Here is a 456,889-nt window from a genome sequence, read left to right on the forward strand (position 1 = left end):
GTCGTCGGCCAGGGCCTCGCCGATCAGCTCGAGCAGCCGGGCCCGGTTGGGCAGTCCGGTCAGGTCGTCGTGCGTGGCCTGCCAGGTCAGGCGCTGCTGGTCGCGGACCCGCTCGGTGATGTCGGTGTGGGTGACGACGAGCCGGCCGTCCTCCTCCGCGCGGGCCGCCTGCAGCCGCCACCAGGCGGGGCCGTCGGGGAGCGCGATGGAGTAGTCGCAGGCGAAGGTGTGCGTCGGTCCCACGGACGGCACCGCGCGGAGCTCGGCGAGTCCCCCCGCGATGCGGGCGACGTCGTCGCGGGACACCCCCTGGGAGACCCGCGCGAGGTAGTCGTCGCCCACCTCGGCGACCTCCCAGCCCCCCGCGCGCACGACGTCGGCCAGCGCCAGCCAGCTGCGGTTGACGGTGCGGATCCGGCCGGCGCGGTCGATCAGCACGGTCGGTGAGGGGAGGGCGTCCAGGACGGCGGTGGTCTGCCGGAGGGCGTGCGCCTGGGCGGCCTGCGCGCGGTGCCGGGAGTCGACGTCGCGGATGAACACGACCAGGCCGGTGCTGTCCGCGGAGGCGCGGACCTCGAACCAGCGGTCCCGCGGCCGGTGCAGGTACTCGAAGACGCGCGGGCGGCCGTCCGCGAGCGCGCCACGCAGCTCTGCCTCGAACTCGGTGTCGCGGAGGTCCGGGATGCAGTCGAGCACCGTCCGCCCGAGCAACGTGTCCGCGGGCCGGCCCAGCAGCGACTCGAGGGCGGCGTTGAGCCAGGTGAAGCGCCACTCGCGGTCCAGGTGGCAGACCGCGTCCGGGACGCTGGCCAGCAGGTGCGGCGGCGGTGCGGCCGTGCCTGCGTGGTCGGATTGGTGCACGCGTGATCTCTCCCCCTGCCGCACGCCGGGACCCCTCGGGGCGGGTCTCCGGTGCCGGACCGGGACGATGGGAAGTCGGTCCGTGCGCGACGGCTACCCGAGAGTAGTGGAGCCGTCGGGTATCAGGCAGGGGCGATCGACGATCGCTCGACGATCCGCCGGACGGGGACGCCGGCGGGCAGTGTGCCGAGGACCGCTCCCCAGTCCCCGCCCAGGCGGGTGGCGCAGAAGGCATCGGCGACCTCGGGCGGCGCGAAGCGCAGGAGCAGGGAGCCCTGCAGGCACTGGGCCAGCAGGGCGGCCACGCGGCGGGCCCGCAGCGGCAGCGCCTCCCGGTCGCCGAGCTCGGCGGACAGCCGCTTCACGGCGTCGTCGAACCGGGCGTCGGCGCCGCGGGCGAGCTCGACCTCGGCCGTCACGGCGGCCAGCGACTCGCTGCTGCGGCCCAGTGCCCGGAGGACGTCGAGCGCGATGACGTTGCCCGAGCCCTCCCAGATCGAGTTGAGCGGGGCCTGCCGGTAGAGCCGGGGCATGCCGGACTCCTCGACGTAGCCGTTGCCGCCCAGGACCTCCAGCGCCTCGCCGACGACGGCCGGGGTGCGCTTGCAGACGAGGAACTTCGCGGCGGCGCCGGCCAGCCGGAGGAACGCCGACTCGCCCGCGTCGAGCGCGGCCGCGAGCCGGACGGCGAGCGCGGTGGCGGCCTCGCTCTCGACGGCGAGGTCGGCCAGCACGTTCTGCATGAGCGGCTGGTCGGCCAGCAGCGCGCCGAAGGCCGAGCGGTGGCGGGCGTGGTGGATCGCCTGGGTGAGCGCCGCGCGGACCGTGGCCGCCGAGCCGATGACGCAGTCCAGCCGCGTCGTGTTGACCATCTCGATGATCGTCGGCACGCCCCGGCCGGGCTCGCCCACCAGCCAGCCGGTGGTGCCGTCGAACTCGACCTCGCTGGAGGCGTTGGCGCGGTCGCCGAGCTTGTCCTTGAGGCGCTGCAGGCGGAAGACGTTGCGGCTGCCGTCGGGGAGCACCCGCGGGACCACGAAGCAGGACACGCCCTCGTCGAGCTGGGCGAGGACGAGGAACAGGTCGCTCATCGGGGCGCTGGTGAACCACTTGTGCCCGGTGAGCGCGTGGCTGCCGTCGGGGTTGGCGACGGCGCGGGTGGTGTTGGACCGGACGTCGGAGCCACCCTGCTTCTCGGTCATGCCCATGCCCGCGACCAGGCCGGGCTTGGCGGCGGGATCGGTGAGGCCGGGGCGGTAGCCGGTGGCGGTGAGGCCGAGCTCGTAGCGGGCGGCGAGGGCGGGCGCGGCCCGCAGCGCCGGGACGGCGGCGTAGGTCATGGTCACCGGGCAGCCGTGGCCGGCCTCGACCTGCGTCCAGCCCAGGTAGCCGACGGCGCGGCGCACGTGGGCGTGCCGGTAGCCGGCGTCGGCCGCGGCCCAGGGCGCCCCGGCGAGACCGTGCTCGAACGCGGTGGCCATGAGCTCGTGCCAGGCGGGGTGGAACTCCACCTCGTCGATCCGGTGGCCGTAGCGGTCGTGCGTGCGGAGCACCGGGCGGTTCTCGTCGGCCAGGCGGCCCCACTCGCGCGCCTGCTCGCTGCCGGCCACGGCGCCGAGGTCGGCCAGCGAGGCGAGCGTCGCCTCGTCGGCGTGCCGGACGCAGGCCTCGGCCAGCGCCGCGTCCCCGGCGATCGGGTCGTGCCCGACCAGCGGCGGGACCTGGTTGGTGACCTCGTGCGTCGCACTCACGCCGCGCACCGTACGACCCGCCGTGTCGCCGCGGTCCCACCCTCCGGCTCGCGGCCGCACGTCCGTTCCACGTGGAACGCCGGGGCGGGGACGGTCAGAAGGGGGGCGGGTCGTCGTCCGGCTCGTCCGGTGGTGGGTCGGGTGCCGGCGGTGGTGGTCGCATGCCCGGGGGCCGTGTCGTGCGGGTGATGCCCGAGGGTGTGGTCAGGGTGAGCACCCCGTCGGCGCTCATCGAGAACCGCCATCCGCGCGAAGGCATTGAGCCGGTGGTGGCTGTGGCACAGGCAGCACAGGTCGGCGCAGTCGGTGGCGCCGCCGTGGGCGTGCGGGATGACGTGGTCGGCGTCGGCCCAGCCCATCCACCGTCCGCGTTCCGCAGGTCAGGACGGGGTCAGCTGCGGTCGAGCGGACGCACGAGGCGGCCGATCGCGAGCTGGGCGAGCGGCGCGTACGCCGCGACCACGGGGAGTGGCCCGTCGATGCGCAGGCCGGTCGTGCTGCCGCCACCGGGACCGTCGGCCACCCAGTGCACGAGGTGCAGCCGCACCGGTCCTGCGGTGACCGTCCAGGCCCACTGCCGGGCCGCCTCGTCCACCGACTCGACGACGAACGGCAGTGTCACCCCGAGCGGGCCCCGCACGCGGCCTTCGACCCCGGCGGCCAGCCGCGGCACGGGCACCTGGACACCGGTGATCTGCGGCGCCCACGTGGGCCACCGCGCCGGCTCCGCGTAGCGCTCCCACGCCTCCGCGGGCGCCACCGGCCCGGTGGCGTGCAACGTCACCGCGCTCATGCGGGCGGGCCGCCGAGCAGCAGCTGGCGCAGCATGTGCAGCGCCAGGACGACGGAGCGCTCGCGCACCGCCGTCCGGGAGCCGTGCAGCCGGACCGAGCGCGTCTGTTGCCCGGACGGGCCGACCGCGCACAGGTGCACGGTGCCCACCGGCTTGTCCGGCGTCCCGCCGCCGGGGCCGGCGATGCCGGTGATCCCGACGCCGACGTCGGCACCGAACCGCTCGCGCGCCCCCTCGGCCAGCGCCAGCGCCACCTGCGGGCTCACCGCGCCGAACTCGGCCAGCATCTCCCCCGGCACCCCGACCAGGTGCTCCTTCGCCGAGTCGGCGTAGGAGGTGATCCCGCCGAGCACCCACGCCGACGACCCCGCCCGCTCGATCAGCCGCGCCACCAGCAGCCCGCCGGTGCACGACTCGGCCGTGGCGATCGTGAGGCCCTGGTCGGACAGCGCGCCGGCCACCAGGTCGTCGAGCGTCGGCCCGGTCGAGAACAGCGTCGCCGCGTACTCCTCGGCCAGCGCCGTGGCCAGCCGGTCGTAGGCGGGCTGGGCGTCGGGGGCGAACCGGGTGACGATCTCGAGCTCGCCCTCGCGCAGGCAGGTGGTGATCTCCAGGCCGCCGAGCCCGTCCTCGAGCCCCCGCAGCGTGGCGGCCAGCTGGGCCTCGAGCGTGCCCCAGAGCCGGATGGTCTCCTCCCGCAGCTCACCGGCCCCGGACAGCACCTCCCGCACCGGCCCGGCGGCCAGCGCGGCCGGCCACATGCCCTGCAGCTCCGACGGCGGCCCGGGCAGGACGACGACGACCGGCCCGGTGCGCCCGTCGGCCGGCGGGACGACGAGGCCCGGCGCGGTCCCCACCGGCTCGAGCACCGTGGCGCCCGCGGGGACCATCGCCTGCTTGCGCACCCCGGCCGCCGTCGCCTCCGGGTCCGCCCGCCAGCCGCGCCGGGACATCAGCCGCTCCACGACGACGGCGACGCGCTGCTCGAGCTCCGGGTCGACGTCGAGCGGTCGTCCCTGGACCTCACCCACGACCGCCGCGGTGAGGTCGTCCGCGGTGGGGCCCAGCCCGCCGGAGGTGACCACGAGCTCCACGCCGCTGCCGGCGAGGTACCTCAGCGCACCCCTCACGTCCTCGGGCCGGTCGCCCACGACGAGGACGGTGCCGACGTCGACGCCGGCCCGCCGCAGCTCCTCGGCCAGCCAGGGCCCGTTGCGGTCGGCGACCCGGCCGGTCAGGACCTCGGTGCCGGTGACGACGATGCCCGCGCGCGTACCCACCCGGCCGACAGTAGGTCCGGCGCGGGTCCGGGGCAGGCCGACCGGACCCGCCGCCGCACCTCCCCGACCCGGCCGGGCGCCGCGGATAGCGTGCGGGGAAGGACCGGTCCTCCCTCGCGGACCGGCTGCCCGCCGTCCCTGGAGGAGAGAGCACCCGTGACCACCTCGCCCCCGCCGGCCGCCCCGCGCACCCAGGAGATCCCCGTGACCGGGGAGGGTGCCACCGCCACGGGCGCCACCGCCGTGCACACCGAGGGGCACACCGCCGTCCCCTCGACCGCCCCGGCCACCCTCCCGCCGTCGGCCATGCCCGCGCCGGCGTACCCGGTGACCACGCCCCAGCCGGCGACGGCGGCGGACCCGGCGCACGGGCACGGGCAGCACGCGACGCCCTCCTCCGGCGGCCCCCAGCCCACCGGCCCCCTGGACTCCCTCCTCGGTGCCCCGCCCGTCCCCCCGCCGGCCGCTCCCGCCGCCCGGCCGGAGGCACCGGCGGCGCCCGGGCCCGCGAGCGCCGCGCGACCGCGTCGCGCTCGTGGCCGCGGGCCTGGCCGCGCTGGGGCTCGCGCTCCTCGAGCTCGGCCTGTCGTTGCGTTCGGGGGGCTCGGCGCTGTGGGGTGACGTGCCGGCGTGGTCGGCGTTCGCCACGCTGTGCGCGCTCCTCGGCGGGACGGCCGCCGCGGTGCGGCTGGTGCCGGCGCTGCGGCTGCGGCCGGCCGGCGCCGAGCGGATCGCGCTGGGCGGGCTCACCGGCCTGGCGGTGTTCTGGGCGCTCGTCGTCCTCCCCCGCGCCGACACCGACCGCGGGTTCGTGCTCACGATGGCGCTCGCGGCGGTCGCCGCCGCCGTCTGGCTGGTCCCCGGCCGCCGTCGCTGACGCCGGGGCGGGCCCGGCGGTTCAGCCGGCGCGCCCCCAGCCGTTGCCGCGCCCGTTGCCCCCGGCGTTGCTGTTGGCGTTCGCGTTGCCGTTGCCGTTGCCGTTGCCCGGGGTGTCGTCGACCGGCGGGGTGGCCGGCGCGGGATCCGGCACGGGAGCCGGATCCGGAGCCGGAGCCGGGGCGGGCGCGGGGGTCGTCGGGAGCGCGTCGGCCACCTCCGTGGCCTGGCCGGCCGGCGCCGAGGGCCACGCGGGCGGCCAGTAGGGCCGCGGGTCCGGTTCCGGGGACGGGCTCGTGCTCGGTGTCGACGACGGCGCGGGAACGGCCGCGGCCACCGTCAGCGTGACCGTCTCCCCCGGGTCCAGCCGCCCGACGGGGGTCGCGGCGGTGACGATCCCCGGAGCGGCGTCCGCGGTCTCCACCACCACGCGGCGCACCCGCAGGCCGGCGGCGACCAGCTGCTCCTCGACCTCGTCGGCGGACCGGCCGACGAGGCTCGAGCGGCGGACGTCGACGCCGCCGTCGGCGGAGGTCGGGCCGGCCTCCGCGGTCGTCACCGGTGTCTGACCGGGCCCGGCCACCTGCAGCACACCCACGCCGAGGGCGGCACCGACCGCGAGGGTGGCCACGCCGGCGAGCGCGCGCCCCGCCCGGCGCGGCGGGCGCGGGGGTGGAACGGCCGCGACCGCCGCGGGCAGCGGCGCGGTGACCGGCGTCGGGGCGGGCGGCAGGGCCCGGCCGGCACGGACGGTGGCCACCGCCTCGCACACCGCCGCGCCGTCGGCGAGCCGGCCGGCGGGGTCCTTGACCAGCATCCGGGAGACCAGCTCCCGCACCGGTCCCGGCAGGTCGTCCGGCAGCGGGTCGGGCTCGTCGCGGATCTGCCGCAGCGCGATCTGCACCGGGTGCTCGCCGTCGAAGGCCCGCCGCCCGGCCAGGCACTCGTAGGCGACCATCCCGAGCGCGTAGACGTCGCTGGCCGGGCCCGCCTTGCCGCCCGCCGCCTGCTCGGGCGCGAGGTAGTGGGCGGTGCCGACGACCTGGCCGGTGCGGGTCAGCGGCGCGCTGCCGGCCGACCAGGCGATGCCGAAGTCGGTGATCCGCACGATGCCGTCGTCCCCGACCAGGACGTTACCCGGCTTGACGTCGCGGTGCACCACGCCCGCGTCGTGGGCGGCGGCCAGCGCCGCGGCGGTCTGCCCCACGAGGTCGAGCACCCGGTCCGGCGGCAGGCGCCCCTCGCGGGCCAGCAGCGCCGACAGCGGCTCGCCGTCGACGAGCTCCATGACCAGGTGGGCGACCACCTCGCCGTCGTCGGTCACCGCCTCGCCGTAGTCGTGGAGCGCGGCGATGTTGCGGTGCAGGAGCCGGCCGGCCAGCCGCGCCTCGGTGCGGAAGCGGCTGCGGACGGTCTCGTCCTCGGTGTACTCGCTGCGCAGCAGCTTGACCGCGACGGGCCGGTCCAGCAGCGCGTCGCGTCCCCGCCAGACCTGGCCCATCCCGCCGGTGGCGAGCAGGCCGAGCAGCTCGTAGCGGCCGCCGACGACGCGTCGCACGGGGCTGGTGCCCATCACACCTCCTCGGACCGGGTCAGCCGGCGGTCGATCCTCCCGCAACCGGGGAGCTGCTGCTCGCCGTCGTGGGCGTCGTGGGCTCGGTCGGGGACGACGTCGTCGTGCCCGTGGGATCCGGCGACGTCGTCCTGGGCGTCGTCGTCCTGGTCGTCGTCGCCGTGGCGGAGCCGCTGGTGGCCGTGCCGCTGGTGCCGGTGCCCGGTCCCGTCGTGGCTCCCGGCCCCGTGCTGGCCCCCGTGCCCGGGTCGGCCGCGGAACTGCCCGCCGCCGTGGACGACGTCGGCGCCGCGGCCTCGGTGGTCGTCGCGGTGCTCCCCGGGGCCGGGTCCGGGGCGGGCGCGACCGGCTCGACCACCCGCCCGGGCGCGCTGTCCCCGGTCACGGCCGAGACCTCGCCGTCGGCGTCCCCTCCGGAGGAGGACGAGCCGGTGCCGCGGCCGCCGGACGGCGCCACGGCGAAGGTGACGACGACGTCGTCGCCCGGCTCGAGTTGCACGCCCTCGGGCGACACGCCGAGCACGCGGCCCGGGACGGCCGAGCCGGTCACCTGCTCGCGCCGCTCCACCCCGAGGCCGAGGGCGGACAGCTGGGTGGCGACGTCGTCGATCGGGCGGCCCACGTAGTCGCCGGCGTCGAGCACCACGCCGCCGTCGTCGTCGCGGGTCTGGGCGGCGGCGACGGGCCGGGTGCCGGGGTCGGTGAGCGCGGAGAAGACGACGGCGGCCAGCCCGGCGCCGAGGAGCAGCGCCAGCAGCGGGACCAGCACGGCCGCGACCCGGCGCCGGGGAGGCGGCGGCGGGCTGCTGCGCCGCGGCGACCGGGGGCCGGGCAGGACCGGGTCCGCCGCCTGGGTGGGCGGCCCGGCGTCGAGGACGGCGGGGACGCCCACAGCGGGCGTCGCGGACGGCACCGCAGCCGGCACCGCAGCCGGCACGGGCGACGGCTCGAGGGCCGGCAGCCGCCCCGCGCGGGCGTCCGCGATCGCCGCGACGAAGGCGGCGCCGTCGGCCATGCGGGCCGCCGGGTCCTTCGACAGCGCGCGGCGGATGAGCGTGCGGACGTCGCCGGGCAGGGTGTCCGGCAGCGGCTCGGGCTCCGACCGCAGCTGCTTGAGCGCGATGGTGACCGCGTTGTCGCCCTCGAAGGCCGGGTGGCCGCTGAGGCACTCGTAGCCGACGAGGCCGAGGGCGTAGACGTCGCTGGCGGGGGTGGCGAGGTGCCCCTCGGCCTGCTCCGGCGAGAGGTACTGCGGGGTGCCGATGACCTGGCCGGTCTGGGTGAGCGGGACGCTGCCGGCCGACCAGGCGATGCCGAAGTCGGTGATCTTCACGCTGCCGTCGGCGCGGACCAGGATGTTGCCGGGCTTGACGTCGCGGTGCACGAGCCCGGCGCGGTGTGCCTCGGCCAGCGCGGCGGCGGTCTGCTCGAGCACCGACAGCGTGGTGGCGGTGTCCAGGTGCCCCTCGCGGCGCAGCAGCGCCGACAGCGGCTCGCCCTCGACCAGCTCCATGACGAGGTAGGCCAGCGTCTCGCCGGTGTCCCCGGCCGTGTCCCGTGCCGTGGTCTCGCCGTAGTCGTAGACCGCGGCGATGTTGGGGTGGTTCAGCGCGGCGGCGTGCTGGGCCTCGGCGCGGAAGCGGGCGAGGAAGGTCGGGTCGCCCGTGTACTCGCTGCGCAGCACCTTGACGGCGACGGGTCGGTGCAGCAGCTCGTCGGTGCCGCGCCAGACCTGCCCCATGCCGCCCGAGGCGATGAGCTGGAGGAGCTCGTAGCGGTCACCGAGCATCCGGCGACCTGGTTCCACCACGGGACCGCTCCCATCACTGCCGACCCTGCTGTCGGCGCCGTCCGTCTCGGACGACCGCCCCCATCCGCAGAGGTGCCCGGGTCGTCCGAGACCACACATACTCCCAGCAGCACCACCCGTCCGGGGAGCCTCGTGCGTCACGGCTGCGCATCGACACGGCGACGCGCCGACGACACCCCGGCAACGCGCCGGGGTGTCAGCCGTCGAACAGGGCGCGGCCCCACCAGTCGCCGTCGTCGCGCACGCCCGGCGGGCACGCGAAGACGGCCGAGGAGGTGTGGCGGACGTACTCGTTCATCGCGTCCAGGCGCAGGTTGCGCTGCACCTGGACGAACCCGGTCTCCGGGTCCCGCTGGAAGGCGATGAAGAACAGCCCGGCGTCGAGCCGGCCGAGCCCGTCGGAGCCGTCGACGAAGCTGTAGCCGCGCCGCAGGATCGCCGTCCCGGAGTTGGTCGGGTGGGCCAGGAACACGTGGCTGGTCTCCGGGACGGCGAACTCGCCGTCGACCTGCTTGGTGAAGTCCACCGGGTCGAACTCCCCCCGCTGCCCGAGCGGGGCACCGCTGCCCTTGGTGCGGCCGATGGTGCGCTGCTGCTCGTCGAGCGAGGAGCTGTCCCACGGCTCGACGAGCATCCGGATCCGCCGCGTGACGAGGTAGGAGCCGCCGCGCAGCCACTCCGCCCTGCCACCCTCGTCGTCGCCGACCCAGACGAAGCGGTCGAGCGCGCTGCCGTTCTCGGCCTTGAGGTTGTCGGTGCCGTCCTTGAACCCGAAGAGGTTGCGCGGTGTGGCCTGGGCGGTGCTGGTCGACGACGTCCGGCCGAATCCCAGCTGCGACCAGCGCACGCTCACCACGCCGGCGCCGATGCGCACCAGGTTGCGGACGGCGTGGACGGCGACCTGGGGGTCGTTGGCGCAGGCCTGGATGCACAGGTCGCCGCCGCTGATCGCGGGGTCGATCTGGTCGCCCGGGAACGCGGGCAGGTCGACCAGCGGCGCGGGCCGGCGGGCGGCCAGGCCGAAGCGGTCGGCGCCGTCGGCGGTGGTGAACAGCGTGGGCCCGAACCCGACGGTGAGCGTCAGCCCCGACGCCGGCAGGCCGATCGCCTCGCCGGTGTCGTCGGGCGGCGCGTACTGCGACCCGTCGACCGCGCCGACCGGGCCGGCGTCGCGGCCGGCGGTCATCCGCCGGGCGGCCTCGGTCCAGTCCTGGAGCAGCTGGACGAGGTCGTCACGGCTGTCGGTGGTGACGTCGAGGGCGACGAAGTGCAGCCGGTCCTGGGCGGGCGTGACGATCCCGGCCTGGTGCTCGCCGTGGAAGGGCACCGCGTCGGTGGGGGACGCCCCGGCCGCCGGCGCCTCGTCCGCGGTGGCCCGGCCGATGGCACCGCCGGCCGCGCCCGCGGCGAGCACGCCGGCGGTGCCGGCGCCGAAGGCACCGAGCAGGCGGCGACGCGACAGCCCGGCCGGTTGCTGCTGGGTGGCCGGCTGCTCAGCGGTCGATCCCGTCATGGCTCCCTCGTCGTGGCTCTCTCGAGGTGGGGACGAACTCGTCCGTCCCAACGCCCCGCGGACACCGGCGCGTCCCCGGCGCCGGTGTCGCGCGGGTCACTGGTCCGCGACGACCGCCGCGACCTGGCCGACCGACTCCGACAGCGCGGTGATGCTGTCCGACAGGCCGCGCAGCTGGTCCTCGGTGAGCTGGTCGTGCAGCGTCCAGCCGCCGTCGGTGCGGTACTGCTCGAGCTCGGCCTCGGTGGCGGCGAACCGCTCGTCGATCTCGGCCACCAGGTCGGGGTCGGCCTCCTCGAGGTAGGGGCGCAGCGCCTGGACGGCGGCCTCGGAGCCCTCGAGGTTGGCGGCGAAGTCCCACAGGTCGGTGTGCGAGTAGCGGTCCTCCTCGCCGGTGATCTTGCCGGTGGCGATCTCGTCGAGGAGGGCCTTGGCGCCGTTGGCCAGCTGCAGCGGCTCCAGGGTCGTCCCGTTGGCGAGGTCGACGATCTCCCGGACGTCCGCCAGCAGCTGGTCGGCGTACGGGGCCATGCCCTCGGTGGTGCCGCCGACCCACAGCGCCTGCTCGATGCGGTGGAAGCCGGTGAAGTCCTCGCCCTCGGCCTGGTCCCCCTCGCGGCCGTCGATGCGCGGGTCGAGGTCGCCGAACACCTCCGCCACCGGCTCGATGCGCTCCCAGTAGGTGCGGGCCACCGGGAACAGCGCCTTGGCGCCCTCGACGTCCCCGGCCTCCACGGCGTCGACGAAGGCGGTGGTCTGCTCGAGCAGCGCGCCGGTCTGGCTCTGCACGTAGCGCTGGTAGTCGGTGCTCGCCTGCGCGAGGGTCTCGTCCTCCGACAGCGAGGTCGCCTCGCCGGTGATCGTGAGGTCGCTGCGGATGCCGTCGCCGACCATGCCGGGCTTGCAGGCGGTCTGGTAGGTGCCGGCCGGCAGCTCGACCAGCAGCTCCCGGGTCAGACCGGGGGCGATGTTCTCGACCTCGCCCATCACCCGGTCGCCGTCGGCGTAGACGTAGAACTCGGTGACCTGGCTGCCGGAGTTGGTCACCTGGAACTCGTGCGTGCCGGCGGGCAGCTCGCTGCTGGCGACGTCGCAGGAGTCGTCGGACGCCGCGACGGTCACCGTGTCGGCGGCCTCGCCGCCCGAGGCGCCGCCGGACCCGGCGTCCGCGCCGCCGCAGGCGGCGGTGGTCAGCGCGGCCAGGAGGCCCGCGGTGAGGAGGGGGAGGCGGCGGTCACGCACGGACATGCTCGGTGGTCTCCGGCTGCTGGGAGGGGGTCCGGGCCGGGGTGGCGCCGGGGGGCTGGGGAGCGGCCGGGGCGGACGCGGGCGTCCGGGCCGGCCAGAGGAAGGCGGCGAGGACCGGCAGCAGGTAGGCGACGTGGGCGACCGTCTCGAGCACCGTGGGCGCCGCGGTGACGTTGAAGATCCCGGCGATCGTCGCGCCGTACCAGCTGGTGGGGTCCAGGACACCGGAGACGTCGAAGGCCAGGACGTCGAGACCGGGCAGGACACCGGCCTCCTGGAAGTCGTGGACCCCGTACTTGAGGATCCCGGCCGCCACGAGGACCAGCAGGACGCCGCTGACGGTGAAGAACCGCGACAGGTCGATCCGGATGGCGCCGGCGTACAGGCCGGTGCCGATGACGACGGCGGTGAGGACGCCGGCGGTGATCGCGACCAGCGGCGTCGCCGTCGTGGTGGCGCCCTGGGCGGCGGCGTAGAAGAGCAGCGTGGTCTCCAGGCCCTCGCGGACCACGGAGAGGAAGGCGATCCCGGCGACGGCGAGCGTGCCGACGCCGATCGCGGCCTCCAGCTTCCCGGTCAGCTCGCCCTTGAGCCGGCGCGCGGTGCGCCGCATCCAGAAGACCATCCAGGTGACCAGCCCGACGGCGAGCACCGAGGTGATCGCCTCGAACAGCTCGCGCGAGCGGTAGTCGGCCAGCAGCGTGGTCTCGGTGTAGGTGAGCAGCGCGCCGAACAGCACCGAGATCGCGACGGCGGCGGCCACGCCGGCCCACAGGGGCAGCAGCTGGCGGCGCCGGCCGGACCTGACCAGGTAGGCCACGAGGATGCTGACCACCAGGGTGGCCTCGAGACCCTCACGGAGGCCGATGACGTAGCTGGCGAGGAAGGCCTGGCCCATGGCTGACCCATCTGTCGGCGGCGGGGGGACCCCCGCGTCCGGGACTGAGGGCAGGCACACCTTACTCGCCGCGGCGGGCCCGGCCAGTCCCCCGCCGAGGCAGCTCCACCGCACCCGGGCGGGTGCGTGGCAGGGTGACCGGCATGTCCGAGACGACGACGGGAACGGCCACCACGGTGACCCGCGAGGACGCCGGCGGCGTCGCGACGGTCACGCTGCAGAAGCCGGGCATCTCCCGGGCGATGCGCCGCGAGCTGCTCGAGGTGGTGCAGGGCATCGCCGAGGACGGGTCGGTGCGCGCGGTCCTGCTCACCGGCACCGGCCGCGCGTTCTGCGTGGGCCAGGACCTCGGCGAGCACGTGGAGTCGCTGCGCGGCGACGCGGCGACGTCCCTCTCGGTGGTCGAGGACGAGTACAACCCGCTGGTCCTGGCGTTGTCGGCGCTGCGGGTGCCGGTCGTCGTCGGCGTCAACGGGGCGTGCGCCGGAGCGGGCCTGGGGCTGGCGATGGCCGGTGACCTGCGGGTGGCCGCCGCCGGCGCCAAGTTCACGACGGCGTTCACCGGCATCGGCCTGTCCAGCGACTCCGCGCTCGCCGCCCGGCTCGTGCACAGCGTGGGCGTCGCCCGCGCCACCGAGCTGCTGCTGCTCCCCGACGCCTTCCCGGCCGAGACCGCGCTGCAGTGGGGCCTGGTGCACCGGGTGGTCGAGGCCGGCGAGGTGGCCGGTGAGGCGCGGGCCCTGGCCGAGCGGCTCGCGGCCGGGCCGACGGCGGCCTACCGCGCGGTCAAGACCGTGCTGGCCACCGCGCCGACCGACTCGCTGGAGGCGACGCTCGCGCTCGAGGCCCGGCTGCAGACCGAGCTCGGCCGCACCGCCGACCACGCCGAGGCGGTCGAGGCCTTCCTCGCCAAGCGCCCGCCCCGGTTCACCGGCAGGTGAGCCGACAGCGCTACAAGGGCCCCTCGGCTCCACGGAGCGCGATGCCGGGGTCGCCCGGAGTACCGACACGGTGGGGTCCGTCCGGCCACCCGGTCCGGCACCCGGGTGCGGCTGCCGCACGGTGACACGGTGGTCCCCACGCGAGTGGAGGGGGCCACGGTGGACGCAGGCACGGCCGGGACGGCCGCGGGGGAACGGCCGCTGCCGCGCCGGCCGGTCCGCCCCGGGGACGCCGCGGACCGGCCGGCCCCGGCGCGCCCCCGCTCACCAGCTCCCTCGCCCCGCCGCTCACCCCGGCGGTGCCCCCGCGCCCCCGCGCCGTCCGCGCCTCCGGCCTGCTCTGCTGGGCCGCGGCCCTCACCGCCGCCGCCGGCCTGGTCGCGATGCTGCTCGACCGTGCGGCCCTCGACGCGCGGCTGACAGCGACCGCGACCGCCGGGGACCCGGCCGCGTCGGCGGCGGAGGTCTCCGACGCGGTGGCGGCGACGATCGCCATGGTGGTCGGCGCGGTCGCGCTGGTGACCGCGCTCGTGGCGGCCGGCACCGCGCTCGCGCTGCGGCGCCGCGCGTGGGCGCGCTGGGTGCTCCTGGCGCTGCTGCTACCGACCCTGCTGGTCCTGGACCTGGCGCAGAGCACCGCGGCCGGCGACGCCGACCTCGACCGGCTCGCGCTCATCGGCGCCGCCGGGCTGTTCCTCCTCGTCCCGCTCCCGCTGTTCAGCCGCTCCGCGCGGGCCTGGTTCCGCCCCGGCTGAGGAGTCCTCGAGGGCGGCGAGCACGCCCTCGCAGGACCGGACGACGACGTCGGCGGCGTCGGCCGCCGCGCGGTCGCCGAGCGGGTCGGCCGCCACCTCCCGCCACCGCCGCAGCGCCTGCACCGCCACGGTCCGCAGCGCCCCGGCCGGCGTCCCCTCGGGCAGCCCCAGCCGGTCGGCCGGCGTGGTCCCCGCGGCGCCGAGCAGGCGCTCGGCCTCGGCCAACAGCGCCGCCGGGAGGGGGCCGCCGGGCGCCCGCGTCCGGGCCAGCAGGGCCAGTTCGGCGACGTCGTCGGAGGCCAGCCGGATCCGCTCGGCCTCCGCCCGCACGGCGTCGGCGCCGTCGACCGGGTGCGCCTCGAGCAGCTCCTCCACCAGCCGCAGCGCCGCCGCGGCCCGCACCGGCCCGCCGCGGTCGGTGAAGTGCACCGCGAGCAGCCGCTGCAGCTCGGTCAGGCCGCTGCGGCGCAGCAGCTCCCCGGCCAGCGCGTCGGCGTCGCCGATCCCGGCCCGCACCAGCGCGACCGACAGCCGGATGCCGAACAGGCCCAGCCGGTCGAGCAGCCCGGCCCGGACCTCGGCCGACAGCGGGACGGCGGACTCGGGCCGGCAGAAGCGGTCGGCGGTGAGCAGCATCGCGGTCACCGCGGCGGGGTCGGCCCCGGCGAGCGCGCGCAGGGCCACCAGGTCGCCGTGCCGCAGCGTACGGCCGGCCAGGGCCAGCTGCCCCGCCACCGGCACCACCGCTGAGCTGACCGCCCGCAGCTGCGGGTCCGCCGACATCCGGCGGGCCACCGCCGCGGCCGCCTGCAGCGCGTCGATCCGCCCGGCGCCGACCTCGTCGGCCCGGGAGAGCACGGTGATCGTCGTCGTCAGGGTGCCGGTGGCGCCGGTGGCGGCCTGGAAGGCGCTCAGGACGGCGAGGTCGTCGGGCTGCGGCTGGCGGGTCAGGTGGACGACGGCGTCGGCGCCGGCGAGGCCGGCCTCGGTGCCGAGGAAGGCGTGCGTGCGGTCGCTGGTGCCCACCGACAGCGAGCCGGTGCCCGGGGTGTCGACGAGGGTGGCGCCGAGCAGGTCCGGCGAGGGCCAGTCGACGACCAGCGCGGTGACGTCCTCCGGCGGCGTGCCGGCCAGGTCGAGCCGGAGGCCGCCGCCGGCCCGGCGCACCGGCAGGTCGCGGGTGACGCCGTCGGTGCCGTGCAGGACGACGCGGGGCACCGCGCCGTGCCGGTACTCGGTCACCACCCGGGTGCACTCCCCGGCGTCGGTCGGTGCCACCCGGGCGCCCACGAGCGCGTTGAGCAGCGTGGACTTGCCCGCCTTCACCCGGCCGACCAGCGCCACGCGCAGCGGCTCGTCCAGCCGCCGGCGCGCCGCGGCCAGCCGCGCGGCCGCCTCCGGCACGTCCGCCCAGCGGACGAGGGCGTCGTCCAGGAGGGCCCGGACGCCGTCGGGGACGGGACCGGTCACGGGGTGGGCACCGGGGCGCGGTCCAGGCGGGCGACGTCGGCGGTGAGCCGGTCGAGGCGGTCGAGGCGGGCCCGCAGCACGCGGATGCGGGCCTCGTGGTCGGCGGTGGCCTCCTTCGCCGAGCGCTGGGCCGCCTTGACCGCGTCGGCGAGGGTGCGGGCGGTCTCGTCGGTGGTGTCGGTGACCAGGTCGCGCAGCGTGCGCTGGACCGCCCGCAACCGGTCCTTGAGGTGCTTGCCCACCTGGAACACCACCTCGTCGAGGTGCCGGCGCACCACCGTGCGGGCCTCCGACTCGCGCCGCTGCCGCCGCTGCTTGGCGTCGTCGTTGTAGGCCTTGCGGCCCAGCACGACGCCGGCGGCCAGTGAGAACGGGTTGATGATCGCCAGCCCTGCCAGGCTCGTGACCAGGCCGGTCATCAGCACGCCGGTGTAGGACCCGCGCAGGCCGATCAGCGTCCGCTCGCGCAGCGTCAGCGAGCCGTCGTCCATGCCGGGGAGGTCGACGAGGGTGTCGAGCGCGTCCCCGGCGGCGCCGACCTCCAGCGCCGGGACCGAGCCGCCGCCGTCGCGGGTGACCTGCTCGACCACCTGCTCGGCCAGCCAGCGGGACCGCTGCTCGGCCCAGACGTAGCTGTCGGCCACCGCGGCGGCGATGCGCTGGTCGAGCCACGCGGTGATCTCCGGCCAGGCCGGCCCCGGGTCGCGGGCGGCGATGACCTCCTCGGCCTCGCGGACGACGACCCGCGAGCGGTCCCGCAGGTCGTGGTCGATGTCGGCCATGAGGTCGGTGACGCCGTCGCTGAGCACCTGCTGCCACCGCGAGGAGCGGCGGCGCTGCTCGTCGACGGCGGTGCGGGCCTCGTCCAGCTCGGCGAGCAGCGCCTCGCGCGAGGCCGGGTCCTCCAGGCTGCGCAGCTCCGAGCGCAGCGCCAGGGACAGGTGGCCGGTGACGGCGGTGAGGTCGTGCACGAGGGAGCGGCGGGCCAGCGACGCGGCGCGGCCGGCCACCTCGTCCTGCAGGTGGGCGACCAGCGGGCCCAGGCCGGACTCCTCGTGCAGCTCGCGGTCGCGGGCCTGCACGGCGAGCAGCGCCAGCGTCGAGGAGACGGCGAACAGCGGCGCGTCCAGCCCGCGGGCGGCCAGGTGGCCGCGGTCGAGGTCGGCGATGCGCCGCCAGTCGGGACAGGCGTCGGTCTTGGTCAGGACGCAGACGACCGTCGGGCACAGCGCGGTGGCCTGCTCGAGCAGCGCCATCTCCGGCGCGGTGAACTCCTGGCTGGCGTCGGAGACGAAGACGACGGCGTCGGCGGTGGGCAGCAGGTCCAGCGTGCTCAGCGCGTGCGCGACGCCGAGGCCGCCGACGCCGGCGGTGTCGACCAGCTCCAGCCCGCCCGCGAGCAGCCGCCGCGGCAGCTCCACCTCCGCCTGGACGATCCGCTCGGCGCCGGGCCCGGTGACGCGGGCGGCGACCGTCTCCACCGGCACGGGCACCCGCTCGGTGGCGACCTCGGCACCCGGCTCCCCGGACGTCGGGCCCACCGCCCGCACGAGCGTGGCCCGCGGCGCGTCCCCGTTGCGCACGACCGTGGGCACGAGGGTGGCGACGTCGTCGGCGACCGGGCAGACCGGCACCCCGGTCAGGGCGTTGACCAGGGAGCTCTTGCCCTGCTTGGGCTCCCCCAGGACCAGGACCCGCACGCCCGGGGCGGCGTGCCGGCCGCGCGCCTGGGTGAGCCGGCGGTGCAGGTCGGGGCGCTCGCACTCGTCGGCGAGCGCCAGCGCCCGGTCGGCGAGCTGTTCCGGTGTGACCACGGCCACCTCCTCTCCGGGCCCGGTCTACCACCCGGGGCCCGGTCGCGGACAGGGAGCAGCCCGGCCCCGGGGCACTGGGCACCGGGGCCGGGCGCGGGTGGGAGGGATCAGTAGGCGGCGTGGTCGGGCTCGACGATGACCACCGGCGAGTCGTCGACCAGGTCGTCGTCGGACAGGTCGTTGTGGTTCAGGGAGTCGTCGATCCCGTCGTCGTCGGACAGGTCGTTGTTGTTCCCGGAGTCGTCCACGTCGACCAGGTCGTCGTCGGACAGGTCGTTGTTGTTGAGGGAGTCGTCGATCCCGTCGTTGTCCTGGGACAGGTCGTTGTCGTTGAGGGAGTCGTCGATCCCGTCGTTGTCCTGGGACAGGTCGTTGTCGTTCAGGGAGTCGTTGACCGAGTGGTCGTTGCCGACGTTGTCCAGGTCGACCGACGTGTTGCCGTCGTCCCCGTCGTTCGAGTCGCCGACCTGGCCGCCGTTGTTGGCGGTGGTGTTCGTGCCGCCCTCGTTCTCGCTGCCGACCTGGTCACCACCCACGACGCTGCCGTCGCCGGTCTCGACGCCCGCGGAGCCCTCGATGATCGGGCTGTCGTCCCCGAGGGTGACGTCGTTGCCGTTGAAGGACCCGTTGACGGAGTTGTCCACGTGCACCGAGTTGTCGGACTCGTCGGTCGTGGAGTTGTCCGAGTTGTCCGTCGTGTTGCCGTGGCCGACGGAGTTGCCGTCGCCGGAGACCTCGTAGCTGTTGCCCGAGTCGGTGACGGTGACGTCGTCGTCGCTGTTGTCGATCTCGACGCCCTTGACGTCGCCGCCGGCCGCGACGCCGTCGTCGGAGACGATGTTGTCGTCGCCGAAGATGGCCTGCGCGTCGCCGCTGACCCAGATGCTGTGCGACGCGTCGATCTCCACGTCGACGTCGGTGTAGGTCACCGAGATGTTCTGCAGGTGGGTCATGACCACCGTCTCGCTGCCGCCGGCCGGGGCGGGGGCGTGGCCGCCACCATGACCGCCACCATGACCGCCGCCGTGACCGCCACCGTGACCGCCGCCGTGGTCGTCGTCGGTGTCGCAGCCCGGACCGTCGTGGTCGGGGGCCGGCGCGGGGCCGTGGTCGTCGTCGTCGTCGCAGTGGGCGGGCGCGGGGGCGGGGCGTGGCCGGGCGCCTCGTCGTCGTCGCAGTCGCCGTGCCGGCCGTGACCGCCGCCGTGGCCGCCGCCGTGGTCGTCGTCCTTGCCACCGCCGTGGTGGCCACCGCCCCCGTGGCCGCCGCCGTACCCACCGCCACCGTGGCCGCCGTGCTCGCCGCCGTGCCCACCGCCGTGGCCACCGCCCCAGCTGACCGGCGCGTACCCGGCCACCATCGGCATGAGGTCGTCGACCTCGGCCGGCGTGGCGTCCACACCCGCGGCGGCCAGCGCGCCGGCCGGGTCGGCCGCGTAGGCCTCGGCGGCCTCGGGGTCGCGGAACAGGTCGAGGATGAAGTCGAGCAGCGAACTCGCGAGGTTCGTCATGGCTGGTCCTCCGTGTCGGGAAGCCGTCCGCCGTCGGCCGGCTGGCGAGGGCAGTCCAACCGCCCCCTCCACGACCGGGCATCGGGTGTCCGCCCCCTGCCGCGGTACCGCGTTGGGGGGTGTCCGCTGACTCCCCGTTAGGGGGCCCCGGGGTGTCGCCCCCCACTTGCCGCCGGGGAGGAAGTGACAGGGGGGAGGAACGGGACAGCCGTTACGTGTTCGACATACGGTCCGGCCACGTACCGGCTCAGGGAGTGGGCCGGCGACGGTGCGACGGGGGGTACCTGTGCGCGACGGCGAGTACGGGCTGGGCATCGACATCGGCGACGGGACGGTCGCCGCTGCGGTCTGCCGCGGGGGGACCGGGGAGGCCCGGCCGCTCCCCCTGGGGGACGCCGGCCCGGGTCCCGCCGCGCTCGCGCTCACCGACGACGGCGTCCGGCTGGGCGCGCCCGCCGACGGGGGGTCGGTCCGCGTCCTGGCGCGGGTCGGCGCCGCGACGCCGCTGTACCTGGGGCGCCGTCCCGTCCCCGCCGCCGCGGTGCTGGCCGGGGTGGTGCGGCAGGTGCGGGCCGCGGCGCAGGCGCAGGAGGGCCGGCCGGACGCCTGGACGGTCGTGACCGTGCCGCCGTCCTGGTCCGGTCACCGCCGGGGCGCCCTGGCCACCGCGCTGCAGGAGGCCGGCACGCCGCGGTTCACCCTCGTCTCGGCCGCCGTCGCCGCCGTCGCCGCGCACACCACCGCCGGGGAGCTCCCGGACCGGCCGACCGTCGCCGTGTACGACCTGGGCGCGGCCACCCTCGACGTCGCCGTCGTCGGCCCTGACCCCGCCGACACCGACGCCGCGCTGCCGGTGCACCTGGCGACCCCGCCCGCGCCCCTCCCCTGGGGTGGCCGGGACGTCGACGACCTGCTCGTCGGCCACGTCCGGGGGTGCCTGACCGGCGCCCTGGACGGGCCGGCCGCCACCGCGCTGCGGCGCTCCTGCGTGGGGGCCAAGGAGGTCCTCGCGGTCGAGACCGCTGCCCGGGTGACGGCCGGGGCCGAGACGGTGCGGATCACCCGCGAGGAGCTCGACGAGCTGGTCACCGGACCCGTCGAGGAGTCGGCCGCCCGGCTCGGCGCCGCCGTCGAGGCGGCCGGCCTGGACGCCGGTGACCTGGACGCGGTGGTCCTCACCGGCGGCGGGTCCCGCATGCCGCTGGTCGCCGAGGTGCTCTCCGGAGAGCTCGGCCGGCCGCTGGTCCTCGGCGCCGACCCGGCGCTCACGGTCGCCCTGGGCGCGGCCGGTCTCGCCGCCGAGGCACTCGCCGCCGAGGCACTCGCCGCCGAGGCACTCGCCGCCGAGGCACTGGCCGCCGGGGACCCCGCCCCGGACACGATCGCCACGGCGGCACCCCCCGTCGAGGCACCGGCTCCCGTGCTCCTCGCCGTCGACGACGCGGCGCCCCGCGCCGACCGGCGCGGGGCGCCCACCGCCCCGCCGCGGGGACCTGCCGGCGCCCGGCGCCCCGCGGGGAGCCCGGCCGAACCGGCCCGGCCCCGCCGCACCGAGCGCACCGTGGTCGTCGGTGTCCTGCTGGCGCTGCTGCTCGTGCTGCCGCCGGCCCTGGCCGGCGTGCTCGGCGCCGGGGACACCTCGGCGCCCGACCAGGGGAGCGGCCCCGTCGCCCAGGCGGAGGCCGCGGAGGACGCCGGCACCCTCCCCAGCGGGGCGTCCCCCGCGGCCGCCGGCGCGGTGCTCGGGGACGGCAGCGGGACACCGGCTCCCCGGCCGCGCTCCGCCGCCGGCGGGACGGCGGGCGACGACCCGGCCGCGGCACCGGGCGCTCCCGGTGCGGTCCCGGCCGCGGCGACGGGGTCCGCGCCCGGCTCCGCCACGGGCAGCGCGGCCGGCGCGACGACCGGCAGCCCGGCCGGCAGCGCGGCCGGCACCACGACCGGGGCGGCGACGGGTGCGGCGAGCCCGACGGCCGCCGGTGGCACGGCCTCCGCCGCGGCCGCCTCCTCGCCGGACACCGCGACGGCGCAGGGCGCACAGCCGCCGGCGACGGGCACGACCGCCCCGGGGACGACGGCGCCCGTCACCGGGACCGGCACTCCTCCGGGGACCACCGCCGGCACCACGACGCCGACCACGACGGCCCCGCCCCCGGACACCACCCCGCCGGCGGAGACCCCGACCCGCCGGAGGAGCCGGCGCCGCCCACCGGGACGACGCCGCCGGAGCCGGACCCCGAGCCGGTCCCCGACCCCCCGCCGGCCGACGAGACCCCCGCCGGCGACACCACCGCCGGGGACGCCGGGACGACCGACCCAGGGACGACCGACACGGGGACGACCGGCGCCGCCACCCCGGAGGCCCCGTGAGCACCGGCGTGCACTCCGCCGCCGCGGCCGCCCGTGTCCCCGGCCCGCGTCCGCCCGGCCCGGCTCCGGTCGGCGGCACCGGGCCGGCCGAGGCCGTCCTCCGGGCCGCCGGGGCACGCGCCGTCGTCGTCACCGGGCCGGCCGGGAGCGGCAAGACCCACCTGCTGGACGACCTGGCCGCGGTCCACCGGCGCGCCGGCCTGACGGTCGTCGACGGGCGCACGACCGACCCGGACGCCGTGACCGGCGGGTTCGTCCTCGTCGTGGACGACGCCCACCGGATGTCCGGGGAGGTCGCCGACCGCGTGCGGCGCGCCCTCGCGCAGCCGGCCGGCCGCGTCGTCGTCGCCTCACGGCCCTGGCCCCGCCCCGCCGAGCTGACCGCGCTCCTGGCCGACGTCGCCGAGGCGGCTCCCGGACACCGGCAGTCCGTGGTCCTCGGGCACGCCGACCGCGCCGCGGTCGACGGCTGGACGCGCGCCCGCCTGGGCCCAGCCGCGACGCCCGCGCTCAGCGACGCCGTCCTCGCCCGGACCGGCGGGGTGCCCGCCCTGGTGCACTGCCTGCTGCGCTCGCTGGCCCGGCGCGGGGGACGGCCGGGGGCGGTGGACCCGAGCCGGACCCCCGAGGAGGTCTCGGCGCTGCTGCACGCCGACCTCGACGCGCTCGACGAGCGGACCCGCGCGCTGCTGCACGCCGTCGCGGCCGGTGCGCCGCTGGACGACGACGTCCTCGGCGGGCTGCTGGACGTGCCGGAGGCCCGGGTGGCCGAGCTCATCGCCGCGGGCCGGGCCACCGGCTGGCTCCTCCCCGACGGACGGGTGGTGCCGCTGGCGCAGGAGGTGCTGCTGGCCGCCACCCCCGCCGACGTCACCCGGCGCACCCGGCGGGCGCTGCTCGGCCTGCTGGTCGAGCGCGGCGAGGAGCCGGTCGGGCTGGCGCTGGGCCTGGCCGCGGAGCGGGTGCGCGACCCGCGGGCCGCGGCCCTGCTCGAGCGGCACGCCGACGCCGCGCTCACCGCCGACCCCGCCCTGGCCGGGCAGCTGCTGGGGGCGGCCGCGGACAGCGGGGCCCCGGTCGCCGGGCTGGCCGCGCGCCGCGCGCAGGCCGCCGCCCTGACCGGAGACCTCGACGGTGCGGTGCGGTGGGCCGACGCCGCCCTCGCCGACCCCGGGGCCGCGGACCGCCCGCGCGCCGCCGGCGTGGTCGCGGCGGTGCTGGCGCGACGCGGGCTGATGGGTCGCGCCGCGGAGCTCTACCGGCTGGCCGGCGCCGAGCACGCGGGGTCGGCCGCCCTGGCGCTGCTGGCCACCGGGGACCGGGAGGCGGCGGCCCGGGTGGTCGCCGAGGCGCGGAGCGGAGCCGCCGCGGTGCCGACGATGGTGTCGGTCAGCGAGCAGCTGATGGCCGAGGGCATCACCGACTCGCTGCGCTCGGGCACGGACGCCGGGGACGCCGTGGCGGCGGCGCTGTCCACGCTGACCCGCGCCGCGGCGCTGCTGGAGCCGGTGGGCCGGACCGCGCTGCTGGTGGACACCCCGTCGGCGCTGGCCGCCCTCGTGGCGCTGCACTGCGGCGAGCTCACCGTGGCCGAGTCCGTGCTGCAGCGGGCGGTCGACACCGACCTCGGCGGGCGCCCGGCCCGGCCCCGGCACCGGCTGCTGCTGGCCTGGATCGCCATGCTGGCCGGCCGGATGGGCCGGGCCCGCGAGCTCATGGCCGAGGCCCAGGACGACGGCCCCCTCGAGCCGCGCGACGAGGTCTTCCTGCAGGCCCTCGAGGTCGGCCTCGCCCGCCGCAGCAGCGACGTCCCGGGGCTGGTGCGGGCGTGGGTGCGGGCCCGCGAGGCCGTCGTCCGCCATCCGGTGGACCTGTTCACGCTGCTGCCGCTCGGGGAGCTGGTGGTGGCCGCGGCGCGGCTGCGCGACGGCGACCGGCTGCGCTGCCACGTCGCGGAGGCGCAGGCGCTGCTGCACCGGCTCGGCGACCCGGAGCTGTGGGCGGCGCCGCTGCACTGGAGCGGGGCGCAGGCGGCGATCATCACCGACGACCCGGCCGGTCTGCGGCCGCACGCCGCGGCGCTGGTGGCCGCGGCCCGGACCAGCCCGCACGCCGCGACGCTGGCCGAGGCCGGGCGGACCTGGCTGCACGTCCTGACCGACGAGATCGACCCGGCCGTGGTGGTCGCCGCGGCGGAGGCGCTCGGGACGGCGGGGCTGGGGTGGGACGGCTCCCGGCTGGCGGGCCAGGCCGCGGCGCGGGTCACCGACCCGCGGGTGCGCTCGACGCTGCTGGCCTGCGCGCGGGCGCTGGTCGACCCCGCGGAGGGCGAGACGACGGGCCAGGCGACGGCTCAGGCGACGGGCCAGACGACGGGCCAGGCGACGGGCCAGGCGACGGCCCAGGCCGGGGAGGACTCGGCGCCGGCGGCGCCGGTGCTGTCGGGCACGCTCAGCGACCGGGAGCGGCAGGTGGCCCGGCTGGTGGTGGAGGGACGGACCTACCGGGAGATCGGCGGCCGGCTCTACATCTCGGCGAAGACGGTGGAGCACCACGTCTCGCGGATGCGCCAGCGCCTGGGCGCCGGCACGCGCTCGGACCTGCTGGCGCGGCTGCGCGCGGAGCTCGCCGAGGGCGCCTAGGACCTCGTCAGCGCGAGCCGCCGGCGAGGACGACGCAGGGGACGCAGACGTCGCGGGCCGAGGTCGGCCACTCCTCGCCGAGGGTGACGCGGGCCAGGGTGCCGCAGAGGGTGAGCTCGCAGGCGCCGTCGACCTCGGCGGCCGGCCGGTGCAGCTCGACGGCGTGCCACAGGGCGGCGGTCGGGCCGTGGGCGCGGCTCCGGGCGGCGGCGTACGTGGTGGCGGCGAACGCGGTGGGGGCGGCAGCGCCGGTGGGGGCGGGAGCGCCGGTGGGGGCCATGGCTGGGAGGTCGGCAGGCGCCCGGCGCCGCGTCAGCCGGGCGGCGCACCGCTCACCCGTCCGGGTGAGGCGGCGGACGGGCGGAGGCGGCGGCAGGATGCGGTCATGGAGCTGACGAAGCACGGGCACGCCTGCGTCGTGATCAGCGACGGGGACCGGCGGCTGGTCATCGACCCGGGCGCCTTCACCGATCCCGCGGCCCTCGACGGGGCGTCGGCGGTCCTGGTCACGCACGAGCACGTCGACCACGTCGTGCCCGACCGGCTGCGCGCGGCGATGGACGCCGACCCGGCGCTCGAGGTGTGGACGAACCGGTCCGTCGCCGAGCAGCTCGGGGGTGCGGACGGGCGGGTGCACGCGGTGGGCGACGGCGACGCGCTGACCGTCGCCGGCTTCGACGTCCAGGTGCACGGCGAGTGGCACGCGGTGGTCCACCCGGAGCTGCCGCGGGTGCACAACGTCGGCTTCCTGGTGGGTGGCCTGGTGTTCCACCCCGGGGACGCGTTCACGGTGCCGGGGACCCCGGTGCCCACGCTGCTGCTGCCGCTGCACGCGCCGTGGTGCAAGGCGTCGGAGGTGATCGACTACGTGCGGGCGGTCGACGCCGACCAGGCCTGGGCCCTGCACGACGGGCTGCTCAACGACACCGGACTGGGGCTGATGAGCGGGTTGCTCGGCGAGCGCGGCCCGGGGACGCCCACCCCCTACGGCCGCCTGGCCCCGGGGGAGTCGGTCGAGCTCTGATCCGTCGGGACCAACGGCCGGCCGACTCCCCCGCGGGCGTCAGCGGACGGCGCGGTGGTTGCGGCCGGCGATGCTCTCGGCGACGCCGATGAGCAGGACGGCGGCGACCACGGCGAGGACGAAGCCCAGGACGTTGAGCTCCCAGATGTCGCCGGTGCCGAAGAACTGGGCGATGAGCCCGCCGATGAGCGAGCCGACCAGTCCGAGGGCCAGGGTGGCGAGGATGCCGAGGCGCTGCCTGCCCGGGACGATCAGCCGGGCGAGGGCACCGATGACGAGGCCGGCAACGAGGAAACCGATCACTTCGAGTCCTCCACGAGGGGGATGGGGCACTCGGCCGGTCGCCGGGCGCTGCTGCCGGCTCCCCTACCCGTCCCCGCCCTGCCGACGCCTCCACCCCCCGGACGAGGGACGGAGATCACCCTGCGGCGACCTGCTCGACGTGCGCCGGGAGCTTGTCCAGCTCGCCGTCGACCGTGCGCTGGACCAGCTGCTGCATCGCCCGGCGGGCCAGCCGGTCGGCCAGCCGCGGCCGCCGCGGCGCGTGGGTGAGCGTGATGGTGACGCGGGTGGCGCCGTCGCCCGCGTCGGCGAGCTCGATCCGCGTCGTCCACGTCTCGGGGGTCAGCTCCAGCCTCGTGGCGACCAGCCGCTCGGGCTCCCACTCGACGATCTCGCCGCGGGGGGCGCCGTCCCGCGGGCTCTCGTCGCCGGCCAGCCGGCCGGGGACGCAGACGAACCGGGCGCCGGTGCCGGACCGCTCCCCCTCGACGACGTAGGAGACGTCGCACACCGCGCAGTAGGGCTCCAGCACGGCCAGCGCCCGCCACACCCGGCTGCGCGGGGCGGCCACCTCCCGGGTCCCGCTGGCCGTCGTCACTCCTCGACCGTAACCGCCGCGGGCGACCCGGCCGGACCGGGTGCGAGATCGGCCAGGACGCCCCGGGCGACGGCGTAGCGCTCCTCCCCCACCCGGCGCGCCCAGTCCCGCTCGACGGCGTCGAGCCGCCCGCGCACCGCCTCGTCGGCCTCCCGGCCCCGGTCGGTGAGCCGGACCAGCCGGGCCCGCCCGTCGGAGGCGTCGGGCAGCACCTCGACGTAACCGCCGTCCTCCAGCGGGGCCAGAGCCTGGGCCAGCGCCTGCTTGGTGAGGCCGCTGTGCGCGGCCAGGCGGCTGAGCCGCTCCCCGTCGGGCGGCAGCATCACGAGCAGCCGGTAGTGCCGCATCCGCAGGCCCGGGAACCGCGCGTCGCTCAGGGCGTACAGGTCGTCGCGGATCCAGGTCATGGCCTGCTCGAGCAGGGCGGTGACCGGTACCGGCCGGTCTCCGTTGACGGGATCGGACACGCTGCTCCACGCTCCCCAGGTAGACAAGCGGCTTGACCATCCTCCCACGGAGTCCGCGATGCCGACCTCGCCCCGGCGGGCGCCGTCCCGTCCCCTCCGCCCCTCCCGGCGGCCCCGGTGACCCCGCTCCCGGGCGGGACCCCCGCCGAGGAGCTGCTGCCCGCCCTCCGCCGCTGGACCGGCCGGCCCGGGCTGACCGTCGACGACGTCACCGCCACGCCGATCCGCCACCGCGTCTCCGCGCCCACCACCCGGGCGCTGACCCGCGTGACGGTCCGCGCCCGGGACGCCGACGGGCCGGTGACGCTGTCCCTGGTGACCAAGGAGCTGCAGCGGGCGATCGAGGGCCTCCCGCCGGAGATCCCGCCGCCGCTCCGGGCCTACATCGACTCGCAGATCCCCTGGCGCACCGAGGCCGACGTCTACACGTCGGGCACGGCGGCATCCCTGCCGCCGGGCCTGCGGATGCCGGCTCTCGTCCACGCCCAGGAGGGTCCGGGCGAGCGGGTCACGCTGTGGCTGGAGGACGTCGGGACCACCGACCGGCCGTGGACCGCCGACGACGTCCGCCGTGCGGCCACCGCCCTGGGCCGCGCGGCGGTCCGGCGCCGGGACGAGCCGCGGATCGTGGTGCCCTGCGACTCGTTCCTCGGCAACTACGTGGCCAACCGGCTGGGCCGCTACGCGCTGCCGCTGCTGGCCGCGGACGACACGTGGACGCACCCGGCGATGCGCCTGCCCGAGGTGGCCGCCCTGCGCGCCGACCTGGCGGCGCTGGCCGGCCGCGTGCCCGAACTGGTCGACGAGCTCGGCTGCGTGCCCGAGCTGCCCGCGCACGGGGACGCCACCCCGGCCAACCTGCTGCGCCCCCCGGCCGAGCCGGGCACGTTCGTGGCACTCGACTGGGGCACCGCGACCCCGGCGCCGGCCGGGTTCGACGTCGTCCCGCTCGTCTTCGGCCGGGCGGAGGCCGGGACCGCGCCGCCCGACGAGGTGCCCGGGCTGCTCGAGGTCGCCGTCGCCGCCTGCGCGGAGGGGCTGGCCGCCGAGGGGCTCGCGGTGCCCGCCGACCGGCTGTACCGGGCCGCGGTCGCCGCGGCGCTCGTCCGGTACCCGTGCACCAGCCTGCCCCTGGACCACCTGGGCGCGCCGGTCACCGACGAGCTGCTCGCCCACGCCGCCGAGCGGGCCGGCTTCGTGCGGATGGTGCTCGACCTGCAGCGCCGGCCGGCACCGCTCAGCGGCCGGTGACCGAGACCTCGAACTCGACCTGGCTGACGTCGGGCCGCAGGCGGGAGAAGCTGTGCACCAGCGGGTGCCCGCCGCTGTCGCGCACGGTGGTGCGGACGACGAGCAGCGGGGACCCGGCGGCGATCCGCAGCAGGTCGGCCTCGTCCGGGCCGGCGGTGCCGACGTCGACGACGATGCGGGCGTGCGCGAGGTCGGCGCCGTACTCGCGCCGGAGGAAGTCGTACAGCGAACCCTCGCTGAAGTCCTCCTCGGCGGCCCGCGGGTAGAGCTCGGCGGGCAGGAAGCTGTGCGCGACGTGGTTGGGCGCGCCGTCGACGCTGCGCAGCCGCTCGAGCTCGACGACGTCCTCGGCGACGTCGAGGGCGAGCTCGGTGGCGACCGTCGCGGGCGCGGGGACCACCCGCTGCTGGAGCACCGTGGTGCCCACCTGCGCGCCCTGCTCGGCCATCACCGAGCTCCAGCCGGCGATGCGGTGGACGAAGCTCTCGCGGTACTCGTGCCGGATCGCCGGCCGCGTGACGTAGGTGCCCCGGCCCTGCTCGCGCACGAGGTGGCCGTCGGCGACCAGGCCGTCGACGGCGCGCCGCAGGGTGATCCGGCTGACGCCGTACTCGGCGCACAGCGTGGGCTCCGGGGGCAGCAGTGCCCCCTCGGGCATCGCGGCGACCCGGCGCCGCAGGTGCTCGCGGACCGAGAGGTACTTCGGTCCCGCCGTCGCTGCCGTCACGGCCGCCAGCCTAGGTGGAGGCAGACGTCTGCGGACGTCATGTCGTATGAGACGTCTCTCGCGTTCACCCTCCCGGTGCCCGGAGTTCCACCACGGTGACCTCGGGCCGGGCGCCGATCCGCATCGGCGGGCCCCAGTAGCCGGCACCGGAGGTGACGTAGAGCTGCGTGTCGCCGTGGCGCGACAGCCCCTCGACGGCGGGCTGGTCGAGCCGGATGGCGTAGTCGAAGGGCCACAGCTGCCCGCCGTGCGTGTGCCCGGACAGCTGCAGGTCCACCCCGGCGGCCCGCGCCTGCTCGACCTGCACCGGCTGGTGGGCCATGAGCACCACCGGGACGCCGTCGTCGCGGCCGTCGAGGGCGGCGTCGACGCTCGCCCCGTGGCCGGGCACGCCCGAGGACGCCGCGGTGCGGTCGTCGATCCCGGCCAGGTCGACCGACGCGCCGCCGCGGGTGATCGCGACCCGCTCGTTGCGCAGCACGTCGACGCCGAGGGTGGACAGGTGCCGCAGCCACGCGGTGGTGTCGACGAAGTACTCGTGGTTGCCGGTGACGAAGTAGACGCCCTGCCCGCTGACCAGGTCCGCCAGCGGGGCGACCTCCTCCCGCAGCTCGTCGACCTCGCCGTCGACCAGGTCCCCGACGATCGCGACGACGTCGGGGCGCTGGGCGTTCACCGTCTCGACCAGCCGCTCGAAGCGCCGCCCGCCGTAGGTGGCCGAGAGGTGGCCGTCGGAGAAGGTGACGATCCGCAGCCCGTCGAGCGCCGGGTCCAGCCGGGGCAGCGTGATCGGCACCCGCCGCACGACGGGCGCGGAGTTGGCCAGGTAGACGCCGGTGCCGGCGGTGCCCAGCGCGACCGCGCCGGCGGTGACGGCCAGCGATCGGGCGAGGAACAGCCGCCGCGACGGGTCGGGAGGAGCGGGCAGGGGATCCGCGGCCGGCCCGGTCGCGGCCGGTCCGGCCGCCGCGGGCTGGGCGGGGACCCGGGCGCGGGTCGACCGGCGCAGCAGCAGCCGTACCGGCTCGAGGACGAGCAGTGCCAGGAAGGCGTAGAAGGCGATGCCGAGCCAGGTGAAGCCGACCCAGGCCAGCGGCTCCTGGGCCGACAGGGACACGTTGCGGCGCAGCAGCACCGCCGCGGCGGGCAGCAGGCCCAGGACGACGGTGAGCCAGGTGAGCAGCCGCCGCGTCCGTCCCGGCCGGGTGGTGCCGCGGACCAGGCGCCACCAGAGGTAGCCGTGCAGCACCAGGAGGGCGAGCAGGACGACCGTCCCGAACCCCAGCAGAGCGATCAGGGACAGGACGGGCCTCGTTCCGGTTCGGGAGGACAGGGAGTGGGGGCGGTGGACGCCCCCGGCCAGGGGAGACGACCGGCCGGGCCCGGACGTTCCCGCCCCGGCTCGGGGTCGCGCGTCAGGCCCGGACGGCCTTCACCGCGGCCCGCAGCGTCGGCTCCGTCGCCCAGAACCGCTGGTCGGCGTGCTCGGCGCGCAGCTCCTCCAGCGCGTGCAGCCGGCCGTAGGTGAAGGTGTCCTCGCCGGCCCCCACGGCGGCCGCGGCCAGCCGCAGGCACCACTGCCGGGCGACGACGGTGTCCTGCGCCTCGCCGAGCACGTCCTGCACCTCCTTCATGCAGGCCACGAGCGCCTCGGCCGGCGCACCGAGCAGCGGCGCGGCGACCTCGGCGGTGTAGCGGACCCGCTTGGCCGCCTTCCGCACCTCGTGCAGCGCGTGCTCGGACTCCTCCTCGTGGGCGCCCGGGTCGTCGGCCTCGCGGGCCCGGGCCTCGTCGATGCGCGCCCGCAGCCGTTTGCCGGTGCGCTTGACGGCGTCGGCGAGGACGGTGCGCCCGGGCTCGCCGGCGGCCTCGGCCAGCGGCGGGTCGGCGAGCAGGGCGTCCAGCGTGTCGAGCAGCGCCAGGTGGCGCCGGTCCGACAGCGCCCGCACCGCCGCCCTGCGTCCCCGCTCGACGTCGGCGACCTCGGTCTGCTGCAGCCGCGCGGCGACCGGGCCGCGCACCAGGACGACCGGCTGGGCGGCCACGACGGCCTTCAGGTGCTCGAGCGCCACCTCCCCGTCGCGGGCGCCGGAGAGCTCGGCGCCGATCCACTGCAGCTCGTCGCGGACCGGGTCGGTGGCGGTGCGGTCGAGCACCGACCGGAAGGCGGCGAGGATGCTGCGCAGCCGGCGGCAGGCCACGCGCAGGTCGTGCACGCCCTCGGGGTCGCCGGTGCGGACGCCGATGTCGGCGGTCTGCAGCGCCTGGACCTGGGCGCGGAGGGCGCCGAGCACGACCTCGGCAGCCGTCGGCCCCCCGACGGCACGCTTCCTGCCCTTCTTCCCCTTCCTGCCGCTCTCCGGGGCCGGGGCGGCCGGGCGGGCGGGCGGGGCGGGGGTCAGCGCCGCGAGCCGGTCGGCGAGCACCCGGGCCAGCTTGGACGGGAGGTCGGAGGGCCGGATGCCGGCCGTGCCGAGGGCCGCGGTGACGCCGTCGAGCAGCGCCGTGTCGCCCTCGACGAGCTCCACCTCGATCTCGCGCCAGGTCATGACGGTCGCCGGGGTCTCGGGGTCGGGCGCCAGCGCCGTGCCGGTCACCGTGTCGACGGCGACCTCGGCGAGCACCGTGCCGCCGTCACCGAGAAGGTGCGTGACCTGCCGCGTCGTCTGCAGGACGGCCACCGGCGCCGGCCGGGCGCCGCGCAGCACGGCGGTCACCGGCTCGGTGACCGCGCGCGGCACCAGCGTGCGCCGGGTGCCCAGCGGGGCGTGCAGCTCCCGGCGGGAGCCCGCCACGGCGGTCGGCAGCTTGAGGTGCCAGCCGGCGTCGGTGCCGCCGGTGCGCCGGCGCAGGGTGATCCGGGCACGGGCCAGCCGCAGGTCCGGGGTGTCGAAGTAGGTGGCGTCGAGCTCGTGGGTCTCCGGGTCCCCTGCCGAGACCACGCCGTCGACCACCGTCAGGTCGGGCAGGACGACGTCCGGTCCCGCCTCGAACTTGCGCTCGACCTCGAGCTGTCCGCTGCCCACGTCGTCCTCCTCGTCGTGATCGTCAGGAACGACCGTAGGCGTGCGCGGGGTGTCGCGGCACTCCGGACAGGGCACTCCCCCGCGGAAGACGCCAGACCGTGGCGTCGACGGAGGAGGCGAGCAGCGTGTTGAGCGAGCGAGACCTGTCCGCGGCGATCGGGAGCACGGTCCAGGGGCCCGACGGCGAGAAGATCGGCACCGTCGAGAGCTTCTTCGTCGACGACCGCACCGGCGCTCCCACCTGGGTCGCCGTGAGCACCGGGCTGTTCGGCACCAAGCACTCCATCGTCCCCGCCACGCAGGCCACCTTCGACGACGGCGTCCTCGTCGTGCCGGTGCACAGGGACGCCGTGAAGAACGCGCCGATCACCGGGGGGGACCACCTCGACCCCGAGGACGAGGCGGCGCTGCGGACGCACTACGGGCTGACCGGCGGCGCCGCGCAGACCGGCGCTCCCACGGGCGACGCCGCCCTGACCGGTGCCCCGGTGGGCGGCGCTCCCGTGGCCGGCGGCGCGGTGACCGGCACCTCCTCGGCCGGCGTCGGAGCGGGGACCGCGATGGCGGACACCGCGGTGGCCGACCTGGGCACCCGGCCGGTCCCCCAGCCGGCCGCGGGCGCGCGGACCACCACCGAGCAGGCCGCGCCACCGCCCGCGGTCGAGCACACCGCCGGGCACACCCCGCAGCACGCCGCGACCGACGGTGCCATGACCCGCAGCGAGGAGCAGCTGCGGGTCGGCACCGAGCAGGTCGCCGCCACGCGCGTGCGGCTGGTCAAGTACGTGGTCACCGAGGAGGTGCAGGTGACCGTGCCGATCCGCCGGGAGGAGATCCGCGTCGAGCACGTGCCGATCGACGCCCCGGACCTCCCCGGTGAGTCGCTGGCCCCCGCGGACGGTCAGCAGTACGCGGGGACGGCACAACCGGGGACGGCACAGGGCGGGACGGCCCAGGGCGGGACGGCACAGGGCGGCGCGCCGTCGTCGGGCCCGGGCGGGCTGCCGGCCGAGGTCGTGCTGCACGCCGAGCGCCCCGTGGTGTCGGTCGAGGTCGTGCCGGTGGAGCGGGTCCGGCTGGCCACCGAGGTCGTGCAGGGCCAGGAGCGGATCACCGAGCAGGTGCAGCGGGAGCAGATCGTCGTCGACCAGACCCGGTCCCCGCAGACCCGTTAGCCGCGCCGGTCGGCCAGGAAGGCGAACCGCTCGCGGGTGGCGGTGACCTCGGCGGCGTCGACGTCGGCGAGCACGAGCGTCTCGCCACCCGCCGCGGCGGCCAGCACCTCGCCCATCGGGTCGACCACCCGGCTGTCGCCGGCGTGGTGCAGGCCGTCGCCGCCGGTGCCCACGCGGTTGCAGGCCACCACGTAGGCCTGGTTCTCGATGGCGCGTGCCCGCAGCAGCGTCGTCCAGTGGTGCCGGCGCGCCGAGGGCCAGTTCGCCGTCACCACGTAGACGTCGGTGTCCTGCGCGGCCGCCCAGAACACGTCGGCGAAGCGCAGGTCGTAGCAGACGAACGGGGTGACCCGGAGCCCGCCGATGGTCACCGTCACCGGGCCCTCACCGGCGCGGAAGCGCTCGGCCTCGCCGCCGTGGGTGAACGGGTGCAGCTTGCGGTAGCGGTGCACCGTGCCGTCGGGGCCGGCGAGGACGAAGGCGTTGTAGGGCAGGTCCGCCCCGGGCGCGACCTCCGGGCAGGTGCCGGCCACCCACACGCCGTGCTCGGCGGCCTGCGCCCGCAGGAAGGACGCCGAGGGGCCGTCCTCGGGCTCGCCGATGCCGGGGGTCATGGAGAAGCCGGTGGAGAACGTCTCGCTGAGCAGCACGAACTCCGCGCCGGCGGCGGCCGCGCGGGCCATCTGGGGCGCCAGCCGGGCGTAGTTCGCCTCCCGGTCCTCCCAGACGATGTCGTGCTGCACCACGCCGAACCTCATCGCGCCCACCCCGTCCCGGACCTCATGCCGACATCCTGCCCAGCCGGCCGACCGCCTCGTCGAGCACCTCGTCGCGCTTGCAGAAGGCGAACCGCACCAGGTGCCGGCCCAGGTGCGCGTGGCCGGCCGTCCAGAAGACCCCGGCCGGCACCGCCACCACGCCCGCCCGCTCGGGCAGCGCGCGGCAGAAGGCGAGGCCGTCGCCGTCGGGCTGCACGCCGCGGACGTCGACCGTGGCGAAGTAGGTGGCCTCCGGGCTGATCGTCGGCAGGCCGGCCGCGCGCAGTCCCGCCACCAGGACGTCGCGGCGCCGCTGCAGGTCGCGGGCGATCCCCGTGAAGTACGCGTCCGGCAGGGCCAGGCCCGCGGCGACCGCCGGCTGGAACGGCCCGGCGTTGACGTAGGTGAGGAACTGCTTGGCGGTGCGGACGGCGGCCACCAGCGGCGCGGGCCCGCAGGTCCAGCCGACCTTCCAGCCGGTGGTGCTGAACGTCTTGCCGCCGCTGCCGACCACCAGCGTCCGGTCGCGCAGCCCGGGCAGCGTGGCCGGCGGGACGTGGGTGGCACCGTCGAACACCAGGTGCTCGTAGACCTCGTCGGTGACCAGCAGCAGGCCGGTCGCGAGGACCACCTCGGCGACCAGGTCGAGCTCGTCGCGGCTGAAGACCTTCCCGGTCGGGTTGTGCGGGGTGTTGAGCAGCAGGAGCTTCGCCCGCGGGGTGACGGCGGCGCGCAGGTCGGCGGGGTCGAAAGTCCAGACCGCGCCCTCGGTGTCGGCCGGTGGCGGGGTGAGCGGCACCGGGCGGAGCACGCCGCCGGCCATCGCCACGGCCGCGGCGTAGCTGTCGTAGACCGGCTCGAAGACGACGACCTCGTCACCGGGCTCGACCAGCGCCAGCATCGCGGCGCTGAGGGCCTCGGTGGCGCCGGCGGTGACCAGCACCTCGGTGTCCGGGTCGTAGGTCAGGCCGCGGAAGCGCTCGACGTGGGCCGCGATCGCCGTCCGCAGCTCCGGTGTGCCCGGGCCGGGCGGGTACTGGTCGGCCATCGTGCCGATGGCGGCGCGGGCGACGTCGAGGACCTCCGCCGGACCGGGGGTGTCGGGGAAGCCCTGGCCGAGGTTGATCGACCCGGTGGCCACCGCCAGCGCGCTCATCTCGGCGAAGACCGTCGTCCCGAAGCCCTGCAGCCGGCCGGCCAGGTACGGCGCCCGGCTCACGCGACGACCTCGAAGCGCACCGACCGGCGGGCGACGTCGGCCTCGGTGAGCCGGACCCGCACGCGGGAGCCGGGCTCCAGCGCGGCGCCGACGCAGCGGGCGCGGATCGCCGGCTCGGCGAGGACGACGGTGCCGCGGTCACCGTCGGCGTCGACCACGACGGCGTCGAACAGCGCGCCCTCACGGCCGGCGAGCAGCCACGCCTCGGTGGCGTCGACGGCGGCCCGCTCCACCGACCGGGTGCGCCGGTCGGAGGCGGTCATGAGACCGGGCAGCTCCGGCAGGGCGGCGCGCACCGCGGGGTCGGGCTCGCGGCCGGCGGCCAGCGCGAGGCAGACCTCGGTGGCGAACCGGTCGACCAGCCGGCGCAGCGGCGCGGTGACGTGCGCGTACGTCGAGCCGACCCCGGCGTGGCCGGTCTGCTCCGGCGGGGCGCCGTCGAACGGGGTGTAGGCGGCGCCGCGCAGCAGCGCGGCGGCCTCCTCGAGGAACGCCGCGTGGCGGGGGTCGGCGACGTCGAGGCCGGCGAGGACCCGTCCCGCCCCGGTCCCGGCCGGCCAGTCGACCCCGAGCGCCGGCGCCAGCCGGCGCAGGCGCGCGACGTCCTCCGGCCGGGCCGGCGGCAGTGTGCGGAGCACGCCGACGCCGCCGTCGAGCATGAGCCGCGCCGCGACCCGGCCGGTCAGCAGCGAGACCTGCGCGTTCCACCCCTCGACGGGGAGGTCGGCGCGGGCCACCAGCGTCCAGCCGCCGTCGGGGCCGCGCACCACCTGCTGCTCGGGGGTGCCGAGCTCGATGGCGCCGCGGTCGGCCGCCCCCTGCTCGAGCAGCCGGCCGACCTCCGGCAGGAGGGCGATCGCGTCGGGCAGGGTGCCGGCGTCGGCCTGCGCCTGGACGTCGGGATAGGCGAGCCGGGCGCGGCTGCGGACGCGGGCGCGGCGCAGGTCGACCGCGCGCACCCCGCCGTCGGCGTCGAGCCGGACGGTCCACAGCGCCGCGGCGCGGACCTCACCCGGCAGCAGGCTGGCCGCGCCCTCGCTCAGGACCGGCGGGTGCAGCGGCGTGCGCCGGTCGGGGCTGTAGAGGGTCTGGCCGCGGCGGCGGGCCTCGGCGTCGAGTGCGCCGCCGAGGGCGACCACCGCGCCGACGTCGGCGATCGCGTAGCTGACGACGTAGCCGCCGCCGTCCCGGGCGAGGTGCACGGCCTGGTCGAGGTCACGACTGCCGGGCGGGTCGACGGTGACCAGCGGCAGGTCGGTGGCGTCGAGGTCGGGCAACGGCAGCGCCGCCGCCACCCGCTCGGCCTCGGCGAGCACCTCGGGCGGGAAGTCCCCGGGGACGTCGAACTCCGCCCGGATGGCCGCGAAGTCCGGCCCGGCGGGCGCGGCCTCGGGCCAGCGCGGCACCGCGAGGGGGACGCGGTCCTCGTTCCACGTGGAACCCGCGGCGGCCGTCACGCGACGCGCACGTCGTCGGCACCGGGGATCGAGACGACGTCGCCCCGGCGCACCTGCCGGCCGCGACGGTCCTCGGGCTCCCCGTTGACCCGGACGTCGCCGGTGACCAGCACGTCCTTCACCTGGGCGCCGGTCGGGACGGCGTCGACGAGCTTGAGCAGCTGCCCGAGGCGGATGGAGTCCTCGCCGGGACGCAGTTCCACGGTGCGCACGACTGCGATGGTGCCCTCAGAGCCGCGCGAGCGCGTCGCCGACCGCCACCCGGCCGGGCACGGGCACCAGCGCACCGACGGCCAGCTCGCCGCCGCGCTGCCGGTGGACGGTCTTGAGGACGCCGGTGTCGCGGCCGATGCCGCCGGGCTGCGGGCGGGTCACCATCACGCAGCGGCTGACCGGCTTGACGACGTCGAGCACCGCCGTCCCCAGCCGCACGGCCGACCCGACCAGGTCGTCCTCGCCCTCGCCGTCGAGCAGCACGTTGGCCCGGAACCGCCGCCGGTCCCAGGTCCCCAGCGTGCCGGTGGAGACCAGCGAGACGCGGATGCGCGAGCTGTCGTGGAAGGCGCCGCGGGCGCCCTCGAAGGCGTCCCAGTCGTACTCGGCGTCGTCCCCGACCACCGCCGGGTTCTCGTACTGCCGCGGCCCGCGCTCGGCGTCCGCCGACCGCAGCGTCACCGGCCGGCCGAGCCAGTCCGACAGCACGTCGTCGTCGGCGGTGACCGTGCCGTCGGGGAGGACCACCTCGGCCCGGCCGTCGGCGCGCAGCCGGCCGGAGGCGAAGAGCAGGTCCGGGTGGCGGCGGGCGGTGAGGCCGAAGCCGGTCGACCGGTCGAACAGCGCCCACCGGCGGTCGCCCGCCAGACCCTCCGGCCCGACGTCGGCGGCGCCGACCCGCTCGCCCTGCAGCGACTTGACGGGGTAGCGCCACAGCTCCTGGACCCGCACGTCAGGCAGCCGCCGTCCACGAGAGCGTCCACGTGCCCGCCCAGCTCTCGCCGGGGTCGAGGACGACGAGGTCGACGCCGTCGGCCAGCGCGTTGGGCGGGCAGGTCATCGGCTCGACGGCGAGACTGCGGCGCCGCTGCCCCTCGGGGAGCGTGTCGCCGCTGTAGACCTGCAGCCACGGCCAGGCCCGGTCGACGGCGAGCTCGAGCGTGCCGGCGGCGCCGCGCAGCCGGACGCGTGCCCACCCGTCGTCGTCGCGGTCGAGGTCGGTGACGGCGTCGTCGAGCGCGCGCTCGCCGATCCGGCCGACGGCGCCGTCGAAGGGCCGGCGGGTGCCGGTGGGCAGGCCGCCGTCGAGGTCGAGGGCGGTGGGCGCCGGGACGGTGAGCTCGGCGTCGCCGATCCCGCCGTCGTCCGTGGCGCCGACGGAGAGGTAGGGGTGCATGCCGACGCCGAACGGAGCGGGCCGGTCGCCGGCGTTGCGGACCCGGACGGTGACGGTGAGCCGGTCGTTCCCGAGCGCGTGGTCGACCGCCGCGGCGAGGCGGAAGGGATAGCCCGGCCGGGCCTCGACGACGGTGCCGACGGTGACGGCGTCGGAGTGACGGGCGAGCACCGACCACGACTGCCAGGTGACCAGGCCGTGCGCGGCGGGCTTGCCGGGCGCGGCGACGTCGAGCTGCAGCTGCTTCCCCTCCCAGGTCCACTGCCCGTCGCGGAGCCGGTTGGGCCAGGGCAGCAGGACGCCGCCGCGCCGGCCGGCGGGCACCGCGCCGGCCGGATAGCCGTCGAGGACGTCCCACCCGCCGACGGTCAGGGCGCGCAGCCCGCCCCCGCGCAGGTCGACGGCGAGGCGGGCGTCGCCGCTCACGAGCTCCACCTCCGCCGGCTCGGTGGTCGGCCAGGCGGTCATGGGCGGGACGCTCATACCCGGCAGCCCACCACACCGACCGCCCGGTCCACGACCTGGACCGCGCCCCCCGCCGGACCTCGCCGGCCACATCAGGGGACCGCTGGCGTCGAGCGCCGCGGGAATCCTGTGGACAGGCTTCTGACCTGCGGATACCGGTCGCGGTGCGGGTCCTGCGGTCGTAGACTTCGTACGTGTGTTCGGGTGATCTGGGAAGCGGGGACGTCCTCGACGACGTCGCCGCACTCGTCGCCGAGCGCAACCGGATCGACGCCACCCTGGCCCGCCGGGTGCGCGCGGTGGAGTTGTCCCAGGCGCCCGAGCGCGACGGGCTGACGTCGATGGCCTCCTGGCTGCGCGGGCACTGCCGGCTGTCGGCCGCCGAGGCCGCACGGCTGGTGCGCAACGGGCGGGCGCTGGCGCACCTGCCCGCCCTCGCCGAGGCGCACGACGCCGGCCTGGTGTCCGCCGAGCAGGTCGCTGCCGCCGCCCGCGCGGTCACACCGGCGCGGCTGGCCGCAGCCGCGGAGCAGGGGGTGGAGCTGGCGGTGATCGACGCGGTGGTCACCGGGGTCGCGGTCGAGCAGCCCCACGGCGACCTGGTGCAGGTGGTGCAGCGCTACTGCGACGACCTCGACCCCGACGGCCCCGAACCCGACCCCACCGAGGGCCGCTCGCTGACGCTGGCCAGGCACGCCGACGGCAGCCTGTCGATCCGCGGCGAACTCGACGCCGTCGGCGGCGAGCGGCTGCAGGCGGCACTGGAGGCCCACGTGCAAGCCGACCGGCCCGCCGGGGACGAGCGCACCCGCGCCCAGCGGCAGGGCGACGCCCTGGTGCAGCTGTGCGACAACGTCCTCGCCGCCGGCGGCCTGCCCACCCTGCGCGGGCACAGGCCGCAGGTCGCCGTGGTGGTGAAGCTGGAGGACCTGGCCGACCCGGCCACCGGGCGGGGCGCCGCCGAGATGGGCTCCGGTGCGGTCATCTCCGCCGCCCGCGCCCGCTGGCTGGCCTGCGACGGCGCCGTCTCCCGCGTGGTGTTCGGCCCCGACGGCGCGCCGCTCGACCTCGGCCACGCACACCGCCTCGCCGACCGCCACCTGCGCCGCGCGGCCGAGCTGCGCGACGGGGGCTGCGTGTTCGCCGGCTGCGGAGCGCCCACGCACTGGTGCGACGTCCACCACCTCGTGCACTGGATCGACGGCGGCGAGACCTCACTGGAGAACTCAGCACTGTTGTGCGAACGGCACCACACCAAGGTCCACCACGGCTTCCGCGTCGAACGACGACCCGACGGCCGATGGCACACCTGGCGACCCGACGGCACCGAGATCACCCCACCCGCGGCGCTCGTCGCCGCGTGACCCACGACGCCTGCACGGCCGCCCCGCTGGACTCCAGCGGACGGCCGTGCAGGCGTGCCCGCGGTCAGGGCGCGGCGGTCACCTGCTCGCCGATCTGCAGCACCTGCTCGCGGGTCAACTCCCGCGGTGCCAGGAGGCGGAAGAACCGCCCGTCGGGGAGCTGGCCGAGGAGCGTCCAGGAGGGCGGGGTGCCGACGTCGCCCCGCAGGAGCGCCAGCCGGCCCGGGCGCCCCTGGACCACCACCGTCTCCACCGGCGCGGCCGTCGGCATCCCGTCGAGCAGCTCGTCGAGCGCCCCGGTGTACTGCGGGCTGACCGCGCTGAGCCGCAGCAGCAGGGCGGGATCGACGTCGCTGACCAGGTCCAGGCTGCGACTCTCCTCGTAGCCGCCCACCGACCACCCGGCGGGTGCGAGGCCGAACTGCAGGCCCACCGGCCGCGGCCGGTCGACGATCGACTCCCCCACCGCGACCAGCGCCTCCGTCCGGGCTTGCGCACCCTCACCCGACAGCCAGACCCACTGCCCGTCGGGCCGCTCCCAGAGGAGGCTGACGGTGCCCTCCCCTCGCCACACCTGCGCCCGGACGCCGTCGACGTCGGCCGTCCCGGTCGGCGCACCCTCCGGCCAGAACCCGTACTCCTCCGACGACCGCGGGTCCTCGGGGTAGAGGGAGAGCACGAGCTGCCCCGCGCCGGTGGAGCCGGGGCGGTCGGTGACGGGATCGACGTCGAGGTACGCGGCGACGTGGAACGGCGGGGTGCTCCCGTACGCGGCGATCCCCCCGCGGCGGCTGTAGTAGGGCGTCAGACCCTCCGGCGGCGCCTCGACCGACACCGGGAAGGTGACGGCCTCCGCCGCGACCAGGTCGATCCCGCCCGGCACCGCAGGGGCGGTGGTCGACGGGACGGGGACCAGCGCGGGGTCCGGGCCCGGTGAGGTCACCACGACGGCCGTCGTCCACGCCGCTGCGACGGCGACCACCGCCGCACCGACGCGCAGCAGGGTCCTGCGGCCCGGACGCCGCCGCCGCGGGCGGCCGGCGCCGCGCCGGTCGCGCGCCTCGTCGGCGAGCTGCCGCGCGGCGACCACCGACGCCGGCTCCCCGGGAGCGGTGCGGCCGGTCACGAGGGCGAGCCCGGCGTCGGCCGTGACCTGCCCCAGGAACTCCTCGGGCAGGGCCGGCAGGTCGGCATCGGAGACGCCGGCGGCCCCGGCGAGCAGGGCGTCCAGATCGCGGTCAGTGAGCACCGGAGGTCTCCTCGACGTCGGCGGAGGGGGCGAGGGCGGCGCGCAGCCGGGTGCGGGCGCGGTGCAGCCGGACGCGGGCGGTGCCCGCGGCCAGCCCGAGGGCGGTGGCGGCCTGGGCCGGGGTCAGGCCCTCCCAGGCGATCAGCGTCACCAGCTCGCGGTCCTCCGGGGACAGCTGCCGGAGCGCGTCGGTCAGCCGCCGGCGGTCGGTCGAGTGCTCGTGGAGGACCGCGGGGTCGGGCACCTCGGCGCCCGCCAGCGCGTCGCCCAGCCGGGCCCCGAGGCGGCCGGCGCGCTCGGCGCCGCGCGCGGTGTTGGCCAGGCACCGGCGGGCGATGCCGAACAGCCACGGCCGCACCTCGTCCGGCTCGGCGGGGAGGTCGGCCCGCCGCCGCCAGGCGGTGGCGAAGGTCTCGGCCACGACGTCGTAGGCGTCCTCGCGGCTGACCGACCGTCGCAGCGCGTACCCGAGCACGGCGGTCCCGGAGGCGCGGTAGGCCTCCTCGAACAGCTCGTCGGGGCGCACGCGTCGGGGGTTCCTCGGGGGCGGCGGCCCGTGCATCGTGATCACACACCCACATGTCCGGCTCCGGCCGATCGTTACACCGACCGCGCTGACCCTCGCCGCCCGGGCCGGCGGCACCACGCTGGCGGCCACCACCGGGCACACCGCCCCGGCCTCCCCTGGACGCCGGCCGACGAGGACGACGACGCCCTCCCGGCCTGACCTCCGCTCACGCCGGCCCGAGCACCCGCTCGTAGTACAGCGAGCACCCGGCGTCCGGCTCCTCGACGTAGCCGCCGAACGCCGGGATCGGCCGGTAGCCGGCGCCCTCGTACAGCGCGATCGCCTCGGGTTGGCGCGGGCCGGTCTCCAGCCGCAGCACCGTCCACCCGCGCTCCCGGGCCGCCGCCTCGAGGCCGCGGAGCACCGACCTCGACACGCCCCGCCCGCGCGCCTCCGGCACGACGTACATGCGCTTGACCTCGGCCGCGCCGTCGCCGAGAGCCCGCAGCGCCCCGCACCCGACCGCAGTGCCGTCGGCGTCCCGCGCCACCAGCACCACGCTGACGTCGGACGCCGACGGCGGCGTCCCCGGCTCGGTGTCGCCGTCGTAGCGGGCGCGCAGCTCCGCCTGCTGGGCGGCGGTCAGCCGCTGCACCTCCTCGTCGTCCCACGACGCCGCGGTGAGCCTCACCGGCTGATCCCGTGCAGCAGCAGCGACGCCAGCTCGCGGTAGGCGGTGGCGTCGTCCAGGCCGGTGGCGCGGGCGGTGTCCCCCCGGCCGATGCGCGACATCAGCGTGGTCACCGTGTCGGCCACGAGTCCGGGGTGCACCTCCCGGAACCGCCCGGCCGCGATGCCCTCGGCGATCATCGCGGTGACCCGCTCGGCGGCGGCCGCGGTGTTGTGCTCGTAGACGGCCCGGCCCGGCGGGAACGCCTCCAGGTCCTGGTGGAAGGCCCGCGACGCCGGCGTCAGCTCCCCGGCCACGGCCTCCAGGTAGGCGGTGACCCGCCGCGCCGGGTCGCTCTCGCCGGCCGTCCGCGTCTCGACGGCCGCCGTCGCGCGGCGGAAGAAGTGCCGCACCACGCGGACGGCGAGCTGCTCCTTGCTGCCGGCCAGCGCGTACAAGGTCGTCTTCGAGCAGTGCAGCCGGACGGCGAGGTCCTCGAGGGTGAACCCGGCGAAGCCCTCGGCGAGGAACACCTCGGTGAGCTGGTCGAGCAGCTGCGCCTGGCGCGCGGTCAGCCGCCGCTCGCCGGTCCCTCCCACGATCTCCGTCGTCGTCACGGCACCTCCCGGCTGGTCAGCATGCGCCTGGACGCCGGACAGTACCGGCGTATCGTCGCTGGTACTGCTGTCCGCGATGGAGGGGACCCCGTGGCCGTCGACCGAGAGCTGCCCACCCAGGAGGCCGCCGACCTGATCGCGCTCACCCGCGACCTGGCCGACGCCGAGCTGGCGCCCCGGGCGGCCGCGTACGAGCGCGAGGAGCGCTTCCCCCGGGAGGTCTTCGCCACGCTCGGCGAGGTCGGCCTGCTCGGCCTGCCCTTCGGCGAGGACGTCGGCGGCGGCGGGCAGCCCTACGCCGTCTACCTGCAGGTCGTCGAGGAACTGGCGATGCGGTGGGCCAGCGTGGCCCTCGGCGTCAGCGTGCACACCCTCGCCTGCGGGCCGGTGGACCGGTTCGGCACCCCGCAGCAGCGGGAGGAGTGGCTGCCCGAGATGGTCGGCGGCCGCCTGCTCGGCGCCTACTGCCTGTCCGAGGCCCACGCCGGCTCCGACCCCGCGGCCATGCGCGCCCGCGCCGTCCGCGACGGCGAGGGCTGGGTCGCCTCGGGTGAGAAGGCGTGGGTCACCCATGGCGGGCACGCCGACTTCTACTCCACCTTCCTGCGCACCCCCGACGACGGCGACCGCGCCATCTCCTGCTTCCACCTCACCCCCGACCTCGCCGGCTTCGCCCCCGCGCCGCCCGAGCAGAAGATGGGCCTCACCGGCTCCACGACGGCGGCCGTCCGCCTCGACGACGTCGCGGTGCCGGCCGGCCGGATGGTGGGCGAGCCGGGCCGCGGCCTGGCCATCGCCCTGTCGGCGCTGGACTCCGGGCGGCTCGGGGTCGGCGCGGTCGCCGTCGGCCTGGCGCAGTCGGCCCTCGACGTCGCCGTCGCCTACGCCCTCGAGCGGGAGGCCTTCGGCCGGCGCATCGTCGACCATCAGGGCGTGGCCTTCCTGCTCGCCGACATGGCCGCCGCGGTGGAGTCCGCCCGCGCCACCTACCTGGTCGCCGCCCGCCGCAAGGACGCCGGCAAGCCGTACTCGCGGCAGGCCAGCATCGCCAAGCTCGTCGCCACCGACGCCGCCATGAAGGTGACCACCGACGCCGTGCAGGTGCTCGGCGGCGCCGGTTACACCCGTGACCACCCCGCCGAGCGCTACATGCGCGAGGCCAAGGTCATGCAGATCTTCGAGGGCACCAACCAGATCCAGCGGATGGTGATCGGCAAGCACCTGGCGAGGGAGGCCACCCCCGCCAACGGCTGAGGACCGTGCAGGACGCACGGCCGACTCGTGACGTCTGTCAATGGGGCCGGACGCACGACCGGGAGAGACTCGGGACACACCGCCTGACGAGGAGCCCCGAGATGCCCGAGCCGCACCTGCGCGCCGGAGACGCCGACCGCGCCGCCGTCGTCACCCGCCTGGACGAGTCGCTGGCCGACGGCCGGCTGGGCCTGGCGGAGTACGAGGAGCGTTCGGCCCGCGCGCACGCCGCCGTCACGTACGGCGACCTGGCCGCGCTCACCGCGGACCTCCCCCGCCCGTCCCGCCCGGAGCCCCGCCCGGTCGCCCGGGCCGTGTACGGCGGCGCCTGGCACGGCGCGTGGGGGCACGGCACGTGGGGGCACGGCGGCCCGGGCGCGGACCTGCGCGCGGCCTGGACCAGCTGGCTGGTGACCGGGGTGCTCGTCGTCGGGATCTGGCTGGTCTCGATGCTGGGCACCGGGGACCTCCAGTACCCCTGGCCGGTGTGGGTGGTCGGGCCGTGGGGCGTCGTCCTGCTGGCCCGCACGATCGGCGAGCGGCGCCGCGCCGGGCTGCGCTCCTGAGCGGGTGGGCCCTCCCGGGCCCGGGTAGGGCCTCCGGGACCGCAGTCCCAGCCCCGGGAGGACCCCGTGCACACGCTCACCGAGCGCTTCACCGCCGCGCTGCGCCACCTCGACGCCGAGCGTGACCCGCAGCCCCTGGTCGACCTGACCGGCGAGGACGCCGAGCTCGTGAAGCTCAACCAGGACCACGAGGCCCACGGCCCGGACGGCGCCCGCCGGTTCTGGGAGGACTACCGCAACGTCTTCGGCGACCTGGAGACGACGTTCACCTCGAGCACCGTCGGCGAGCGGACGGCCGCGCTGGAGTGGGAGTCGCGCGGCACGCTGCGCAGCGGGAAGCCGTTCACCTACCGCGGCGTCACCGTCATCGAGGGCGACGGCTCCGACGACGGCCTGCTCACCGGGGTGCGCACCTACTACGACTCCGCCGCCTTCCTCCAGGAGACGGCCGGCACCGCCTAGCCCGCCCGCCCGCCACGGCCCGGGCGGCGCAGTCCCGCACGGCGAGCGGCCGGGCACGGGACGTCCCCGAGCCGTACGTCCTCGTCACGTCCCGCGGCGCGGTGTCCGTGGACCCGTCCCGGACAGGGCCCCTGACACGCGGAACGGCCCCCGGGGTTCCCCGGGGGCCGTTCGGACCTGGTGGGCAAGGGGGGAGTTGAACCCCCACGTCCTCTCGGACACACGGACCTGAACCGTGCGCGTCTGCCATTCCGCCACTTGCCCTGGCGAGGAGCCACATTAGCAGCCGCCGGGCGTGACCCCGCGGCGGGGTCGGTCGTTGCAGAGGGTGTCCCGGCCGGGAGGGTCGCCGCGCGTGGCGGAACGCGTTCCTGGCCGGTCGGCACCCAGGTCCCCGGCTACGATCAGTCGGAGGACCACCTGTCCGGGCGAGCGTGGAGGAGCGACTGTGGGCGTGCTGCAGCGCTTCGAGCGACGGCTCGAGGGCATGGTCGGTTTCGCCTTCGCCCGCATCTTCAAGGGCAAGGTCCATCCTGCCGAGATCGCCAAGGCGCTGCAGCGGGAGGCCGACGAGCAGCGCTCGGTCCTGGGCGAGGGGCGGGTGCTGGCCCCCAACGTCTACGACGTCCGGCTGGGCCCCACCGACTACGACAACCTCGCCGAGTGGTCCGGCCAGCTGGCCTCCGAGCTCGCCGACATGGTCTCCGAGCACATCGACGCCGAGGGCTGGCAGGTCTTCGGGCAGGTGCAGGTCCGCCTCGAGCGCACCGAGGACCTCCCCACCGGCGTCTTCGAGGTCAGCTCGCACGTCGCCGACCCGGCGCGCCCCGGGTCGCGGGCCGACGCCGTCGCCGTCCCCCCGGCACCGCCGGTGCACGGCTCGGGCGCGATCCCGCCGCTGCCGCCGCTGCCGGGCCGGGTGGCCACCGACACCGGGCGGCAGCACCCGTCGGTCGTCGGCCGCGCCGGCGCGAAGCCCGGCCTGACGCACGTGCTGGTCGTCGACGGCCCGGGCACCCGCCACGAGCTCACCACCGGCCGCAACGTGATCGGCCGCGGCACCGACGCCGACATCCGGCTGCCCGACACCGGCGTCAGCCGCAAGCACGTCGACGTCGTCCTGGACAACGGCACCGCCGTCGTGGAGGACCTCGGCTCGACCAACGGCACCCTCGTCAACGGCCGCCGGGTGACCCGCCAGGCGCTGTCGGACGGCGACGTCATCCGCATCGGGCACTCGGTGCTGGTGTACCGGCAGGACGGCACGTGAGCGGCTCCGCGAGCCCGCGGGCGGGACACGGCACGGGGGCCGGCCGTGACCGCCGAGATCGTCCTGCAGGTCTTCCGCTTCGGGTTCCTGCTGCTGCTGTGGCTGTTCATCTTCGCCGCGTTCCGCGTCGTCCGCGCCGACCTGTTCGGCGGCCGGACCGGACGGGTGGCCTCGGTGCCGCCACGCGCCGCCGTGCCGGGCCGCAAGCGCGGCCGCGGTCCGCGCACCCTGGTGGTGACCGCCGGCCCGTTGACCGGTACGAAGATCACCCTGGGCGAGCAGCCGATCCTCATCGGCCGCGCCGACGACTCGACGCTCGTCCTCACCGACGACTTCGCCAGCTCCCGGCACGCGCGGCTGACCAACCGGGGCGGGCAGTGGTACGTCGAGGACCTCGGCTCGACCAACGGCACCTACCTCGACCAGCAGCGGGTCCAGGGTCCGCTGCTCGTGGCTCCCGGCCAGCCGATCCGCATCGGCCAGACCGCCCTGGAGCTGCGCTCATGACCGGTGCACGCACGACGCAGGTGACCACGACGCAGGTGAGCACGACGCAGGTGAGCACGGGGAGCGGCAGAGCAGACGTGAGCAGGGTCCGATGAGTCTCGCGCTGCGCTACGCCGCCCGTTCCGACCGCGGTCTCGTCCGCGGCAACAACCAGGACTCGGTCTACGCCGGGCCGCGGCTGCTCGCCGTCGCCGACGGCATGGGCGGGCACGCGGCGGGCGACGTCGCCAGCAAGGTCGTGATCGCGGCGCTGGAGCACCTCGACGAGGACGCGCCGAGCGGCGACATGCTGCAGGCGCTGCGCGAGGCGGTCTTCGACGGCAGCGAGCACCTGCGCGAGGTCATCCGCGAGTCCCCCCAGCTCGAGGGCATGGGCACCACGCTCACCGCCGTCCTCTTCGCCGGCGGCCGGCTCGCGCTGTGCCACGTCGGCGACTCCCGCGCCTACCTGCTGCGCGACGGCGTGTTCACCCAGATCACCCACGACGACACGTTCGTGCAGACCCTCATCGACGACGGGCGGATCACGCCCGAGGAGGCCAACCACCACCCGCAGCGCTCGCTGCTGCTGCGGGCGCTCAACGGCCAGGACGTCGACCCCGACCTGTCGATGCGCGAGGCCCGCGCCGGCGACCGCTACCTGCTGTGCTCCGACGGCCTGTCCGGCGTGGTCAGCGAGGAGACGCTGGCCGAGGCGCTCAAGGACCCCGACCCGCAGTCGACCGCCGACCGGCTCGTCGAGCTGGCGCTGCGCAGCGGCGGCCCGGACAACATCACCGTGATCGTCGCCGACGTCGTCGAGGACTCCGGCAGCGGCTTCTCGATGGAGCCGGTGGTCGACGGCGCGGCCGGGGACAACCGCGGTCAGCGCGAGGTGGACCCCCGCTCGGCGGCCGGCCGCGCCGCGCTCGCCGACCCGCCGCCGACTCCCCCACCACCACCGACCAGCACCTCCACGGCAGCCGCTCCCCCCGACCGCCGCCGCCCTCGGCGGCGGCTGTTCGTCGCTGGGGGGGTGGTGCTGCTGCTCGTGGTCGGCGGGATCGCCACCTGGCTGTGGGTGCTCACCCACTGGTTCGTCGGGGTCGCGGTCGCCGACGGCGGCGACCGGGTCGCGGTCTACCGCGGCTTCAACACCGACCTGCTCGGCCTGGACCTCTACCGCGTCGACGACGTCACCGACATCGACCTCGACGACCTGAGCTCCTACGACCGGAACAACGTGCGGCAGGGCATCGAGGCCGGCGACGCCGACGACGCGCAGCGCATCGTCGACGACCTGCACGACGCCACCCTGCCCGCCTGCGAGACCAAGCCGTCCACCCCGTCGTCCGACGCTCCCCCGTCGGCCGAGACCTCGCTGCCGCCGCTCCCTGACGGCACGCTGCCCGCCCCGGACACCGGGGCCGTGCCCCCGGACGCGGGGACGGACAGCAGCACCGGGGCCGCGCCGACGTCGGTGTCCCCGACCTCGTCGCCCGAGCCGGGAGTGGACTGCCGGGAGGCGGAGTGATGGGCGGCCCCACGACCGACCCGCGCGCCGCCGCGCCGGGGACGGTCCCGCCCAAGCGGCGCAACACCGAGCTGGCCCTGCTGGGCTTCGCGGTCCTCATCACGCTCGCGGCGCAGTGCATCGTCGACATCACGGTCACCGGGTCGCTGCGCGCCGACCTGTTCACCTTCGGCGGCTGGTTCACCGCGCTGTGGGTGGTCGTGCACCTCGTCGTCCGCCGGTTCGCCCCCTACGCCGACCCGCTGCTGCTGCCCGCCGTCGCGGTGCTCACCGGCCTCGGGCTGACGATGATCCACCGACTCGACCTGGCCGGCCTGCAGGACGGCGAGGCCACCCGCGAGGACGCCCCCGTGCAGCTGCTGTGGGCCACCGTGGGCGTGGCGCTGTTCGTCGGCGTCGTCGTCGTGCTGCGCGACCACCGGCTGCTGTCCCGCTTCGCCTACACCCTCGGCCTGGTCGGCCTGGTGCTGCTCGCGCTGCCCGCGGTGCTGCCGGCGTCGATCTCGGAGGTCTACGGCGCCAAGATCTGGATCCGGGTGGCCGGCTTCAGCATCCAGCCCGGCGAGTTCGCCAAGATCTGCCTGATCGTCTTCTTCGCCGCCTACCTGGTCGACAAGCGCGACGTGCTGGCGCTGGCCAGCCGCCGGGTCATGGGCCTGGAGCTGCCCCGCGGCCGCGACCTCGGCCCGGTGCTCGCCGTCTGGGTCGTGTCGATCCTCGTCCTGGTCTTCGAGCGCGACCTGGGCAGCTCGCTGCTGCTGTTCGGGATCTTCGTGGTGATGCTCTACGTGGCGACCGAGCGGGCGAGCTGGCTGCTCATCGGCGTGGGCCTGTTCGCCGGCGGCGCGTTCCTCGCCTACCAGGTCTTCGGCCACGTGCAGGTGCGCGTGGACACCTGGCTGGACCCCTTCGCCTACCGCGACGAGGGCGGCTACCAGCTGGTCCAGTCGCTGTTCGGGCTGGGCACCGGTGGGCTGTTCGGCGCCGGTCTCGGCGGTGGCCGCCCCGACCAGGTGCCGGTGGCCAAGAGCGACTTCATCGCCTCGGCGATCGGTGAGGAGCTCGGCCTGTTCGGGCTGGTCGCCGTCATCGTCATCTACCTGGTGCTGGTCGAGCGCGGCCTGCGCACGTCGCTGATCGTCCGCGACGCCTTCGGCAAGCTGCTCGCCGGCGGCCTGTCCTTCGCCGTCGCCTGGCAGCTGTTCGTCGTCCTCGGCGGCGTCACCGGCCTGCTGCCGCTCACCGGCCTGACGACGCCGTTCGTCGCCTACGGCGGGTCCTCCCTGGTCGCGAACTTCGGGCTGGTCGCCGTCCTGGTGCGGATCAGCGACGCCGCGCGCCGGCCGGCCACGCCGCCCACCCCGCCCAAGGCGGCCTTCGGCGAGGCGCCCACCGAGGTGGTGTCCCGGTGAACGCGCCCCTGCGCAAGGTGGCGATCAGCGTGCTGGTGCTCTTCACGCTGCTGATCGTCAACGTCAACTACATCCAGGTCGTGCGCTCCGACGAGCTGCGCGAGGACTCGGGCAACACCCGGGTGCTCAGCGAGGAGTACTCCCGGGAGCGCGGCTCGATCGTCGTCGACGGCACCGAGGTCGCGCTGTCGACGCCCACCCAGGACACGCTGACCTACCTGCGCCAGTACCCGCAGGGGCCGACGTACGCCGCGGTCACCGGGTACTACTCGCTGCTCTACAACAGCGCGCAGATGGAGCGGGCGGCCAACGACGTGCTCGCCGGCTCCGACGCGCGGCTGTTCACCCGGCGGCTGGCCGACCTGTTCACCGGCCGCGACCCGGCCGGCGGCGACGTCGTCCTGACCCTCGACCCCGCCGTGCAGGAGGCCGCGATGGCCGGGCTCGACGGGGTCACCGGCGCCGTCGTCGCGCTCGACCCGTCGACCGGCGCGGTGCTCGGCATGGCCAGCACGCCGACCTACGACCCGGGGCAGCTGTCCAGCCACGACCCCGACGCGATCCGCGCCTACGCCGACGAGCTGGAGGCGATGGACCCCGACCCGCGGCTGAACCGGGCGATCCAGGACAACTACCCGCCGGGGTCGGTCTTCAAGGTCATCGTGTCGGCGGCCGCGCTGTCCAGCGGCGAGTACACCCCGGACACCGTCATCCCCGCTCCTGACCTGCTGACCCTGCCGGGCACCTCCACGACGCTGGAGAACTTCGGCGGGTCCTCGTGCAGCAGCAGCCAGGAGCAGTCGCTGATCGACGCGCTGACCATCTCCTGCAACACCGCCTTCGCCCAGCTCGGCATCGACCTCGGCGAGGACCGCGTGCGGGAGATGGCCGAGGCGTTCGGCATGACCGGCGAGCGCATGGAGATCCCGCTGGACGTCGCCGGGAGCAGCGTCGGCGACATCGAGAGCGAGGCGGCGCTGGGCCAGAGCTCGATCGGCCAGCGCGACGTCCGGATGACCCCGCTGCAGGCCGCCATGGTCGCCGCGGCCGTGGGCAACGACGGGACGCTGATGACGCCCTACCTCGTCGACCAGGTGCGCGCGCCCGACCTCACCGTGATCGACCGGTCCGACCCGGAGGAGCTCTCCTCCCCGGTCACGTCCGAGGTCGCCGACCAGCTGCAGGAGATGATGGAGAGCGTCGTGGCCAACGGCAGCGGCCGGGCCGCACGGATCCCCGGCGTCGCGGTGGCCGGCAAGACCGGGACCGCACAGGTCGCCGAGGGCGTGCCCGACCACAACTGGTTCATCGGCTTCGCCCCCGCCGACGACCCGCAGATCGCCGTCGCGGTGTTCGTGGCGAACGGCGGGGGTACCGGCGGGGACACGTCCGCGCCGATCGCCCGCGACGTGATGCAGGCACATCTCGAGGGTCAGGGGGGCTGATGGCCCTGTCCACCGGCACCATCCTGGCCGGCCGGTACGAGATCACCGAGCCGATCGCCACGGGCGGCATGGGTGAGGTCTGGCGGGCGCGCGACCGCGTCCTCGACCGCGTCGTCGCGGCCAAGGTGCTGCGCAGCGAGTACACCGGCGACCCGAGCTTCGTCGCCCGCTTCCGCAACGAGGCGCGGCACACCGCGGCGCTGTCGCACCCGAACATCGCCTCGGTCTACGACTACGGCGAGACCGAGGCCGGCGGCCCGGGGCAGACCCTGGCCTTCCTCGTCATGGAGCTCGTCGAGGGCAAGCCGCTGGTGACGATCCTCCACGAGGAGGGGCGGCTGCCGGTCGACTGGACGCTGCACGTGCTCGAGCAGGCCGCCGACGGGCTGTCGGCCGCGCACGCCGCCGGGGTCGTCCACCGCGACATCAAGCCGGGCAACCTCATCGTGCGGCCCGACGGCGTGGTGAAGCTGACCGACTTCGGCATCGCCCGCACCCGCGACGCCACGCCGCTGACCCGCACCGGGATGGTGGTCGGCACCGCGCAGTACCTCTCGCCCGAGCAGGCGCAGGGCATGGAGACCACCGCGGCCTCCGACGTCTACTCCCTCGGCGTCGTCGGCTACGAGTGCCTGACCGGCGTGCGGCCCTTCGACGGCACCTCGCAGGTGGCCATCGCGCTGGCGCACATCAACCGCCCGCCGCCCCCGCTGCCCGGCGACATCCCGCCGGCGGTGCGGCTGCTCGTCGAGCGGGCGCTGGCCAAGGACCCGCACGACCGCTTCGCCGACGGCGCCGACTTCGCCGCCGCCATCCGCTCGGTGGCCGCGGGCAACGGCCTCGCGTCCCCGGCGACCTCGGGCACCGGGATGATGGCCGCCGCGCGGACCGAGGTGATCCCCGAGGTCGACGGCGACGGCACCCGCGTCCTCGGCGGCCCGGTGACGGGCGTGGCGGCGGGAGCCGCCGCGGCCGGTGCCGCCGCGGCCGCCGGCCCGCGCACCGGCGGCCGGCACGCGGCCGGGGCGCGCACCATGCCGCCGCTGCAGGGCCCGCCCGTCGACGGCGACGACCGGACCGGCTGGGGCGGGCAGCCACCCGCACGGCGCCGGGGCCCCGACCGCCGGCTGCTGTGGGCGCTGCTCTCGCTCCTGCTCGTGGCCGGGGTCGTCGCCGGCGCGTACTTCCTCCTCGCCGGCAACGACGACGACCCCGGCGGCACCACGGCCGGCACCACGTCCAGCTCCGCGACCGCGAGCGGCTCGGCCACCGCGACCCAGCAGTTCGTGAACATCCCCGCCGCGTCGCAGTACGTCGGCGAGGACGCCGAGGACGTGCGGGCCGAGCTCGAGGAGGCCGGCCTCGAGGTGACGCTGGCCGACGCCGACGCCGGCCAGCTGGCCGCGGCCGGCGTCGACCTCGACGCCGGCGAGGTGGCCGCCGTCGACCCGGCAGGCCTGCCGGTGCCCCGCGGCTCCGGCGTCACGCTGTACGTGGCCCAGGAGGACTACACCGTCCCGGAGACCGAGGAGGACCCCGGGAACGACGGCGGCGGCGGCCAGGGCGACGGCGACACCGGCGGCGGCTCGGGCAACGGTGGCGGCGGCGGGACCACCCAGACCCAGACGTCCACCCCGCCGCCGACCTCCACGGCCACGGAGTCCCCCGAACCGACCACGGTGTCGCCCACGACGACCTCACCGAGCCCGACGACCCAGTCGGGCCAGCCCGCACCGCCGCCGCCCACGACGGCCTCACCTCCGACGGTGGAGGAGCCGCCCGTCGACGAGGGCACCGAGCCCGAGGCGGGGAACGGCCCCCACCCGGCGCCGGGAACGCGGGCCCGGAGAACGGGACGGCGTGACACGGCTCCCCCGCGCCGCCCGGGAACGGGCTCCGTCAGCCGTTAGGGTGACCGCCGGAACCGGGTCCGCGCCCGGCGCTCCTGCCTGCCCGGAGGCGCCCGCTGGCCGCCAGAGCACCGCCCGAGAGGACCACGGATGACCACCCCCCAGGTGCTCGGTGAGCGCTACGAGATCGGCGGGGTGCTCGGCCGCGGTGGCATGGCGGAGGTGCACCGGGGCCGGGACCTGCGGCTCGGCCGCGAGGTGGCGGTCAAGGTGCTGCGCAGCGACCTGGCGCGCGACCCGTCGTTCCAGGTCCGCTTCCGCCGGGAGGCCCAGGCGGCGGCGTCGCTGAACCACCCGTCGATCGTGGCGGTGTACGACACCGGCGAGGACCGGTCGCCGGCCGGCGCGACGCCCTACATCGTCATGGAGTACGTCGAGGGCGAGACGCTGCGCGACGTGCTGCGCCGCGAGGGCGTGCTGCGACCGGAGCGGGCGATGACCCTCGCGGCCGACATCTGCGCCGCCCTGGACTTCAGCCACCGCAACGGCATCGTGCACCGCGACGTGAAGCCCGGGAACGTGATGATCACGCCCCAGGGCACCGTCAAGGTGATGGACTTCGGCATCGCCCGCGCGGTGTCGGACTCCGCCGCCACGATGACCTCCACCGCCGCGGTCATCGGCACCGCGCAGTACCTCTCCCCCGAGCAGGCGCGCGGTGAGGCCGTCGACGCCCGCTCGGACGTCTACTCGCTCGGCTGCCTGCTCTACGAGCTGGTCACCGGCGCCCCGCCGTTCACCGGCGACTCGCCGGTGTCGGTGGCCTACCAGCACGTGCGCGAGGACCCGCGGCTGCCGTCCTCGATCAACCCGGTCATCCCGCCGGAGCTCGACGCCATCGTCATGAAGGCCATGAGCAAGAACCCGGCCAACCGCTACCAGTCGGCCGCCGAGATGCGCAACGACCTGCTCCGGGCGCTGGCCGGGCAGCGGGTCGAGGCCACGCCGGTCATGGGCGACGAGGAGAAGACCACCATCCTCGGTGCCACCCCGGGTGCCTACGGCGACGGGGACTGGGACGACGACGAGGCCGCGCGCCGGCGCAAGCGCAACCGCGTGGTCGCCCTGGTCGTCGGCGCGCTCGTGCTCATCGGCGCCGTCGTCGGGGTGGCCCTGCTGGTCAACTCCGGTGACGACGAGCAGCCGCAGGCCGCCGCGCGGGTCGCCGTGCCCGCGGGCCTGGTCGGGCAGACCGAGGAGCAGGCCCGCACCGCGATCGAGGCCGTCGGCCTGACGGTCGCCGCCCAGGTGACGCAGCAGCAGGTCTCCGACGAGTCCCAGGTCGGCACGGTGCTCGACACCGATCCCGACAGTGGCGCACAGGTCGACGAGGGCACCGAGGTCGCCCTGACCGTGGGCGTCGCCCCGGACACCGTGACCGTGCCGCAGGTGGTCGACCTCGACGAGGACCGGGCGCGCACGGCGCTCGAGGACGCCGGCTTCACCGGCGACGTCGACGCCGACCAGGCCGACTCCCTCGCCGAGGAGGGCACCGTCGTCGCGGTGGACCCCGAGGAGGGCACCGCGGTCGCGCCGTCCACCACCGTCACGCTGTCGGTCTCCGACGGCACCGACGCGATCCCGGACGTGGCTGGCCAGGCGCAGGACGCCGCCCGCCAGGCGCTCCTGGACGCCGGCTTCCGCAACGTGACCGTCAGCGAGGTCGACTCCGACCAGCCCGCCGGCACCGCGATCGCCACCAACCCGGCCGCCGGCCAGCAGGCGGCCGCCGACCAGGCGATCACCCTGCAGGTCTCCGGCGGCGCCGCGGAGATCGGCGTGCCCACCGCGATCGTCGGCCAGACCGAGCAGCAGGCCCGGCAGACGCTGACCGCGGCCGGCTTCACCGGCACGATCACCATCCAGGACCTGGCGGCCGAGGCCGGTCAGACCGTGGGCACGGTCGCCGGGAGCGACCCGACGCCGGGCTCCTCCGTCGCCGCCGACGGCGAGATCACGCTGATCGTCTACCGCCAGGCCCCCGACGAGGGCGGGGCCGGTGGCGAACCCGGTACCGGCGGTGGCGATCCCGGCGGCAACACAGGCGGTCCCGGCGGCTGAGGCCACCGGGACACGCGAGGGGCCCCTCCCGTCCGGGAGGGGCCCCTCGTCGTCTCCGGGGGTCAGACGGCGGCGGCGGACAGCCTGCGTGCGCCGGCCGCGGCCGCCTCGACGACGGCGGGGTCGGGGGCCAGGCCGCAGGTCGCGAGCCACGTGGCCAGCATCTGGTGGCCGCCCTCGGTGAGCACCGACTCGGGGTGGAACTGCACGCCCTCGATCGGCAGCTCGCGGTGCCGCAGCGCCATGACGATGCCCGACTCCGTCGCGCCGGTGACCTCGAGCTCGTCGGGCACCGTGGCACGGTCCACCGCCAGCGAGTGGTAGCGGGTGGCGGTGAACGGCGACGGCAACCCGGCGAGCACGCCGGCGCCGTCGTGCACGACCTCGCTGGTCTTGCCGTGCAGCAGCTCCGGCGCCCGGACGACCTCGGCGCCGAACGCCTCGGCGATCGCCTGGTGGCCCAGGCACACGCCCAGCACCGGCGTCCCGGCCTCGGCCGCCACGCGGACCATGGGGACGGTCACCCCGGCGCCGGCGGGCGTGCCCGGCCCGGGGGACAGCAGGACGCCGGCGACGTCGAGGTCGGGCAGCTCGTCGACGGTGACGGCGTCGTTGCGCCGGACGACGCACTCGACGCCCAGCTGGCCCAGGTACTGGACCAGGTTGTAGACGAAGCTGTCGAAGTTGTCGACGACGAGGACGGGCCGGCTCACGGTCCCTGTGTACCGCAGCGCCCGCTCAGCCGTCAGCGGCTGTGGCGTAGGCCATGTCCAGCGTGCCGGTGTAGGCGGGCACCGCCACCTCCGGACGGTCACGGACGCCGAAGGTCAGCCCGAAGTCCTCGACCGCGTGCTGGAAGACCGCCACCTGCGGCGAGGCGGCGAGCTGCGCGCGGATGGCGGCGGGGTCGCCGATCGCGGTGACCACGAACGGCGGCGAGTACGTGCGTCCCTGCAGGAGCAGCACGTTGCCCACGCAGCGGACGGCGCTGGTGGCGACCAGCCGCTGGTCCATGATGGCGACGCCGTCGGCCCCGGCGGCCCACACGGCGTTGACGACCGCCTGGACGTCGGACTGGTGGATGACCACGTCGTCGGGGCGGGCGCCCGCCGGGAGGCTGCCGTCGGGCCGGCGGGGCGCGTCGTCGAGGACGATCTCCACGCCCCGGCCGCGCAGGGCCACCAGGCCGGCCGAGAGGGCGCCGGCGTCCCCGGCCTGCTGGGCCTGCGCGACGGCGCCGTCCCGGGACGCCGCCTGGTCGGTGAGCCGCCGCGCCTGGCGCTGCAGGTCGGCCAGGAGCCGCTGCTGCTCGGCGATGACCTCGTCGCGCTGGGCGATCAGCCCGGACAGCTCGGTGACGTCGCCGGCCCGCAGGTCCGAGCCCTCGGCGGTCTGGCCGGAGGTCGCGAAGAGCAGTCCCGCGGCGAGGGCCACGACGGGCACCAGGGCGCCCCAGGCGGAGCGGCCGCGGCGGACGGTCGCCGGGGGCTCGGGCGGGGTCACAGCGGCTCCTGGGGGGACGCGAGGGGCGGCACGACCGTCGGGGGGACCGTGCGGCTCCCCTCGGAGCTTAGGCTGGGCGGCGATGGTGCCGGTCGCGACGGACCGGCCAACCGAGCGAGTCAGCAGGAGACGGTCGCCAGTGCCCAAGTCGAAGGTCCGCAAGAAGTCGGTCTACACGCCGCCGGAGGGCGTGCTGCAGTCGCGGGCGGCCAACGCGCGGGCCGTCCAGCCCAGCCCGCGCTGGTACGCGCCGCTCATGGTCACGCTCATGGTCCTGGGCCTGCTCTGGATCGTCGTCTACTACGTGGCCGGCGACCAGATCCCGTTCATGGTGTCGCTGGGCGCCTGGAACTTCGCCATCGGGTTCGGCGCCATGGTGCTCGGCCTGGTCATGTCGATGCGCTGGCGGTAGCTCCGCCCGCCGCACCCTCGACAGAGGCCCCCGTCCCGCGCCCGGGACGGGGGCCTCTGTGCGTACACGGGACGGGCGGAGCCGCCGCCACCGGGGGTGTGCACCGCTGTGCACAGCCGACCGGTGCATCCACAGGTCGACAAGGCGCTCCACCCCCAGGGTTGTCCACCGCATGTGGAGAACGGGTGTTCGAGTGCACGGCGCTGACCTGCGGTTTCCTCGCCGATGGGGCGCGTGTGACGAGAAGGGCAGCCGAGTAACTACAGGTCTGTGCTTTGTCCCCAGCTGTGTACCCAGCTGTGGATGTGTCGACATGACCCCCGTGCCAGGACGGTCACCCACAGCGAGCGCGGACCTCGCGTCGAGGAGTCGACACGCGCGCCGAACAGGGCAGATCCCCTGGTGCGGGACGCCGTCCCCAGGTCCCCCGGCCTGTGGACGGACGACACGGCCTGGGAGGCTGGGGACGTGCAGTGGTCGGCACGGACGGCGGAGACCGTCACGCTGGGTCTCGCCGGTGCGCTGCTCGCGCTGGGGGCGCTCACCCTGGACGCCGCGGGCCGGGTGCTGGTCGGTGCCGCGGGCGCGCTGCTGCTGGCCGTGGCGCTGCGCGACGTCGTCCTGCGGCCCCGCCTGACGGCCGACGGGGCGGGCGTCGTCGTGCGGACGCTGGGCGGCCGGGACCGGCTGCCCTGGGCGGGCCTGCGGGTGCGGCTGCGGACGACGCGGCGGCTGGGGGTGCGCTCGCGGCTGCTGGAACTGGACACCGCCGCCGGTCCCGACGACGCCGGCACGCTGGTGCTGCTGGGCCGCCGGGACCTGGGCGCCGACCCGGCGGCCGTCGCGCGGGCCCTCGAGGCGCTGCGGCCGGGGTGAGTCCCGCCGCTAGAGGCCGAGCACGACCAGCGGCGCGGGGACGACGAGGGCGAGGGTCACCATCGCCGCCGCGAGGACGACGAGTCCCCCCGCCTGCAGGGCCGTGCGCCGGCGGGCGAGGACGAGCAGGCCGGTGGCCAGGATCCCGGCGACCAGGCCGCCCAGGTGGCCGAGCAGCGACACCCCGGGCAGGAAGCTGATGACGACGTTGATGGCCAGCAGGGTGAGCAGGCCGCGCAGGTCCTGGCGGGCCACCAGCATGAGGACGCCGAGAGCGCCCAGCAGGCCGTAGAGCGCCGCCGAGGCGCCCGCCACGGGCCGGGCGGGCTCCCCGAAGAGCTGGATGGCCACGGCGCCGCCCAGGGCGGAGACCAGGTAGACGACGAGGTAGCGCCACCAGCCGAGGCGGCCCTCGAGCTCGGGGCCGAAGACGAGCAGGCTCAGCATGTTGAGCAGCAGGTGGGTGATCCCGATGTGCAGGAACGCCCCGGTGAGCAGCCGCCAGTCCTCGCCGAAGACGTCGACGAGGACGGGGACCTGCGAGAACTCCTGGAACACCGGCGAGCGCCAGTTGTCCAGCGGGTTCTCTCCGACGGAGGCCGCCGAGAGAGCCGTGACGACGAACACGACGACGTTGACGGCGACCAGCGAGACGGTCACCGGGCCGAACCGGCGCCGGGCGCGGGCCAGGCCGGGGGCCGGCCGGGGACGGCGGACGCCGGCGTTGCCCGCGCGGACGTCGTCGGGGCACTGGAAGCCGACCGAGGCCGGCGTCATGCACTCCGGGCAGATGGGCCGGTCGCACCGGACGCACCGGACACCCGTCGGCCGGTCCGGATGGCGGTAGCAGGTGGCCGACGGGGGCGCCGGCGGCCGGCCGGCGCCCCCGTCGTCGGGACCGGTGGTCAGCTGCGCTGCACCTCGACCGACTGGATGACGACGTCCTCGACGGGCTTGTCGTTGCGGCCGGTGCGCACCTTCGCGATGCGGTCGACGACCTCGCGGCTGCTCTGGTCGGCCACCTCGCCGAAGATCGTGTGCTTGCGGTTCAGGTGCGGCGTGGGACCGACGGTGATGAAGAACTGCGAGCCGTTGGTGCCCGGGCCGGCGTTGGCCATGGCCAGCAGGTACGGCCGGTCGAAGGACAGCTCGGGGTGGAACTCGTCGCCGAACTGGTAGCCCGGGCCGCCGAAGCCCTGACCGAGCGGGTCGCCGCCCTGGATCATGAAGCCGTCGATGATCCGGTGGAAGACCGTCCCGTCGTAGAGCGGGTCGGTCGTCTTCTGCCGGGTGGCCGGGTGCGTCCACTCGCGGCGGCCCTCGGCCAGGTCCGCGAAGTTCGCGACCGTCTTGGGCGCGTGGTCGGGGAACAGGTCGACGGTGATGTCGCCGTGGTTGGTGTGCAGCACGGCACGGCGTGCGGGGGTCGATTCGGTCACGCCCTCCACTCTCCCACCTGCGGGCGGACCGGTCCCGGTCAGGCCGGAGGCGGGCGCGGCCGTCGACCCCACCCTCGCGCAGCTGCTCGGACGTCGTCCACTGCACGGTCCGGGACGTCCTCGCCGCCCACCGCGCGCGCCGACCCCGGCCGCGGGTCCGGCGCGTGTCGCGCACCGGTCCCTCCTCACCGGAGGGGCCGGGGGCGACGACGGTCCTCCCGCCGGTCGACTGGTGGACACCCGCGGCGCTCGCGCGTGCGGCCGCCGCGTCCTCCACCTGCGGCGACGGCGCGACGACGCGGCCCGTCCCCGCGGGACCGGCCGCCGGTCGTGGCCGCCGGTGCATCGACAAGTGCTCCGGTGGGCGCAGGTCAGCGCACGTCCGGCCGCGATTGCGTCGCGCCGGCGCGACCACCGCTGCCCGCGGCCCCGCGGCCTCCATCCTCGGAGGGCCCGCGAGACGACGACGCACGAACCCTGGAGCCCGCCATGAGCACGGCTGTCCCCCCGAGCGAGACGGTGCGCGCCACCTGGTTCGCCGACCGCCGCGTCAACACCAAGCTCATGGCCCTGCTGGCGGCGCTGCTGCTGGTGGCCGGCGCCGTCGGCGGACTGTCGATCCTCGAGCTCGGGAGGGTGAACGCCGCCGCCGAGAGCATCTACAGCGAGGGCGCGGTGCCGCTCAAGGACCTGGCCGAGGCGCAGGAGGCCATGGGCAGCATGCGGCAGCGTGTCCTGCTGCACCTCGCCGGCCCCGTCGCGGACAAGCCGCGCCGCGAGCAGGAGATCGCCTCGTTCGACGACGTCTTCGACGCCGAGGTGGCGGCCCTGCGCCAGGAGGGGGCCGACGCCGGCCTGCTGGACCGCTACCTCGAGGAGGTGGCCGACTACCGCGCCTTCCGGGACGGCACCATCCTGCCCGCCAGCCGCGCCATGGACCCCGCCGTCGACGTGGCGCCGGTGCTGGCCGAGTGCGACCGGCTGTTCGGGATCGTCGTGGACGCCGGACAGGCGCTGAGCGTGGCCCAGGCCGAGGCCGTCGAGCGCACGCAGGCGAACGCCGAGGCGTCCTACCGCAGCGGTCGGACCCAGGTCCTGGTGATCCTGGGGATCGGTGCCGTCCTCGGACTGGCGCTGGCCCTCGTCATCGGCCGGCAGATCGTCGGCCCGCTGCGCCGCGTCCAGGAGGTCGCGTCGGGCCTGGCGGCCGGCGACCTGACGCGCAGCAGTGGCCTGCGCTCCCGCGACGAGCTCGGCGAGACCGGTCGCGCGCTCGACGAGGCGGTGCAGAACCTGCGCGGCGTGATGGCGTCGGTGGTCGGTGCCGCGGACGCGGTGGCGGCCTCGAGCGAGGAGCTGTCGGCGTCGGCGGCGCAGATCTCGGCCTCGGCCGAGGAGACCTCCGCGCAGTCCGGCGTGGTCTCCGGTGCCGCGGAGGAGGTGTCGCGCAACGTGCAGACCGTGGCCGCCGGCGCCGAGCAGATGGGCGCCTCGATCCGGGAGATCGCCACCAACGCCGCCGAGGCGAGCGCGGTGGCCGCCCGTGCCGTCACCGCCGCGGAGACCACGACGGCGACGGTGGCCAAGCTGGGTGAGTCCTCCGCCGAGATCGGCAACGTGGTCAAGGTGATCACCTCGATCGCCGAGCAGACCAACCTGCTGGCGCTCAACGCCACCATCGAGGCCGCCCGGGCCGGGGAGGCCGGCAAGGGCTTCGCCGTGGTCGCCAACGAGGTCAAGGAGCTGGCGCAGGAGACCGCCAAGGCCACCGAGGACATCGCCCGCCGGGTGCAGGCCATCCAGGGCGACACCACCGCCGCCGTGGGCGCGATCGGGGAGATCTCGCAGATCGTCGCGCAGATCTCCGACCGGCAGACCACCATCGCCTCGGCGGTGGAGGAGCAGACCGCCACCACCAACGAGATGAGCCGCTCGGTGGCCGAGGCCGCCCAGGGATCGGGTCAGATCGCCGACAACATCTCCGGGGTCTCCACCGCCGCGGAGTCCACCACCCAGGCGCTGACCCAGACCCGCACCGCCGTCGACGAACTGTCGCGGATGGCCGCCGACCTGCGCACCAGCGTCGCCCGCTTCACCTACTGAGCGGATCCCGCCCGGCCGACTGCCGTGAGGTCGGACGGGGGGGGTCCTCGGGTGTCCGGGGTGCCGGCATCGCTCCGGTGTCGTTGAGCGTGAGGGCGATGTCGAGGAGCTTGCGGTTGGTCTCCTGGGAGGCGCGCGCCAGCACGGCGAAGGCCTGGGCGGCGGTGATCTTGTAGCGCTCCATGAGGATGCCCTTGGCCTGGCCGATGAGGTCGCGGCTGTCGATGGCCGCGCGAAGGTTCGCCTCGGTCCGGGCACCGGTGAGGGCGATCGCGGCGTGGGCGGCGATCGCCAGGCCGATCTCGACCGACGCATCGGTGAAGGCGCCGGGCCCGTGGGAGTAGAGGTTCAGGGCGCCGAGACGGTCGTCCTCGACCATGAGTCGGAAGCTCAGGCTGCTGCCCACACCGAGCGCGGCCGCCTCGGCGGCGAAGCGAGGCCACCGCGGTTCGTGGCGCATGTCCTCGACCCGGACGACCTGCTGCTCCCAGACCGCGTCCAGGCACGGGCCCTCGTGCAGCCGCTCCTGGGCCTCGTCGACCCGGCGCGAGAGGTCCCCGGTCGCGGCCCGGGACTGCACCTGCCGGCGTGCGTGGACGTAGCTGATGCTGCCCGTCTCGGCGCCCGGGACCGTCGTGACGGCCGCGGTGGTGATCGCCTGCAGGAGGCCCTCGACGTCGCCGTGCTCCACCTGGAGCCGGCGCGCGATGCGGCTCATCAGCTCGTCGGGCCGGTCGATGGGCGCGCTGCCACCGGAACGGTCGCCGACGTCGCCCACGGCCCCAAGGTATCGCCGCGCCGTCCGGAGCGGGAGCCGACGCCGCGGCGACCCCGGGTCGCACCGGCCGCGGACCCGGGCCGGAGGCTCAGCCGGCCGAGGAGCGGACGAGCGGCGGCAGACCGCCACTGATGAGGGCCTCGTCCGCTGCCGCCGACAGCACCAGGTCCTCGAGCGCCGGCCACGGGTGCCCGGGTGCCATGCGAGCCGCCAGCTCCGCCGGCGAGCGGGTTCCGCCGAGGGCCAGGTACTCCCACCACAGTTCGGTGAGGGAGAGGCCACTGAGGCGGCAGGCCAGGACAAGCGTGTCCGTGGGCACGGGGAACGACCTCTGGTCGGAGGGCGCCCGCTGCTGGACCGGCCCCACGCTACGCCGGTGCCTCCCGGCACCGGCCTCCTCGGCGCGGCAGGACGTGCCCGGAGGCGGTCCGGCCGGGAGGGCCGGGCGGTGTCGTGCGAGTGGAGACGAGGGGAATCGAACCCCTAACCCCCGCCTTGCAAAGGCGGTGCTCTGCCAATTGAGCTACGTCCCCCGGGCTGTGTCCCGGGAAGCTCCCGGAGGGGAGTGGGGGATCAGCCGGTGGTGGGGCGGCTGACCGACTGAGGGCCGTTGGTGGCCTCGTGCCAGAGATCCGCCTCGCGCGTGCCGGTGCCGGACGAGCGCCGGCGGACCGCAGCGACGGCGCCGGCCGCGACGGCGGCCAGGGCCAGCTTCTTGAGCACGCAGTACCTCCTGGGACGGCGGCCACGGACGGGGCCTCGCTGCCGCGGTGCCGGGGCACCGGTACACGGGTGGGCCTGGGAGGACTTGAACCTCCGGCCTCATCCTTATCAGGGATGCGCTCTAACCGCCTGAGCTACAGGCCCGTGGACCTCGACCAGCGTACCTGGGCCCTTCCGGACCCCCGCACGCGGGTACCCGACTAGTCGCGCTCGGCGAGCGTGACCTCGAGGCCGCCGACCAGGTCGGCGCAGAGGTTGTAGACGAACGCCGCCACGGTGGCCAGCGCGGTCATCAGCACGATGTTGATCGCGCCGATGACGGCCGCACCGCCGAAGACGATGCCCGGGGTGATGACGTTGCTGCCGCCCTCGCCGTCCGACGCCGTGCCGAGCTGGCCGAACAGGTCGTTGAGGGTGTCGAAGACACCGAGGCCGGACAGGACGCCGTACAGGATCCCGATCGCCACCATCCAGACGAAGAACAGCGCGATCGACAGGACGAGCGAGATCTTCAACGCCGACCAGGTGTCGATGTGCCGCAGCTGCAGCCGGGCCCGGCGCGGACCGCGGACACCGCGGCCCTTGCCCTTGCCCGCCGCCTGCTGCTGCCCGGTGCGGGCGCCGGTGGCCGGCGGGGGCGCGACGGAGGCCGGGGGCACGACCTGGGTGGTGCCCGACGGCGGCGGGACGGTGGCGTCGGCCGGGACCGGGCCGGGGCCCTGCCCGTGACCCTGCGCGGGTGCCTGACCCGGTGCCTGACCCGGTGCCTGGAGGGGGACCTGGCCGGTGGCCGGCTTGGCCAGCGACGGGCCGCCCGCGGCCGGCTGGCCCGCCGTCGTCGCACCCACCGGAGACGCACCCACCGGAGACGCACCCGCCGGGGACGCACCCGTCCCCGGCGTGCCGTCCGCTCCGGGCGCGCCGTCCGGGCGGACCCCGGTGCGCACCGCCTGCGGCCGGTCGCTCATGCCGTTCTCCCGTTCGCCTGCGGCCCTCGCCGCGTCGTCGCGTCCGGTCGCCCCGGCGCGGTGCCGGAGGCGCCCGGGCGCCGGTCGTTCCCGTCAGTGGGAGCCGGGGGCGAGCGGCGACCCGAGGTCGCCACACGCCGTGCTCCCGGTCTCACCCTAGGCGGCGGGCTCGTCGTTGTCCGTCGTCCGGGCGATCGCCACGATCGTCACGTCCTCGGGCAAGTTCATGAGCTTGACACCCATGGTGGCCCGGTCCTTGTTGTGGCGCACGCCGTTGACCGGGGTCCGGATGACGCCGCCGCCGGAGGTGATCGCGTACAGCTCGTCGCCGAGGGTCACCGCGAGCGCCCCGACCAGGGCGCCCTTGCGCGCCTTGGGGTCGGCGGTGAGCACGCCCTTGCCGCCGCGGCCCTGCGCCGGGTAGTTCTCGATGCCTGTCCGCTTGGCGAAGCCGCGCTCGGTGGCGACGAGGACGTCGACGCCCTCCTCGACCACCATCATCGACAGCAGCCGGTCGCCGGGGGCCAGCGCGATGCCGCGCACGCCCTCGGTGGCCCGGCCCATCGGCCGCAGCGTGGCGTCGTCGGCCTTGAACCGGATCGACATCGCCGCGCGGGTGACCAGCAGCAGGTCCTGCTCCGGGTCGATGAGGGCGGCGCCGACCAGCTCGTCGTTCTCGCGCAGGTTGATCGCGATGACGCCGCCGCTGCGCGGGGAGTCGAAGTCGGCCAGTCGGGTCTTCTTGACCTGGCCGTTCGCCGTGGCCAGGACCAGGTACGGCGCGACGCCGTAGTCCTTGATCTGCATGACCTGGGCGATCTTCTCGTCCGGCTGGAAGGCCAGGATGTTGGCCACGTGCGCGCCGCGGGCGGTGCGGTTGGCCTCGGGCAGCTCGTAGGCCTTCGCCCGGTAGACCCGGCCCTTGTTGGTGAAGAACAGGATCCAGTCGTGGGTGGAGCCCACGAAGAAGTGGTCGACGAGGTCGTCCTGCTTGAGGGCCGCCCCCATCACACCCTTGCCGCCGCGGCGCTGCGAGCGGTAGAGGTCGCTCTTCGTCCGCTTCGCGTAGCCGGTGCGGGTGATGGTGACGACGACCTCCTCCTCCGCGATGAGGTCCTCCATCGAGACGTCGCCGTCGTTGGCGACGAACTGCGTGCGGCGGTCGTCGCCGTACTTGTCGACGATCTCGGCCAGCTCGTCGCGGATGATCTCGCGCTGGCGCTGCGGCGAGTCGAGGATCGCCTGCAGCTCGGCGATGCGGGCCTCGATCTCGGCCAGCTCGTCCATGATCCGCTGGCGCTCGAGGGCGGCCAGCCGGCGCAGCTGCAGGTCGAGGATCGCGACGGCCTGGATCTCGTCGACGTCGAGGAGCTCCATGAGGCCGGTGCGGGCGGCCTCGGCGGACTCGCTGCTGCGGATGAGCGCGATGACGGCGTCGAGCTGGTCGAGGGCCTTGGCGTAGCCGCGCAGGATGTGCGCGCGCTCCTCGGCCTTGCGCAACCGGTAGCGCGTCCGCCGCTGGATGACCTCGATCTGGTGGTCGACGTAGAGCCGGACCAGCTCGTCGAGGCGCAGTGTCCGCGGGACGCCGTCGACGATCGAGAGCATGTTGCAGCCGAAGGACGTCTGCAGCTGGGTGTGCTTGTAGAGGTTGTTCAGCACGACCTTGGCCACGGCGTCGCGGCGCAGGGTGATCACCAGCCGGCGGCCCACGCGGTCGCTGGACTCGTCGGCGATCTCGCTGATGCCCTGCAGCCGGCCGTCCTTGACGCCCTCGGCGATCGCCTCGGCCAGGTTGTCCGGGTTGACCTGGTAGGGCAGCTCGGTGACGACGAGCTGCACGCGGCCGCGGGCGTCCTCCTCGACGGTGACCACCGCGCGCATGCGGACCGACCCGCGGCCGGTGCGGTAGGCCTCCTCGATGCCGTCGCGGCCGACGATCAGGCCGTGGGTCGGGAAGTCGGGGCCCTTGATCCGCTCCATGCAGGCGGTGAGGGCCTCCTCGGGCTCCGCGTCGGGGTGCTCGAGCACCCAGTACACGGCCGCGGCGACCTCGCGCAGGTTGTGCGGCGGCATGTTGGTGGCCATGCCGACGGCGATGCCGGCCGAGCCGTTGATGAGCAGGTTGGGGATGCGCCCCGGCAGGACCAGCGGCTCCTGGTTCTTGCCGTCGTAGTTGGGCTGGAAGTCGACGGTCTCCTCGTCGATGTTGGCCAGCATCTCCATGGCCAGCGGCGTGAGGCGGGCCTCGGTGTAGCGCATGGCCGCCGCCGGGTCGTTGCCCGGCGAGCCGAAGTTGCCCTGGCCGTCGATGAGCGGGTAGCGCATCGACCAGGGCTGGGCCAGCCGCACGAGGGCGTCGTAGATCGCCGAGTCGCCGTGCGGGTGGTAGTTGCCCATGACCTCGCCGACGACGCGGGCGCACTTGACGTAGCCGCGGTCGGGGCGGAAGCCCTGGTCGTACATGGCGTACAGCACGCGGCGGTGCACCGGCTTGAGGCCGTCCCGCACCTCCGGCAGCGCGCGACCGACGATGACGCTCATCGCGTAGTCGATGTAGCTGCGCTGCATCTCCTGCTGCAGGTCGACCGGCTCGACGCGGTCGCGGGCAGGGGTCTCGGTCACGTTGGGGTCACTCCGGTTCGGTGCTCAGGGAGGGCGGACGACGGCGCCCGGGCCGCGGAGGTCACCCCGCGGCCCGGCGCGCGTCACACGTCGAGGAAGCGGACGTCCTTGGCGTTGCGGGTGATGAAGCTGCGGCGGGCCTCGACGTCCTCGCCCATGAGCACGCTGAACAGCTCGTCGGCGGTGGCGGCGTCCTCGAGGGTGACCTGCAGCAGGATCCGCGTCTCCGGGTTCATCGTGGTCTCCCACAGCTCGGTCGCGTTCATCTCGCCGAGGCCCTTGAAGCGCTGGATCGCGTCGTCCTTGGGCAGCTTGCGGCCGGCCTCGGCACCGGCCTTGAGGACGGCGTCGCGCTCCTTGTCGGTGTAGACGTACTCGTCACCGAACTTGCCGCCCCACTTGATCTTGTACAGCGGCGGCTGCGCCAGGTAGACGTGCCCGGCCTCGACCAGCGGCCGCATGAAGCGGAACAGCAGGGTGAGCAGCAGCGTGCGGATGTGCTGGCCGTCGACGTCGGCGTCGGCCATCAGCACGATCTTGTGGTACCGCAGCTTCGACAGGTCGAACTCGTCGTGGATGCCGGTGCCGAAGGCCGTGATCATCGACTGGACCTCGGTGTTCTTGAGGACCCGGTCGATGCGCGCCTTCTCGACGTTGATGATCTTGCCGCGGATGGGCAGGATCGCCTGGAACATCGAGTCGCGGCCGGACTTCGCCGAGCCGCCGGCCGAGTCGCCCTCCACGATGTAGATCTCGGAGTTGCGCGGGTCGGTCGAGCGGCAGTCGGCGAGCTTGCCCGGCAGCGAGTTGTTGCTCAGCAGGTTCTTGCGCGCGAGCTTGCGGGCGTCCTGGGCCGCGCGGCGGGCGCGGGCGGCCGAGGCGGCCTTGGTGATGATCGTCTTGGCCTCGGACGGGTTGGCCTCGAACCAGTGCGAGATCTGGTCGTTGCAGACCTTCTGCACGAAGCCCTTGACCTCGGTGTTGCCGAGCTTGGTCTTCGTCTGCCCCTCGAACTGCGGGTCGCCGATCTTGACCGAGACGATCGCGGCCAGGCCCTCGCGGATGTCCTCGCCGGTGAGCTTCTCGTCCTTCTCCTTGAGCAGCTTCTTCTCGACGGCGTAGCGGTTGACGATCGAGGTGAGCGCCGCGCGGAAGCCCTCCTCGTGCGTGCCGCCCTCGTGCGTGTTGATGACGTTGGCGAAGGTGTAGACCGACTCCGAGTAGGCGTCGGACCACTGCATCGCGACGTCGACCGACATGCGCATGTCGTTCTTGCCGGTGCCCTCGGCGCTGAAGCTGACGACCGACTTGTGGATCGGCGTCTTCTTCGCGTTGATGTGCCCGACGTAGTCGATCAGGCCGCCCTCGTAGTGGTACGTGACCTCGGTGGCCTCGAAGGCCTGCTCCTCGGCACCCGGCTTCGGCGCCAGCTCGGCGACCGACACCTCGTCGGCGACGCCGGTCTCGGCCTTGCCCTGACCCGGCCGCTCGTCGCGCAGGACGATGCGCAGGCCCTTGTTGAGGAAGGCCATCTCCTGCAGCCGGCGGCTGATCGTGTCGAAGGAGTAGGTCGTCGTCTCGAAGATGTCGCCGTCGGCCCAGAAGGTGATCTGGGTGCCGCGCTTGGTGGTCGGGCCGACCTCCTCCAGCGGGCCGGGCTTGGCCAGCGAGTAGGTCTGGTGCCACTCGACGTCGTCGCGCCAGATGCGCACGTCGAGCGAGGTGGACAGCGCGTTGACGACGGTGACGCCGACGCCGTGCAGGCCGCCGGAGACGCCGTAGCTCTTGCCGTCGAACTTGCCGCCGGCGTGCAGCACGGTCATGACGACCTCGACCGTGGGCCGCTTCTCGACGGGGTGCACGTCGACCGGGATGCCACGGCCGTTGTCCTCGACCCGGACGCCGCCGTCGGCCAGCAGGGTGACCCGCACGGTGTCGCAGAACCCGGCCAGCGCCTCGTCCACGGCGTTGTCGACGACCTCCCACACCATGTGGTGCAGGCCGCGCTCCCCGGTGGAGCCGATGTACATGCCGGGCCGCTTGCGGACCGCCTCGAGCCCCTCGAGGACGGTGATGGAGCTGCCGGAGTAGGAGTTCTCGGTCTTCGGTCGAGCGACCACGTGGGGCCCTTCTGTCACGCTCCCGGCGCGCGGGTGCCTCCCGACGGGGAGGGGTCGCGGGGCGCACAGCGCCGCTGAGCCGGATGCTGGGGATTCCTGCGTCCCATGTTACCGGGTCCACCGACAAGAACGGCGTCACGCACGCCCTGAGGGCGCTCCTGCGCCACTCACGACCTCGGACGTACCACCCGTGTTGCCCCACGGTCCGACACGCCCGCCCAGGGCCGCTGGGCCCGCCGGAACCGTCCCGGCCGTCCGGCAGGCGCCGTGCACCGCTCGCAGACTGGTCGACATGGCACCAGCCGAGCGTGCACTCACCTGTCTGGTCACCGGCGTCACCGGCTACGTGGGCGGCCGCCTCGTCCCGGAGCTGCTGGCCGCGGGGCACCGCGTGCGGGTGCTCACCCGCTCCCCGGGCAAGCTGCGCGACCGGCCGTGGGCCGGGCAGGTCGAGGTCGCCGAGGCCGACGCCGCCGACGCCGGGGCGGTGGCCCGGGCGTGCGAGGGCGTCGACGTCGTCTACTACCTCATCCACTCCCTGGGCAGCGGCCCGGAGTTCGAGGCGACCGAGCGGCGGACGGCCGAGGTCGTGGCCGGCGCCGTCCGCGACGCGGGTGTCGGCCGGCTCGTCTTCCTCGGCGGCCTCGAGCCCGAGGACGAGGTGCTCTCCCCCCACCTGCGCAGCCGCGGGGAGGTGGCGCGGGTGCTGCTGGCCTCCGGCGTGCCCACCGTGGTGCTGCGCGCCGCCGTCGTCCTCGGCTCGGGCTCGGTGTCGTTCGAGATGCTGCGCTACCTCACCGAGCGGCTCCCGGTCATGGTCACCCCGCGCTGGGTGCACAGCCGGATCCAGCCGATCGCCATCCGGGACGTCCTGCGCTACCTCGTCGGCTGCGCCACCCTGCCGCCCGACGTCCACCGCTGCTTCGACATCGGCGGTCCCGACGTCATGGACTACGCCACGATGATGCAGCGCTACGCCGAGGTCACCGGCCTGCCGCGGCGGCGGATCCTGCCGGTGCCGATCTTCACGCCGTCGCTGTCGAGCCACTGGGTCGGCGTCATCACGCCGGTGCCGGCGGCCATCGCCCGGCCGCTGGTGGAGTCGCTGCGCAACACCGTCGTGTGCCGGGAGCACGACATCGCCCGGTACGTGCCCGACCCACCCGAGGGCCTGCTCGGCTTCGACGAGGCGGTGCGCCTGGCCGTGCTCAAGGTCCGCAACAACGCCGTCGACACCCGGTGGACCGGCGCCTCGGTGCCCGGGGCGCCGTCGGACCCGCTGCCCTCCGATCCCGACTGGGCCGGCGGCAGCCTCTACCTCGACGAGCGCACCCGGGAGACCGACGCGACGCCGGAGGCGCTGTGGCGGGTCGTCGAGGGCATCGGCGGGGAGACCGGCTGGTACAGCTTCCCGCTGGCCTGGGAGGTCCGCGGCTGGCTGGACCGGGCCGTCGGCGGCGTGGGCCTGCGCCGCGGCCGCCGGGACCCGAGCGACCTGCTGGTCGGCGACGCGCTGGACTGGTGGCGGGTCGAGGAGCTCGAGGAGGGCCGGCTGCTGCGGCTGCGCGCGGAGATGCGGCTGCCGGGCCTCGCCTGGCTCGAGTTCCACGTGGAACGAACCGGCGAGGGCGTCGACCCACCCACCCGCACCCGGCTGCGGCAGAAGGCGACGTTCCACCCGCTCGGCCTGCTCGGGCAGCTCTACTGGTGGAGCATCTCGCCGTTCCACGGCGTCGTCTTCGGCAGCATGGTCCGCAACATCACCAAGACCGCCGAGGCCCTCGACCAGCAGGGCGTGACGCGGGCGGACGAGGCGGCCTGATCAGGTCCCTGCCGGCCGTCCTGGGGCACCGTGACGCGTCCTGGCTCACTGCCGACGGTGAGCCAGGACGCAGCACGATCAGGTCACCTGATCATGCGCGGCCCTCAGACGAGGAGCTGGGCGGTGGCGAGCTCGCGGTAGAGCGGGCTGGTCTCCACCAGCTCGGCGTGCGTGCCGCGGGCGACCACCCGGCCGCCGTCGAGGACGACGATCTGGTCGCTGTCGAGCACGGTGGACAGCCGGTGGGCGACGACGAGCAGCGCGCGGTCGGCGGCCGCGGCGGCCAGGGTCTCGCGCAGCAGGTTCTCGTTGCGCGCGTCGAGGCTGGCGGTCGGCTCGTCGAGCAGCAGCAGCGCCGGGCGCGACAGCAGCGACCGCGCGATGGCCAGCCGCTGGCGCTCACCGCCGGAGAGCAGCACGCCCTCGTCGCCGACCGGCACGTCCAGCCCGCGCGCCGAGCGCTGCACCACCGCGGTCAGCCCCACGTCGGCCAGCACCGCCCACAGCTCGTCGTCGCCGGCGTCCGGGGCGGCCAGCAGCAGGTTCTCCCGCACCGTCCCCGCCAGGACCGGCGCCTCCTGCTCGACGTAGCCCAGCTGCGCGCGCAGCGCCGCCCGTGGCAGCTCGCGGACGTCGGTGCCGGCCCAGCGGATCGTGCCGCCGGTCAGCGGGTAGAAGCCCTCGACCAGCGCCAGCACCGTGGACTTGCCCGCGCCCGAGGGCCCGACCAGCGCCACCCGGCTGCCGGCGGGGACCGACAGCGACACCCCGCGCAGCACCTGCGTGCCGTCGGGGTAGGCGAACGAGACGTCGTCGAGCTCGAGCAGCGGGACGCCGTCCGCGGGCCGGCGCGGTGCCGTGGTCGCCCCGCCGACCTCGGCGACGTCGTCGCGCTCCGGATCGAGGACCAGCACCTCCTGGATGCGGGCCAGCGCGCCGAGGCCGGTCTGCAGCTGGGTCCACGCCGAGATCGCCTGCCCCAGCGGCATGACCAGCAGGAACAGGTAGAGGATGAACGCGACCAGGTCGGCGACGGCGATGGAGCCGGTGGCCACGCGGTAGCCGCCGAGCCCCAGCACGGCCAGGAACGCGCCCTGCACGGCGATCGACCCGGCCGGCGCCACGAACGCCTCCACCCGGGCGACCGAGACGCCCGCCCGGTAGGCGCGCTCGGCACTGGCGCCCACGGCGCGGACCTCCCGGGCGGTGGCGCCGCTGGCCCGGATGGTGCGCACCGCCGACAGCGCCCGCTCGACGGCCGCCGTCATCGCGCCGACCTCCTCCTGCGCCCGACGCGACAGCGCCCGGATCCGCCGGCTGCTGAGCACCACCACGGTCATGCCGACCGCCACGGCGGCGACGGTCACCAGCAGCAGCCAGACGTCGACCAGCACCATCGCCACGAGTGCGCCGACGCCGACCACCGCCGAGCCCACGACCTCGACCACACCCGAGGTGACCGTCGCACGCAGCAGCGTGGTGTCCGCGCCGACCCGCGACATCAGGTCACCGGTCCGGCGGCGGTCGTACTCCGCGACCGGGAGCCGCAGCAGCCGGTCGGCGACCGTCCGGCGGGTGGTGAGGACGACACCCTCCCCCGTGCGCTGCAGCACGTAGGACTGCACCGCGTTCAGCACCGCCCCGGCCACCAGGACCACCACGAGCGCCGCCACGGCCGGCAGCAGCGGGTCACCGGCGCCGACGGCGGAGATCACGCGGCCGGTCAGCGCGGGCTGGGCCAGCGCGGCCGCCGCGCCCACCAGCGACAGCCCCGCGGCGAGCAGCAACGGGCGGCGGTGCGGGCGGACCAGCGGCAGGAGGTCGCGCAGGCCCGCGGCCGGCGGCCCGTCCGGGGTGCTCAGGGGACGCCGGCCAGGGCGGAGACCATCGCGCCCAGCAGGCGGGCGTGATGCTCGATCAGCTCGGGACGGTGGCCGTCGGGACGGATCGCGGCCAGGTGGCCGGCGGCGGCCCAGAACTCGTCGCCGTCGTCGGAGTTCATGAGCAGGCCGCGCACGGTGACGTCGCCGACCAGCCGGCGCACCGCCTCGCCGTCCTCGGCGGCCAGCAGCACCCAGCGGGCGTCGAAGGCCTCGTCGCCGCTGGGCACGTGCAGCAGGCCGCCGGTACGGTGCCTCCAGAAGCGGGCCGGCGAGAGCCGCAGGCCCGGCAGCGGCAGGAGCACCGGCGCGGCAGTGACCGCGTACTCCGGCACGGTGTACCGCTTGTCGACGAAGACGACGTCGAAGGCGACCAACTCCAGCCTCCCGCTCCGACCGCGCATCACGCCGGCCGGCCGGTGGTCCCTCGTCGCGCGCACCGGGGCGGAGGCCACCAGCTCGGCGAGGACGGCGTCCTGCGGAGCGGTGCCGTCGGAGATCTCCCAGCCGTGCTGCAGCGCCCAGCCCTGCGCACCGACGGTGTCGCCGCGGTAGGCGAAGACCTGCTCCACCACCGACGGCGCCCGGGGCGCACGGCCGGACCCGACGGTCACCGGAACGCCCTGCGGCGCGCGGTCGTCGTCGCCGAACCGGCCGGGCTCCTGCCGGTCGTCCGAGCGCGGGTCGTCCGAGCGCGGGTCGTCGTACCGCGGGTCGTCGTCACGCGGGTCGTCGCCGGGCCGGTCGTCGCGGGGGCTGCTCATCGGGGCACCGTCCTCATCCGTACGTGTCGCGGGGCCCCCGCCCGCGGACCGACCGCGGGCCCTTCTTCCAGCTGGGGGCCGTCGGTCCGACAACGCGCAGCCGCGTCACGACGTCCCCGCCGACCGACGCGCGCAGCTTGGCGAGGATGGTCGGCGCGAGCAGGCGCAGCTGGGTGGCCCAGGCCGTGGACTCGGCGACGACGAGCAGCTCGCCCTCGGTGAGCGTCTCCGGCCGGCAGTGGGCGGCGATGTCCTGCCCGACGATCGCCGACCAGCGGCCGAACACCGCGCCGACCCGGGTCTGCTCGGACCAGTCCTGCGTGCTGACCAGCGAGTCGACCAGGCGGGCCAGCGGCTGCGGGTCGTCCTCGCCGGGGCCCGGGCCGGTCCACCGCCGCCGCGGGCCGGCCACCCGGCGCCGGGTGGGCGCCGGGCGGGACGCCGACGCCGCACGCGCGGCCTCGAGCGCGGCGCGGGCGATGTCGCTGGGGCGGGGCGGCCGGTCGTCAGCCACCGGGCACCTCCCCGGCCGGCTCCGCGGGGGTGGCCCGACCAGCGTCGCCGTGCCCTCGCCGACCTCCACGCGGGCTCCCCTCAGCTCGTCGGGCACGTCGTCGAGGACGGCGGCGGTGATGAGCGTCTGCTCGGCGGACCGGGCGACCTCGGCCAGCGCCGCGCGCCGCCCGGCGTCCAGGGTGGCGAAGACGTCGTCGAGCACCAGGATCGGCTCCTCCCCGTCGGCGCGCAGCAGGCCGAAGCAGCCGAGCTTGAGCGCCAGGGCCAGCGACCAGGACTCGCCGTGGCTGGCGAAGCCCTTGGCCGGGACACCGCCGAGGTGCAGGACCAGGTCGTCGCGGTGCGGGCCGACCAGCGTCATCCCCCGGTCCACCTCGTCGCGGCGCCGCTCGGCGATCCGCTCGCGCAGCGCCGCCGACAGCCCGGCCGCGCTCGGCGTCGGGGCGTCCGGGGCCGGCGGGGTGCCGTCGCCGGCCAGTGGCACGGTGCTCGCGTACCCGAGCCCGGCCGCCGCGCCGCCCGCGCCGGCCACGGTGGCGTAGGCACGCGCGACGTGCGGGGCCAGGTCGGCGACCAGTGCGAGGCGGGCGGCCAGCAGCTGCCCGCCGTAGTCGACGAGGTGGGCGTCCCAGACGTCGAGGGTGGCCAGGGCGTCGCCGCGGGCCATCCGCGCCGTCTTGAGCAGGGCGTTGCGCTGCTTGAGCACCCGGTCGTAGTCGCTGCGGACGCCGGCCAGCCGCGGGGTGCGGCTGACCAGCAGGTCGTCGAGGAACCGGCGGCGCTCGGCGGGGTCGCCGCGCACCAGCGCGAGGTCCTCGGGGGCGAAGAGCACGCTCTTCACCAGCCCGAGGAGCTCGCGCGGGCGCGGCAGCGCGGCGCGGTTGACCCGGACGCGGTTGGCCCGGCCCGGGTTGACCTCCACCTCGACGAGCAGCTCGCGGTCCTCCCGGCGCAGCGCCGCGCGGACGACCGCCTGCCCCGCGCCGTGGCGGACCAGCGGCGCGTCGGCCGACACGCGGTGGCTGCTCATGGTCGCGAGGTAGCCGACCGCCTCGACGAGGTTGGTCTTGCCCTCGCCGTTGCGGCCGACGAACACCGTCGGGCCCGGCCGCAGCGCCAGGTCGACCTTCTCCCAGCTGCGGAAGTCCACCAGCTGCAGGTGCCGGACGTACACCTCAGCGCCCGGCGGGGAGGACGGCCGCGGTGCTCACGCCGGACGCTCGACCTCCTGGGCCCGCACGGCGTGCACCGCGTGCCCGCCGAACTGGTTGCGCAGCGCGGCGACGGCCTTCATCGTCGGCGAGTCGTCCTGGCGCGAGGAGAACCGGGCGAACAGCGAGGCGGCGATCGTCGGCATGGGGACGGCGTTCTCGATCGCCTGCTCGACGGTCCAGCGCCCCTCGCCGGAGTCCTCCGCGTAGCCGCTGATCTTCTCCAGACCCGGGTCCTCGTCGAGCGCGCGGACCAGGAGGTCCAGCAGCCACGAGCGGATGACCGTCCCCTGCGTCCAGGACTTGACGACGCCGGGCACGTCCTCGATGAGGTCGACGGCGGCCAGCAGCTCGTAGCCCTCGCCGTAGGCCTGCATGAGCGCGTACTCGATGCCGTTGTGGACCATCTTGCTGAAGTGCCCGGCACCCACGGGCCCGGCGTGCACGAAGCCGGCGCCGGGGACGTCCTGGCCGGACTCGTCCTTCGGGGACGGCGGCTTGAGGGCGTCGAACACCGGCTGCACCTTGGCGACGTCCTCGGCCGTCCCGCCGACCATCAGGGCGTAGCCGTTCTCCAGGCCCCACACCCCGCCGGAGACCCCGGCGTCGACGTACCCGATCCCCCTCTCGCGGCACAGCACGTCGTGGACCTGGTCGTCGGTGTACTTCGAGTTCCCGCCGTCGACGATGACGTCGCCGGGCGACAGCAGGTCGGCCAGCTCCTTGACCGTCGCCCGCGTCGGCTCACCGGCCGGGACCATCACCCACACCACCCGCGGCGCCGACAGCGCGCCGACGAGCGCCTCGAGGCTGTCGACGTCGCGCTTGTCCGGCGAGTGGTCGTACCCGATCACCTCGTGGCCGGCGCGGCGCAGCCGCGTGGCCATGTTGCCGCCCATCTTGCCCAGCCCGATCAGCCCCAGCTGCACGGCTCCGTCCTTCCTTCGCAGGTCGTCATGGCACGGGCGCACGCGACGGTGCGCCGCCCGCGGTGTGCGGTGCCCTCGCCGACCGCCCGGGACACCTCAGCCGGGCAGGCGCACCGGCATGATCAGGTAGCGGTAGCTGCCGGGACGCTCCGCGGGCCGCTGCCCGCCGTCCGCGTCGTCGGTGGCCGGCTCCTCGACGCCGGAGAGCACCGCGGGCTTGAGCGGGCTGGTGAAGTCCATCCGCGCCCGGCCGGTGTGGACCGCGGCCAGCCCGTCGAGCAGGAACGTCGGGTTGAAGCCGATGGTCAGCGGATCGCCGTCGAAGTCGACGTCGCAGCGCTCCTCGGCCTGGCCCTCGTCGTCGCTGCCGCCGGCCCGCAGGGTGACCTGCCCCGGCGTGAACTCGCAGCGCAGCGGCGTGCCCCGCTCGGCGACCAGCGCCACCCGCTTGGCGGCGTCGGTGAACTGCACGACCGGCAGCGTCGCGTGCGCGGCGGACTCGCTCGGCATGATCGCCCGGTACTTGACGAACTCGGCGTCGAGCAGGCGGGTGGTCGTCTGCCGGTCCTTGCCCGACAGGCCGAGGATCCCCTCGCCCGAGCCGCCGGAGGACAGCGAGACGACGATCTCCGGGCCGCTGGTCAGGGTGCGGGCGGCGTCGGCGAGGGTGCGCGCCGGGACCAGCACCGCAGCGGAGGTGCCGGGGGTCTCCGGGCGCCAGGCGAACTCGCGCACGGCCAGCCGGTAGCGGTCGGTGGCGGCGAGCGTCACCCGGTCGTCCTCGATCTCCAGCCGGACGCCGGTGAGCATGGGGAGGGTGTCGTCCCGGCCGGCGGCGACGGCGACCTGGCCGACGGCCTCGGCGAAGACGTCGCTGTCCACGACCCCGGCCGACGACGGCATCGACGGCAGGGACGGGTAGTCCTCCACCGGCAGGGTCGGGAGGCTGAAGCGGGCGTTGCCGCAGGTGATGGACAGCCGCGGTCCCTCGGCCCGGACGTCGACCGGGTGCGGCGGCAGTGCGCGGGTGATCTCGGCCAGCAGCCGGCCGGGGACCAGCACCCGGCCGCTCTCACCGGCCTGCACGTCGACCTCCGCGCGCGCGGACACCTCGTAGTCGAACCCGGACACCGACAGCTGGCTGCCGTCGACCTCGAGCAGGATCCCGGCGAGGACCGGCACCGACGGCCGCGGCGGGAGGCTGCGCGCCGTCCACGCGACGGCATCGGCGAGCACCTCGCGTGTCACCCGGAACTCCATGACCGATCCACCCCAGCTCTGCACGGCCCACTGCTGTCGTCTGTGCACCCGTGTCCCCCGACGTCCGTGCAGACCGGGAGCGGTGCGTCGTTCATCGTGCCCGTCGGGGCGTGGATCGGGGAACCCGGGACCCGATCAGGTGCTCGCGGGTGCTCGTCGCTGCGGCCGCCGGAGGCGTCGGGAGACCCTCCGGGCCGCAGCGTCCCCACCCCTACTGGGGTTCGAGAAATCCCGGTCTCTCTCCCTCATCTCCGTCATCACCGGTGTGGAAGCTGGGGATCGAGGCCCTCTCCGCAGGTCAGCGCCCGAGTCGACATGTTGGCCCGCTGTGGGGAACCCGTGTGCCCCTGTTGTCGACACGTGGACATCTCGACGGCCGTGCACAGTCACCGTCCGTCGTCCACGTCCTGTCCCCGCCTCTCCCCCTGCCTGTCCCCAGTCCGTGCCCAGGTCGTCCGGGCCCGCGACGGCCGGCGCCGGCAGGAGGTGGGGACGGCGACCCGCTGCGGGGACGAAGACGCAGGTCAGCGCGGTGGGCCGGGGCTCCGTGCACACATGGGGAACGACCTGGGGACGGCACGCGGTGCCACGGGGGCCCGCGGCACAGGCGGTCACCCTCCGATCACGATCTCCCCAGGGTGTGCACATCCCTGGGGACAACTCGGCGCGATGTCGACAGCCGAGCGGCAGGTGACCGCCGCGCGACCGCGGCAGGACGGGCGACGACCCGCACCGGAGGAGGTCCCCCGGCTGTGGACAGCTCGCGCGGTGTCCACACCGACCGGCCGGCGCCGACCGCCGGCGGGCCTACTGGTGGGCCTACTGGCGGGCGCGGCTCTTGATGCGCGCGGTCAGCTCCGTGACCTGGGTGTACGTGGCGCGGCGCTCGCTCATCAGGTTGGTGATCTTCTTGACGGCGTGCATGACCGTGGTGTGGTCCTTGCCGCCGAAGGAGGCGCCGATCCGCGGCAGGGACAGCTCGGTGAGCTCCCGGCACAGGTACATGGCGATCTGTCGGGCGTTGACCAGCGTGCGGCTGCGGTTGGCGCCCTGCAGCTCCTCCATCGTCACGGAGAAGTACTCCGCGGTCGCGGCCATGATGATCGCCGCGGTGATCTGCGGGCCCTGCTCGTCGCTGATCAGGTCCTTGAGCACCAGCTCGGCCAGCGGCAGGTCGACCTGTTGCTTGTTGAGGCTGGCGAAGGCGGTCACCCGGATCAGCGCGCCCTCGAGCTCGCGGATGTTGGTCTGCACCTTGCTGGCGATGAACTCCAGCACCGCGTCGGGCACCTGCAGCCGCTCGCCGTAGGCCTTCTTCCGCAGGATCGCGATGCGGGTCTCGAGGTCCGGCGCCTGGACGTCGGTGATGAGCCCCCACTCGAACCGCGTGCGCAGCCGGTCCTCCAGCGTCGTCAGCTTCTTCGGCGCCCGGTCGGACGTGATGACGATCTGCTTGCTGGCGTTGTGGAGCGTGTTGAAGGTGTGGAAGAACTCCTCCTGCGTCCGCTCGGCGCGCTCCAGGAACTGGATGTCGTCGATGAGCAGGAAGTCGATGTCCCGGTACCGGCGGCGGAAGTCCTCGGCCCGGCCGGAGTGCACCAGGTTGATGAACTCGTTGGTGAACTCCTCGGTGCTGACGTAGCGCACCCGCACGTTGGGGAACATCCGCGCCGCGTAGTGCCCGATCGCGTGCAGCAGGTGGGTCTTGCCGAGACCGGAGTCGCCGTAGACGAACAGCGGGTTGTAGGCCCGTGCCGGGGCCTCCGCGACGGCGACCGCCGCGGCGTGGGCGAAGCGGTTGCTGTTGCCGATGACGAAGCTGTCGAAGACGTACTTCGGGTTCAGGCCGGGGTCGAGGCCGGCCGGCGGACGGCGGTCGCCGAACAGCGGCACCGCGCCGCCGGAGGTCCGGCCGGAGGCCCCGCTCCGGCGCTGCGCGGGCTCCTCGGGGGCGTCGTCACCGAGGTCGAAGGGCAGCACCTCGGCACCCTCGCCGGCCGGCACCCCGCGGCGCCGGCCTCCGCTGCGCCCGCGGCCCGCGGGGCTCCAGTCGGTCCCGGGCCACTCGCCCGCCCCGTCACCGGCCCCTGACGGCGGCTCGGCGGTGGCCGCCGGCGGGACGGCGTCGTGACGCGGGGCGTCGTAGGGCGAGTGGGGACCGGGCTCGAACGGCGAGGGCTCGAACGGCGAGGGCTCGAACGGTGCGCGCTCCAGCGGCCGCGCGTCGCTGCGCACCCCGAAGGCGCTGCGGCCGTCGTCGGCACGCTCGCGGTCCTCGTCGGTGGGGTCGGCCTCGACCGGGGTCCACGGGCGGCGGGTCGGCGCCTCCGCGGGCTCCGGGGCGGCCGACGCCGGGGCGTCCTCGAGCTGGATGGCGACGCCGATGTCGCGGCCGAGCTGCTCCGACAGCGCCTCGGCGAGCACCCGGCGCATCCGGGACTCCAGCACGGTCTGGGTGAACTCGTTGGGTGCGGCCAGCACCGCGGTGCCGCCGACGAGCCCCACCGGCCGGGTGAGGTTGAGCATCGCGTTCTGCTGCCGGGTCAGGCTGGTGGCCAGCCGCTCGCGGACCGAGTCCCAGACCTCCGCCAGGTCCACCGTGGCATCGGCCATGACCGTGTCCTCCCCTTGCAGATCGTCCCCGCTGTCACGACCTCGGTGCCCCCAAGGCCGGCGTCCCCCGCGCCGCGGCCGTCCAGGGTGTGGACATCCGGGCACACGGGATCCACACGAGTGTCCACAGGCTGTGCACGACTGGCGACAGGGCGCCTTGTCGACCCGCTGGTGCGGGACAGTCCCGGCGACGTCGCTGGTCGGGAGGGAGGTCGTGATACGGCTCGAGGCGGACGGCGGTCAGGTCGACCGGGTGGTCGGCCCCCGGTTCGGACGTACGGCCCGGACCGGAGCGACGGCGACGCTAACAGCCCCGTCCACAGCCCGGCAACGACGTCCAGGGACGCTGGGGACGCCCGGTGCGCGTGTCGTCCGGCGTGTCGTCCCCGCGCGGTCGGCGTGCCGACACCGACCGTCCGCCCGGCCCGGGCACCATGACGGGTCGCCGTCCGCCGGACGGCGCGACGCGGGAGGCCGGCCACGGCGTCCTCGGTCCTGGCGGACCTCGGTTATGCTGGTCGGAGTCTGTGGACCGGTCCGGGCACTCGTCGGAGCCGAGCCGCAGCGACCAGCCTCGCGGGGTCCCGCGGAGGAGCCCCGCCGCCCCTCCCGGAGCCCCGCCGCGTGCCTGCCCGCCGGCCGGCCGCACCACCGATGTCCTGCCGTAGGAGTACCCCGTGAGCAAGCGCACCTTCCAGCCGAACAACCGCCGCCGGTCCAAGACCCACGGCTTCCGGCTGCGGATGCGCACCCGCGCCGGCCGCGCGATCCTCGCCGGCCGCCGCCGCAAGGGTCGCGAGAAGCTCTCCGCCTGAGGTGCTGCCCGCGCAGGCCCGCCTGCGCCGGCGTCCGGAGTTCACCGCGGTCGTCCGGTCGGGCCGGCGCGCAGGTCGGCCGACCATGGTGCTCCACCTCCTCCCCGTCCGACCCCCGGCCCGCATGGCCGGGGGTCTCGGCGTGCCCGCGGACGGTGTGGCCGGTGGACCGGCGACCGGTCCCCGTGCCGGGTTCGTGGTGGGGAAGGCGGTCGGCAACTCCGTCGTCCGCCACCGCGTGACCCGCCGGCTGCGCGCCGTCGTCCGCGACGAGCTCGACCGGCTGCCGGACACCGCCGACCTGGTCGTGCGGGCGCGGCCCGAGGCCGCGACGGCGACGTCGGAGCAGCTGCGCCGCGACCTGAGCGCCGGCCTCGACCGCGTGCTCGGTGAGCGGTCCGCGTCGCGGCGGAGCCGCTCGTGAGCACGGCTGCGCGGCGTCGCCCCGGACCCCTCGCGCGCGCACTGCTGGCCGGGGTCGGCTTCTACTCCCGCGCGATCAGCCCCGCGCTGCCCCCGCGCTGCCGCTTCGCGCCGACCTGCAGTGCCTACGCCGCCGAGGCGGTCGCCGTCCACGGCGCCGGCCGCGGGTCGTGGCTGGCGCTGGTCCGGCTGCTCAAGTGCGCGCCGTGGCACCCCGGCGGCCACGACCCGGTCCCCCCGCCGCGCGCGGACCGGGGACACCCCGGAACCGGCGACGACGGCCGCACGTCGAGGACTGCGTCACCGGCAGCGGCTCCGGCCGCCGCGGTGCCCGCCGCCGACGGTGCCCGTCGTCCCGCCCTCGAGACCCCGCCGGCTCCCCGCCGGACCCCGCAGCAGGAGGCTGGCGTTGCTTGACTGGCTGTACACCGCGATCGCCTTCGTCATGAAGACGTGGCACGCGGTGTTCTCGACGTTCCTGCCCCCCGCGGGGGGCATCACCTGGGCGCTGTCGATCGTCTTCCTGGTCGTCACCGTCCGCCTGATCCTCTTCCCGCTGTTCGTCAAGCAGGTGAAGAGCCAGCGGGCGATGCAGGAGATCCAGCCGGAGATCCAGAAGCTGCGGAAGCAGTACGGCGCCGACCGGCAGGGCTTCAGCCAGGCGATGATGGCGCTGCAGAAGGAGCGCGGGGTCAACCCGCTGGCCGGCTGCCTGCCGATCCTCCCGCAGATCCCGGTCTTCCTCTCGCTGTTCCACGTGCTGCGCCGGCTGCGGCCGGGCGCGCCGGGCCTCTACAGCTGGGACAACGAGCTCACCGACCAGGCCGCCCGGGCGGAGCTGTTCGGGGCGCCGATCTCCTCGTCGTTCAACATGACGGGGCAGAAGGCCACCGACATCCTCGCGCTGCCGGGCGTCACCCAGGGCGGCATCCGCGTGGTCGCGCTCGTGCTCATGGTGATCATGTGCGCGACGACCTTCTTCACCCAGAAGCAGATCATGGCGCGCTCCGGCCCGGTCGAGGGCCAGGCCGCGATGGTGCAGAAGCTGCTGCTCTACGGCATGCCGATCAGCCTCTTCGTCACCGGCTTCTTCTTCCCGATCGGCGTCCTCCTGTACTGGATGACCAACAACCTGTGGACGCTGGGCCAGCAGTTCTTCATCCTGCGCAAGCTGCCGCCGCCCGGGTCCCCCGCCGCCAAGGCCAAGGCCGCGGCCGACAAGCCCGCGATCGACCCCAAGGCCCTCGCGCCCAAGCCCGGTGCCAAGCCGGTGCGGACCAAGGGCGCCCGCCCCGCCGGGAGCGGCGTCGCGCTGACCAAGGACGGCGCCACGGGTGACGTCCCCGCCGACGGCGTGGCCGACACCGCCGTCCCGGCGTCCGACGGCGTGCCGGCCGACGGCACCGGGGGCAGCGGCACCGGGGGCAGCGGCACGGGGGGCAGCGGCACCGGCGCGACCGCCGCAGGGGGGACCGCGTCCGGCCGCCCCGGCGGTGCGAGCCGCGCGTCGCGGCCGGCCAACCGGGCGCCGCACGGCCGTCCCGCCGGCACCGGCGGGAAGCGCAAGCGCCGCTAGACCCCGGTCCGCGCCGGCGTCCCCACGACGCCGTCGCCGCGGACCCCGCCGGGAGGACGCCGCGCTCCGGCACCCCCGGCTCCCGACCACCGGGCCCAGCCCCGGCTGCCCGCACCGACTGGAGGTACCTCCGTGAGCGTCCCGAACCAGAGCCCGGCCGCCACCGCACCGGCCGAGACCCCCGACCTGCCCGACGCCGACGAGCACAGCGTCGACGCCGTGCTCGAGCCCGCCGACGAGGCCCTCACCGGCGCCGCTGACGCCCCCTCCGGCAACGGCCGGGCCGCCGCGGCCGGCGGCACCGACCTGCTCGTCCGCGAGGGCGACGTGGCCGGCGACTACCTCGAGCGGCTGCTCGACATCCTCGACGTGGACGGCGACATCGACCTCGACGTCGAGGGCGACCGCGCCTCGGTGGCCATCGTCGGCGGTGACCTCGACGACCTCGTCGGCTCCGACGGCTCGGTGCTCGAGGCGCTGCAGGAGCTCACGCGGCTCGCCGTCGCGCAGGCGACGGGGGTGCGCAGCCGGCTGATGCTCGACATCGGCGGCTACCGCGCCCGCCGCCGCGCGGACCTGACGTCCATGGCCGGCGAGGCCGCGCGACGGGTGGCCTCCGGCGGGCAGGCCGAGCGGCTGGCGCCCATGAACCCCTTCGAGCGCAAGGTCGTCCACGACGTCATCGCCGGCGTCGCCGGGGTCCGCAGCGAGTCCGAGGGCGAGGAGCCCAACCGGCGCGTCGTGGTCCTGCCGGAGCGGTGAGCGACACACCCGCCCCGTCCGCCCCACCGGCCCCGGAGGTCGCCGCCTCCGTCTTCGGGGAGGGGCTGCCCGGCGCCGAGCGCTACGTCGCCCGGCTCGCCAGCGACGGCGTCACCCGCGGGCTGATCGGCCCGCGGGAGGTGCCGCGGCTGTGGGAGCGGCACGTGCTCAACAGCGCCGCCGTCGCCGAGGCGGTACCCGAGGGTGCCCGGGTGGTCGACGTCGGCAGCGGGGCCGGCCTGCCCGGGATCCCGCTGGCGCTGGCCCGCCCCGACCTGCGGATGACGCTGGTCGAGCCGATGGCCCGGCGGGTCGAGTTCCTCGAGGAGGTCGCCGGCGAGCTCGGCGCCGACTGGCGGGTCGTGCGCGGCCGCGCCGAGGAGCGCTCGGTCGTCACCGCGGTGGGGCCGGTCGACGTCGTCACCGCCCGGGCGGTCGCCGCCCTCCCCCGGCTCGTGGGCTGGTGCCGCGGGCTGCTGCGCCCCGGCGCCCAGCTGGTGGCACTCGTCGGCGCCCGCGCGCTGGAGGAGCTGCCAGCGCTGCTCCCGGAACTCGAGGCCGCCGGGATGCGCGACGTCCATCCCCGGGCTGTCGGCGCGGGGCTGGGGGAGGCTGCCACTACCGTGGTGGTGATGACGCGGGGCCGAGGATGAGCCCCCGCGGTACAGCGACGACGGCGTTCCACGTGGAACGCGCACCGGTACCCGTCCCGTTCCACGTGAAACGGGACGGCAGGGAGGACCCGCGATGACCGACCCGGGCCAGCGACTGCGCAGCAGCCTCGCGGCCGACTCGGCGGCCGGCTCCGGCGCGGACTTCGACAGCCCCATCGCCATGGAGGCGCTGCGGGCGACCCGGGTGCTGCACGCCGCCGACCAGGAGCCGTTCCCCGCGCCCGGGCGCATCCGGGTGATCACGGTCGCCAACCAGAAGGGCGGCGTCGGCAAGACCACCTCGACGGTGAACCTCGGCGTGGCGCTGGCGCTCTACGGCCTGCGGGCGCTGGTCATCGACCTCGACCCGCAGGGCAACACGAGCACCGCCCTCGGCGTCGAGCACACCGTGGGGACGCCGTCGATCTACGACGCCCTCGTCGGGGACAGCTCGCTGGCCGACGTCGTCCACCCGACGACGGCGAGCCCGAACCTGCGCTGCGTCCCGGCGACGATCGACCTGGCCGGCGCGGAGATCGAGCTGGTCTCCGTCGTCGCCCGCGAGTACCGGCTGCGCCGCGCGATCGAGGGCCACATCCACGCCCTGCCCGAGGACCAGCGGCCGCACTACGTGCTCATCGACTGCCCGCCGTCGCTGGGGCTGCTCACGCTCAACGCGCTCGTGGCCGGCGACGAGGTGCTCATCCCGATCCAGTGCGAGTACTACGCGCTGGAGGGCCTGGGACAGCTGCTCAACAACATCGAGCTGGTGCGGGCGCACCTCAACCCGGGGATCGCCGTCCGCACCATCCTCCTGACGATGTACGACGGCCGGACCAAGCTCGCCGACCAGGTCGCCGAGGAGGTCCGCAGCCACTTCGGCGACCTGGTGCTGCGCACGGTCATCCCCCGGAACGTCCGGGTGTCGGAGGCGCCGGGGTACGGCCAGTCGGTGCTCACCTACGACCCGGGGTCCCGGGGGTCGACCAGCTACGTCGAGGCCGCCCGCGAGCTCGCCGAGCGGGGCGTGGGCATGGCGCCGCTGACCGACGTCCGGCCGGTGGGCGCCCCGCCACCGCCTCCCCCGCCGGCGACCGCGCCGATGCCGGCGGTCCGCCCCGGTGCCCACCGGGCGGCCGGCCTCGACGCCGCGGCCACCGACCGTGCCTTCGCCGGCACGGACGCCGCCGTCCTGCCCGTTCCCACCTCCGTCGACGAGGAGACCCGATGAGCAAGCGTGGCGGCCTCGGCCGGGGGCTGGCGGCGCTGATCCCCACCGCCCCGCCGGTCGAGCAGCCGACGCTGCCCGAGACCGACGGCGCGGCGCCCGCGCCCGAGGCGCCTGCGACGTCTGGGACCCCCGGGGCGCCGTCGGCGTCGGTGACGCTGCTCCCGCCGGCCGCCCAGGCCGCCGCCACCGTCGCCGCGCAGGCCGTGTCGTCGGCCGAGGCGGCCGTCGGCGTTCCCGGCGCGCAGCTGCGGGAGGTCGCCGTCACCGACGTCGTCCCCAACCCCCGCCAGCCGCGGCAGGTGTTCGACGACGAGGCGCTCGAGGAGCTCACCCACTCGGTGCGCGAGTTCGGCCTGCTGCAGCCGATCGTCGTCCGCGAGCGCGGCGAGGGCGGCTACGAGCTCATCATGGGCGAGCGCCGGCTGCGGGCCGCGCGGGCCGCGGACCTGGACACGGTGCCGGCCATCGTCCGTGACACCGAGGACGACGCGCTCCTCCGGGACGCGCTGCTGGAGAACATCCACCGCGTCCAGCTCAACCCGCTGGAGGAGGCGGCGGCCTACCAGCAGCTGCTCGAGGAGTTCGGTGCCACGCACGAGGAGCTGGCCCAGCGGATCGGGCGCAGCCGCTCGCAGGTCACCAACACCATCCGGCTGCTCAAGCTGCCGGTGAAGGTGCAGACGCGCGTCGCCGCCGGGGTCATCTCCGCCGGGCACGCGCGGGCGCTGCTGGGCCTCGACGACGCCGAGGCGCAGGAGGCCCTGGCCGCGCGCATCGTCGCCGAGGGACTGTCGGTGCGTGCCACCGAGGAGGCCGTGGCCCTGGCCGCGGCCGAGCAGCCGGCGTCCCGTCGTCGCAGCCGCCGGATCAACGCGCCGGGCGTCGAGGACCTCGCCGGCCGGCTGTCCGACGTCTTCGAGACCAAGGTGAAGATCCAGATCGGCCGGGCCAAGGGGCGGATCGTGGTCGAGTTCGGCTCGGTGGACGACCTGCAGCGCATCATCGGCCAGATGGCGCCGGACATCACCGGCCGCCGGGACGAGCCGGAGGAGTGACTCCCTGCACAGGGCCCGGGTTCCGTCACGGACGGAACCCGGGCCCTGTGCTGGGGGGTGTGGGGAGCGATCCGTACGTCCCGGGGTCGGATACGCGGGGATCGCTCCCTATGCCCGGGTTCGCGCCCGGCGGGTGAGGAGCGTGGAGAGGACCTCGCCCAGGTCGTGGCCGGCGGCCTCGACCGCCATGGGGAACATCGAGGTCTCGGTCAGCCCCGGGGAGACGTTCACCTCGAGGAAGTGCACCTCGCCGTCGGCCGAGACGATCGCGTCGGTGCGCGAGAGGTCGGCCAGCCCCAGCGCCTCGTGCACCCGCACCGCCACCTCGGCCGCGCGGGCGGCGACGTCGTCGGGCACCCGCGCCGGGGCGTGGTACTCGGTGAGGCCGGGGGTGTAGCGGGCGGTGTAGTCGAAGACGCCGGACTCCGGCGCGATCTCCACGGCCGGCAGCGCCACGGGCCCCTCCCCCAGGTCGACCACCGACAGGGCGAGCTCCACGCCGTCGACGAACCGCTCCACGAGCACCGTGTCGCCGTAGGCGAAGCAGCTGACCATCGCGGCGGGCAGGTCCTCGACCCGGGTGACCTTCTGCGCGCCGAGCGCCGACCCGCCCGAGGCCGGCTTGACCATGAGCGGCAGCCCCAGCCGGGCGACGATGAGGTCGAGCACCGCGCCGGCGCCGAGCTCGCGGAAGGTGCTGTGCGGCAGGGCCACCCAGTCCGGCGTCGTCACCCCGGCGGTGCGCACGACCGACTTGGCGGCCGGCTTGTCCCACGCCAGGCGGCAGGCCGCGGCCGGGGAGCCGACGTAGGGGACGCCGGCCAGGTCCAGGACCGCGCGCAGGGCGCCGTCCTCACCGGTGGCACCGTGCAGGGCGATGAAGACCGCGTCGGCCGGCGAGGCGGCCAGGCCGGGCAGCAGCTCGGCGTCGGCGTCGCGCAGCTCGGCGTCCACCCCGACGCGGGCGAGCTCCTCGACCACCTGGGTGCCCGAGGACAGGCTGACCTCGCGCTCGAAGGTCAGGCCACCGGCCAGGACGACGGCGCGCAGGGGGGTCTCCTCGGTCGGCCGGTCGGCGACCGGGGGTGCGGCAGGCTCGGTCACGGGCGTCAGTCCTCGATCCGGTCGCTGTTGGCGGGGCCGACGACGGTCCGGGCAGCGCTGCCGTCGGACCGGCCGACCGCGCGGAAGGTGCCGGTGTCGACCGCGTCGAAGGTGGAGTGCAGGTCCAGCTCGGCCTCGATGACCCGGGCCAGGCGGCGCACGCCCTCGCGGATCTGGTCCGGCTCGGGGTAGCAGTAGGACAGCCGCATGTACTCGCGGCCCGACCCGTCGGCGTAGAAGCCGATGCCGGGCACGTAGGCGACGTGCGCGCCCACCGCGCGGGGCTGCATGAGCTTGCTGTCCAGGCCGTGCGGCAGCTTGAGCCACACGTAGAAGCCGCCGTCGGGACGGGTCCAGGTGGTGCCCGGGGGCATGAGCGCGTCGAGGGACTCGAGCGTGGCGTCGCGCCGCTCGCGGTAGAGCTCGGTGAACAGCTTGATCTGCTCGCGCCAGGGCTGGGTGTCGAGGTACCGGGCGACGGCGTACTGGGTCAGCGAGGGCGGGCAGAGCACCTGCGCCTCGGTGGCCAGGACGAGCTTCTCGCGGACGGCGAGCGGCGCGAGCACCCAGCCCACGCGCAGGCCCGGCGAGAACGTCTTGGAGAACGAGCCCAGGTAGATGACCCGCTGGTCGTCCCGCGCGCGCAGCGCGCGCATCGGCTCGTGGTCGAAGCCGAGCAGGCCGTAGGGGTTGTCCTCGATGACCAGCAGGTCGTACCGGTCGGCGATGTCGACGATCGCCTGGCGGCGCGGCTCGGACAGCGTCACGCCGGCCGGGTTGTGGAAGTTGGGCACCGTGTACAGGAACTTCACGCGGTCGCCGTTGGCCCGGCACTCCAGGAGCGCCTGCTCCAGCGCCTCGGGGATCAGGCCGTCGTCGTCCATGGGCACGTGCCGCACGCGCGCCTCGGCGGCCTGGAAGACGCCGAGCGCGCCGACGTAGGACGGGCCCTCGGCGAGGATGACGTCGCCCGGGTCGCAGAAGACGCGGGTGACCAGGTCCAGGCCCTGCTGGGAGCCGACGGTCACCACGACCTCGCTGGGCGAGGCGTCGGTGATGCCCTCGAGCGCCATGACGTCGCAGATCCGCTCGCGCAGCCGCGGGTCGCCCTGGCCGGAGCCGTACTGCAGGGTCTGCGCGCCCATCCCGCTGACCAGTTCGCCGATCATCGAGCCGACGGCGTCGAGCGGGAGCGCGGTGACGGCGGGCATGCCACCGGCCAGCGAGACGACCTCGGGCCGGCTGACGACGGAGAACAGTGCCCGGATCTCCGAGGTCTTCATGCCGTGCGTGCGGGCTGCGTACCGGTCGGCCAGCGGGTCCAGCCGCGGATGGCGGGGCACCACGTGCCCGTGCTGCTGCGGCGGCGTGCGGTGCGGCTGGCCGTGCGACGGCGGGAGAGAGGCCACGGACCGAGTGTAGGGAGACGCGTGGACCGGCTTTCCCGACACGGCGGGACGAGACGGACCCGTCCCGCCTGAGGCGTCACGCGCCCCAGGCGTCACACCCTCTGGGGCAGGACGAAGGTACCGGTGGGCGGGTCGGCGTCGGCGGGCAGGAACAGCCGCTGGACGGCGGCCAGGACGGCCGAGGCCACGGTGCCGCGCAGGCGGGCGTCGAGCAGCAGCAGCCGGTCCACCGGGTGGGACAGGTAACCGACGTCGAGCCGGACGGCGGGCATCCGGGTCATCCGCAGCAGGTCCCAGGTCTTGGGGTGCCCACCCAGGTCCAGCATGCCGGTGCGGGCGACCACCTCGCGGCGGGCGAGGTCGGCGAAGCGCTCCCCCACCGTCGAGGACGTCCCGGAGCCGGTGCCGTAGTAGTAGCTGGCGACCCCGCGGGCGTGCGGGGAGTCGTGGGCGTCCACGTGCAGCGAGATGAACAGGTCGGCGCGGGCGTCGTTGGCGAAGGCGGTGCGCTCGGCCGGCGTCGGGTCCTGGGAGCGACCGCGGGTGAGGTAGACCGTGGCACCGGCGGCGGCCAGCCGGCCCTCGATGCGGCGGGCGAGGTCGAGCACGAGGTCGGCCTCGGTGGTCTCGCCGGCGGTGACGCCGGTGTCCGCGCCGCCGTGGCCGGGGTCGACGACGATGCGCCGGCCGATGAGGTGCGGGCCGCTGTCGACGAACGAGGCGCTCTGCCGCAGCAGCTGGGGACGGCCTCCGGTGACCTTGCGGCCGAGCTGGCGCAGCGCGCGCAGCGTCGCCGGGCCGCAGGTGCCGTCGGCGGTCAGGCCGTAGTCGCGCTGGAAGGCCTGCAGGCCGGTCTCGGTCTCCCGGCCGAAGATCCCGTCGGCGCGGCCGGCGTCGTAGCCGAGCTCGAGCAGCCGCTCCTGCAGGTTGGTGACGTCGTCGCCGCGCATGGGCCGCACCGGGTCGTGGTGGAGCAGCCGGTCGCCCAGCGACCAGCGGGCCTCCGACAGCGCCCGGTAGGTCTCCTCGCCGACCCGGCCGTCCACCGACAGCCCGCGCACCTGCTGGAAGTGGCGGACGGCGAGCTCGGTGGCCTGGTCGTAGACCCCGTCGCTGCTGGGTTCGAGCAGGCCCAGGCTGCGCAGGGCCGCCTGGACGTCGTCGACGGCGGCTCCGGAGCTGCCCGGACCCAGCGGCTGCATGTCGCTCTCGCTACCCATCGTGCTCCCGATTCTCGCCTCTGCGACCGCCCGCGGCCCAGCCGGGGTGTCCCGGGACCGGCGAGGGCCCGCCTGTCCGGGTGGACGGGCGGGCCCTCGGCTCGGTGTGTGCGACCGCTCAGATGTAGTCGGAGAGGTCGGACAGGATGGCGCCCTTCGGCTTGGCGCCGATGATGCTCTTGACCGGCTTGCCGCCCTGGAAGACGGTCATCGTCGGGATCGACATGACCTGGTAGTCGCGGGCGATCTGCGGGTTCTCGTCGATGTTCAGCTTGGCGATGGTGAGCTTCTCGCCGTGCTCCTTGGCGATCTCCTCCAGCACCGGGGCGACCATCTTGCACGGCCCGCACCACTCGGCCCAGAAGTCGACGAGGACGGGCTTGTCACTGCCCAGCACCTGGTCGGCGAAGGTCGCGTCGGTCACCGTCACGGTGTTGCCTGCCATGGTCGTTCTCCCTGTGTCGCGTTCGAGGTCTGTGGATGGCCTCCGGGGTGCACAACCTCCGGAGGCGGCGCGCTATGCCCGGGCCGGTACCCCGGCCCGGGCGGTCGACTCAGCGCTCGTCGAAGGTCTCGGCCAGCCAGCGCTCGGCGTCGATCGCGGCGGCGGCGCCGGTGCCGGCCGAGGTGATGGCCTGGCGGTAGACGTGGTCGACCACGTCGCCGCAGGCGAAGACGCCGTCGATGTTGGTGCGGGTGCTCGGGTGCTCCACCTGCACGTAGCCCTCGTCGTCGAGCTTGAGCTGCCCGACGAACAGCTCGCTGCGCGGGTCGTGGCCGATGGCCACGAACAGGCCGGCGACCGGGAGCTCCTCGGTGCTGCCGGTGGCGACGTCGGTCAGCTGGACGGCGGAGACCGTCTGCTCACCGAGGACGTCGGTCACCTGCTTGCCGAGCGCCCAGCGGATCTTCTCGTTGTCCTGCGCGCGCTTCTGCATGATCTTCGACGCGCGCAGCTCCTCGCGGCGGTGCACGACGGTCACCGTCTTGGCGAAGCGGGTGAGGAAGGTGGCCTCCTCCATCGCCGAGTCGCCGCCGCCGACGACGACGATGTCCTGGTCGCGGAAGAAGAAGCCGTCGCAGGTGGCGCAGGCGGAGACGCCGCGGCCGAGCAGGCGCTGCTCGTTGTCCAGGCCGAGGTACCGGTACTTCGAGCCGGTGGCGACGATGACCGCGTGCGCGAGGGTCACCTCGTCGCCCACCTTGACCACCTTGGGCGTGGCCGTGAGGTCGACCTCGGTGACGTCGCGGGCGACCAGCTCGGCGCCGAAGCGCTCGGCCTGCTGGCGCATGTCCATCATCAGCTGGGGGCCCTGGATGCCCTCGGCGAAGCCGGGGAAGTTCTCCACCTCGGTGGTGGTCATCAGGGCGCCGCCGAACTGGGAGCCCTCGAAGACCAGCGGGTGCAGGTTGGCCCGGGCGGCGTAGACGGCCGCGGTGTACCCGGCGGGCCCCGATCCGATGATGACCAGGTCACGGACGCCGTCGTGCTCCGCGGGCGGGATCACGGGCGACTCGACCTCGGTGGTCGTCGCGGGGCCGGGGGTGGGCTGGGGATCGGTCACGCGCGGCACAACGACGCATCGTAGGGCGAGATTCCCGCCGACAGGCCCCTGACGTGCAGCTCACCCCGAGAGGGGGTGTTTGCTCCTCAGGAGGCGGGGGTGATCCCGACCTCGGCGATGTCGCCGGAGAAGCCGTCCTCGGCGGGGACCAGACCGGTCACCCACACCAGGACGTAGCGCGCGGTGACCGGCTCCTCGAAGGCGAGGTCGGTGGTCCCGTCGACGCTGCCCGCGGCGGCGACGGTGAAGGAGTCGAGGTCGCCGTCGGGCGCGCCGCCGGTGCGGACCTCGACGGCGATGCCGGGCGTGGTGGTCGTCAGGGTGACGCCGCCGACGGCCTGGTCCGAGCCGAGGTCGTAGACGATCCCGACGCCGGGCTTGAGGTTGCCGAAGTCGGCCGAGCCCCGGTAGTTCAGCGTCGACCAGGTGCTGGCCGGGTCGCCGTCGTAGGTGGCCGGCACCTCGTCGTCGTTCTCCGGCTCGCCGTCGCCGAACGGGTCGAAGACCGAGGCGCCGGTGATGGCCACCAGCGGGCCGGCGTCGGAGGAGGGCGCGGCGCTGTCCTCGGCGGGCGGCGCGCTGCTCGCCGCGACGGACGGCGTCGTGCCGGGCCGCTCGTCGACGTCGCCGGCGACCGAGAGCAGGTTGGTGCCCACCCACCAGGCCAGCAGCACGACGAGGGCGACCGCGGCCAGCAGCAGGCCGCCCACCACCAGGCGGCGGCGCCCGGGACGGTCCTGCTCGTCCTCGTCGTCGTCGGCCCCGCCGAAGACGTCGTCGTCGGCGTACGCGGGGGAGGCCGGCACGGGCGGGACCCCGCGCGCCCGGCCCGGGGGCACCGGAGGCAGCGTGTGCGGGTCGAGGCGCTGCGGGTCCTCGTCGGGGACCTCGGCGACCGCGGGGGCCTCGTGGGCGGCGTCGTCGCGGTCGTCGTCGCGGTCGTCGTCGCGGTGGTCGTCGCGGTGGTCGTCGCGGTCGTCGTCGCGGTCGTCGTCGCGGTGGTCGCGCAGCCGGCGCAGCCAGCCGCTGTCGCTCTCGTCGCGGCCGCGGACCGGCACCGAGGCGTGCGACCGCGGGCGCTCGGCGAGCAGGGCGGCCATCGCGGCGGCGCTGGCCAGGCCGGCGCCGGGCCCGGTGGAGCGGGTCCGGCGGACGAGGGCGGCCAGGTCGGGTGCGCCGATGACCGGCTCCCGGGCGGGGACGCCGTCGGGACCGGGGACGCCGGCCCGCCGGCCGGTGAGGCAGTACTCGAGCAGCGCGCCGAGGGCGGTGATGTCCTCCTGGACGGTGCCCGTGGCGGCGGGGACGGCGCGCAGGCCGACCAGTCCGTTGGGCCGCAGGACGACGGTCTCGGGGCTCAGCCCGCCGACGGCGAGGCCGACCCGGTGGGCCTCGGCGACGCCCTCGGCCAGCCGGCGCAGGACCGTCCGGGCCTCCCGCTCGCCCATGGGCCCGGACCGCAGCCGCTCGGCGAGGGTCTGGCCCTCGATCCACTCGTTGACGACGTAGGCGACGCCGCTCTCGCCGCCGCTGCCCTCGGAGGCGTCGTAGACCATCGCCAGCGCGGGGGTGGCCAGGCCGCCGGCGGTCAGTGCACGGGCGATCCAGCCGCGGGCCGCGGGGCCGCCGGGGACGTGCACGCGGATGGCGACGTCGCGGTTGAGGATCCGGTCCTTGGCGCGCCAGCAGTGGATGACGCCGGTGTCGGTGCGTTCCTCGGGGCCGACCTCGTCCAGCGGGCGGTACCGGTCGGGGAGGCCGGTGATCGTGGCCGTCATGGACGCGTCCGACCCCCTGTCCTCGTCCCCCGGAGGCGCGCTGCCCCGGGGCCGGTGCCCGTGCCCGCGAGTCCGTCGCTCACCCGCGACCCAGCCGCGCGCGGACGGCGGCGAGGGGTCCCCGGAGCTCCGGGATGCGGGCGAGCACGAACCCGGCGAGGGCCGTGACGCCGACGACCACGGTACCGATCAACAGGGTCCCGAGCGAGCCCGCCAGCGACCGGCCGAGAGCGTCGTCGGTCACGCGGACGACGATCCAGCCGAGACCGGCGGCGACGGCGGCCGCCAGCGCCATGCGCAGCACCGGGCCGAGCGCCCCACCGCCCCGCTCCCCCGCCTCTCCGCGGGCCAGCTGCCGCCGGAGGGCGAGGTGCCCGAGCGCCCAGCCGGCGAGGTAGGTGAGGCTCGTGGCCAGCATGAGCCCGGCGACGACGTGCCGGGGCTCGACCAGGACGGGGACGAGCAGCAGCAGCGGCACCCGCACCACCACCATGCCGACCTGGATGAGCGTCGGCGTCCGGGCGTCCTTCATGGCGTAGAAGACGCGCAGCTGCAGGAGGGTGACGGCCATGGGCAGCAGGCCGAAGGCCCCGACGGCCAGGGCCAGGCCGATCCCGCGGGCGTCCTCGACCGAGGTGTTGCCGCGGGCGAAGGCCACGATCCCCAGTGCCGGGCCGACGACGGTCAGCGCGGCGGCCACCGGCAGGAGCCCGAGCGCGGACAGCCGGGTGCCGAGCGCGAGGTCCTGGACGACGCCGGGGACGTCGTGCCGGGCGGCCGCACGGCTCATCCGCGGCACGAGGGCGGTGAGCAGCGCGACGCCGATGATCCCGTAGGGCATCTGGAACAGCAGGCTGGCGTAGGAGAAGGCGCTCGAGCCCAGGCCGCCCTCGCGGGTGGCCGCGTTCGCCACGCGGGTGGCCACGATGACGCCGATCTGGCTGACCGCCACGTAGAGGACGACCCACAGGCCGAGCCCGCCCGCCTCGCGCAGGCCGGTCTGGCGCAGGCTCCACCGCGGCCGCAGCGGCACGCCGGCCCGGTGCAGCAGGGGCACGAGCACGAGGGCCTGGACGGCGATGCCGAGCAGCGTGCCGCCGCCGAGGAGCCACACCTGGCCGGGCGTGATGGTGGCCGGGCGGAGGTCGCCGGGCCCGCTGGCCATCAGGAACAGCACGCCGGTGGCGATGACGACCACGTTGTTGAGCACCGGCGCCCACGCCGGCGGGCCGAAGACGCCGCGGCTGTTGAGGATCGCCTGGGCCAGCGCACCGACGCCGTAGAAGACGATCTCCACCAGCAGGATCCGGGCCAGCCAGTTGGCCAGCCGCACCTGCCCGGGGTCGCCCTGGATGCCGTAGAGGGCGGTGAGCAGCGGCGCGACCGCGACGGCGACGACGGTGACCACCACGAGCCCGGCGACGGCCACCGTGGACAGCCGCTGCGCGTAACCGACGCCGCCGTCGCGGTCGCGCTCCTGGGCGTGCACGAGCAGCGGCACGATCACCGAGGTCAGGACCCCGCCGAGCAGCAGCTCATAGACGATGTTGGGCAGCGTGTTGGCGGTGTTGTAGGCGTCGTTGACCAGCCCGACGCCCAGCGCCGCGGCCAGCACCATCGTGCGCAGGAGGCCGGTCACGCGGGACACCAGCGTGGCCACGGCCATGGTCCCGGCGGCGCGGAGGATGCCACGGCTGCCGCCGGGGGCCCCCTCGCGCTCGCGGGCCTCCTCCTCGGTCTCCCCCTCGGGCGCCTGCGGGACCGGCGGGAGCTGCAGGATCGGGATGACCTGCGTCTCGTCGGCGGGGATGAACCGGCGCCGGACCGGCGGGGGCACCGGCGGCAGCGGCCGCGGCGCCGGCCGGGGTGTCGCCGCGGGGGGCGCGGCCGGGGACGCCGCGGGGGTCGCGAGCGGGGTCGCGGCGGGCGTCGCCGGCGGTGTCGGCGTGCTGCCGGCGGGCGGCCGTGGCCGCGCCGGCGGGGGCACCGGCGGCATGGGACGGCGGGGTGCCGCACCCGCGAGGTCCGAGCCCGGGGGCGGGGCCACCGGGTACGGCGGCGGGGGCAGCGGGCGCGAGCGGTCGCGCGCCGGGCGGGCCGGGGAGTCGCCCGAGGAGACCGCCGGGGGCACCGGCGGCAGCGGGCGCTGCGCCGGCTCGCGGGCAGGCGCGTCCTCGTCGCTGCGGGGGTGGCCGGTCACACCGGGCTCCGGCTGGGCGGCCACGCGGCGCCGGCGCCGTCGGGGAGCTCCTCCTCGGTCCGCCCGCGGCGGCGCAGGAAGAGGATCCCGCGGCGGAGGAAGAGCAGCCCGAGCAGGACGGCGGCGCCGATGGTGATCGACAGCGAGATCGTCCCGTAGGCGGTGCTGCGGACCTGGATCGCGACGTCGTCGCCGAGGGCCCCGCCGCCCGGGGTGGTCAGGCTGGCGGTGACGGCGAAGCGCCCGGACTGGCGCACCTGGGTGGGGACCTCCAGCGTCGTGCGCTGCTGCGGCTCCAGTTCCTGCGCGCTCAGGTCGCCGATCGTCAGGCCCACGTTGTCGCGGGTGCGCACCTGCGGCAGCACCCGGACGGCGAAGGGCAGGTCGTTCTGGACGGTGAGCACCAGCGGCGCGTCGCTGGAGGCGAGGCTGTAGGTGCCGTCGGCCGGCGCCACCAGGGTCACCCGCTCCCGCAGGGCGCCCACGGTGTCGCGCACGTCCTGCGCGGCGGCGAGGAAGCCGGCCGGGTCGTCCCGCCAGGCCGCCGAGGCCGCCCGGGACAGCGCGCGGTCGGAGGAGGCGAGGGCGCTCGCCGCGTCGCCGACGACGGCGCCGGCCAGGTCGTCGCGCAGCCCCGCGGCGGCGGCGAGCTCGGCCAGGCCGGCCGGGTCGAGCACGGCGGCCCCGGCCTGGTCCAGCGGCGTGCCGGCGTCGGCGACCGGACCCGCGGCCAGGTCGGTCAGCGCAACTGGGCGCAGGCCGGGCAGCGCGGTGTCGGCGATCATCGCGGCGACTCCCTCGGGGTCGGGGTCGACGTCGCGCGCGGGGGCGACCAGCACGCTCTGGCCCGCGGGGTCGGTCGCCGCCTGCTGCGAGACCAGCACGAGCTCGGCGAGGTAGCGCTGCTCGGCGATGCGCGTCCCGCCCGCGGCGGGATCCGCCGTGCTCACGACGGAGGACAGCCCGGCGTCGGCCACCAGCGCCTCCACCGGACCGTCGGTGGCGGGCACGGTGGCCCGTGCCGCGGCTCCGCCGCCCCGGACGCCGAGCACGGCGTCCCCCTCGCTCAGGGCACTGGAGGCGACGACGACCTGCTCGACCCCACCGGCGCGCAGCGTGGTGAGCGTGTCCGGCCGCAGCGCCCCGCCGGGCGCCCAGGCGAGGTCGGTCCGGGGCACGACCCCGAGGACGTCGGCCAGCAGCGCGGCGCCGGCCGGTCCCGGGGAGGCCGCGGAGGCGACGCGCCGCGCGTCCGCGGCGTCGGGGTCCCCGTCGGTGTCGTCCCCGGTGTCCTCGTCCGTGCCCGTCGGCGCGCCGGGCAGGCTGCGGGTGAGCGCGGCGCCCAGGCCGGTGGCCTGCAGCGCGTCGGCGTCGACGTCGCCGTACGCCAGCGCGACCACCGGGTGCTGGGCGGCCACGGCGCGCAGCCGGTCCAGCCAGGCGCCGGCGGCCTCGGTGCCGCTGCCGGCGTCGTCCTGGCCGGCCACGTCGTAGGGGCCCTCGGCCATGACCGAGAGCGCCTCCACCAGCGCCGGGTCGACGGCCAGCGTCACCGGAGCCACCGGGGTCGGTGCGGAGGCGCCGGGCGCGAGCACCACCGGCAGCCGCTCGACGACGGAGAGCGCGCGGTCCAGGCGCCCGCCGTCGGACACGGCGGCGGCCAGCCCGTCGTCGGTGAAGTCCCCGGCGGCGTCGCGGTGGCTGCGCTCGGTCAGGGGCCACAGCCAGGCGACGGCGGTGGCGGTGGCCGGCGGCGCGGTCTGCTGCACCAGGTGCGTGCGGACCTCGCCCACCCGGCGCTGCTCGCCGTCCCCGCCGGTGCCGTTGAGGTTGAGCAGCAGGGGGTAGACGCCGTCCCCGCCCAGGGCCAGGTCGGTGGTGGTCGCGGTGACCGTGAACGGGATGCTGCCGCCGGGCGCGAGCGAGTCGGGCAGCGGCGCGAACGGCGTGCTGTACGCGGTGGCCGGGTCGGCGTCGGCCTCGGCGTCGGCGGCGACCAGGTCGGCGCGGGTGGTGACCGCCGCGCCGCGCTGCAGCCGGATCCCGAGGTCGGTCAGCGTCTCGCTGCCGGTGTTGGTGAGGGTGCCGCCCAGGGTCACGGTGCCGCCGGGCGCGACGGTGCGCGGGTCCAGGCGGGTGAGGTCGACGACGACCGGGCGCTCGGCGTCCGGTGCGGGCGCGGCGGGTGCTGCCGCCGCGGGGCCCAGGGCGGGCACGACGGCCGGGGCGAGCACGGGTGCCGCGGCCAGCGGGAGGGCCAGCAGCGCCCCCGTCAGGGCGCGGGTCACCGTCCTCCCGCGCCGGCCGGCCCCCCGGCGCGGGGAACGCGAGCTGGGACGGACCTGGGGGTCCGGGTCACGCACTGTCGGCGAGCAGCGCGGGCGCCCGCTCGACCAGCGCCCGTTCGTCGGCGTAGGCCAGCCGGCCGGCCAGCTCGTCGAGGGGGACCCAGGCGACCTCGGTCACCTCGACGTCGGCGTCGGACAGCGCGCCACCGATGGCCCGCAGGAGGAAGTGGTGCACCGTCTTGTGCACGCGGCGGCCCTCGGCGACGAACCAGAAGTCGATGATCCCCAGCGGGGCGAGCACCTCGCCGATGATCCCGGTCTCCTCGGCGACCTCCCGGACGGCGGTGTCCTCCGGGGTCTCGCCCTCCTCGATGTGGCCCTTCGGCAGCGACCACAGGAGCCGGCCACGGCGGTCGGTGCGCCCGATGAGCGCGGCGCGGGGGCCGGTCAGGGGGTCGTCGGCGACCACGAGGCCCCCGCGGAGGTCTCGTCGACCCGGCGCAGGCGGCGACCGGGACGCCCTCGTCCGCCGGTCCCTGCCATGCGAGGAGGGTAGCGCGAGCCGCGCCACTACCCTGGCTCGTCGTGTCCGGAGAGCCGCAGAGTCGTCCGGCCGGCGGGGGAGTCCCGCCGGCGGTGCAGCAGACCGTGCGCGAGCTGGTGGACGTCTCCCCCGTGCTGGTCGAGCTGGGCGAGCGCTTCGCCGCCGCCGGGTTCGAGGTGCACCTGGTGGGTGGTTCGGTGCGCGACGCGCTGCTGGCCGCGGGCGGGGACGCGGCGCCGGGCGGCGACCTCGACGTCACCACCGACGCCCGGCCGGAGCAGGTGCTGGAGCTGCTGCGGGGCTGGGCGGGTTCCACGTGGAACCAGGGGATCGCCTTCGGCACCGTCGGCGCGGAGGTCCGCGGCACCCGGCTGGAGATCACCACGTTCCGCGCCGACCGCTACGACCGGGAGTCGCGCAACCCCGAGGTGGCGTGGGGGACCTCGCTGGCGGAGGACCTGGCCCGCCGGGACTTCACGGTGAACGCCATGGCGGTGTCGCTGGGACCCGACCGCACGGTCACCGACCCGTTCGGCGGCCTCGGCGATCTGCTCGCCCGCCGGCTGCGGACCCCGGGCGCGGCGGCGGACTCCTTCGCCGACGACCCGCTGCGGATGCTGCGGGCGGTGCGCTTCGTCGCCCAGCTCGGCCTCACGCCGGCCGACGACGTCGTCGAGGCGATGACCGCCATGTCCGGCCAGCTGGCCCGCATCACGCCGGAGCGGGTGCAGGCCGAGCTGTCCAAGACGCTGCTGCAGGACGCCCCCCGCGCGGGGCTCGAGCTGTTCGTCTCCACCGGCCTGGCCGACGTCGTCCTGCCCGAGCTGCCTGCGCTGCGCATGGAGATCGACGAGCACCACCAGCACAAGGACGTCTACACGCACTCGCTGACGGTGCTCGACCAGGCGATCGCGCTGGAGCGGGCCGACCCCGACGCCCCGTCGCCGGACCTGGTGCTGCGCCTGGCGGCGCTGCTGCACGACATCGGCAAGCCGGCCACCCGCCGGCACGAGCCCCGCGGCCGCGTCTCCTTCCACCACCACGAGGTGGTCGGCGCCAAGCTCGTGCGCAAGCGGCTGACGGCGCTGCGCTACCCCAAGGACGTCGTCGAGGCGGTCGCCCGGCTGACGTTCCTGCACCTGCGCTTCCACGGGTACGGCCGCGGGGAGTGGACCGACTCCGCGGTGCGCCGCTACGTGACCGACGCCGGCGACCTGCTCCCCCGCCTGCACAAGCTGGTCCGCTCGGACTCCACCACGCGCAACCGGCGGCGGGCCGCGGCGCTCTCGGCCACCTACGACTCCCTCGAGCAGCGGATCGGTGAGCTGTCGGTGGCCGAGGACCTCGCGCGGGTCCGGCCCGACCTCGACGGCAACGCGATCATGGAGCTCCTCGGACTCCCGCCCGGCCGCGAGGTCGGCGAGGCGTGGCGGTTCCTCAAGGAGCTCCGCCTCGAGCGCGGCCCCCTCGAGCGCGACGAGGCCGAGGCCGAGCTGCGCGCCTGGTGGGCCGCCCGCGGCTGACTCACCCGCGCGGGTCATCCCGCCCGCCGGCCCCTCCCCCGCCCGCCGTCCCCCGGTAGGACGGACGGCCGGACCACGGGACGGGGACACGGGTGCACGGGGCGGGACAGCAGGGCGGCGGACGGCCGCCCGTGCCGCCGGCCCTCCCGACGTCGCCCACCGGGCGGGTGCCGCAGTGGGTGCTCGACCAGGCGACCGGCCGCGCCGTCGACCCGGCACCGTGGCGCGCCTGGGAGGGCGGCCCGCCGCTGCCGTCGCGCCGCCGGTCCCCCGCCGTCCGCGGGGTGCTGTCGGTCGTCCTGGTCCTGGTGCTGGGCCTCGGCGCCGCGGTGCTCGCCGGCCCCCGCCCGTGGCCGTGGGAGTCCGCGTACGACTCCTCGACCCCCGACCGCGGCGGCGTCCCGGGCACGGGGGCGACGGCCGACCGGCCCACGCCCGGCCGCGAGGAGGCCGCCGCACCGCTCGGCACGCCGCCCGCGGCCCCCGACACCGGCACGTACGCCTTCGTGCAGACCCAGCCCGGCGGGACCGATCCCGTCGCCTACGACCCCTGCCGGCCGGTCCACTGGGTCATGCGGCCCGACGGGGCCCCGCCGGGGGCTCCCGGCCTGGTGGAGGAGGCGCTGTCCCGGCTCTCGGCCGCCAGTGGCCTCCGCTTCGTCCACGACGGCACCACCGACGAGGCCTGGTCGGAGGACCGGGCCGCCTTCCAGCCCGCCCGCTACGGCGACCGCTGGGCGCCGGTGCTGGTGAGCTGGGCGACGCCCGGGGAGGTCCCCGCCCTGGAGGGCACCGTCGCGGGCGTCGCCGGGAGCCAGGCCGTCACGGCCGGTGGGCCGTGGGTCTTCGTCACCGGCACGGTCACGATCGACGCCGGCTGGGCCGATGGCCCGGCCCGGTCCCCCGACGGGCGGGCCGAGGTCCGCGGGGTGCTCATGCACGAGTTCGGCCACCTGGTGGGCCTCGACCACGTCCACGACCCCGCCGAGCTCATGGCCCCGGAGTACCGGGGGCAGGAGGACTTCGGTCCCGGCGACCTCGCCGGGCTGGCCCGGCTCGGCCGCGGTGCCTGCGCGCCGGACCTCTAGGCCCGCGCCACTCGGCGGCTGCCGCGCAGGAACGCGACGGCGGTCAGCCCGTACACGGCCGCGACGGCGACCAGCACCGGCACCGAGACCCCCGAGGGCGGCAGCACCAGCGCCCCGGCGACGAGCGCCGCGACGTAGGTGACGTTGACCAGCGTGTCGTAGACCGAGAACACCCGGCCGCGGACGTCGTCGCCGAGGGACTCCTGCAGCGTCGTGTCCACGCAGACCTTCACGCCCTGGGCGACGAAGCCGAGCACGAAGCCGCCCGCCACGACCGCCGGCGGCGCGAAGGCCGCCCCGAGCAGCAGCTGCAGCGCGCCCCCGCCGGCCAGCAGCAGCGCCGTCCACCGACGGCGGCCCAGCCGGCGCACCGCGGCCGGGGTGACCAGCGCCGCGAGCAGGGTGCCCACCGCGCCGGCGGCGACGACCTGGCCCAGCCCGACCAGCCCGCCCGGGAACAGCGGCCCGGACCCCTCGCGCAGGGGACCGCGGTAGAGCAGCAGGGACACCAGCGTCAGCAGGCCGTAGCAGACCCGGTGCCCGGCGATGGCCAGCAGCGCGGCTGCGGCCGGCGGGTGCGCCGCCACGGACCGCGCGCCGTCGGCCATCCCGGCGACGACCTGCCGCGCCGTCAGCCGGGCCGAGCGGGTGGCGGTGTCCGGGCCGAGGTCGCCGCGGCCGAACCCCGCGGCGGTCGCGGCGGCCGCCAGGTGGGGCAGCGCGGCGCACAGCGCCACGGCCGCGTAGCCGGCGTCCCCGGCCGGCGCCAGCTGCACCAGCCCGACCGCGACGCCGCCGCCGACGACGGTGGCCACGGCGCCGGACGTCGTCGACAGCGCGTTGGCGGTCACCAGCGTCCCGGCGTCGGCCGTGTGCGGCAGCGCGGCCGACAGCGCCGACAGCACGAACCGGGTGACCGAGAAGACCGCGAGCCCGGCGACGGCGAGCGGCAGGCCGCCGGCCCCGGTGAGCACCAGGGCGCCGACGACGGCGACCATCCCGGCCCGCAGCAGGTCGGCGTGCACCAGCACCTGCCGCCGGCTCCACCGGTCCAGCCAGACGCCGGCGAACGGGCCGAGCAGCGAGTAGGGCAGCAGGAGGACGGCGAAACCGGCCGCGACGGCGAGCGGATCGGTCGCCCGCTGGGGGTTGAACAGCACGGTCCCGGCGAGGGAGGCCTGGAAGATCCCGTCGCCGACCTGCGCGGACAGCCGGGTGAGGAACAGCCGGCGGAAGTCGGGACGGGTCAGCAGGTGCCGCACGGTGGGGGCGGCCCGCTGCACCGGGTCACCCTACGGCGCGGGCTCGACCTCCCCCGGGCGCCGGACTGTTGCACACTGGACGGGATGTCCCAGGTGCCCTCGTCACCCGATCCCGAGCCCGGCCCGCCGATCCGGCCGGTCGCGGGCCGACGTCGCGCGGCGGTGCCCCGGCTGTCGACCGGCACCCTCGACGACGTCGTCCCGGGCTCGCTGCTGGTCGCGATGCCCGCGCTCACCGACCCGAACTTCGCCGGCACCGTCGTCTACGTGCTCGACCACAACGACACGGGCACGCTCGGCGTCGTCCTCGGCCGGCCCAGCCAGGTCGAGATCCGCGACGTGCTGCCCGGCTGGTGCGACCTGGCCGTCGAGCCGGGGGTCTTCCACGTCGGCGGCCCCTGCGAGACCGACACCGCGCTGTGCCTGGCCAGCTGTCCCGGCACCGCGGCCGAGGGCGCGGGGCTGCGGCGGGTGGCCGGCGACGTCTACCTCGTCGACCTCGACGCCGACCCCGACGCCCTCGACGGCGGCCTGGCGGGCCTGCGGGTGTTCGCCGGGTACGCGGGCTGGTCCCCCGGCCAGCTGGCCGCGGAGATCGCCGAGGGCGCGTGGGCGTGCGTGCCCGGCACCCCCGGCGACGTCCTCAGCGACCTGAGCGGCCCGCAGCTGTGGCGCGCGGTCCTCACCCGGCAGACCGGCCGGCTGGCCGTGCTGTCGACGGCTCCCGCGGACCCGTCCGCCAACTGATCCGCCGGACACGCCGGGACCGTCCGTCCGGGTGAGGCGCGCGGCGACCGGATCTGGTAGGAAGGACCCCGGAGGGGGCGGTCTGGGGAAGAGGCCGCCCCCTCCTCCCCTGTCCGGACCCGGGCCCTCCTAGATCCCGACGGCCGCCGCCACCTCCGGGTGTGCCGCCGCGTCCACCGTCCGGCCGTCCTCCGGGAGCGCGATCGTCCGCGGCCCGTGGTCCGACAGCGTCACCGTGACCTCGTCCTCCTGGCCCGGCAGCGGGGTCGTGTACTGCAGCAGCAGGCCGCTGGTGTCGTCCACGGCCACCGACCAGCCCGCCTCGCCGGCGTACACCGTGGCCAGTCGCCGGTCGATCGAGCGCTGGCCCTCCCAGGTGTGGTCCCCGCCGCGGAAGGCGGCGGCGTCGTCGGCCTCCGGGGCGGCGAGGTTGAGCACCGCGGTCACGAGGACGTCGGTCAGCGGCACGGCGTCCGGGCCGGTCGCCACCGGGCGGCGCACGAAGGGGACGTCGGGCAGGCCGGCGGCGGCCAGCGCGTCCGTCAGCCCCGGCACGTCGCCGAACCAGATCTGCTCGCGGGTGAAGAACAGCGTGCGGACGTCGTCGGGACGCTCGTCGCCGTAGGAGGTCACCGCCTGGGCGCGGCCGGCGGAGCCGTCGAAGTCGACCTCGCCGGTGAGCGTCAGCAGCCCGCCGTCGCCGAAGGGCGCGGTGACGACGACGTCCGCGCCGCCCTCCTCGGTGTCCCGGGCGAGCAGGCCGGCGAGCACCCCCGCCTCCTCGGCGGTCACCGGGTCACCCGGCTGCCGGTCGGCCTCGGGGTCGGAGCAGCCCGCGAGCAGCACGCCGAGCGTGACCAGCGCGGACGCGAGCAGGCGGCGCGGCATGGCGGTCAGCGTAGGCAGCCCGGCGGCGTCGACGGCGTCCCGACAGGCCCGGACGGCACAGGGCCCGTCCCCCGGAGGGGAACGGGCCCTGTGGTGTCACCAGGAGGTGCTCAGCGCTCGACGTCGCCGCGGATGAACGCCTCCACGGCGTCGCGCGCCTCGCTGTCGCTGTACTGCACCGGCGGGGACTTCATGAAGTACGACGACGCCGACAGGATCGGGCCGCCGATCCCGCGGTCCAGGGCGATCTTCGCCGCGCGCACGGCGTCGATGATGATCCCGGCCGAGTTGGGGGAGTCCCAGACCTCGAGCTTGTACTCCAGGTTCAGCGGGACGTCACCGAAGGCACGACCCTCCAGGCGCACGTAGGCCCACTTGCGGTCCGACAGCCAGGGCACGTGGTCCGACGGGCCGATGTGCACATTGTCGGTGCCCATGTCGCGGTCGACCTGGCTGGTGACGGCCTGCGTCTTGGAGATCTTCTTGGACTCCAGGCGCTCGCGCTCGAGCATGTTCTTGAAGTCCATGTTGCCGCCGACGTTGAGCTGCATCGTGCGGTCGAGCTGCACGCCGCGGTCCTCGAACAGCTTGGCCAGCACCCGGTGGGTGATGGTCGCGCCGACCTGGCTCTTGATGTCGTCGCCGACGATCGGGACGCCGGCGGCGGTGAACCTGTCCGCCCACTCCTTCGTCCCGGCGATGAACACCGGCAGCGCGTTGACGAAGGCCACACCGGCGTCGAGGGCGGCCTGCGCGTAGAACTCGGCGGCCTGCTGCGAGCCGACGGGCAGGTAGCAGACGAGGACGTCGGCACCGGACTCCCGCAGGGCGGCGACGACGTCGACCGGCTCCTCGTCGGACTCCTCGATCGTGGCCCGGTAGTACTTGCCCAGGCCGTCGAGGGTCGTGCCGCGCTGCACCGTCACGCCGAGCGGCGGCACGTCGGTGATCTTGATGGTGTTGTTCTCGCTGGCGACGATGGCCTCGGAGAGGTCGCGGCCGACCTTCTTGGCGTCGACGTCGAACGCCGCGACGAACTGCACGTCGGAGACGTGGTACTCGCCGAAGCGGACGTGCATCAGCCCGGGCACCGAGGTGGTCTCGTCGGCGTCGCGGTAGTAGTGCACCCCCTGGACCAGCGAGGCGGCGCAGTTGCCGACGCCGACGATGGCGACCTTGACAGCTCCCATTGCTTTCCCTTCTCCGTGGACCAGTGGTCCGTGTCGCGGGACCGTTCCGGTCCTGGCGGTGGCTGCCGGCGGGCTGGACAGCCGTCGTGCCTGCAGTGCGGTGGTGCGCGGGTGCGGTGGTGCGCGGTGCCGAGGAGGCGGGCGTCACCCGTCGCCGGTCGGCGGGGGGTCGTCCCCCGGCCCCGCGTCGGACCGGCGTCGCTCGCCGTCGGTGCGCTCGCTGTCGATGAGCTCGGACAGCCAGCGCACCTCCCGGTCGACGGAGTCCAGGCCGTGGCGCTGCAGTTCCAGCGTGTAGCGGTCGAGCCGTTCGCGGGTCCGCGCCAGTGAGGACCGCAGGCCGTCCCGCTGCCGTTCGACCGTGCGGCGGCGCCCCTCGAGGATGCGCAGCCGCACGTCGGCGGCGGTGTGCCGGAAGAAGGCGAGGTGGACGCCGAAGAGCCTGCCGTCGTCGTACGCCTCGGGACCGGCCTGGCTGACCAGCTCCGCGAAGCGTTCCTTGCCCTCCGCGGTGATCGTGTAGACCACCTTCCCGCGCCGGCCGGTGAGCGGCGGTGCGTCGGCCGGCAGCGGTGCGTGCCGGTCGGGCTCGTCGGTGGTGACGAGCCCGGCGGCGTACAACCGCTTGAGCGCGGGGTACAGCGAGCCGTAGGAGATGCTGCGCAGGCCCCCCAGCACCTCCGCGAGCCGTTTGCGCAGCTCGTAGCCGTGCATGGGGGACTGCTGCAGCAGTCCGAGGATGGCGAACTCGAGCATCTCGCCCCCCGTCGGCTCCTGCCGGTCGATGTATCGAGACGATACATCGGAGGGTGAACGGGTCGGCAACCCGAGGCTGTCGCCCGATCGGGGAGCCCGCCCGCCGTCGCTCGCGGCAGGGGCCGGGGGGTCGCGCACCTGCGTACATTGGCGGCCGTGCCCGGACGTCGCTCCGTCGTCGACTACTCGCTGCAGCGGCGGGCCGTCCTGGCCGACGTGAGGTCCGGCCGCACCGGCCTCTTCGAGGTCTGCGACGCCGGCCCGTACCTCACCCGCGCGGCCCGCTACCACGGCCGGCAGACCGACGTCCCGTGCCCGGTCTGCCGTCGGGAACGCCTCACCCTGGTCAACTACGTCTACGGTGAGGGGCTGGGCCACGTGTCCGGGCAGGCGAAGACCGAGGCGGAACTCGCCCGGATGGACGCCGCGCAGGAGGAGTTCTCCGTGTACACCGTCGAGGTGTGCCGCGGGTGCGGGTGGAACCACCTGGACTCCTCCTACGTCCTCGGAGCCGAGCCCGAGCCGGGGCGGCAGCCGCGCCGGCGCCGTCGCACCGCCACGGACTAGCGCCGCCACGGGCTGGGCCGCGGGGCCGGCGGTCGCACACCGGCGGACCCGTCCGTCACACCCGTCCCGGGGGGACGGCGCACCCGCGCGTCCTCCCCGGGCACCACAGGTAACGACGCCACGCTGGGCCGGACCCGATCCGCCCACCGACACCCGAGGAGGGGCTCCCTGGTGCCTCCCCACGACGAGACCACGCCGGTCGGGCCGGCCGGCGGCCCGCCGCGGCGCCGACCGGCCGGCCGCACGCCCGCCGGCGGCGCCGCCGGCCGTGGCCGGACGAGCGCGTCCCGGTCCGGGGGCTCCGGCGGCTCGCGCCCCGGCGGCTCGCGCCCCACCGGCGCGCGTCCCGCGGGCGGCAAGCCCGGGGGCACGAAGGCCCGCACCAAGAAGCAGCGGCGCCGTCGCCGGCTGAAGATCGCGCTGGGCACCCTGCTGGGCCTGTTCCTCCTGCTCGGCGTCTTCGTCGGCGTCGTCTACGCCACGACCGAGGTCCCCGACCCCGGCTCGGTGCAGAACTCCCAGACGACGGTCGTCTACTACGCCGACGGCACCACCGAGATGGCCCGGCTCGGCGACACCAACCGCACCAACGTGGCGCTCACCGACGTCTCGGAGGCCGCGCGCAACGCCGTGCTCGCCGCGGAGAACCGGAACTTCTACTCCGACCCGGGCATCTCCTTCACCGGCATCGTGCGGGCGGCCTGGAACAACCTGACCGGCGGCTCGACGCAGGGTGGCTCGACGATCACCCAGCAGTACGTGAAGAACGCCTTCCTGACGGCCGACCAGACGTTCAGCCGCAAGTTCCAGGAGCTGTTCCTCGCGGTCAAGCTCGACAACGAGTACTCGAAGGACGAGATCCTCGAGAACTACCTGAACACCATCTACTTCGGCCGCGGCGCCTACGGCATCGAGGCGGCTGCCGACACCTTCTTCGGTGTCCCCGCCGCCCAGCTGACCCCGCAGCAGGGTGCGGTGCTCGCCGTCCAGATCCGCAGCCCCAGCTCCTACGACCCCGAGAGCAACCCGGAGGGTGCGCAGGACCGCTGGGGGCTGGTGCTCGACGCGATGGTCGAGGAGGGCTGGATGACCCAGGCCGACCGCGACGCGTCGGTCTACCCGCAGGTCCTCCCCCGGCCGGAGTCCTCCGCGCTGGGCATCCCGACCGGCTCCGAGGGCCTGGTCGTGTCGCAGGCGATCAGCGAGCTCGAGGCCCGCGGCTACTCCGACGAGCAGATCCGGGCCGGTGGCCTGCGGATCACCACGACCGTCGACAAGCCCACCCAGGACGCCGCGCTCGCCGCCGTCGCCGAGGTGATGGACGGTCAGCCGGACAACCTGCGGCAGGCCCTGGTCGCCGTCGACCCGCGCACCGGCGGGGTCCGGGCCTACTACGGCGGGGACGTCGGCGCCGGCGACGGCGCGGTCGACTACGCCCAGAGCCGCCGGCAGCCCGGCTCGTCGATGAAGCCCTACGTGCTGGCCACCGCGCTGGAGCAGGGCATCAGCGTGACCTCGCGCCGGGACGGCAGCTCGCCGCAGACCTTCCCCGACCGTGACGCCCCGGTGCGCAACTCCGGCGGCGCCTCCTGCCCGGCCTGCACCCTGGTCGAGGCGATGACCCGCTCGCTGAACACCACGTTCTACGGGCTGGCCTACGAGGTGGGTCCGGAGAACGTCCGCGAGACGGCGCTGGCCGCCACCGGCATGCCGGACACCTGGCCGGCCAACGGCGGGCTGCTCGACGACAAGCCGACGCTGGCCGCGCCCGACTCCGGCGTCACCGGCTCCTCGATCGGCATCGGCGAGTACGAGATGCGCCCGATCGACCAGGCCGCCGGCTTCGCCACCTTCGCCAGCGGCGGGGTGCGGCACGACGCGCACTTCGTCAGCCGGGTCACCGACACCGCGGGCGCCGTGCTGCTGGACAACAGCGCCCCGGCCGGTGAGCAGGTGATGAGCGAGGAGGTCGCCAACGACACCACCTACGCGCTGGAGGGCGTGGCGCAGTACTCGCGCCGGGCGCTCGACGGCGGCCGCGAGGTGGCCGCCAAGACCGGTACGCAGGGCATCGACGCCGACGACAACTCCGACGCCTGGATGGTCGGCTACACGCCGTCGCTGTCCACCGCGGTCTGGATGGGCACCGACGGTTACCAGCCGATCCGCAACGCCGACGGCGCGATCATCTACGGCGCCGGTCTGCCGGGCGCCATCTGGCAGCAGTTCATGGACACGGTCCTCGAGGGCACGCCGGAGGAGGACCTGCCCGACCGGCCCAGCATCCGCGGCGACACGGGCGAGGGCGTGCCGGAGCCGGTCGTCGAGCCGGCGACGCCGACCACCCAGTCCGCGCCTCCGACCCAGTCGACGCCGTCCACCCCGGCGCCGTCGACCCCGGCCACCCCGACCGAGACCGTGCCGCCGGACGACGGGACCGACGAGGAGCCGCCGAACGACGAGACCGGCGGCGGAGGCGGGGGCGGAGGCGAGGGCGGAGGCGAGCCGCAGCAGCCGGACACGGGGCAGATCCCCCAGCAGCCCCCGAACGGCCCGGTGAACGGAGGGGCCACGGCCCCGCCTCCCGCGGGCAACGGGAACGGCCAGAACCAGCCCGGTCAGCCGGCGCCCACGACCCAGCAACAGCCCCAACCGGCCGGCTGACCCGCCCGGGCACACTGACGCAGGTGAGCTCCTCCCCCACGGGCCCGTCCGCCCCGGCGCCACCGCCGGCGGACGGGCCCGCGGCGTTCCCGGCCCCGGCGCTGGTGGGCCGGGGCCGCCCCGACCGGGTGGTGCCGACCTGGTCGGACCCGGTCGCCGCGCAGGCCTCCGAGGCGGTCGGCGGCCCGTGGGGACGGCACGCGGTCACCGGCCGGGCCCTGTTCTGGACGCCGCTGCGGGTCTGCCTGCTCTACGCCACCGTCGTGCTGGCCGGGGCGTGGCTGAAGCAGGCGCCCTGCTCGGACGGCAACTGGGCGGGCTCGGTGCAGTACACGCACCTCTGCTACTCCGACACCGTCCCGCTGTTCACCCTGCACGGCCTGGACACCGGGGCGGTGCCCTACCTCGACTCCGGCGTGGAGTACCCGGTGCTCACCGGGGCGTTCATGGCGCTGGCCGCCGTCCTCGGCCGGGTCTACGGCGACCTCGCGACGGCGGCCGGCCTGCTGCCGCAGGTCCCGGCGGTGCAGTCCTACTACGTCGCCACCTGCCTGCTGCTGAGCGTCTGCACGTTCCTGCTGGTCCGCGGCGTGCTCGCCCTGGCCGGGCGGCGGCCGTGGGACGCGGCGACGATCGGCCTCTCCCCGTTGCTGCTGGTGCACGCGTTCACCAACTGGGACCTGTTCGCCGTGGCGCTGGCCACCGGCGGCCTGTGGGCCTGGGCGCGCTCCCGCCCGGTGCTCGCCGGGGTGCTGCTCGGCCTCGGGGTCGCCGCGAAGTTCTACCCGCTGCTGCTGCTCGGCGCGCTGTTCCTGCTCTGCCTGCGGGCCGGCCGGCTGCGCGAGTGGCTGCGCGCCGCCGTCGCCGCCGGGGCCGCCTGGCTGGTCGTGGACCTGCCGGTCGCGCTGCTGGCGCCGCGGAACTGGTCGCTGTTCTTCCGGCTCAACACCGCCCGCCCGGCCGATCCCGACAGCCTGTGGAACGTCCTGATCACCGCCTCCGACGGCCGGTTCCTCGACGGCCCGCTGCCCGAGGGCACCCCGCCGGTGCTGCTCAACACGGTCGTGGCGGTCTGCGTGCTGCTCGTCGTCGCCGCGCTCGGCTGGCTGGTGCTGCACGCCCCGGTGCGGCCGCGGGTGCCGCAGGTGGCCTTCCTGCTGCTGGCGGCGTTCCTCCTCGTCACCAAGGTCTGGAGCCCGCAGTACTCGCTGTGGCTGCTGCCGCTGGCGGTCCTCGCGCGGCCGCGCTGGCGCGCGCTGCTGCTGTGGCAGGCGAGCGAGGTCGTGCTCTGGGTGCTGCGGATGCTCTGGTACCTCGGCACGGAGGACCGCGGGGTCGGCGTCGAGTGGTTCTTCCTCGCGGTGCTCGCCCGCGACCTCGCCGTCGTCGTGCTCATGGGCCTCGTCGTGCGCGACGTCCTGCACCCCGACGAGGACGTCGTCCGCACCAGCTGGCCCGGCGTCGACGACCCCGCCGGCGGCCCGCTCGACGGCGCTCCCGACCGGGTCACCCTCCGCCGCCGGATCGAGGCATAGGGAGCGATGCCCACGTCCCGGCGCGGAGGACGTGGGGAGCGCCTCCTATGCCTCGCGCAGCGCCTCGCGGACGAGCGCGACCTCCTCGGCGTGCGACGCGGCGTCGCCGGGGGTCTCCAGGACGACGGGGCAGTCGGCGGCCCGGGCGACCTCGAGCAGCAGCTCCAGCGGGATCTCGCCGCCGGTCAGGGGTGCGTGCCGGTCGCGGCCCGAGCCGTGCGGGTCGCGGCTGTTGTTCAGGTGCACGAGGTCGACACGGCCGGTGACCGCGCGGACGTCGTCGACGGCGGTGGCGAGGTCCCAGCCGGCGGCCCACGCGTGGCAGGTGTCGAGGACGAAGCCGGCGCCGAACTCCCCGACGGCGTCCCACAGCCGGGCGACCGCGCCGAGCTCGCGGGCCATCGCGTTGTCCCCGCCCGCGGTGTTCTCGATGAGCAGCGGTAGCGGGAAGCCGCCGTCCTCGGCCTGCCGGGCGAAGGTCTTGCGCCAGTTGTCGAAGCCGGCCGCCGGGTCGTCCTTGGCCAGCACGTGGCCGCCGTGCACGATCATCCCGCGGGCGCCGATCGCCGCCGAGGCGCGCGCGTGCACCGCCAGGTTCTTGCGGCTGGGGATGCGGATCCGGTTGTTGGTCGAGGCCACGTTGAGCACGTAGGGCGCGTGCACGAACACGGCGACGTCGGAGGCGAGCAGGTCCTCGGCGTCGGGGCGGGGCAGCGGTGCCTTCCAGCCCTGCGGGTCGCCGAGGAAGACCTGCACGCCGTCGGCGTCCATCTCGGCCGCGCGCGCCAGCGGGCCGCCGGCGTCGAGCTCGTTGTCCTCCGTCAGGCCGGGGCCGACGTGTACGCCGATCGGGTGCTCTGCCACCCCGGCGACACTAGTTCCGCCCGCGACGGCGACCCAGCCGTATCGCGTGGGTCACGTCCTCGTTGGGATCGGTGACACCACGACCGGCCGGCAGGGACGCCGGCCGACGAGGAGGGGCAGCGGGGATGACGACGGGGACGGCGGGCACCGGCAGGATCCGGCGCTCCGCGCGACGCGCCCTGGCCGCGCTGGCGCTGGTGTGCGCGTCGGTCCTGGGCGGTGCGGTCCTGCCGGCGCCCGCCGCGGACGCCGCGCCGTCGGCCACCGTCGACATCCGCGACCTCACCCCTCCCCTGGTCTCGGTCGACCCGGGCGGGTCGGTCACCTTCACCAACCGGATCGAGCCGAAGGCCGTGCAGGTCGGTGGGGGCGGACCGCTGCCCTCGCTGGTCACCGTCGAGGTGTTCACCGACGTCACCCTCGGCCTGCCGTCGGGCAGCAGGCCGTTGCCCGAGGACGCGAGCGTCACCGAGCGGTTCGACAGCACCTGCCTGACCTGCACGATCACCTACACGTACCGGGTCGTCGTCCCGGACACCCCGCTCGTCGGCAGCGTCCTGGACACCGTCACCACGCGGGCGCTGAGCACGCTGCCGCAGGACCAGCTGGTCACGTACGACGGGCAGCGGACGACGGTGCGGATCGGCGTCCCGACGCCGTTCCTCGTCACCACGCTCGTGCCGCTGCCGGACCTGCCGTCGGTGGACCTCCCGTCGCTGCCCCCCGTCGACGTCCCGCTGCCCTCCCTGCCGTCCCTGCCGGCGCCCGTGCCCACCCCGCCGACGACGGCCCTCCCGCCCGTCCCCGCCCCCGCGGCGCCGCACGCCTCCGGCGTGGACGGGACGGGCTACTCCTACGAGCTGGGTGGCGGCGCCGCCGAGATGGCCCCCGCCGGTGGCGGTGCCGCGGCCTTCGACCCGTCCCGCCTGCCGGGCGCGGCCGGCGGCACGGGCACCGGCGCGGCGCGCGGCGCGGCCGGCTCCGGTGCCGGCGGGATCCCGGGCGGCTACGACGGCGCCGCCGTGCCGGTCTTCGGTGCCCTCGACGGCGCCGCCCTGGACGAGGAGAGCATCACGGTCACCGCCGACGGCGCCCCGGCCGGCCCCGCGCTGCCGCTGCCCGCCCTCCTCGCCGTCGTCGCCCTGGCCGGGGCGACCGCCGCGCTGGTCCGCACGCACCTGGGCGTCCGCGCCCGCTGACCCCCGCGGCCGCGCTGGTACCCTCGAACCGCGCGTCCCGTGTGCCGACCCGGCGCACAGGGCGCGCGACGCGTGTTCGACCCTCCTGCTGCAGACGTCCTGCAGCCGCCACAGACCAGAGGAGGTGGGGTTCTCCGTGCGTCGCTACGAACTGATGGTCATCCTCGACCCCGACCTGGAGGAGCGCACGATCGCTCCCTCCCTCGACCGGTTCCTGACCGTCGTCACCAACAGCGGTGGCACCGTCAAGACCGAGATCTGGGGCCGGCGTCGCCTGGCCTACGAGATCAACAAGCACGTCGAGGGCATCTACGCCATCGTCGACATCCAGGCCGAGCCGGCCGCCGTCGCCGAGCTCGACCGGCAGCTCAACCTCAACGAGTCGGTCCTGCGCACCAAGCTCATGCGGCCCGAGGTCCACTGAGCATGGCCGGCGAGACCGTCATCACCGTCATCGGCAACCTGACCTCCGACCCCGAGCTGCGGTTCACGCCGTCCGGGGCCGCGGTTGCCAACTTCACCGTCGCCTCGACGCCGCGCACCTTCGACCGGCAGTCGCAGGAGTGGAAGGACGGCGAGGCGCTCTTCCTGCGCTGCAACGTCTGGCGGCAGGCGGCGGAGAACGTCGCCGAGTCGCTCACCCGCGGCTCGCGGGTCATCGTCTCGGGGCGGCTCAAGCAGCGCTCCTTCGAGACGAAGGAGGGCGAGAAGCGCACCGTCATCGAGCTCGAGGTCGACGAGATCGGCCCCTCGCTGCGCTACGCGACCGCCAAGGTCACCCGGGCCGCCCGTGGTGAGGGCGGCGGCTTCGGTGGCGGTGGCGGCGGCTTCGGCGGCGGCGGCGGGGCGAGCGACCCCTGGTCGACGCCGGCCGGCCCGTCCGACGAGCCTCCGTTCTAGAAGGACCCCCTCGCCCCCCACGCCTGGCTCCGCTCGGCGCGGGACCCTGCGAGAGGGCCACCCACACACCACACGTCGTACCCAGTCGTTCTGGAGAACCCAGTGCCCAAGCCCCCCGTGCGCAAGCCCAAGAAGAAGGTCTGCCAGTTCTGCAAGGACAAGGCGACCTACATCGACTACAAGGACACGACCCTGCTGCGGAAGTTCATCTCCGACCGCGGCAAGATCCGTGCCCGCCGCGTGAGCGGCAACTGCAGCCAGCACCAGCGGGACGTCGCCACGGCCGTCAAGAACAGCCGTGAGATGGCCCTGCTGCCCTACACCTCGACGGCGCGCTGACCATGAGCACCACGAAGCTGATCCTGACGCAGGAGGTCACCGGTCTCGGGTCCTCCGGTGACACCGTGGAGGTCAAGGGCGGGTACGCCCGCAACTACCTCCTGCCCCGCGGCCTGGCCATCCTGGCCACCCGCGGTGCCGAGAAGCAGGTCACCTCGCTGCGCCGCGCACGTGCCGCCCGTGAGGTGCGGTCGCTCGAGGAGGCGCAGGCCGTGGCCGGCCGCCTCTCCGGCCTGACCGTCCGCGTCCCGGCCCGCGCCGGCGACGGTGGCCGCCTCTTCGGCCGCGTCACCACCGCCGACGTGGCCGCGGCCGTCACCGCCGCGGGGGGCCCGGAGCTCGACCGCCGTCGCATCGAGCTGCCGAGCAGCATCAAGACCACCGGCCAGCACGCCGTCACCGTGCGGGTGCACCCGGAGGTCACGGCGACCCTGCCCATCGAGGTCGTCGCGGGCTGATCCCGCAGCACCAGCACCGCCCGTGAGGGGCGCCGGACACCCCGTCCGGCGCCCCTCGCTGCGTTGCTCCCCCCGACCGCCTGCTCCCTCCGACCGCCTGCTCCCCCCGACCGCCTGCGTCGGCCGTGACGGCTGTGGAGGGCGGGGCGACACGACACGCCCGGCGTGTCCGCCACGCCGACTTTCTCCTGTCCACAGCCCGTGCACGGACCCTGCGCAGGTGACACCCGCAGGACCGCGGGATGAGCGGTCGGTGTCCCGGCCGTCTCCACATGTCGACTCGGGCTGTCCACCGACTTGTCCACAAGTTGTGCAGAACGCGGCCCACACGGGTGTTGGACGGGTCCGTCCCCGCTTCCTACCGTCGTCCCCGGCGCCGGGACGCCACGGAACTGTCGGTGGCTCCCGGTAGCAACGTCCTCGAACGCGTGTTCGAGTGGCACGTGGAACGTCCTGGTGCTTCCCCCACCGGGCCCCGGCCGGGCGGCCGGGGTCTGTACGTGCGCGTGCCGACGAGGAGAGGGAGGTACCGAGGTGGCGGTGGCCGACGACTTCAGCCGGCCGCAGGCGACGGCGCCGGCGTACGACCGGCAGCCCCCGCAGGACGTCGCGGCGGAGCAGTCGGTGCTCGGCGGCATGCTGCTGAGCAAGGACGCGATCGCCGACGTCGTCGAGGTGCTGCACGGCGCCGACTTCTACCGGCCGGCGCACCAGGTGATCTTCGACTGCATCCTCGACCTCTACGGGCGGGGTGAGCCGGCCGACGCGATCACCGTCGCCGCCGAGCTCAACCGCACCGACCAGCTGTCGAAGATGGGTGGCGCGGTCTACCTGCACACCCTGATCGCCTCGACGCCGACGGCGGCCAACGCCGGCTACTACGCCGCCATCGTGGCCGAGCAGGCGGTGCTGCGGCGGCTGGTCGAGGCCGGCACCCGCGTGGTCCAGCTGGGCTACGGCGCGGCCGGCGGCAAGGGCGACGTCGACGACATCGTCGACCGCGCCCAGCAGGAGATCTACGACGTCACCGAGAAGCGCATGAGCGAGGACTACTCGCGCCTCGAGGACGTCCTGCAGCCCACCATGGACGAGCTCGACGCCATCGCCTCCCGCGGCGGCACCGCCCGCGGCGTGCCCACCGGGATCCGTGACCTGGACGAGCTGACCAACGGCCTGCAGGCCGGTCAGATGGTCGTCATCGCCGCGAGGCCGGGTGTGGGGAAGAGCACGCTGGGGCTGGACATCGCGCGGTCGGCCACGGTCAAGCACCACATGCCGGCCGTCATCTTCTCGCTCGAGATGAGCAAGCACGAGATCACCATGCGTCTGCTGTCGGCCGAGGCGAAGGTGCCGCTGCACCACATGCGCGCCGGCACGCTGTCCGACGAGGACTGGTCGAAGCTGGCCCGCCGGATGGGCGAGGTGGCCGACGCGCCCCTCTACATCGACGACTCACCGAACATGACGATGATGGAGATCCGGGCCAAGGCCCGGCGGCTCAAGCAGCGCAACGACCTCAAGCTCGTGGTCATCGACTACCTCCAGCTGATGACCTCGGGCAAGCGCGTCGAGAGCCGCCAGCAGGAGGTCTCGGAGTTCTCCCGTGCGCTCAAGCTGCTGGCGAAGGAGCTCGAGGTCCCGGTCATCGCGATGTCGCAGCTGAACCGTGGGTCCGAGCAGCGTCAGGACAAGAAGCCGATGCTCTCCGACCTCCGCGAGTCCGGCTCCATCGAGCAGGACGCCGACATGGTCATGATGATCCACCGCGAGGACATGTACGAGAAGGAGTCCCCGCGGGCCGGCGAGGCCGACATCATGCTGGTCAAGCACCGCAACGGCCCCACCGCGAACGTCACCGTCGCCTTCCAGGGCCACTACAGCCGCTTCGTCGACATGGCGAACTGAGCGCCCCGCCCACCGCCGAGGCCCCGGGACCGCACGGTCCCGGGGCCTCCGTCGTGTCACGGGTCGGCAGACCGGCATCCGCGACGGCGTGCGGCCCGGAACGGTCCCTCACGGTGTTCCCGTGATCGCCTTGTGATCCGAGCCACTCCCGATTACCAATAGGCGTCCCTCCCTTCCACCTGGAGATGCCTTGCAGCAACGACGCTGGCACCGCGCGACCTCGTCGCTCATCGGTGCACTGGCCTTCACGGCCGCTCTCTCGGTCACCGCGCCCCCCGCGCTGGCCACCCCGGACAAGGCCGAGCCGCTGTCGGTCTTCCCGTCCGACAGCCTCACCGTGCGCGACCCGGCCCAGCTGACCGGCCGCCGGGTCAACCTGCCGACGCAGGGCTGTGGCGCGGCCATCACCTGCGGCCTCGTGCAGCAGCTCAACCAGCTCGACGGCTTCGACCTCGACCCGCGGATCGCCGTCCGGTTCGACTCCGCCGTCGACCCGGCGCAGGCCGCGGCCCAGATCACCGTCCAGCAGGCGAACGGCGGCTGGCGCACCGGCGTGGACCGGGTCGTCTGGGACCCGGCCACGAACACGCTCTACGCCCACCCGGCCGAGCAGCTCGCCCCCGGCACCACCTACCGGCTGCGCGTGCAGGGCGGCCCGGCCAACAAGTCCATCCAGGACACCTTCACCACCCTCAGCGCGACCGACGGCCTGCTGGACCTCCGCCGCCAGATCGACAGCGGCGAGGCGTTCCGCGCGGTCGGCATCACCCGGCCGGGGCTGCAGGTCCAGGGTGCCTTCCCCGCGACGGGGACGACGGTCACCTGGGCGACCGACCGCGGCGTCACCGATCCGGCCCCCGCGCCCACGCCGGTCCCCACGGCCGCCATCGGGGGCACGATCGTCTTCGGCGACTTCCAGGCCCCGTCCTGGCTCACCCCGGACGTCACCATCCCGCAGACGCCGACCCGGGACGGCGGTCCCCGGCCCGTCGAGGCCGAGCGGCTGCCCTTCGTCGCCGTCCTCCCGCCGGGCACCCCGCCGGCCGGCGGCTGGCCCGTCGCGGTGTTCGGCCACGGGTTCACGAGCTCGACGAACGCCGTGTTCCTCGCGGCGGTCGAGAACGCGAGGAACGGCATCGCCACCATCGGGACCAACGTGGTCGGTCACGGGTTCGGTCCGGACAGCGCCTGGAGCGTCACGAGTGGCGGCCGGACGACGACCATCCCGGCCTACGGGCGGGGGATCGACCAGGACCGTGACGGCGACGTCGAGGCCAGCGAGGGCTCGTCGGCCACCGGCGCGTCCGCGGCCCAGTCCTCCCGGGACGCGCTGCGGCAGACCGTCGCCGACAACATGACGCTGATCCGCTCGCTCGGCGGCACCGACGTCGACGGCAACGGGACGCCGGACCTGTCCGGCCGGAACGTGACCTACTTCGGTCAGAGCTTCGGCGGCATCTACGGCACCATGCTCACCGGTGTCGACCCGGCGGTCACCCGCTCGGTGCTCAACGTCCCCGGTGGCCCGATCAGCGAGATCGCCCGGCTGTCGCCGGCGTTCCGGCCCCTGACCACGGCCTCGCTGCTGGCGGCGGGGCTGCTCAACAGCAACGACGCCTCCCGGAACTTCTTCCAGGAGCAGATGCCCCTGCGCGGTGAGGGCCCGGTGACCCTCACCGTCCCGGGAGCGGCGGCCATCCAGGAGTACCTGGCCCGGTCCACCTGGCTGTCCCGCCCGGGCAGCCCGGAGACCTTCGCCCCGCTCATCCGGCCCGAGCGGGTCCTGGTCCAGGTGGCCTTCGGCGACCGGACGGTGCCGAACCCGACGTCGTACACCCTCGTCGACGCCGGGGACCTGTGGTCGCGGACGAGCCTCTACCGGAACGACAAGACGGCGAACGCCGCGAACAACCCGCACGGCTTCCTGCTGCAGGTCGTCGCACCCCCGCCGGCGCAACCCCTGCCCGCAGCCTTCCAGGGTCAGGCCCAGGTGGCGGCCTTCCTCGGCCAGGGGCAGGTCATCGACCCGGACGGCGCCGGCCCCGTGTGGGAGGTGCCGATCGCCGACCCGGCGACGCTGCTGCAGCTGAACTTCCCGCAGCCGGCACTGCGGCCCTGACCGGCCGCTGACACACGGAGGGGCCCGGGACGCGATCAGCGTCCCGGGCCCCTCTGCGTGCGCGGTGGTTACGCGGCGGCGGCCATGGCGGCCTGCTCACGGAGGAGCGCGCGGCGGACCCTCGGCTTCCCGGTGGTCATCTTCCACAGCTTGGCCACCTGCGAGGGCAGGTTGCGCGCCGTCGTGTTCTGCAGCCAGCCGTTGGGCAGCGACAGCCGGATGATCTTGTGCCAGGCCGAGCCGACCTGCTGCGGCAGCGGCGCCGTGTGGTAGTTCAGGCCGTAGCGGTCGAACAGGTCACGGATCTTCGGCGCGATCTCGGCGTACCGGTTGCTCGGCAGGTCCGGGAACAGGTGGTGCTCGATCTGGTGGGACAGGTTCCCGGTCAGGACGTGCATCGCCTTGGAGCCGGAGATGTTGGCCGAGCCGAGCATCTGCCGCAGGTACCACTCGCCGCGGGTCTCACCGTCGATCGACTTCTTCTCGAAGGTCTCGACACCCTCGGGGAAGTGGCCGCACAGGATCACCGAGTTCGACCACAGGTTCCGCACGATGTTGGCGGTGAAGTTGGCCGCCAGCGTGGCGACGAAGTTCGGGCCCGACAGCAGCGGGTGGATCAGGTAGTCCTTGCGCACCTGGCGGCCGATCTTGACCAGCACCTGCTTCGCGCGCCGGCGGAACTCCGGGTCGCCGGTCTGCTTCTTGGCGATGACCGCGCCGAGCTCGAGGTCGTAGGCGGCGATCCCGTACTCGAAGAAGCAGGCGTTGATGAAGCTCCACAGCGGCTGGCCGAGGTACATCGGCGTCCACGGCTGGTCCTCGTCGACGCGCATGATGCCGTAGCCGAGGTCGTTGTCCTTGCCGATGACGTTCGTGTACGTGTGGTGCAGCTCGTTGTGCGAGTGCTTCCACTGCTCGGCCGGGCTGGCCATGTCCCACTCCCACGTCGTGGAGTGGATCTTCGGGTCACGCATCCAGTCCCACTGCCCGTGCAGGATGTTGTGCCCGATCTCCATGTTCTCGAGGATCTTGGCGATCGACAGGCCGATGGTCCCGGCGATCCAGGCCGGCGGGAACCCCGACGCGAGCAGGACGGCGCGGCTGCCCAGCTCGATCTTGCGGTGCACGTCGATGACCTTGCGGATGTAGCGCGCGTCGGACTCGCCGCGGCTGTCCATCACGCCCTGACGGATCTCGTCGAGCTCCTTGCCGATGAGCTCGACGTCCTCGGGGGTGAGGTGCTCGATGGGGTTGACGGGCTTCTTCTGCAGGACGGTCATGCGGTGCGGCTCCTCGGGTCCGGAGGCGGTCAGTGGTCGATGTCGCAGGCGCCGGCGGCGGCGCTGATGCAGGTCTGGACGAGGACGCCGTCGCCGGGGGCGGCGGTGGTGACCTCGCCGGTGCGCAGGTCGCGGACGGCGCCCTCGTGCAGGGGGAGGACGCAGCCGTAGCAGATGCCCATGCGGCAGCCGCTGGGCATGAGGACGCCGGCCTCCTCGGCGGCGTCGAGGATCGGGGTCGCGCCGTCGGCCTCGACCGACGTCCCGTTCTTCGTGAACGTGACCGTGCCGCCCTCCCCGGTGACCAGCACCTTCGGGCGGAACCGCTCGGTGTAGAGCCGGTCGGCGATCCCGGCGGCGGCCCAGTGCTCCTCGAGCGCCTCGAGCATGCCGACCGGACCGCAGGCCCAGGTCGCGCGCTCGGCGAGGTCGGGGACGAGGGCGGCGAGCGCGGCGGCGTCGAGCATCCCGGCGGTGTCGGTGTGCTGCTCGACCAGCCGGATCCGGCCGTCGGCGGCCAGCTGCCGCAGTTCGGCGCCGAAGACGACGTCGTCGGCGGTGGGCGCGGAGTGCACGAGCACGACGTCCGTGAGCTCGGGGTGGTTGCGCAGGATGCCCATCACCGGGGTGATGCCGGAGCCGGCGGTGACGAACAGCGCCTTGCCCGGCCGCTGTTCGGGCAGGCAGAACTCCCCGGTGGCCTGGTCGAGCTGCACGATCGTGCCCGGCCGCGTGTCGCGGACCAGGTGGTTGCTCACCTTGCCGCCGGGGATGGCCTTCACCGTGACGGTGAAGCAGCCGTCGGTGCGGCCGAGGTCGGAGGTGATCGAGTAGGCGCGCCACATGCGGACGCCGTCGACGTCGATGCCGATGCGCACGTACTGGCCGGGCCGGTGCGGCCGCCAGTCGGCGCCCGGGCGGATGACGACGGTGGCGGCGTCGCGCGTCTCGGGCAGCACGGCCTCGATCCGGCCGCGCAGGGCGGCGCCGGAGCGCAGCGGGTCGACGAGGTCGAGGTAGTCGGCCGGCAGCAGGGGCGTCGTGACGAGCTCGGCGACGCGCAGCACGCGGTCGCGCAACACCCGCAGCGCCGGCTTGGCCGCCGACGGGCGCGGAACGGTCGCGGTCATGTCCTCACTGTTCCCTGCAGGTCGTGCAACCACCTGTGCTCTCGACGTGAACGTTCGGGCGGATACTGTTCCCGGCGAACAAGCGAGGTCACGAGGAGGTCACGTGGCTCCGGAGCCGGAGACGTTCGCGCCCACGGTCGCCGAGGCGGTGCTGGCCGAGCTGCCCTCGGTGGCCGAGCGCACGGTGGCGGCGATCGTCATCGAGGTGCCGAGCTACGCCGAGGCGTTCCGCGGGCCGATGGGCCGCAAGATCGAGAACGCCGTCCAGCTGGCGCTCGCCGGCTTCCTGGAGCTGGCGACGTCCGGGGGCGTCGACGCCAGCCGGCCGATCGACCCGGCCATCGAGGGCGCCTACGCGCTGGGCCGCGGTGAGGCGCGCACCGGTCGGTCCATGGACGCCCTGCTCGCGGCCTACCGGGTGGGGGCACGGGTGTCCTGGCAGCACCTGAGCGAGACCGCGGTGGCGGCCGGCATGCCCGCGGGGTCGCTGGCCCGCTTCGCCGGGCTCGTCTTCGCCTACATCGACCGGCTGTCGGCGGCCAGCGCGTCCGGCCACGCCGACCACCTGGCCGCCAGCGGCCGCGAGCGGCGCCGGCACCTGGAGCGGCTGGCGCAGCTGCTGGTGACCGGCGCGCCCGCCTACGAGCTCAACGTGGCCGCGGAGCGGGCGGACTGGACGCCGCCGCGCACGCTCACCGCCGTCCTGCTGCCCGAGCCCGGCGCCCGGGACGCCCTGGCGGGGCTGGACGCGCGCACCCTGCAGGCCGGCGAGGACCTGCCCGGTGCCGAGCCCTCGACCGAGCGGGCGGTGCTGCTGGTGCCCGACGCCGAGGGGTTCGCGCGGGCGGCGCTGCTGACGTCCCTGACGGGGCGCGGTGCCGTCGTCGGTCCGGCGCGGCCGTGGCAGGACGCGCGGTCGTCCTACTCGCGCGCGCTGCGGGCGCGGCAGCTGGGCCTGACGCCCGAGGGCGAGGCGCCGGTCGACACCGAGGTGCGGCTGGCCGAGCTGGTGCTGCGGGCCGACGGCGAGGCGCTGACCGACCTGCGCACCCAGGTGCTCGCCCCGCTCGACGACCTCGGCCCCGGCCCGCGCGAGAAGCTGCTGGAGACGCTGCGCTCGTGGCTGCTGCACCACGGCCGGCGCGAGCAGGTGGCCGCCGAGCTGTTCGTGCACCCGCAGACCGTGCGCTACCGCATGGGGCAGCTGCGCGACCTCTACGGCAAGCGCCTGGACGACCCCCAGACGGTGCTCGAGCTGACCCTCGCCCTCGGCGCCCGCTGACCTCCGTCGGCGCGATCACGGAGCTGCGGTGGGGACACGCCGCGGCTGACCGGCGTGTCCCCACGCCCGAGCCGTGATCGTAGGGAGTCGGCACCCCGGTCACAGGTCCCTGTCAGCAGCGGGCCGGAGTCTCGGACCCGTCGCGGCACCGCACCGGCGCCGCGGGAGCGAGGAGGTCCGCCGTGTACCGCAGCACCGAGACCGTCGGCCGGCACGCCTGGGTCCGCACGCCGCGCCGCCCACAGCCGCCGGAGCTCACCGCCGACGTCGCCGTCGAGGTGGCCGCGGCCGCCCTCGCGGAGCACCCCGGCGCGACGGTCGAGTGGCTCGAGGTCGGCGGGACGGGCGTGTTCGCGGCGCACCTGCGGGGCGCCGACGGGCGGACGCTCGTCGTCTCCCTCGACGGCGACCTGCGCGTCGTCGGGTTGCCGGCCGAGGTCGGCTGACCCGGCTGAGGGGCCTCACGAGGGGCGCAGCACCGCCACCAGGAAGTCCGAGTCCGCGGTGAACGGGTGCAGGTGCCAGCTCGACAGCAGCAGGTCCGGCGCCAGCCCGGCCGCGCGGGCGTCGGCGAGGAAGTCGTCGAAGGCGTAGTCCCGCCCGGCGCCGAACCCCACGACGGCCCGCCCGGCGTCGGCCAGGTGCCGCCGGAACCGCCGCAGCACCTCGCCGCGGGTGCTCGGCGCGAGGAACGTGACGACGTTGCCCGCGCACACGATGGCGTCGAAGCGGTCGGGCAGGTCGAGCTCGGCCAGGTCGCCCACCAGCCAGCGCGGGCCCGGGTGGTCCTGCCGCGCCGCGTCGACCAGCACCGGGTCGACGTCGACCCCGGTGACGTCGTGCCCCACCGACGCGAGGTGGCCGCCGACCCGGCCCGGCCCGCAGCCGGCGTCGAGCACGCGGCTCCCGCGCGGCAGCATCGCGTCGACCAGCCGGGCCTCGCCGACGAGGTCCATCCCCTGCTCGGCCAGCGTCCGGAACCGCTGGACGTAGGCGGCCGAGTGGCCCGGGTCGGCCTGCGTCATGCGCACCCACGCGCTGGGTTCGGTCATGCCCCCATCGTCGCCGGGCGCCAGTCCGGCGGGTCGCCCGGGTGCAGCGCGGGGTCGTCGGCGGCCAGCGTCCGCACCGGGCCAGGCGGGGTCAGCGGCCCCTCGAAGCGCACCGTCACCCGGCCGAGGCCGCGGCCCCACACCCAGCCGGGCCCGAACTCGTCGTGGACGACGTCCTGCCCCGGCCACCACCGGCGGTCGGCCGGCGCACCGGGGGCGGCGGGCTCCTCGACGACGTCGTCGGCTCCCTCGGCCGGGGCGGGACCCTCGACGGCGAACAGGTCGCCCTGCGCGTACTGCGACAACCCGGAGACGCCGACGCCGATCAGCCGCAGGCCGCCGCCGGTGCCGGCCTCGGCGAGCAGCCGCCGGGCGATCGAGGCGACCTGGCGGGCGTCGTCGGTGGGCTGTGGCAGCGTCTGCGAGCGGGTCATCGTGGTGAAGTCGTAGCGGCGCAGCTTGAGCGTCACGGTCCGTCCGGACAGCGCCGAGGCCCGCAGGCGCTCACCCACCCGCGTGGCCATCGAGTCGATGAGCCGGTTCAGCTCGGCCAGGTCGGTGAGGTCGCGCTCGAAGGTCGACTCCTGCGAGACGGACTTCGCCTCCCGCTCGGCCACCACCGGCCGGTCGTCCTCCGCCCGCGCCAGCCGGTACAGCCCGCTGCCGTGCGCGCGGCCGGCCAGGGTGACCAGGTCGGTCAGCGACTTCCGCGCCAGGTCGGCCACCGTCCGCACCCCCACCTGCCGCAGCCGCTCCGCCGTCGCCGGGCCGACGCCGCCGAGACGGGTCACCGGCAGCGGGTGCAGCACGTCGAGCTCGGTGCCCGGGGCGACGACGACGAGGCCGTCGGGCTTGTCGAGGTCGGAGGCGATCTTGGCCATGAGCTTGGAGCTGCCGATGCCCACCGAGCCGGTCACCCCGCCGGTGGCCCCGGCGATGCGCCCCTTGAGGTCGCGGGCCAGCGCGGTGACGCCCTCCACGGACAGGTCGTGGCCGGGACCGGCGGCCAGGTCGACGTAGGCCTCGTCGATGCTCACCGGCTCCACCAGCGGCGACAGCTCGCGCAGCAGGTCCATGACGACCTCCGACGTCCGCCGGTAGGCGCCGAACCGGCCGCCGAGGAACGCCGTCCCGGACGGGCAGCGGCGCCGGGCCTCCGCCGTCGACATGGCCGAGCGCGCCCCGTAGGCACGCGCCTCGTAGGACGCCGTGGCGACGACGCCGCGCCCGCCGGTCCCGCCGACGACGACCGGCCGGCCGCGCAGCGAGGGCTTGTCGCGCTGCTCGACGGCGGCGAAGAACGCGTCCAGGTCCAGGTGCAGCACGCTCGCCTCCCGCCGCACGCCTGCGAGTCTCCCCGCCCGTCGCCGGGCCGTCCGCCGGGCCGTCGGGCAGGCTCCGCCCATGGGGGACCCCCGGGCGGGATTCGACGCGGCCTACGACGCCGCCCTGGCCCGCTGGCCGGTGCCGGTGCGGTCGCGCGAGGTGGACACCCGGTTCGGCCGCACGCACGTGCTGGTCAGCGGGGCGGCGTCGGCGCCGCCGCTGGTGCTCGTCCCCGGCGGTGGTGCCACCGCGCTGGCCTGGTCGGGTGCCGTGCGGCTGCTGGCCGCCGTCCGCCGGGTGCACGTGCTCGACCCGCTGGGCGACGCCGGTCGCAGCCGGGCGACCACGCCGCTCGTGAGCGCCGACGACGTCACCGACTGGCTGGAGGAGGTCCTCGACGGCCTGGGCCTGCGCGCCGTCGACCTCGCCGGGCACAGCTACGGCGGGTGGCAGGCCCTGACGTTCGCGCTCGACCGCCCCGGCCGGGTGCGGCGGCTGGCCCTGCTCGACCCGACGACCACGTTCGCCGGCTTCTCCCCCGGTTACCTGCTGCACGCCGTCCCGGTGCTGACCCGGCCCACGGCCGGGCGGATGCGGGCGCTGGTGCGCTGGGAGACCGGCGGCCGGCCGGTGGACGGCGCGTGGCTCGACGTCGCGGCCGCGGGCGCCGAGGTCCCGGCGGCGGCGCCGGTGCGCACCCGCCGTCCCGACCCGGCGCGGCTGGGCGCGCTGCCGGTGCCCACGCTCGTCGTCGTCCCGGCGGACGGCCGCGCCCAGGACCCGCGCCGGGTGGCCCGCTCGGCCGCGCAGGTCATGCCGCGGGCGACGGTGGTGGCCCTCCCCGGAGCCACGCACCACACCCTCCCCGCGGGGGCCGAACGGGCGGTCACCGAGTTCCTGCGCTGACCGCCGTCAACCGCGACCGAGACGACGCTGCCGACGCGCAGCCGGGGCGGCAGGACGTCGCGCTGCCCACCCCGTCGACCCGGCCCAGCGGAGCCCGCGAGGACGACGACACCCACGACGGCGACCACGATCACGGCAGCAGGTCAGCGGTCGGGTGGGAACACCGCAGGACGACGTGGGCGGCGTCCACGGGTCGCGCTCGGCGCGGTACGGCGACCGCGCGGGCAGGTGGTGGCCGCGGCACCGCTGCTCGACGGCCTCCGCGGAGCCGAACCGGCAGAGGTCGCGGTGGAGGCCCGGATCACCGTGACGCGCCCGGACACGTGCAGGTACGCGCTGAGGGACCACCGGCGCGGCTCGGGGCGGAGCAGGGACACCCCGTCGACGAGCAGGACGGCAGCGGCCGGCAACCCGGTGGCCGACAGGGCTGCCGTCCGGGCGCTCAGGCCTCGCTGAGCGCGGCGGGCGGCAGCCAGTCGGCGTCGAGCAGCTCGGCGATCTCCTGCAGGGACGAGGTGTCCGCGCCCGCCGTCGACCCGCTGACCGCCAGCCGCTCCACCATCACCCGGGCCACCTGCTCCTCGACGGTGCCCTCGGCGAAGGCGACCCGCCACGGCGAGACCTGCCCGTCGCGGTGGGTGCGGCCGGTGACCTGGCGGGCCTGGATGCCGGAGAAGCGCGGCTGGTGGAACAGCCCCACCCGCGGCGTCGCCGACGCGGTCGTGCCGCCGGGCAGCAGCTCGCCGGCGTGCAGGCTGATCGACGCGGTCACGGTGAACACGCACACCGGCGCCGCGCCGGTCTGGAAGCGCAGCCGCTCGGCCTCGACGTCGAACCGGTCGCGCCCGTAGATGCAGGCGACGGCGATGCCGGAGTCCTGCAGCGCCTCGCGGATCGGGTCGGCCGCGGTCTCCACGAACTCGACCGACACCGCCACCTGCCGCTCGGCCTCGACCTGCGCGCGCACCCAGTCCACGGTGGCCTGCGCGCGGATCAGCCCCGCCTTCTGCCGGAACCGCAGCAGCGCGGCGCGGCCGCGGGCGCTCTGCCGGGCCTTGCGGGCCAGCTGCATCTCGGCGCGGAACTCCTGCCACCCCGACTCGTAGGCGGCCTGCTCCGCGGACGTCAGGGCGACCGGCGTCCCGGTCACCGACACCGGTCCCCAGGGCGCGGAGCGGTGCAGCGTCGCGGGCGGGTCGCCGGCGAGCCAGCCCTGCAGCCGGGCGAGGTCGGCGCGGCGCTCGTCGGCGTCCTCGGTCCAGGTCCAGCCGTAGCGGCCGCGTTCCACGTGGAACCCGTGCTGGGCCAGCCGCGCCGGCAGGTCGGCCCAGGCGCGCAGCGGCTCGCCGTGCCGCTGGGCGAACTGCGGCGCGAGGTAGGGCAGCTCCAGCGGCGTGTGCGCGGGCGTGGCGGTCGCGGCGACGACGAAGGGGACGTCCGTGGCGCGGGCGCCGCCGGAGACGGCCTTCCAGTGCTTCCACCGCTGCGTCGTCGTGTGCCGGACCATGTGGGCCTCGTCGGCGATCACGACGTCGAACCGGAGCCTGCTGACCTTCGCCAGCCGGTCCCAGGTGGTGACGCACCAGCGCAGGCCGCCGTCGCCGAAGCCGGCGATCGAGCGGGTCCAGTGCGGGATGGTGATCGCCGCGGGGCGGTCGGCGACGACGAGGACGCGCTCGCCGCCGCGCAGCTCGCAGATCTCCCGCGCGGCCATCACGGCGGTGCCGGTCTTGCCGACGCCGGGGTCGTCGCCGAGCAGGAACACCCGGTGCCCGGCCGCGGCGGAGGCGACGACGGCCTCCGCGCCGGTGCACTGCTCCTCGCGCGGCACCATCGGGCGGCCCTCCGGCAGCGGGCGCGGCGTCTCGTTGAGCTCGTCCTCGAGGAAGCGCTCGAGGGTGTAGGGCGGCGGGTCGTAGGGCGCGAGCGCTGGGGGCAGCTGCACGCCGACCCACACGTGCGCCTGCAGGCCCGCGTGCCACACCGCACCGGGCGCCGGGGCGCGGAACGGGACGGCGAGCACCCACACCCGCTCGCCCGGGCCCGCGGTGGGCAGGTCCGGGACGGCGGGCTCCCGGGCCGGCGAGCGGCGGCGGGTCGTCGCCCGTCGCTCGGTGGTCGTGGTGGCGGCGCGGCGCCGTCCGGGCATGGTGGGACCTCCCCCGTCGTCCCGGGCACGGTAGGTCGCCGGACGCCGGGGATCTGGTGGAATCGCCGGGTGACCGCCGACGCACCCTCCGACGAGCGGCTGGCCGCACGGACCGTCGGGGAGGCCGGGCCGCGGGTGGTCTTCGTCCACGGCCTGTTCGGCCAGGGCAAGAACTGGACGACGGCGGCGAAGGGGCTGGCCGACCGGCACCGCGTGACGCTGCTGGACCTGCCCAACCACGGGCACTCGCCGTGGACCGACCGGGTCGACTACGAGGACATGGCCGAGCTGGTCGCCGCGGAGCTGGCGTCCTACGGCGAGCCGGTGACGCTGGTCGGGCACTCGATGGGCGGCAAGGTGGCGATGACGCTGGCGCTGCGCCGGCCGGAGCTGCTGCGCGCCCTGGTCGTCGTCGACATCGCCCCGGTCGAGTACCCGCTCACCGGCGGCCGCACCGACGACCCCCGCGAGGAGTCCTCCCCCTTCGCGGCCTACATCGCCGCGATGCGGGCGGTGGACCTCGGGGCGCTGCGCACCCGGGAGGACGCCGACCGGGCGCTGCGCGAGGCGGTGCCCAGCACGATGGTGCGGTCCTTCCTGCTGCAGAGCCTGGTCCGCGAGGGTGTCGGGTCCGGTCGCTGGCGGTGGCGGTTGAACCTGGAGACCCTCGAGCGCGACCTCGGCGAGCTGCGCGGCTTCCCCGATCCCCCGCCGGGTGCCACCTTCGACGGCCCGGTGCTGTGGATCGCCGGCGCGAAGAGCCACTACGTGCTGCCGGAGGACCGCGCCCGGATGGACGAGCTGTTCCCCTCCACCCGGCTGGTGCGGGTCAAGCACGCCGGCCACTGGGTGCACTCCGAGCAGCCGGAGGTCTTCGTCGAGACACTGCGGCGTTTCCTCGACGCGGTCGAGTGAGGTGCCAGCGCCTCGACGCCGTCGAGTGAGGTGACAGGGCCTCGACGGCGTGGAGCGGCCGTACTCCCCCGGACCCCTCGGAGTGGCGCGGCCGGGTCGGTGCCCCGCCGGCTCGTAGCCTGCCTCCGCACACCGACGGGGAGGACGGACATGACGCAGTGGGACACGCCCGGGTACGGGGCCGGGCAGCAGGGGCAGCAGCCCCCGGTCGGGTACCCGCCGGCCTACGGACCCCCTGCCCCCCACGGCCACCCGCCGCCCTACGGGTACCCGGTGGCGCGGCGCACCAACGGCCTCGCCATCGCCTCGATGGTCCTGGGGATCCTCTGGATCTACTGGATCGGCAGCATCCTGGCGCTGGTCTTCGGCTACGTCGCCCGCAGCCAGATCCGCGAGCGCGGCGAGGCCGGTGACGGGATGGCCATCGCGGGGATCGTGCTCGGCTGGGTGGGTGTGGGCCTCGTCGGCCTCGGGTTCCTCGTGGCGATCGCCACCGTCTGAATCGCGACCGCCTGGACCACTCCTGCCGCCACCGCCGCCCGAGCCTCTTGAGTTGTCGCCGGCCGCTGCCATCCTGGGGACGTGACCAGCTCGTTCGTGCAGCACCGGCCGCACGCGGCGCTGCGCGGGACGGTCGCCGACGCCGTCGGCTACCGGCAGGACGGGCTCGCGCCGGGCACGCACCGCGGGCTCCCCTCCCCCACGCTCACGCTGGTCGTCACGCTCGACGAGCCGCTCGACGTCGCCGCCCACCCCGATCCGGCGCAGGCGCCCGGCCGGTACGACGCCCTCCTCGGCGGCCTGCACACCACCCCGGCGCTGATCCGGCACCCCGGCCGCCAGGCCGGCCTGCAGCTCTCGCTGAGCCCGCTCGGCGCCCGCGGCCTGCTCGGCGTGCCCGCGGGGGAGCTCGCCGCGCTCGACGTCGACGTCACCGACGTGCTGGGTGCGGCCGGGACCGAGCTGGTCGACCGGGTCCGCGCGGCCGGGAGCTGGGACGAGCGGTTCGCCGCCGCCGAGGACGTCCTGCGGCGCGCAGCGCGCCCGGCCGACCCCGCTCCCGAGGTCGCCGAGGCCTGGCGGCTCACCGTGGCCGGCGGCGGGCGGCTGCGCGTCGGCGAGATCGCCCGCCGCGTCGGCTGGTCCGAGCGGCACCTGACCGCCCGGTTCCGCGCCGAGACCGGGCTGGCGCCCAAGGAGGCCGCCCGGGTGGTCCGCTTCGACCGCGCCCGCCGGGCGCTGGCCGCCCGTCCGCGGCCCGACCTCGCCGGCCTCGCCGCGGCCGCCGGCTACGCCGACCAGGCCCACCTGACCCGCGAGTGGCGCGCGTTCACCGGGCTCTCCCCGCTGCGGTGGCTGGCCGCGGAGTTCGGATTCGTCCAAGACCACCCCCGCGCGGCGCTGCCAGGCTCGGCGGCATGAGCACCCCACCCCCCACCGTCTGGCCCGCCCTCCGCGCCGCCGACGCCCCCGCCCTCATCCGCTGGCTGGTCGACGTCCTCGGCTTCGAGGAGACCCTCGCCGTCCCCGACGGCGACCTGGTCGTCCACGCCGAGCTCGCCTGGCCGCCCGGCGGCGGGGTCATGCTCGGCTCCGTCCGCGACGACGGCGGCTGGCCCGTCCGTCCCGGCGCCACCGGCGCCTACCTCGTCACCGACGACGTCGAGACGGTCTGGAAGCGCGTGCTGGCCGCCGGCGCCGACGTCATCCGTCCGCTGCACGAGCCCGGCCACGGGGGCCGGGAGTTCAGCGTGCGCGACCCGGAGGGCAACAGCTGGAGCGTCGGCGACTACCCCGGGGCGCCGCGGACGTGACCGAGCTCGCGAGGTCACGCAAGGACACGGCACCGCCGGGCGCGATGCCGGCGAGCGCCAGCGAGGAGGCATCGTGACCGAGGAGCAGGTCCGCGCGCTGGCCCTCGCCCTGCCGGAGGTGACCGAGGCCGACCACCACGGCCGCCCGTCGTTCCGGCTCGGGACCACGGTGCTCGCCACGCTGTGGGCACCGGGCATCCTCGACGTCGTGGTCGGGGAGTCGGAGGCGCGCGCGGCCGAGGGCGGCGCGGTCTCGCTGCTGTGGTGGGGGAAGCGCCTGTCCGGCGTGCAGGTGGACCTTGCCGCCGTCGACGAGGCCACCGTCGCCGACCTGCTGGAGGAGGCCTGGACCCGCAGGGCGCCGGCGCGGCTGCGGCGGGAGCGCCCGTGAGCTACCCGCGGCCGGTGCCGGTCATCGGCGACGCGACCTCGGCCGCCCAGCGCGCCGGCGACCCCGCCGCCTGGGCGATGCCGGAGGAGGCCGGCGGCCTCTACGCCGTCGTCGCCGCGCGCCGCGACGTCCGCCGGTACCGCCCCGACCCGGTCCCCGACGACGTCCTGCGGCGGGTGCTGGCCGCGGGGCACGCGGCGCCGTCGGTCGGGCACAGCCAGCCGTGGCGGTTCGTCGTCGTCCGGGACCCGGCGGTCCGCGACCGGGCCGCCGTCCTCACCGACCGCGAGCGGCTGCGCCAGGCTGCGCAGCTGGAGCCCGACGCCGCCCGCCGGCTGCTGGACCTGCAGCTGGAGGGCGTGCGCGAGGCACCGCTCGGGATCGTCGTCTGCTGCGACCGGCGCACCCCCGCGGCCGGGGTGCTCGGCCGGGCCACCTTCCCCGACGCCGACCTGTGGAGCTGCGCCGCGGCCATCCAGAACCTGTGGCTGGCCGCCCGCGCCGAGGGCCTGGGCATGGGCTGGGTGACGCTGTTCCGGCCCGAGGAGCTGGCCGGGCTGGTCGGGCTCCCCGACGGCGTGGCCACCCTCGGCTGGCTGTGCCTGGGCTGGCCCGACGAGCGCCCGCCGGCACCCGGCCTGGAGCGGGCCGGCTGGTCACGGCGGCTGCCGCTGGACGCCGTCGTGGTGGAGGACCGCTGGCCGGCCGACGACGGCGGCCCGACCGCACCCCCCTCGCACCTGCGCGCCCCCGGCCGGGAGGCGGTGGTGGGCGCCCGCGACGAGGCCGACCGGCTGCTCACCCCGCCCGGCTCGCTCGGCGTGCTCGACCGGGCGGTGGACCGCGTGGTGGCGCTCGGCCGCGGGGCCGCCACCGGCGGCACGCTCGTCCTCGCCGCCGCCGACCACCCGGTCGCCGCCCGCGGCGTCTCGGCCTACGGCGGGCACGTCACCCGCGACGTCGTCCGCGCGGCGCTGGCCGGCACCTCGGTGGGCGCCACGGCGGCCGCTGCGGCGGGGCTCGGGACCGTCGTCGTCGACGCCGGGGTGACCGGCGACCCGCTGCCCGGCGCGGTCGACGCCCGGCCGGCCGGTCCCCGGGGCGACCTCGCCTCCGCCGCCGCGCTGACCCCCGCCGACGTCGCGCGGCTGCTGGCCGTCGGACGGGCGCTCGGCGCCGCGCAGGGCGGCCTGCTGGCGCTCGGCGAGGTGGGCGTGGGCAACACGACCGTCGCCGCCGCGCTGGCCGCCGGGCTGCTGGGCGCCGACCCCGCCGCCGTCACCGGGCTCGGCTCGGGCGCCGACAGCGAGGTGCTGGAGCGCAAGCGGTCGGTGGTGGCCGCGGCGCTGGCCCGGGCCGGGACCGGGCTGGACCCCGCCCGGGCGCTGGCCGAGCTGGGTGGGCCGGAGCTCACCGTCCTCACCGGGGCGGTGCTGGGCGCCGCGGCGGCGCGCACGCCGGTCGTCCTCGACGGGTTCGCCGTCTCGGTGGCCGCGCTGGCCGCCGTGCTGCTCGAGCCGGGCGCGCAGGCCTGCCTGGTCGCCGGGCAGCGCAGCCGCGAGCGCGGGCACGACCTCGTGCTCCAGGCGCTCGGCCTCGAGCCGCTGCTGGACCTGCGGCTGCGCGCCGGGGAGGGCGCGGGCGCGGCGCTGGCCGCCGGGCTGCTGCTCGACGGCCTGCGCGTGCGCCGCACCACCGCCCGGGTGGAGTGACCCCGGTCGCCGTCGGGGCCCTCTTCGGGCCAGGATCACGGGCGTGACCGATCCCCGCGCCGGCCAGCCGGCCTCCCCTGCCGACCTGGTCGACGTCGCCTCGCTGGTGACCGCGTACTACACCCTCGTGCCCGACCCGGCCGAGCCCGCGCAGCGGGTGTCCTTCGGGACCTCGGGGCACCGCGGGTCGTCGTTCGACGCCGCGTTCAACGAAGCGCACATCCTGGCCACCACGCAGGCCATCTGCGAGTACCGGGCGGCGCAGGGGTACGACGGGCCGCTGTTCCTCGGCCGCGACACCCACGCGCTGTCGGAGCCGGCGTGGGCCAGCGCGCTGGAGGTGCTGGCCGCCAACGACGTGACCGTGCTGGTCGACGCCGCCGGCCGGTACACGCCGACGCCCGCGGTCAGCCACGCGATCCTCACCGCCAACCGGGGGAGGACCTCGGGCCTGGCCGACGGCATCGTCGTCACCCCGTCGCACAACCCGCCCCGCGACGGCGGCTTCAAGTACAACCCGCCCTCCGGCGGCCCGGCCGACACCGACGCGACCTCGGTCATCGCCGCGCGCGCCAACGAACTGCTCGCCGCCGGGCTCGACGGCGTGCGGCGGGTCCCCTTCCCCCGCGCCCACGCCGCCGCCCAGCGCCACGACTTCGTGTCGGCCTACGTCGACGACCTGCCGTCGGTGCTCGACCTCGACGCGGTCCGGTCGGCCGGCGTGCGCATCGGGGCCGACCCCCTGGGCGGGGCGTCGGTCGACTACTGGGCCGCGATCGCCGAGCGCCACCGCCTCGACCTCACCGTCGTCAACCCGCTGGTCGACCCCACATGGCGGTTCATGACGCTGGACTGGGACGGCAAGATCCGCATGGACTGCTCGTCGCCGTCGGCCATGGCCTCGCTGATCGGTCGCCGTGAGGAGTTCCAGGTCGCCACCGGCAACGACGCCGACGCCGACCGGCACGGCATCGTCACCCCCGACGCCGGCCTGATGAACCCCAACCACTTCCTCGCCGTCGCGATCTCCTACCTGTTCGCGCACCGGCCGGAGTGGGGCGCCGACGTCGCCGTCGGCAAGACGCTGGTGTCCTCGTCGCTGATCGACCGGGTGGTCGAGGGCCTGGGGCGGCGGCTGGTCGAGGTGCCCGTCGGCTTCAAGTGGTTCGTGCCGGGGCTGCTCGACGGGTCGGTCGGCTTCGGCGGCGAGGAGTCGGCCGGGGCGTCGTTCCTGCGCCGGGACGGCGGCGTGTGGACGACGGACAAGGACGGCCTGCTGCTGGCGCTGCTGGCCAGCGAGATCCAGGCCGTCACCGGCAGCTCGCCGTCGCAGCTGCACGCCGACCTGGTCGCGCGGTACGGCGAGTCGGCCTACGCGCGGGTGGACGCCCCCGCGAGCCGCGAGCAGAAGGCCGCGCTGGGCAGGCTGTCGCCCTCCGACGTCACCGCCACCGAGCTGGCCGGCGAGCCGATCACCGCCAAGCTCACCGAGGCCCCGGGCAACGGCGCCTCGGTGGGGGGCCTCAAGGTGGTCACCGAGAACGCCTGGTTCGCCGCCCGCCCGTCGGGGACCGAGGACGTCTACAAGGTCTACGCCGAGTCCTTCCACGGTCCCGACCACCTCGCCCGCGTGCAGGAGGAGGCCCGCGCCGTCGTCGGCGCCGCCCTGGGCGTCTGACCCCGGCGGGTCACGACACGGGTCCGCACCGTGGTCCCGGCGGCGGGCCTCGGCAGACTGGGGGCATGACCGGCCAGCCGTACGAGCAGGAGTGGGACGCCGTCCCGCCCGGGTCCGTCCCGCAGCCCCCGCCGTACGGCGCGATCCCGCCCCAGGGTCAGCCCGCCCCGTACGGCGGGGTGCTCCCGTACGGGGCGGTGCCCCCGTACGGGGCGGTGCCCCCGTACGGCGCCGTCCCGCCCCACGGCGCCACTCCGTACGGCCCGCCGGCGCCCTACGGCCCGGGCTGGGCGGCGGTCCCGCTCGCGCCACCGGCCTGGCCGGACGGTCCCGGGCGACCGGGGTCGGCGACCACCGCGGCCGTGCTGGGCTTCGTCACCGGCGGGCTGACCGCCCTGGTCTCGCTGGCCTTCCTCGTCGCGGTGCTCAGCGGCGCGGAGGACGACCCGATCACCACCACGCTGCTGCTGGGCATCCCCTGCGCGGCAGGGCTGATCACCGGGGCCGCACGGCTGCTGGGCCGGCACTCCCCCGCCGTCCTGTTCGCCTCGGCGCTGGCCTCGGTCGTCGTGCTGTTCCTCGCCCTCGTCGTCGGGGCCGCGAGCCAGGACGCCGACGACGTCGCCGGGTTCTCCGTCTTCCTCGTCCTGGCGCTCCCGCTGCCGGTGGTCACCGCGGTCTTCGCCCGGCTGCCCCGCACGGTGGGCTGGGCGGGCAGCCGCCCCTGACGCGGCGTCAGCGGCGGCTGGCCTTGTCGGCGTACATCGCCGCGTCGGCCTCGCGGACGACCGCCTCCTGCGCCACCTCGGGGTCGACCCCGCCGTCGACCGAACCGATGCCGATGCTCAGGCCCACCGGCACGGTGGAGGCCCCGACGGCCAGCGTGCCGGGCAGCGCCTCCCGCAGCCGGGTGGCCAGCACCTCGGCGTCGGCCCGCTCGGTGTTCTCGCAGACGACGGCGAACTCGTCGCCGCCGAGCCGCGCCGCCGTGTCGCTCGCGCGCAGCACCGACGTCAGGTGTCCGGCCACCGCCACCAGGACCGCGTCACCGGTGGGGTGGCCGAACTCGTCGTTGACCGCCTTGAACCCGTCGAGGTCGAGGACGAGGACGCAGGTCGGCGTGTGCTCGCGGTGCCCCCGGTCGAGGGCGTGGCGCAGCCGGTCGTGGAACAGCAGCCGGTTGGGCAGACCGGTGAGCGGGTCGTGCGCGGACAGGTGCAGCAGCCGGGCCTCGAGCGCCTTGCGGTCGGTGACGTCCTCGACGACCAGCACCAGGTGGGCCGGGGAGCCGCCCGGCGTGCCGGCCACCCAGGACGCGGTCACCTGGACCGGCACGACGACGCCGTCGGACCGCACCAGCCGGCACTCGTGCCGGCTGCGCTCGTGGGTGATCCGCAGCTCGTCGCAGACGGCGACCGCGCCGGGCAGGTCCTCGGGATGCGTGGAGGCGAACAGCGTCGTGCCGCGCATCGTGGCCGCGTCCCGCCCGAGCAGCTGGCCGAGCGCGGCGTTGGCCTCGATCAGCACGCCCTCGGGGGTCGCCAGCGCGACGCCCATCGGGGAGTTGGTGAAGGCGCTCCCCAGATCCGCGGGCGGCAGGGTGCCCCTCGCCTCGCCGACGTCCACGGACACCACCTCTCGCTCCACCTGGTTGTACTCACCCCACTCATTACCGGATGGGTTCCACGTGGAACCTGTTCGACAGGCAGGATGGTCGGGGTTCCCCCGTCCAGGCGAGCAGACAGGAGGGCAGCCGGTGCCGTCGGACTTCGACCTGGTGCTGCCGACGGCCGTCGACGTCCGCGAGGTCGGCATGCGCGACGGCCTGCAGCTGGAGGCCCCCGTCTCCCTCGAGGGCAAGCTGGCGATGCTCGAGGCGCTGGTCGCCACGGGCGTGCGCCGCATCGAGGTGACGTCGTTCGTGAGCCCGAAGGCGGTGCCGGCGCTGGCCGACGCCGACCAGGTGGCCGCCGAGCTGTCCCGCTGGCCGGACGTGCACTGGTCGGCGCTGGTCGCCAACCCCCGGGGCGCCGTCCGCGCGGTCGACGCCGGGATCGCCGAGCTCGAGCTGGTCGTGTCGGCCTCCGACGGGCACAGCCGCGCCAACGCCGGGCGCTCGACCGCCGAGGCGCTGGCGGGCGTCGGCGAGGTGGCCGCGCTGGCGCACGGTGCGGGCGGCTCGCTCGAGGTCGTCGTCGCCACCGCCTGGGACTGCCCCTTCGACGGGCGCACGCCGATCGCGCGCACCGTCGACGTCTGCCGCGCGGCGGTCACCGCCGGCGCCGACGCGCTGTGCCTCGGCGACACGATCGGGACGACGACGCCGGCCCGCGTGGTGCGCCTGCTGCACGCCGTCCGCCGCGCCTGCCCCGGCACCCCGGTCGCCGTCCACTTCCACGACACCCGCGGCACCGGCCAGGCCAACGCGCTGGCCGCCGTCCAGGCCGGGGTGACCCAGCTCGACGCCTCGATCGGCGGGCTCGGCGGCTGCCCGTTCGCGCCGGGGGCCAGCGGCAACATCGCCACCGAGGAGCTCGTCTACTGGCTCGAGGAGTCCGACGTCGCCTCCGGGATCGACCTGGACGCGCTGCTGGCCGCCGCGCGGGTCACCGAGTCCGCCGTCGGCCACGAGCTGCCCAGCTCCCTGTACCGGGCCGGGGGTCGCTCGGTGCCCCGGGCGGCGGCCGGCACGACGGCGTGAGCGGGCCCGTGGAGGTGGTCGACCCCCGGGTCATGCGCGACGTGCTCGGGCACTTCGCCTCCGGAGTCACCGTGGTCACCGCCGACACCGGCGACGGCCCGATCGGCTTCACCTGCCAGTCGTTCAGCTCGCTGTCGCTGGACCCGCCGCTGGTGGCGCTGGCGCCCGCGCGCACGTCGAGCACCTGGCCGCGGCTGCGCAGCATCGGCCGCTTCTGCGTCAACGTCCTCGCCGAGGACCAGTCGGGGCTCTCGGTCGCCTTCGCGCGCTCGGGCGCCGACAAGTTCGCCGGGGTCTCCTGGCGGCCCAGCCGGCACGGCTCCCCCGTGCTCGACGGCGTCGTCGCGTGGATCGACTGCGCGCTGTGGGCCGAGTACGACGGCGGCGACCACACGATCGTCGCCGCCCGCGTGCTCGACCTGGGCGCCGAGCCCGGCCGCCGGCCGCTGCTCTTCCACCGCGGGGGCTACGGCCTGGCCGACTGAGGGAGGACCCCTGCCCCCCACCGCTCGCACGCTCGTGGCGGGACCCCGCCCGGGGCCTACAGGAAGCGGACGGCGATGAGCGCGACGTCGTCGCGGCCGTCGAGGGTGCCGCTCACCGCGGCGTCGCACAGGTCGCGCGGGGACGCGCCGGCCGGGGTGGCCGCCAGCCGCTGCACCAGCGCGGCGATGCCCTGGTCGAGGTCGGACCCCGGCGACTCCACCAGCCCGTCGGTGTAGGCGAGGACGATCGACCCGGGCGGCAGCTCCAGCGTTCGGGTGGTCCGCTCGGCGTCGACGTCGACGCCCACGAGCATGCCGGTGACGCCGTCGACCGGACGCACCTGCCCGTCGGGGGAGCGCACGACCAGCGGCGGGTGCCCGGCGTTGGCCAGCTGCACGGTCCACGTCCCGCCCGGCTCGGCCGGGGGGACGGCGCGGAGGTAGGCCATCGTGGCCAGCGAGGCGACCCGCAGGCCCTGGACCAGCCGGTCGACGCGGGTGAGGACCGTGCTCGGGCGGGGGTCGGGGGCGTCCCACAGGCAGGCGCGGATGAGCCCGCGCAGGTGCCCCATCGCGGCCGCCGCGGCGACGTCATGGCCCACGACGTCGCCGATCACCATCGCCACCGACCCGTCGGGCAGCTCCAGCAGGTCGTAGAAGTCGCCGCCGACGTCGGCGGCGGTGGAGGCGCTGACGTAGTGCGCGGCGGCCTCCAGGCCCGGGACCTCCGGGAGGTCGGGCAGGAGCGAGCGCTGCAGGGTGTCGGCGACGACGTGCTCCTGCTGGTAGAGGCGCACGTTGTCCATGACGAGGGCGGCCCGCCGGGCGAGGTCCTCGACCAGGCCGACGTCGTCGGGGGTGAAGGGGCGCTCGGACGTGCTGCGCACCAGCGTGATGGCCCCGCGGGTCCGCCGGCGGGCCACCAGGGGCGCGCTCAGTGACGACGCCGCGCCCAGCCGCCGGGCGATCTCCTGGGCCGCCGGGAACGCCATCGCGCCGTCCAGCCGGTCGGGCAGGTCCTCGACCAGCACCGCGCGGGAGGTGGTGATGCTGCGCTGGCTCGGCGAGTCCGGCGGCAGCCGCAGCGCGTGGCCGGCGCCGAACTGGCGCAGGTCGGTCCGCTGCCGCTCGCGGTCCCGGCAGACCAGCTCGCGGACCTCCCCGGCCTCGTCGACGAGCGTGACGACCACCCAGTCGGCCAGTTGCGGCACGCACAGCGTGGCCAGCCGGTCGAGCAGGTCGGCGACGTCCAGGGTGGCGATCAGCGTGCTGGTGGCCTCGGCCATGAGCGCGAGCCGGGCCTGCGCCTCCTCGGCCTCCCGCTGGGCGCGCTCGGCGTCGGACCGGGCCTGCTCGGCCACCGCGCGGGCCAGCTCGGCCTCCTGGCGGGCGGCCTGCTCGGCGGCGAGCGAGGCCTCGCGCTCGGCCTCGACCCGCACCCGCTCGGTGACGTCGCTCTGCACCCCCACGAAGCTCACGAGCTCGCCCTGGCCGTCGAAGACCGGGCTGATCGCGAGCTGGTTCCAGAACGCCGTCCCGTCGCGCCGGTGGTTGAGCACCGTGACGGTGACCGCCTCCTGCGCGGCCAGGGCGGCGCGGATCTGGTCGATGGTGGCCGGATCGGTCTTCGAGCCCTGCAGGAACCGGCAGTTGCGGCCGACCGACTCCTCGTAGGAGTAGCCGGTGATCCGGGTGAACGAGGGGTTGACCCACACCAGCGGGTTGTCCGCCTGGCGGGGGTCGGTGATCGTGAACGCGATGTCGGTGGCCACCACGGCGCGCTCGCGCAGCGCCTGCAGCTCGGCGTCGGCGTCGGCGCTGCCGCCCACGCTCTCGACCTCGAGCAGCACGACCAGCGACAGCGCCTGGGTGCTGCCGGGCCGGGACAGCGGGAAGCCGGTCACCCACAGCAGCCGGCTCCCGGCGTCCTCGCCGTCCGAGGCGCGCTGCTCGTCGGTGCTGCGGGCGGGTGAGAGCCGCACCGCCTCGCCGGTGACCGGCAGGCCCTGGGCGACGAGGGACAGCGGGCCGCTCGTGCGGGCCAGGGGCGCTCCGCCCAGATCGGTCAGGCCGGCCGACGCGCCCCAGGTGTCGACGTCGACCGGGAGGCCGACGTTGCCCGCCATCTCGACCGCCGCGGTGTTGGCGTAGGTGACCGCGCCGGACTTCTGGTCGATGAGCAGCACGGCGACCGGGACGTCGGACAGGACGGCGGGCAGGACGGTGGACGCCGACTGCGCCTCGCCGTGCTCGGAGACGACGGCGGTGGCGGCGCTGACGATGCCGGCCTGCGGACCGCCGGCCCCGTCCCCGGCCGCCGGCGACGTGGCGTCGGCCATCGCGGCGCGCGTGCGCGGGGGGATGCCGTCGCCCGGCGGGGTGTCCGTGGGGTCGGTGGCGCCGGGGAACACGCCTGGTGGAGGGGCCTCTCCCGTCCGCGGTCGGTCGTCCGGTCGCACGCAACGAATCTACCGGCCCGCCGCGGGCCGTCGCCCTCGACCGGAGGGGTGACCTCCCCGGGGAGGTGTGCCCGGCTCACGGCAGGGCACCTCAGACGCCGGACACCTCGGGAGGGAGACGACATGGGACTGCTCGACCGGCTCCTGGGCCGGCGCCGCGCGCCGGAGCCCCAGGCCTACGGGGGATACGACGGCTACCGCGCGCCCGAGACCGCACCGCAGGCCCGCCCGGCGCCCGGGCAGCGCGCGCCGCTCACCGACCAGCAGGCCGTCGAGCGCTACCGCTACCTGCTGCGCACCGCGCCGCCCGACCAGATCGAGCAGGCGCACGCCGAGGCGTTCGGCCAGCTCACCCCGCAGCAGCGGCAGGAGGTGCTCACCCAGCTGGCGGCCGGGGTGCCGGCCTCCGAGCGGCCGCGCAGCGACGACGCGCAGACCCTCGCCCGGGTGGCCACCCGCGCCGAGCTGCGCCAGCCCGGGTTCCTCGAGCGCACCTTCGGCGGCTACGGCGGCGGGCCCGGCTACGGCCCCGGGTACGGCCCGGGGTACGGCGGGGGCTACGGGCCCGGCTACGGGCCCGGGTACGGCGGCGGCTTCGGGCGCGGGATGGGCGGGATCGGCGGCTCGATCGGCGGCAGCCTGCTCGGCACCATCGGCGGTCTGGTCGTCGGCACCGCCGTCGCCGACGCCCTGTTCGACACCGGCCTCGGTGACGGCGGCCTGTTCGGCGGCGGCGACGAGGAGGCCTACGCCGAGGGCTACCAGGACGGCGCGGGCGCCGACGGGGGCGGTGACGGCGGCGGGGACGCGGGTGGTGGCGACTACGCGGCCGGCGACGGCGGCTACGGCGGGGACCCCGGCGCCGACTTCGCCGGCGGCGCCGACAACGGCTACGACGGCGGCGGGTACGACGGCGGGGACTTCGGCGGCGGAGGCGACTTCGGCGGTGGGGACTTCGGCGGCGACTTCGGGGGCGGCGACTTCTGACCGCTCAGGTCCGGCCGGGACCGTCCTCCGGGGCGGTCCCGGCGGCCTCCTGCCCGGCCGCCACGTCCGCCTGGTGGCGCAGCCACAGCAGGCCCAGGACCGGCAGCACCAGCGGGACGAAGCCGTAGCCGCGGCCGAACGCCGACCACACCGTCTCGTCGGGGAAGGCCGCCCGGTCCAGCAGCGACAGCGCGCCCACCACGAGCACGCCGGCCAGCTCCACCGAGCAGGCGACGAGCGCCGTCCGCCGTCCGCCGCGCCCGCCGCGAGCCAGCCCCACGGTGGCCACCGCGTACACCACCGCCGCCAGCGCCGAGAGCAGGTAGGCCACCGGCGCCTCGTCGAACCGCGTGGCCAGCTGCACCGCGGCCCGCGCCCCGGCGGCCAGCGCGAAGACGGCGTAGACGGCCACCAGCACCCGGCCGGGGCCGGCCGCCGTGCCGCCCTGCTCGGTACCCGCCGGCTCAGGCACCCGGGGCCTCCCACAGCTGGACCAGCCGCCAGATCATCACCGCGGTGACCAGCGAGGCCACCGCGAGCACCGTCCCCGCCCAGCGGCTGGGCTCGGTCCGCGACCACAGCACGCCGGCCACCGGCAGCAGGACGACGCCGGCGAGGTAGCCGACGAAGGTCGCCGTCTCAGGGGGCCGCTGACCGCCCGCCAGCGCCGCCGTCGCGACGGCTGCCTGCACGACCAGCAGCACCTCGAGCAGCGCGGCACCGGCCAGGTGGAGCAGGCCGATGCGCCGGCGGGCGAGCGTGGAGGCCAGGCCGGCGAGCGCCACGAGGACGGCGACCGCCGTGGCCGACCAGGCGAGGAAGGGGGTCATCGCCGTCCATGATCCCGCGCTCCCCGTGCGAACCGGTTGCGGGCACGGGGTAGTGATGGAGGCATGACCGTCCGCGACCTCGTGGTGGACCTCTGCACCGAGCACCTGGACGTCCTCGGCGGCGACCCGGTGTCGCTGCAGACGCTGGTCCGGCTGCTGGCCGCGTGCGGCGTGGCCGAGCCCAGCGCGCGGGTGGCCGCGGCGGCCCTGCGCCGCTCGGGGTGGTTGAGCGCGTCCCGGCACGGACGGGAGACGCTGCTGCTCCCGACGGCGCTGCTGCGCGAGGCGGTGGCCGCCCGCGACGAGCGCGTCCGGCGGCGGCTGGACCCGTGGGACGGGCGGTGGCGGATGGTCGTCTACAGCGTCCCGGAGACCGACCGGGCGGCGCGCGAGCGGGTGCGCCGCGGCCTCGCCCGGGCCGGGTTCGGCCCGCTCGCGCCGGCGACGTGGGTCTCGCCGCACCCGTCGGCGCTCGACGAGGTGCACGCGGAGCTCGCCGGCGAGCGCACCTCGCGGCTGGACCTGCTGACCGCGTCCGTCGCCGACCCGCGGCTGTCCGACGGCGACCTGGCCGCCCGCTGCTGGGACCTGCCCCGGCTGGCGGCCGCGTGGTCGCGCGTGCTCGACCGGCTGCGCGCCGCCGCCCCGACGGTGCCCCAGGGCCCGGCCGGCCTCGCCCTGCACCTGCGGCTGCGCGCCGAGCTGCGCGCGGTCCTCGCCGCCGATCCGCTGCTGCCCGCGCCGCTGCAGCCGGCGGGCTGGCCGGCGCGGGACGTCCGCGACGCCTGGGCCGACACCGGCGCCCGGCTGGCGGCCGCGGCCCGCGAGCACGTCGCCGAGGTCCTCGGCGTCGTCGGCCCCCGCGCGGCGGTCGCCTGAGGAGGAGCCGTCGTAGCGCTATCGGCTGCTCACCGGTGGACGCCGGACATGTCGGGGTAGCGGTCGCCCACCGCGGCGCCGACGGGAGCGGCCTCGTCGAGGCGGCGCAGGTCGTCGTCGGAGAGGTCGACGTCGGCGGCCGCGGCGTTCTCCTCCAGGTAGCGCACGCGCTTGGTGCCCGGGATCGGGACGACGGCGGGGTTGCCCGCGCGGTCGCTCTGCGCCATGACCCAGGCGAGGGCGAGCTGCGAGGCGGTGGCGCCCTTCTCGTCGGCGATCTCGCGCACCCGGTCGACCAGCCGCAGGTTCTGCTCGAACGCCTCGCCCTGGAACCGCGGGTTGGAGCGGCGGAAGTCGTCGGGCGCCAGGTCGTCGACGCTGCGGATCTGCCCGGACAGGAAGCCGCGGCCGATCGGCGAGTAGGCGACGAAGCCGATGCCGAGCTCGGCGCACGTGGCCAGGACGCCGTTCTCCTCCGGGTCGCGGCTCCACAGCGAGTACTCGGTCTGCACCGCGGTCACCGGCTGGACGGCGTGCGCGCGGCGGATGGTCTCCGGCGCGGCCTCGGAGATGCCGGCGGCGCGGATCTTCCCCGCCTCGACCAGCTCGCGGAGCGCGCCCCAGGTGTCCTCGACGGGGACCGTGGTGTCCACCCGGTGCTGGTAGTAGAGGTCGATGACGTCGACGCCGAGCCGCTGCAGCGAGGCGTCGCACGCCCGGTGCACGTAGTCGGGCCGGCCGTTGATGCCGCGGAAGGAGCCGTCCTCGCCACGCTCGTTGCCGAACTTGGTGGCCAGCACGACCTCGTCGCGGCGGCCGGCGATCGCCCCGCCCACCAGCCGCTCGTTGGTGAAGGGCCCGTACATGTCCGCGGTGTCGAGGAAGGTCACGCCGAGGTCGAGGGCCCGCCGGATGGTGCGCTCGGCTTCGGCCTGGTCACCGGTGCCGTAGAACTCGCTCATCCCCATGCACCCGAGCCCCATGGCGGGCACGGACAGGGAGCCGAGGCTGCGTGTCTGCATGGCGCCGCTCCTGCCCACGGCCGGTGGCGCCCAACCGGTCAGCGCTGTCCGACCCGCCGCACCGGGCAGACCACCGGCGTCCCCGACGTCGGGTCGCGCAGGACCACCGACTCGACGCCGTAGAGCTCGCGGACCAGGTCGGGGGTGACGACGTCGGCCGGCGGGCCCTCGGCCACCACCCGGCCCTCGCACATGGCCACGAGGTGGTCGGCGTGCCGGCAGGCGGTGGACAGGTCGTGCAGCACCAGGACGACGGTGCGCCCCTCCGCGGCCAGGTCGTGCACCAGGTCGAGCACCTCGAGCTGGTGGCCGAGGTCGAGCGCCGACGTCGGCTCGTCGAGCAGGACGACGGCGGTCTCCTGGGCGACGACCATCGCGATCCAGGCCCGCTGCCGCTGCCCGCCGGAGAGGGTGTCCAGCGGCCGGTCGGCGAGCTCGAGCAGGTCGGCGGCGGCCAGCGCGCGGTGCACCGCGGCGGCGTCCCCCGGCGACCACTGCCGCAGCAGCCCCTGGTGCGGGTGGCGGCCGTAGCGCACGAGGTCGCGGATGGTCAGCCCGTCGGGGGCCTCCGCCTGCTGCGGGAGCAGGCCGATGCGGCGGGCGGCGTCACGGGGGCGGAGGGTCGCGAGGTCGCGGCCGTCGAGCAGCACCGCCCCGCGCTGCGGGCCGTGCACGCGCGCGAGCGCGCCGAGCAGCGTGGACTTGCCGCAGCCGTTCGGCCCGACGATCGCGGTCACCCGGCCCGGCGGGAGCCGCAGGTCGAGGGCGTGGACGACGCGGGTGCCGTCGTAGCCCAGGTCCAGCGCCTCGGTGGCCAGGTCGGCGGCCTCGACCGCCGGCTCCGTGCGGGGTGCCTCCAGCAGGCTCACGGCATCCTCCTCGTGCGGGTGGTCAGCAGCAGCCACAGCAGGTAGGGCCCTCCGACGACGGCGGTGACCAGTCCGGCGGGCAGCTCGAGGGGCGCGGCCACCGTGCGCCCGAGCAGGTCGGCCAGGAGCACCACCAGTGCCCCGGCGAGGGCGGCGCCGACCACCGGCACGACGCGCGGTCCGGAGGCCTTGCGGGCGATCTCCGGCGCCAGCAGCGCGACCAGGCCGAGCGGTCCCGCCGTCGCCACCGCCAGGCCCGCCGTGACGACGGCGGTACCGATGACGGCCAGCCGGACCCGCGCCACGCGGGAGCCCAGGCCCACCACCACGGCGTCGGCCAGCCGCAGGAGCCGCAGCCGGCGGCCGAGCACGACGGCCACCGGCAGGGCGACGGCGAGGCCCACGGCGAGCACGGCGACCGACGTCTCCGAGCGGCTGTTGAGGCTGCCGACGCTCCAGGGGAACGCCTGGTTGGCCTCGTCGATGGGGGCGCGGGCGAGCATGAGCTGGGTGACCGCACCGAGCGCGGCGCCGACGCCGAGGCCCACGACGAGGAAGCGGTAGCCGCGGCGGCCGGCGCCGCCGGCGAGCCCGAGCGCCAGCGCGGCCGCCGTCGCGGACCCCACGAGGGCGAACGCCGACGGGGTGGTGCTCGTCGACACCGCCACCACCGACGCGGTCGCGAACGCGGTCGCGCCGTCGTTGAGCCCGACGGTGTCCGGGGTCGCGAGCCGGTTGCGGGCCAGCGTCTGCAGCAGCACCCCGGAGACGCCGAGGGCGGCGCCGACGGCGAGCCCCGCGGCGATCCGCGGCATCCGCAGCTGCCGGACCAGCAGCACGTCGCGGGCCTCGCCGAGGCCGAACGCCGCGGGCAGCGTCCGGCCCAGCGGCACGGATGCCGTGCCGAGGGCCAGGCCGGCCGCGACCGTGACGACGACCAGCGCGGCCAGGACGGCGGCCGCGGTGAACGCCCGGCGGTCGACCAGCAGCGAGCGGTCCCGCAGCGCCAGGCGCCAGGTGCCGGGCGGCGCGGGGGCGGCCGGCGGGGCGGGGACCGGCCGGGCGGGGCCACGGTCACAGCGAGGGCATCCGGGTCGAGCGGACGACGGCCACCAGCACGGGCGCGCCGACCAGCGCCGTCACCACGCCCAGCGGCATCTCGTAGGGCCGGACGAGGAGCCGCGAGGCGACGTCGGCGAGCAGCACGACGGCGGGCCCGAGCAGGACCGCGACGGCGAGCACCCGCCGGAGGTCGGGGCCGACGAGCGCGCGGGCGAGGAACGGCACGACCAGGCCGACGAAGGCGATCGGCCCCGCCGCGGCGACGGACCCGCCGACGAGCAGCGCCACGGCGGCCATGGCCAGGCCGCGCGCCCGGGCCGGGCGGTGCCCGAGGCCCTGCGCCACCGTGTCGCCGAGGGCCAGGGCCGACAGCGGGCGGGCGGCCAGCAGCGCGACCAGCAGCCCGGCCGCCAGCACGGGGCCGACCTGCGACAGCGTGCCGAGGTCGCGGCCGGCGACCGAGCCGACCGTCCAGAACCGCACCTCGTCGGCGGTGCGCTGGTCGAGCAGCAGGACGACCGAGGTCGCGGCGCCGAGCAGTGCGGACAGGGCGGCCCCGGCGAGGACCAGCCGTACCGGGTCGTCGCCGGTGCCGCGCAGGCGGGCCGCGCCCAGGGCGAGGAGGCAGCCGGCGCCGGCGCCGAGGACGGCGACCCACGGGCCGAGGGCGGCCGCGCTGGCGCCGGAGGCGATGACCAGGACCACGGCGAAGGAGGCCCCGGCGCTCACGCCGAGCAGGCCGGGCTCGGCCAGCGGGTTGCGCGCGGCGGTCTGCAGCACGGCCCCGGCGACGCCGAGCGCCGTCCCGACGGCCGTCGCGACCACGGTGCGCGGCACCCGCAGCTGCAGGACGGCGAAGCGCGCGTCGTCGTCGCCCGTCCCGGCCAGGACGGCCAGCGCCCGGCCGGGTCCCACCTCGCCGGCGCCGAACAGCAGGCTGGCCAGGACCGTGACGGCCAGCGCGAGGGCGCCCCAGGCGAAGCCGCGGACGAGTCCGTGGGGCCGGGCGGGGCGCCCGCCGGGACGTCGCGGCGGCCGCGGGTGCGCAGCGCGAGCCGGTCGTGCACGTCGGTCCTCCCCCGGACCCGCCCGTGCGGAACCGTTCTTAGGAGAGGCTAACCTACGGCCCGGCGTCGACGGACGGCGCCGTCCGATCTGAGGAGCACCACCCGTGACCCATCTCCCCGGAGGCCGCCGGCGCGCGGTCCTGCCGACCGCGACGCTCGCCACCGCCCTGCTGCTGACCGCGTGCGGGGGCGGGTCGTCCGAGGCCACGGACACGTCGGAGGCCGCCGCGGAGGAGAGCACGGTCAGCACCGCCTTCGGCGAGGTCACCGTCCCCGCCGAGCCGGAGCGCGTCATCACCCTCGCGGAGTCCGCGCTCGACGTCTCCCTCGCCGTCGGCGTCACCCCGGTGGGCACCACCGCGAGCCGCGGTGGCGACACCGCGCCGGCCTACCTCGGTGAGGACGCCGCGGACATCCCGATCGTCGCGACGGTCTCCGAGCCCAACCTGGAGGCGATCCTCGAGGCGCAGCCCGACGTCATCCTCGCCTCGGCCGGCCTGGCGCAGGACCAGTACGACGCCCTGACGGCGATCGCGCCCACCGTGGTGCCCGACTCGTCCACCGGCGGGGACTGGCAGGAGCCGCTGCACACCTACGCCGAGGCGCTCGGCGCCGACGACGAGCTCACCGCGGCCCTCGACGACGTGACCGCCCGCGCCGAGGCCGTCGCCGAGCAGGGATCCCTCGACGGCACCGCCACCGTGCTGCGCTGGATGGCCAACGGCCCGGTCCTGATGAACGCCGCCCTCATGCCCGGGTCGCTCCTGCAGACCGCCGGCGCCAGCCCGGTGGAGGCCGCGCAGCTCGGCGACCGGCCGCACAGCGACCCGCTGTCGCTGGAGAACCTCGCCCAGGTCGACGCCGACCGGCTCTTCCTCGCCGCCTTCGGCGCGGACGGCACCGGCGCGCTCGAGGCCGCCCGCTCGCAGCCGGCGTTCACCCAGCTGACGGCGGTCCAGGAGGGGGCGACGTCGGAGGTGGACGGCTCGGTGTGGAGCAGCGCCTCCGGCCCCATCGCCGCCGACCTCGTGATGGACGACATCGAGGCCGCCGCCTCCTGATGCGTCCGGGGTCCCGGGTCGTCCCCGGGGCCCCGGCTTGGTCGGTCATGCGCTGACCCGCTGCGCCGGCGCCAGCGCTTCAGCGACGGGCTGCTGCAGGTCCGGTGATCGGACAACGGCGGGCCACGATCCTCCGTTCAGCGGTCCTACGCCCAGCGGGCCAGCGCCGTGCTCGTACCGGGCGCCACCACGGTGAACCCCGCGTCGACGACCTCCACGCCGGCGTGCGGACGCAGCCGCGTCCAGCGGGCGAGAGCCGGGTGCTCGACCACCACCGGGAAACCGGCGGTGGACCACGCGGCCAGCCGCGGCGCGGGCATCCGCATCGCGGTCAGCTGTGCGGCGTGCCCGCACGCCGCGGCGGCCTTGCCGAGCGGCAGGAACGGCTCCGGGCAGACCGACACCACGACCGGGCCACCGGGGTGGGGGTCGACCGCGTCGAGGGGGCCGGGTCGTCGAGTTCGCTGCCCGACAGCTGCAGCTTCGCGACGTCGCGCGGGATCTCGTCCAGCGCGGACGGGACCAGGGCACGGACCTCGGCGCCGGCCGACGACACCGTCACGCCCGGCAGGGCCCCGACCCGCGCCCAGGCCGCTCCCCTGGCCCGCCGGCAGTGCTTGCGGATCGCGCCGTCGGTCCACCGCCGCACCCGCGGGTGCCACTCCCCGCCCGGTAGCGCGCGCTCGTCGGCGAGCAGCCGCACGACCGCCACCGCCGCCGCTGAGCAGGCGGCGGTCCGGGTCGGCGGCGCGGTCCGCTCGACGCGCACGACCAGCTGCATCGCCCAGGGCGCCTCACCGGGCGGGTCCGCGACCACGCCCCCACCTTGCCGACCGCGGGCTGCCGCCGGTGCACCGGCCTGGTCGACTGGCACGGGTGGGCCGTCGACGCGGTCCGGTTCCACGTGGAACCGGGCCGTGTGACGTCTCTGTGAACTCCCCCGGCCACGTCGCGTGCGCCGTCGGCCTGGGGTTGGATCGATCCCATGTGCGGCCTCTCCGGCGAGATCAGGTTCGACGGCTCCCTGGCCGACACCACCGCGGTGGCGCGGATGGTGGAGGCGCTGGTCCCCCGCGGACCGGACGGCCAGGGGCAGTGGAGCGCCGGCCGGGTGGCGTTCGGCCACCGCCGGCTGTCGGTCATCGACCTGTCGGCCAGCGGCTCCCAGCCGATGATCGACAGCGAGCTGGGCCTCGAGGCGGTCTTCAACGGCTGCATCTACGACTACAAGGAGCTGCGGGCCGAGCTCGAGGGCCACGGCTACCGGTTCTTCTCCACCAGCGACACCGAGGTCCTGCTCAAGGGCTACCACCACTGGGGCGTGGACTTCGTCGACCACCTGCACGGCATGTTCGTCGTCGTCATCCACGAGCGGGACACCGGCCGGGTGGTCATGGCCCGCGACCGGCTGGGCATCAAGCCGCTCTACCTGTCCGAGACGCCGGGGCGGCTGCGGTTCGCCTCGTCGCTGCCGGCCCTGCTGCGCGCCGGCGACGTCGACACCTCCATCGACCCGGTCGCGCTGCACCACTACCTGACCTGGCACGCCGTCGTCCCGGCCCCGCGCACGCTGCTCAACGGCGTCCGCAAGCTGCCGCCGGCCACCGTGCGCGTCATCGAGGCCGACGGCACCAGCCGCGAGCACCGCTACTGGGAGCCCACCTACGAGCGGCGTCCCGAGCACGAGGGCTGGTCGGCGCGCGACTGGGAGGACGCGATCGAGGAGGCGCTGCGGGTCGCCGTCCGCCGTCGCCTGGTCTCCGACATCCCGGTCGGCGTCCTGCTCTCCGGCGGCCTGGACTCCAGCCTGATCGTCGGGCTGCTCGCCCAGGAGGGCCAGCGCGACCTCGCCACCTACTCGATCGGCTTCGAGACCGTCGGCGGGCACGCGGGCGACGAGTTCCGCTACTCCGACGTCATCGCCGAGCGCTTCGGTACGAACCACCACCGCATCCGCGTCTCCTCCGACGAGCTCGCCGCCGCCCTCGGCCACGCGATCGGCGCGATGGCCGAGCCGATGGTCAGCCACGACGTCGTCGCCTTCGACCTGCTGTCCGAGCGGGTCAGCCAGTCGATCCGGGTGGTGCAGTCCGGCCAGGGCGCCGACGAGGTCTTCGCCGGCTACCACTGGTACCCGCCGCTGGCCGACGTCGACCGCGAGGAGGCCGTCGAGCGCTACGCGAGGGCGTTCTTCGACCGCGGGTCCGAGGACATGCGCGCGCTGGTCGGCGAGCGCTACGCCCTGGACGGCGACCCGAGCCTGGAGTTCGTCCGCGACCACATGTCCCGGGCCGGCGCGCAGACCGCCGTCGACGCCGCCCTGCGCCTCGACAGCGAGGTCATGCTCGTCGACGACCCGGTCAAGCGGGTGGACAACATGTCCATGGCCTGGGGCCTGGAGGCCCGGGTGCCCTTCCTCGACCACGACCTGGTGGAGCTCGCCGCGGCCTGCCCTCCGGAGCTCAAGCTGGCCGACGGCGGCAAGGGCGTGCTCAAGGCGATCGGCCGCCGGATCATCCCGCCGGAGGTCATCGACCGGCCCAAGGGCTACTTCCCGGTGCCGGCCATCACCCACCTGGAGGGCAAGGTGCTCGGGCTGGTGAAGGACGCGCTGTCCAGCGACGCCGCGCGCGACCGGGCGCTGTTCCGCCCCGAGTACGTCTCCCGGCTGCTCGAGGACCCCAACAGCGAGCTGACGCCGCTGCGCGGCAACAAGCTCTGGCAGCTGGGACTGCTGGAGCTGTGGCTGCAGAACCACGGGGTCTGAGGAGGGCACCGTGGCACCACCCCGGCTCGCCGGCCACCGCCGCCGCACGACCGTGGCGGGCACCCCCGACCTCACCGGCCGCAACTGGACCCGGCCGTCGGAGCACCAGCTGGAGGGGATGGACAGCGACGTCGTGCTGGACCTCGCCTGGGGCCGGCTGGTGTTCGGGCAGACGTTCGCCGAGATGCGCAACATCCTCGCCGCGCTGCGGGCCGAGGAGACCGGCCAGCGCGACATCTGCATCTACGCGCGCGACCCGCACGTCCTCGTGGGCCTGGCGCCCGACGAGCTGTTCATCGACCCCAGCTACACCTACCGGCTCGACCTCTACCGCTACCGGACCCGCCCCGAGCTCATCCGCGGCGTCTTCGTCCGCACGGTGACCTCGCTGGAGGACATGCAGGCGATCAACGAGATCTACGCCCGCAACCGCATGGTGTCCGGCGACCCGGAGACCATGTGGGCCAACCACCGCACCCGCTGCTTCACCTACCTCGTCGCCGAGGACCGGCGGACGCGGCGGATCGTCGGCACGGTGACCGGCGTCGACCACGTGCTGGCCTTCGGCGACCCGGAGGGCGGCACCAGCCTGTGGTGTCTCGCCGTCGACGCCCAGAGCGCACCGCCCGGCACCGGCGAGGCCCTGGTGCGGGTGCTGGCCGAGCGCTACGTCGGCCGCGGCCGCTCCTACGTCGACCTCTCGGTCATGCACGACAACTCCGGGGCCATCGCGCTGTACCGCAAGCTCGGCTTCGTCCGGGCGCCGGCGGTGTGCGTCAAGCGCAAGAACCCGATCAACACGCCGCTGTTCGCGGCCCGCCCGCCCGGGGTGACCCAGCTCAACCCCTACGCCCGGATCATCGCCGACGAGGCGCTGCGCCGCGGCATCCGCGTCGAGGTCACCGACGCCGAGTTCGGCGAGATGCGGCTGTCCCTCGGCGGGCGCCGGGTGCTGACCCGCGAGTCGCTGTCGGAGTTCACCACCGCCGTCGCCATGAGCCGGTGCGACGACAAGCGGGTCACCCGCCGGATCGTCGAGGCCGCCGGCGTGCGCGTGCCCCGCGGCGTGACCGTGCCCGAGGGCGATCCCGGCCCGGCGCTGGACCTGCTGGCCTCCTGCGGCGAGCTGGTGGTCAAGCCCGCCCGCGGCGAGCAGGGCAAGGGCATCACCGTGGGCGTGACGACCGCCGAGGAGCTCGACCGGGCCGTCGCCGCGGCGCGGCTGTTCTGCCCCGACGTGCTCGCCGAGGAACTGGTCCCCGGCGAGGACCTGCGCGTCGTCGTCATCGACCACGAGGTGGTCGCCGCGGCGGTGCGCAAGCCCGCGGAGGTCGTCGGCGACGGCCGCCGCACCGTCACCGACCTGGTGCGCGAGACCAGCCGGCGCCGGGAGCGGGCCACCGGCGGGGAGTCGCGGATCCCCCTCGACGACGTCACCGCCGGCGTCGTCCGCGCCGCCGGGTACGCCATGGACGACGTCCTCCCCCACGGTGAGCGGCTGCGCGTGCGGCGCACGGCGAACCTGCACACCGGCGGCACGATCGAGGACGTCACCGACCGCCTCGACCCGGCGATCGGGCAGGCGGCGGTGCGGGCCAGCCGGGCCATCGGCATCCCGGTGACCGGCATCGACTTCCTCGTGCCCGACGTCGAGGGCCCCGACGCGGTGTTCGTCGAGGCCAACGAGCGGCCCGGGCTGGCCAACCACGAGCCGCAGCCGACCGCCGCCCGCTTCGTCGACCTGCTCTTCCCCGAGACCCGCAAGCGCTGAGGCCCGGGGCGGTCCGGGGCGGCTCAGCGCGGGGCGAAGACGGCGAGCAGGTCGTCGACCTCCCGGTGCGCGGCGCTGGGGTGCCGGAAGGGCCGGTGTGGCACGACCTCGTAGTGGGTGCGGCGGCCCCGGCGGGTACGGGTCAGGTATCCCGCCTCCTCGAGGTCGCGCAGGATCGACAGCGCCGCCCGGGTGCTGATGCCCACCGACGCCGCGATGTCGGCGACCCGGACGTCGGGATCGGCGGCGACGGCGAGCAGCACGTGGCCGTGGTTGGTCAGGAACGTCCAGGACGGACGCTGCTCGTCGGCCACGGCTCTCCTCGGCTGGCGCGTACAGGTGACGTCTGTTTCACTCGTCGTCGGGAGGGGAGTATCCCCAGCGTCCCCGTCGTCAGGACGGTCCGCCCCGGTGCGGACCCGGCGGGACGGGCGTCCGGTGCGACGCCGGGAGAGACCTCCGGTTGGTGCTCACCGACTGGAGGCTGTCCGTGGACGTCCCCTTCTGGCTCTGGCTCGCCGTGCTCGGCCTCATCGTCGGCATGCTCGCCGTCGACCTGCTCGCCCACCGCCGCGCGCACGTCATCGCCGTGCGCGAGGCAGCGCTGTGGTCGGCGGTCTGGATCGCGATCGGCGTCGGCTTCGGCGCCTGGGTGTGGTGGTCGCACGGGGCCGAGTTCGGCCAGCAGTACTACGCCGGGTACCTGATCGAGAAGTCGCTCGCCGTCGACAACGTCTTCGTCTGGGCGATCCTGTTCACCTTCTTCGCCGTGCCGCGGGAGTACCAGCACCGGGTGCTGTTCCTGGGCGTGCTCGGTGCGCTGGTGCTGCGTGGGGCGTTCATCGCCGGCGGTGCGGCGCTGATCGGGAGCTTCTCCTGGGTGCTGTACCTGTTCGCCGCGTTCCTGCTGGTCACCGGCTTCCGGATGCTGCGCCAGCGCGACGAGCACGTCGACCCCTCGCGGTCGCGGACGCTGCGGCTGTTCCGCCGGTTCGTCCCGATGACCGACGCCTACCACGGGCAGCGGTTCCTCGTCCGGCGCGGCGGCGTCCTGCTGGCCACTCCCCTGCTGGCCGTGCTGGTCCTGGTCGAGGCCAGCGACGTCGTCTTCGCCGTCGACTCGATCCCGGCGATCTTCGCCGTGACCGACGAACCGTTCCTCGTCTTCACCGCCAACGCCTTCGCCCTGCTGGGCCTGCGGGCCATGTACTTCCTGCTCGCCGACCTGGTGCACCGGTTCGTGTACCTGAAGGTGGGGCTGGCCCTGGTGCTGGTGTGGGTCGGCGTCAAGATGCTGCTGAAGGTCGACGTCCTCTACGTCCCCACGGCGCTCTCCCTGGCCGTCATCGTGACGATCCTCGGCGTCTCGATCGTCGCCAGCCTGCGGGCCACCCGCGGTCAGGGCCGCCGGGCGCTGGAGACCTCCGCCGCTCCCCCGTTCCGGATGGCCTCCGCGGAGGAGACGGCCTCGGTCGAGCCGCTGTGGCGCCGGCGCCGGGACCACGCCTCCCCGACCCGGACGCCGTGACGCCGTGACGGGCAGAGGAAGCTCTCCTCACGTCTCGGTCCCCGGAACGCGGGGAGAGCTCCCTATGCCTCGGAGGTGCGGGTGGCCTACCTGCTCGCGGCGCTCGGGGGCGCCCTGGGGGCGCTGGCCCGGTGGGGGGTCGCCGAGGCGCTCCCCCGTCCCGGCGGCGGCTGGCCGTGGGCGACGCTGCTGGTCAACCTCTCCGGCTGCCTGCTGATGGGCGTCCTCCTCGGCGTGCTCGCCGCCCGTGACCCCGAGCCGGCGTGGGCGCGGCCGTTCCTCGCCGTCGGCGTCCTCGGCGGCTACACGACGTACTCGGCGTTCGCCGTCGAGGTCGTCGACCTGACCGGCGCCGGGGCGGTCGCCGGGGCGCTCGGCTACGTGCTGGTCTCGGTGGCCGGCGGCGTGCTCGCCGTGGCGGCCGGGATCCGGGCGGTGCGCCGGTGACCCCGCTGCTGGTGGCGGCCGGCGCGCTGGCCGGTGCCCCGCTGCGGCTGCTCGCCGTCCGGCTGGCGGGACGGTCCGGACGGGACCCGGCGGCGGCCACGCTGGGCGTCAACGTCGCCGGCGCGGCGGTCCTCGGGGTGCTGCTCGGCCTGCACGACGTGCCGGCCGGCGTCCTCGCGCTGGTCGGCACCGGTCTCTGCGGCACGCTCACCACGTTCTCCGGCTTCGGTGCCGACGTCGTCCGGCTGGTGGAGGAGCGCACCGTCGTCCGGGCGGTCGGCTACGTCGCGGCCACGCTGGTCGCCGGGCTGGCCGCCGCGGCCGCCGGGTACCTCCTGGCGCGCTGGGGAGCCCGCTGACCGGTACACCGACCGCCCGAGGGTGCCTGACGGGCGCGGCCTGGATAGGGTCGGGACCGCCATGACCGGGTCAGACGCGGGAGACGTGCGGGCGGACAGCCCCGTCGTCGTCGTGGCCAACCGGCTGCCCGTGGACCAGGTGACCGATCCCGACGGGACGACGCGCTGGCAGCGCAGCCCCGGCGGCCTGGTCACCGCCCTCGAGCCCTTCGTCGCCGGCCGCGGCGGCGCGTGGGTGGGCTGGTCCGGCTCGGCCGGCGAGGCACCCGAGCCCTTCGAGTCCGGCGGGATGTCGCTGATCCCCGTCGAGCTCTCGGAGGAGGAGGTCGACCGCTACTACGAGGGCATGTCCAACGCCTCGCTGTGGCCGCTGTACCACGACGTGGTCGAGAAGCCGGAGTACCACCGCACCTGGTGGGACACCTACGTGCAGGTCAACAAGCGCTTCGCCGACCGGGCGGCCGAGGTCGCCGCCGACGACGCGATCGTCTGGGTGCACGACTACCAGCTGCAGCTGGTGCCCGCGATGCTGCGCCAGCGCCGCCCCGACCTGACCATCGGCTTCTTCCTGCACATCCCGTTCCCGCCCTACGAGCTGTTCACCCAGCTGCCGTGGCGCTCGGCGATCGTGGAGGGGCTGCTCGGCGCGGACCTGGTGGGCTTCCAGCTGCCCAGCGCGGCGACCAACTTCGTGCAGCTGGCCCGGCGGCTGCACGAGCTGCCCACCCGGGGGCCGACGATCGAGTACGACGGCCGCACCGTGACCGCGCGCGCGTTCCCGATCTCCATCGACGTCGCCGCCTTCGACGAGCTGGCCTCCTCGCCGGAGGTGCTCGCCCGCGCCAAGGAGATCCGCGCCGAGCTCGGCGACCCGGAGAAGGTGGTCCTGGGCGTCGACCGGCTCGACTACACCAAGGGCATCAGCGTGCGGCTCAACGCCTTCCAGGAGCTGCTGGAGGACGGCGCCGTCGAGGCGCCCGGCACGGTCATGGTGCAGGTGGCCACGCCCAGCCGGGAGCGGGTCGAGCACTACGTGCACATGCGGGAGACGATCGAGCAGCAGGTCGGGCACATCAACGGGGTGTACGGCTCGATCGGCGCACCGGCGGTCCACTACTTCAACCAGTCGATGCCCCGCGAGGAGCTCGCCGCCCTGTACCGCGCCGCCGACGTCATGCTCGTGACGCCCTACCGCGACGGCATGAACCTCGTGGCCAAGGAGTACGTCGCCGCGCGCGGTGACCACGGCGGCGCGCTGGTCCTCTCCGAGTTCGCCGGGGCCGCCGCCGAGTTGAAGCAGGCGTTCCTGGTCAACCCGCACGACATCGCCGGCGTCAAGAACCAGCTGCTGCGCGCGCTGCGCGTCGAGCCGGCCGAGGGCGCCCGCCGGATGCGCGCCATGCGCCGGTACCTGGTCAAGCACGACCTCGACCACTGGGCGTCGTCGTTCTTCGACGCGCTGCGCGCCCAGGCGTGACCGTCCCCGCCGACCTGGCGACGACGCTGGCCGGCCTGGCCGCGCGCCGTCCACTGCTGGTCGCCACCGACTACGACGGCGTCCTCGCGCCGCTGGTCGACGACCCCGGTGCTGCGCTCCCCTCCCCCGGTGTCGCCGAGGCGCTCGCGCGGGTCGCGTCCGCCGACGGGGTGACCGTCGCGCTGGTCAGCGGCCGCGGCCTGGAGGACCTGCGGGCGGTCAGCGGCTTCTCCGGCCCCTACCGCTGGATCGGCAGCCACGGCGCCGAGTTCGGCGGCCCGCTCACCGGCCAGCTGGCCGGCCGCCGCGACGCGCTGGCCGGGATGCTCGCGCCGCTGGTGGCCGCCGTCCCGGGTGCACGGCTGGAGGTCAAGCCGGCCAGCGTCGCCGTCCACGTGCGGCAGGTCGCCGACCCCGCCGCGGCGGCCGCGCTGCTGGCGTCCGCCGACGCGGCGGCCGATCCGTCACTGACGAAGAAGCCCGGCAAGGCGGTCCTCGAGCTCGCGGTGACCGACGCCGACAAGGGCAGCGCCGTCACCCGGCTGCGCGGTGAGCTCGGGGCGGCCGCGGTCGTGTACCTCGGCGACGACCGCACCGACGAGGACGTCTTCGCCACCCTCGGGCCGGACGACGCCGGCATCAAGGTCGGCGAGGGCGAGACCGCCGCGCGGTACCGCGTGGCCGATCCCACCGCCGTCGTCGCGGTGTTCCGGCTCCTGGGCGACCTGCTCGCCTGACCCGCCCGGCGCGTCGTCGCCGGGCCGGTGGTGACCGTCCGGGGCGCGGACGCCGGCCCGTCGCTGCGGGGTCGACACGTCGCCCCTCCCCTGCCCGCCGCCTGCGCGGACGCCGGGGACGGCCGCCGGTCAGCGCCGGGCGCCGTCGACTCGGCGACGGCGGAGCGCGCGGTCCCCACCCGGACCGCAACGATCCGTCCGCGGCCGTTTCCCATGGCGGTGGGTGGGCAGCGCCGGCCCCCACCATTCCCCTGCACGCAACCTCATCCGTCGCAGCGTGCACAGGACGCCCAGGAGGCCCCGTGAACGCCGCACCCCATCCGCAGGCCGGCTGGTTCGCCGACCGTCCGCTGTCCGTGAAGTTCGGTGCGCTCGTCGCCGTCGGGACGCTGTCGCTGGGTGGGTTGCTCGTCGCGACGACGCTCGGCCACGGAGCCGTCCGCGAGGAGCAGCAGCGCGCGGAGGCGCTCAACGACGCCCAGGAGCTCGTGCTGCAGCTCGACACCCGGGCCAGCGAGCTCAAGGTCGACGGCTTCAAGGCCCTGGTCCGCGAGGTCCCGGCCGAGCAGCTGGCCGAGCTGGCCGACGACGTCGCGACCCCCGAGGCGCTGCTCGACGAGCTCGCCGGCATCGAGCTGACCGGCGACAGCGCCGCGGCCGTCGACGCCCTGGAGAACTCCTACGGCGACTACACCGATGCGATCACCACGTTCGTGAACAGCGCCGTCGCCGACCAGGCGGGGACGCGGCTGCGCTGGGAGGACATCCAGGCGGCCAACGACCTCACCGACGCCGCCGTCGGCGAGGCCAAGGACACCCTCCAGGCGGAGGCCGAGGCCGCGACGGTCGCCCTCGACGACACCGTCACGCGGTGGGAGACCATCTCGACGGTGGTCGCCGCCCTCGGCTTCCTGCTGCTGGTCCTCCTGAGCTGGCTGACCGCCCGGTCGGTCATCCGGCCGGTGCGCACCGTGCAGGCCTCCCTGGAGGCGCTCGCGCGGGGCGACCTGACCCGTGCCACCGGCATCCGGTCGCGTGACGAGGTGGGCCGGATGGCCGACGCCCTCGACCGCGCCCAGACCACGCTGCGCGAGGTCCTGGACTCCGTCGCCGCCTCCGCCGACGCCGTCGCCGCGTCCAGCGAGGAGCTGTCGGCGTCGGCGGCGCAGATCTCGGCCTCGGCGGAGGAGACCTCCGCGCAGTCCGGCGTGGTCTCCGGTGCCGCGGAGGAGGTGTCGCGCAACGTGCAGACCGTGGCCGCCGGCGCCGAGCAGATGGGCGCCTCGATCCGGGAGATCGCCACCAACGCCGCCGAGGCGAGCGCGGTGGCCGCCCGTGCCGTCACCGCCGCGGAGACCACGACGGCGACGGTGGCCAAGCTGGGTGAGTCCTCCGCCGAGATCGGCAACGTGGTCAAGGTGATCACCTCGATCGCCGAGCAGACCAACCTGCTGGCGCTCAACGCCACCATCGAGGCCGCCCGGGCCGGGGAGGCCGGCAAGGGCTTCGCCGTGGTCGCCAACGAGGTCAAGGAGCTGGCGCAGGAGACCGCCAAGGCCACCGAGGACATCGCCCGCCGGGTGCAGGCCATCCAGGGCGACACCACCGCCGCCGTGGGCGCGATCGGGGAGATCTCGCAGATCGTCGCGCAGATCTCCGACCGGCAGACCACCATCGCCTCGGCGGTGGAGGAGCAGACCGCCACCACCAACGAGATGAGCCGCTCGGTGGCCGAGGCCGCCCAGGGATCGGGTCAGATCGCCGACAACATCTCCGGGGTCTCCACCGCCGCGGAGTCCACCACCCAGGCGCTGACCCAGACCCGCACCGCCGTCGACGAACTGTCGCGGATGGCCGCCGACCTGCGCACCAGCGTCGGCCGCTTCACGCACTGAACCCGTCGGTGCGGCCGGCCATTCGGCCGGCCGCACCGGCGCCATTCCGGTCATGGCCGGCGGGCAACGGTCGGCCACCTGTGACCAATAGCGCCATGCAGGCCCCACCCGGGCCGAGCAGGGGCGGAAGTGGCCTGTCGACACGGAGATCCGGTCGCTCCACGGTCATCCGCCATTTCGCGACACCATGTCGACAAGGTGTTCGGAATGGCTTCCGCGTCGTCCCGGTCGTCCATTTACGGCCGTGCTCGGATCGTTACCGACACGCCATTTCCGGACGGCCCGAGTTCCTTTTCGGATCCGTCACAGTTCTCCCGCCAGCGCAATCCGAGCGCGCACCAGCACCGCCCGCTGTCCCCATCGATCCGCCGCATCCAGGAATCCAGGAGCACCATCCATGAGCACCCAACGTGCCGGCCGTTCCGGCGGCTGGTTCGCCGACCGTCCGGTCGCCGTCAAGATCGGCGCCGCGGTCGCCGTCCTCGCCGTCGTGGCCGTGGCGATGACCGTCCTCGCGGTCAGCCGGCTGTCGGCCGTCGAGGCCGCCGCCACCCGGATCAACGACAACGTCGTCCGGCTGTCGGACCTCGCGAACATCCAGCGGTCCTGGCAGGGCGACCGGTCGCGGTACAACACCTACCCGATCGCCGACCCGCAGCAGCGCGCCGACCTGCGCGCCGACCTCGCCGAGCGGCGGGAGACCATCGACGGGCAGCTCGACGCGTACGCCGAGGTGACGGTCAACAAGGCCGCCTTCGAGGAGTTCCGCGCCACCGTCGACGGCTACTACGACGTCGCCCAGACCCAGCTGGTCCCGGCCGCCGACGCCGGGAACCTGGCCGCCGCGGCCGCCGTGATCACCGGGCCGCTCCAGGACGCCTCCGACTCGATCATGGACCAGTACAACGCCATGCAGGAGCGGCGGGTGGGCGCCGGGCAGTCCGACACCGACGACGCCGTGGGCATCGTGTCCTCGGCCACCACCACCCTGTGGACCTCGCTGGCCGTCGGCATCGCCGTCGCCGGCGGGCTCACCGTCCTCGTCGTCCGGCGGCTCGTGGCCACCGTCCGCTCGGTGCAGCGCTCGGTCGAGGCCCTGGCCGAGGGCGACCTGACCGTGGTCCCCGAGGTCCACGGGCGCGACGAGCTCGGCCGCATGGCCGCCGCCCTCGGCACGGCCCAGGAGGCGATGCGCGGGGTCATGGCCTCCGTCGCCGGCGCTGCCGACGCGGTGGCGGCCTCGAGCGAGGAGCTGTCGGCGTCGGCGGCGCAGATCTCGGCCTCGGCCGAGGAGACCTCCGCGCAGTCCGGCGTGGTCTCCGGTGCCGCGGAGGAGGTGTCGCGCAACGTGCAGACCGTGGCCGCCGGCGCCGAGCAGATGGGCGCCTCGATCCGGGAGATCGCCACCAACGCCGCCGAGGCGAGCGCGGTGGCCGCCCGTGCCGTCACCGCCGCGGAGACCACGACGGCGACGGTGGCCAAGCTGGGTGAGTCCTCCGCCGAGATCGGCAACGTGGTCAAGGTGATCACCTCGATCGCCGAGCAGACCAACCTGCTGGCGCTCAACGCCACCATCGAGGCCGCCCGGGCCGGGGAGGCCGGCAAGGGCTTCGCCGTGGTCGCCAACGAGGTCAAGGAGCTGGCGCAGGAGACCGCCAAGGCCACCGAGGACATCGCCCGCCGGGTGCAGGCCATCCAGGGCGACACCACCGCCGCCGTGGGCGCGATCGGGGAGATCTCGCAGATCGTCGCGCAGATCTCCGACCGGCAGACCACCATCGCCTCGGCGGTGGAGGAGCAGACCGCCACCACCAACGAGATGAGCCGCTCGGTGGCCGAGGCCGCCCAGGGATCGGGTCAGATCGCCGACAACATCTCCGGGGTCTCCACCGCCGCGGAGTCCACCACCCAGGCGCTGACCCAGACCCGCACCGCCGTCGACGAACTGTCGCGGATGGCCGCCGACCTGCGCACCAGCGTCGCCCGCTTCACCTACTAGCAGGACCTCCCTGCCCCACCGCGAGCGGTGGGGCAGGGAGGCCGCCACCCCGGGGCCGGCCGACGGTCGGCTCCGGGGCGGGGGCTGCCGATGACAGATCCCGACGACCACCGCCACCCGGGTCCGCCTCGAGGTGGACCGGTGCGGCGTCGAACACCCAGCGGGACGACCCGCCCCAGACAGTGAGAGAGAAGGCACCGGTGGACGGTCTGGACGACATCGTCGAGGAGTTCCTCGTCGAGAGCCACGAGAACCTCGACCAGCTCGACACCGACCTGGTCGCGCTCGAGCAGGAGCCCGACTCCCGCGAGCGGCTCTCGAGCATCTTCCGCACGATCCACACGATCAAGGGGACCAGCGGCTTCCTGGCCTTCGGCCGCCTGGAGGAGGTCACCCACGTCGGGGAGAACATGCTCTCCCGGCTGCGGGACGGCGTCCTGGCGCTGACCCCCGAGCGCACCAGCGTGCTGCTGCGCATGGTCGACACCGTCCGCTCGCTGCTCGCCTCGATCGAGGCCACCGGGGGCGAGGGCGGCGTGGACGTCTCCGCCGTCGTCGCCGAGATCAGCGCGGCCATGGAGGACCGACCGGCCCCGGCCGCCGCCTCCCCGGCCGTCCCCTCCCCGCCGCCGCCGCCGCGCCCGCGCCCGCCGCCGCTCCGGCAGCGGCCGTCGCCGAGCCGGCCGCCGAGGTCGCCGCCGAGGTCGCCGCCGAGGTGGTCGCCGCGGCCGAGGCCGTCGTCGAGGCCGTCGTGGAGGCCGTCGTCGAGGCCCCGGTCGAGGCCGTCGAGGAGACGGTGCACGAGGAGGTGCACGACGAGCACGGCGACGAGGACCACCACGAGGACCACCCCGACGGCGGGACCGGCCCGGCCGGCGCCGCGCGCCCGGAGGGCCAGGGCGGCCAGCAGCGCCGCGCCGTCGCCGACTCGACCATCCGCGTCGACGTCGACCTGCTCGACTCGCTGATGCTGCTGGTCGGGGAGCTGGTGCTCACCCGCAACCAGATCGTCCAGTACGTGGGCCGCTCCACCGACACCGACCTGGTGCGCGCCTCGCAGCGCCTCAACCTCATCGCCAGCGAGCTGCAGGAGGGCGTCATGAAGACGCGCATGCAGCCGATCGACCACATCTGGTCCAAGCTGCCGCGCGTCGTCCGCGACCTCGGCATCCAGTGCGGCAAGACCGTCCGCCTGGAGATGGAGGGCAGGGACACCGAGCTCGACAAGACGCTGCTCGAGGCGGTCAAGGACCCGCTGACCCACCTGGTCCGCAACTCCGTCGACCACGGCATCGAGTCCCCCGACCGCCGCCGCGCCGCGGGCAAGCCCGCCGAGGGCGTGCTCACCCTGCGCGCGAAGCACGAGAGCGGGCAGGTCGTCGTCGAGGTCGCCGACGACGGCGCCGGCATCGACCCGTCGCGGATCGGCGCCAAGGCCGTCGAGCGCGGCCTGGTCACCGCCGACCAGCTCGCCCGCATGGGCCCGCAGGACGTCCTGCAGCTGATCTTCCTGCCCGGCTTCTCGACCGCCGCCGCGGTCACCAACGTCTCCGGTCGCGGCGTCGGCATGGACGTCGTCAAGACCAACATCGAGTCCATCGGCGGCACGATCGAGGTCGAGTCCGAGCCCGGCCGCGGCACCGTCTGCCGGCTGCGGATCCCGCTGACCCTCGCGATCGTCCCGGCGCTGACCGTCGAGTGCGCCGGCGACCGCTACGCCATCCCGCAGATCAGCCTGCAGGAGCTGGTCAGCCTCGACGCGGAGAAGGCCGCCAACGCCGTCGAGGAGGTCGGCGGCGCGCCGGTCTACCGCCTGCGCGGCGAGCTGCTGCCCCTCGTGCGGCTCACCGACGTCCTGGGCCTCGCCTCCGACCGGCACGACGGCCACGTGGTCATCGCGGTGCTGCGGTCGGAGGGCCGGCGCTTCGGCCTCGTCGTCGACCGGGTCATCAACACCGAGGAGATCGTCGTCAAGGCCGTCGGCGGCCAGCTCAAGGCGATCGGCCTGTACTCCGGCGCGACCGTCCTCGGCGACGGCGCGGTGGCGCTCATCCTCGACGTCCAGGCCCTGGCCCGCCGCGCGCTGCGCACCGAGACCGCCGAGCGGCAGGAGGCCCGCGAGGCCGCGGCCCGCACCGCCGCCGTCGAGACCGAGCGGCAGCGGATGCTGCTGGCCGCGATCGGCGAGGGCCGCCGCGTGGCGATCCCGCTGGACACCGTCACCCGCCTCGAGCAGGTGCGCGCGGAGTCCGTCGAGCGGGTCGGCAACCGCGAGGTCGTGCAGTACCGGGGCGCCATCCTGCCGATCGTCCGGCTCGACCGGCACCTGGGCGCCTACGGCACCGGCGACCGCGAGGTGCTCGAGGTCATCGTCTACAGCGACCACGGCCGCAGCGTCGCGATCGTCGTCGAGGAGATCCTCGACATCGTCGACGGCGGGGCCGCCGTCCGCAGCGACATCGACGACCTCGGCCTGCTCGGCTCGGCCGTGCTCGGCGACAAGGTGACCGAGCTGCTCGACGTCCGCGCCGCCATCCTCGCGGCCGACCCGGCCTTCTACGCCACCCCCTCACCCACCCTGCTGGAGGTCTGACGTGACGACCCCGACCGACACCCCCACCCGGGCCACCAGCGGCCAGCTGGCCACCTTCCGGCTCGACGGCGACCTGTACGGCGTCGAGGTGGAGCACGTGCAGGAGGTCCTGCGCAGCCAGGTCCTGACCCGGGTGCCGCTGGCGCCGCCGGCCGTCGCCGGGTTGATCAACCTGCGCGGGCAGGTGGTCACGGCCATCGAGCTGCGGGAGCGGCTCGGGCGCCCGCCGCGGCCGGCGGGCACCGACGCCGTCGTCATCGTCGTGCGGCTGCACGGCGAGGCGGTGAGCCTGCTGGTCGACTCGATCGCCGACGTCGTCGACGTCGACGCGACCGACTTCGAGGCCCCGCCGGACACCCTCGACGGGCAGGCCCGCGAGCTCATCCGCGGCGCCTACAAGCTCGACGGGACGCTGCTGCTGGCCCTCGACGTGCAGAAGGCCGTCGGCGCCTGAGCCCCCTCCTGTGGTGACGGGGAGTCACCCCCCGTTCACCTGACGAATTCCGACACGCGGCCGTCACCCATCGCTCCTCCGGCGATCGGGTGACGGCCGCGTGGCGTTCCCGGGGGATCGCGGCCAGCATGGTCAGGCCGCCGTCCCCTGGCGGTGCCGTCGGAGGGGGAGACGTGCCGTACTCGCTGGTCAGTGCCGCCACGCTGGGGTTCGACCTCGTCCGCCTGCCCGCCGGCCGGGCGGTCGCCGACGTGCTGCTCACCGGGCTGGCCGCCGGTCCCGCCGAGCTCACCGCGCTGGCCGCCGGCGCCCGCACCCGCGGCGCCGACCGCGAGCAGCGCACCGTCCTGGCCGTGCGCGCCCGCCGCGCCCGCGAGCTGGCCGCCGCGGTCCCGCAGCTGCGCTCGGTGTCGCCGGGGGCGGGGGAGGACCGCACCGCCGTCCTCGTCGCCCAGCTCGAGCGCGGGACCATCGGCACCGCCGCCTCGCTGGAGCGGCTGCTGCGCGAGGACGTCCTCGGTCCCGAGCACCGGGCCGCCGCGGAGGCCACGGCCGACGTCCGCGAGCAGGCCGCCGAGGTGCTGGCCGACGCCGCGGTGGGGGAGTGGGCCGCCGACGTGCTGCCGCCGCTCGTCCACCGCGAGCTCGTGGCCCCCTTCGCCGCCGTGGTCCCCGACGCGGCCACCCGCGGCGCCGCCACCGACCTCGGCCCGGGCACCCCCGAGCTGTCCTCGCTGCTGGCCACCGTCGCCGGCCTCGACGCCCGCGGCCGCGACCGCTGGCGGGCCGCCGTCGACGAGGGCCGGGCCGCCCGGCGCCCGTGGGCGACCGCCATGCACGAGGCCTCCTGGGCCGCGCACGTCTGCGGGCGCACCCGCACGCTGGCCACCGCGCAGCTGCTCGCCGTCCGCGCCTTCGCCGACGGCGGCTTCGACGCCTCCGACGGCGCCGCGGGCTCGTGGAACGCCCTCGCCGGCGTCGTCCAGGCGTTCACGACGGGCGACCTGCTCGACGACAGCGCGCTCGACGTCCTCCTCGCCCCCTGGCACCGCGTCACCGGCCGCTGAGGACCCGCGGCGGCCGGCCGGTGTCGATCACCGGGTCGTCGCCGATCACCGGGTCGTCGGCGCCGACACGTGCGTGCGCCCCTCCGGTGACCGGCGTACGGAGGCGCAGGTCAGCGCCCCGCGCACCTGATCCGGCCCCGCGCGCGCGGGTCGACATGTACCCGCCGGCCCCACGGTCACCGGACACCCCGTAACGGTTGCGCGCTCCCGGTCAACACGACGGGTGGGGCGGCCGACAACTCCTGGGACAGGCGAGGCGGGTGGGAGTCCCGGGGCCGTTCCGGATCAGGCCCCGGAGTGACCTTGACACCTCCTGCCGCGCTGCCGAGACCTCGACGACGGCCCTCGCCAGGCCGGCCGCCGCTGGAGCAGGAGGACGTGTGGACCCGATCCGGGTGCTGGTGGTCGACGACTCGGTCGTCGTCCGCAAGATCGTGACCGACGTGCTGTCCGCCGACCCTGCCATCGAGGTCGTCGGGACGGCGGTCAACGGCAAGCTCGCGCTGACCAAGCTCGACACGCTCGAGCCGGACCTGGTCACGATGGACATCGAGATGCCGGAGATGAACGGCATCGAGGCGGTGCGCGCCATCCGGGCCCGCCGCAACCGCGTGCCGATCGTCATGTTCAGCACGCTGACCGAGCGTGGGGCCTCGGCCACCCTCGACGCGCTGTCGTCCGGCGCGAACGACTACGTGACCAAGCCGGCCAACGTCGGCAGCGTCGCTCAGTCGATGGAGAGCGTGCGCGAGCAGCTCATCCCCAAGATCAAGGCCCTCACCGGCCGTCCCACGGGCCTGGGCGCCGCCCGCCCGGCCCCGCGCCCGCCGCGGCCCGCCCGCCTGCGCCGCGCAGCGCTCCGCACAAGGCCCCCGCGGTGCTGGTGATCGGCTCCTCGACCGGTGGTCCCGAGGCGCTGGCGAAGGTGCTGCCCGCGCTGCCCGCCTCCCTGCCCGTGCCGGTCCTGCTGGTGCAGCACATGCCGCCGGTCTTCACCCGGCAGTTCGCCCAGCGGCTCGACCGCCTCAGCGCCCTGCGCGTCGTCGAGGCCGTCGACGGCTCGCCGCTGCAGCCGGGCACCGTGCACCTCGCCCCCGGCGACCACCACCTGACCGTGCGCGGCACCGGCCGCGGCGCGACGACGATGCTGTCGCAGGACCCGCCCGAGAACTTCTGCCGCCCCGCCGTCGACCCGCTGTTCCGCTCGGCGGTGACCGCCTACGACGGCGCCGTCCTCGCCGTCGTGCTGACCGGCATGGGCTCCGACGGCCGCAACGGCGCGAGCGTCATCCGCGACGCCGGCGGCACCGTCGTCGTCCAGGACCAGGCCTCCTCGGTGGTGTGGGGGATGCCCGGCGCCGTCGCCTCCGCCGGCCTGGCCGACGAGGTCCTGCCCCTCGACCGGGTGGCCGAGGCCATCACGCGCCACCTCCAGCGCGCCCTCCCGCCGCAGCCCGCCCGGCCGACCCTCGCGACGGGAGCCCACCGGTGACCCTCACCGCCCCCCGCTTCGACTGGGTACGCCAGCTGGTGCACCGCGAGAGCGCGATCGTCCTGGCGCCGGGCAAGGAGTACCTGGTCGAGGCCCGGCTGCTGCCGCTCGCCCGCAAGATGGGCCTGTCCGACGTCGACCAGTTCGTCGACTCGGTGCGCAGCCGCCCGCGGCCGGACGACACCCGCTCGATCGTCGAGGCGCTCACCACCAACGAGACCTCCTGGTTCCGCGACGGCGACCCGTTCACCGCGCTCACCTCGACGGTGCTGCCCTCGCTGCTGTCGGCGCGCGGCCCCGTCGAGCGGCTGCAGATCTGGTCGGCGGCCTGCTCCAGCGGCCAGGAGGCCTACACGGTCGCCATGCTGCTCGAGGACGCGATGCCCTCCGCCTCGACGCGGGTCTCCATCACCGCCACGGACATCTCCCGGGAGATGGTCGAGCGCACCCGGGCCGGCCGGTTCAGCCAGCTCGAGGTCAACCGCGGCCTGCCCGCCCCGATGCTGGTGCGCCACTTCCAGCGGGCCGGCAGCGAGTGGGAGGTCGCGCCGAGCCTGCGCCGCATGGTGACCGCCCGCGAGTGCAACCTGGCCGCCCCGCTGCCGCGGATGGGCCCGTTCGACGTCGTGTACCTGCGCAACGTCCTCATCTACTTCGACCTGCCCACCAAGCAGGCGATCCTCCGCCGGGTGCGCGAGCTCATGCGCCCCGACGGCTGGCTGTTCCTCGGTGCCGCCGAGACCACGCTCGGCGTCGACGACTCCTGGAGCCGGGTCGTCCTCGGCCGCAGCTCCGCCTACCGCCCGCTGAAGGGGGCATGACCGTGCGCGCTCTGGTGATCGACGACTCCCGCGCCATGCGGCGGATCGTGGCCGGGACCCTCGAGGGGTTCGGCTACGAGACGCGGCAGGCCGGCCACGGGCAGGAGGCGCTCGACGTCCTGCACGAGGGCTGGGTGCCCGACCTCTGCACGATCGACTGGAACATGCCGGTGATGGACGGCCTGCAGTTCGTCAACGCCGTCCGCGCCAACCCGGGCTGGCGGGCGGTGACGCTGATGATGGTCACCTCCGAGAGCGAGCACGGCCAGATCGTGCGCGCGCTGGCCGCCGGCGCCCACGAGTACGTCATCAAGCCGTTCACCGCCGACGCCATCCGCGACAAGCTCGCGCTGCTCGGCCTGCTCCCGCAGGAGGTGTCGCTGTGAGCCACCCGGACACCGGGCTGCGCCGCCGGGCGACCGACCGCCCGCCGGCGATCACCGACCTCGTCGACGAGGCGACGGTCCAGGGGATCACCGAGCAGGCGTGGCTGGCGCTCGTCGGCGAGGACGAGGTGCTCGTCCCGCTGCCCGCGCCGCTGCCGGCAGAGACGCGCAGCTCCTGGGTCGAGATCGTCGGACCGTGGACCGGCAGCGTCGTCCTGACCTGCGGCCGCGAGACCGCGCTGGCGCTCACCCGGGCGCTGCTCCGCGAGCACGCCTCCGAGGTGCTCGAGGAGGAGGACGTCGACGACGCGCTGGGCGAGCTGGCCAACGTCGTCGGCGGCAACGTCAAGGCCGTCCTCCCCGGCCCGTCGGTCCTCGGCCTGCCCGAGACCGGCACCACCCCGCCCCCCGGCCGCGAGGCCGACACCTGCCGTGTCCACGTCCTGTGGCGCGGCGAGCCGCTGACCGTCTCCGTGCAGTCGCACGCCGAGCGAGAGAACGAGGTGCCCCTGTGAAGATCCTGGTCGCCGACGACAGCCGCGTGATGCGGCAGATCGTCATCCGCACCCTGCGGCAGGCCGGCTACGACGACCACGACATCGTCGAGGCCGAGGACGGCCGCGACGCCTACGACAAGGTCCGCAGCGAGAGCCCGGACCTGGTCCTGTCGGACTGGAACATGCCGAACATGACCGGCCTGGAGTGCCTGCAGGCGCTGCGCGGCTCCGGCTCGTCGGTCCCCTTCGGCTTCGTCACCTCCGAGGGCTCGGCGGAGATGCGGGAGAAGGCCGCCGACGCCGGCGCGCTGTTCCTCATCGCCAAGCCCTTCACCGAGGAGACCTTCCGCGAGAACCTCGAGGGGGTGCTGGCGTGACCGCGCCGCTCACCGTCGTCCTGCCCGAGGCCAAGGCCGTCAAGGACATGCTCACGGGCCTGGTCGGCAGGCCGGTCTCGGTGACGCCGGGTGCCCCGGTGACGCCCACGGCGAAGGACCCCGTCTCGGTCGCCGTCTACGTCGGCTCCTCGATGGCGGTCCACGCGCTGTGCGTCATGGACCTGCCGCTGGCGGCCTGGACCGGCGGTGCGCTGGCCCTGCTGCCCCCCGGCGGCGTCCAGGACGTCGTCGAGGAGGACGGCGAGCTCACCACGATGCTCACCGAGGCCCTCCACGAGGTCGTCAACGTCCTGTCGGCGCTGTTCAACGTGCCGGGTGCCCCGCACTCCAAGCTGCACGCGTCCTACGCCCCCGGCGACGACCTGCCGGGCGACGTCGCCGGCATGCTCGCCGCCTTCAACCGGCTCGACCTCGCCGTCGAGGTCCCCGGCTACGGCAAGGGCCGGCTCTCGCTGGTCGTGCCGTGACACGGTCGTCCTCCCGGACGACGCCGCGGCCAGGAGCCCGAGAGGACCTCGGTGCCCCCCACGCCTCGCACGCTCGGCGCGGGCCCCTGCACCGAGGCCGATCAGGGCGCTGAGCTCCACCGCCGGCCCGCGTCCGCCGACCGCCCCGGGGCGGCGCCGGGACTCCCGTCCCCGCCGCCCCGGGCGCACTCAGGTCAGGGTCCTCGGCACTCGGACGGGCCTCAGGCCGAGGTGACCGCGTACTCCTCGATCGCCGTCGGCAGGCAGGCCCACACGTGCTTGCAGCCGTCGTCGACGTACCACCCGTGCGCCACCGACAGCCGCGCCACGAGGTAGAGGCCCAGGCCGCCCTGGGCGGGATCCCGGCCCACCGCGGGCGCCGGCATCGTGTCGGGGTCGCGGTCGCTGACGTCGAGCAACCAGCCGCCGGTCCCGGCCACCACCGTGGCGACGACCGGGGACACCCCGTGCCGCAGCGCGTTGGACGCCAGCTCGTCGAAGGCCAGGATCATCCGGTCGGCCGCCGGGTCGTCGGGGTCCCGCGGGAAGCCGATGGCGCTCAGGTGGTCGCGCAGACCCGCCCTGGCGGCGGGCAGCTCGGCCAGGTCCCCGAGGTCCCGGCGCCACAGCTCGCCCCGCCCGTCGGGCAGCGGGCGCAGCGGCCAGGCAAGTCGGCCCATGACCTCTCTCCGTCGTCGTCCCGTTCCTCGGACGACGTCTCGGTGCCCAGCCGGCCGGCCGGCCAACCCTTCCGGCACCGCCCTCGCCCCGCGGGGTGAGGAGGGTCTCGGCCTCAGCCCGCCCCGACGGTGACGGCGACCAGCGCGACGTCGTCCTGCGGGGTGCCCTGCAGCAGGCGGGCGAGCAGCTCGTCGCACAGGTCCGGCAGCGGGGTCCCGGCCAGCCCGGCCAGCGCGCCGTGCAGCCGCGCGGCGTCCGCGTCCAGCGAGCTCCCGCGCCGCTCGACCAGCCCGTCGGTGTGCAGCAGGACCGTCGTCCCCGGCGCCAGCTCCACGGTCCCCTCGCGCCGCACGGCCGCCGCGTCCACGCCTAGCGCCCGGTCGCCCAGCCGGTCGCCGTGGTCGAGGACGGTGACCCCGCCGTCGGGCAGGAGCAGCACCGGCGGCGGGTGCCCGGCGTTGGCCCACCGCAGCCGCCGCCCGCCGTCCTCCAGCCGGGCGACGGCGGCCGTGGCGAGCGTGCCCGCGTGCATCCTCGCCATCGCCTCGTCCAGGCCGCGCAGGACGTCGGCGGGACCCGCGCCGCCGGAGTGCGCGATCCCCCGCAGCAGGCCGCGCAGCTGCCCCATCGCCGCCGCGGCGGCCGTGTCGTGGCCCACGACGTCCCCGATGACCAGGACCGGGTCGCCCTCGGGGGAGCGGAACGCGTCGTACCAGTCCCCGCCCACGCGCGCCGCCTCGGCGGCGGGCACGTACCGCACCACGACCTCCAGGCCGCCGAAGGCGGGCGGCTCGGTGAGCAGGCTGCGCTGCAGCGCCTCGGCGAGCTGGATCTGCCGGCTCTGCCGCCCCACCCGGTCCACCGCGCGCCCGGCCTGCACCGCGACGGCGCGGGCGGTGGCGAGGTCGGCGTCGCCCACCGCGCGGCCGGCGTCGAGGTAGAGCGTGAGGACGCCGACGGTGCGCGACTCCGCCGGCAGCGGGAGGACGACCACCGACTCCGCGCGCAGGTCGCGCAGCATCCCGCGCGCCGTCTCGTCGGTCATGACCGCCAGGACCTCGGCCACCGCGGTGCGCACCGGCGTCCCGGTGCGCAGCGCCCGCGCGACGGGGGAGGCGGCCGGCATCCGCTCCAGCCGCACCCGCGCGTAGCGGGCGAGCAGGTCGCGGCGCTCGGGGTCGACGTGCCAGGAGCCGACGTCGCGGGCGCGGCCCTCCCGGTCGACGACGGTGACCACGCAGCCGTCGGTGAGCACGGGGACCACCAGCCGCGCCAGCCGGCCCAGCGCCGCGGTGCCGTCGAGGGCCCCGGACAGCTCGGCGGCGACGCGCACCAGCAGCGTCGCGCGGGCCGCGGCGCGGTCGGCCTGCTCCTGCACCGCCCGGCGGGCGGACACGTCGGCGACGGTCACCGCCAGCCCCTCCGGGCCCGGCGCGGCCCGCACCTCGTACCAGCCGCCCTCCCCGGCGGCGACGGTCACCGGCTCGCCGGAGCCGGCCGCCTGGGTGCAGGCCTGGGCGAGGGCGTGCCCGGGGCTGCCCGGGACGGCGTCGTCGAGGGGCCGCCCGACGAGCGAGGCGGCGCTGCGTCCCAGCAGCCGCTCGGTGGCTGCGTTGAGCCAGGTGAGCCGGCCGGCCGGGTCGAGCGCCAGGACCGCGGCCGGCAGCCGGTCGACCAGCGCGGCGAGCGCGAGGGGGTCGAGCAGGGAGTGGGGGAGGGGGACGGTCGGCTCGGCGCGCGGCCGGGGCCTCAGCGGATCGGCCATGCCCGCACCCCCTCGCCGCACGGACCGGCGGAGGAGCGCCGGGCGTCGGCCCTGATCGTGGCGGGTGCGGACCGCGCTGCCAACGGGTCCTCCGGCGGGTCGTGATCACCCGCACCGGCACCGCGACCTCGGCGTCGGCCCCGCGATGGGGCAGCATGAGCCGCATGACCCCGGACGGCGCCGCACCGCCGCCCCACGACCTGCTCGTGCAGGCCGTGGAGGGGATGGACCGGCCGCTGTTCGTGCTCGACGACGACTGGCGGTTCAGCTACGTCAACCCCGCCGGCGCCGCGGTGCTCGACCGCACCGTGGCCGCCCTGCAGGGCCGGGGGATCTGGGCGGAGTTCCCGGAGGCGGTCGGCGGCCCGTTCGAGGAGCTGTACCGGCACGTCCGGGCGACCGGGGAGTCCGCCTCGACCGAGGCCTGGTTCGGCCCGCTCGGCAGGTGGTTCCGTGCCGACGCCTTCCTCACCGACGCCGGCCTGGTGGTCACCTACGACGACGTCACGCAGCGCCGGCGCACGGAGGAGGAGCGCGCCGCGGCCGTCGCGGCCCGCGAGGCGGCCGCCGCGCAGGTGACCGTGGCGGCGGCCCGCGCCGAGGCCGCGGCCCGCCACCTCGTGCTGCTCGGCGACATCAGCCAGGCGATGACCGCCACCACCGACGTCGACGAGGCCGTCGCCCGGTTCGCCACGCTGGTCGTGCCGCTGCTCGCCGACTGGTGCCTGGTCAGCGTGGTCGACCCCGACGGCACCCGCCGCGACGTCGGCCGCGCGCACAGCGACCCCGCCATGGTCGAGGCGATGCACCGCTACGCCGACCTGCGGGTGCGCAGCAACCGGCCGACCGCGCCGGTGCCCACGGTGCTGGCCAGCGGGCGGCCGATGGTGATCGCCCACCTCACCGACGACGACGTCCGGGCGATGGTCGCCGACGACGTGAGCCGCGAGGCGCTGGAGCCGCTGCGGCCCGCCGCCCTCGCCACGTTCCCGCTGCTGGCCCGCGGGGAGCAGTTCGGCGCGTTCACGCTGGTCAACGGCCCCGAGCGCGGGCCGCACACGGAGCTCGAGCTGCGCACCGCGGAGATCGCCTCCCGGCGGGCCGCGCTCGCGCTGGACAACGCGCGGCTGGCCAGCGCCGCCGCGCAGGTGGCCGAGCGGATGCAGCACAGCCTGCTGTCCCCGCCGGTGCAGCCCGACCACCTCGAGCTCGCCGTCCGCTACCGGCCGGCGACCCGCGGGATCGCGATCGGCGGCGACTGGTACGACGCCTTCCTCCAGCCCGACGGCGACACCGTGCTGGTCATCGGCGACGTCATGGGCCACGACATCGAGGCCGCCGCGGCGATGGGGCAGGTCAAGACGCTGGTCCGCGGCATCGCCTTCGACCGCCTCGAGGAGCCCGCGGGCGTGCTGCGCCGGGTCGACCACGCCCTCGTGGGCCTCGGCGTCCCCGCGATGGCCACCGCGCTGGTGTGCCGGGTCGAGCAGGACGCCGCCGACCGGGCCGCGGGGATGCGCCGGCTGCGCTGGTCGACGGCCGGGCACCCCGACCCGATGCTGCTGCTGGCCGACGGCACCGTGCAGGACCTCAGCGCGCCGGTCGGCCCGCCGCTGGGGATCGGCTGGCGCGGGCCGCGCGCCGACGGCGAGGCGCTCGTCCCGCCGGACAGCACGCTGCTGCTGTTCACCGACGGCCTCTTCGAGCGGCGCGGCGTCCCCCTCGACGAGAGCCGCGAGCAGCTCCGCGAATTGGTGGCCGCCGCCGCCGGGCAGCCGCTGGACGACCTGTGCGACGGGCTGCTCGCGAGCATGCTCGGCGAGGGCGCCGAGGACGACGTCGCGGTGCTCGCCGTCCGCGCGCACCCGGTGGCGGGGGAGCGGCCCCCGGAGGCCGGCCCGGAGGTCCTGCCGCCGCTCCTGGGCACCGGCGGCCCCCTCCCGGGTCCCGCCCCGAGCTCGCGAGGGGTGGGTCGGAGGGGGTCCTCTCCCTAGGAGCGCGCGGCCGCGTCCCGCACCTCGTCGGCGATGGCCGCGACGCCCTGCTCGGCCCACAGGATCGAGTAGTGGTTGGTGTCGGGCACCTCGCGGGCGGTGATCCCGGACGGCTCCAGGCCCAGGCCGGCCAGCCGCACCTCGTCGTAGAGGCCGGGCCGCTGGTCGAGCAGGCCGCGGGTGGCCCACAGCAGCGTCGCGGGGACCGGCAGCGCGGTGGTGGCCTCGAGCACCCGCTCGTTGAGCAGCACGTCCCCGCCGTCGACGCGGACGGCCTCGGGCACGCACGCGCTGCGCAGCGGCGTCTCGCCGGGCACCAGGTCGCGCGAGAGGTAGGCGGCCACCGAGGGCACGTCGACCCACGGGCCGACGGCGGGGTGCCGCTCCCAGAACGCGCGGACGGCCGGCAGGTCGGGGAACGTCGTCGACAGCCGGTCCAGTGACGGGCCGAGGACGGCGGCGAGCTTGGCGTCGACGTCGGCGCCGGGGGGCTCGGCGAGGGCCAGGCCGCCGTCGACCAGCACCAGGCCGTGCACCTCGTCGCGGGCGGGGCCGGCGGCCGCCATCGCCGCCACGAAGGCGCCCATGGAGTGGCCGACCAGCACGGTCGCGTCGGCACCGGCGTCGTCGTCGGCACCGAACCGGTCGAGCAGGGTGGCGACGTCCTGGGCGTGCCGCTCCAGGCCGTAGGGGCCGGGCAGCCGCGCCGAGCCCGCGCGTCCGCGCAGGTCGGGCGCGACCACCTCGAACTCGCCGGCCAGCGCCGCCGCGACGCGGGCCCAGGCCATCGCGTTGGCCGTGATGCCGTGCACCAGCACGGCGATGGGGGAGCCGGGGGCGTCGGCCGCCCAGTACAGCGCCGAGAGGTCCCCGCCGTCGACGGGGACGCTGATCTGGACCGGGTCACGGAGCTCTGCCACGGGCCCACCCTGCCCGGTCACGCCCCGAGCCGCTCGATCGCGAAGGCGACCAGGAACCCGGCGGTGGTGATCAGGCCGGTCCAGGTCCGGGTGCGCTCGAAGGCCTCCGGGATCATCGTGTCGGCGATCATGGTGAGGATCGCGCCGGCGGCGACGGCCGTGATGACGGCGACCACCGCCGGCGGGGCGCTGCCGAGCGCCGCGTAGCCGACGAGCGCGGCGAGGCCGCTGGCGACCGCGATGCCGCCCCAGACGCCGAACACGTACCGCGCCGAGCGCCCGTTGGCCCTCATGCCGGCGGCGCTGGACAGCCCCTCGGGCACGTTGGAGACGAAGACGGCGGCCAGCACCGGGACGCTCACCGCACCACCGCCGAGCAGGCCCAGGCCCAGGACCACCGACTCGGGGACGCCGTCGAGGAGGGCGCCGACGGCGATGGCCGCGCCGCTGCCACCCTGCTCGTCCTCGGAGGGCTGCTGGTCCCCCGACCGCTTGCGGTGCCGGGCGCCGCGGCGGGCCAGCGCCGCGTTGGCGGCGAGGTAGGCGACCGCGCCGCCGAGGAAGCCGACCGCGGCCGGGCCCAGGCCGCCGGTCTCGGCGGCCTCCTCCATCAGGTCGAAGGCGACGGCGGAGATGAGCACGCCCGAGCCGAAGGCCATGACCGACGCGATCACCGCCTGCGGCACGCGGACGAACCAGGCGACCAGCGCCCCGAGCACCAGCGCCGCTCCGCCCAGCAGCCCCCACAGACCCGCTTCCACAGCTCCCGGCACGGGCCGCTCGGTGCCCACCGTTGCCTGCAGCAACCGTCCCGGCGGCAGAAAGGCCGTTCCTGCCGCCGGTGCCGGGGCGCTAGTCGGGGTGGCGGAGGAGGTAGCGGCCGAAGTGCGGCACGGTGAAGGCGATCTGGCCGCGCTCGGCGGAGTAGACCAGCCCCTTCTTGATCAGCGAGTCGCGCGCGGGGGACAGCGACGCCGGCTTGCGGCCCAGCGTCGCGGCCACCTCCGACGTCGCCACCGGGGTGCCGCCCGGCCCGCCCAGCTCGGCCATCGCGTGCATGTACTCGCGCTCGGCCGGGGTGGCGCGGTCGTAGCGGGACCCGAAGAACCCGACGGCGAGCTCGGCCTCGGCCACCGGGGCGGCCATCGCGACGTCGGCGGCGGTGATCGGCGAGGCGGCCGCGACGTCCCAGGTGACCTTGCCGTAGGCCTGAACGAAGTAGGGGTAGCCGTCGGCGGCGTCGTAGAGGGCGTCGAGGGCGGCCGGCTCGAAGGTGACCTCCTCGCGCTCGGCGGGGGCCAGCAGCGCGCGGTCGGCGGCGGGCCGGTCGAGGCGGTCGATGCGCAGGTAGCGGAACAGCCGCTCGGAGTAGCTCTTCGACGCCGACAGCACCGCCGGCAGGTGGGGGAGTCCCGCCCCGACGACGATCAGCGGCGCCCCCTGCTGCGACAGCTCGTGGCAGGCCGCGCAGATGGCCGAGACGTCGGGGGCCTGCACGTCCTGCATCTCGTCGATGAACAGCGCCACCCCCCTGCCGACGTCGGCGGCCAGCCCCGCGGCGTCGCTGAGGAGCTCGACCAGGTCGATCTCCATGTCGCCGGAGTCGGCGCGCCCGGCGGTGGCGGGCACGTCGATGCCCGGCTGCCAGCGGTCGCGCAGCTTCGCGTCGGCCGGCGCCAGCCGCTGGGCGAAGGCCCTCACCGTGCCGAGGACGGCGTCCATCGACTCCTGGTCGGGGTGCCGCAGCTCGCGCAGCGCCATGTGCAGCGCCGAGGAGACCGGCCGGCGCAGCGACTGGTCCGGCCGCGCCTCGATCTTGCCGGTGCCCCAGCCGCGGCCGATCGCCGCGGAGCGCAGCTGGTTGAGCAGCACCGTCTTGCCCACCCCGCGCAGCCCGGTGAGCACCAGCGAGCGCTCGGGGCGGCCCCGGGCGATCCGCTCCAGGACGACGTCGAAGGCCGACAGCTCGTCGTCGCGGCCGGCCAGCTCGGGCGGGCGCTGGCCGGCGCCGGGCGCGTAGGGGTTCCGGACGGGATCCACGTCGAGCACCGTATGGCCCCGTCTAGGCATCTGCCTAGAGACCGGTAGAGCGACCTAGCGCGTGTCGCGCAGGCCGTCGAGGTGGGCCGCGAGGACCTGCCGCACCCGCTCGGGGGGCAGGGCGGAGGGGCGCGTGACGGCGTGCACGGCCAGCCCGTCGAGGACGGCGTACAGGCGCTCGGCCTCCAGCGCGTGATCCGACCCCGGGCGCAGGTCGCCGGCGTCGGCCAGCACGGTCAGCACCCAGCGGCAGAGCGCGAGCAGGTCCTCGGCGGACCGGTCGCGGAGCGCGGCGAGGGCGGGAGCGGTCAGGGCGCGCGCGGTGAGGGCGAGCCAGACCTCGGCCCCGGCCCGCCGCTCGTCGTCGAGCGGGAGCGTCTCCTCCAGCACGCGCAGCGCGAGGGCGGCGTCGGCGGACGCGCCGGCCGTCACGGCCGCGACCCGTGCTCCCGCGTGCTCGACCACCAGGGTCACCGCGAAGTGCAGCAGCTCGTCCTGGGTGGCGAACCAGTGCCGCAGGGTGCCCATCGAGGTCGCCGCCTCGCGGGCGACGGCGCCCGCCCTCGCCCGCATCGAGGCGTGGACGACCCGCAACGCCGGGGAGGCGACCGCCTGGGTGGTGTTCCTGCTCGGGCTCCTCCTCGTGTCCGACGCCCTGCCGCTGCGCTGACCGGCGCGGAGGGCGGGGTCTCGTGCCCCGTCTACGGTCCTCTGGCGCCGACGCGAGAGAGACCTAGACGAGCACGGACGGCGGTCGCTCACAGGCGGCGCCGCTAGCGTGGCCGCCGTGATCAGGTTCGCACTCAAGGTCGTCATCACGGCCCTGGCCTTCTACGGCCTCACGCGGCTGCTCCCCGGCATCGACATCGAGGGCAACGAGAACGGTGCGCTCGGCGTCAGCGGCACCTTCCTGTGGGTGGCGCTGCTCTTCGCGGTGGTCAACGCCGTCGTCGGGCCGGTCCTGCGGTTCCTGTCCTTCCCGGCGATCCTGCTCAGCCTGGGGCTCTTCCTGCTGATCGTGAACGCCGCGCTGCTCGGCCTGACCGCCGCCCTCTCCGACCGCCTCTCGGTCGACGGGTTCGGCACCGCGGTCCTCGGTGGCCTCGTCCTCGCCGTCGTCGGCTGGGTCGCCGACCAGGTCCTCGACCGCGGCTGACCCGGGTCGGCCCCCTCCAGGGACCCGACGCGAGCTCGCGAGCGGTGGGGGGCAGGGGGTCCTTCTACTAGCGTCGGGGACATGAGCACCACCGGCGTGGACACCGTCGTCCCCGGCCGACCGGAGGACGGGGTCCCACCCGGGCTGGTCGCCCTCGAGGAGGCCAACGACCGCAAGCGGGCGCTGCTGGCCGAGGCGGCCGACGCCGCGGCCGGCAGCCTCGACGGGGGCCTGCCCGCCGGCTGCGGCACCGCGGACCTCCCGGCGCTGCTGCAGCGCTACTACTGGAGCGAGCCGGCCGCCGAGGTCCTCGGGCACGAGCCGGCCGACCTCGCCGCGCTCGCGCTGCGCCACCTGCGCCTGGCCGCCGTCCGGCCGCAGGGCTCGGCCACCGTGGTGGTCGAGCGGCTCCCCGACGGGCGCGGGCTGCTGCTCGTCGTCACCGACGACATGCCCTTCCTCGTCGACTCGGTGACGGCCGAGGTGGTCCGCCAGGGCGCGGGCCTGCAGCACGTCGTCCACCCGGTCGTCGTCGTCCGCCGGGACGTGTCCGGCGCGATGCGCGCCTTCTGCGACAGCCCGGGCACCGCCGCCGCCGACTGCGGCCCCGACGCGCTGGCCGAGTCCTGGATGGCCGTCGTCCTGGACGGCCCGCTCGGCGACGAGGCCGCCGGTGACCTGGTGACCGGGCTGCGCACCGTCCTCGCCGACGTGCGCGCGGTCGACGAGGACGCCCCGCGCACCGCCGCCCGCGCCCTGGAGCTGGCCACCCGGCTCGAGGAGCAGGGCGGCGTCGAGGCCGCCGACCCGGCCGACGACCCCGCGGAGGCCGCCGCGCTGCTGCGCTGGCTGGCCGACGGCAACTTCGTCTTCCTCGGCGCCCGTGACGCCGAGATCACCGACACCGTGCGGGCCGTCCCCGGCACCGGACTGGGCGTGCTGCGCAGCGACACCGCGGCGGCGCTGCCCGAGGCGGCCGGCCCGCTCGGTCCCTGGCTGGTCACCGTCACCAAGGCCGACATCCGCTCGACGGTGCACCGCCGTGCCTGGCTGGACCTGGTCGCCGTCACCGTGCCGGCGACCGGCGGCCGCCCGGCCCGCCAGCACCGGCTGGTCGGGCTGTTCCCCACCGCGGCGTCCGCCGCCGGTGTCCGCGACGTGCCGCTCGTGCGCCGCCGCGTCGCCGAGGTGGTGGAGGGCTCCGGCGTCCCGGCCGACAGCCACACCGGCAAGACGCTGGTCGACGTCCTGGACACCCTCCCGCGCGACGAGCTGTTCCAGGCGACGGGCGGCGAGCTGCTGCCCGTGGCGCTGGCCGTGCTGTACCTGCAGGAGCGCCGCCAGACCCGGCTGTTCCTGCGCCGCGACCCCTTCGGCCGGTTCTGGTCGGCGCTGGTCTACCTGCCCCGCGACCGGTACACGACCGAGGTCCGCCTGGCGATGCAGCAGCTGCTGCTGTCCCGGCTCGGCGGGCGCGACATCGAGTTCACCGCCCGCTCCACCGAGTCGGTCCTGGCGCGGCTGCACTTCGTCGTCCGGGTGCCGGTGGCCCGGGGCGGGGCGCCCGCGCTGCCCGAGGTCGACGCCGACGCGCTGCAGCAGGAGCTCGCCGCCGTCGCGCGCAGCTGGTTCGACGACCTCGCCGAGGCCCTGGCCGCCCGCCACGGCGACGGCACCGAGCAGGTGCTCGCGCGGGTCGCCGACGCCTTCCCCGCCGCCTACCAGGACGACTTCCCGGCGACGACGGCCGTCGAGGACCTCGCCCGCCTCGACGCGCTGGGGCCCGGCGAGCTGGGCCTGCGGCTGCGCCGCCCGCGCGGGGCCGGGGCCGCCGAGCCGCGCCTGACCGTCTACCGGGTGGGGGAGCGGCTGCTGCTCTCCGACGTCCTGCCGGTGCTGCAGCACATGGGTGTCGACGTCGTCGACGAGCGGCCCTACGAGATCGACCGGATCGGCGCCCCGCCGGCCTGGATCTACGACTTCGGCCTCACCGCCCCCGGCGGGGAGCTGCCCTTCCCCGGGTCGCTGCCCGAGCGGTTCACCGAGGCGGTCGCCGCCGTGTGGCGCGGGGAGGCCGAGGACGACGGCCTGGGCGCCCTGGTGCTCCTGGCCGGGCTGAACTGGCGGCAGGTGACGGTGGTCCGCGCCTACGTGCAGTGGCTGCGCCAGGCCGGCCTGCCCTTCGGCCAGCGGTACGTGGAGACCACGCTGGCCGCGCACCCCGACGTCGTGGCGCGGCTGGTGGCGCTGTTCGAGACACGCTTCTCACCCGACCGCGAGGCCGGCCGCGCGCGGCGGCAGGAGGACCTCGCCGCGTCGCTGCGCGAGGCGATCGGGCGGGTGGACACCCTCGACGCCGACCGCGTGCTCTCCAGCCTGCTGGCCGCCGTCCTCGCCACCCAGCGCACCACCTACTACGCGGGCGGTCCGCTGGCGGTGAAGCTCGACCCGCACGCCGTCCCCGACCTGCCCGAGCCGCGCCCGGCCCGGGAGGTGTTCGTCAGCTCCCCGCGGGTCATGGGCGTGCACCTGCGCTTCGGCGCGGTCGCGCGCGGCGGGCTGCGCTGGTCCGACCGGCGCGAGGACCTGCGCACCGAGGTGCTCGGCCTGGTCAAGGCGCAGATGGTCAAGAACACCGTCATCGTGCCCACCGGCGCCAAGGGCGGCTTCGTCGTCCGCAACCCCCCGGCGACGGCCGATCCCGCCCTCCCGGCCACCCGCGAGGAGGTCCAGGCCGAGGGCCAGGCCTGCTACCGGCTGTTCATCGGCGCGCTGTTGTCGTTGACCGACGACCTGGTCGGCGGTGAGGTCGTGCCGCCGCCGCGGGTGGTCCGGCACGACGGCGACGACGCCTACCTCGTCGTCGCCGCGGACAAGGGGACGGCGACGTTCTCCGACCTGGCCAACGCGGTCGCGCTCGAGCGGGGCTTCTGGCTCGGCGACGCCTTCGCCTCCGGCGGCTCGGTCGGCTACGACCACAAGGCCATGGGAATCACCGCCCGCGGCGCCTGGGAGTCGGTGACCCGCCACTTCCGCGAGCTCGACGTCGACGTGCAGAGCCAGGAGTTCACCGTCGTCGGCGTCGGCGACATGTCCGGCGACGTCTTCGGCAACGGGATGCTGCTGTCCGAGCACATCCGCCTGGTGGCCGCCTTCGACCACCGGCACGTCTTCGTCGACCCCACGCCTGACGCCGCGACGTCGTTCGCCGAGCGCCGGCGGCTGTTCGACCTGCCGCGCTCGTCGTGGGCCGACTACGACCCCGCGCTGATCAGCCCCGGTGGCGGCGTCTGGCCGCGGACGGCGAAGGCGGTGCCGGTGAGCGAGCCGATGCGCGCCGCGCTCGGCCTCGGCGACGACGTCGACACCCTCTCGCCGGTCGAGCTGATCCGCGCGGTCCTGCTCGCCCCGGTGGACCTGCTGTTCAACGGGGGCATCGGCACCTACGTCAAGGCCGCGACCGAGAGCTCCGTCGACGTCGGGGACAAGGCCAACGACGCCGTCCGCGTCGACGGCGGACAGCTGCGCGTGCGGGTGGTGGGGGAGGGCGGCAACCTCGGCCTGACCCAGCGCGGGCGGGTGGAGTACGCCCTCGCCGGCGGCCGGGTGAACACCGACGCCATCGACAACTCCGCGGGCGTGGACACCTCCGACCACGAGGTGAACATCAAGATCGCGCTCAACGGGGTCGTCGACGCCGGGGAGCTCGACGCCGGGGGCCGGGCCGCGCTGCTCGCCGACATGACCGACGAGGTCGCCGCCGCCGTCCTCGGCGACAACCACGCGCAGAACGCGGTGCTGGCCGTGGAGGTCACCTCCTCGCGCAGCCTGCTCGACGCGCACGAGCGGTTCCTCCGGGCGCTGGAGCGCTCGGGGCGGCTGGTGCGGGCCGTCGAGGCGCTGCCCGACGACCGGGCGCTGGCCCAGCGGCGGCGCGACGGGCAGGCGCTGACCAGCCCGGAGCTGTCGGTGCTGCTGGCCTACGCCAAGCTCGAGGTGGGTGACGCCGTCCTGCACTCCGACCTGCCCGACGACCCCGCCCTGGCCCGGCTGCTGCGCGACTACTTCCCGGCCGCGCTGCGGGAGCGCTTCCCCGCGGCGGTCGACACCCACCCGCTGCGCCGGGAGATCGTGGCCACGGCGCTCACCAACCGGTCGGTGAACACCGCCGGCGTCACCGGCCTGTTCCGGCTGGGGGAGGAGACCGGCCTGGACCTCGCCGCCGTCGTCCGGGCGCACGCGGTGGCCCGCGCGGTGTTCGACGTCGACCGGCTGTGGGACGCCGTCCGGCCGCTGGACAACCGGGTGCCGGCGCCGGTGCAGGTGGAGCTGCGCACCGAGGCGACCCGGCTGGCCGAGCGGGCGACGCGCTGGCTGCTGCGGCTGCCCGAGCTCGGCGGCCGGCCCGCGGCCGGGATCACCGCCGTGACCGACCGGTTCGCCGCGCCGGTGGCCGCGGTGCGGACCGGCCTGCCGGACTGGCTGCTCGGCCACGAGGCCGTCGCGTACGCCGAGCGGGCACGGCGGCTGCAGGCCGCCGGCGTGCCCGCGGGGCTGGCGGGGGAGGTCGCGGCCGCGCCGCTGCTGCCGGCGGCGCTGGACCTCGCCGTCGTCGCCGAGCGGACCGGCGCGCCGATCGAGCTGGCCGGGCGCGTGGCGCAGGAGCTGGCCGAGCGGCTGTCGTTGGTGCCGCTGCGCGAGCTGGTCACCGCGCTGCCCCGGGACCGCCGCTGGCCGTCGATGGCGCGCGCCGCGCTGCGCGACGACCTCGCCGCCGAGCAGGCCGAGCTCGCCGTCGAGGTGCTCACCGGGCGGGAGCCGGCTCCCGCCGCGGACGCCGCCTCGCTGGTGGGCGCCTGGGTGGAGGGCTGGGAGCCCGCGCAGCGCCGGGCGGCTGCCCAGCTCGCCGACATCGCCGCCGGCGACCGGCACGAGCTGCCCGAGCTGCTGGTCGCCGTCCGGACCCTGCGGGGCCTGCGCCGCCGCTGAGCCTCCCCGACCCCGGGGGGTCCCCGTGCCTGGGAGGCGGCTGGACGGTCGCTGTGAGGATCCGGTCCGTCACGGGCTGCCCGGACCGGCCGCGACACGGCGGACGCACCCCCGTCGCCGCCGGATGGTGACGAGCGCCACACCGCACGGTGGGGGCACCTCCGGGCGGCACCGGCCGGACCGGGGACCCCGACGAGAGGACGGCCATGACCACGACGAGGGCAGGACGGCTGCGGACGGTCACCGTGGTGGCGGTGGCGGGCGGCTCGCTGGCGCTGCTCCCGCTCACGGGGGCGTTCGCCGGCGGGCCCGGGCACGGCGGCGGGCACGGCGGCGGGCACGGGCACGGGAACGGCAGCGCCCACGGGCACCTGCGCAGCGTCATCTTCGTCAACGGCGACGGCATGGGCGCCACCCACCGCGAGGCCGGACGCCTGGACCAGGAGGGCTTCGACGGGCAACTGGCGATGGACGCGCTGCCGATCGCCGGGCTGCAGACCACCGACGCGCGCGACCCCGAGGACACGGTCACCGACTCCGCGGCCTCGGCGTCGGCCTGGGCCACCGGGGTGAAGACCTACAACGGCGCGATCAGCGTCGACGTCGACGGCGACCCCCTGCCCACGCTCGGCCAGCAGGCCGAGGAGGCGGGCCTGGCCGGCGGCATCGTGACCACCGCGCAGGTCACCGACGCCACGCCGGCGGCGTTCTTCGCCAACAGCACCGACCGCGCCGCCCAGGACGACATCGCGCGCCAGTACCTGGAGGTCAGCCGGCCGGAGGTCATCCTCGGCGGCGGCGAGGACTGGTGGCTGCCCGCCGGGGACGAGGGCACCTACCCGCCCCGGGCCGGTGACGCCGAGGACCCGGAGGTGTCCCGCAGCACGCAGGGCGACCTCGTCGCGCGGGCCGAGGGCCTCGGCTACGAGTACGTCAGCACCGCCGAGGAGTTCGCCGCCGCCGACTCCGGCCTGCTGCTCGGGCTGTTCGCCAACGAGGAGATGTTCCAGCAGCGGCCCGAGGGCGAGGGCGACGAGTTCGACCCGGTCGTCTCGCTCGCCGACATGACCACCCGGGCCCTCGAGGTGCTCTCCCAGGACGAGGACGGGTTCTTCCTCCTCGTCGAGGAGGAGGCCGTGGACGAGATGAGCCACAACAACAACGGCACCCGGATGCTGGAGGCCATGCGCTCCCTCGACGACGCCGTCGAGGTGGCCCGGGCCTACGTGGCCGCGCACCCCGACACGCTGCTGATCGTCACCGGCGACCACGAGTGCGGCGGGCTGACCATCGAGGACGTCGACCCCGAGGACGAGAGCGGCCCCGGCGGCACCCTGGACCCGTCCCTGACCGGTGACACCGAGTCCGGCGAGGACGGCCCGTTCGACGTCGCCGGCACCGGGGGCGCCTACGACTTCGCCCTCGACTGGACGACGACCTCGCACACCGGCGTCCCGACCGTCGTCACCGCGGAGGGTCCGGGGAGCGAGGAGCTGACCGGCTACTACCCGAACACCCACCTGCACGACGTCGTGTCCGCGGTGCTCTTCGACTGACGGCGCTCCCCGGGGCCCGGGGCCGGCGACCGCCGGTCCCGGGCCCCGGCACGTGCGGACCGGTTCCCCGATCGACCCGCGGTCTCCGTGCGGCCGTCATCCGGCGGACACCCGTGCCCGCGACCCTGGCGTGCGGACACCTCGTCCCGCTCCCGGGAGGACCGATGGACTCCGGCACGCCGACCCCCGTCCGCACCCCCAGCCGCACCCCCAACCGCGGCGGGATGACCCCCGTCCTCGCCCGGACCGCCGTCCGCGCCGCCACCGCGACCTGGGGCGGGGACCGCCGGCAGCAGCGGTTGCGCGTGTGCACCGCCGCCGAGCTGCTCCTGGCCCGGGGCCTGCGCGTGCGGGTCGTCAACCCGCCGGTCGCCTGGCCGCGCGGGCCGCGGCTGGTGGTGGCCAACGCCTCCGGCTGGGCCGACGTGCTCGCCCTGGCCACGGTCGTCCCGGGCACGCCCGTGGTCGACGCCGCGCTGGCCGCCCGGCCGCTGCTGCGCGTGCTGGCCCGCCGCGGCGGGCTGCTGGTCGACGACGGCAGCGGCGCCGTGCGCGGCCGGGTCACCGCGCTGCTGCGCGCGGGCGCCACGGTCACCGCCTCCCCCGGGGAGGGCGCGACCCCGGACGACCCCGGCCGGTTCCGGGTCCGCGCGCTCGCCCCCGCCGTCGACGCGCAGGCCGCCGTGTGCCCGGTCGCCGTCCGCCCGGCCGGCAGCGGCGTCCTGGAGGTCCACCTGCTGTCGGCGCTGCAACCGGGGCACGACGCGCGGGCCCTGGCGGCACTCGCCGAGTACGCGGTCGCGCACGTGCTGGAGTCCGGCGCGCCGGTCCCGGGCTCCCCCGGGACTGTCCGGCCGCAGGAGGGGTACGGACGACCCCGCCCGTGACCCGCCCGGAGGGGGACCCCGTGCAGCCCGACACGCTCGCCCACCGCGAGGACGCCGCGACGTTCGACGGGGAACCGTCCCGCACCACCACCGAGCCGCCGCGGGAGGCCGAGGTCCTCGACCTGAGCCGCTGGCGGCTCAACGCCCTGCCCGACGAGAACAGCGACGAGGACTGGGACGACGACCGCCAGCTCTTCGGTCCCGACGGCGCGCTGGTCGAGACGTGGCGCGAGGGCTATCCCTACACCGAGCGCATGGAGCGCCGGGAGTACGAGATCGAGAAGCGCCGCCTGCAGATCGAGCTGCTCAAGCTGCAGGGCTGGGTGAAGGACACCGGCCAGCGGCTGGTCATCGTCTTCGAGGGGCGCGACGCCGCGGGCAAGGGCGGCACGATCAAGCGCTTCACCGAGCACCTGAACCCGCGCGGTGCCCGCGTGGTCGCGCTGGACAAGCCCTCGGAGCGCGAGCAGACCCAGTGGTACTTCCAGCGGTACGTGCAGCACCTGCCCGCCGCCGGGGAGATCGTGCTGTTCGACCGCTCCTGGTACAACCGCGCCGGCGTCGAGCGCGTGATGGGCTACTGCACCGAGGAGCAGTACCAGCAGTTCCTGCTGCAGGCCCCCGAGCTGGAGCGGATGTTCGTGGCCAGCGGCATCCGGCTGTTCAAGCTGTGGTTCTCGGTCTCCCGCGGGGAGCAGCGGACCCGCTTCGTCGTCCGCCAGATCGACCCCGTGCGGCAGTGGAAGCTCTCGCCCACCGACCTGGCCAGCCTCGACAAGTGGGACGCCTACACCGAGGCCAAGGAGGCGATGTTCCTCCACACCGACACCCAGCACGCGCCGTGGACGGTCATCAAGAGCAACGACAAGAAGCGCGCCCGCCTCGAGGCGATGCGGCACGTGCTCTGCCGGCTGGACTACGACGGCAAGGACTGCGACGTCGTCGGCGACCCCGACCCGCTGATCGTCGGGTCGGCCGCCGACGTGCTGGAGGAGTCCTCCGACGTCCCCGTCGCCCCGCCGCCGCCGCGCGTGACCCGGGTTCGCTGACCTCGTCTGCGGCTCTCTAGCAACAGAGCTAGAGAGCCGCAGACGGCGTCAGAGCGGCGGGCGGCGGGCCGGTCCGGTGACCTGCTCGATCGCCGCGGCGACCTCCAGCAGGCGCAGGTCGGCGCGTGGGGCGGTGATCACCTGCAGCCCCACCGGCAGGCCGTCGCCGGTGTGGCCGCCGGGCAGCGAGAGCGCGGGGCACCCGGTGGCCGAGACGAGCGTGCACGAGCGCATCCAGCCCAGGTAGTCCTCCTGTGGCACCCCCGCCACCTCCGTCGGGTACTCCTGCTCCACCGGGAAGGGCAGCACCTGGGTGGTCGGCGCGAGCAGCACGTCGTAGCGGTCGAAGAACCCGACCACCCGCTCGTGCAGCCGGGTGTGGGCCAGCTCCGCGCGGGCGACGTCGGCGCCGCTGAGGGCCGCGCCGCGGGCGGCGTTGCGGCGGATGGCCTCCTTCACCTTCTCCGGCGAGCGGCGGACGACGTCGCCGAAGGTGGCCTCGAACAGCCACGCCCGCAGCGTGCCGAAGACCTCGTCGGCCTCGCGCAGGTCGGGGCAGGCCTCCTCGACGACGGCGCCCTCGGCCTCCAGCCGCGGCAGCACCCCGGCGAGCACCTGGGTGACCACCGGCTCGACCGGCACCAGCCCGCCGAGGTCGGGCGCCCAGGCCACCCGCAGGCCGCGCAGGTCGGCCGGGCGCGGGGAGGCGAAGGAGGCGCCGTCCTCGGACAGCGCGATCGGCACCCGCGGGTCGGGACCGGCGATCGCCGACAGCGTCAGGGCGACGTCGCCGACGGTGCGGCCCATCGGCCCCTGCACCGACAGCGTCGCCCAGCCCAGGCCGGCCGGCCACGTCGGCACCCGCCCGGGCGAGGGCCGCAGCCCGACGACGCCGCAGAAGGCCGCGGGGTTGCGCAGCGAGCCGCCCATGTCGCTGCCCTCGGCCACCGGCACCAGCCCGGCGGCGAGCGCCGCCGCCGCCCCGCCGCTGGAGCCGCCCGCCGACAGCCCGTGCCGCCACGGGTTGTGGGTGGCGCCGAAGAGCGGGTTGAAGGTGTGCGAGCCGGCCGCGAACTCCGGCACGTTCGTCTTGCCCACCCGCACCGCCCCCGCGAGGCGCAGCCGCTCGACGACGAGCTCGTCGCGCGCCGGGACCGTGTCGGCGTGCAGGGGCGAGCCCCACGTCGTGCGCATGCCGCCGGTGGCGTGGGTGTCCTTGTGCGCCACCGGGAGACCGTGCAGCGGACCGAGCCGCTCCCCGGCGGCGAGCGCGGCGTCGGCGGCGTCGGCCGCGGCGCGGGCGCCCTCGGCGTCGAGGGTCACGATGGCGTTGAGCTGCGGGTCGATCCGCTCGATGCGGGCCAGGTGCGCCTCGAGCAGCTCCCGCGCGGAGACCTCCCTCGCGCGCACCATCGCGGCCAGCTCGGTGGCCGGGCGCAGGCAGAGGTCGGCGTCGGGCGCGGCGGCGGCGGCTCCTGTGGTCACCGGGGGAGGGTGCCACGGGCCGGGGCACCGGCGGTGGCCGACACTGTGCGGGTGGACGGCGACACGAACCGGCAGCTGGCCGACGAGCAGGACGAGACGGCCACCTTCGCCGACCTCGGTCTGCGCCCCGAGCTGCTGGCGGCGCTGACGCGGCTCGGCTACGAGGAGCCCACCCCCATCCAGCGCGAGGCCGTCCCGCCGATGGTCGCCGGGCGCGACCTGCTCGGCCAGGCCGCCACCGGCACCGGCAAGACGGCGGCCTACGCGCTGCCGGTGCTGCAGCGGCTGCCCGACGAGCGGCCCGGCGGCGACCCGCTCGCACTGGTGCTCGTCCCCACCCGCGAGCTGGCCATCCAGGTGTCGGAGGCGCTGCACCGCTACGGCCGCGACCTCGGCGCCCGCGTGGTGCCGGTCTACGGCGGCCAGCCGATCCCGCGCCAGCTGCGGGCGCTGGAGGCCGGCGTCGACGTCGTCGTCGCCACTCCCGGGCGGGCGCTGGACCTGCTGCAGCGCGGCAGCCTGCACCTGGGCGGCGTCGCCACGGTGGTGCTCGACGAGGCCGACGAGATGCTCGACATGGGCTTCGCCGAGGACCTCGAGGCGCTGCTGGCCGAGGTGCCCGAGGAGCGGCAGACGGTGCTGTTCAGCGCCACGATGCCGCGCCGGCTCGACAGCATGGCCCGCCGCCACCTGCGCGACCCGCTCCGCATCCAGGTCGCCCGCGAGGTGCCCACCGAGGGCGAGGCACCGCGGGTCCGGCAGACCGCGTTCGTCGTCGCCCGGGCGGCCAAGGCCGCGGCGCTGGGCCGGGTGCTCGACGTCGAGAGCCCGACGGCGGCCATCGTCTTCTGCCGCACCCGCGACGAGGTCGACGACCTCACCGAGACGCTGAACGGCCGCGGCTACCGCGCCGAGGCCCTGCACGGTGGCATGAGCCAGGAGCAGCGGGACCGCGTCATGGGCCGGCTCCGCGGCGGCACCGCGGAGCTGCTCGTGGCCACCGACGTCGCCGCCCGCGGCCTCGACGTCGAGCAGCTCACCCACGTCGTCAACTACGACGTGCCGGCCGCGGCGGAGACCTACGTGCACCGCATCGGCCGGGTCGGCCGGGCCGGGCGCGAGGGCGTGGCCATCACGCTGGTGGAGCCGCGGGCACACCGGATGCTCAAGACGATCGAGCGCGTCACCGGGGCGCCGATCCACGTGGAGCGGGTGCCCACGGTCGCCGACCTGCGCGCCCGCCGGCTGGAGCTGACCCGCGCGGCGCTGCGGGAGAGCCTGCTGGGCGACGACCTCGAGCGCTTCCGGGCCGTCGTCGAGACGCTCACCGACGAGTTCGACGTCGTGGAGGTGGCGCTGGCGGCGGTCAAGCTCGCGCACGAGGCCACCAACGGCCCCGACGACGACGAGGAGATCCCCGAGGTCACCCTGCGGCCCGAGCGCCCCCAGCGCGACGGCGACCGCGGCGACCGGGGCCGGCCGTCGCGGCCGCGGTCGGGCGGCGGCGACACCGCGCGGCTGTTCATCGGCGCCGGCCGCAGCGCCGGGGTGCGCCCCGGCGACCTGGTCGGTGCCATCGCGGGGGAGACCGAGCTGCGCGGCCGTGACGTGGGCTCCATCGAGATCGCCGAGCGGTTCAGCCTGGTCGAGGTGCCCGCGGGTGCCGCGGAGGAGGTCATCACCGCGCTGCGGGCCAGCACGATCAAGGGCCGGAAGGTGACCGTCCGCCGGGAGCGGCCCCGCCCGTAGCGGACCCGCTCCCTAGAGGTCCGGCTCCTCCGGGACGACGTCCGGGATCCGGTTGGGGCCGGCCTCGGACGGGCGGGGGACGTCCTGGGGGTGCAGCCGCACCGCCACCAGTGCGACGTCGTCCTCGGGGCGGCCGTCGACCAGCCGGTGCAGCACCTCGTCGAGCAGCTCCCGCAGCGGCCGGCCGGCCAGCTCGCGCAGCGCCTCCCGCAGCCGGGCCATGCCGGCGTCGAGGTCGGCGTCGCGGCGCTCGATGAGCCCGTCGGTGAACAGCAGCACGGTGGCGCCCCGGTCGAGGGTGACCACCGACTCCTCGCGGAGCGCGCCGGGGTCGACGCCGAGCAGCAGGTCGCCGCGCCAGGTGGCGAGCTCGGCCACGCTGCCGTCGGGGTTGATGACCAGCGGCGGCAGGTGCCCGGCGTTGGCCCAGCGCATGCGCGTGACGCCCCGCCGGCGCTCGTCGTCGGTCTGCTCGAAGCGGGCGACGGTGGCCGTGGCCAGCACCCGGGTCTGCAGCACGGCCATCGAGGCGTCCAGGCCGCGCAGCACCTCACCGGGGCCGGCGTCGCTGTAGGTGGCGATGCCGCGCAGCAGCGCGCGCAGCTGCCCCATGGCCGCCGCGGCCTCGGTGTCGTGGCCGACGACGTCGCCGATGACGAGCATCGTCGCCCCGCCCGGCTGGAGGAACGCGTCGTACCAGTCGCCGCCGACCCGGGCGGCCTCGGCGGCCGGCAGGTAGCGGACGGCGATCTCGGCGTGGTCGGGCTCCGGCGGCTCGGTGAGCAGGCTGCGCTGCAGCCCCTCGGCGAGCGCGCGCTGCTGCCCGTAGAGGCGGGCGTTGTCCAGCGCCAGGCCGGCGCGGTCGGCGACGTCCTGGGCGGTGGCGAGGTCCTCGTCGCGCGGCGTCCAGCCGCGGCGGAAGTACAGCGTCATCACGCCGAGGGTGCGGTCGCGGCCGCGCAGCGGGAGGGAGATCGCCGACTCGGGGTCCAGCGCGGCCAGCAGGTCGCCGGCCTCGCCCTCGGCCAGCACGGCGCGCACGGCCCCGCTGCGCTCCACGACCGGCTCGCCGGTGAGCAGGGCGCGCATGAGCGGCGCGGTGGCCGGCATGGCGTCGAGGCGGACCGCGGCGTAGCGCTCGACCAGGGCCCGGGACGAGGGGACGGCGTGCCAGTGCCCGACGTCGCGCGGGCGCCCGTCGGGGTCGACGACCGTGACGATGCACCAGTCGGCCAGGGCCGGGACCACCAGGCGCGGCAGGTGGGCGGTGGCCGTCTGGGCGTCCAGGGCGCCGGCGAGCTCGGCGCTGACCTGGGCCAGCAGCGCCAGCCGCTGCGCGGCGCGCTCGGCCCGGTCCTGCACGCGTCGGCGCTCGGTGACCTCGAGGAAGTAGACCGACAGGCCCTCGGGGCTGGGCCAGGCGCGCAGCTCGTACCAGCCGTCGAGCGGCGCGGGGTAGTGCGCGTCGAAGTGCACCGGGGTGCCGGTGCGGACGGCGGTGCGGTAGCTCTCCTCGAAGGCGCTGTTCACCGCGGCCGGGAAGGCCGTCCACAGCTCCTGGCCGAGCAGCTCGTCGCGGCTGCGGCCCAGCAGGCGCTCGGCCTCGGCGTTGACGTGCGTGAACCGCCACTCGCGGTCGAGGGAGTAGAAGCCGGCCGGCATGGCCTCGAGCACGCGGGTGACCCGCATGCCGGCGGCGCGCTCGGCGGTGGTGTCGTAGGCGGCGCCCAGCACCCGGGTGGCCGCGCCGTTCTCGTCGGCCAGCGTGCGCCCGCGGGCCTGTACCCAGCGGGTGTCCCCGGTCGGCCAGACGACGCGGTACTCGGCCTCGTAGTCACCGCAGGAGGCGATGCTGGCCTGCAGGGCGTCGGTCACCCGGGGCAGGTCGTCGGGGTGCAGGCGGGCGTTGAAGTCGTCGATGGTGCCGCCGAAGTCGCCGCCGGCGTACCCGAACATCTCGATCAGCCGGGCGTCCCAGGTCAGCTCGCCGGTGTGCAGGTCCCAGTCGAAGGTCCCGATCCCGGCGGCGTCGACGGCCAGGCCCCAGCGCACGCGGTCGCTCTCGTACTCGGCGCGCAGCGCCGCCAGTTCCAGCTCGCTGACGGCGGCCGCGGCGAGCTGGCGCAGGGTGGCGAGGTCGTCGTCGGACCAGGGCCGGGGCGTGGGCGCGGCGACGCAGAGGACCCCCACCGTGTGACCGGCGGTGTCGACGAGCGGCACGCCGAGGTAGGCGCCGACGAGTCCGGCCCGGACCTGCGGCAGCTCGGCGGCCCGGGGCTCGGCGTGGACGTCGGGGACGACGACCGGCGCGCCCTCGGCGGCGGGCACCGCGCAGGCGGTGGCGTCGAGCGGGCCCTCCCGGCCCACGGTGCCCGGGGGCAGGCCGGTGCCGGCGACGACGACCTCGACGTCGTCGAGCAGGGAGATCTGGGCGATCGGTGCGCCGACCAGCCGGGCGGCGAGCTCGGCGAGGCGGTCGAGGACGACGCTGGCGTCGCGCAGCCGCAGCCGGCGGGCGGCGCGGGCGCGCGGACGGTCGGCCTGGAGCAGCTCCGCGGCGGCGCGGGGACCGGCGACCCGCGGCTCCCGGGGGAGCCCAGACGTGTCGTCCACCGAACCCCTTCGCCCGGCCGACGGCCGACTCCTGTGCAGCGACACCCCGGCCGGTGCTGGGTCCGGGCGCCGTGTACAGCGTAAGCGACGTCGATCGCGGTCGACAGGGACCACGATCACACCGGCGCCGGTGGCCGGCCCGGTCGGCCCCGTCAGGCCGCTCGGAGCACCAGCGTGAGCGCGGTCGCCCCGTCGTGTTCCACGTGCAACCCGGCACGCCGGAGGAGGGCCCGCACGCGGACGATGTCGTCCGGCTCGGCCGTCGTGGTCGCGAGCAGCCGGGCCACCCGCCCCTTGTGGGCCTTGTTCGCGTGGCTCACCACGCTCCGGCTGCCGTCGGGGCGCTCGCTGAGGACGTCGACGGTCACCGCACCCGGGACGGGCGCCAGCGCCTGGTAGGCCCCGCTGCGCAGGTCGACGACGAGCTCGCCGGAGGCCGCGAGGACCGGGCCGAGCACCGGGCGCCACAGCGCGCGCAGCGTGGGCAGGCCGGGGAGGGCCGAGCCCGCGGACAGCCGGTACGCCGGGACGGCGTCGGTGGCCCGCGCCAGCCCGAACAGCGCCGAGCCGACGGCCAGCCGCCGGTCGGCGCGGGCGCGCTGCGCGCGGGAGAGGCTCCGGACGTCGAGCGCGTCGTAGAGGACGCCGGTGTAGCGCTCGACCGCGGGCGTCGTCGGGCTGGTGCGCAGCGCGGCGTTGCGCGCCAGCTCGGCGTCCTGGCCGGGGGACAGGCCCAGCGCCGTCCGGGCGGCCGGCGGGTCGGCGGCGAGCCGGACGAGCGCCTCGACCAGCCGTGCGCGGACCGGCGTGAGCTCCGGTGTGGAGAGGGCGGCGAGGTCGAGCGGGGCGCCGTCGCCGTCCGGGGACTTGGTCTCCGAGGGCGGGAGCAGCACGAGCACGACCGGCGACGCTACGTGTCAACGTGCCGGGCCCCGGTGACGGGTCGGGAGCGCCGCCTGCGGCGGTGAGTGACCCGCGTCACACTCGGCAGTCCGCGCCGACCGGCGCGGGTGGGGGGATGGCGTGCCGGGCGGGCCGTCGGGCACGTCGCCGAGAGGAGGCGCGTCCGTGGCAGGTAACAGGGCGGTCATGTACATGGGGCCCGGCAAGGTCGAGGTCGCGGACCTGGACTACCCCGGGCTCGAGCTTAAGGAGGGACCGGGGGTCAACCCGGCCAACGTCGGCCGCAAGACCCCGCACGGGGTCATCCTGCGGACGGTGGCCACCAACATCTGCGGCAGCGACCAGCACATGGTCCGCGGGCGCACGACGGCGCCCGAGCGCCTGGTGCTCGGCCACGAGATCACCGGAGAGGTCGTCGAGAAGGGGGCGGACGTCGAGTTCCTCGAGGTCGGCGACATCGTCAGCGTGCCCTTCAACATCGCCTGCGGGCGCTGTCGCAACTGCAAGGAGGGCAAGACCGGGATCTGCCTCAACGTCAACCCCGACCGTCCGGGCTCGGCCTACGGCTACGTGGACATGGGCGGCTGGACCGGCGGGCAGGCCGAGTACGTCATGGTCCCGTACGCGGACTGGAACGCGCTGAAGTTCCCGGACCGCGACCAGGCGCTGGCCAAGATCCGCGACCTGACGATGCTGTCGGACATCTTCCCGACCGGCTACCACGGGTGCGTGACCGCCGGTGTCGGGACCGGCTCGACGGTCTACATCGCCGGGGCCGGCCCGGTCGGCCTCGCGGCGGCCGCCTCGGCGCAGCTGCTCGGTGCCGCCGTCGTCATCGTGGGCGACCTCAACGCCGACCGGCTGGCCCAGGCCCGGAGCTTCGGCTGCGAGACCGTCGACGTGTCGAAGGGCGACCCGAAGGACCAGATCGCGGAGATCCTCGGCGAGCCCGAGGTGGACTGCGGCGTGGACGCGGTCGGCTTCGAGGCCCGCGGGCACGGAGAGGGCTCGGACCGGGAGGCGCCGGCGACGGTGCTCAACTCGCTGATGGACGTCACGCGGGCCGGTGGCGCGCTCGGCATCCCCGGCCTCTACGTGACCGGGGACCCCGGCGCGGTCGACGACGCGGCCAAGGTGGGCTCGCTGTCGATCCGGCTGGGGCTGGGCTGGGCGAAGTCGCACTCGTTCACGACCGGCCAGTGCCCGGTCATGCGCTACAACCGCCAGCTGATGATGGCGATCCTGCACGACCGGGTGCAGATCGCGAAGGCGGTCAACGCCGAGGTGATCCCGCTCGAGGACGCCCCGCGCGGCTACCAGGAGTTCGACCAGGGTGCGGCGAAGAAGTACGTGCTCAACCCGAACGGCCTGATCCCGGCCTGACCGGGACGGGACGGCGGGGACACCCGTCCCCGCCGTCCCGCGTGGTCACGTCCAGTACAGGAAGCGGGCCTGGGGGAGGCGGTCGGCGACGGCGGCCTCGAACCAGGTGCGCAGCTCGGCCATCGTCTCCTTCGGGTAGACGTGCTTGACCGAGCCGAACCTGCCCCGCTTGGTGGTGCGGCGGGACTCGTCCATCTCCAGCTTGGTGCGCGGGTACCAGTCGAGCAGCGTCTCCTTGCTGCCCGGGGTGAACCGGTGGGTGATGCACTCGACGGTGAGGTCCGTGCCGGCCGGCAGGACCGCCGCGACGGCCTCGAGCAGGGCGCCGTACCCCTCCCGCCAGCCCTCGACCGGCATGATCGGAGCGATGGTCAGGCCCACCGGGTAACCGGCGCGGGCGACGGCGCCCAGGGCGGCGATGCGCGCGTCCACCGTGCTGGTGGCGCCCTCGAACCGCCGGCCGACCGAGGCCGCGTTGAGCGAGAAGCGCAGCCGGGTGCGCCCGCCGTGCGGCAGGCCGAGCAGGCCGGCGACGTCGTCGAACTTGGTGGTGGCGCGCAGCTGGACCGGGCCGGGCCACTCGTGGGTGCCGAAGTGCTCGACCATGCGGGCCAGGCCGCCGGTGAGGTGCTCGATGGCCAGCGGGTCGGTGTAGCAGGAGGCCTCGAACGTCGTCCCCTCGCCGCCGCGCTCGAGCGTGCCGGAGGTGATGCGTCCCTGGCCGACGTAGGGGTCGAGGCCGTCGAGCACCTCGTCGAGGTCGGCCCAGACCCGGGTGATCGGCGGGCCGGACAGCGACCCGGCGAGGTAGCAGTACTGGCAGTGCGCGGGGCAGCCCTCGGCCAGGTCGAGCCGGAAGTCCGCCGACGGCGGGATGGGCTGCAGCCTCCGCTTCGACGGCGGCGGGACGACCAGGGCCATCGTGTCCTTGGCGGCCATGAACGCCGCGCGGTCGTCGTCGCCCCGGAGCGACGGCAGCCGGTCGCCGGGCAGCAGCTCGACGTCGGAGACGCCGGCCGCCTCGAGGCGCGCGAGCACGCGCTGCCCGTGCGGGCGCTCGGCGGCCGAGCGGGTGACGAGGACGCGCCTGGGCGTCCACAGACGGGTGGGGGCGGGGGCCTCGAGGGCGGGCGCGGTCATCGGTGGGTACAACACCGCGGCTCGTCCCCCGATGCCCCGGCGGACGACGTCCGTGCAGGTCAGACGGTGAGGTGAGCCACCCACGCGGCCAGAGCGCGGTCAGGGCGCGGTCAGGGCGCGGCCCGCCACCGGGCCCGCCACTCGGGCGCCTCCCAGGCCTCCCCGACGTAGATCGTCTCGCGGGACACCAGGTCCCCGCGGAACTCGTAGATCGCCGGGCCGGACATCCACGGCCCGCCGTCGTAGCGGGCGCGCACCTCCACCACCCAGAAGTCGTCCCGGCCCCGCACGCGGACGATCTCGAGCTCGACCTCCGCGGGGTAGTCCCGCCGCCACTCCCGGAAGTTGGCCACGCCCTCGAACCGCTCACCGGACTGGGGGAACTCCAGGACGGCGTCCTCGGCGTAGATCTCGCTGGCCCGGTCCTCGTCGCCGGCCGCGCTGTGGCGGATGTAGTGCTCCAGCGCCGCCCGGACGGACTGCTCGTCCATGCGCCGATGCTCCTCCGGTCACGGGCGCACCGACACCCCTCACTCGTCGGGGGGAGCCGCGTTGAGTCAGGTCGATGTCGTTCCGATACGGCGGGCGTGGAAGCGCGCACCGAGAGCGGGAGCACCGCGGCCCCCGGTCCTCCCGCCGTGCCCGGCCTGCTCGCCCGGGTGGCCCGGACCCTGCCCTCCGGACGCCACCTCCCGGACGAGCAGTGGCACCGGCACCACCGCTTCGTCCTGAGGACCCTGGCCGCGCTGACCGTCGTCGTCGCCGGTCACGCCCTCGTCGCGGGGCACGGCGTCCTCGGCGCCGGCGGGCTCACCGTCCCCGTGGCGGCCCTCGGGGCGGCCGCGGCCCTGCCGTTCCTGACCCGGGGTGAGCGGGCCAACCTCGCGGCCGTCGGGTTGATGACGGCGGCGGCCGTGGTCGTGCACGTCTCGGGTGGGCGCACCGAGGCGCACTTCCTCTTCTTCGCCCTGCTCCCCCTGGCCGCGCTCTACGCGACCCCGGTGCCCTTCGTCCTGGCCGTCGGCTTCGTGGCCCTGCACCACTTCGTGCTCGGCTCCCTGCTGCACGGCTCGGTGTTCGTGCACGGCCAGTCCGTGGCGCAGATGGCGCTGCTGCACGCCGTGTTCATCCTCGTCGAGAGCTGGGCCTGCTTCGTGGCCTGGCGCCACTTCGAGGACCGGCGCGAGCTCGTCGAGCGGCTGGTGTCGGACCGGACCGCGCAGCTGCGGGAACAGCGGGACGAGCTGCTGCGCCTGGCGGCCGTGGTGCAGTCCACGGACGACGCCGTGTACACCGCCTCCCTCGACGGACGGGTCCGGACGTGGAACCCGGGAGCGGAGCGGCTCTACGGCCACGCGGCCGCGGAGGTGATCGGGCGCCACGTCCGCTGCCTGGTGGCCCCGGGGCAGCAGGGCCTGGTCGGCCCTGCGCTGGTGGCCCTGCAGCAGCAGTCCAACGTCCGCCTCGAGCGGCTGCACCGGCGCAGGGACGGCTCGGTCTTCGAGGCGCTCCTGACCGTCTCCGCCATCCGGGACGAGGACGGCACGCTGACCGGGCACGCGGCCATCGTCCGGGACGTCACCGAGCAGAAGCGGGCGCAGGCGGAGGCGGTCAGCAACGCCCACCGCCTCCAGGAGCAGGCGGGGGAGCTGGCGCGGCTCGCCCTGCACGACTCCCTGACCGGGCTGGCCAACCGCGTCCTGCTCCGGGACCGGCTCGAGGCCGTCCTGGCGGCCCGGCGCACCGGTCCCGGCGCCGTCCTGCTGCTCGACCTCGACGACTTCAAGGCCGTCAACGACGTCCACGGCCACGGTGCCGGGGACGCGGTGCTGACGGCCGTCGCCTCCCGGCTGCGGTCGTGCGTGCGGCCGGAGGACACCGTTGCCCGCCTCGGCGGTGACGAGTTCGTGGTGCTCGTCGACGCGGCGCGCGGCCGCGACGAGGTCGGTGCCGTCGCCGAGCGCCTGATCGCCGCGTCCAACGCCTCCGTCCCGTGGGGGCCGGAGACCTTCGAGGTCGGCTGCAGCATCGGGATCGCGCTCCTCGACCCGGCGGACGGCCGGGACCCCGACGAGGTCCTCCGCGACGCCGACATCGCGATGTACGCGGCGAAGGCGGCCGGGCGGAACCGGTTCGCGGTCTTCGAGCCGGCGATGCACGAGCAGGTGGTCGCCCAGACCCAGCTGGTGCGCGACCTGCGCACCGCGGCCGGGAGCGGCCAGTTCTCCCTCCTCTACCAGCCCCAGGTCGACCTGCGCTCCGGCCGGATCACGGGGGCCGAGGCCCTGGCCCGGTGGCACCACCCCCTGCACGGCCTCGTCCTGCCCGACACGTTCATCCCGGTGGCGGAGAGCTCCGGGACGATCGACCTCATCGACGACTGGGCGCTCGGGGAGGCCTGCCGCCAGCTGGCCGGGTGGGACGCCGCCGGGCTCCCGCGGCTGCAGGTCGCGGTCAACATCTCCGCGCGCCGGCTGGCCCGGGGGGACCTCGCGGACACCGTCCGGTCGAGCGCGCGGGCGGCGGGTGTCGACCCCGCCCGGCTCGAGGTCGAGATCACCGAGACGGCCACGACCAGCTGCGCGGACGAGGCGGCCCGCACGCTGCAGGAGGTCCGGGCGCTCGGCGTCTCCATCGCCATCGACGACTTCGGGACGGGCCACTCGTCGTTCGGCCGGCTCCGGGTGCTGCCGGTGGACCGCCTGAAGATCGACCGGTCGTTCGTCGCCGCCCTCGACGGACGCGCGGGCGCCGGGTCGATCGCCGGCGCCATGGTGGCCATGGGCCGCAGCCTGGGGCTCGACGTCGTGGCCGAGGGCGTCGAGACGGCGGAGCAGCTCGACGCCCTGCGGGCCCTGGGGTGCAGCTCCGTGCAGGGCTGGCTGTTCGGCCGGCCCGTCCCGGCCGACGAGATCGCCTCCCTCGTGCGGGCGGCTCCCCCGGTCCCCGCGCTGCCCGGCCGACCCTCCTGACCGCCGGACCCGCCGACCGCCGGACACCCGGCCCGACGTCGTGGCACTACGGTCGTGCGGGGACGACTCGTCGCCCGGCGGGGATGGGAGGTGTGCCCGATGGGGAGTGCGGCACCCGACCCGGGGCCTCTCCCGGCGCGCGCCGCTGCCGGCCGCTCCCCGTCGGCCGGACCCGCGCCGGGGCGCGGGCCGACGCCCGGACGGCACGCCTGGTTCCGGGTGGCCGGCACCGCTGCGCTCGACCGGATCACCGAGCTGGCCGCGCACCTCATGGGGACGTCGGCCTCCCAGGTCTCCCTCCTCTCCGACGTCCAGACGATCGCCGGAGGTAGCGGCCTGGCGCCGTCCGCGGTGGGGAGCCAGGGCCCGCTGGCGGACTCCCTGTGCACCGTCACCGCCGATCTCGGCGGACCGCTGGTGGTCCCCGACGCCTCCCACGACGACCGCGTCCGGGACCTGCCGCCAGTCGCCTCCGGCGCGGTCGGGTCCTACCTGGGCGTCCCGCTGGCGGGGGACGACGGCCGGCCGGTCGGTGCCCTGTGCGTCTTCGACGCGGCGCCGCGCCCGTGGTCGCCGTCGGACGTGGGGGTGCTCGAGCAGCTGGCGCGGGCGGTCGTCGCGGAGCTCGAGCTGGCGGCGCGGAGCGCCGAGAGCCGTGCCGACCGCGCGCGGTGGGACCTGGCCGCCGCGGCCGGGGGAGTGGGGACCTTCGACCTGGACCTGACGACGGGCGACCTGGTCCTCGACGACCGGATGCTCGAGCTGTCCGACCTCGACCGGCACGCGTTCACGGGACGCCCCGAGGACGTGTACGCCCACGTCCACCGCGACGACGTCGGCGACGTCGTCGCCCGTGTCGAGCGCGCCCTCGCCACGGCCGGCTCGTACGAGGCCGAGTACCGCGTCGTCCTCGCCGACGGCTCGCACCGCTGGCTCGCCGCCCGGGGCCGGGTGGTCGACGACGGCGGGTCGCGGCGGCTCATCGGCGTCGCGCACGACACCACGACGCAGCGGGAGCCGATGCAGCGGACCGCCGAGCTCCTCGAGGGCCTCGCCGTGGCCTTCATCGCGATGGACACCGACTGGGTGATGACCCACGTCAACGCCGAGGCCGAGCGGATCGCCGGCGAGGACCGCACCCGGCTGCTGGGCCGCTCCCTGTGGGAGGCGTTCCCGGCGACCGTGGGCACGGCGTTCGAGGACAACTACCGCCGCGCCGCGGCCACCGGCCGGCCGGTCGTCTTCGACGCCCACTACCCCGCGCCGCTGGACGTGTGGGTGGAGGTCCGCGCGGTGCCCGGGCCGCACGGGCTGGCCCTCTACTTCCTCGACATCACCGAGCGCGTGAAGCTGCAGCGGCGCAACGAGTTCCTGCAGCAGGTCGCCGGCGAGCTGACCGGCACGCTCGACGCGGAGGACGCGGTCGCCCGCCTGGCCCGGCTGGCCGTCCCCGAGCTCGCCGACTGGTGCCTGGTCACCCTGGTCGGGGACGAGTCCCAGCACGGCTCCCGTCGGGGGCTGCGCGACGTCGGCTGGTGGCACACCGATCCCGCGCTGCTCCCGGTCGTCGAGGACTACGCCCGGGAGCGCATCCCCGCCCTCACGGACACGTCCTTCGTCGCCCGGGCCCTGCGCACCGGCCGGCCGGTCGTGGTCGAGGAGCAGGCGACGGCCCGGATCCGCGAGGTCCTGGTGCCGGGCCCCGCGCACACCCTGCTCGAGCGGCTGTCGCCGGCCTCGTTCGCCGTGGTCCCCCTGCGGGGGCGCGGGCGCACGGTGGGCCTGCTCAGCCTGTTCAACGGCCCGGCCCGGGGTCGGATCACCGCGGACGCCCTCGCCACCGTGTCGGACATCGCCGCCCGGGCCGGCCTGGCGCTGGACAACGCCCGCCTGTACCGCCGGCAGCGCCAGCTGGCCGAGGGGCTGCAACGGTCCCTGCTCACGGGCCCGGCACAGCCCGACCACGTCCAGGTCGTCGTCCGCTACACGCCGGCGGCGGAGACCGCCCAGGTCGGCGGGGACTGGTACGACGCCTTCCTCCAGCCGGGCGGGAGCATGATCGTCACGGTCGGCGACGTCCTCGGGCACAACACCGAGGCGGCTGCCGCCATGGGCCAGATCCGGTCGATGCTGCGGGCCATCGCGGTGACCACGGGAGCCGGCCCCGCGGAGGTCCTGCGGCGCGTCGACGAGGCGATGACCACGCTGCAGGTGAACACCACCGCCACCGCGGTGGTCGTCCGGCTGGAGCAGACCGACGACGAGGCCGACCGGGGCGTGACCAGGGTCTCCTGGTCCAACGCGGGGCACCCGCCGCCCGTGGTCGTCGACCCCGACGGCACGGTGCGGCCCCTCCACGGCCTGCGACCCGAGCTGCTGCTCGGTGTCGACGACACCGCCCGGCGCCGCGAGTCCGAGGTCACCCTCGAGCAGGGCGCGACCCTGGTCCTCTACACCGACGGCCTCATCGAGCGACGGGACCAGCACCTCGACCAGGGGCTCGACCGGCTCCGCGGGACCCTGGAGGAGCTGGCCGGCCTCGACCTCGACGAGCTGTGCGACGAGCTCCTGCTCAGGATGCTGGAGGGCGGATCCGACGACGACGTCGCCCTGGTCGCCGTGCGCCTGCACCCCCAGGACCGGCCCCGGCCCGCCGAGGCCGGCCCCAACCGCATCCCGCCCGACGTCCCCGACGCCCCCGCCGTCCGCCCGCGGCGCGACTGAGCGCCCTCAGGCGAGGGTGGCCGTGTCGATCACGAAGCGGTAGCGCACGTCGGAGGTCACCACCCGCTCGTAGGCCTCGTTGACCTGCTCCGCGCCGATCGTCTCGATCACGGCGGCGATGCCGTGCCCGGCGCAGAAGTCCAGCATCTCCTGGGTCTCGCGGATGCCGCCGATGTTCGATCCGGCGTAGGAGACCCGCCGCATGAGCAGCGAGAGGACGTCCAGCGACACCGGGTGCTCCGGGATGCCGACGTTGACCATCGTGCCGTCCACGGCCAGCAGGGAGAGGTGGGCGTCCACGTCGATCGACGCGCTGACCGTGTTGACGACGAGGTCGAAGGAGGCCGCCAGGCGGGAGAACGTGTCCGGGTCGCTGGTGGCGGCGTAGTGGGTGGCGCCCAGGCGCAGGGCGTCCTCCTGCTTCCTCATCGACTGCGACAGCACGGTGACCTCGGCCCCCATCGCGGAGGCCAGCTGGACCGCCATGTGGCCCAGCCCGCCCAGGCCGACGACGGCGACCCGCGTGCCGGGGCCGGCCCCCCAGCGGCGCAGCGGGGAGTAGGCGGTGATGCCCGCACACAGCAGCGGCGCGGCGACGTCGAGGGCCATGCCGTCGGGGATGCGCAGCACGAAGTCCTCGGTGACGACGATGGCCTCGGCGTAGCCGCCCTGGGTGGGCCGGCCGTCGCGGCCCGTGCTCGAGTAGGTCTCGACGTAGCCCTCGGCGCAGAACTGCTCGTCGCCGCGCCGGCAGTACGCGCACCGGCGGCAGGAGTCGACCAGGCAGCCGACGCCGACGCGGTCGCCGACCCGGAACCGGGTCACCTGCGGGCCGACCTCGGCGACGACCCCGGCGATCTCGTGGCCGAGGACGATCGGGTAGTCCGTGGCCCCCCACTCGCCGCGGGCGGTGTGGATGTCGGAGTGGCAGATGCCGACGTAGCCGATGGCGATGCGCACGTCGTGCGGGCCGACGTCCCGGAGCTCGATCGTCGTCGGCGTCAACGGCGCCGTGGGGGACGTGGCGGCGTAGGCCTTGACGGTGGTGGGCACGGGCTCCTCCTGCGGGCGTCGGGGGGCGTCGGGGACGCGGCACCGGGGCGCCACGCTACGGACGCCGCCCGGGGGCCCCTCGTCGCCGGGAGGGCGAGGACCCGCTACGGTAATCCCCATGCATCCGGTCGGGTTTGTGCGGTTTGCGCTCGTCGAGCGCCGGCACGTCGACCTGCTGCGGTGCGCGAGCGCGCTCTGTCGGGCCTGAGACGCCGTCCCAGCCCCGCCCGCTCGCCCCCACACGCCCCGGAGTCCCCGCATGACCCTGCTCGCTGCTGCCCCCACCGCGCCGGCCGACCTCGACGGCGGCCTCGACCTCGAGCGCCTCGAGCCGACGATCGGCGCCCGCGTCCACGGCGTCGACCTCGCCCGCGCCACCGACGAGCAGGTCCGGGCCGTCCGGGCCGCGCTCGCCGAGTACAAGGTGCTGTTCTTCGCCGGCCAGCACGACCTGCACCCCGACGGCCAGATCGCCCTGGGCCGCCGCCTGGGCGAGGTCACCGAGTCCCACCCGGTGGTCCCCGGCGTCGACCAGGAGCACCCGGAGATCTACGCGCTCGACAGCGCGACCGGCGGGTTCGCCGACGTCTGGCACACCGACGTCACCTTCGTGCGCCGGCCGCCGCTGGGGTCGGTGCTGCGCGCCGTCGTCCTCCCGCCGACCGGCGGGGACACCCAGTGGGCCGACCTGGAGCTGGCCTACCGCTCGCTCTCCGAGCCCGTGCAGCGGCTGGCCGACCAGCTCGTCGCGGTCCACGACGGCACCCGCGAGTTCGGCTACTACCTCGCCCAGCGCCAGGAGCGGACCAAGTGGGAGGGCGAGGAGTTCCGCGCCCTGGTCCCGGTGGCGCACCCGGTCGTGCGCGTGCACCCGGAGACCGGCCGCAAGGGGCTGTTCGTCAACCCGGGCTTCGTGTCGCACATCGAGGGCGTGTCCGACGCCGAGAGCCGGTACCTGCTCGACATGTTCTACGCGCACGTCACCAAGCCGGAGCACATCGTGCGGCACCGCTGGTCGGTGGGCGACGTGGTGATGTGGGACAACCGCTCGACGGTGCACTACGCCAACCGCGACTACGGCGCCCAGCGCCGTGTCATGCACCGCATCACCCTCCGGGGCGACGCTCCGGTCGGACCCGCGTCCGCCTGACCCCGGCAGCCCTGCTCCGCCACCTCACCGCGCCACGAGGCGCAGGCTCCTCCGAGGGCCTGCGCCTCGTGGCACGCCCACGTCCGCCGCGGCCCGCCGGGTCCGACGTCCCAGGGAAGAAGAACCCCATGCAGCGCACACTCCTCCGTCCCCGCGCCTCCGCGGTGGCACTCACCGCCCTCCTGACCGCGGCCCTCGCCGGGTGCACCAGCGAGGAGGCGGGCTCGGGAGGGGGCGGCGGCGGGGACGGCATCACCGTGCAGACCGCCCAGTTCAGCTGGACCGCCGCCGGCCTGACCAACGGGATCCTCAGCGAGATCACCGCCGACCACCCCGACCTCGGCGTCGCCTCCCTGGCGACGACGCAGCTCGACCCGGCCGCGGCGTGGGCCGGCGCGCAGCGCGGGGACATCGACCTGCTCACCGAGGTGGCGCTGCCGAACCAGCAGGAGCTCGCCGACTCGGCGAGCGAGCAGGTCGACGTCGTGTCCGAGACCTACGGGGACGCCGCGCAGGGCTGGTTCGTCCCGGCCTACGCGGTCGAGCCGGGCGGGCCGCTGGAGGGGCTGACCAGCGTCACGCAGCTCGACGACTACGCCGACGAGCTCGGGAACAAGTTCTACGACGCCGACCCCGGCTACATCACCACCGAGCAGAACGCCAAGCGGCTGCAGGGGTACGGCATCGACCTGGAGCACGTCGTCTCCAGCGAGGCCGCCGAGCTCGCGCAGCTGGAGAACAGCTACAGCCGCGAGGAGCCGATCGTGCTGTACCTGTACCACCCGCACGCGGTGTTCGCCCAGTACGACATGGTCCAGCTGGCGGAGCCCACGCCCTACACCGAGGGCTGCCTCACCACCGGCGACGGCGCCTGCGCGATGCCCTCGTACAGCGCCAACATCGCCGCCAGCAAGGAGCTGGCCGAGCAGGCACCGGCCTTCGTCGACCTGCTCACCGACCTGCGCATCTCCGTCGACGAGATGGAGGAGATGCAGAAGCGGGTCGACGTCGACGGCGAGGACGTCTCCACCGTCGCGCGCGAGTGGGTCGACGCCAACGCCGACCGGATCGACGAGTGGATCGGCTGACGTGGCGCCGCCGGTGCTGAGCGTCTCGGGCCTGACGAAGGTCTTCGGGGCGCGCGAGCAGGAGGCCCTGCGACTGGCCGGCGAGGGCCTCGGGCGCGACGAGATCCACCGCCGGACCGGCGCGACCCTCGCGGTCCACGACGTGAGCTTCGCCGTCGAGCGCGGGGAGCTGTTCGTCGTGATGGGCCTGTCGGGATCGGGCAAGTCGACGCTGGTCCGCCTGCTCAACCGGCTCATCGAGCCCAGCGCCGGCACCGTCGAGGTCGAGGGCCGCGACCTGCGCGCCCTCGACGACGCGCAGCTGCGGACCGTGCGCAACGAGAAGATCAGCATGGTCTTCCAGCACTTCGCGCTGCTGCCGCACCGCACGGTGCGCGAGAACGCCGCCTATGCGCTGAAGGTCCGCGGCGCCCCGGCCGCGCAGCAGCGCGAGCGCGCGGACTGGGCCCTGGAGACGGTCGGTCTGCTCGAGCGGGCCGACGCGCGGCCCGACCAGCTCTCCGGCGGCATGCGCCAGCGCGTGGGCCTGGCCCGCGCACTGGCCGCCGATTCCGAGGTGCTGCTCATGGACGAGCCGTTCTCCGCGCTGGACCCGCTGATCCGCCGCGACATGCAGGACCTGCTGGAGCGGCTGCAGTCGGAGCTGTCGAAGACGATCGTGTTCATCACGCACGACCTCAACGAGGCGATGCGGCTGGGTGACCGGATCCTCATGCTCAAGGACGGGCGGACGGTCCAGCTGGGCACCGGCCCGGAGATCATCTCCGCGCCCGCCGACGACTACGTCGCCGACTTCACCTCCGACGTCGACCGGACCCGGGTGCTCACCGCGGGCGACCTGCTGCGGGAGCCGCGGCTGACCGCCCGGCTCGGGGACCCGCCCGGGGACGTGCTCAAGGCGCTCGGCGCAGCGGAGGCCAACGGCGTCTACGTCCTCGACGGCGAGCGGCGCATCACCGGCGTCGCCCGCGACGACCTGCTGGCCCGCGCCCTGCAGGAGGGCCGCACCGCGGTCGGTCCGCGCGAGCTCGTCGCCGACTACGCCACCATCGCCGCCGACCGGCCGGTGGTCGACTTCGTGCACCTCGTGGGGCGGCACGCCGTGCCGCTCGGCGTGGTCGACGGCGACGGGCGGCTGCTCGGTGTCGTGCCGCGGGCCGCGGTGCTCGACGCGCTCTCGGCCGTCCCGGTCCGGGGGAGGCGCTCGTGATCCCGCACGTCCCGCTCGGCCAGTGGGTCTCCGACCTCATCGACTGGCTGCTCGACACGGTGCCGTGGCTGTTCGACGCCATCTCGGCCGTCATGCAGGTCCTCGTCGACGGGCTGACCGACCTGCTGGTCTCCCCGCCGCCGGTGGTGTGGATCGTGGTCTTCGCGGTCCTCGCCCTGCTGCTGCGCGGCCCGTGGCTGGCTCTCTACACGGTGCTGGCGTTCCTGCTCGTGGTGTCGCTGGAGCTGTGGGTCGAGACCATGCAGACCCTGGCGCTGGTCCTCGTCGCCGCGGTCATCGCCACGGCCGTCGCGGTCCCCACCGGCATCCTGGCGGCGAGGCACCGGGCGGTCAGCGTCGTGATCCGGCCGGTGCTGGACTTCATGCAGACGACGCCGGTCTTCGTCTACCTCATCCCCGCCGTCTTCTTCTTCGGCGTGGGCGTCGTCCCCGGCGTGGTCGCGACGATCCTCTTCGCGATCCCGCCCGGCGTGCGGCTGACCGAGCTGGGCATCCGGCAGGTGGACCGCGAGGTGGTCGAGGCCGCGCAGGCCTTCGGCGCCCGGCCCGGACAGGTCCTGCGGGAGGTGCAGCTGCCCCTGGCGCTGCCGTCCATCATGGCCGGCATCAACCAGGTGATCATGCTGGCGCTGTCCATGGTCGTCACGGCCGGCCTGCTCGGCGCGGCCGGCCTGGGGGCGGTGGTGGTGCGGGCGGTGACCCAGCTCGACGTCGCCAGCGGCTTCGAGGGCGGTCTGGCCGTCGTCCTGCTGGCGATCTTCCTCGATCGGCTGACCGGGGCCTTCGGTCAGCGGGCCGCCCTGTCGCGCCTCCGTCAGGCGCGGGCGCAGCGGAGCCGGCAGGGCCGGGAGGCCGCGGGTGCGGACTCGCCGGTCGGCCGTCCTCCTGCGGTCGGCGCGCGGGCGGTCGACTGAGCCCCGCGAGCCGGTGACCGTGCGGAGGGCCCCGTGCGACCGCGCGGGGCCCTCCGTCCCTCCCGGATCCGCGGTGGCCGGCGTGGTCCGCCGCCCGGTAGGGCACTCCCCGGGGATGGACGAGGACTGGAGAGCCCTGCTCGGGGACCTGCCGCTGGAGCAGCGCCTGAAGGCGATCGCCGTCTACGAGTTGGCGAGCGACCGAGCCGAGGGGCAGTCCTTCGAGTCGGCGTCGGCGACCCTGCGCGCCGCGGCCAGGGCCGAGGGGCTCGACGACGGGCATCCGTGGATCCCGGCGGCCGCGGCGCACATCAGTGCTCCGCGGGGACCGCGACCGTGACCCGGTGGAGTGGCGCCCGGACCCGCTGACCTCGGGCCGAGATCACCCGGTCGGGGCTGTGGAACGCGTCGATCCCTGCCGATGAAGGGGTGTCAGGAGAGACAGCCGGCCGACGAGACAGGACACCACTCCCCATGGACGACCGCGGACGACACCACGCGAGGAGACGCCCGTCCCGCGCCGCGCGGCTGATGAGCGCGGTGACGTTCGGGCTGGTGGTCCTCCTCGGTCCCGGGGTGGCCGGTGCGGAACCGGGCGGGTCCGGGGTCGACCGCTCCGATCCGCCGGACGTCGTCCCGCTGGTCGACTGCGTCCTCACCCACGCCGACGGGAGCTGGACCGCGGTCTTCGGCTACGACAACCGCACCGGCGTCCCGGTCGACATCCCGGTGGGACCGGCCAACCAGGTGACGCCCCGGTCATCCGTCCAGCCGCAGCCGACGACGTTCGCCGCGGGCATCCGGCACGGGGTCTTCTCGGTGACGGTGCCACGGGGCGGCGGACCGATGTGGCACCTGGGCGGTACCAACCTCGCCGCGCGCAAGACCGATGCCGTCTGTCCCGACCCCACGCAGATGCCCGCCGAGGGCAACGGGACCGGAACCGCCCTCGTCGTGGCAGCCGCAGCAGGTGCCGGTGCGGTGCTCGTGCGCCGTCAGCGGCGCCGGACCGCCGCGGCCGCGTGATCCGGCACGGCGGAGCCGGCTAGACCTCCTGGTCGGCGAGCTCGACGACCACGGGGGCGTGGTCGCTGGCGCCCTTGCCCTTGCGCTCCTCGCGGTCGATCAGCGCGTTCGTCACCCGGCCGGCCAGCGCGGGCGTGCCGAGCACGAAGTCGATCCGCATGCCCTCCCGGCGCGGGAAGCGCAGCTGCGTGTAGTCCCAGTACGTGAACACGCCGGGACCGGGGGCGAGCGGCCGGACGACGTCGGCGTAGCCGGCGTCGACGACGGCGCGGAACGCGTCCCGCTCTGGCCCGGAGACGTGCGTCGAGTGCGAGAACACGCTCATGTCCCACACGTCCTCGTCCTGCGGCGCGATGTTCCAGTCGCCGACCAGCGCCACCTGGGCGGCCGGGTCCGCGGTCAGCCAGCCGCCGGCCACGGTGCGCAGCGCCGCCAGCCACTCGAGCTTGTAGTCGTAGTGCGGGTCACCGAGCTGGCGGCCGTTGGGCACGTACAGGCTCCACACCCGCACCCCGCCGCACGTGGCGCCCAGCGCCCGCGCCTCGGCGGCGGGCTCGGCGCCCTCCTTGGCCGCCCACGTCGGCATGCCGGGGAAGCCCACCTCGACGTCGTCGAGCCCGATCCGGGACAGCACCGCGACGCCGTTCCACTGCGAGTAGCCGACGTGCGCGACCTCGTAGCCGATCTCGCGGAAGCGCTCCTCGGGGAACTGGTCGTCGCGGCACTTGGTCTCCTGCAGGGCCAGGACGTCGACGTCGCGGCGCTGCAGCCAGGCGGTCACCCGGTCGACCCGGGTCCGGATGGAGTTCACGTTCCAGGTCGCGAGGCGCACGGTCCCCGAGCCTATGCGGCGGCTCCCGTCACCGCCGGAGCGTGCGCGGACACCGGCCGTGACCAGGGGAGACACAACTCACGCCCGATCGGGTGCCCACGCCGGACAGCGGGTACGGACGACGCCGTGACTGCCAGCCGCGAGTGGGACCATGGCGCGATGACCAGGCCCCGGACCCGTGCACACGCGACGAGCCGAGCGGCCTGGGCCCGGGTGCGTCCGTGAGCGACGACCCGGACGTCACCCGGCCGATCGGGAGCGCGCCGCCGCTCCCGCCGGTTCCCGGGTCGCAGGGGACGGGACGCCGGCGCGAGCGCAGGCAGCGCCCCGAGAAGCGGTCGCTCGGCGCGGTGCTCGGCCTGACCGTCGTCAACGCGGTCGTCCCCGGGACCGCGTTCCTCGCCTCGGGACGGCGCCGCACCGGCGCGCTCGTCCTCGTCCTGTTCGCCCTGCTGGTGGCCGGCGGCGTCTGGCTGGCCACCGCCGGACGGCGCACCGCGGTGCGCCTGGCCGTCGACTCCACCTCGCTGGACTGGCTCGTCGCCGGGCTGGTGGCGCTCGCGGTCGCGTGGGTCGTCGTCGTCGTCACCGGCTACCGGTCGCTGCTGCCGCGGCGCAGCTCCGCTCCCCGGCACGCCGTCGGCGCCGTGCTGGTGGCCCTCCTCGTCGCCGGGATCGCCTACCCGGCGTACCGGGTCGGGGAGGTGGCGGTCGCGCAGCGCGGCCTGATCGAGGGCGTGTTCGCCGACGACCGCGAGTCGGCCACCGTCGAGGACGTCCCCGATCCGTTCGGCGCCCAGGAGCGGGTCAACGTCCTGCTGCTCGGCGGGGACGGCGGCGAGGGCCGCGAGGGCGTGCGCACCGACACCGTGATCGTGGCCAGCATCGCCACCGCCACCGGTGAGACGACGCTGTTCAGCCTGCCGCGGAACCTGGAGGACCTGCCCTTCCCGCCCGGCAGCCCGCTCGCCGCGATCTACCCCGAGGGCTTCGAGTCGGGCAGCGAGAGCGAGAGCCTGCTCAACTCCGTCTACCGCAACGGCCCGGCCGACCACCCCGACGTCCTCGGCCCGACCGACGACCCCGGCGCGGACTTCCTCAAGCTCGGCGTCGGCGAGGCCCTGGGCCTGCATATCGACTACTTCGTGCTGGTCAACCTGGACGGCTTCAGCCGGCTGGTCGACGCACTGGGCGGCATCACCGTCAACGTCAACTACTACGTGCCGATCAACGGCATCACCGGCCAGGAGCTGCCGGACGACTACATCGCGCCGGGCCCGAACCAGCACATGGACGGTTACACGGCGCTGCAGTTCGCCCGGGGCCGGTACGGCCTCACCGACTACGACCGCATGGACCGCCAGCGGTGCACGATCGACGCGATCATCGACGAGGCCGACCCGATCACCCTGCTCGACCAGTACCAGGAGCTCGCGGCCACCACGCAGGACATCGTCAGCACCGACATCCCCCGCTCGGCGCTCGACGACTTCGTCGACCTGGCGTTCCTGGTCAAGGACGCCGAGGTCCGCAGCGTCGTCTTCGACACCAGCCTCATCGACCCGGCCTATCCGGACTACGCGCTGATGCGGCAGATCGTCAGCGACTCGATCAGCCCCGCGGCCACGACGGCCCCGCCCCCGGCGCCGGGGGACTCCGCCTCGGGCCCCGAGGCCGACACCGGGGCGGGTCAGACGCCGGCCCCGCCGCCGGCCGCCCCGGCCGCCGACGTCGGCGACGCCTGCGCCTACGACCCGGTGGAGGCCCAGGCCGCCCTGGACGAGGGCGAGCCGCCGTCCAAGAACGGCTGAGGCCGCCACCTCCCTGCCAGGCCTCGTCCGTGATCGAGGTTCTTGTGCGTGCGCACGCATCTGTGCATACTGCGTGTGTCCGCACAGAACCCTCCCGAGAGGACCCCCGATGTCCGCCCTGCTGCACGTGTCCGCCTCACCCCGCGGCGCCGCCTCCGAGTCGCTGGCGCTGGCCGCGACCTTCCTCGAGGCCTTCACCGAGACCCACCCCGACGTCCCGGTCGACACCCTCGACCTCTGGGACGGCACGCTGCCGTCCTTCGGACCGGCCGCCACCGCCGGCAAGATGGCGATCTTCGCCGGCGGGCACCCCGAGGGGGAGTCCGCCGAGGCCTGGCGGAGGGTCGAGGCGACCTTCCGCCGTTTCGACGCCGCCGACCGCTACCTGTTCAGCGTCCCGATGTGGAACGCCGGCGTGCCCTACGTCCTCAAGCAGTTCATCGACGTCGTCAGCCAGCCCGGACTGCTGTTCGGCTTCGACCCGGTGGCCGGCTACCGGGGCCTGCTGTCGGGCAAGAAGGCCGCCGTCGTCTACACCAGCGCCGTCTACGGCCCCGGTCGCGGACCGGCCTTCGGGTCGGACTTCCAGAGCACCTTCTTCACCGACTGGCTGCACTGGGCGGGCATCGAGGACGTCACCGAGATCCACCTGCGCCCGGACCTGGTGGCCGACGACGTCGACGTCCGCCGGGCCCTGGCCGCCGCCCAGGCCCGCGACGCCGGCAAGACGTTCTGACCGCCCCGGTCAGCGGCGGGGCGGCTCCTCGGCCTCGAGCACCCGGGTCAGCGCCCGGGACAGCACGCCGATCTCCTCGTCGTCGAGGTGGCGGGTGTAGTGCTCCTCGATGCCGGCGAGGTAGGCCGGGGCGGCGGCGCGCAGCCGCTCCCGGCCCTCCTCGGTGAGCACGGCGAACAGCGACCGGCGGTCGTCGGGGTTGGGCTCGCGGCGGACGAGGCCGGCCCGCTCGAGCTCGTCGACCACCCGGCTGACCCGCTCCCGGCTGAGCACCACCCGGCTGCCCAGCTCGCTCATCCGCAGCCGCCGGCCGTCCGCGGCGTTGAGCTCGAGGAGGACGTCGTACCAGGCCAGCGGCAGCTGGTGCGCCGCCAGTGCCCGCTCCAGCCGGGGGAGCACCGCGGCGTGGACCCGCAGCAGCAGGGCCCACGGGAGCACCCGGTCGACCGGCTCCGCCACGCCCGCGACCCTAGCCCGGGCGGGCGGTCAGCCCGCCGGGGCGTCGTCCTGCACCGTGACGATCTGGATGAGGTTGCCGCAGGTGTCGTCGAGGACGGCGGTGGTCACCGGCCCCATGGCCAGCGGCTCCTGGGTGAACCGGACGCCGAGGGCCTTGAGCCGCTCGGTCTCGGCGTGCACGTCGGCCACGGAGAAGGCGGTGTAGGGGATGCCGTCGGCGACGAGCGCCGCCTTGAACGGCCGCGCCGCCGGGTGCTCGTCGGGCTCCAGGACCAGCTCGACGCCGTCGGGCGCCTCGGGGGAGACGACGGTCAGCCAGCGGTGCTCACCCAGCGGGACCTCGGTCTTCTTCACGAAGCCCAGCACGTCGGTGTAGAAGCGCAGCGCCTTGTCCTGGTCGTCCACCAGCACGCTGGTCAGGGTGATCCGCACGGGCCCTCCTCGGGGTCGATGCGCCATCTCCGGGTGATGGCGCGCAGCGGCGAGGTGTCCAGGGAGTGGAAGGTGTGGCGGCCCTCCCGCCGACGCCGGACCAGGCCCGCCTGCTCGAGGACGTCGAGGTGCTGCGAGACGGCCTGGCGCGACGAGCCGACGCCCCGGCTCAGCAGCCGGGTGCACAGCTCGAACAGCGTCTGGTCGTCCCGCTCCTGCAGCTCGTCGAGCAGAGCGCGCCGGGTCGGGTCGGCGAGGGCCTTGAACACGTCGCCCACGGCGGGACGATACGCAAGCCTCCACTTGCCTGTCCAGCCCCTCGCGGTCCGTCGCCCGCCGTCTGGTTGGCTCGTCGTCGACGGCCGGTCGGGACCGGCGGCGGAGCGGAGGCGACATGGGCGGCGGTCCGGCACGGCGCGGGGACGGCGGGACGACGGCGCGGCGGGAGCGGCTGGTCGCGCTCCTGGTGCTCGGCGTCGGGGTGGTGCTGCTGGTGTCCTCGCCGACGTGGTTCGCCAGTGACCGCACCGTCGTCGGCGTCGCGCAGCTGGCGGTCGGTGTCTTCCTGCTCGCCGTCGGCGGGTTCCTGCTCCGCCGGTCGCGCACCGCGCACTGAGGCGGCGGTGCCCGCGTTTGCGGGGTGCGGGTGACCGGCACCACACTCCGGGGGACCGAGCGGGCCCCAGGACGGAGGACGTGCGTGAAACTGGAGAAGCAGCGACTGCTCGAGATCCTGCGCACCGAGGGTGACAACGACACCGCCCAGGCGGTGGAGAGCCGGTTGCCCGACGACATCGACACCGACCGCGACGCCGACGCGCTGTCCGACGTCGGCCTGGACCGCACCCAGCTCATGGCCAAGCTGGCCGCGGCGGGTCTGGGGACGACTCTGTCCCCGTGACCGGCCCGGACGGGCGAACGGGGCCGGCACCTCCCTGAGGTGCCGGCCCCGTCGTCGTGCCGGGCTGGGTGCTCAGCCGACCCAGGGGCGCTCGCGGGCGAGCTCCTCCTTCGCGACACCGCGGATGTGCACGGCGTCGGGGCCGTCGACGATCCGCAGCGTCCGTGCGCTGGCGTAGAAGCGGGCCAGCACGGTGTCGTTGCTGACGCCGGCGCCGCCGTGCACCTGGATGGCGCGGTCGATGACGTCGAGGGCGACGCGGGGCGCGGCGACCTTGATCGCGGAGATCTCGGTGCGGGCGCCCTTGGCTCCGTACTTGTCGATCAGGTCCGCGGTCTTGAGCACGTAGAGACGGGCCTGGTCGATCTCGATCCGGGACAGGGCGATCGCCTCCCGCACGGTGCCCTGGTCGGCCAGTGGGCGGCCGAAGGCGACCCGCTTCTGGGTCCGGTCGACCATGAGCGCGAGGGCCCGCTCGGCCATGCCGATGGCGCGCATGCAGTGGTGGATGCGGCCGGGGCCGAGCCGGGCCTGGGCGATCATGAAGCCGTCACCCTCACCGGAGAGGATGTTGGACACCGGCACCCGGACGTCGGTGAGACGCAGCTCCGAGTGGCCGTGCTGGTCCTGGTACCCGAACACCGGCAGGTGCCTGACGATCTCCAGGCCGGGGGTGTCCCGGGGCACGAGCACCATCGACTGCTGGCGGTGCGGAGCGCCCTCGGGGTCGGTCTTGCCCATGACGATGAAGATCTGGCAGCGCTCGTCGGCGGCACCGCTGGTCCACCACTTGCGGCCGTTGATCACGTACTCGTCGCCGTCGCGGACGATCGAGGTCTGGATGTTGCGCGCGTCGGAGGAGGCGACGTCGGGCTCGGTCATCGCGAAGCCCGAGCGGATCTCCCCCTCGAGCAGCGGGTCGAGCCACCGCTGCTTCTGCTCGGGTGTGCCGAACAGCATCAGCGTCTCCATGTTCCCCGTGTCGGGGGCGCCGCAGTTGGTGACCTCGGGGGCGATGGTGGGCGACCAGCCCATGATCTCGGCGACCGACGCGTACTCGAGGTTGGTCATGCCCCCGAGCTCGTGGTGGAAGAGGTTCCACAGCCCGCGGGCGCGGGCCTCCTTCTTGAGGTCCTCGAGCACCGGCGGGTGGCCGTGGTCGTCGTGGCCGCGGGCGGCCCGCCACTCCTCGTAGACGGGCTCGGCGGGGAAGACCTGCTCACGCATGAAGTCCCACATCCGGCCGCAGACGTCCTCGGCTCGGGCGGAGAGGGCGAAGTCCATGCGTCGGAAGGTAGACCGCCGAGTGACCGCCGTCGCACCGGGGTCACCTCGCGCCGGGGCGGGAACGGCAGGAGCCGGGCACCCGCCCTGCTGGCGGGTGCCCGGCTCCTGTCGGGTGGCCCTCCTGCAGGGGCCCGCCGCGAGCGTGCGGGGGTGGGGCAGGAGGGTCCTCGGTCACGCGCGCGAGGGGCGGGCGATCCTGTCGTTGACCGGGCCGAGCGCGATCACCAGGCCGACCACGGCGGTGGCGATGTGCAGGACGTTGTCCGCGGCGTTGATGTTGAGGAAGTCCCAGTCCTTGCCCGCGGCGATGAGGCCGTAGACGAAGGCCGCGCCGTAGCCGACGGCGAGCAACCAGCCGTAGGTGCGGGCGCCGGCCAGCGTGCGGGACAGCGCGATGCCGGCCAGGCCGATGAGGATGTGCACGATGTTGTGCAGCGGGTTGATCATGAAGATCAGCAGCTTGTCCATGTTGCCGTCGGTCTGGTTGGCGGCGAACCCGTCGAAGCCGGTGATGAAGAAGCCGACGATGCCGACCAGCAGGTAGACGACCCCGAACGCGAGGGCGAGCGTCTGGGGCCAGGCCATCCCCGGGCGGGCGCCGGTGTTGCCTGCACTGGACATGGGGGTTCCTCCGTGGGGTGGGGCGCCGCCGACGTGGCGGCACGCGGTGTCACCTACCCCTGGGCGACGACCGGTAACGGCTCTCCCCCTTCCGGGGGACCGTCGTTGCCGGATCGTCACCACCGGGGCGGGCGGGTGCACGGGTTCTTCGGACGCAGGCCCGGTTCCGGTTCGCCGGTCACCCGGAGGAGGGGCACGGCACGCCGACGGCACGCCGACGGCACGGCGCGGACCGGACGGTGCCGGTCGCGCCGCGCCGTGGGACGCGGGATGCGGACCAGGTCAGGGGCGCGGTGTCCGGACGGGCCGGCGGACGACGAACGGGCCGATGGCCAGCAGGTCGACCGGAGCGGAGCCGAAGCACTCCAGGGCGTCGCGCGGGTCGTCGACCATCGGCCGGCCGGCGGTGTTGAGGCTGGTGTTGACCACCACCGGGATCCCGGTGCGCCGCTCGAACGCCGCGATCATCCGGTGCACCAGCGGCTCGGTCCCCGGGTCGATGGTCTGGATGCGGGCGGTCCCGTCGACGTGGGTGACCGTGGGGATGCGGTCCCTCCACTCCGGGGCGACGTCGTGCACGAAGAGCATGTAGGGCGAGGGGATGGGCCCGCGGCTGAAGATCTCGGGCGCCTTCTCCAGCAGCACCATCGGTGCGACCGGGCGGAACTGCTCGCGGCCCTTGACGTCGTTCATCCGCTCGAGGTTGGTCTCGAAGCCGGGGTGGGCCAGCAGCGAGCGGTGGCCCAGCGCGCGCGGGCCGTACTCGCTGCGGCCCTGGAACCAGGCGACGATGCCGTTGTCGGCGAGCACCTCGGCGACGGCCTCGGCGACGTCGTCGGGGCGCTCGTAGTCGACGGCCGCGGTCTGCAGCCAGCGCTCGATCTCGTCGTCGCTCCAGCCGCGGCCCAGGGCCGCGCCGGGCATCGGCTCGGTGCGCTCGCCGAGCTCGGCGGCCACGTGCAGGGCCGCGCCGAGCGCCGTGCCGGCGTCGCCGGCGGCCGGCTGCACCCAGACCTGCTCGAAGGGGCTCTCGGCGAGGATGCGGGTGTTGGCCACGCAGTTGAGCGCGGTGCCGCCGGCCATGGTGAGGGTCTTCTCGCCGGTCTGCTCGTGCACCCAGCGGGCGAGGTCGACCAGCACCTCCTCCAGCCGCGTCTGGACGCTGGCGGCGAGGTCGGCGTGGTCCTCGGTCCACCGGTCGCCCGTGCCGAGACGCGGTGCGAACTCGGCGAAGTCGATCTTCTCGGTGACGAAGCCGCCGTCGCCGGTGGCCCGGACGAGCTCCGACAGCTCGCCGAGGAAGCGCGGCTTGCCGTAGGAGGCCATCGCCATGACCTTGAACTCGTCGGAGCTGCGCAGGAAGCCCAGGTGGTCGGTGAGGTCCTCGTACATGAGGCCGAGGGAGTGGGGGAGCGCCTGCCCGGCGAGGATCTCCAGCTGCCCGTCGACGTAGCGGCCGGCGAGGTGGCTGTGCGCCTCGCCGCGACCGTCGAGGACGAGCACCGCGTTGTCCCGCTGCGGAGCCGCCTTGCCGGCGGAGGCGGCGTGCGCGACGTGGTGCTTGACGAAGCGGACCTTCGCCGGGTCGAGGCCGGGCAGGGCGTGGGCCAGGAAGTCCGGGGCCATCTCGGCGTACTTCCGGCGCATCGTGTCGCCGTCGTCGAACAGGCCCGACTCCTCCGGCGTGCCCATGAGCGCCGGGTCGAAGGAGTAGGCGACGGCGTCGAGCTCCTCGGGGCGGATGCCGGCCTCGGCCAGGCACCAGGCCGCCGACAGCTCGGGCAGCTCCCAGGCGCTCCAGGGCAGCGGGCGTTTGCCGTGCTTGCGCCGGCTGAAGCGCTCCTCCTCGGCCGCGGCCACGACCTGCCCGTCGACGACGAGCGCCGCCGCGGGGTCGTGGTAGATGGCGTTGATGCCGAGGACCTTCACGTGCGCTCTCCTCCCGCACCGGGCGACGTGCCCGGCTCTCCGGCCTTGATCATCGACTCGTCCCCGCGGTCCCGCAGGGCGAGCACCCGATGCGGTGGTGCGCCCCGGCCGACGGCGCCGCCTACAGCGGGGGCCGTCGGGACACCCAGTCGGTCGCCGACTCGTGTGCCTGCCCCACGCGGAGCACGCCCGCCTCGTCGAACGGCCGGCCGATGACCTGCAGCCCGATCGGGAGCCCGGCGGAGGTGGAGCCGCACGGCACGGACAGCGCCGGCAGGCCGGTGACGTTGCCGGGGGCCGAGTGCCCGATCCAGGCGTCGACCACCGCCTTCTCCCTCCCGCCGGGGAAGGTGAACGTCCGCTGCCCCACCTCGGCCGCGGCGGCGGGCACGGTCGGGCACACCAAGGCGTCGAGGCCCTCGAAGGTGCGGCGGAACGCCTGCTGCACCAGCGTGCGGACGCGCAGCGCCTTGATGTACTGCGTGGCGAGCACCGTCTCGCCGGCCTCGAGGAGGACCCGGACGTCGCCGGTGTACTCCTCCCCCGACTCCCGCAGCATCTCCTGGTGGTAGGCGCTGGCCTCGGGCACGAGCACCCCGAACTCGACGGCCATCATCTGGTCGGCGTAGGGGATCTCCACCTCCCGGAGCGTCGCTCCCTGGGCCTCGAGGACGCCGATGGCCTCCCGGACGGCCGACTCCACCTCGGGGTCGACGTCGTCGAAGAAGTAGTTGGCCGGGACGCCGAGCGTCAGGCCGCGGACCCCGGCGTCGAGGTCGGCGGTGAAGTCGGGGACCGGTTCCCGGGCCGAGCCCGGGTCGCGGGCGTCGAAGCCGGCGAGGGCCTGGAGGGTCAGCGCCGCGTCGCGCACGGTGCGGGTGAGCGGCCCGGCGTGGTCGAGCGACCAGCACAGGGACGTGATCCCGGCTCGGGAGACCCGGCCGAAGGTCGGTTTGAGCCCGACGGTGCCGCAGACGGCGGCCGGGATGCGGATCGAGCCGCCGGTGTCGGTGCCCATCCCCACCAGGCACTCCCCGGCGGCCACCGCGGCGCCGGACCCGCCGCTCGAGCCGCCGGGCACGCGGCCGGTGTCCCAGGGGTTGCGGGTCGTCGGCGTCAGGACGCCGTAGGCGAACTCGTGGGTGTGCGTCTTCCCCACCACGACGGCACCGGCCTCGCGGAGCCGGGCGACGCAGGCGGCGTCCTCCGTCGGGAGGTACCCGGAGCGGACCGCCGAGCTCGACGTCGTCGGGAGGCCCGCGACGTCGTAGAGGTCCTTGATGCCCACCGGGATGCCGTGCAGCGGGCCGCGGTACCCGCCGTCGGCGATCTCCCGCTCCGCCTGCCGGGCGGCCTCCAGCGCCTCGTCGGCGGTGACGACGACGAAGGCGTTCAGCCGGTCCTCGACCTCGTCGATGCGGTCGAGCGCGGACTGCACGAGCTCGACCGGGGACAGCGTGCGCTGCTCGATCTGCCGGGCGGCCTCGGCGACGCCGAGCTCGGAGGGGCGCACGTCCTCACTCCCACCGCGCGTCGAAGGCGGCGGCCGGCGGCGTCTCGCCCACCGCGATCCCGTCGAGGCTGTCGTACAGCCCCAGGACCATCGTCACGACGGGGCCTGCCGCCGTCCGCCGCTCGGGGCCGAGGTCCAGGCGGGCGTGGGCGAGCAGCTGGTCGAGGGCCTCGTCGCCGAGCGGCGACCGCGGGGTCGTTGCCATGTGCCACCTCTTCGGGGTCGGGACCGGGACGTGCGGCACAGCATGCCCGGGTCCCGGGTCAGGCGCCGCGGACCTGCAGGAGGTCGTTGGCCTCCACGGCCTTGAGCGCGAGCGTCTTGTAGCCGACCTCCTCGAACAGCACGACGACGCGGTCGTCCTCCACCCGCATGACCACGCCGGGGCCCCACTCGCTGTGCACGACCGCCGTCTCGGGCGGGAACGGGGTGTCGGCCCGGTCCCCGACCACCTGCTCGTGGGAGGTGCCGGCCGAGCAGTTGTCGCAGTTGCCGCAGGGCTCCTCGAGCTGCTCGCCGAAGTACCCGAGCAGGTACTGGCGGCGGCACCCGGTGGTCTCGGCGTAGCCGCGCATCATCTCGACGCGGCTCTGGTCGACCCGCTCGTGGTGCTGGGCGAGCTCGCGGGCCGCGGCGGCCGCCTCTCCGGGGGCGGGGGCGCCCTCGGCAGGGTGCGCGGCGCCCTCCTCGTCGAGGACGACGGCCGACACCTGCTCCAGCAGGTTGAGGTCGCGGGCCAGCGGGGTGGCGCCGCGGCCGGTCTCCTCGCGCAGCTGCCGGACGTCGACGCCGTCCTCCACGCCGGCCGCGGGCGCGGCCGCGACCAGCCCGGCGACCTGCTGCAGCTCCTCCTCGGCCGGGGCGCCGGCGGCGAAGAAGCGGCGCAGGCCCAGGTCCTCCTGCCGGTAAACCAGCACCGCCAGGGCCGCCTCGCCGTCGCGGCCGGCCCGGCCGATCTCCTGGTAGTAGCTGTCGACGGAGTCGGCGGGCTCGGCGTGCACGACGAAGCGGGTGCCGGGCTTGTCGATGCCCATCCCGAAGGCCGTCGTCGCCACGACGACGTCGAGCTCGTCGTCCATCCAGGCGCGCTGGGCGTCCTCGCGCTCGCTCTTCCTCAGGCCCGCGTGGTACGGCCGCGCCCGCAGGCCGCGCTCGGTGAGTGCCTCGGCGAGGTCGAGGGTGCCCTTGCGGGTGGCGCTGTAGACGATGCCCGGGCCGCGGCCGGCCTCGACCTCGGCCACCGTGCGGTCGACCACCGCGTTCCGCTTCGCGGAGGCGTCGGCGTGGTGGTCGACCTCGAGCCGGATCTCGGGGCGGTCGAAGCCGGCGACGACGACCTCGGGGTCGCGCATCGACAGCCGCTCGACGATCTCGGCGCGCACCGGCGGGGCGGCGGTGGCGGTGAGGGCCAGCACCGTCGGGTGGCCCAGCTGCTCGACGACCTGCCCGAGCCGCAGGTAGTCGGGCCGGAAGTCGTGCCCCCACGCCGACACGCAGTGCGCCTCGTCGACGACGAACAGCGCGATGCCGGCGTCGCGGACGGCGTCGACCACCTCGGGCTTGGTCAGCTGCTCGGGCGCGAGGAAGAGGAAGCGGACCGTTCCGTCCGCGATGCCCTCGAGGGCGGCGCGCTGGTCGCCGGCGGAGAGGCTGGAGTTGAGCTGCGCGGCCCGGCCGGCCTCGTCGCCGAGCTCGGCGAGCCGCTCGACCTGGTCGCGCTGCAGGGCGATGAGCGGCGAGACGACCACGACCGGCCCGTCGAGCAACTGCCCGGCGACCTGGTAGACCGCGCTCTTGCCGGCGCCGGAGGGGAGCACCGCCAGCGTGTCCCGGCCCGACAGGACGGTCTGCATCGCCCGCTCCTGACCGGGGCGGAAGCCGTCGAAGCCGAGGACGTCGTGCGCCGTCTCGCGCAGCCGGCGGGTGCGGACCGAGGCCGAGCCGCCGGCGGGGTCGGTGCTGGGGGTGCGTGACACCGGGCCCCACTCCCCGCGGGCTGCCTCCCGCAAACGGGCCGCAGGTGGCCGCGGACGTCAGGCGCGCCCGCGGGCCGCTCCGGGCGCGTCGCCCCTCACTGCCGCACCGGCTCGTACCGGAGCGGGAGCCACACCCGGAGCACGGTCTCCCCGGGACGCAGGTCGATCGCGATGTCGCCGCCGTGCCGGCCCACGACGATGCGCCGGGAGATGTCCAGGCCCAGTCCGGTGCCCTGGCCGACACCCTTCGTCGTGAAGAACGGCTCGAACGCCCTGTCCCTGGCGGCGGGGTCCGACCACGTCCCCGTGTCGCCGACCTCCACCACGACCCCGTCCCGCTCCGGCCGGGTCGACAGCCGCAGCGTGCCGCTGCCGTCCATGGCGTCGAGGGCGTTGCCGATGAGGTTGGTCCACACCTGGTTGAGCTCACCCGGGATCCCCTCGACCTCCGGGGTGTCGGGTGAGTAGTCGCGGACCACGGTGATCCCGGCCGGGATCTGGTGCCCCAGGATGACCAGGGTGCTCTCGAGGCCCTCGGCCAGGACGGTCCGCTGGACGGCGGCACGGTCGAGCTGCGAGTAGGACCGCACCGCCCCGACGAGGTCGGAGATGCGGCGGGTCGCCTCCTTCACCTCCGAGAGCAGGCTGTTGAGGGCCAGGGTGCTGACGACCCAGGCCAGCCCCGGCCCGAGTGACGGGCCGAGCACGTCGGCAGCCCGTTCGCACCAGTCGCCGTCGGCACCGGCCGTCGCCAGCGGGCCGGCGAGCGTCCAGGCCTCCTCGACGTGGTGGTCGTCGAGCCAGTCCGACAGCGCGTCCTCCTGGTCGGCCAGCGCCATCGGGTCCCTCTGCGCCTCCGCCGCGCTCCGGCGCAGTTCCCGCCGCAGGCCGTCGAGGGCCGCCAGCTGCCCGGCCGACACCCCGCCGTCCGCGAAGCCGGCCAGCGTCCGCAGCAGCTGATCGGAGGCGATGCCGAGTGCGTCCACCGCCCGGGTGGCCGCCGCGGCGGGGTTGTTCAGCTCGTGCGCCAGCCCGGCCGCCAGGGTCCCGAGGGCCACGAGGGCGTCGCGCTGCCGAGCGGCGGACTCGACGGTGCGCTGGGTGCGGAAGACGCCCTCGATGAGGTGGGCGCCGAAGGGGTCGCGCGTCCGCGTCCAGTCCTTCAGTGCCTCCGACCCGACGCGCAGCGCCCGCCCGTCCGCCGACGCCCGGCCCGTGGCGAGGTACACCGCGTGCTCGTCCCAGGCCTGGAAGCCACCGGCCCAGCGGCCGGGGGCGTCCATCGCGCCCAGCAGGGTCTCCTCGTCCCCGACGGTGCGGACGAGGTCGATGCGCCCGTCGAGGAGGACCCACCAGCAGGAGGCGGGTCCACCCTGCGTCCAGAGCTCGTCCCCGGCCTCGAAGGCGGTCTCCTCGCCCAACGCGATGAGGTCGCGCAACTCGTCCTCGCCCACCTTCCCGAACAACGGCAGGGAGCGGAGGTCGGCGGCGGTGATCACGTCGTGGCCAGGTAGCGGTGCACGAGGTAGATGGCCATGGCGCCCTCACCGACGGCGGAGGCGACGCGCTTCATCGAGTCCAGGCGCACGTCCCCGGCTGCGAACACCCCGGGGACGCTGGTCTCCAGTGCGTAGGGCGCGCGGGCCAGCGGCCACGGGGTCGTGGACGACGACGCCAGCAGCTCCGGCCCGGTGAGCACGAAGCCCCGTTGGTCGCGGACGATGCTCGAGCCGAGCCAGTCCGTCCGCGGTGAGGCGCCGATGTAGACGAACAGCCAGTTCGTGGGCACCTCCTCGGGTGGGCGGCCCTGGGTGCACAGCGTGATCGAGGACAGGTGGCCCTCCCCGCGGGCGGCCACGACCGAGCTGGACAGGCGGATCTCGATGTTCTCCGCGGCCTCGACCTGGGCGACGAGGTACATGGACATGGTGTCCTCGAGGGAGGCTCCGCGGACGACCATCACCACCCGCTTGGCGTAGCGGGCGAAGTTCAGGGCGGCCTGGCCCGCCGAGTTGGCACCGCCGACGACGTACACGTCGTCGTCCTGGCACTGGCTGGCCTCGCTCGCCGACGAGCCGTAGTAGACGCCCCGGCCGGCGAACTCGTCGAGACCGGGACCCTCGAGCCGCCGGTAGGAGACGCCGCTGGCGATCACCACCGCCCGCGCCTCGAGCTCCCCGGAGCCGTCGAAGCGGACGGCGCGCACGGGCCCCCGCGTCTCGAGCCCGACGACGTCGCGCGCCAGCAGCATCTCCACGCCGAAGCGCTCGGCCTGGGCGGCGGCACGGTGCGCGAGGTCGGCTCCGGACAGGCCCTTCGGGAAGCCGAGGTAGTTCTGGATGGACGCGCTCTGCCCGGCCTGCCCGCCCGGCGCCTCCTTCTCGACCACGACCGTGCGCAGCCCCTCCGACGCGCCGTACACGGCAGCGGCCAGGCCCGCCGGCCCACCGCCCACGATGCACAGGTCGTACAGGGGCTGCTCGGCCCGGGTGCGCAGCCCGAGCGCGCTCGCGAGGTCGAGGTTCGACGGCGCGCGCAGGGGGTCGCCGTCCGGCACGAGGACCAGCGGCAGGTCCTCGGGGCCGGCGTCGGCGAGCTCCGCGAGTCGGCGTGCCTGGTCGTCCCGGTCGATCTCGAGCCACTGGTAGGGGACGTGGTTGCGGGTGAGGAACGTCTTCACCTCGTGGCTGCGCTTCGACCATCGGTGGCCGACGACCCGGAGGTCGCCGGTGTCCTGCGGATGGGCCTGCCGCCAGTCACCCAACAGGTCGTCCACGACGGGGTAGAGGCGATCCGCCGGTGGGTCCCACGGTTTGAGCAGGTAGTAGTCCAGGCCGACGTCGTTGATCGCCTGGATGGCGGCGTCCTTGTCCGCGTACGCGGTGAGCAGCACGAACTTGGCGTCGGGGACGTGCTGCCTGGCGTGGGTGAGCATCTCGGTGCCGCTCATCCCCGGCATCCGCTGGTCCGTGGCCACGAGGGCGACCGGACGGGCCCGCAACGCGAGTTCGACGAGCACGTCGAGGGCCTGCGCCCCCGACGAGGCCTGCATGATCCGGTGGTCGCGCGCATAGCGGGACCGCAGGTCGCGCGAGATGGACGCGAGCACCTCCGGGTCGTCGTCCACCACCAGGATGGTCGGCTTGGTCACTGTCCCTCCCCCGTCCGCCACCGTCCGGACCGGGGGTCCCCGGCACGACGTGACGCAGATGGGGCGGGAGCCTCGTCTCGTGCAGCCGGTCCGGTCAAGACGGTCAACGTGCTGGTCGGACGGCCGTAGCGCACGTCCTCGTGCCGTATTCGGCTCCTGCGCGGGCCGGGGACCGCCGTCCCCGGACTAGGGTCACGCGGCGTGAGTGCGCGCTACCGGATCGCCGAGGCCGCGGCGCTGCTCGGCGTCAGCGACGACACGGTGCGGCGGTGGATCGACAGCGGCCGGCTGCCGGCGTCCCGGGAGGGCGGCGGCCCCGCGCACGTCGACGGCGCCGACCTCGCCGCCCTGGCCACCGCGCTGCACGAGGCGCCCGAACCGGGCACCACCCGCGGGTCCTCGGCGCGCAACCGGCTGGCCGGCATCGTCACGCGCGTCGTCCGCGACACCGTGATGGCGCAGGTCGAGATCCAGGCCGGGCCGTTCCGCCTCGTCTCGCTGATGTCCCGCGAGGCCGCCGACGAGCTGGGCCTCGAGATCGGTGTCCGCGCCGTCGCCACGGTCAAGGCGACGCAGGTGAGCGTCGACGTCCCGTAGTGCTCTCCGCACCCGCGGAACCTCGAGCGCTACTGTCCCGCTCATGCGGAGCGGACGCGTGGTGGCGGTGCTGGCGGCGGTGGCGCTGGGGACCGCCGCCTGCGGGGGCGGGGGCGACGCCGCGGCGTCGACGGCCGGCGCGTCGGGGAGCGGCCCGACCGGCACCCTCACCGTCTTCGCCGCCGCCTCGCTCACCGACGTCTTCACCGACCTCGGGCAGCGGCTGGAGGACGCCCACGACGGCCTCACCGTGCAGTTCAACTTCGCCGGCAGCTCCGCGCTGGCCACCCAGCTCACCCAGGGCGCCCCGGCCGACGTCTTCGCCTCGGCCAACGGTCCGCAGATGTCCGTGGTCACCGACGCGGGTCTCGCCGGCGGCGACCCGACGGTCTTCGCCGGCAACGTCCTGCAGATCGCCGTCCCCGCGGGCAACCCCGCCGGTGTCACCGGCCTGGCCGACTTCGCCCGCGAGGAGCTCGCGCTGGCCGTCTGCGCGCCCGAGGTGCCCTGCGGTGCTGCCGGGGAGGCCGTCTTCGCCGCCGCCGGCGTTAGCCCGCGGCCGGACACGCAGGAGGAGGACGTCCGCGCCGCGCTGACCAAGGTCGAGCTCGGCGAGGTCGACGCCGCGCTGGTCTACGCCACCGACGTCACCGCCGCCGGGGACGCCGTCGGGGGGAGGCCCTTCCCCGAGGCCGAGGACGCCGTCAACGACTACCCGCTGTGCACGCTGGCCGCCGCGCCGAACCCCGGGGCCGCCCGGGCCTTCGTCGACCTGGTGCTCTCCGAGGAGGGGCAGCAGGCGCTCGAGGACGCGGGCTTCCGCGCCCCGTGAGGCGGGCCCGCACCCCGGCGCCGCTGCTGGTCCCGGCGGCCCTCGCCGTCGTCTTCCTGGTCCTGCCCCTGGCCGGGCTGCTGGTCCGGACGCCGTGGTCGCAGCTGGGCGCGCTGCTCACCGCACCGGGGGTCGGGCAGGCGCTCCGGCTGTCGCTGGTGTCGGCCACGCTGGCCACCGCGGTCTCCGTGGTGCTGGGCGTTCCGCTGGCCTGGGTGCTCGCCCGCAGCAGGGCGCGCGGGCGGGCGGTGCTGCGCGCGCTGGTGACGGTGCCGCTGGTGCTGCCGCCGGTGGTCGGCGGCGTCGCGCTGTTCCTCGTGCTGGGCCGGCAGGGGATCGTCGGGCGCTGGCTGGACGAGGCGTTCGGGCTGACCGTCCCGTTCACCACGACGGCCGTCGTCATCGCCGAGACGTTCGTGGCGATGCCGTTCCTCGTCATCAGCGTCGAGGGCGCGCTGCGGGCCGCCGACGTCCGGTACGAGGACGCCGCCGCCACCCTCGGTGCCGACCGCTGGACGACGTTCCGCCGGGTCACCCTGCCGCTGGTGGCCCCGGGCGTCGCCGCCGGCGCGGTGCTCTGCTGGGCGCGGGCCCTGGGCGAGTTCGGCGCCACCATCACCTTCGCCGGCAACTTCCCGGGGACGACGCAGACGATGCCGCTGGCGGTGTACCTGGCGCTGCAGCGGGACCCGCAGGCGGCGATCGTCCTCTCGCTGGTGCTGCTCGTCGTCTCGGTGGCCACGCTGCTGCTCCTGCGCGACCGCTGGCTCGGACGGGGAGCCGCCGCGTGAGCCTCGCCGCGCACGTCGTCGTCCGCCGGGGGACGGTCACCGTCGACGTCGAGCTCGGGGTCGCCGACGGCGAGGTGCTCGCCGTCCTCGGCCCGAACGGCGCGGGCAAGTCGACGCTGCTGCGGGTGCTCGCGGGCCTCCTGCCGCCCGACGGCGGCCGGGTCGCCGTCGACGGCACGGCCTGGGACGACGTCGCCGCGCGGGTCCACCTGCCCGCCCACCGCCGGCCGCTCGGGATGGTGTTCCAGGACTCCCTGCTGTTCCCGCACCTGTCGGTGCTGGACAACGTCGCCTTCGGCCCCCGGACGCGGGGTGCGTCCCGGACGGCGGCCCGGACCGCGGCCGCCGCCTGGATCGAGCGGGTCGGGCTCGACGGGCTCGGCGACCGGCGGCCCGGGCAGCTCTCCGGCGGGCAGGCGCAGCGGGCGGCGCTGGCCCGCGCGCTGGTGGGCGACCCCGCGCTGCTGCTGCTCGACGAGCCGCTCTCGGCGCTGGACGCCCGCACCCGGCTCGCCGTCCGCGCCGAGCTGCGCCGGCACCTGGCCGACTACGCCGGCAGCACGGTGCTGGTCACCCACGACCCGGTCGACGCCATGGCGCTGGCCGGCCGCGTCGTCGTCGTGGAGGACGGCCGGGTGGTGCAGGCGGGGACGCCGTCGGACGTCGCCCGCCACCCGCGCACCGACTACGTCGCCCGGCTGGTCGGGCTCTCGCTGCTGCCCGGGACCGCCGACGGGCTGAGCGTGCGCCTCGACGGCGGCGGCGTGGTCGCCGTCGCCGAGCCCGCGGCGGGCCCGGTGCTGGTCGCGGTGCGTCCCGAGTCGGTGGCGCTCCACCCGTCGCGCCCGGAGGGCAGCCCGCGCAACGCCTGGCCGCTGACCGTGGCCGGCGCGACGCCGCACGGCGCGACCGTCCGCTGCGAGCTCGACGGCGAGGTGCCGCTGCTCGCCGACGTCACCGCGACCGCGTTCGCCGAGCTGGGCCTGGCCCCCGGCTCACCGGTCTGGGCGGTGGTGAAGGCCTCCGAGGTCACCGTCTACGCCCGCTGACGTCGTCCCCCGATGATCAGGTGGGATCACCGCCGCGCGTCCTGGCTCGACGTGGGCGGTGAGCCAGGACGCGGCATGATCAGGTCACCTGATCGTGCGGGGAGGGAGGCTGGGCGCATGAGCACGGTCGCCGGTCTGGTCCTCGCCGCGGGCGGAGGGCGCCGCTACGGCATGCCCAAGGCCCTGGTCGAGTACGAGGGCAGCCTGCTGGTGGAGCGTGCCGTGCGGACGGCGCGGGCGGTGTGCGACCCGGTGCTCGTCGTCCTCGGCGCCCGCGCGGTCGACGTCTGGCGGGCGGCCGACCTCACGGGCGCGACGGTGCTGGCCAACCGCGACTGGGAGACCGGCATGGCCTCCAGCCTGCGCACCGGCCTCGACGGGCTGCGCGGCTGGCCGGGGCGGATGGACGCCGCGCTGGTCACGCTCGTGGACATGCCGGGGATGACGCCGGAGGCGCTCGCGCGGGTGGCCGCGCACGCCGCCCCGGACGCGCTGGCGGTGGCCACCTACGACGGCGTCCGCGGGCACCCGGTGCTGCTCGGCCGCGCCTCCTGGCCGGAGGTGGCCGCCACGGCCACGGGCGACGAGGGCGCCCGCCGCTACCTGGCCACGCACGCGGTCACCGAGGTCGACTGCACGGGCCTGGCCGACCCGGTCGACCTCGACGTGCCGCCCGGCGGGGTAGCTTCGGGCCCGTGATCGCCGGCCACCTGATCGCCAGAGTCGTGGACGAGCCGCTGTCGGTCGCCGAGCACGAGCAGGCGGTGGCCGACGCCGGTGCCGGCGCCGTCGTCTCCTTCGCCGGCGTCGTGCGGGACTCCGACGGCGGCCGGTCGGTGACCGAGCTCGAGTACGTCGGCCACCCGACCGCCGGGCAGGTGATCACCGAGCTGGCCGAGGAGTTCGCCGCCCGTCCCGGCGTCCGCGCGGTCGCCGTCTCCCACCGGGTCGGCCTCCTGGGCATCGGCGACGTCGCCCTGGCCTGCGCGGTGAGCTCCGCCCACCGCGGGGAGGCCTTCACCGCGTGCGCCGAGCTGGTCGACGAGGTCAAGAGGCGGCTGCCGATCTGGAAGCGCCAGGTGTTCACCGACGGCGACGAGGAGTGGGTCGCCTGCCCGTAGGGCCGTTCGGTCGCCTCTCGGTACCGGAGCGGCCGATCACCTTGACCGGTACCGGGGGCGCGTGACACAACGGTGCGCGACTCCAAGGGTGGGGTTGATCACCCCGGCGTGCCCGCGGACCGCGGCCGGACCACAGCGAGGTGTCCCGTGCCGGCGACGCAGCGTGATCCGGTCCTCGAGGCGATGCCCCTCGGCTACATCGCCGTCGACGCCGACTGGCGGATCACCTACGTCAACGCCGGGGGCGAGGCCGTCGTCGGCCTCACGTGGGACGAGCTCGTCGGCGCCTGCTTCTGGGCGGTCTTCCCGGCCAACCGCGACAGCGAGGCCGGCCGGGTCTACCGCGAGGTCGTGGCCACCGGGCACGCCCGGACGTTCGAGGTCTACTACCCGGAGCCGTTCCACCACTGGTTCGAGGTCAGCGCCGTCCCGCTGCCGGCCGGTCTGGCCATGTACTTCTCCGAGGTCACCGCGCGCCGCACGGCGCAGGACCGGCTGGCGCTGCTGGCCCGGGTCGGCGCCGAGCTGACCGGCACCCTCGACCTCGCCGAGGCGGTCCGCCGGATCCCGCGCCTGGTGGTGCCCGAGCTCGGCGAGGCCTGCCTGCTCACCGTGCTCGACGACGAGGGCCGGCCGCGCGACCTCAGCTCCTGGCACGGCGACCCCGCCCGCCGCGACCTGCTGGCCCGCTACGCCGGCGTCCGGCTGCCGGGGATGCCGTCCGCGGCCCCGGTGATGCAGGCGCTGGCGGGGGAGACGGTGACCGCCGACGGCGACGCGGTGCTCGCGTCGATCGAGGACGAGGAGGCGGCCCGGCTGTACCGCGAGCTGGGGGCCCCGGCGGTGCTGGCCGTCCCGCTCCCGGGCCGCGACCGGGTGATCGGCGCCCTGACGTTCCTCGCCGGCGATCCCCGCAGCGCCGCCCGGGTGGACCCGCTCACCGCCCGCGAGGTGGCCGGCCGGGTCGGCCTGGCGCTGGACAACGTGCGGCTCTTCGCCCGCCAGCGCCAGCTCGCCGAGGCCCTGCAGCGCAGCCTGCTGACGGACCCGCGCGGCTCCGGTCTGGGTTCCGTCGAGGTCCGCTACACGCCGGCGGCCGAGGCGGCGCGGGTGGGCGGTGACTGGTACGACGCGTTCCCCCAGCCGGGCGGGGCGACGACGCTGGTCATCGGCGACGTCGTCGGTCACGACACCGCCGCCGCGGCGGCCATGGGGCAGCTGCGGTCGCTGCTGCGCGGCGTGGCGGCCTACAGCGGTGCGGGGCCGGCCGAGGTGCTGCGCGGGCTCGACGAGGCGATGGCGACCCTCGGCGTGGACACCTACGCCACCGCCTCCGTCGCCCGCTTCGAGCGCACACCGGCCGAGGCCGCGGCCGGCCGCACCCGCATGTGCTGGGCCAGCGCCGGCCACTTCCCGCCCCTGGTGCTCGACCCCGCCGGCCGGCCCGTGGCGCTGCCGGCGCTCCCCGGCGACCTGCTGCTCGGCGTCGACCCGGCCAGCACCCGCGTCGAGAGCTCGCTGCTGCTGGAGGCCGGCTCCACGGTGCTGCTGTTCACCGACGGCCTGGTCGAGCGGCGCGGCCTCGACCTCGACGCCGGGCTGGCCCTGCTGGTCGAGACCGTCGCCGGACTCGGCGGCCTCCCGCTGGACGAGCTGTGCGACGAGGTCATCGAGCGGCTCGTGCACGGCCGTCCGGAGGACGACGTCGCCCTGGTGGCCCTGCGCCTCGACCGCTGACCGGGACCGCCGGGGGGCTCAGCCGACGGTGCGGCCGTCCTCGTCGGTGGGACGCGCGCTGCCGTGCCCCTGGGCGGCCTCCTCGGCGCGCTCCTCCTCCAGCTCCACCTCGGCCTCCAGCCGGTGGGCCTCGCCCGCCACCTGGGCGGCGGCGTCGCCGTGCGACTCGCCGTAGACCTCCTCGGCCCGGCCCAGCAGCTCCTCGGCCTTCGCCCTGGCCTTGTCGATGAAGCTCATCGTCGTCCCGTCCTCTCCGTACCCCGGTGTGCAGCGTCGCGGATCTCGCCGACCAGCTCCTCCAGGATGTCCTCCAGCGCCACGACGCCGACCACCCGGCCCGCGTCGGTGACCGCGGCGAACTGGGCGCGGCCGGCCTGCATGACCGCCAGCGTGCGCCGCAGGTCGTCCTCGGCGGCCACCCGCGGCAGCGGCCGGGTGATGTCCCGGACCCGCGGCTCGGGCGCCCCGTCGGCCTGCAGCACGTCCTTGACGTGCACGTAGCCGAGCAGCCGGTCGCCGACGGCCACCGGGAAGCGGGAGAAGCCGGTGGTGGCCGCGGCCCGCTCGATGGCGGCGGTGTCGTCGTCCGGCCCGACCACGGTCAGCGCGACCCGCGGGATGAGCACCGAGCGGGTGTCGCGCTCCTCCAGGCCCAGTGCGCCGGTGAGCAGCTCGTGGCCCCGCGCGTCGAGCAGCCCGCCGGCGCGGGACTCGTCGAACAGGCCCGACACCTGGTCGCGGGTGAACGCGCTGGTCACCTCGTTGCGCGGGGTGACGCCGAGCAGCCGCAGCACTCCGTTGGCCAGCGCGTTGAGCGCCACGATGACCGGCTTGAGCACCGTGACGACGGCGGCCAGCGGCGGGGTCAGCGCCAGCGCCGCGCGGTCCGGGCCGGCCAGCGCCAGGTTCTTCGGCACCATCTCGCCGATCACCACGTGCAGGGCGACGACGGCGGTCAGCGCGAGGACGAAGGAGATCGGGTGCACCAGCGCCTCGGGCACCGCCAGCGCCGCGAAGACCGGCTCCAGCAGGTGCGCCACCGCGGGTTCACCGATGGCGCCGAGGCCCAGCGAGCACACGGTGATGCCCAGCTGCGCGCCGGCCATCATCAGCGACACCCGCTCCATCGCGGCGAGCGTCGTGCGGGCGCGGCGGGAGCCGGCGTCGGCCAGCGGCTCGATCGACGAGCGGCGGGCGGAGATCAGCGCGAACTCCGCGCCGACGAAGAACGCGTTGGCCAGCAGCAGCACGACGGCGACGAGCACGCCGACCCAGTCACCCACGGTCGGCCTCCTCGTCCTCGTTCCCGGTGGTCGCGGGCACCTCGCCGACGAGCGCCCGCTCCACGCGGGTGCCGTCGACCCGCTCGACCTCGACCCACACGCCCGCCGGCAGGCCGTCGGCCTCCGCGGCGAGCTCCGGCGGCAGGGTGGGCCGAGCCTCGATCCGGTCACCGACCTCGGGGATCCGGCCCAGCACGTGCAGCACCAGGCCGCCGAGGGTCTCCCAGTGCCGGTCGGAGGGGACCGCGAGGCCGGTGGCGGCGGCCACCTCGTCCGGGCGCAGCAGGCCCGACACCGACCAGGTGCCCTCGCCGCGGTCGACGACGTCGTCGCCGGTCTCCTGGTCGTACTCGTCGGTGAGGTCGCCGACGATCTCCTCCACGAGGTCCTCGATGGTCACGACGCCGTCGGTGCCGCCGTACTCGTCGACGACGACGGCCATCTGCAGCCCGCCGCGGCGCAGGTCACCGAGCAGGTCGTCCAGCCGCCGTGACGTCGGGACGAACAGCGCCGGGAGCATGACCGCCGAGACCGGGGTGCCGCCCCGCCGGTCACGCGGCACGGCCAGGGCGTGTTTCACGTGGACCATGCCGACGACGTCGTCGACCCCGGCGCCGGAGACGACCGGGAAGCGCGAGTGCCCGGAGTCGCGGGCGGCCCGGAGCACCTCGTCGACCGGGGCGTCGTCGAGGACGGTGGTCATGCGGGTGCGCGGGGTGGCCGCGTCGCTGGCGCGCAGCTCCCCGAAGGCCAGCCCCCGCTCGAGCAGGACGGCGGTCTCGGCCGGGAGGGTGCCCTGCCGGCCGGAGCGGCGGACCAGCGAGGTCAGCTCCTCCGGGGAGCGGGCCGAGGCCAGCTCCTCCTGCGGCTCGACGCCGAACAGCCGGCGCAGGACGGCGTTGGCCCAGCCGTTGAGGAAGCGGATGACCAGCGACGTCGCGCGGGTGAAGCCGCGCTGGAAGCCCGACACCGCCCGCGCGGTGCGCAGCGGCTCGCTGATGGCCACGTTCTTGGGCACCAGCTCGCCGAACACCATCGTCAGCGCGGTGGCCAGGACGAGCGCCACGGTGATCGAGACCGACCGGGCGGCGCCACCGGACAGGCCCACCGCCTCCAGGGGTCCGCGCAGCAGGGCGGCGATCGAGGGCTCGGCGACGAAGCCGATGGCCAGGTTGGTCACGGTGATGCCGAGCTGGGCGCCCGAGAGCTGGGTGGAGAGGGTCTTCAGGGCGGCGAGCACCCCGGCCGACCCCCGCACACCCGCCTCGACCTCGCGTTCGACGGTGGGCCGGTCGACGGTCACCAGGGCGAACTCGAAGGCCACGAAGGCGGCGCAGGCGAGGACGAGCAGGACGCCGACGAGGACCAGCAGCCACTCGATCATGCGGTGGTCCGCGGGAGCGGGGAGGAACGGGGAGGGCTCGTATGGTGAGGCTGGCTCACGAGGGGACGGTCATCCTCCGGCGAAGGGGGGCAGCACGTCGACGACCGCCCCGGGTGACAGCTGCAACGAGCGGTCGCGGGTCTGCGTTCCGTCGACGAGGAACGAGCAGGCGGTGAGCACCCGTTCCAGACGCTCGCCGTGCGCCTCGACGATACGGCCGACGAGCTCCTCGAGCGTGCCGGCCGCGCAGGTCTCGGTGTCGACGCCGCTGGCCGCACGGGCCCCGGCGAAGTAGCGCACCGTCACGGACACGGACTCAGCCCCCGATGGCCGACATGGGCCGGCTGGGCTGCAGGAAGCTCGGGTCGTCGATGCCGTGCCCCGGGAGCTTGGCCAGGGTGGCGATCCGCCAGCGGTCGGCGAGCTCGTCGTCGGTGGCACCCTCGCGCATCGCCGTCCGCAGGTCGGACTCCTCGCGGGCGAACAGGCAGTTGCGGATCTGGCCGTCGGCGGTGAGCCGGGTGCGGTCGCAGGTGCCGCAGAACGAGCGGGTGACCGAGGCGATGACCCCGACGGTGGCCGGGCCGCCGTCGACCAGCCAGCGCTCGGCCGGGGCCGACCCGCGCTCCTCGGTGTCGGGAGTGAGCTCGTGGGCGGCCGACAGGCGGGCCAGGATGTCCTCGGCGGTGACCATCTCGCCGCGGGTCCAGGCGTGGTGGGCGTCCAGCGGCATCTGCTCGATGAAGCGCAGCTGGTAGCCGTGCTCCAGGCAGAAGTCGAGCAGCGGCACGGCGTCGGCCTCGTTCATGCCGCGCAGCAGGACGGCGTTGACCTTCACCGGCGTGAGCCCGGCGTCGGAGGCGGCCCGCAGGCCGGCGAGCACGTCGTCGAGCCGGTCGCGGTGGGTCAGGGCCCTGAACCGCTCGCGGTCGAGGGTGTCGAGGCTGACGTTGATCCGGTCCAGCCCCGCGGCGGCGAGCGCGGGCGCGACGCGGGCCAGGCCGATGGCGTTGGTGGTGAGGCTGACCTCGGGGCGCGGGGACAGCGCGGTGGCCGCCGCCACGATGCCCACCAGGCCGGGGCGCAGCAGCGGCTCCCCACCGGTGAAGCGGACCTCCCGGATGCCCAGCCGCTCGACGCCGATGCGGACCAGCCGGGCGACCTCGTCGTCGGTCAGCTGCTCGACCTTGGGCAGCCACTGCAGGCCCTCGGGCGGCATGCAGTAGGTGCACCGCAGGTTGCAGCGATCGGTCAGCGACACCCGCAGGTCGGTGGCGACCCGGCCGTGCCGGTCGACCAGCCCGCCGCTGCCCGGGACGGCTGCGTCCGGCCCGGGGACCGGACGGGTCCAGGGGTCGGGTAGCGGGGCGCTGCTCACGCTGGCGAATGTAGTAGCGGAACGCGGGCGCGTCCCCCGACCAGCGGGGGACGTCTCCCGAGACGCCGCATCCGCGGGCGCGACCGGAGGATCCGGCCGCGCCCGCGGATGCGGGACGCTGCGCCGACGTTGCACGCCGGCGGGGAGGTCAGCCGATCGGGGTGGGGTTCGTCGGGTCCGGGGGCACCGGCACCGAGCCCTGGATGCGGTTGCGGGCCTGGCAGTCGCTGGTGCAGTTGGTGGCGCCGGCCGAGAGCTCGATCGAGTCCTCACCGAGCACCCCGCCCATGCGGCCGCCCGAGGCGACCGACCAGCGGGTCGTGGTGGCCGTCTGCTCGAGCTTGGTGGCCACCTGGGGGCTGTCCTTGCCGAGCAGCATCTGGTGGGTGGCGTCGGCGGGCACGCCGTCGCCGAAGTTGACCTTGCCCGTGTACTCGTTCACGAAGTAGAAGAGGCCGGCGCCGAGCGTGTGCACGTACTCGACCGCGGAGCCGAACTCCTGCTCCATCTGGAAGATGCCGCCCTGCGGGGCGTCCTTCGCCTGGACCTTGAGCTTGCCGCCGGACGCCGTCGTGAACGTGACGACGAGGACGTCGTCGCGCAGCCGCAGCTCGGAGATCCGCACCCCGCGCAGCTGGGCCGCGGTCAGCACCGGCACCTTGGAGGCGAAGACGACGGTCGGCGTCGTGACCATCCGCTGCGGGTCCGGGGCGCCGGTGAGCGTGTAGTCGTACACGCCGAGGGTCGCCGGGGCGATCGTGAAGGTGACGTGCCGGCCGCGGACGGCGATCGGGGCGGTGGGCGCGGTGTCGCGCAGGCGGTACTCGGTGCCGGCGCCGGGGTTCGACGTGCGTCCGTTGACGGTGACGGCGAAGTCGCCGCCGCTGCTCGCGCCCTCGGTCGCGCCGCCGTCGTCGCCCCCGGAGGCGGAGGCGGTGCCGGGGACGAGCAGTGCGGCGAGCGCGAGCAGCAGGACGAGGACGGCGCGCAGGGGGCGCGGCCGGGAGGTGGGGGCCACGGGGCTCCTCGGGTCGGCGGATCGGGCGCGGACCAGAGTGCATGAACGTTCATGCATCCTGCGTGACGACACGCACACCGACAGTAAGCCGGACGACGGCGCCGCGGGGCGTTGTTACGGTCGGGTCGCCACCCGAGAGTCCGGCGGGCAGTCCCGCACTCGCCTGTGGCCAGGAAGCGCGAGAAGCCCGTGTCACCCCGCACCGTCCTCCGTCCGCTGCTGAGCCCCCTCCTCGGGCCGTACGCCCGCCTGTTCGCCGTCCCCGGTGCCGCGCGGTTCTCCCTCGCCGGGTGGGTCGCCCGGCTGCCGCTGCCGATGCTGGGCCTGGGCGCGGTGCTGCTCGTGGAGGGCGAGTCGGGCAGCTACGCGCTGGCCGGCGCGGTCTCCGGCACGCTCGCCCTGTCCGCCGCGGTGGGCGGCCCGCTGTGGTCCCGGGCGATGGACCGGCGCGGCCAGGGCCGGGTGCTGCGGGTCGCCATGGCCGCCTACCTGGTCACCGGGCTGGCCTTCGTCGCCGTCGTGGTCGGTGACGCGCCCCGCTGGACCTGGTTCGTCCTCGGCGCCCTGACCGGCGCCAGCCTGCCGGGCATCGGCGCGATGGTCCGCGCGCGGTGGGCCGCCGCCCTCGAGGACGCCGAGCGGCGGCAGACCGCGTTCGCCTTCGAGTCCGTCGTCGACGAGGTCGTCTTCGTCGTGGGGCCGCCGCTGGTGACGGTGCTGGGCACGCTCGTCGCCCCGGCTGCGGGCTTCACCACCGGGATCGTGCTCGGCACGGTCGGCGGGCTGTGGCTGGCGCGCCAGCGGGACACCGAGCCGCCGGCGGTGCCCGCGGCGGCCGGTGGCCCCTCCCGGCTGACCGCCGCGCTCGGGCCCGCGGTCGTCGTCGTCACCCTGGCCTACGTCGGCGTGGGCACCGTCTTCGGCGCGATGGACGTCGTCGTGGTGGGCTTCGCGGAGGAGCAGGGGGTCCCCGCGCTCGCCGGCCTCGCGCTGGCGCTCTACGCCGGCGGCAGCCTCGTCGCCGGGCTCGCCTACGGCGTGGCCCGCCTGGGGGGCACGCTCGCCGGGCGCTTCCTCGGCACCGCCGTCGCCTTCGGGCTGGCCGCCCAGGGGCTGTGGGCGGTGTCCTCGCTGCCGCTGCTGGTGGGTGCCGGGTTCCTCGCCGGCCTCGCGGTCGCGCCGGTGCTGGTGTCGGGCGCCTCGCTGGTGGAGTCGCGGGTACCGCGCGCCGCGCTCACCGAGGCGCTGTCGTGGACCAACACCGGGCTGACGCTCGGCGTCACCGCCGGCTCGGCGCTGGCCGGTGCGGCGGTCGACGCGTGGGGGGCCCAGGCCGCCTTCGCCGTCCCCGCGCTCGCCGCGGCCGGGGCCGCGGTGCTGGCGCTGGCCGCCGCGCCGCTGCTGCGCCGCGCCCCCGAGCGGGACGGGTCACGGGTTGGGGACGCGGTCGGCGGGTAGCCGAACGGGACGGGGGCCGGGCGCGCGGTGGAGTCGCGTGCCGCCCACCGTCCACCACCCGAAGAGGAGAGCCCGTGGCCACCGTGCCCACCATCCGCCTGAACAACGGCGTCGAGATCCCGCAGCTGGGCTTCGGCGTCTACCAGATCCCGCCGGCCCAGACCGTCGAGGCGGTCCGCAGCGCCCTCGACGTCGGCTACCGGCACATCGACACCGCCGAGATGTACGGCAACGAGAAGGAGGTCGGCCAGGCGGTCCGCGAGTCGGGCATCGACCGCTCGGAGGTCTTCGTCACCAGCAAGCTGAACAACGGCTTCCACCGTCGCGACGACGCGCTGCGCGCCTTCGACCAGACGCTGGCCGACCTCGGCCTCGACACCCTCGACCTGTTCCTCATCCACTGGCCGCTGCCGACGATCGACGTCGACTACGTCGAGACGTGGAAGGCCATGGAGGAGATCTACGCCGGCGGGCGCTGCCGCGCGATCGGTGTCTCCAACTTCAACCCGCACCACCTGCGCCGGCTGTTCGCCGAGACCGACGTGCGCCCGGCGGTCAACCAGATCGAGGTGCACCCCTACCTCACCAACGACGAGGTGCGGGCCTTCGACGCCGACCACGAGATCGTCACCGAGGCCTGGTCGCCGATCGCGCAGGGCAAGGTGCTCGGCGACCCCGCGGTCACCGGCATCGCCGAGACGCTGGGCAGGACGCCGGCCCAGGTCGTGCTCCGCTGGCACGTGCAGCGCGGCGACGTCGTCTTCCCCAAGTCGGTGACCCGCGAGCGCGTGGAGCAGAACTTCGCGCTGTTCGACTTCGAGCTCGACGAGGGCCAGATGGCGACGATCAGCGGCCTCGACCGCGGCGAGCGCACCGGCCCCGACCCGGACACGTTCGACTACGTGCCCGGCTGAGGGAGGCTCCTGCCCCTGCCGCTCGTGCGGCCCTCCTGCGGGGTCCCGCAGCGGGCCTGCGAGCGGTGGGGCAGGAGGCCCTCCCTCAGTCCTGCGTGACGAAGTCGATGAGCTCCTCGACCCGGCCGATGAGCGCGGGCTCGAGGTCGGTCCAGGTCCGCACGCGGGCGAGGATGCGCTGCGCCCACACGTAGCCGGTGTCGTCCTCCCAGCCGAGCCGGCGGCAGACGCCCTCCTTCCACGGCTCGCCCCTCGGCACGGTCGGCCACGCGCGGATGCCGACGACGGAGGGCTTGACCGCCTGCCAGATGTCGACGAACGGGTGGCCGACGACCAGCGCGTGCTGGCCGGTCACCTGCTCGGCGATCCGCGACTCCTTCGACCCGCGCACCAGGTGGTCGACCAGCACGCCCAGCCGCCGGTCCTGCGCCGGGCGGAACTCGCGCACGATGCCGGGCAGGTCGTCCACGCCGTGCAGCGGCTCGACGACGACGCCCTCGATGCGCAGGTCGTGGCCCCACACCTTCTCGACCAGCTCGGCGTCGTGCTTGCCCTCGACGTAGATGCGTCCCTCGCGCGCGACGCGGGCGCGGGCGCCGGCCACGTAGGTCGAGCCCGAGGCGCTGCGGGTCGGCGTCGCCGGGCCCCTCGGGGTGGGGCGCACGAGCACGACCGGCCGGCCGTCGACCCAGAAGCCCGGGCCGAGCGGGTAGGCGCGCACCTTCCCGAAGCGGTCCTCGAGGTGGACGACGTCCTTCTCGCAGCGCACGACGGCGCCGACGAACCCCGAGCTGGGGTCCTCGACCACGAGGTCGCGCTCGGCGGCCACCTGCGGCGGCGGCTTCCTGACCGTGCGGGGGTGCACCAGGTCGTCATAGGGGGAGCGGGGCGGCACGCTCCCAGGAGAGCCGATCGGGGCGCCCGGGCCCGGACGACGCGCCGAGGGAGGACCGCCGGACGCCGCGCGACACGCCCGGGCGGCGACGTCGTGGCGTTGCGTGACGGTTCGTCGCGGTCGGTCGAGGCGCTCCGGCGGGCCCGTGGTCGGGCCGTGACCTGCGGATTCGCCCGGTCCGGGGGGACGGTCGCCGAGGACCGGCCGGACCACGCTCAGCGACCGAAGTGTCCGAGTCGATCTCCGTCGTTTCGCTCCGGCCAGTGTGGTCACTGATCCAGACGACCGCGACACCAGAGCTCAGATGGGAGCGACACGACGATGATCGGCACCGACACCATCAGCCGAGTGATCGGGCAGGACGTCTACGACGAGTCGGGCGAGAAGATCGGCTCGGCCTCCGAGGTCTACCTCGACGACGAGACCGGTCAGCCGGAGTGGGCCACGGTGCGCACCGGCCTGTTCGGAACCAAGGAGTCCTTCGTCCCGCTGCGTGACGCCGACCTGACCAACGACGGCCTCCGCGTGCGCGTGAGCAAGGCCCAGGTCAAGGACGCCCCGAAGATCGACACCGACGGGCACCTGTCCCCGCAGGAGGAGCAGGAGCTCTACCGGTACTACGGCCTCGGCTTCGGCTCGGGGACGCAGACGCAGACGACGACGCAGACCACGACGGACACCGGCACCGCGGGCACCTACTCGATGGACCAGGACCGGTCGCAGCAGGACCTCACCACGGCCGGCACCGGGACCGTGGGCACCGCCGGCACCGGGACCGTGGGCACCGCCGGCACCGGGACCGCCGGCACCGCCGGCTACACCGACCGTGACCGCGACGGTGTGCGCGACGACCTCGAGACCCGCGGCGCCGTCGGCCACGACACCTCCGGCCCGACGACGGACAGCGCGATGACCCGCTCCGAGGAGCACCTCAACGTGGGCACCCAGCGCGTCGAGGCCGGCCGGGCGCGGCTGCGCAAGTACGTCGTGTCGGAGAACGTGACCCAGACGGTGCCGGTCTCCCACGAGGAGGTCCGGGTCGAGCGCGAGCCGATCACCGACGCCAACATCGGCAACGCCCTGGACGGGCCGGCCATCTCCGAGGAGGAGCACGAGGTCGTCCTGCACGCCGAGCGCCCCGTGGTGGAGAAGGAGGCCGTGCCGGTCGAGCGCGTCCGCCTGGACACCGAGACGGTGACCGAGCAGCAGCAGGTCTCCGAGGAGGTGCGCCGCGAGGAGATCGAGGTCGACGGCGGCCAGACCGGTGTCGCCGGCACCACGACCGGCACCACGACCGGCACCACCGGTCACGACGACCGCGGCCTCGTGCAGAAGGCCAAGGACGCCCTGGACCGCGACAACGACGGCAAGATCGGTCGTTGATCCCCCGGTAGCACCAGGCCCGGTCCCTGACCGGGCGCACCACAGTCGGCGGTGGCCGGCCGGAGACGACGCTCCCGGCCGGCCATCGTGGTGTCTGCAACCGTTGCGGGGGCACCGGGTCGCGTGCCTGGCCAGGTGGGATGCTCGGCGGCGTGACCGAGACCACGGCTGCGCCGTCCCCCCGGACCGACGGCCTGCCCGGCGGCCCGGAGGAGCTGGCCGCCGCGCTCCGGTCGACCGGCTACCTGCCCGACGAGGGCCTGGCCACCGCCGCCTACCTGGCCCTGGTCATGCGCCGCCCGCTGTTCCTGGAGGGCGAGGCCGGCGTCGGCAAGACCGCCCTCGCCCGGGCGCTGGCCGCGGTCACCGGCCGCCCGCTGTACCGCCTGCAGTGCTACGAGGGCCTGGAGGCCAGCCAGGCGCTCTACGACTGGGACTTCGGCCGTCAGCTGCTGCACCTGCGGGCCGCGGAGGCCGCGCACGCCACCGCCGACACCGCGTCACTGGAGGCCTCGCTCTACGACCGGCGGTTCCTGCTCGCCCGTCCGCTGCTGCAGGCGCTGGAGGACTCGCCGAGCGTGCTGCTGGTCGACGAGGTCGACCGCGCCGACGACGAGTTCGAGGCGTTCCTGCTCGAGGTCCTCTCCGACTTCACCATCTCCATCCCGGAGCTGGGCACCGTGCGCGCCGACGTCCCGCCGCTGGTCGTGCTGACCTCCAACCGCACCCGCGAGGTGCACGACGCGCTCAAGCGCCGCTGCCTGTACCACTGGCTGGAGCACCCCGACTTCGACCGCGAGGTGGCCATCCTGCGCACCCGGCTGCCGGAGGTCACCGAGCAGCTGGCCCGCGAGGTGGCCCGGGCGACGGCGAAGCTGCGGACGCTGGACCTGCTCAAGCCGCCCGGCGTGGCCGAGGCCATGGACTGGGCCACCGCGCTGCACGCCCTCGGCGCCCGCGACCTCGACCCCGACCTCGCCGCGCGCACGCTCGGCGCGGTGCTCAAGTACCGCGAGGACACCGACCGGGTGCACTCGCTCGCGCGGGGAGCGCTCTTCGGTGGCGGCTGAGGGAGGACCCCGTCCCTCTCACCCCTCGCAGGCTCGGGGTGAGCCCCCGGACGGGGCCGTTCCAGCACGTCACGGTGTCGTCGCCGTCGTCCTGGGGTTCGCCCGGACGCTGCGCGCCGCCGGGGTCAGCGCCTCCCCCGACCGGGTCGAGGCCATGCTCGCGGCGGTGGCGGCGCTCGACGTCCTCGACGCCACCGCCGTCTACTGGGCCGGACGGCTGACGCTGTGCTCGGGCCCGGACGACCTCGACCGCTACGACGCCGCCTTCGCCGCGTACTTCGGCGGCGAGGCCCCGCGGCGGGGACGACCCGCGCCCCCGCCCCGCCGCGGGTCGCCGTCACCGCGCCGCTCGAGGAGGGCGGCGGAGCCGGTGGGGACGGCGAGGACCCCGCCGACCTCGCCGTCGCCGCGTCCGCCGACGAGGTGCTGCGGCAGCGCGACGTCGCCGACCTGACCCCCGCCGAGCGCGAGCACCTGCGGCGGCTGTTCGCGCTGGTGCGCCCGGCGTCACCGATGCGCCCGGCCCGCCGTCGCCGGCCGTCCGCCCACGGCTCGGTGCACCCGGCCCGCACGGTGCGGCGGGCCCTGCGCGACGGCGGCGAGGTGACCCGGCTCCTGCACCGGCGGGCCCGGCCGCGCCCCCGGCGGGTGGTGCTGCTGGTCGACGTCTCCGGCTCGATGAGCCCCTACGCCGACGCGCTGCTGCGCTTCGCGCACGCGGCGGTGCGCGCCCGGCCGGCCTCGACCGAGGTGTTCACCATCGGCACCCGGCTGACCCGCGTGACCCGGGAGATGCGGCTGCGCGACCCCGACCGGGCGCTGGCCGCCAGCGGGACCGCGATCCCCGACTGGTCGGGCGGCACGCGGCTGGGCGAGGTGCTCAAGGCGTTCCTCGACCGGTGGGGACAGCGCGGCACCGCCCGGGGCGCCGTCGTCGTGGTGTGCAGCGACGGGTGGGAGCGGGGGAGCCCCGACCTGCTGCGCGAGCAGATGGCGCGGCTGCGCCGCCTCGCGCACGCCGTCGTCTGGGTCAACCCGCACAAGGGCCGGGCCGGCTACGAGCCGCTGACCGGTGGGATGCAGGCGGCGCTGCCGTCGGTCGACGCGTTCGTGTCCGGCCACAGCCTGGCCGCGTTCGAGGAGCTCTCAGGGGTGATCTCGCGTGTGTGAGAGGAGCGACCGTGCGTGAGGTGCTCGACGACCTGGTCGGCTGGTGGCAGGCCGGCGAGACGGTCGGGATGGGGACCGTCGTGGCCACCTGGCGCTCCGCGCCGCGCCCGGCGGGGGCGGCGATGCTCGTCGGCCCCGACGGGACGGCGGTCGGCAGCGTGTCCGGCGGCTGCGTCGAGGGTGCGGTGTACGAGGAGGCCAAGGACGTCGTCGAGTCCGGCGTCCCCACGCTGGAGCGCTACGGCGTCAGCGACGACGACGCGTTCGCCGTCGGGCTGACCTGCGGCGGCATCCTCGACGTCTTCGTCGAGCCGGTCTCGCGCGAGTCGTTCCCCGAGCTCGGGGAGATCGCCGAGTCGGTGGGCCGGCACGAGCCGGTCGCCGTCGTCACGTGCGTGCGGGGTCCCGACGACCGCCTGGGCCGCCGGCTGGTGCTGTGGCCCGACCGGGCGTCGGGCACCCTCGGCCTGCAGCGCCTCGACGACGCCGTCGCCGCCGACGCCCGCGGGATGCTCGCCGCCGGCCGCACCGCCACGCTGACCTACGGCCACGACGGCGAGCGGCGCGGCGACGAGCTCACGCTGTTCGTCTCCTCCTTCGCCCCGCCGGCGCGGATGGTCGTGTTCGGCGCCATCGACTTCGCCGCCGCCGTCGCCCGGGTCGGGGCGTTCCTCGGCTACCGGGTGACCGTGTGCGACGCCCGCCCGGTGTTCGCCACCGCCCGCCGCTTCCCCGACGCCCACGAGGTCGTCGTCGAGTGGCCGCACCGCTACCTGCAGGCGGAGGTGGAGGCCGGGCGCGTCGACGAGCGCACGGTGCTCTGCGTGCTCACCCACGACCCGAAGTTCGACGTCCCGCTGCTGGAGGTCGCGCTGCGCCTGCCGGTGGCCTACGTCGGCGCCATGGGGTCGCGGCGCACCCACGACGAGCGTCTCGACCGGCTGCGCGAGGCGGGGTTGTCGGAGGCGGAGCTGGGCCGGCTGTCCTCGCCGATCGGCCTGGACCTCGGCGCCCGCACGCCCGAGGAGACCGCCGTGTCGATCGCCGCCGAGATCATCGCCGGGCGCTGGGGCGGCTCGGGGGAGCGGCTGACCGGTACCGAGGGCCCCATCCACCGCACCGCCGACCGGTGACGGCCCTCGTGCAGGGGCCCGCCGTGGGCCTGCGAGCGGTGGGGGCACGAGGGTCCTCGCCGACGTCGAGGTCGTGGGGCTGCTGGTCTCGCCGGTGCACCGGTACGACGGGCGGCCCGGCGGCGTGGTGCCGGCCCAGGACGGCGACCGCGTGGAGCGGGTCGAGGTGCGCGCGGGGCACGGCATCGTCGGCGACCGCTACGCCGGCCGGGCCGCCCACCGCGACGCCGCCGTCACGGTGCTGGCCGCCGAGTCGGTGGAGGCGCTCGCCGCCGAGCTCGGCAGCGGCCCGCTGGACCCGCTGCTGACCCGCCGCAACGTCGTCCTGCGCGGTGCCGAGGTCGAGGCGCTGCGCGGCGAGGAGTTCGCGCTCGACTGCGGGGAGGGCGTCGTGGTCCTGCGGGGCGGCCGCCCGGCCAACCCGTGCGCCTGGCTGGACACCGTGCTCGCCCCCGGCGCGCACCGGGGCATGCGCGGGCGCGGGGGAGTGCGCTGCGCGCCGCTGTCCGACGGCGTCCTGCGCCTGGGTCCCGCCGTCCTCACCAGCGCCGTCCCGCTCGACCCGGCGCGGGCGGGGGAGGCCCACCGGGTGCTGCCCCGCCCCCGGCCGGGTCCCGCGGCCCCGTAACCTGCGTCACGTCCGCCCGTCCCGGACCTGCGAGAGGAGCCGCGTGACGCCCACCGTGCCGCACCCGGTCATCGGGCTGCGCCGCGAGCGCGAGGTGCTCACCGTGGCGCTGCGCACCAACCGGCACGTCGTCCTGGAGGGGCCGCCGGGCACGGGCAAGTCCACGCTGCTGCGCTCGATCGCCGCGGAGGCCGGCCAGGAGGTCGTCTTCGTCGAGGGCAACGCCGAGCTCACGCCGGCGCGGCTGATCGGCCAGTACGACCCGGCCGCCGTCCTCGCCGACGGCTACGTGCCCGGCAGCTTCACCGACGGGCCGCTCCTCACGGCCATGCGCGGGCACGGGCTGCTCTACCTCGAGGAGCTCAACCGCATCCCCGAGGAGACGCTCAACGTCCTCATCACCGTGCTCACCGAGGGCGAGATCACCGTGCCGCGCCTCGGGCACGTGCGGGCCGCCGCCGGGTTCCGGCTCATCGCGGCGATGAACCCCTTCGACGCGATCGGCACCGCGCGCGTGGGCCAGGCCATCGCCGACCGGATGTGCCGCGTCGTCCTCGGCTACCAGGACGCCGACGCCGAGCGGGCCATCGTCGCCGCCGTCACGGGTGCGCCGCCGGAGCTCGTCGGCCTCGCCGTCCGGCTGGTGCGGGCCACCCGCGGGCACCGCGACGTCCGGATGGGCTCGTCGGTGCGCGGCGCCACCGACCTCGTGCTGCTGCTCGGGGGCCTGCTCGACGTCCGCGGGCAGTCCGGACCCGGCGCCGAGGGAGCCCGCGAGACCGCCCGCGACGCCGCTTACGCCGCGCTGTCGGGCCGGATCCGCGTCGCCGACGGCGTCGAGCGCACGCCCGAGGCGGTCATCGACGACATCCTCGACGACGTGTGGCCGCCCGACGGCCAGCTCCCGGACGGCGAGCAGCAGGCGCCCGGCGACCCTTGAAGGGCTCCTGAGCAGGGAAGCGGTGAGGGCCCGCCGGAGTCCCCGGCGGGCACCGGCTCCCCGTCCCCGCAGCGCCGCGACCGCTCGGGCGGCGGCCGCCGCCGGCAGACCAGCCGGCGGGAGATGGCCGCCCGTCACGACTCGTTCGAGGAGGTCAGCCCCGAGGTCGGCGAGCTCGACGAGGAGGCCTTCGCCGCGCTGGTGGCCGAGGACGCCGACGCCGCGGCCGCGCTGCTCACCGACCTCGCCGCGGCGACCGACCGCGAGCTGCGGACGGCGGCCCGGCGGCTCGCCGCGCGGGTGTTCGTGCAGGTCGGCCGGGTGGGACGCGCCCGGACGCGCGGGACGCGGCGGCTGGTCCCCGACCGCCGCGGCGACGGCGACCTGGACCTCGACCGCACGCTGGACCGCTGGGACGTCGGGACGCCGCTGGCCGAGGGTGACCTGGTGACGCGCCGCTGGACCGGGCACCGGCGCTCGGTCTGCCTCGCCGTCGACACGTCGGGGTCGATGACCGGGCTGGGCGTGGCGATCGCCGCGGTGGCCGCGGCCGGTGTCGTCCTCACCGGCGACGACAGGCTGCGCACCAGCCTGCTCACCTTCGGCCGGGAGGTCGACGTCGTGCAGCGGCCGGGCCAGCGGCGCGCCGCCGAGGACGTCGTGACGCACCTGATCGGGCTGCGCGGGCACGGGACGACCGACCTGTCCGCCGCGCTGCGCGCCGCCCGGCTGCAGCTGGCGCCCGAGGTCGCCGACGAGCGCGTGGTCGTGCTGCTCTCGGACTGCCTGCACACCACCGGCGACCCGCCCGAGACCGCGCTCGCCGGCATCGACCGGCTCGACGTCCTCTGCCCCCTGCCCACGCCCGAGGCGGAGGAGGCGGCCCGCGCGCTGGCCGCCCGGGGCGGGGGGACGGCGCAGATGGTGCGCACGGTGCGCGACCTGGGGCCCGCCCTGACCCGCCTGCTCGGCTGAGAGGCTGGCGGCACTGAGAGGCTGGCGGCACTGAGAGGCTGGCGGCACTGAGAGGCTGGCGGCACTGAGAGGCTGGCGGCATGGTGCTGGACCTCCGCAGGCCGATCGTGCAGGCGCCCATGGCGGGCGGCCCCTCGACGCCGGCGCTCACCGCCGCGGTCTCCGACGCCGGCGGCCTGGGCTTCCTCGCCGCCGGCTACCGGACCCCGGAGGCCGTGCGCGAGGAGGTCCGGGCGACCCGCGCGCTGACCGCGGAGCGCTTCGGCGTCAACGTCTTCCTGCCGGGCCCGCGCGGGGACGACGAGGCGGTGCGCCGGTACGCCGACCGGCTGCGCGCCGAGGCCGAGCGCCGAGGCGTCGAGCTCGGGGAGCCGCGCTGGGACGACGACGCCTGGGAGGCGAAGGTCGCCGTCCTCGCCGAGGAGCGGGTCCCGGTGGTGTCGTTCACCTTCGGCCTGCCCGGGAGCGACGCCGTCGCGGCGCTGCACGACGCGGGCGCCTGCGTGCTGGTCACCGTCACCACCCCCGACGAGGCCCGCGCCGCGGCCGCCGCCGGTGCGGACGCGCTGGTGGTCCAGGGCGTCGAGGCCGGCGGCCACCGCGGCGGCTTCCGGGACGAGGACGGCGTGGGCGAGTACGGGCTGCTCGTGCTCCTGCGCCTGGTCGCCCGGGCCGTGGACCTGCCGCTGGTCGCGGCGGGCGGGATCGGGGACGGCCCGTCGGTGGCCGCGGTGCTGGTGGCCGGGGCGGAGGCGGCCCAGCTCGGGACGGCGTTCCTCGGCTGCCCCGAGGCCGGCACGGGGGCGCTGCACCGCGAGGCGCTGGCCGCGGGCGGGGAGACGGCGCTGACCCGGGCGTTCAGCGGCCGCCGGGCCCGTGGCCTGGTCAACCGCTTCCTCGGCGAGCACGGCGCGACCGCCCCGGCCGCCTATCCACAGGTCCACCACCTGACCACGCCGCTGCGCGCCGCCGCCCGGTCGGCCGGGGACGCCGGCGGGATCAACCTGTGGGCCGGGCAGGGGCACGGGCTGGCCGAGCCGCTGCCCGCCGGCGACCTGGTCCGCCGCCTGGCCGACGACGCCCGCGAGGCGCTGGCCCGCGCGCTGCGCTGACGTCCGCCCGCGTCGACGTCGGCCGGCGACGCCGGCGGGACCGGGGTGGTGGCCGCCGGGCGATCGTCCGACCATGCGGGCACACACCACCGCACGAGCGAGGAGCCGCCGCATGCCCGGCACCGCCACGACCGCCTACCGCGCCGCCCGCGACCAGTTGCTCGCGCTGCGCGAGGACCCCGTCCGGGCCGCCGCGGAGTTCCGCTGGCCGGCGATCGACGGGCCGTTCAACTGGGCGGTCGACTGGTTCGACGAGATCGCCCGGGGCGTGGAGCGGCCCGGGCTGGTCATCGCGCAGGAGGACGGCAGCGAGGGCAGCTGGACCTTCGACGGGCTGGCCCGCCGCTCGGACCAGGTGGCCGCGTGGCTGCGCGAGCGGGGTGTGGGGCGCGGGGACCGCGTCGTCCTCATGCTCGGCAACCGGGTCGAGCTGTGGGAGTCGATGCTCGCCGTCATGAAGCTCGGCGCGGTGATCATGCCGACGACGACCGCCCTGCCGCCCGCCGACCTCGCCGACCGCATCGGCCGCACCGGCGCCCGGCACGTGGTGGCCGACGTCGCCGAGACCGCGAAGTTCACCGACGTCCCCGGCGACTACGGGCGCATCTGCGTGGGCGGCGAGGCCCTCGGCTGGGCGCCCTACGCCGACACGGCCGGCGCCCCCGACCGGCCGCTGGGCTCCCCGGGGACGGAGCCGGGCGACCCGCTGCTCCTGTACTTCACCAGTGGCACGACCAGCCGGCCGAAACTGGTCGAGCACACCCAGGTCAGCTACCCGGTCGGGCACCTGTCGACGATGTACTGGCAGGGCCTGCAGCCCGGCGACCGGCACCTCAACATCAGCTCCCCCGGCTGGGCCAAGCACGCCTGGAGCTGCTTCTTCGCGCCGTGGGCGGCCGAGGCCACCGTCCACCTGCTCGACTACCGCCGCTTCGACCCCGCGGTGCTGCTCGGGCGCATCCGCGACGCCGGCATCACCACGTTCTGCGCCCCGCCGACGGTGTGGCGGATGCTCATCCAGGCCGACCTGTCCGGCGGGCCCGGGCAGCTGCGCGAGGTGCTGGCCGCCGGCGAGCCGCTCAACCCCGAGGTGATCGAGCAGGTCCGGCGGGCGTGGGGGCTGACCCTGCGCGACGGCTACGGCCAGACGGAGACGACGGCGTCGGTGGGCAACCCGCCCGGCGCCGAGGTGCGGCCGGGCTCGATGGGCCGGCCGCTGCCCGGCGTCCCGGTGGTGCTCGTCGACCCGGTCACCGGCGAGCGGGGCGACGAGGGGGAGATCTGCCTGGACCTCTCCCAGCGGCCCCTGGGCCTGATGACCGGCTACCAGGGGGACCCCGACCGGGCGGCCGAGGCGATGGCCGGCGGGTACTACCACACCGGCGACGTCGCGACCCGGGACGCGGACGGCTACGTCACCTACGTCGGGCGCACCGACGACGTCTTCAAGGCCAGCGACTACAAGATCAGCCCGTTCGAGCTGGAGAGCGTGCTCATCGAGCACCCAGCGGTGGTGGAGGCCGCCGTCGTCCCGGTGCCCGACCCGGTGCGGCTGGCGGTGCCGAAGGCCTACGTCACGCTGGCGCCGGGCTGGGAGCCGGGGCCGGAGACGGCGCTGGCGGTGCTGCGGCACGCGCGCGAGCGGCTGGCGCCCTTCCTGCGGGTGCGGCGGGTCGAGTTCGCGGAGCTGCCCAAGACGATCTCGGGCAAGATCCGCCGTGTCGAGCTGCGGCAGCGCGAGGAGCGGGCGGCCCCGCGGGGCACCGGCACCGACTACGCGGACACCGACTTCCCGGAGCTGCGCGGCTGAGGCGTCCCCGTGCCCACCGGCGCTGCGCCGGCGGGCACGGGGAGCGGGTCAGCGGTCGGAGTCGCTGTAGACGACCATCCCGCGGATGTTCTTGCCGTCGCGCATGTCCTGGTAGCCCTGGTTGATGTCCTCGAGCTTGTACTTCGTCGTGGCGAGCTCGTCGAGCTTGAGCTGGCCCTCCTGGTAGAGGCTGAGCAGCTCGGGGATCGCCGCCCGCGGGGCCAGGCCGCCGAAGATCGCGCCCTGCAGGTCCTTCTGCAGCAGCGTGAGCTCGAAGAGGCTCAGCTTGACGTCGGTGTTGGCGGCGTTGCCCATGCCGGTGACGACGGCGCGCCCGCCCTTGCCGGTGAGGGTCAGGGCGGCCTGGACGTCCTCGCCCTGGATGTCGCCGACGGTGATGATCGTCTTGTCGGCCATCCGGCCCCAGGTCAGCTCGTTGACCTTCTCGGTGGCCTCCTCGGCCGACTCGAAGGTGTGCGTGGCACCGAGCTCCATGGCCCACTCGCGCTTGCGTGCCACCGGGTCGATGACCATGACCCGCTTCGCCCCGGCCGCCGCCGCGCCCTGGACGGCGTTCATGCCGACGCCGCCGGCGCCCATGACGACGACGTTCTCGCCGGGCCGGACGTCGGCGACCTTGGTGGCCGAGCCCCAGCCGGTGGTGACGCCGCAGCCGACCAGCGCGGCGATCTCCAGCGGGATGTCCGGCTCGATCTTCACGACCGACGCCTGGTGCACGGTGATGTAGGGCGAGAAGGTGCCCAGCAGGCACATGGGGATGACGTCCTGGCCGCGGGCCTGGACGCGGTAGGTGCCGTCGGAGATCGACGTGCCCGCCAGCAGGCTGGCGCCGAGGTCGCAGAGGTTCTGCATCCCCTTCGAACACGGCGGGCACTGGCCGCAGGCGGGGATGAACGCGGTGACGACGTGGTCGCCCTCCTGCAGCCCCGTGACGCCGGGGCCGACCTTGGTGACCACGCCGGAGCCCTCGTGCCCGCCGATCACGGGGTAGAAGGCGACCGGGGTGCCGCCGGTGACGAGGTGCTCGTCGCTGTGGCACAGCCCGGAGGCGGCCAGCTGGACCTGGACCTCGCCCGCCTTCGGGTCACCCAGCTCGATCTCCTCGATCGACCACTCCTCGCCCACGCCCCACAGGATCGCGCCCTTGGTCTTCACCCGGTGTCCTCTCGGTCCGGCCCGCCGGCTCTGGCGGGCAGCCTGCTGCGCACTCTCCCCAGGAGTGTGCGCCGGGCCACAGACTCTGTGCGGCACGGGGTGCCGTCAAGAGGAGCACGGGGTCCCCGCCGAGGGGTCGCAACGGTCTGCAACGCGCGGCGGTCCGCGACGCGCAGCGGCGTCACCGGCCGTCGACGGTCACCGCGGTGAAGGGCAGGTGCGGCTCCACCCAGGGGAAGACGACGAACAGCAGCAGCGCGGCCGCGGCCAGCGCGAGCAGCAGCGACAGCGCCGAGCGGGTCGCCGTCCCGCCGGGCAGGCGCCGCCAGATCCAGCGGTACACGCGGTCCTCCTCAGCCCTCGGTCAGGGCCGGCGGCCCGTCGGGTGCCTGGGCGCGGGTCACACCCGGGCCGTCCAGGACGGCGTGCACGACCAGCCGCTGCCGCGCCGAGTACCGGGGGTGGCAGGTGGTGATCGTCAGGTAGGCCCCGGTGGGCGCGGCGTCGGCGGTGCCGCCGGGCGTCGGGGCGATGACCCGGACGTCGGCCGGCGACACGATCTCCTGCCCGGGGACGCCGTTCGGGTCCTGGCCGTCGGCGAGCACGCGGTAGGTGAACCACCCGTCGGCCACCTCGACGACGATCGGGTCGCCCGGCCGCATCCGGTCGAGGTCCAGGAACGGCGAGCCCCGGCCGACCCGGTGCCCGGCGAGGGCGACGTTGCCCTGCTGCCCGGGCATCGCCGTCCCGGCGTAGTGGCCGGGCCCCTGCGACAGCTGGTCCTCGCTGGTCCCCTCGAGGACCACGCGGGACCAGTCCTCGCCCAGCCGCGGCACGTGCAGGACGGCGAACGGCTGCCCGACCGGCACCTCGGCGGGCGTCGTCGGCACGCCCGCGGCCGGCTGCTGCGCGGACCACTCGGTCCGCAGCCGGTCGGAGAGCCGGTCCTGGTCGCGGGCGCTGGACAGGTCGGTGATCCACAGCTCGTAGACGACGAACAGCAGCAGCACGACGCCGGCGGTGACCAGCGTCTGCCCCAGGCCGCTGACGAGCGTGCGCCAGCGGTCCCCGCTCCTCCGTCCGTGCCGGCGCCACTCCGCCGGGAGCGCCGGTGCGTCGGTGGTGGTCCCCCCTGTCGCTGGCATGGCGCGACCACGATGCCAGCCCGCACCCGGGCGGTCGGCGACACTGGGCGGCGTGTCGTCGCAGGCGGTGGTCCCCCCGGTCGTGGTGGTCGGCGCCGGACCGGTCGGCGCGACCGCCGCGCTGCTGCTCGCCCGGCGCGGGCTGCCGGTGCTCCTGCTCGACCGCCGGGCGCACCCGCCCGGCCTGCCGCGGGCGGTCCACCTCGACGACGAGGCGCTGCGCGCGCTGGCCGACGCCGGCGTCGCCGAGGAGTTCCTGGCGGTCAGCCGCCCCGTGGCGGGGCTGCGGCTGCTCGACGCGCGGCACCGCACCCTCGCGGAGTTCCGCCGCACCGAAGGCGCCGGGCGGCACGGCTGGCCGCAGGCGTCGATGTTCCACCAGCCCGACCTCGAGCGGCTGCTGCGCGCCGCGATCGACCGGACCCCGGGCATCGACGTCCGCGGCGGCGAGGAGGTCGTGGGGCTGGCGCAGGCGGACCGGTCCGTCACGCTCGCGGTGGTCCGGCGCGACACCGGGCAGCGCCGCGACGTCGTCGCCTCGGCCGTGCTCGGCTGCGACGGGGCCAACAGCACCGTGCGGAGCCTGGTCGGCGCGCGCATGCGCGACCTCGGCCGCCCCGACCGGTGGCTGGTGGTCGACCTGCGGACGAGGGTCCCGCTGCCGGTCTGGCCCGGCGTGCACCAGGTGTGCGACCCGGTCCGCGCGGCGACGTTCATGCCGGTCAGCGGCGACCGGTACCGCTTCGAGGCGCGCCTGCGGCCGGGAGAGGACGCCGCGGACCTGACCGGCCCGGCGCTGGCCGGGCTCCTGGCGCCGTTCGGGGCGCAGGACGCCGAGGTGGTGCGGGCCGTCGAGTACGTGCACCGGGCGCAGGTGGCCGACCGCTGGCGGCGCGGCCGGGTGCTGCTGGCCGGCGACGCCGCCCACCTCACCCCGCCGTTCGTGGGTCAGGGTCTGGGGCTCGGGCTGCGCGACGTGCACCAGCTGGCCTGGAAGGTCGCCGCCGTCGTCACCGGCGCGGCCGGTGAGGACCTGCTCGACACCCACGGGGCCGAGCGGGGCCCGCACGCCCGGGCGCTGGTCCGGCTCGCGGCGCTGGCCGGGCGGCTGATGACCGGCGGGGGAGCCGGCGCGGTGCCGGTGCGCCGGGCGGTGCTGGCCGCCCTCACCGGGGTACCGGCGCTGGCCGCCTACGCCACCGACAGCCGGACGCCGCCGCTGCGCCCCGGGCTGCTGGTCGACCGGCGGGGCCCGGCCGGGCGCCGGCTGGCCGGGACCCTCGTGCCGCGCGCCCGGGTGCGCACCGGCGGGGAGGAGTGCCGGGTCGACGACGTCCTCGGCGCCGGCACCGGGGTCGTGGCGCTCGCGGGACCGGGTCGCGTCGCCGTCACCGCCGGGAGCCGGCGCACCGAGGTGGAGGACGTCGACGGCGCGCTCGCGGCGTGGCTGCGCGGTGCCGGGGCGCGCTTCGCCGTCGTCCGTCCCGACCGGGTGGTGCGGGCGGCGGGCTGAGTGGGTAGCGACCCCCTCATGCAGATCGACAAGGCCCAGATCCTCCAGCTGCTGCAGTCCCAGGGCGACGACGCCAAGGCGCAGCAGGCCGACCAGGAACTGCCCGGGACGGTCGACACCGACCAGCACGCCGGGATCCTGCAGAAGCTCGGGCTCGACCCGGGCGACCTGATCAAGATGGTGACCGGCGGAGGCGGCGGTGGCGGTGGCCTCGGCGGCGCGATCGGCGGCATCCTCGGCCGCTAGCCGGAGACGCCGACGGCGCCGGGCGGGAGGTCCCCGCCCGGCGCCGTCGGCGTCCGTCAGCGCCTGCCGACGTCGCTGCGCGCCGCCTGGGACACGATCGTCTCGGCGTCCTCGGGCAGCAGCCAGCCCGCCGCCACGGCCGCGTCGGCCGACCGGTCCACCCGGGACACGTAGGCGCCGTGGTTGCGGTAGAGCGACTGCAGCGTCCCGGCCGGGAACGGCGTGGTGCTGCCGTAGAGGCTGCAGAACGCGTCACCGGTGTTACAGGTCGGAGCCCGTCGCCGGTCCGCCCTCGGCGACCCGCCTGATCGCCGCGAGGGTCGCCGGGATGCCCTCGCGCGCCGCCCGGGTGCGCAGCTGCACCTGGCGCGGTGCGTCCTCGCCGTAGCGCTCCGCCATGAACGCCAGGCCGTCGGGGAGGAAGGCCCAGGACTCCGTCAGCCGGGTGCCGCCGTCGACGGGTTCGAGCGTGTAGCCCCACCGCACCCGTGAGCCCCCGACCAGCCAGGCGAACTCCCGGCCGCGGTCGGCCACCGCCACCTGGCTGCGCGTCTCCCAGGTGCGCTCCGGCGTCACGTTGCGGCCGGTGAACCAGTCGCCCACCCGCCCGGTGGCGCCCTCGTCCCACCAGCAGGCGACGCAGACCGGGCTCCACTCGCCGGTGCGGGTCACGTCGCTGACCAGGTCGTAGAGCTCGTCGGGGGAGACGGCGACGACGACGGAGTCCGCGTGCGTCAGGTCGGGCATGCCCGCGAGTCTGCCGTCGTCCATGCTGACGGCCGATGACCACCACGAGCACCGCCTACGACGTCGCCGCGGTCCGCGCGGACTTCCCCGCCCTGCGTGCCGGGGCCGCCCACTTCGACGGCCCGGGCGGCTCGCAGGTGCCGCGCCAGGTCGCCGAGGCGGTGGCCGCCACCCTGACCGCGCCGATCGCCAACCGCGGCCGGCTCACCGAGGCCGAGCGCAACGCCGACGGCGTCGTCGTGGCCGCCCGCGCCGCCGTCGGCGACCTGGTCGGGAGCGATCCCGGCGGCGTCGTGTTCGGCCGCTCCATGACGCAGCTGACCTACGACCTCTCCCGCGCGCTGTCGGCCGGCTGGGGCCCCGGCGACGAGGTCGTCGTCACCCGGCTGGACCACGACGCCAACGTCCGGCCCTGGGTGCAGGCCGCGGCCGCGCGCGGGGCCACCGTCCGCTGGGCCGACCTCGACCCGGCCACCGGTGAGCTGACCCCGGAGGCGCTCGCGGCGGTGCTGTCCGACCGCACCCGGCTGGTCGCGGTCACCGGCGCCTCCAACCTGATCGGCACGCGACCCGACGTCCCGGCCCTCACCGCGCTGGCGCACGAGGCCGGCGCGCTCGCCTACGTCGACGGCGTGCACCTCACCGCGCACGCGCCGGTCGACGCCGCGGCGCTCGGCGCGGACCTCTACGCCTGCTCGCCGTACAAGTTCCTGGGCCCCCACCTGGGCTGCGTCGTCGCCGCGCCGGCGCTGCTGGAGACGCTGCACCCGGACAAGCTGCTGCCCTCCACCGACGCCGTCCCGGAGCGCTTCGAGCTCGGGACGCTGCCCTACGAGCTGCTGGCCGGCACCACCGCGGCCGTCGACTACCTGGCCGCGCTCGGCGGGTCCGGCGGCGACCGGCGGGCCCGGCTGGTCGCGGGGATGGCCGCCGTCGAGGCGCACGAGGACCGGCTGCGCGAGCGGGTCGAGGAGGGGATCGCGGAGCTGCCCGGCGTCACGCTGTGGTCGCGCGCCGCGCACCGCACGCCGACGCTGCTGCTCACCTGGGCCGACCGGCCCGCCGCCGAGGTCTCCCGCGCGCTGGCCGGGCGCGGCGTCAACGCGCCGGCCGGCAGCTTCTACGCGATCGAGGCCTCCCGGGCCCTCGGCCTCGGTGACGCCGGCGGCCTGCGGGTGGGCCTGGCGCCCTACAACGACGACGACGACGTCGACCGCCTGCTCGAGGGCCTGCGCGCCGCGGCGTAGCGCGGGTCAGCGCAGGTCGGGGAAGCCCTCGGCGAGCTGGGCGAACGCCGACCGCAGCGCCTCGGCCAGCGAGCCGTCCTCGTCCGACAGCCAGACCTCGAAGGCGGTGGTGGCCGCCGCGCGGGTGGTGGTGGCGACCAGCCGGGGGAGCAGCGCCGCGGGGTCCTGGCCGCAGCGGGCGGCGACGTAGCGCGCCACGACCTCGTCGACGTCGGCGTGGCGCAGCTGGGAGTGCGCCTGCAGCGCCGGCTCGGTGAGGATCAGCCGCATCCGCTGCCGCAGCACCGGCAGGTCGGCCTCGGCGTAGTCGTTGACCTCGACGTAGGCGCCGAAGACGGCGGGCAGCACCGCGACGTCGTCGCCCGCCGCGTGGAGCAGGGCGGCCAGCCGGGCCACGTGGCCGGCGAAGTCGCCCCAGACGGCGTCGGCCTTGCTGCCGACGTGCCGGAAGAACGTGCGCCGGCTGGTGCCCGCGACCGCGGCGATCTCCTCGATGGTGACCTGCTCGAAGCCCTCGGCGGAGAAGAGCTCCAGGGCCGCCCGCTCGATGCGCGCACGGGTGTCCCCCCGGCCGCCCCGACGCGCAGCGGGACGGCGGAGGGGGTCCCGGACGGGCCCTCGGCGGCCGGTGACGAGCTCACGGGACCATCCTGGCCCACCCGGCCTGCGGGGTCAGCCCCCGCCACGTCCGGGGGAACCGGCCCTCGCTTGCCGGTGGCACCCGGTGTCTCTACCGTCGCCCGCATCCCGTTCCGCCGTTCCCCGGAGGTCCGCATGCCCGAGACGACCGCCTCGACCGAGACCCAGGCAGAGACCCAGACCGCCGCACCCGAGGAGGCCCTGTCCGACGAGGGCCTGGTCCAGGAGTCCCTCGTGGAAGAGGTGTCCATCGACGGCATGTGCGGCGTCTACTGAGCGCGACCGACGTGGACCCGACCGCTCCGGCCGCGGACGCCGTCGCCCCGGCCGCGTCGGACACCGTCGCCCCGGCCGCCTCGGACACGGCCGTGTTCGACCCGGCCCGTCCCTGGCGGCGCGCCCGGTCGGTGGCGCTGCGGCCGGAGCCGTTCGGGGCGCTGGTCTACCACTTCGGCAACCGGAAGCTGTCCTTCCTGAAGTCGAAGACGCTGGTCGCCGTCGTGGAGACGCTGGCCGACCACCCCAGCGCCGAGGCGACGCTCGTCGCGTGCGGCGTCCCCGAGGTCCAGCGGCCCGCCTACGTGACGGCGCTGGCCGACCTCGCCCGCTCGCAGATGATCGAGGTGCGCGCATGACCGCCGTCGTCCCCCAGCGAGCGGTGCCGGCCGCCCGCCCCACCGCCCCGTCAGTCGGGCGTCTGGTCGACCAGTTCGAGTACGGCCTCGACGCCCCCATCTGCCTGACCTGGGAGCTCACCTACGCCTGCAACCTGGCGTGCGTGCACTGCCTGTCCTCCTCGGGCCGGCGCGACCCCCGCGAGCTGAGCACCGCCGAGGCCGAGGGCGTGATCGACGAGCTGCAGCGGATGCAGGTCTTCTACGTCAACGTCGGCGGCGGCGAGCCCACCGTCCGGCCGGACTTCTGGCACCTGCTCGACTACGCCATCGGCCACGACGTCGGCGTCAAGTTCTCCACCAACGGCGTCAAGCTGGACCGGGCGCGGGCGCGGCAGCTGGCGGCCACCGACTACGTCGACGTGCAGATCTCCCTCGACGGCGCCACCGCGGAGGTCAACGACCGCGTCCGCGGCACCGGCTCGTTCGCCACCGCCACGAAGGCGCTGGAGAACCTGGCCGAGGCGGGGATGCGCGACTTCAAGGTCTCCGTCGTGGTCACGCGGGAGAACGTCTCCCAGCTCGACGACTTCCGGGCGCTGACCGACCGCTACGGCGCCCAGCTGCGCATCACCCGGTTCCGCCCGTCGGGCCGCGGCGCCGACGTCTGGGACCAGCTGCACCCCACCCAGGCCCAGCAGCGCGAGCTGTACGCGTGGCTGCTGGCCAACGGCGACCGCGTGCTGACCGGCGACTCGTTCTTCCACCTGTCGGCCTACGGGCAGGCGCTGCCGGGCCTCAACCTCTGCGGCGCCGGGCGCGTGGTGTGCCTGATCGACCCGGTCGGTGACGTCTACGCCTGCCCGTTCGCCATCCACGAGCAGTTCCTCGCCGGCAACGTGCGGAGCGAGGGCGGCTTCCAGCGCGTGTGGCAGTCCTCCGAGCTGTTCGCCGAGCTGCGCAGCCCGCAGACCGGCGGCGCGTGCACGAGGTGCGCGCACTTCGACGCCTGCCGCGGCGGCTGCATGGCGGCGAAGTTCTTCACCGGCCTGCCGCTGGACGGCCCCGACCCCGAGTGCGTGCAGGGGTACGGCGAGACCGCCCTGGCCGCCCGCGACCTGGACCTGGTGAAGCCGAAGAGCCACCTCGACCACTCGCACACCGGCCCGGTCCGCGGCCAGCCGACGCTGCTCGGCATGCCGGCCGTCCCGGTGAGGACCTGCGACGAGTCGCCGCTCGCCGGCGCGCAGCTCGGCTGACGCTCAGCGGGTCGGGGCCACCACCGAGGGCCCCGACCCGTCGGGCAGCAGGCCGGGCGCGAGGTCGGCGAGGGTCATGGTCGCGAACAGGACGACCAGGACGGCGAGGGTGAGCACGGGGCACCTCCGGTTGACGTGCCCCCAGCCTGGGCGCCGTCCCTGACCGGTCCCGGGGATCTCCCTGGGAGTCGGCTGGACGCTCAGGACAGGCCGGCCACCAGGGTGGCCAACAGCCGCTCGTAGGTGGCGTCGGCGTTCCCGACCTGGACGACGCCGGCCAGCTCGAGCGTCACCGCGCCGTGGACCGCCGACCAGATGACCTGCGCGGTCTCCGCGGGGTCGTCACGGCGGAGCACCCCGGCGTCCATCGCCCGGGACACCTCGGTGACGAGCACGCCGAAGGCGGCGCCGGCGTGCTCGGCCAGCTCCGCCGTCGTGGCGGCCGCGCGGGCGGCGGGTGACACCGCCGTCCCGAACATCGCCTCGTAGTGCTGCGGGGAGCCGAGGGCGAAGCGCCGGTAGCGCCGTCCGCAGCCGGCCAGCCGCTCCTCCGGCGGCTCGCCGTCCTCCCCGCTGATCGCGGCCGCCAGCGCGTCGAACCCGCGCACCAGGACGGCGGCCACCAGGCCGTCCTTGCTGCCGAAGCGGTTGTAGACGCCCATCGGGGCGACGCCGGCCTCGCCCGCCACCGCCCGGACGGTCAGCCCGGCCAGGCCGTCGCGCACCAGCACCCGCTCGGCCGCGTCGACCAGTGCCCCGTGCACGTCCCGGCTCGGCGTCCGCTGCCCCGTCTCCGTCACGGGGTCATCCTCCCTTGCCGACCGTAGAACGCTGTTCTAGTGTTGTGGAACAACGTCCTACATAGGAGGTCGTCATGGTCCCCGGCTCCCCGCCCGACCCCCGCCGCCGCTGGTGGGTGCTGGCCGTGCTGTGCCTGTCGGTGCTCCTGGTGAGCGTCGACAACACGATCGTGAACGTCGCGCTGCCCACGCTGGCCGGCGAGCTGTCGGCCGGCACCAGCGACCTGCAGTGGGTGGTCGACGGCTACACGCTGGTCTTCGCGGCGCTGCTGCTGCTCGGCGGGCACCTCGGTGACCGCTTCGGCCGGCTGCGCGTGCTGCAGGCCGGCCTGGTGCTGTTCGGCCTGACGTCCCTGCTGGCCGCCCTGGCCGGGACCACCGGCGAGCTGGTCGCCGCCCGCGCCGCGATGGGCGTGGCCGCCGCCCTCGTCTTCCCCGCCACCCTCGCCCTCCTCGTGGCCACCTTCCCCGACCGCCGGGAGCGGGCGACGGCGATCGGGATCTGGTCGGCGGTCACGGGCCTGTCGGTGGCGATCGGGCCGGTCACCGGCGGACTGCTGCTCGAGCACTTCGCCTGGGGCTCGGTGTTCCTCGTCAACGTGCCGCTCGTGCTGCTGGCGCTGGTCGCCGGCCGCGCCCTGCTGCGCGAGTCGCGCGAGCCGGTGCACGGGCGCTTCGACGGCGTCGGCGTCCTGGGCTCGGTCGCCGGCATCGGCCTGCTGGTCTGGACCACGATCGAGGCCCCGGGCCGCGGCTGGACCGCGCCGGTCACCCTCGCCGGCTACGCCGCGGCGGCGCTCGTGCTGGCCGGCTTCGTGTGGTGGGAGGCGCGCCGTCCCGACCCGCTGCTCGACGTCCGGCTGTTCACCGACCGGCGCGTCTCGGCGGCCAGCGGGGCGATCGCGCTGGCGTTCTTCGCGCTCTTCGGGTTCATCTTCCTGATCACCCAGTACTTCCAGGCGGTCCTGGGCTACGGGACCCTCGCCGCCGGCGTCGGGACGCTGCCCTTCGCGCTGGTCATCGGCGCGACGTCGCCCCTGGCGGTGCTGCTCGTCCGGCGGCTGGGCACCGCGGTCGTCGTCACCGCCGGGCTGCTGGTCATGGCCGCCGGGTTCGTCGTCGCGGCCGGGTCCGCCGTCGACTCGGCCTACTGGGGCCGCGTCGTCGTGGCGATGGTGCTCATGGCCGGCGGGCTCGGCCTGGTGATGAGCCCGGCCACCGAGACGGTCATGGGCGCGCTGCGCAGCGAGCAGGCCGGCGCGGGCTCGGCGGTCAACGACACCGTCCGCGAGGTCGGGGGGACCCTCGGCGTCGCCGTCGTCGGCTCGGTGATGAGCACCGTCTACGCGCCGGCCGTGCGCGACGGGCTGGCCGGGCTGCCGGCCGCGGTGCGCGACGCGGCCGGCGACTCGGTGGTGGCGGGCCTCGCCGTCGCCGCGCGGCTGCCCGACGGGACGGCGGCGGCCGACGTCGTCCGGCAGTCCTTCGTCGACGGGCTGTCGGCCGGGTCCTGGGTGTGCGCGGCGGCCTGCGCCGCCGGTGCGCTCGCCGCGGCGGTGTGGCTGCCCGCGCACCGGCCGGCGGCCACGCCTCTCCCCGAGCCGGTCCCGGCGGCGTGAGCCCCCGGGTGCGGCGGCCGCGCCGGCCGCCGCACCCGGGCGTCACGGCAGGTCGACGACGTCCTTCTCACCGGTGTCGGGCTGGCTCCCGGTGGCCTTGGCCTTGACGAAGCTCAGCGCGGTCGCGAGCCGGTTGCCGGGGCTGTCCCAGTACTCCGCGGTGTCGCCGTCGACCTTGACCAGCACCACCGACGGGTCCTCGGGGCCCTGCGGCAGCCACGCCTCGACACCGCTGTTCCACAGCTCCCTCTTCTTCGCGACGTCGTCGACGACGCGGGCGGTCCCGGTCAGGGACACCCACGTGCCGCCGGAGCCCATGCCCACGTTGACCTGCGGCGAGGCGGTGACGTGCGCGAGCCAGGGGGCGTCGTGCTCGGCGAAGAACCAGAGGTCGCCGTCGAACTCCACCTCCTGCAGCGCCATCGGCCGGCTGGTGAGCCGGCCGTCGGGCATGGTGGTGGTGAGGAAGCCGAACTTCTGGCCCTTGATGAGCTCGGCGACCTTGCGGGTGGCGTCCGGGGAGTCGGTCATGCCCCTGCCCTTCCCCGATTCCGCCGCCGGACACGGGTGCCGGCGCGTGTCGGGGCGGGAACGGTCCGCGTGAGCTGGCCCGCACGGCGGAATGCACCGGCACCGGGGCGGCTTCGCTCTCGACGTGACGACGATCCAGGACCGGCCGACCGCGCCGACCGCGACGACCGACCGGCCCGGGACGGCCCGCACCGCCCTCACCCTCGGCGCCTTCGTGGCGCTGGGCCCGCTGACCGTGGACATGTACCTGCCCGCGCTGCCCACCATCGCCGACGACCTGCGGGCCAGCTCGGCGACGGTGCAGCTCACCCTCACCGGCACCCTCGTCGGCCTGGCGCTCGGCCAGCTGGTCCTGGGCCCGCTGTCCGACGCCCTCGGGCGCAAGCGGCCCCTGCTGGCCGGGACGGCGCTGCACGTCGTCGCCTCGCTGCTGGTGCTCGTCGCGCCGTCGATCGCGGTGCTCGGGCTGCTGCGGTTCCTGCAGGGCGTGGGGACGGCGGCCGGCGCGGTGATCGCCCTCGCCGTCGTGCGCGACCTGTTCGAGGGGCGGGCGGCGGCGACCATGCTGTCCCGGCTCTTCCTCGTCCTCGGGGCCGCGCCGGTGCTCGCGCCGACCGTCGGAGGCGAGGTCCTGCGGATCACCTCGTGGCGCGGGGTCTTCCTCCTGCTCGCGCTCTACGGGGTGCTGCTGCTCGTGGTCGGCTGGTTCGCCGTCCGCGAGACCCTCCCGCCGCAGCGGCGGCGCAGCAGCGGCCTCTCCGGGACGCTGCGCAGCTACCGGTCGCTGTTCGGCGACCGCGCCTACGTCGGCCTGGTGCTCGTCGCGGGCCTGACCATGGCCGGGCTGTTCAGCTACGTCTCCGGCTCCTCGTTCGTCTTCCAGGACCAGTTCGGCCTCGACGAGCAGCAGTTCGGCCTGCTCTTCGGCGCCGGCGCGGTGTGGCTGATCGGGGCCACCCAGCTCAACCCGGTCGTCCTGCGGTGGTTCTCCCCGGCCCAGGTGCTCGTGGCCGGCGTCGTCTTCGGCGCGCTGGCCGGCGCGGTCCTCGTGGTGCTCGCGGGCACCGGGACCGGCGGGCTGTGGGCGGTCGCGCTGCCGCTGTGGGCGGTGCTGTTCTCCTCCGGCCTGGCGCTGCCCAACGCCCCGGCGCTCGCGCTGTCGCGGCACGGCGAGGCCGCGGGCACCGCGGCGGCGCTGCTCGGCGCGGTGCAGTTCGGGGTCGGCGCGGCCGTGGCGCCGCTGGTCGGCGTGCTCGGCAACGACGCGGTCGCCATGGGCACCGTCGTCGTCGCGGCGCTGGTGCTGGCCATCGCCGTCCTGGTCCTCGTCGTCCGGCCGTGGGAGCTGCCCGTGGACGACGACGTCACCGCCTGACCCCTTGGCGGCAGGGGCGGCCGTGACTGCCGCCTAGGCTGACCGCGTGCCCGACCTGGCCGGCGCCGCGTGGCCGGAGCTGCCCGAGCGGCCGCTGCTGGTCGTCCCGCTCGGCTCGGTCGAGCAGCACGGGCACCACCTGCCGTTCGCCACGGACACGGTCGTGGCCGCGGCGGTCGCGCGGGCGGCCGGCCTCGACGCCGTGCTGGCCCCGGCGCTCGCCTACGGCGCCAGCGGCGAGCACGAGGACTTCCCCGGGACGATCTCGATCGGCACCGAGGCGCTGACCACGCTGCTCGTCGAGTACGGGCGCTCCGCCTGCCGCTGGGCCGGCCGGCTGCTGGTGGTCAACGGGCACGGCGGCAACCTCGACGCGCTGCGCCGGGCCGTGCCGCTGCTGCGGGCCGAGGGCCGCGACGCCGCCTGGTCCCCCTTAGCCGTCCCCGGCGGTGACGCCCACGCCGGCCGCACCGAGACCTCGCTGCTGGTGCACGTGGAACCGGCCGCGGTGCGGACCCACCGGTCCGTCCGGGGCGTGACGACGCCGATCGGCGACCTGCTGCCCCGGCTGCGCGCCGAGGGCGTGCGGGCGGTGAGCCCGACCGGCGTGCTCGGCGACCCGGCCGGCGCCTCCGCGGCGGAGGGCGCGCGGCTGCTGGCCGACCTCGCGGCCCGGCTGCGCGCGGCCGTCGCCCGCTGGGAGGTCGGCGGGGACGGGCGACTGCGCTGAGCCGCGTCCCGGGCAGCAGGATGACCGAGGACGCGATCGGGGAGGAGACGTCGATGACCCAGCAGGAGGCCGTGGACCGGGGGGCCGGCGCGACCGGACGCGGTGCCGTGGAGACCAACGGCATCAACGTCATCGCCGAGGAGGAGCGCCGCGGGCGGCCGCGCTCGCTGTTCTGGCCGTGGTTCGGCGCGAACGTCAGCGTCCTGGGCCTGGCCTACGGCTCGTTCCTGCTCGGCTTCGGCATCTCCGCCGGGCAGGCGCTGGTGGCCGGGGCGGTCGGCATCGTCGTGTCGTTCCTGCTGTGCGGGCTGGTCTCGATCGCCGGCAAGCGCGGGTCCGCGCCCACCCTGGTGCTCAGCCGCGCGGCGTTCGGCGTCCACGGCAACCGGGTGCCGGCCGCGCTGTCCTGGGTGCTCACCGTGGGCTGGGAGACGGTGCTGGTCAGCCTGGCCACGCTGGCGACGGCGACGGTGTTCGGCCAGCTCGGCTGGAGCGGCGGGACGACGACCCAGGTGGTCGCGCTGCTCGTCGTCGCGGCGCTGGTCGTGGCCGGCGGCGTGCTCGGCTTCGACGCGATCATGCGCATGCAGGCGGTCATCACCGTGGTCAGCGGCGTGCTCACCGTCGTCTACGTGGTCCTCGTCGCCGACGACATCCGGTGGTCGGCGGTGACCGCGGTCCCGGACGGGACGACGGCGGCCGTCGTCGGCGCGCTCGTGCTGGCGATGACCGGCTACGGCTTCGGCTGGGTGAACGCCGCCGCGGACTACTCGCGCTACCTGCCGCGCACCGCCTCGACCGGCGGCGTCGTCGGCTGGACGACGTTCGGCGGCGCGCTGGCCCCGGTCGTGCTGCTGGGCACCGGCCTGCTGCTCGCGGCCTCGGACCCCGAGCTCTCCGGCGCGATCGCCGCGGACCCCATCGGCGCGCTCGGCGCGATCCTGCCGACCTGGTTCCTCGTGCCGTTCGTCGTCGTCGCGGTGCTCGGCCTGGTCGGCGGCGCGCTGCTGGACATCTACTCGTCGGGGTTGTCGCTGCTGGCCGCCGGTGTGCGGGTGCCCCGGCCGGTCGCGGCGGGCATCGACGGCACGCTCATGGTGCTCGGCGCGATCTGGGTGGTCTTCCTCGCCGACGCGGACTTCTCGATCCAGTTCCAGGGGTTCCTGATCACCCTCGGGGTCCCCATCGCGGCGTGGTGCGGGATCTTCCTCGGCGACCTGGCGCTGCGCCGCAGCGACTACGCCGAGGCCGACCTCTACGACGCGCGCGGCCGCTACGGCGCCGTCCCGCCGGTGCCGCTGCTGCTGCTGGCCGTGGGCACCGTCCTCGGCTGGGGGCTGGTCACCAACACCTACGCCGGCTGGCTGGACTGGCAGGGCTACCTGCTCGGCCCGCTCGGTCTCGGCGGCCGCGAGGGCTCCTGGGCGTTCGCCAACCTCGGCGTGCTGGCGGCGTTCGCCGTCGGGCTGCTCGGCACGCTCGCGCTGCGCCGCGGCGCCGTCCGGGCGCAGGAGGCCGCCCCGGCGGTGCCGGAGCGGCCTCCTGTCGTGCGCTGAGCGCTCAGTCCCGCAGGGCCTCGGCGAACAGCGGGACCGCGTTGTCCAGGGCGTACTCCGTGCCGAGGACCGAGCCGCTGGAGAAGGCGTTGGCCAGCGTCTCGTCGTCGAGCAGGACCGCGTTGCCCTGCTGCACCGAGCCCAGCGTCTGCCACAGCGGGCTGCCGGTGATCAGCGAGGGGTCGACGAAGATCGGGAAGACGACGGTCAGCGGCGCGTCGAGCAGCGAGACCTGCTCGTCGGAGACCGGCACGAAGAAGCTCTCCGTGGCGAGGTCCTGGATCGCCGGCTTGTTGGTGAAACCGAGGGTCTCCATGAAGTCGACGCGGGTGTCGCCGCGGACGTAGGCGCCGAAGCCCTCGGAGGAGAAGGCGCCCACGGCGACCTCGGTGCCGTCGAACTCCGGATGGGCCGCGGCGGCGTCGGCGAAGCGCTGTACGAGGTCGCCGCGCAGCTGCTCGGCCTCGTCGGTCCGGCCCAGCGCCTGGCCCACCAGGTCGAGCTGCTGCTGCCAGGTGGTGAGGTACGGGTCCACGCCCTCGGGCTGGCCGATCGTCGGGGCGATGGCGCTGAGCGAGTCGTAGCGCTCCTGGGTGGCCGGCGACCGGGTGTCCAGGATGAGGTCGGGCTCCAGCGCGGCGATCGCCTCGAGGCTGGGCTCCAGCGTCTCGACGACCTCCGGCGCCTCGTCGTAGAGGCCCTCGGCCCACGGCCCCACGCCCTCGCCGCCGAAGGCCAGCCAGTCGCTCGCGCCGACCGGCTGGACGCCGAGCGCGAGCGCGGTCTCGGCGTCCGACCAGCCGAGGGCCACCACGCGCTGCGGTTCCTCCTCGACCTCGACGTCGCCGAAGGCGGTGCTGACGGTGACGGGGAAGCCGCTGCCGGCGCGGGACGCCGGGGACGACCCGGCGGCCGAGGAGCCGGCGTCGCCGGAGCCGCACGCGGCCAGCGCCCCGGCGGTGGTCAGGGCGGCCGCGACCAGGGCGGTGCGCCGGAGCAGGGGACGGGACATGCGGTTCTCCTCGCGAGTGGGGAAGGGCAGCCTAACCTCACCTGAGCGCCGCACCCCGGGCGGCGGTCCCGGCCGCCCCCGTTAGGGTCCGGACGTGACGCACCTCCCCGGCTGGCTCGTCGTCGTGGACATGCAGCGGGTCTTCGGCGACCCGGACTCCCCTTGGACGGCGCCCCGCTTCGAGGAGGTCCGCCCGCGCGTCCGGCGCCTCGTCGGGCCTTCGGCGAGCGGGTGGTCCTCACCCGCTTCGTGGCGCCGCAGCAGCCCGCCGGCGCGTGGGTCGGCTACTACGAGCAGTACCCGTTCGCCCTGCAGCCGCCGGACGCCCCGCTCTACGACCTCGTCGACGACCCGGGCACCGCGCGCGTGCTGAGCGCGACCACGTTCGGCAAGTGGGGCCCGGAGCTGGCGGAGGTGGTCGGCGCCGGACCGCTGACCGTGGCCGGTGTGGCCACCGACTGCTGCGTCGTCTCCACCGTGCTGCCGGCCGCCGACGCCGGCGTGCCCGTGCGCGTCGTCGCCGACGCCTGCGCCGGCAGCAGCGACGACGACCACGGCAGGGCGCTGCACCTCATGGGTCTCTACGCCCCGCTGGTCGAGGTCACCACCACCGACGCCGTGCTGGCCGGGTGAGGCTCCCGCCGCCGCCGGAGGCGCGGCTGCCCGACGGCTGGGCGGTGTGCCTCGACCCGCGCACCCGCCGCCTCGAGGGCGGGGCGGCCCTGCTCGGCGGCTCGCCGCTGCGGCTCCTGCGCCTGGCCCCGCGTGCCCGGGACCTGCTCGCCGGTGACCGCCTCGTCGTCACCGGCCCGGCGACGGCCGCGCTCGCCGCCCGGCTGCAGGACGCCGGCGTCGCCGTCCCGAGCCCGCCGGCGCCGCGCCCGGCCCGGACGGCGTGACCGTCGTCGTCCCGGTGCGGGACCGCGCGCCCGGGGTCGCCCGCCTCCTGTCCGCCCTGCGCGCCGACCCGGACACCGCCGGCGTGCGCGTGCTCGTCGTCGACGACGGGTCGGCCGACGCCCCGGCGCTGGCCGCGGCCGCCGCGGCGGGTGGGGCCGAGGTGCTGCGGCACGACCGCTCGCGCGGTCCCGCCGCGGCGCGCGACACCGGCCTGCTCGCCGCGACGACGGAGGCCGTGGCCTTCCTCGACTCCGACTGCGTGCCGCGGCCGGGCTGGCTGGGCGTGCTGCTGCCGTACCTCGCCGACCCGCGGCTGGCCGTCGTCGCGCCGCGGATCACCGCCCTGCCCACCGCGCACGCGGGCTGGGTGACGCCCTACGAGACGGCGGTCAGCGCCCTCGACATGGGGTCGCGGCCCGGCCCGGTCGCGCCGCTGACGGGCCTGTCCTACCTGCCCAGTGCCGCGCTGCTGGTCCGGCGGACCGCGCTCGGCGAGGGGTTCGACACCGGCATGCGGGTGGCCGAGGACGTCGACCTCGTGTGGCGGCTGGCCGGTGCGGGCTGGCGGGTGCGCTACGAGCCGGCGGCGCGCGTGGACCACGAGCACCCGTCGTCGACGGTCGCCTGGCTGCGCCGGCGGGCCGTCTACGGCACCGGTGCGGCGCCGCTGGCCGCCCGGCACGGCCGCGCCGTCGCGCCGGTGGTGGTGAGCCCGTGGTCGGCGGCCGCTCTCCTCCTGGCGCTGGCCGGCGGCTGGCCGGGACGGGCGCTCGCGGCCGCCGTCCTCGGCGACGCCACGATCCGCCTGGCCCACCGGCTGGCCGGCCCCGGCCGCCGGGTCCCGTACGGCCTGGCCGCCGCGCTCGTGCTCCGCGGCACCGCCGCGGCCGGCCGCACACTCGCCCGCTCGGCCACCCGGCACCACTGGCCGCTCACCGCCGGGGCGGCGCTGGTCTCCGGCCGTGCCCGCCGGGTCGCGCTCGCCGTCGCCGGAGCCGACGCCGTCCTCGGGTGGTGGCCGCACCGGTCGGCCGTGGGCCCGCTCCGGTTCGCCGTCGCCCGCCGGCTGGAGGACCTCGCCTACGGCGCCGGGCTGTGGGCGGGCGCGGTGCGCCGGCGGGACCCGTCGGCCCTGCTGCCCACGTCGCCGCCACGCGTCTGACCTGCGGGCCCGGTGCCTGGCGCAATCGTGCGACGCGGGTCACCATGGGCAGACCATGAGTCTGCGCCCGGGGGGAACGCCGTGACCGGCGTCAGCCCGTGGCTCGCCCTGCCCGACGGCCCCCGACGCCCGGGCTCACCCGCCGGTTGCGGGCGGCGCACGAGACGCTGGTGACCCGCGGCGCCCCGCCGCCGCGGCCGGGCGTGCGGTCGGTGGTCTGGGACTCCTGGCGGCGCAGCCTGGGCAGCGGCGTCGACCCCGACGGCCAGGCCCCGCCGGTCGACCTCCTCGACGACGACCTGGTCGCCTACCGCGCCGCGCACCCGCTGGCCCAGGTGCTGCCGGTGATCCGCCGGCTGCTCGTGGAGGACGCCGAGGCCGACCGGATGATCGTGGCGGTCACCGACGCCGACGGCCGGATGCTGTGGGTGGAGGGCGACCGCCGGCTGCGCGCGCTCGCCGAGAACATGAACTTCGTGGCCGGGGCCCGGTGGTCGGAGGAGGTCGCCGGGACCAACGCCCCGGGGACGGCGCTGGCGGTCGACCACCCGGTGCAGATCTACGGCAGCGAGCACTACCGCCGCCCGGTGCAGCCCTGGAGCTGCTCGGCCGCCCCGGTGCACCACCCGGTCACCGGGGTGCTCCTGGGCGCCATCGACGTCACCGGCGGCGACCACGTGGCCAGCCCGCACGTGTTCACCCTCGTCCGCGCCACCGTGGCCGCCGTCGAGTCGGAGCTGCGCTGGCTGCACCGCGAGGAGCAGCGCGACTCCGCACGCGGCCCCCGTCCCGCGCCGGTGCGTCCCGTCGCGCCGCTGCTCGAGGTGCTCGGCCGGGAGCGCGCCCGCCTCACCCGCCCCGCCGGCCCGGTGGAGCTCTCGCTGCGCCACTCCGAGCTGCTGCTCCTGCTGGCCGAGGCGGCCGCCGCAGGGGAGGGCCGCAGCACCGGGCAGCTGGCGGCGGAGTGCCACGCGGGCGACACCGCCGCGGTCACCGTGCGCGCCGAGCTGTCCCGGCTGCGCCGGCTCGTGGGCGACGACCTCGTCGGCTCGCGCCCCTACCGGCTGCTGCGCCCGCTGGAGACCGACCTCGGCCGGGTCCGCCGGCTGCTCGACCGCGGTGCGGTCGCCGCCGCGCTGGACGCCTACCCCGGCCCGGTGCTGCCGCGCTCCACCGCGCCGGGCGTCGCCGCCGCCCGCCGGCGGACGGGTGCCGCGCTGCGGGCGGCCGTGCTCACCAGCCGCCGGCCCGAGCTGCTGCTGCGCTGGACCGCGCTGCCCGAGGCCCGCGACGACGCCGTCGCCTGGCAGGCGTGCCTCGAGGCGCTGCCGGCCGGGTCGCCGCGGCGCGGCGCGGTCGCCGCCCACGTGCTGGCCCTCCGGCGGGCGTCCCGCACCTGACCCGGGCGGCGGGGGCCGTTTCCGCCGACCGGGAATACGGCCCGTCACGGTTCACTTGGCACGGTCACGTGAGTGCCCGCACCGCTGACCCGTCCGCTCCTCCCGCCACCTCGCTCACCACCCCGCGGGTGGCGGTCGCCCTCGTCGCCCTGGCGCTGGGCGGGTTCGCGATCGGCACCACCGAGTTCGTCACCATGGGCCTGCTGCCCGACATCGCCGACGGCGTCCGCGTGGACATCCCGACGGCGGGCCACGTCATCTCCGCCTACGCCCTCGGCGTCGTCGTCGGGGCCCCGGTGATCGCCGCGCTCGGCGCCCGGCTGCCCCGCCGCGCCCTGCTCGTCGGGCTGATGGCCGCCTTCCTGGTCGGCAACGCGCTCAGCGCGCTGGCTCCCGGGTCGACGACGCTGCTGCTGGCCCGGTTCGTCAGCGGCCTGCCGCACGGCGCCTACTTCGGCGTCGCCTCGCTGGTCGCCGCCTCCCTGGTGCCGCCGTCGCTGCGCGGCCGGGCGGTGAGCACGGTGATGCTCGGGCTGGCCGTCGCCAACGTCGCCGGCGTCCCCGCGGCCACCTGGCTCGGGCAGACGCTGGGCTGGCGGTCGGCGTACTGGGCGGTCGTGGTGCTGGCCGCGCTCACCGTCGGTGCCGTGCTGGCCGTCGTGCCCACCTCGCCCGGCGACCGGGACGCCAGCGTCCGCGCCGAGCTCGGCGCGCTGCGCCGGCCGCAGGTGCTGCTCACCCTCGCCGTCGGCACCGTCGGGTTCGGTGGGATGTTCGCCGTCTACAGCTACGTCGCGCCACTGGCCACCGAGGTCACCGGCCTGTCCCGCGGCACCGTGCCCTGGGTGCTGCTCGCCTTCGGCATCGGCGGCGTGGTGGGTACCGCGCTCGGCGGGCGGCTGGCCGACCTCGCGCTGTTCCGCTCGCTGGTCGGCACCCTCGTCGCCCTCGCCGTCCTGCTCGCCCTGGTCGGCCCGGCGGCGGGCACCGGCCCGACGCTGCTCGCCGGGATCTTCCTGCTCGCGGTCGCCGCCTCCACGCTCGTCGTCTGCCTGCAACTGCGGCTGATGGAGGTCGCCGGCGAGGCGCAGATGCTCGGGGCCGCGCTCAACCACTCCGCGCTCAACGCCGCCAACGCCCTCGGCGCGTGGCTGGGCGGCGTGGTCATCGCCGCCGGGTACGGCTACACCGCGCCGAGCCTGGTCGGCGTCGGGCTGGCCCTGCTGGGGCTGGTCGCGCTGGTCGCCAGCGCGGTGCTGCGGCGGCACGAGATGCGCGCCGTCCCCGCCTGAGCCCGCCTGCTGCAACAGCCCTGCAACCTCCGGTCTGCGGGCCGCCGCCCGCCTGTACTCCCGCAGCTGCGGGACCTCGGGGAGCGGGGCTCCGATCCTGCGGTTCCGGGGGTCCCCTGGGAGCAGGTAAGCGTGGCCTAAGTCACTCCGCCGTTGACAGACTCCGCCGCGGAGCGCCCGCACGGCCGGGCGCGATCGCCCCCTGCAACGGAGCGGAGGATCCATGACCCAGGTCAGCATGAGGGTCGACGGAGTGACCTACACCGACGAGGTCGAACCCCGGACCCTGCTGGTCCACCATCTGCGCGAAGCGCTCGGCAAGGTGGGCACGGTCGTCGGCTGCGACACCAGCAACTGCGGCGCGTGCACGGTCCACCTCGACGGGCAGGCCGTGAAGTCCTGCACCGTCTTCGCCGTCCAGGCCGACGGCGCCGAGGTCACCACCATCGAGGGCATCGGCAGCGCCGGCGACCTGCACCCGGTGCAGAAGGCCTTCCACGAGATGCACGGTCTCCAGTGCGGCTACTGCACGCCCGGGATGATCATGGCCTCGATCGACCTGCTCAAGGAGAACCCGAACCCGAGCGAGACCGAGGTCCGCGAGGGCATCGAGGGCAACCTCTGCCGGTGTACCGGCTACCAGAACATCGTCCGGGCGGTGCAGCAGGCCGCGGGTGAGATGGCGGGCAGCTCGGACACCCTGGGAGCGCAGGCATGACCGTCACCGAGGAGCCGGCCGCCGAGACCACCGCGCCGGAGCGGGAGGTCGGCAGGGCCCGCCGGCGCAAGGAGGACGCCCGGCTGATCACCGGGCGCACCACCTGGACCGACAACATGGTCCTGCCCGGGATGCTCCACCTCGCGGTCGTCCGCAGCCCCGTGGCGCACGGCAAGATCACCAACGTCGACGTCAGTGCGGCGCTCGAGGCGCCGGGCGTCGTCGCCGTCCTCACCGGCCGCGACCTCGCCGAGGAGCAGGGCTCCATCCCCTGCGCCTGGCCGGTCACCGCGGACATGGTCAACCCCGGTCACCCCTCGATCGCCGTCGAGGAGGTCAACCACGTCGGCGAGGCCGTCGCCGTCATCGTCGCCCGGTCCAAGGCCGCGGCCGCCGACGCGATCGAGCTGGTCGACGTCGACTACGACCTGCTGCCGCCGGTCCTCGACATGGAGGAGGCGGTCAAGGCCGGCGCCGACCTCTGCCACGACCACGTCGAGTCCAACACCAGCTACCACTTCGTCTTCGACGCCGGCGAGGCCGGTACGGGCGCCGACACCGAGCAGGCGTTCGCCGACGCCGACGTCGTCGTCAGCCGCCGGTTCGTCAACCAGCGGCTGATCCCGGCGTTCATGGAGCCGCGCTCGGTCGTCGTCCAGCCGCAGGGCGACAACTTCACGCTGTGGTCGGCCACCCAGATCCCGCACGTGCTGCGGGTCATGCTGGCGATGGTCACCGGCGTCCCGGAGCACAAGCTGCGCGTCGTCGCCCCCGACGTCGGCGGCGGCTTCGGCGGCAAGCTGCAGGTCAACCCCGAGGAGGTCATCGCGCTGCTCGTGGCGCGGCGCCTCGGCAAGCCGGTCAAGTGGACCGAGACCCGCAGCGAGTCCCTCATGGCCGCCCACCACGGCCGCGACCAGATCCAGTACGTCGACGTCGCCGCCACCCGGGAGGGCGACGTCAAGGGCCTGCGCGTGCGGATCCTCGCCGACATGGGCGCCTACCTGCGGCTGATCACCCCGGGCGTGCCGGCGCTGGGCGCCTTCATGTTCCCGGGCATCTACAAGTTCCCGGCCTACCGCTTCGAGTGCGACGGCGTCTTCACCAACAAGGTGCCCACCGACGCCTACCGCGGCGCCGGCCGGCCCGAGGCCACCTTCGCCGTCGAGCGGATCATGGACGAGCTCGCCGTCGAGCTGGGCATGGACCCCCTGGAGCTGCGGCGGAAGAACTGGATCCAGTCGCAGGAGTTCCCGTTCACCACCGTGGCGGGCCTGGAGTACGACAGCGGCGACTACGACGCCGCCACGCAGCAGGCGCTGGAGCTGCTCGGCTACCCCGAGCTCCGCGACGAGCAGCGCCGCCGCCGCGAGTCGAACGACCCGGTGCAGCTGGGCATCGGCTTCTCCACCTTCACCGAGATGTGCGGACTGGCGCCCTCCCGGGTGCTCGGCTCGCTGTCCTACGGCGCGGGCGGCTGGGAGTCGGCCTCCATCCGCATGCTGCCCACCGGCAAGGTCGAGGTGGTCACCGGCTCGACGCCGCACGGCCAGGGCCACGAGACGGCGTGGAGCCAGCTGGTCGCCGACCAGCTCGGCGTGCCGTTCGAGGACGTCGAGGTGCTGCACGGCGACACCGCCGTCTCGCCCCGCGGCATGGACACCTACGGCTCGCGCTCGCTGGTCGTCGGCGGCACCGCGGTGGTCAAGGCCGCCGACAAGGTGATCGCCAAGGCCCGCAAGGTCGCCGCGCACCTGCTCGAGGCCAACGAGGACGACCTGGAGTTCGCCGACGGGAAGTTCACCGTCCGCGGGACGCCGGGCACGGCCCTGTCGATCCAGGAGATCGCGCTGGCCGTCTTCGCGGCACACGACTACCCCGAGGACGTCGAGCCGTCGATCGACGCGGACGCGACCTTCGACCCGGTGAACTTCTCCTTCCCCCACGGCACGCACGTGTGCGCCATGGAGGTCGACACCGAGACCGGGTTCGTGAAGATCCGCAAGTACGCCTGCGTCGACGACGTCGGCACGATCGTCAACCCGCTCATCGTCGAGGGGCAGGTGCACGGCGGGCTGGCCCAGGGCATCGCCCAGGCGCTGTACGAGGAGGCCGTCTACGACGCCGACGGCAACCTGACCACCGGCACCTTCGTGGACTACCTGGTCCCCTCCGCCGCCGACCTGCCGCACTTCGACACGGGCAACACCGTGCACGCGGCGCCGGGCAACCCGATCGGCGCGAAGGGCGTGGGCGAGGCCGGGTGCATCGCCAGCACGCCGGCGGTGGTGAACGCCGCCCTCGACGCCGTCCGGCACCTCGGGGTGAGCGACATCCGCATGCCGCTCACGCCCGAACGGGTCTGGCGGGCTCTCCACCAGGGCGGCGACGGCGGCGACCGGGCCACGGCCGGCAGCAACGCCTACGGCGGGGCCTCCACCGAGTCCACGGCCGGCGTCTCCACCCCCGCTTCGTCGCTCGGAGGCGACCTGTGATCCCCGCTCCGTTCGAGTACGCCCGGCCGACCACCGTCGACGAGGCCCTGCAGGCGGTCGCGGCGGGCGGTGAGGACGTCAAGATCATGGCCGGCGGGCAGTCGCTCATCCCGGTCATGCGGCTGCGCCTCGCCGCGCCGTCGACGGTCGTGGACCTCGGCCGCGTCGCCGAGATGCGCGGCGTCCGCGACGACGGCGACGCGCTGGTCATCGGCGCGATGACCACGCACGCCGAGGTGCTCACCGATCCGCTCGTCGCCCAGCACGCCACGCTGGTCGCCGAGGCGACGGAGACGGTGGCCGACCGGCAGACCCGCCGGCGCGGGACCTTCGGCGGCGCGCTGGCGCACGCCGACCCGGCCGGTGACCTGCCGGCGGTGGCCCTCGCCCTGGACGCCGAGATGGTGGTCGCCGGGCCGGGCGGCCGCCGGACGGTGCCGGCGTCGGAGTTCTTCGTCGACTACCTGACGACGGCGCTGGACGAGGGCGAGATCCTCGTGGAGATCCGGGTGCCCAAGCTGGCCGGCGACTGGGGCGTGCGCTACGAGAAGTTCAACCGCGTGGCGCAGGCGTGGTCGATCGTGGCGGTCGCCGCGGCGGTCCGGCGCGAGAACGGGCACATCGCCGAGGCGCGGATCGGGCTGACCAACATGGGCCCGACCCCGCTGCGGGCCTCGGCCACCGAGGCCGCGCTCAGCGGCGCCGCGGCGTCCGCGGACGCGGTGGCCGCGGCGGCGCGGTCGGCGGCCGAGGGCACCAGCCCGAGCAGCGACCTCAACGCCCAGGCCGACTACCGCGAGCACCTGGCCCAGGTGCTGACCCGCCGGGCGGTCGTCGCCGCCGCCGGGTTGTAGCTTGAAGGACCCCCTCGCCCCCCAGCACTCGCAGGCTCGTGCCGGGTCCCTGCGAGGGGGCCGCACCCGGCTCCGCCCGTCCCCTCGGCCGGCCCGCCCTCCCGGGCGGACCGGCCGAGGTCCGTTCCCACCCCGGAGGTCGCACCGTGCAGCTGGAGAACTCCTTCACCGTCCCCGTGCCCGTCGACGAGGCCTGGCGGGTGCTGCTCGACATCGAGCGGATCGCGCCCTGCATGCCCGGCGCCGCGCTGGACTCGGTCACCGGTGACGACTTCACCGGCCGGGTCAAGGTGAAGCTCGGGCCGATCAACCTGACGTACCAGGGGAAGGCGTCCTTCATCGAGAAGGACGAGGCGGCCCACCGCGCCGTCATCGACGCCCGCGGCAAGGACCAGCGCGGCAACGGGACGGCCACGGCCACGATCACCGCGAAGCTGCAGGGCGAGGGGGCGACCACCCGGGTCGACGTGCTCACCGACCTCAACATCACCGGCCGCCCGGCCCAGTTCGGCCGCGGCGTCATGACCGACGTCGGCAACAAGCTGCTCGGCCAGTTCGCCGACAAGCTCGCCGCCCAGCTGGGCGAGGGCGACGCGCAGGGCGACGCCGAGCGCGCCGACAGCGCGGCGGCGAAGGCCACGGCCACCGTGACCGGGGCGGCCGAGGAGATCGCGCAGTCGGTGGAGCAGGTGCCCGGAGACAACGTCGTCGCGGAGAAGGTGCGCCAGGCCGGCACCGCGGCGCGGAAGGCCGCGGCGTCGGCCACCGACTCCGCGTCGGGCCGGCCCGCGAAGAAGCAGGCCGCGAAGAAGGCCGCCGCCGCGGCCGCCCCGGCTCCCACCGAGACCGCCCCGATCACCGCGCCGGTCGCCGCGGGCGCCACCGACACGGTGTCGATCCCCGCGGTGTCGATCCCCCCGGTGTCCGACACCGCGCCGGCCGCCTCCGACACGGCTCCGGCCGCCTCCGACACGGCGCCGGCCGCCTCGGACACCACCCCGGTCGCCGCCGTGGGCCGGGCGCCGAGCACGCCGCCGTCGGGCAACACCGCGCCGCCCGGCCGGCCGGCCACCGGTGCCCCGCCGCGCAGCACCCCGACCGGCACGGCCGAGACGGTGCGCCAGCAGCCGGTGGCCGAGCCCGAGCCGATCGACCTGCTCGAGGTGGCCGGCGGCGCGGCGCTCGCCCGCTACGCCGCGCCCGCCGCCGGGGTCGGCGCGTTCCTGCTGCTCCTGGTGCTCGTCGTGCGGCGGCGCCGCCGCTGAGGCCGGTGTCGATCACCGGCTGAGGAGGTCCTCCAGCCAGGTCAGCGCGGCGGCGGCCACCGCCCCGGGTGCCCTCCCCAGCGAGTGGTCGCCCGGCACCGGGAGCACCGACGCCGCCGGCCGGCCCTCCAGGGCGGCGAGGACCTCCGCGGGCCGGCCGAACGCGTCGGTCTCCCCCTGGACGACGGCCACCGGCACCCCCGCGCCGGTGAGCTCGCCGGCCCGGCTCTTCTCCGGCCGGCCGGGCGGGTGCAGCGGGAACGCCAGCGCCAGCACGCCGACGGCTCCCTGCGCGGCCGCCGTCCGGCAGGCCACGCGGGCGCCGGCGCTGCGGCCACCGAGGACGAGGGGGCCGCTCACCGCGCCGCCGGCGCGCAGCGCGTCGAGGACGGCGGTCCAGGCGAGGTCGAGGCGCGGCGGGGCCGGCGCGATCCGCCCGCCGGCCACCCGCCACGGCTGCTCGACCCGCAGCACCCGCCAGCCGGCCGCGGCCGCGGCGCCGGTGACGGCGACCAGGTCCGCCGAGCCGACGCCGCCGCCCGCGCCGTGACCGAGCACCAGCGTGCCGCGGGCGCCGTCGGCCGGTTCCTCGGCGTGCACCGCGGCCGGGCCGAGCGGGGTGCCGACGAGCGCCGGCGGGCTCACCGCGCCAGGAGGGCGTCGACCGCGCTCGCCAGGTCGGGCGCGACGACGGCCGGCGCGGGCAGGCCGGGCGGGTAGACCCGCTCGGTGCGCGGGAACCACACGCCGGTCAGCCCGGCCCGCTCGGCGCCCAGGACGTCCCACCCGTGCGCGGCCACGAGCGCCATGCGGTCGGGGGCGACGCCGCACGCGCCGGCGGCCCAGAGGTAGGCCTCGCGCGAGGGCTTCCAGGCGCGCACCGACTCGCTGGTCAGCGTCCGCTCCACCAGCGGCGTGATCCCGCCGCGCTCCAGGCCCGCCTCGGCCACGCCGGGGGAGCCGTGCGAGAGCGTCACCACCCGCACGCCGGCGTCGTGCAGGCGGCGCAGCGCGGGCTCGACGTCGGGGTGGGGGGACAGTTCGAGGAAGGCGTCGGCCACCCGCGCGCGGTCGCCGTCGGACAGGTCGGTGAGCTGGGCCAGGGCGGAGTCGAACGCCGCGCGGAAGGACAGCCAGACGCCGGCCACGGTGGCGGCGGCGCCGGTGTGGAGGGTCCGGCCGAAGACCGTGGGCAGCAGGGCGGCCGGCTGCCCGTGCTCGACGAGCGCCGCGCCGACGGGGGACAGGTCGAGCAGCGTCTCGTTGACGTCGAACGCGACGACCCCGGGTCGGCTCACGCGGTCGGGCGGTCGCCGGTCCCGCGGACGTCCGCCGACCGGCCCGCGGTGGTCTGCCGGCGGCGGTGGTGGCGGATGTCCTTGACCCGCTTGTAGACCAGGTAGCCGACCGCCAGGACCACGACGGCGACGACGGCGTAGTCGAGGTAGTGCAGGTTCGCCTCGATGAAGTCGCGGGCCAGCCAGCCGAGGGTGACCAGGACGGCGTTCCAGATCAGGCTGCCGGCCGCGGAGTAGAGGAGGAACTGGCCGAACGGCATCCTCACGACGCCGGCCGGCACCGAGATGAAGCTGCGCACGATCGGCACCATGCGGCCGAAGAACACCGCTGAGCGACCGTGCCGCTCGAACCAGGCGAAGGTCTTGTCGACGTCGGCGGTCTCCACCAGCGGCAGCCGGTCGAGGAAGGCGTGCGAGCGGCGCGGACCGAGCGCGCGGCCGATGTAGTAGAAGAAGATCGCGCCGAGGATCGAGCCGATGGTCGCGCAGCCGACGACGGCCACGAACGCCCACGGGCTGTCGATGAGCACGCCGGCCGCGCCGAGGACCGCCTCGCTGGGGATCGGCGGGATGACCGTCTCCAGCAGGATGCTGAAGCCCACGCCGATCGGGCCGAGGGAGTCCACGAGGGAGAGCAGCCAGGCGGTGAGCCCGCCCTGGTCGGTGGAGGCTGCGGCGGCCAGGAAGGACATGGCTCCCACGGTACGGGCGCCCCCTGGGCGCCGCCTGCACGTCGCCCGGACGCACGGGGCGGATGGGGCTAGCGTGCCGCCATGCGCCAGCGCCTCACCGCCCGGGCCGTCGTCGTGGGCGACCGGGCGGGCACCGTCGTCCCGGACGCGGTCGTCGACGTGGCGGACGGGCGGATCGCGTGGGCCGGGCGGGCCGCCGACGCCCCGCCGGCCGGGGACGCCGAGGTCGTGGCGCTGCCCGGCCTGCTCGCGCCGGGGCTGGTCAACACCCACTCGCACGCGCCGATGGTGCTGTTCCGCGGTCAGGGCGAGGGGCTGCCGCTGGACCGCTGGCTGCGCGAGGTGATGTGGCCGCGGGAGGCGCGGCTGACCGACGACGACGTCGAGGTCGCGATGACCGCCGCCTCGGCGGAGATGCTGCGCGGCGGGGTCACCACCAGCGTCGAGATGTACTTCGCGCCGGAGCGGATCGCCGCGGCGGTGGGCGCCACCGGTGCCCGGGTGGTGGTCGCCGCGCCGATGGTGCCGCTGCCCGGGATGCCGCCGCTGGAGGAGCAGATGGCCGCCGCGGTCGACCTCGCCGCGGGCACCGCCGACGACGGCACCGTCGAGTACGGGCTCGGCCCCCACGCGGCCTACACCGTTCCGCTGCCCCTGCTGCGCCGCGCCGCCGAGCTGTCCCGCGAGCACGGCATGCTGCTGCACCTGCACGTCGCCGAGACCGCCACGGAGGGCGCCGACCTGCTGGCCGCGCACGGGCTGTCGGTGCCCTCGCTGCTGGCCGCGCACGACGTCCTGGGCGGGCGGGTGCTGGCCGCGCACTGCGTGCACCTGGACGACGGCGACCTGGAGCTGTGGGCCGAGTACGACGTCGCCGTCGCGCACTGCCCGGCCAGCAACGCCAAGCTCGCCAGCGGGATCGCGCCGGTGCGGGCGATGCTCGACCGCGGCATCCGGGTGGGGCTGGGCACCGACGGGCCGGCCTCCAACGACGGGCTGGACCTGCTCTCCGACGTGCGCCTGGCGGCGGGGCTGGCCCGGCTGCGCGAGTCCTCGGCCACCGCGTTGACCGCCGCGGAGGCGTTCTGGCTGGCCACGGGCGCGGCCGCGGAGGCGATCGGCCGCCCGGACCTGGGGCAGGTCGAGGCCGGACGGCGGGCCGACCTGGTGCACGTCGACACCCGCGACCTGGGCTTCGAGCCGGTCGGGGACGACGCCGACCTGCTCACCCACCTCGTCTGGTCCGGCGCCTCGCGGCTGGTCCGCGACGTGTGGGTGGGCGGGCGGCAGGTGGTCGCCGACGGCGCGGTCACCACCGTCGACGCCGCCGCGCTGCGCACCGAGGTCGCCGGGCGGGCGGCCCGGCTGGCCGGTTGACGCGGCACGATCAGGTGACCTGATCGTGCCGCGTCCTGGCTCAGCGTCGGCGGTGAGCCAGGACGCGCGGCGGTGAGCCAGGACGGCGCTGCTCAGGTCTGCGGGTCGGGGCCCGTCCAGGTGTAGAGGTGGCCGTCGACGACGACGGTCACCCAGCCCTCGCACACCAGCGCCTGCTCGCCGGCGAGGTCGGGCCACGGGCCGCCGCCGTCCCACGGCATGCCGGGCCGGGCGACCGGCGCGCAGTCCGCGGGCGGCGCGGTGCCGGGGGGGAGGTCCATGTCCGCCCGCACGCTGCCGTCGTCCTCGCCGTACGCCTCGCCGGGCCGGACGACGGTGACGTCGGCGCCGACCGCGCGGGTCCAGTACGGCACCGCCCCCGCGGGTGCCTGCGCAGCCGTGGCGGCGTCGCGGGTGTCGGTGTGACCCTGCAGCTCGGCCACCATCGCGCCGAACCCGTGCACGCCCGCGGGCATCGTCACCAGCAGGCCGGCGCCCGCGGCGGCGGCGACCGCGAGCACCGCCGCGAGCGTCCTCAGCACCAGCCTGACCACCGTGTCCTCCCCTCGTCGGGCCACCACCCGGTGGCGGGACGAGCCTCGGGCCGGCGGCTCTCCCCCGGCGTCGGCTGCCGGGACGATCTCCGCGGGGACCGTGCGTCGTACCGGGGGAGGACCCCGCGTGCGACCGGGGCTGGAGGACCGCGGCGCGCGGCGGTTGACTGCCGGGCGTGGGAGCGTCCCTGCGGGTCCTGACCATGAACGTCCTCGGCCCGGCCAACCCGGACTGGGAGCGCCGCAGCGCGCTGGTCGGGGAGACGCTGCGCCGGCTGGACGCCGACGTCGTGGCGCTGCAGGAGGTGCCGGTCGCGGACGGCACCGTGGAGGCGCTCCTCGGCCCCGGGTACACCGTCACCGCCTTCTCCCGCGCCGCCGACGACGGCGTGGGCGGGGTGCTCGCGACGAGGGCGCCGCACCGGGTGGTGGAGGAGATCGACCAGCGCTGCACGCCCCGGGCGCGGGACTTCGCGTGGTGCGCGACGCTCGTCGTCGAGGTGGACGCCGCCGTCGGCCGCACGCTGGTGGCCCATCACAAGCCGAGCTGGCAGTTCGGTTACGAGGTCGAGCGCGAGCAGCAGGCCCTCGCCGCCGCGCGGGCGCTCGAGCGGCTGGCCGGCCGCGCCGACCACGCCGTGGTGCTGGGCGACCTCGACGCTCCCCCCGACGCCGCGAGCACGCAGTTCTGGCGCGGCCGCCGGTCGCTCGGCGGCACGAGCGTCTGCTACCAGGACGCGTGGGAGACCCTGCACCCCGCCGACCCCGGGTTCACGTTCGACGCCCGCAACCCGCTGGTGCGGGCCGGCGAGGTGGCCACCGCGGTCAGCCGCCGGATCGACTGGGTCCTCGTGCGCAGCGGCGTGCACGGGCCCACGCTGCAGGTCCGCTCGTGCACCCGGGTGCTCGACGAGCCGGTCGGCGGCGTGTGGGCCAGCGACCACTGCGGCGTCGTCGCCGACCTCGACCTCCCCGCCTCGCCGCCCGGCTCCTGGGATCAGCAACCGATCGGTTGACAAGGTCCCGTGAGCGCCCTACCGTCTTCCTCAACCGAATGGTTGACGAAGGAGGTCGACGGTGGCGGCTGATCCGCTCTCCCGGGTGTTCGCGGCGCTGGCCGACCCGACCCGGCGCGACATGGTCGCCCGGCTCGCGGTCGGTGACGCGACGGTCGGTGAGCTCGCCGCCCCGTACGACGTGACCGTGCAGGCGGTGTCCAAGCACCTGCGGGTGCTCGAGGACGCCGGCCTGGTCAGTCGCAGCCGGGAGGCCCAGCGCCGCCCGGTCCACCTCGAGGCGGAGGTGTTCGACCTGATGACGAAGTGGATCGAGCGCTACCGGCGCCAGGCCGAGGAGCGCTACCGCCGCCTCGACGACGTCCTCCGGTCCATGCCGGACGACGAGACCCCACCCACCGCACCGGAGAGGAGCCCGTCATGACCACCAGCACCCGCGAGACCCGCATCGAGGCCGACCCCGAGGTCCCGCTCATCCGCATCACCCGCGAGTTCGACGCCCCGCCGGCCAAGGTCTTCCGCGCCCACACCGACCCCGACCTGGTCGTGCAGTGGCTCGGCCCGCGCGGGCTGGAGATGCGGATCGACCACTACGACTGCCGGCCCGGCGGCTCCTACCGCTACGTCCACAGCGACGAGAACGGCGAGTACGCCTTCCGCGGCTGCTTCCACGACGTCCGCCCCGACGAGCTGATCGTGCAGACCTTCACCTTCGAGGGCGTGCCCGACGGTGTCGCGCTGGAGAAGCTCGTCCTCGAGGACCTCGGCGACGGCCGCACCCGGCTCACCGCCACCTCGCTGTGCGACTCCTTCGCCGACCGCGACGCGATGCTGGCCAGCGGCATGGAGGTCGGCGTGGTCGAGGGTTACGAGCGCCTCGACGAGGTGCTCGCCCGTGACTGAGCGGGTCGCGTCTCCAGGGGGGGCACGCCGAGGCGGCGCGCATGAAGCTCGAGCTCGTGCCGATCCCGGTCGCCGACGTCGACCGGGCGAAGGCCTTCTACGCCGACCGGCTCGGCTTCTCCGTCGACGTGGACGCACGACCGGCCGACGGCGTGCGGGTGGTCCAGGTGACGCCGCCGGGCTCGTCCTGCTCGATCGGCTTCGGCACCGGGCTGGCGGCCTACGAAGGCACCCCCGGAACGATCCGGGCGCTGCATCTCGTCGTCGCCGACATCGACCGCGCCCGCGCGGAACTGGTGGGTCGGGGAGTCGACGTCGAGCCCGTGGTGGACGTGGGGGGAGGGGTGCGGTACGCGGCGCTCGCCGACCCGGACGGCAACACGCTGACGCTGCAGGAGATGGCCTGGCGTACCGGTGACGCCTTCTAGGCGCGCAGCGAGATCGTCTCGCCGCGCGAGACGGTCCGCAGCTCCCCCGGCACCCGCCGCTCGGCGACCTCGCGCACGAAGTCGCCGAGCGGCGAGGCGAACCGGTCGTAGTCGTCGTAGTGCACGGGCACGGTGACCGGCGGCTTCAGGAGCTCGACCAGGTCGGCGCCCTGCCGGCCGTCCATCGTCACGGTGATCCCGAGCGCCTTCGTCCCGCCCAGGTGCGCCACGACGACGTCGAGCGGACCGCAGCGCTGCAGCACCTCGCCCAGCCACGGGCGGTAGAGCGTGTCGCCGCTGACGTAGCCCCGCCAGGTCACCTCGCCGCCGCGGAAGAGCTCCAGCACGCTGCCCATCACCGGCGGCAGCACCCTGGCCAGGGGGCCGGGGCCGTGCACGCCGGGCACCGAGGTGATCCGCAGGGTCTCGCCGTCGCCGCCGATCTCGTGCACCTGCCAGGGGCGCAGGTCCGCCGTCGCCCGGAAGCCGCGGGAGGACAGCGTGCGGGCCGCGGCCTGGGTGGTGACGATCGGCGTCTCGCGGTCGATGGTCGCGTAGGCGATGCGGTCCCAGTGGTCGCCGTGCAGGTGCGAGAGCAGGACGGCGTCGAGGTCGGGCAGGTCCTCGGGCAGGATCGCCGGGTCGGTCAGCCGCCTCGTCCACAGCCCCTTGCCGAGGTAGACGCGCTGCCCACGGGCGATGAAGTTCGGGTCGGTGAGCAGCGTGAAGCCGCCCAGGCGCAGCAGCGTCGTCGCGTTGCCGCCGAACGTGAGGGTGACGTCGTCCCCGGGACCGGCCATGCCGCGGCGCTACCCCTCAGTCGCCGGTCTGCAACCCCGGCAGGCGGTGCTGGTGCCGGGGAGGGCGCGGGAGCGTCCCGTGGGCGAGCACCTGCTCGTGCACGGCCTCGAGTGCCGCCCGGAGCCCGGGGAGGGCGCCGGGGTCGAGCCCGTCGAAGAACAGGCGGCCGACGAGCGCGGCGTGGCCCGGCGTCGCCGCGCGCAGGGCGGTCAGCCCGGCGTCGGTCAGGACGGCGTCGGTGGCCCTCCGGTCGGACGGTGACGGCGCCCGCTCGACCAGGCCGCGCCCGCTCATGCGCGTGAGGTGGTGGGACAGCCGGCTGCGTTCCCAGGCGATGCGGGTCGCGAGGTCGGTGAGCCGCAGGCGGTGGCCGGGGGAGTCGGCGAGGGCGTTGAGCACGTCGTAGTCGGCGAGGGAGAGGCCGCTGTCGGTCTGCAGCTGCCGGTTCATCTCGTACTGCAGTCGCAGGACGACCCGCATGTAGGCGAACCAGGTCTCCTGCTGCTCGTCGGTGAGCACCGGCGACCCCTCCCGAACTACGTGACATGTCATGTAACTTACGGCGCGGCGGCCCCGTCAGTGTCGACCCCGGACCGCATCCCGTCGCCACCGAGCCGAGAGGCAGCCATGCCCGAGCCCGTTCCGCCCGTCCTCGAGACCGCCGCGCAGGCCTTCGCCGACGCGAACTCGACCCCGCCGTTCCTCTACCAGCTGGCCCCGGAGAAGGGCCGCGAGATCGCCGTCCAGGTGCAGACCGACCCGCCCCCGGTGCTCGCCCCGGCCGACGTCGAGGACCTGACCGTCCCCGGCGGCCCGACCGGCGAGGTCCGGGTGCGCATCGTGCGGCCGCGGGGTGTCACCGGGCCGCTCCCCGTCGTGCTCTACGTGCACGGCCTCGGCTGGGTGTTCGGCGGCCCGGTCACCCACGACCGCCTGGTGCGGGAGATCGCCGTCGGCGTGCAGGCCGCCGTCGTCTTCCCGGACTACGACCTCGCGCCCGAGCGGCAGTACCCGACCCAGATCGAGCAGGTCTACGCGGTCGCCGACTGGATCGCGATGAACGGCCCCGAACACGGCCTGGACGCCTCGCGGATCGCCGTCGCCGGCGATTCCGTGGGCGGCAACATGGCCACGGTCACCACGATCCTGGCCAAGCAGCGCGGCGGCGTGTCCTTCGCCGGCCAGCTCCTCTACTACCCGGTCACCGACGCCGCCTTCGACACCGGCTCCTACGAGCAGTTCGCCACCGGCTACTTCCTCGCCCGGGACGGCATGCGCTGGTTCTGGGACCAGTACACGACCGACGAGGCCCAGCGGGCCGAGATCACGGCCTCGCCGCTGCGGGCCTCGACCGAGGAGCTGGCCGGCCTGCCGCAGGCGCTGGTGATCGTGGCCGAGGCCGACGTGCTGCGTGACGAGGGCGAGGCCTACGCGGCCAGGCTCCGGGCGGCCGGCGTGCCGGTCACGGCGGTCCGCTACGGCGGGATCATCCACGACTTCGTGGGCCTCAACCCGCTGCGGCACACCTCCGCCGCCGAGGCCGCCATCGGCCAGGGCATCGCGTTCCTGCGCGGCGTCCTCGGGACCGACTGATGGCCGGCTCCGCGGAGCTGCTCGAGCGCATGCTCCAGGGCGTCTTCAACGAACCGGACCCGCGGCAGCGGGCAGCGGTGATCGCGGAGGTGTTCACCGACGACGTCGTGTTCGTCGACGGCGAGCGGACGGTGCGCGGCAGGGAGGAGCTGGCGGCCACCGTGACCGGGCTGCTGGCGCAGGGGCCGGGCCTCGTCTTCACGCCGGCCGGGCCCGTCCGCGGGGTGGGTGACCTGGGCATGCGCCCCTGGCGTCTCGGGCCGCCCGGCGCGGACCCCGTGCTCGGCGGCCTGGACGTCGTCCAGGTCGTGGACGGTCGCATCGCCCGGCTGTGGACGGTGCTCGACGGCTGATCACCCCGGCGGGGCGCCGGACGGCGTCCCGCCGGTCCGCCGGCCGGTGCGCTCTTCCTCGCGCCGGACCGGAGCGGTTCCATGACCGGGAACGAGCTCGTGCCCGACGGCGGCCGGGACCAGGTCCGGGCCGCAGCCCCCGACCCGAGGAGCGCCCGATGAGCCAGGCCGACCCGTCCGTCCCCCCGAGCGGTCCCGGCTGCGTGGAGTGCGAGGCCACCGGCGGCTGGTGGTTCCACCTGCGGCGCTGCGCCGCCTGCGGCCACGTGGGGTGCTGCGACTCCTCGCCGTCCCAGCACGCCTCCGCGCACGCGGCGGCGACCGGGCACCGGGTGGCACAGAGCTTCGAGCCCGGCGAGGACTGGTCCTGGGACTACGTCGACGGGCGGTTCACCGCCGGCCTGCGCCTCGCCCCGCCCACGTCGCGCCCGGCGAGCCAGCCGGCACCCGGCCCCGCCGGCCGCGTGCCCGCCGACTGGCAGCGCCGCCTGCACTGACGGGCGCTGGTAGACAGGGGCGGTGGTGCAGCCCCGGGACGTCGACGAGTCCTTCCTCGCCCTGCCCCTGTCCGCGCTCACCGAGGCGGCGCTGACCCGGGCGGTCGACCTCGGCTGCGAGCACGCCGACCTGCGGGTCGAGCGCATCCGCACCCAGGCGATCAGCCTGCGCGACGCCCGTCTGGAGGCGCTCACCGACGGTGAGGACCTCGGCCTCGCCGTCCGCGTCGTGCACGAGGGCACCTGGGGGTTCGCCGCCGGCGTCGTCCTCACCGCGGCCGAGGCGGTGCGGCTGGCCGAGCAGGCGGTCGCCGTCGCGCGGGTGTCGGCGTCGGTGGCCAGCGACCGGGTCGAGCTCGCGCCCGAGCCGCCGCACGAGGGCGCCTGGGTGTCGGACTACGACGTCGACCCGTTCGAGGTGCCCGACGCCGAGAAGACCGCGCTGCTCACCGAGCTGTCCGAGCGGCTGCTGGCCGCCGACGGCGTGGAGCACGTGCAGTCGGGCTGCATGCACGTCAAGGAGCAGAAGTACTACGCCGACACCGCCGGCACCCGCACCCGGCAGCAGCGGGTGCGCATCTCCCCGGAGTTCACCGCGCTCACCGTCGACCGGTCGACGGGGGCGTTCGAGAGCATGCGGACGCTCGCGCCGCCGGTGGGCCGCGGCTGGGAGTACCTCACCGACGGGCGGTACGACTGGGACGGCGAGCTCGCACAGATCCCCGAGCTGCTGCGGGAGAAGACGAAGGCGCCGTCGGTCGAGCCCGGCCGCCACGACCTCGTCGTCGACCCGTCCAACCTGTGGCTGACCATCCACGAGTCGGTCGGGCACGCCACGGAGCTGGACCGGGCACTGGGCTACGAGGCCGCCTACGCCGGGACCTCGTTCGCCACCCCCGACGGGCTGGGCAGCCTGCGCTACGGCTCGGAGCTCATGCACGTCACCGGCGACCGCACCGCCGAGCACGGCCTGTCGAGCATCGGCTGGGACGACGAGGGCGTCGAGGCGCAGCGCTGGGACATCGTCCGCGACGGCGTGCTGGTGGGCTACCAGGTCGACCGCAACACCGCGCGCCTCGGCGGGATGGCGCGCTCCAACGGCTGCGCGTTCGCCGACTCGCCGCGGCACGTGCCGGTGCAGCGGATGGCCAACGTGTCGCTGCAGCCGGCGGCCGACGGGCCTGACCTCGAGGGGCTGATCGGGGGTGTCGAGCGCGGCATCTACGTCGTCGGCGACAAGAGCTGGTCGATCGACATGCAGCGCTACAACTTCCAGTTCACCGGTCAGCGCTTCTACCGCATCGAGGGCGGGCGGCTGGCCGGTCAGCTGCGCGACGTCGCCTACCAGGCCACGACGACGGACTTCTGGGGCTCGATGCGCGCCGTCGGCGGGCCCTCGACCCACCGCCTCGGCGGGGCGTTCAACTGCGGCAAGGCCCAGCCGGGACAGGTCGCACCGGTGAGCCACGGCTGCCCGGCGGCGCTCTTCGAGGGCGTCACCATCCTCAACACGGTCCAGGAGGGCGGGCGATGAGCCGGCTGACCGCGCAGCAGCTCGTCGAGCAGGTGCTGGCCGCCTCGACGGCCGACGGCTGCGTCGCCTACGTCGTCGAGAGCACCGAGGCCAACCTGCGGTGGGCGTCGAACAGCCTGACCACCAACGGCGCGATGCGCTCGCGGCAGGTCGTCGTCGTCTCGTTCGTCGACGGCGGGTCCGGGATGGCCACGGGCACGGTCGCGCGGACGGGCACCCCCGACGTCGCCGCGCTGGTCGCGGCCAGCGAGCAGGCCGCCCGCGACGCCGGCCCGGCCGAGGACGCCGTCCCGCTGGTGACCGAGGCGCCGCCGGGCGCGGGGGACTGGGACGCCGACCCGGCCGAGACCTCGATCGAGGTGTTCACCGACTTCGCGCCGGCCCTGGGCGAGGCCTTCGGCGCCGCCCGCGACCGCGGCGACCTGCTGTTCGGCTACGCCGAGCACTCGCTGACGACGACGTACCTCGGCACCTCGACCGGCCTGCGGCTGCGCACCGACCAGCCCGGCGGCCGCGTGGAGCTCAACGGGAAGAGCACCGACTACTCGCGGTCGGTGTGGGCCGGCGTCGGCACCCGCGACTTCCGCGACGTCTCGGTGGCCGACCTCGCCGCCGACGTCGAGCGCAAGCTCGGGTGGTCGCAGCGGCGCGTCGACCTGCCGGCCGGCCGCTACGAGACGCTGCTGCCGCCGTCGGCGGTGAGCGACCTGATGATCTACGCGTACTGGACGATGGAGGCCCGCGACGCCGACGAGGGCCGCAACGTCTACGCCCGCAAGGGCGGCGGCAACCGCATCGGTGACCGGCTGGCCGAGCTGCCGCTGACGCTGCGCAGCGACCCCGCAGCGCCCGGGCTGGAGACGGCGCCGTTCCAGGTGGTGGGCAGTTCGTCGGGCTCGGCCAGCGTGTTCGACAACGGGATGGCCACGCCCGCCGTCGACTGGATCTCCGGCGGCGTGCTCACCAACCTGGTCCGGCCGCGGGCCTGGGCGCTGAAGACGACGGCGCCCGCGGTGGCCGCCGTCGACAACCTGCTGCTCGAGGACCCGACGGCGACCGCCACGCAGGACGAGATGGTGGCCGCGACCGACCGCGGGCTGCTGCTGACCACGCTCTGGTACATCCGCGAGGTCGATCCGCAGACGCTGCTGCTCACCGGCCTGACCCGCGACGGCGTCTTCCTCGTGGAGGGCGGCGAGGTGACCGGCGCGGTGAACAACTTCCGGTGGAACGAGTCGCCGGTGGACCTGCTGGGGCGGATCGGCCAGGTCGGCCGCACCGAGCGGACGCTGCCCCGCGAGTGGAACGACTGGTTCACCCGCGCCGCGATGCCGCCGGTCCGCGTGCCCGACTTCAACATGAGCTCGGTGTCCCCGGCCAGCTGAGGGGCCTCCGGAGCGCTGTCGGCTCCTCGCGGGCGTGCTCCCGGGGTGACCCCGGCGCCCCGGAGGGAGCCGCCCCCGGCGTTCCGCGTGGGGCGCCTGTTGCTCCGGGGTCGAAACGGAGGCCGGTACCGCACGGCATCTGCCCCCGGACACGGTTTTCGGATTACTTTTCCGGCCAACCGCAGCAGGCCCCCCACGGACGGGGGCGTCGAGGGGAGCCGGCCATGACCCGCACGCAGAAGCCCTCCGTCTTCCAGGTCGGCCAGATCTGGGACGACGGCCGGACGGTCGTCGTCTCGGGGTGGGGCGTCGGGCTGTGCGCCTCCGCGTGCTCCTGCCACCGCTCGCCGATGGGCGGTCACCTCGCCATCGACGAGGACCAGGCCGGCGGCACGCTGGGCCTGCGCTGCTTCTCCGAGGACGGCTGCGACTGCTGCGAGCCGTGGACCGCCGACGAGCTGTCCGCCGTGCTGCGCGACCTGGAGATGGTGTCGGGCCTCGACGCCGAGGAGCCCCTCGCCGGCTGACGGCCCCGGGCCGCGTCCCCGCCCCGCCTTTCGCGGGCGGAAGGCGGGGTACGGGCGCTCCATGCTGGGACGAGCGGCGATGCGCGGTGCACTGGCGGGACTCGCCGGCACCGCGGCGATGACACTGGCCGAGAAGGTCGAGCAGCAGGTGACCGGCCGGCCGGACTCCTACGTGCCGGCCCGCACGCTGACCGCGCTGGCCACGCGGCGCCGGCCGCCGGGGTCCGAGCGCCCGTTCGTGCGCAACCACCTCATGCACTGGGGCACCGGTGCCACCGTCGGCGCGCTGCGCGGCATCTGGAGCGCCAGCGGCCTGCGCGGCTGGCGCGCCTCGGCCTGGCACACCTCCGTGCGGCTGGCCACCGACCAGACCCTCGAGAACGCCACCGGCGTCGGCGCCCCGCCGTGGACCTGGTCCCGCCAGGACCAGGTCGTCGACGTCGCGGGCAAGGCGCTCTACTCCTTCGTCACCGGCGCGGTGGCCGACGCGCTGGTCCCCCTCGCCCCCGACCGCCGCGGCCGCTACTGACCCGACCCCGGCACCGACAGGACCGGCCCCGCGTCGGGACGCGTGGGGTCGCCGGGACGAACGGGACGCGTGGGACCCCACGGGTCACGGACGTCCGCGCGCCGCCCTCACCCTTCGGTGACGACCTCCCTACGGTCCGTACGGACGACCAGGGACGTCGCCGTCGGGCGGCAGGGGGAGGGCGATCGTGCTGCGCAACCGGACGTCGGGACGCCGCTGGTCGGGTGCCGTCGTGGCGGCGGCCGGCCTCACCGCCGTCCTGCTGACCCCCGTTCCCGCCGGTGCGGCGCCGGCGGACCCGCCGGCGACCGCCGCGGAGGCCGCGGAGCTGGTCGAGCAGACCGCCCAGCAGCTCACCGCGCTCGACGAGCAGGTGCACCAGGCCGAGCTCGCCGTCGCCGCGCAGCAGCAGGCCGCCGCCGACGCCGACGCGGCCGCCGACGCCGCCGAGGCCCTGCTGGCGCAGTACGCCCCGGTCATCCGCGGCATCGCGCAGAACGGCTACACCGGCAGCACGCAGTCCCGGGTCGCCGCCTTCCTGGGCAGCGAGTCCGCCGACGACCTGGTCGCGCAGATGACCCTGCTCGACCTCCTCGCCGACCACACCGACGGCGTCCTCACCGAGGTCTCCGCCGCGCAGGCGCGCGCCGAGCAGGCCCGCGCCGACGCCGACGCCGCGGCCGCGCAGGCCGACGCCGCCCTCGGCGCCCTCCACGAGCAGCAGGTCCAGGTGCAGGAGCAGGCCGAGCGGTACGAGGCCGACTTCGAGCGGCTGACGGCGGCCGAGCAGGCCCGGGTCACCACTGCGCTGGCCGGTCCCGTCCTCGAGGCCCCTCGGCCGCGGTCGCCGCCGCCGCGGCTCCCGGCCCGGCCGCCGCCATCGCCGTGCAGACGGCGCTCGGACAGCTCGGCGACCCCTACGTGTGGGGCGCCTCGGGGCCGGACGGCTTCGACTGCTCGGGCCTGACCTCCTACGCCTACGCCGCCGCCGGCATCGCGCTGCCGCACTCGAGCAGGGCGCAGTCGCAGCTGGGGACGCCGGTGTCGCGCGCGGACCTGATGCCGGGCGACATCGTCTACTTCTACTCGCCGGTCAGCCACGTCGGCATCTACATCGGCGACGGCAAGATGGTGCACGCGCGCACGTTCGGCCAGCCGGTGGCCGTGACCAGCGTCGACCAGGCCGGGTACCGGGGCGCCGTCCGCGTCGCCTAGTGCGGCGTGCGGCCCTCGGCCAGCATGCCGACCAGCGCGGCGATCCGCCTGGCCCGGGTGGCCGGGTTCGCCGCCGTGTGCACCCGCCAGAGGACGGCGTAGCGGTTGGTGCCGTCGAGCCCCGCGAAGGCCGCCTGCGCCGCGGGATCGGCGGCCAGCGCGGCGGCGAGGTCGTCGGGCACGGTGATGGTGGCGGGGCCCGCGTAGGCGCGGTCCCAGCGGCCGTCGGCCCGCGCCGCCTCCACCTGCGCGAGGCCCGCCGGGCGCATCCGGCCGGCGGCGGTGAGCTCCTCGACGATGCCGACGTTCTTGGCCGACCACACGCTGCGCGGCCGCCGCGGGGTCACCCGGGTGAGCCACCAGGACCCGTCGACGGAGTTGCTGCGGCCGTCGATCCAGCCGAAGCACAGCAGCGACTCGACCATCTCGTCCCGCGTCAGCGACGGCACGCCGGCGCCCTTCTTGGCCAGCTTCACGTAGCAGCCGGGCGCGGTGGCGTGCTCGGCCTCGAGCCACTCCTCGAAGGCGGCCTGGTCGGCGAAGGCGAGGACGGGGAGGTCGGCAGGCAGCGTCACGCCGGGGATCCTGGCCGCGCTCCCGCCCGGGCGTCCAGGCCGGGCGCGTGACCAGACCCCGCCCGGTGCGCCACCCTGGCGGGGTGGACGCCGGAGAGCGGGTGGAGCGGTCGGCCAGCGAGGTCTACGTGGCCGGCCTGGAGCCGCGTCCGGGCGGGCGGCTGCTGCACTGGGTCCGGGTCGCCGGTGCCTTCGCCGCGGAGCTGGCGCAGGGCCTGGTCCCCGGGCCGACGGTGCACGACGTGGTGGTGCGCCGCCGCGACGACGGCGCGGAGGTCCTGCGCGTGCCGAGCGAGGACCCCACCGCGCCCGGGCACCTGCTCCGGTCGGTGCGCGACGAGCTCGGGTCGGTGGGCCCGGAGGAGTTCCGCGCCCGCTGGAGCGTCCGGACCCCCTGAGACACACCCCGCGGCGTCCCGCGCGCCGTGCGGGGGTCACCTGTGCTGGGGTGGGGAGGTGGCTGACAACTACATCGCGGAACTGCCCTTCGGTGCCCCGGCCATCCACGACGACGCCTTCGTCGCGCCGACGGCCGTGGTGGTGGGCGCGGTGACCATGGGGCCCCGCTCGAGCATCTGGTACGGCGCGGTCGCCCGGGCCGACGGCGAGGTCATCGAGATCGGGCCCGAGTCGAACATCCAGGACGGCTGCACCCTGCACTCCGATCCCGGCTTCCCTCTCGTCGTCGGTCGCGGGGTGAGCGTGGGGCACCGCGTCGTGCTGCACGGCGCCCGCGTCGACGACGACGTCCTGGTCGGCATGGGCAGCGTGGTGATGAACGGCGCCCACATCGGGTCGGGCTCGATCGTGGCCGCGGGCGCTGTCGTCACGCAGGGCACGGTCGTGCCGCCGGGATCACTCGTGGCCGGCGTCCCGGCGCGGGTGCTCCGGCAGGCCACCGAGGACGACCTCACCCACATCCGGCTCAACGCGGCGAGCTACACCGAGCGGCTGGACCAGGCGCGGAAGGTCCGGCCGGTGGTGCGCCGCCCGCTGCCCTCGGCCGGCCACGTCCCCGGAGACGCCGCCGACTGAGGAAGACCCGGCCGCCTCCGCCACTCGCAGGGTCGCGGCGGGACCCCGGGGCGAGGCCGTCACACCGCGCCGGCGAGGCGGGCGACGGCGGTGCGGGCCTCCTCCAGGGACAGCGCCAGCGTCGCGTCGCCCACCGGCAGCTCCACGCGGACCACGGTGGGGTCGCCGGTGATCCCGGCCTGCGCCCAGGTCCACAGGCCCTCCTCGGCGAGGGCGCGGGCGGCGGCGCGGAAGGCGTCCGGCGTCGTCGACAGCAGCAGGTGCAGCATCGGCGTCGCCGGCGGATCGGGGACGACGCGCACCCCGGGCAGGTCGCGCAGGGTGTCGGCGATCTCCCGCGCGCGCTCGAGGTAGGCGGGGAACAGGGGCAGCCGGCGGCGCAGGCAGGTCAGCGCCGAGGCCGCGCCGGGCCACAGGCCGAACAGGGTGCCGCCCATGCGCCCGCGCCACTCCCGGACCTCGGCGACGACGTCGGCCGGCCCGGCCACGGCGCACCCGGCCAGCGCCCCGATGCCCTTGTAGAAGCTGACGTAGACGGTGTCGAAGGGCGCCGCGACGTCGGACGGCGGGAGCTCGTACCCGGCCGCGGCCTCCCACAGCCGGGCGCCGTCGAGGTGCGCGACGGTGCCGTGGTCGTGCGCCCACGCGGTCTGCTCCACGACGTCGTCGAAGGGCGGCAGCGGCCCGCCGAGGTCGCGCTGCGGGAGCTCCACCACCAGCGCCGCCGGCGTCTCGGCCACGTCGTCGAGGTCGGCGCGCAGCAGCATCCGGTGCCGGTCGCCCACCGGGCGCTCGACCAGGCCCTGCAGCCGCGCCAGCGCGCTGCCCTCGTGCCGGAACAGGTGGCACTCGGGGTGCCCGACCACGGTCCGCCGGCGGCTGCGGCCGGCGTGCACGCGCAGCACCGCCTGCTGGGCCATGGTGCCGCTGGGCAGGTAGACGGCGGCTGGCTTGTCCAGGACCCGCGCGACCTCCGCCTCCAGCTCGGCGACGACGCCGCCCGCGCCGTAGCGGTCGAGCTCGGTGTCCGGCGGGATGGTGGCCAGCAGGTCGGCGGCCCGCTGGGGGCCGTGGCCGGTCAGCGCGCGGTCGCAGGCCTGCCGCAGGGCGTCGAGGTCGGGGTCGCTCACGGGGGCCAGTCTGTCGAGATCCCGTGATCTCGCACGCCCGGACCCCCGCAACCGTGCGAGATCGGCGATCTCGGCGGGGGAACTCACGTGTCGAGCAGCTCGCGGAGGAGGGCGCCGACGGCGTCGGCCTCGATGAGGAAGCCGTCGTGCCCGTACGGCGAGGACACCACCCGCAGCGGCACGCCGAGCGCGTCGGCCACCCGCTGCTGCAGCGCCAGCGGGTACAGCCGGTCGGAGTCGACGCCGGCCACCACCGCCCGCGCCGTCACCCGCGCCAGCGCCGCCTCGATCCCGCCGCGGCCGCGGCCGACGTCCCAGGTGTTCATCGCCTCGGTGAGCAGCACGTAGCTGCCGGCGTCGAAGCGGCGGGCGAGCTTGTCGGCGTGGTGGTCGAGGTAGGAGGCGACGGCGAACCGGCCGTCGTCCTGCACGGTCGAGCCGAAGCGCTCCTCCAGCTCCAGGGCGCTGCGGTAGGTCAGGTGCGCGATCCGCCGGGCGATGCCGAGCCCGGCCACCGGGTCGGCGCGGATCGCGGCCTGCTGGGTGGTCTGCGTGCCGATCTGGTCGGCCGTGGCCGCCGCGCCCGAGGCCAGGAAGAACAGCCCGGCCACCCGGTCGGGCAGCGCCACCGCCCACTCCAGCGCCCGCATGCCGCCCATCGACCCGCCCACGACGGCGGCCCAGCGGCGCACGCCGAGGGTGTCGGCCAGCGCCGCCTCGACCAGCACCTGGTCGGCCACGGTCACCTCGGGGAAGCGCGTCCCCCACGGCCGGCCGTCCGGCGCGGTCGACGACGGGCCGGTCGTCCCCTGGCAGCCGCCGAGCACGTTGGCGCACACGACGAAGAACCGGTCGGTGTCCAGCGCCGCGCCCGGGCCGACCAGCGACGCCCACCAGCCCGGCGTCGGGTGCCCGGGGCCCGCGGGACCGGTGACGTGGCTGTCGCCGGTCAGCGCGTGCTCGACCAGCACCGCGTTGCCGCCGTCCGGGGCGAGCGTGCCCCAGGTCTCGTAGGCCACCCGGACGCCGGGCAGCACCCCGCCGCGCTCGAGCCGGACCGGTCCGTCCAGGTCGAGGAGGAGCCGGTCCCCGGCGGGGTCACCGTCGCGCCACCCGCCGGTGCGCGGCGGGGCGGAGGACGGCGCGCCCCCCACCCCGCCCACGTCAGGCGCCCTTGGCGGCGCGGAAGCCGGCCTCGAGGTCGGCGAGGATGTCCTCGATCCCCTCGAGCCCGGCGGCCAGGCGCACCAGGCCGGGGGTGACCCCGGTCGTCCGCTGCTCCTCGGGGGTCAGCTGCGAGTGCGTCGTCGACGCCGGGTGGATGACCAGGCTGCGCACGTCGCCGATGTTGGCCACGTGGCTGTGCAGCTCCAGGGCCTCGACGAAGCGCTTGCCGGCCTCGACGCCGCCGCGGATCTCGAAGGCGAGGACGGCCCCGGCACCGCGCGGGGCGTAGCGCTGCTGGGCGGCGTGCCACGGCGAGGACGGCAGGCCGGCGTAGTGCACCGACTCCACCTCGTCGTGCGCCTCGAGGAACTCCGCCACCCGCTGGGCGTTGGCCACGTGCCGCTCCATGCGCAGCGACAGCGTCTCGATGCCCTGCACGATCAGCCACGCGTTGAACGGGCTGATCGCCGGCCCGAGGTCGCGCAGCAGCTGCACGCGGGCCTTGAGCGCGAACGCCGGCGCTCCGAGGTCGGCGTAGACGACGCCGTGGTAGGTCGGGTCCGGCGTGGTGAAGCCGGGGAACCTCCCGCCGGTCCAGTCGAAGTTGCCGCCGTCGACGATCAGGCCGGCGATCGCGGTGCCGTGGCCGCCGAGGTACTTCGTGGCCGAGTGGACGACGACGTCGGCGCCGTGCTCCAGCGGGCGCACGAGGTAGGGCGTGGCGATGGTGTTGTCGACGATCAGCGGGACGCCGTTGCGGTGCGCGACCTCCGACACCGCCGAGATGTCGAGGACGTCGCCCTTGGGGTTGCCGATCGACTCGGCGTAGAAGGCCTTGGTGTTCTCACGGACCAGCGACTGCCAGTTCTCCGGGTCGTCGGGGTCCTCGACGAAGGAGACCTCGACGCCGAGCTTGGGCAGCGAGTGGTGCAGCAGGTTGTAGGTGCCGCCGTACAGGGAGGCCGAGGCGACGACGTGGCTGCCGGCCTCGGCGACGTTGAGGATCGCCAGGGTCTCGGCGGCCTGGCCGCTGGCCACGGCCAGCGCCGCGACGCCGCCCTCGAGCGAGGCCACGCGCTGCTCGAGCGCGTCCTGCGTCGGGTTCATGATCCGCGTGTAGATGTTGCCCAGCTCGGCCAGCGCGAACAGGTCGGCGGCGTGCTGGGTGTCGCGGAACTGGTAGCTGGTGGTGGCGTAGATCGGCAGGGCACGGGCCCCGGTGGTCGGGTCGGGGCTGGTCCCGGCGTGGATCTGCCGGGTCTCGAAGCTCCAGCTCTGCGGGTCGGTCACGGCGCCGTCTCCTCTCGCTCGCGGAGACCCCGCGGCGCACGGAGGGCTCCGTCTTGCCGTGCGGCGGGCGCCACGCGGCCGGCTCTTCCCCTGGGAGCACCTCGGACGGAGAGAGGTTGCCGGGCAGCCAGCCAGGTACTTGACGCTGCCTCTCGTGAGCCTGCGCAGACCCTAGCGGAGCGGTCCCCCGAGGTCGGGCGGGGGGCGGGTACGCCGGAGGGGCTCTCCCGGCCGGGCTCAGCCCTCCCCCGGGCCGCCGGAGGACGGCCGCGCACCGGTCGGGCGCCGGGCCCGGGGCAGGCCCGCCACCACCAGCTCGTAGGAGTTGCGCACCAGCTCGTCGACGAGCTCCCGCGTCACCGCGCCCCCGGCACGGATGCTCGACCAGTGCCGCTTGTCCAGGTAGCGGCCGGGGACGACCTCGGCGTACCGCTGCTGCAGCGCCGTGCCGTGCTCGGGCTCGCACTTCAGCGTCACGACCGCCTCGCCGGGCGCCTCGGTCACGAGCAGGAACACCTTGCCGACGACCTTGAACACCTCGTACTCCGGCCCGAACGGGTGCTCGTGCGTCACCGCCGGGAGCCCGGCGGCGGTCCGCATCGCCAGCTCGAGCAGCTCCGCGCCGTCCACCGGCTCGCCCTCGTCCGCCGTGCTCAGGCGGGGGTGAGCCGGGCGAGCACCTGGTCGAGCGCCACCTGGGCGCCCGCGGTGACCAGCAGCTCGACGACGCCGTCGACCGGGGCGCGCAGCGTGTGCTCCATCTTCATCGCCTCGACGACGACGACCGGGTCGCCCGCGCTCACCGCCTGCCCCGCGGTCGCCGGGACCGCGATCACGGTGCCGGGCATCGGGCTGGTCAGCTCGGGGGCGTGCGCGCCGGCCGCGTCGGGGCGCAGCACCACCCGGCGGGCCCGCCGCAGCGGCCAGTCCGCGCCCTCGGCGTGCACGAACAGCGTCTCGCCGTCGTCGGCCACCGGGCAGCGGGAGCGGACGCCGGCGCGCACGAGCACGACGCCGCCGTCCTCGGCCGCGCAGGTCAGCGGGCCGGCGTCGGCGCCGTCGAGGGTGGCGTGCGCGGCCGCGGGGGTGCCGGTCAGCGTGACCGTCCGCGGCTGCCCGCCGCCCTCCAGCCGGACGACGAACGGTGCGGGCCCGGACCCGGCGCGGAAGCCGGTGGGCGCGCTCCACGGGTCGGCCGGGTCGGCGGCGGACCACGCGGCCAGCCACACGGACGCGGCGGCGGCCAGCAGCGCGCTGTCGGGCACCGGCGGTGGCGCCCAGCCGGCGGCGAAGCGGTCGAGCAGCGCGGTGTCCAGCTGCCCTGCCCGCACCTCGGGCTCGGCGAGCAGGGCGCGGACGAAGCCGACGTTCGTGGTCACGCCGAGCACCGCGGTCCCGGCCAGCGCGCGGTCCAGCGCGGCCAGCGCGGTGGCGCGGTCGGGGCCCGCGGCCACCACCTTGGCCAGCATCGGGTCGTAGTCCGAGCCGACGAGGGTGCCCGCCGCGATGCCGCTGTCCACCCGGGCGCCGGCGGGCTCGGTCAGCGCCAGCACCCGCCCGCCGGTGGGCAGGAAGCCGCGGCCGGGGTCCTCGGCGTAGACGCGCGCCTCGACCGCCCAGCCGGTCAGGGCGACGTCGTCCTGCGCGAAGGCGAGGGGCTCCCCGGCCGCCACCCGGAGCTGCTGCTCGACCAGGTCCAGGCCGGTCACGACCTCGGTGACCGGGTGCTCGACCTGCAGCCGGGTGTTCATCTCCATGAAGAAGAACTCGTCGGGCCGGTCGGCCGACACGATGAACTCCACGGTGCCGGCGCCGGTGTAGCCGACGCTGCGGGCGGTGGCGCAGGCCGCGGCGCCGATCCGCGCGCGGGTGACGGCGTCCAGCAGCGGGGACGGCGCCTCCTCGACCACCTTCTGGTGCCGCCGCTGCAGGCTGCACTCGCGCTCGCCGAGGTGGACGACGGCGCCGTGCGTGTCGGCGAGCACCTGCACCTCGACGTGCCGCGGCCGCTGCACGAACCGCTCGAGGAACAGCGTGTCGTCGCCGAACGCGGCGCGGGCCTCCCGGCGGGCGCCGGCGAGGACCGCGGGCAGGTCGGTGGCGTCCTCCACCACGTGCATGCCCTTGCCGCCGCCGCCGGCCGAGGGCTTGACCAGCACGGGGAAGCCGATGCCGGGAGCGGCGGCGACCAGGTCGTCGTCGGTCAGGCCGGGCTCGGCGATGCCCGGGACGACGGGCACGCCCGAGGCGACGACCGTCTTCTTCGCGGTGATCTTGTCGCCCATGACCCGGATCGCCTCGGCCGGCGGGCCGACGAAGACGACGCCGGCGTCGGCCAGCGCGGCGGCCAGCGCCGGGTTCTCCGAGAGGAAGCCGTAGCCGGGGTGCACGGCCTGCGCGCCGGTGGCCCGGCACGCCTCGACCACGCGCTCCACCGACAGGTAGCTCTCCGCGGCCGCGGCCGGCCCGAGCCGGTAGGCGACGTCGGCGGCGCGGACGTGCGGCGCGCCGGCGTCGGCGTCGCTGTACACGGCGACCGACCGGATGCCGAGGCGGCGCAGGGTGCGGATCACCCGGACGGCGATCTCGCCCCGGTTGGCGACGAGGACGGTGTCGAAGATGCTCATCGCTCGACTCCGCACTCGTTCCGTTCCCCAGTGGCCAGCGGTGCGTGCAGGTGCGTCGTCCTCGGCATCGGGCTCACATCCGGAAGACGCCGTAGGCGACGTCGTCGAGGGGGGCCTGCGCGCACGCGGACAGCGCCAGGCCGAGGACGGTGCGGGTGTCGGCGGGGTCGAGGACGCCGTCGTCCCAGAGTCGCGCCGTCGAGTAGTAGGGGTTGCCCTGGGCCTCGTACTGCTCGCGGACCGGCGCCTTGAACGCCTCCTCCTCCTCCGCGGGCCAGTCGGTGCCACGGGCGGCGAGGCCGTCGCGGCGGACGGTGGCCAGCACCGAGGCGGCCTGCTCGCCGCCCATCACCGAGATCCGCGCGTTGGGCCACATCCAGAGGAACCGGGGGGAGTAGGCCCGGCCGCACATCGAGTAGTTGCCGGCGCCGTAGGAGCCGCCGATGACGACGGTCAGCTTGGGCACGCGGGCGCAGGCGACGGCGGTGACCATCTTGGCGCCGTGCTTGGCGATGCCGCCGGCCTCGTAGTCGCGCCCGACCATGAAGCCGGTGATGTTCTGCAGGAACAGCAGCGGGATCCGCCGCTGGTCGCAGAGCTGGACGAAGTGGGCGCCCTTGAGCGCGGACTCGCCGAACAGCACGCCGTTGTTGGCCACGATGCCCACCGGGTGCCCGTGCAGCCGGGCGAACGTGGTCACCAGCGTCGGACCGTAGAGCGCCTTGAACTCCTGGTGCTCGCCGCCGTCGACGAGCGTGGTGATCACGTCGCGGACGTCGTAGGGCGTGCGCGGGTCGACCGGCACGAGGTCGTAGAGGTCGGTCTGCGGGCGGACGGCGTCGCGCGGCGGGGCGACCTCCCAGGCCGGCGGCGCGGGCGGGGCCAGCGTCGCGACGATGCGGCGCACGATCTGCAGCGCGTGCTCGTCGTCGTCGGCGAGGTGGTCGGTGACGCCGGAGACGCGGCTGTGCAGGTCGCCGCCGCCGAGGTCCTCGGCGGTGACCACCTCGCCGGTCGCGGCCTTCACCAGCGGCGGGCCGCCCAGGAAGATCGTGCCCTGCTCGCGGACGATCACCGACTCGTCGGCCATGGCCGGCACGTACGCGCCGCCGGCGGTGCAGGACCCGAGGACGGCGGCGACCTGCGGGATCCCGCGGGCGCTCATCGTGGCCTGGTTGAAGAAGATCCGCCCGAAGTGCTCGCGGTCGGGGAAGACCTCGTCCTGCATCGGCAGGAACGCCCCGCCGGAGTCGACCAGGTAGACGCACGGCAGCCGGTTCTGCAGCGCCACCTCCTGCGCGCGCAGGTGCTTCTTCACCGTCACCGGGTAGTAGGTGCCGCCCTTGACCGTGGCGTCGTTGACGACGAGCACGCACGGGCGCCCGGCGACGCGGCCGATCCCGGTGATGATCCCGGCGCCGGGGGAGTCGCCGTCGTACATGTCCTCGGCGGCCAGCGGCGAGAGCTCGAGGAAGGGGCTGCCGGGGTCGAGCAGGTGGGCGACGCGGTCGCGGGGGAGGAGCTTGCCCCGCTCGACGTGCCGGGCCCGCGAGGCCTCGGACCCGCCGAGCGCCCGCTGCCGGAGCCGCTCCTGCAGCTCGGCGACCAGGTCCTCGTGCCGGGCGCGCGTCGGCTGCGGCGCGGCCACCACCATGTGTGCCTCCTGTGTGGGGATCCCGCCCCGGACGTTAACCGTGGTTCACATCGGCTGTCCACGCGCGGTCAGCCCGGAGGGGTGCCGCCCGTCGGCGCGGGGACGTCGCTCGTCGACGGCGCCTCGTCGGTCGTCGGCCCGGTGTCCCCCGGCGTGGACTCCCCCGGCGTGGTCTCGCCGGGCTCGGTCTGCGCGGGCTCGGTCGTCCGCGAGCCGGTCGGGGGCGTCGGTGCGGTCGTGGTGGTCGGCAGCGTCGTCGTCGGCTCGGACGTCTGCGCCGGCGTCGTCTCCTCCGGAGTCGTCTCCGCCGTCGTCGGCACCGGCTCGGTGGTCGTCGGCGGCTCGGTCGTCGCCGGCGCGGGGGCGGGCGTGCTCACCTGCGTGGTCCCGCCGGCCGGGTCGACGGCCGGGTCGGGCGGGCGCACGTAGAGGTAGAGCACGCCGAGGCCGACGAAGAGCACCGCCAGGACCAGCGTGGACGTCCGCGCCCGGCCGACGTGCCCGGGAGTGCGCCGGAAGAGGGTGGACAGGCCGAAGCGCCCGCGGGCGGCGGGGTCACCGCCCGGGGGCTCGGTGCGCGGGGCGCCCGGGACGGTCACTGCTGCGCCCCCTGCCGGGTGGGCGCCGGTGCGGGCGCCGGGGCGGGCTCTGGACCGGGGGTGAGGTTGAGGCCGGCGCGGGCGAAGGCGAGCACGATGCGCGCGCGCAGGTCGCGGCCGACCTCGAACTGCCGGCCGGGCAGCGTCCGGGCCACGACGCGGACGTTCACCTGGTCGAGGTCGATGCTCTCGACGCCCATCACGCTGGGCTCGTCGAGCAGCAGGCGGCGCAGGTCGTCGTCGGCGAAGGCCTGCCGGCCCACCTCGCGGAGGATCCCGTTCACGCGGGTGACGTCGGCCGACGTCGGCACCGGCACGTCGACGACGGCGCGCGCCCAGTCGCGCGAGAGGTTGACGACCTTGACGATCTGCCCGTTCGGCACGGTGACCACCTCACCGTCGGCGGAGCGCAGCCGGGTGATCCGCAAGGTCACGTCCTCGACGGTCCCCTCCGCCGGGTCCCCGCCGCCGACCACGGCGATCGAGACGACGTCGCCGAAGCCGTACTGCCGCTCGGTGATGAGGAAGAACCCGGCCAGCACGTCGCCGACGATGCGCTGCGCGCCGAAGCCGAGCCCGACACCGAGCACGGTGGCCGGCGCGACCAGGCCGGTGACCGGGACGCCGAGGCGGTCGAGCACGTAGAACACCGCCACCGCGTAGACCAGCACGATCAGCGCCCACCGGAGCACCTGGGTCAGCGAGTGCCGGTGCTTGGCGGCCTCCGAGCGCACCAGCACGTCACCGCCGGTGGAGCGCGCGTCGATGCGGCTGGTGATGCGGTCGCCGGCCCAGCTGATGAACCGCGCGAGCAGCACCGAGCCGAGGACGATCAGCACGATCTCCAGGCCGCGGCCGGCGAGCCAGTCGAGCAGGGCGGTCAGTGGCGCCATGGCGGCTGCGGTCCTCCCGGTGTCCTCGTCCCCGCCGTCCACCCTGGTCCGGAGCGGCAGAAACGGCCATTCCTGCCGCTCGGGGCGCGGGTCACCGCGGCTCGACGAACAGCGAGGCCACCGAGCGGCCGATCCGCCCGGTGGCGTCGTGGAGGTCGGCGGCGCACTGCCCCACGCCGGTGGGCCCGAGCGTCGTGGTCGCGTCCATGCCCAGCCACTCGCCGGCCGGCTGCCGGAACAGCGCGACGACGAGGTCGACGTTGGCGAAGGTCGCCCGGTCCCACGACAGCTCGGCGGAGATGCCGCTGGCCGCGTCGGTCATGACCAGCAGGTGCTGCAGCGGCGTCATGGGCTCGCCCTCGACCAGCGCGCACAGCGGCCGGGTCCACGCCGCCGCCGGCCCGGTGCCGGTTAGCGTGCCCGACGCCTCGCGCCACTCCAGCGCGCGGTGGTAGGCGACCTCCTGGCGGAAGACGTCGAACACCGCGGGGCGCCCGTCCTCCGGGCCGACGGCGGCCGGCTGCGGCGGCGTCGCGGTGTCGGACGCGTCCCGGGTGCGCATCCGCCAGGCGGTGACCCGCATCGCCGTGCGCCCGCCCGCGGTGAGCGTGGCCTCGACCAGCTCGATGCGCCGGCCCGGGCGCAGCACCCGTGCCGCCACCTGCACCGGACCGACCGGCACCGGCCCCAGGACGTCGTAGGCCAGCCGCACGGTCTGTCCGCCGGCGATCCCGCCGGCCCGCTCGACCTCGCGGGCCAGCAGCGCGGCCGGCGGCCCGGCGTGCTGGAGGCCCGGGTCCCAGGGGCCGATGGTCAGCGCGGTCGCGACGTAGCCGTCGCCGTCCGGGACGAAGCAGGCGGAGGGCAGGTCCACGCCCCGCAGTCTCGCCCGGCCCGGATCCGGCCCCTCCCGGGGGTCAGCCCCGCCGGGCCAGCCACAGCGCCGACGTCAGCCACACCGCGCCTGCGGCCGCGGTCAGCCACCACAGCGGCTGTCCCTCCGCCGACAGGGCGACCAGGACGCCCACGACGAGGACCGCGCCGGCCACGGCGGTCGAGCGCAGCAGGGTGCCCGCCGTGTCGGGGCCCGGGATCGCGACGAAGACGACCGCCGCCGCCACCAGCAGGAACGCGCACAGCGCCCCGAGGTAGGCCGCCGTGACGCCGAGCTCGGCGGGCAGCACCAGGGCCCCGACCCCGCCGACGACGCCTCCGGCGGCCAGGCCCAGGAGCAGGCGGCGGCGCCGTCGGGACCACGGGGGCCGGGGTTCGCTCACGCCGTCGAGGGTGCCCGCGCTCCCTGGGGGTCACGCCGATGAGTCCTGCCCGGGCGCGCCGTCTCCCCTCCCGAGCGGCCCCGACGGAGGGCCCCGACGACGGGAGCGCGACCGTGCGCACGCTGTTCCTCAACCTGCCGGTGACCGACGTGGCGGCCAGCCGCGCCTTCTACACGACCCTCGGCTTCTCGGTGGACGAGCGGTTCTCCGACGACTCCTCGGCCTCGGTGGCCGTCAGCGACGCCATCCACCTGCAGCTGATGAGCCGGGAGAAGATGGCCGGCTTCGTCCCCGAGGGGACGGCGATCGGCGACCCGCGGCAGGCGACGGCGGCGCTGTACGCGCTGTCCTGCGACAGCCGCGAGGAGGTCGACGCGATGGTGGCGAAGGCGCTCGGCGCCGGCGGGTCCGCGTGGATGCCGCCGCAGGACCACGGCTTCCTGTACGGCGCGAGCTTCACCGACCCCGACGGCCACGTCTGGGAGGTCGTGTGGATGGACGCCGCGAACGTCCAGTGACCCGCCGGTAGGTGGCGTAGCGCGCTACGCCCACTACGCTCGGCCGGGTGCCGCATCCCCGCCGCCCCGCCGTCGGCTACCTGACCACCGTCGCGGCGGCGGGCCTGTTCGCCGTCAACGGCACCGTCTCGACACTCGCGCTGCAGGCCGGCGTCCCGCCGACCTGGCTCACCGCGATGCGCTGCGGCGGGGCGGCGGCCGGGCTGCTGGCGGCGCTGACCGTCGTCTCGCCCGCGCGGCTGCGGCTGACCTGGCGCGAGGTGCCGTTCCTGGCCGTGTTCGGTGTGGTCGGCGTGGCGCTGACGCAGTTCCTCTACTACGTCGCCATCGGCCGGCTCCCCGTCGGCATCGCCCTGGTCTTCGAGATGACCGCGCCGGTCGGCATCGCGCTGTGGGTCCGGTTGGTGCGCAAGGAACCCGTCCGGCCCCGCATCTGGCTGGCGCTGGCGCTGTCGCTGTCGGGGCTCGTCCTGGTCGCCCAGGTGTGGCAGGGCGGCGGCTCGCTGGACCTGCTCGGCGTCGGCGCGGGCCTCGCCGCCGCGGTCTGCCTGGCCACCTACTACCTGATGGGCGAGCGCGGCACGGCCACCCGCGACCCGGTCGCGCTCACCACCTGGACGTTCGTCGCCGCGGCGCTGTTCTGGGCCGTCGTCGCCCCGTTCACGGCCTCGTTCGACGCCGGCGTGCTCGGGGAGCGGGTGCCGGTCTCCCTGGGCGCGGCGCACCTGCCGCTCTGGCTGCTCGTGCTCTGGATCGTGGTGCTGGGGGCGATCGTGCCGTTCTGGCTGTCCATCGCCGCCCTGCGCCACCTGCCGCCCACGACCGCCGGGCTGGTCGCCACCGTGGAGCCGGTGTTCGCCTCCGTCGTCGCGTGGCTGTGGCTCGAGCAGGTGCTCAGCGGCTGGCAGGTGGCCGGGGGGCTCGTGGTGCTCGGCGGGATCGGGCTGGCCCAGACCGCGCGCACCGCCGCGGCCCGGCCGGCGCCGGCGCCGGCGCCGGTTCCCGAGACGCCGGCGCCGCTGGGCTGAGGCGACCTGCCGGGCGTCGTCAGCCGGCCGGCCAGGCGCTCCACGGAGCGGGCCTGGGCGGCGTGGTCCACGCCGACGTGCCCCACGGGCACACCTGCCCGGCCTGCGCGGCCGGCAGCAGCGGCAGGTGGTCTCCCGGGTCCGGCAGGGGGTTCCCGCTGCGAGCGGAGGCAGGTTAGCCTTGCCTTACCGGCGGTCCGCGAGGGCTGTCCCGAGCGGAGCGGAGACCGGCAGTGACGACGACGACCGAGGCCCCGGCAGCGGCGGTGGCCGAGCTGCCGCGGTGGCTCTTCTTCGAGACCGTCGTCGCGCGGGTGGCGCCGCTCGGGCCCTCGATGGTGCGGATCACGCTCACCGGCCCCCGCCTGGGCGGCTTCGGCGTCGCCGGTCACGACCAGCGGGTCAAGCTCGTCCTCACCCCGGACCCCACCGCGCTGGCCGAGCTCCAGGCCGTCGGCGCCGAGTGGTACCCGGCCTACTGCGCCCTGGCCGAGGAGCGGCGCCCCGTCCTGCGCACCTACACCGTGCGCGCCGCCCGGCCCGAGCGGGCCGAGGTCGACCTCGACGTCGTCCTGCACGGGGTCTCCGACGGGCACGCCGGCCCCGCCGCCACGTGGGCGGCCGCCGCCCGCCCCGGCGACCCGATGGTGCTCATGGGCCCCGACCGGCCCGGCCGCGGCCGCGCCTGGGGCGTGGAGTGGGCGCCGCCGGCGACGGCCTCGTGCCTGCTGCTCGCCGGCGACGAGACCGCGGTGCCGGCCGTCGGCGCGATCCTCGAGTCGCTGGCGCCCGGGCAGCGCGCCGTCGCGGTCCTCGAGGTGCCGCAGGCCGCCGACCTGCAGGACCTGCGGCTGCCCGAGGGCGTGGAGGTGCGCTGGCTGGCCCGCGGCCACCGCCCCCGTGGCGAGCTGCTCGTGCCCGCGGTGCACGCCGCCCTGGTCGACCTCGGCATCGCCGCCACCCCGGCGCCCGCGCCCGAGGACGTCGACCTGGAGACCGAGCCGCTGTGGGAGGTCCCCGCGGACCCCGCGGCGGGCGCCGGCTGCTACGCCTGGCTGGCCGGCGAGGCCGCGGTGGTCAAGCGGCTGCGCCGGCACCTGGTCGCCGACCTCGGCGTCGACCGGCGTGCGGTGGCCTTCATGGGCTACTGGCGCGAGGGCCGCGCCGAGTCCTGACGGCCCCCTGCCGGGGCCCGCCGCGAGCGTCCGAGCGGTGGGGGCAGGGGGCCCTCACCGGGGCAGGCGGCGGACGGGGACCACCATCGGCGTCCCCGCGACCGGGTCGGGCACCACGCGGGCCTCGAGGTCGAAGACGTCGGCCAGCAACTGCTCGGTGAGCACCTCGTGCGGTGTCCCCGAGGCCACCAGGACGCCGTCGCGCATGGCCACCAGCCGGTGGGCGTAGCGCGCGGCCAGGTTGAGGTCGTGCAGCACGACGACGACGGTCCGCCCCCGCTCGGCGTGCAGCCGGGCCACGAGCTCCAGGACGTCGATCTGGTGCGACAGGTCCAGGTAGGTCGTCGGCTCGTCGAGCAGGATCAGGTCGGTGCCCTGCGCGAGGGCCATGGAGATCCAGGCCCGCTGCCGCTGGCCGCCCGAGAGCTCGTCCACCGGCCGGTCGGCGAGGTCGCCCATGTCGGTCCAGGCCAGCGCCTCGGCGACGACCGCCTCGTCCTCGGCCGACCACTGGCGCAGCCAGCTCTGGTGCGGGTGCCGCCCGCGGGCCACGAGGTCGGCGACGGTCAGGCCCGCCGGCGCGACCGGCGTCTGCGGCAGCAGGCCGAGCACGCGGGCGACGTCGCGGGTCGGCGTCCTCTGGATCGCGCGGCCGTCGAGCAGCACCTGGCCGGCCGCGGGGCGCAGCAGGCGGCCCAGCGCGCGCAGCAGGGTGGACTTGCCGCAGCCGTTGGGCCCGACGATCGCGGTGAACGAGCCGTCGGTGAGCGTGAGGTCGAGCCCGTCGACGACGACGCGGTCGTCGTAGGCCAGGCGCAGCCCCTCGGCGGCCAGGCGCACCCGCCCGTCGGGCGTCGGTGCGGACAGCGGGGGCGCGGCGGGGGTGGAGGTCGTCATGCGAGGGTCCGCCTCCCGCGGACGAGCAGCCAGAGCAGGTAGGGGGCGCCGACCGTGGCGGTGAGGATGCCGACGGGCAGGGCCTGCGGCAAGACCGTGCGGGTGAGCAGGTCGGCGAGCACGACCAGCGCCGCGCCGATCAGGCCGGAGGCCAGCAGCGGCGGACGCGAGCCGCCGGCCAGGCGGACGGCGATCTGGGGGACGACCAGCGCGACGAACGTGATCGGGCCGGCGGCCGAGACCGCCGCCGCGACCAGCACGACCGCGACGAGCACGACGGCGGCCTGGGCCGCGGACAGCCGCACGCCGAGCCCGCGCGCGGTGTCGTCGCCGAACTGGAGCACGCCGAGCACCCGGCCCGCCGCGAGCGCCAGCGGCACCAGGACCGCCAGCGCGAGGGCCAGCGGCACGGCCTGGTCCCAGGTGCGCGCGTTGAGCGAGCCGACGATCCACACGTAGGCGGCCGAGGCGTCGTGGATGGCCGCCCGGGTGAGCAGCCAGTCGACGACCGCCAGGGCGATCGAGGACACCGCGATGCCGACCAGGACCAGCCGGTAGCCGTCGACGCCGGACCGGAACGCCAGGAGGAACAGCAGCAGGCCGGCCCCCAGCGCCCCGGCGAGGGCCGCGAGCGGGACCCCCAGACCGCCGAGGACCGCGCCGGCCGACGAGGTGCCGCTCGCCACGATCGCGAGGACGGCGCCGACCGAGGCGCCCGAGGTGATCCCGAGGATGTCGGGGGAGGCCAGCGGGTTGCGCGCGAACGTCTGGAACAGCGCCCCGGCCACCCCGAGCGCGAGCCCGACCAGCACGCCGACGACGACCCGCGGCGCCCGCAGCTCCAGCACGATGAACCGCTGGCTCCGCTCGCCCGCCCCGACCAGCGTGCGCAGCACGTCGGGAACCCCGATCGGGTAGTCGCCCCGTCCCAGGGCCACCGCCCCGAGGAGCACGACGACGAGCAGCGCGACCAGGGGCACGGCGACCGACCGCCAGCGGAACCGTGCCGACACGGGGCCGATCCGCAGGGTGGCCGCGCGGCCGGCCGGGCGGCCGCCGGGCTCGGGCGGGACCGTCTCGCGGATCGTGTCGGCGGTGGCGGTCACGGGGTGGTCCTCACAGCGTCGCGGTCTTCCTGCGGCGCACGAGGGCGATGAAGAACGGCCCGCCGAGCAGGGCGAGCACGATGCCGACCTGCACCTCGCCGGGGCGCGCGATCACCCGGCCGACGACGTCGGCGGTGAGCAGCAGCACGGCCCCGGCCAGGGCGGAGCAGGGGACCAGCCACCGGTGCGCCGGTCCGGTGAACGCGCGGACGGCGTGCGGGACCACCAGCCCGAGGAAGGCGATCGGCCCGCAGGCCGCCGTCGCGGCGCCGGCGAGCAGCGTGATCGCCACGAGCCCCACCGAGCGGGCCAGCCACACGCGCTGCCCCAGCCCGCGGGCGACGTCGTCGCCCATCCCCAGCAGGTCCAGGGCCGGCGCGTTGACCAGGGCGAGCACCAGGCCGGCGACGACGAACGGCAGCACCTGCCAGGCGACGTCGGCGCCGCGGCCGGCCAGCGCGCCGACCACCCAGAACCGGAAGGCGTCGAGGGAGTCGGAGTCGCTGACCAGGACGGCGCGGACCAGCGCGTACAGCAGCGCGGACAGCGTGGAGCCGGCCAGGGCGAGCGTGACCGGCGTGGCGCCGCCGCGGCCGGCCGCGCCGAGGACGTAGACGGCGACCGTTCCCCCCAGCGCCCCCGCGAAGGCGAACCACACGTACCCCGAGGGCGTGCTCACGCCCAGCAGCGCGATGGCCAGGACCACGGCGAAGGAGGCGCCGGCGGTGACACCGAGCAGGCCGGGGTCGCCGAGCGGGTTGCGGGTGTGCCCCTGCATGAGGGCGCCGGCGACGCCCAGCGCCGCGCCCACCATCAGGCCGAGCGCCGTCCGCGGGACCCGCAGGTCCCAGACGATCACCGCCTCCTCGGTGCGCAGCGAGCGGTCGGTGAGCGCCGTCCACACGGTGCCCGGGCCCAGCGGGCGGGTACCGATGGCGACGCTGGCCGCGCACGCGGCGAGGACGAGGACGAGCAGGGCGACCAGGCCGAGCACGCGGCGGCGCGTGCGGGTGCTCCGCTCGGGGCGCGCCGGGGTCCCGGGGGTCGCCGCGGGAGCGCGGGCAACGCTGGGGACGGGCACCGGGCAGCTCCGGACGGTCGAGATCAGGCAAGGCTCACCTTAGTACCCGGAGCCGGCCGCCTCACCCGCCCGGATCACCGCTTCGTGCGGCGGCTCCCGCCGTGCCAGTCCTCCTGTACCCCGACCTCGTCGGGCGCCACGCCGGCGGAGACGAGCTGCGGCCGCTCGCGCAGGCTCCGCTTGAGCTCCGCGAACCCGGGGAAGCGGGCGAGTCCCACCACGTGGTCCCACAGCTCGGCCGCGCGGTCCTCGGGCGGCACCCGGCTGATGACCGGGCCGAAGAAGGCCACGCCCTCCGGCGGCTCGAAGTGCAGGATCGGCGTCCCGACGTCCTTCCCGGTGAGCGCCAGGGCCTCGTCGGTCTCGGCCCGGACGACGGCGTCCCAGCGGTCGTCGTCGAGGGCGGCGGTGAGGTCGGCCGGCAGGCCGGCGCGCTCGAGCACCGGCTCGAGGTAGGCGCGGGTGCCGCGCTCGGCGGCCGTGCCCGGGCGGTCGGGCTCGGTGTCGTGGATGCGCTGGCCGAGGCGCTGGTAGAGCGTGCCGACCGCCGCGCGGCCGTGCTCCTCCCGGGTGCGGGCGGCCACCCGCAGCAGCCGGAGCCCGGCGGTGTGGCCGGCCTCGTACTCCGGCGGGAACTGGGCGTCGTAGTCGACGTGCGCGTTGAGCAGGCGCAGCGAGATGAACCGCCAGTCGACGTCGTACGCGCGCCGGGCCGCGACGGTGCGGACCCACCGGCTGGTCAGCCACGCGAACGGGCACACCGGGTCGAAGTAGAAGTGCAGGTCGGCCATGCCCACGATGCTGCTCCGGTCGGCGCGATCCGGCAGTGCACGGGGCCGCACCGGCTCGTGCGGTGTCGCCCCGGGATCGCGGTGTCGGAGCACCGCAGGAGCACGCGGAGGACCGCACGACCCCGGCGGCGGGGTCAGCGGGGGAGCAGCGCCTCGATCGCCGTCCGGACCTCCGGCGCGCCCGGGTCGGTCATCGGCCGGAACCGCGCGACCACCGCGCCGTCGCCGTCGACCAGGAACTTCTCGAAGTTCCACTGCACCGGGCCGGCCTCGCCGGCGGCGTCGGGCGCCTCGGTGAGCCGCTGGTACACCGGGTGCGCGCCGTCGCCGTTGACGTCGACCTTGGCGGTCATCGGGAACGTGACGCCGTAGGTGGCCGAGCAGAAGCCGGCGATCTCCTCGGCGGTGCCCGGCTCCTGCCCGGCGAACTGGTTGCACGGGACGCCGACGACGGTGAACCCGCGCGGGCCGTACTCCTCCTGCAGCTCCTCGAGGCGGGCGTACTGCGGGGTCAGGCCGCACCGGCTGGCGACGTTGACCACCAGGGCCGGACGACGGCCGGTCAGCGCGCCGAGCGTGGTGTCCTCGCCCTGCAGGGTGGAGACGGGCAGGTCGAGCAGGTCGCTCACGGGGACTCCTCGCGGGTGGGGCCGGTGGACCGCAGCAGCGCGCGGGCCGTCCGCCTCATTCCAGTCCGCTGACGTCGTCGGGCACGTCGACGGCGTACTGACGCAGCGCGGACAGCGGCACGACCTCCAGCGACCGCTCGTTCGTGGCCGCCAGGACCACGCCGGCGGCGGCGCCGGCGCGGTAGGCCTGCAGCCACCGGTCGGCGACGACGCACCAGCGGTCCCCCGGCGCGAGCCCCGGGAAGCCGTACTCCGGGCGCGGCGTCGTGAGGTCGTTGCCGAGCTCGCGCTGCAGCGCCAGGAACTCGCGGGAGACGACGGTGCAGACCGTGTGGCTGCCGAGGTCGTCCGGGCCGGTGCGGCACGCGCCGTCCCGGTAGAAGCCGGTCAGCGGCTCGGTGCCGCACGCCTCGAGCGTCCCGCCCAGCACGTTGCGTTCGGTCCTGGGATCGGGCTCCGTCACGACGGGAATCGTCGCAGGGAGCGGGAGGGCGCGCCCGTCCGCGGACCCGGCCGGCGAGGCTGCCGGCCGGGTCCGCGGTGCGGGCCGGACCGTGCGGGTCAGACCGTGTCCGTCCGGCGGCGCCGGCCGGCGAGGGTCAGGCCGGTCCCCAGCGCGAGGGCCAGCAGGGCCGCCGCGAGGGCGGTCAGCGTCCCGGTGCCGGTGTAGGCCAGTTCGCCGGTGTCCCCGGACCGGCCGGACGCCGTCCAGGGGCCGGCCGGCCGGTGCGCGTCGGCGGACGCCGGCCGGACCATGCCGTGGCCGGAGCCGTGGCCGGAGCCGTGGCCGGAGCCGTGGCCGGCGGTGCCGGCGCCCGGACCGTCCGAGCCGCCCTGCGGCGCGCCGGGGAGATCCGGGTGCGTGGGGTCGGTCGGGTGGACCGGGTCGGTCGGGTGGGTCGGGTCGGTGGGGTCGGTCGGCGGCGTGCAGTCGCCGGCGGCGTCGCCGAGCAGGCCGAGACCCAGGCCGCAGACGGTCACGGGCACGTCGACGTCGATGCCGCCGCCGGAGTCGTCCCCGCCGGAACCGGGACCGTCGGTGCCACCGGTGCGCTCGGGGGTGCACCCGCCGAGGGCGTCGCCGAGGAGGCCGACGCCGTTGCCGCACACGGTGACCGGCAGGTCGACGTCGATGCCGTCGCTCGAGCCGTCGCCCTCCCCCGAGCCGGAGCCGCCGCCGGTCGTCCCGGGCGCGCAGTCCCCGGCGGCGTCGCCGAGGAGGCCGACGCCGTTGCCGCAGACGGTGACCGGGACGTCGACGTCGAGCAGGTCGCCGAGGGGACCGGGGTCGGCCGGGGTGGACGCGGGGGGAGCGGCCGCGGTGCAGCCGCCCAGGGCGTCGCCGAGGGCGCCGGCGCCGTTGCCGCACACGGTGACCGGCACGGTCACCGCGCCCTCGGGGGGAGCGGGGGCGGTGCCGCGGGCCTCGGCGTCGCCGAGGACACCGACCGCGTTGCCGGCGACGGTCACCGGCACCACGACGTCGGCCGGCGCGGTGCTGCCGGGCGCGGGCGCGGCCGGCTCCTGGGTCGCGGTGCCGCCGGCCACCGAGGCGCCGTTGCCCCCGATGGTCACGGGCACGGAGACGTCGACCGGGCCCAGGTCCAGGGCGAGGTCCTGCGAGACGGCGGGCAGCTCCAGCCCGCCGGGGGCGGTGCCGGTGTCGAGGACACCGAGCGCGTTGTCGGTGACGGTGACCGGCACCGTCACGTCGAGGTCGTCGGATGCGGCGGCGGCACCGGTACCGAGGGCCACGAGGCCGCCGGTCATCAGTGCCACGCGCAGGGCGCGGGTGGCCCAGGTGTGCATGGGGTGCTCCTGACTGGGGTGAGGACCGCGGTCCCGGGCGGGACGGCGGGCGTGCGCTGCGACCGGCCCGTGAGCCGGGAGCGCGTTCCTCAGTCGGGGGAGCTGGCGGGGTCGACCGGGTCGCCGGCGGCGGCGTCCCGGGCCTCGGCGGAGGCGGCCTGCGCGGCCGCCGGCGGCGCGACGGGAACGGCCGCGCCGAGGTCGGAGGAGGGCTGGTCGCGGTCGGATCCGGCACTCCCGGCGGCGGCGCCCGCGGACGCCGGGGCGGCGGGCACCACCGGGAGGGCCGGCGCGGCGGGCGCGACGGGGACCACGGGCGCGGGGGCGACCGGCGTGGCGGCGGCCCGGGCGGTGCCCGTGCCGCGCGCGGACCGGACCGTCGCGTCGCCGTCCTGCGCGGCGGCCGGGTCGGCGGTGACCGCGACCGGGTCGGACGGAGCTGCGGCGTCGGGGAGGGCGGCCGCGGCCGGGGTGACGGCGCCAGCGGTGTCAGCGGCGTCGACGACCGGCGCCGGGACGCCGGTGACCGGCGGGAGGACGTCGGTGACGGCGCCGGGCACACCGGTGACCGGCGTGAGCGCGTCGCTCACCGGTGACAGGGCGTCGGTGACGGGGGCGAGGACGTCGGTGACCGGGGTCAGCGTGTCCGTGACCGGGGTCAGGGTGTCCGTGACCGGTCGCAGCACCTGGGTCACCGGGGGGACGAGCGGCGCGACGACGTCGCGCAGCGGTGCCGCGACCGGCGCGACGGCCTCGGCCACCGGCGTCAGCACGGGTACGGCCGCCTGGGACACGGGCGCCACCACCGGCGGGACGACGGGCTGGACGACCGCCTCCACGACCTGGCCCACGGGTTCGGGAACCGCCCCCAGCAGGCCGCCGGGCGGCGGCTCGTCGGCCCAGGCGGCGGAGGCGCCGGCCAGCCAGACCCCGGCACCGATCCCGGCGAGGACGAGGGTCCGCCCGCTCCAGCGGCGCAGGCGGGCACGACGGCCCGGCAGCGCAGGACGCTCGGCCATCGCACCTCCCCTCGGTGTCGTCGACACGGTGCTCACTCATTGGAGCCAGGTGGTCACGGAGAGCGCCAGCCGGAGTCCGTCGTCCGATGGGGTGGTCCGCCGGGAGGGGACGATCACGTTCCGTGAGGAGCCGGTCCCCGTCCCGGTCGTCGCCGGGCAGTGGCAGGGTGCTGCTGTGACCGCTGACACCCCGCCCGCACCGGTGCTCTGGCAGCCCACCCCGGAGGTCCGGGAGGCGACCCGGCTCGCCGCCTTCGCCCGTGAGGTGGCCGCCCGCCGCGGGCTCGACCTCGACGCCGGTGACTACGACGCGATCTGGCGCTGGTCGGTCGAGCACCTCGACCAGTTCTGGGCCGACGTCGCCGCGTGGTCCGGCGTCCTCCCGGAGCGCGTCCCCGACGACCGCGTCCTGACCCGGCGGGAGATGCCGGGCGCGGAGTGGTTCCCGGACGCCACGGTGAACTACGCCGAGCAGGCGCTGCGGCACGCCACGGACGAGCACCCGGCGCTGATCGCCGTCGCCGAGGACGCCGAGCCCGTCGAGGTCTCCTGGGCCGACCTGCGCGCGCAGGTGGGCGCGTTCGCCGCGACCCTGCGCCGGCTGGGCGTCCAGCGCGGGGACCGCGTCGCGGGTTACCTGCCCAACGTCCCGGAGGCGGTGGTCGCCTTCCTCGGCGCCGCCTCGATCGGTGCGGTGTGGTCCTCCTGCGCGCCGGACTTCGGCACCCGGGCGGTCCTCGACCGCTTCGCCCAGATCGAGCCCACCGTGCTGGTGGCCGTCGACGGGTACCGGTTCAACGGGAAGCCCCACGACCGGCGGGAGGTCGTCGCGGAGCTGCGGGCCGCCCTGCCGACCGTGCGGACGACGATCGCGGTGCCCCGGCTGTTCCCGGGCGAGGTGCCCGACGGTGCGCTGGGCTGGGCCGACGCCGTCGCCGACCGGCAGGACCCGGTGTTCGAGGCGCTGCCGTTCGAGCACCCGCTGTGGATCGTCTACTCGTCCGGCACGACCGGCCTGCCCAAGGGGATCGTGCACGGGCACGGGGGAGTGGCGCTCGAGGAGCACAAGCAGCTGGGCCTGCACGGTGACGTCGGCCCCGGCGACCGCTTCTACTGGTACGCCTCCACCGCCTGGATCATGTGGAACATCGCCACCTCGGCGCTGCTGCGCGGCGCGACCGTGGTGGTCCACGACGGCGCGCCGGCGTACCCCTCGGTCGACGCGCAGTTCGCCCTCGCCGCGCGCACCGGCATCACCTACCTGGGCACCAGCGCCGGGTACCTCATCGCCTGCGAGAAGGCGGGCATCCGGCCGGGGGAGACGCACGACCTCTCGGCCCTGCGGGTCATCGGGTCCACCGGATCGCCGCTGCCGGCGTCGGCGTTCCACTGGGTCTACGACGCGGTGGGCAGCGACGTCTTCCTCAGCTCGGCGTCCGGCGGCACCGACGTCGCCACCGGCTTCATCGGCAGCACGCTGCTGCTCCCGGTGACCGCCGGCGAGCTGCAGCGGCCGATGCTCGGCGTCGCGGCGGCGGCGTGGAACGAGGACGGCCAGCCGGTCGTGGGCGAGCTCGGCGAGCTGGTGATCACCGAGCCGATGCCGTCGATGCCGCTGTACTTCTGGAACGACGCCGACGGCACCCGGTACCGCGAGGCCTACTTCGAGCCGTGGCCGGGCGTGTGGCGCCACGGCGACTGGATGGAGGTCACCGACCGCGGCACCTGCGTGATCACCGGGCGCTCGGACTCCACCCTCAACCGCGGCGGCGTGCGCATGGGCACCGCCGACATCTACGCCGCCGTCGAGTCCTTCCCGGAGATCGCCGACTGCGTCGTCCTCGGCGTCGAGCAGCGCGACGGCGGCTACTGGATGCCGCTGTTCGTGCAGATGGCGCCCGGCGCCGAGCTCACCGACGAGCTGCGCGACCGGATCCGCGCCGCCATCCGCAGCTCCGCCAGCCCGCGGCACGTGCCCGACGAGATCCTCGTCGCGCCCGGGGTCCCGCACACCCGGACCGGCAAGCGGCTGGAGGTGCCGCTCAAGCGGCTGTTCCAGGGCGTGCCGCCGGAGAAGGCGGTCAACCCCGGGGCCGTCGACGACGCGTCCCTGGTCGAGCACTACGTCGCGCTGGCCCGGGAGCGCGGGACCCGCTAGGCGCGGAACGGTCCCCGCAGGGCCGCCCACTGCAGCAGCAGGACGGTCTTGGCGTCGGCGATCCGGCCGTCGCCGGCCATGGCCAGCGCCTCGGCGAACGGCAGCTCCAGCACCTCGATGTCCTCGCCCTCCTCGGCGAGCCCGCCCCCGGCCGACACCCGGTCGGCCGGGGTGTACGGGCCGGCGAAGAAGGCGAGCCGCTCGGTCACCGAGCCCGGGCTCATGAACAGGTCCGGCAGCCGGGTCAGCGCCCCGACGGTGACGCCGAGCTCCTCCTCGGCCTCCCGGCGGACCGCGGCCTCGGCGTCCTGCTCGTCGAGCAGCCCGGCGGCGGTCTCGACGAGCATCCCGTCGGGGGAGCCGTTGACGTAGGCGGGGAAGCGGAACTGCCGGGTGAGCAGCACCGTGCGCCGGGCGGTGTCGTACAGCAGGACGGTGGCGCCGTTGCCGCGGTCGTGGGTCTCGCGCTGCTCGGTGCGCCAGGCGCCGTCGCGGCCGCGCCGCTCGAACGTCGTCCGCCGGTTGACGTACCAGGAGCTGGAGAGCACCTCGACCTCCCGGACGACGACGTCGGGGTTGCCGGTGAGGTCGCGGCCGGCCCGGTCGAGCCCGGTCCGCCCCCGCGCGTCGGGGACGTCCACCCCGAGGACGCCGCTCACCGGGCCACCGCCGGCACCTCGTCGACGCTCGTGTAGACCGCCGCGCCGTGGGCCCGGGCGAGCTCGACCATCTCGTCGGCGCCCGCCGAGGTGCCGGGCAGCCGGAGGACGGCGTCGCAGCGGGCCACCAGCCGCCGGCCCATGGGGTGGAACACCTCGTCGAAGGCGGCGTCGCCCACCCGCGTCGACCCGGCGAGCTCCGCCAGCGGCAGGGCCAGGTCCTCCCCGTTGACGGCGAGGTGGCCGGCGCGGAACAGCTCCAGGCAGGCGAGCTGGATGGCGCGGTGGTTGGCCGCGATCCGCTCCGGGTCGTCGCCGGTGCCCCCGCGGTAGGGGCCGGCGACCAGGATCATCAGGGGCTCGTTCACGTGCAGTCGACCTCCACGCCGGCGTCGTCGAGCGCGGCCAGGGTGTCCTGGGCCGCGGGGGTGAGCTGGGGGTCGCGGGCGCTCGCGTCCGTGACCAGCCGGCCGACCGCGTCCAGCGGGGCGACCGAGGCGAAGGCGCGCACGCCGAGCTTCGAGGCATCGGCGACGACGAGGGTGCTGCGGGCCTGCTGCAGCCCGACCTGCTTGACCGCGGCGTCCTCGAGCGTGAACTCCGACCAGCCGGCCGCCGCGCTCACCGCCCCGATCGACATGACGAACAGGTCGAAGGTGAGCTGCCGCAGCACCGTGGCGGTCAGCGGCCCGGCCAGGCTGCGCTCGCCCGGGCGGGCCTCCCCGCCGACGACGAGCAGGCGGACGCCGGGCCGGTCGGCCAGCGCGTCGGCCACCGGCAGGCTCACGACGGCGGCGGTGAACGGGCCCTCCCCGGCGGCGGCGCGGTCGGCCAGGGCGCGCGCGACGTGCACCGTCGTCGTCCCGGCGTCGAGCAGCACGGTGGCGCCGGGCTCGACGCGCGCGGCGGCGACCCGGCCGATGCGCTCCTTGAGGCCGGCCTGCCAGCCGGCGCGGGCGGCAAAGCCGTTCTCCGGCCCGGCGACGGCGAGCGCGCCCCCGCGCACCCGCTCGACCAGCCCGCGGGCCTGCAGCACGTCGAGGTCGCGGCGGACGGTCATCTCGGAGACGCCGAGGCGGGCGGCGAGGTCGGCGAGCGAGGCGCGGCCGGCGTTGCGCACCAGCCGCAGCGTCACGTCGAGTCGGTCGGCCACGACGGCTTTCTACCAGACCGTTGTGAGATCTGTGAAGTAGTTGTGAGGTCGACCCGGACGGACGTGGGCTCGGTCACGCTCCCGCGGCGGCGCCGTGCGCGGCTCCCCGGCGGACAGGAAGGTGGAGCGGGACCGCCCACCGACCGACGGAGAGGCCCCGCGACCATGACGTCGAGCCAGGAGCGCCGCACCGGGCTGCTCGAGCCCCAGCCGCCCGTGCTGCTGCCGCCGTGGCACACGCCCGAGCGCGAGGCCCTGCAGCTGCAGGCCCGCCGGTTCGCCGCCGAGGAGGTGCTGCCGGTCGCCGACGAGCTCGACCCGCGGAAGGGGCTGCTGCCGGAGTCGCTGCTGGCCCGCATGGCCGAGCTCGGCTACTTCGGGATCACCGTCCCGGCCGAGCACGGCGGGCTGGGCCTGGGCGTCTTCGAGTACTGCATGGTCTCCGAGGAGCTGGCCCGCGCCTGGATGAGCAGCGCGAGCATCCTGGCCCGCGCGCAGGGCCTCGGGACGGCGGTGGCCGACGCGGCCCGCCGCGAGGAGCTGCTGCGCCGCAGCGCGAAGGGCGAGTGGATCGGCGCCATCGCGCTGTCCGAGCCCGACGCCGGCTCCGACCTCGCCGGCGTCTCCACCCGCGCCGTGCTCGACGGGGACGAGTGGGTGGTCACCGGGCACAAGCGCTGGTGCGGCAACGCCGAGGCCGCGGACTTCATCCAGGTGCTCGTCCGCGAGCGCGACCCCGAGCCGGGGGAGTCCCGGTCGAAGGGCCTGGTCAACCTGCTGCTGGAGAAGGAGCGCGGCTCGTTCCCGCCCGGGCTCACCGGCACGCCGATCGACAAGATCGGTTACCACGGCTTCCTCACCTGGGACCTCGTCTTCGACGGCGTCCGGATCCCGCGGGCCGACGTCGTCGACGAGGCCCGCGCCGCCGAGGTGGCCGGCGACGAGCAGGGGGAGGCCGCCGAGCGCGCCGGCTTCGCGGCGGCGCAGGCGTTCCTCAACACCGCGCGGGTGCACACCGCCGCCCGCGCCGTCGGCCTGGCCCGCGCCGCACTCGAGGACTCGGTGGTCTACCTGCAGGAGCGCGAGCAGTTCGGCCACCCGATCGCCGACTTCCAGGCGCTGCGCTTCGCCGTCGCCGAGATGGCCGCGCAGATCGAGCAGTCCCGCGCCTTCTACCGGCAGGTGGCCCACCTCGTCGACCTGGGTGTGCGCTGCGAGCGGGAGGCCTCCATGGTCAAGCTCGAGGCCACCGAGATGGCGGTGCGGGTGACCAACCAGGCCATGCAGCTGCACGGCGGCAACGGCTACACCACCGAGCGGCAGGTGGAGCGGCACTGGCGCGACGCCCGGCTGACCACGATCTTCGAGGGCACCAGCGAGATCCAGAAGCGGATCATCAGCGACCGCCTGCTGCCCCGCTCGCCCCTGACGTGACGAGCGTGTGCGCCGGGGCCGGGTTCCGGACCTCCGGGTGCGGCCTCAGCGCACACGCTCGGATGCGGCGACGTCGTCGGCGTGACCGATGTGCCCCAGCTCCCGCCAGACGAGCACCAGCAGCACCGCCGAGCCGGCGAAGGCGAACCAGAACGGCCCGGTGACGCCCCAGACGCGCGCGACGACGCCGCCGACGGCCTGGCCGAGCAGGATGCCGCCGAAGACGCCCATCGCGTAGAGGCTCCCGACCCGGCCCTGCAGGGGGCCCGGCACGGCACGCATCCGCACCGTGCGCGACGTCGTCCCCCAGATGAACGCGTGCGCGCCGAAGACGAACAGCACCGCCGCGGCCACCCACGGCGTGGTGGTCAGCGCGAGGGCGGCGTGCACGAGCGTCTCGATGGTCAGGCCCACCCGCATGAGCGTGGCCATGCCGACGCGCCGCTCGAGCCAGTCGTAGGACGCCGTCCCCACGATGCCGCCCAGCGCGCCCACGGTGGTGAGCAGGCCGAAGCCCGCCGCGCCGAGGCCCAGCCGCTGGTCGGCGTAGAGCACGAGCACCGACCACGCCGCGCCGTAGGTGACGTTGAACAGCACGATGGTGAGGGTCAGCGTCCGCACCGCCGCGTTGCCCCAGGTCCAGCGCAGTCCCTCGGCGATGTCCCGGCCGATCCGGGCCCGCTCCGCCGGGCGCTCCGGCCGCGGGACGCGCATGCGCCCGATGAGCACCGCGCCCAGCGCCACGAGCACCGCCTGCGCCAGGAAGGGCCACGCCGCGCCGGCCAGGAACAGCACGCCGCCGATCGCGGGACCGGCGAGCTGGTTCATCGTCAGCGCGCCCGCGGTCAGGCGGGCGTTGCCGATGCCCAGGTCGGCGCGGTCGACGACCATCGGCAGCAGCGTCCCCGCCGCGGTGTCGGCGAAGACCTCCGCGGTGCCGAGGACGAACAGCGCGGCCAGCACCGGCACCAGCCCGACGTCGGTGGTGAGCAGCGCCGCCCCCAGCACGACGAGCACCCCCGCCCGGGCCAGGTCGACGGCCACGACGAGCACCCGGCGGTCGACCCGGTCGGCCAGCACGCCGGCGTGCAGGCCGAACAGCAGCCACGGCAGCTGCTGCAGGAGGGCGCCGAGCGCGACCAGCAGCGGGTCCTGCGTGCGCGCGGCCACCAGCAGGGGGCCCGCCGCCAGCGCGAGACCGTCGCCGAGGTTGCCCACCCAGGACGACGCCATCAGCCAGCGGAACGCCGTCCCCATCCGGGCGGGGAGCACCGCCTCGACCACCCGGCCCACGGGGAGGGGACTGTACTGCCGACCGTTCCTGCGCTCCTCCGGTAATCCGGCTGCTCCCGTCGTCCGCGTCGGCGAGCATGGGCGCGACGGCGCCGACGGGGCGCCGCACCGGACGAGGAGGATCCCGCGATGGCCGGCCTGCCGCGCGCGCTCGCGCCCCTGCGGCACCGCTCCTACCGCCTGCTGGCCACCTCACTGGGGCTCTCGCTGCTGGCCCAGGGGCTGTGGACCGTCGCGCTGGTCTGGCAGGTGGTCGACCTCGGCGGCGGCCCCGCCGCGCTGTCGCTGGCCACCGCGCTGTCGGCCGGCGGCATGCTCGCCAGCACCCTGCTCGGCGGCGCGCTGGCCGACCGCGTCCCGCAGCGGCGGATCCTGCTCGGCGTCGCGCTGCTGCAGACGGCGGCGGTCGGCCTGGTCGCCGTCCTCTCGCTGGCAGGGGCGCTCGCGCTCGGGCCGCTGTCCGCGGCCGCGCTGGCGCAGGGGATCGCGATGGGGCTGTACTACCCGGCCTACTCCGCGCTGGTCCCCGGCCTGGTCCCGCCCGGCGACCTGCTGGCCGCCAACGGCCTCGAGGGCGTCGTCCGCCCCGCGCTGGCGATGGCGGTCGGGCCTGCGGCCGCCGGCCTGCTCGTGGCCGCGTTCTCCCCGGGCGCGGCACTCGCGGTCACCGCGCTGACCTCGGCCGCCGCCGCGGCCTGCGTCGCCGCGCTGCCCACCACGCCGGTGCGCCGCGACGTCGCCGGGTCCGGCCTGCTCGCCGACGTCCGCGAGGGCGTGGCCTACATGGTCCGCACGCCGTGGCTGCTGGCCACGCTGCTGTTCGCCTCGCTCATGGTGCTCGTGCTCATCGGCCCCTTCGAGGTCCTCGTGCCCTTCGCGATCCGTGACCAGGCCGGCGGGGGGCCGTCGGAGCACGCGCTGGTGCTGGCCGCGTTCGGCATCGGCGGCGCCGTCGGGTCGGCCGTCGTCGCCTCCTACCGGCTGCCGCGGCGCTACCTGACGGTCATGAACCTGCTGTGGGGCCTGGGCTGCGTGCCGATGGTCGTCTTCGGCTGGACCTCGCAGCTGTGGGTGATGATCGCCGCGGCCGGGGTGCTCGGTGCGGCGTTCGAGGCCGGGACGGTCATCTGGGGCACGCTGCTGCAGCGGCGGGTGCCGCCCGCCCTCCTCGGCCGGGTGTCCAGCCTCGACTTCTTCGTCTCGATGGCGTTCATGCCGCTGTCCATGGCGCTGGCCGGCCCGGTCAGCGGGCTGCTCGGGCTGACCGGCACCTTCCTGCTGGCCGGCCTCGTGCCGCCGGTGCTCGCGCTCGTCGCGGTCCTGGCCTGGCGGCTGCCGGCCGACGAGATCGCCCACCCGCTCGACGTCCCCGCCGACGAGGCGATCGGGTCCGGGGCGATCGGGTCCGGGGCGATCGGGTCCGGGGCGATCGGGTCCGGGGCGATGGGGTCCGGGGCGACCGGGCCCGAGGCGATCGTGCCGGCGGGGGTCAGCGGGCCGGTCGCAGCACCCGGGCCTCCCAGGGCCTGAGCACCGCGGGGTCGTCCTCGGGCAGGTTGCCGAGGACGACCCCGGCGCCGACCGCCTCGGGCAGCAGGTCGGCGAGTGGCTGCGGCGCCGGGCCGACGTTGCAGACGACGAGCAGCGTGTCGCCGTCGAGGCTGCGGGTGAACGCGTACACGTCGTCGTGGTCGGGCAGCAGCATCGTGAAGTCGCCCAGCGCCACCACCGGCTCCTCGTGCCGCAGCGCGATCAGCCGGCGGTGGTGGGCGAGCACCGAGGTGGGGTCCTCGCGCTGGGCGGCGGCGTTCCACTCCCGGTGGTCGGGGTTGACCGCGATCCACGGCGTCCCGGTGGTGAAGCCGGCGGCCGGCGAGGCGTCCCACTGCACGGGGGTGCGGGCGTTGTCGCGGCTCGCGCGGCGCATCGCGGCGAGCACCTCGGCGGGGTCGGCGCCGTGCGCCACGGCCTGCACGTGGTGGTTGAGCGACTCGACGTCGCGGAACTGCTCGAGCGCGGTGAACGGGAAGTTCGCCATCCCGATCTCCTCGCCCTGGTAGACGTAGGGCGTCCCGCGGTGCAGGTGCAGCAGCGTGGCCAGGCACGTGGCGGAGTCCCGGCGGAACCGGGGCGAGTCGTCGCCGAAGCGGGACACCGCCCGCGGCTGGTCGTGGTTGTCCCAGTAGAGGGAGTTCCAGCCGACGTCGGCCAGCCCCGCCTGCCAGCGGCCGAACGAGGCCTTGAGGTCGCGCATCCGCAGCGGGCGCGGGTGCCACTTGTCGCCGTCGAAGTCGAGGCCCACGTGCTCGAACTGGAACACCATGTCCACCTCGGCGCGCGCCGGGTCGGTGAACAGCCGGGCCTGCTCGACCGTCACGCCCGGCATCTCGCCCACGGTGAGCAGCCGGTCGGGACGGCCGGCGAACACCTCGCGGTGCATCTCCTGCAGGAACTCGTGGATCCGCGGGCCGCACAGGTACGACGCCGACCCGTCGCCGTACGGGACGCCCGGCAGCGGCGGGCCGTCGTGCAGCGCGCCGTCGGGACCGACGTCCTTGCTGATCATGTTGATGACGTCCATGCGGAAGCCGTCGACGCCGCGGTCGAGCCAGCGGCGCATCATCGCGTACACCGCCTGCCGCACCTCGGGGTTCTCCCAGTTCAGGTCGGGCTGCTTGCGGGCGAACAGGTGCAGGTAGTACTCGCCGCTGTCCTGGTCGAGGGTCCAGGTGGGCCCGGAGAAGAAGGAGTGCCAGTTCGTCGGCTCCGCGCCGGGCTGCCCCGCGGCCATCCCCTCCCGCGGCGGCCGCCACCAGTACCAGGCGCGCTTGGGGGAGTCCGTCGACGACCGGGACTCGACGAACCACGGGTGCTCGTCGCTGGTGTGGTTGACCACGAGGTCCATGACCAGCCGGATCCCGCGCCCGTGCAGCGCCGCGAGCAGCTCGTCGAACTGCGCGAGGGTGCCGAACAGCGGGTCGATGTCCTCGTAGTCGCTGATGTCGTAGCCGTTGTCGGCCTGCGGCGAGGGGTACACCGGCGAGAGCCAGACGACGTCGACGCCGAGGTCGGCGAGGTGGTCGACGCGCTGCAGGATCCCGCCGAGGTCGCCGATCCCGTCGCCGTCGGAGTCCTGGAACGAGCGGGGGTAGACCTGGTAGACGACGGCGCGGGTCCACCACGGCGGTTCCTCGGTGCTCACCCCGCCAGCCCAGCACCCTCGGCGCCCGCCCGCACCCGCGCGGCCCGCCGGCGCCGCTGGTTGGATGTCCGGGACCCGTCGGGGACCCACCCGGCGCCGATCCGAGGAGGACCGATGGCCCAGCCCCTGAGCCGTCCCGACGTCGAGCCGCCCACCGGCCCCGCCCCCGACGACCTGGTGATCGAGGACCTCGTCGTCGGCGACGGCCCCGAGGCCACGGCCGGTGACCTCGTCAGCGCGCACTACGTCGGCGTCACCCACGACGGCGGCGAGCAGTTCGACGCCTCCTGGGACCGCGGCGACCCGCTGGAGTTCCGCCTCGGCGTCGGCATGGTCATCCAGGGCTGGGACGAGGGCATCCAGGGCATGCGCGTCGGCGGCCGGCGCCGGCTGACCATCCCGGCGCACAAGGCCTACGGCGACCGCGGTGCCGGCGGCGTCATCCAGCCGGGCGCCACGCTCGTCTTCGTGGTCGACCTCGTCGGCGTCCGGTAGCGGACCGCTCCGTCCCCGCGCTCGTGCTCTGCCCCCGATCGGGGCAGAGCACGAGCCCGCCGGCAGACACCGGCGCGGAGGGGACCCGACCGGCGGTTGTGGTGGGCAACCACGGGGCACCGCAGGGGCCATGAGCGAACCGGTGCCCACCCGTGGCCACGCGCTGGTGGAGGAGTCGCAGAGCGCCGGTGGCGGGTCGGGCGGCGGTGAGTCCACCGGCACCGTCGTCGTCGCCGGGCTGGCCAACCTGGGCATCGCCATCGCGAAGCTGGTCGGGGGCCTGATCAGCCACTCCTCGGCGATGCTGTCCGAGGCCGCGCACTCGGTGGCCGACACGATCACCGAGGTCCTGCTGTTCGTCGCGCTCAAGCGCGGCGACAAGGCGCCCGACGCCCGGCACCCGGTCGGCTACGGCCGGGAGACCTACTTCTGGGCGCTGCTCGCCTGCCTGGCCACCTTCACCCTCGGCGCCGGCTTCTCCTTCTACCAGGGCGTCGAGACGATCCTCGAGGGCGAGGAGCAGGGCTCGCCGCTGATCGCCTACGTCGTCCTGGCGGTCTCGTTCGTCCTCGAGGGCGCGTCCTGGCTCAAGGCCGTCCGGCAGGTCCGCGGTGCGGCCAGGAAGTGGGGGACGACGCCCCGGCGCTACCTCGCCGAGACCAGCGACACCACGGTCAAGGCCGTCACCTTCGAGGACAGCGCCGCGCTGGTCGGCCTCGTCCTCGCCGCGCTGGGCCTCTTCCTCGAGCAGGTCACCGGCGACCCGGTGTGGGACGGCCTCGCCGCGATCCTCATCGGCGTCCTGCTCCTGGTGGTCGCCGGGTCGCTGGCGCGGGCGAACGTCTCCCTGCTCATCGGCCAGTCGGTGGCCCCGCGGCTGCAGGACGAGCTCCGCGCCGAGATCGCCGGGCTGCCGCAGGTCGACGACGTCCCCGTCCTGCTCACCACGGTCATCGGCCCCGGGCAGCTGGCGGTCATGGCCAAGGTCGACTTCGCCGACACCGCGACCGTCGCCGACATCGAGCGGGCCTCCGACGAGGCCGAGCGGCGGCTCGTCGCCCGGCACGAGGGCGTCCGCTACGTCTTCCTCGACCCGACCCCGGGCGACGGGCGGGCCCGGGCGGAGGCGCACCGGCCGGAATGAGCACGCGCGGCCCGCGGTTGACCGGGCCGTGCGCATCGAGGTCTGGTCCGACGTCGTCTGTCCGTGGTGCTACATCGGCAAGCGCCGGCTGGAGACCGCGCTGGAGCGGTTCCCCCACCGCGACCAGGTCGAGGTCGTCTGGCGGTCCTTCCAGCTCGACCCCTCGGTCCCCGAGGGCGAGACGCACCCGACCCTCCCGGCGCTGGCCGCCAAGTACGGCCGCCCGGTCGAGGACGTGCGGGCGATGATGCGGCACGTCGAGGAGACCGCCGCCGGCGAGGGCCTGTCCTACGACCTCGCGAACGGCGTCAGCGGCAACACGCTGCTCGCCCACGAGCTCACCCACCTCGCCGCCGAGCACGGGCTGCAGGGCGAGATGGAGGAGCGGCTGTTCGCCGCGTACTTCACGGAGGGCCGCCCGGTCTTCGACGTCGACTCGCTGGCCGCGCTGGCCGTCGAGGTGGGCCTCGACGAGGCCGAGGTGCGCGCGGCGCTGGCCGACTCCCGCCACCGCCCGGCCGTCCTCTCCGACGTCGCCACGGCGCGGGCGCTCGGCGCCACCGGGGTGCCCTTCTTCGTCGTCGACCGGGAGTACGGCGCCTCGGGCGCCCAGCCGGCCGACCTGCTGCTGCAGGTGCTCGAGCGTGCCTGGGCCGACGCCCACCCGCTGCTGACCGTCCCCGCCGCCGAGGGCTGCGACGGCGACACCTGCGCGGTCTGAGCACCACGAGGGCCCCTTCCCCGGTGTGGGGAAGGGGCCCTCGTCGTCCGATCACTGGGTGGCGGGGCCGCCCTGCTCGGTGCCGGAGATGTTCCTCAGCAGCTCGTGGCAGCGCCGGGCGCGTGCCGAGTCCTGCTCCATGACCTCGCGGAAGAAGGCGGCGACGTCGTCCAGGCCGGCGTTCTCGGCGTCCCGGACGTACTGGCCGTAGTCGTGCCCCGCCTTCAGCGAGTGGTACTGCACGGAGATCAGGTCGAACGTGACGTCCTCGAAGCCGGTCTCACCGGTGGCCATGGCGACCTCCTCGTCGTGGGGGTGGGACGCCGGTCCAGGTGCCCCGCGGGCGCGGACCGAAAACGGGCGCTCAGGCGGGGTTGCGCGGTGCCCCGGAGGACGCGCCGCCGGTGACGTCGCCGCCACCCGCGTCGTCGGCGAGCGTCCGACCGGCCGTGGTCTCCGGGTCGTCGGCGGTGAGCTCGTCCTCGCCGGTCGACGCCGGGTCGTCGTCGGTCGAGGCGAGGTCCGCGCCCTCGGCGAAGGCGCCGGGGTCGGCCTGCGTCGTCCGGGGGTCGTGGAGCGGATCCGGGACGTCGGGGTCGGTGACGGTCATGCGTCGTCCCTGCCCCTGTGGCCGCGACGGCAACCGCTCGCCGGATGCGTAAGCCGTGTGTTACACATCCGGCGTGGAGGCGCTCGCGGCACTCGCGGACCCGACCCGGCGGCAGCTCCTGGCGCTGCTCCGGGACGGCGAGCTGCCCGCGGGTGAGCTGGCCGGCCGGTTCGCCGTCAGCCGCCCGGCCATCAGCCGGCACCTGCGCGTGCTGCGGGAGGCCGGGCTGGTGTCCAGCCGGGTCGAGGGCCGCCGGCGGCTCTACGCGCTCGACCCGCGCCCGCTGCGGGAGGTCGACGACTGGCTGGGGTCCTACCGCGACCTCTGGGCCCAGCGGTTCGACGCCCTCGACAGCGAGATCGCCCGCGGCCGCCGGGCCCGGGTCCATCCCCCGACGGACGGAGATCCCCCGTGACCGACCCGACGAGCCCCGCCGACCCGCCGATCGACCGCCGCGGTGTGGTCACCGAACTGCCCGACGGCCGGCTCCGGCTGGAGTTCCGCCGCTCGTGGTCCGACGGGCCCGACGCCGTCTGGGCCGCACTCACCGAGCCCGACCGGCTGGCCCGCTGGTTCGGCACCTACGAGGGTGGGCGTTCCCCCGGCGCCCGGGGGACCCTGACGATGACGCACGAGGCCGAGCCGGCCGGTGAGGCGGTGCGCATCGCCGAGTGCGACCCGCCGCGCAGGCTCGTCGTCGAGTGGGCCGAGCAGCAGGACTGGCGGGTCGAGCTCGCCCTCGCCGTGGAGAGCGGCCGGACGACCCTGCACTTCGTCCAGGTCTTCGCCGCCGGCACCGACGTCACCGACTTCGCCCTCGGCTGGCACTGGTACCTCGACAAGTTCGACGCCGTGGTGGGCGGGCGCCCCGACCCCGGCGACTGGGACGCCTTCCTCGCGGCGACCGGCCCGGAGTACGGCCGGGCGGCCCACGCCTGAGTCTCAGGAGACGGCGCCCGGCCTGCTCAGGACGGCCATCGCCGCCGCCAGGCCCAGCCCGGCGACGACGAGCGGCGTCTCGACCGGGTCGGCGCCGCCGCGGGTGAGCCGCCGCCGGACCAGCCGCTCCTGCACGTAGCCGGGGACCATCCCGGCGCTGAGCAGCCGCAGCGCCCGCCGCGCGGGCTCGTCGGGCCCCGCCGCCAGCCGGGACACCGCCCACCCCTGGACGGCGAGCATCCACACGGGAGCGGCCAGCGCGGACCCGATCCACAGCGAGTCGCGCCCCACCCGGTCCGGGCTCCCGGTGAGGAACGGCAGGTCGAAGTGGTGGCGACGGCGCAAGGCGAGCACCTGGCCGGCGAGGCCTGCGGCGAACTGGGCGGCGGAGACGGCGACGAGCGCCGAGCGGGACGGCATGGGCCGGGGACCGTAGCGGGACCGGCGGCGTCCCGGGGCGATCAGTCGCGCGCCGGCACCTGCACGGGCTCCGGGCCGGTCCACGGGCCGAGCCTGCCGAGGAACTCGTGGCGGCGGCCCAGCCGCGGTCCCGCCTGCACCGGGTAGGTGTCGTGGGAGCCGGTGAGGTCGCGGGCGGCGTGGACGGCGAAGTTCGGGTCCTCCTGCGCCTCCCGCGCGAGGGCGACCAGGTCGGCGAGCCCGCCGGCGACGACGGCCTCGGCCTGCCGCGCGTCGACGATCAGCCCGACGGCCATCGTCGCGATCCCGGCGCCCTCGCGGATGCCGGCGGCGAAGGGCACCTGGTAGCCGTAGCCCAGCGGGTGGTCCCAGCCGCCCAGGCCGCCGCCGGAGGCGTCCACGACGTCGACCCCGCGGGCGCGCAGCTCGCGGGCGAGGGCCACGGTGTCCTCCAGCGTGATCCCGTCGGTGGTGCCGTCGACGGCCGACACCCGCACGAACAGCGGCCGGTCCTCCGGCCACGCCGCGCGCACGGCCTCCACCACCTCGAGGGGGAACCGCCACCGGGCCTCCCGGCTCCCGCCGTAGGCGTCGGTGCGCCGGTTGGACAGCGGGGAGAGGAACTGGTGCAGCAGGTAGCCGTGCGCGGCGTGCACCTCGACGACGTCGAACCCGGCGGTGAGCGCCCGGCGGGTGGCGGCGACGAAGGCCTCGCGCACCTCCGCCAGCTCCGCGACCGTCAGCTCGTGCGGCACCGGTGAGCCGGGAACGGCGGGCACCGGGCTGGCCGAGACGGTCTGCCACGGCTCCTCGCCGGGGAGCGCGGTCCCCGGCGTCACCGCCGCACCGCCCTCCCACGGGCGGTGGCTGCTGGCCTTGGCGCCGGCGTGCGCCAGCTGGATGCCCGGGACCGCGCCGGAGGCGCGCAGGAAGCCGGCGATCCGCGCCAGCCCGGGCACGTGCGCGTCCGACCACAGGCCGACGTCGCCGTGGCTGATCCGCCCCTCCGGGGTCACCGCCGTCGCCTCGACGACGACCGTGCCGAAACCGCCGAGGGCGAAGCGCCCCAGGTGCACCAGGTGGTAGTCGCCGACCAGGCCGTCGGTCACCGAGTACTGGCACATCGGGGCGACCACCAGCCGGTTGGAGAGGGTCACCCCGCGCAGCGCCAGGGGCGTGAAGAGGGCGGGGAGGGTGCCGGATCCGGGCGTGAGACTGGTCACGTCGAGCTCCCAACACCGCTCCGACCTGCGGTGTTCCCGGTCCCCACCCCGCGCGGACCTAGACGTCCTAGACGTAACGTCTCTCACCGTTACGGGCGGGTGTCCCCGCTTGTACGCTGACCCGACCCGGACGGCCGGACGAGTTCCGCCGGACCCGGGTCACAGCACGCACCGGCGCCGGCGTCCCTCGACACCCGGCGTGCCCAGAGGATGGAGACGCCGTGACTTCCGTGGCCACCCCCGGTCTCGAGAACGCCCCCACGACGCACGCCCGGCTGCTCGCCTGGGTGCGCGAGATGGCGGAGCTGACCACCCCGGACCAGGTGGTGTGGGTGGACGGCACGGACGAGGAGTGGGAGCGGCTCACCCAGAAGCTGGTCGACGCCGGCACCTTCACCCGCCTGGAGAAGAAGCCCAACTCGTTCTGGTGCGCCTCCGACCCCAGTGACGTCGCGCGCGTCGAGGACCGCACCTTCATCTGCTCGGTCGACGAGGCCGACGCGGGGCCCACCAACAACTGGATGGCTCCCGACGAGATGAAGTCGATCATGACCGAGCTCTACCGGGGCTCGATGCGCGGCCGGACGATGTACGTCATCCCGTTCTGCATGGGCCCGGTCGAGGCCGAGGACCCGATGTTCGGCGTCGAGCTCACCGACTCGGAGTACGTCGTCGTCTCCATGCGGGTCATGGCGCGCATCGGCAGCCGGATCCTCGAGGCCATGGGCACCGACCGGCCGTTCGTGCCGGCGATGCACTCCCTCGGCGCCCCGCTCGAGCAGGGCCAGGAGGACGTGCCCTGGCCGTGCAGCCAGACCAAGTACATCGTGCACTTCCCCGAGGAGCGGGCCATCTGGTCCTATGGCTCCGGCTACGGCGGCAACGCCCTGCTGGGCAAGAAGTGCTACTCGCTGCGGATCGCCTCGGCGATGGCCCGCGACGAGGGCTGGCTGGCCGAGCACATGCTGATCCTCAAGCTGACCAGCCCGCAGCAGAAGACGTACTACGTGGCCGGGGCCTTCCCGTCGGCCTGCGGCAAGACGAACCTGGCCATGCTCGAGCCGACCATCCCCGGGTGGAAGGTCGAGACCATCGGTGACGACATCGCCTGGATGCGCTTCGGCGAGGACGGCCGGCTCTACGCCACCAACCCCGAGTACGGGCTGTTCGGCGTCGCCCCGGGCACCGGCTGGGACACCAACCCGAACGCGATGCGCACCATCGACAACGGCAACTCGGTGTTCACCAACGTCGCGCTCACCGACGACGGCGACGTCTGGTGGGAGGGCATGACCGAGGAGCCGCCGGCGCACCTCACCAGCTGGAAGAAGCAGGACTGGACGCCGGACTCCGACGAGCCCTCGTCGCACCCGAACTCGCGGTTCTGCACCCCGATCACCCAGTGCCCGATCCTGGCGCCGGAGTACACCGACCCCAAGGGCGTGCCGATCTCGGCGATCCTCTTCGGTGGCCGCCGCAAGACCACGATCCCGCTGGTCACCGAGGCGCGGGACTGGAACCACGGCGTGTTCATGGGCGCCACGCTCTCCTCGGAGACGACGGCCGCGGCCACCGGCGCCGTCGGCGTCGTCCGCCGCGACCCCTTCGCCATGCTGCCGTTCATCGGCTACAACGCCGGTGACTACTTCCGGCACTGGGTGGAGACCGGCAAGGCGCACGACGCCACCAAGCTGCCCCGGATCTTCTACGTGAACTGGTTCCGCCGTGACTCCGACGGCGGCTTCCTGTGGCCGGGCTTCGGCGAGAACAGCCGCGTCCTCAAGTGGGTCGTCGAGCGCCTCGAGGGCACCGCCGCCGCGGAGGAGACCCCGGTCGGCCACGTCCCGGCGCCGGGCTCGCTCGACGTCTCGGGCCTGGACGTGACCGAGGACCAGGTCCGCCTGGCGCTCACCGTCGACAAGGACGAGTGGCGGCAGGAGGTCCCGCAGATCACCGAGTGGTTCGAGAAGTTCGGGGACAAGCTGCCCAGCACCATGTGGGACGAGCTGGAGATCCTCAAGAGCCGCCTCGCCTGAAGACCCCCACCGCGCGAGCTCGCGGTGGGACCCCACGGCCCCGCACGGACAGCGTCGTCCGGGCGGGGCCGTGCTCGTCCGCTCACACACCGCCAGGTGCCTCCCAGCCCGGCACCCGGACGTCGGTTAGCGTGACGGGCGAACCAGCGTCCCCCTGACGACAGGTCGCTCCCCGGTGCCCAATCCCTACCTGCACGTGCTGCGCACGCCGCACGCGCTGCCCATGGTGCTCGCCGCCTTCATCGGCCGGCTGCCGCTGTCGATGGTCGGCCTCGGCTGCGTCCTGCTGATCGCCGACGAGACCGGCTCCTACGGGCTGGGCGGCACCGTCGCGGCCGCCGGCGCGGTCACCACCGCCCTGGCCGGCCCGGTCCTCGGCCGGCTCGCCGACACCTTCGGCCAGCGCCGCACCCTGCTCCCCGTCGTCGCGCTCTTCGCCGCGGCCGGCGCGCTGTTCCTCACCGCGGTGAAGGAGGACTGGCCGCGCTGGACCTTCTTCGTCACCGCCGGCGTCGCGGGCGCGTGCATCCCGCCGGTCGCCTCGATGATCCGCGTGCGGTGGACCCACCTGCTGCGCGGCACCACGCGGCTGCCCGCGGCGCTGGCCATGGAGTCCGTCGTCGACGAGATGGTGTTCATCGTCGGGCCGGTGCTCGTCACGTTCCTCTCGACGACCGGGCACGCCACCTCGGGCGTGGTCACCGCCTTCACCCTCGCCGTCGTCGGCGCGCTGCTGTTCGCCGCCCAGGGCCGCACCGAGCCGCCGCCGCACGGCCACGAGGCACGCAGGGGCCCCTCGGCCATCCGGACGCCGGGCCTGCGGGTGCTGTTCGTGGTCGGTGCCGCCGTCGGGTCGATCCTCGGCACGCTGGAGATCGCGCTGGTCGCCTTCGCCGACGAGGTCGGGGCGATGGCGCTGTCGGGCGTCCTCATCGCGGGGCTCGCCGTCGGGTCGATGGTCAGCGGCATCGGCTGGGGCGCGGTGCACTGGCGGCACCCGCTGCGCCACCGGCTGCTCGTCGTCCTGGTCGTGCTCACCGTCCTGTCCGTGCCGCTGGTCCTCATCGGCAACGTCTGGGTGATGATCCCGTTCGTCGTGCTGGCCGGGGTGGCGGTCTCGCCGTCGCTGATCAGCTCGTTCACCCTCGCGGAGCTGATCGTGCCGAAGTCCGCCGTCACCGAGGCGTTCACCTGGATCGGCACCGCGCTCGGCCTCGGCGTCGCCGTCGGCACCTCGATCGCCGGGAAGGTCGTCGACACGGTCAGCGCCAACGCCGCCTTCCTCGTCGCGACCGTCTCCGCCGGGATCGCCGCGGTGGTCGTGATCGCCGCGCAGCGGCTGCTGCACGTGCCGGCCGAGAACCTCGCCGAGCCGGCGCTCGCCGGTGAGGTCACCGGCTGAGCGGGTGACCCGTCCCCGGCCGGCGGCCGGCGGCGGCCGCGTCCTCGGCGTGGCGCCGGAGCGGCTGGGCCGCTGGCTCGACGGCGTCGTCGCGCGGCACGGAGCGCTCGAGGCGAGGGCCGCCGACGACGGCGCGGTGGGCGTGACGTGCGCCGACGGCACCACCCTGACGCTGCGCGCACCCTTCGGGTGGACGCCGTCGGCCCCGGTGCTGACCGCCTTCACCGCCGCCGCACGGCAGCCGCGCCGCGCCGCGGTCCTGCTCGTGCGCCGCGGCCGCTGGGCGACCGGCGTGTTCGACGGTCCCGACCTGGTCGTCTCCAAGGTCGACAGCCGCCTGGTGCAGGGCCGCAGCGCCGCGGGCGGCTGGAGCCAGCAGCGCTTCGCCCGCCGCCGCGGCAACCAGGCCGACGCCGTCGTCACCGCGGCCGCCGACACCGCCGCCCGGGTGCTGCTCCCGCACGCCGGCGGGGTGGCCGCGCTGTTCACCGGGGGCGACCGGGGGATGGTCGACGCCGTGCTCGCCGACCCCCGGCTCGCGCCGCTGGCGGCGGTGCGCCGGGAGCCGGCGCTGGAGGTCGGCGAGCCGACGAAGGAGGTCCTGCTCGCCGCCCCGGCGCAGTTCCGCGCGGTGCAGGTCCACATCGTGGAGCCCGGCGAGCGCCACTAGCGCTGTCGAGGCCCCGCGCGGATCAGCCGTTCGGCTGCAGCACCAGGCGGATCGGGTTGCCCTCCTTGCGCTCGAGCATCTCGATGCCGCGAGCGGCCTCCTCCAGCGGCAGCGTGCCGGAGACCGAGCGGGACAGGTCGAGGCGGCCGTGCCGGACCAGGCGCACGAGCTGCTCCACGTGCTGGGGCTCGGAGCCGTAGTGGCCGAGGATCCGCTGGGAGAAGTAGCTGAACTGGGTGCCGTTGCGGATGGTCAGCGGCTGGTCGGTGAGGCCCACCAGCACCAGCGCGCCCTCGCGCTCCAGGCAGCGCACGGCCTGCTCGCGCACCGGGGCGACGCCGGCGAAGTCGAAGGCGTACGCCAGGCCCGCCCCGCCGGTGAGCTCCCGCACCCGGGTGGCGACGTCCTCGGAGGGGTCGAGCGCGAGGTCGGCGCCGAGGGTCAGCGCCCGCTCCCGGGCGGACCCGACCGGGTCGACGGCGACGATCGGCGCCGCGCCGGCCAGCCGCAGCAGCTGCACCGCGTGCGCGCCCAGACCGCCGATGCCCCACACGCCCACCGGCTCACCGGCGCGCACGCCCGCGGTCGTGACGATCGAGGCCCACGGCGTCGAGACGGCGTCGGGGACGATGCACGCCTGCTCGAAGGGCAGCTCGTCGGGGATGGGGACCAGCGTCTCGGCGGTGGCCAGCGCGTACTGCGCCCACCCGCCGTCGTAGTCGACGCCACGGGTGTGGATCCACCCGTCCACCTCCTCGCCGGCCTGCAGGGTGACCCGCTCCCCGGGCTGCCGGCCGGTCACGCCCTCGCCGAGCCCGGCGACCACGCCGGCGACCTCGTGCCCGAGGGTGACCTCGTCGCCCTGCAGGAACAGCGGGTCGAGCTGGCCGTCGACGAGGTGGACGTCGGAGAGGCAGATGCCCGCGGCGCGCACCTCGACGAGGACCTGGCCGGGGCCGGGCGTCGGGCGCGGCACCTCCTTCACCTCGAACTGCCTGGTGCGCACGTTGAGCCGGCCGGCGAGCATGGAGTCGGGCAGCGTCGAGTGGGACATGGCCCGATCCTCCCCACGGGCCGTACCCGCCACACCGGCGCCCCGGGGAAGGGGGTGACGCGCGGCACGTCCCGGCGTAGCGTCCACCGACCGTGTCAGCGACATCGACCGACACGACCGGGACCGTCACCCCCACCGACCCCGTCCTCGTCGCCGAGCGCGCCCACCTCGCCCTCGCCGACGACTGCCTGGCCGGGATGCGCACCGCCGCCGGCGCCGTCGTCGACGCCGGCGTCGACGCGTGGGCCTCCGAGCGGCTCGGCGCCGCCCGCGCCGAGCGGCTGCGCTCCCTGGCCGCGGACCCGGGCGTCCCCGCCTTCTTCGGCCGCACGGACGCTCCCGACGAGACCTTCCACATCGGGCGCCGGCACGTCCGCGACGCCGCGGGCTCCCCGGTGGTCATCGACTGGCGGGCCCCCATGAGCCGGCCGTTCTACCGGGCCAGTGCCGCCGATCCGCAGGGCCTGGTCCGCCGTCGCCGGTTCGGTTTCTCCGGCGGGGAGCTCACCAGCTACGAGGACGAGCTCCTCTCCGCCGGCGAGGAGGGCGACGGCTCCCTCCTCCGGGCCGAGATCGAGCGCCCGCGCAGCGGCCCGATGCGCGACATCGTCGCCACCATCCAGCCCGAGCAGGACGAGATCGTCCGCGCCCCGCTGGCCGAGTCGGTCTGCGTCCAGGGCGCCCCGGGCACCGGCAAGACCGCCGTCGGCCTGCACCGCGCCGCCTACCTGCTCTACACGCACGGCGGGCAGCTGGCGCGCACCGGCGTCCTGGTCGTCGGCCCCAACCGGGCGTTCCTGCGCTACATCGAGCAGGTGCTGCCCACCCTCGGCGAGGTCGACGTCGACCAGACGACGGTCGCCGAGCTCACCGGCCGGGTGCCCGTGCGGGCGCAGGACGCCCCGGAGGTCGCCGTCCTCAAGGGCGACGCCCGCATGGCCCAGGTGCTCGAGCGGGCGCTCTGGGGCGCGATCGCCAAGCCCGTCGACGACGTCCTGGTCCCGCTGGCCGGCCGCCGGTACCGGGTGCCGGTGGAGCGGCTGAAGCGGTTCGTCGACGACCTGCGCCGCCGCGGCCGGGTCGCCGACGACCAGCAGCGGCTGCACTACGCCGCGGGGCGGGAGCGGCTGGCGATGCTCCTGGCCGAGGACGCGCGCCGGCAGAAGGAGGAGGCAGGCGGCAGCCCGACCGACGCCGAGACCCGCCGGGCCGCGCGCAGCCCGGAGGTCCGCGCGTTCTGCGACGCCGTCTGGCCCGCCCGCGACCCCGCCGGCCTGGTCGCGGAGCTGCTCGGTGACCCCGCCGTCCTCGCCCGCGCCGCCCGGGGCGTGCTCACCGACGAGGAGCAGGCGCTGCTGCACCGGCCGGCGCCGCGCTCGGTCCGCACCGCGCCCTGGACCGGGGCCGACGCCGTCCTGGTCGACGAGGCGGCGGGGCTGATCGAGCGGACGGCCGGCTACGGGCACGTGGTCGTCGACGAGGCGCAGGACCTCTCCCCGCTGCAGTGCCGCGCGGTGGCCCGCCGGCTGGCCGCCGGGTCGCTCACCGTGCTGGGCGACCTCGCCCAGGCCACCAGCCCCTGGTCGCCGGGGGACTGGGCGCCCACGCTCGCGGGCCTCGGCCGGCCGGAGACCGCCGTCCGCCCGCTCACCCGCGGCTACCGGGTGCCGGGGGAGGTCCTCGACTACGCCAACCGGCTGCTGCCGGCGATCGCGCCCGGCCTGCCGGTGGCCACCGCGCTCCGGCGGGACCCCGGTGCGCTCACCGTCCGGCCGGTGGCCGACCTCGCCGGGCCGCTGGCCGGGGTGGTGGCCGACCTCGCGGCCGGTCCCGGATCGGTCGGCGTGGTCTGCGCCGACGCCGCGGTGCCCGAGGTGGCGCGGCTGCTGGGCGCCGCGGGGCTGGAGGCGGCGTTGCTCGCCGACGACGGGTCACCCGCCACGCGGATCGCCGTCGTCCCGGCGACGCTGGCCAAGGGCCTGGAGTTCGACGCCGTCGTCGTCGCGGACCCGGCGGCGATCGTGGCCGCCGAGCCGCGCGGGCTGTCGCGGCTGTACGTGGTCCTCACCCGCGCGGTGAGCACCCTCGTCGTCCTGCACCGGGACGACCTGCCCACCGTCCTGGCCGGCTGAGGTGGTCTCCCGACCGCGGGACCGTACGGCGCGGGTGGTTGTGGCGGGAGGTGATCTCCGTTTCCATGAGCGCGGCCGAGGAGGGGGGCCCATGGACCGGCACGTCAGCCGGGCCGGCACGCTGCTGCGGCTGGCCGCGACGATCGTGGTCGCCGGGGCTCTGGTGGCCGGTCTGCTCCTCCCGTGGATCGGGGGCCCGACGGTCGCCGCCCAGCGGTCCACCGGCCTGCTCGGCGACCTGCCCACCGAGTTCACCGACGACCCGCCGGCCGGGAACACCGTCCTGCTGGCCGCGAACGGCGAGCCGATCACGTACTTCTACGACGAGAACCGCGACCCGGTCGAGCCGGAGGAGATCGCGGGCGTCATGAAGGACGCGCTGGTGGCGATCGAGGACTCCCGCTTCTACGGCCACCGCGGCCTCGACGTGCAGGGGACGCTGCGCGCCCTGGCCACCAACATCGCCGCGGGGGAGGTCGCCGAGGGCGGCTCGACGCTTACCCAGCAGCTGGTCAAGCAGACGCTGCTGCAGACCGCCGACACCCCCGAGGAGCGCACCGCCGCCACCGAGCAGACGCTGGGCCGCAAGCTGCGCGAGGCCCGCCTGGCCCTGGCGCTGGAGGACCTCTACAGCAAGGACGAGATCCTCACCCGCTACCTCAACATCGTGTACTTCGGGCAGAACGCCTACGGCGTGCAGCCGGCCGCCCGGGCGTTCTTCGGTGTGGACGCCTCGGCGCTCACCCTCCCGCAGGCGGCGCTGCTGGCCGGCCTGGTGCAGAGCCCGGTGAACGACGACCCCTTCACCAACCCGGAGGCCGCCACCGCCCGGCGCGACGAGGTGCTGTCCCGGATGGCCGACCAGGGCCTCGTGACCGCCGACGAGGCGGCCGCGGCCGCGGCCGAGCCGCTCGGGCTGGCACCCGGCCCGGCGCCGCCGCGCGGCTGCGTCGAGGCCACCGTCGGCCCGTTCGTCTGCGACTTCGTGCAGCGCCACGTCGTCCAGGAGCTGGGGCTCGGCCAGGAGGAGCTGGACAACGGCGGCTACACGATCCAGACCACCCTCGACGTCGAGCTGCAGCGCTCCGCCGACGCCGCGGTGCTGCAGACCCTGCCGCTGGAGGACTCCCTGGCCGCGATGTTCAGCGCCGTGGAGCCCGGCACCGGCCACCTGCTGGCGATGGCCGTCAACCGGACCTTCGGCTACGACCTCAGCGACCGCACGCAGGAGTCGTTCAACCTCAACACCTGGCCCAGCCAGGGCTCGGGCTCCACGTACAAGGTGTTCACCGCGGCCGCCGCGCTGGCGCGCGGCTACTCGTCCTACTACTCGCTCACCGCGCCCGACCCCTACGTCTCCCGCGTCTACTCCGGCCCGTGCGAGGGACGCGACACCGACGGCCGCTACTGCGTGCGCAACGCCGGCTCGGGCTACCGCTCCACGCTGGACATGACGACGGCGCTCTACCAGTCGTCCAACACCTACTTCCTCGCGCTGGAGGACGCCCTCGGCAGCGTGGAGGAGCCGGTGCGGATGGCCGAGGCGATGGGGCTGTTCCAGTTCAGCCCGCCCGACCTGCCGCAGCAGATCATCGACGAGAACCGTGGCTCGTTCACCTTCGGCTCGGAGGCCACCAGCCCGCTGGCGCTGGCCAGCGCCTACTCGACGCTGGCGGCCAGCGGCACCCAGTGCGACGTCGTCCCGGTGACCGCCGTCCTCGACCAGAACGGGGAGCCGGCGGTCGGGGCCGACGGCGAGCCGCTGCCGGTCGGCGACCGGTGCAGGCCGGAGGCCGTCCCGCCCGGGGTGGCCAACACGCTCAACCAGATGCTCCGCCGGGACGTCGAGCCCGGGAACCCGGGGCAGACCGGCTCGCGCGCCTACGTCCGCGGCCACCAGATCGCCGGCAAGACCGGCACCTCCCAGGAGAACTACTCGATCGCCTTCGTCGGGTACACGCCGGAGATCACCGCCAGCGTCATGGTGCTCAACCCCAAGCAGAACGAGGACGTCGGCGGCTTCGGCGGCGGCAAGGGCGCCACCATCTGGCGCGACGCGATGGCACCGATCCTCGACGCCCGCGGCAGCGGGGAGTTCCCGCCGGCCGACGAGACCGTGCAGAACGGCAATACCCGCCCGGTGCCCGGCTGCTCCGGGATCCGGTCCTGCGAGCGGGCGCTCACCGACGCCGGGTTCTCCCCGCGGACCGTGCGCGTGGACAGCGACGAGGCGGCCGGCACGGTGCTCGGCACCAGCCCGCCGCGCGGCGGCCGCGCGGTGCCCGGCCAGGTGGTGTCGATCCTGGTGAGCAACGGGAGCGACTACGAGGCGCCGCGACCGGCGCCGGAGCCCGAGCCCGCCCCTGCGCCCGAGCCGCCCCCGGCGCCCGAGCCGCCCGCGCCGGAGACCCCGGCGCCCGAGCCACCCGCGCCCCCTGCGCCGGAGCCGGAGACCCCGGCGCCCGAACCGCCCGCTCCCGGCGCCCCGGCACCCGAACCGCCCGCTCCCGGCGCCCCGGCGTCCGGGTTCCCGGCCCCCGGGTTCCCCGCACCCGGGTTCCCCGCACCCGGCTTCCCGCCTCCCGCCTGACGCCCGGCGAGCCGTTCGTCGAGGGACTGGGTGAGCAGCCACCCGGACACGAGCACGAGGTGCAGCAGGAACAGCCAGAACCCGATCGCGACCATCGCGCCCACGACCACCAGGCCGCCGAAGGGGGCGCCGAGGTCCAGCGGCAGCGACAGGAACACCACGAAGCCCTGCAGGAACCCCGAGAGGCACGCCGCGGTGAACAGCGCACCGCTGACCAGCGCGCCCCAGCGGTGCCGCCCACCGGCCACCACGCCGAAGCCCCAGAGGATCGGCGCGGTCAGCACGAACAGCACCGTGTAGTAGCCGACGGCGAACCGGCCGAGCGCGGGCCCGAACCCGTCCTCGCGGGCCAGGTCGGCCATGAACCCGGCGGCCAGCAGCAGCGGGTAGAGCAGCAGCGGGGTCACCACGACCAGCGGCAGCGTGGCCAGCCGGCCCCGCCAGGCGGTGAGGTTCTCCCGACGCTGGCTGAACCGCAGCAGCGCCCGCCGCAGGCCCTCCCCGTAGAGCGACAGCGGGAGCAGGGCCAGCAGGAAGCCCAGCAGGTCCAGCCGCACGCCGGCGTCGACGAGCCGGGCCACCGCCCCGGGCGCGCCCAGGGCGGACGGCAGCAACTCGGCCAGCCGGCCGCTGAGCGTGCGCACCTCGGCGGGGGAGGTGACCAGCGCGGTCAGCCGGACGGCGACCAGGATCAGCGGCACCACCGCGATGCCCGCGTAGAACGTCAGGCCTGCGCCGATCAGGGCGAGGTCGCGCCCCCGCAGGAGACGGCGGGTGCCGGCGAGCAGCGCCCGGGACTCGACCAGCAGCCGGTGCCCCGTCCGCCTCTGCCCGGGATCCACCCCCTCAGCCCACCAGCCCGGGCGGTGGCGCGCCCGTCGGGACGGCGGTGGCGACGGTCAGTCGTCGCTGCCGTCCTCGTTGGTGCTGGCGTCGTCGGTCGTGGGCGCGTCGTTGCCGGGGTTGGGCCCGGTCTCCTGACAGCTGGCGTCGTTGTCGTTGTTCGCGTTCTGCCCGTTGGCGTCGCAGTTGGTGGGGCCGCGCGAGAAGTCGGTGTTGTCGCCGCAGGCGACCAGCGAGCCGAGGAGCGCGACCACGACCAGCGGGCGGGCCAGGCGCATGCGGAGCGAGGAGGACATGCCGTCATCGGTACACGTCCCCGGGGGCGCCCAAACCGCCGGGGGGTGCCCGGACGTCCGGCGGGTCCCCGGTCGTGAGCCAGGTAGTTACAGAGAAGTGATTGTCACGCGCGGGTCACGGCCCTTACGCTCAGTGTGTCCAACGGGGCGCTCCGTCACCAGCCTGGGTGACACCCCGTGGACGCCGTCGAGCCGGTCCTCCCCCACGGAGGCCGGGCCGGGGACCCACCTGAGCACTGGGGTGTAGCGCGCACGCGCGCCGGGCGACTCCACGCCCGAACCCGTCAGCTAACCCGGTAGGCGGCATGGGAGAAGGAGAGACAGCCGCGTGGCGTCCCTGCGCACGTCCGTCCCCGGCCTGCCCGCGACCCGCCGGTCGCGTGGCCGCCGCGCCGCCCTCGCCCTCGTCGGCGCCCTCGGTGTCGGCCTCGGGCTCGGTGCCGCCCCGGCGCCCGCACTGGCCGAGGAGCCGACGACGTCGGCGCAGGCCGCGGAGCTCGTCGCCGCCCGCGGACACGACCTCGAGGTCGTCACCGAGCAGTTCAACGAGGCGCGTGAGGCACTCGGCGCCCAGCAGGCGGCCGCGGAGGCCGCCGCCGCGCAGCTGGCCGCCGCCCGGGCCGCCGTGGACACCGCGCGCAGCCAGGTCGTCGGCATCGCCCGCTCGGCCTACACCGGCGAGAGCATGGGCTCCCTGCAGGCGCTGATGACCAGCGACACCGCCGAGGAGTTCGTCAACCGCGTGTCGCTGCTGCAGGGCGTCGCCGGCTACCAGGGCGAGCTGCTCGGCCAGGCCGTCACCGCCACCGAGGCGGCCACCACGGCCCAGGCCGCCGCCACCGAGGCCGCCGCCGAGGCGCAGCGCCAGTACGACGCCGTCGCCGCCCAGCAGGCCGACCTCGAGTCGCAGATCGCCGACTACCAGGCCGACTTCGCCCGGCTCAGCGCCGAGGAGCGCCGCGCCGCCCTCGAGGCCGCGGCCGCCGCGCACGCCGCCGAGGAGGCCCGCGCCAGCCGCGACGAGGAGCGCGAGGACACCGCGTCGTCGTCCGGGTCGGCGTCGGCCGCCGAGGAGCCGGCCGCCGCGGCCGCCCCGGCCAGCAGCGTCGCCGGGACCGTCGTCGCCACCGCGATGGCCCAGCGCGGCAAGCCCTACGTGTGGGCGGCCGCCGGCCCGGGCTCCTTCGACTGCTCCGGCCTGACGCAGTACGCCTTCCGTGCCGCCGGGATCAGCCTCCCGCACTCCAGCAAGCTGCAGTCCCAGATGGGCACCGCCGTCTCCCGCGCCGACCTGCAGCCCGGTGACCTGGTCTTCTTCTACAGCCCGGTCAGCCACGTGGGCATCTACATCGGCAACGGCCAGATGGTGCACGCGCCGACCTCGGGCGACGTCGTCAAGGTCGCGAGCATCGACGTGATGGGCGGCTACGCCGGCGCCCGCCGCATCGGCTGAGCCCCGCGGGGCGGTCACCAGGACCCCGGCGCCGGTCAGGCACCGGGGTCCTGCTGCGTCCGGACCTGCTGCAGCAGGCCCCACACGAAGGCCGCCGTCGCACCGGAGGGCAGCCGCACCTCCCAGCGGGTGACCACCTGGGGGTCCACCTCCACCGCGCCGGGCAGGCCGCTGACGTCGGCCACCACGTGCTCCCACACCCGCAGCCGCCCGTCGGCCGCCGGTGGCACCGGGGAGCCCGCGGCCCGCACCAGGTGCTCGTGCAGCACGCTGCCGCCGGGCGCGGACAGGACCTCCCAGCGCAGGTGCGGCCACAGCGGCAGCGGCCAGCGGCGGACCTCGAGGTCGAGGTCGCCGAACCGGCGGTCCCCGGTCTCGGGGGCCGGCCCGAGGACGGCGGTCCGCAGCGCCAGGCCCCGCGGCGCCCGCGGCGCGTGGTGCAGCGCCTGCCAGCGGGTGTGCGCGGCGTGCGCCTCCGCGCGGGTGGCGCCCAGGCGGGGGAGCGCGGCCGCGGCGAGGTCCGGCCGCAGGTCGGCCATCCGGCGCAGCAGGACCAGGCAGAACTCTCGCCGCGCCAGACCCCGCACGGTCGCGACCCTGCCACCCAGCTCACACCCGCGGGCGGGACACCCGGACGCCCTGCCGCGTTGGGACGACGGAACCCCGTCCCCAGCGCAGGAGACCCCGCACCGATGAACCCCCGCACCGTCGCCCTGGCCTTCCGCACCGTCGCCGTCGCCGAGGCCCTGTCCTGGATCGGCCTGCTGGCCGGGATGTACGTCAAGTACGTGCCGGAGACCTCCGAGCTGGGCGTGCAGGTCTTCGGCCCGGTCCACGGCGCGGTGTTCGTCGTGTACGTGCTCGTGGCGCTCGTCGCCGCCCGGGTGCTCGGCTGGTCCCGGGGGACCACGCTGCTGGCGCTGGTGGCCTCGGTCCCGCCGCTGGCCACCGTGGTGTTCGAGCGCTGGGCCGGGCGCACCGGGCGGCTGGGAGCCCCGGCCCGGGCCTGACCTACCGTCTCGGGCATGCCCGAGCCCGTGCTGCCCTCGACCGCCCGCACCCTGCTGGCCCGCACCGCGCGGGTGCAGCGCGACGGCCGGGCGCCGAGCCTGGTCGCCGGGGTGGTCCGGGACGGTGGGCTGGCGTGGTCGGCCGGGCGGGGCGACGTGGCCGAGCCGCACACCGACGTCCAGTACCGGCTCGGCTCGATCAGCAAGACGGTCACCGCCGTCGCGGTCCTGCGGCTGCGCGACGAGGGCCGGCTCGGGCTGGACGACCCACTGGACCGCCACGTGCCCGGGACGCCGTTCGGCGACCGGTCGGTCGGGCAGATCCTGTCGCACCTGGCCGGCGCCGCCGCGGAGAGCCCGGGCGGCTGGTGGGAACGGGTCCCCGGCGGCTCGCTGACCGACCTGGGGCTGACCGGCGAGCACGCCGTGCTGGGGGAGGCGCGGCGCTTCCACTACTCCAACCTCGGCTTCGGCCTGCTCGGTGAGCTGGTGGCGCGGATGCGCGGGCGGTCGTGGGACGACGTCGTCACGCGCGAGGTGCTCGCGCCGCTCGGGATGACCCGGACGACGCCGCGTCCCTCCGGCCTGGCCGCGCAGGGCTACGCCGTCCACCCGTGGGCCGACGTCGTCCTGGCCGAGCCCGAGCACCACGCCGGCGTGATGGCCGCGGCCGGTCAGCTGTGGGCGACGCTCGCCGACCTCGCCCGCTTCGCCGTCTTCCTGCTCGGCGACACCGGCGACGTGCTGTCCCCGGCGACGCTGGAGGAGATGGCCGTGCCGGCCGGCGTCGACCCCTCCTCACCGGCCTGGGCGGCGTACGGGCTGGGCCTGCAGGTGCTGCGGGTCGACGGGCGCACGCTCACCGGTCACGGCGGCTCGATGCCCGGGTTCCTCGCCGGGGTGTTCGTCGACCGCGAGGAGGGCACCGGCGGCGTCTCGCTGGCCAACACGACCAGCGGCCTCGACCCCCTCGTCCCCGGCCTGCTCGCCGACCTGCGCGCCGCCGAGCCGGGCGTGGTCGAGGCGTGGCGCCCGGCGGAGCCGCCGGTGCCCCTGGACCAGCTCGGCACCTGGTACTGGGGCCCGGCGCCGCACGCCCTGCGCGCGGTGGCCGGCGGCCTGCTGCACCTCGGTCCGCTGCCCGGCCGGTCGGGGCGGGCGAGCCGCTTCCGCCCGTGCGCGGACGGGACCTGGCTGGGCCTCGACGGCTACTACGCGGGCGAGCCGCTGCGGATCGCGCCGGACCACCTCGACGTCGGCACGTTCGTCTTCACCCGCGAGCCCTACGACCCCGCGGCGCCCGTGCCCGGCGACGTCGACCCCCGCGGCTGGACCACGCCCTGAGCGGGACGGCCTCCCTGCAGGGGCGCGCCGCGAGCGTGCGAGTGGCGGGGGGCAGGGAGGTCCTTCATCGGTCGAAGGCGTCCATCGTGGTCTTGAGGACGGCGCCGTAGGCCAGGTGCGGCACGACGTCGCTGATCCAGTCCGTGGCCGACCACGTCCGCGGGTCGGTGATGCCCAGCGCGGTCATCGGGCCGTTGGACGCCACCAGGACCCCGAGCGTGGTCAGCAGCGTCCCCACCAGCGGCTGCGACCGGAACCCCGACGCCCGCGCCAGGCCGGTGAGCACGCCGACGCCGATGCCCGCGACCAGGCCGGTCATCGGGCCCAGCCCCTGGATGCGGTTCTGCCGGTGCTCCTCGTCGCCGGGGATGGGCACGTGCGCCTTCTGCGCGAGCGCCTCCACCGTCTGCTCGGGCGTGGAGCTCGACCCGCGCCCGCGGAGGGTCATGTCGAGGTAGGTGACGGCGTTGAGGGCGGTCGTCCCCGCCGCCCCGGCGGCGGCGCCCCGCACCGCCCAGCCCAGGGTGCTGATGCCCCGCTTGCCCTTGCCGATCGTCCCGACCGGGGTGCGCTTCGCCATGCGGGCCGCGGTACCCGCCGCGCTCACCAGGGCAAACGGGCGCATCCTGGGGGGCGTGGACGACGCCGGGCCCGCCCTCGAGCGCGCGATCGACGTGCTGCTCGACGCGCGCGCACCCGGCGCCACGATCTGCCCCTCCGAGGCGGCCCGCGCCGTCGATCCGGAGGGCTGGCGCGCGCTGATGCCGCAGGCCCGCGCCGCGGCCGGCCGCCTGGCGCAGCGGGGTGTGGTCGAGGTGACCCAGCGCGGGGCGGTGGTCGACGTCGCCACCGCCCGCGGACCGGTGCGGGTCCGGCGGGTCAGCCGCTGACCGGCAGCGGGCGGGTCAGGAAGGCCGCGAGCAGCCGGGCGGTCCGGTCGACGGTGCCGCTGTGCAGCACCTCGTACCCGTGGGTGCTCAGCGTCGGCAGGCTCAGCAGCGCGGCCCGGGCCGTCTGGCCGGAGGCCTGGGACTGGGAGGCGTCGGAGTCGAAGGACTGCCAGACGGCGGTCTGCGGGTGCAGGCCGAGCTCGCGGCCGACGTCGACCAGCGCGTCGGCGACGGCCCGGTCGTAGACGACGGCGTCGTCGGCGTAGGCCACCACCGGCCCGCCGTCGACGGTGACCTGGTACTCCGCCTCGGCGGGGCCGACGTCGAGGGCGAGCGTGAGGTCGCCGGGCAGAGTGCGGCTCGCGTAGGAGGCGCCGATCCCGCCCATCTCCTCGCTGGTGGTGGCCACGAGGTACACGTCGCCGTGCGGGCGCCCCCGCAGCAGCCGCGCGGTGCCGACCATCGCGGTGAGCGCCGCCCGGTCGTCGACGAAGTAGCCGCCCACGAAGTCGCCGAAGCGGGTCAGCCCGCGCCGGTCGGCGTGCACGCACACCCGGGTGCCGGGGTGCACGCCGGCGGCGGCGAGGTCCTCGCCCGAGCGCCCGGTGAAGACGTACACGTGCGACCAGTCCATCGCCTCGTCGCCCTGGTCGGGCTTGGTCTCCCAGATCCGCGTGCTGTCCGCGGTGGTGTGCTCCGACCCGAGCAGGAGGACGCCGGTCAGCGTCTCCTCCCGGCCCAGCACGGCCACCGGGCCGAGGCCGAAGTTGCCGGGGTACATCACGCCGAGGGAGGTCACCCACAGCGTGCCGTCGGGGTCGACCCGCTTGACCATCATCGACAGCTCGTCGAGGTGCGCCATCACCCGGACCACCGGTGCGGACCGGTCCGTCCCGTGCAGCAGGGCCACCAGGTTGCCCGCCGGGTCGACCGACACCTCGTCGGCGAGCGGCTCGAGCTCCCGCCGGACGACGTCGCGCACGGCCGCCTCCCCGCCGCAGGGGCCGTAGGTGCGCAGCAGCTCGTCGAGCAGGTCGGGCAGCGGGGTGGGCGGCACGGGGTCTCCCTCGTCGGCGACGGCGGTCGCCCGTGCCCCTACCCCGCCGCGGGCGTCTCGGCCCCCGCCGCCCGCTCCAGCAGCGGGGCGACCCGGTGGTCGACGTAGCGGCGCAGCGCCAGCGCGGTGTCGGTGCGCTCCACGCCGCGGACGGCGAGCACCTGCTCGGTGAGCCGCCACAGGTCGTCGGCGTCGACGGCGACCACCCGCACGAGCAGGTCGGCGGCGCCGGACAGCGCGGTCACCTCGAGCACCTCGGGCAGCGCGGCCAGCGCCGAGGCGACCTCCTCGAGGCTGCGCTGCACGACCTGGACGGTCATGTAGGCGCCGAGCCGGTAGCCGAGGGCCTCCGGCCTCACCCGCGCCTCGAAGGGGGCGAGCAGCCCGCCGGACTCCAGCCGGGCCAGCCGCGACTGCACCGTGTTGCGGGCCAGCCCGAGCCGCTGGGACAGGGCGATGACGGTGGCGCGGGGATCCTCGGTGAGGGCCTGCACCAGGCGCGCGTCGGTGGCGTCCAGGCGGTCAGGGCCGGGCGGCATGTGCTCAGTCTGACAGGTCCAGGCGGAGGAGCAGTTGTCATCCTGCGCAGTCCTCCGTGCCGACCTTGCGCAATCCGTCCGGGGGGTGGTGTGCTCCGGATCGAGCCGGTCGTGCCACGATGTGTGAGTGGCGCCACACCCCGGCGCCCACAGGACGTCCAGCACCGCAGCCGGCCGGCGACCCCGGCAGCCGCGGCCGACGGCGAGGAGGACCGCAGTGCGCGAGCGTGCGAGCGGAACCGGGAGCGCTGCCCTGCCGAGTGTCACGACGGAGGCGGTGGACCCCGTACCCGGAGCGGGGGCGCCCCACCTGCCGCAGCAACCGGACCTGGTGCAGCTGCTGACCCCCGAGGGCGAGCGCATCCAGCACCCCGACCACCCGTTGGACGTCTCCGCCGAGGAGCTGCGCGGCCTGTACCGCGACCTCGTGCTGGTCCGCCGCTGGGACGTCGAGGCCACCGCCCTGCAGCGCCAGGGCGAGCTCGGCATCTGGGCCTCGCTGCTCGGCCAGGAGGCCGCCCAGATCGGCGCCGGCCGCGCCATGGCCGACACCGACACGGCCTTCCCCACCTACCGCGAGCACGGCGTCGCCTGGACCCGCGGCGTCGACCCGCTGCACGTCATCAGCCTGTTCCGCGGCGTGGACAACGGCGGCTGGGACCCGGTGGCCACCGGCTTCAACCTTTACACCGTCGTGATCGGCGCGCAGACCCTGCACGCCACCGGCTACGCGATGGGCCTGCAGCGCGACGGCGCCGAGAGCGCGGCGCTGGCCTTCCTCGGCGACGGCGCGACCAGCCAGGGCGAGGTCAACGAGGCGATGATCTGGGCGGCCAGCTTCAGCGCCCCCGTCGTCTTCTTCTGCCAGAACAACCAGTACGCGATCAGCGTGCCGCTGGAGCGGCAGTCCCGGGTGCCGCTGTACCAGCGCGCGGCCGGCTTCGGCTTCCCCGGCGTGCGGGTCGACGGCAACGACGTCCTGGCCGTCCTCGCCGTCACGCGCTCGGCGCTCGCCGCCGCCCGCGAGGGCCAGGGGCCGACGTTCATCGAGGCGTTCACCTACCGGATGGGCGCGCACACCACCTCCGACGACCCGACCCGCTACCGCCTCGCCAGCGAGCTGGAGGAGTGGAAGCTGCGCGACCCCATCGCCCGGGTCAAGGCGTACCTGTCGCGGACCGGCGTGGCCGACGCCGCCTTCTTCGACGCCGTCGAGGCCGAGGGCGACGAGCTGGCCGCGCGGATCCGGTCCGGCACCGTCGGGATGCCCGACCCACCGGGGACGGCGATGTTCGACCGGGTGTACGCGGAGCAGACGCCGCACCTGGCCGCGCAGCAGGCGGAGTTCGAGGCGTACCAGGCGTCGTTCGAGGGGGCCGGGCACTGATGACCGAGACGCTCACCATCGGCAAGGCCCTCAACCTGGGCCTGCGCCGGGCCATGGAGGACGACGCGAAGGTCGTGCTCATGGGCGAGGACATCGGCCGCCTCGGCGGGGTCTTCCGCATCACCGACGGCCTGCAGAAGGACTTCGGCGAGGACCGCGTCGTCGACACCCCGCTGGCCGAGGCCGGCATCCTCGGCACCGCCGTCGGGCTGGCCATGCGCGGCTACCGGCCGGTCTGCGAGATCCAGTTCGACGGGTTCGTCTTCCCGGCCTACAACCAGATCGTCACGCAGGTCGCCAAGATCCACGCCCGCTCCCGCGGCCGCCTGCCGATGCCGATCGTCATCCGGATCCCCTTCGGCGGCGGCATCGGCGCGGTCGAGCACCACAGCGAGAGCCCGGAGGCCTACTTCGCGCACACGCCGGGCCTGAAGGTGGTCGCCGTCAGCAACCCGGTCGACGCCTACTGGGGCATCCAGCAGGCCATCGCGCACCCCGACCCGGTCGTCTTCCTCGAGCCCAAGCGGCGGTACTGGGAGAAGGCGGAGGTCGACACCGACGCGACGCCGGGCCCGCTGTTCGCCTCGCGGGTGCTCCGCGGCGGCGACGACGTCACGCTGCTCGCCTACGGCCCGATGGTGAAGACGGCACTGCAGGCGGCCGAGGCCGCCGCGGAGGAGGGGCGCTCGATCGAGGTGGTCGACCTGCGCACGCTCTCGCCGCTGGACCTCGAGCCGGTGTTCGACTCGGTGCGCCGCACCGGGCGCTGCGTCGTCGTCCACGAGGCGGCGGTGACCCTCGGCCTGGGCGCGGAGATCGCCGCGCGGGTGACCGAGACCTGCTTCCACTCCCTGGAGGCGCCGGTGCTGCGCGTGGGTGGCTACGACACCCCGTACCCGCCGTCGAAGCTCGAGGAGGAGTACCTCCCCGACCTCGACCGCGTGCTCGACGCCGTCGACCGCTCGATGGGGTTCTGAGATGGGGGAGCTGCGCCAGTTCCGGCTCCCCGACGTCGGGGAGGGCCTGACCGACGGCGAGATCCTGCAGTGGCTCGTGGCCGTCGGCGACACCGTCACGGTCAACCAGCCGCTGTGCGAGGTGGAGACCGCCAAGGCCGCCGTCGAGCTGCCCTCGCCGTACGCCGGCACGGTGACCGAGCTGCTGTACGAGGCCGGCACGACCGTCGACGTCGGCACGCCGATCATCACCATCGACGTGGGCGGCGACGCCCCCGCGCCGGCGCCGTCCGGGGGCGGCGCCGAGCCGGCCGCCGGGCTGATCGGCGGGGCGGCGCCGGGCGGGCGCACGGCGGTGCTCGTGGGCTACGGGCCGCGGACCACCGAGGCCCGCCGGCGCCCGCGCCGCACTCCCGCCGCGACCCCGCCCGCGGCGGCCGCGGTGCCGGGTGCGGACTACGGATCGGGTGGGACGGAGCGGCCGCCGCTGCTGGCCACCGCGCCCGACGCGACGGTCAAGCCGGTGCGCCACGGCGGCCTCGAGGTCGGCCGGCAGGCCGAGGCGCACGCCCGCGCCGAGGCGGCGGCCCCTCCCGGCCGGTCGCGCCCGGCCGGGGCTCGGTGCGCCCGCTGGCCAAGCCGCCGGTGCGCAAGCTCGCCCGCGACCTCGGTGTCGACCTCGGCGCGCTGACCGGCAGCGGCGCCGGCGGGGTCATCACCCGCGAGGACGTGACCGCCGCGGCGTCGGGGCCGGCCGCCGCCCCGGCGGCCCCCGCTCCCGCCCCGGCCGCCGCCACGGCCGGGGAGCAGCGGATCCCGGTCAAGGGCGTCCGCAGGGCGACGGCGGCGGCGATGGTGGCCAGCGCGTTCACCGCGCCGCACGTCACGGAGTTCCTCACCGTCGACGTCACGCGGATGACGAAGCTCCGGTCGCGGGTCGCCGCACGCCCCGAGTTCGCCGGGGTCAAGGTCAGCCCGCTGCTGTTCGTGGCGCGGGCGCTGCTGCTGGCCGCGCGCCGGCACCCGATGGTCAACAGCTCCTGGGACGAGGCGGCGCAGGAGATCGTCGTCCACGGGCAGGTCAACCTCGGCATCGCCGCGGCCACCCCGCGCGGGCTGGTCGTGCCCAACGTCAAGGACGCCGGCCGGCTCTCGCTGGTCGAGCTCGCCGGCGCGCTCACCGCGCTCACCGAGACGGCGCGGGCGGGGCGGACGGCGCCGGCGGACATGGCCGGCGGCACGATCACGATCACCAACGTCGGGGTGTTCGGCGTCGACACCGGCACGCCGATCCTCAACCCCGGCGAGTCGGCGATCCTCGCCTTCGGCGCGGTCCGCGAGATGCCGTGGGTGCACAAGGGGCGGATCGCCGTCCGGCAGGTGACGCAGCTGGCGCTGTCGTTCGACCACCGGGTCATCGACGGGGAGCTGGGCAGCCGGTTCCTCGCCGACGTCGGCGCGCTGCTGTCCGACCCCGGGCTGGCGCTCACCTTCTGAGCACGGGCGGAGGGCCTGCCGGCGCACGCCGGCAGGCCCTCCGTGCCGGAGCTCAGGCCCGGCGGTCGAGCTGTCCGCGCAGCAGCAGCCAGCCGACGACGGCCAGGTACGCGCCCACCGGCACGCCGCCGCCCGACTGGGAGAGGAACAGGAAGACCGGCGTCACCAGGGGCAGCAGCGCCACGAGCGGACGGGACACCCGCCGCGAGCGCCACAGCGACACGGCCAGGGCCAGCGACCCGAGGAACCACAGCGCGTTGGCCACGAGTGCCACGGCGGGGAAGAACGACAGGTCCTCGCCGTTGACCGCGCTCGACAGCATGCCGCCGCTGAGCAGCACGGTCCCCGCCGAGGCGACGACCGCCGCCCAGCGCGCGCCGGCCAGCGCGGCGAGCCGGGCGTAGAGCACGGGCAGGGCCCACAGCATCACGCTCGTGCCGACGAGGAGGGCGGCCGTCCGCGGCTCGATGGCCGGGTCGGTGTCCTGGGGATACAGGACCTGGGTGACGCCGACGGCGATCGAGATGCCGGAGGCGACGAGCGCGGCGGCGCCGGCCCGGGAGTCCGACCGTCGTCGGGTCGCGGCGGTGGCGGTGGCGGTGGCGGGCAGCGTGGTGGTCACGAGAGCTCCTCGGATCGGTCGGAGCGCCTGGTCAGGCGGTCGCCGAGAAAGCTAGGAACGGCCGGGGCCCGCCGGCATCGGCCTGCGGTCCACAGTGCGGGAGCGCGGGTCGCGTCCGCGGTGTCGACCATGGTCGAACTCCGTGTCGCCCTCGGGAGGACGCGCTGCCCGGCCGGCGGCCTCTAGGTTCGGGTCCGTGACGACGACAGCGGAGGCCGCCCGGCACCCCGCCGTGGCGGCGGCGTCGGTGCCCCGCTGGACGAGCGGGCTGGACCTGGCGGTCGCCGTCGGGCTCGCGGTGTGGGGACTGGTCGAGGTCGTCCTCTCGCCCGACCTGGGCCTCGTCCCGGGCGCGCTGTTCGTCCTGGTCGCGACCCTCCCCCTCGCCCTGCGCCGCCGGTTCCCCGGATCGGTCACCGCGGTGGTGGCGGCCGCCCTGGTCGTGCACGCGGCGACCGCGGAGGCGGCGGCCACGTTCACGCCCTTCCCGAGCCTGCTGCTCGCCGCCTTCACCGTCGCCGTGCACGTGCGCTCCCTGCCGGCGGCCGTGGGCCTGGGCCTGCTGCCGGTGGCCGCCATGGGGATGGCGGGACAGCTCGGCTACTTCGGCGTCGAGGCCGCCCGGCCGCGCGCCCTCGTCCTGCTGGTCTTCTTCGTCGCCGGGGCGTGGACCGGCGGGCGCGTGGTCCACCACCGGGCGCTGGCGGCCCTGCGGGCCGAGGAGGGGTCGGCCGCCGCGGCGGACCGGGCCGTGGCCCAGGAGCGGGCGCGCATCGCCCGGGAACTGCACGACGTCGTCGCGCACGCGGTGTCGGTCGTGGTGCTGCAGACCGGCGCCGCCGAGCAGTTCGTCGGCCGCGACCCGGACCGCGCCCGGGGCCACGTCGGCATGGCGCGCCGCACGGCGACGGAGGCCATGGCGGAGATGCGCCACCTGCTCGACGTGCTGCGCGAGGGGGAGGCCGTCTACCTCCCGCAGCCGGGCATCGAGCGGCTGCCGGACCTGGTGGACGAGGCCCGCGGAGCCGGGCTGGACGTGACCCTCGCCGTGGACGTCCCCGTGCCCGTCCCGGACGGCCCCTCGCTGGCGGTCTACCGGATCGTGCAGGAGTCCCTCACCAACGTCCTGCGGCACGCGCCGGGCGCCCGGACCACCGTGGCCGTCGGCAGCACCGGGAGGGAGCTGACCGTGGAGGTCCGCGACCACGGCCGCCGGGCGGACCCGGAGGACGGGCACCCGGCGCCGGCCGGCCTGAGCTCCGGGGGCTACGGCATCCCGGGGATGCGCGAGCGGGTCCGGGTCTACGGCGGGTCGCTGGCCGTGGGCCCGGAGCCCGACGGTGGGTGGCTGGTCCGCGCGGTCCTCCCGGCCGGGTCGTCGTGACGGCGGTGCAGCCGTTGCGGGTCGTCGTGGCCGACGACCACGCGCTGGTCCGCTCGGGCATCACCGGCCTGCTCGAGGCGGGCGACGTCGAGGTGGTCGGGGAGGCCGCCGACGGGGTGGAGGCGGTCGAGGTGGCGCTGCGGCTGCGGCCCGACGTCGTGGTCATGGACGTGCGCATGCCGCGCCTCGACGGCATCGAGGCCACCCGCCGGCTGCGCCGGGACCCGGGCGGCCCGCAGGTGCTGGTGCTCACCACCTTCGACCTCGACGAGTACGTCTTCCGGGCGCTGGAGGCCGGAGCCGCCGGCTTCCTGCTCAAGGACGCGCCGCCGGGCCGGCTGGTCGAGGCCGTGCGCACCGTCGCCGACGGCGACGCGCTGCTCGCCCCCGCCGTCACCCGGCGCCTCGTCGAGCGCCACCTCTCCGCACCGGCACCGGCACCGGCGACCGGGCCGGACCCCGCCGCCGACCTCAGCCCGCGCGAGCGCGAGGTGTGGCTGCTCGTCGCCCAGGGGCTGTCCAACGCCGAGATCGCCGGCACGCTCGTGGTCACCGAGGCGACGGTGAAGGCGCACGTCACCCGCCTCCTGGCCAAGCTCGGGGTGCGGGACCGGGTGCAGGCGGTCGTGCGCGCCTACGAGAGCGGCCTGGTGCGTCCCGGGGGCGCAGGATGACGGCATGACCGACCTCGACGGGCTGCTCGCCTTCGCCGAACGCTCCTGGCTGCCCGCGGGCGGCTTCGGCTACCTGGGGGCCGACGGCGCGGTGCTGCCGGACCGGCCGCAGGAGACCTGGATCGTCGGGCGGATGACGCACGTCTTCGCGCTGGCGCACCTGCGGGGCCGGCCGGGAGCTGCGGACCTGGCCCGCTCCGGCGTCGCGGCGCTCCGGGAGGGGCCGCTGCACGACGGCGTCTCCGGCGGCTGGCGCGCGGCCGAGGACGACGACACCAAGAGCGCGTACGTGCACGCCTTCGCCGTCCTCGCGGGGGCGACGACGGCGATGGCGGGCATCGCCGGCGGCCGGGAGCTGCTCGACGAGGCGCTCGACGTCTGGGACCGGCACTTCTGGGACGACGCCGAGGGCCTCGCCGTGGAGGAGTGGAGCGCGGACTGGTCGCGGCTGTCGGACTACCGCGGCGCCAACGCCAACATGCACGGCGTCGAGGCCACGCTCGCGGCGGCCGACGCCCTGTCCCTGGCCGGCGAGGAGGAGGAGGCCGCCCGGCTGCGGCGGCACGCGCTGCGCAGCACCGAGCGGGTCGTGCACGGGTGGGCCCGCGAGCGGGACTGGCGGCTGCCCGAGCACTTCGACGCCGCGTGGACGCCGCTGCCCGAGCACAACCGCGACCGCCCGGCCGACCCGTTCCGCCCCTACGGCGTCACCGTCGGGCACCAGTTCGAGTGGGCCCGCCTGTGCCTGCACCTGCGCGCCGCGCTCGGGGACGCCGCGCCCGGCTGGCTGCTCGACGACGCGGTCGCGCTGTTCGGAGCCGCGGCCGGCCGCGGGTGGGCGGCCGACGGCCTGCCGGGCTTCCCCTACACGCTGGACTGGGACGACCGGCCCGTGGTGACCGCGCGGATGCACTGGGTGCTGTGCGAGGGGGTCGCCGCGGCCGCGGTGCTCGGCGCGGTCACCGGCGAGGAGCGCTACGCCGACCTGGCCGCCACCTGGCGGGCGCACGGCGAGGAGCGCTTCGCCGACCCGTCCACCGGCAGCTGGCACCACGAGCTCACGCCGTCGGGCGAGGTGGCCTCCGGCACCTGGGCCGGGCAGCCCGACGCCTACCACCTGGCGCAGATGCTGCTGCTCGAGGACGCGCCGGTGCGGGGGAGCGTGGCGCTGGCGCTGCGGTGATCCCGGTGTGTCCGCTCCAGGGACCCGGGGTAGGGGCGCGATGACCGCAACGACATCCCGAGCCAGAGGAGCGTTCCCGTGGCAAGCGTGCAGGAGTCCGTCGACGTCGACGTCCCGATCCGGGTCGCCTACGACCAGTGGACGCAGTTCGAGTCCTTCCCCCAGTTCATGGGCGGCGTCGAGCGCATCACGCAGATCGACGACACGCACACGCACTGGATCACCAACATCGACGGCGTGAAGCGCGAGTTCGACGCCGAGATCACCGAGCAGCACCCCGAGGAGCGGGTGGCCTGGACGAGCACCGGCGGCGACGCCAAGCACGCCGGCGTCGTCACCTTCCACCGCCTCGCCGACACCAAGACCCGCGTCATGATCCAGATCGACTGGGAGCCCACCGGGCTCGTCGAGAAGGCCGGCGCGGCGCTCGGCTTCGACGACCGCCAGGTCAAGGCCGACGCCAAGCGGTTCAAGGAGTTCATCGAGAGCCGCGGCACCGAGACCGGCGCCTGGCGCGGCGACGTCTCCCGGCCCGACCAGCCGTAACCGGCCCAGCGCAGACGACGGCGCCCGTCCCCTCCGCTCGGAGGGGACGGGCGCCGTCGCTCGTGCCTCTCAGCGGCGGAGACGGCCATCTCCGCCGCCCGGGGTCACTCCGCGTCGAGGTCGGCGGCCACCAGGCCCGCGATCTGCTCGACGACGGCCTGGTCGTCGCTGGTGACGGTGACCTCGGCGCCCTTCTGGGCACCGAGCGTCATGATCATCAGCGGGGAGCCGGCGTCGACGGGGTTCCCGCCGGGCGTGGCCAGGGTGACCGGGACGCCGGCCTTGCCCACGGCCTCGGCGATGAGCGCGGCCGGGCGGGCGTGCAGGCCGACCCGGGAGCCGACGGTGACGGTCTGACTGGGCATGGGCGGGATCCTCGCTGCTCGGGTGGGTGCGGACGGGGTCGAGCCTGCCGTGTCAGACGCGCGCGGGCGCGCTGACGGCGGAGGCCGGGGCGGCGGTGTGGGCGTGCGCCAGGTCGACGGCGTCCTCGGGGACGGCGTCGGCCTTGGGGCGGCCGATGCTCTTGGCGACGGTGACCGCCAGCGCGCCGACGACCGTGCCGACCACCAGGGCGACGAGGAACATCAGCACGCCGTTCATCGCGAAGAACACGAAGATGCCGCCGTGCGGGGCCCGCAGCTCCACGCCGCTGGCCGCGACGATCGCTCCGGTGGTGGCGCCGCCGAGCATCATCGACGGGATGACGCGGAACGGGTCGGCCGCGGCGAACGGGATGGCGCCCTCGGAGATGAAGGACAGGCCGAGCAGCCACGCCGCCTTGCCGTTGTCCCGCTCGGCCGGGGTGTAGAGCCGGGGCCGGACGGCGGTGCTCAGCGCCATCGCCAGCGGCGGGACCATGCCGGCGGCCATGACCGTCGCCATGATGACCAGCGGGGCGCCACTGCCGGCGGCCAGGCCGGTGGTGGCGAAGACGTAGGCGGCCTTGTTCACCGGGCCGCCGAGGTCGAAGCACATCATCAGGCCGAGGATGATCCCGAGCAGCACCGCCGAGGTGCCGGTCAGCCCGTTGAGCCAGTTGCCCAGGCCGCTGAGCGCCGCGGCCAGCGGGCGGCCGAGCAGGACGGCCATGATGCCGCTGGAGATCAGCGTGGCCAGCAGCGGGATGATCACGACGGGCTGCAGGCCGCGCACACCGGCGGGCAGCTTCCACGAGGCGATCCACCGGGCCGCGAAGCCGGCGATGATGCCGCCGACCAGGCCGCCGATGAAGCCGGCGCCCACGCTCACCGAGACGGCGCCGACGACGAAGCCGGGGACGATGCCCGGGCGGTCGGCGATCGCGTAGGCGATGTAGCCGGCCAGCGCCGGCACGAGGAAGCCGAACGCCGCCTGGCCGAGCACGGTGCAGACGGCGCCGAGGTAGCCGAGGAACCCGTCGTTGAGGCCCTCGATGCCCGGGGCACTGGGCAGGTCGAGGAACGAGTTGGTGAGCACCCAGCTCAGCGCGTAGTTCTGCCCGTCGGCGTCGGGGTTGGCGCTGACGATCTGGTAGCCGCCGAAGAGGAAGCCCAGCGCGATGAGCAGGCCGCCCGCGGCGACGAACGGGATCATGTAGCTGACGCCGGTGAGCAGCCAGCGGCGGATCTCCGCGCCGGTACCCGGCCGGCTGCCGCCGCTCGACGGCGCGGGAGCCGCGGCGCCGCTGCCCGGCACCCTGCGGGAGTCCGGGTCGTCGGCGGCCGCGAGCGCCTCGCGGATCATCACCTCGGGCTCGTTGATGGCCCGCTTCGTCCCCGACTGCACCACCGGCTTCCCGGCGAAGCGGTCCTGGTCCCGGACGCCCACGTCGACGGCGAAGATGACCGCCTCGGCGTCGCGGATGACCGCCGGGTCCAGCGGGGTGGAGCCCGAGGAGCCCTGCGTCTCGACGACGAGGTCGACGCCCTCGGCCTGGGCCGCGGCCGTGAGCTTGTCGGCGGCCATGTAGGTGTGCGCGATGCCGGTCGGGCAGGCGCTGACGGCGACGACGCGGCGGCGGGCGGGAGCGGCGGGGGCCGCAGCCGGGGCGGGCGTGGCCGGCGCGGGGACCGAGGTGACCGCGCTCGCTCCGGTGGCCGGCGTCGGGGAGACGACCTCCTCGACCAGGGCGACGACCTCCTCGGCGGAGCCCGCGGCCCGCAGCGAGGCGACGAAGTCCGGCCGGACCAGGGCGCGGGCCAGCGCGGACAGCAGCGTGAGGTGGTCGGCGTCGCCGGCCGCGGGGGCGGCGATGAGGAACACCAGGTCGGCCGGCCCGTCGGCGGCGCCGAAGTCGACCCCCGGGCTCAGCCGCGCGAAGGCCAGCGACGCCTGGGTCACCGCGCCCGACCGGCAGTGCGGGATGGCGATGCCGCCGGGCAGCCCGGTGGCGGCCTGCGCCTCGCGGGCCAGCGCGTCACCGGCCAGGGCCTCGGCGCCCGTGGCGCGGCCGGCCTCGGCGACCAGGACCGCCAGGCGGCTGACCACCGCGGCCTTGTCGGAGCCCAGGTCGGCGTCGAGGACGACGAGCTCGGGGGAGATGAGTGCGGACATGACGGACCTCTCGGGGCGTCAGGGGACGTCGCGGCCGGCGGCCGCGACGGGATCGGGGGAGGGCGTCGGCCCGGGCAGGCCGGTCGTCACGACGACCGACGTGGGGTCGACCTGGTGCGGGGCCGGCACCGCCGACCCCGGCAGTGCGGCGGCGGCGGAGCCGGTGGCGACCGCGCGGCGCAGCCGCTCGGCGGGCGGGGCGCCGGCCAGGTCGGCGAGCAGGGCGCCGGCCAGGCTCGAGTCGCCGGCGCCGACGGTGCTGCGGACGGCGGTGCGCGGCGGGCGCGCCGACCACACGCCGTCGGCCGTGGAGAGCACCGCGCCGTCGCCGCCGAGGGTCAGGAGCACCTCGGCGACGCCGCCGGCGTGCAGCGCCTCGACCGCGGCGCGCACCGCGGCCGGGTCCGCGAGCAGCGCGGCCTCCGTGGTGCCGGCGACCTGGGCCAGCTCCTCGGCGTTGGGCTTGAGCAGGTCCGGCGCCGCGCCGGGACCGGCGGCCAGCAGCGCGCGCAGCGGCGCCTCGGAGGTGTCCACCGCGACGCGCGCGCCGGTGGGGCGCACGGCCCGGACCAGCTCGGCGTACCAGTCCTCGGGCGTGCCGGGCGGCAGCGAGCCGGAGAGCACCACCCAGCGGGCGCCCGCGGCCGCTCCGGTGAGCACCGCCCGGAGCGCGGCACGGACGTCCCCGTCGAGGGCGGTCCCCGGCTCGTTGAGCTTCGTGGTGGTGCCGTCGGGCTCGGTGAGCGAGTAGTTGGTGCGCACCGGCACGCCGGTGGGCACGGTCAGCGGCGGGAGTCCCAGAGCGGTCAGCGCGGTGACCAGCGGGTCGGTCCGGTCGGCCGGCACCACGGCCGCGACGTCGGCTCCCGCCGCAGCCAGCGCGCGCGCCACGTTGACGCCCTTCCCGCCCGGCTCGGTGGAGCTGACCCCGAGGCGCGCCACCCCTCCGCGGGCGAGCGGGCCGGGGAGGGCCAGCGTCCGGTCCAGGCTCGGGTTGGCCGTCAGCGTGACGACCCGTCCCCCGGGCGCGCCGTCGCCGCTCACGCGGTCACGACCTCGACGCCGGCGGCCTCGAGGTGGTCCACGACGGCCGGTTCGGCGTCGCCGTCGGTGACCACCACGTCGACCTCGTCGAGGGAGGCGAAGCGGACCAGGTGCTCGCGGCCGAGCTTGCTGCTGTCGGCCAGGACGACCACCCGCTGCCCGGCCCGCACCATCGCCCGCTTGACCGAGGCCTCGGCCTCGTCCGGGGTGGTCAGCCCGTGGCCGGGGGCGATGCCGTTGGTGCCGAGGAAGGCGACGTCGACCCGCAGGTCGGCCAGCGCCCGCACCGGCGTCTCGCCGACGGCGCACTGGGTCAGCCCGCGCACCCGGCCGCCGAGCACGTGCAGGGTCACGCCCGGCGCGTTGGCCAGCCGGGCGGCGATGGGCACCGAGTTGGTGGCCACGAACAGCGACCGGTCGGCCGGCAGCACGTCGGCCAGCGCGGCGGTGGTGCTGCCGCCGTCGAGCAGCAGGCTGCCGCCCCGGCCGGGCAGCAGGTCCAGCGCCGCCGCGGCGATCTTGCGCTTGGCCTCGGCGCGGGTGGCGTTGCGCTCGGCCAGCGCCGTCTCCACGAGCGTGAGCGCGGCGGCGGGTACGGCACCGCCGTGCACGCGCCGCAGGACACCCGCCCGCTCCAGGACGGCGAGGTCGCGGCGCACGGTCTCGGTGGTGACGCCGAAGTCCTCGGCCACCGTGGCGACGGCGATCCGGCCCTGCTCGGCGACGAGCGTGGCGATGGCCTGCTGGCGCTCCTCGGCGTACACCGTCGACCTCCTCGTCGGTGTTCCGGACCACGACGGACCCTCGGCGATGCCCGATCGTGTGGGATCCGGCTTGTGTCTGTGTTGTTCTACGTGGATTACGTTGACAAGTCAACACCGTTTGGTGAGGCTGGTCACGGACGACGAGGTCCGGCGACCGCCATCCCTCCGACCGACGCGAGGTCCGCATGTCCACCACCGCCGCTCGCACCGTGCTCACCGGGACGCCCGTCGTCCCCGGTGTGGTCCTCGGTCCCGTGGTCCGCCCGTCCGGGGCGGTCCTCCTGCCCGCTGAGGCCTTCGACCCGCTGCCGGAGGCGGCGCGCGAGGAGGAGCGGGCACGCTTCACCGCGGCCGCCGAGGCCGTCGCCGGGCGCCTGGCCGAGCGCGCCGCGGCCGCGACCGGGATGACCGCCGAGGTGCTGTCGGCCACCGCCGGCATGGCCCGCGACCGCGGGCTGCTGGGTGCGGTCGAGCAGCGGATCGCCGCCGGTGTCCCCGCTGCCGTGGCCACCGTGCAGGCCGCGCAGCAGTTCGTCGACGTCTTCACCTCGCTGGGCGGCGTGATGGCCGAGCGGGTCACCGACGTGCGCGACGTGCGTGACCGCGTGGTCGCCGAGCTGACCGGCCAGGGTGAGCCCGGCGTCCCCTCGCCCGCGGAGCCCTCCGTCCTGCTGGCCGACGACCTGGCCCCCGCCGACACCGCCGGCCTCGACCCCGCGCGGATCGTCGGGCTGGCCACCCGCCTGGGCGGGACCACCAGCCACACCGCGATCATCGCCCGCCAGCTCGGCCTGCCCCTGGTCGTGGCGGTGGAGGGGCTCGACGGCGTCCCCGCCGGCGCGACGGTCCTCCTCGACGCCGAGGAGGGCTCGGTCACCGTCGACCCCGACCCGGAGGCCGCCGCCGGCCAGCTCGCCGCGGCCCGCCGGGCCGCGGAGGCCCTGGCCGGCTACACGGGGCCGGGCGCCACCCGCGACGGCGTGGCGGTCCCGGTGCTGGCCAACGTGCAGGACGGTGACGGCACGCGGGCCGCTCTGCGCGCACACGCCGAGGGGGTCGGCCTGTTCCGCACGGAGCTCGCCTTCCTCGGCCGGGCCGCCGAGCCGACCGTCGAGGAGCAGGCCGACGGCTACGCCGACGTCCTCGAGGCCGCGGCCGGCCGGCGGGTCGTCCTGCGCACCCTCGACGCCGGGTCGGACAAGCCACTGGAGTTCGCGACGCCGCCCGAGGAGGCCAACCCGGCGCTCGGCGTCCGCGGCCTGCGGGTGGCCCGCCGCGACCCCGGCCTGCTCGACCGCCAGCTCGACGCCGTCGCCGAGGCCGCCCGCCGCACCGGTGCCGCGCCGTGGGTGATGGCGCCCATGGTGGCCACCGAGGGCGAGGCCGCGGACTTCGCCGCCCGGGTGCGCGAGCGCGGCCTGGTGCCCGGCGTCATGGTCGAGGTGCCCTCGGCCGCGCTGCTGGCCGACCGGATGCTGCGGCACGTCGACTTCCTGTCCATCGGCACCAACGACCTGTCGCAGTACGCGCTGGCCGCCGACCGGCTCTCGGCCGACCTCGCCGACCTCACCGACCCGTGGCAGCCGGCCCTGCTGGCGCTGGTGGAGACGACGGCGGCGGCGGGCCGGCGGTCGGGCAAGCCGGTGGGCGTCTGCGGCGAGGCCGCGGCCGACCCGCTGCTCGCCTGCGTCCTGGTGGGGCTCGGCGTGACTTCGCTGTCGTGCGCCGGCTCGGCGGTCGCGGGTGTCGGCGCGCGCCTGGCCACCGCCGACCTCGCCGCCTGCCGGGAGGCCGCGGCGGCCGCCCTGGCCGCCGACGACCCCCGGACGGCGCGGGCCGCGGCGCGGGCGGTGTTGACCCGCGCCTGAGCGGCCGGCCCACCCCGACGGGTGAACGATCGTCGGACATCGAGTGACTCACCCTGGGATCCTTCGGAATACTCCGGTTCTCACCTGCTTTACTACGGGTGTAGGACGACGTACCGAAGAGGGAGACACGGACATGTCCATCGGGACCACCTGGCGGCGGCGTCGGCAGGCGGCTCGCACGCAGCGGGCCATCGACCGGGCCATCGCCCGCACCGGCAGCCCGGCGATGCGCGACGAGCTGCTCACCATGGCCAACAGCAGCTCGTTCTCCACGCGCGAGGTCTGAGGCCGCCGGCCTCCGCCCCCGCGCAGGCCTGATCCGCACGACCCCGGTCTGCACCCGCAGCCCGGGGTCGACTGCTGTCCGGGGTCCACTGCTGTCCGGGGTCCACTGCTGTCCGGGTCGACTGCCGCCCGGGGCCGGTCGGCTCCCTCCCGCGGGGGAGTCCGTGACGCGGCGCGCGCGGCCTCGCTCAACCCCGGACGGGCCCGTGCCGAAACTGCGGACGTGAGAGCAGCGCGGCCGGCGGACCGGACAGCATCCCCGGCAGAGGCCCGGGAGACGTCGGGCGCGACGACGGGCCTCGTCCTGGAGTACGTCCGCCAGCACGCCGGTGAGGCGGCGGTCGAGGACACCCTCCGCCGGGCCGGCGTGCCCTTCACCGCCGCCGAGCTGTCGCGGCCCTCGACCTGGACCAGCTACGACACGCGGATCCGCCTGTTCACCGCCGCCACCGAGGTGCTGGGTGATCCCGGCGTCATGTTCCGCATCGGCGCGGACTCGCTGCGCACCGGGATGAACTCCTCCGTCGTCGTGCTGGTGCGCGCCATGGGCTCACCGCGCCAGGTCTACGCCCGCCTGCCGCGCGCGGTCGCCAACTTCACCACCACCTCCACCATGGAGGTGGTCGAGTCCGACGCCACCTCGGCGACGCTGCGGTACCGGCTGCACGAGGGCTACGTCCACTCGCGGCTGGACTGCGACTACGCGCGCGGCCTGATCAGCATGGTGCCGGCCATCTTCGGCCTGCCGCCGGCCCGCGTCGTCCACGAGGAGTGCGAGTCCTCCGGCGCGGCGGCCTGCGTCTACCACCTCTCCTGGGACCGGCGGAGCCGCTGGTCGCGCCGGCGCGGCGGCCCGGCCTCGGCCGACCCGGAGCTGGCCGCCCTGCGCTCGCAGGTGCGCGGCCTGCAGGAGGCGGCCACCGACCTGGTCGACGGCGAGGACCTGGAGACCGTCCTGCGCCGCATCGTCGACCGCGCCGCCGCCGCGGTCCTCGCCCCCGCCTACCTGCTCGCCGTCTCCGCGCCGCACGGCGGCGCCCCCCTCGTGCACAGCTCCGGCCTCGACCCCGCCGAGGTGCCGCTGCTGGTGGCGCGGCTGCTCGCCGGGAACGACCTCGGGCCGGGCGCGGTGACCGTCGACGTCGCCTCCGCCCGCCGGACCCACGGCCGGCTGGCCGCCCTCAACCGGCCCGGCCAGGGGGGGCTCGGCGACGAGCGGGCGATGCTCGCCGCCTACGCCGGCCACGCGGCGGCCGCCCTCGACCTCGTCCTCGCCCTCGAGGACAGCCGGTCGGAGGCCCGCCGGGCCGGCGCCCTGCTCGACCTCGCCCACGACCTGGCCCAGGCGGCCGAGGCGCGGGAGATCTGCGAGGTGGTGGCCGGGGCGCTGCCCCGCATCGTCGGCTGCGGCAGCTCCGGCGTGCTGCTCTGGGACCCCGCCGCAGGCGTCCTGCGGGCGGCGGCCTGCGCCGGCCTGCCGCCCGAGCAGGAGGCGGTCCTGCGGACCGCGACCCTGCGGGCCGGCGACGTCCCCGAGGTCTTCGGCATCCTCACCGACCGCGAGCCGCGGGTCATCAGCGCCGTCGGCGCCAGCGCCCCCATGCGGGACCTGCTCGCCGCGCTCCTGCTGACCGACGTCGTCGCCGTCCCCCTCCTCGCCGGGACGACCTTCCTCGGGGTGGTCACCGCGAGCTGGGCCGACGGCGAGGTCAGCGGCGCCCTCGACGCCGACGTCCTGGCCCGGCTGCGAGGTGTGGGCGACCAGGCCTCCACCGCCCTGCAGAAGGCCCGGCTGCTCGAGACCGTCCGGCACCAGGCCAGCCACGACGCCCTGACCGGCCTGCCCAACCGCGTGCTGTTCCGCGAGCGGCTGGCCGACGCGCTCGCCGCCGCCGCCCCGTCCGGGTCCGTCGGCGTGCTGTTCTGCGACCTCGACCGGTTCAAGGCGGTCAACGACAGCCTCGGTCACGCCGCCGGCGACGAGCTGCTGCGGCAGGTGTCGGCGCGGTTGCGCGCCGCCGTCCGCCCCGGCGACACCGTCGGGCGGCTCAGCGGGGACGAGTTCGCGGTGCTGCTCCCGCGGCTGGCGTCCCCGTCGGACGCCCAGGCCGTCGTGGGCCGCGTGGCGGCGGCGTTCGCCGAGCCGTTCCGCCTCGACGGCATCCCGGTGCCCATGGGCACGAGCACCGGCGTCGCCGTGCACACCGGGTGCGGCGAGGACCCCTCGGCCACGGCCGAGCGGCTGCTGCGCGAGGCCGACACGGCGATGTACCGCCACAAGCACCGCGACCGCCCGCCGGCCCCGGCCCCCCGCCCCGCGGAGTAGCGCCCACTCGGGACGAGACCGCGTCCACGGCGGTCGTCCCGACTCCGGGGACGACCGTCAGCGCGTGCCGGTCACCAGGCGACGTCAGTCGCGGAGGCGGGCCCGGAGGGCGGCCTGCTCGCGGGCGCCGAAGCCGTGCTCCTCGAGCCAGCCGAGCGGCCCGCCGTGCCGCTCCCGCAGGATCTCCAGCAGCCGGCGCATGGTCTCCGCCCGCGGCGTGTGGACGGCGACCTCGCGGCGGGTCATGTCCTCGGCGTAGGTGGGCGACTGCCGCAGCTTGGCCACCAGCGCCTCGATGACCTCGGCGGTCATCGCGTAGTCGGCGACGATCTCCTCGTCGGGCACCCCGGCCGCGGCCAGCGCGAACATCGCGACGACGCCGGTCCGGTCCTTGCCGGCCGCGCAGTGCACGACCGCCGCGCCGTCCCCGGACGCGATCGTCCGCAGCGCGGCCAGCACGTTCTCGGGCCGGTGGTGCAGGTAGCCGAGGTAGGAGCGCACCGCCGGCGGCTCGACCTCGTCGGCCTCGGTGGTCTGCCGCGGGAGCACCGTCTCGGCCCAGTCGGCCGGCAGCTCGGGGACCTCGTCCTCCTCGACGGCGAAGACGTCGGTGTGGTGGCCCCGCTCGGGCAGCAGGCTGAAGTGGCGGTGCGTGACGCCCTCGACCCCGCGCAGCGGCCCGCGTCCCTCGAGCAGCACCTCGGCCGTCGTGCGCAGGTCGATGACGTCGCGCAGGTGCAGGTCCTCCACCAGGCGCCGGACGTCGTCGTCGCTGAGGGTCTGCAGGTTGTCGCTGCGCAGGACGCGGCCGAAGGCGGTCGTGCCACCGTCGGTGGTGGGCAGGCCGCCCAGGTCGCGCGTGTTCGTCGTGCCGTCGAGTCGCAGCCAGCGGCCGGTGCGCAGGTCGGAGGGGGTCGAGGTCACGCCCCGACGGTACGGCGCGCGGCCGGGGGGTGGCGGGACGGCCACGGGCGACCGGCGGACCCGGCCGGGGGCGGGGCGTCTCGTGTGGTGCGGCTCCACACCCTTACGAGTGGCTGTGGTGGGGACCGACATGGGCAGTGGCGAAGTGGCTCCCTACCGTGTGGTCCAGACCACGCCGGACGGGATCGTCCGGAGTACCCCGTGCACCGTCGCACACGCCGAGGAGCCACCCATGTCGCGTTCCCGCCACCGGTCCCGGACCGCCGTCCTCGCCACGGGGGCCGCGCTGGCCCTGTCGGTCGCCGCCTGCGGCAGCCCCACCGCCGCCTCCTCGGGAGGCGGCGGCGGGGAGTCCGGCGGGGAGGGCGACCCGATCCGCGTCGGGCTGGTGTACTCGGCCACCGGGCCGCTGGCCACCTACGGCGAGCAGTACCTGCAGGGCTTCGAGGCCGGCCTGGACTACGCCACCGACGGCTCGGGCGAGGTCGACGGCCGGACGATCGAGGTGGTCGAGCGCGACGACGCCGGAGACCCCGCCAAGGCCGTCGCCGAGGCGACCGACCTCATCGGTCAGGGCGTGCAGGTCCTCGCCGGCTCCACCGCCTCCGGTGTGGCCACCCAGGTCGCGCCGCTGGCCGAGCAGAACGACGTGCTGTTCATCTCCGGGCCCGCCGCCACCGACGCCGTCACCGGGGTCAACGACAACACCTTCCGCTCCGGCCGGCAGACCTACCAGGACATCCTCACCGCGGAGTCCTTCATCGGGGACGCGCAGGGGAAGACCGTGCTGGTCTTCGCCCAGGACAGCGCGTTCGGGCAGGCCAACGTCGGTGCCGTCACCGCCGTCCTCGGCGGGGCGGGCGCCACGGTCACCCCGCTGCTGGTCCCGGCCAGCGCCACCGACCTCACCCCCTTCGCCTCGCAGGCCCGGGACGCCGGTGCCGACCTGGTCTTCGTCGCCTGGGCGGGGGAGACCGCGCCGGCCATGTGGCAGGCGATGGGCCAGCAGGGCGTCCTGGACTCGACGACGGTCGTCACCGGCCTCGACATCCGCGCCAGCTACGCCACCTACGGCGCCCAGGCCACGCAGATCGACTACCTCTCGCACTACTTCGCCGAGGCCGCCGACAACGAGGTCAGCCAGGCGATGACCGAGCGGGTCGAGGAGGCCGGCGGCACCGTCGACCTGTTCACCCCCGACGGCTTCACCGCCGCCCAGATGGTCGTGCGCGCGCTCCAGGAGGGTGGTGACGACGTCAGCGCGATGATCGACGCGCTCGAGGGCTGGCAGTTCGACGGCGTCAAGGGCCAGCTGACCATCCGCGAGGAGGACCACGCGCTCCTGCAGCCGATGTTCCAGGCGCGGCTGGAGGAGCAGGGCGGCGAGCTCGTCCCGGTCGTCGTCGACACCCTCGACCCGGAGGCCACCGCGCCGCCGGTCGCCACCGCCTGACCGGTCCGGCGAGGACGGCGAGCGTGACCACCTCCCTCCCCGCCCCGGCACCGGCCGCCCGCCCCGCGGGCGAGCCGGTGCTGCGGGTGGCCGGCCTGACCTGCGCCATCGGCGGCGCGGTCATCGTCTCCGACGTCTCCCTCGACGTCGCCCCCGGCGAGTTCGTCGCCGTCATCGGCCCGAACGGGGCGGGCAAGACCTCGCTGTTCAACCTGCTCTCGGGCCTGCTCCCGGTCACCTCCGGGACGATCACCCTCGACGGCACGGACGTCACCGCGGCCAGCCCGGCCGCGCGGGCCCGCCGCGGCCTGGGCCGGACCTTCCAGTCCTCGTCGGTGTTCGCGGGCCTCGGCGTCCGGGAGAACGTGCGCCTGGCCGCGCAGGCCCGCCTCGGCGGCAGCCTGCGCCCGTGGCAGCGGGTGCGACCCTCCGACCGGGCCTTCGAGGTGGCCGAGCGGGCGCTCGGCCGCGTGGGTCTCGCCGCCCGCGGCGACGCGCTCGCCGGGTCCCTCTCCCACGGCGACAAGCGCAAGCTCGAGCTGGCGATCCTGCTGGCCACCGACCCCGCCGTCGTGCTGCTCGACGAGCCGATGGCCGGGGTCAGCACCGAGGAGGTCGGCGGCCTCACGCAGGTCATCGCCGACGTCCACCGCGAGGAGGGCCGGACGGTGCTGATGGTCGAGCACCACATGGACGTGCTGCTGGGCCTCGCCGACCGGGTCGCGGTCATGCACCACGGCTCGCTGCTCGCACTCGACACCCCCGCGCGGGTCACGGCCGACCCCGCCGTCCAGGAGGCCTACCTGGGGGACCAGCTGTGAGCGCCGACCGGCCGGTGCTGCTCCGGCTGTCCGACGTGCACGTGCGGCTGTCGGGGTCGCACGTCCTGCAGGGGGTGGACCTCACCGTCCGCCGCGGCGGGGTGACCGCGCTGCTGGGCCGCAACGGTGCCGGCAAGACGACGACGGTCAAGTCGGTGCTGGGGCTGGTGCCCTCGACCGGCACGATCGAGCTGACCGACGCCGGCGGGCGGGTGCACCGGCTCTCGGGCCGGCGCACCCACGAGGTGGTCCGGCTCGGCGTCGGCTACGCGCCCGAGGACCGCGAGGTCTTCGGCGGGCTGACGGTGGCCGAGAACCTCACGCTGGCCGAGCGGCGGGACTCCGCGCACCACCCCGACCGCGTGTACGAGCTGTTCCCCGAGCTCGCGAAGCGCAGCCGGCAGCTGGCCGGGACGCTCTCGGGCGGCCAGCAGCAGATGGTGGCCATCGCCCGGCTGCTGCTCAACGACAACCAGCTGCTGCTCGTGGACGAGCCGACCAAGGGCCTGGCGCCGCTGCTGGTGGCCGAGGTCGCCGACGTGCTCGCCCGGGTCGCCGAGGAGGTGACGGTGCTGCTCGTCGAGCAGAACCTGTCCGTGGTGCGCCGCATGGCCACCGACGCCGTCGTCGTCGACCAGGGGCGGGCGGTGTGGAGCGGCTCGGCGACCGAGCTCATGGCCGACGCCGACCGCACCCGCGAGCTGCTGGGCGTCGCCACGAGCGGAGGTGCGCACGCATGAGCACGGTCGTGCTCCTCACCGTCACGGGACTGGGCCTGGCGGCGCTGTACTTCCTCGTCGCCTCGGGCCTCTCGCTGATCTTCGGGCTGATGGGCGTGCTCAACTTCGCCCACGGCGCGTTCCTCACCATCGGCGCCTACGGCACCTGGTGGGCCTCGGAGAACCTGCCCGGCGCCGGGTCGGGCGGATGGGGCTTCGCCCTCGCCGTCGCCTTCGGGGTCGCCGTCGGCACGGTCGTCGCCGCGCTGATCGAGCTGCTGCTCATCCGCCCGCTCTACGAGCGGCACATCGAGCAGGTGCTGGTCACCGTGGGCCTGAGCCTGGCGCTGGTCGCGCTCGTGCGGGCCATCTGGGGCGCCGACCCGCGGCCGTTCCCCGCGCCGGCGTGGGCCGAGGACACGACGTCGGTGCTCGGGGCCAGCGTGCCCAACGACCGGTTCCTGCTGATCGGCAGCGCCGTGGTCGTGCTGCTCGCGGTGCTGGCCTTCCTCCGCTACACCCGCTTCGGCCTGGTCATCCGCGCCGGCGTGGAGAACCGGTCGATGGTCACGGCGCTCGGCATCGACGTCCGGCGGGCGTTCACGCTGGTCTTCGCCCTGGGCGGCGCGTTCGCGGCCCTGGCCGGCGCGCTCGGCGGCGTCTACCTCGGCTCGATCTCGCCGGGCCAGGGCACCTCGCTGCTGATCTTCGCCTTCATCGTCGTCGTCATCGGCGGGATGAGCTCGATCACCGGCGCCGCGGTGGCCGCGGTCCTCGTCGGGCTGGTGCAGCAGTTCGCCAACTACTACGCGGCCAGCGGGGTGGGCGACCTGTCGGTCGTCCTGCTGCTCGCCGTCGTCCTGCTGACCCGCCCGGGCGGGCTGACTGCGAGGGTGGCATGAGCCGGAAGCTGACGCGGCTGGCGCCGCTGGTCGTGCTCGTCGTCCTGGCGGTGCTGCCGTTCTCGACGCTGCAGGTGCCGGGCCTGTTCGACGGCGTCCTCAACAGCCCGGGCACCCTGCAGCTGCTGGCGCTGTGCCTGCTCTTCGGGGGGGTCGCGCTGTCCTACGACCTGCTGTTCGGTTTCACCGGCCTGCTGTCGTTCGGGCACGCGCTCTACTTCGCGGCCGGCACCTACGTGGCCAACCTGGCGCTCACCCAGCTCGGCTGGGGCCTGGGGGCGGCACTGGCGCTGACCACGGCGGTGGGCGTCGTGCTGCCGCTGCTGGTCGGTGGGGTGGCGCTGCGGGTGTCGGGCATCGCCTTCTCGATGGTCACGCTGGCCATCGCGCAGGTCGGGTCGATCGTGGTGCTGCGCGACCCCGGCGGCCTGACCGGCGGTGAGGAGGGCCTGGCGCTGGACCGCTCGAACGTGCCCGACGCGTTCGTCGGCGTCCTCAACACCGTCAACCTCTACTGGCTGGCGCTGGCCTACCTGGCCCTCGTCTACGTGGTCGTGGCGTGGGTGACCGGCTCGCGGGCCGGGCGGGTGTGGCAGGCGATCCGGGAGAACGAGCGCCGCGTCGAGGTGCTGGGACTGCGGCCCTACCCGTTCAAGCTCGTCGTCTTCGCCCTCGCCGGGCTGCTCGCCGCGCTCGGCGGGGTGGTGCACCTGCTGCTGCTCGGCGGGTCCACCCCCCGCACGACGACCGCCGACTTCACCCTCGGCCTGCTGGTGATGGTCGTGCTCGGCGGTGCGGGCAGCCGCTGGGGGGCGGTGCTCGGCGGCGTGCTCTACACCTACCTCGACAGCCGGCTCACCGACCTGGCGTCCTCGGCCGCGGTGCAGGACCTGCCGGCGTGGCTGCGGGTGCCGCTGTCGGAGCCGCTGTTCCTGCTCGGGTCGCTGTTCGTGCTGGTCGTCTTCTTCGTCCCGGGCGGCATCGCGGGCCTGGTCGCCCGGCTGCGCGAGCGCCGCGCCGGCCGCCGTCCCGGCGCACCGGCCGGCGGGGCCACGCCGCCGCCGGGCCGGGTGGTGGAGCAGCTGCGGGAGACGGCGTCGCGCGGGGTGGGCGTCGGCGCGGGCGGCCCCCGCGACGGCGTCTGAGCCCGACGCCGCACACCACCAGGTGAGCTGATCGTGCGGCGTCCTGGCTCACCGTCGGCGGTGAGCCAGGACGCGCCACGGTGAGCCAGGACGCCGCGCCGGGGTGACCAGGACGCGCTGGGGTGACCAGGGCGCCGCGCGGTGCGCTAGGGCGCGAGCAGGGCGTCGCAGACGTCGACGAGGCGCTGCCGCAGCGGAACGGCGCGGTCGGCGAACCCCCGCTGGGCGACGACGTAGGCGGCCTTGCCCTCCGGCGTCTCGATCGGCACCGGTGCGTAGCCGTGGTCGCGCAGGTCGTAGGGCGAGGCCCGCATGTCGAGCTCGCGCACCTCGACGGCGAGCGCGAAGCAGTCGGCGACGAGCTCGCCGGGCACCGCGGGGGAGAGCTTGTAGGCCCACTTGTAGAGGTCCATCGTCGCGTGCAGGCAGCCGGGCTGCTCCATCGCGACCTGCGTCTCCCGCGTCGGCCGCAGCCGGTTGAACCCGACGGCCGACGGCGTGAAGAACCGGAACGCGTCGAAGTGGCTGCACCGGATCGGGTGCGACTCCACGACGGCGTCGGTGCCCGCCTGTCCCAGCCGCAGCGGGACCGCGTGCCGCCGCTCGCCGGCGCGGTGCACCATGGCCCACTCGTGCAGCCCGAAGCAGCCGGTGTGCGCCGGCCGCGACGCCGTGGCGGCCAGGAGGTCCCGCACGAACCGCACCGTGGGCGCGCGCTCGGCCAGGTAGGAGCCGACGTCGAGGCGGACCGACCCGTCGTCGCCGGTCGCGTACCAGCGCCACGCGGCGTGCGGCGCCGGGCCGTCCGCCGACGGCGCGAGCGCGACGCCGGGGCCCGGGTGCCAGCGCCGCAGCCGCGACGGCGTCTCGGAGTAGTAGGTGAAGAGGAAGTCGAGCACCGGGTGCGACTCCCCGCGCCGGCGCCGCTCGCCGTGCGGCGCCGTCCACCGCTCGACGCGCGCCCCGTGCGCGGCCGCCCGTGCCGTCCACTCGGCCGCCGGCAGGCAGGGGAGGACGGTGGTCACCGGACCAGGGTAGGAGGGACCTCGGGACCTACCGGCAGGGTCCGCGCGGTCCCACGCTGGGCCTCCCGACCAGGAGGCGATCGCCGTGGCCGACGAGACGAGGACCGCCCACCGGCCCCTGCTGTGCCGCATCGGGTTGCACGCCTACGTGCAGCGGCGTCCCGACGACGAGCGGCTGCGCGGACCGGACCACAAGGTCTGCCGCCGCTGCGGGAAGCGCTCCGACATCGTCAACACCATCGTCCCGCCGGGGGTCGCGGGCTGAACGCTCAGGCCTCGCCGGCGGACGTCAGCCGGTGCAGCCGCAGCGCCAGCTGGACCTCCAGCGCGCGCTCGGGCGCCGACCAGTCCCGGCCCAGCAGCCGGGCGACCCGGTCCAGCCGCTGGGTGACGGTGTTGACGTGGACGTTGAGCACCTCGGCGGCGCGGGCGGGGGAGCCGCCGGTGTCGAACCACGCCCGCAGGGTGGCCACCAGGTCGGTGCCGCGGCGCGCGTCGTAGTCGAGCACCGGCGCCAGCGTGGCCGTGACGAACCCGGGCACGTCGCGGCCCTCGCCCACCAGCAGGCCGACGAAGCCCAGCTCGCCGGCGCTGGCCGACTGGCCGGCGCGGCCGAGGGCCTCCAGCGTGGAGGCGCACCGCCGGGCCTCGGCCTCCGCGCCGGCCACCGCGGCCGGGCCGTGCGCCGGACCCGCACCGCCGGCGGTGACCGGCCGCCCGACCGCGGCGGAGACCTCCCTGCACACCAGCGCCGCGGCGTCGCCCGGCGCCAGGTCGGGCAGGCAGAGGACGACGCGGCCGTCGCGGATCCCGGCCAGCCCGGCCCGCGTGGCGGCCAGGTGGGCCGCGGCGGCCAGCGCCCGCCCGCGGCAGCGCTCCTCCACGCGGACGACGACCACCGCCTGCGGCCGGTCGAGGTCGGCGCCCAGCCGGCGGGCCCGCTCCCGCAGGCCGTCGGGGTCGCGCAGCGGCCCGGTGAGCAGCTCGTCGAGCAGTTCGCCGCGCACCCGCCCCTCGGCCTCGCTGGCGGTGCGCCGGATGAGCAGCAGCAGCGCGGTGACCAGCGCCGCCCGCTCGAGGATGCGCTGGTCGGCGTCGGACAGGTCGCCGGCGCGCTGCAGCACCAGGCCGCCGAGCAGGTCGCTGCCCACCGTCACCGCCGCGGTCCACCACTCGCCGTCGCCCACGGTGCGCCCGGTCGACCGGGCCAGGCCCAGCGCGGCGGCCGGGTCGGGAGGGAGCGCACTGCCCGGGACGTCGGGGGGCGTGGGCCTGCCCTCCTCGTCGAGCACGGTGATCCGCCCGCCGAGGGCCTCGGTCACCGCGGCCGCCACGCCCTCGACGCCGCCGCCGCGCAGCACGACGTCGATGAACCGGTCGTGCGCCCCCGCGGCCCGCTCGACCGACTCGGTGTGCGCCCGCAGCTCGCGGGTGGCCGCCGACAGCTCGTCGAGCGCCGTGCGGGTCTCCTCCAGCAGCCGGGCGTTGTCGATCGCGATCGCGGCGTGCGCGGCCAGTGAGCCGAGCAGCGCCACCTCGGAGCGGTCGAAGGTCCGCTCGGTGCGGTCGGCGGCGTAGAGGACGCCGATGACCTGCGACCCGCGGATCAGCGGCACCCCGAGGATGGCGACCAGGCCCTCCTCGCGGACGCCGCCGTTGATGTCGTCGGTGTGGTGGAACCGGGCGTCGGTGAAGTAGCTCGCCGTCGCGTACGGAGCGGCGGTCTGGGCGACCAGCCCGCCCAGGCCCTCGCCCATGGGCAGCCGCAGCGCCTGGAACCGGGCCGAGACCGAGCCGTCGGTGACGCGCATGTACGTGTCGCCGTGCGCGTCGTCGTTGAGCGTCAGGTAGGAGACGTCGGTGCCGAGCAGCTGGCGGGCGCGGCGGACGATCGCGGTGAGGACGGAGTCGACGCCGCGCAGCGTGGCCAGGTCGCTCGCCGTGTCGAACAGCGCCGACAGCTCCGACTCGCGGCGCCGGCGGGCGGCGAAGGCGGCGCGCACCTGCAGCGCCAGCAGCCGCACCCGCTCCAGCTCGGCGAGGGTGTCGGGGTCGGCGCCGCCGGCGCGGGCGCGCACCAGCGGGCCCTCGTACTCGATGGCCGCGGCGTCGTCGAGGACGAGCTGCAGGTACTCGGCGGCGGCGGAGGGGACCCGCGGCGCGCGCCCGGGACCGTCGGCGGGCAGGGCGGCGGGCCGGCTCACGACCGGCATCCTCCCCGGCCGCGTCAGTGGGCGGTCCACCCGCCGTCCATCCGCAGCGAGGTGCCGGTGACCGAGGCCGCGGCGGGCGAGCAGAGCCAGGCGACGGCGTCGGCGACCTCGGCGGGCTCGATGAGCCGCTTGAGCGCCGCGGGGGCGAGCATCACCTGCTCGACCACCTCGTCCTCGGAGATCCCGTGGGTGCGCGCCTGGTCGGCGATCTGCCCCTCGACCAGCGGGGTGCGCACGTAGGCCGGGGCCACGCAGTTCGACGTCACGCCGTGGGCGGCGCCCTCGAGCGCGACCACCTTCGACAGCCCCTCGAGCGCGTGCTTGGCCGTCACGTAGGCGGACTTGAAGGGCGAGGCCCGGTGCCCGTGCACCGAGCTGACGTTCACCACCCGCCCCCAGCCCCGGCCGTACATGTGCGGCAGCGCGCCCCGGACCAGCCGGAACGGCGCCTCGACCATGAGCCGCTGGATGGTGGAGAAGACCTCGACGGGGAACTCGTGCAGCGGCGCGACGTGCTGGAAGCCGGCGTTGTTGACCAGGACGTCGACGTCGAGGTCGAGCGCGTCGACGGCGGCAAGGTCGGACAGGTCGACGGCGACCGCGCTGCCGCCGACGGTGCGCGCGACCTCCTCGGCCGCCGCGCCGTCCCGGTCGACCACGACCACCTCGGCGCCGGCCTCCGCCAGCCGCGAGGCGACCGCCCGCCCGATGCCCGAGCCGCCACCGGTCACCATCGCCCGCCGCCCCGTGAGGTCCTCCGCGCCCATGGCCGGGACGGTAGGCCGAGCCGGCGGCACCTGTCACGGCCCCGGGCCACACAGCTGACGCCGCGGGGATGGGCGCCGGCCACACCCGCCCTCGACCGCCCGGCGGACACGGAGTTCCGGTCCGGCATGGATCCGGACCACATGAGCCCGATCACAGGACTGGTCCCGGGCACATGGGCAGTCCCGCCGGACCTCCCTAGCGTCGACGCGGAACCACCCCGCCCACCGAGGAGACCCGCATGTCCGCACCCAGCCCGACGCCCCGGGGTCGGAGCTTCGGCCGCGTCGTCGGCGCGAGCATCATCGGCACCACCGTCGAGTGGTACGACTTCTTCCTCTACGGCTCGGCCGCCGCGCTCGTGTTCAGCGACCTGTTCTTCCCGGAGTCCTCCGACTTCGCGGGCGTCCTGCTCGCGTTCGGGACCTACGCGATCGGCTTCGCGGCCCGCCCGATCGGCGCCCTCGTCTTCGGCCACTTCGGTGACCGGATGGGACGCAAGAAGCTGCTGGTCGTGTCGCTGCTCATGATGGGCGGCGCCACCTTCGCGATCGGCCTGCTGCCCACCTACGCCACCGTCGGGGTGCTGGCGCCGCTGCTGCTGGTGGTCCTGCGGCTGGTGCAGGGCTTCGCCCTCGGCGGCGAGTGGGGCGGCGCCGTGCTCATCGTCTCCGAGCACGGCAGGCCCGAGCACCGCGGCTTCTGGGCCTCCTGGCCGCAGGCCGGGGCCCCGGCCGGACAGCTGCTGTCGACGGCGGTGCTGGCGCTGCTGGCGGCCTTCCAGTCCGACGAGGCGTTCGCCGCCTGGGGCTGGCGCATCCCGTTCCTGCTCTCGGCCGTGCTCATCCTCGTCGGCCTGTGGGTCCGGCTGGCGGTCAGCGAGTCGCCGGTGTTCCTGGAGGCGCAGCGCCTCGCCGAGGCGAAGGCCCGCGAGACCGGCGCGGCCGAGGAGGCGCCGATCGCCGTCGTCCTCAAGCGCTACAAGCGCGAGGTGCTCGTGGCGATGGGCGCCCGCATCGCCGAGAACGTGTCCTTCTACGTGCTGACGGCGTTCACCACCGCCTACCTGACCAAGGCGCTCGGCCTGGACTCCTCGTTCGCGCTCAACGCACTGCTCGTGGGCTCGGCCGTGCACCTGGTGACCATCCCGCTGTGGGGTGCGCTGTCCGACCGTGTCGGCCGGCGGCCGGTCTACCTGCTCGGCGCCACCGGCATCGGGCTGTGGTCGTTCGCCCTGTTCGGGCTCTACGACACCGGCAGCTTCTGGCTGGTCGTCCTCGGCCTGGTCGTGGGCTTCCTGTTCCACGGCGCCATGTACGGCCCGCAGGCCGCCTTCTTCGCCGAGCTCTTCGGCACCAAGGCCCGCTACACCGGCGTCTCCGTGGGGGCGCAGCTCGCCTCGGTCATCGCCGGTGCCCCGGCTCCCCTGATCGCCGTCGCGCTGCTGGGCAGCTTCCAGGAGCCCAGCCCCGGGCGGGTGGCCCTGTACGTGGCCGTCTGCGCCGCGGTGACGCTCGTGGCGGTGCTCTCCTACGGCGAGACCCGGATCCGCGACCTCGGTGCCGACGACGCCGTCGAGCCGAAGGGCGGGCGGGCCGCCAGCCGGGTCTGACGCGGGCCCGCTCCCCACGGGGCACCCCTGACACGTGTCAGGGGTGCCCCGTGCGCACGTCCGGACAGGTCGTGAGGGACGGCACCTGTGCCGGGCCCGGTCCGGCGGGAGCGTGGGGACGTGCCCCGGAGGACCGGCCCGGCACGGGCCGGCGGGGCACGAGGAGGAGACCCCGTGCAGCTCACCCGCCTCCGCACCGACGTCCGCACCCGCGTCGGCGCCGGCAGCCCCGTCGTCGAGGTCACCGACCTGCGGCGCCGCTACGGCGACGTCGAGGCCGTCCGCGGCATCAGCTTCGAGGTCCACCCCGGCGAGGTCTTCGCGCTCCTCGGCGTCAACGGCGCCGGCAAGACCTCCGCCCTGGAGGTGCTCGAGGGGCTGGCCCCGGCCTCCGGCGGCACCGTCCGCGTGCTCGGCGCCGACCCCGTGACCGAGCGCGCCGCCGTCCGCCCGCACCTCGGCGTGCTCCTGCAGTCCAGCGGCCTGCCCGCCGACCTCACCGTGCGGGAGACGGTCCGCCTGTGGGGCGCGACCCTCACCGGCGCCCGGCCCGAGGACGAGGCGCTCGCCCAGGTCGGCCTCGCCGGCCGCGCCGAGGTCCGCGTGCGCAGCCTCTCCGGCGGCGAGCGGCGCCGCCTCGACCTCACCCTGGCGCTGCTCGGCTCCCCGCGGGTCGTCGTCCTCGACGAGCCCACCACGGGCCTGGACCCCGAGAGCCGGCGCACGGTGTGGGAGCTGGTCCGGCGGCGGGTGGCCGAGGGCGCCGCCGTCGTCCTCACCACCCACCACCTCGAGGAGGCCGAGGAGCTCGCCGACCGGATCGCGGTCATGCGGGCCGGCCGCGTCGTCCTCTCCGGGACCGCGGCCGAGATCGCCGCCACGCAGCCGGCGACCATCCGGTTCACGCTGCCGGCCGGCGGGCCCCCGCTGCCGGCCGTCCCGGGCGCCGAGGTGGTGTCCGGGGCGCCCCGGGTGGTGCTGCACACCCGCGCGCTGCAGCCGGTGCTCACCAGCCTGCTGGCCTGGGCCGACGCGCACGGGCTCGTCCTCGGCGGGCTGCAGGCCCGCGCCGCGTCCCTCGAGCAGGCCTTCCTCGCCGTCGCCGACGGCTCCGACCCGTCCTGACCACCTCCCGTCCCGAGGAGCTCTCCCGATGACCACCCTGTCCGCCCCCGCGGCCGCGCCGTCCCGGCTGCGTCGCACGCTCGCCCTGGCCGGCGCGGAGACCCGGCTGCTGCTGCGCAACCGCACCGCCGTCGTCAACTCGGTGCTGCTGCCGCTGGTCCTCGTCGCCTTCGTGCCCGTCGCCGGGCTCGGCGGCGACGGCCCGCTCGGCCCGCGCCTGGCCGTCACCGCGTTCGCCGTGACGCTGGTCTTCCTCACCTACTACAACCTCGTGACCACCTACGTCGCGCGCCGCGAGGAGCTGGTCCTGCAGCGGATGCGCAGCGGTGAGCTCACCCCCGGCGAGGTGCTGCTGGGCACCGCCACCCCGACCCTGCTCGTGACGGTCGTGCAGGTGGTCCTGGTCCTCGCCGGCACCGCGGTGATCGGGGAGTGGTCGGCACCCGCCGACGTCGTGCTGCCGCTGCTGGCCCTGGTCGGCGGGACGGCGCTCATGACGCTGCTGGCCGCGGCGAGCACGTCGTTCACGCGCACCGCCGAGAGCGCGCAGATCACCACGCTGCCCCTGGTGGTGCTGGCGTCGGTCACCTCGGGCGTGGTCGTCCCGCTGAGCGCCTTCCCCGACCAGGTCGCGCAGGTGGTGCGGCTGACGCCGATCGAGCCGATCGTGGAGCTCGCCCGGCTGGGCCTGGTCGGGCAGACCTGGGACGGCCGGTCGGTCGACTGGGCCGGCGCCTGGGCCGCCGCGCCGCAGCCGCTGCTGGTCCTCGCCGCCTGGATCGCGCTCGCCGCCGTCGTGGCGCCCCGGGTGTTCCGGTGGGCGCCCCGCCGGTGAGCGGTACGGCCCGCGGCGGTCGGTACGGCAGCATGGGTGCCGTGCCGACCGTCGCACGCTGGTGGCGGACCCGCAGCGACCCCCAGCGCATCGAGCTCTACACCCGGTGGTCGTACTACTCGTTCCTGGTCGCGCTGCCGGTGTTCCTGCTGCTGGCGGTGGCCTCGGACCGGGACACCGCCTCGCGGGGGCTGCCGCTGCTGCTGGCCGCCGCCGTGGTCACGACCGCGGCCGCCCTGCACGTCACCCGGCGGGGGTTCGCCGACCGCACCGCCCGCCCCGACGCGGTCGGGCTCGCGGTCGCCGTCGTCGGGGGCCTGGCCGCGGTCGGGACGTCGCTCGCGGCGACGACGGACGGCCCCTCGCCCGCGGTGCCCTGGGTGGCCGGCCTGGTCGGCGCCGAGGTGCTGCTCGCGGTGTCGGTCGTCGTCCCCACCCGCCCGCTGCTCGCCGGCGCCGGCGTCACCGGCCTGCTCGCCGGCGTCGCCTCGGCGCTCGACGGCAACCCGCCCCTGGCCGCCGCGGTGGTCGGGGCCTCGATCGCCCTGGCGGTGGCCTCGGTGACCGTGGCCTTCCGGTTCACGGTCTGGATCCTCGACGTCGTCGTCGAGATGGACCGCAGCCGCGGGGTGCAGCTGCAGCTCGCCGTCGCCGAGGAGCGGCTGCGCTTCGCCCGCGACCTGCACGACGTCATGGGTCGCAACCTCTCGGCGATCGCGGTGAAGAGCCAGCTGGCCGGCGAGCTGGTCCGGCGGCAGCGGCCCGAGGCGGCCGACGAGGTGGCCGACATCAGCCGGATCGCCGAGCAGTCGCTGCGCGAGGTCCGCGACGTCGTCCGCGGCTACCGTGGCACCGACCTCGCGGGGGAGCTCGCCGGCGCCCGCTCGGTGCTGCGGGCGGCCGGCATCGCCTGCACGGTGACCGGCGAGGAGGCCGGCGCCGCGCTGCCCGAGCCGGTGCAGGTGGCGCTGGGCTGGGTGGTCCGCGAGGCGGTCACCAACGTGCTGCGGCACAGCTCGGCGGACGAGTGCACCGTGACGCTGACCGGGGGGGACCCGGTGCAGCTGCGCGTGGAGAACGACGGCGTGGGCCCCGAGGGCGGCGCGGCCCACGGCCACGGCCTGCGCGGGCTGTCCGAGCGGCTCGCGGCGGCCTCCGGGCAGCTGTCCGCGGGACGCGAGGGCGACCGGTTCGTCGTCGTGGCGCGCGTGCCCGTGCGCGCGGTGGAGGAGGTGCGGTGATCCGGGTCCTGCTCGCCGACGACGAGAACCTCATCCGCTCGGCACTGGTCGCGCTCCTGACGCTGGAGGACGACCTCGAGGTGGTCGCCGAGGCCGCCTCGGGCTCCGAGGCGCTGGCCATGGCGCGGGCGCACACCCCCGACGTCGCCGTCCTCGACCTGCAGATGCCCGACCTCGACGGCATCGGCGTCGCCGCGCAGCTCGGCTCGCTGGTGCCCGGCTGCAGGGTCGTCATCGTGACCGGGCACGGCCGCGCGGGGCACCTCAAGCGGGCGCTCGCGGCCGGTGTGCGCGGGTTCCTGCCCAAGACGGTGGCCGCGCCGGTGCTCACCGACGTCGTCCGCACGGTGGCCCGGGGCGGGCGCTACGTCGACCCCGAGCTGGCCGCCGAGGCCATCAGCGCCGGCGACAGCCCGCTGACGCCGCGCGAGGCCGACGTCCTGGAACTGGCCGCGGGCGGAGCCCCCGTCGAGGAGATCGCCGCCCGCGCGCACCTGTCACCGGGGACGGTGCGCAACCACCTGTCGTCGGCCGCGGGCAAGCTCGGTGCGGCCAACCGGCACGCCGCCGTCGAGGTCGCCCGCCGCCACGGCTGGATCTGACAGGACCCCCGTGCCGCCCACCGTTCGCGGCTGACGGCGGGACCCCGTGCGGGGGCGGTCCGCACGCACGGGAGAGCTGGGCCTAGCTGGCCTCGTTGCCGCCGCGGACGACGGACTCGTCGCGCTGGGCGTCGTCGTCGGTGGTGAGGGTGACGTCGCGCTCGCCGCCGTCGGAGCGGTCCTCACCGGGGACGCCGTCGACCATGTTGCCGCTCGTCGGCCCGTCCGAGGTGTCGGGGGACTCGCGGTAGCCGCTGTTGTCGGACTCGCTCATCAGTCTGTCGCTCCTCCGGAACGGGGGGTGGGGCCCTCGACCTCGCCGGACGCACCGGCACCCCGGGCGCGGGCGACGTCGCCGTCGGCGCCGGCGGGCAGGTCGTCGTCGTGGGCGGCGTCCCGCTCGATCGCCTCGTCGGCGGTGAGCGGCACGTCGTCGAACGAGGACCCGGTGCTGCTGTTGTCGCCGGTGGCCGACGCGGTCGGGATGTCCTGCTGGATGCGGTCGCTGCCCTGGGGATCGCTCACCGTGGCCTCCTGTCCGACGTTGTCGCAGGGGCCATGCCCGGGGTCCCGGTCCCCAAACGACGGGCGGTGGAAGGCGGGAGGTGGGAGGTGGGAGGCGGGAGGCCACCGTCCGCACCCCGCGGTGCCCGGCCCCACCCCCCAGCGCGAGGACGGGCACCGCGCGGTGGGTCCGCCGCGCCCACCGTGCCGCGCACGGCCGACGGCCGCCGCCCCACGGGGGACGGCGGCCGTCGCGAGGCGCCGTGCGGCCCCGTCCCGGGTCCCGCCGCGGGCTCGCGAGCGGTGGGGAGGACGGGGTCCGTCGTCAGAACGCGGCCTCGGGGACCTCCATGAGCGCGTTGTCGGTGGCCTCGACGACGGCCCGCTCACCGGCCAGGCGCGGCAGCACCTGGGTGGTGAAGAAGCGGGTGGCGGCGAGCTTGCCCTCGTAGAACAGGCGGTCCTTCTCACCCACCTCGCCGGCCAGGGCGGCCAGCGCGACCTCGGACTGGCGGACCAGCAGCCACGCGGTGACCAGGTCGCCGACGGCCAGCAGCAGCCGGGAGGTGTTCTGGCCGACCTCGTACAGCTTCGACGGGTCCTGCGCGGCCTGGGTCAGGCGACCGAACATCGCGGTGAGCATCGCCTGGACCTCGCCGAGGGCGGTGGCCAGGTGCGCCCGCTCCTCCTTGAGGCGGCCGTTGCCGGCCTCGGCGTCGATCGTGGCCTGGATCTGCGAGGCCAGCCAGGTCAGCGCGACTCCGCCGTCCTTGACGATCTTGCGGAAGAAGAAGTCCTGGCCCTGGATCGCCGTGGTGCCCTCGTAGAGGGTGTCGATCTTGGAGTCCCGGATGTACTGCTCGATCGGGTAGTCCTGCAGGTAGCCCGAGCCGCCCAGGGTCTGCAGCGACTCGCTGGTGAGCAGCTGGGTGGCCCGCTCGGAGCCGAAGCCCTTGACCACGGGCAGCAGCAGGTCGTTGACGCGCGCGGCGAGCGTCGCCTGCTCGCTGTCGGCGGTGCCCTCGGCCTCGGCGGTGAGCACCTGGTCGCGGAAGCTCGCGGCGTAGAGGTACAGCGCCCGCATGCCCTCGACGTAGGACTTCTGCAGCATCAGCGAGCGGCGCACGTCGGGGTGGTGGGTGATGGTCACCCGCGGCGCGTCCTTGCTGGTCGCGGTGAGGTCGGCACCCTGCACCCGCTCCTTGGCGTAGGCCAGCGCCTGCTGGTAGCCGGCCGAGAGCGTGGCGATCGCCTTGGTGCCCACGAACATCCGGGCGTGCTCGATGACCTTGAACATCTGCGCGATGCCGTCGTGCACCTCGCCGACCAGCCAGCCCCTGGCCGGGACGGGCCCGTCGCCGAAGGTGAGTTCGCAGGTCGTGGAGACCTTCAGGCCCATCTTCTTCTCGACGTTGGTCACGTACACGCCGTTGCGCTCGCCGAGGGCGCCGGTCTCGAGGTCGACGTGGAACTTCGGGACGACGAACAGCGACAGGCCCTTGGTGCCGGCCTTCGCGCCCTCGGGGCGGGCCAGCACCAGGTGGACGATGTTGTCCGACAGGTCGTGCTCGGCGGAGGTGATGAACCGCTTGACGCCGGTGATGTGCCAGGAGCCGTCGTCCTGCCGCACGGCCATGGTGCGGCCGGCGCCCACGTCGGATCCGGCGTCGGGCTCGGTGAGGACCATCGTGGCGCCCCACTTGCGCTCGAGCATGAGCTCGGCCATGCGCTTCTGGTCCTCGGTGCCCAGCTCGTGCAGGACGGCGGCGAAGGCGGCCCACGAGCCGTACATGAAGACGGCGGGGTTGGCGCCCAGCACCATCTCGAAGGCGCCCCAGGTCAGGGCGTGCGGCGCACCGAAGCCGCCCAGGTGCTCGGGCAGGTCGAGGCGGTACCACTCGCCGTCCTCGATGGCGCGGACCGAGCGCTTGAACGACTCGGGCAGCGTCACCGAGGAGGTGGCCGGGTCGAACACCGGCGGGTTGCGGTCGGCGTCGGTGAAGCTCTCGGCGATCGGGCCCTCGGCCAGCCGGCGGACCTCCGCGAGCACCCCGCGTGCGGTCCCGGCGTCCATCTGCTCGAACGGGCCGGTGCCGAACCGGTCCTTGGTGTCGAGGAACTCGAACAGGTTGAACTCGAGGTCGCGCAGGTTCGCGGTGTAGTGGCTCATGCGGTGTGGCTCCCGTGCTCCGTGCCGGTGGACGGCGTCTACTCGCCGGTAACAAACGCTATTACCGACGGGTAACCACGAGCAAGGGAGCAGCCCGGGACACGCTCCGAGGGGTCAGGCGGTCCCGGGCCGGGTGGGGCGGGAGGCGGCGGCTAGCGGCTGCGGCGGCGGGCGCGCAGCACGAGGCCGCCGAGCGAGGCGACCAGGGCCCCGAGGGCCGCGGCGATCAGCAGCGCCAGCACGAGGGGCGCCTCGACGTCGGTGAAGACGAGGCTGATCTGCACGGTCTGGCCGTTGAACACGACGAAGAGCACCAGGACCACCGTGACGGCGATCAGCAGGACCAGCGCCAGGCCCAGACCGGCCGTGCGGCCGGCCGCGCGGGCACGCGACGGCGTCCCCGGGCGGGTGGTGGCGGGCGTCGGCGCCGGGGTGCCCGAGGAGGAGTACGGGCCCGTGCCGGTCGCGAACGGGTCGGTGCCCGGGGCGGAGGGCCGGGGCTCGGCAGGCGTTCCGGGAGCGGTCACACGGGAGGTCTGTCCGCCGGGGAGGGCGCTCAAACCGGTGGTGCGCGACCGGTCAGTCCCGGTGCGCGGCCGGCTCGGTCTCGGCGGGTGGGTAGGAGGGGCCGGCCGCGCCGTCGGCCGGGCCGGTCCCCTCGGGTCCGTCGGAGTCGGGCGCCGGCGGACCCGACGTGCTGCTGCCGAGGGGACCGACCGAGCGCGGCTCGTCCGGCTCGGGCATCTTCTGCTCGCGGGTGCTCACCGGTCCGAGTCTGCGTCCCGGCCGCCCGCCCGGCGAGCCGGGGAGCTCACTCCGACAGCGCCGGGCCGGCCTCGTGCGCGGGGTGCCCGGTGGTGCGCTCGCGCTGCTTCATGCGCGCCTCGAGCACGTGCCGGTCGCCGTCGGACAGCTCGGTGCGGGCCCGCTGGTCGAACGCGCGGAAGACCGACCAGTAGGTGTCGTCGAAGTCCTCGACGATCTGGAAGGTCCACCGGTCGGCGATGACGTTGCGGCCGACCAGGTCGCGGTCGAGGTCGTCGGCGAGCTCGGTGTGCCCGGCCTCCCGGAACAGCTCCACGGCCTCCTGCACCAGCCGGTCGGCCTTGCCGGAGTGCTGGTGGAAGCCGTAGAGCTGGCCGCGGGCCTGCTCGATCGTCTCCAGGGCCTCGGAGAGCCTGCCCAGGCCCTCGACGGTCGTGTCGTCCAGGTCGGGGCGGGTGCGGTCGGCGGTCACCGGCCCATCCTGCGGGCAGGGGGCGGGGGCTGCCCGGCGAGCGGGAGGAGCCGGGAGGCGGTCAGGCGGAGAGGGCGACCTGACCCGCCGCGGACTCCGTGACGGCGAGGTCGACCAGCCGCCCGGCCAGCTCCCGGCCGTGCGCGGCCGGGCCGTCGGGACCGAGCAGGCCGCCGGAGAGGTACATGCCGTCCATGATCAGGTGCACCTGCGCGGCGAGGTCCTCGCCCCGGCCCGGCGCGACCTGCTCGGCCAGCCGCTCGAGGCGCGCGTGCAGCTCGAACTTGTAGTCGGCGGCCGCGCTGCGCGCCGGGTGCGCCGGGTCGTCGTACTCACTGCTCACGTTGGTGAAGGGGCAGCCGCGGAAGCCGGCGCGGGTCACGTCGCCCTCCACGTACTCGACGACGGCGAGCAGCGCGGCGCGCGGATCCCCCTCGAGCACCGCGAGGATCTCGTCGATGTGGCCCAGGACCGTGGCGGCCTTGCGGGCGAGGTGGGCGCCGACGAGCTCGTCCTTGCTCTTGAAGAGCCGGTAGACGGTCATCTTGCCCAGGCCGGTCTCGCGGACGAGCTCGTCCATCCCCACGCTGCGCGAGCTGCGGGCGGAGAAGAGCCGCTCCGCGGTGTCGAGGACGATGGCCTCCCGCTCCGCGCGGCTGCGGCGGACCGGGGAGGGGCTGTCGGCGTCGGCGTCGGCGAAGGAGAGGGCGGCGGCGGTCACACGGGGATCGTGCCGCCTGCCGTGACGGATCAGTTCGCGGCACGCCGGGCGCCCGGCACGGCTGCTCGCTCCCGGGTGCAGAGAGACGAACGCGCAGGTCGGGGCGGTTGTGACCGCTGTGACGACGGCCCGCCCGGTTCAGGCGCGGCGGATGCGGCGGGGGTTGGCGAGGAGGCGGGCGACGCGTTCGGCCACGGGTCCGGGCGCGCCCGGGTCCTCGGCCGGCGGCGCACCGGGGGTGCGCTCGTGGGTCCGGTCCTCGCGCTGCGCGTCCGCCACGCGTGCCAGCCTGCCCCGCGGCCGGCTGCCGGGCACGGTCCCGGGACGGCGTCCACCCGCTCGGGCGGTGCGACGTCCCTCACCCCTGCCCTCGTCCTGGCTCGTCCCGGCGCCTCCTGGCTCACCGTCGGCGCCGAGCCAGGACGCGGCACGATCAGCCGACCTGATCGTGCCGCGCCCCGGCCGGGACGGGTCCGTCCGCTCAGACGTCGGGGGAGTCGGCGGGGCCGTCGCCCGCCGGCCGCCCCTCGGCGGGGTCCTCGGAGCGCGGGGTGCGGCCGGCGTCGTCCTCCTCGCCGGGCGGGTCGCCCTCCGCGCGCTCAGGGCTGCGCGGCGGCCGTTCGGGCTCGGTCACGGCGTCCTCCTCGGGGTGCGGCGGTGCGGTCACCGACGGCCTTGCCCACCTGCGCGCCGCCGAACCGCGGCTCAGCCCACGCGGGTGGCGGCGGGCACCCGCGGCAGCGCGTCCGCGACGGCGGCGGCGTCGGGAAGGGCGCCCCGGGCCCCCGGGCCGGTGGTCGACAGCGCGGCGGCCGCGACCGCCTCGCGCACCGCGCCGGCCAGGTCCGCCCCGCGCGCCAGGGCGGCGCCGAGCGCGCCGCAGAAGCAGTCGCCCGCGCCGGTGGTGTCCACGGCCTCGACGGGCGGCGGCTCCTGCAGCAGCACCGGCCCGTCCTCCGGGACGACCAGCGCGCCGCGGGCGCCCAGGGTCACGACGCTGGCCGCCGCGCCCAGCGTCCGGGCCAGGGCGGCCAGCTCCGCCGGCGTCCGCGGTGCCGGGTCCGCGCCGGCCAGCTGCACCAGCTCGTGCTCGTTGGGCACCAATACCGTCACCCGCTGCAGCAGCTCCGGCGGCAGCGGCTGCGGCGGTGCCGGGGTGAGGACGACGGTCCCCGACGCCGCGTCGGCCGCCGCCTGCACCGTGGCCAGCGGCACCTCCAGCTGCAGCAGCACCACCGCGGCCCGCCGCACGGCCGGGACGTCGACGTCCTCCGGCGTGAGCGCGGCGTTGGCGCCCGGCACGACGACGATGAGGTTCTCGCCGCTGCCGTCCTCGACCGGGATGGTCGCCGAGCCGGTCGGGTGCCCGGGTGTGGCCAGGACCAGCGCGGTGTCCACGCCGGCGTCGACCAGCGCCGCACGCTGCCGCTCCGCGGCCGGGTCGTCGCCCACCCGGCCCACCATCGCCACCCCCGGCCCGGCCAGCCGCCCGGCCGCCGCGGCCTGGTTGGCGCCCTTGCCCCCGGGCGCGAGCACCGCCTCCCGGCCGACGACGGTCTCGCCGCGCCCGGGCAGCCGCCCGACGGCGACCAGCACGTCCTCGTTCACGCTGCCGACGACGGTGACGGACACGGGCGGACCTCCGGAGGGCGCGGCGACGACGGCGCTCAGTCTGCGGGCGGGTCCGCGTCGTCGTCCGGGTCGGGCTCCACGCCGCGCGCCCAGAGCGGCAGCCCGTACCAGGTCAGCACGGCGATGAGCAGCACGGACACCCCGCCGACGACGCCCGCACCGCGCCCCAGGACGACGTCGAGGACCAGCAGCACCCCGCTGCTGATCGCGAGCACGAGCAGCGCGAGGCCGACCAGCAGCAGCCGGTCGGCGACCGCGATGAGCGCCGCCTTGCGCCGCCGCCGGAAGACCAGGCGGTGGAAGGGCACCGGCGCGATGAGCACCACCGTCGCCAGGGCGGTGGCCAGCAGCGTCACCGTGTAGACGCCGAGCTGGACGTCGTCGAGCTCGGTGAAGCGCTGGGTGAAGGCCAGGCCCAGCAGGAAGGCGAAGAGCACCTGGACGCCGGTGATCGCCACCCGCAGCTCCTGCAGGAGCTCGGCGAGGTTGCGGTCGAGCACCTGGTCGAGCGTCTCGCCGCGGGCCCGCGCGCTGCGGACCGCGGCCGAGAGGTCCGGGCGGCGGGCCCGCTGCCGCCTCGTCCCCGTCCGCGCCGCGTCCACGGGCGGCCCCTACCCGCCGGGATGCCGGCGCGACACCCGTTTCCGGAGGTCGGCGGCGCGGTACCGCCCCGGGGGACCGACCGAGGAGGAGCCGTGGCCGACGACGACCGGGACACCATCAGGAAGGACTTCGACGAGGCGGTGAACATGAGCGCCTCGGAGCTGGAGGAGTGGCTCGGCACCGACGAGTCCCGGTCGGTGGGGCAGAAGAGCGGCGGCTCCGGGGAGTCCACCGGGCACGAGTCGGGACGGCGGATCGTCGAGCTGCTGCACAAGCGGAAGGGCGACCTCGACGACGACGACTACGCCCACATGAGGAAGGTCCACGGGTACGTGCAGCGGCACCTGGCCCAGGAGCCGGCCAAGGAGGACGTCGAGACCTCCCGGTGGCGGTACTCCCTCATGAACTGGGGACACGACCCGCTGAAGAAGTAGCGGGCTCCCCGTGCGCCTCGACGACCCCCGCCGCAACGACCCGGCCCAGTACGACGGCCTGGCCGACCAGTGGTGGGAGGCCTCGGGCGGGTTCGCGATGCTCCACTGGCTCGCCGCCTCCCGTGCCGGGCACATCCCCCCCGCCGCGCGCCCCGGCGCGGTGCTGGTCGACCTCGCCTGCGGCGGCGGGCTCATGGCCCCGCACGCCGCGCGCCTGGGCTACCGGCACGTCGGCGTCGACTTGAACGCCGCGGGCCTCGCGGTCGCCGCCGGGCACGGGGTCACCGCGGTGCACGGCTCGGTGCTCGCCGTCCCGCTGCGTGACGGGTGCGCCGACGTGGTGGTGGCCGGCGAGGTCCTCGAGCACGTCGAGGACGACGTCGCGGTGCTCGCCGAGGCCGCCCGGCTGCTCCGGCCCGGCGGGACGCTCGTGATCGACGCCATCGCCGCCACCCGGCTGGCCGAGGTGGTCGCCGTCCGCATCGCCGAGCGCCTGCCGGGCGGGCCGCCGCCGGGCATCCACGACCCCGCGCTGTTCGTCGACCGGCGCCGGCTGCTCGCCGCCGCCGACCGGCTGGGCCTGGACCTGCGGCTGGTGGGGCTGCGCCCGTCGGTCCGCGACCTCGTCGCGTGGCGGCGCGGTCGGCGCGACGTCGTCCGGATGCGGGAGCTGCCGACGACGGCGGTGCTCTTCGCCGGCTACGGACGCAAGCGGGAGGACGCGGCGCCCCCGTCGCGCGACGGCGGGCTCCCGCGGGAGCGCACCACCGGCTCCGCACGTACGGTCGGGCGATGACCCCGCTCGTGAGCAGCGCGAACACCCGGGGACCCCGAGGATGAGCGCGGCAGTGCTGACCGGCGCCGGCGCGGCCCTGCCGGCGACCCTCGACCAGGACGCCGCGTGGGAGGGCTTCTTCGCCCGCCACTACGAGGGCGTCCGCGCCGCCCACCGGATCTGGACCGGCGCCGGCGTGCGCACGCGGCACGCGGTGGCCAACCCGGTCGACGAGGACCTGAGCCGGTGGGGGACCGGCGCCCGGATGGCCCGCTACGTCCAGGAGGCGCTGCCCCTCGGCAAGCAGGCGGTCGCCGGGGCGCTGGACGCCGCGGGCCTCGCGCCGGGCGACGTCGGCCTCTTCGCCGTCGCCACCTGCACCGGGTACGCCACCCCCGGCCTGGACATCCGGCTGGCCAGCGACCTGGGCATGCCGCCGGGCCTGCAGCGGCTGCTGGTCGGGCACATGGGCTGCTACGCGGCGATCCCGGGGCTGGCCGCGGTGGGCGACTTCGTCACGGCCCGCGCGCGCCCGGCTGTGCTGCTGTGCTGCGAGCTGACGAGCCTGCACGTGCAGCCGGCGGTGCGCGACCTCGACCAGGTGGTCGCCCACGCGCTGTTCTCCGACGCCGCGGCGGCCGTCGTCGTCGAGCCCGGCGCCGGCCGGGGACGGCGGCTGGCGGGTGTGGTGGCCCGCACCGACGCGTCGACGTCGGACCACATGACCTGGGACGTCACCGACCTCGGCTTCCGCATGGGCCTCTCGCCGCGGGTGCCCGACGTCCTGTCCCGGCACGTCGGCGACGTCGTCGCCGAGCTGCTCGACGGCGCCGGACTGCGGGTCGAGGACGTCGCGGGCTGGGCGGTGCACCCCGGCGGGCCGCGCATCCTCGACGTCGTCCGGGACGAGCTCGGCCTGGCGGAGACCCAGGTCGCGGCCTCGCGGCGGGTGCTGGCCGAGCACGGCAACTGCTCGTCGGCCACGGTGCTCCTCGTGCTGCAGGAGCTCGTCGACGTCGACGGCCCGGTCGTCGTCATGGCCTTCGGTCCGGGGTTGACCCTGTACGCAGCGCTACTGCTCCCCACCTGACCTCGCGGAACGACCCGCTGCGGCACTACCCTCTGTGATCGCGATCACGATCCGGGAGGGGAGTGGCCATGTCCACCGGTGGGTCCGTCCGGGTGTTCCTGGTCGACGACCACGAGGTGGTGCGGCGCGGCGTGGCCGAGGTCCTCGAGGACGACCCCGGGCTGGTCGTGGTGGGGGAGGCCGGGAGCCTCGCCGAGGCGCTGGCGCGCGGCCCGGCGGTGCGGCCGGACGTCGTCGTGGTGGACATGCGGCTGCCCGACGGGGACGGCGCGGAGGTCGTCCGCCGGCTGGCCGAGCGGCTGCCGGGCGTGCGCTGCCTGGTGCTGTCCAGCTACGCCGACGAGACCGCGGTCGCGGCGGCCGCGGCGGCGGGCGCGGCCGGCTACCTGGTCAAGCAGGTGCGCGGCGCGGACCTGGTCTCGGCGGTGCGCACGGTCGCGGCCGGCGGGACGCTGCCCGGCTGGCCCGGGCGGCGGCCGGGGCCGAACGGGGACGGCGACCGGCGGCTGGCCTCCCTCACCGAGCAGGAGCGCACCGTCCTCACGCTCATCGGCGAGGGGCTGACCAACCGGCAGATCGGCGAGCGGATGGGGCTGGCCGAGAAGACGGTGAAGAACTACACCAGCCACCTGCTCGCGAAGCTGGGCCTCGAGCGGCGCACCCAGGCCGCCATCCTGGCCACCGAGATGCGCGGCCGCCGGCCCTCCTGACCCGGGCTCAGGACCCGCGCGGTCCGGGCACCGTCCAGGTGACCTCGGTGCCGGCCGGTCCCCCGGCGGTGGTGAGCCGCCCGCCGCGGCGTTCGGCCCGCTCCGCGAGGTTGGCCAGCCCGCTGCGGACGGTCACCTCGGGCAGGCCGCAGCCGTCGTCGGCCACCCGCACCCGCACGGGGGAGCCCGCGTCGCCCTCGGCCTCGACGGTCACCTCGACCCGGCTCGCCCCGGCGTGCCGGATGACGTTGGTGACCAGCTCCCGCACCACGGCCAGCAGGTCGGTGGCCAGCCCGGCCGGCAGCCCGTCGAGGTCGCCGCGCAGCCGCAGGCCCGGTTGCACCCCGGAGCCCTCGGTGACCCGGCGGACGACGTCGGCGAGTCCGGCGGCCGTCCCCGTGGGCGTGGCGCCGTCGTGCAGGCCGAAGATCGCCGCGCGGATCTGCTGCAGCGTGGCGTCGAGCTCGTCGACGCTGCGGCCCACCCGGCGGGCGGCGTAGGGGTCGACGTCCTCCAGCGCCCGGCCGATGCGGTCGAGCGACAGCGCCGTCGCGTAGATCCGCTGAACGACGTGGTCGTGCAGGTCCCGGGCGATGCGGTCGCGGTCGGCCTGCACCTGCAGTCGCCGCTCCCGGCGCTGGCTGCGGGCCAGCTCCAGGGCCAGCCCCGCCTGCGCGGCGAACGCGGACAGCGCCTCGAGCACCTCGGCGTCGAACGGCTCGCGCTCGGCGCGGCGCATGCAGACCAGCGTCCCCAGCGCCGGACCCAGCGGGACGATGACGGCCGATCGGGACCAGCGGGTCAGCTCGGCGGTGACCTCCGCGTGCCGGCCGAGCACCGGGTCGGCCGTGACGTCCTCGACCAGCTCCCCGACGCCGGTGCGGTGCACCCGGCCGACGTGGGTGTCCTCGAGCGGGACCCGCACACCCTCGAACTCGCGGGCCAGGGGATCGGTCGAGCTGACGATGGTGAGCGCGTCGCTGTCGCCCTCCTCCGCGATGAGCAGCGCCCCGCCGTCGGCGTCGCTGAGCGCGACGGCCCGTTCGGTCACCGTCTGCAGCACCCGGGACGGGTCCTCGCCCGACAGCAGCGCGGTCGCCACCTCGGTGCCGGCCTGCACCCACGCCCGGCGGCGCTCGGCGGCCTCGGCCAGTCGCGCGTTCTCGATGGCCAGCCCCGCGGCCGCGGCCAGCGCCAGCACGGCCTCCTCGTCGGCCTCGGTGAACGGGCCGCCGGTGCGCTTCTCGGTGAGGTACAGGTGGCCGAAGACGGCGTCGCGCAGGCACACCGGCACGCCGAGGAACGACTCCATGGGCGGGTGTCCCGGCGGGAAGCCGACCGAGGCGGGGTGTGCGCCGAGGTCGTCCAGGCGCAGCGGCTCCGGGTGCTCGACCAGCAGGCCGAGGATCCCCTCCCCGGCCGGGAGGCGGGCGATGCCCTCCCGGGTCGCGTCGTCCATGCCGACGATGACGAACCGGTCGAGTCGCCGGCCGTCCCGGGTGAGGACGCCCAGGGCCCCGTAGGACGCGTCGGCGTGCGCGACCGCCGCCTCGACGATCGCGTGCAGCGTCGCCTCGAGGTGCTCGCCGGCCGCGGCCGCGCGCACGCCGGCGGCCAGGGCCGGGGGTGGGCTCTCCGGGGTGGGCGGGGCACGGCCCGTCCGGAGGGGTCCTGCTGTGTACCGGGCTCTTCCCGTCGGGGGCTGCTCACGCTCCGGGGGCTCACGCGCCGCGCGCGAGGCGGCCGGGGTGGCGGGGCGGGACGTGCCGCAGGAGGGCCCGGCCGGCGCCGGCCACGAGGACGAGGTCCCCGCCGCGGCCGGCCGCGGTCAGGGCCTCGAGCACGGGGCGCTCGACGGTGGCCGTGCGGATCCGGCCGGTCACGCCGGTCTCGGCGATCGCGCGGACCACCTGGGCCTCGACCCGTCCCAGGGCCGTGGCGCGGGCCCGGTCGCCGGCCGGGCGCTGCCCGGGCAGGGGGCCGTCGCCGGGGTCGACGACGTCGACGGCGAGCACGGTGCCCTCGCGGCGGGCGGCCTCGCGCAGCGCCCAGACCAGGGCGCCGTAGGCGGCGGGCGAGCCGTCGACGTGGACGACGAGCGAGGGAGCGGGCCGGCGGGACAACTGGGGGACGAGCCGGACCGGTTCGACGGGCGGAACGGACCGGTCCTCGGGCGGAACTGAGGCGGTCGAATCTCCCATGCACTGATCCTGACGACGCGGAGCCCGCTCGGACAGGGACCAAGGGCCCGGGACCCCGGGGATCGAGGCCGGTCAGGGGGCCGGTCGTGTTCCGGTGACCACGGAGGTGCCGTCCTCCTCGGGCTCGTGCACGTGCGGGTGCAGGCCCACGCCGGCGAGCACGGCCGCCAGGACGGGTGCCTGCTCCTCGCCCACCTCGGCCAGCAGGACGCCGCCCGCGACGAGCCAGGACGGCGCTCCCGCGGCCACGCGGCGGTGTACGTCGAGGCCGTCGCGGCCGCCGTCGAGGGCGACCCGCGGCTCGTGCAGCCTGGCCTCGGGGGGGAGCAGGGACAGCGCGCCGGTGGGCACGTACGGCGCGTTGACCACCAGGACGTCGACCCGCCCGCGCAGGTCCTCCGGCAGCGCGTCGAACAGGTCGCCGCCGTGCACCTGCCCGCCCACGGGAGCGAGGTTGCGCCGCGCGTACAGGAGGGCAGCGGGGTCGACGTCGGCGGCGTGCAGCCCGCCCAGCCCGACGGCGCCGGCCAGGGCCAGCCCGACCGCGCCGCAGCCGCAGCACAGGTCGACGGCGACCGGTGCCCGGCCGGTCCGCGCGCCGAGGGCCCGCGCCGCGTCGGCCGCCCGGGCCACCAGGGCCGCGGTGCGCCGGCGGGGTACGAAGACCCCCGGGCCGACGACGACCCGCAGGCCGCAGAACTCCACCTCGCCGAGCAGGTGCTCCAGCGGCTCCCCGGCCACCCGCCGTCCGACGAGGTCCGCCAGCTCGGCGGGCGTGGTCGCGGCGGCGGTGAGCAGGCGGGCCTCGTCCTCGGCGAAGACGCACCCGGCGGCGCGCAGCCGGGCGACGAGCGTGTCGTCGGGAGGAGGTGGCACGGGCCCCAGGCTGCCAGCCGCGCCGGACGTCAGACGACCGCCACCAGCGCGCGCAGCGGCGCGGGGACCGTCGCCGGCTCGAGCCGCTCGACCGGGACGCGCGCGTGGCGGGCCCTGCGCCCCGCTGGTGGTCCCCCGGGACCGGTGCAGCTGCCGCTCCGGCGTGCGGTCACGCTGCGCCGTCGGCGCGGGCCGCTGACCGTGCTCGGCGACGGGCGCCCCGCGGAGGGGCGGTCGGGCGACCGGGTCGCCGGCCGGGCGGAGGAGGGAGAGCGGGTGACGAGAATCGAACTCGCACTGTCAGCTTGGGAAGCTGATGTTCTGCCATTGAACTACACCCGCGGTGGCCTCGCGGCCGTCTCCCAGCCTAGCAAGTGCCCGGCCACCGGTCTGCCGACCGGGTCCCGGAGAAACCCCGGCGGGGGATGTCGAGAACCGGTGCGCGGCTCCGTCCCTGCAGTACACACGGCCACGAGGGCCGTACCCCACCGAGGAGACCGACATGGCCAAGTACCTGCTGCTCAAGCACTACCGCGGCGCGCCGACGCCGGTGAACGACGTGCCGATGGACCGCTGGACGCCGGAGGAGGTCGCGGCCCACGTGCAGTACATGGAGGACTTCGCCGCCCGGCTCGAGGGCACCGGCGAGTTCGTCGACGGTCAGGCGCTCTCCCCGGAGGGCACGTGGGTCCGCTCCGACGGCGAGGGGCGGCCCCCGGTCACCGACGGTCCCTTCGCGGAGACCAAGGACCTCATCGCCGGCTGGATGGTGATCGACGTCGACACCTACGAGCGGGCGCTCGAGCTGGCCGGTGAGCTGTCCGCGGCCCCGGGGGCGGGCGGCGAGCCGATCCACGAGTGGCTCGAGGTCCGCCCCCTCCTCGGCGCCGCACCGACCATCACGGAGTGACGCCGGTGGACGAGGCGCTCCTCCGGGCGGTGGTCCCCACCGTGATCGGGGTCCTCGGCCGCCGCGGAGCCGACTTCGCGGCGGCCGAGGACGCCGTCCAGGACGCGCTCGTCGAGGCCGTGCGCGTGTGGCCGGACGACCCGCCGCGGGACCCGAGGGGATGGCTGGTGGCCGTCGCGTGGCGCAGGTACCTCGACGCCGTCCGCGCCGACACCTCCCGGCGGCGGCGTGAGGAGCGGGTCGAGGACGAACCGGAGCCCGGGCCGGCCGCGACGGCGGACGACACGCTGCAGCTGTACTTCCTGTGCGCCCACCCGTCGCTGACCCCGGCGTCGGCGGTCGCGCTCACGCTGCGGGCGGTCGGCGGACTGACCACGCGGCAGGTCGCGCAGGCCTACCTCGTGCCCGAGGCGACCATGGCGCAGCGCATCAGCCGCGCCAAGCGGACCGTCTCGGGCGCCCGGTTCGACCGGCCCGGCGACGTCGCCACCGTGCTGCGGGTGCTCTACCTCGTCTTCAACGAGGGCTACTCCGGCGACGTCGACCTCGCCGCCGAGGCGATCCGCCTGACGCGCCAGCTCGCCGCGGCGGTCGACCACGAGGAGGTGGCCGGCCTGCTCGCGCTCATGCTGCTGCACCACGCGCGGCGCCCCGCACGGACCCGGCCCGACGGCAGCCTGGTGCCCCTCGCCGAGCAGGACCGCGGCCGGTGGGACACCCGGCTGATCGCCGAGGGCGTCGACCTCCTCCAGGGCGCCCTTGCCCGGGACCGGTTGGGGGAGTTCCAGGCGCAGGCCGCGATCGCCGCCCTGCACGCCGACGCGCGCACCGCCGAGGAGACCGACTGGGTGCAGATCGCCGAGTGGTACGACGAGCTGGTCCGGCTCACCGGCAGCCCGGTCGCCCGCCTCAACCGCGCCGTCGCGGTCGGCGAGGCCGACGGTCCGCGGGCGGGCCTGGCCGCCCTGGCGGAGCTCGACCCGTCCCTGCCCAGGTACGCCGCCGTCGCGGCGTACCTGCACGAGCGGGACGGCGACCCGGTCACCGCCGCCCGGCTCTACGCCGAGGCCGCCCGGTCGGCGCCGAACCTGGCCGAGCGCGACCACCTCACGCGCCGGGCGGCCCGGCTCAACACGGAGCGGCGGGGGTGAGGGCGCGGGTCAGGCCGCGGGGCGGGGGCTGCGGATCGTCACCGTCGTCCCCGCCGGGCCCGGCACGGCCGTGACGTCGGCGAACGCGCTCATCAGCATCGAGCCGCGGCCGCGGTCCATGCTCGACGTCCGCTCCTTCCACTGGCCGTGGTCGCGCACCGCGATCTCCACCGCGCCGTCGTCGAGCGTCACCCCGACGTCGACGACGGGCTCGAGGGGGTCCTGCGCGTGCTCGACGGCGTTGGTGGCGGCCTCGCAGGCGGCCAGCACGAGGTCGTGGACGCGGTCCTCGTCCAGTCCGGCGTCGAGGAGCAGCGCCTGGAGCCGGCGGCGCAGCGCCGGGATCGACGACGCGCGGGAGGCGAACCGCCAGGTCGTCGTCGTGGCGCCGGGCGCCCGGGACGGGGCCTGCGGCAGCGGGACGGTGTCCGGGAGCGACCCGGCCGTGCGCGGCCGCGGCGGCGGGGGAGCGGGCACGGCGGCGGCCGGCGTCGCGGGCGGGAGCACCGGCCCGCGCCGGCCCCGCGAGCGCTCGAGCACCGCGCGCAGTCGCCCGAGCAGCTCCGCGGACTCGAACGGCTTGGGCAGGTAGTCGTCGACGCCGGCGTCGAAGCCCTCCACGGCGGCCTCCTGCCCGGCCCGCGCGGTGAGCATGACCACCGGCACGGCGCGCGTGCCCGGGTCGGCGCGCAGGGCGCGGAGCAGCCCGAAGCCGTCGAGGCCGGGCATCATCACGTCGCTCAGCACCACGTCGGGGCACACCCGCGCGACGTCGCGCAGCGCCTCCTCGCCGTCGCGCGCCGTCCGCACCGTCCACGACGGCGACAGCAGCCGGGTGAGGTAGGCGCGCATGTCGGCGTTGTCGTCGACCACGAGCACGGTGCCCAGCGGGCCGGCGGCCGAGCCCGACCAGCCCAGGTCGTCGTCCCAGGGGGTCAGCGCGGCCGCGCGGACCCCGGCCGGTGACGGGGCGGCGCGGTGTCGGTGTCGGGCTCGCCGAAGGGCAGCCGGACGGTGAACGTGCTGCCCGTGCCGGGCTCGCTCTCGGCCGCCACGGTCCCGCCGTGCAGCCCGACCAGCTCGCGGACCATCGCCAGGCCGAGCCCGGTGCCCTCGCGGCTGCGCGCGGGGGAGTCGGGCACCCGGTGGAACCGCTCGAACAGCGCCGGCAGCTCGCCGGCCGGGATGCCCACGCCGGTGTCGGAGACCCGCAGCACCACCTGGTCACCGTCCGGGCGCAGGGAGACGGTGATGCGACCGACGAAGGTGTACTTGACCGCGTTGGCGACGAGGTTGAGGACGACCTTCTCCCACATCCGCGGGTCGACCGCGGCGGGGCGGGCAGCGGCGGGCAGTCGACGACGAGCGTCAGCCCGGCCCGCTCGGCGGCGGCGCGCAGCACGCCGGCCAGCTCGGCGGTGGTCGCGGCCAGGTCGGTGGCCACCCGGACCGCCGCGGTGCGCCCGGCCTCGATGCTGACGAACTCCAGCAGGTCGTCGACCAGGCGCTTGAGCCGCTGGCCGTTGCGCAGGGCGAGGGTGAGCTGGTCGCGGACGGGTGCCGGCAGCTGCCCACCGGACTCGGTGAGGGCATCGGTGATCGGCCCCAGCAGCAGGGTCAGCGGCGTGCGCAGCTCGTGGCTGACGTTGGAGAAGAAGGTGGTCTTGGCGCGGTCGAGCTCGGCGAGCGCCTCGGCGCGGGCGCGCTCGGCGGCGTAGGCGCGCGCGTCGGTGACGGCGCCGGCGACCTGCGCGGCCAGCAGCTGGTGGAAGGTCCGGTACTCCTCGTCCAGCGCGCGGTTGGGACTGACGCCGACCAGCAGCGCCCCGACCGGCTCGCGTCCGGCGCCGCCCGACAGCGGCAGCGCCACCGCCGCGGTCACCTCGTCGCCGAACGGCCCGCCGGGCACGTGCAGCGCGGCGGCGTCGACGTCCCGGAGGTCGGCGGCCTGCCGTGCGGTCCCCGGCAGCGCGCCGTCGTCGACGCCGACGGTGGCCACCCGGTGCAGCCGGGAGTCCTCGCCGGTGAGGTAGACGGCGGCGAAGGGCACGTCGAGCGGGGCGGCGGCGAGCGCGCCGCACACCTGGGCGGCGAGGTCGCGCTCGTCCTCGCGGCGCCCGGCCGCGGTGGAGACCTCGTGCAGCAGCCGCTGCCGTCGCTCGGCCACCACCTGCCGGGTGACCTCGGTGCACACCGCGTGCATCCCGGCGACCTCGCCGTCGTCGCCGAAGGCGGGGGCGTGGGAGACGGTGAAGTAGGTCTCCTCGCGGTAGCCGGCGCGCTCGAGCAGCAGGAGCAGCTGCGGGATCCACGAGGCCTCGCGGGTGGCCATCGCGTGCTCGACCGGCTGCTGCAGCGCCGTCCAGCCCTCCGCCAGCGTGATCCGCAGGTCGTCGCCGATGGCGCCGGGGTGCTTGGCGCCGATGAGCTCGGCGTAGGCGTCGTTGTAGAACTGCGTGTACTCCGGTCCCCAGGTCAGGATCATGGGGAAGCGCGAGGCCAGGACGGTGCGCACGGCGTAGCGCAGGCTGGCCGGCCAGTTCTGCACCGGCCCGATCGGCGTCGTCGACCAGTCGAAGGCCGCCATCAGGCGCCCGTTCTCGCTGCCGCCGGCGAAGACGTCCTCCGTGCGGGGGCCGGGCGCGACGTCCTGGATCCCGGTCCCCGCGACGGGATCCGGTGCCACGCACACCTCCAGGCACACGAGTGCGGGCGCCGGGCGGGGACCCCGCCGTGGCGTCGGGACGTCGGGAGCCGAAGCGGCTCACCGTTCGCTGCACGGTACATGCGCCCCTGGGGCGGCCGCGGTCCCGCCGCAGAGGTCAGCGCCGCGTGACGGCGACGGCCGGGCCGGGGGAGCCCCCGGCCCGGCCGTCGCTCCCGCGGGGGCCTCAGGCGCGCAGCACCGCGCCACGGCAGGACGACGAGCAGTCCAGCGACCAGACCGACGCCGGCACCGCGTCCCACCGGGCCGAGCGGACCAGCCGCAGGTCGCCCGGGCCCGTCACCTCGGACGGCGTCGTCGGAGCCGCGCCGCCGTTCCCGCCGCCCGGGGTGGGGCCGCTGCCGGCACCGGGGGACGGCTGCGTGGTCGTCGGCGGCGTGGTCGTCGGCGGGGGCGTCGTGCCGCCGGTGCCCGGGGTGGGCGTGGTGCCTCCCGTGGTCGCCGCGACGTACTCGAGGACGCTGCGGAGCACCTCGGACCGGCCGTCGGGGGCGAAGACGGTGACGTCGTACCGCCCGGCGACCCGGGCCGGCGTCCGGAACACGACCTCGCTGGTGCTGGAGCGGACCACGGTGGCCGCGCCGGACGTCCCGACGAGCACGCGGGCGCCCACCGGGAGGGCCAGGCCGGCCACGCGGACCTCGGTCCCGCCGGTCACCGACACCCGCACCGGGCTGATGGACGTGATGCCGAAGGTTCCGGTGCCCGGGTAGGTCTGCTGGCCGCCGGTGCCGGGGTCGGCGTGGTGGTGCCGGGGTCGGTCGTGCCGGGGTCGGGGTCCCCGGCGTGCTGCTCCCGGGGTTGGTGGTCCCGGCGTCGTGGTCCCCGGCGTGGTGGTGGCGTGGTGGTGCCGGGGTGGTGCTGCCGGGGGTCGTCGTGCCGGGCGTCGGGGTCCTCGGCGTGGTGGTGCCGGGGGTGGTGCCGGGGTCGTGGTGCCGGGGTGGTGGTGCCGGCGTCGTGGTCCCGGGTTGGTCGTGCCCGGGTCGGTGGTGCCGGGCGTCGGGTCCTCGGCGTGGTCGTGCCGGGGTCGTGGTGCCCGGGTTGGTGGTTGGTGGTGCCGGGTTGGTGGTGCCCGGCGTCGTGGTCCCCGGCGTCGTGGTACCCGGGTTGGTCGTGCCCGGCGTCGGCGTCCCGCCGATCCCACTGTCCACGGGGCCGGCGAGCCGACCACGAGCGGGGCCGCACGGGGGGAACCGACCGGCTCGCCGTCGCGGGTGAGCTGGACGGTGAGCACGTAGCGGCCCTCGGGGAGGGTCGCCGACGGTGCCAGGACCAGGCCGTCGAGCGAGGTGCGGGCGCCGAGGGAGAAGGTGGCCTGTCCCTCGGCGTCCGTGGGGACGGTCGCGCCGTCGAGGGCGAGCGGGAGGTCGGCGACGGCCCAGGTGCTGCCCTGGTGACGCACGCCCAGGCCCAGCGTGACGCTGAAGGCGCCCGGCTCGGTCGTGCCGCTCACCGCGATGGTGGGGCTGACCGTGCCGACCGGGGCGGTCGTGGAGCGGAACGAGTAGTCGACGGCCTCCAGCCCGCGCTCGGCCAGGCCGGTCATCGACAGCCGGCCGCCGCTCACCGACCTGCCCTGGAAGGCGGCGATCGGGTCGGTGTCCTCGAGCAGCGCCTGCTTGAGCTGGTCGATCGTCGCGGTGGGCATGGCGGCCCGGTAGAGACCGAGCGCGGCCGCGACGTGCGGTGCGGCGATCGAAGTCCCGCTCACCACACGCATGCCGCCGTCGTTCCAGGTGGTGGCCACCTTGTTGCCCGGCGCGAACAGGTCCACCGACGTGGCGCCGTAGGCCGACGAGGCGCTCATCGTGTCGGCCGCGGTGCTGGAGCCGACCGTGACGACGTTGGGCTCGGTGTAGCTGGCCGGGTAGAAGAGGCTGCTGTCGCGGTTCCCGGCGTCGTTGCCGGCTGCGGCGACGACGAGCACGCCCTTGGAGGCCGCGTAGGCGATGGCGGCGCGCAGGTCCTCGAGCGCCGTCCCGGTGAACGCGCCGCCCCAGGAGGCGTTGACGACGTCGGCGCCGTGGTCGGCCGCGTAGCGGATCGCCTCAGCGCCCAGGTGTGCGTAGACGGTGTCACCGCTGCCGATGACCAGCGGCATGATCGTCACGTCCGGGGCCACCCCGGCGGACCCGCGGCCGTTGCCAGCCCGGGCGCCGATCACCCCGGCGACGCTCGCGCCGTGCGAGCCCCCTGCACCGTTGTCCACGTCGGCGGAGTTGGTGGCGAAGTTCCAGCCGTGGCAGTCCCCGGCCTTGCCGTTGCCGTCGGTGTCGACCGTGCCGCAGGGCTCGGCCGGGTTGGTCCACAGCGCACCGGCGAGGTCCGGGTGGTCGGAGTCGAAGCCCGAGTCGGTGAGGGCGATGACGACGCCGGCCCCGGTCCCGACCTGCCAGCCGTCCGTGGCGTCCATGTCCGCGTCGGCCACCGCGGTCTGCTGGTAGGCGTTGCTGCCGGTGTTCTCGAGGTTCCAGCCGTACTGCACCGCGTACGGGTCGTCCACGGTCACGGTCCCGAGCAGGGGCACCCGGGGCGAGACCTCGACCGCCGCCACCCCCCGACCGCCGCCAGGTCGTCCGCGGACAGCTCGCCGGTGGCCACGATGGCGCGTCCGTCGCTCAGTCGCTGCGCGTTCGCGACGCCGTCGAGGGCGGTGAGCGTCCCCAACAGTGCTGCGGCGTCGCCGCCGGCCGCCGTCACCACGTAGCGGTCCAGGCCGTCGCCGGGCCCGAAGTCCTCCGCGACGGGGAGGGCCGGTGCGGCCAGGGCGGTGTAGGCGGCGGCGCCGGCGTACCCGGTCACCACGGCCGTGACCAGGACGGCGGCCTGCGCGCGCCTGCTCAGGGTCGACACGTCTGTGCTCCTCCCCGGCCCTGGTCCCCTGCCCGGCCGGCGGCCGGTCCTCCGATGGGCCGGCAGGGGGACCTCGGCGTCCCCGCGGCCGGTCTCGAGCCGGGGCCGGCGGCGGTGACCCGATGGGGGGAGGCGGCGCGCTCCCTAGACTCCGCGCCATGCTGCTGTCCGACCGCGACATCCGCGCCGCGATCGCCGAGGGGCGTCTCGGCATCGAGCCGCACGACGCGGGGCTGGTGCAGCCCTCGAGCATCGACGTCCGGCTCGACCGCTTCTTCCGGGTGTTCAACAACGCCCGGTACACGCACATCGACCCGGCGCAGCAGCAGGACGACCTGACCACGCTGGTCGAGCCCGACGGCGACGAGCCGTTCGTGCTGCACCCCGGGGAGTTCGTCCTCGGCTCCACGCTCGAGGTCGTCTCGATCCCCGACGACCTCGCTGCACGTCTCGAGGGCAAGAGCTCGCTGGGCCGTCTCGGGCTGCTGACCCACTCGACGGCGGGCTTCGTCGACCCCGGCTTCTCGGGGCACATTACGCTGGAGCTGTCCAACGTGGCCAACCTGCCGATCACCCTGTGGCCCGGCATGAAGATCGGCCAGCTGTGCCTGTTCCGGCTCTCCAGCGCGGCCGAGCACCCGTACGGCTCGGAGGTCTACGGCTCCCGCTACCAGGACCAGCGCGGGCCGACGCCGTCGCGGTCGTTCCGCAACTTCAGCCGCGCGGAGACGCGGCGGCCGCAGGGCTGACCCCCGCGGGCGACCAGCCGGGCACCTCGTCGTCGACGTAGCGGTCCCGCGTGACCATCCACCCGGTGACCGTGAGCCCCACCGTGGCGACGGCGATGAGCACGAACATCCCGGTGTAGCCGCCGGTCGCCCCGCGGAGCACGCCGACCAGCAGCGGGCCGGTGCCGGCCAGCACGTACCCCCAGCCCTGGGTGACCGTGGACAGCGCGGCGGTTGTCTCGGGCGTCCGGGCGCGCAGGCCGATGAGCGCCAGCACCATGCTGAAGGTGCCCATGCCGACGGCGAGCACGCTCATCCACAGCCACGGCAGGGTGCGCGGCGCCATCCACAGCCCGGTCCAGCCGACGGCGTAGCAGGCCATGAACCCCAGCAGCAGCGGCCGCTGCCAGCGCTGCCGGACGGTGAGCGACGGGACGACGGCGTTGACCGGGATGACGACGACGGAGTTGATCCCGAGCAGCAGGCCCGCGGCCGCGGCGCTGAGCCCCGAGTCGCGCAGGTACTGCGCCGACCAGCCCATGACCACGTAGGCCTGCATCGCCTGCAGCCCGAAGAAGGCGGCCATGGTGAGCGCCAGCGGGCTGCGCGCCAGCGGGCGCATCCGCACCGCGCGGTGCTCCGCGCGGCCGGCGCCGGGCTGGCGCGGGGTGAGGAACCACGGCACCGCCGCGACGAGCGCCAGCACCGCCCAGACGCCCAGTGCCCAGCGCCAGCCGCCCGGGCCGACCGCGGCGGCGATCGGGGCGGTCGACACCGCGGCGACGGCGCCGCCGATGGCCATGCTGGCGCTGTAGGCACCGATCAGCAGCCCTGTCCGCTCGGGGAACCAGCGCTTGACCAGGCCGGGCAGCAGCACGTTGCCCAGCGCCCCGCCGACCATCGCCAGCACGGTGCCGGCGATGAACAGCGGGAAGGAGTCGACGACGGCTCGCAGCACGAGCCCGGCGGCCATGGTCAGCAGCGCGCCGGCGAGCACGTGCGCGTCCCGGAACCGCGCGGCCAGCGGCGGCCCGGCGAAGCCGATGGCCGCGAAGCACAGCACCGGCAGCGTCGTCACCACGCCGGCCGCGGCGCTGGAGACGCCGAGGCCCTCCTCGAGCTCCTCGAGCACCGGCCCGACCGTGCTCACCGCCGTCCGCAGGTTCGCGGCGGTCAGCACGATCGCGATCGCGACGAGCAGCAGGCCGCGCCGGGAGTCGCCGGCCGTGGGGATCGGGGGAGCGTCGTCGGCCGTGCGGGTCACCCGTCGATGGTCCCCCCGCCCCTCGCGACGGCCGGAGGCGGGTGCAGAGGACAACCGTTCAGGCGCGCAGGCCGGTCCGCGTCGTCGCCTCGAAGCGCGGGAGCACCTGCGGCACCCGCCGCCACAGCAGCCGCTGCAGGTCGAGGGTCACCACGGCGGCCGCGACGATGCCGGCCAGGTTGATGCCCAGCTGCAGCGCGGCCCGCCAGAACTCGGCGCCGCCGCCCAGCGCCAGGGAGACCGCCATGTCCGCGGCGGCCGGCACCGTCGTCACGGAGATGAACACGCCGACCAGCGCGCCGCTCTTCGCCGACGTCAGCGACAGCACGCCCGCGATCCCGGCGAGCACCGCGACCACCGCCGACCAGTGGTCGGGCGCGGTGATGAAGCCGGTCTGCGGGCGGTCCATGGTGAGCACCTCGGGGCCGAACCAGCCCAGGCCGCGGCCGGCCAGCGTGAGCAGGGCCGTGGCCGCGATCGCCACGACGAAGCCGACGGCCAGCGCCCGGGCCGCGGCCCGGGCGATGCCCGGGCGGCGGTGGACCAGCGCGACGGCCAGCCCGGCCAGCGGGGCGAACTCGGGGCCGAGCACCATCGCGCCGATCACCAGGATCGCCGAGTCGTTGACGATCGCGACGGCGGCCAGCAGCGTCGCGATGGTCAGGAACGACAGGTAGGAGACCGACAGCGACGAGTCCGCCGCCGTCGTCCGCACCACCTGCTCCCACACGACGGCGTCCGAGCCGTCGCCCGGGGCGTCCTCCTCGGCGCGCTCGGCGCTCGCCGACACGGCGGTGTCGACCGCCTCGATGGCGATCCCGCCGTCGCGGTCGACGTGCAGCGCGCGCAGGCCGGCCACCAGCGGGTCGGCGGACTCACGCGCGACGTCGGCCAGGACGAGGTCGCCGGGCGGGGAGACCGAGGCGCCCGGCAGCACGGCGAGGTGCGCCGTCCCGGGGCAGCGGTCGAACAGGTCCCGGACGTCGTCGGCGCGGTCGGGCGGGACGGTCACCCGCAGCTGCAGCAGCACGCGGGCCGTTCTACCGGAGAGCGAGGCGCTCCGGACGACGGACGCCGCCGGCGAGGAGGTGCCTCGCCGACGGCGTCCGTCGGGGTGGTGCTGGTGGCCAGGCGGTGATCAGGCCTGGCCGTGACCCGTGGCGGCCGAGCCGGTGCCGGCGATGTCGTCGTCGGCGGTGCCGACCTCGGCGCCGTGCTCGGTGCCCGGGGTGCCGACCGGCGCCATCGAGCGGAGCAGGATCTGGCTGACGTCGAGGACCTCGACGTGCTCGGCCGCCTCGCCGTTCTGCTTCTTCGACGTCAGGGCGTCCGACAGCATCGTGATGCAGAACGGGCACGCGGTGGAGATGACGTCCGGGTCGAGGCCGAGGGCCTCCTCGGTGCGCTCCACGTTGATCCGCTTGCCGATCTTCTCCTCCATCCACATGCGCGCGCCGCCGGCGCCGCAGCAGAAGCCGCGGTCCTTGCAGCGGTGCATCTCCTGGGTGGAGAGGCCCTGCACGCTGTCGAGGATCTCCCGCGGCGGCGTGTAGACCTTGTTGTGCCGGCCGAGGAAGCACGGGTCGTGGTAGGTGACCTTGCGGTCGACCGGGGTGACCGGGGTGAGCCGGCCCTCCTCCACCAGCTGGCTGAGCAGCTGCGTGTGGTGCACGACCTCGTACTCGCCGCCGACCTGCGGGTACTCGCGGCCCAGCGAGTTGAAGCAGTGCGGGCAGGTGGTGACGATCTTGCGGGTGCCCGGCACGCGGCCCTCGAAGACGCCGTTGAGGGTCTCGACGTTCTCCTGCGCCATCATCTGGAAGACGAACTCGTTGCCCATGCGGCGGGCCGGGTCGCCCGAGCAGGTCTCGCCCGAGCCCAGGACGGCGAACTCGACGCCGGCGGTGTTCAGCAGCTCGGCGACGGCCTTGGTGACCTTCTTGGCGCGGTCGTCGATGGCGCCGGCGCAGCCGACCCAGAACAGGTACTCGACGTCGTAGGGCAGCGGGCCGTCGGCCATGCGGACCTCGAAGTCGACCTCCTTGATCCAGTCATCGCGGGTGCTGGGGCTCACGCCCCAGGGGTTGCCGCGGTTCTCGAGGTTGCGCAGCATCACGCCGGCCTCGGACGGGAAGTTCGACTCGATGAGCACCTGGTAGCGGCGCATGTCCTCGATGTGGTCGACGTGCTCGATGTCGACCGGGCACTGCTCCACGCAGGCGCCGCAGTTGGTGCAGCTCCACAGGACGTCGGGGTCGATGACCCCGCCCTCCTCGAGGGTGCCCACCAGCGGGCGGTGCGCCTGCGCGTCGTTGGTGCCCTCGATGCGGGCGTAGCCCGACGCCCAGACCTGCTCGTCACTGGGCTTGAGGACGTCGTAGTCGGGCGCGGTCTCCGACGCCGTCTTCTCGCCGAGCAGGTACGGGGCCTTGGCGTACAGGTGGTCCCGCAGGTCCATGATCACCATCTTGGGGGACAGTGGCTTGCCCGTGTTCCAGGCAGGGCACTGGCTCTGGCACCGCCCGCACTCGGTGCAGGTGGTGAAGTCGAGCATCCCCTTCCAGGTGAAGTCCTCGATCTTGCCGCGACCGAAGACGTCGTCCTCGCCCGGGTCCTCGAAGTCGATCGGCTTGCCGTTCGAGGTCATGGGCTGCAGCGGGCCGAGCGCGACGGTGCCGTCGTCGTTCCGCTTGAAGTAGATGTTCGGGAACGCGCTGAACCGGTGCCAGGCGACGCCCATGTTGAGCGTGCGGCTGAGCACGACCAGCCAGACCAGCGAGACGACGATCTTGACGAACGCGACGACGCTGAGCAGGTCGGGGCTGTCGGGCAGCACGGTGGCCAGCAGGCCCGAGACCGGGTGCGACCAGGCCGGTGCCTCGGTGAGGTCCGAGGAGATCTTCAGCGCCCGGATCAGCAGGATGCAGACGCCGACGGTCAGGACGACGGCCTCGACGAAGTAGCCGCGGCCCTCGTTGGAGCCGGCGAAGCGGCTGGTGCGGCCCTGCCGGCGCGGGTGGTCCTTCTGGCGCCGGTAGATCAGGTACAGGATGCCGAGGATCGTGCCGGTGCCGATGAGGTCGGCGAACAGGTTCCACAGGCTCCACTCGCCGAGGATCGGCAGGTGGAACGCCGGGTTCCAGACCTCGCCGAATGCCTCGACCAGGGTGAGGAACAGGCCGTAGAAGCCCACGAACACGAACCAGTGGGCGGCGCCGATGGCCGACCACTTGAGCATCCGGGTGTGGCCGAGCGACTCGACCAGCAGGGTCTTGATCCGCGGGCCGAACGGCCCGAAGCGGCTGCTGTCGGCCTGGCCGGTGCGGATGATCCGGACCATCGCCCGGACGGCCTTGTAGGCGAAGACCACCGACACGATGAGGAACAGCACGCTGATCGTGCCGAGCACGATCTGCAGGGGGCCCGTCATGATTCCCTCTCCCCACGCCTTCCGGCGTCGGTTGACTCCGTCCGCACCGGCCGGCGAGAGGGGTCTCGCCGCCGTCACCGGCCCGCGGGGCCGGCGGCGGATCGCGCGCGGGCGGCTGTGCCCACGCAGGCCAGCACGATAGCTGGCCGAGACACAGGTTACTCGTCGGTAACCGTGGGCGCCGCGCCCCGATCCGACCCCCTCCGGCGGTGCTGGGCGTCCACCCGCCCGGGCGCCGACCTGCGCGTTCGCGGTGTGCGGCAGGTCGTGGAACACCTCGTGGGCGTGTTTCCGGACCGGCGCCGACCGCCGGGGAGGTGACCGGGCTCACCGCCCCGGGTCACGCCCCGGTCACCACCGCTCGGGGCTGGATGATCAGGTGACCTGGTCGTGCTGCGTCCGAGCTCAGCGTCGGTGGTGAGCCACGACCCATCACGGCGAGCTGGGACGGCGTCGCTGGGCCGTCCACAGATCTCAGGTGGGCCTCGTCCCGGCCGCCGCCGGCCTCGAAGACTGCCGACGTGCACCCGGACCTCGCGGCTCTCGCCGCCGCACGACTCGGCGTCTTCACCGCTCGGGAGGCCGTGCGCGTCGGCTACCGGCCCGACGAGATCCGCTCCGAGCTCGGCTCCCGTCGCTGGCACTGGCTGCGCCGGGGCGTCTACATCGGTGCGCAGGACCTCGTGCCTGCCGAGCGGGATGCGCGCGTGCGACACCTCGTCGACTGCACCGCGGTGCTGCTGTCCCTGGCTCCCGGACCGGCGATCAGCCACGCCTCGGCCGCGCGGCTGCACCGGTTGGTGCTCCCGGGCGACGTCGACGGCGCCGTGCGGCTCACCGACCCGGTCCAGTGGCGGCGCGGGCGGGGCTACGTCGTCGCGCGGGCGTCTCTGCCGGACGGTGACCTGGGACGTGTCCTCGGCTTCGGGGTGACCGTCCCCGCGCGCACCCTCGTCGACTGCGCCCGCGAGTGGGGCGTCACGGACGCGGTCGTCGCCATGGACGCGGCGCTGCACGACCGGGTCGTCGACCGTGAGGACCTGCGGGCCGCCGTCCTCCGGGCCACGCACTGGGTCGGTGTCGGCGACGCGGCCCGGGCGTTCGGCCTGGCCGACGGGCGAGCGGAGTCGCCTCTCGAGTCCCGCGGCCGGCTCGCGCTGCTCGAGGCGGGGCTCCCGTGCCCCGAGCTGCAGGTCGAGGTCCACGGTCCGCGGGGCTTCGTCGCTCGGGTCGACGCCTGGTACGAGGAGGCCGGCGTCGCGGTCGAGTTCGACGGCAGGGTGAAGTACCTCGATCCCGTCGACGGTCGGGAGGTGGGCGAGGTCCTCTGGCGGGAGAAGCGGCGCGAGGACCGGTTGCGGGAGCTGGGCATCCGCGTGGTCCGCCTCGCGCGGGAGGACGTCGCGCCCCGGAGGCGAAGGGAGCTCGCCGTCCGGGTCGGCGTCCTGCTCGCCGAGCCGATGGCCGGGGTCCGGCGCTTCCGTGTCGTCCGGACGGGCCAACCGGGGCGCGGCGACTCCGTGGCCGCTGCGTCGTCCTAGCTCAGCGCCGTGCGTCCTGGCTCGCCGTCGACGCTGAGCCAGGACGCGGCACGATCAGGTCACCTGATCATCCGTGCGCCGCCGACCCCGGGAACACCTGCGCGCGGTCTGCCGTTAGGGTGGGCAGGAAAGTTGAGTGGACCTCGCGCAAGGCGAGTCGCTCCCTCGACCGACCCCCCGACACCCGCACCACCCGCACACGGAAGAGGAGCCAGCTCCATGGCACGAGCGGTCGGTATCGACCTCGGCACCACCAACTCCGTCGTCACCGTCCTGGAGGGCGGCGAGCCGACGGTCATCGCCAACAGCGAGGGCTCGCGCACCACGCCCTCGGTCGTCGCCTTCGCCAAGAACGGCGAGGTCCTGGTGGGCCAGTCGGCCAAGAACCAGGCGGTCACCAACGTCGACCGCACCATCCGGTCGGTCAAGCGCCACATGGGCACCACGTGGCAGACCGGCGAGATCGACGGCAAGAAGTACACGCCGCAGGAGATCAGCGCCCGCATCCTGCAGAAGCTCAAGCGGGACGCCGAGACCTACCTGGGCGAGCCGGTGACCGACGCCGTCATCACCGTCCCCGCCTACTTCGAGGACGCGCAGCGCCAGGCCACCAAGGAGGCCGGTGAGATCGCGGGCCTCAACGTCCTGCGCATCGTCAACGAGCCCACCGCGGCCGCGCTGGCCTACGGCCTGGACAAGGGCGAGACCGAGCAGACGATCCTCGTCTTCGACCTCGGTGGTGGCACCTTCGACGTCTCGCTGCTCGAGATCGGCGAGGGCGTCATCGAGGTCAAGGCCACCGCCGGTGACAACCACCTCGGCGGCGACGACTGGGACGAGCGGGTCGTCAAGCACCTGGTGCAGACGTTCAACGCCCAGAACGGCATCGACCTGTCCAAGGACAAGCTGGCCATGCAGCGGCTCCGCGAGGCCGCCGAGAAGGCCAAGATCGAGCTGTCCGGCGCGCAGTCGACCAACGTCAACCTGCCCTACATCACCGCCGGCGCCGAGGGCCCGCTGCACCTCGACGTCACGATGACCCGCGCGGAGTTCCAGCGCCTCACCCAGGACCTGCTCGACCGCACGCGCGCGCCGTTCAACCAGGCGATCCGCGACGCCGGCATCTCCGTCGGCGAGATCGACCACGTCGTCCTGGTGGGTGGCTCGACCCGCATGCCGGCCGTCACCGAGCTGGTGCGCGAGCTGACCGGCGGCAAGGACCCCAACAAGGGCGTCAACCCCGACGAGGTCGTCGCCATCGGCGCCGCGCTGCAGGCCGGTGTCCTCAAGGGCGAGGTCAAGGACGTCCTGCTCCTCGACGTCACCCCGCTGTCCCTGGGCATCGAGACCAAGGGCGGGATCATGACCAAGCTCATCGAGCGCAACACCACGATCCCGACGAAGCGCTCGGAGATCTTCACGACGGCCGACGACAACCAGCCCTCCGTGCAGATCCAGGTCTTCCAGGGCGAGCGCGAGATGGCGATGTACAACAAGAAGCTCGGCATGTTCGAGCTGACCGGTCTGCCGCCGGCGCCGCGGGGCGTCCCGCAGATCGAGGTCGCCTTCGACATCGACGCGAACGGCATCGTGCACGTGTCCGCCAAGGACCTGGGCACGGGCAAGGAGCAGTCGATGACCATCACCGGCGGCTCGGCCCTCCCCAAGGAGGACATCGAGCGGATGATGCGCGACGCCGAGGCCCACGCCGACGAGGACAAGCGCCGCCGCGACGAGGCCGAGACCCGCAACCTCGCCGAGTCGCTGCAGTACCAGACCGAGAAGTTCCTCGCCGAGAACGGCGAGCGCATCCCGGCCGACAAGAAGGAGGAGCTCGGCGAGGCCCTGACCGAGCTGCGCTCCGCCCTCGGCGGCTCGGACATCGCCACGATCAAGTCGGCGCAGGAGAAGGTCGCCCGCATCTCGCAGGAGGTCGGCGGGGCGCTCTACGCCCAGCAGGCCGACGCGGGTGCCGCGGCCGGTGACGGTGCCGGCCCGGGTGCCCCCGGTGCCGGCGGCGCGTCGGCCACGGCCGGCGACGACGACGTCGTCGACGCCGAGATCGTCGACGAGGACAGCGACCGCCGATGAGCCAGGGGGACGAGCAGCCGCGGGTCGTGATCCGTGACAAGCGGCGGATCGACCCCGTCAGCGGCGAGGTGCGGACGCCGGCCGGCGAGCAGCCGGCCGGCGTCCCGCCCCGCCCGGCTCCGGCACAGACCACGACGGCACAGACCACGACGGCACAGACCACGGCCCACCCATCGCCAGGGGAGCAGATGACCGAGAACGAGACGGCCGTCCCGGAGGCGCCCGTGCAGCCGGCCGCCGACACCACCGCGGACGGTGACCTCTCGCGCCAGCTGGCCGAGCGGACCGAGGACCTGCAGCGGGTCACCGCGGAGTACGCCAACTACCGGCGGCGGGTCGACCGCGACCGCACGCTCGTCGTCGACCAGGCGGCCGAGCGGTTCGCCGCCCAGCTGTTCCCGATCGTCGACGACATCGAGCGGGCCCGGGACCACGGCGACCTGACCGGCGCGTTCAAGGTCGTGGCCGACCGCGTCCTCGGGCTGCTCGACGGCCTGGGCGTGGAGGCCTTCGGCGAGGCCGGCGACCCGTTCGACCCGTCACTGCACGAGGCGGTCCTCCACGACACGTCCGACGAGGTCAGCGTGCCGACCGCGACGACGGTCCTGCGGCAGGGTTTCCGCCGCGGGGACCGCGTGCTGCGGACGGCGATGGTGTCGGTGAGCGAGCCCTCGGGCGCCGCCCCCGAGCCGGCCGGCGACGGTGCGCCGGGGGAGACCCCGGCCGCCGGCTGACCACCGGGACCGACCGCGAGATGCGGACCCACGAGGACCAGGGAGGAGGCGCCCGATGAGCACTCGGGACTTCATCGAGAAGGACTACTACGCCGCGCTCGGCGTCTCCCAGGGCGCCGACGCCGCGGAGATCAAGAAGGCCTACCGCAAGCTGGCGCGGGACCTGCACCCGGACAAGAACCCGGGCAACGCCGACGCCGAGGCCCGCTTCAAGGAGGTCTCCGAGGCCTACGACGTGCTCTCCGACCCCAAGCGGCGGGGCGAGTACGACGACGCCCGGCGGCTCTTCGGCTCCGGCGGTGCCGGGGCGCGGGCCGGCTTCCCCGGTGGGTTCCCGGGCGCCGGCGGCGGGCAGCCGTTCGACCTGGGTGACCTGTTCGGGCAGGCCGCCGGCGGGGCCGGTGCGCGCGCCGGTGGTCTGGGCGACCTCTTCGGCGGCCTGTTCGGCGGCGGCGGTGCCGCGCCCGGCTCGGCCCGGGCCCGCTCCCAGGCGGCGTCCGGGCCGGCCCGCGGCCAGGACGTCGAGACCGAGGCGACCCTCTCGTTCGAGGAGTCCGTCCTGGGCGTCACCGTGCCGCTGCGGATGCAGAGCCCGGGCACCTGCCCGACCTGCACCGGCACCGGGGCGAGGCCGGGCACCGCGCCGCACACCTGCGAGGTCTGCGGCGGCGCCGGCGTCACCAGCCGCAGCCAGGGCGCGTTCGCCTTCTCCGAGCCGTGCCGCGCCTGCCGCGGCACCGGCCAGGTGGTCGACGACCCCTGCCCGACCTGCCACGGCGACGGCGTCACCACCCAGACCCGCACGATCACCGTGCGGATCCCGGCCGGCGTCAAGGACGGCCAGCGCATCCGGCTGGCCGGCAAGGGCGCCCCCGGACGGCGGGGCGGTCCGGCGGGCGACCTGTTCGTCGTCGTGCACGTCAGCGACCACGACCTGTTCGGCCGCAAGGGCGACGACCTCACCCTCACCGTGCCGATCACGTTCCCCGAGGCCGTCCTCGGGACGACGCTGACCGTGCCCACGCTGGAGGGCAACGTCACGCTCAAGGTCCCCGCCGGCACCGCGAGCGGTCGCACGCTGCGGGTCCGGGGCAGGGGAGTGCCCGGCCGCGGCCGCAACGGTGACCTGCTCGTGACCGTCGAGGTCGCCGTCCCCCAGCGGCTGTCGGCCGAGGCCGAGCGGGCGGTGAAGACCCTCGACGCCGAGCTGGGCGACCCCCGGCCGCAGATCACCGCGGCCACGCAGGCCCGCAACGCCGAGCGCGGGAGCACCCGGTGAGCGCCCGGGCGCCGGGGACCGCGAGCGCGCCGACGGCGCCCGCGCCGTGGCCGACGACGCCCCCGTGTTCGTGATCTCGGTGGCCGCCCAGCTGGCCGGCATGCACGCCCAGACGCTGCGCCAGTACGACCGGCTCGGGCTGGTCACCCCCGGCCGCACGCCGGGCGGTGGCCGTCGTTACAGCCCGCGGGACGTCGCGCTGCTGCGGGAGGTCCAGCGCCTCTCCCAGGAGGACGGCGTCAACCTCGCCGGCATCAAGCGGATCATCGACCTGGAGTCCCGGGTCGAGGCCCTGCAGCAGCGGGTGCACGAGCTGATCGGCGAGCTCGAGCGGTCCGAGCACCGCCGGATCTCCGCCGAGTCCGCCCTCGCGAGCGGCTACGGTCGGGACCTCGTGGGGACCGACCTCGTGCCGCTGCGGCAGGCGACCTCCGCGCTGGTCGTCTGGCGACCGCGGGAGCCCCAGCGGTGAGCGGGAACCCCGGCGGGGCCGCCGTCGTGGATGGGGACGTGACCACCACGCCCGTGGACGCGCACGAGTCCTTCGTGCGGCTCGAGCGCGAGATCGGCCTGCTGCTGCGCCGGTCGCGGGCCATCTCGGCCCGGCTGGCCCGCGAGCTGCACCCCGACCTCGACGGCGCGGCCTACGGCCTGCTGGCGTTGCTGGCCGACGCCGGCCCGCTGCGCGCCAGCGACCTCGTCGCCCGCCTCGGCCTGGACAAGAGCACAGTCAGCCGCCAGGTGTCCTCGCTGGTCGCCCTCGGCCTGGTCGACCGCGAGGCCGACCCCGCCGACGGCCGGGCCCAGGTGCTCACCCCGACGGCCGAGGGCGCGGCCCGGCTGGCGCGCATCCAGACCGCGCGGCGCGAGCGATGGGAGGCCGACCTCTCGGGCTGGCCGGCCGAGGACGTCGCCGTCCTCGGCGAGTTGCTGGCCCGGCTCAACCGGCTGGGCGAGGCGCGCGAGGCGGGCGCAGCCCCTCCCGCCTGATCCAGCAGTGCCCGACGGCGCCCGGACCTCCTCGGTCCGGGCGCCGTCGTCGCGTGTGGGGAACACACCGGAGCAGTGCCTGGTTGTAGACAACAACCAACCTGATGTATGGTTGCGGTCTGCAATCACCTCTCCGCGAGGACGTCATGCCCCTCACCTCCCCGACGCGCGAGCGGCTCACCGCCGGCATCGCCCGTCTCGTCCGCGCCGGCCGGCACCTGTCCCACCGCGCCGCGGACTCCCTCGACGGCCAGCTGCCCTCCTTCGGCTGGGCCCTGCTCGTCCCGCTCGAGCGCGACGGCGAGCAGCGCTGCAGCGCACTGGCCGCGCAGGCCGGCGTCGACGTCTCCGTCGCCAGTCGCCAGGTGACCGCCCTCGAGCGGTCCGGCCTCGTCGAGCGCCGGCCCGACCCCCACGACGGGCGGGCCAGCCTCATCGGACTCTCGCCCGCCGGCGCCGCCGCCCTCGCCCTGACCCGGGCGCTGCGCGCGGAGTGGGCCGCCGAGGCCCTCGCGGGCTGGGACGAGGACGACGCCCGCCTGCTGACCGAACTGATCGAGCGGTTGACCGACGACCTCGACCGTGCCGCGCCGCCTCCCGCCCGCGCCGCCCTCGGGGCCGCCTCGTGACCGCCACCCGGGCCTCCGGGCCGCCGTCCCCCACCCGAACCGAGCAGTCCAGGAGCACCGTGACCACCACCCGCGAGCCGACCGCGGCCGCACCGGGGACGCAGGCGCCCGCCGAGCAGCAGGGGCGCATGACGCACCGGCAGATCCTCGAGGCCCTCTCGGGGATGTTGCTGGCGATGTTCGTGGCGTTCCTGTCCTCGACCGTCGTCTCCAACGCCCTGCCCACGATCATCACCGACCTGCGCGGCAGCCAGAGCCAGTACACCTGGGTGGTCACCGCGACCCTGCTGGCCTCGACGGCGTCGACGCCGATCTGGGGCAAGCTCGCCGACCTGTTCAGCAAGAAGCTGCTGATCCAGCTGGCGATCGTCGTCTTCATCCTCGGCTCGATGCTGGCCGGGCTGTCGCAGTCGGTGGGCACGCTCATCGGCTGGCGCGTGCTCCAGGGCCTGGGCCTCGGCGGCCTGCAGGCGCTGGTCCAGATCGCGATGGCCGCGATGATCAGCCCTCGCGAGCGCGGGCGGTACTCCGGCCTGCTCGGCGGGGTCATGGCCGTGGCCACCGTCGGCGGCCCGCTGCTCGGCGGTCTGCTGGTGGACACCAGCTGGCTCGGCTGGCGCTGGTGCTTCTACGTCGGCGTCCCCTTCGCCGCCGTCGCGCTGGTGCTGCTGCAGCGCACGCTGCACCTGCCGGTCACCAGGCGCCGGGTGCGCATCGACCACCTCGGCGCCGCCTTCCTCACCGCCGGCGTCTCGGGGCTGCTGATCTGGGTCACCCTGGCCGGCAACCAGTTCGCGTGGGCCTCCGTGGAGACGGCGCTGTTCCTCGTCGGCAGTGCGGTGGCCATCGTGGCGTTCGTCGTCACCGAACTCCGGGCGGCCGAGCCGATCGTCCCGCTGCGGCTGTTCCGCGACCGCACGACGACCCTCGCCATCGTGGCCAGCGTCGCCATCGGTGTCGCGATGTTCGGCTCGACGGTCTTCCTCGGCCAGTACCTGCAGATCTCCCGCGGCTACTCGCCGACGGCGGCCGGCCTGCTGACGATCCCCATGGTCGGCGGCCTGCTGGTCTCCTCCACGGTGTCGGGCATCCTCATCACCCGCCACGGCCGGTGGAAGCGGTTCCTCGTGGCCGGCTCGGTGCTGGTCACCGCCGGCTTCGCCCTGCTGGCGACGATCGACCACGAGACGAACATGGTGCTGCTCGGCGTCTTCCTGTTCGTCCTGGGCGTCGGCATCGGCATGACCATGCAGAACCTGGTGCTCGCGGTGCAGAACACCGTGGCCGCCGCCGACCTCGGTGCGGCGTCCTCCGCCGTGGCGTTCTTCCGCAGCCTGGGCGGCACCATCGGCGTCTCGGTGCTCGGCGCGGTGCTCAGCACCCGGGTCGGCGACCTGATCGCCGCCGGTCTGCCGCCGGAGGTGGCCGCGGCCGGCACCGGGTCGGGCAGCGTCGGGCTGGCCGACCTCAAGGACGCCCCGCCGGCCATCCAGGAGCTCATCCGGGTGTCCTACGGCGACGCGACCGGCCGGATCTTCCTCGTCTCGGCGGTCATCGCCGTGATCGCCGTGGCGGCCATCGTGCTCATCCGCGAGGTCGCCCTGCGCACCGAGAGCGGCGAGGAGCGGCTGCAGCGCGAGTCGGAGCCGGCGGTGGCCGACGCCGCCTGATCTCCCCCCGACGACGACGGCCCGCTCCCCGGGAGGGGAGCGGGCCGTCGTGCTGTGCGGGGCTCAGGACTCGAGTGCGGCGTCCAGCGTGATGTCGACGCCGGCCAGCGCCTTGCTGACCGGGCAGCCGGCCTTGGCCTCCTGCGCGGCCTTCTCGAAGCCGGCGGCGTCGAGTCCGTCGACCTCGGCGCGCACGGTGAGCGTGATGCCGGTGAGCTTGAAGCCCCCGTTGGCCTGGTCCGGGCCGAGGGAGACGTCGGCCTGCACGTCGAGGGACTGCGGCGTCCCGCCGGCCTGGGCGATGTTGGCCGACAGCTGCATCGCGAAGCAGGCGGAGTGGGCGGCCGCGACGAGCTCCTCGGGGCTGGTCGTGCCGCCGGCCTCGTCGGCGGCGCGCTTGGGGAAGTTGACCTCGTAGGTGCCGACCTTCGAGCTGGTCAGCTCGACCTGGCCGGAGCCCTTCTCGAGGGTGCCGTTCCAGGCGGTGCGTGCGGTACGGGTGGGCATCTGGGCTGCCTTCCGGTCGGAGGGCGTGCCGGCGGGGTCTCGCCGGCACGCGGGGACCTCGCGGCCCTACCCCGATCGGTTGCGGGCAACCCGCCTACGGCGTCAGGGCGTGCGGGGCGCCTCGGTGACGCGCTGCGTCAGGACGTTGAGCGTCTGCTTGAGGTCGGCGAAGGACTCCACGTCGAGGTCGAGCGCGCAGATCATGTCCTGCGAGATGGCGAAGGCCTTGTCCCGGAGGGCGCGGCCGCTGTCGGTGAGCGCGATGGCCACCGACCGCTCGTCCTCCACGCGGCGGTGCCGCGTGACCAGGCCGGCCGCGGTGAGCCGCTTGAGGAGGGGGGACAGCGTGCCGCTGTCCAGGGCCAGCCGGGCGCCGAGCTGTCCGACGGTCTGGTGGTCCTCTTCCCAGAGCAGCATCATGACCAGGTACTGGGGATAGGTGAGCCCCAGCTCCTCGAGCATCGGCCGGTACCGGGCGGTCATCGCGCGCGAGGCCGCGTACAGCGCGAAGCACAGTTGGTCGTCGAGGGCCACGCTCGGGGCGGGGAGGTGCGCGTCCCCGCTCGTCATCGTCATGACAAGAGTGTAGGGACAACCAGGTCGCGTGGCATGCAGTTGTGTCGTTCGTCAACCCCTCGGAGGAGAACTCCTCCCGCCCGGTGGGAGTCCGGGCCGGAGTTGAGCGGAACAGACTCAACTCCTCGGTCGTTGGACTGCTCGACACCAGCACCTCGCCGGGTCGAACCCGGCACCCCTGACGAGAGGACCGACAGCACCGACCATGGAGAGCAAGCTGACCACCCGTTCGCAGGAGGCGTTCGCGGCCGCCCAGCGGCTGGCGGTCGACCGGGGCCAGGCCGGCCTCGAGCCCCTGCACCTGCTCGTGGCGCTCCTGCAGCAGTCCGACGGCATCGCCGGCCCCCTGCTGACCGCCGTCGGCGCCGACCCGGCCGAGGTCCGCGCCAAGGCCGAGGCCGCGCTGCGCCGCCTGCCCAGCGTCAGCGGCGCCACCGTGCCCGCCCCCTCGGCGTCGCGCGAGCTGCTGCGCGTCGTCAACGCCGCCGGCGAGCAGGCCAGCGCGCTGGGCGACGAGTACGTCTCCACCGAGCACCTGCTGGTCGGCCTGGCCGGCTCGGAGGGCGAGGCCGGTGCGGTGCTCACCAGCGCCGGCGCCACGCGCGACGCCCTGCTGGCCGCCTTCCGCACCGTGCGCGGCAACCGCAAGGTCACCACGGCCGACCCCGAGAGCACCTTCCAGGCGCTGCAGAAGTTCGCCGTCGACCTCACCGAGCGCGCCCGCGAGGGGAAGATCGACCCGGTCATCGGCCGGGACACCGAGATCCGCCGCGTCGTGCAGGTGCTCTCCCGCCGCACCAAGAACAACCCCGTGCTCATCGGCGAGCCCGGTGTCGGCAAGACGGCGATCGTCGAGGGCCTGGCCCAGCGCATCGTGGCCGGCGACGTCCCCGAGAGCCTCAAGGGCAAGCGGCTGATGGCGCTCGACCTGAGCGCGATGGTGGCCGGCGCCAAGTACCGCGGTGAGTTCGAGGAGCGGCTCAAGGCCGTGCTGCAGGAGATCACCGAGGCCGAGGGGGAGGTGGTCACCTTCATCGACGAGCTGCACACCATCGTCGGCGCCGGCGCCACCGGCGACTCGGCCATGGACGCCGGCAACATGATCAAGCCGATGCTGGCCCGCGGCGAGCTGCGGATGGTCGGCGCGACGACGCTGGACGAGTACCGCGAGCACATCGAGAAGGACCCCGCGCTCGAGCGGCGGTTCCAGCAGGTCTACGTCGGCGAGCCCTCGGTCGAGGACACGATCGGGATCCTGCGCGGGCTCAAGGAGCGCTACGAGGTGCACCACGGCGTCCGGATCACCGACGCCGCCATCGTCGCCGCCGCCACGCTGTCGGACCGGTACGTCACGGCCCGCTTCCTCCCCGACAAGGCGATCGACCTGGTCGACGAGGCCGCCAGCCGGCTGCGGATGGAGATCGACAGCCGCCCGGTCGAGGTCGACGAGGTCGAGCGCGCCGTGCGCCGCATGGAGATCGAGGAGATGGCGCTGGCCAAGGAGGACGACCCCGCCTCCCTCGACCGCCTCGCGGTGCTGCGCAGCGACCTGGCCGACCGGCGGCAGGAGCTCGCCGAGCTGACCGCCCGCTGGCAGCAGGACAAGGGCGCGATCGTCCGGATCCAGCAGATCAAGGAGGAGCTGGAGCGGCTGCGCACCGAGTCGGAGCGGGCCGAGCGCGAGGGCGACCTCGCGCGCGTGGCCGAGCTGCGCTACGGCCGGATGCCCCAGCTGGAGAAGGCGCTCACCACCGCCGAGGACGAGGTGGCGGCCCAGGCCTCCATGCTCAAGGAGGAGGTCGGCCCCGACGACATCGCCGAGGTGGTCCAGGCCTGGACCGGCATCCCCGCCGGCCGGCTGCTCGAGGGCGAGACGCAGAAGCTGCTGCGGATGGAGGACGAGCTCGGCCGGCGGGTCGTCGGCCAGCCCGACGCCGTCCGCGCCGTCTCCGACGCCGTGCGCCGCGCGCGGTCGGGCATCGCCGACCCCGACCGGCCCACCGGGTCCTTCCTGTTCCTCGGGCCCACCGGCGTCGGCAAGACCGAGCTGGCCAAGGCGCTGGCGGAGTTCCTCTTCGACGACGAGCGGGCGATGGTCCGCATCGACATGAGCGAGTACTCCGAGAAGCACTCGGTGGCCCGCCTGGTCGGTGCTCCTCCCGGCTACGTCGGCTACGAGGCCGGCGGCCAGCTCACCGAGGCGGTCCGGCGGCGTCCCTACACCGTCGTGCTGCTCGACGAGGTGGAGAAGGCCCACCCCGACGTCTTCGACGTGCTGCTGCAGGTCCTCGACGACGGCCGGCTCACCGACGGGCAGGGCCGCACGGTCGACTTCCGCAACACGATCCTGATCCTCACGTCGAACCTCGGGTCGCAGCTGATCGCCGACCAGTCGGTCCCCGAGCAGCGGCGGCGTGACGCGGTCATGGAGGTCGTCCGGTCGCACTTCAAGCCGGAGTTCCTCAACCGCCTCGACGACGTCGTCGTGTTCCGGGCGCTGGGCAGCGAGGAGCTGGCCGGGATCGTCGACATCCAGGTGGGCGTGCTCGCCCGCCGGCTGGCCGCCCGCCGGCTGACGCTCACGGTCACCGACGCGGCCCGCGAGTGGCTGGCGCTCAACGGGTTCGACCCCGTCTACGGCGCCCGCCCCCTGCGCCGGCTCGTGCAGTCGGCCATCGGCGACCCGCTGGCCCGCGCGCTGCTGGCCGGCGACATCCGCGACGGCGACGAGGTCGTCGTGGACTGGCCGGCCGACGTGGCCGGCAGCGACGCCGACGCCGGGCTGACCGTCCGCCGCGCGTAGCCGAGCGGTCCCACGGGCCCGTCGTCCCTCCGGGGGACGGCGGGCCCGTCCGCGCGTCGCAGGGTGGTCCGACCACGATCGGTCGATCATCATGCGGGCGATCGCACGGGAGAGGACGCACATGACCGCAGGACAGGGACCGCAGGGCTGGGACCAGCCGGGCCAGCAGCCGTACGGCCGGCAGCAGCCGTACGGGCAGGACCCCTACGCACAGAACCCGTACCCCCAGCAGCCCCCCGGCGGCTACGGGTCCGCGCCCGCCGCGCCCGACTCCTGGGGCGCGCCCGCGCCGGTCGAGCGCCCGCAGGCCGTGCGGCTGGGCGTCGGCGCCTGGGTCGCCAGCATCCTGCTCGCCCTGCTCAGCTCGATCCTGACCTTCGCGCAGCTCGACGAGCTTGTCGACCAGGCCCTGCTCGACCAGGGGCTCGACCCGGCGGACTACTCCGGCGTCACCGACGCCGCGAGCACCGGCGTCGTCCTGGCGGGCGTCGTCTTCGGGCTGGTCTTCGTCGGGCTCGAGCTCATGTTCGTGTGGTTCGCCTGGCAGGGGCGCAACTGGGCCCGCATCGTGCTCTGGGTGCTCGGCGGCCTGGCGCTGGTCTTCGGCCTCGTCGGCCTGCTCAGCTCGCCGCTGCCCGGGCTGCTGACCGTCCTCTCCCTCGTCCAGTACCTGCTGATCCTGGTCGGTGTGGTCGCGCTGGCCCAGAAGCCGGCCAGCGAGTGGTACCGGTACCGCGGCTGGCAGCGCGCCCGCGGCCTCTGACCCGGGACGGGCCCCGCGACCCGGGTGTCCGTTATCCCATCGTGACCAACCTGGATGAACCGCTCGCCGGATCGCCCCGAACCCCGGGCGTGACCACCACCGAGCAGGCCCCCGCGCCGGCCACCGGGCCGGACGGGGCCCGGCCCCTGCCCCCGGGGGCTGCGGCGGCTGGCCGGCGCGCTCGCCGGACTGCTCGCCGCGGCCGTCGCGCTCGGGATGGCCGAACTGGTCGCCGGGCTGGTCGGGCCGGCCTCCTCGCCGGTCGTCGCCGTCGGGGACACCGTCATCACGCTCGTCCCCGAGCCGGTCAAGCAGCTCGCCATCGCGACCTTCGGCGAGAACGACAAGGTCGCCCTGGTCGCCGGCACGCTGGTCCTCGTCGCGCTGTACGCCGTGCTCATCGGGCTGCTGTCGCTGCGGTCCCGCCGCCTCGGCGTCGCCGGCATCGCCCTCTTCGGCGTGCTGGGCGCGCTGGCCGCGGCCACCCGGCCGGCGGGCGGTCCGCTCGACGCGCTGCCGTCGGTGCTCGGCGCCGTCGTCGGCATCGTCGCCCTGCTCCTGCTGGTCGACCCGCTGACCTCGCCGGTCCCGGGAGCGCCCCGCACCGCCGACGAGACCGTCGTGGAGCGGTTGCGCGGCGCGCTGTCGATGGCCGACCGCAAGGGCAGCGGCATGGACCGCCGCCGCTTCTTCCTCACCGGCGGCGTCGCCCTGGCCGCGGCGGCGGTCACCGGCGGCGGCGGTCGCCTGCTGCAGCGCCGGTTCGACGTCAGCGACGCCCGGGGCGGCCTGACCCTGCCGACGCCGTCGTCCCCGGCCCCGGCCCTGCCCGCGGGCGCCGACCTCGCCGAGCAGGTGGAGGGCGTGACGCCGCTGTTCACCGCGAACCGCGACTTCTACCGGGTCGACACCGCCATCACGGTCCCGCAGATCCGCCCGGCCGACTACCGGCTCGAGCTCCGCGGGATGTTCGACTCGCCGCGCAGCTACACGCTGGCCGACCTCTTCGACCGCGACGACGTCATCGAGCGCGACGTCACGCTCACCTGCGTCTCCAACGAGGTCGGCGGCCGGCTGGCCGGCACCGCCCGCTGGATCGGCATCCCGCTCGGCGACCTCCTCCGCGAGAACGGGATCTCCGGCCGCTCCGACCAGCTCGTGTGCCGCTCGGCCGACGGCATGACCATCGGCGCCCCGACCCGCTCGGCGCTCGAGGTCGAGGACGCCATGATCGCCTTCGGGATGAACGGCGAGCCGCTCCCGGTCGAGCACGGCTTCCCCGTCCGCATGCTCATCCCCGGCCTCTACGGCTACGTCTCCGCCTGCAAGTGGATGACCTCGATCGAGGCCACCACCTACGACGCCTTCGACGCCTACTGGGTCGAGCGCGACTGGGCGGCCGACGGTCCGATCAAGGTGGCCTCGCGCATCGACACCCCGGCTCCGCTGCGGCAGTTCCCGGCCGGCCGGCGCGCCGTCGCCGGCGTCGCCTGGGCGCAGACCCGCGGCATCCGGCGCGTGGAGGTCCGGGTCGACGACGGCGAGTGGCAGGAGGCCCGGCTGGCCCCCGCCGTCGACGCCGACCTGTGGCGGCAGTGGCAGCTGCCCGTCGACTTCGCCCCCGGGTCCTACCAGCTCACCGTCCGGGCCACCGCGGCCGACGGCGAGGTGCAGCCCGAGGAGCGCGCCCGGCCGTTCCCGGACGGAGCGAGCGGCCTGCACTCGATCCGGGTGATCGCGACCTAGCGATCCCGGCGCGCCGGCACCGGCCGGCCGGGCAGCCCACCACCCCCAGAGCCCGTCTCGGCCACGCTGGCCGCAGACGCCTCTCCCGACCCCTCGAACGGGCCGGGAGGGACCGTGCAACCGACGACCGAGGAGTTCCCCGACCATGAAGAGCACCCTGACCCGCGCCCTCCTGCTGGCCTCCGCCTCCACCCTGGCCGTGACCCTGAGCGCCTGCGGCTCCGACGAGACCAGCGCCGCGAGCGACAGCTCGTCGCCCGAGAGCAGCTCGTCGTCCGCCTCGGAGGGCTCGGGCTCGATGGAGAGCAGCAGCACGATGGCCGAGCCGGCCGGTGACGAGCCCTTCGGCGCCGGCTGCACCGCCGTCCCCGCCGACGGCGAGGGCAGCTTCTCCGGCATGACCGACGACCCGGTGGCCACCGCGGCGAGCAACAACCCGGTCCTGTCCACGCTGGTGCAGGCGGTCACCCAGGCCAACCTGGTCGACACGCTCAACACCACCGACGACATCACCGTCATCGCCCCGGCCAACCCGGCGTTCGAGGCCATCCCGGCCGACCAGCTGCAGGCCGTCCTCGCCGACCAGGCGACGCTGACCCGGATCCTGACCCACCACGTGATCCCGGGCCGACTCACGCCCGACCAGCTCGCCGGCACGCACACCACCGTCGCCGGCGACGAGGTCACCATCGAGGGGTCGGGAGAGTCCTTCACCGTCGCCCAGACCGTCACCGGCACCCCGGCCGGCGTCATCTGCGGGAACGTGCAGACCGCCAACGCCACCGTCTACATCGTGGACCAGGTGCTGGCGCCGGCCGCGGGCTGATCCCGCACCGCAGCGGCCACCGGCCCGGCTCCCTCGCGGAGCCGGGCCGGTGCCGTGCGTAGGGTCGCCTCCATGCAGAAGGACCCCGGTCCCCCCCACCCCTCGTCCCTCGGGGCGGGCCCCGGGAACGGGGCCCGCCAGCCCGACCGCGCCCGCCTGCTGGAGCTGGTCGTCGACCTCGCCGTCGTCCACGGGCGGGTCACGCTGTCCTCCGGGCGCGAGGCCGACTGGTACGTCGACATGCGCCGGCTGACGCTCCACCACGAGGGCGCGCCGCTGGTCGGCCGGGTGATGCGCCAGCTGACCGGCGACCTGCGCTACGACGTCGTCGGCGGGCTCACCCTCGGCGCCGACCCGGTGGCCGCGGCCATGCTGCACGCCGCCTCCGGCGGCGAGGGCTTCCTCGACGCGTGCGTGGTCCGCAAGGCCGGCAAGGCCCACGGGCTGCAGCGGCGGATCGAGGGTCCCGACGTCGCCGGGCGCGCGGTGCTCGTCGTCGACGACGTCTCCACCACCGGCAGCAGCCCGCTGACCGCCGTCGAGGCGCTGCAGGAGGCCGGCGCCGAGGTCATCGGTGTGGCGGTGATCGTCGACCGGGGCGGGCGGGCCGCCGTCGAGGCCGCCGGGCTGGAGTACCGCGCCGCCTTCGAGCTGTCCGACCTCGGCCTGGAGTAGCCGCCGCGGCGCCGTCCTGGCTCACCGTGGCGCGTCCGGGCTCAGCGTCGGCGGTGAGCCCGGACGCAGCACGATCAGGTCACCTGATCATCCGTGAGCCGCCGTACGGTGTGGCGGTGACCACACTCGCCACCGCGTGGGTCGACGACCTCGCCGCCGCGCTCGGTCCGGACGGCGTCCTCACCGACCCCGACGTCACCGGCAGCTACGCCCGCGACCAGGCGATGCTCGCCGCGGCCGGCACGCCCGCCGCGGTCGTCTTCCCCCGGGACACCGCCGACGTCGTCGCGGTGATGCGGGTGGCGTCGCGGCACGGCGTCCCGGTGGTCCCGCGCGGCGCGGGCTCCGGGCTGGCCGGCGCGAGCAACGCCGTCGACGGCGCGATCACGATGGTGATGACCCGCATGGACGCCGTCCTGGAGGTCTCCCCGGCCGACCGGCTCGCCGTCGTCCAGCCCGGCGTGGTGAACAAGGCGCTGCGCGACGCGGTCGCGGGGTCGGGGCTGTTCTATCCCCCGGACCCCTCCAGCTACGACTGGTGCACCATCGGCGGCAACCTCTCGCAGAACTCCGGCGGCCTGTGCTGCGTGAAGTACGGCGTCACCACCGACTACGTGCTGGGCCTGGAGGTGGTGCTCGCCGACGGGCGGGTGCTGCGCACCGGGCGGCGCACGGTCAAGGGCGTCGCCGGCTACGACCTGGCGCGGCTGTTCGTGGGGTCGGAGGGCACCCTCGGCGTGATCACCGAGGCGACGCTCGCGCTGCGCCCGGCCCCGCAGCAGCCGGTGACCCTCGTGGCCACCTTCGCCACCACCGCGCAGACCGGGCAGGTGGTCGAGCGCGTGGTCACCACCGGGCTCGTGCCGAGCCTGCTGGAGGTCATGGACAACACCTGCATCCGCGCCGTCGACGACCTGCTGCACGCCGACCTCGACCGCGACGCGCACGCGCTGCTGGTGGCCCAGTCCGACAGCGGGGGAGAGGCGGCCGCCCGGGAGGTGGAGGCGCTGGCGCAGCTGTGCCGCGAGGCCGGCGCGCAGCTGGTGCACACCACCGAGGACGCCGCCGAGGGCGACCTGCTGCTGGCCGCCCGCCGGATGGCGCTGCCCGCGCTCGAGCAGCTGGGCACCACGCTGATCGACGACGTCGCCGTGCCGCGCTCGCGGATCGCCGCGTTCCTCGACGGCTGCGACGGGATCGCCGTGCGCCGGGAGCTGACGATCGGCGTCGTCGGGCACGCCGGCGACGGCAACATGCACCCCACCATCTGCTTCGACCCCACCGACGCCGACGAGCGGGCCCGCGCCTTCGCCGCCTTCGACGACGTCCTCGAGCTCGGGCTGGCGCTGGGCGGCACGGTCACCGGCGAGCACGGCATCGGCTCGATCAAGGTCGAGTGGCTCGAGCGCGAGGTCGGCGCCGTGTCGCTGGACGTGCACCGCCGGATCAAGGACGCCCTCGACCCGGCCGGCCTGCTCAACCCCGGCAAGGTGCTGCGCCGCCGGGGGTGAACCCACCCCGCCCGCTGTCCGCGCCCCGGCCCAGGCGCGATACTGACCGCCGACCAGCGTCGATCGACAGGAGTGCCCCGATGCCCATCGCGACCCCCGAGGTCTACGCCGACATGATCAGCCGGGCGAAGGAGGGCGGCTTCGCCTACCCGGCCATCAACTGCACCTCGTCGGAGACGATCAACGCGGCCCTGCGCGGGTTCGCCGACGCCGGCAGCGACGGGATCATCCAGTTCTCCACCGGCGGTGCCGAGTTCGGCTCGGGCACCCGGGTCAAGGACATGGTCACCGGCGCGGTCGCGCTGGCCGAGTTCGCGCACGTCGTCGCCGAGCGCTACCCGGTCAACGTCGCGCTGCACACCGACCACTGCCCCAAGGACAAGCTCGACGCCTACGTCCGCCCGCTGATCGCGCTGTCGAAGGACCGGGTCGACGCCGGGCAGGCGCCGCTGTTCCAGTCGCACATGTGGGACGGCTCGGCCATCGACCTGGAGGAGAACCTCCAGATCGCCGAGGAGCTCATCGACAAGTGCGCGGCGGCCAAGATCGTGCTGGAGCTCGAGATCGGCGTCGTCGGCGGCGAGGAGGACGGCGTCGCGCACGACATCAACGAGAAGCTCTACACCGCCCCCGGCGACTTCGTGGCCACGGCCAAGCACCTCGGCCTCGGCGAGCGCGGCGTCTACCTGCTCGCGGCCACCTTCGGCAACGTCCACGGCGTCTACAAGCCGGGCAACGTCAAGCTGCGGCCGGAGATCCTCAAGCAGGGCCAGGAGGTCGTCACCGCCGAGCTGGGCCTGCCCGAGGGCAGCAAGCCGTTCAACTTCGTCTTCCACGGCGGCTCGGGCTCCCTGCAGTCGGAGATCCGCGAGGCGCTGTCCTACGGCGTGGTGAAGATGAACGTCGACACCGACACCCAGTACGCCTTCACCCGGCCGATCGCCGGGCACATGTTCAGCAACTACGACGGCGTCCTGAAGGTCGACGGCGAGGTCGGCAACAAGAAGGCCTACGACCCGCGGCCCTACATGAAGCTCGCCGAGACCGGCATGGCCGACCGTGTCGTGCAGGCCTGCGAGGACCTGCTGTCGGCCGGCCAGTCGCCGGGCGCCTGAGCCATGACGCACTCACACAACCTGCTGGGCGAGCCGCCGGCCACCCTGCTGCCGGGCGACCCCGAGGCCGAGGCGGCGCTGGCCGCCGGCACGGACCCCGCCGAGGTGGCCGCCGGGCACCCGCGCGCCAGCGCGGCCTGGGCGGCGCTGGCCGAGGCGGCACTCGAGGGTGGCCGCACCATCGAGGCCTACGCCTACGCCCGTACCGGCTACCACCGCGGCCTCGACGCGCTGCGCAAGAACGGCTGGAAGGGCTACGGCCCGGTGCCGTGGTCGCACGAGCCCAACCGGGGCTTCCTGCGCTGCGTCACCGTGCTGGCCCGCGCGGCCGAGGCGATCGGCGAGGTCGACGAGCAGGAGCGCTGCACCCAGCTGCTGCGCGACTGCGACCCCTCGCTCGCGCCCTGAGCCCGTGCACCTCCGCGGATCCGCCCTGGGCGGATCCGCGGAGGTGCACGGGTCACCGCTCCCCGAGCTCGGGGTGCAGCTCCTGCAGGCGGCTGGTCAGGGCGGTCAGCTCCTCACCGCCGGCCATGAGCCGGGTCAGGTCGTCGGCGTCGACGTCGGCGCGGGTGAGGTCCCCGGCGACCTGGCCGCGCGCCAGCAGCAGGAAGCGGTCGCCGACCAGGTGCGCGTAGCGCGGGTTGTGGGTGACGAGGACGACGGCGAGGCCCTGCGCCCGCGCGCCCAGCACGGCCTGCCCGACCAGCGTGTGCTGCGCGATCGTCATCGGCTCCGTCGGCTCGTCGAGCACCAGCGCCCGCGCGCCGAAGTGCAGGGCCCGGGCGATGGCCAGGCTCTGCCGCAGCCCGGGACGCAGCGAGTTGACCGGCTGGTCGGGGTCGACCCCGGTGACGCCGATGCGCTCCAGCGCCCGCACGGTGGTCTCCCGGGCCGCGTCGACGTCGAGCCGCCGCAGCGGCCACGCCCCGCGCGTCGGCTCGGCGCCCAGGCAGAGGTTGCGCCACACCGACAGCAGCGGGGCGACGGCGAGGTCCTGCCACACCGTCGCGATCCCCGCGGCCCGCGCGGCCCGCGGACTGGGGAACCGCACCGGGACGCCGTCGAGGAGGAGCTCGCCCTCGTCGTGCCGGCGCAGTCCCGACAGCACCGAGACCAGCGTGGACTTGCCCGAGCCGTTCTCCCCGAGCACGCAGGTGATCCGCCCGCCCTCCAGGGTGACACCGACCCGGTCCAGCGCCGGGACGCCGCCGTGGCGCACGGTGAGCCCGCGCAGCTCGAGCACCGGCGGCACGGGCGCGCTCACGACCGTGGCGCGGCCCGCAGCCGGCCGCGCACCACCCCTCCGACGACCAGTGCCACCAGCAGCAGGACGCCGAGTGCCACCTGCGACCAGCGCTGGTCCCACCCCGACAGCTCCACGCCCTCGCGCGCCACGGCGTAGAGCAGCGCGCCCACCGCGGCGCCGGCCATGGAGCCGAAGCCGCCGGTGAGCAGGCAGCCGCCGATGACGGCGACCACCACGTAGTCGATCGCGGTCACCAGCGCCGGGGTGGCGCCGACGCTCGCGGCCGGCACCAGCGCCAGCGTGCCGATCAGCCAGCCCGCCGTCGCGGTGAGCGCGTAGAGCACCAGCGTCGTCCGGCGGACCGGGACGCCGAGCTCCCGGGCGGCCCGGCGGGAGCTGCCCATGGCCAGCACCTCGTTGCCGAAGCGGGTGCGCCACAGCAGCCAGCCGGCGCCCGCGGTCGCGGCCAGCCACCACAGCAGCGAGACGGGGAAGACGCCACCGCCCACCTCGGCGGTCGCGCCGAACACCGCCGACGCCGACGGCCAGCCCGGTGCCGCGTCCAGTCCGCTGATCCGGGGCGCGCCGGCGAGCAGCGGCAGCACCGACAGCGTCGTGCCCTGCAGCACCAGCGCGGTCGCGAGGGTGACCAGGAAGCTCGGCAGCCCGGTGCGGACCACCAGCCAGCCGTTGACCAGCCCGACGGCCAGCGCTGCGACCAGCGACGTGAGCAGTGCCGGCCAGACGCCCCACTCACCGACGCCGACGAGGACCGCGGTGAGGACGGCGCTGGCGAGGGTCACCGTGCCGATCGAGAGGTCGAAGTGGCCGCCGACCAGCAGCAGGCCCACCGCCACACCGCCGATGCCGAGCAGCGCCGCGGCGTCGAGGACCCCGGCCAGGCCGGCCGGGGCGAGCAGGTCCGGGACCCGCAGGCCGAAGAGCAGGACGACGACGGCCAGGCCCAGGACCGCGGCCAGGCTGGGCCGGGCGAGCACCCGGTCGAGCAGGCGCCGGCGCGGCGGCGCGGACCGGGAGGGCAGGCGGTCGACGGACACCGGGGCAGACGGGCGCAGGAGGGCCTCCTCGGGCTGGGGCCTCCCCAGTGTCCACGACCCGCCGGGTGCGGGCGCGCGCTACGGACGCAGGCGCCAGCGCACCCGGTCGTCGGCGTACCAGGTCCAGCGCGACACCGGCCGCGGGTAGACGACGCCGTCGCGGGTGACCTGCGCGGGGTCGCTGGCCAGCTGCAGCGCGCGGCCGGTGCTGCGCCGCGGCGGCCGCATGAGCTGTGGGGAGACGACGACCCGGATGGTGTCCACCGCGCGCCAGTCGGGCCGCACGTCGATGCGCGCGACCATCCCGTCGGCCACCCGCTCGTCGTCGTGGTGGGCCTGCACGCCCAGCCGGGCGGCCAGCGGGAGCCGGCCCTTCTCGGCCGCCTCGTAGCGCCCGTGCTGCAGCAGCACCCCGCCGTGGTCGTCGCGGACCAGTGACAGCTCCCGCTCGCCCCCGCCGCCGATGCCCAGGTCGCGGGCCAGGCCGCGGGACGGGGCGTCCTCGGCGGGCTCCCAGGACACCGGCACCTCCGCCGTCCGGCCGGCGGCGTGCAGCGCGGCGAGGGCGCCCGCCAGCGCCGGCACGGGGCCGCGCACCAGCAGCGCCCCGGCGTCCGCCACACCGGCGACGGCCGCCCGGTCGGGTGCCTGCCCGGGGCCGAGACCGCGCAGGTCCAACTCGACGAGGGCCATGCCGATACCCTGCCACCTGCCAGCCGGTCCACCGCCGGTGACGAGTCCCAGGGGGATGACAGCGAGATGCCGGCAGTCGTGCTGATCGGTGCCCAGTGGGGCGACGAGGGCAAGGGGAAGGCCACCGACCTGCTCGGGGGCCGCGTGCCCTACGTCGTCCGCTACCAGGGCGGCAACAACGCCGGGCACACCGTCATCACGCCCGACGGGGAGCGCTACGCCCTGCACCTCATCCCCTCGGGGATCCTCACGCCCGGGTGCACGCCGGTCATCGGCAACGGCGTCGTCGTCGACCCGCAGGTGCTCATCGGCGAGCTGGCCGGGCTGGAGGAGCGCGGGGTCGACACCTCGAAGCTGGTCATCTCGGCCGACGCGCACCTGATCATGCCGCACCACCGGGCGTTGGACCGGGTCACCGAGCGGTTCCTGGGCAAGCGCAAGATCGGCACGACCGGCCGCGGCATCGGCCCGGCCTACGGCGACAAGGTGGCCCGCACCGGCATCCGGGTGGCCGACCTGCTCGACCTGTCGATCCTGCGGCAGAAGCTCGAGGGCACGCTGGCCGAGAAGAACCAGGTCCTGGTCAAGGTCTACAACCGCAAGGCCATCGACGTCGACGAGGTCGTCGAGGAGTACGCCGGCTACGCCGAGCAGCTCCGGGACCGCATCGCCGACACCCGCCTGCTGCTGGGCAACGCCCTCGACGCCGGGGAGTGGGTGCTGCTGGAGGGCTCGCAGGGCACGCTCCTCGACGTCGACCACGGCACGTATCCGTTCGTGACGTCGTCGAACCCGACGGCGGGCGGCGCGGCCACCGGCAGCGGCATCGGCCCCACCCGCATCTCCCGCGTCGTCGGGATCCTCAAGGCCTACACGACCCGCGTCGGCTCCGGCCCGTTCCCGACCGAGCTGTTCGACGCCAACGGCGAGTACCTGCGCAAGCAGGGTGGCGAGGTCGGCGTCACCACCGGCCGCGACCGGCGCTGCGGCTGGTTCGACGCCGTCGTCGCCCGCTACGCCAGCCGGGTCAACGGGATCACCGACTACTTCCTCACCAAGCTCGACGTGCTCTCCGGGCTGGAGACGGTGCCGATCTGCGTCGCCTACGACGTCGACGGCGTCCGGCACGAGGAGATGCCGATGACGCAGACCGGCTTCCACCACGCCCAGCCGGTCTACGAGGAGATGCCGGGCTGGTTCGAGGACATCCGGCACTGCCGCCGCTTCGAGGACCTGCCGCCCAACGCGCAGGCCTACGTCCGCCGGCTCGAGGAGCTCGCCGGCGCGCGGATCAGCGTGATCGGGGTCGGTCCCGGGCGCGACGAGAACGTCGTGGTCCACGACCTGATCGACTAGCGGGAGGGCCCCCTGCCCCCGCCGTGGGCGGGGAGCAGGGGGCGCGGGGCTAGGCGAGGACGCGCATCGGGCGCGTGCGGTCGGGGTCGCGCACCTCGGCGCGGGCGGCGGCGACGACGTCGGGGTTGTCGGTGATGATCCCGTCGACGCCCAGCGCCAGCAGCAGCCGGGCCGCGCCGAGGGCGTCACCGGCGGCCGCCGGGACGTCGCTGCTGCGCAGGTGCAGCGGGAGGAACGTGTTCTCGGCGGCCAGCGTCCACGGCACCACGGACAGCCCCGCCGCGTGTGCCCGGGTCACCAGGTCGGAGACGCCGGTCATCCGGTCGTCGGCGTCGCGCAGCAGGATGCGGTCGACGCTCGGCGCGATGCCCTGGGCGTAGGTGGAGACCGCGCGCAGTCCGGCGTTGGTGAGCAGGTGGTCGTCGCAGGACGCCGTCTCCACCAGCTGGAACAGGGTCGGTCCGTCGTCACCGAGATCGGCGCGCAGCCGGCGCAGGCCCGCGGTGTCGAAGGACTGCAGCACGACCGGGCCGTCGGGGGCGGTGGCGTCGAGGCGGCGCAGCTCGGCGGCCACCAGCTCGGTCATCGGCTGGCCGCGCTCGGCCGACCAGGAGGGCTTCTTCAGCTCGGCCAGGACGCGGACCTGCCGTTGCGGCGTGCTCCGGCGTCGGGCCAGCTCGACGACCTCCTCGAGCGTGAGGATGCCGAACTGGCCGTCGTAGGCGGTGTTCAGCGGGCGCAGCTCGGGGTGGCGTTCGACGGCGCGCAGGGTGCGCAGCTCGGCGAGGGTGAAGTCCTCGGCGAACCAGCCGGTGCGGCGCTTGCGGCCCACCCGCCGCGAGGTGCGCCGGTCGGCGAACTCGGGCCGGGAGGCGACGTCGGTCGTGCGCGAGAGCTCGTTCTCGTGCCGCGCGACCAGGGCGCCGTCGCTGGTGACGACGATGTCGGGCTCGATGAGGTCCGCGCCCATGTCGATGGCCAGCTCGTAGCTGGCGGTCGTGTGCTCCGGGCGGTACGCACAGGCACCGCGGTGACCGATGACGAAGGGATCCGAGGAGCGGACCCGTGCGTGAGTCGCGAGCGACTCGGTCGCGTGCATGCCATCCAGAACACCCGACCGAGGTGTCGGTATGGCGAACGCGGACTGGCGAGTCGCTGAGAATTGGGAGGACGGCGCGCTGACCTGGGAGGCACCATCCGGTCCGTGACGCATCTCTCAGACGTCGGCTGGTCCCGGGACCGGCTCGAGCAGCTGCCCGAGGGGACCTCACCCGGACGGGTGGCGCGGGTCGACCGCGGCCGCCTCACCGTGCTCACCGCCGACGGCGAGCGGCGCGTCCACCCGGCCGCCGGCCTGTACGACCCCGACGGCGTAGCGGTCCCGGCGGTCGGTGACTGGGTGGCGCTGCGCGGGGAGCTCGCCGTCGCGCTGCTGCCCCGCACCTCGGCGTTCACCCGCACCGTCGCCGGGCGGACGTCGGCCGCGCAGGTCGTGGCCGCCAACCTCGACCTGGTGCTCGTCGTCGACGCCCTGGCCGGCCCGACGCGCGCCCGGCGCGTCGAGCGCTACCTGGCCGTGGCGTGGGGGAGCGGGGCGACGCCGGTCGTCGTCCTCACCAAGGCCGACCTGTGCGACGACGTCGACGCCGCCGTGGCGGAGGTGGCCGAGGACGCCCTCGGCGTCGAGGTGCTCGCCGTGAGCGCCCGCACCGGCGAGGGGCTGGACGCGGTGCGGGCGCTGCTCGGCCCGGGGCGGACGGCGGCGATGGTCGGCCCCTCCGGCGTCGGGAAGTCCTCGCTGGCCAACGCGCTCGCCGGGCGGGAGGTGGCCCCCACGCAGGACGTCCGGGAGGCCGACGGGCGCGGGCGGCACACCACCACCTCGCGCGAGCTGCACGTGCTGCCCGGCGGCGGCCTGCTGGTCGACACCCCCGGCATGCGCGAGCTCGGCCTCTACGACGACGAGGGGGTGGACACCGCCTACGCCGACGTCGCCGAGCTGGCCACCGGCTGCCGCTTCCGCGACTGCGCGCACCGCACCGAGCCCGGCTGCGCCGTCGCGGCGGCGATCGACGACGGCCGGCTCGACCCCGCCCGCCTCCTCGGCTGGCGCAAGCTGCAGGCCGAGGCGCACCGCCAGCTGCTGCGGTCCGACGCCCGTGCCCGCGCCGCCGAGCACCAGCGGGCCAAGGTCCTGTTCCGCGCCTACCGCTCGCAGCCGAACCGGGTGCGGTAGCCGGCCCCTGGGTAGGGTCGCGCTCCGTGCGCGTGCTCGTGATCGGCTCCGGAGCCCGGGAGCACGCCCTGTGCGTGGCTCTGACGTCCGACCCCGCGGTGACCGCGCTGGCCTGCGCGCCGGGCAACGCCGGCACGCGGGCGGTCGCCGAGCACCGGCCGGTCGACGTCGCCGACCCGGTGGCGGTCGCCGCGCTGGCCACCGGCTGGGGTGCCGACCTCGTCGTCGTCGGGCCCGAGGTGCCGCTGGTCGCCGGGGCCGCCGACGCCGTCCGCGACGCCGGCATCGCCTGCTTCGGCCCCTCGGCGCAGGCCGCCCAGATCGAGGGCAGCAAGTCCTTCGCCAAGCACGTCATGGCCGCCGCCGGTGTGCCCACCGCGCGTGCCTGGCCGGTCGGCGGCCCGGCGGAGCTGGAGACGGCGCTGGACGAGGCCCTGCACCTCGGGGGCGGGGCGCCGTACGTCGTGAAGGACGACGGGCTCGCCGCCGGCAAGGGCGTCGTCGTCACGACCGACCGGGACGCCGCCCTCGCCCACGGGCACGGCGTGCTCGACGCCGGCGGGGCGGTGCTGGTCGAGGAGTACCTCGACGGCCCCGAGGTCTCGCTGTTCGCCGTCACCGACGGGACGACGGTCCTGCCGCTGCTGCCCGCCCAGGACGCCAAGCGCCGCGACGACGGCGACGCCGGCCCGAACACCGGGGGGATGGGCGCCTACGCGCCGCTGCCCTGGGCGCCGGCGGGGCTGGTCGACGAGGTGCTCGTGACCGTGCTGCAGCCGACCGTCGACGAGATGCGCCGTCGCGGCGAGCCGTTCAGCGGCCTGCTCTACGCCGGGCTGGCGCTGACCTCCCGCGGCGTGCGGGTGGTCGAGTTCAACGCCCGCTTCGGCGACCCGGAGACGCAGGTCGTGCTGCCGCTGCTGGAGACGCCGCTGGCCGGGCTGCTGTCCGCCGCGGCCACCGGCACGCTCGCCGACCACCCGCCGCTGACCTGGCGCGACGGCGCCGCGGTGACCGTCGTCGTCGCGGCGGCCGGCTACCCCGAGGCGCCGCGCACCGGTGACCCGGTGACCGGCGCGGACGGGCCCGGCGTGCTGCACGCGGGCACGGCCGTGGGCCCGGACGGAACGGTCCGCTCCGCCGGCGGGCGGGTCCTCGCCGTCACCGCCACCGGGACCGACCTCGCCGCCGCACGGCAGGCGGCCTACGAGCGGGTGGCCGCGGTCCGGCTCGCCGGGGCCCACTGGCGCACCGACATCGCCCTGGCCGCCGTCGAGGGCCGCATCAGGGTCTGAGCCCCCGTCCGGTCCGCTCCTCGGCCCCTTGCAGGGGCCCGCCGCGAGCTAGGGAGCGACGGGGGGCAGGGGGTCCTTCCGTCAGGCGCGGACTCCCACCGCCGGGCGGCCGCGCTCCGGGCGCGGCTCGGGCGGCCGCGGGCCGTCGTGCCGCCGGGACAGGTAGGTGCCGGCCACGTTCGCGCAGGCCACCACCGGCACCGCGATGAGCGCGCCGAAGATCCCGGCGATCAGCAGGCCGGCCGCGATCGCCAGCACGACCGCGAGCGGGTGCACGTGCACCGCCTTGCCCAGCAGCAGCGGCTGCAGGACGTGCCCCTCGAGCTGCATGACGAGCACCACGATCGCCAGCGCGATCAGCGCGGTGATGGGGCCCTTGGTCACCAGCGCCACCAGCACGGCGACCGAGCCGGCGAGGAACGACCCGATGATCGGGACGAACGCGCCGAGGAACACCAGCGCGGCCAGCGGGATGACCAGTTGCACGCCGAGGATCGCCAGGCCGATGCCGATGCCGATCGCGTCGACCAGCGCGACCGCGACGGTGGCCCGCACGTAGGAGATCAGCGTCCGCCACGAGCGGCGGGCGGCCTCGTCCATGTAGGCGCGGGCGTCGCGCGGGAACAGCCCCACCAGCCACAGCCAGATGGACCGGCCGTCCTTCAGGAAGAAGAACAGCGTGAACAGCGCCAGGACGATGCCGGTGAAGACCTCGCCCACGGTGGTGGCGGTGGTGAGCGCGCCGGAGGCGAGGGTGTCCTGGTTGGCCACGAGCGCGTCCTGGGCGGCGGTGACCGCCTCGTCGATCTGCCGCTGGGTGACCGGGAAGGTGTCGACGGCGAAGTCGCGGATCTGGTCGAGGCCCTGGCTGACCTGGTCGGCGAGGTCGGAGAAGCCGGCGCTGATCTGCTGGACGACGAGCGTGATGATGCCGGCGACCACCGCCAGCCCGACCAGCAGCATCGCGAACGCGGCCAGCGAGCGCGGCCAGCCGTGCCGGATGAGGGCCGCCGCCCCCGGCTGCAGCAGTGCCGCCAGCAGCAGCGCCACGAACACCGGGACGACCACGACGGCGACGTAGGCGGCGAGGTAGAGCAGCACGTAGAGGCCGGCGAGGACGGCGATGAGCCGCCAGGAGTACGCCGCGGCCGTGCGCAGCCCGCTCGGCACCGAGGAGTCACCGCGCGGCGGCTCCCGGCCGGGACCGAGCACCCGGCGGCCGCGCTCCACGGCCCGCTGCGGGCGTCCACCCTGGGGCGGGCCGCTCACCCCGCCGGGACCGAGCGGCCCGTCGAGGTCGGGGGCGCCCGGCTCGGGGCTGCCCAGGGGCGGTTCGTCGTCGGCGGGCGGCGCGGCGGGGTCGACGTCGCCCTCGTCGTCGCGCACGAGGATCGCCCGGTCGTCGTCGCGCTCGGGCCACGCGTGTGGATCGCGCTCGCCGGCCGCCCGGATGCGCTCGCGCGCCCGGGCGACCACGTCGCTGGCCCGTCGCAGCATCGACGTCCTCCGGCTCGGGGGATGGGGGCCGTTCTCGATCACGCTAGCGCTGCGGGAGGATGTCCACGTGCCTCGACGAGCTGACCGATTGACGGCGGTACCCGCGTGATCGACCGCTACACGCTCCCCGAGATGGGCCGGGTCTGGAGCGACGAGCACAAGTACGAGCTCTGGTGCCGGGTGGAGACCCTCGTGCTCGAGGCGCACGCGGCCGCCGGGCGGGTCCCCGCCGACGTCGTCGAGCCGGTGCGCAACGCCCCGCCGCCGACGGCGGCCCGCGTCGCGGAGATCGAGGAGACGACGCAGCACGACGTCATCGCCTTCCTGACCGCGTGGGCCGACAACACCGAGCCCCGGTCGGCCGCCGCGTACGTGCACCACGGCATGACGTCGTCGGACCTGCTCGACACCGCGCTCGCCGTGCAGCTCACCGAGGCCACCGACGTGCTGCTGGCCAAGGCCGACCGCCTGGTGGCCGCGCTGCGCGACCACGGCCTGGCGCACCGGGCGACGCTCCGGGTCGGCCGCACGCACGGCGTGCACGCCGAGCCGGTCGTGTGGGGGCACCGGGTCGCCGACCTCGCCTTCGCGGCGGCCCGCTCCCGCGACCGGCTGCGGGCCGCGCGCGAGCGGGTCGGCGTCGTCGCGATCTCCGGTGCCGTCGGTACGTACTCGCTCATCGACCCGTCGGTGGAGGTCGCCGTCGCGCAGGCGCTGGACCTGCGGCCGGCCGACGCGTCCACCCAGGTGGTGCTGCGCGACTCGATCAGCGAGTGGGTCGCGGCGCTGGCCGTCCTCGCCACCGTGTGCGAGGCGGTGGCGCTGGAGGTGCGGCACGGGCAGCGCACCGAGGTGCGGGAGCTGTCGGAGGCCTTCGGCTCCGGCCAGAAGGGCTCCAGCGCGATGCCGCACAAGAAGAACCCCATCCGCTCGGAGCGCATCGCGGGGCTGGCGCGGGTCGTCCGGGCCGCCGTCGTCCCGGTGATGGAGGGCATCCCGCTGTGGCACGAGCGCGACATCTCGCACTCCTCCACCGAGCGGGTGTTCCTCCCCGACGCCGCGATCACCACCGACTACCTGCTGCACCTCACCACCGGCCTGGTGGAGGACCTGGTGGTCGACGTCGAGCGGATGCGCGCCAACCTCGACCTCACCGGCGGGCTGATCTACACCTCCGCCGTCCTGCTGGAGCTCGTGGAGACGGGCCTCTCGCGGGAGGACGCCTACGCGCTGGTGCAGGGCGCGGCGATGGAGACGTGGAACTCCGGGACGCCGTTCCGCTCCACGCTGCGCTCCCGTGCCGCCGGCTCCGGCGTCGCCCTGGACGAGGCGCGGCTGGACGAGGTCTGCCGGCCCGAGGGCTACGTGCGGCAGCTGGGCCCGCTGTTCGACCGGCTCGCGGCGCTGACCTGATGCCCGACCTGCCCCTCGTCGCGCGCGGCAAGGTGCGCGAGGTCTACGACGCCGGGGACGGGCGGCTGCTGCTGGTGGCCTCCGACCGCATCTCGGCCTACGACGCCGTGCTGCCGACGCCGATCCCGGACAAGGGGCGGGTGCTCACCGCGCTGTCGGTGTGGTGGTTCGACCAGCTCACGCCGGTGCTGGACTCCTTCGGCGCGACGCACCACCTGCTGTCGGCCACGGACGTGCCCGCCGAGGTGGCCGGCCGCGCGATGCTCGTGCGGCGGCTGGACATGCTGCCGGTGGAGTGCGTGGCCCGGGGCTACCTGTCGGGCTCGGGGACGGCGGAGTACGCCCGCACCGGCTCGATCCGCGACGTGGCGCTGCCCCCCGGCCTGGTCGAGGGCTCGCGGCTGCCCGCGCCGGTGTTCACGCCGTCGACCAAGGCCGCGGTGGGGGAGCACGACGAGGCGATCGACTTCCTGCGCGTGGTCGACCTGGTCGGTGCCGCCCGGGCCGAGGAGCTGCGCGAGCTGACGCTGGCGCTGTACCGGCGGGGCGCGGAGATCGCCGCGGAGGCGGGCATCCTGCTGGCCGACACGAAGGTCGAGTTCGGCGTCGACGCCGGCGGCGGCCTGGTCCTCGGCGACGAGGTGCTCACGCCGGACTCCTCGCGCTTCTGGCCGGCGTCGTCGTGGGCGCCGGGTGCGCCGCAGCCGTCGTTCGACAAGCAGTACGTCCGCGACTGGCTGACCTCCTCGGGCTGGGACCGGGTCTCCCCCGCCCCCGAGCTGCCCGACGACGTCGTCGCCGCCACACGCGAGCGCTACGTCGCCGCCTACGAGCAGCTGACCGGCACCCCCTTCGTCTGATGCGCACGCCGGCCGGCATCTCCTACCGCCGCGGCGGGTCCGGTGCGGACCTGCTCCTGCTGCTGCACGGACTGGGCGCCACCGGAGCGGTGTGGGACCGGCTGCTGCCGCTGGTCGAGCGCGACTGGCACGGCTCCTGGGCGGTCCCGGACCTGCGCGGGCACGGGCGGTCCGTGGCCGAGCCGCCCTACGGGTACGCGGTGCACGCCGCGGACGTGGCGTCCGTCGCGGTGGCCTGTGACGCGACGCGGGTGACCGTGCTCGGGCACTCCTTCGGCGGCGTGGTGGGTGCGGTGCTCGCCGGTGGCTGGTACGGCCTCGACGTGGCCCGGGTCGTCGCCGCCGGCGTCAAGATCGACTGGACGGACGAGGAGGTCGCGCGGGCCCGGTCGCTGGCCGGGCGGCCGCCGCAGGTGTTCCCCACCGCCGCCGAGGCCGCCGAGCGGCACCTGCGGCTGGCCGGGCTGGCCGGACTCGTGGCCGCGGGCGACCCGGTCGCGCTCGCCGGCGTCCGCGAGACGTCCGGCGGCTTCTCGCCGGCGCTGGACCCGCGCGCGTTCGGTGCCGTCGGCCCACCGGTCGAGGAGGTCCTGTCCCGCGCGCAGGCGCCGCTGCGGCTCGCCGCCGGCTCGGCCGACCCGATGGTGGGCCTGCGCGCGATGCGGCGGGTCGACCCGGGCGCCGTGCTGCTCGAGGGCGCCGGCCACAACGCCCACTGGGAGGACCCCGCGGCCGTCTGGTCGTTGCTGTCGCCCTGATCGTCGCCCCCTCCCGCCGAGATCGGCGGTCTCGCACGGATGCGGGCCCCCACGCGTACGAGACCGCCGATCTCGCACGCGGCTGTGGACAGCGCCGGTGACCCCGGTCCCGGCCGCGGCAGGCTCTCGCCCGTGCCGCGACGTCGCCCGCCCTCCCGCCTGACCGGACCGGCCACCCGCGCCATGGCCCTCGAGGCCGGCATCACCGACCGGCAGCTGCGCCACCCGGCCGTGACCCACCTGTCCCGCGACACCTACCTGCCGCGGGCACTGGCCGGTGACACGGACGCGCGCCTGGCCGCCGTCCTGCTGACCGCCCCACCCGGTGCCGTCCTGAGCCACACCACCGCCGCCGACCTCTGGGACGTCGCCGTTCCGCTGCTCCCCGCCGGGGACGTGCGGGTCCACCTCACCGTCCCGCCGGGGTCGCGGTCGGAGAGCCGCCGGGACCGACTGGTCCACCGCACGCTCGTGCCGGAGCAGGACGCAACGCGACGGCGCTCCTTCCCGGTGACCACGCCCGAGCGGACCTGGCGGGACCTCGCCGGCGTGCTGCCGGAGGGTGCGCTCCTCGCCGTCACCGACCAGCTGCTCGCGCGGTGGTGCAGCCGGGCCGACCTCGAGCGACAGCTGGCCGGCCGTCCCACCGGCCGGGGCTGCGCCCGCGCCCGCGCCGTCCTCCCCGTGGCCGATCCGGCCGCCGAGTCCCCGATGGAGTCGGTGCTGCGCTGGCTGGTCCACGCCGCGGGCCTGCCTGCCCCCGTGCTGCAGTACGTGGTCCGCGACGACGCCGGCCGGTTCCTCGCCCGCGCGGACCTGGCGTGGCCCGACCAGCGGGTCCTCGTCGAGTTCGACGGCGACGTCCACCGCGAGCGCGACGTGTTCGTCGGCGACCTGCGCCGGCAGAACCGCGTGGTCGGCGCGGGGTGGACGGTCCTGCGCTTCACCTCCGCCGACACGCTGGGCCGCCCGGACGACGTCGTCGCGGGGATCCGGCGGGCGCTGCGCTGACGAGATCGGCGATCTCGCACGGCTACGGGCCCGCATCCGCGCGAGACCGGCGATCTCGACGGGAAGCAGGGGAGGTGCGGGCGCCCGGTACGCTCGGGAGCCGTGCCGCAGGTGGTCGTCGACGTCGTCCTCAAGCCGGAGATCTCCGACCCCCAGGGGCAGGCGGTGCTCGGCGCACTCGGCCGGCTGGGCCACACCCGGGTCACCGGCGTCCGCCAGGGCAAGCACTTCGTCCTCGACGTCGAGGGCACGCCCAGCCGGGAGGAGCTCGAGCAGATCGCCGAGACGCTGCTCGCCAACCCGGTCATCGAGGACGTCGAGCTGCACCTGCCGGAGGCCTGAGCCGTGCGCATCGGGATCATCACCTTCCCCGGCTCCCTGGACGACGTCGACGCCGCCCGCGCGGTGCGCCTCGCCGGGGCCGAGCCCGTCGTCCTCTGGCACGCCGACCACGACCTCAAGGGCGTCGACGCCGTCGTCCTGCCCGGCGGCTTCTCCTACGGCGACTACCTGCGTGCCGGCGCCATCGCCGCCCGCGCGCCCCTCATGCAGGACGTCGTCGACCGCGCGCGGCAGGGCATGCCCGTCCTCGGCATCTGCAACGGCTTCCAGGTGCTCTGCGAGGCCGGCCTGCTGCCCGGCGCGCTCACCCGCAACAGCCACCTGCACTTCCGCAACCGCGACCAGCGGCTGCGCATCGAGCGGGCCGACACCGCCTGGACCTCGGCGTACGGCACCGGCCAGGAGATCGTCGTCCCGGTCAAGAACGGTGAGGGCCGCTACGTCGCCGCGCCGGCCGAGCTCGAGCGGCTCGAGGGCGAGGGCCGGGTGGCGGTGCGCTACGTGGGCGGCAACCCGAACGGCAGCCTGCGCGACATCGCCGGTGTCACCAGCGAGGACGGCCGCGTCGTCGGGCTCATGCCGCACCCCGAGCACGCCGTCGAGGACCTCACCGGGCCGTCGACCGACGGGCTCGGCTTCTTCACCAGCGTCCTGAAGGCGGTCGTCAGCGCATGACCGAGTCGGCCACCGCGGGGCTCTCCGACCTCGACACCGGGCCCGGCCCGCTGTCGCACCGGCTCGACACCGTCGCGCTCGCGGAGAGCACCGCCGACGTCGAGCAGCCCTACGCCGAGCTCGGCCTGAAGAGCGACGAGTACGCCCGCATCCGCGACATCCTCGGCCGCCGGCCCACCACCGCCGAGCTGGCCATGTACTCGGTGATGTGGAGCGAGCACTGCTCCTACAAGAGCTCGAAGGTGCACCTGCGCCGCTTCGGCGACCTCCCGCCCAGCGAGCACCTGCTGGTGGGCATCGGCGAGAACGCCGGCGTGGTCGACGTCGGCGACGGCTACGCGGTCACCTTCAAGGTCGAGAGCCACAACCACCCGAGCTACGTCGAGCCCTACCAGGGAGCGGCCACCGGCGTCGGCGGCATCGTCCGCGACATCCTCACCATGGGCGCCCGCCCGGTCGCCGTCATGGACTCGCTGCGCTTCGGCCGCGCCGACGCCCCCGACACCGCGCGCGTGCTGCCCGGCGTCGTCGCCGGCGTCGGCGGCTACGGCAACTGCCTGGGGCTGCCCAACATCGGTGGCGAGCTGCTGTTCGACGAGTGCTACGCCGGCAACCCGCTGGTCAACGCGCTGTGCGTCGGCGTCATGCGGCACGAGGACGTGCGGCTGGCCAAGGCCGAGGGCGTGGGCAACAAGGTCGTCCTCTTCGGTGCCCGCACCGGCGGCGACGGCATCGGCGGCGTGAGTGTGCTGGCCAGCGAGACCTTCGACCAGGAGGGCCCGGCCAAGCGCCCGAGCGTGCAGGTCGGCGACCCGTTCACCGAGAAGCTGCTCATCGAGGCCTGCCTGGAGATCTTCGCCCAGGACCTGGTCACCGGGATCCAGGACCTCGGCGGCGCCGGGCTGTCCTGCGCGACGTCGGAGCTGGCCAGCGCCGGCACCGGCGGCATGCACGTCGACCTCGACCGCGTCCCGCTGCGCGACAGCACGCTGACGCCGGCGGAGATCCTGATGAGCGAGTCGCAGGAGCGCATGTGCGCGATCGTCGAGCCGGCCAAGGTCGACGACTTCCTCGCCGTCTGCCGTCGGTGGGACGTGCTGGCCACCGTCATCGGTGAGGTCACCGCCGGCGACCGGCTGACCGTCGACTGGCACGGCGAGCGCATCGTCGACGTCCCGCCGCGGACCGTGGCGCACGAGGGCCCGGTGTACGAGCGGCCGATGCGGCGCCCCGCCGACCTCGACGCCCTGCAGGCCGACGACCCCGCCGCGCTGCCCCGCCCGGCGACGCCGGAGGAGCTGACCGCCCACTGGCTGGCCGTCGTCGCCAGCCCCGACGGCGCGGACAAGACCTGGGTCACCGAGCAGTACGACCGCTACGTCCGCGGCAACACCGTGCTCGCGCAGCCCGACGACGCCGGCGTGGTCCGCATCGACGAGGACTCCTCCCGCGGCATCGCGCTGGCCCTCGACGGCAACGCCCGCTTCGCGCGGCTCGACCCCTACGCCGGCGCGCAGCTCAACCTCGCCGAGGCCTACCGCAACGTCGCCGTCACCGGCGCGCGGCCGCTGGCGGTCACCAACTGCCTGAACTTCGGCTCCCCCGAGGAGCCCGAGGTCATGTGGCAGTTCGCCGAGGCCGTCCGCGGCCTGGCCGACGCCTGCCGCGACCTCGGCCTGCCGGTGACCGGCGGCAACGTCAGCCTCTACAACCAGACCGGCGACGTCGCGATCAACCCGACGCCGGTCATCGGGGTCCTCGGCGTGCACGACGACGTGCGCGACCGGGTGCCCACCGGCTGGCGCGCCGCGGGGGAGACGGTGCTGCTGCTCGGCGAGACCCGGCCGGAGTTCGGCGGGTCGGCCTGGGCGTCGGTCGTGCACGGCCACCTCGGCGGCCGCCCGCCCGCCGTCGACCTGGCGGCCGAGCGGGCGCTGGGCGAGCTGCTCGGGGCGCTGGGCCGCGAGGGCCTGGTCACCTCCGCGCACGACCTCGCCGACGGCGGCCTGGCCCAGGCGCTGGCCGAGTCGGCCCTGCGCTACGGCACCGGCGCCTCGCTGCGGCTGACGGGCGACGCCTTCACCGCGCTCTTCAGCGAGTCCGGCGCCCGCGCCGTCGTCACCACCACCGACCCCGAGGCGGTGCGGACGACGGCGGAGTGGGCCGGCGTCGCGGTCACCGAGCTGGGCACCACCGGCGGGGACGCCCTCGCCGTCGAGGGTGTCGGGGAGCTGCCGCTGGCCGAGCTGCGGGCCGCCTGGACGGCGACGCTCCCGGCGCTGTTCGGGACCCCGGAGGCCACGGTCGGCAGCGTCCCCGCGGGGACCGTCCCGACCAGCTGAGGCCCGCTGTGCCCTCGTCGACGAGGCCCATCCCCGCCGAGGAGCTGCGCGCCGCCGTCGACGCCGTCCGCCCCTGGCTGGCCGGCGACACCGGGCAGCCCCCGCGGTCGGTGCTGGGCGCGGCGGTGAAGACCAGTGCCCGCTGGCTGGCGCAGCAGGTGCCCGGCCGGTCGGTGGAGCTGCGGGTGCCGCCGCACGTCGCCGTCCAGCTGGTGCCCGGCCCGCGGCACACGCGCGGTACGCCGCCGAACGTCGTCGAGACCGACGCGGCCACCTGGCTGCGGCTGGCCACGGGGGAGCTGACCTGGGCCGACGCCGTCGCCGAGGGGAGGGTCAGCGCGAGCGGCAACCGCGCCGACCTCTCCGAGCACCTCCCGCTCCGGCCCCTGAGGGGCCGTTAGCGCGACGAGGGCTCCCCAGGGGCGGCTCCTCAGCCGGTGAAGAGGGTGAGCGCGGTCTTCACCGTCTGGTACAGGCCGTAGGCCAGCGGTACGCCGACCAGCGTCCAGGCGAACGCGATCAGCCCGGTCGGGGTGTGCACCGGCCGCTGGGCGTCCGCGGACTGCTCCTTCGAGATCGACGTGCTCATCGGGCGGCGCTCCGTTCCGGGGTCGGGGTGGCGGCGCCGGCGGCGTCGCGGTGCGGCTCGTGCCACTTGCTGGCCACCGGCCTGACGAGCAGGTTCGCGACGAACCCGACGGCGAGCAGGCCGACCATGATGAACAGCGCCGGCCGGTAGTTGGCCGCGACCAGGCTGCCCGGCTCGCCCTGGGTGTCCAGGACGCTGTTGACGATCAGCGGGCCGGCCACGCCGGCCGCCGACCACGCGGTGAGCAGCCGGCCGTGGATGGCGCCGACCTGGTAGGTGCCGAACAGGTCGCGGAGGTAGGCCGGGATGGTGGCGAACCCGCCGCCGTAGAACGAGATGATCACGGCGGCGAGCAGCACGAACACCCACGTGGCGCTGTTGCCGATGGTGGCCAGCGCGACGTAGAGCACCAGGCCGACGCCGAGGTAGACCATGTAGATCGGCTTGCGGCCGATGAAGTCCGACGTCGTGGACCACACGAAGCGGCCGGCCATGTTGAACAGCGACAGGACGCCGACGAAGCCCGCGGCGGCCGTCACGGCGACCGTCGAGGTGTCCCCGGTGCGGAAGAAGTCCTGGATCATCGGGGCGGCCTGCTCGAGGATGCCGATGCCCGCGGTGACGTTGCAGAACAGCACCGTCCACAGCAGCCAGAACTGCGGCGTCTTCACCGCGTTCCGCGCCGAGACGCTCTCGGTGGTGACCAGCGCCTTCTGCTTGACGGTCGAGGGGTCGAAGCCCGCCGGCCTCCAGCCCTCGGCCGGCACCCGCACGATGAAGGCCCCGAACATCATGAAGACCAGGTAGACGGCCGCGAAGGTGAAGAACAGGGCCGAGACGGCACCGCCGCTGGGCACGGTCCCGGCGACGGCGGGGTCGTACTCGGGGTCGTACCAGTTCATCAGCTGCCGGGACAGCGGTGAGGCGATGAGCGCGCCGCCGCCGAAGCCCATGATCGCCATGCCGGTGGCCAGGCCCGGCCGGTCGGGGAACCACTTGATCAGCGTGGAGACCGGCGAGATGTAGCCGATGCCCAGGCCGATGCCGCCGATGACGCCGTAGCCGAGGTAGAGCAGCCACAGCTGGCGGGTCTCGATGCCGATGCCCCCGACGACGAACCCGGTGACCCAGAAGCAGGCCGCGGTGAACATCGCCGCCCGGGGGCCGTTCCTGTCGACCCAGGTGCCGAACAGGGCGGCCGACAGGCCCAGCATCACGATCGCGATCGAGAAGACGATGCCGATCGCCGTCTGGCTGGTGCCGAAGTCCTCGACGAGAGCGGTCTTGTAGACGCTGGTCGCGTAGGCCTGGCCGATGCACAGGTGCACGGCCAGGGCGGCCGGCGGGATGAGCCATCGGTTGAAGCCGGGGCGGGCGACGATGCGCTCGCGCCGCAGGAAGCCGGGTAGCGCCACGGGCGACCTCCGGGACGGGGACCGGGACGGCCGGTCGTCTGTGGGCAGGGTCACGAGGGAACGTACGTGCGGCGTGTCGTTCCCGCGCGCCGAGCGTGACCGGATCGTTGCGTGGCATCCCGTCCCGCGCGATCGACCGGCCCCGCCGGACGGCAGGACGACGGCGGCCGATCCCCCGGCCCCCTGCAGGGACCCGACGCGAGCGGGCGGGCGTTGGGGGGGCAGGAGGGTCCCTTCTCTAGGCTCGCCCCATGGCCTACGAGGTGAGGGGCGTCGTCGCCCGCGGCAAGGGAGCACCGGTCAGCGTCGAGACGGTCCTGGTGCCCGACCCGGGGCCCGGTGAGGCGGTCGTCGACGTGCAGGCGTGCGGTGTCTGCCACACCGACCTGCACTACCGCGAGGGCGGCATCAACGACGACTTCCCGTTCCTGCTCGGCCACGAGGCCGCCGGCACGGTGGCGGCCGTCGGCGAGGGCGTCACCAACGTGGCCGTCGGCGACTTCGTGGTCCTCAACTGGCGGGCCGTGTGCGGGCAGTGCCGCGCCTGCCTCAAGGGCCAGCTGCACTACTGCTTCGCCACGCACAACGCCGCGCAGAAGATGACACTGGCCGACGGCACCGAGCTGTCCCCGGCGCTGGGCATCGGCGCGTTCGTGGAGAAGACGCTCGTCCACTCCGGCCAGTGCACCAGGGTCGACCCCGCCGCCCCGGCCACCGCCGCGGGCCTGCTCGGCTGCGGCGTGATGGCCGGCGTCGGCGCCGCGGTCAACACCGGCGCGGTGCAGCGCGGGGAGTCGGTCGCGGTGTTCGGCTGCGGCGGCGTCGGGGACGCCGCGATCGCCGGCGCGAAGCTGGCCGGCGCCACCACGATCGTCGCCGTCGACGTCGACGACCGGAAGCTGGAGTGGGCGAAGGCGTTCGGCGCCACCCACACCGTCAACTCGCGCCGGACCGACGCCGTCGAGGCGATCAAGGGCCACACCGGCGGCTTCGGTGTCGACGTCGCCATCGACGCCGTCGGCCGCCCGGAGGTGTTCGAGCAGGCCTTCTACGCGCGCGACCTCGCCGGCCGCGTGGTGCTGGTGGGCGTCCCCACCCCCGACATGCAGCTGACGCTGCCGATGATCGAGCTGTTCGGCCGCGGCGGGGCGCTGAGGTCCTCCTGGTACGGCGACTGCCTGCCCTCCCGCGACTTCCCGATGCTGGTCGACCTGTACCTGCAGGGCCGCTTCCCGCTCGAGGACTTCGTCTCCGAGACCATCGGGCTCGACGACGTGGAGAAGGCCTTCGAGAAGATGCACAAGGGCGAGGTGCTGCGCAGCGTGGTCGTCCTCTGATGGCCGGGTCCACGAGGGGCGCCCGCATCGAGAGGACCGTCGTCTCCGGCGTCTTCAGCCTCGACGGCCAGGACTTCGACGTCGACAACAACGTCTGGCTGGTCGGCGACGACGACGAGGTGCTCGTCATCGACGCCCCGCACCGCGCCGAGCCGATCGTCGAAGCGATCGGCGGACGGCGGGTGACGGCGATCGTGCTCACCCACGGGCACAACGACCACGTCACCGCCGCGGTCGACCTGCGCGCCGCCACCGGTGCGCCGATCTGGTTCCACCCCGCCGACCGGATGCTCTGGGACATGGTCCACGCGGGCACCGAGCCCGACGAGGCGCTCGCCGAGGGCACCCGCTTCCGCGTCGCAGGCACCTCGCTCACGGCGCTGCACACCCCGGGTCACTCGCCGGGCAGCACCTGTCTGCACGCCCCCGACCTGGCCGCCGTCTTCACCGGGGACACGCTGTTCCACGGCGGGCCCGGCGCCACGGGCCGCTCGTTCAGCGACAGGCCGACGATCCTCGACTCGATCCGCAGCAAGCTGCTGAGCCTGCACGGCGACACGGTGGTCCACACCGGGCACGGCGAGGACACCCGCATCTCCGCCGAGATCGGCTCCGTGCGCTGAGGCGCCGGCCGGCGGGGGAGGCGGGATCAGCCCCGGCCGGTGTCGGTCCCTGCGTCGCCTGGGGTGCCCGGAGGGGCCTCCGGCGGCGCCGTGCGCTCCAGGCGCTGGCGGATCGCCGCGACGTTCAGCGCGAGGTCCTCGAGCGCCTCGACGGCGCGCGTGGCGAGGGCGAACGTGAGGTTCTCGCGTCGCTCCTCGGCGCTCGGCTCCCGGCGGCGCTCCCACGGGGCCGAGCCCCGGTCGGTCGCCCGCGACCAGGGCTCGTCGTCGCCCTGCGAGGGGTCGAAGAGGCCGCGCAGCATCCGCTGGGCCATTTCCAGGAAGTCGTTGGGGTCGGGCCGGTCGGCGGGCATGTCGGCTCCTCTCGACGTACCGCCGGTCAACGGCCGGACCCGCGTCCGTGTTCCGGTCGGCCGGCACCGCGGGTGACGACGTGCCGGGGTGTCGGGCGCCACCCCGGCACGGACCCCCGACGCCGGTACCCTCAGGGGTGTGCCTCGCGGTGACGGACGGCTGACGCACGCCCTCGACCCCTCTGCTCCCGGTCCCCAGGACGCCTGTGGCGTCTTCGGTGTCTGGGCGCCGGGGGAGGAGGTCGCCAAGCTGACCTACTTCGGCCTGTACGCCCTCCAGCACCGCGGTCAGGAGGCAGCGGGCATCGCCGTCTCCGACGGGGCCTCGGTCGTCGTCTACAAGGACCTCGGCCTGGTCAGCCAGGTGTTCGACGAGTCCACGCTGGGCAGCCTGCGCGGCCACCTCGCCGTCGGCCACACCCGCTACTCGACCACCGGCGCCTCCACCTGGGAGAACGCCCAGCCGACGTTCCGCACCACCGACGCCGGCACCGGCCTGGCGCTGTGCCACAACGGCAACCTGGTCAACACCCAGGAGCTCGCCGGCCGCGCGGCCGACGCCGGGGTCCCCGGGGCGTTCACCGCCACCACCGACTCCGACCTGGTGACGGCGCTCATCGCAGCGCGTCCCGACATGAGCGTCGAGGCGGCGGCCATGGAGGTGCTGCCGCAGCTGCGGGGCGCCTTCAGCTTCACGTTCATGGACGAGGACACCCTCTACGCCGCGCGCGACCCGCAGGGCGTCCGTCCGCTGGTCCTCGGCCGGCTCGAGCGCGGCTGGGTGGTCGCCAGCGAGACCGCGGCCCTCGACATCGTCGGCGCCTCCGTCGTGCGCGAGGTCGAGCCCGGCGAGCTGCTGGCCATCGACGAGAACGGCCTGCGCAGCCAGCACTTCGCCCCGGCCGAGCCCAAGGGCTGCGTCTTCGAGTACGTCTACCTCGCCCGCCCCGACACCACGATCGGCGGCCGCGGGGTGCACGCCACCCGCGTGGAGATCGGCCGCCGGCTGGCCAGGGAGCACCCCGCCGACGCCGACCTGGTGATCCCGGTGCCCGAGTCCGGCACGCCCGCCGCCGTCGGCTACGCCGAGGCCAGCGGCATCCCCTACGGCCTGGGCCTGGTCAAGAACTCCTACGTCGGCCGCACCTTCATCCAGCCGAGCCAGACCATCCGGCAGCTGGGCATCCGGCTGAAGCTCAACCCGCTGCGCGACGTCATCCGCGGCAAGCGGCTGGTCGTCGTCGACGACTCGATCGTGCGCGGCAACACCCAGCGCGCGCTGATCCGCATGCTGCGGGAGGCCGGGGCGCTGGAGGTGCACGTGCGCATCTCCAGCCCGCCGGTGAAGTGGCCCTGCTTCTACGGCATCGACTTCGCCAGCCGCGCCGAGCTGGTCGCCAACGGCCTCGACGTCGACGGGGTGCGCGCGTCGATCAACGCCGACTCGCTGGGGTACGTCTCCGAGCAGGGCCTGATCGCCGCCACCGAGCAGCCGGCCACCCGGCTGTGCACCGCGTGCTTCACCGGTGAGTACCCGATCCCGCTCGGCGAGGCCGGGGTGCTCGGCAAGCACGTCCTGGAGGGCATCGGTCGCACGCCGATGCCGCGGGTCGACGACGGTGCCGAGCGGGCGGTCACCGGCTGGACCGGCCAGCAGGCCGGCAGCCCGGCGGTCCCCGGCGGTGCCGACGACGCCCTCCGTCGTCCGTGACGGACCGCGCGGGGGAGTTCACCTACGCCGCGTCCGGCGTCGACATCGACGCCGGTGAGCGCGCCGTCAGCCTCATGCGGACGGCGGTCGAGCGCACCCGCCGGCCCGAGGTGGTCGGTGGCCTCGGCGGCTTCGCGGGGCTGTTCGCCCTCGACACCACCCGCTACCGGCGCCCGCTGATCGCCTCGTCCACCGACGGGGTCGGCACCAAGATCGCCCTCGCCCGGCAGCTGGACCGGCACGACACCGTGGGCATCGACCTGGTCGCGATGGTCGTCGACGACCTGGTCGCCTGCGGCGCCGAGCCGCTGTTCCTGCAGGACTACGTCGCCGTCGGGCGGGTCGTGCCCGAGCGGGTCGCCGCGATCGTCACCGGCATCGCGGCCGGGTGCGAGCAGGCCGGCGCCGCCCTGGTCGGCGGCGAGACCGCCGAGCACGGCGACCTCATGGACGCCGACGAGTACGACCTGGCCGCCACGGCGGTCGGCGTCGTGGAGGCCGACGCGGTGCTCGGCCCCGAGCGGGTCGGCGACGGCGACGTCGTCGTGGCCATGGCCTCCAGCGGGTTCCACTCCAACGGCTACTCGCTGGTCCGCCGCGTGGTGTCCGCCGCCGGGCTCGACCTGGCCGCGACCCCCACCGGGCTGGACCGCCCGCTCGGCGAGGTGCTGCTCGAGCCGACCCGGATCTACGCGCTCGACTGCCTGGCGCTGGTGGGGGAACTCGGCGTCGACGGCGTGCACGCCTTCGCGCACATCACCGGCGGTGGGCTCGCCGGCAACACGGCGCGGGTCGTCCCCGACGGGCTGGCGGCCGTGCTCGACCGCGGCACCTGGGCGCTGCCGGCGGCGGTGTCGCTGCTCGAGGAGCACGGCGTGCCCCGCGAGGAGTCCGAGCGCGCGTTCAACTGCGGCGTGGGCATGGTCGCCGTCGTCGCCCCGAGGCCGCCGAGGCGGCGGTCCGCCTGCTGACCGGCCGCGGCGTGCCGGCCTGGGTGGCGGGCACCGTAGCCACCGGGGGACCGGCGCGCGGCTCGTGGGCTCCTACCGCTGAGCACGGCAGGCACCGCCGCCCCTCGCGGGACGGCGGTGCCTCGTGCTCAGCAGACCGGCGGAGGGCCGACCGTCAGCGACTGGCCGCCCAGTCGTCCTCGGCGTCGTCGTCCGCCCAGCGGTCGGTGTACTCGTCGTCGTCCTCGTCGTCGTCCTTGGCCGCCGGAGCGGTGTAGGGAGACGGAGTAGAACCCGCCAGCTCGCGCTGAAGCGCGGAGAGGTCGGTGTTCGGTGAGCTGTACTTGAGCTCACGGGCCACGCGTGTCTGCTTGGCCTTCGCTCGGCCGCGCCCCATCGGCTCGACCCCCTCATAACGGAGAACGGGAGCCCAGCTCACGGGCTGGACGGCCCGCGTGGCGACCCCGACTGAGTGACTGTGTCTTGAGCAAGACTACGACACGGATCGACCACCGGCACGGGTCTCCCCCCGCCGTCCCCCGACCGGGGCCGTGGTACACGACACGCGCGACCCCCGCGCGGGTCAGCGGGGCAGGCGGATGGTGGCCAGCCGGCCCACCGACGCGATGCGCTCCTCGGCCAGCCGGTCGGCCGCCACGGCGGGGGAGACGCCCTCGGTCGCGGCGGTCTGGAAGACCCGCAGGGCGACGTCGAAGATGCCGGCCGCCTTGGCCTCGGCGCGGGCGAAGGAGAAGCCGTGCCGCTCGTCCTCGACCTGGATGACGCCGCCGGCGTTCACCAGGTAGTCGGGGGCGTAGAGGATCCCGCGCGCCGTGAGCTGGTCGGCGATGCCGTCGTGGGCGAGCTGGTTGTTGGCGCCACCGCACACGACCTCGGCCTGCAGGACGGCGACCGTCGCGTCGTCGAGGGCGCCTCCGAGGGCGCAGGGGGCGTAGACGTCGGCCGGGCGGCGCACCAGCGCGGCGGTGTCGGCGACGGCCTCGACGCCGGGGTGGCGCGCGAGGACCCGGTCGACGGCCGCGGGGTCGACGTCGGTGACGAGGACGTCGGCGCCGTCGGCCACCAGGCGGTCGACCAGCCAGCCGCCGACCTTCCCCACCCCGGCGACCGCCACGGTGCGGCCGGACAGCGTCGGCTCGCCCCACCGGTGCTGCGCGGCGGCGCGCATGCCCTGGAAGACGCCGAACGCGGTGAGCACCGAGGAGTCCCCGCAGCCGCCGTACACCTCGGAGCGGCCGTGGGCGAAGCGGGTCTCGCGGGCGACGACGTCGAGGTCGGCGTTGGTGGTGCCCACGTCGCAGGCGGTGAGGTAGCGGCCGCCCAGGGCCTCGACGAAGCGCCCGTAGGCGCGCAGCCGCGCCTCGGTCTTGTCGGTGCGCGGGTCGCCGATGACCACGGCCTTGCCGCCGCCGAGGTCGAGCCCGGCGAGGCTGTTCTTGTAGGACATGGCCCGGGCCAGGCGCAGCGCGTCGGCGACGGCCTCGTCCTCGGTGGCGTAGGGGTGGAAGCGGGTGCCGCCCAGGGCCGGGCCCAGGGCCGTCGAGTGCACCGCGATGACCGCCCGCAGGCCCGAGGCCGGGTCGGAGCAGAAGACCACCTGTTCGGCACCGGATGCGAAGACGTCCACGGGCACCGAGCCTAGAACGCGCCCGAGTGGCAGCGATCACCCCGCGGGGGTGCTCAAGGAACCGCCCCGGGGTGTCGACAAGTGGTGTGACGGATGTCGGTGACCGTGCCGCGTGGTCACGGTGTGACGTCCGTGCCGCGTGTTGCCCGTGGGGCGCGCGCCGACGGGGCGACGCTTCTCGCCGTACCCGCACCACCCTCTTCCCCAGGGAGCATCCGATGCCGCAGTGCCGTCCCGCCCGGCCCGGCCGTCGCCGGAGCGTGCGCGCCGCCCTGGCCGGCCTGCTCACCGGCGCGGTGCTGCTGGGCACCGCCGGACCGGCGCTGGCCGTGCCGGAGCCGCCGCCCAACCCGACCGACGGCCAGATCGCCGACGCCCAGGCCGCCCAGGAGGCCGCCGCGGCCGAGGTCGGCCGGCTGGCCGCGGAGGTGGCGGCCGCCGAGACCGAACTCGAGCGGCTGGGCCTGCAGGCCGAGGCCGCCGGCGCCGCCTACCTGGCCGCCGAGGAGGCCCTCCTGCAGGCGCAGGCCGCCGCCGACCAGGCCGCCGCCGACCTGCAGAGCGCGACCGACGCCGTCGAGGCCGCCCTCGGCCGCATCGCCGGCTTCGCCCGGGAGAGCTACGTCGACGGCGCCAGCATGACCACCGCCGCCGCGCTGCTCGACTCCGCCGGCCCCGGCGAGCTGGTGCAGCGGGCCGCGCTGCTGGAGTTCGTCGCCGACACCCAGGTCGACGTGCTCGAGGAGCTCGAGGTGGCCCGCGTCCGGCAGGCCAACGCCGAGTCCTCCGCCCGGGTCACCCGCGACGCCGCGGCGGCCGCCGAGGACGAGGCCGCCGCCGCCAAGGCCGCCGCCGACGCGCAGGTGGCCGCGCAGGAGGGCGCCGTCGCCACGGCGGAGGCGAACAAGGCCTCGCTCGACCAGCAGCTGCAGGCCGCCCAGATCCAGCTCCTGGAGCTGCAGGGCGCCCGCGACGCCTACCAGCAGTGGCAGCAGCAGAAGGCCGCCGAGGAGGCCGCCGCGGCCGCGGCCGCCGCCCGCGCCGCCGAGGAGGCCGCCGCCGCGGCTGCCGCCGCCCGGGCCGCGGCGTCGTCCGGGGGCGGGAGCTCGGGCTCCTCCGGCGGCGGGGACACCAGCGCGGCCGCCTCCGGCGGCGGGTCGGGCTACGTCAAGCCGACGTCGGGGCGGACGTCGAGCTGCTTCGGCAACCGCTGGGGCCTCCTGCACGCCGGCGTGGACATCGCCGCGCCGATCGGGACGCCGATCTACGCCGCCACCTCCGGCGTCGTGCAGCGCACCGGCCCGGCCACCGGCTTCGGCCTGGCGATCTACATCCGCGGCGACGACGGCGCGATCACCGTCTACGGCCACGTCAACGCCGAGTACGTCGACAAGGGCGAGCGGGTCACCGCCGGCGAGGTGATCGCCGAGGTCGGCAACCGCGGTCAGTCGACCGGTCCCCACCTGCACTTCGAGGTGCACCCCGGCGGCGTCATGTACGGCGGCCAGGTCGACCCCGTGCCGTGGCTGCGCGCCCGCGGCGTCGCCATCAGCGGCTGCTGAACCCCCGTCACACGACGACGGCCCGCGCCCCGACCGGGGAACGGGCCGTCGTCGTGTCCTGCGGTCAGCCGCCCTGGCAGTTGGTGGTGATGTAGGACTCCACGTTGGCGCCCGACTCGCCCTGGAAGGTCGTCAGGAACTGCGAGGCGCTGGTGCTGAACTGCTGCTGGCCCTCGGGGGAGGCGAGGTCGACGCTGCCGGCGGTGTCCGACCAGGCCTGCAGGGCGCCGCCCAGCACCTGCCAGTCGGAGGCGATCTCCGCCGGGGGCGTCGTCTGGTTGAAGGCCGCGGACGCCTGCTGCACCACGGGACCGATCTCCTGCGGCGTGGTGAGGGACTGGGCCTGGCCGAGGGTCGTCGCGAACTGCTCGGCCTGCTGGCAGAACGCCGCGACGGCGGGGTCGGCGCTGCCCGAGGACGACGGGCTGGACGAGGACGAGCCGGTGCTCGGAGCCGCCGAGCTCGAGGTGTCGGCGCTGGTGGACTCCGCGCTCTCCTCGCTCCCCGACCCGTCGCCGCTGCTGCCGCTGGTGCAGGCGGTGAGCATCACCGTGGCCGCCGCGGCCACGAGCGCGGAGCGGGAGAGGGAGGGGAACGATCGCATGCCCGGAGGCTAACCGCCGGACGGGCGGCCCGCGTCCGCGCGCGGCTACCGTGCGGACGTGCGCGCCCCTGCCGACCCACGCGTCACCTGGGACCTCCCCGCCCCCGGCGGGCTGCCGCGGACGGCGGACCTCGAGCCGCTGGTGACCCGCGTGCTGGCGCCCAACCCGTCGGGCATGACGCTCGACGGGACCAACACCTACCTCGTCGGCGCGCCGGGCAGCGGTCAGGCGGTCGTCGTCGACCCCGGACCCGACGACCCGGCCCACCTCGCCGCGGTGGAGGAGGCGCTGGCCGCCCGTGACGCGCGCTGCGTCGCCGTGCTGGTCACGCACCACCACGGCGACCACGCCGAGGCCGCGCAGCCGTGGGGCGCCCGCTTCGCCGCCCCGGTGGCCGCCGCCGACGCCGCCGTCGCGGGGCCGCGGGGCCGGGTGCTCGAACCGGGCGAGCGGCTGCACCTGGCGGGCACGGTGCTGGGCGTCGTCGCCACCCCCGGGCACACCGCCGACCACCTGGCGTTCCGGGTGGAGTCGGGCGCGGTGCTGGTGGGCGACCACGTCCTGGGGCGGGGCACGTCGGTGGTCACCCACCCGGAGGGTGACGTCGTCGCCTACCTGGAGTCGCTGCGGCGGGTGCTCGACCTGGGCCCGAGCGCCCTGTACTGCGGCCACGGTCCCGAGCTGACCGAGGACCCGGCCGCCGTCCTCGACTACTACCTGGCCCACCGCGCCTTCCGGGAGTCCCAGCTGCTGGCCGCGCTGGTCCGGGGCGCCGGCACGGTCGACGCGGTGGTGGCCGACGTCTACGCCGACGTGCCGCAGGCGCTGTGGCCGGCGGCCGCGCAGTCGACCCGTGCCACGCTGGCCAAGCTCGCGGCCGAGGGCCACGTGGTCCTGCACGGCGACGCCGTGGAGCTGCCGTGACGGTCCCGGTGGTCCGCGCCGCCGACAGCGAGCGCGACCAGCGGAGGGCCGCCGCGGCGCTGCGGGCGGCCGGGCTCCGGCGCGGCGACCGGCTGCTGGTCTCCGCCGCCTCGTCCCCGGCGCTGCTGGCCGCCGTCCTCGGCGCGCTGCGCACCGGGATCGTCCCCGTCGTCCTCGACCCGGCGCTGCCGGCGGCCGAGCGGGCGGCCCTCGCCGCGGACGCCGACCCCGCCCTGGACCTCGGCGGCGACCCCGCCCGGCTCCTGACCGGCGCCGACGAGGTGCCCCTCGCCGACGTGCCGCTGGCCCGGCCGATGCACTACACGTCGGGGACGACCGGGTGGCGCAAGGGCGTGTGGTCCGGCGTCCTCGACGACGGCGACGCCAGCGCGCTGGCCGCCGAGGAGATCGCGCTGTGGGGGTTCACCGCCGCCGACCGGCACCTGGTGCTCTCGCCGCTGCACCACTCGGCGCCGCTGCGCTTCGCCGTGCACACGCTGCTGGCCGGCGGCGAGGTGCTGCTGCCCGGCCCGTTCGACGCCGACCGCGCCGCCGCCACGATCACCCGGCTCGGCCCCACGACGACGTTCTGCGTGCCCACGCACCTGCGCCGGCTGGTGGCCCGCGACGACGTCGACTGGTCGTCCTTCCGCCGCCTGGTGCACGCCGGCGCGCCCTGCCCCGAGCCGCTCAAGCGGGCGGTGCTCGGCGCGCTCCCGGCCGGCGGCGTGTGGGAGTTCTACGGGTCCACCGAGGCGCAGTTCACCGTCTGCTCGCCGGAGGACTGGCGGGCGCACCCCGGCAGCGTCGGCCGCGCGCGGCCCGGCCGGCGGCTGGAGGCCGACGAGGGCGGGCAGCTGTGGTGCGCGGTGCCGCGGTGGGCGCGCTTCGAGTACTGGCGCGCGCCGGAGAAGACCGCGGCCGCCTGGCGGGGCGACCTGGTCACCGTGGGCGACCTCGGCCGCGTCGACGACGACGGCACCGTCTGGCTCGACGGCCGGCGCGAGGACCTGGTGATCTCCGGCGGGGTGAACGTCTACCCGGCCGAGGTCGAGGCGGTCCTCGACGCGCACCCCGGGGTCGAGGAGAGCGCGGTGGTCGGCGTCCCGGACGAGGACTGGGGCCAGCGGGTGGTCGCCGCCTACGTGGGCAGCGCCGACCCCGCCGACCTCGGGCCTGGGCGCGTGAGCGGCTCTCCCCGGCCAAGCGGCCCAAGAGCCTGCACCCGCTGGGCGAGCTGCCCCGCACCTCCACGGGCAAGGTGCGCCGCCTCGACCTCCCGGGGGTCCTCGGGCTGTGACCTCGGAGTGGGACGTCGTCGTGGTGGGTGCCGGGTCGGCCGGCTGCGCGCTGGCGGCCCGCCTCGCCGACGCCGGCCGCTGGGTCCTGCTGCTGGAGGCCGGCGCCGACCACGCCCGCCCCGACGACTTCCCCGCCGACCTGCGCGACGCCGCCACCCTCGCCGCCGCCGTCCCCGGACACCCGGCGAACTGGTCGTTCACCGCCGAGCTCCTCCCGGGCACGACCGCGGCGCTGCCGCGCGGGCGCGTGGTCGGTGGGTCCAGCACGGTCAACGGCGGCTACTTCGTCCGCGCCACCCCGGCCGACCACGCCGGCTGGGCCGCGGCCGGCAACGACCTGTGGAGCCTCGACGCGACGCTCCCGGCCTGGCGCCGCCTCGAGGACGACCGGCAGTACGGCGACCGTCCCGGGCACGGCCGCGGCGGGCCGGTGCCGGTGACCCGGCCCCCGGCTCCTCCCCGCTCACCGAGGCCCTCGCCGGCGCGGCCGCGGAGCTCGGGTTCCCCGACGAGCCGGACAAGAACGCGGGCGGCCCGCCCGGTTACGGGCCGGTGCCGCTCAGCGTCGACGGGGGCGTGCGGGTCAACGCGGCGATGGCCTACCTCGCCCCGCGGCGTGGCTCGCCGTCGCTGACCGTCCGCGGCGGCGTGCGCGTGCGGCGGGTGCTGGTCGAGCGCGGCCGCGCCGTCGGCGTGGACACCGACGCCGGGCCCGTGCGCGCCTCCGAGGTCGTGCTGTCGGCCGGCGCCGTCGGCTCGCCCCACCTGCTGCTGCTGTCGGGGATCGGCCCCGCGGCCGACCTGCGCGCGTCCGGACTCGGCGTCGTCGCCGACGTCCCGGCGGTCGGCGCCGGCCTGTCGGACCACCCGCTCGTGTACCTGCCGTGGGTGCCGGTGGACGGGCTCCCCGACGGCGACTGGCCGCTGCCGCTGCACGGGTCGCTCGACGCGACGTCGTCGGACTCCCCCGTGCCGGGCGACCTCGAGGTGCTGCCGTGGCTGCGGCCCTGGGCGCGCGTGCTCCCCGGCGGCGGTGGGGACGACCGCACGCTCTCGCTGGCCGCCGGCCTCTTCCGCGAGGAGAGCCGCGGGCACCTGACGCTGGCCTCCGCCGACCCCGCCGCCGCCCCGCGGATCGCGCACGGCTACCTGGCGACAGCGGCCGACCGGCGGCGGCTGCGCGAGGCCGTCCGGCTGGCCGCGGCGCTGCTGCGCACCCGCGCGCTGGCGCCGCTCGTGGCGGCCCGCCCCGCCCCCGCCGACGACGTCCTCGCCGACGACGCCGCCCTCGACGGCTGGATCCGGGCCTCCCTGGCGACCGCCCAGCACCTCGCCGGCAGCGCCCGGATGGGCGGCGACGGCGACGCCGGCGCGGTCGTCGACCAGCACCTGCGGGTCCGCGGGGTCGAGGGCCTGCGGGTGGCCGACACCTCCGTGCTCCCCGAGGTGCCCACGCGCGGGCCCGCGGCCACCGCGGTCATGGTCGGGGAGCGCGCCGCGGAGCTGATGACCGGAGGCGCCTGACCCCGGTGCGACGCCGATCACACGACCGATAGCTTCCCGGTGCCCGCCCGGCACCGGCGCCGGGCGACCACTCGCGAGGAGGACCCGTGCCGCAGGTCCAGACAGTCAATGGCCCCGTCGACACCGCCGAGCTCGGTACGACCCTCATGCACGAGCACGTGTTCGTGCTGACCGCCGACATCCAGCAGAACTACCCCGAGGAGTGGGGCAGCGAGGACGACCGGGTCGCCGACGCCGTCCGGCGGCTGACGGAGCTGGCCGGGGTGGGCGTGCGGACGATCGTCGACCCGACCGTGATCGGGCTGGGCCGCTACATCCCGCGGATCCAGCGCATCGCCGAGCAGGTCGACCTCAACATCGTCGTCGCCACCGGCTGCTACACCTACGACGACGTCCCGTTCTTCTTCCACCACCGCGGCCCGGCCCTCAACGAGGCGGTCGGCGCCGAGGTGCCCGACCCGATGGTCGACATGTTCGTCGGCGACATCACCGACGGGATCGCGGGCACCGGCGTGCGGGCCGGACTGCTCAAGTGCGCCATCGACCGCCAGGGCCTGACGGCCGGCGTGGAGCGGGTCATGCGCGCCGTCGCCCAGGCCCACCGCGCCACCGGCACGCCGATCACCGTGCACACCCACCCGGGCAGCCACACCGGCCTGGAGGTGCAGAAGGTGATGACCGACGAGGGCGTGGACCCGCGGCGGGTCGTCCTCGGCCACAGCGGCGACACCACCGACGCCGACCACCTCACCGAGCTCGCCGAAGCCGGCTTCGTGCTGGGCATGGACCGCTTCGGGATCAACCTGGACACGACGTTCGAGGCGCGGGCCGACGTCGTCGTGGAGATGTGCCGCCGCGGCTTCGCCGGGCAGATGGTGCTCTCGCAGGACGCCTCCTGCTACATCGACTGGCTGGCCCCCGGCGTCATGGACCTGCTGCCGCAGTGGCACTACACGCACATCCACGAGGACGTGCTGCCCTACCTGCGCGAGCACGGGGTGACCGACGAGCAGATCACCACCATGCTCGTGGACGTCCCCCGCCGGTACTTCGAGGACACCGGGACGTACTGATGGTCCCGTACCCCTTCGACGAGAGCGGCGTCGAGCGCGACGCCGCGGGCGTGAAGCACTACACCGACCTGCCCGACTCCGTCGTCGCGATGGTGCGGGCCTCGGTCGACCGCGACCCCGGCGGCGAGGCCGTCGTCGAGGTCGACGGGCCCCGGCTGACCTTCCGGGAGCTGTGGGACGGCGCGGCGCGCGTGGCCGGCGGGCTGCGCGCGGCCGGTGTCGGCCGCGGCGACCGCGTGGCGATCCGGCTGGGCAACGGCGCGGACTGGGTGCTCGGCTTCCTCGGCACGCTGCTCGCCGGCGGCGTGGCGGTGCCGGTGAACACCCGGTTCACCGACGCGGAGGCGCAGTACGTCGTCGACGACAGCGGCGCCCGGGTGGTGCTCGCGCCGGGGGCCCCGCTGCCCGACGGCGACCCGTACGCGGAGGAGGGACTGTCCCGGTCGGACCTCGCGGCGATCTTCTACACCTCGGGGACCACCGGCTTCCCCAAGGGCGCGATGACCAGCCACGAGAACTTCCTGACCAACACCGAGAACGCGCGGCGGGTGGTCGGGCTGGGCCGCGAGGACCCGTCGCTGCGCAACCTGATCAGCGTGCCGCTGTTCCACGTCACCGGCTGCAACAGCCAGCTGCTGCCCGCGCTGCAGAGCGGGGCGGCGGCGGTGGTGATGCCGGCGTTCGAGGTGGGCCGGTTCCTGCAGGTGATCCCGGAGGAGCGGATCGCCGTGGTCACCTCGGTGCCCGCGGTGTTCTGGCTGGCGGTCAACCAGCCGGCCTTCGCCGACGTCGACGTCACCGGGGTGCGGTTCGCCACCTACGGCGGGGCGCCGATCGCCCCCGAGCTGGTGGCGCGGATCAAGGAGGCGTTCCCGTCGGCGCAGGTCGGCAACGGCTTCGGGCTGTCGGAGACGTCGTCGATCTCGACGTTCCTGCCGCACGCCCACGCCGGCACGCACGCCGACTCGGTCGGCTTCCCCGCCCCCGTGGTCGACCTCCGGCTCGAGGGCGTCGACCCCGCGACCGGCGTCGGCGAGCTGCTCATCCGCGGCGCCAACGTGGTGCAGGGCTACTGGAACAAGCCGGAGGCGACCGCCCAGGCCTTCACCGGCGGCTGGCTGCACTCCGGTGACCTCGCGCGCATCGACGACGACGGCTTCACCTACGTCGTCGACCGGGCCAAGGACATGATCAACCGCGGCGGCGAGAACGTGTACTGCGTCGAGGTGGAGAACGCGCTGGCGGCCGCCCCCGGCGTCTTCGAGGTCGCCGTCGTCGGGGTGCCCGACCCGGTGATGGGGGAGAAGGTGGGCGCCGTCGTGGTGCCGGTACCGGGCACCGAGCTCGACGTCGAGGCGTTCATGGGCCACGCCCGCGAGCACCTGGCCGACTTCAAGGTGCCGCAGTTCGTGTCGGTGCGGACGGCGGTGCTGCCGCGCAACCCCGGCGGCAAGGTGCTCAAGCCGGTGCTGCGCGCGGAGTCGCAGTGGGAGCCGGTGAGCCGGCGGGGGTGAACGGGTCGTCCCGGCGGCGCGCTCGTCGCAGCCGCCGGGACGCCGGACCAGGGGCCCGGTCAGCGGACCGGGCGGATCTCCGACGTCGTCGTGCTGGTCAGCGGCGACCAGGCGTCGGGGTGCGGGCGGCCGGCGTCGGCCACCCAGCCGGCGGACCGCTCGCCGGGCCGGGGGGCGCTGCGGGGAGCGGGCCGGGAGCTCAGGGCGACGATCAGGGCGAGCAGCAGCACCAACCCGGCGAGGACCCCGCCGGTGACCAGGAGCGTCGTGAGCACTCACTGAACGTATGCGGCGGACCGCTCCGTGTCACAGGCAAGGAACGACGGACATCGCGGACGACACCGGCAGGTCCTGCCGGTTGACGCACCGGGCGTGCGCGCTCCCGTGCGGCGGGTAGAGGGCGGGCATGGCGGACCTCGCGACCCTGGCCGGGCGACTGGCCGCGGTGCCCCTCGGCACCCTGGCCCGGCGGCGCGACGGCAAGCCGATGCACCCGCGGGGTGCCGTCCTCTCGGCCGTCGTGGAACGGACCGGCGTGCCCGGCGACTGGGGTGTCCGCTGGCTGGAGGAGCAGGCCCGCGAGGCCGCCGTCGTCCGGCTGTCCCGGGGCGCGGGCCTGCCCGCACCGCTGCCCGACCTGCTGGGGATGGCCGTCCGGCTGCCCGACGGCGACCGGCCCGTGGACCTGCTGCTGTCCACCACCGGGAGCGGCCGCTGGACCCGCCTCCTGCCGGTGCCGCGGGTCGGTGCCGCGGTGCCCTACTCGTCGATCATGGGCTACCGGTCGGCCGCCGGGACGCTGCGGCTGGCCGCCGTCCCGGAGCGGCCGCAGCACCTGCCCTCGGACCCCGGGCCGGTCGCGGCGGCCGCACCCGGGGCGGCGTTCCGGCTGCTCGTCGCGCGCGGCGCGGGGGACTGGGTGCCCTTCGGCCGGCTGGTGCTCGGGGACCCGGCGCCCGACCTCGACCCCGACCTGCACTTCGACGCCGTCCGCAACCCGCCGCCGGGCCTGCTCGCCGACGGCCCGATGGCCCGGTTCCGGGCGCCGGCGTACGCCGCCGCTCAGGAGGGGCGGAGCGGCACCGGCTGAGCCCCGTTCGGGTGAGGCGGGCGATAAGGTGAGTCGGCACACGGTTGTGCGGCACGATCCTGGGGTATCGGAACTGACCGGAGTTCATCGAAGAGCACCGCCCCTGCTGTCGCAGTGCTCGACCGCAGGAGGAGTGCGCCCGCCGAGTGATGCACGCCCTACCGCCGTCGGCGTCCCCGGCGCGGATCCGGATCGCGACGGTGCCGCACGCCGACCCCTACGTCGACGCCGTCCTGCCCGCCTCTGCGGTGCGGGTCGGCCCGTGGCACGACCCGAGCCCCTGGCTCGACCCCGCCTACCTCACCGCGCACGCCGGCCTGGTCGACGTCGTCCACGTGCACGCCGCCTACGGGCACCTGCCCGAGGACGAGGTGGTCAGCTGGACCGAGGCGGTGCGCCGCACCGGCGTGCCGCTGGTCGTCACCGTCCACCAGCTGCGTGACCCCGCCCAGCCGGCCCGTCACCGGCACGACGCCCACCTGGCCGCGCTGCTGGCCACCGCCGAGGTGGTCCTCACGCTGACCCCGGGGGCGGCCGACGAGATCGCCGAGCGCTTCGGGCGGACGGCGATCGTCGTGGCGCACCCGTCGGTCGCCGCCGCCGATCCGGACACCGGCGCCGAGCGGGGGCTGGTGGGCCTGTCGCTCGGCACCCCGGGGACGGCGGTGCCCGAGCCCGCGGCGATGGTGCGGGCGGCGCTGTCGGGAGCGGTGAGCGGCGGCGGGCGGCTGCGGGTGTTCCTCGAGCCGGGGCAGGCGCTGCCGGGCGGGGCGGAGCTCGGCCGCGCCGAGGGGCTCGAGGTGGTGACCCGGGACCGGGCGCGCTGGGCCGCGCAACTGCAGGAGCTGCACGTGGCGGTGCTGCCCGAGCGCTGCGGCACCCACTCGCGCGACCTCGAGGTGTGCCGCGACGTCGGCACGCGGGTCGTGGCCCCCAGCTGCGGCTGGTTCGCCGACCAGTGGTCCGACGTC

440 protein-coding genes, 4 tRNA genes, 10 pseudogenes and 2 riboswitches (2 of these 456 only partly in view) are annotated in these 456,889 nt (G+C 75.7%); of the genes and pseudogenes, 246 read left to right on the plus strand and 208 right to left on the minus strand.

The features are described 5' to 3' along the window. The 5 genes and pseudogenes from JD79_RS06185 to JD79_RS06205 form a co-directional block, all read right to left on the minus strand. Positions 1-861, minus strand: the 5' end (the start) of a protein-coding gene (locus JD79_RS06185) for a putative bifunctional diguanylate cyclase/phosphodiesterase (protein WP_245899803.1). The gene continues 1,242 nt to the left of window position 1, outside the view; 861 of the gene's 2,103 nt are visible here — the first part of the coding sequence; the start codon lies at positions 859-861; its stop codon lies beyond the left edge, outside the window. Between the two features lie 122 nt (positions 862-983). Next, a complete protein-coding gene (locus JD79_RS06190) occupies positions 984-2,612 on the minus strand; it encodes an acyl-CoA dehydrogenase family protein (protein WP_110007479.1) in 1,629 nt (542 codons plus the stop codon). Positions 2,613-2,706: 94 nt separating this feature from the next. Then, positions 2,707-2,980 (minus strand): annotated as a pseudogene (locus tag JD79_RS23530) (HNH endonuclease); the annotation flags it as partial. 23 nt (positions 2,981-3,003) lie between these two features. Next, complete coding sequence (locus JD79_RS06200; RefSeq protein ID WP_110004811.1) at positions 3,004-3,405, minus strand: SRPBCC family protein; 402 nt, start codon at positions 3,403-3,405, stop codon at positions 3,004-3,006. After that, on the minus strand, positions 3,402-4,685 hold the full coding sequence (locus tag JD79_RS06205) for a competence/damage-inducible protein A (RefSeq protein WP_110004812.1): 1,284 nt from the start codon (positions 4,683-4,685) through the stop codon (positions 3,402-3,404). The genes JD79_RS06200 and JD79_RS06205 overlap by 4 nt, the downstream gene beginning before the upstream one ends. Positions 4,686-5,220: 535 nt before the next feature. Between JD79_RS06205 and JD79_RS06215 the strand changes: the two genes are divergently transcribed. Then, positions 5,221-5,562, plus strand: a complete 342-nt coding sequence (locus JD79_RS06215) for a hypothetical protein (RefSeq protein ID WP_110004814.1) — start codon at positions 5,221-5,223, stop codon at positions 5,560-5,562. A 21-nt stretch (positions 5,563-5,583) separates the two neighbouring features. On the opposite strand, the gene JD79_RS06220 is transcribed toward JD79_RS06215, so the two are convergent. From JD79_RS06220 to efeU, 5 genes are all read right to left on the minus strand, one after another. Further along, on the minus strand, positions 5,584-7,134 hold the full coding sequence (locus JD79_RS06220; protein ID WP_110004815.1) for a serine/threonine protein kinase: 1,551 nt from the start codon (positions 7,132-7,134) through the stop codon (positions 5,584-5,586). Positions 7,135-7,153: 19 nt separating this feature from the next. Further along, entirely contained in the window at positions 7,154-8,944 is a 1,791-nt protein-coding gene (locus JD79_RS06225) for a serine/threonine protein kinase (RefSeq protein WP_245899805.1), read from the minus strand. A gap of 196 nt (positions 8,945-9,140) precedes the next feature. After that, positions 9,141-10,457, minus strand: a complete 1,317-nt coding sequence (efeB, locus tag JD79_RS06230) for an iron uptake transporter deferrochelatase/peroxidase subunit (protein WP_110004817.1) — start codon at positions 10,455-10,457, stop codon at positions 9,141-9,143. A gap of 96 nt (positions 10,458-10,553) precedes the next feature. Further along, positions 10,554-11,705: an iron uptake system protein EfeO gene (gene efeO / locus JD79_RS06235; protein ID WP_110004818.1), complete on the minus strand. Its 1,152-nt coding sequence runs from the start codon at positions 11,703-11,705 to the stop codon at positions 10,554-10,556. Next, entirely contained in the window at positions 11,692-12,603 is a 912-nt protein-coding gene (gene efeU / locus JD79_RS06240; protein WP_110004819.1) for an iron uptake transporter permease EfeU, read from the minus strand. The genes efeO and efeU overlap by 14 nt, the downstream gene beginning before the upstream one ends. Positions 12,604-12,746: 143 nt before the next feature. Between efeU and JD79_RS06245 the strand changes: the two genes are divergently transcribed. Continuing rightward, entirely contained in the window at positions 12,747-13,544 is a 798-nt protein-coding gene (locus JD79_RS06245; RefSeq protein ID WP_110007480.1) for an enoyl-CoA hydratase-related protein, read from the plus strand. Positions 13,545-14,143: 599 nt separating this feature from the next. On the opposite strand, the gene JD79_RS06250 is transcribed toward JD79_RS06245, so the two are convergent. From JD79_RS06250 to JD79_RS22485, 4 genes are all read right to left on the minus strand, one after another. Beyond that, complete coding sequence (locus tag JD79_RS06250) at positions 14,144-15,769, minus strand: dynamin family protein (protein WP_110004820.1); 1,626 nt, start codon at positions 15,767-15,769, stop codon at positions 14,144-14,146. After that, a complete protein-coding gene (locus tag JD79_RS06255; protein WP_110007481.1) occupies positions 15,766-17,583 on the minus strand; it encodes a dynamin family protein in 1,818 nt (605 codons plus the stop codon). The genes JD79_RS06250 and JD79_RS06255 overlap by 4 nt, the downstream gene beginning before the upstream one ends. A 107-nt stretch (positions 17,584-17,690) precedes the next feature. After that, positions 17,691-18,536, minus strand: a complete 846-nt coding sequence (locus JD79_RS06260; protein WP_146220400.1) for a hypothetical protein — start codon at positions 18,534-18,536, stop codon at positions 17,691-17,693. Further along, complete coding sequence (locus JD79_RS22485) at positions 18,533-19,093, minus strand: IniB N-terminal domain-containing protein (RefSeq protein ID WP_170149135.1); 561 nt, start codon at positions 19,091-19,093, stop codon at positions 18,533-18,535. Before JD79_RS22485 ends, JD79_RS06260 begins: the two co-directional genes overlap by 4 nt. 541 nt (positions 19,094-19,634) lie before the next feature. Between JD79_RS22485 and JD79_RS24475 the strand changes: the two are divergent. Continuing rightward, positions 19,635-20,378: pseudogene (locus JD79_RS24475) on the plus strand (Hsp70 family protein); the annotation flags it as partial. 1,081 nt (positions 20,379-21,459) lie between these two features. Further along, entirely contained in the window at positions 21,460-24,105 is a 2,646-nt protein-coding gene (locus JD79_RS06270; protein ID WP_245900320.1) for a LuxR C-terminal-related transcriptional regulator, read from the plus strand. A gap of 7 nt (positions 24,106-24,112) precedes the next feature. On the opposite strand, the gene JD79_RS06275 is transcribed toward JD79_RS06270, so the two are convergent. Further along, positions 24,113-24,385 carry a hypothetical protein gene (locus JD79_RS06275; RefSeq protein WP_110004822.1) on the minus strand — a complete coding sequence of 91 codons (273 nt, stop codon included), beginning with the start codon at positions 24,383-24,385 and terminating at the stop codon, positions 24,113-24,115. Positions 24,386-24,490: 105 nt separating this feature from the next. On the opposite strand from JD79_RS06275, the gene JD79_RS06280 reads away from it, so the two are divergent. Beyond that, positions 24,491-25,129, plus strand: a complete 639-nt coding sequence (locus JD79_RS06280) for an MBL fold metallo-hydrolase (RefSeq protein ID WP_110004823.1) — start codon at positions 24,491-24,493, stop codon at positions 25,127-25,129. Positions 25,130-25,168: 39 nt separating this feature from the next. Here JD79_RS06280 and JD79_RS06285 read toward each other — a convergent pair whose 3' ends face one another. The 3 genes from JD79_RS06285 to JD79_RS23540 all read right to left on the minus strand — a co-directional run bounded on the left by JD79_RS06285 (position 25,169) and on the right by JD79_RS23540 (position 26,476). Beyond that, complete coding sequence (locus JD79_RS06285; RefSeq protein WP_110004824.1) at positions 25,169-25,432, minus strand: GlsB/YeaQ/YmgE family stress response membrane protein; 264 nt, start codon at positions 25,430-25,432, stop codon at positions 25,169-25,171. Between the two features lie 115 nt (positions 25,433-25,547). After that, on the minus strand, positions 25,548-26,009 hold the full coding sequence (locus JD79_RS23535; protein ID WP_245899807.1) for an SRPBCC family protein: 462 nt from the start codon (positions 26,007-26,009) through the stop codon (positions 25,548-25,550). Next, positions 26,006-26,476: a MarR family winged helix-turn-helix transcriptional regulator gene (locus tag JD79_RS23540; protein ID WP_245899809.1), complete on the minus strand. Its 471-nt coding sequence runs from the start codon at positions 26,474-26,476 to the stop codon at positions 26,006-26,008. Before JD79_RS23540 ends, JD79_RS23535 begins: the two co-directional genes overlap by 4 nt. 117 nt (positions 26,477-26,593) lie before the next feature. On the opposite strand from JD79_RS23540, the gene JD79_RS06295 reads away from it, so the two are divergent. Beyond that, a complete protein-coding gene (locus JD79_RS06295) occupies positions 26,594-27,727 on the plus strand; it encodes a phosphotransferase (RefSeq protein WP_110004825.1) in 1,134 nt (377 codons plus the stop codon). Here JD79_RS06295 and JD79_RS06300 read toward each other — a convergent pair. From JD79_RS06300 to JD79_RS06310, 3 genes are all read right to left on the minus strand, one after another. Beyond that, positions 27,714-28,454 carry a GntR family transcriptional regulator gene (locus JD79_RS06300; RefSeq protein WP_110004826.1) on the minus strand — a complete coding sequence of 247 codons (741 nt, stop codon included), beginning with the start codon at positions 28,452-28,454 and terminating at the stop codon, positions 27,714-27,716. The genes JD79_RS06295 and JD79_RS06300 overlap by 14 nt on opposite strands. A gap of 64 nt (positions 28,455-28,518) precedes the next feature. Beyond that, positions 28,519-29,703: a metallophosphoesterase gene (locus JD79_RS06305; protein WP_110004827.1), complete on the minus strand. Its 1,185-nt coding sequence runs from the start codon at positions 29,701-29,703 to the stop codon at positions 28,519-28,521. A gap of 166 nt (positions 29,704-29,869) precedes the next feature. Next, positions 29,870-31,480: a CYTH and CHAD domain-containing protein gene (locus tag JD79_RS06310; RefSeq protein WP_110004828.1), complete on the minus strand. Its 1,611-nt coding sequence runs from the start codon at positions 31,478-31,480 to the stop codon at positions 29,870-29,872. 125 nt (positions 31,481-31,605) lie between these two features. Between JD79_RS06310 and JD79_RS06315 the strand changes: the two genes are divergently transcribed. Then, a complete protein-coding gene (locus tag JD79_RS06315) occupies positions 31,606-32,655 on the plus strand; it encodes a DUF2382 domain-containing protein (protein ID WP_110007484.1) in 1,050 nt (349 codons plus the stop codon). Here the strand turns inward: JD79_RS06315 and JD79_RS06320 are convergent. From JD79_RS06320 to JD79_RS06345, 6 genes are read right to left on the minus strand one after another with little or no spacing between them, the layout of a single operon-like run. After that, the gene (locus JD79_RS06320) at positions 32,652-33,413 is read right to left on the minus strand and encodes a nitrilase-related carbon-nitrogen hydrolase (RefSeq protein ID WP_110007485.1); all 762 of its coding nucleotides are present in this window, start codon (positions 33,411-33,413) and stop codon (positions 32,652-32,654) included. The two genes, JD79_RS06315 and JD79_RS06320, sit on opposite strands and share 4 nt — an antisense overlap. Positions 33,414-33,435: 22 nt before the next feature. Then, positions 33,436-34,632, minus strand: a complete 1,197-nt coding sequence (locus JD79_RS06325) for a pyridoxal phosphate-dependent aminotransferase (protein ID WP_110004829.1) — start codon at positions 34,630-34,632, stop codon at positions 33,436-33,438. Beyond that, on the minus strand, positions 34,629-36,089 hold the full coding sequence (locus tag JD79_RS06330) for an RNB domain-containing ribonuclease (protein WP_245899812.1): 1,461 nt from the start codon (positions 36,087-36,089) through the stop codon (positions 34,629-34,631). Before JD79_RS06330 ends, JD79_RS06325 begins: the two co-directional genes overlap by 4 nt. Then, positions 36,086-36,301 (minus strand): RNA-binding S4 domain-containing protein, encoded by a 216-nt coding sequence (locus JD79_RS06335; protein ID WP_185938146.1) that lies wholly within the window; start codon positions 36,299-36,301, stop codon positions 36,086-36,088. Before JD79_RS06335 ends, JD79_RS06330 begins: the two co-directional genes overlap by 4 nt. A gap of 16 nt (positions 36,302-36,317) precedes the next feature. Further along, the gene (locus JD79_RS06340) at positions 36,318-37,034 is read right to left on the minus strand and encodes an MOSC domain-containing protein (RefSeq protein WP_110004830.1); all 717 of its coding nucleotides are present in this window, start codon (positions 37,032-37,034) and stop codon (positions 36,318-36,320) included. A gap of 1 nt (position 37,035) precedes the next feature. Next, on the minus strand, positions 37,036-37,947 hold the full coding sequence (locus JD79_RS06345) for an aldose 1-epimerase family protein (protein WP_245899814.1): 912 nt from the start codon (positions 37,945-37,947) through the stop codon (positions 37,036-37,038). A gap of 191 nt (positions 37,948-38,138) precedes the next feature. Here JD79_RS06345 and JD79_RS06350 point away from each other — a divergent pair, with 191 nt between their 5' ends. After that, positions 38,139-39,308 (plus strand): HNH endonuclease signature motif containing protein, encoded by a 1,170-nt coding sequence (locus JD79_RS06350; protein WP_110004832.1) that lies wholly within the window; start codon positions 38,139-38,141, stop codon positions 39,306-39,308. Positions 39,309-39,372: 64 nt separating this feature from the next. On the opposite strand, the gene JD79_RS06355 is transcribed toward JD79_RS06350, so the two are convergent. The 4 genes from JD79_RS06355 to JD79_RS06370 form a co-directional block, all read right to left on the minus strand. After that, on the minus strand, positions 39,373-40,557 hold the full coding sequence (locus tag JD79_RS06355) for a hypothetical protein (protein WP_110004833.1): 1,185 nt from the start codon (positions 40,555-40,557) through the stop codon (positions 39,373-39,375). Then, positions 40,547-41,083, minus strand: a complete 537-nt coding sequence (locus JD79_RS06360) for an RNA polymerase sigma factor (RefSeq protein WP_211307887.1) — start codon at positions 41,081-41,083, stop codon at positions 40,547-40,549. The genes JD79_RS06355 and JD79_RS06360 overlap by 11 nt, the downstream gene beginning before the upstream one ends. Positions 41,084-41,291: 208 nt before the next feature. Continuing rightward, positions 41,292-41,756: a GNAT family N-acetyltransferase gene (locus JD79_RS06365; protein WP_110004834.1), complete on the minus strand. Its 465-nt coding sequence runs from the start codon at positions 41,754-41,756 to the stop codon at positions 41,292-41,294. Continuing rightward, complete coding sequence (locus tag JD79_RS06370; RefSeq protein WP_245899816.1) at positions 41,753-42,352, minus strand: TetR/AcrR family transcriptional regulator; 600 nt, start codon at positions 42,350-42,352, stop codon at positions 41,753-41,755. The genes JD79_RS06365 and JD79_RS06370 overlap by 4 nt, the downstream gene beginning before the upstream one ends. Before the next feature lie 90 nt (positions 42,353-42,442). On the opposite strand from JD79_RS06370, the gene JD79_RS06375 reads away from it, so the two are divergent. The 3 genes from JD79_RS06375 to JD79_RS06385 all read left to right on the plus strand — a co-directional run bounded on the left by JD79_RS06375 (position 42,443) and on the right by JD79_RS06385 (position 44,634). Beyond that, on the plus strand, positions 42,443-43,606 hold the full coding sequence (locus JD79_RS06375; RefSeq protein WP_110004835.1) for an acyl-CoA dehydrogenase family protein: 1,164 nt from the start codon (positions 42,443-42,445) through the stop codon (positions 43,604-43,606). A gap of 101 nt (positions 43,607-43,707) precedes the next feature. After that, positions 43,708-44,172: a DUF1707 SHOCT-like domain-containing protein gene (locus JD79_RS06380; RefSeq protein ID WP_110004836.1), complete on the plus strand. Its 465-nt coding sequence runs from the start codon at positions 43,708-43,710 to the stop codon at positions 44,170-44,172. A gap of 66 nt (positions 44,173-44,238) precedes the next feature. Further along, positions 44,239-44,634: a nuclear transport factor 2 family protein gene (locus JD79_RS06385; RefSeq protein WP_110004837.1), complete on the plus strand. Its 396-nt coding sequence runs from the start codon at positions 44,239-44,241 to the stop codon at positions 44,632-44,634. 178 nt (positions 44,635-44,812) lie between these two features. Here the strand turns inward: JD79_RS06385 and JD79_RS06390 are convergent. Further along, a tRNA-Leu gene (locus JD79_RS06390) sits at positions 44,813-44,898 on the minus strand. Between the two features lie 184 nt (positions 44,899-45,082). Between JD79_RS06390 and JD79_RS06395 the strand changes: the two genes are divergently transcribed. The 7 genes from JD79_RS06395 to pknB all read left to right on the plus strand — a co-directional run bounded on the left by JD79_RS06395 (position 45,083) and on the right by pknB (position 54,752). Next, positions 45,083-45,904: an FHA domain-containing protein gene (locus tag JD79_RS06395; RefSeq protein WP_110004838.1), complete on the plus strand. Its 822-nt coding sequence runs from the start codon at positions 45,083-45,085 to the stop codon at positions 45,902-45,904. Positions 45,905-45,949: 45 nt separating this feature from the next. Continuing rightward, positions 45,950-46,411: an FHA domain-containing protein FhaB/FipA gene (locus tag JD79_RS06400; protein WP_110004839.1), complete on the plus strand. Its 462-nt coding sequence runs from the start codon at positions 45,950-45,952 to the stop codon at positions 46,409-46,411. 91 nt (positions 46,412-46,502) lie between these two features. Continuing rightward, positions 46,503-47,924 carry a PP2C family protein-serine/threonine phosphatase gene (locus JD79_RS06405; protein ID WP_110004840.1) on the plus strand — a complete coding sequence of 474 codons (1,422 nt, stop codon included), beginning with the start codon at positions 46,503-46,505 and terminating at the stop codon, positions 47,922-47,924. Beyond that, positions 47,924-49,336: an FtsW/RodA/SpoVE family cell cycle protein gene (locus tag JD79_RS06410; protein WP_110007490.1), complete on the plus strand. Its 1,413-nt coding sequence runs from the start codon at positions 47,924-47,926 to the stop codon at positions 49,334-49,336. The genes JD79_RS06405 and JD79_RS06410 overlap by 1 nt, the downstream gene beginning before the upstream one ends. After that, on the plus strand, positions 49,333-50,781 hold the full coding sequence (locus JD79_RS06415; protein WP_110004841.1) for a peptidoglycan D,D-transpeptidase FtsI family protein: 1,449 nt from the start codon (positions 49,333-49,335) through the stop codon (positions 50,779-50,781). The genes JD79_RS06410 and JD79_RS06415 overlap by 4 nt, the downstream gene beginning before the upstream one ends. Then, positions 50,781-52,691, plus strand: a complete 1,911-nt coding sequence (locus tag JD79_RS06420) for a protein kinase domain-containing protein (protein ID WP_110004842.1) — start codon at positions 50,781-50,783, stop codon at positions 52,689-52,691. The genes JD79_RS06415 and JD79_RS06420 overlap by 1 nt, the downstream gene beginning before the upstream one ends. Before the next feature lie 90 nt (positions 52,692-52,781). Beyond that, positions 52,782-54,752 carry a Stk1 family PASTA domain-containing Ser/Thr kinase gene (gene pknB, locus JD79_RS06425; protein ID WP_110004843.1) on the plus strand — a complete coding sequence of 657 codons (1,971 nt, stop codon included), beginning with the start codon at positions 52,782-52,784 and terminating at the stop codon, positions 54,750-54,752. 62 nt (positions 54,753-54,814) lie between these two features. Here pknB and JD79_RS06430 read toward each other — a convergent pair whose 3' ends face one another. Next, complete coding sequence (locus JD79_RS06430) at positions 54,815-55,465, minus strand: aminodeoxychorismate/anthranilate synthase component II (RefSeq protein ID WP_110004844.1); 651 nt, start codon at positions 55,463-55,465, stop codon at positions 54,815-54,817. 25 nt (positions 55,466-55,490) lie between these two features. Then, the gene (locus tag JD79_RS06435; protein WP_110004845.1) at positions 55,491-56,255 is read right to left on the minus strand and encodes a DUF881 domain-containing protein; all 765 of its coding nucleotides are present in this window, start codon (positions 56,253-56,255) and stop codon (positions 55,491-55,493) included. Positions 56,256-56,394: 139 nt separating this feature from the next. Between JD79_RS06435 and crgA the strand changes: the two genes are divergently transcribed. Then, entirely contained in the window at positions 56,395-56,667 is a 273-nt protein-coding gene (gene crgA / locus JD79_RS06440) for a cell division protein CrgA (protein ID WP_110004846.1), read from the plus strand. Between the two features lie 468 nt (positions 56,668-57,135). After that, complete coding sequence (locus JD79_RS06445) at positions 57,136-57,543, plus strand: PH domain-containing protein (protein WP_170149136.1); 408 nt, start codon at positions 57,136-57,138, stop codon at positions 57,541-57,543. Between the two features lie 9 nt (positions 57,544-57,552). Here JD79_RS06445 and JD79_RS06450 read toward each other — a convergent pair whose 3' ends face one another. Both JD79_RS06450 and JD79_RS06455 read right to left on the minus strand, forming a co-directional pair. Continuing rightward, positions 57,553-58,320 carry a rhomboid family intramembrane serine protease gene (locus JD79_RS06450; protein WP_110004848.1) on the minus strand — a complete coding sequence of 256 codons (768 nt, stop codon included), beginning with the start codon at positions 58,318-58,320 and terminating at the stop codon, positions 57,553-57,555. 128 nt (positions 58,321-58,448) lie between these two features. After that, entirely contained in the window at positions 58,449-58,982 is a 534-nt protein-coding gene (locus JD79_RS06455; protein WP_110007491.1) for a peptidylprolyl isomerase, read from the minus strand. 489 nt (positions 58,983-59,471) lie between these two features. Between JD79_RS06455 and JD79_RS06460 the strand changes: the two genes are divergently transcribed. Then, positions 59,472-61,085, plus strand: a complete 1,614-nt coding sequence (locus JD79_RS06460; protein ID WP_110004849.1) for a methyl-accepting chemotaxis protein — start codon at positions 59,472-59,474, stop codon at positions 61,083-61,085. On the opposite strand, the gene JD79_RS06465 is transcribed toward JD79_RS06460, so the two are convergent. The 8 genes from JD79_RS06465 to gyrB all read right to left on the minus strand — a co-directional run bounded on the left by JD79_RS06465 (position 61,075) and on the right by gyrB (position 68,299). Then, positions 61,075-61,863 carry a GAF and ANTAR domain-containing protein gene (locus JD79_RS06465; protein ID WP_245899818.1) on the minus strand — a complete coding sequence of 263 codons (789 nt, stop codon included), beginning with the start codon at positions 61,861-61,863 and terminating at the stop codon, positions 61,075-61,077. The genes JD79_RS06460 and JD79_RS06465 overlap by 11 nt on opposite strands. An 88-nt stretch (positions 61,864-61,951) precedes the next feature. Beyond that, entirely contained in the window at positions 61,952-62,182 is a 231-nt protein-coding gene (locus JD79_RS06470) for a hypothetical protein (protein ID WP_146220401.1), read from the minus strand. 141 nt (positions 62,183-62,323) lie between these two features. Continuing rightward, positions 62,324-62,396, minus strand: a tRNA-Ala gene (locus JD79_RS06475). A 40-nt stretch (positions 62,397-62,436) separates the two neighbouring features. Next, on the minus strand, positions 62,437-62,586 hold the full coding sequence (locus tag JD79_RS22490) for a DLW-39 family protein (protein ID WP_170149137.1): 150 nt from the start codon (positions 62,584-62,586) through the stop codon (positions 62,437-62,439). A 70-nt stretch (positions 62,587-62,656) separates the two neighbouring features. After that, a tRNA-Ile gene (locus JD79_RS06480) sits at positions 62,657-62,730 on the minus strand. A gap of 56 nt (positions 62,731-62,786) precedes the next feature. Continuing rightward, positions 62,787-63,434 carry a DUF3566 domain-containing protein gene (locus JD79_RS06485; RefSeq protein WP_245899820.1) on the minus strand — a complete coding sequence of 216 codons (648 nt, stop codon included), beginning with the start codon at positions 63,432-63,434 and terminating at the stop codon, positions 62,787-62,789. Positions 63,435-63,710: 276 nt separating this feature from the next. Next, positions 63,711-66,179: a DNA gyrase subunit A gene (gene gyrA, locus JD79_RS06490; RefSeq protein WP_110004852.1), complete on the minus strand. Its 2,469-nt coding sequence runs from the start codon at positions 66,177-66,179 to the stop codon at positions 63,711-63,713. Positions 66,180-66,262: 83 nt separating this feature from the next. Then, a complete protein-coding gene (gyrB, locus tag JD79_RS06495) occupies positions 66,263-68,299 on the minus strand; it encodes a DNA topoisomerase (ATP-hydrolyzing) subunit B (RefSeq protein ID WP_110004853.1) in 2,037 nt (678 codons plus the stop codon). 292 nt (positions 68,300-68,591) lie between these two features. Here gyrB and JD79_RS06500 point away from each other — a divergent pair, with 292 nt between their 5' ends. Next, complete coding sequence (locus tag JD79_RS06500; RefSeq protein ID WP_110004854.1) at positions 68,592-70,121, plus strand: SDR family oxidoreductase; 1,530 nt, start codon at positions 68,592-68,594, stop codon at positions 70,119-70,121. Between the two features lie 104 nt (positions 70,122-70,225). Here the strand turns inward: JD79_RS06500 and JD79_RS06505 are convergent, their stop codons facing one another. From JD79_RS06505 to dnaA, 6 genes are all read right to left on the minus strand, one after another. Continuing rightward, positions 70,226-71,908 (minus strand): ABC transporter ATP-binding protein, encoded by a 1,683-nt coding sequence (locus tag JD79_RS06505; protein WP_245899822.1) that lies wholly within the window; start codon positions 71,906-71,908, stop codon positions 70,226-70,228. Between the two features lie 71 nt (positions 71,909-71,979). Then, positions 71,980-72,765 carry a hypothetical protein gene (locus JD79_RS06510; protein WP_211307888.1) on the minus strand — a complete coding sequence of 262 codons (786 nt, stop codon included), beginning with the start codon at positions 72,763-72,765 and terminating at the stop codon, positions 71,980-71,982. 13 nt (positions 72,766-72,778) lie between these two features. Next, entirely contained in the window at positions 72,779-74,455 is a 1,677-nt protein-coding gene (gene recF / locus JD79_RS06515; protein WP_110004856.1) for a DNA replication/repair protein RecF, read from the minus strand. Between the two features lie 33 nt (positions 74,456-74,488). Further along, positions 74,489-75,421, minus strand: a complete 933-nt coding sequence (gene gnd / locus JD79_RS06520; RefSeq protein ID WP_110004857.1) for a phosphogluconate dehydrogenase (NAD(+)-dependent, decarboxylating) — start codon at positions 75,419-75,421, stop codon at positions 74,489-74,491. Between the two features lie 96 nt (positions 75,422-75,517). Then, complete coding sequence (gene dnaN / locus JD79_RS06525) at positions 75,518-76,681, minus strand: DNA polymerase III subunit beta (protein ID WP_110004858.1); 1,164 nt, start codon at positions 76,679-76,681, stop codon at positions 75,518-75,520. Positions 76,682-77,500: 819 nt separating this feature from the next. Further along, positions 77,501-79,294: a chromosomal replication initiator protein DnaA gene (gene dnaA, locus JD79_RS06530; RefSeq protein ID WP_110004859.1), complete on the minus strand. Its 1,794-nt coding sequence runs from the start codon at positions 79,292-79,294 to the stop codon at positions 77,501-77,503. A 677-nt stretch (positions 79,295-79,971) separates the two neighbouring features. Here dnaA and rpmH point away from each other — a divergent pair. The 8 genes from rpmH to JD79_RS06570 all read left to right on the plus strand — a co-directional run bounded on the left by rpmH (position 79,972) and on the right by JD79_RS06570 (position 85,809). Beyond that, positions 79,972-80,109 carry a 50S ribosomal protein L34 gene (rpmH, locus tag JD79_RS06535; protein ID WP_040338882.1) on the plus strand — a complete coding sequence of 46 codons (138 nt, stop codon included), beginning with the start codon at positions 79,972-79,974 and terminating at the stop codon, positions 80,107-80,109. Position 80,110: 1 nt separating this feature from the next. Then, on the plus strand, positions 80,111-80,533 hold the full coding sequence (rnpA, locus tag JD79_RS06540; protein ID WP_110004860.1) for a ribonuclease P protein component: 423 nt from the start codon (positions 80,111-80,113) through the stop codon (positions 80,531-80,533). Beyond that, a complete protein-coding gene (yidD, locus tag JD79_RS24480) occupies positions 80,530-80,949 on the plus strand; it encodes a membrane protein insertion efficiency factor YidD (RefSeq protein ID WP_110004861.1) in 420 nt (139 codons plus the stop codon). Before rnpA ends, yidD begins: the two co-directional genes overlap by 4 nt. Further along, positions 80,942-82,108: a membrane protein insertase YidC gene (gene yidC / locus JD79_RS06550; protein ID WP_211307889.1), complete on the plus strand. Its 1,167-nt coding sequence runs from the start codon at positions 80,942-80,944 to the stop codon at positions 82,106-82,108. Before yidD ends, yidC begins: the two co-directional genes overlap by 8 nt. 132 nt (positions 82,109-82,240) lie before the next feature. Then, a complete protein-coding gene (locus tag JD79_RS06555) occupies positions 82,241-82,870 on the plus strand; it encodes a Jag family protein (protein WP_110004862.1) in 630 nt (209 codons plus the stop codon). Further along, entirely contained in the window at positions 82,867-83,523 is a 657-nt protein-coding gene (gene rsmG, locus JD79_RS06560; protein ID WP_110004863.1) for a 16S rRNA (guanine(527)-N(7))-methyltransferase RsmG, read from the plus strand. Before JD79_RS06555 ends, rsmG begins: the two co-directional genes overlap by 4 nt. 94 nt (positions 83,524-83,617) lie before the next feature. Beyond that, positions 83,618-84,754 (plus strand): ParA family protein, encoded by a 1,137-nt coding sequence (locus JD79_RS06565; RefSeq protein ID WP_110004864.1) that lies wholly within the window; start codon positions 83,618-83,620, stop codon positions 84,752-84,754. Next, positions 84,751-85,809: a ParB/RepB/Spo0J family partition protein gene (locus tag JD79_RS06570; protein WP_110004865.1), complete on the plus strand. Its 1,059-nt coding sequence runs from the start codon at positions 84,751-84,753 to the stop codon at positions 85,807-85,809. Before JD79_RS06565 ends, JD79_RS06570 begins: the two co-directional genes overlap by 4 nt. Positions 85,810-85,917: 108 nt before the next feature. Here JD79_RS06570 and JD79_RS06575 read toward each other — a convergent pair whose 3' ends face one another. From JD79_RS06575 to JD79_RS06615, 9 genes are all read right to left on the minus strand, one after another. Next, positions 85,918-86,913 carry a D-alanine--D-alanine ligase family protein gene (locus tag JD79_RS06575; RefSeq protein WP_110004866.1) on the minus strand — a complete coding sequence of 332 codons (996 nt, stop codon included), beginning with the start codon at positions 86,911-86,913 and terminating at the stop codon, positions 85,918-85,920. 5 nt (positions 86,914-86,918) lie between these two features. Next, positions 86,919-88,322, minus strand: coding sequence for an aminotransferase-like domain-containing protein (locus JD79_RS06580; RefSeq protein WP_245899824.1), 1,404 nt, complete (start codon positions 88,320-88,322; stop codon positions 86,919-86,921). Positions 88,323-88,414: 92 nt separating this feature from the next. Beyond that, the gene (locus JD79_RS06585; protein ID WP_245899826.1) at positions 88,415-89,542 is read right to left on the minus strand and encodes an N-acetylmuramoyl-L-alanine amidase; all 1,128 of its coding nucleotides are present in this window, start codon (positions 89,540-89,542) and stop codon (positions 88,415-88,417) included. Positions 89,543-89,660: 118 nt separating this feature from the next. Next, a complete protein-coding gene (gene trxA, locus JD79_RS06590) occupies positions 89,661-89,987 on the minus strand; it encodes a thioredoxin (protein WP_110004868.1) in 327 nt (108 codons plus the stop codon). 109 nt (positions 89,988-90,096) lie between these two features. Next, positions 90,097-91,107, minus strand: coding sequence for a thioredoxin-disulfide reductase (gene trxB / locus JD79_RS06595; RefSeq protein ID WP_110004869.1), 1,011 nt, complete (start codon positions 91,105-91,107; stop codon positions 90,097-90,099). Positions 91,108-91,193: 86 nt separating this feature from the next. Continuing rightward, positions 91,194-92,885 carry a protein kinase family protein gene (locus JD79_RS06600; protein WP_110004870.1) on the minus strand — a complete coding sequence of 564 codons (1,692 nt, stop codon included), beginning with the start codon at positions 92,883-92,885 and terminating at the stop codon, positions 91,194-91,196. A 79-nt stretch (positions 92,886-92,964) separates the two neighbouring features. Beyond that, positions 92,965-94,722, minus strand: coding sequence for a murein biosynthesis integral membrane protein MurJ (gene murJ, locus JD79_RS06605; RefSeq protein WP_245899828.1), 1,758 nt, complete (start codon positions 94,720-94,722; stop codon positions 92,965-92,967). A 359-nt stretch (positions 94,723-95,081) separates the two neighbouring features. After that, positions 95,082-97,373, minus strand: coding sequence for a DUF6049 family protein (locus JD79_RS06610; RefSeq protein WP_110004871.1), 2,292 nt, complete (start codon positions 97,371-97,373; stop codon positions 95,082-95,084). Between the two features lie 67 nt (positions 97,374-97,440). Further along, positions 97,441-97,842, minus strand: coding sequence for an NUDIX hydrolase (locus JD79_RS06615; RefSeq protein ID WP_211307890.1), 402 nt, complete (start codon positions 97,840-97,842; stop codon positions 97,441-97,443). 116 nt (positions 97,843-97,958) lie between these two features. Between JD79_RS06615 and JD79_RS06620 the strand changes: the two genes are divergently transcribed. Next, entirely contained in the window at positions 97,959-99,440 is a 1,482-nt protein-coding gene (locus JD79_RS06620; protein ID WP_245899830.1) for a CCA tRNA nucleotidyltransferase, read from the plus strand. Between the two features lie 131 nt (positions 99,441-99,571). Then, the gene (locus tag JD79_RS06625) at positions 99,572-100,528 is read left to right on the plus strand and encodes a matrixin family metalloprotease (protein ID WP_110004872.1); all 957 of its coding nucleotides are present in this window, start codon (positions 99,572-99,574) and stop codon (positions 100,526-100,528) included. Here the strand turns inward: JD79_RS06625 and JD79_RS06630 are convergent. Next, positions 100,525-101,811, minus strand: a complete 1,287-nt coding sequence (locus JD79_RS06630; protein WP_110004873.1) for an MFS transporter — start codon at positions 101,809-101,811, stop codon at positions 100,525-100,527. The genes JD79_RS06625 and JD79_RS06630 overlap by 4 nt on opposite strands. A gap of 63 nt (positions 101,812-101,874) precedes the next feature. On the opposite strand from JD79_RS06630, the gene JD79_RS06635 reads away from it, so the two are divergent. After that, positions 101,875-102,537, plus strand: coding sequence for a YqgE/AlgH family protein (locus JD79_RS06635; protein WP_211307891.1), 663 nt, complete (start codon positions 101,875-101,877; stop codon positions 102,535-102,537). 129 nt (positions 102,538-102,666) lie between these two features. Here JD79_RS06635 and JD79_RS06640 read toward each other — a convergent pair whose 3' ends face one another. The 3 genes from JD79_RS06640 to JD79_RS06650 all read right to left on the minus strand — a co-directional run bounded on the left by JD79_RS06640 (position 102,667) and on the right by JD79_RS06650 (position 105,371). Then, positions 102,667-103,425, minus strand: a complete 759-nt coding sequence (locus JD79_RS06640; RefSeq protein ID WP_110004874.1) for a hypothetical protein — start codon at positions 103,423-103,425, stop codon at positions 102,667-102,669. 110 nt (positions 103,426-103,535) lie between these two features. Next, on the minus strand, positions 103,536-104,615 hold the full coding sequence (locus JD79_RS06645; RefSeq protein ID WP_110004875.1) for an inositol-3-phosphate synthase: 1,080 nt from the start codon (positions 104,613-104,615) through the stop codon (positions 103,536-103,538). 144 nt (positions 104,616-104,759) lie between these two features. Continuing rightward, positions 104,760-105,371 (minus strand): PadR family transcriptional regulator, encoded by a 612-nt coding sequence (locus JD79_RS06650; RefSeq protein ID WP_110004876.1) that lies wholly within the window; start codon positions 105,369-105,371, stop codon positions 104,760-104,762. Between the two features lie 156 nt (positions 105,372-105,527). Between JD79_RS06650 and JD79_RS06655 the strand changes: the two genes are divergently transcribed. From JD79_RS06655 to JD79_RS06665, 3 genes are all read left to right on the plus strand, one after another. Then, positions 105,528-105,938, plus strand: a complete 411-nt coding sequence (locus JD79_RS06655; RefSeq protein WP_110004877.1) for a DUF5318 family protein — start codon at positions 105,528-105,530, stop codon at positions 105,936-105,938. Positions 105,939-106,109: 171 nt separating this feature from the next. After that, complete coding sequence (locus JD79_RS06660) at positions 106,110-108,602, plus strand: transglycosylase domain-containing protein (protein WP_170149138.1); 2,493 nt, start codon at positions 106,110-106,112, stop codon at positions 108,600-108,602. 23 nt (positions 108,603-108,625) lie between these two features. Next, positions 108,626-110,137 (plus strand): glycosyltransferase family 87 protein, encoded by a 1,512-nt coding sequence (locus tag JD79_RS06665; RefSeq protein ID WP_110004878.1) that lies wholly within the window; start codon positions 108,626-108,628, stop codon positions 110,135-110,137. A gap of 45 nt (positions 110,138-110,182) precedes the next feature. Here the strand turns inward: JD79_RS06665 and JD79_RS06670 are convergent, their stop codons facing one another. Further along, complete coding sequence (locus JD79_RS06670; RefSeq protein WP_110004879.1) at positions 110,183-111,001, minus strand: deoxyribonuclease IV; 819 nt, start codon at positions 110,999-111,001, stop codon at positions 110,183-110,185. A 125-nt stretch (positions 111,002-111,126) separates the two neighbouring features. On the opposite strand from JD79_RS06670, the gene JD79_RS06675 reads away from it, so the two are divergent. From JD79_RS06675 to JD79_RS06705, 7 genes are all read left to right on the plus strand, one after another. After that, positions 111,127-112,200 carry a hypothetical protein gene (locus JD79_RS06675; protein ID WP_110004880.1) on the plus strand — a complete coding sequence of 358 codons (1,074 nt, stop codon included), beginning with the start codon at positions 111,127-111,129 and terminating at the stop codon, positions 112,198-112,200. A gap of 136 nt (positions 112,201-112,336) precedes the next feature. Then, the gene (gene rpsF / locus JD79_RS06680; protein ID WP_110007499.1) at positions 112,337-112,624 is read left to right on the plus strand and encodes a 30S ribosomal protein S6; all 288 of its coding nucleotides are present in this window, start codon (positions 112,337-112,339) and stop codon (positions 112,622-112,624) included. Positions 112,625-112,626: 2 nt separating this feature from the next. Then, complete coding sequence (locus JD79_RS06685) at positions 112,627-113,100, plus strand: single-stranded DNA-binding protein (RefSeq protein WP_110004881.1); 474 nt, start codon at positions 112,627-112,629, stop codon at positions 113,098-113,100. Positions 113,101-113,202: 102 nt separating this feature from the next. Further along, on the plus strand, positions 113,203-113,439 hold the full coding sequence (gene rpsR, locus JD79_RS06690) for a 30S ribosomal protein S18 (protein WP_073422051.1): 237 nt from the start codon (positions 113,203-113,205) through the stop codon (positions 113,437-113,439). Between the two features lie 2 nt (positions 113,440-113,441). Further along, complete coding sequence (gene rplI, locus JD79_RS06695; RefSeq protein WP_110004882.1) at positions 113,442-113,897, plus strand: 50S ribosomal protein L9; 456 nt, start codon at positions 113,442-113,444, stop codon at positions 113,895-113,897. Positions 113,898-114,437: 540 nt separating this feature from the next. Continuing rightward, on the plus strand, positions 114,438-115,802 hold the full coding sequence (dnaB, locus tag JD79_RS06700; RefSeq protein WP_245899832.1) for a replicative DNA helicase: 1,365 nt from the start codon (positions 114,438-114,440) through the stop codon (positions 115,800-115,802). A 190-nt stretch (positions 115,803-115,992) separates the two neighbouring features. Beyond that, complete coding sequence (locus JD79_RS06705) at positions 115,993-117,921, plus strand: Ig-like domain-containing protein (protein WP_110004884.1); 1,929 nt, start codon at positions 115,993-115,995, stop codon at positions 117,919-117,921. Between the two features lie 68 nt (positions 117,922-117,989). Here JD79_RS06705 and JD79_RS06710 read toward each other — a convergent pair whose 3' ends face one another. After that, entirely contained in the window at positions 117,990-119,201 is a 1,212-nt protein-coding gene (locus JD79_RS06710; RefSeq protein WP_110004885.1) for a fatty acid desaturase family protein, read from the minus strand. Positions 119,202-119,230: 29 nt separating this feature from the next. Then, positions 119,231-120,331, minus strand: a complete 1,101-nt coding sequence (locus tag JD79_RS06715) for a ferredoxin reductase (RefSeq protein ID WP_110004886.1) — start codon at positions 120,329-120,331, stop codon at positions 119,231-119,233. 103 nt (positions 120,332-120,434) lie between these two features. Here JD79_RS06715 and JD79_RS06720 point away from each other — a divergent pair, with 103 nt between their 5' ends. Further along, entirely contained in the window at positions 120,435-121,613 is a 1,179-nt protein-coding gene (locus JD79_RS06720) for a PucR family transcriptional regulator (protein WP_245899833.1), read from the plus strand. Between the two features lie 182 nt (positions 121,614-121,795). Then, the gene (locus JD79_RS06725; protein WP_110004888.1) at positions 121,796-122,059 is read left to right on the plus strand and encodes a hypothetical protein; all 264 of its coding nucleotides are present in this window, start codon (positions 121,796-121,798) and stop codon (positions 122,057-122,059) included. A gap of 15 nt (positions 122,060-122,074) precedes the next feature. On the opposite strand, the gene JD79_RS06730 is transcribed toward JD79_RS06725, so the two are convergent. Together JD79_RS06730 and JD79_RS06735 are read right to left on the minus strand one after the other, a co-directional pair. After that, a complete protein-coding gene (locus JD79_RS06730) occupies positions 122,075-122,665 on the minus strand; it encodes a class I SAM-dependent methyltransferase (protein ID WP_110004889.1) in 591 nt (196 codons plus the stop codon). Further along, entirely contained in the window at positions 122,662-124,008 is a 1,347-nt protein-coding gene (locus JD79_RS06735; protein ID WP_110004890.1) for a DNA polymerase IV, read from the minus strand. The genes JD79_RS06730 and JD79_RS06735 overlap by 4 nt, the downstream gene beginning before the upstream one ends. Before the next feature lie 61 nt (positions 124,009-124,069). Here JD79_RS06735 and JD79_RS06740 point away from each other — a divergent pair, with 61 nt between their 5' ends. Next, positions 124,070-124,897 carry an alpha/beta fold hydrolase gene (locus tag JD79_RS06740; RefSeq protein WP_110004891.1) on the plus strand — a complete coding sequence of 276 codons (828 nt, stop codon included), beginning with the start codon at positions 124,070-124,072 and terminating at the stop codon, positions 124,895-124,897. A gap of 442 nt (positions 124,898-125,339) precedes the next feature. Here JD79_RS06740 and JD79_RS06750 read toward each other — a convergent pair whose 3' ends face one another. Continuing rightward, a complete protein-coding gene (locus JD79_RS06750) occupies positions 125,340-127,046 on the minus strand; it encodes a DEAD/DEAH box helicase (RefSeq protein ID WP_110004893.1) in 1,707 nt (568 codons plus the stop codon). A gap of 69 nt (positions 127,047-127,115) precedes the next feature. Between JD79_RS06750 and JD79_RS06755 the strand changes: the two genes are divergently transcribed. The 8 genes from JD79_RS06755 to JD79_RS24200 all read left to right on the plus strand — a co-directional run bounded on the left by JD79_RS06755 (position 127,116) and on the right by JD79_RS24200 (position 134,284). Beyond that, a complete protein-coding gene (locus JD79_RS06755; RefSeq protein ID WP_110004894.1) occupies positions 127,116-127,961 on the plus strand; it encodes an alpha/beta fold hydrolase in 846 nt (281 codons plus the stop codon). A 150-nt stretch (positions 127,962-128,111) separates the two neighbouring features. Beyond that, positions 128,112-128,462 carry a DUF4190 domain-containing protein gene (locus JD79_RS06760; RefSeq protein ID WP_110004895.1) on the plus strand — a complete coding sequence of 117 codons (351 nt, stop codon included), beginning with the start codon at positions 128,112-128,114 and terminating at the stop codon, positions 128,460-128,462. A gap of 81 nt (positions 128,463-128,543) precedes the next feature. Then, positions 128,544-129,383, plus strand: coding sequence for a helix-turn-helix domain-containing protein (locus tag JD79_RS06765; protein ID WP_110004896.1), 840 nt, complete (start codon positions 128,544-128,546; stop codon positions 129,381-129,383). Then, positions 129,380-129,775, plus strand: a complete 396-nt coding sequence (locus JD79_RS06770; protein ID WP_110004897.1) for a VOC family protein — start codon at positions 129,380-129,382, stop codon at positions 129,773-129,775. The genes JD79_RS06765 and JD79_RS06770 overlap by 4 nt, the downstream gene beginning before the upstream one ends. 73 nt (positions 129,776-129,848) lie before the next feature. Next, positions 129,849-130,166: an MmcQ/YjbR family DNA-binding protein gene (locus JD79_RS06775; RefSeq protein WP_110004898.1), complete on the plus strand. Its 318-nt coding sequence runs from the start codon at positions 129,849-129,851 to the stop codon at positions 130,164-130,166. After that, a complete protein-coding gene (gene bluB, locus JD79_RS06780) occupies positions 130,163-131,878 on the plus strand; it encodes a 5,6-dimethylbenzimidazole synthase (RefSeq protein WP_245899837.1) in 1,716 nt (571 codons plus the stop codon). The genes JD79_RS06775 and bluB overlap by 4 nt, the downstream gene beginning before the upstream one ends. A gap of 43 nt (positions 131,879-131,921) precedes the next feature. Then, on the plus strand, positions 131,922-133,556 hold the full coding sequence (gene pgm, locus JD79_RS06785; RefSeq protein WP_110004899.1) for a phosphoglucomutase (alpha-D-glucose-1,6-bisphosphate-dependent): 1,635 nt from the start codon (positions 131,922-131,924) through the stop codon (positions 133,554-133,556). Positions 133,557-133,621: 65 nt separating this feature from the next. Further along, positions 133,622-134,284, plus strand: coding sequence for a hypothetical protein (locus JD79_RS24200; protein ID WP_170149139.1), 663 nt, complete (start codon positions 133,622-133,624; stop codon positions 134,282-134,284). Positions 134,285-134,291: 7 nt separating this feature from the next. Here the strand turns inward: JD79_RS24200 and JD79_RS06800 are convergent, their stop codons facing one another. Next, entirely contained in the window at positions 134,292-135,182 is an 891-nt protein-coding gene (locus JD79_RS06800; RefSeq protein WP_245899839.1) for a diguanylate cyclase domain-containing protein, read from the minus strand. Between the two features lie 130 nt (positions 135,183-135,312). On the opposite strand from JD79_RS06800, the gene JD79_RS06805 reads away from it, so the two are divergent. Together JD79_RS06805 and JD79_RS06810 are read left to right on the plus strand one after the other, a co-directional pair. Next, complete coding sequence (locus JD79_RS06805) at positions 135,313-136,257, plus strand: hydroxymethylglutaryl-CoA lyase (protein ID WP_245899841.1); 945 nt, start codon at positions 135,313-135,315, stop codon at positions 136,255-136,257. Then, positions 136,254-136,742 carry a flavin reductase family protein gene (locus JD79_RS06810; protein WP_245899843.1) on the plus strand — a complete coding sequence of 163 codons (489 nt, stop codon included), beginning with the start codon at positions 136,254-136,256 and terminating at the stop codon, positions 136,740-136,742. The genes JD79_RS06805 and JD79_RS06810 overlap by 4 nt, the downstream gene beginning before the upstream one ends. Positions 136,743-136,798: 56 nt before the next feature. Here JD79_RS06810 and JD79_RS06815 read toward each other — a convergent pair whose 3' ends face one another. After that, positions 136,799-139,153, minus strand: coding sequence for a SpoIIE family protein phosphatase (locus JD79_RS06815; RefSeq protein ID WP_245899844.1), 2,355 nt, complete (start codon positions 139,151-139,153; stop codon positions 136,799-136,801). Between the two features lie 171 nt (positions 139,154-139,324). Here JD79_RS06815 and JD79_RS24205 point away from each other — a divergent pair, with 171 nt between their 5' ends. After that, on the plus strand, positions 139,325-140,188 hold the full coding sequence (locus tag JD79_RS24205; protein ID WP_110004902.1) for a hypothetical protein: 864 nt from the start codon (positions 139,325-139,327) through the stop codon (positions 140,186-140,188). Between the two features lie 4 nt (positions 140,189-140,192). On the opposite strand, the gene JD79_RS06825 is transcribed toward JD79_RS24205, so the two are convergent. Further along, on the minus strand, positions 140,193-140,660 hold the full coding sequence (locus JD79_RS06825) for a hypothetical protein (protein ID WP_110004903.1): 468 nt from the start codon (positions 140,658-140,660) through the stop codon (positions 140,193-140,195). Next, a complete protein-coding gene (locus tag JD79_RS06830; RefSeq protein ID WP_110004904.1) occupies positions 140,653-141,018 on the minus strand; it encodes a hypothetical protein in 366 nt (121 codons plus the stop codon). The genes JD79_RS06825 and JD79_RS06830 overlap by 8 nt, the downstream gene beginning before the upstream one ends. Before the next feature lie 63 nt (positions 141,019-141,081). On the opposite strand from JD79_RS06830, the gene JD79_RS06835 reads away from it, so the two are divergent. Then, positions 141,082-141,897, plus strand: a complete 816-nt coding sequence (locus JD79_RS06835) for a PaaX family transcriptional regulator C-terminal domain-containing protein (protein WP_110004905.1) — start codon at positions 141,082-141,084, stop codon at positions 141,895-141,897. Between the two features lie 29 nt (positions 141,898-141,926). On the opposite strand, the gene JD79_RS06840 is transcribed toward JD79_RS06835, so the two are convergent. The 4 genes from JD79_RS06840 to JD79_RS06855 form a co-directional block, all read right to left on the minus strand. Then, complete coding sequence (locus JD79_RS06840; protein ID WP_110004906.1) at positions 141,927-142,919, minus strand: aldo/keto reductase; 993 nt, start codon at positions 142,917-142,919, stop codon at positions 141,927-141,929. A gap of 38 nt (positions 142,920-142,957) precedes the next feature. After that, positions 142,958-143,788 carry an ABC transporter ATP-binding protein gene (locus JD79_RS06845; RefSeq protein ID WP_245899847.1) on the minus strand — a complete coding sequence of 277 codons (831 nt, stop codon included), beginning with the start codon at positions 143,786-143,788 and terminating at the stop codon, positions 142,958-142,960. After that, the gene (locus tag JD79_RS06850) at positions 143,785-144,798 is read right to left on the minus strand and encodes a FecCD family ABC transporter permease (RefSeq protein ID WP_110004907.1); all 1,014 of its coding nucleotides are present in this window, start codon (positions 144,796-144,798) and stop codon (positions 143,785-143,787) included. The genes JD79_RS06845 and JD79_RS06850 overlap by 4 nt, the downstream gene beginning before the upstream one ends. A gap of 64 nt (positions 144,799-144,862) precedes the next feature. After that, positions 144,863-145,810 carry a FecCD family ABC transporter permease gene (locus JD79_RS06855; protein ID WP_110007505.1) on the minus strand — a complete coding sequence of 316 codons (948 nt, stop codon included), beginning with the start codon at positions 145,808-145,810 and terminating at the stop codon, positions 144,863-144,865. 211 nt (positions 145,811-146,021) lie between these two features. Here JD79_RS06855 and JD79_RS06860 point away from each other — a divergent pair, with 211 nt between their 5' ends. Next, positions 146,022-146,978 carry an ABC transporter substrate-binding protein gene (locus JD79_RS06860; protein ID WP_110004908.1) on the plus strand — a complete coding sequence of 319 codons (957 nt, stop codon included), beginning with the start codon at positions 146,022-146,024 and terminating at the stop codon, positions 146,976-146,978. Between the two features lie 146 nt (positions 146,979-147,124). On the opposite strand, the gene JD79_RS06865 is transcribed toward JD79_RS06860, so the two are convergent. Continuing rightward, positions 147,125-147,304 carry a hypothetical protein gene (locus tag JD79_RS06865; protein ID WP_170149140.1) on the minus strand — a complete coding sequence of 60 codons (180 nt, stop codon included), beginning with the start codon at positions 147,302-147,304 and terminating at the stop codon, positions 147,125-147,127. Positions 147,305-147,309: 5 nt separating this feature from the next. Further along, entirely contained in the window at positions 147,310-147,795 is a 486-nt protein-coding gene (locus JD79_RS06870; protein ID WP_110004910.1) for a hypothetical protein, read from the minus strand. Positions 147,796-147,963: 168 nt separating this feature from the next. On the opposite strand from JD79_RS06870, the gene JD79_RS06875 reads away from it, so the two are divergent. After that, positions 147,964-149,745, plus strand: a complete 1,782-nt coding sequence (locus tag JD79_RS06875; protein ID WP_110004911.1) for an N-acetylglutaminylglutamine amidotransferase — start codon at positions 147,964-147,966, stop codon at positions 149,743-149,745. 10 nt (positions 149,746-149,755) lie between these two features. Beyond that, the gene (gene ngg / locus JD79_RS06880) at positions 149,756-151,516 is read left to right on the plus strand and encodes an N-acetylglutaminylglutamine synthetase (protein ID WP_211307892.1); all 1,761 of its coding nucleotides are present in this window, start codon (positions 149,756-149,758) and stop codon (positions 151,514-151,516) included. 23 nt (positions 151,517-151,539) lie between these two features. Here ngg and JD79_RS06885 read toward each other — a convergent pair whose 3' ends face one another. Further along, the gene (locus JD79_RS06885; RefSeq protein ID WP_110004912.1) at positions 151,540-151,830 is read right to left on the minus strand and encodes a winged helix-turn-helix domain-containing protein; all 291 of its coding nucleotides are present in this window, start codon (positions 151,828-151,830) and stop codon (positions 151,540-151,542) included. A 176-nt stretch (positions 151,831-152,006) separates the two neighbouring features. On the opposite strand from JD79_RS06885, the gene JD79_RS06890 reads away from it, so the two are divergent. The 18 genes from JD79_RS06890 (at position 152,007) to JD79_RS06970 (ending at position 168,133) form a co-directional block, all read left to right on the plus strand. Beyond that, a complete protein-coding gene (locus JD79_RS06890) occupies positions 152,007-153,044 on the plus strand; it encodes a TerC family protein (RefSeq protein WP_110007507.1) in 1,038 nt (345 codons plus the stop codon). A gap of 81 nt (positions 153,045-153,125) precedes the next feature. Beyond that, positions 153,126-153,491: a fluoride efflux transporter CrcB gene (gene crcB, locus JD79_RS06895; protein ID WP_110004913.1), complete on the plus strand. Its 366-nt coding sequence runs from the start codon at positions 153,126-153,128 to the stop codon at positions 153,489-153,491. After that, positions 153,488-153,850: a fluoride efflux transporter FluC gene (locus JD79_RS06900; protein ID WP_110004914.1), complete on the plus strand. Its 363-nt coding sequence runs from the start codon at positions 153,488-153,490 to the stop codon at positions 153,848-153,850. The genes crcB and JD79_RS06900 overlap by 4 nt, the downstream gene beginning before the upstream one ends. Before the next feature lie 61 nt (positions 153,851-153,911). Continuing rightward, positions 153,912-155,327 (plus strand): alpha,alpha-trehalose-phosphate synthase (UDP-forming), encoded by a 1,416-nt coding sequence (locus tag JD79_RS06905; RefSeq protein WP_110004915.1) that lies wholly within the window; start codon positions 153,912-153,914, stop codon positions 155,325-155,327. After that, positions 155,324-156,064 (plus strand): trehalose-phosphatase, encoded by a 741-nt coding sequence (gene otsB, locus JD79_RS06910; RefSeq protein ID WP_110004916.1) that lies wholly within the window; start codon positions 155,324-155,326, stop codon positions 156,062-156,064. The genes JD79_RS06905 and otsB overlap by 4 nt, the downstream gene beginning before the upstream one ends. Before the next feature lie 302 nt (positions 156,065-156,366). After that, positions 156,367-157,959 (plus strand): methyl-accepting chemotaxis protein, encoded by a 1,593-nt coding sequence (locus tag JD79_RS06915; RefSeq protein WP_110004917.1) that lies wholly within the window; start codon positions 156,367-156,369, stop codon positions 157,957-157,959. 397 nt (positions 157,960-158,356) lie between these two features. Continuing rightward, the gene (locus JD79_RS06920; protein ID WP_110004918.1) at positions 158,357-159,958 is read left to right on the plus strand and encodes a methyl-accepting chemotaxis protein; all 1,602 of its coding nucleotides are present in this window, start codon (positions 158,357-158,359) and stop codon (positions 159,956-159,958) included. 200 nt (positions 159,959-160,158) lie between these two features. Beyond that, entirely contained in the window at positions 160,159-160,926 is a 768-nt protein-coding gene (locus tag JD79_RS23560; RefSeq protein ID WP_245899853.1) for an Hpt domain-containing protein, read from the plus strand. Continuing rightward, entirely contained in the window at positions 160,926-162,551 is a 1,626-nt protein-coding gene (locus tag JD79_RS06925; RefSeq protein WP_245900322.1) for a chemotaxis protein CheA, read from the plus strand. Before JD79_RS23560 ends, JD79_RS06925 begins: the two co-directional genes overlap by 1 nt. A 1-nt stretch (position 162,552) precedes the next feature. Beyond that, positions 162,553-163,005, plus strand: coding sequence for a chemotaxis protein CheW (locus tag JD79_RS06930; RefSeq protein WP_211307893.1), 453 nt, complete (start codon positions 162,553-162,555; stop codon positions 163,003-163,005). A gap of 173 nt (positions 163,006-163,178) precedes the next feature. Then, entirely contained in the window at positions 163,179-164,072 is an 894-nt protein-coding gene (locus JD79_RS06935; RefSeq protein WP_110004919.1) for a hypothetical protein, read from the plus strand. 380 nt (positions 164,073-164,452) lie between these two features. Further along, complete coding sequence (locus JD79_RS23565; RefSeq protein ID WP_245899855.1) at positions 164,453-164,959, plus strand: response regulator; 507 nt, start codon at positions 164,453-164,455, stop codon at positions 164,957-164,959. Next, positions 164,950-165,564 carry a CheB methylesterase domain-containing protein gene (locus tag JD79_RS23570; protein ID WP_245899857.1) on the plus strand — a complete coding sequence of 205 codons (615 nt, stop codon included), beginning with the start codon at positions 164,950-164,952 and terminating at the stop codon, positions 165,562-165,564. Before JD79_RS23565 ends, JD79_RS23570 begins: the two co-directional genes overlap by 10 nt. Then, positions 165,561-166,385 carry a CheR family methyltransferase gene (locus JD79_RS06950; protein ID WP_110004921.1) on the plus strand — a complete coding sequence of 275 codons (825 nt, stop codon included), beginning with the start codon at positions 165,561-165,563 and terminating at the stop codon, positions 166,383-166,385. The genes JD79_RS23570 and JD79_RS06950 overlap by 4 nt, the downstream gene beginning before the upstream one ends. Beyond that, positions 166,382-166,771 (plus strand): response regulator, encoded by a 390-nt coding sequence (locus JD79_RS06955; RefSeq protein WP_245899859.1) that lies wholly within the window; start codon positions 166,382-166,384, stop codon positions 166,769-166,771. Before JD79_RS06950 ends, JD79_RS06955 begins: the two co-directional genes overlap by 4 nt. Beyond that, positions 166,768-167,286, plus strand: a complete 519-nt coding sequence (locus JD79_RS06960; protein ID WP_110004923.1) for a chemotaxis protein CheX — start codon at positions 166,768-166,770, stop codon at positions 167,284-167,286. Before JD79_RS06955 ends, JD79_RS06960 begins: the two co-directional genes overlap by 4 nt. Then, a complete protein-coding gene (locus tag JD79_RS06965; RefSeq protein ID WP_110004924.1) occupies positions 167,283-167,645 on the plus strand; it encodes a response regulator in 363 nt (120 codons plus the stop codon). The genes JD79_RS06960 and JD79_RS06965 overlap by 4 nt, the downstream gene beginning before the upstream one ends. Further along, on the plus strand, positions 167,642-168,133 hold the full coding sequence (locus JD79_RS06970; RefSeq protein WP_110004925.1) for a hypothetical protein: 492 nt from the start codon (positions 167,642-167,644) through the stop codon (positions 168,131-168,133). The genes JD79_RS06965 and JD79_RS06970 overlap by 4 nt, the downstream gene beginning before the upstream one ends. 221 nt (positions 168,134-168,354) lie before the next feature. Here the strand turns inward: JD79_RS06970 and JD79_RS06975 are convergent, their stop codons facing one another. Further along, entirely contained in the window at positions 168,355-168,813 is a 459-nt protein-coding gene (locus JD79_RS06975) for an ATP-binding protein (protein ID WP_110004926.1), read from the minus strand. Positions 168,814-168,926: 113 nt separating this feature from the next. After that, positions 168,927-170,579 carry a SpoIIE family protein phosphatase gene (locus JD79_RS06980; RefSeq protein ID WP_110004927.1) on the minus strand — a complete coding sequence of 551 codons (1,653 nt, stop codon included), beginning with the start codon at positions 170,577-170,579 and terminating at the stop codon, positions 168,927-168,929. A gap of 164 nt (positions 170,580-170,743) precedes the next feature. Here JD79_RS06980 and JD79_RS06985 point away from each other — a divergent pair, with 164 nt between their 5' ends. After that, on the plus strand, positions 170,744-172,573 hold the full coding sequence (locus tag JD79_RS06985; protein WP_170149141.1) for a SpoIIE family protein phosphatase: 1,830 nt from the start codon (positions 170,744-170,746) through the stop codon (positions 172,571-172,573). On the opposite strand, the gene JD79_RS06990 is transcribed toward JD79_RS06985, so the two are convergent. From JD79_RS06990 to JD79_RS22500, 4 genes are all read right to left on the minus strand, one after another. Further along, positions 172,570-173,493, minus strand: a complete 924-nt coding sequence (locus JD79_RS06990; protein WP_110007509.1) for an alpha/beta fold hydrolase — start codon at positions 173,491-173,493, stop codon at positions 172,570-172,572. The two genes, JD79_RS06985 and JD79_RS06990, sit on opposite strands and share 4 nt — an antisense overlap. Positions 173,494-173,510: 17 nt before the next feature. Further along, on the minus strand, positions 173,511-174,254 hold the full coding sequence (locus tag JD79_RS06995) for a ZIP family metal transporter (protein ID WP_245899861.1): 744 nt from the start codon (positions 174,252-174,254) through the stop codon (positions 173,511-173,513). 91 nt (positions 174,255-174,345) lie between these two features. Beyond that, positions 174,346-175,533, minus strand: a complete 1,188-nt coding sequence (locus tag JD79_RS07000; RefSeq protein ID WP_110007511.1) for an ATP-binding protein — start codon at positions 175,531-175,533, stop codon at positions 174,346-174,348. Between the two features lie 54 nt (positions 175,534-175,587). Further along, a complete protein-coding gene (locus tag JD79_RS22500) occupies positions 175,588-176,061 on the minus strand; it encodes a TetR family transcriptional regulator C-terminal domain-containing protein (RefSeq protein ID WP_170149142.1) in 474 nt (157 codons plus the stop codon). Between JD79_RS22500 and JD79_RS22505 the strand changes: the two genes are divergently transcribed. The 6 genes from JD79_RS22505 (at position 176,054) to ppk2 (ending at position 185,170) form a co-directional block, all read left to right on the plus strand. Continuing rightward, positions 176,054-176,203 (plus strand): hypothetical protein, encoded by a 150-nt coding sequence (locus JD79_RS22505; protein ID WP_170149143.1) that lies wholly within the window; start codon positions 176,054-176,056, stop codon positions 176,201-176,203. The genes JD79_RS22500 and JD79_RS22505 overlap by 8 nt on opposite strands. 117 nt (positions 176,204-176,320) lie before the next feature. After that, the gene (locus JD79_RS07010) at positions 176,321-176,689 is read left to right on the plus strand and encodes a phage holin family protein (protein WP_110007512.1); all 369 of its coding nucleotides are present in this window, start codon (positions 176,321-176,323) and stop codon (positions 176,687-176,689) included. Positions 176,690-176,770: 81 nt separating this feature from the next. Next, a complete protein-coding gene (locus JD79_RS07015) occupies positions 176,771-181,678 on the plus strand; it encodes an NAD-glutamate dehydrogenase (protein ID WP_110004930.1) in 4,908 nt (1,635 codons plus the stop codon). Between the two features lie 206 nt (positions 181,679-181,884). Then, positions 181,885-183,234, plus strand: coding sequence for an alkaline phosphatase (locus JD79_RS07020; protein ID WP_110004931.1), 1,350 nt, complete (start codon positions 181,885-181,887; stop codon positions 183,232-183,234). 164 nt (positions 183,235-183,398) lie between these two features. After that, a complete protein-coding gene (locus JD79_RS07025; protein WP_110004932.1) occupies positions 183,399-184,121 on the plus strand; it encodes a lysophospholipid acyltransferase family protein in 723 nt (240 codons plus the stop codon). Beyond that, on the plus strand, positions 184,118-185,170 hold the full coding sequence (gene ppk2 / locus JD79_RS07030; protein WP_245899863.1) for a polyphosphate kinase 2: 1,053 nt from the start codon (positions 184,118-184,120) through the stop codon (positions 185,168-185,170). The genes JD79_RS07025 and ppk2 overlap by 4 nt, the downstream gene beginning before the upstream one ends. A gap of 48 nt (positions 185,171-185,218) precedes the next feature. Here ppk2 and JD79_RS07035 read toward each other — a convergent pair whose 3' ends face one another. Next, positions 185,219-186,655: an amidase gene (locus JD79_RS07035; RefSeq protein WP_245899865.1), complete on the minus strand. Its 1,437-nt coding sequence runs from the start codon at positions 186,653-186,655 to the stop codon at positions 185,219-185,221. Positions 186,656-186,706: 51 nt separating this feature from the next. On the opposite strand from JD79_RS07035, the gene JD79_RS07040 reads away from it, so the two are divergent. After that, a complete protein-coding gene (locus JD79_RS07040) occupies positions 186,707-188,404 on the plus strand; it encodes a DEAD/DEAH box helicase (protein ID WP_245899867.1) in 1,698 nt (565 codons plus the stop codon). A gap of 12 nt (positions 188,405-188,416) precedes the next feature. On the opposite strand, the gene JD79_RS07045 is transcribed toward JD79_RS07040, so the two are convergent. After that, positions 188,417-191,017 (minus strand): SpoIIE family protein phosphatase, encoded by a 2,601-nt coding sequence (locus JD79_RS07045; protein WP_110004933.1) that lies wholly within the window; start codon positions 191,015-191,017, stop codon positions 188,417-188,419. Positions 191,018-191,169: 152 nt separating this feature from the next. After that, positions 191,170-191,916, minus strand: coding sequence for a peroxide stress protein YaaA (gene yaaA, locus JD79_RS07050; RefSeq protein WP_110004934.1), 747 nt, complete (start codon positions 191,914-191,916; stop codon positions 191,170-191,172). A 169-nt stretch (positions 191,917-192,085) separates the two neighbouring features. Between yaaA and fdhA the strand changes: the two genes are divergently transcribed. Beyond that, positions 192,086-193,303 (plus strand): formaldehyde dehydrogenase, glutathione-independent, encoded by a 1,218-nt coding sequence (fdhA, locus tag JD79_RS07055; RefSeq protein WP_110004935.1) that lies wholly within the window; start codon positions 192,086-192,088, stop codon positions 193,301-193,303. A 45-nt stretch (positions 193,304-193,348) separates the two neighbouring features. Here the strand turns inward: fdhA and JD79_RS07060 are convergent, their stop codons facing one another. Next, positions 193,349-194,443, minus strand: coding sequence for an SPL family radical SAM protein (locus JD79_RS07060; protein WP_110004936.1), 1,095 nt, complete (start codon positions 194,441-194,443; stop codon positions 193,349-193,351). 110 nt (positions 194,444-194,553) lie between these two features. Continuing rightward, positions 194,554-194,934, minus strand: a complete 381-nt coding sequence (locus JD79_RS07065) for a nuclear transport factor 2 family protein (protein WP_110004937.1) — start codon at positions 194,932-194,934, stop codon at positions 194,554-194,556. 96 nt (positions 194,935-195,030) lie between these two features. Between JD79_RS07065 and JD79_RS07070 the strand changes: the two genes are divergently transcribed. Together JD79_RS07070 and JD79_RS07075 are read left to right on the plus strand one after the other, a co-directional pair. Beyond that, on the plus strand, positions 195,031-197,415 hold the full coding sequence (locus tag JD79_RS07070; RefSeq protein ID WP_146220403.1) for a putative bifunctional diguanylate cyclase/phosphodiesterase: 2,385 nt from the start codon (positions 195,031-195,033) through the stop codon (positions 197,413-197,415). Between the two features lie 219 nt (positions 197,416-197,634). Next, positions 197,635-200,139, plus strand: a complete 2,505-nt coding sequence (locus JD79_RS07075) for a SpoIIE family protein phosphatase (RefSeq protein ID WP_211307894.1) — start codon at positions 197,635-197,637, stop codon at positions 200,137-200,139. A gap of 6 nt (positions 200,140-200,145) precedes the next feature. On the opposite strand, the gene JD79_RS07080 is transcribed toward JD79_RS07075, so the two are convergent. Then, entirely contained in the window at positions 200,146-201,192 is a 1,047-nt protein-coding gene (locus JD79_RS07080) for an NAD(P)-dependent alcohol dehydrogenase (RefSeq protein WP_245899868.1), read from the minus strand. A 118-nt stretch (positions 201,193-201,310) separates the two neighbouring features. Here JD79_RS07080 and JD79_RS24485 point away from each other — a divergent pair, with 118 nt between their 5' ends. The 7 genes from JD79_RS24485 to JD79_RS07110 all read left to right on the plus strand — a co-directional run bounded on the left by JD79_RS24485 (position 201,311) and on the right by JD79_RS07110 (position 206,601). Next, positions 201,311-201,400, plus strand: coding sequence for a putative leader peptide (locus tag JD79_RS24485; RefSeq protein ID WP_425454167.1), 90 nt, complete (start codon positions 201,311-201,313; stop codon positions 201,398-201,400). A 51-nt stretch (positions 201,401-201,451) separates the two neighbouring features. Continuing rightward, a complete protein-coding gene (locus JD79_RS07085; RefSeq protein WP_110004941.1) occupies positions 201,452-202,342 on the plus strand; it encodes a TauD/TfdA dioxygenase family protein in 891 nt (296 codons plus the stop codon). A gap of 128 nt (positions 202,343-202,470) precedes the next feature. Then, a complete protein-coding gene (locus JD79_RS07090; protein WP_110004942.1) occupies positions 202,471-203,430 on the plus strand; it encodes a glycine betaine ABC transporter substrate-binding protein in 960 nt (319 codons plus the stop codon). A 1-nt stretch (position 203,431) separates the two neighbouring features. Next, complete coding sequence (locus JD79_RS07095) at positions 203,432-204,640, plus strand: quaternary amine ABC transporter ATP-binding protein (RefSeq protein WP_110004943.1); 1,209 nt, start codon at positions 203,432-203,434, stop codon at positions 204,638-204,640. Next, positions 204,637-205,575, plus strand: a complete 939-nt coding sequence (locus tag JD79_RS07100; protein WP_110004944.1) for an ABC transporter permease — start codon at positions 204,637-204,639, stop codon at positions 205,573-205,575. The genes JD79_RS07095 and JD79_RS07100 overlap by 4 nt, the downstream gene beginning before the upstream one ends. A gap of 115 nt (positions 205,576-205,690) precedes the next feature. Next, a complete protein-coding gene (locus tag JD79_RS22155) occupies positions 205,691-205,915 on the plus strand; it encodes a hypothetical protein (protein ID WP_146220404.1) in 225 nt (74 codons plus the stop codon). 191 nt (positions 205,916-206,106) lie between these two features. After that, entirely contained in the window at positions 206,107-206,601 is a 495-nt protein-coding gene (locus JD79_RS07110) for a hypothetical protein (RefSeq protein ID WP_110004946.1), read from the plus strand. A gap of 19 nt (positions 206,602-206,620) precedes the next feature. Here the strand turns inward: JD79_RS07110 and JD79_RS07115 are convergent, their stop codons facing one another. Next, entirely contained in the window at positions 206,621-207,433 is an 813-nt protein-coding gene (locus JD79_RS07115) for an exodeoxyribonuclease III (RefSeq protein WP_110004947.1), read from the minus strand. A gap of 221 nt (positions 207,434-207,654) precedes the next feature. On the opposite strand from JD79_RS07115, the gene JD79_RS07120 reads away from it, so the two are divergent. Further along, positions 207,655-209,244 (plus strand): LCP family protein, encoded by a 1,590-nt coding sequence (locus JD79_RS07120; protein WP_110004948.1) that lies wholly within the window; start codon positions 207,655-207,657, stop codon positions 209,242-209,244. Between the two features lie 109 nt (positions 209,245-209,353). After that, positions 209,354-209,980 carry an FMN-dependent NADH-azoreductase gene (locus JD79_RS07125; protein WP_110004949.1) on the plus strand — a complete coding sequence of 209 codons (627 nt, stop codon included), beginning with the start codon at positions 209,354-209,356 and terminating at the stop codon, positions 209,978-209,980. Positions 209,981-209,989: 9 nt separating this feature from the next. Here the strand turns inward: JD79_RS07125 and JD79_RS07130 are convergent, their stop codons facing one another. Genes JD79_RS07130 through JD79_RS07140 form a run of 3 tightly spaced genes read right to left on the minus strand, consistent with a single transcriptional unit; the run spans position 209,990 to position 211,149 of the window. Further along, the gene (locus JD79_RS07130) at positions 209,990-210,439 is read right to left on the minus strand and encodes a MarR family winged helix-turn-helix transcriptional regulator (protein WP_110004950.1); all 450 of its coding nucleotides are present in this window, start codon (positions 210,437-210,439) and stop codon (positions 209,990-209,992) included. Positions 210,440-210,466: 27 nt separating this feature from the next. Continuing rightward, complete coding sequence (locus JD79_RS07135; RefSeq protein WP_110004951.1) at positions 210,467-210,871, minus strand: VOC family protein; 405 nt, start codon at positions 210,869-210,871, stop codon at positions 210,467-210,469. Further along, positions 210,856-211,149, minus strand: a complete 294-nt coding sequence (locus JD79_RS07140) for an ArsR/SmtB family transcription factor (protein WP_110004952.1) — start codon at positions 211,147-211,149, stop codon at positions 210,856-210,858. The genes JD79_RS07135 and JD79_RS07140 overlap by 16 nt, the downstream gene beginning before the upstream one ends. 116 nt (positions 211,150-211,265) lie before the next feature. Between JD79_RS07140 and JD79_RS07145 the strand changes: the two genes are divergently transcribed. Beyond that, positions 211,266-211,487: a hypothetical protein gene (locus JD79_RS07145; protein WP_110004953.1), complete on the plus strand. Its 222-nt coding sequence runs from the start codon at positions 211,266-211,268 to the stop codon at positions 211,485-211,487. Positions 211,488-211,571: 84 nt separating this feature from the next. Further along, the gene (locus JD79_RS07150; protein ID WP_110004954.1) at positions 211,572-211,772 is read left to right on the plus strand and encodes a hypothetical protein; all 201 of its coding nucleotides are present in this window, start codon (positions 211,572-211,574) and stop codon (positions 211,770-211,772) included. A 72-nt stretch (positions 211,773-211,844) separates the two neighbouring features. Here JD79_RS07150 and JD79_RS07155 read toward each other — a convergent pair whose 3' ends face one another. The 8 genes from JD79_RS07155 to JD79_RS07190 form a co-directional block, all read right to left on the minus strand. Continuing rightward, positions 211,845-213,056: an acyl-CoA dehydrogenase family protein gene (locus tag JD79_RS07155; protein ID WP_110004955.1), complete on the minus strand. Its 1,212-nt coding sequence runs from the start codon at positions 213,054-213,056 to the stop codon at positions 211,845-211,847. A gap of 174 nt (positions 213,057-213,230) precedes the next feature. Then, positions 213,231-213,680, minus strand: a complete 450-nt coding sequence (locus JD79_RS07160) for a DUF4383 domain-containing protein (protein WP_110004956.1) — start codon at positions 213,678-213,680, stop codon at positions 213,231-213,233. A gap of 282 nt (positions 213,681-213,962) precedes the next feature. Continuing rightward, the gene (locus JD79_RS07165; protein ID WP_110004957.1) at positions 213,963-215,609 is read right to left on the minus strand and encodes a carbamoyltransferase family protein; all 1,647 of its coding nucleotides are present in this window, start codon (positions 215,607-215,609) and stop codon (positions 213,963-213,965) included. A gap of 121 nt (positions 215,610-215,730) precedes the next feature. Continuing rightward, complete coding sequence (locus JD79_RS07170; RefSeq protein WP_110004958.1) at positions 215,731-217,122, minus strand: amidase; 1,392 nt, start codon at positions 217,120-217,122, stop codon at positions 215,731-215,733. A 4-nt stretch (positions 217,123-217,126) separates the two neighbouring features. Next, entirely contained in the window at positions 217,127-217,327 is a 201-nt protein-coding gene (locus JD79_RS07175; RefSeq protein ID WP_110004959.1) for a hypothetical protein, read from the minus strand. Between the two features lie 58 nt (positions 217,328-217,385). Then, complete coding sequence (locus JD79_RS07180) at positions 217,386-219,098, minus strand: RecQ family ATP-dependent DNA helicase (protein ID WP_110004960.1); 1,713 nt, start codon at positions 219,096-219,098, stop codon at positions 217,386-217,388. A 95-nt stretch (positions 219,099-219,193) separates the two neighbouring features. After that, positions 219,194-220,597, minus strand: coding sequence for a sensor histidine kinase (locus JD79_RS07185; RefSeq protein ID WP_245899869.1), 1,404 nt, complete (start codon positions 220,595-220,597; stop codon positions 219,194-219,196). Continuing rightward, complete coding sequence (locus JD79_RS07190; RefSeq protein WP_110004961.1) at positions 220,594-222,249, minus strand: NAD(P)/FAD-dependent oxidoreductase; 1,656 nt, start codon at positions 222,247-222,249, stop codon at positions 220,594-220,596. Before JD79_RS07190 ends, JD79_RS07185 begins: the two co-directional genes overlap by 4 nt. Positions 222,250-222,450: 201 nt before the next feature. On the opposite strand from JD79_RS07190, the gene JD79_RS07195 reads away from it, so the two are divergent. From JD79_RS07195 to JD79_RS07225, 8 genes and pseudogenes are all read left to right on the plus strand, one after another. Next, positions 222,451-222,846 (plus strand): TOBE domain-containing protein, encoded by a 396-nt coding sequence (locus JD79_RS07195; RefSeq protein ID WP_110004962.1) that lies wholly within the window; start codon positions 222,451-222,453, stop codon positions 222,844-222,846. A 43-nt stretch (positions 222,847-222,889) separates the two neighbouring features. Continuing rightward, complete coding sequence (gene modA, locus JD79_RS07200) at positions 222,890-223,678, plus strand: molybdate ABC transporter substrate-binding protein (protein ID WP_110004963.1); 789 nt, start codon at positions 222,890-222,892, stop codon at positions 223,676-223,678. Beyond that, complete coding sequence (locus tag JD79_RS07205; protein ID WP_110004964.1) at positions 223,675-224,469, plus strand: ABC transporter permease; 795 nt, start codon at positions 223,675-223,677, stop codon at positions 224,467-224,469. Before modA ends, JD79_RS07205 begins: the two co-directional genes overlap by 4 nt. A gap of 29 nt (positions 224,470-224,498) precedes the next feature. After that, positions 224,499-224,942: pseudogene (locus JD79_RS24490) on the plus strand (ATP-binding cassette domain-containing protein); the annotation flags it as partial. 120 nt (positions 224,943-225,062) lie between these two features. Next, on the plus strand, positions 225,063-225,518 hold the full coding sequence (locus JD79_RS24495; protein WP_425454186.1) for a TOBE domain-containing protein: 456 nt from the start codon (positions 225,063-225,065) through the stop codon (positions 225,516-225,518). Positions 225,519-225,635: 117 nt separating this feature from the next. Further along, positions 225,636-226,217: a nucleotidyltransferase family protein gene (locus JD79_RS07215; protein WP_110004966.1), complete on the plus strand. Its 582-nt coding sequence runs from the start codon at positions 225,636-225,638 to the stop codon at positions 226,215-226,217. Continuing rightward, positions 226,214-226,639, plus strand: a complete 426-nt coding sequence (locus tag JD79_RS07220; RefSeq protein ID WP_245899871.1) for a molybdenum cofactor biosynthesis protein MoaE — start codon at positions 226,214-226,216, stop codon at positions 226,637-226,639. Before JD79_RS07215 ends, JD79_RS07220 begins: the two co-directional genes overlap by 4 nt. A gap of 147 nt (positions 226,640-226,786) precedes the next feature. Then, positions 226,787-228,376, plus strand: a complete 1,590-nt coding sequence (locus JD79_RS07225; RefSeq protein ID WP_245899873.1) for a SpoIIE family protein phosphatase — start codon at positions 226,787-226,789, stop codon at positions 228,374-228,376. Between the two features lie 18 nt (positions 228,377-228,394). Here the strand turns inward: JD79_RS07225 and JD79_RS07230 are convergent, their stop codons facing one another. From JD79_RS07230 to JD79_RS07255, 6 genes are all read right to left on the minus strand, one after another. Then, entirely contained in the window at positions 228,395-228,613 is a 219-nt protein-coding gene (locus tag JD79_RS07230) for a hypothetical protein (protein WP_110004967.1), read from the minus strand. Beyond that, a complete protein-coding gene (locus tag JD79_RS07235) occupies positions 228,610-229,659 on the minus strand; it encodes a hemolysin family protein (RefSeq protein ID WP_110004968.1) in 1,050 nt (349 codons plus the stop codon). The genes JD79_RS07230 and JD79_RS07235 overlap by 4 nt, the downstream gene beginning before the upstream one ends. Further along, positions 229,652-231,043 (minus strand): hemolysin family protein, encoded by a 1,392-nt coding sequence (locus JD79_RS07240; protein WP_110004969.1) that lies wholly within the window; start codon positions 231,041-231,043, stop codon positions 229,652-229,654. The genes JD79_RS07235 and JD79_RS07240 overlap by 8 nt, the downstream gene beginning before the upstream one ends. A gap of 69 nt (positions 231,044-231,112) precedes the next feature. Continuing rightward, positions 231,113-231,355, minus strand: coding sequence for a MoaD/ThiS family protein (locus JD79_RS07245; protein ID WP_110004970.1), 243 nt, complete (start codon positions 231,353-231,355; stop codon positions 231,113-231,115). Positions 231,356-231,359: 4 nt separating this feature from the next. Beyond that, entirely contained in the window at positions 231,360-232,421 is a 1,062-nt protein-coding gene (gene moaA, locus JD79_RS07250) for a GTP 3',8-cyclase MoaA (protein WP_110004971.1), read from the minus strand. 148 nt (positions 232,422-232,569) lie between these two features. Continuing rightward, complete coding sequence (locus JD79_RS07255; RefSeq protein WP_110004972.1) at positions 232,570-233,439, minus strand: hypothetical protein; 870 nt, start codon at positions 233,437-233,439, stop codon at positions 232,570-232,572. Positions 233,440-233,628: 189 nt separating this feature from the next. On the opposite strand from JD79_RS07255, the gene JD79_RS07260 reads away from it, so the two are divergent. Both JD79_RS07260 and JD79_RS07265 read left to right on the plus strand, forming a co-directional pair. Next, positions 233,629-234,897, plus strand: a complete 1,269-nt coding sequence (locus JD79_RS07260; RefSeq protein WP_245899875.1) for an MFS transporter — start codon at positions 233,629-233,631, stop codon at positions 234,895-234,897. A gap of 74 nt (positions 234,898-234,971) precedes the next feature. Then, entirely contained in the window at positions 234,972-235,811 is an 840-nt protein-coding gene (locus tag JD79_RS07265) for an aldo/keto reductase (protein ID WP_110004973.1), read from the plus strand. An 85-nt stretch (positions 235,812-235,896) separates the two neighbouring features. On the opposite strand, the gene JD79_RS07270 is transcribed toward JD79_RS07265, so the two are convergent. After that, on the minus strand, positions 235,897-236,706 hold the full coding sequence (locus tag JD79_RS07270) for a DUF3097 domain-containing protein (protein WP_110004974.1): 810 nt from the start codon (positions 236,704-236,706) through the stop codon (positions 235,897-235,899). 321 nt (positions 236,707-237,027) lie between these two features. Between JD79_RS07270 and JD79_RS07275 the strand changes: the two genes are divergently transcribed. From JD79_RS07275 to JD79_RS07315, 10 genes are all read left to right on the plus strand, one after another. Next, entirely contained in the window at positions 237,028-238,089 is a 1,062-nt protein-coding gene (locus JD79_RS07275) for a PRC and DUF2382 domain-containing protein (protein ID WP_110004975.1), read from the plus strand. Between the two features lie 152 nt (positions 238,090-238,241). Next, positions 238,242-239,159, plus strand: coding sequence for an AAA family ATPase (locus JD79_RS07280; RefSeq protein WP_211307895.1), 918 nt, complete (start codon positions 238,242-238,244; stop codon positions 239,157-239,159). Positions 239,160-239,313: 154 nt separating this feature from the next. Beyond that, a complete protein-coding gene (locus JD79_RS23580; protein WP_245899878.1) occupies positions 239,314-239,613 on the plus strand; it encodes a hypothetical protein in 300 nt (99 codons plus the stop codon). After that, complete coding sequence (locus JD79_RS23585) at positions 239,583-240,329, plus strand: vWA domain-containing protein (RefSeq protein ID WP_245899880.1); 747 nt, start codon at positions 239,583-239,585, stop codon at positions 240,327-240,329. The genes JD79_RS23580 and JD79_RS23585 overlap by 31 nt, the downstream gene beginning before the upstream one ends. Before the next feature lie 11 nt (positions 240,330-240,340). After that, positions 240,341-241,462, plus strand: coding sequence for an XdhC family protein (locus JD79_RS07290; RefSeq protein ID WP_110004977.1), 1,122 nt, complete (start codon positions 240,341-240,343; stop codon positions 241,460-241,462). A gap of 73 nt (positions 241,463-241,535) precedes the next feature. Then, positions 241,536-242,090, plus strand: coding sequence for an MOSC domain-containing protein (locus JD79_RS07295; RefSeq protein ID WP_245899882.1), 555 nt, complete (start codon positions 241,536-241,538; stop codon positions 242,088-242,090). A 43-nt stretch (positions 242,091-242,133) separates the two neighbouring features. Next, positions 242,134-243,030 carry an AAA family ATPase gene (locus JD79_RS07300; protein WP_245899884.1) on the plus strand — a complete coding sequence of 299 codons (897 nt, stop codon included), beginning with the start codon at positions 242,134-242,136 and terminating at the stop codon, positions 243,028-243,030. 123 nt (positions 243,031-243,153) lie between these two features. After that, positions 243,154-244,005, plus strand: coding sequence for a vWA domain-containing protein (locus JD79_RS07305; protein ID WP_110004978.1), 852 nt, complete (start codon positions 243,154-243,156; stop codon positions 244,003-244,005). Between the two features lie 80 nt (positions 244,006-244,085). Next, on the plus strand, positions 244,086-245,117 hold the full coding sequence (locus JD79_RS07310; protein WP_110004979.1) for a nitronate monooxygenase: 1,032 nt from the start codon (positions 244,086-244,088) through the stop codon (positions 245,115-245,117). A 112-nt stretch (positions 245,118-245,229) separates the two neighbouring features. Beyond that, positions 245,230-246,927, plus strand: coding sequence for an AMP-binding protein (locus tag JD79_RS07315; protein ID WP_110004980.1), 1,698 nt, complete (start codon positions 245,230-245,232; stop codon positions 246,925-246,927). A 48-nt stretch (positions 246,928-246,975) separates the two neighbouring features. Here the strand turns inward: JD79_RS07315 and JD79_RS07320 are convergent, their stop codons facing one another. The 3 genes from JD79_RS07320 to JD79_RS07325 all read right to left on the minus strand — a co-directional run bounded on the left by JD79_RS07320 (position 246,976) and on the right by JD79_RS07325 (position 249,248). Next, positions 246,976-248,103, minus strand: coding sequence for an NDMA-dependent alcohol dehydrogenase (locus tag JD79_RS07320; protein WP_110004981.1), 1,128 nt, complete (start codon positions 248,101-248,103; stop codon positions 246,976-246,978). Between the two features lie 181 nt (positions 248,104-248,284). After that, positions 248,285-248,446 (minus strand): hypothetical protein, encoded by a 162-nt coding sequence (locus JD79_RS22510; RefSeq protein ID WP_170149144.1) that lies wholly within the window; start codon positions 248,444-248,446, stop codon positions 248,285-248,287. 10 nt (positions 248,447-248,456) lie between these two features. Then, on the minus strand, positions 248,457-249,248 hold the full coding sequence (locus tag JD79_RS07325; protein ID WP_110004982.1) for a class E sortase: 792 nt from the start codon (positions 249,246-249,248) through the stop codon (positions 248,457-248,459). Between the two features lie 52 nt (positions 249,249-249,300). Between JD79_RS07325 and JD79_RS07330 the strand changes: the two genes are divergently transcribed. Together JD79_RS07330 and JD79_RS07335 are read left to right on the plus strand one after the other, a co-directional pair. Then, on the plus strand, positions 249,301-250,761 hold the full coding sequence (locus JD79_RS07330; protein ID WP_245899886.1) for a bifunctional 3-(3-hydroxy-phenyl)propionate/3-hydroxycinnamic acid hydroxylase: 1,461 nt from the start codon (positions 249,301-249,303) through the stop codon (positions 250,759-250,761). Between the two features lie 18 nt (positions 250,762-250,779). After that, complete coding sequence (locus JD79_RS07335; RefSeq protein WP_110004984.1) at positions 250,780-251,007, plus strand: hypothetical protein; 228 nt, start codon at positions 250,780-250,782, stop codon at positions 251,005-251,007. A gap of 56 nt (positions 251,008-251,063) precedes the next feature. Here JD79_RS07335 and JD79_RS23590 read toward each other — a convergent pair. Continuing rightward, positions 251,064-251,258: pseudogene (locus tag JD79_RS23590) on the minus strand (alpha/beta hydrolase domain-containing protein); the annotation flags it as partial. Between the two features lie 10 nt (positions 251,259-251,268). Beyond that, positions 251,269-251,754, minus strand: a complete 486-nt coding sequence (locus tag JD79_RS07340) for an SRPBCC family protein (RefSeq protein ID WP_110004985.1) — start codon at positions 251,752-251,754, stop codon at positions 251,269-251,271. A 35-nt stretch (positions 251,755-251,789) separates the two neighbouring features. Between JD79_RS07340 and JD79_RS07345 the strand changes: the two genes are divergently transcribed. After that, a complete protein-coding gene (locus tag JD79_RS07345; protein WP_110004986.1) occupies positions 251,790-253,001 on the plus strand; it encodes a cysteine desulfurase-like protein in 1,212 nt (403 codons plus the stop codon). A 6-nt stretch (positions 253,002-253,007) separates the two neighbouring features. Here the strand turns inward: JD79_RS07345 and JD79_RS07350 are convergent, their stop codons facing one another. Beyond that, on the minus strand, positions 253,008-253,397 hold the full coding sequence (locus JD79_RS07350) for an acyl-CoA-like ligand-binding transcription factor (protein WP_245899889.1): 390 nt from the start codon (positions 253,395-253,397) through the stop codon (positions 253,008-253,010). A 39-nt stretch (positions 253,398-253,436) separates the two neighbouring features. Further along, positions 253,437-253,550 (minus strand): annotated as a pseudogene (locus tag JD79_RS24210) (TetR family transcriptional regulator); the annotation flags it as partial. A gap of 225 nt (positions 253,551-253,775) precedes the next feature. Here JD79_RS24210 and mftA point away from each other — a divergent pair. Genes mftA through mftC form a run of 3 tightly spaced genes read left to right on the plus strand, consistent with a single transcriptional unit; the run spans position 253,776 to position 255,513 of the window. Next, positions 253,776-253,916 carry a mycofactocin precursor MftA gene (gene mftA, locus JD79_RS07355; RefSeq protein ID WP_110007522.1) on the plus strand — a complete coding sequence of 47 codons (141 nt, stop codon included), beginning with the start codon at positions 253,776-253,778 and terminating at the stop codon, positions 253,914-253,916. 11 nt (positions 253,917-253,927) lie between these two features. Further along, a complete protein-coding gene (gene mftB / locus JD79_RS07360) occupies positions 253,928-254,275 on the plus strand; it encodes a mycofactocin biosynthesis chaperone MftB (RefSeq protein ID WP_110004988.1) in 348 nt (115 codons plus the stop codon). Beyond that, complete coding sequence (mftC, locus tag JD79_RS07365) at positions 254,272-255,513, plus strand: mycofactocin radical SAM maturase (protein WP_110004989.1); 1,242 nt, start codon at positions 254,272-254,274, stop codon at positions 255,511-255,513. Before mftB ends, mftC begins: the two co-directional genes overlap by 4 nt. 200 nt (positions 255,514-255,713) lie before the next feature. Here the strand turns inward: mftC and JD79_RS07370 are convergent, their stop codons facing one another. Continuing rightward, the gene (locus tag JD79_RS07370; protein ID WP_110004990.1) at positions 255,714-256,313 is read right to left on the minus strand and encodes a TetR/AcrR family transcriptional regulator; all 600 of its coding nucleotides are present in this window, start codon (positions 256,311-256,313) and stop codon (positions 255,714-255,716) included. 74 nt (positions 256,314-256,387) lie between these two features. On the opposite strand from JD79_RS07370, the gene JD79_RS07375 reads away from it, so the two are divergent. Beyond that, a complete protein-coding gene (locus JD79_RS07375; RefSeq protein WP_110004991.1) occupies positions 256,388-257,932 on the plus strand; it encodes a DHA2 family efflux MFS transporter permease subunit in 1,545 nt (514 codons plus the stop codon). A gap of 42 nt (positions 257,933-257,974) precedes the next feature. On the opposite strand, the gene JD79_RS07380 is transcribed toward JD79_RS07375, so the two are convergent. After that, positions 257,975-258,463, minus strand: coding sequence for a pyridoxamine 5'-phosphate oxidase family protein (locus tag JD79_RS07380; protein WP_110004992.1), 489 nt, complete (start codon positions 258,461-258,463; stop codon positions 257,975-257,977). A 124-nt stretch (positions 258,464-258,587) separates the two neighbouring features. Between JD79_RS07380 and JD79_RS07385 the strand changes: the two genes are divergently transcribed. The 3 genes from JD79_RS07385 to JD79_RS07395 are packed head-to-tail and all read left to right on the plus strand — an operon-like array spanning position 258,588 to position 262,124. Then, on the plus strand, positions 258,588-259,838 hold the full coding sequence (locus tag JD79_RS07385; protein WP_245899891.1) for a multidrug effflux MFS transporter: 1,251 nt from the start codon (positions 258,588-258,590) through the stop codon (positions 259,836-259,838). 46 nt (positions 259,839-259,884) lie between these two features. Continuing rightward, complete coding sequence (gene mftE / locus JD79_RS07390) at positions 259,885-260,568, plus strand: mycofactocin biosynthesis peptidyl-dipeptidase MftE (RefSeq protein ID WP_110004994.1); 684 nt, start codon at positions 259,885-259,887, stop codon at positions 260,566-260,568. Positions 260,569-260,621: 53 nt separating this feature from the next. After that, positions 260,622-262,124: a purine-cytosine permease family protein gene (locus tag JD79_RS07395; RefSeq protein ID WP_110007523.1), complete on the plus strand. Its 1,503-nt coding sequence runs from the start codon at positions 260,622-260,624 to the stop codon at positions 262,122-262,124. A gap of 4 nt (positions 262,125-262,128) precedes the next feature. Here the strand turns inward: JD79_RS07395 and JD79_RS07400 are convergent, their stop codons facing one another. Continuing rightward, positions 262,129-263,136 (minus strand): iron-siderophore ABC transporter substrate-binding protein, encoded by a 1,008-nt coding sequence (locus JD79_RS07400; protein ID WP_110004995.1) that lies wholly within the window; start codon positions 263,134-263,136, stop codon positions 262,129-262,131. A gap of 231 nt (positions 263,137-263,367) precedes the next feature. Between JD79_RS07400 and JD79_RS07405 the strand changes: the two genes are divergently transcribed. From JD79_RS07405 to JD79_RS07440, 9 genes are all read left to right on the plus strand, one after another. Beyond that, entirely contained in the window at positions 263,368-263,769 is a 402-nt protein-coding gene (locus JD79_RS07405; protein WP_245899893.1) for a cysteine hydrolase family protein, read from the plus strand. Further along, positions 263,766-264,035, plus strand: a complete 270-nt coding sequence (locus tag JD79_RS22975) for a hypothetical protein (protein WP_211307896.1) — start codon at positions 263,766-263,768, stop codon at positions 264,033-264,035. Before JD79_RS07405 ends, JD79_RS22975 begins: the two co-directional genes overlap by 4 nt. Then, a complete protein-coding gene (gene mftF / locus JD79_RS07410; protein ID WP_211307897.1) occupies positions 264,032-265,198 on the plus strand; it encodes a mycofactocin biosynthesis glycosyltransferase MftF in 1,167 nt (388 codons plus the stop codon). Before JD79_RS22975 ends, mftF begins: the two co-directional genes overlap by 4 nt. 98 nt (positions 265,199-265,296) lie before the next feature. Continuing rightward, entirely contained in the window at positions 265,297-266,598 is a 1,302-nt protein-coding gene (locus tag JD79_RS07415) for a GAF domain-containing protein (protein ID WP_245899895.1), read from the plus strand. A gap of 68 nt (positions 266,599-266,666) precedes the next feature. After that, positions 266,667-267,890, plus strand: coding sequence for an MFS transporter (locus tag JD79_RS07420; protein WP_211307898.1), 1,224 nt, complete (start codon positions 266,667-266,669; stop codon positions 267,888-267,890). Between the two features lie 223 nt (positions 267,891-268,113). Then, positions 268,114-268,608 (plus strand): (2Fe-2S)-binding protein, encoded by a 495-nt coding sequence (locus JD79_RS07425; protein WP_110004997.1) that lies wholly within the window; start codon positions 268,114-268,116, stop codon positions 268,606-268,608. After that, positions 268,605-271,103 (plus strand): xanthine dehydrogenase family protein molybdopterin-binding subunit, encoded by a 2,499-nt coding sequence (locus JD79_RS07430; RefSeq protein WP_110004998.1) that lies wholly within the window; start codon positions 268,605-268,607, stop codon positions 271,101-271,103. The genes JD79_RS07425 and JD79_RS07430 overlap by 4 nt, the downstream gene beginning before the upstream one ends. Beyond that, a complete protein-coding gene (locus JD79_RS07435) occupies positions 271,100-271,957 on the plus strand; it encodes an FAD binding domain-containing protein (RefSeq protein ID WP_110004999.1) in 858 nt (285 codons plus the stop codon). Before JD79_RS07430 ends, JD79_RS07435 begins: the two co-directional genes overlap by 4 nt. 146 nt (positions 271,958-272,103) lie before the next feature. Beyond that, positions 272,104-273,222 carry an SRPBCC family protein gene (locus tag JD79_RS07440; RefSeq protein ID WP_110005000.1) on the plus strand — a complete coding sequence of 373 codons (1,119 nt, stop codon included), beginning with the start codon at positions 272,104-272,106 and terminating at the stop codon, positions 273,220-273,222. A 12-nt stretch (positions 273,223-273,234) separates the two neighbouring features. Here the strand turns inward: JD79_RS07440 and JD79_RS07445 are convergent, their stop codons facing one another. From JD79_RS07445 to JD79_RS07455, 3 genes are read right to left on the minus strand one after another with little or no spacing between them, the layout of a single operon-like run. Next, positions 273,235-273,867 (minus strand): alpha/beta hydrolase family protein, encoded by a 633-nt coding sequence (locus JD79_RS07445; RefSeq protein ID WP_110005001.1) that lies wholly within the window; start codon positions 273,865-273,867, stop codon positions 273,235-273,237. Next, positions 273,864-274,520 (minus strand): HAD family hydrolase, encoded by a 657-nt coding sequence (locus tag JD79_RS07450; RefSeq protein WP_110005002.1) that lies wholly within the window; start codon positions 274,518-274,520, stop codon positions 273,864-273,866. The genes JD79_RS07445 and JD79_RS07450 overlap by 4 nt, the downstream gene beginning before the upstream one ends. Continuing rightward, a complete protein-coding gene (locus JD79_RS07455) occupies positions 274,517-275,212 on the minus strand; it encodes a DedA family protein (RefSeq protein ID WP_110007524.1) in 696 nt (231 codons plus the stop codon). Before JD79_RS07455 ends, JD79_RS07450 begins: the two co-directional genes overlap by 4 nt. An 81-nt stretch (positions 275,213-275,293) precedes the next feature. Here JD79_RS07455 and JD79_RS07460 point away from each other — a divergent pair, with 81 nt between their 5' ends. Beyond that, positions 275,294-276,589 carry an amidohydrolase family protein gene (locus JD79_RS07460; RefSeq protein ID WP_110005003.1) on the plus strand — a complete coding sequence of 432 codons (1,296 nt, stop codon included), beginning with the start codon at positions 275,294-275,296 and terminating at the stop codon, positions 276,587-276,589. A gap of 92 nt (positions 276,590-276,681) precedes the next feature. Here the strand turns inward: JD79_RS07460 and JD79_RS07465 are convergent, their stop codons facing one another. Next, on the minus strand, positions 276,682-277,143 hold the full coding sequence (locus JD79_RS07465) for a hypothetical protein (RefSeq protein ID WP_110005004.1): 462 nt from the start codon (positions 277,141-277,143) through the stop codon (positions 276,682-276,684). Positions 277,144-277,319: 176 nt separating this feature from the next. Between JD79_RS07465 and JD79_RS07470 the strand changes: the two genes are divergently transcribed. The 4 genes from JD79_RS07470 to JD79_RS07485 all read left to right on the plus strand — a co-directional run bounded on the left by JD79_RS07470 (position 277,320) and on the right by JD79_RS07485 (position 279,490). Further along, positions 277,320-278,159, plus strand: a complete 840-nt coding sequence (locus JD79_RS07470) for an endonuclease/exonuclease/phosphatase family protein (RefSeq protein WP_110005005.1) — start codon at positions 277,320-277,322, stop codon at positions 278,157-278,159. Positions 278,160-278,220: 61 nt separating this feature from the next. Then, positions 278,221-278,583, plus strand: coding sequence for an ArsR/SmtB family transcription factor (locus JD79_RS07475; protein WP_110005006.1), 363 nt, complete (start codon positions 278,221-278,223; stop codon positions 278,581-278,583). Then, entirely contained in the window at positions 278,580-279,062 is a 483-nt protein-coding gene (locus JD79_RS07480; protein ID WP_110005007.1) for an SRPBCC family protein, read from the plus strand. The genes JD79_RS07475 and JD79_RS07480 overlap by 4 nt, the downstream gene beginning before the upstream one ends. A gap of 41 nt (positions 279,063-279,103) precedes the next feature. Further along, the gene (locus JD79_RS07485) at positions 279,104-279,490 is read left to right on the plus strand and encodes a VOC family protein (RefSeq protein ID WP_110005008.1); all 387 of its coding nucleotides are present in this window, start codon (positions 279,104-279,106) and stop codon (positions 279,488-279,490) included. Here JD79_RS07485 and JD79_RS07490 read toward each other — a convergent pair. Both JD79_RS07490 and JD79_RS07495 read right to left on the minus strand, forming a co-directional pair. Beyond that, positions 279,487-280,290, minus strand: a complete 804-nt coding sequence (locus JD79_RS07490) for an MBL fold metallo-hydrolase (protein WP_110005009.1) — start codon at positions 280,288-280,290, stop codon at positions 279,487-279,489. The two genes, JD79_RS07485 and JD79_RS07490, sit on opposite strands and share 4 nt — an antisense overlap. A gap of 16 nt (positions 280,291-280,306) precedes the next feature. Then, positions 280,307-280,810 carry a MarR family winged helix-turn-helix transcriptional regulator gene (locus JD79_RS07495; protein WP_245899897.1) on the minus strand — a complete coding sequence of 168 codons (504 nt, stop codon included), beginning with the start codon at positions 280,808-280,810 and terminating at the stop codon, positions 280,307-280,309. A 108-nt stretch (positions 280,811-280,918) separates the two neighbouring features. Here JD79_RS07495 and JD79_RS07500 point away from each other — a divergent pair, with 108 nt between their 5' ends. From JD79_RS07500 to JD79_RS23600, 9 genes are all read left to right on the plus strand, one after another. Then, complete coding sequence (locus tag JD79_RS07500; RefSeq protein ID WP_110005011.1) at positions 280,919-281,884, plus strand: alpha/beta hydrolase; 966 nt, start codon at positions 280,919-280,921, stop codon at positions 281,882-281,884. Beyond that, positions 281,884-282,237, plus strand: a complete 354-nt coding sequence (locus tag JD79_RS07505; RefSeq protein WP_110005012.1) for a nuclear transport factor 2 family protein — start codon at positions 281,884-281,886, stop codon at positions 282,235-282,237. Before JD79_RS07500 ends, JD79_RS07505 begins: the two co-directional genes overlap by 1 nt. A gap of 158 nt (positions 282,238-282,395) precedes the next feature. Continuing rightward, on the plus strand, positions 282,396-282,734 hold the full coding sequence (locus JD79_RS07510; protein WP_110005013.1) for a UBP-type zinc finger domain-containing protein: 339 nt from the start codon (positions 282,396-282,398) through the stop codon (positions 282,732-282,734). A 22-nt stretch (positions 282,735-282,756) separates the two neighbouring features. Then, positions 282,757-284,268, plus strand: coding sequence for a TldD/PmbA family protein (locus tag JD79_RS07515; RefSeq protein ID WP_110005014.1), 1,512 nt, complete (start codon positions 282,757-282,759; stop codon positions 284,266-284,268). Beyond that, positions 284,265-285,653 carry a metallopeptidase TldD-related protein gene (locus JD79_RS07520; protein WP_110005015.1) on the plus strand — a complete coding sequence of 463 codons (1,389 nt, stop codon included), beginning with the start codon at positions 284,265-284,267 and terminating at the stop codon, positions 285,651-285,653. Before JD79_RS07515 ends, JD79_RS07520 begins: the two co-directional genes overlap by 4 nt. 224 nt (positions 285,654-285,877) lie before the next feature. Further along, the gene (locus tag JD79_RS07525; RefSeq protein ID WP_110005016.1) at positions 285,878-286,180 is read left to right on the plus strand and encodes a hypothetical protein; all 303 of its coding nucleotides are present in this window, start codon (positions 285,878-285,880) and stop codon (positions 286,178-286,180) included. Positions 286,181-286,259: 79 nt separating this feature from the next. Beyond that, the gene (locus tag JD79_RS07530; RefSeq protein WP_245899899.1) at positions 286,260-286,709 is read left to right on the plus strand and encodes a hypothetical protein; all 450 of its coding nucleotides are present in this window, start codon (positions 286,260-286,262) and stop codon (positions 286,707-286,709) included. Positions 286,710-286,896: 187 nt separating this feature from the next. Beyond that, a complete protein-coding gene (locus tag JD79_RS07535; protein ID WP_245899901.1) occupies positions 286,897-287,676 on the plus strand; it encodes a hypothetical protein in 780 nt (259 codons plus the stop codon). Then, positions 287,631-287,924, plus strand: a complete 294-nt coding sequence (locus tag JD79_RS23600; RefSeq protein WP_245899903.1) for a C40 family peptidase — start codon at positions 287,631-287,633, stop codon at positions 287,922-287,924. The genes JD79_RS07535 and JD79_RS23600 overlap by 46 nt, the downstream gene beginning before the upstream one ends. Here JD79_RS23600 and JD79_RS07540 read toward each other — a convergent pair. Next, positions 287,921-288,499: a YdeI/OmpD-associated family protein gene (locus JD79_RS07540; RefSeq protein ID WP_110005018.1), complete on the minus strand. Its 579-nt coding sequence runs from the start codon at positions 288,497-288,499 to the stop codon at positions 287,921-287,923. The two genes, JD79_RS23600 and JD79_RS07540, sit on opposite strands and share 4 nt — an antisense overlap. A gap of 83 nt (positions 288,500-288,582) precedes the next feature. Between JD79_RS07540 and JD79_RS07545 the strand changes: the two genes are divergently transcribed. Beyond that, on the plus strand, positions 288,583-288,897 hold the full coding sequence (locus tag JD79_RS07545; RefSeq protein ID WP_146220405.1) for a hypothetical protein: 315 nt from the start codon (positions 288,583-288,585) through the stop codon (positions 288,895-288,897). A gap of 58 nt (positions 288,898-288,955) precedes the next feature. Next, entirely contained in the window at positions 288,956-289,534 is a 579-nt protein-coding gene (locus JD79_RS07550; RefSeq protein ID WP_211307899.1) for a gamma carbonic anhydrase family protein, read from the plus strand. A 59-nt stretch (positions 289,535-289,593) separates the two neighbouring features. On the opposite strand, the gene JD79_RS07555 is transcribed toward JD79_RS07550, so the two are convergent. The 10 genes from JD79_RS07555 to JD79_RS07600 form a co-directional block, all read right to left on the minus strand. After that, a complete protein-coding gene (locus JD79_RS07555) occupies positions 289,594-290,664 on the minus strand; it encodes a threonine aldolase family protein (RefSeq protein ID WP_110005020.1) in 1,071 nt (356 codons plus the stop codon). Positions 290,665-290,747: 83 nt separating this feature from the next. Further along, entirely contained in the window at positions 290,748-291,827 is a 1,080-nt protein-coding gene (gene metX, locus JD79_RS07560) for a homoserine O-acetyltransferase MetX (RefSeq protein ID WP_245899905.1), read from the minus strand. A 1-nt stretch (position 291,828) separates the two neighbouring features. Then, the gene (locus JD79_RS07565) at positions 291,829-293,121 is read right to left on the minus strand and encodes a bifunctional o-acetylhomoserine/o-acetylserine sulfhydrylase (protein ID WP_110005021.1); all 1,293 of its coding nucleotides are present in this window, start codon (positions 293,119-293,121) and stop codon (positions 291,829-291,831) included. A 44-nt stretch (positions 293,122-293,165) separates the two neighbouring features. Then, positions 293,166-293,281: riboswitch (SAM riboswitch) on the minus strand. Between the two features lie 77 nt (positions 293,282-293,358). Next, positions 293,359-293,751 (minus strand): MmcQ/YjbR family DNA-binding protein, encoded by a 393-nt coding sequence (locus tag JD79_RS07570; RefSeq protein WP_211307900.1) that lies wholly within the window; start codon positions 293,749-293,751, stop codon positions 293,359-293,361. A 23-nt stretch (positions 293,752-293,774) separates the two neighbouring features. Further along, complete coding sequence (locus JD79_RS07575) at positions 293,775-295,748, minus strand: acetyl/propionyl/methylcrotonyl-CoA carboxylase subunit alpha (RefSeq protein WP_211307901.1); 1,974 nt, start codon at positions 295,746-295,748, stop codon at positions 293,775-293,777. Positions 295,749-295,821: 73 nt separating this feature from the next. Then, a complete protein-coding gene (locus JD79_RS07580) occupies positions 295,822-297,402 on the minus strand; it encodes a carboxyl transferase domain-containing protein (protein WP_110005022.1) in 1,581 nt (526 codons plus the stop codon). A 68-nt stretch (positions 297,403-297,470) separates the two neighbouring features. After that, positions 297,471-298,001: an Rv3103c transmembrane domain-containing protein gene (locus JD79_RS07585; RefSeq protein ID WP_110005023.1), complete on the minus strand. Its 531-nt coding sequence runs from the start codon at positions 297,999-298,001 to the stop codon at positions 297,471-297,473. Next, a complete protein-coding gene (locus JD79_RS07590; RefSeq protein ID WP_110007530.1) occupies positions 297,998-298,894 on the minus strand; it encodes a mechanosensitive ion channel family protein in 897 nt (298 codons plus the stop codon). Before JD79_RS07590 ends, JD79_RS07585 begins: the two co-directional genes overlap by 4 nt. A gap of 91 nt (positions 298,895-298,985) precedes the next feature. Then, a complete protein-coding gene (locus JD79_RS07595) occupies positions 298,986-299,768 on the minus strand; it encodes a thioesterase family protein (RefSeq protein ID WP_110005024.1) in 783 nt (260 codons plus the stop codon). Between the two features lie 43 nt (positions 299,769-299,811). Further along, complete coding sequence (locus tag JD79_RS07600) at positions 299,812-300,171, minus strand: hypothetical protein (RefSeq protein ID WP_110005025.1); 360 nt, start codon at positions 300,169-300,171, stop codon at positions 299,812-299,814. A gap of 113 nt (positions 300,172-300,284) precedes the next feature. Between JD79_RS07600 and JD79_RS07605 the strand changes: the two genes are divergently transcribed. From JD79_RS07605 to JD79_RS07615, 3 genes are all read left to right on the plus strand, one after another. Further along, positions 300,285-300,689, plus strand: a complete 405-nt coding sequence (locus JD79_RS07605; RefSeq protein ID WP_211307902.1) for a VOC family protein — start codon at positions 300,285-300,287, stop codon at positions 300,687-300,689. Positions 300,690-300,736: 47 nt separating this feature from the next. Then, complete coding sequence (locus JD79_RS07610) at positions 300,737-301,717, plus strand: EamA family transporter (RefSeq protein WP_110005027.1); 981 nt, start codon at positions 300,737-300,739, stop codon at positions 301,715-301,717. Positions 301,718-301,950: 233 nt separating this feature from the next. After that, positions 301,951-302,892: a siderophore-interacting protein gene (locus JD79_RS07615; protein WP_110005028.1), complete on the plus strand. Its 942-nt coding sequence runs from the start codon at positions 301,951-301,953 to the stop codon at positions 302,890-302,892. A gap of 54 nt (positions 302,893-302,946) precedes the next feature. Here the strand turns inward: JD79_RS07615 and JD79_RS07620 are convergent, their stop codons facing one another. The 8 genes from JD79_RS07620 to JD79_RS07655 form a co-directional block, all read right to left on the minus strand. After that, positions 302,947-303,789, minus strand: a complete 843-nt coding sequence (locus tag JD79_RS07620) for an ABC transporter ATP-binding protein (RefSeq protein ID WP_110005029.1) — start codon at positions 303,787-303,789, stop codon at positions 302,947-302,949. Then, on the minus strand, positions 303,786-304,895 hold the full coding sequence (locus JD79_RS07625) for a FecCD family ABC transporter permease (RefSeq protein WP_110005030.1): 1,110 nt from the start codon (positions 304,893-304,895) through the stop codon (positions 303,786-303,788). Before JD79_RS07625 ends, JD79_RS07620 begins: the two co-directional genes overlap by 4 nt. 10 nt (positions 304,896-304,905) lie before the next feature. Beyond that, the gene (locus JD79_RS07630) at positions 304,906-305,889 is read right to left on the minus strand and encodes a FecCD family ABC transporter permease (protein WP_245899907.1); all 984 of its coding nucleotides are present in this window, start codon (positions 305,887-305,889) and stop codon (positions 304,906-304,908) included. Between the two features lie 161 nt (positions 305,890-306,050). Beyond that, positions 306,051-306,767 carry a mycothiol-dependent nitroreductase Rv2466c family protein gene (locus JD79_RS07635; protein WP_110007531.1) on the minus strand — a complete coding sequence of 239 codons (717 nt, stop codon included), beginning with the start codon at positions 306,765-306,767 and terminating at the stop codon, positions 306,051-306,053. A gap of 134 nt (positions 306,768-306,901) precedes the next feature. Continuing rightward, complete coding sequence (locus tag JD79_RS07640) at positions 306,902-307,396, minus strand: glutathione peroxidase (RefSeq protein ID WP_110005032.1); 495 nt, start codon at positions 307,394-307,396, stop codon at positions 306,902-306,904. 55 nt (positions 307,397-307,451) lie between these two features. Next, positions 307,452-307,859 carry a DUF2237 family protein gene (locus JD79_RS07645; RefSeq protein ID WP_110005033.1) on the minus strand — a complete coding sequence of 136 codons (408 nt, stop codon included), beginning with the start codon at positions 307,857-307,859 and terminating at the stop codon, positions 307,452-307,454. A gap of 98 nt (positions 307,860-307,957) precedes the next feature. After that, a complete protein-coding gene (locus JD79_RS07650) occupies positions 307,958-309,205 on the minus strand; it encodes a hypothetical protein (protein ID WP_110005034.1) in 1,248 nt (415 codons plus the stop codon). An 89-nt stretch (positions 309,206-309,294) separates the two neighbouring features. Beyond that, a complete protein-coding gene (locus JD79_RS07655) occupies positions 309,295-310,224 on the minus strand; it encodes a hypothetical protein (protein ID WP_110005035.1) in 930 nt (309 codons plus the stop codon). Between the two features lie 175 nt (positions 310,225-310,399). Here JD79_RS07655 and JD79_RS07660 point away from each other — a divergent pair, with 175 nt between their 5' ends. Further along, positions 310,400-312,382: an acetoacetate--CoA ligase gene (locus JD79_RS07660; RefSeq protein WP_110007532.1), complete on the plus strand. Its 1,983-nt coding sequence runs from the start codon at positions 310,400-310,402 to the stop codon at positions 312,380-312,382. Here the strand turns inward: JD79_RS07660 and JD79_RS07665 are convergent. From JD79_RS07665 to JD79_RS07675, 3 genes are read right to left on the minus strand one after another with little or no spacing between them, the layout of a single operon-like run. Continuing rightward, the gene (locus tag JD79_RS07665) at positions 312,379-313,041 is read right to left on the minus strand and encodes an NUDIX domain-containing protein (protein ID WP_110005036.1); all 663 of its coding nucleotides are present in this window, start codon (positions 313,039-313,041) and stop codon (positions 312,379-312,381) included. The genes JD79_RS07660 and JD79_RS07665 overlap by 4 nt on opposite strands. Next, complete coding sequence (locus JD79_RS07670) at positions 313,038-313,409, minus strand: DUF4406 domain-containing protein (protein ID WP_245899909.1); 372 nt, start codon at positions 313,407-313,409, stop codon at positions 313,038-313,040. The genes JD79_RS07665 and JD79_RS07670 overlap by 4 nt, the downstream gene beginning before the upstream one ends. Next, entirely contained in the window at positions 313,406-314,194 is a 789-nt protein-coding gene (locus tag JD79_RS07675) for a DeoR/GlpR family DNA-binding transcription regulator (RefSeq protein ID WP_110005038.1), read from the minus strand. The genes JD79_RS07670 and JD79_RS07675 overlap by 4 nt, the downstream gene beginning before the upstream one ends. A gap of 165 nt (positions 314,195-314,359) precedes the next feature. On the opposite strand from JD79_RS07675, the gene JD79_RS07680 reads away from it, so the two are divergent. Continuing rightward, entirely contained in the window at positions 314,360-315,628 is a 1,269-nt protein-coding gene (locus JD79_RS07680; RefSeq protein WP_110005039.1) for an acyl-CoA dehydrogenase family protein, read from the plus strand. 45 nt (positions 315,629-315,673) lie between these two features. Here the strand turns inward: JD79_RS07680 and JD79_RS07685 are convergent, their stop codons facing one another. Continuing rightward, on the minus strand, positions 315,674-316,921 hold the full coding sequence (locus tag JD79_RS07685; protein WP_110005040.1) for an MFS transporter: 1,248 nt from the start codon (positions 316,919-316,921) through the stop codon (positions 315,674-315,676). 129 nt (positions 316,922-317,050) lie between these two features. On the opposite strand from JD79_RS07685, the gene JD79_RS07690 reads away from it, so the two are divergent. Then, on the plus strand, positions 317,051-318,451 hold the full coding sequence (locus JD79_RS07690) for an MFS transporter (protein WP_110005041.1): 1,401 nt from the start codon (positions 317,051-317,053) through the stop codon (positions 318,449-318,451). Here JD79_RS07690 and JD79_RS07695 read toward each other — a convergent pair. Beyond that, positions 318,411-320,123: a glycoside hydrolase family 13 protein gene (locus JD79_RS07695; protein ID WP_110005042.1), complete on the minus strand. Its 1,713-nt coding sequence runs from the start codon at positions 320,121-320,123 to the stop codon at positions 318,411-318,413. The genes JD79_RS07690 and JD79_RS07695 overlap by 41 nt on opposite strands. Before the next feature lie 114 nt (positions 320,124-320,237). Here JD79_RS07695 and JD79_RS07700 point away from each other — a divergent pair, with 114 nt between their 5' ends. The 3 genes from JD79_RS07700 to JD79_RS07710 all read left to right on the plus strand — a co-directional run bounded on the left by JD79_RS07700 (position 320,238) and on the right by JD79_RS07710 (position 322,483). Next, positions 320,238-320,618: an FKBP-type peptidyl-prolyl cis-trans isomerase gene (locus JD79_RS07700; RefSeq protein WP_110005043.1), complete on the plus strand. Its 381-nt coding sequence runs from the start codon at positions 320,238-320,240 to the stop codon at positions 320,616-320,618. 130 nt (positions 320,619-320,748) lie between these two features. Further along, positions 320,749-321,762 carry a cation diffusion facilitator family transporter gene (locus JD79_RS07705; RefSeq protein ID WP_110005044.1) on the plus strand — a complete coding sequence of 338 codons (1,014 nt, stop codon included), beginning with the start codon at positions 320,749-320,751 and terminating at the stop codon, positions 321,760-321,762. Between the two features lie 28 nt (positions 321,763-321,790). Continuing rightward, positions 321,791-322,483 (plus strand): DsbA family oxidoreductase, encoded by a 693-nt coding sequence (locus JD79_RS07710; protein WP_110005045.1) that lies wholly within the window; start codon positions 321,791-321,793, stop codon positions 322,481-322,483. Positions 322,484-322,534: 51 nt separating this feature from the next. Here JD79_RS07710 and JD79_RS07715 read toward each other — a convergent pair whose 3' ends face one another. Together JD79_RS07715 and JD79_RS07720 are read right to left on the minus strand one after the other, a co-directional pair. After that, complete coding sequence (locus JD79_RS07715) at positions 322,535-322,777, minus strand: acyl carrier protein (protein ID WP_075014112.1); 243 nt, start codon at positions 322,775-322,777, stop codon at positions 322,535-322,537. 70 nt (positions 322,778-322,847) lie between these two features. Beyond that, positions 322,848-323,093 carry a hypothetical protein gene (locus JD79_RS07720; protein WP_110005046.1) on the minus strand — a complete coding sequence of 82 codons (246 nt, stop codon included), beginning with the start codon at positions 323,091-323,093 and terminating at the stop codon, positions 322,848-322,850. Positions 323,094-323,166: 73 nt separating this feature from the next. Here JD79_RS07720 and JD79_RS07725 point away from each other — a divergent pair, with 73 nt between their 5' ends. Together JD79_RS07725 and JD79_RS07730 are read left to right on the plus strand one after the other, a co-directional pair. Continuing rightward, on the plus strand, positions 323,167-323,508 hold the full coding sequence (locus JD79_RS07725; RefSeq protein WP_110005047.1) for an ArsR/SmtB family transcription factor: 342 nt from the start codon (positions 323,167-323,169) through the stop codon (positions 323,506-323,508). Then, a complete protein-coding gene (locus JD79_RS07730; protein ID WP_110005048.1) occupies positions 323,505-324,032 on the plus strand; it encodes an SRPBCC domain-containing protein in 528 nt (175 codons plus the stop codon). Before JD79_RS07725 ends, JD79_RS07730 begins: the two co-directional genes overlap by 4 nt. 3 nt (positions 324,033-324,035) lie before the next feature. On the opposite strand, the gene JD79_RS07735 is transcribed toward JD79_RS07730, so the two are convergent. Together JD79_RS07735 and JD79_RS07740 are read right to left on the minus strand one after the other, a co-directional pair. After that, positions 324,036-324,452 (minus strand): hypothetical protein, encoded by a 417-nt coding sequence (locus tag JD79_RS07735; protein WP_110005049.1) that lies wholly within the window; start codon positions 324,450-324,452, stop codon positions 324,036-324,038. Between the two features lie 41 nt (positions 324,453-324,493). Continuing rightward, positions 324,494-325,675 (minus strand): NADH:flavin oxidoreductase/NADH oxidase, encoded by a 1,182-nt coding sequence (locus JD79_RS07740; RefSeq protein ID WP_110005050.1) that lies wholly within the window; start codon positions 325,673-325,675, stop codon positions 324,494-324,496. Positions 325,676-325,905: 230 nt separating this feature from the next. Here JD79_RS07740 and JD79_RS07745 point away from each other — a divergent pair, with 230 nt between their 5' ends. From JD79_RS07745 to JD79_RS07755, 3 genes are all read left to right on the plus strand, one after another. Further along, positions 325,906-327,711, plus strand: coding sequence for a phosphoenolpyruvate carboxykinase (GTP) (locus tag JD79_RS07745; protein WP_245899911.1), 1,806 nt, complete (start codon positions 325,906-325,908; stop codon positions 327,709-327,711). Positions 327,712-327,886: 175 nt separating this feature from the next. Beyond that, positions 327,887-329,113 carry an MFS transporter gene (locus JD79_RS07750; RefSeq protein ID WP_110005052.1) on the plus strand — a complete coding sequence of 409 codons (1,227 nt, stop codon included), beginning with the start codon at positions 327,887-327,889 and terminating at the stop codon, positions 329,111-329,113. 4 nt (positions 329,114-329,117) lie between these two features. Beyond that, the gene (locus JD79_RS07755; RefSeq protein WP_110005053.1) at positions 329,118-329,783 is read left to right on the plus strand and encodes an acVLRF1 family peptidyl-tRNA hydrolase; all 666 of its coding nucleotides are present in this window, start codon (positions 329,118-329,120) and stop codon (positions 329,781-329,783) included. 22 nt (positions 329,784-329,805) lie between these two features. Here JD79_RS07755 and JD79_RS07760 read toward each other — a convergent pair whose 3' ends face one another. Then, positions 329,806-330,837, minus strand: a complete 1,032-nt coding sequence (locus JD79_RS07760; RefSeq protein WP_170149146.1) for a zinc-binding dehydrogenase — start codon at positions 330,835-330,837, stop codon at positions 329,806-329,808. Between the two features lie 92 nt (positions 330,838-330,929). Here JD79_RS07760 and JD79_RS07765 point away from each other — a divergent pair, with 92 nt between their 5' ends. Beyond that, positions 330,930-332,969 carry a HelD family protein gene (locus tag JD79_RS07765; RefSeq protein WP_110005054.1) on the plus strand — a complete coding sequence of 680 codons (2,040 nt, stop codon included), beginning with the start codon at positions 330,930-330,932 and terminating at the stop codon, positions 332,967-332,969. Positions 332,970-333,060: 91 nt separating this feature from the next. Next, entirely contained in the window at positions 333,061-335,559 is a 2,499-nt protein-coding gene (locus JD79_RS07770) for a transglycosylase domain-containing protein (RefSeq protein WP_110005055.1), read from the plus strand. Positions 335,560-335,582: 23 nt separating this feature from the next. Here JD79_RS07770 and JD79_RS07775 read toward each other — a convergent pair. Together JD79_RS07775 and JD79_RS07780 are read right to left on the minus strand one after the other, a co-directional pair. Beyond that, a pseudogene (locus JD79_RS07775) lies at positions 335,583-336,401 on the minus strand (YhjD/YihY/BrkB family envelope integrity protein); the annotation flags it as partial. A gap of 57 nt (positions 336,402-336,458) precedes the next feature. Further along, positions 336,459-336,698: a hypothetical protein gene (locus tag JD79_RS07780; RefSeq protein WP_110005056.1), complete on the minus strand. Its 240-nt coding sequence runs from the start codon at positions 336,696-336,698 to the stop codon at positions 336,459-336,461. 175 nt (positions 336,699-336,873) lie between these two features. Continuing rightward, a riboswitch (cyclic di-AMP (ydaO/yuaA leader) is annotated at positions 336,874-337,015 on the plus strand. A gap of 11 nt (positions 337,016-337,026) precedes the next feature. On the opposite strand from JD79_RS07780, the gene JD79_RS07785 reads away from it, so the two are divergent. Further along, a complete protein-coding gene (locus tag JD79_RS07785; protein WP_245899913.1) occupies positions 337,027-338,151 on the plus strand; it encodes a C40 family peptidase in 1,125 nt (374 codons plus the stop codon). 35 nt (positions 338,152-338,186) lie between these two features. Here JD79_RS07785 and JD79_RS07790 read toward each other — a convergent pair whose 3' ends face one another. Beyond that, positions 338,187-338,738, minus strand: a complete 552-nt coding sequence (locus JD79_RS07790; RefSeq protein WP_110005057.1) for a hypothetical protein — start codon at positions 338,736-338,738, stop codon at positions 338,187-338,189. Positions 338,739-338,843: 105 nt separating this feature from the next. On the opposite strand from JD79_RS07790, the gene JD79_RS07795 reads away from it, so the two are divergent. Further along, positions 338,844-339,161, plus strand: a complete 318-nt coding sequence (locus tag JD79_RS07795; protein ID WP_110005058.1) for a DUF3817 domain-containing protein — start codon at positions 338,844-338,846, stop codon at positions 339,159-339,161. Positions 339,162-339,176: 15 nt separating this feature from the next. Beyond that, positions 339,177-340,505, plus strand: a complete 1,329-nt coding sequence (locus JD79_RS07800; protein ID WP_110005059.1) for a serine hydrolase domain-containing protein — start codon at positions 339,177-339,179, stop codon at positions 340,503-340,505. Positions 340,506-340,569: 64 nt separating this feature from the next. On the opposite strand, the gene JD79_RS07805 is transcribed toward JD79_RS07800, so the two are convergent. Then, on the minus strand, positions 340,570-341,085 hold the full coding sequence (locus tag JD79_RS07805; protein ID WP_110007535.1) for a hypothetical protein: 516 nt from the start codon (positions 341,083-341,085) through the stop codon (positions 340,570-340,572). A gap of 55 nt (positions 341,086-341,140) precedes the next feature. Here JD79_RS07805 and JD79_RS07810 point away from each other — a divergent pair, with 55 nt between their 5' ends. Next, positions 341,141-341,395: a DUF3253 domain-containing protein gene (locus JD79_RS07810; RefSeq protein WP_211307903.1), complete on the plus strand. Its 255-nt coding sequence runs from the start codon at positions 341,141-341,143 to the stop codon at positions 341,393-341,395. On the opposite strand, the gene JD79_RS07815 is transcribed toward JD79_RS07810, so the two are convergent. Further along, positions 341,385-342,452 (minus strand): M42 family metallopeptidase, encoded by a 1,068-nt coding sequence (locus tag JD79_RS07815; RefSeq protein WP_110005061.1) that lies wholly within the window; start codon positions 342,450-342,452, stop codon positions 341,385-341,387. The two genes, JD79_RS07810 and JD79_RS07815, sit on opposite strands and share 11 nt — an antisense overlap. 38 nt (positions 342,453-342,490) lie before the next feature. Next, positions 342,491-342,991 (minus strand): Lrp/AsnC family transcriptional regulator, encoded by a 501-nt coding sequence (locus tag JD79_RS07820; RefSeq protein WP_110005062.1) that lies wholly within the window; start codon positions 342,989-342,991, stop codon positions 342,491-342,493. Positions 342,992-343,322: 331 nt separating this feature from the next. On the opposite strand from JD79_RS07820, the gene pdhA reads away from it, so the two are divergent. From pdhA to JD79_RS23610, 4 genes are read left to right on the plus strand one after another with little or no spacing between them, the layout of a single operon-like run. Next, positions 343,323-344,378, plus strand: coding sequence for a pyruvate dehydrogenase (acetyl-transferring) E1 component subunit alpha (gene pdhA, locus JD79_RS07825; protein ID WP_245899915.1), 1,056 nt, complete (start codon positions 343,323-343,325; stop codon positions 344,376-344,378). Further along, positions 344,378-345,355 carry an alpha-ketoacid dehydrogenase subunit beta gene (locus JD79_RS07830; RefSeq protein WP_110005064.1) on the plus strand — a complete coding sequence of 326 codons (978 nt, stop codon included), beginning with the start codon at positions 344,378-344,380 and terminating at the stop codon, positions 345,353-345,355. The genes pdhA and JD79_RS07830 overlap by 1 nt, the downstream gene beginning before the upstream one ends. Before the next feature lies 1 nt (position 345,356). Next, on the plus strand, positions 345,357-346,025 hold the full coding sequence (locus JD79_RS23605) for a biotin/lipoyl-containing protein (protein WP_245899916.1): 669 nt from the start codon (positions 345,357-345,359) through the stop codon (positions 346,023-346,025). Then, a complete protein-coding gene (locus tag JD79_RS23610) occupies positions 345,956-346,831 on the plus strand; it encodes a dihydrolipoamide acetyltransferase family protein (RefSeq protein WP_245899917.1) in 876 nt (291 codons plus the stop codon). Before JD79_RS23605 ends, JD79_RS23610 begins: the two co-directional genes overlap by 70 nt. Before the next feature lie 52 nt (positions 346,832-346,883). Here the strand turns inward: JD79_RS23610 and JD79_RS07840 are convergent, their stop codons facing one another. Then, a complete protein-coding gene (locus JD79_RS07840) occupies positions 346,884-347,453 on the minus strand; it encodes a hypothetical protein (protein ID WP_110005065.1) in 570 nt (189 codons plus the stop codon). A gap of 196 nt (positions 347,454-347,649) precedes the next feature. Between JD79_RS07840 and JD79_RS07845 the strand changes: the two genes are divergently transcribed. From JD79_RS07845 to JD79_RS07860, 4 genes are all read left to right on the plus strand, one after another. Continuing rightward, positions 347,650-348,837, plus strand: coding sequence for a sensor histidine kinase (locus tag JD79_RS07845; RefSeq protein ID WP_146220406.1), 1,188 nt, complete (start codon positions 347,650-347,652; stop codon positions 348,835-348,837). A 5-nt stretch (positions 348,838-348,842) separates the two neighbouring features. Beyond that, positions 348,843-349,511, plus strand: coding sequence for a response regulator transcription factor (locus JD79_RS07850; protein WP_110007536.1), 669 nt, complete (start codon positions 348,843-348,845; stop codon positions 349,509-349,511). Positions 349,512-349,515: 4 nt separating this feature from the next. Continuing rightward, on the plus strand, positions 349,516-350,694 hold the full coding sequence (locus JD79_RS07855) for an AGE family epimerase/isomerase (protein ID WP_110005067.1): 1,179 nt from the start codon (positions 349,516-349,518) through the stop codon (positions 350,692-350,694). Between the two features lie 78 nt (positions 350,695-350,772). Continuing rightward, positions 350,773-351,240: an SRPBCC family protein gene (locus JD79_RS07860; protein WP_110005068.1), complete on the plus strand. Its 468-nt coding sequence runs from the start codon at positions 350,773-350,775 to the stop codon at positions 351,238-351,240. A 104-nt stretch (positions 351,241-351,344) separates the two neighbouring features. On the opposite strand, the gene JD79_RS07865 is transcribed toward JD79_RS07860, so the two are convergent. From JD79_RS07865 to JD79_RS07880, 4 genes are read right to left on the minus strand one after another with little or no spacing between them, the layout of a single operon-like run. After that, positions 351,345-351,605, minus strand: coding sequence for an HPr family phosphocarrier protein (locus JD79_RS07865; RefSeq protein WP_110005069.1), 261 nt, complete (start codon positions 351,603-351,605; stop codon positions 351,345-351,347). Between the two features lie 52 nt (positions 351,606-351,657). Next, a complete protein-coding gene (locus JD79_RS07870; protein ID WP_110005070.1) occupies positions 351,658-353,775 on the minus strand; it encodes a PTS fructose transporter subunit IIABC in 2,118 nt (705 codons plus the stop codon). Between the two features lie 18 nt (positions 353,776-353,793). Beyond that, entirely contained in the window at positions 353,794-354,819 is a 1,026-nt protein-coding gene (locus JD79_RS07875) for a 1-phosphofructokinase family hexose kinase (RefSeq protein ID WP_110005071.1), read from the minus strand. Then, the gene (locus JD79_RS07880; protein WP_110005072.1) at positions 354,816-355,583 is read right to left on the minus strand and encodes a DeoR/GlpR family DNA-binding transcription regulator; all 768 of its coding nucleotides are present in this window, start codon (positions 355,581-355,583) and stop codon (positions 354,816-354,818) included. The genes JD79_RS07875 and JD79_RS07880 overlap by 4 nt, the downstream gene beginning before the upstream one ends. Positions 355,584-355,768: 185 nt before the next feature. On the opposite strand from JD79_RS07880, the gene JD79_RS07885 reads away from it, so the two are divergent. The 3 genes from JD79_RS07885 (at position 355,769) to JD79_RS24215 (ending at position 360,062) form a co-directional block, all read left to right on the plus strand. Beyond that, positions 355,769-357,451: a putative PEP-binding protein gene (locus JD79_RS07885; RefSeq protein ID WP_110005073.1), complete on the plus strand. Its 1,683-nt coding sequence runs from the start codon at positions 355,769-355,771 to the stop codon at positions 357,449-357,451. A 133-nt stretch (positions 357,452-357,584) separates the two neighbouring features. Further along, the gene (locus JD79_RS22515) at positions 357,585-357,737 is read left to right on the plus strand and encodes a hypothetical protein (protein ID WP_170149147.1); all 153 of its coding nucleotides are present in this window, start codon (positions 357,585-357,587) and stop codon (positions 357,735-357,737) included. 222 nt (positions 357,738-357,959) lie between these two features. Next, positions 357,960-360,062 (plus strand): diguanylate cyclase domain-containing protein, encoded by a 2,103-nt coding sequence (locus tag JD79_RS24215; protein ID WP_110005074.1) that lies wholly within the window; start codon positions 357,960-357,962, stop codon positions 360,060-360,062. 84 nt (positions 360,063-360,146) lie between these two features. Here the strand turns inward: JD79_RS24215 and JD79_RS07895 are convergent, their stop codons facing one another. Further along, the gene (locus JD79_RS07895; protein WP_245899918.1) at positions 360,147-360,986 is read right to left on the minus strand and encodes a tyrosine-protein phosphatase; all 840 of its coding nucleotides are present in this window, start codon (positions 360,984-360,986) and stop codon (positions 360,147-360,149) included. A 232-nt stretch (positions 360,987-361,218) separates the two neighbouring features. Here JD79_RS07895 and JD79_RS07900 point away from each other — a divergent pair, with 232 nt between their 5' ends. The 5 genes from JD79_RS07900 to JD79_RS07920 are packed head-to-tail and all read left to right on the plus strand — an operon-like array spanning position 361,219 to position 366,026. Further along, positions 361,219-362,439 (plus strand): substrate-binding domain-containing protein, encoded by a 1,221-nt coding sequence (locus tag JD79_RS07900; protein WP_110005076.1) that lies wholly within the window; start codon positions 361,219-361,221, stop codon positions 362,437-362,439. Between the two features lie 23 nt (positions 362,440-362,462). Next, the gene (locus JD79_RS07905; RefSeq protein ID WP_211307904.1) at positions 362,463-363,260 is read left to right on the plus strand and encodes an ABC transporter ATP-binding protein; all 798 of its coding nucleotides are present in this window, start codon (positions 362,463-362,465) and stop codon (positions 363,258-363,260) included. Then, positions 363,257-364,000 carry an ABC transporter ATP-binding protein gene (locus tag JD79_RS07910; protein ID WP_110005077.1) on the plus strand — a complete coding sequence of 248 codons (744 nt, stop codon included), beginning with the start codon at positions 363,257-363,259 and terminating at the stop codon, positions 363,998-364,000. The genes JD79_RS07905 and JD79_RS07910 overlap by 4 nt, the downstream gene beginning before the upstream one ends. Next, a complete protein-coding gene (locus JD79_RS07915) occupies positions 363,997-364,881 on the plus strand; it encodes a branched-chain amino acid ABC transporter permease (protein ID WP_110005078.1) in 885 nt (294 codons plus the stop codon). The genes JD79_RS07910 and JD79_RS07915 overlap by 4 nt, the downstream gene beginning before the upstream one ends. Continuing rightward, entirely contained in the window at positions 364,878-366,026 is a 1,149-nt protein-coding gene (locus JD79_RS07920; protein WP_110005079.1) for a branched-chain amino acid ABC transporter permease, read from the plus strand. The genes JD79_RS07915 and JD79_RS07920 overlap by 4 nt, the downstream gene beginning before the upstream one ends. A 146-nt stretch (positions 366,027-366,172) precedes the next feature. Here the strand turns inward: JD79_RS07920 and JD79_RS07925 are convergent, their stop codons facing one another. Next, positions 366,173-367,051: a 3-methyladenine DNA glycosylase gene (locus JD79_RS07925; protein ID WP_110005080.1), complete on the minus strand. Its 879-nt coding sequence runs from the start codon at positions 367,049-367,051 to the stop codon at positions 366,173-366,175. An 85-nt stretch (positions 367,052-367,136) separates the two neighbouring features. Here JD79_RS07925 and JD79_RS07930 point away from each other — a divergent pair, with 85 nt between their 5' ends. Beyond that, positions 367,137-367,316 carry a hypothetical protein gene (locus JD79_RS07930; protein WP_110005081.1) on the plus strand — a complete coding sequence of 60 codons (180 nt, stop codon included), beginning with the start codon at positions 367,137-367,139 and terminating at the stop codon, positions 367,314-367,316. A gap of 4 nt (positions 367,317-367,320) precedes the next feature. Here JD79_RS07930 and JD79_RS07935 read toward each other — a convergent pair whose 3' ends face one another. Continuing rightward, complete coding sequence (locus JD79_RS07935; protein WP_110005082.1) at positions 367,321-369,264, minus strand: helix-turn-helix domain-containing protein; 1,944 nt, start codon at positions 369,262-369,264, stop codon at positions 367,321-367,323. A gap of 14 nt (positions 369,265-369,278) precedes the next feature. After that, positions 369,279-370,031, minus strand: a complete 753-nt coding sequence (locus JD79_RS07940) for a 3-hydroxybutyrate dehydrogenase (RefSeq protein WP_110005083.1) — start codon at positions 370,029-370,031, stop codon at positions 369,279-369,281. Positions 370,032-370,270: 239 nt separating this feature from the next. Here JD79_RS07940 and JD79_RS07945 point away from each other — a divergent pair, with 239 nt between their 5' ends. The 5 genes from JD79_RS07945 (at position 370,271) to JD79_RS07965 (ending at position 375,444) form a co-directional block, all read left to right on the plus strand. Continuing rightward, entirely contained in the window at positions 370,271-371,641 is a 1,371-nt protein-coding gene (locus tag JD79_RS07945; protein ID WP_110005084.1) for an MFS transporter, read from the plus strand. Positions 371,642-371,815: 174 nt separating this feature from the next. Next, the gene (locus tag JD79_RS07950) at positions 371,816-372,766 is read left to right on the plus strand and encodes an ABC transporter ATP-binding protein (protein ID WP_110005085.1); all 951 of its coding nucleotides are present in this window, start codon (positions 371,816-371,818) and stop codon (positions 372,764-372,766) included. 28 nt (positions 372,767-372,794) lie between these two features. Next, complete coding sequence (locus tag JD79_RS07955; RefSeq protein ID WP_110005086.1) at positions 372,795-373,601, plus strand: ABC transporter permease; 807 nt, start codon at positions 372,795-372,797, stop codon at positions 373,599-373,601. 41 nt (positions 373,602-373,642) lie between these two features. Continuing rightward, positions 373,643-374,842, plus strand: coding sequence for a sensor histidine kinase (locus JD79_RS07960; protein ID WP_211307905.1), 1,200 nt, complete (start codon positions 373,643-373,645; stop codon positions 374,840-374,842). Then, positions 374,839-375,444: a response regulator transcription factor gene (locus tag JD79_RS07965; RefSeq protein WP_110005087.1), complete on the plus strand. Its 606-nt coding sequence runs from the start codon at positions 374,839-374,841 to the stop codon at positions 375,442-375,444. Before JD79_RS07960 ends, JD79_RS07965 begins: the two co-directional genes overlap by 4 nt. A gap of 82 nt (positions 375,445-375,526) precedes the next feature. Here the strand turns inward: JD79_RS07965 and JD79_RS07970 are convergent, their stop codons facing one another. The 11 genes from JD79_RS07970 to JD79_RS08015 all read right to left on the minus strand — a co-directional run bounded on the left by JD79_RS07970 (position 375,527) and on the right by JD79_RS08015 (position 382,310). Beyond that, positions 375,527-375,718, minus strand: a complete 192-nt coding sequence (locus tag JD79_RS07970; RefSeq protein ID WP_110005088.1) for a hypothetical protein — start codon at positions 375,716-375,718, stop codon at positions 375,527-375,529. Then, the gene (locus tag JD79_RS07975; protein ID WP_110005089.1) at positions 375,718-375,969 is read right to left on the minus strand and encodes a hypothetical protein; all 252 of its coding nucleotides are present in this window, start codon (positions 375,967-375,969) and stop codon (positions 375,718-375,720) included. The genes JD79_RS07970 and JD79_RS07975 overlap by 1 nt, the downstream gene beginning before the upstream one ends. 304 nt (positions 375,970-376,273) lie before the next feature. Continuing rightward, positions 376,274-378,118, minus strand: a complete 1,845-nt coding sequence (locus tag JD79_RS07980; RefSeq protein ID WP_110005090.1) for an acyl-CoA dehydrogenase — start codon at positions 378,116-378,118, stop codon at positions 376,274-376,276. A 152-nt stretch (positions 378,119-378,270) separates the two neighbouring features. Beyond that, a complete protein-coding gene (locus JD79_RS07985; protein ID WP_110005091.1) occupies positions 378,271-378,645 on the minus strand; it encodes a lipopolysaccharide assembly protein LapA domain-containing protein in 375 nt (124 codons plus the stop codon). Positions 378,646-378,697: 52 nt separating this feature from the next. Next, complete coding sequence (locus JD79_RS07990; protein WP_110005092.1) at positions 378,698-378,883, minus strand: hypothetical protein; 186 nt, start codon at positions 378,881-378,883, stop codon at positions 378,698-378,700. Between the two features lie 46 nt (positions 378,884-378,929). Then, positions 378,930-379,355, minus strand: a complete 426-nt coding sequence (locus tag JD79_RS07995; RefSeq protein ID WP_110005093.1) for a hypothetical protein — start codon at positions 379,353-379,355, stop codon at positions 378,930-378,932. Between the two features lie 61 nt (positions 379,356-379,416). After that, positions 379,417-380,076 carry a TetR/AcrR family transcriptional regulator gene (locus JD79_RS08000; protein WP_110005094.1) on the minus strand — a complete coding sequence of 220 codons (660 nt, stop codon included), beginning with the start codon at positions 380,074-380,076 and terminating at the stop codon, positions 379,417-379,419. A gap of 138 nt (positions 380,077-380,214) precedes the next feature. Continuing rightward, positions 380,215-380,355, minus strand: a complete 141-nt coding sequence (locus JD79_RS22525; RefSeq protein WP_170149148.1) for a hypothetical protein — start codon at positions 380,353-380,355, stop codon at positions 380,215-380,217. A 202-nt stretch (positions 380,356-380,557) separates the two neighbouring features. After that, on the minus strand, positions 380,558-380,710 hold the full coding sequence (locus JD79_RS22530; RefSeq protein WP_170149149.1) for a hypothetical protein: 153 nt from the start codon (positions 380,708-380,710) through the stop codon (positions 380,558-380,560). A gap of 71 nt (positions 380,711-380,781) precedes the next feature. Then, positions 380,782-381,708 (minus strand): ribokinase, encoded by a 927-nt coding sequence (locus JD79_RS08010; RefSeq protein ID WP_110005096.1) that lies wholly within the window; start codon positions 381,706-381,708, stop codon positions 380,782-380,784. Between the two features lie 35 nt (positions 381,709-381,743). Next, entirely contained in the window at positions 381,744-382,310 is a 567-nt protein-coding gene (locus tag JD79_RS08015; RefSeq protein WP_211307906.1) for a DUF6328 family protein, read from the minus strand. 93 nt (positions 382,311-382,403) lie between these two features. Between JD79_RS08015 and JD79_RS08020 the strand changes: the two genes are divergently transcribed. The 4 genes from JD79_RS08020 (at position 382,404) to JD79_RS08035 (ending at position 385,320) form a co-directional block, all read left to right on the plus strand. Next, positions 382,404-382,745 carry a DUF3140 domain-containing protein gene (locus JD79_RS08020; protein ID WP_110005097.1) on the plus strand — a complete coding sequence of 114 codons (342 nt, stop codon included), beginning with the start codon at positions 382,404-382,406 and terminating at the stop codon, positions 382,743-382,745. Between the two features lie 10 nt (positions 382,746-382,755). Continuing rightward, a complete protein-coding gene (locus JD79_RS08025; protein WP_110005098.1) occupies positions 382,756-383,541 on the plus strand; it encodes a class I SAM-dependent methyltransferase in 786 nt (261 codons plus the stop codon). 40 nt (positions 383,542-383,581) lie between these two features. After that, entirely contained in the window at positions 383,582-384,610 is a 1,029-nt protein-coding gene (locus tag JD79_RS08030; protein ID WP_110005099.1) for a type III polyketide synthase, read from the plus strand. Between the two features lie 68 nt (positions 384,611-384,678). Continuing rightward, on the plus strand, positions 384,679-385,320 hold the full coding sequence (locus tag JD79_RS08035; RefSeq protein ID WP_110005100.1) for a response regulator transcription factor: 642 nt from the start codon (positions 384,679-384,681) through the stop codon (positions 385,318-385,320). 7 nt (positions 385,321-385,327) lie between these two features. Here the strand turns inward: JD79_RS08035 and JD79_RS08040 are convergent, their stop codons facing one another. From JD79_RS08040 to JD79_RS08055, 4 genes are all read right to left on the minus strand, one after another. Next, positions 385,328-386,926, minus strand: a complete 1,599-nt coding sequence (locus JD79_RS08040; protein WP_245899919.1) for a sensor histidine kinase — start codon at positions 386,924-386,926, stop codon at positions 385,328-385,330. Between the two features lie 115 nt (positions 386,927-387,041). Next, complete coding sequence (locus JD79_RS08045) at positions 387,042-387,521, minus strand: universal stress protein (RefSeq protein WP_110005102.1); 480 nt, start codon at positions 387,519-387,521, stop codon at positions 387,042-387,044. A 72-nt stretch (positions 387,522-387,593) separates the two neighbouring features. Further along, positions 387,594-388,397 carry a putative protein N(5)-glutamine methyltransferase gene (locus tag JD79_RS08050; protein WP_110005103.1) on the minus strand — a complete coding sequence of 268 codons (804 nt, stop codon included), beginning with the start codon at positions 388,395-388,397 and terminating at the stop codon, positions 387,594-387,596. Between the two features lie 271 nt (positions 388,398-388,668). After that, positions 388,669-388,739, minus strand: a tRNA-Gly gene (locus JD79_RS08055). Positions 388,740-388,899: 160 nt separating this feature from the next. On the opposite strand from JD79_RS08055, the gene JD79_RS08060 reads away from it, so the two are divergent. Together JD79_RS08060 and JD79_RS08065 are read left to right on the plus strand one after the other, a co-directional pair. After that, positions 388,900-389,307, plus strand: a complete 408-nt coding sequence (locus JD79_RS08060) for a YciI family protein (protein WP_110005104.1) — start codon at positions 388,900-388,902, stop codon at positions 389,305-389,307. Continuing rightward, the gene (locus JD79_RS08065; RefSeq protein ID WP_245899920.1) at positions 389,304-390,458 is read left to right on the plus strand and encodes an RNA polymerase sigma factor; all 1,155 of its coding nucleotides are present in this window, start codon (positions 389,304-389,306) and stop codon (positions 390,456-390,458) included. Before JD79_RS08060 ends, JD79_RS08065 begins: the two co-directional genes overlap by 4 nt. A gap of 9 nt (positions 390,459-390,467) precedes the next feature. Here JD79_RS08065 and JD79_RS23620 read toward each other — a convergent pair whose 3' ends face one another. The 3 genes and pseudogenes from JD79_RS23620 to JD79_RS23630 all read right to left on the minus strand — a co-directional run. Continuing rightward, positions 390,468-391,337, minus strand: coding sequence for a response regulator (locus JD79_RS23620; protein ID WP_245899921.1), 870 nt, complete (start codon positions 391,335-391,337; stop codon positions 390,468-390,470). Positions 391,338-391,393: 56 nt separating this feature from the next. Next, positions 391,394-391,774 carry a sensor histidine kinase gene (locus JD79_RS23625; protein ID WP_110005106.1) on the minus strand — a complete coding sequence of 127 codons (381 nt, stop codon included), beginning with the start codon at positions 391,772-391,774 and terminating at the stop codon, positions 391,394-391,396. A 206-nt stretch (positions 391,775-391,980) separates the two neighbouring features. Beyond that, positions 391,981-392,091: pseudogene (locus JD79_RS23630) on the minus strand (hypothetical protein); the annotation flags it as partial. Between the two features lie 3 nt (positions 392,092-392,094). On the opposite strand from JD79_RS23630, the gene JD79_RS23635 reads away from it, so the two are divergent. Beyond that, positions 392,095-393,294, plus strand: coding sequence for a hypothetical protein (locus tag JD79_RS23635; RefSeq protein WP_245899922.1), 1,200 nt, complete (start codon positions 392,095-392,097; stop codon positions 393,292-393,294). 55 nt (positions 393,295-393,349) lie between these two features. Here the strand turns inward: JD79_RS23635 and JD79_RS08085 are convergent, their stop codons facing one another. Both JD79_RS08085 and JD79_RS08090 read right to left on the minus strand, forming a co-directional pair. Beyond that, a complete protein-coding gene (locus JD79_RS08085) occupies positions 393,350-395,710 on the minus strand; it encodes a S8 family serine peptidase (protein ID WP_170149150.1) in 2,361 nt (786 codons plus the stop codon). After that, on the minus strand, positions 395,689-396,036 hold the full coding sequence (locus JD79_RS08090) for a hypothetical protein (RefSeq protein WP_110005108.1): 348 nt from the start codon (positions 396,034-396,036) through the stop codon (positions 395,689-395,691). The genes JD79_RS08085 and JD79_RS08090 overlap by 22 nt, the downstream gene beginning before the upstream one ends. A 158-nt stretch (positions 396,037-396,194) precedes the next feature. Between JD79_RS08090 and dcd the strand changes: the two genes are divergently transcribed. Further along, positions 396,195-396,785 (plus strand): dCTP deaminase, encoded by a 591-nt coding sequence (dcd, locus tag JD79_RS08095; RefSeq protein WP_110005109.1) that lies wholly within the window; start codon positions 396,195-396,197, stop codon positions 396,783-396,785. Here dcd and JD79_RS08100 read toward each other — a convergent pair. The 3 genes from JD79_RS08100 to JD79_RS08110 form a co-directional block, all read right to left on the minus strand. Continuing rightward, positions 396,751-398,028, minus strand: a complete 1,278-nt coding sequence (locus JD79_RS08100) for an MFS transporter (RefSeq protein ID WP_110005110.1) — start codon at positions 398,026-398,028, stop codon at positions 396,751-396,753. The genes dcd and JD79_RS08100 overlap by 35 nt on opposite strands. A 58-nt stretch (positions 398,029-398,086) precedes the next feature. Beyond that, on the minus strand, positions 398,087-399,058 hold the full coding sequence (locus JD79_RS08105; RefSeq protein WP_211307907.1) for a DUF389 domain-containing protein: 972 nt from the start codon (positions 399,056-399,058) through the stop codon (positions 398,087-398,089). Between the two features lie 108 nt (positions 399,059-399,166). After that, on the minus strand, positions 399,167-401,458 hold the full coding sequence (locus tag JD79_RS08110) for a (Fe-S)-binding protein (RefSeq protein ID WP_110005111.1): 2,292 nt from the start codon (positions 401,456-401,458) through the stop codon (positions 399,167-399,169). Between the two features lie 521 nt (positions 401,459-401,979). On the opposite strand from JD79_RS08110, the gene JD79_RS08115 reads away from it, so the two are divergent. From JD79_RS08115 to JD79_RS08150, 8 genes are all read left to right on the plus strand, one after another. After that, entirely contained in the window at positions 401,980-402,999 is a 1,020-nt protein-coding gene (locus JD79_RS08115; protein ID WP_110005112.1) for a hypothetical protein, read from the plus strand. Between the two features lie 219 nt (positions 403,000-403,218). Next, on the plus strand, positions 403,219-405,090 hold the full coding sequence (dnaK, locus tag JD79_RS08120) for a molecular chaperone DnaK (RefSeq protein WP_110005113.1): 1,872 nt from the start codon (positions 403,219-403,221) through the stop codon (positions 405,088-405,090). Next, positions 405,087-405,824: a nucleotide exchange factor GrpE gene (gene grpE, locus JD79_RS08125; RefSeq protein WP_110005114.1), complete on the plus strand. Its 738-nt coding sequence runs from the start codon at positions 405,087-405,089 to the stop codon at positions 405,822-405,824. The genes dnaK and grpE overlap by 4 nt, the downstream gene beginning before the upstream one ends. A gap of 55 nt (positions 405,825-405,879) precedes the next feature. Next, on the plus strand, positions 405,880-407,103 hold the full coding sequence (gene dnaJ, locus JD79_RS08130) for a molecular chaperone DnaJ (protein WP_110005115.1): 1,224 nt from the start codon (positions 405,880-405,882) through the stop codon (positions 407,101-407,103). Between the two features lie 64 nt (positions 407,104-407,167). Beyond that, complete coding sequence (locus JD79_RS08135; RefSeq protein ID WP_281270286.1) at positions 407,168-407,575, plus strand: heat shock protein transcriptional repressor HspR; 408 nt, start codon at positions 407,168-407,170, stop codon at positions 407,573-407,575. 38 nt (positions 407,576-407,613) lie between these two features. Further along, on the plus strand, positions 407,614-408,093 hold the full coding sequence (locus JD79_RS08140) for a MarR family winged helix-turn-helix transcriptional regulator (RefSeq protein ID WP_245899924.1): 480 nt from the start codon (positions 407,614-407,616) through the stop codon (positions 408,091-408,093). 146 nt (positions 408,094-408,239) lie between these two features. Beyond that, the gene (locus JD79_RS08145) at positions 408,240-408,722 is read left to right on the plus strand and encodes a MarR family winged helix-turn-helix transcriptional regulator (RefSeq protein WP_110005116.1); all 483 of its coding nucleotides are present in this window, start codon (positions 408,240-408,242) and stop codon (positions 408,720-408,722) included. A gap of 59 nt (positions 408,723-408,781) precedes the next feature. After that, on the plus strand, positions 408,782-410,392 hold the full coding sequence (locus JD79_RS08150; protein ID WP_245899925.1) for an MFS transporter: 1,611 nt from the start codon (positions 408,782-408,784) through the stop codon (positions 410,390-410,392). A gap of 63 nt (positions 410,393-410,455) precedes the next feature. Here JD79_RS08150 and JD79_RS08155 read toward each other — a convergent pair whose 3' ends face one another. Then, positions 410,456-410,899: an OsmC family protein gene (locus JD79_RS08155; protein WP_110005117.1), complete on the minus strand. Its 444-nt coding sequence runs from the start codon at positions 410,897-410,899 to the stop codon at positions 410,456-410,458. 102 nt (positions 410,900-411,001) lie between these two features. After that, on the minus strand, positions 411,002-411,475 hold the full coding sequence (locus tag JD79_RS08160) for a MarR family winged helix-turn-helix transcriptional regulator (protein ID WP_245899926.1): 474 nt from the start codon (positions 411,473-411,475) through the stop codon (positions 411,002-411,004). Between the two features lie 205 nt (positions 411,476-411,680). On the opposite strand from JD79_RS08160, the gene clpB reads away from it, so the two are divergent. From clpB to JD79_RS08200, 8 genes are all read left to right on the plus strand, one after another. Then, complete coding sequence (clpB, locus tag JD79_RS08165) at positions 411,681-414,278, plus strand: ATP-dependent chaperone ClpB (protein ID WP_110005119.1); 2,598 nt, start codon at positions 411,681-411,683, stop codon at positions 414,276-414,278. A 121-nt stretch (positions 414,279-414,399) separates the two neighbouring features. Beyond that, positions 414,400-415,041, plus strand: a complete 642-nt coding sequence (locus JD79_RS08170) for a hypothetical protein (RefSeq protein ID WP_110005120.1) — start codon at positions 414,400-414,402, stop codon at positions 415,039-415,041. 216 nt (positions 415,042-415,257) lie between these two features. Beyond that, a complete protein-coding gene (locus JD79_RS08175) occupies positions 415,258-416,787 on the plus strand; it encodes a molybdopterin-dependent oxidoreductase (protein ID WP_110005121.1) in 1,530 nt (509 codons plus the stop codon). 145 nt (positions 416,788-416,932) lie between these two features. Continuing rightward, positions 416,933-417,613 carry a fasciclin domain-containing protein gene (locus JD79_RS08180; RefSeq protein ID WP_110005122.1) on the plus strand — a complete coding sequence of 227 codons (681 nt, stop codon included), beginning with the start codon at positions 416,933-416,935 and terminating at the stop codon, positions 417,611-417,613. Between the two features lie 72 nt (positions 417,614-417,685). Continuing rightward, the gene (pyrE, locus tag JD79_RS08185; protein ID WP_110005123.1) at positions 417,686-418,288 is read left to right on the plus strand and encodes an orotate phosphoribosyltransferase; all 603 of its coding nucleotides are present in this window, start codon (positions 417,686-417,688) and stop codon (positions 418,286-418,288) included. Positions 418,289-418,404: 116 nt separating this feature from the next. Continuing rightward, on the plus strand, positions 418,405-419,799 hold the full coding sequence (locus JD79_RS08190) for an FAD-binding oxidoreductase (RefSeq protein ID WP_110007544.1): 1,395 nt from the start codon (positions 418,405-418,407) through the stop codon (positions 419,797-419,799). A gap of 80 nt (positions 419,800-419,879) precedes the next feature. Continuing rightward, a complete protein-coding gene (gene fbaA, locus JD79_RS08195) occupies positions 419,880-420,914 on the plus strand; it encodes a class II fructose-bisphosphate aldolase (protein ID WP_110005124.1) in 1,035 nt (344 codons plus the stop codon). Positions 420,915-420,917: 3 nt separating this feature from the next. Continuing rightward, the gene (locus tag JD79_RS08200) at positions 420,918-421,322 is read left to right on the plus strand and encodes a DUF3151 domain-containing protein (RefSeq protein ID WP_110005125.1); all 405 of its coding nucleotides are present in this window, start codon (positions 420,918-420,920) and stop codon (positions 421,320-421,322) included. Between the two features lie 52 nt (positions 421,323-421,374). Here the strand turns inward: JD79_RS08200 and JD79_RS08205 are convergent, their stop codons facing one another. From JD79_RS08205 to JD79_RS08215, 3 genes are all read right to left on the minus strand, one after another. Then, positions 421,375-422,181 (minus strand): ATP-binding cassette domain-containing protein, encoded by an 807-nt coding sequence (locus tag JD79_RS08205; RefSeq protein ID WP_211307908.1) that lies wholly within the window; start codon positions 422,179-422,181, stop codon positions 421,375-421,377. After that, positions 422,178-423,221 (minus strand): ABC transporter permease, encoded by a 1,044-nt coding sequence (locus JD79_RS08210; protein WP_245899928.1) that lies wholly within the window; start codon positions 423,219-423,221, stop codon positions 422,178-422,180. The genes JD79_RS08205 and JD79_RS08210 overlap by 4 nt, the downstream gene beginning before the upstream one ends. A 78-nt stretch (positions 423,222-423,299) precedes the next feature. Then, on the minus strand, positions 423,300-423,914 hold the full coding sequence (locus JD79_RS08215; protein ID WP_110005126.1) for a hypothetical protein: 615 nt from the start codon (positions 423,912-423,914) through the stop codon (positions 423,300-423,302). A 66-nt stretch (positions 423,915-423,980) separates the two neighbouring features. Between JD79_RS08215 and JD79_RS08220 the strand changes: the two genes are divergently transcribed. Then, the gene (locus JD79_RS08220; RefSeq protein WP_110005127.1) at positions 423,981-425,270 is read left to right on the plus strand and encodes an adenylosuccinate synthase; all 1,290 of its coding nucleotides are present in this window, start codon (positions 423,981-423,983) and stop codon (positions 425,268-425,270) included. Between the two features lie 49 nt (positions 425,271-425,319). Here the strand turns inward: JD79_RS08220 and JD79_RS08225 are convergent, their stop codons facing one another. Further along, positions 425,320-426,369, minus strand: coding sequence for a glycerophosphodiester phosphodiesterase family protein (locus tag JD79_RS08225; RefSeq protein WP_110005128.1), 1,050 nt, complete (start codon positions 426,367-426,369; stop codon positions 425,320-425,322). Positions 426,370-426,474: 105 nt separating this feature from the next. Between JD79_RS08225 and rsgA the strand changes: the two genes are divergently transcribed. Continuing rightward, on the plus strand, positions 426,475-427,506 hold the full coding sequence (rsgA, locus tag JD79_RS08230) for a ribosome small subunit-dependent GTPase A (RefSeq protein WP_110005129.1): 1,032 nt from the start codon (positions 426,475-426,477) through the stop codon (positions 427,504-427,506). 38 nt (positions 427,507-427,544) lie between these two features. Further along, positions 427,545-428,801: a phosphoribosylamine--glycine ligase gene (gene purD / locus JD79_RS08235; protein ID WP_281270343.1), complete on the plus strand. Its 1,257-nt coding sequence runs from the start codon at positions 427,545-427,547 to the stop codon at positions 428,799-428,801. A gap of 81 nt (positions 428,802-428,882) precedes the next feature. Here the strand turns inward: purD and JD79_RS08240 are convergent, their stop codons facing one another. Further along, positions 428,883-430,298 (minus strand): AI-2E family transporter, encoded by a 1,416-nt coding sequence (locus tag JD79_RS08240; RefSeq protein WP_110005131.1) that lies wholly within the window; start codon positions 430,296-430,298, stop codon positions 428,883-428,885. Positions 430,299-430,403: 105 nt separating this feature from the next. Here JD79_RS08240 and purB point away from each other — a divergent pair, with 105 nt between their 5' ends. From purB to JD79_RS08280, 8 genes are all read left to right on the plus strand, one after another. Continuing rightward, a complete protein-coding gene (purB, locus tag JD79_RS08245) occupies positions 430,404-431,711 on the plus strand; it encodes an adenylosuccinate lyase (protein ID WP_110005132.1) in 1,308 nt (435 codons plus the stop codon). Further along, entirely contained in the window at positions 431,711-432,571 is an 861-nt protein-coding gene (locus JD79_RS08250; protein WP_110005133.1) for a phosphoribosylaminoimidazolesuccinocarboxamide synthase, read from the plus strand. The genes purB and JD79_RS08250 overlap by 1 nt, the downstream gene beginning before the upstream one ends. Beyond that, positions 432,571-433,329: an alpha/beta fold hydrolase gene (locus tag JD79_RS08255; protein WP_110005134.1), complete on the plus strand. Its 759-nt coding sequence runs from the start codon at positions 432,571-432,573 to the stop codon at positions 433,327-433,329. The genes JD79_RS08250 and JD79_RS08255 overlap by 1 nt, the downstream gene beginning before the upstream one ends. A gap of 132 nt (positions 433,330-433,461) precedes the next feature. Further along, positions 433,462-434,340 (plus strand): DUF559 domain-containing protein, encoded by an 879-nt coding sequence (locus tag JD79_RS08260; RefSeq protein ID WP_146220408.1) that lies wholly within the window; start codon positions 433,462-433,464, stop codon positions 434,338-434,340. 102 nt (positions 434,341-434,442) lie between these two features. Next, positions 434,443-434,682 carry a phosphoribosylformylglycinamidine synthase subunit PurS gene (gene purS, locus JD79_RS08265; protein WP_110005136.1) on the plus strand — a complete coding sequence of 80 codons (240 nt, stop codon included), beginning with the start codon at positions 434,443-434,445 and terminating at the stop codon, positions 434,680-434,682. Between the two features lie 3 nt (positions 434,683-434,685). Continuing rightward, positions 434,686-435,357: a phosphoribosylformylglycinamidine synthase subunit PurQ gene (gene purQ / locus JD79_RS08270; RefSeq protein ID WP_110005137.1), complete on the plus strand. Its 672-nt coding sequence runs from the start codon at positions 434,686-434,688 to the stop codon at positions 435,355-435,357. Beyond that, positions 435,354-437,699 (plus strand): phosphoribosylformylglycinamidine synthase subunit PurL, encoded by a 2,346-nt coding sequence (gene purL, locus JD79_RS08275; protein ID WP_211307909.1) that lies wholly within the window; start codon positions 435,354-435,356, stop codon positions 437,697-437,699. The genes purQ and purL overlap by 4 nt, the downstream gene beginning before the upstream one ends. A gap of 8 nt (positions 437,700-437,707) precedes the next feature. Continuing rightward, the gene (locus JD79_RS08280) at positions 437,708-438,100 is read left to right on the plus strand and encodes a sterol carrier family protein (protein ID WP_110005138.1); all 393 of its coding nucleotides are present in this window, start codon (positions 437,708-437,710) and stop codon (positions 438,098-438,100) included. Between the two features lie 29 nt (positions 438,101-438,129). Here the strand turns inward: JD79_RS08280 and JD79_RS22535 are convergent, their stop codons facing one another. Both JD79_RS22535 and JD79_RS08285 read right to left on the minus strand, forming a co-directional pair. After that, positions 438,130-438,288, minus strand: a complete 159-nt coding sequence (locus JD79_RS22535; protein ID WP_170149054.1) for an MFS transporter small subunit — start codon at positions 438,286-438,288, stop codon at positions 438,130-438,132. Further along, the gene (locus JD79_RS08285; protein ID WP_110005139.1) at positions 438,285-439,703 is read right to left on the minus strand and encodes an OFA family MFS transporter; all 1,419 of its coding nucleotides are present in this window, start codon (positions 439,701-439,703) and stop codon (positions 438,285-438,287) included. The genes JD79_RS22535 and JD79_RS08285 overlap by 4 nt, the downstream gene beginning before the upstream one ends. Positions 439,704-439,954: 251 nt before the next feature. Between JD79_RS08285 and JD79_RS08290 the strand changes: the two genes are divergently transcribed. After that, complete coding sequence (locus JD79_RS08290; protein ID WP_110005140.1) at positions 439,955-441,040, plus strand: S-(hydroxymethyl)mycothiol dehydrogenase; 1,086 nt, start codon at positions 439,955-439,957, stop codon at positions 441,038-441,040. Next, a complete protein-coding gene (locus JD79_RS08295; protein WP_110005141.1) occupies positions 441,040-441,663 on the plus strand; it encodes an MBL fold metallo-hydrolase in 624 nt (207 codons plus the stop codon). Before JD79_RS08290 ends, JD79_RS08295 begins: the two co-directional genes overlap by 1 nt. Before the next feature lie 26 nt (positions 441,664-441,689). On the opposite strand, the gene JD79_RS08300 is transcribed toward JD79_RS08295, so the two are convergent. Further along, positions 441,690-442,016 carry a hypothetical protein gene (locus tag JD79_RS08300; protein WP_110005142.1) on the minus strand — a complete coding sequence of 109 codons (327 nt, stop codon included), beginning with the start codon at positions 442,014-442,016 and terminating at the stop codon, positions 441,690-441,692. A 139-nt stretch (positions 442,017-442,155) separates the two neighbouring features. Between JD79_RS08300 and purF the strand changes: the two genes are divergently transcribed. Both purF and purM read left to right on the plus strand, forming a co-directional pair. Beyond that, positions 442,156-443,727: an amidophosphoribosyltransferase gene (purF, locus tag JD79_RS08305; RefSeq protein ID WP_110005143.1), complete on the plus strand. Its 1,572-nt coding sequence runs from the start codon at positions 442,156-442,158 to the stop codon at positions 443,725-443,727. Continuing rightward, a complete protein-coding gene (gene purM, locus JD79_RS08310) occupies positions 443,724-444,698 on the plus strand; it encodes a phosphoribosylformylglycinamidine cyclo-ligase (protein ID WP_245899932.1) in 975 nt (324 codons plus the stop codon). The genes purF and purM overlap by 4 nt, the downstream gene beginning before the upstream one ends. A gap of 154 nt (positions 444,699-444,852) precedes the next feature. On the opposite strand, the gene JD79_RS08315 is transcribed toward purM, so the two are convergent. Beyond that, a complete protein-coding gene (locus JD79_RS08315) occupies positions 444,853-445,074 on the minus strand; it encodes a DUF3073 domain-containing protein (protein ID WP_110007548.1) in 222 nt (73 codons plus the stop codon). A 186-nt stretch (positions 445,075-445,260) separates the two neighbouring features. After that, positions 445,261-446,325 carry a Glu/Leu/Phe/Val family dehydrogenase gene (locus JD79_RS08320; protein ID WP_110007549.1) on the minus strand — a complete coding sequence of 355 codons (1,065 nt, stop codon included), beginning with the start codon at positions 446,323-446,325 and terminating at the stop codon, positions 445,261-445,263. 218 nt (positions 446,326-446,543) lie between these two features. Here JD79_RS08320 and JD79_RS08325 point away from each other — a divergent pair, with 218 nt between their 5' ends. Next, positions 446,544-447,887 (plus strand): peptidoglycan DD-metalloendopeptidase family protein, encoded by a 1,344-nt coding sequence (locus JD79_RS08325; protein WP_110005144.1) that lies wholly within the window; start codon positions 446,544-446,546, stop codon positions 447,885-447,887. A gap of 64 nt (positions 447,888-447,951) precedes the next feature. On the opposite strand, the gene JD79_RS22165 is transcribed toward JD79_RS08325, so the two are convergent. After that, positions 447,952-448,491: a hypothetical protein gene (locus tag JD79_RS22165; protein ID WP_146220409.1), complete on the minus strand. Its 540-nt coding sequence runs from the start codon at positions 448,489-448,491 to the stop codon at positions 447,952-447,954. A 58-nt stretch (positions 448,492-448,549) separates the two neighbouring features. On the opposite strand from JD79_RS22165, the gene JD79_RS08340 reads away from it, so the two are divergent. The 6 genes and pseudogenes from JD79_RS08340 to JD79_RS08360 all read left to right on the plus strand — a co-directional run bounded on the left by JD79_RS08340 (position 448,550) and on the right by JD79_RS08360 (position 454,828). After that, the gene (locus JD79_RS08340) at positions 448,550-449,416 is read left to right on the plus strand and encodes an MBL fold metallo-hydrolase (protein ID WP_110005147.1); all 867 of its coding nucleotides are present in this window, start codon (positions 448,550-448,552) and stop codon (positions 449,414-449,416) included. 8 nt (positions 449,417-449,424) lie between these two features. Further along, positions 449,425-450,519, plus strand: a pseudogene (locus tag JD79_RS23640) (class I adenylate-forming enzyme family protein); the annotation flags it as partial. Between the two features lie 220 nt (positions 450,520-450,739). After that, positions 450,740-451,099: pseudogene (locus JD79_RS24220) on the plus strand (GMC family oxidoreductase N-terminal domain-containing protein); the annotation flags it as partial. 125 nt (positions 451,100-451,224) lie between these two features. Beyond that, a pseudogene (locus JD79_RS08350) lies at positions 451,225-452,241 on the plus strand (GMC oxidoreductase); the annotation flags it as partial. A gap of 86 nt (positions 452,242-452,327) precedes the next feature. Beyond that, on the plus strand, positions 452,328-453,314 hold the full coding sequence (locus JD79_RS08355; protein ID WP_110005148.1) for a phosphotriesterase family protein: 987 nt from the start codon (positions 452,328-452,330) through the stop codon (positions 453,312-453,314). Further along, positions 453,314-454,828: a class I adenylate-forming enzyme family protein gene (locus JD79_RS08360; RefSeq protein WP_110005149.1), complete on the plus strand. Its 1,515-nt coding sequence runs from the start codon at positions 453,314-453,316 to the stop codon at positions 454,826-454,828. Before JD79_RS08355 ends, JD79_RS08360 begins: the two co-directional genes overlap by 1 nt. 59 nt (positions 454,829-454,887) lie before the next feature. On the opposite strand, the gene JD79_RS08365 is transcribed toward JD79_RS08360, so the two are convergent. Next, on the minus strand, positions 454,888-455,103 hold the full coding sequence (locus JD79_RS08365) for a hypothetical protein (protein ID WP_110005150.1): 216 nt from the start codon (positions 455,101-455,103) through the stop codon (positions 454,888-454,890). 131 nt (positions 455,104-455,234) lie between these two features. On the opposite strand from JD79_RS08365, the gene JD79_RS08370 reads away from it, so the two are divergent. Both JD79_RS08370 and JD79_RS08375 read left to right on the plus strand, forming a co-directional pair. After that, positions 455,235-455,918 carry a phosphodiesterase gene (locus JD79_RS08370; protein ID WP_110005151.1) on the plus strand — a complete coding sequence of 228 codons (684 nt, stop codon included), beginning with the start codon at positions 455,235-455,237 and terminating at the stop codon, positions 455,916-455,918. Between the two features lie 149 nt (positions 455,919-456,067). Beyond that, positions 456,068-456,889: the 5' portion of a hypothetical protein gene (locus JD79_RS08375; RefSeq protein ID WP_110007550.1), read on the plus strand. 192 nt of this gene lie beyond the right edge of the window; the window shows 822 of its 1,014 coding nt (coding positions 1-822); its start codon is at positions 456,068-456,070; its stop codon lies beyond the right edge, outside the window.

Source organism: Geodermatophilus normandii, from assembly GCF_003182485.1.
Taxonomy (GTDB): Bacteria; Actinomycetota; Actinomycetes; order Mycobacteriales; family Geodermatophilaceae; genus Geodermatophilus; species Geodermatophilus normandii.

Excerpts from the sequence above, each read along its gene's own strand:
- JD79_RS23580 (WP_245899878.1), top strand. The coding sequence starts at position 239,314 with ATGCTCGCGGCGGTGGCGGCGCTCGACGTCCTCGACGCCACCGCCGTC.
- dcd (WP_110005109.1), top strand. The coding sequence starts at position 396,195 with ATGCTGCTGTCCGACCGCGACATCCGCGCCGCGATCGCCGAGGGGCGT.
- JD79_RS08250 (WP_110005133.1), top strand. The coding sequence starts at position 431,711 with ATGCCCGACCTGCCCCTCGTCGCGCGCGGCAAGGTGCGCGAGGTCTAC.
- JD79_RS22155 (WP_146220404.1), top strand. The coding sequence starts at position 205,691 with ATGGACGAGGACTGGAGAGCCCTGCTCGGGGACCTGCCGCTGGAGCAG.
- modA (WP_110004963.1), top strand. The coding sequence starts at position 222,890 with ATGCGGAGCGGACGCGTGGTGGCGGTGCTGGCGGCGGTGGCGCTGGGG.
- JD79_RS07510 (WP_110005013.1), top strand. The coding sequence starts at position 282,396 with ATGAGCCAGGCCGACCCGTCCGTCCCCCCGAGCGGTCCCGGCTGCGTG.
- JD79_RS06220 (WP_110004815.1), bottom strand. The coding sequence starts at position 7,134 with ATGGGCACCAGCCCCGTGCGACGCGTCGTCGGCGGCCGCTACGAGCTG.
- JD79_RS07715 (WP_075014112.1), bottom strand. The coding sequence starts at position 322,777 with ATGGCCACCGGTGAGACCGGCTTCGAGGACGTCACGTTCGACCTGATC.
- mftC (WP_110004989.1), top strand. The coding sequence starts at position 254,272 with ATGACCGCCGTCGTCCCCCAGCGAGCGGTGCCGGCCGCCCGCCCCACC.
- dnaA (WP_110004859.1), bottom strand. The coding sequence starts at position 79,294 with ATGGCCGATGCCACGGTGGACCTGGCGGAGGTCTGGGACTCGGTCCGC.
- JD79_RS07025 (WP_110004932.1), top strand. The coding sequence starts at position 183,399 with ATGGACTCCGGCACGCCGACCCCCGTCCGCACCCCCAGCCGCACCCCC.
- JD79_RS06405 (WP_110004840.1), top strand. The coding sequence starts at position 46,503 with ATGAGTCTCGCGCTGCGCTACGCCGCCCGTTCCGACCGCGGTCTCGTC.
- JD79_RS22165 (WP_146220409.1), bottom strand. The coding sequence starts at position 448,491 with ATGCGATCGTTCCCCTCCCTCTCCCGCTCCGCGCTCGTGGCCGCGGCG.
- JD79_RS07425 (WP_110004997.1), top strand. The coding sequence starts at position 268,114 with ATGACCCAGGTCAGCATGAGGGTCGACGGAGTGACCTACACCGACGAG.
- JD79_RS06905 (WP_110004915.1), top strand. The coding sequence starts at position 153,912 with ATGACCGGGTCAGACGCGGGAGACGTGCGGGCGGACAGCCCCGTCGTC.
- JD79_RS07430 (WP_110004998.1), top strand. The coding sequence starts at position 268,605 with ATGACCGTCACCGAGGAGCCGGCCGCCGAGACCACCGCGCCGGAGCGG.
- JD79_RS07760 (WP_170149146.1), bottom strand. The coding sequence starts at position 330,837 with ATGTCCCACTCGACGCTGCCCGACTCCATGCTCGCCGGCCGGCTCAAC.
- JD79_RS07340 (WP_110004985.1), bottom strand. The coding sequence starts at position 251,754 with ATGCCCGACCTGACGCACGCGGACTCCGTCGTCGTCGCCGTCTCCCCC.
- JD79_RS07020 (WP_110004931.1), top strand. The coding sequence starts at position 181,885 with ATGACCACGACGAGGGCAGGACGGCTGCGGACGGTCACCGTGGTGGCG.
- JD79_RS08110 (WP_110005111.1), bottom strand. The coding sequence starts at position 401,458 with ATGACGGGCCCCCTGCAGATCGTGCTCGGCACGATCAGCGTGCTGTTC.
- JD79_RS06835 (WP_110004905.1), top strand. The coding sequence starts at position 141,082 with ATGACCGTCCGCGACCTCGTGGTGGACCTCTGCACCGAGCACCTGGAC.
- JD79_RS07700 (WP_110005043.1), top strand. The coding sequence starts at position 320,238 with ATGGCCCAGCCCCTGAGCCGTCCCGACGTCGAGCCGCCCACCGGCCCC.
- JD79_RS06750 (WP_110004893.1), bottom strand. The coding sequence starts at position 127,046 with ATGCCCGGACGGCGCCGCGCCGCCACCACGACCACCGAGCGACGGGCG.
- JD79_RS07335 (WP_110004984.1), top strand. The coding sequence starts at position 250,780 with ATGCAGATCGACAAGGCCCAGATCCTCCAGCTGCTGCAGTCCCAGGGC.
- JD79_RS06500 (WP_110004854.1), top strand. The coding sequence starts at position 68,592 with ATGGCACCAGCCGAGCGTGCACTCACCTGTCTGGTCACCGGCGTCACC.
- JD79_RS07530 (WP_245899899.1), top strand. The coding sequence starts at position 286,260 with ATGCGCGGTGCACTGGCGGGACTCGCCGGCACCGCGGCGATGACACTG.
- JD79_RS06380 (WP_110004836.1), top strand. The coding sequence starts at position 43,708 with ATGCCCGAGCCGCACCTGCGCGCCGGAGACGCCGACCGCGCCGCCGTC.
- JD79_RS08180 (WP_110005122.1), top strand. The coding sequence starts at position 416,933 with ATGAAGAGCACCCTGACCCGCGCCCTCCTGCTGGCCTCCGCCTCCACC.
- JD79_RS08325 (WP_110005144.1), top strand. The coding sequence starts at position 446,544 with ATGCCGCAGTGCCGTCCCGCCCGGCCCGGCCGTCGCCGGAGCGTGCGC.
- JD79_RS07240 (WP_110004969.1), bottom strand. The coding sequence starts at position 231,043 with ATGATCGAGTGGCTGCTGGTCCTCGTCGGCGTCCTGCTCGTCCTCGCC.
- JD79_RS06585 (WP_245899826.1), bottom strand. The coding sequence starts at position 89,542 with ATGGGTAGCGAGAGCGACATGCAGCCGCTGGGTCCGGGCAGCTCCGGA.
- JD79_RS08225 (WP_110005128.1), bottom strand. The coding sequence starts at position 426,369 with ATGCACGCGACCGAGTCGCTCGCGACTCACGCACGGGTCCGCTCCTCG.
- JD79_RS06740 (WP_110004891.1), top strand. The coding sequence starts at position 124,070 with ATGGGGGACCCCCGGGCGGGATTCGACGCGGCCTACGACGCCGCCCTG.
- JD79_RS07145 (WP_110004953.1), top strand. The coding sequence starts at position 211,266 with ATGGGCGGCGGTCCGGCACGGCGCGGGGACGGCGGGACGACGGCGCGG.
- JD79_RS22515 (WP_170149147.1), top strand. The coding sequence starts at position 357,585 with ATGTCCATCGGGACCACCTGGCGGCGGCGTCGGCAGGCGGCTCGCACG.
- JD79_RS06635 (WP_211307891.1), top strand. The coding sequence starts at position 101,875 with ATGTCCCAGGTGCCCTCGTCACCCGATCCCGAGCCCGGCCCGCCGATC.
- JD79_RS07935 (WP_110005082.1), bottom strand. The coding sequence starts at position 369,264 with ATGCCGGTCGTGAGCCGGCCCGCCGCCCTGCCCGCCGACGGTCCCGGG.
- JD79_RS07800 (WP_110005059.1), top strand. The coding sequence starts at position 339,177 with ATGCCCGAGCCCGTGCTGCCCTCGACCGCCCGCACCCTGCTGGCCCGC.
- JD79_RS06280 (WP_110004823.1), top strand. The coding sequence starts at position 24,491 with ATGGAGCTGACGAAGCACGGGCACGCCTGCGTCGTGATCAGCGACGGG.
- JD79_RS08175 (WP_110005121.1), top strand. The coding sequence starts at position 415,258 with ATGGCCGAACTGGTCGCCGGGCTGGTCGGGCCGGCCTCCTCGCCGGTC.
- JD79_RS07525 (WP_110005016.1), top strand. The coding sequence starts at position 285,878 with ATGACCCGCACGCAGAAGCCCTCCGTCTTCCAGGTCGGCCAGATCTGG.
- JD79_RS08315 (WP_110007548.1), bottom strand. The coding sequence starts at position 445,074 with ATGGGGCGCGGCCGAGCGAAGGCCAAGCAGACACGCGTGGCCCGTGAG.
- JD79_RS06645 (WP_110004875.1), bottom strand. The coding sequence starts at position 104,615 with ATGGGAGCTGTCAAGGTCGCCATCGTCGGCGTCGGCAACTGCGCCGCC.
- JD79_RS06260 (WP_146220400.1), bottom strand. The coding sequence starts at position 18,536 with ATGACCCACCTGCAGAACATCTCGGTGACCTACACCGACGTCGACGTG.
- JD79_RS07275 (WP_110004975.1), top strand. The coding sequence starts at position 237,028 with ATGATCGGCACCGACACCATCAGCCGAGTGATCGGGCAGGACGTCTAC.
- JD79_RS07580 (WP_110005022.1), bottom strand. The coding sequence starts at position 297,402 with ATGGTGGTGGCCGCGCCGCAGCCGACGCGCGCCCGGCACGAGGACCTG.
- JD79_RS07155 (WP_110004955.1), bottom strand. The coding sequence starts at position 213,056 with ATGGACTTCGCCCTCTCCGCCCGAGCCGAGGACGTCTGCGGCCGGATG.
- JD79_RS06730 (WP_110004889.1), bottom strand. The coding sequence starts at position 122,665 with ATGACCGAACCCAGCGCGTGGGTGCGCATGACGCAGGCCGACCCGGGC.
- JD79_RS07485 (WP_110005008.1), top strand. The coding sequence starts at position 279,104 with ATGAAGCTCGAGCTCGTGCCGATCCCGGTCGCCGACGTCGACCGGGCG.
- JD79_RS08220 (WP_110005127.1), top strand. The coding sequence starts at position 423,981 with ATGCCGGCAGTCGTGCTGATCGGTGCCCAGTGGGGCGACGAGGGCAAG.
- efeB (WP_110004817.1), bottom strand. The coding sequence starts at position 10,457 with ATGACGGGATCGACCGCTGAGCAGCCGGCCACCCAGCAGCAACCGGCC.
- JD79_RS07830 (WP_110005064.1), top strand. The coding sequence starts at position 344,378 with ATGACCGAGACGCTCACCATCGGCAAGGCCCTCAACCTGGGCCTGCGC.
- mftA (WP_110007522.1), top strand. The coding sequence starts at position 253,776 with ATGCCCGAGACGACCGCCTCGACCGAGACCCAGGCAGAGACCCAGACC.
- clpB (WP_110005119.1), top strand. The coding sequence starts at position 411,681 with ATGGAGAGCAAGCTGACCACCCGTTCGCAGGAGGCGTTCGCGGCCGCC.
- JD79_RS07090 (WP_110004942.1), top strand. The coding sequence starts at position 202,471 with ATGCAGCGCACACTCCTCCGTCCCCGCGCCTCCGCGGTGGCACTCACC.
- JD79_RS07820 (WP_110005062.1), bottom strand. The coding sequence starts at position 342,991 with ATGCCGCCCGGCCCTGACCGCCTGGACGCCACCGACGCGCGCCTGGTG.
- JD79_RS23625 (WP_110005106.1), bottom strand. The coding sequence starts at position 391,774 with ATGTGGGAGAAGGTCGTCCTCAACCTCGTCGCCAACGCGGTCAAGTAC.
- JD79_RS07575 (WP_211307901.1), bottom strand. The coding sequence starts at position 295,748 with ATGAGCATCTTCGACACCGTCCTCGTCGCCAACCGGGGCGAGATCGCC.
- JD79_RS07620 (WP_110005029.1), bottom strand. The coding sequence starts at position 303,789 with ATGACGACCTCCACCCCCGCCGCGCCCCCGCTGTCCGCACCGACGCCC.
- efeU (WP_110004819.1), bottom strand. The coding sequence starts at position 12,603 with ATGGGCCAGGCCTTCCTCGCCAGCTACGTCATCGGCCTCCGTGAGGGT.
- JD79_RS07110 (WP_110004946.1), top strand. The coding sequence starts at position 206,107 with ATGAGCGCGGTGACGTTCGGGCTGGTGGTCCTCCTCGGTCCCGGGGTG.
- JD79_RS06920 (WP_110004918.1), top strand. The coding sequence starts at position 158,357 with ATGAGCACCCAACGTGCCGGCCGTTCCGGCGGCTGGTTCGCCGACCGT.
- JD79_RS07770 (WP_110005055.1), top strand. The coding sequence starts at position 333,061 with ATGGACCGGCACGTCAGCCGGGCCGGCACGCTGCTGCGGCTGGCCGCG.
- JD79_RS08240 (WP_110005131.1), bottom strand. The coding sequence starts at position 430,298 with ATGCTGCGACGGGCCAGCGACGTGGTCGCCCGGGCGCGCGAGCGCATC.
- JD79_RS07230 (WP_110004967.1), bottom strand. The coding sequence starts at position 228,613 with ATGAGCTTCATCGACAAGGCCAGGGCGAAGGCCGAGGAGCTGCTGGGC.
- JD79_RS06840 (WP_110004906.1), bottom strand. The coding sequence starts at position 142,919 with ATGCAGACACGCAGCCTCGGCTCCCTGTCCGTGCCCGCCATGGGGCTC.
- JD79_RS06675 (WP_110004880.1), top strand. The coding sequence starts at position 111,127 with ATGACGACGGGGACGGCGGGCACCGGCAGGATCCGGCGCTCCGCGCGA.
- JD79_RS24485 (WP_425454167.1), top strand. The coding sequence starts at position 201,311 with ATGCATCCGGTCGGGTTTGTGCGGTTTGCGCTCGTCGAGCGCCGGCAC.
- JD79_RS07945 (WP_110005084.1), top strand. The coding sequence starts at position 370,271 with ATGTCCGCACCCAGCCCGACGCCCCGGGGTCGGAGCTTCGGCCGCGTC.
- JD79_RS07650 (WP_110005034.1), bottom strand. The coding sequence starts at position 309,205 with ATGCACACCTGGGCCACCCGCGCCCTGCGCGTGGCACTGATGACCGGC.
- JD79_RS24205 (WP_110004902.1), top strand. The coding sequence starts at position 139,325 with ATGGGACTGCTCGACCGGCTCCTGGGCCGGCGCCGCGCGCCGGAGCCC.
- JD79_RS07735 (WP_110005049.1), bottom strand. The coding sequence starts at position 324,452 with ATGCCGTCCCGCTCGGCGCTCGTCGCCGTCTCCGCCGCCCAGTTCGCC.
- JD79_RS08030 (WP_110005099.1), top strand. The coding sequence starts at position 383,582 with ATGAGCGCGGCAGTGCTGACCGGCGCCGGCGCGGCCCTGCCGGCGACC.
- JD79_RS07915 (WP_110005078.1), top strand. The coding sequence starts at position 363,997 with ATGAGCACGGTCGTGCTCCTCACCGTCACGGGACTGGGCCTGGCGGCG.
- JD79_RS08300 (WP_110005142.1), bottom strand. The coding sequence starts at position 442,016 with ATGCCCGCCGACCGGCCCGACCCCAACGACTTCCTGGAAATGGCCCAG.
- JD79_RS06640 (WP_110004874.1), bottom strand. The coding sequence starts at position 103,425 with ATGCCGCGCCGCCTGCTCGCGTCCGCGCTGGTCACGCTCGGCGTGCTG.
- JD79_RS07065 (WP_110004937.1), bottom strand. The coding sequence starts at position 194,934 with ATGGACGAGCAGTCCGTCCGGGCGGCGCTGGAGCACTACATCCGCCAC.
- JD79_RS07680 (WP_110005039.1), top strand. The coding sequence starts at position 314,360 with ATGACGTCGAGCCAGGAGCGCCGCACCGGGCTGCTCGAGCCCCAGCCG.
- JD79_RS06410 (WP_110007490.1), top strand. The coding sequence starts at position 47,924 with ATGGGCGGCCCCACGACCGACCCGCGCGCCGCCGCGCCGGGGACGGTC.
- JD79_RS07500 (WP_110005011.1), top strand. The coding sequence starts at position 280,919 with ATGCCCGAGCCCGTTCCGCCCGTCCTCGAGACCGCCGCGCAGGCCTTC.
- JD79_RS06510 (WP_211307888.1), bottom strand. The coding sequence starts at position 72,765 with ATGAGCAGCCCCCGCGACGACCGGCCCGGCGACGACCCGCGTGACGAC.
- JD79_RS06570 (WP_110004865.1), top strand. The coding sequence starts at position 84,751 with ATGAGCAAGCGTGGCGGCCTCGGCCGGGGGCTGGCGGCGCTGATCCCC.
- JD79_RS07920 (WP_110005079.1), top strand. The coding sequence starts at position 364,878 with ATGAGCCGGAAGCTGACGCGGCTGGCGCCGCTGGTCGTGCTCGTCGTC.
- JD79_RS07345 (WP_110004986.1), top strand. The coding sequence starts at position 251,790 with ATGACCACCACGAGCACCGCCTACGACGTCGCCGCGGTCCGCGCGGAC.
- JD79_RS08170 (WP_110005120.1), top strand. The coding sequence starts at position 414,400 with ATGACCGCAGGACAGGGACCGCAGGGCTGGGACCAGCCGGGCCAGCAG.
- JD79_RS07455 (WP_110007524.1), bottom strand. The coding sequence starts at position 275,212 with ATGTCCTTCCTGGCCGCCGCAGCCTCCACCGACCAGGGCGGGCTCACC.
- JD79_RS22485 (WP_170149135.1), bottom strand. The coding sequence starts at position 19,093 with ATGACGAACCTCGCGAGTTCGCTGCTCGACTTCATCCTCGACCTGTTC.
- JD79_RS06875 (WP_110004911.1), top strand. The coding sequence starts at position 147,964 with ATGTGCGGCCTCTCCGGCGAGATCAGGTTCGACGGCTCCCTGGCCGAC.
- JD79_RS07980 (WP_110005090.1), bottom strand. The coding sequence starts at position 378,118 with ATGAGCCACTACACCGCGAACCTGCGCGACCTCGAGTTCAACCTGTTC.
- dnaK (WP_110005113.1), top strand. The coding sequence starts at position 403,219 with ATGGCACGAGCGGTCGGTATCGACCTCGGCACCACCAACTCCGTCGTC.
- JD79_RS08060 (WP_110005104.1), top strand. The coding sequence starts at position 388,900 with ATGGCCAAGTACCTGCTGCTCAAGCACTACCGCGGCGCGCCGACGCCG.
- JD79_RS06865 (WP_170149140.1), bottom strand. The coding sequence starts at position 147,304 with ATGCGGATGCCCGCGCCGCGGCTGGCCGCGTGGTCCACCGCCGGTTTC.
- JD79_RS06955 (WP_245899859.1), top strand. The coding sequence starts at position 166,382 with ATGACCGTGCGCGCTCTGGTGATCGACGACTCCCGCGCCATGCGGCGG.
- JD79_RS06245 (WP_110007480.1), top strand. The coding sequence starts at position 12,747 with ATGTCCGAGACGACGACGGGAACGGCCACCACGGTGACCCGCGAGGAC.
- JD79_RS07490 (WP_110005009.1), bottom strand. The coding sequence starts at position 280,290 with ATGGCCGGTCCCGGGGACGACGTCACCCTCACGTTCGGCGGCAACGCG.
- JD79_RS07805 (WP_110007535.1), bottom strand. The coding sequence starts at position 341,085 with ATGGCGAAGCGCACCCCGGTCGGGACGATCGGCAAGGGCAAGCGGGGC.
- JD79_RS06975 (WP_110004926.1), bottom strand. The coding sequence starts at position 168,813 with ATGGGCCGACTTGCCTGGCCGCTGCGCCCGCTGCCCGACGGGCGGGGC.
- JD79_RS07855 (WP_110005067.1), top strand. The coding sequence starts at position 349,516 with ATGACCGACCTCGACGGGCTGCTCGCCTTCGCCGAACGCTCCTGGCTG.
- dnaJ (WP_110005115.1), top strand. The coding sequence starts at position 405,880 with ATGAGCACTCGGGACTTCATCGAGAAGGACTACTACGCCGCGCTCGGC.
- JD79_RS07690 (WP_110005041.1), top strand. The coding sequence starts at position 317,051 with ATGGCCGGCCTGCCGCGCGCGCTCGCGCCCCTGCGGCACCGCTCCTAC.
- purL (WP_211307909.1), top strand. The coding sequence starts at position 435,354 with ATGACCGAGTCGGCCACCGCGGGGCTCTCCGACCTCGACACCGGGCCC.
- JD79_RS08200 (WP_110005125.1), top strand. The coding sequence starts at position 420,918 with ATGACGCACTCACACAACCTGCTGGGCGAGCCGCCGGCCACCCTGCTG.
- JD79_RS07060 (WP_110004936.1), bottom strand. The coding sequence starts at position 194,443 with ATGACCGCGCCCGCCCTCGAGGCCCCCGCCCCCACCCGTCTGTGGACG.
- JD79_RS06345 (WP_245899814.1), bottom strand. The coding sequence starts at position 37,947 with ATGACCGCCTGGCCGACCACCGAGCCGGCGGAGGTGGAGCTCGTGAGC.
- JD79_RS08035 (WP_110005100.1), top strand. The coding sequence starts at position 384,679 with ATGTCCACCGGTGGGTCCGTCCGGGTGTTCCTGGTCGACGACCACGAG.
- JD79_RS07310 (WP_110004979.1), top strand. The coding sequence starts at position 244,086 with ATGGTGCTGGACCTCCGCAGGCCGATCGTGCAGGCGCCCATGGCGGGC.
- JD79_RS07970 (WP_110005088.1), bottom strand. The coding sequence starts at position 375,718 with ATGAGCGAGTCCGACAACAGCGGCTACCGCGAGTCCCCCGACACCTCG.
- JD79_RS06460 (WP_110004849.1), top strand. The coding sequence starts at position 59,472 with ATGAGCACGGCTGTCCCCCCGAGCGAGACGGTGCGCGCCACCTGGTTC.
- JD79_RS07885 (WP_110005073.1), top strand. The coding sequence starts at position 355,769 with ATGTCCACCACCGCCGCTCGCACCGTGCTCACCGGGACGCCCGTCGTC.
- JD79_RS07505 (WP_110005012.1), top strand. The coding sequence starts at position 281,884 with ATGGCCGGCTCCGCGGAGCTGCTCGAGCGCATGCTCCAGGGCGTCTTC.
- JD79_RS08360 (WP_110005149.1), top strand. The coding sequence starts at position 453,314 with ATGGTCCCGTACCCCTTCGACGAGAGCGGCGTCGAGCGCGACGCCGCG.
- JD79_RS06320 (WP_110007485.1), bottom strand. The coding sequence starts at position 33,413 with ATGAGGTTCGGCGTGGTGCAGCACGACATCGTCTGGGAGGACCGGGAG.
- JD79_RS07635 (WP_110007531.1), bottom strand. The coding sequence starts at position 306,767 with ATGGCCGACCTGCACTTCTACTTCGACCCGGTGTGCCCGTTCGCGTGG.
- JD79_RS06710 (WP_110004885.1), bottom strand. The coding sequence starts at position 119,201 with ATGACCGTCCTGCAGAAGAAGCCCGTCAACCCCATCGAGCACCTCACC.
- JD79_RS06420 (WP_110004842.1), top strand. The coding sequence starts at position 50,781 with ATGGCCCTGTCCACCGGCACCATCCTGGCCGGCCGGTACGAGATCACC.
- JD79_RS07520 (WP_110005015.1), top strand. The coding sequence starts at position 284,265 with ATGAGCCGGCTGACCGCGCAGCAGCTCGTCGAGCAGGTGCTGGCCGCC.
- JD79_RS06650 (WP_110004876.1), bottom strand. The coding sequence starts at position 105,371 with ATGCTCGAGTTCGCCATCCTCGGACTGCTGCAGCAGTCCCCCATGCAC.
- JD79_RS06980 (WP_110004927.1), bottom strand. The coding sequence starts at position 170,579 with ATGGCCGATCCGCTGAGGCCCCGGCCGCGCGCCGAGCCGACCGTCCCC.
- JD79_RS07125 (WP_110004949.1), top strand. The coding sequence starts at position 209,354 with ATGTCCGCCCTGCTGCACGTGTCCGCCTCACCCCGCGGCGCCGCCTCC.
- rplI (WP_110004882.1), top strand. The coding sequence starts at position 113,442 with ATGAGCACCACGAAGCTGATCCTGACGCAGGAGGTCACCGGTCTCGGG.
- efeO (WP_110004818.1), bottom strand. The coding sequence starts at position 11,705 with ATGTCCGTGCGTGACCGCCGCCTCCCCCTCCTCACCGCGGGCCTCCTG.
- JD79_RS07460 (WP_110005003.1), top strand. The coding sequence starts at position 275,294 with ATGCGCCAGCGCCTCACCGCCCGGGCCGTCGTCGTGGGCGACCGGGCG.
- JD79_RS07160 (WP_110004956.1), bottom strand. The coding sequence starts at position 213,680 with ATGTCCAGTGCAGGCAACACCGGCGCCCGCCCGGGGATGGCCTGGCCC.
- JD79_RS08155 (WP_110005117.1), bottom strand. The coding sequence starts at position 410,899 with ATGCCCACCCGTACCGCACGCACCGCCTGGAACGGCACCCTCGAGAAG.
- JD79_RS06200 (WP_110004811.1), bottom strand. The coding sequence starts at position 3,405 with ATGAGCGCGGTGACGTTGCACGCCACCGGGCCGGTGGCGCCCGCGGAG.
- JD79_RS07940 (WP_110005083.1), bottom strand. The coding sequence starts at position 370,031 with ATGGGCGCGGAGGACCTCACGGGGCGGCGGGCGATGGTGACCGGTGGC.
- JD79_RS07795 (WP_110005058.1), top strand. The coding sequence starts at position 338,844 with ATGAACCCCCGCACCGTCGCCCTGGCCTTCCGCACCGTCGCCGTCGCC.
- JD79_RS07955 (WP_110005086.1), top strand. The coding sequence starts at position 372,795 with ATGACCACCCTGTCCGCCCCCGCGGCCGCGCCGTCCCGGCTGCGTCGC.
- JD79_RS06760 (WP_110004895.1), top strand. The coding sequence starts at position 128,112 with ATGACGCAGTGGGACACGCCCGGGTACGGGGCCGGGCAGCAGGGGCAG.
- JD79_RS22535 (WP_170149054.1), bottom strand. The coding sequence starts at position 438,288 with ATGAGCACGTCGATCTCGAAGGAGCAGTCCGCGGACGCCCAGCGGCCG.
- JD79_RS24200 (WP_170149139.1), top strand. The coding sequence starts at position 133,622 with ATGACCGGCCAGCCGTACGAGCAGGAGTGGGACGCCGTCCCGCCCGGG.
- JD79_RS07780 (WP_110005056.1), bottom strand. The coding sequence starts at position 336,698 with ATGTCCTCCTCGCTCCGCATGCGCCTGGCCCGCCCGCTGGTCGTGGTC.
- JD79_RS08160 (WP_245899926.1), bottom strand. The coding sequence starts at position 411,475 with ATGACGATGACGAGCGGGGACGCGCACCTCCCCGCCCCGAGCGTGGCC.
- grpE (WP_110005114.1), top strand. The coding sequence starts at position 405,087 with ATGAGCCAGGGGGACGAGCAGCCGCGGGTCGTGATCCGTGACAAGCGG.
- JD79_RS07325 (WP_110004982.1), bottom strand. The coding sequence starts at position 249,248 with ATGCCAGCGACAGGGGGGACCACCACCGACGCACCGGCGCTCCCGGCG.
- JD79_RS07015 (WP_110004930.1), top strand. The coding sequence starts at position 176,771 with ATGAGCACCACCGGCGTGGACACCGTCGTCCCCGGCCGACCGGAGGAC.
- JD79_RS07375 (WP_110004991.1), top strand. The coding sequence starts at position 256,388 with ATGGTCCCCGGCTCCCCGCCCGACCCCCGCCGCCGCTGGTGGGTGCTG.
- JD79_RS07395 (WP_110007523.1), top strand. The coding sequence starts at position 260,622 with ATGACCCAGCAGGAGGCCGTGGACCGGGGGGCCGGCGCGACCGGACGC.
- JD79_RS07215 (WP_110004966.1), top strand. The coding sequence starts at position 225,636 with ATGAGCACGGTCGCCGGTCTGGTCCTCGCCGCGGGCGGAGGGCGCCGC.
- JD79_RS23605 (WP_245899916.1), top strand. The coding sequence starts at position 345,357 with ATGGGGGAGCTGCGCCAGTTCCGGCTCCCCGACGTCGGGGAGGGCCTG.
- JD79_RS24495 (WP_425454186.1), top strand. The coding sequence starts at position 225,063 with ATGGCGCTGGCCGGCCGCGTCGTCGTCGTGGAGGACGGCCGGGTGGTG.
- JD79_RS07865 (WP_110005069.1), bottom strand. The coding sequence starts at position 351,605 with ATGCCCAGTCAGACCGTCACCGTCGGCTCCCGGGTCGGCCTGCACGCC.
- JD79_RS07315 (WP_110004980.1), top strand. The coding sequence starts at position 245,230 with ATGCCCGGCACCGCCACGACCGCCTACCGCGCCGCCCGCGACCAGTTG.
- JD79_RS07380 (WP_110004992.1), bottom strand. The coding sequence starts at position 258,463 with ATGACCGACTCCCCGGACGCCACCCGCAAGGTCGCCGAGCTCATCAAG.
- JD79_RS08290 (WP_110005140.1), top strand. The coding sequence starts at position 439,955 with ATGGCCTACGAGGTGAGGGGCGTCGTCGCCCGCGGCAAGGGAGCACCG.
- pknB (WP_110004843.1), top strand. The coding sequence starts at position 52,782 with ATGACCACCCCCCAGGTGCTCGGTGAGCGCTACGAGATCGGCGGGGTG.
- JD79_RS06925 (WP_245900322.1), top strand. The coding sequence starts at position 160,926 with ATGCTGCTGGTCGGGGAGCTGGTGCTCACCCGCAACCAGATCGTCCAG.
- JD79_RS06565 (WP_110004864.1), top strand. The coding sequence starts at position 83,618 with ATGACCGACCCGGGCCAGCGACTGCGCAGCAGCCTCGCGGCCGACTCG.
- JD79_RS22500 (WP_170149142.1), bottom strand. The coding sequence starts at position 176,061 with ATGGGCACCCTGCGGCACTGGTTCGCCACCCAGGACGAGCTGCTGCAC.
- JD79_RS07175 (WP_110004959.1), bottom strand. The coding sequence starts at position 217,327 with ATGGCAACGACCCCGCGGTCGCCGCTCGGCGACGAGGCCCTCGACCAG.
- JD79_RS07085 (WP_110004941.1), top strand. The coding sequence starts at position 201,452 with ATGACCCTGCTCGCTGCTGCCCCCACCGCGCCGGCCGACCTCGACGGC.
- JD79_RS07705 (WP_110005044.1), top strand. The coding sequence starts at position 320,749 with ATGAGCGAACCGGTGCCCACCCGTGGCCACGCGCTGGTGGAGGAGTCG.
- dnaN (WP_110004858.1), bottom strand. The coding sequence starts at position 76,681 with ATGGAGTTCCGGGTGACACGCGAGGTGCTCGCCGATGCCGTCGCGTGG.
- JD79_RS07655 (WP_110005035.1), bottom strand. The coding sequence starts at position 310,224 with ATGGCCGAGCGTCCTGCGCTGCCGGGCCGTCGTGCCCGCCTGCGCCGC.
- pyrE (WP_110005123.1), top strand. The coding sequence starts at position 417,686 with ATGCAGAAGGACCCCGGTCCCCCCCACCCCTCGTCCCTCGGGGCGGGC.
- JD79_RS07720 (WP_110005046.1), bottom strand. The coding sequence starts at position 323,093 with ATGACCGTCACCGACCCCGACGTCCCGGATCCGCTCCACGACCCCCGG.
- JD79_RS08215 (WP_110005126.1), bottom strand. The coding sequence starts at position 423,914 with ATGGCCCTCGTCGAGTTGGACCTGCGCGGTCTCGGCCCCGGGCAGGCA.
- JD79_RS07590 (WP_110007530.1), bottom strand. The coding sequence starts at position 298,894 with ATGGCGCCACTGACCGCCCTGCTCGACTGGCTCGCCGGCCGCGGCCTG.
- JD79_RS06450 (WP_110004848.1), bottom strand. The coding sequence starts at position 58,320 with ATGACGCCGGCCTCGGTCGGCTTCCAGTGCCCCGACGACGTCCGCGCG.
- JD79_RS07400 (WP_110004995.1), bottom strand. The coding sequence starts at position 263,136 with ATGTCCCGTCCCCTGCTCCGGCGCACCGCCCTGGTCGCGGCCGCCCTG.
- JD79_RS06275 (WP_110004822.1), bottom strand. The coding sequence starts at position 24,385 with ATGGCCCCCACCGGCGCTCCCGCCCCCACCGGCGCTGCCGCCCCCACC.
- trxA (WP_110004868.1), bottom strand. The coding sequence starts at position 89,987 with ATGGCAGGCAACACCGTGACGGTGACCGACGCGACCTTCGCCGACCAG.
- JD79_RS07900 (WP_110005076.1), top strand. The coding sequence starts at position 361,219 with ATGTCGCGTTCCCGCCACCGGTCCCGGACCGCCGTCCTCGCCACGGGG.
- JD79_RS06600 (WP_110004870.1), bottom strand. The coding sequence starts at position 92,885 with ATGACGGCCACGATCACCGGCCTCCCCGACCGGTACCGCCCGCTGGAC.
- JD79_RS06715 (WP_110004886.1), bottom strand. The coding sequence starts at position 120,331 with ATGACCGCGACCGTTCCGCGCCCGTCGGCGGCCAAGCCGGCGCTGCGG.
- JD79_RS06985 (WP_170149141.1), top strand. The coding sequence starts at position 170,744 with ATGACCCCGGACGGCGCCGCACCGCCGCCCCACGACCTGCTCGTGCAG.
- JD79_RS08045 (WP_110005102.1), bottom strand. The coding sequence starts at position 387,521 with ATGGGAGATTCGACCGCCTCAGTTCCGCCCGAGGACCGGTCCGTTCCG.
- JD79_RS07480 (WP_110005007.1), top strand. The coding sequence starts at position 278,580 with ATGACCACCAGCACCCGCGAGACCCGCATCGAGGCCGACCCCGAGGTC.
- JD79_RS07305 (WP_110004978.1), top strand. The coding sequence starts at position 243,154 with ATGGCCGCCCGTCACGACTCGTTCGAGGAGGTCAGCCCCGAGGTCGGC.
- JD79_RS08295 (WP_110005141.1), top strand. The coding sequence starts at position 441,040 with ATGGCCGGGTCCACGAGGGGCGCCCGCATCGAGAGGACCGTCGTCTCC.
- JD79_RS06685 (WP_110004881.1), top strand. The coding sequence starts at position 112,627 with ATGGCCGGCGAGACCGTCATCACCGTCATCGGCAACCTGACCTCCGAC.
- JD79_RS08370 (WP_110005151.1), top strand. The coding sequence starts at position 455,235 with ATGGCGGACCTCGCGACCCTGGCCGGGCGACTGGCCGCGGTGCCCCTC.
- JD79_RS08255 (WP_110005134.1), top strand. The coding sequence starts at position 432,571 with ATGCGCACGCCGGCCGGCATCTCCTACCGCCGCGGCGGGTCCGGTGCG.
- JD79_RS07870 (WP_110005070.1), bottom strand. The coding sequence starts at position 353,775 with ATGTCCGCACTCATCTCCCCCGAGCTCGTCGTCCTCGACGCCGACCTG.
- JD79_RS06830 (WP_110004904.1), bottom strand. The coding sequence starts at position 141,018 with ATGACCCCCTTCCTCGCCTGGTCGGCCACGGCGGTCGCCGTCCTCGTG.
- JD79_RS06770 (WP_110004897.1), top strand. The coding sequence starts at position 129,380 with ATGAGCACCCCACCCCCCACCGTCTGGCCCGCCCTCCGCGCCGCCGAC.
- JD79_RS08145 (WP_110005116.1), top strand. The coding sequence starts at position 408,240 with ATGCCCCTCACCTCCCCGACGCGCGAGCGGCTCACCGCCGGCATCGCC.
- fbaA (WP_110005124.1), top strand. The coding sequence starts at position 419,880 with ATGCCCATCGCGACCCCCGAGGTCTACGCCGACATGATCAGCCGGGCG.